382 protein-coding genes, 3 tRNA genes, 3 pseudogenes, 4 CRISPR repeat arrays and 1 riboswitch (2 of these 393 cut by a window edge) are annotated in these 461373 nt (G+C 67.0%); of the genes and pseudogenes, 215 read left to right on the top strand and 173 right to left on the bottom strand.

Translation table 11 applies throughout. From position 1 onward, the window contains the following. Positions 1-84, bottom strand: the 5' portion of a protein-coding gene (locus DMB37_RS16880; RefSeq protein ID WP_107659451.1) for an SPW repeat protein. The gene continues 276 nt to the left of window position 1, outside the view; only the first 84 of its 360 coding nucleotides appear in the window; its start codon is at positions 82-84; the stop codon falls past the left edge of the window. Between the two features lie 152 nt (positions 85-236). Here DMB37_RS16880 and DMB37_RS16875 point away from each other — a divergent pair, with 152 nt between their 5' ends. The 3 genes from DMB37_RS16875 (at position 237) to DMB37_RS16865 (ending at position 3087) form a co-directional block, all read left to right on the top strand. Next, complete coding sequence (locus DMB37_RS16875) at positions 237-1448, top strand: NAD(P)/FAD-dependent oxidoreductase (protein ID WP_240772420.1); 1212 nt, start codon at positions 237-239, stop codon at positions 1446-1448. A 108-nt stretch (positions 1449-1556) separates the two neighbouring features. Continuing rightward, entirely contained in the window at positions 1557-2318 is a 762-nt protein-coding gene (locus DMB37_RS16870) for a glutamate racemase (RefSeq protein WP_135233544.1), read from the top strand. Positions 2319-2346: 28 nt separating this feature from the next. Then, entirely contained in the window at positions 2347-3087 is a 741-nt protein-coding gene (locus DMB37_RS16865; protein ID WP_135233543.1) for a DNA alkylation repair protein, read from the top strand. Between the two features lie 6 nt (positions 3088-3093). Here DMB37_RS16865 and DMB37_RS16860 read toward each other — a convergent pair whose 3' ends face one another. Together DMB37_RS16860 and mftR2 are read right to left on the bottom strand one after the other, a co-directional pair. Continuing rightward, the gene (locus DMB37_RS16860) at positions 3094-4149 is read right to left on the bottom strand and encodes a ferredoxin--NADP reductase (protein WP_135233542.1); all 1056 of its coding nucleotides are present in this window, start codon (positions 4147-4149) and stop codon (positions 3094-3096) included. A gap of 62 nt (positions 4150-4211) precedes the next feature. Then, positions 4212-4835: a mycofactocin system transcriptional regulator MftR2 gene (mftR2, locus tag DMB37_RS16855; protein WP_135233541.1), complete on the bottom strand. Its 624-nt coding sequence runs from the start codon at positions 4833-4835 to the stop codon at positions 4212-4214. 375 nt (positions 4836-5210) lie between these two features. On the opposite strand from mftR2, the pseudogene mftA reads away from it, so the two are divergent. From mftA to DMB37_RS40560, 6 genes and pseudogenes are all read left to right on the top strand, one after another. After that, a pseudogene (mftA, locus tag DMB37_RS41955) lies at positions 5211-5273 on the top strand (mycofactocin precursor MftA); the annotation flags it as partial. A 15-nt stretch (positions 5274-5288) separates the two neighbouring features. After that, entirely contained in the window at positions 5289-6842 is a 1554-nt protein-coding gene (gene mftC, locus DMB37_RS16845) for a mycofactocin radical SAM maturase (RefSeq protein WP_135233540.1), read from the top strand. A gap of 230 nt (positions 6843-7072) precedes the next feature. Then, positions 7073-8473, top strand: coding sequence for a mycofactocin biosynthesis glycosyltransferase MftF (gene mftF / locus DMB37_RS16840; protein WP_107659445.1), 1401 nt, complete (start codon positions 7073-7075; stop codon positions 8471-8473). Between the two features lie 41 nt (positions 8474-8514). Further along, a complete protein-coding gene (mftG, locus tag DMB37_RS16835; RefSeq protein WP_135233539.1) occupies positions 8515-10008 on the top strand; it encodes a mycofactocin system GMC family oxidoreductase MftG in 1494 nt (497 codons plus the stop codon). A 730-nt stretch (positions 10009-10738) separates the two neighbouring features. Then, a complete protein-coding gene (locus DMB37_RS16830) occupies positions 10739-10957 on the top strand; it encodes an MbtH family protein (protein ID WP_107659443.1) in 219 nt (72 codons plus the stop codon). A gap of 121 nt (positions 10958-11078) precedes the next feature. Then, positions 11079-11240, top strand: a complete 162-nt coding sequence (locus DMB37_RS40560) for a hypothetical protein (RefSeq protein ID WP_159080728.1) — start codon at positions 11079-11081, stop codon at positions 11238-11240. Between the two features lie 75 nt (positions 11241-11315). Here DMB37_RS40560 and DMB37_RS16825 read toward each other — a convergent pair whose 3' ends face one another. Beyond that, positions 11316-12662, bottom strand: coding sequence for a DNA-binding transcriptional regulator (locus DMB37_RS16825; protein ID WP_135233538.1), 1347 nt, complete (start codon positions 12660-12662; stop codon positions 11316-11318). Between the two features lie 259 nt (positions 12663-12921). On the opposite strand from DMB37_RS16825, the gene DMB37_RS16820 reads away from it, so the two are divergent. Continuing rightward, positions 12922-13110: a hypothetical protein gene (locus tag DMB37_RS16820; RefSeq protein WP_135233537.1), complete on the top strand. Its 189-nt coding sequence runs from the start codon at positions 12922-12924 to the stop codon at positions 13108-13110. 48 nt (positions 13111-13158) lie between these two features. On the opposite strand, the gene DMB37_RS16815 is transcribed toward DMB37_RS16820, so the two are convergent. From DMB37_RS16815 to DMB37_RS16805, 3 genes are all read right to left on the bottom strand, one after another. Next, positions 13159-14031 carry an aldo/keto reductase gene (locus DMB37_RS16815; RefSeq protein WP_135233536.1) on the bottom strand — a complete coding sequence of 291 codons (873 nt, stop codon included), beginning with the start codon at positions 14029-14031 and terminating at the stop codon, positions 13159-13161. A 141-nt stretch (positions 14032-14172) separates the two neighbouring features. Further along, positions 14173-14868 carry a type 1 glutamine amidotransferase domain-containing protein gene (locus DMB37_RS16810; RefSeq protein WP_135233535.1) on the bottom strand — a complete coding sequence of 232 codons (696 nt, stop codon included), beginning with the start codon at positions 14866-14868 and terminating at the stop codon, positions 14173-14175. A gap of 51 nt (positions 14869-14919) precedes the next feature. After that, positions 14920-15741, bottom strand: coding sequence for a carboxymuconolactone decarboxylase family protein (locus DMB37_RS16805; RefSeq protein ID WP_135233534.1), 822 nt, complete (start codon positions 15739-15741; stop codon positions 14920-14922). 131 nt (positions 15742-15872) lie between these two features. Between DMB37_RS16805 and DMB37_RS16800 the strand changes: the two genes are divergently transcribed. Further along, entirely contained in the window at positions 15873-17003 is a 1131-nt protein-coding gene (locus DMB37_RS16800; RefSeq protein WP_135233533.1) for a serine hydrolase, read from the top strand. A gap of 75 nt (positions 17004-17078) precedes the next feature. Here DMB37_RS16800 and DMB37_RS16795 read toward each other — a convergent pair whose 3' ends face one another. Continuing rightward, on the bottom strand, positions 17079-17981 hold the full coding sequence (locus tag DMB37_RS16795) for an oxygenase MpaB family protein (RefSeq protein ID WP_135233532.1): 903 nt from the start codon (positions 17979-17981) through the stop codon (positions 17079-17081). Positions 17982-18268: 287 nt separating this feature from the next. Between DMB37_RS16795 and DMB37_RS16790 the strand changes: the two genes are divergently transcribed. The 11 genes from DMB37_RS16790 to DMB37_RS16740 are packed head-to-tail and all read left to right on the top strand — an operon-like array spanning position 18269 to position 27868. Further along, complete coding sequence (locus DMB37_RS16790; protein ID WP_135233531.1) at positions 18269-18493, top strand: hypothetical protein; 225 nt, start codon at positions 18269-18271, stop codon at positions 18491-18493. Next, positions 18493-18681, top strand: coding sequence for a hypothetical protein (locus tag DMB37_RS16785; RefSeq protein ID WP_135233530.1), 189 nt, complete (start codon positions 18493-18495; stop codon positions 18679-18681). The genes DMB37_RS16790 and DMB37_RS16785 overlap by 1 nt, the downstream gene beginning before the upstream one ends. 13 nt (positions 18682-18694) lie before the next feature. Then, a complete protein-coding gene (locus tag DMB37_RS16780) occupies positions 18695-19549 on the top strand; it encodes an ABC transporter permease (protein WP_135233529.1) in 855 nt (284 codons plus the stop codon). 1 nt (position 19550) lies between these two features. Then, positions 19551-20414, top strand: coding sequence for an ABC transporter permease (locus tag DMB37_RS16775; protein ID WP_135233528.1), 864 nt, complete (start codon positions 19551-19553; stop codon positions 20412-20414). An 8-nt stretch (positions 20415-20422) separates the two neighbouring features. Continuing rightward, on the top strand, positions 20423-21787 hold the full coding sequence (locus DMB37_RS16770; protein ID WP_135233527.1) for an MlaD family protein: 1365 nt from the start codon (positions 20423-20425) through the stop codon (positions 21785-21787). Positions 21788-21789: 2 nt separating this feature from the next. Further along, a complete protein-coding gene (locus DMB37_RS16765) occupies positions 21790-22812 on the top strand; it encodes an MCE family protein (RefSeq protein WP_135233526.1) in 1023 nt (340 codons plus the stop codon). Further along, positions 22809-23834: an MCE family protein gene (locus DMB37_RS16760; protein ID WP_370465383.1), complete on the top strand. Its 1026-nt coding sequence runs from the start codon at positions 22809-22811 to the stop codon at positions 23832-23834. The genes DMB37_RS16765 and DMB37_RS16760 overlap by 4 nt, the downstream gene beginning before the upstream one ends. Beyond that, positions 23834-24934 carry an MCE family protein gene (locus DMB37_RS16755; RefSeq protein WP_135233525.1) on the top strand — a complete coding sequence of 367 codons (1101 nt, stop codon included), beginning with the start codon at positions 23834-23836 and terminating at the stop codon, positions 24932-24934. Before DMB37_RS16760 ends, DMB37_RS16755 begins: the two co-directional genes overlap by 1 nt. Next, positions 24931-26013, top strand: a complete 1083-nt coding sequence (locus DMB37_RS16750; RefSeq protein WP_135233524.1) for an MCE family protein — start codon at positions 24931-24933, stop codon at positions 26011-26013. Before DMB37_RS16755 ends, DMB37_RS16750 begins: the two co-directional genes overlap by 4 nt. Beyond that, a complete protein-coding gene (locus DMB37_RS16745) occupies positions 26010-27230 on the top strand; it encodes an MCE family protein (protein WP_135233523.1) in 1221 nt (406 codons plus the stop codon). Before DMB37_RS16750 ends, DMB37_RS16745 begins: the two co-directional genes overlap by 4 nt. Positions 27231-27241: 11 nt before the next feature. After that, positions 27242-27868, top strand: coding sequence for a hypothetical protein (locus tag DMB37_RS16740; RefSeq protein ID WP_135233522.1), 627 nt, complete (start codon positions 27242-27244; stop codon positions 27866-27868). Here DMB37_RS16740 and DMB37_RS16735 read toward each other — a convergent pair whose 3' ends face one another. The 9 genes from DMB37_RS16735 to DMB37_RS16695 form a co-directional block, all read right to left on the bottom strand. Next, positions 27869-29113: a TetR/AcrR family transcriptional regulator gene (locus DMB37_RS16735; protein ID WP_135233521.1), complete on the bottom strand. Its 1245-nt coding sequence runs from the start codon at positions 29111-29113 to the stop codon at positions 27869-27871. 181 nt (positions 29114-29294) lie between these two features. Beyond that, positions 29295-30539 (bottom strand): TetR/AcrR family transcriptional regulator, encoded by a 1245-nt coding sequence (locus DMB37_RS16730; protein ID WP_135233520.1) that lies wholly within the window; start codon positions 30537-30539, stop codon positions 29295-29297. Positions 30540-30747: 208 nt separating this feature from the next. Further along, positions 30748-32088: a cytochrome P450 gene (locus tag DMB37_RS16725; protein WP_135233519.1), complete on the bottom strand. Its 1341-nt coding sequence runs from the start codon at positions 32086-32088 to the stop codon at positions 30748-30750. A gap of 93 nt (positions 32089-32181) precedes the next feature. After that, positions 32182-34131, bottom strand: a complete 1950-nt coding sequence (locus tag DMB37_RS16720; RefSeq protein WP_135233518.1) for an acetoacetate--CoA ligase — start codon at positions 34129-34131, stop codon at positions 32182-32184. 29 nt (positions 34132-34160) lie between these two features. Beyond that, positions 34161-34973, bottom strand: coding sequence for a CoA ester lyase (locus tag DMB37_RS16715; RefSeq protein ID WP_135233517.1), 813 nt, complete (start codon positions 34971-34973; stop codon positions 34161-34163). Next, positions 34970-35428 carry a MaoC family dehydratase gene (locus DMB37_RS16710; RefSeq protein WP_167769136.1) on the bottom strand — a complete coding sequence of 153 codons (459 nt, stop codon included), beginning with the start codon at positions 35426-35428 and terminating at the stop codon, positions 34970-34972. Before DMB37_RS16710 ends, DMB37_RS16715 begins: the two co-directional genes overlap by 4 nt. Before the next feature lie 41 nt (positions 35429-35469). After that, complete coding sequence (locus DMB37_RS16705; RefSeq protein ID WP_135233515.1) at positions 35470-36630, bottom strand: acyl-CoA dehydrogenase family protein; 1161 nt, start codon at positions 36628-36630, stop codon at positions 35470-35472. Beyond that, positions 36627-38714, bottom strand: coding sequence for an acetyl/propionyl/methylcrotonyl-CoA carboxylase subunit alpha (locus tag DMB37_RS16700; RefSeq protein WP_135233514.1), 2088 nt, complete (start codon positions 38712-38714; stop codon positions 36627-36629). Before DMB37_RS16700 ends, DMB37_RS16705 begins: the two co-directional genes overlap by 4 nt. Positions 38715-38719: 5 nt before the next feature. After that, positions 38720-40318: a carboxyl transferase domain-containing protein gene (locus tag DMB37_RS16695; RefSeq protein WP_135233513.1), complete on the bottom strand. Its 1599-nt coding sequence runs from the start codon at positions 40316-40318 to the stop codon at positions 38720-38722. Between the two features lie 116 nt (positions 40319-40434). Between DMB37_RS16695 and DMB37_RS16690 the strand changes: the two genes are divergently transcribed. Then, the gene (locus DMB37_RS16690) at positions 40435-41055 is read left to right on the top strand and encodes a TetR/AcrR family transcriptional regulator (RefSeq protein ID WP_135233512.1); all 621 of its coding nucleotides are present in this window, start codon (positions 40435-40437) and stop codon (positions 41053-41055) included. A gap of 8 nt (positions 41056-41063) precedes the next feature. Here DMB37_RS16690 and DMB37_RS16685 read toward each other — a convergent pair whose 3' ends face one another. Together DMB37_RS16685 and DMB37_RS16680 are read right to left on the bottom strand one after the other, a co-directional pair. Then, positions 41064-41810: a 3-hydroxybutyrate dehydrogenase gene (locus tag DMB37_RS16685; protein ID WP_135233511.1), complete on the bottom strand. Its 747-nt coding sequence runs from the start codon at positions 41808-41810 to the stop codon at positions 41064-41066. Beyond that, entirely contained in the window at positions 41807-43195 is a 1389-nt protein-coding gene (locus DMB37_RS16680; protein WP_135233510.1) for an MFS transporter, read from the bottom strand. Before DMB37_RS16680 ends, DMB37_RS16685 begins: the two co-directional genes overlap by 4 nt. A gap of 140 nt (positions 43196-43335) precedes the next feature. Between DMB37_RS16680 and DMB37_RS16675 the strand changes: the two genes are divergently transcribed. Further along, positions 43336-44262 (top strand): LysR family transcriptional regulator, encoded by a 927-nt coding sequence (locus tag DMB37_RS16675; RefSeq protein ID WP_240772418.1) that lies wholly within the window; start codon positions 43336-43338, stop codon positions 44260-44262. 340 nt (positions 44263-44602) lie between these two features. Here the strand turns inward: DMB37_RS16675 and DMB37_RS16670 are convergent, their stop codons facing one another. The 3 genes from DMB37_RS16670 to DMB37_RS16660 all read right to left on the bottom strand — a co-directional run bounded on the left by DMB37_RS16670 (position 44603) and on the right by DMB37_RS16660 (position 47379). After that, positions 44603-45361, bottom strand: a complete 759-nt coding sequence (locus tag DMB37_RS16670; protein WP_240772417.1) for a hypothetical protein — start codon at positions 45359-45361, stop codon at positions 44603-44605. Positions 45362-45548: 187 nt separating this feature from the next. Then, the gene (locus DMB37_RS16665; protein ID WP_135233507.1) at positions 45549-46289 is read right to left on the bottom strand and encodes an ABC transporter ATP-binding protein; all 741 of its coding nucleotides are present in this window, start codon (positions 46287-46289) and stop codon (positions 45549-45551) included. Between the two features lie 31 nt (positions 46290-46320). Next, the gene (locus DMB37_RS16660; RefSeq protein ID WP_135233506.1) at positions 46321-47379 is read right to left on the bottom strand and encodes an ABC transporter permease; all 1059 of its coding nucleotides are present in this window, start codon (positions 47377-47379) and stop codon (positions 46321-46323) included. Positions 47380-47509: 130 nt separating this feature from the next. On the opposite strand from DMB37_RS16660, the gene DMB37_RS16655 reads away from it, so the two are divergent. The 5 genes from DMB37_RS16655 to DMB37_RS16635 all read left to right on the top strand — a co-directional run bounded on the left by DMB37_RS16655 (position 47510) and on the right by DMB37_RS16635 (position 94787). Beyond that, complete coding sequence (locus tag DMB37_RS16655; protein WP_135233505.1) at positions 47510-48706, top strand: sensor histidine kinase; 1197 nt, start codon at positions 47510-47512, stop codon at positions 48704-48706. Continuing rightward, positions 48703-49320: a LuxR C-terminal-related transcriptional regulator gene (locus tag DMB37_RS16650; RefSeq protein WP_135233504.1), complete on the top strand. Its 618-nt coding sequence runs from the start codon at positions 48703-48705 to the stop codon at positions 49318-49320. The genes DMB37_RS16655 and DMB37_RS16650 overlap by 4 nt, the downstream gene beginning before the upstream one ends. A 61-nt stretch (positions 49321-49381) precedes the next feature. Beyond that, positions 49382-49807 (top strand): PPOX class F420-dependent oxidoreductase, encoded by a 426-nt coding sequence (locus DMB37_RS16645; protein ID WP_135233503.1) that lies wholly within the window; start codon positions 49382-49384, stop codon positions 49805-49807. A gap of 29 nt (positions 49808-49836) precedes the next feature. After that, complete coding sequence (cobM, locus tag DMB37_RS16640; RefSeq protein ID WP_135233502.1) at positions 49837-50586, top strand: precorrin-4 C(11)-methyltransferase; 750 nt, start codon at positions 49837-49839, stop codon at positions 50584-50586. Between the two features lie 377 nt (positions 50587-50963). Then, positions 50964-94787, top strand: a complete 43824-nt coding sequence (locus DMB37_RS16635; protein WP_135233501.1) for a non-ribosomal peptide synthase/polyketide synthase — start codon at positions 50964-50966, stop codon at positions 94785-94787. 71 nt (positions 94788-94858) lie between these two features. On the opposite strand, the gene DMB37_RS16630 is transcribed toward DMB37_RS16635, so the two are convergent. The 3 genes from DMB37_RS16630 to DMB37_RS16620 are packed head-to-tail and all read right to left on the bottom strand — an operon-like array spanning position 94859 to position 96515. Continuing rightward, on the bottom strand, positions 94859-95479 hold the full coding sequence (locus DMB37_RS16630) for a YHS domain-containing protein (protein ID WP_135233500.1): 621 nt from the start codon (positions 95477-95479) through the stop codon (positions 94859-94861). Further along, a complete protein-coding gene (locus tag DMB37_RS16625; RefSeq protein WP_240772416.1) occupies positions 95476-95958 on the bottom strand; it encodes an anthrone oxygenase family protein in 483 nt (160 codons plus the stop codon). Before DMB37_RS16625 ends, DMB37_RS16630 begins: the two co-directional genes overlap by 4 nt. Next, positions 95955-96515: a peroxiredoxin-like family protein gene (locus tag DMB37_RS16620; protein ID WP_135233499.1), complete on the bottom strand. Its 561-nt coding sequence runs from the start codon at positions 96513-96515 to the stop codon at positions 95955-95957. Before DMB37_RS16620 ends, DMB37_RS16625 begins: the two co-directional genes overlap by 4 nt. A gap of 72 nt (positions 96516-96587) precedes the next feature. Here DMB37_RS16620 and DMB37_RS16615 point away from each other — a divergent pair, with 72 nt between their 5' ends. Beyond that, positions 96588-97202, top strand: coding sequence for a TetR/AcrR family transcriptional regulator (locus tag DMB37_RS16615; protein WP_135233498.1), 615 nt, complete (start codon positions 96588-96590; stop codon positions 97200-97202). Here DMB37_RS16615 and asnB read toward each other — a convergent pair. Next, complete coding sequence (gene asnB, locus DMB37_RS16610; RefSeq protein ID WP_135233497.1) at positions 97199-99037, bottom strand: asparagine synthase (glutamine-hydrolyzing); 1839 nt, start codon at positions 99035-99037, stop codon at positions 97199-97201. The two genes, DMB37_RS16615 and asnB, sit on opposite strands and share 4 nt — an antisense overlap. Before the next feature lie 70 nt (positions 99038-99107). Between asnB and DMB37_RS16605 the strand changes: the two genes are divergently transcribed. Next, positions 99108-99716 carry a TetR/AcrR family transcriptional regulator gene (locus DMB37_RS16605; RefSeq protein WP_135233496.1) on the top strand — a complete coding sequence of 203 codons (609 nt, stop codon included), beginning with the start codon at positions 99108-99110 and terminating at the stop codon, positions 99714-99716. Between the two features lie 40 nt (positions 99717-99756). On the opposite strand, the gene DMB37_RS16600 is transcribed toward DMB37_RS16605, so the two are convergent. Further along, positions 99757-100896: a GDSL-type esterase/lipase family protein gene (locus DMB37_RS16600; RefSeq protein WP_135233495.1), complete on the bottom strand. Its 1140-nt coding sequence runs from the start codon at positions 100894-100896 to the stop codon at positions 99757-99759. Positions 100897-101006: 110 nt separating this feature from the next. Here DMB37_RS16600 and DMB37_RS16595 point away from each other — a divergent pair, with 110 nt between their 5' ends. After that, entirely contained in the window at positions 101007-101483 is a 477-nt protein-coding gene (locus DMB37_RS16595; RefSeq protein WP_135233494.1) for a MarR family winged helix-turn-helix transcriptional regulator, read from the top strand. A 3-nt stretch (positions 101484-101486) separates the two neighbouring features. Here the strand turns inward: DMB37_RS16595 and DMB37_RS16590 are convergent, their stop codons facing one another. Further along, positions 101487-102155, bottom strand: a complete 669-nt coding sequence (locus DMB37_RS16590; RefSeq protein WP_135233493.1) for a TetR/AcrR family transcriptional regulator C-terminal domain-containing protein — start codon at positions 102153-102155, stop codon at positions 101487-101489. A 91-nt stretch (positions 102156-102246) separates the two neighbouring features. Here DMB37_RS16590 and DMB37_RS16585 point away from each other — a divergent pair, with 91 nt between their 5' ends. Further along, positions 102247-103263, top strand: coding sequence for an NAD(P)-dependent alcohol dehydrogenase (locus DMB37_RS16585; RefSeq protein ID WP_135233492.1), 1017 nt, complete (start codon positions 102247-102249; stop codon positions 103261-103263). Between the two features lies 1 nt (position 103264). On the opposite strand, the gene DMB37_RS16580 is transcribed toward DMB37_RS16585, so the two are convergent. Beyond that, positions 103265-104215 carry a YafY family protein gene (locus DMB37_RS16580; protein ID WP_135233491.1) on the bottom strand — a complete coding sequence of 317 codons (951 nt, stop codon included), beginning with the start codon at positions 104213-104215 and terminating at the stop codon, positions 103265-103267. Positions 104216-104278: 63 nt separating this feature from the next. Between DMB37_RS16580 and DMB37_RS16575 the strand changes: the two genes are divergently transcribed. Continuing rightward, positions 104279-105433, top strand: a complete 1155-nt coding sequence (locus DMB37_RS16575) for an epoxide hydrolase family protein (protein WP_135233490.1) — start codon at positions 104279-104281, stop codon at positions 105431-105433. An 85-nt stretch (positions 105434-105518) separates the two neighbouring features. Further along, positions 105519-105671, top strand: coding sequence for a hypothetical protein (locus DMB37_RS40555; protein ID WP_167768867.1), 153 nt, complete (start codon positions 105519-105521; stop codon positions 105669-105671). Between the two features lie 6 nt (positions 105672-105677). Here the strand turns inward: DMB37_RS40555 and DMB37_RS16570 are convergent, their stop codons facing one another. The 4 genes from DMB37_RS16570 to DMB37_RS16555 all read right to left on the bottom strand — a co-directional run bounded on the left by DMB37_RS16570 (position 105678) and on the right by DMB37_RS16555 (position 110791). Beyond that, on the bottom strand, positions 105678-107684 hold the full coding sequence (locus DMB37_RS16570; RefSeq protein ID WP_240772541.1) for a 5-oxoprolinase/urea amidolyase family protein: 2007 nt from the start codon (positions 107682-107684) through the stop codon (positions 105678-105680). A 71-nt stretch (positions 107685-107755) separates the two neighbouring features. After that, positions 107756-108364 (bottom strand): urea amidolyase associated protein UAAP2, encoded by a 609-nt coding sequence (locus DMB37_RS16565; protein WP_135233488.1) that lies wholly within the window; start codon positions 108362-108364, stop codon positions 107756-107758. Continuing rightward, a complete protein-coding gene (locus DMB37_RS16560; protein ID WP_135233487.1) occupies positions 108361-109113 on the bottom strand; it encodes a DUF1989 domain-containing protein in 753 nt (250 codons plus the stop codon). The genes DMB37_RS16565 and DMB37_RS16560 overlap by 4 nt, the downstream gene beginning before the upstream one ends. Positions 109114-109252: 139 nt before the next feature. Beyond that, a complete protein-coding gene (locus DMB37_RS16555; RefSeq protein ID WP_135233486.1) occupies positions 109253-110791 on the bottom strand; it encodes an amino acid permease in 1539 nt (512 codons plus the stop codon). Positions 110792-110991: 200 nt separating this feature from the next. On the opposite strand from DMB37_RS16555, the gene DMB37_RS16550 reads away from it, so the two are divergent. Next, on the top strand, positions 110992-111669 hold the full coding sequence (locus DMB37_RS16550; RefSeq protein ID WP_135233485.1) for a TetR/AcrR family transcriptional regulator: 678 nt from the start codon (positions 110992-110994) through the stop codon (positions 111667-111669). A 3-nt stretch (positions 111670-111672) separates the two neighbouring features. Here DMB37_RS16550 and DMB37_RS16545 read toward each other — a convergent pair whose 3' ends face one another. From DMB37_RS16545 to DMB37_RS16515, 7 genes are all read right to left on the bottom strand, one after another. Next, entirely contained in the window at positions 111673-113091 is a 1419-nt protein-coding gene (locus tag DMB37_RS16545) for a TerD family protein (protein ID WP_135233484.1), read from the bottom strand. A 40-nt stretch (positions 113092-113131) separates the two neighbouring features. Further along, positions 113132-113656 (bottom strand): hypothetical protein, encoded by a 525-nt coding sequence (locus DMB37_RS16540; protein WP_240772415.1) that lies wholly within the window; start codon positions 113654-113656, stop codon positions 113132-113134. Positions 113657-113732: 76 nt separating this feature from the next. Continuing rightward, positions 113733-114533, bottom strand: a complete 801-nt coding sequence (locus DMB37_RS16535; protein ID WP_135233482.1) for a family 1 encapsulin nanocompartment shell protein — start codon at positions 114531-114533, stop codon at positions 113733-113735. Beyond that, positions 114530-115549: a Dyp-type peroxidase gene (locus DMB37_RS16530; protein WP_135233481.1), complete on the bottom strand. Its 1020-nt coding sequence runs from the start codon at positions 115547-115549 to the stop codon at positions 114530-114532. Before DMB37_RS16530 ends, DMB37_RS16535 begins: the two co-directional genes overlap by 4 nt. 61 nt (positions 115550-115610) lie before the next feature. Then, complete coding sequence (locus DMB37_RS16525; protein ID WP_107659390.1) at positions 115611-115937, bottom strand: cupin domain-containing protein; 327 nt, start codon at positions 115935-115937, stop codon at positions 115611-115613. A 201-nt stretch (positions 115938-116138) separates the two neighbouring features. Further along, positions 116139-116639 (bottom strand): dihydrofolate reductase, encoded by a 501-nt coding sequence (locus tag DMB37_RS16520; protein ID WP_135233480.1) that lies wholly within the window; start codon positions 116637-116639, stop codon positions 116139-116141. Between the two features lie 66 nt (positions 116640-116705). Further along, positions 116706-117506 (bottom strand): thymidylate synthase, encoded by an 801-nt coding sequence (locus DMB37_RS16515; RefSeq protein ID WP_305036230.1) that lies wholly within the window; start codon positions 117504-117506, stop codon positions 116706-116708. 43 nt (positions 117507-117549) lie between these two features. Here DMB37_RS16515 and cobF point away from each other — a divergent pair, with 43 nt between their 5' ends. Together cobF and DMB37_RS16505 are read left to right on the top strand one after the other, a co-directional pair. Further along, a complete protein-coding gene (gene cobF / locus DMB37_RS16510) occupies positions 117550-118287 on the top strand; it encodes a precorrin-6A synthase (deacetylating) (RefSeq protein WP_135233478.1) in 738 nt (245 codons plus the stop codon). A gap of 40 nt (positions 118288-118327) precedes the next feature. Next, positions 118328-119197, top strand: a complete 870-nt coding sequence (locus DMB37_RS16505) for an Fpg/Nei family DNA glycosylase (RefSeq protein ID WP_135233477.1) — start codon at positions 118328-118330, stop codon at positions 119195-119197. A gap of 4 nt (positions 119198-119201) precedes the next feature. Here the strand turns inward: DMB37_RS16505 and DMB37_RS16500 are convergent, their stop codons facing one another. The 4 genes from DMB37_RS16500 to DMB37_RS16485 are packed head-to-tail and all read right to left on the bottom strand — an operon-like array spanning position 119202 to position 123786. Next, on the bottom strand, positions 119202-120707 hold the full coding sequence (locus DMB37_RS16500; protein WP_135233476.1) for a carboxylesterase/lipase family protein: 1506 nt from the start codon (positions 120705-120707) through the stop codon (positions 119202-119204). 13 nt (positions 120708-120720) lie between these two features. Continuing rightward, a complete protein-coding gene (locus DMB37_RS16495) occupies positions 120721-122157 on the bottom strand; it encodes an NAD(P)/FAD-dependent oxidoreductase (RefSeq protein WP_135233475.1) in 1437 nt (478 codons plus the stop codon). Positions 122158-122159: 2 nt separating this feature from the next. Continuing rightward, positions 122160-122405 carry a DUF2630 family protein gene (locus DMB37_RS16490; protein ID WP_135233474.1) on the bottom strand — a complete coding sequence of 82 codons (246 nt, stop codon included), beginning with the start codon at positions 122403-122405 and terminating at the stop codon, positions 122160-122162. A gap of 10 nt (positions 122406-122415) precedes the next feature. Then, on the bottom strand, positions 122416-123786 hold the full coding sequence (locus DMB37_RS16485) for a PLP-dependent aminotransferase family protein (protein WP_135233473.1): 1371 nt from the start codon (positions 123784-123786) through the stop codon (positions 122416-122418). Positions 123787-123866: 80 nt separating this feature from the next. Here DMB37_RS16485 and DMB37_RS16480 point away from each other — a divergent pair, with 80 nt between their 5' ends. Both DMB37_RS16480 and DMB37_RS16475 read left to right on the top strand, forming a co-directional pair. Beyond that, entirely contained in the window at positions 123867-124559 is a 693-nt protein-coding gene (locus DMB37_RS16480) for a pyridoxamine 5'-phosphate oxidase family protein (protein WP_135233472.1), read from the top strand. Positions 124560-124713: 154 nt separating this feature from the next. Next, entirely contained in the window at positions 124714-125910 is a 1197-nt protein-coding gene (locus DMB37_RS16475; RefSeq protein WP_167768866.1) for a CdaR family transcriptional regulator, read from the top strand. A 7-nt stretch (positions 125911-125917) separates the two neighbouring features. Here the strand turns inward: DMB37_RS16475 and DMB37_RS16470 are convergent, their stop codons facing one another. Both DMB37_RS16470 and DMB37_RS16465 read right to left on the bottom strand, forming a co-directional pair. After that, the gene (locus DMB37_RS16470) at positions 125918-127153 is read right to left on the bottom strand and encodes a hypothetical protein (protein WP_240772414.1); all 1236 of its coding nucleotides are present in this window, start codon (positions 127151-127153) and stop codon (positions 125918-125920) included. A gap of 41 nt (positions 127154-127194) precedes the next feature. After that, positions 127195-127956, bottom strand: a complete 762-nt coding sequence (locus DMB37_RS16465) for a crotonase/enoyl-CoA hydratase family protein (protein WP_135233469.1) — start codon at positions 127954-127956, stop codon at positions 127195-127197. Between the two features lie 102 nt (positions 127957-128058). Here DMB37_RS16465 and DMB37_RS16460 point away from each other — a divergent pair, with 102 nt between their 5' ends. From DMB37_RS16460 to DMB37_RS16445, 4 genes are all read left to right on the top strand, one after another. Further along, positions 128059-128709 carry a TetR/AcrR family transcriptional regulator gene (locus DMB37_RS16460; RefSeq protein WP_135233468.1) on the top strand — a complete coding sequence of 217 codons (651 nt, stop codon included), beginning with the start codon at positions 128059-128061 and terminating at the stop codon, positions 128707-128709. After that, positions 128696-130315 carry an acyl-CoA dehydrogenase family protein gene (locus DMB37_RS16455; protein ID WP_135233467.1) on the top strand — a complete coding sequence of 540 codons (1620 nt, stop codon included), beginning with the start codon at positions 128696-128698 and terminating at the stop codon, positions 130313-130315. The genes DMB37_RS16460 and DMB37_RS16455 overlap by 14 nt, the downstream gene beginning before the upstream one ends. A gap of 373 nt (positions 130316-130688) precedes the next feature. Then, positions 130689-132368 (top strand): M4 family metallopeptidase, encoded by a 1680-nt coding sequence (locus DMB37_RS16450; RefSeq protein ID WP_167768865.1) that lies wholly within the window; start codon positions 130689-130691, stop codon positions 132366-132368. Positions 132369-132473: 105 nt separating this feature from the next. Beyond that, the gene (locus DMB37_RS16445) at positions 132474-133163 is read left to right on the top strand and encodes a nucleoside/nucleotide kinase family protein (protein ID WP_240772413.1); all 690 of its coding nucleotides are present in this window, start codon (positions 132474-132476) and stop codon (positions 133161-133163) included. Between the two features lie 3 nt (positions 133164-133166). On the opposite strand, the gene pgi is transcribed toward DMB37_RS16445, so the two are convergent. Further along, positions 133167-134810: a glucose-6-phosphate isomerase gene (gene pgi, locus DMB37_RS16440; RefSeq protein WP_135233465.1), complete on the bottom strand. Its 1644-nt coding sequence runs from the start codon at positions 134808-134810 to the stop codon at positions 133167-133169. A gap of 94 nt (positions 134811-134904) precedes the next feature. Here pgi and DMB37_RS16435 point away from each other — a divergent pair, with 94 nt between their 5' ends. Continuing rightward, positions 134905-136359 (top strand): NAD-dependent succinate-semialdehyde dehydrogenase, encoded by a 1455-nt coding sequence (locus DMB37_RS16435; protein WP_107659375.1) that lies wholly within the window; start codon positions 134905-134907, stop codon positions 136357-136359. Between the two features lie 125 nt (positions 136360-136484). Here DMB37_RS16435 and DMB37_RS16430 read toward each other — a convergent pair whose 3' ends face one another. Then, positions 136485-136778, bottom strand: coding sequence for a chorismate mutase (locus DMB37_RS16430; protein ID WP_014988338.1), 294 nt, complete (start codon positions 136776-136778; stop codon positions 136485-136487). Positions 136779-137163: 385 nt separating this feature from the next. On the opposite strand from DMB37_RS16430, the gene pcrA reads away from it, so the two are divergent. Continuing rightward, on the top strand, positions 137164-139785 hold the full coding sequence (gene pcrA / locus DMB37_RS16425; RefSeq protein ID WP_206055262.1) for a DNA helicase PcrA: 2622 nt from the start codon (positions 137164-137166) through the stop codon (positions 139783-139785). A gap of 78 nt (positions 139786-139863) precedes the next feature. Next, entirely contained in the window at positions 139864-140289 is a 426-nt protein-coding gene (locus tag DMB37_RS16420; protein WP_135233464.1) for a hypothetical protein, read from the top strand. Between the two features lie 173 nt (positions 140290-140462). On the opposite strand, the gene DMB37_RS16415 is transcribed toward DMB37_RS16420, so the two are convergent. Both DMB37_RS16415 and DMB37_RS16410 read right to left on the bottom strand, forming a co-directional pair. After that, the gene (locus DMB37_RS16415) at positions 140463-141842 is read right to left on the bottom strand and encodes a DUF1731 domain-containing protein (protein ID WP_135233463.1); all 1380 of its coding nucleotides are present in this window, start codon (positions 141840-141842) and stop codon (positions 140463-140465) included. A gap of 199 nt (positions 141843-142041) precedes the next feature. Further along, a complete protein-coding gene (locus DMB37_RS16410) occupies positions 142042-143187 on the bottom strand; it encodes a peptidoglycan DD-metalloendopeptidase family protein (protein ID WP_240772412.1) in 1146 nt (381 codons plus the stop codon). Between the two features lie 12 nt (positions 143188-143199). On the opposite strand from DMB37_RS16410, the gene DMB37_RS40550 reads away from it, so the two are divergent. The 9 genes from DMB37_RS40550 (at position 143200) to DMB37_RS16370 (ending at position 156070) form a co-directional block, all read left to right on the top strand. Next, positions 143200-143451, top strand: a complete 252-nt coding sequence (locus tag DMB37_RS40550; protein WP_167768654.1) for a hypothetical protein — start codon at positions 143200-143202, stop codon at positions 143449-143451. A gap of 393 nt (positions 143452-143844) precedes the next feature. Further along, positions 143845-145011, top strand: coding sequence for an ADP-forming succinate--CoA ligase subunit beta (gene sucC / locus DMB37_RS16405; RefSeq protein WP_107659371.1), 1167 nt, complete (start codon positions 143845-143847; stop codon positions 145009-145011). Positions 145012-145022: 11 nt separating this feature from the next. Continuing rightward, positions 145023-145937 carry a succinate--CoA ligase subunit alpha gene (gene sucD, locus DMB37_RS16400; RefSeq protein WP_069161670.1) on the top strand — a complete coding sequence of 305 codons (915 nt, stop codon included), beginning with the start codon at positions 145023-145025 and terminating at the stop codon, positions 145935-145937. A gap of 105 nt (positions 145938-146042) precedes the next feature. Next, entirely contained in the window at positions 146043-149039 is a 2997-nt protein-coding gene (locus DMB37_RS16395) for a BTAD domain-containing putative transcriptional regulator (protein ID WP_167768864.1), read from the top strand. Between the two features lie 174 nt (positions 149040-149213). Further along, the gene (locus tag DMB37_RS16390) at positions 149214-150284 is read left to right on the top strand and encodes a DUF5336 domain-containing protein (RefSeq protein ID WP_135233460.1); all 1071 of its coding nucleotides are present in this window, start codon (positions 149214-149216) and stop codon (positions 150282-150284) included. 154 nt (positions 150285-150438) lie between these two features. Next, a complete protein-coding gene (locus DMB37_RS40545; RefSeq protein WP_167768863.1) occupies positions 150439-151950 on the top strand; it encodes a DUF6350 family protein in 1512 nt (503 codons plus the stop codon). 59 nt (positions 151951-152009) lie between these two features. After that, on the top strand, positions 152010-152708 hold the full coding sequence (gene purN / locus DMB37_RS16380) for a phosphoribosylglycinamide formyltransferase (RefSeq protein WP_370465409.1): 699 nt from the start codon (positions 152010-152012) through the stop codon (positions 152706-152708). After that, a complete protein-coding gene (purH, locus tag DMB37_RS16375) occupies positions 152705-154282 on the top strand; it encodes a bifunctional phosphoribosylaminoimidazolecarboxamide formyltransferase/IMP cyclohydrolase (RefSeq protein ID WP_135233458.1) in 1578 nt (525 codons plus the stop codon). The genes purN and purH overlap by 4 nt, the downstream gene beginning before the upstream one ends. A 222-nt stretch (positions 154283-154504) precedes the next feature. After that, a complete protein-coding gene (locus DMB37_RS16370; RefSeq protein ID WP_135233457.1) occupies positions 154505-156070 on the top strand; it encodes a family 20 glycosylhydrolase in 1566 nt (521 codons plus the stop codon). A 12-nt stretch (positions 156071-156082) separates the two neighbouring features. On the opposite strand, the gene DMB37_RS16365 is transcribed toward DMB37_RS16370, so the two are convergent. Continuing rightward, complete coding sequence (locus DMB37_RS16365; protein ID WP_240772411.1) at positions 156083-156544, bottom strand: hypothetical protein; 462 nt, start codon at positions 156542-156544, stop codon at positions 156083-156085. Positions 156545-156753: 209 nt separating this feature from the next. Between DMB37_RS16365 and DMB37_RS16360 the strand changes: the two genes are divergently transcribed. Next, a complete protein-coding gene (locus tag DMB37_RS16360) occupies positions 156754-157323 on the top strand; it encodes a LysM peptidoglycan-binding domain-containing protein (RefSeq protein WP_135233456.1) in 570 nt (189 codons plus the stop codon). Between the two features lie 70 nt (positions 157324-157393). On the opposite strand, the gene rpsR is transcribed toward DMB37_RS16360, so the two are convergent. Genes rpsR through rpmB form a run of 4 tightly spaced genes read right to left on the bottom strand, consistent with a single transcriptional unit; the run spans position 157394 to position 158446 of the window. Next, positions 157394-157648, bottom strand: a complete 255-nt coding sequence (gene rpsR / locus DMB37_RS16355) for a 30S ribosomal protein S18 (protein ID WP_040738992.1) — start codon at positions 157646-157648, stop codon at positions 157394-157396. Positions 157649-157680: 32 nt separating this feature from the next. Next, entirely contained in the window at positions 157681-157986 is a 306-nt protein-coding gene (rpsN, locus tag DMB37_RS16350) for a 30S ribosomal protein S14 (RefSeq protein ID WP_107659363.1), read from the bottom strand. A 39-nt stretch (positions 157987-158025) separates the two neighbouring features. Further along, positions 158026-158196 carry a 50S ribosomal protein L33 gene (gene rpmG / locus DMB37_RS16345; protein ID WP_135233455.1) on the bottom strand — a complete coding sequence of 57 codons (171 nt, stop codon included), beginning with the start codon at positions 158194-158196 and terminating at the stop codon, positions 158026-158028. Positions 158197-158209: 13 nt separating this feature from the next. Further along, positions 158210-158446: a 50S ribosomal protein L28 gene (rpmB, locus tag DMB37_RS16340; RefSeq protein WP_107659362.1), complete on the bottom strand. Its 237-nt coding sequence runs from the start codon at positions 158444-158446 to the stop codon at positions 158210-158212. 95 nt (positions 158447-158541) lie between these two features. On the opposite strand from rpmB, the gene mrf reads away from it, so the two are divergent. Genes mrf through rpmF form a run of 3 tightly spaced genes read left to right on the top strand, consistent with a single transcriptional unit; the run spans position 158542 to position 160299 of the window. After that, the gene (gene mrf, locus DMB37_RS16335; RefSeq protein WP_135233454.1) at positions 158542-159864 is read left to right on the top strand and encodes a ribosome hibernation factor-recruiting GTPase MRF; all 1323 of its coding nucleotides are present in this window, start codon (positions 158542-158544) and stop codon (positions 159862-159864) included. Further along, positions 159861-160124 carry a type B 50S ribosomal protein L31 gene (locus DMB37_RS16330; protein ID WP_107659360.1) on the top strand — a complete coding sequence of 88 codons (264 nt, stop codon included), beginning with the start codon at positions 159861-159863 and terminating at the stop codon, positions 160122-160124. The genes mrf and DMB37_RS16330 overlap by 4 nt, the downstream gene beginning before the upstream one ends. A 1-nt stretch (position 160125) precedes the next feature. Then, complete coding sequence (gene rpmF, locus DMB37_RS16325; RefSeq protein ID WP_135233453.1) at positions 160126-160299, top strand: 50S ribosomal protein L32; 174 nt, start codon at positions 160126-160128, stop codon at positions 160297-160299. A 200-nt stretch (positions 160300-160499) separates the two neighbouring features. On the opposite strand, the gene DMB37_RS16320 is transcribed toward rpmF, so the two are convergent. From DMB37_RS16320 to DMB37_RS16290, 7 genes are all read right to left on the bottom strand, one after another. Beyond that, positions 160500-160724, bottom strand: coding sequence for a hypothetical protein (locus DMB37_RS16320; RefSeq protein ID WP_135233452.1), 225 nt, complete (start codon positions 160722-160724; stop codon positions 160500-160502). Between the two features lie 451 nt (positions 160725-161175). Next, complete coding sequence (locus DMB37_RS16315; protein WP_167768862.1) at positions 161176-162192, bottom strand: glycoside hydrolase domain-containing protein; 1017 nt, start codon at positions 162190-162192, stop codon at positions 161176-161178. A 69-nt stretch (positions 162193-162261) separates the two neighbouring features. Beyond that, positions 162262-163020: an MHYT domain-containing protein gene (locus DMB37_RS16310; RefSeq protein WP_135233450.1), complete on the bottom strand. Its 759-nt coding sequence runs from the start codon at positions 163018-163020 to the stop codon at positions 162262-162264. A 73-nt stretch (positions 163021-163093) separates the two neighbouring features. Next, positions 163094-163726, bottom strand: a complete 633-nt coding sequence (locus tag DMB37_RS16305; protein ID WP_370465408.1) for an ATP/GTP-binding protein — start codon at positions 163724-163726, stop codon at positions 163094-163096. After that, a complete protein-coding gene (locus DMB37_RS16300) occupies positions 163716-164087 on the bottom strand; it encodes a DUF742 domain-containing protein (protein WP_107659355.1) in 372 nt (123 codons plus the stop codon). The genes DMB37_RS16305 and DMB37_RS16300 overlap by 11 nt, the downstream gene beginning before the upstream one ends. 7 nt (positions 164088-164094) lie before the next feature. Beyond that, positions 164095-164502, bottom strand: a complete 408-nt coding sequence (locus DMB37_RS16295; RefSeq protein ID WP_107659354.1) for a roadblock/LC7 domain-containing protein — start codon at positions 164500-164502, stop codon at positions 164095-164097. Continuing rightward, positions 164499-167351 (bottom strand): sensor histidine kinase, encoded by a 2853-nt coding sequence (locus DMB37_RS16290; RefSeq protein WP_135233449.1) that lies wholly within the window; start codon positions 167349-167351, stop codon positions 164499-164501. The genes DMB37_RS16295 and DMB37_RS16290 overlap by 4 nt, the downstream gene beginning before the upstream one ends. Before the next feature lie 363 nt (positions 167352-167714). Between DMB37_RS16290 and DMB37_RS16285 the strand changes: the two genes are divergently transcribed. From DMB37_RS16285 to DMB37_RS16255, 7 genes are all read left to right on the top strand, one after another. Next, the gene (locus DMB37_RS16285; protein WP_135233448.1) at positions 167715-168401 is read left to right on the top strand and encodes a response regulator transcription factor; all 687 of its coding nucleotides are present in this window, start codon (positions 167715-167717) and stop codon (positions 168399-168401) included. A gap of 10 nt (positions 168402-168411) precedes the next feature. Next, positions 168412-169866, top strand: a complete 1455-nt coding sequence (locus tag DMB37_RS16280) for a HAMP domain-containing sensor histidine kinase (protein ID WP_135233447.1) — start codon at positions 168412-168414, stop codon at positions 169864-169866. Positions 169867-170117: 251 nt separating this feature from the next. Continuing rightward, positions 170118-171584 (top strand): S1C family serine protease, encoded by a 1467-nt coding sequence (locus tag DMB37_RS16275; protein WP_135233446.1) that lies wholly within the window; start codon positions 170118-170120, stop codon positions 171582-171584. 80 nt (positions 171585-171664) lie between these two features. Continuing rightward, a complete protein-coding gene (locus tag DMB37_RS16270) occupies positions 171665-172159 on the top strand; it encodes a molybdenum cofactor biosynthesis protein B (protein WP_040739017.1) in 495 nt (164 codons plus the stop codon). A 699-nt stretch (positions 172160-172858) separates the two neighbouring features. Continuing rightward, positions 172859-173533, top strand: coding sequence for an MspA family porin (locus DMB37_RS16265; RefSeq protein WP_135237613.1), 675 nt, complete (start codon positions 172859-172861; stop codon positions 173531-173533). Positions 173534-173595: 62 nt separating this feature from the next. Further along, entirely contained in the window at positions 173596-174264 is a 669-nt protein-coding gene (locus DMB37_RS16260; RefSeq protein WP_107659348.1) for an MspA family porin, read from the top strand. A 163-nt stretch (positions 174265-174427) separates the two neighbouring features. Continuing rightward, on the top strand, positions 174428-175093 hold the full coding sequence (locus DMB37_RS16255) for an MspA family porin (protein ID WP_135233445.1): 666 nt from the start codon (positions 174428-174430) through the stop codon (positions 175091-175093). Positions 175094-175171: 78 nt separating this feature from the next. On the opposite strand, the gene mscL is transcribed toward DMB37_RS16255, so the two are convergent. The 4 genes from mscL to DMB37_RS16235 form a co-directional block, all read right to left on the bottom strand. Further along, positions 175172-175576, bottom strand: a complete 405-nt coding sequence (gene mscL / locus DMB37_RS16250; protein WP_135233444.1) for a large conductance mechanosensitive channel protein MscL — start codon at positions 175574-175576, stop codon at positions 175172-175174. Between the two features lie 105 nt (positions 175577-175681). After that, positions 175682-176332, bottom strand: coding sequence for an SAF domain-containing protein (locus tag DMB37_RS16245; RefSeq protein ID WP_135233443.1), 651 nt, complete (start codon positions 176330-176332; stop codon positions 175682-175684). Positions 176333-176420: 88 nt separating this feature from the next. Further along, a complete protein-coding gene (locus DMB37_RS16240; RefSeq protein ID WP_135237612.1) occupies positions 176421-176741 on the bottom strand; it encodes an FmdB family zinc ribbon protein in 321 nt (106 codons plus the stop codon). Between the two features lie 68 nt (positions 176742-176809). Further along, entirely contained in the window at positions 176810-177406 is a 597-nt protein-coding gene (locus DMB37_RS16235; RefSeq protein ID WP_240772410.1) for a 5-formyltetrahydrofolate cyclo-ligase, read from the bottom strand. Positions 177407-177485: 79 nt separating this feature from the next. Here DMB37_RS16235 and DMB37_RS16230 point away from each other — a divergent pair, with 79 nt between their 5' ends. The 5 genes from DMB37_RS16230 (at position 177486) to DMB37_RS16210 (ending at position 182136) form a co-directional block, all read left to right on the top strand. Then, positions 177486-178442 carry a UTP--glucose-1-phosphate uridylyltransferase gene (locus DMB37_RS16230; RefSeq protein WP_107660953.1) on the top strand — a complete coding sequence of 319 codons (957 nt, stop codon included), beginning with the start codon at positions 177486-177488 and terminating at the stop codon, positions 178440-178442. Between the two features lie 130 nt (positions 178443-178572). Continuing rightward, a complete protein-coding gene (glp, locus tag DMB37_RS16225) occupies positions 178573-179832 on the top strand; it encodes a gephyrin-like molybdotransferase Glp (protein WP_107660952.1) in 1260 nt (419 codons plus the stop codon). A gap of 12 nt (positions 179833-179844) precedes the next feature. After that, positions 179845-180495, top strand: a complete 651-nt coding sequence (locus tag DMB37_RS16220; RefSeq protein ID WP_135233441.1) for a GNAT family N-acetyltransferase — start codon at positions 179845-179847, stop codon at positions 180493-180495. Between the two features lie 284 nt (positions 180496-180779). Next, positions 180780-181964 carry a gephyrin-like molybdotransferase receptor GlpR gene (gene glpR, locus DMB37_RS16215; protein ID WP_135233440.1) on the top strand — a complete coding sequence of 395 codons (1185 nt, stop codon included), beginning with the start codon at positions 180780-180782 and terminating at the stop codon, positions 181962-181964. Positions 181965-182063: 99 nt separating this feature from the next. Next, a tRNA-Ala gene (locus DMB37_RS16210) sits at positions 182064-182136 on the top strand. Between the two features lie 281 nt (positions 182137-182417). On the opposite strand, the gene DMB37_RS16205 is transcribed toward DMB37_RS16210, so the two are convergent. Continuing rightward, entirely contained in the window at positions 182418-183227 is an 810-nt protein-coding gene (locus DMB37_RS16205; RefSeq protein ID WP_135233439.1) for a hypothetical protein, read from the bottom strand. 509 nt (positions 183228-183736) lie between these two features. On the opposite strand from DMB37_RS16205, the gene DMB37_RS16195 reads away from it, so the two are divergent. Further along, positions 183737-184135: a hypothetical protein gene (locus DMB37_RS16195; protein ID WP_135233437.1), complete on the top strand. Its 399-nt coding sequence runs from the start codon at positions 183737-183739 to the stop codon at positions 184133-184135. 143 nt (positions 184136-184278) lie between these two features. On the opposite strand, the gene DMB37_RS16190 is transcribed toward DMB37_RS16195, so the two are convergent. Next, on the bottom strand, positions 184279-186177 hold the full coding sequence (locus DMB37_RS16190) for a GAF domain-containing protein (protein WP_135233436.1): 1899 nt from the start codon (positions 186175-186177) through the stop codon (positions 184279-184281). A gap of 403 nt (positions 186178-186580) precedes the next feature. Between DMB37_RS16190 and DMB37_RS16185 the strand changes: the two genes are divergently transcribed. From DMB37_RS16185 to DMB37_RS16175, 3 genes are all read left to right on the top strand, one after another. Continuing rightward, on the top strand, positions 186581-187927 hold the full coding sequence (locus tag DMB37_RS16185; protein ID WP_135233435.1) for a S9 family peptidase: 1347 nt from the start codon (positions 186581-186583) through the stop codon (positions 187925-187927). A gap of 59 nt (positions 187928-187986) precedes the next feature. Then, entirely contained in the window at positions 187987-189261 is a 1275-nt protein-coding gene (locus tag DMB37_RS16180; protein ID WP_135233434.1) for a PHB depolymerase family esterase, read from the top strand. 238 nt (positions 189262-189499) lie between these two features. Further along, positions 189500-189904, top strand: coding sequence for a hypothetical protein (locus tag DMB37_RS16175; RefSeq protein ID WP_135233433.1), 405 nt, complete (start codon positions 189500-189502; stop codon positions 189902-189904). Positions 189905-190015: 111 nt separating this feature from the next. Here the strand turns inward: DMB37_RS16175 and DMB37_RS16170 are convergent, their stop codons facing one another. Next, a complete protein-coding gene (locus DMB37_RS16170) occupies positions 190016-190549 on the bottom strand; it encodes a hypothetical protein (RefSeq protein ID WP_135233432.1) in 534 nt (177 codons plus the stop codon). Between the two features lie 136 nt (positions 190550-190685). Then, the gene (locus DMB37_RS16165; RefSeq protein ID WP_135233431.1) at positions 190686-192248 is read right to left on the bottom strand and encodes a peptidoglycan DD-metalloendopeptidase family protein; all 1563 of its coding nucleotides are present in this window, start codon (positions 192246-192248) and stop codon (positions 190686-190688) included. Between the two features lie 695 nt (positions 192249-192943). Between DMB37_RS16165 and DMB37_RS16160 the strand changes: the two genes are divergently transcribed. Next, positions 192944-193417, top strand: a complete 474-nt coding sequence (locus DMB37_RS16160) for a hypothetical protein (RefSeq protein WP_135233430.1) — start codon at positions 192944-192946, stop codon at positions 193415-193417. A 59-nt stretch (positions 193418-193476) separates the two neighbouring features. Here DMB37_RS16160 and DMB37_RS16155 read toward each other — a convergent pair whose 3' ends face one another. Further along, complete coding sequence (locus DMB37_RS16155; RefSeq protein WP_206055261.1) at positions 193477-194001, bottom strand: DUF3237 domain-containing protein; 525 nt, start codon at positions 193999-194001, stop codon at positions 193477-193479. Positions 194002-194147: 146 nt separating this feature from the next. On the opposite strand from DMB37_RS16155, the gene DMB37_RS16150 reads away from it, so the two are divergent. Then, positions 194148-194738: a hypothetical protein gene (locus DMB37_RS16150; RefSeq protein ID WP_240772409.1), complete on the top strand. Its 591-nt coding sequence runs from the start codon at positions 194148-194150 to the stop codon at positions 194736-194738. 102 nt (positions 194739-194840) lie between these two features. Here the strand turns inward: DMB37_RS16150 and DMB37_RS16145 are convergent, their stop codons facing one another. Next, a complete protein-coding gene (locus DMB37_RS16145) occupies positions 194841-195380 on the bottom strand; it encodes a hypothetical protein (protein ID WP_135233429.1) in 540 nt (179 codons plus the stop codon). A 218-nt stretch (positions 195381-195598) separates the two neighbouring features. Then, positions 195599-196486 carry a triacylglycerol lipase gene (locus DMB37_RS16140; RefSeq protein ID WP_167768861.1) on the bottom strand — a complete coding sequence of 296 codons (888 nt, stop codon included), beginning with the start codon at positions 196484-196486 and terminating at the stop codon, positions 195599-195601. A gap of 277 nt (positions 196487-196763) precedes the next feature. Here DMB37_RS16140 and DMB37_RS16135 point away from each other — a divergent pair, with 277 nt between their 5' ends. From DMB37_RS16135 to DMB37_RS16125, 3 genes are all read left to right on the top strand, one after another. Then, positions 196764-198020 (top strand): cytochrome P450, encoded by a 1257-nt coding sequence (locus tag DMB37_RS16135; protein ID WP_135233427.1) that lies wholly within the window; start codon positions 196764-196766, stop codon positions 198018-198020. Between the two features lie 86 nt (positions 198021-198106). Next, positions 198107-198703 carry a hypothetical protein gene (locus DMB37_RS16130; protein ID WP_135233426.1) on the top strand — a complete coding sequence of 199 codons (597 nt, stop codon included), beginning with the start codon at positions 198107-198109 and terminating at the stop codon, positions 198701-198703. A gap of 47 nt (positions 198704-198750) precedes the next feature. Continuing rightward, the gene (locus tag DMB37_RS16125) at positions 198751-199608 is read left to right on the top strand and encodes a GNAT family N-acetyltransferase (protein WP_135233425.1); all 858 of its coding nucleotides are present in this window, start codon (positions 198751-198753) and stop codon (positions 199606-199608) included. A 27-nt stretch (positions 199609-199635) separates the two neighbouring features. On the opposite strand, the gene DMB37_RS16120 is transcribed toward DMB37_RS16125, so the two are convergent. Further along, positions 199636-200988, bottom strand: coding sequence for an FAD-binding oxidoreductase (locus DMB37_RS16120; RefSeq protein WP_135233424.1), 1353 nt, complete (start codon positions 200986-200988; stop codon positions 199636-199638). 303 nt (positions 200989-201291) lie between these two features. Here DMB37_RS16120 and DMB37_RS16115 point away from each other — a divergent pair, with 303 nt between their 5' ends. The 3 genes from DMB37_RS16115 (at position 201292) to DMB37_RS16105 (ending at position 204630) form a co-directional block, all read left to right on the top strand. Then, positions 201292-202854 carry a glycoside hydrolase family 172 protein gene (locus DMB37_RS16115; RefSeq protein ID WP_240772408.1) on the top strand — a complete coding sequence of 521 codons (1563 nt, stop codon included), beginning with the start codon at positions 201292-201294 and terminating at the stop codon, positions 202852-202854. Between the two features lie 141 nt (positions 202855-202995). Next, a complete protein-coding gene (locus tag DMB37_RS16110; RefSeq protein ID WP_167768860.1) occupies positions 202996-203391 on the top strand; it encodes a hypothetical protein in 396 nt (131 codons plus the stop codon). 69 nt (positions 203392-203460) lie between these two features. Then, a complete protein-coding gene (locus tag DMB37_RS16105; RefSeq protein WP_135233423.1) occupies positions 203461-204630 on the top strand; it encodes an alpha/beta hydrolase in 1170 nt (389 codons plus the stop codon). Here the strand turns inward: DMB37_RS16105 and DMB37_RS16100 are convergent. Next, on the bottom strand, positions 204580-205680 hold the full coding sequence (locus DMB37_RS16100) for an ABC transporter permease (protein ID WP_240772407.1): 1101 nt from the start codon (positions 205678-205680) through the stop codon (positions 204580-204582). The genes DMB37_RS16105 and DMB37_RS16100 overlap by 51 nt on opposite strands. 172 nt (positions 205681-205852) lie before the next feature. Between DMB37_RS16100 and DMB37_RS16095 the strand changes: the two genes are divergently transcribed. Then, positions 205853-206329 carry a MarR family winged helix-turn-helix transcriptional regulator gene (locus tag DMB37_RS16095; RefSeq protein ID WP_135233422.1) on the top strand — a complete coding sequence of 159 codons (477 nt, stop codon included), beginning with the start codon at positions 205853-205855 and terminating at the stop codon, positions 206327-206329. After that, complete coding sequence (locus DMB37_RS16090) at positions 206326-207552, top strand: epoxide hydrolase family protein (protein ID WP_135233421.1); 1227 nt, start codon at positions 206326-206328, stop codon at positions 207550-207552. Before DMB37_RS16095 ends, DMB37_RS16090 begins: the two co-directional genes overlap by 4 nt. A gap of 29 nt (positions 207553-207581) precedes the next feature. Here DMB37_RS16090 and DMB37_RS16085 read toward each other — a convergent pair whose 3' ends face one another. The 3 genes from DMB37_RS16085 to DMB37_RS16075 form a co-directional block, all read right to left on the bottom strand. Then, positions 207582-208823, bottom strand: coding sequence for a cation:proton antiporter (locus tag DMB37_RS16085; RefSeq protein WP_167768859.1), 1242 nt, complete (start codon positions 208821-208823; stop codon positions 207582-207584). A gap of 155 nt (positions 208824-208978) precedes the next feature. After that, on the bottom strand, positions 208979-209710 hold the full coding sequence (locus DMB37_RS16080; protein WP_135233419.1) for a uracil-DNA glycosylase: 732 nt from the start codon (positions 209708-209710) through the stop codon (positions 208979-208981). Positions 209711-209715: 5 nt separating this feature from the next. Continuing rightward, on the bottom strand, positions 209716-211008 hold the full coding sequence (locus DMB37_RS16075; RefSeq protein ID WP_135233418.1) for a M20 family metallopeptidase: 1293 nt from the start codon (positions 211006-211008) through the stop codon (positions 209716-209718). 252 nt (positions 211009-211260) lie between these two features. On the opposite strand from DMB37_RS16075, the gene DMB37_RS16070 reads away from it, so the two are divergent. From DMB37_RS16070 to DMB37_RS16035, 7 genes are all read left to right on the top strand, one after another. After that, entirely contained in the window at positions 211261-211704 is a 444-nt protein-coding gene (locus DMB37_RS16070) for a GyrI-like domain-containing protein (RefSeq protein ID WP_040738955.1), read from the top strand. Beyond that, positions 211701-212135 carry an effector binding domain-containing protein gene (locus DMB37_RS16065; protein WP_107659313.1) on the top strand — a complete coding sequence of 145 codons (435 nt, stop codon included), beginning with the start codon at positions 211701-211703 and terminating at the stop codon, positions 212133-212135. Before DMB37_RS16070 ends, DMB37_RS16065 begins: the two co-directional genes overlap by 4 nt. A 252-nt stretch (positions 212136-212387) precedes the next feature. Further along, positions 212388-212624: a hypothetical protein gene (locus DMB37_RS16060; protein WP_135233417.1), complete on the top strand. Its 237-nt coding sequence runs from the start codon at positions 212388-212390 to the stop codon at positions 212622-212624. Positions 212625-212925: 301 nt separating this feature from the next. Then, positions 212926-214743, top strand: a complete 1818-nt coding sequence (locus DMB37_RS16050; protein ID WP_135237606.1) for a bifunctional diguanylate cyclase/phosphodiesterase — start codon at positions 212926-212928, stop codon at positions 214741-214743. Then, on the top strand, positions 214740-215753 hold the full coding sequence (locus tag DMB37_RS16045; protein WP_135233416.1) for a GAF domain-containing protein: 1014 nt from the start codon (positions 214740-214742) through the stop codon (positions 215751-215753). Before DMB37_RS16050 ends, DMB37_RS16045 begins: the two co-directional genes overlap by 4 nt. A 99-nt stretch (positions 215754-215852) precedes the next feature. Next, complete coding sequence (locus DMB37_RS16040) at positions 215853-216980, top strand: glycosyltransferase (protein ID WP_135237605.1); 1128 nt, start codon at positions 215853-215855, stop codon at positions 216978-216980. Between the two features lie 58 nt (positions 216981-217038). Beyond that, on the top strand, positions 217039-217911 hold the full coding sequence (locus tag DMB37_RS16035; RefSeq protein WP_135233415.1) for an SDR family oxidoreductase: 873 nt from the start codon (positions 217039-217041) through the stop codon (positions 217909-217911). Here the strand turns inward: DMB37_RS16035 and soxR are convergent. Further along, positions 217880-218365: a redox-sensitive transcriptional activator SoxR gene (gene soxR, locus DMB37_RS16030; protein ID WP_107659310.1), complete on the bottom strand. Its 486-nt coding sequence runs from the start codon at positions 218363-218365 to the stop codon at positions 217880-217882. The genes DMB37_RS16035 and soxR overlap by 32 nt on opposite strands. A gap of 175 nt (positions 218366-218540) precedes the next feature. Here soxR and arcA point away from each other — a divergent pair, with 175 nt between their 5' ends. Further along, entirely contained in the window at positions 218541-219839 is a 1299-nt protein-coding gene (gene arcA / locus DMB37_RS16025) for an arginine deiminase (RefSeq protein WP_234391258.1), read from the top strand. 7 nt (positions 219840-219846) lie between these two features. Next, complete coding sequence (locus DMB37_RS16020; RefSeq protein ID WP_135237604.1) at positions 219847-220206, top strand: GntR family transcriptional regulator; 360 nt, start codon at positions 219847-219849, stop codon at positions 220204-220206. Between the two features lie 25 nt (positions 220207-220231). Here DMB37_RS16020 and DMB37_RS16015 read toward each other — a convergent pair whose 3' ends face one another. Continuing rightward, entirely contained in the window at positions 220232-221836 is a 1605-nt protein-coding gene (locus DMB37_RS16015) for a dolichyl-phosphate-mannose--protein mannosyltransferase (RefSeq protein ID WP_135233414.1), read from the bottom strand. Between the two features lie 277 nt (positions 221837-222113). Between DMB37_RS16015 and rsmI the strand changes: the two genes are divergently transcribed. After that, positions 222114-222974 carry a 16S rRNA (cytidine(1402)-2'-O)-methyltransferase gene (rsmI, locus tag DMB37_RS16010; RefSeq protein ID WP_135233413.1) on the top strand — a complete coding sequence of 287 codons (861 nt, stop codon included), beginning with the start codon at positions 222114-222116 and terminating at the stop codon, positions 222972-222974. 81 nt (positions 222975-223055) lie between these two features. Further along, positions 223056-223808 carry an isocitrate lyase/phosphoenolpyruvate mutase family protein gene (locus tag DMB37_RS16005; RefSeq protein WP_135233412.1) on the top strand — a complete coding sequence of 251 codons (753 nt, stop codon included), beginning with the start codon at positions 223056-223058 and terminating at the stop codon, positions 223806-223808. 35 nt (positions 223809-223843) lie between these two features. Here DMB37_RS16005 and DMB37_RS16000 read toward each other — a convergent pair whose 3' ends face one another. After that, positions 223844-224473, bottom strand: a complete 630-nt coding sequence (locus DMB37_RS16000) for a TetR/AcrR family transcriptional regulator (protein WP_240772406.1) — start codon at positions 224471-224473, stop codon at positions 223844-223846. 169 nt (positions 224474-224642) lie between these two features. On the opposite strand from DMB37_RS16000, the gene DMB37_RS15995 reads away from it, so the two are divergent. Beyond that, the gene (locus DMB37_RS15995) at positions 224643-224888 is read left to right on the top strand and encodes a hypothetical protein (RefSeq protein ID WP_135233410.1); all 246 of its coding nucleotides are present in this window, start codon (positions 224643-224645) and stop codon (positions 224886-224888) included. Positions 224889-224922: 34 nt separating this feature from the next. Here DMB37_RS15995 and metG read toward each other — a convergent pair whose 3' ends face one another. Continuing rightward, the gene (metG, locus tag DMB37_RS15990; protein WP_135233409.1) at positions 224923-226482 is read right to left on the bottom strand and encodes a methionine--tRNA ligase; all 1560 of its coding nucleotides are present in this window, start codon (positions 226480-226482) and stop codon (positions 224923-224925) included. Positions 226483-226678: 196 nt separating this feature from the next. Between metG and DMB37_RS15985 the strand changes: the two genes are divergently transcribed. From DMB37_RS15985 to rsmA, 4 genes are all read left to right on the top strand, one after another. Further along, a complete protein-coding gene (locus DMB37_RS15985; RefSeq protein ID WP_135233408.1) occupies positions 226679-227506 on the top strand; it encodes a TatD family hydrolase in 828 nt (275 codons plus the stop codon). Between the two features lie 193 nt (positions 227507-227699). After that, entirely contained in the window at positions 227700-228827 is a 1128-nt protein-coding gene (locus DMB37_RS41810; RefSeq protein WP_107660942.1) for a resuscitation-promoting factor, read from the top strand. Between the two features lie 221 nt (positions 228828-229048). Then, entirely contained in the window at positions 229049-230215 is a 1167-nt protein-coding gene (locus DMB37_RS15975; RefSeq protein WP_135233407.1) for an alpha/beta fold hydrolase, read from the top strand. 66 nt (positions 230216-230281) lie between these two features. Further along, positions 230282-231163 (top strand): 16S rRNA (adenine(1518)-N(6)/adenine(1519)-N(6))-dimethyltransferase RsmA, encoded by an 882-nt coding sequence (gene rsmA, locus DMB37_RS15970; RefSeq protein ID WP_135233406.1) that lies wholly within the window; start codon positions 230282-230284, stop codon positions 231161-231163. Between the two features lie 631 nt (positions 231164-231794). Here the strand turns inward: rsmA and DMB37_RS15965 are convergent. From DMB37_RS15965 to DMB37_RS15955, 4 genes are all read right to left on the bottom strand, one after another. After that, positions 231795-232001 carry a heavy-metal-associated domain-containing protein gene (locus DMB37_RS15965; RefSeq protein WP_107659299.1) on the bottom strand — a complete coding sequence of 69 codons (207 nt, stop codon included), beginning with the start codon at positions 231999-232001 and terminating at the stop codon, positions 231795-231797. A 102-nt stretch (positions 232002-232103) separates the two neighbouring features. After that, the gene (locus DMB37_RS15960) at positions 232104-232511 is read right to left on the bottom strand and encodes a CPBP family intramembrane glutamic endopeptidase (protein WP_167768857.1); all 408 of its coding nucleotides are present in this window, start codon (positions 232509-232511) and stop codon (positions 232104-232106) included. Further along, positions 232496-232918, bottom strand: coding sequence for a hypothetical protein (locus DMB37_RS40540; RefSeq protein WP_167768856.1), 423 nt, complete (start codon positions 232916-232918; stop codon positions 232496-232498). Before DMB37_RS40540 ends, DMB37_RS15960 begins: the two co-directional genes overlap by 16 nt. Positions 232919-232986: 68 nt before the next feature. Further along, positions 232987-233595, bottom strand: a complete 609-nt coding sequence (locus DMB37_RS15955; RefSeq protein ID WP_135233404.1) for a TetR/AcrR family transcriptional regulator — start codon at positions 233593-233595, stop codon at positions 232987-232989. Positions 233596-233672: 77 nt separating this feature from the next. Here DMB37_RS15955 and DMB37_RS15950 point away from each other — a divergent pair, with 77 nt between their 5' ends. Continuing rightward, positions 233673-234425 (top strand): SDR family oxidoreductase, encoded by a 753-nt coding sequence (locus tag DMB37_RS15950; protein ID WP_135233403.1) that lies wholly within the window; start codon positions 233673-233675, stop codon positions 234423-234425. A 76-nt stretch (positions 234426-234501) separates the two neighbouring features. Further along, complete coding sequence (locus DMB37_RS15945; RefSeq protein ID WP_135233402.1) at positions 234502-235437, top strand: 4-(cytidine 5'-diphospho)-2-C-methyl-D-erythritol kinase; 936 nt, start codon at positions 234502-234504, stop codon at positions 235435-235437. Between the two features lie 23 nt (positions 235438-235460). Here the strand turns inward: DMB37_RS15945 and DMB37_RS15940 are convergent, their stop codons facing one another. Then, a complete protein-coding gene (locus DMB37_RS15940) occupies positions 235461-236309 on the bottom strand; it encodes an LLM class flavin-dependent oxidoreductase (protein WP_135233401.1) in 849 nt (282 codons plus the stop codon). Between the two features lie 281 nt (positions 236310-236590). Between DMB37_RS15940 and DMB37_RS15935 the strand changes: the two genes are divergently transcribed. Continuing rightward, positions 236591-238381 (top strand): ABC-F family ATP-binding cassette domain-containing protein, encoded by a 1791-nt coding sequence (locus DMB37_RS15935; RefSeq protein WP_135233400.1) that lies wholly within the window; start codon positions 236591-236593, stop codon positions 238379-238381. A 24-nt stretch (positions 238382-238405) separates the two neighbouring features. Here DMB37_RS15935 and DMB37_RS15930 read toward each other — a convergent pair whose 3' ends face one another. Both DMB37_RS15930 and DMB37_RS15925 read right to left on the bottom strand, forming a co-directional pair. Further along, entirely contained in the window at positions 238406-239293 is an 888-nt protein-coding gene (locus DMB37_RS15930; RefSeq protein WP_135233399.1) for an Abi-alpha family protein, read from the bottom strand. Further along, positions 239284-240606: a hypothetical protein gene (locus tag DMB37_RS15925; protein WP_206055260.1), complete on the bottom strand. Its 1323-nt coding sequence runs from the start codon at positions 240604-240606 to the stop codon at positions 239284-239286. The genes DMB37_RS15930 and DMB37_RS15925 overlap by 10 nt, the downstream gene beginning before the upstream one ends. A 264-nt stretch (positions 240607-240870) precedes the next feature. Here DMB37_RS15925 and DMB37_RS15920 point away from each other — a divergent pair, with 264 nt between their 5' ends. Next, positions 240871-241764: an Abi-alpha family protein gene (locus DMB37_RS15920; protein WP_135233398.1), complete on the top strand. Its 894-nt coding sequence runs from the start codon at positions 240871-240873 to the stop codon at positions 241762-241764. A 290-nt stretch (positions 241765-242054) separates the two neighbouring features. Next, positions 242055-242585 carry a nuclear transport factor 2 family protein gene (locus DMB37_RS15915; protein ID WP_135237602.1) on the top strand — a complete coding sequence of 177 codons (531 nt, stop codon included), beginning with the start codon at positions 242055-242057 and terminating at the stop codon, positions 242583-242585. Here DMB37_RS15915 and DMB37_RS15910 read toward each other — a convergent pair whose 3' ends face one another. Then, positions 242586-244205 (bottom strand): peptide chain release factor 3, encoded by a 1620-nt coding sequence (locus tag DMB37_RS15910; RefSeq protein ID WP_135233397.1) that lies wholly within the window; start codon positions 244203-244205, stop codon positions 242586-242588. It lies immediately after the preceding gene. A 304-nt stretch (positions 244206-244509) separates the two neighbouring features. On the opposite strand from DMB37_RS15910, the gene DMB37_RS15905 reads away from it, so the two are divergent. After that, entirely contained in the window at positions 244510-245124 is a 615-nt protein-coding gene (locus DMB37_RS15905; protein WP_135233396.1) for a 50S ribosomal protein L25/general stress protein Ctc, read from the top strand. A 22-nt stretch (positions 245125-245146) separates the two neighbouring features. Then, positions 245147-245728 (top strand): aminoacyl-tRNA hydrolase, encoded by a 582-nt coding sequence (gene pth / locus DMB37_RS15900; RefSeq protein ID WP_135233395.1) that lies wholly within the window; start codon positions 245147-245149, stop codon positions 245726-245728. 125 nt (positions 245729-245853) lie between these two features. Here the strand turns inward: pth and DMB37_RS15895 are convergent, their stop codons facing one another. Then, positions 245854-247500: a fatty acyl-AMP ligase gene (locus DMB37_RS15895; protein ID WP_135233394.1), complete on the bottom strand. Its 1647-nt coding sequence runs from the start codon at positions 247498-247500 to the stop codon at positions 245854-245856. A 272-nt stretch (positions 247501-247772) separates the two neighbouring features. After that, positions 247773-248426: a 1-acyl-sn-glycerol-3-phosphate acyltransferase gene (locus DMB37_RS15890; protein WP_135233393.1), complete on the bottom strand. Its 654-nt coding sequence runs from the start codon at positions 248424-248426 to the stop codon at positions 247773-247775. A gap of 105 nt (positions 248427-248531) precedes the next feature. Between DMB37_RS15890 and DMB37_RS15885 the strand changes: the two genes are divergently transcribed. Further along, positions 248532-249095 (top strand): TetR/AcrR family transcriptional regulator, encoded by a 564-nt coding sequence (locus tag DMB37_RS15885; RefSeq protein WP_135233392.1) that lies wholly within the window; start codon positions 248532-248534, stop codon positions 249093-249095. 29 nt (positions 249096-249124) lie between these two features. Here the strand turns inward: DMB37_RS15885 and DMB37_RS15880 are convergent, their stop codons facing one another. Beyond that, positions 249125-250309: an aminotransferase class V-fold PLP-dependent enzyme gene (locus tag DMB37_RS15880; RefSeq protein WP_135233391.1), complete on the bottom strand. Its 1185-nt coding sequence runs from the start codon at positions 250307-250309 to the stop codon at positions 249125-249127. Positions 250310-250511: 202 nt separating this feature from the next. Between DMB37_RS15880 and egtA the strand changes: the two genes are divergently transcribed. From egtA to egtD, 4 genes are all read left to right on the top strand, one after another. After that, positions 250512-251831: an ergothioneine biosynthesis glutamate--cysteine ligase EgtA gene (egtA, locus tag DMB37_RS15875; protein ID WP_135233390.1), complete on the top strand. Its 1320-nt coding sequence runs from the start codon at positions 250512-250514 to the stop codon at positions 251829-251831. A gap of 154 nt (positions 251832-251985) precedes the next feature. Beyond that, positions 251986-253332, top strand: a complete 1347-nt coding sequence (gene egtB, locus DMB37_RS15870; RefSeq protein WP_135233389.1) for an ergothioneine biosynthesis protein EgtB — start codon at positions 251986-251988, stop codon at positions 253330-253332. 103 nt (positions 253333-253435) lie between these two features. Continuing rightward, entirely contained in the window at positions 253436-254323 is an 888-nt protein-coding gene (locus tag DMB37_RS15865; protein WP_135233388.1) for a class II glutamine amidotransferase, read from the top strand. Further along, complete coding sequence (egtD, locus tag DMB37_RS15860; protein WP_135233387.1) at positions 254320-255291, top strand: L-histidine N(alpha)-methyltransferase; 972 nt, start codon at positions 254320-254322, stop codon at positions 255289-255291. The genes DMB37_RS15865 and egtD overlap by 4 nt, the downstream gene beginning before the upstream one ends. On the opposite strand, the gene DMB37_RS15855 is transcribed toward egtD, so the two are convergent. The 6 genes from DMB37_RS15855 to DMB37_RS15830 all read right to left on the bottom strand — a co-directional run bounded on the left by DMB37_RS15855 (position 255288) and on the right by DMB37_RS15830 (position 260240). Next, on the bottom strand, positions 255288-255950 hold the full coding sequence (locus tag DMB37_RS15855; protein WP_135233386.1) for a DUF2461 domain-containing protein: 663 nt from the start codon (positions 255948-255950) through the stop codon (positions 255288-255290). The genes egtD and DMB37_RS15855 overlap by 4 nt on opposite strands. 27 nt (positions 255951-255977) lie before the next feature. Continuing rightward, positions 255978-256955, bottom strand: coding sequence for a hypothetical protein (locus DMB37_RS15850; protein WP_135233385.1), 978 nt, complete (start codon positions 256953-256955; stop codon positions 255978-255980). Between the two features lie 157 nt (positions 256956-257112). Further along, a complete protein-coding gene (locus tag DMB37_RS15845) occupies positions 257113-257373 on the bottom strand; it encodes a hypothetical protein (RefSeq protein ID WP_135233384.1) in 261 nt (86 codons plus the stop codon). Positions 257374-257594: 221 nt separating this feature from the next. Then, on the bottom strand, positions 257595-258575 hold the full coding sequence (locus DMB37_RS15840; protein ID WP_107659278.1) for a ribose-phosphate diphosphokinase: 981 nt from the start codon (positions 258573-258575) through the stop codon (positions 257595-257597). Beyond that, positions 258572-260062 (bottom strand): bifunctional UDP-N-acetylglucosamine diphosphorylase/glucosamine-1-phosphate N-acetyltransferase GlmU, encoded by a 1491-nt coding sequence (gene glmU, locus DMB37_RS15835; RefSeq protein WP_135233383.1) that lies wholly within the window; start codon positions 260060-260062, stop codon positions 258572-258574. Before glmU ends, DMB37_RS15840 begins: the two co-directional genes overlap by 4 nt. Positions 260063-260169: 107 nt before the next feature. After that, positions 260170-260240 (bottom strand) — tRNA-Gln (locus tag DMB37_RS15830). Positions 260241-260462: 222 nt separating this feature from the next. Here DMB37_RS15830 and DMB37_RS15825 point away from each other — a divergent pair. The 6 genes from DMB37_RS15825 (at position 260463) to DMB37_RS15800 (ending at position 269054) form a co-directional block, all read left to right on the top strand. After that, positions 260463-261116, top strand: coding sequence for a TetR/AcrR family transcriptional regulator (locus DMB37_RS15825; RefSeq protein ID WP_135233382.1), 654 nt, complete (start codon positions 260463-260465; stop codon positions 261114-261116). A 182-nt stretch (positions 261117-261298) separates the two neighbouring features. Further along, positions 261299-261946 (top strand): TetR/AcrR family transcriptional regulator, encoded by a 648-nt coding sequence (locus DMB37_RS15820; protein ID WP_014988187.1) that lies wholly within the window; start codon positions 261299-261301, stop codon positions 261944-261946. 214 nt (positions 261947-262160) lie between these two features. Further along, entirely contained in the window at positions 262161-265775 is a 3615-nt protein-coding gene (gene mfd / locus DMB37_RS15815) for a transcription-repair coupling factor (RefSeq protein WP_135233381.1), read from the top strand. Beyond that, positions 265772-266533, top strand: a complete 762-nt coding sequence (locus tag DMB37_RS15810; protein WP_135233380.1) for a MazG family protein — start codon at positions 265772-265774, stop codon at positions 266531-266533. The genes mfd and DMB37_RS15810 overlap by 4 nt, the downstream gene beginning before the upstream one ends. 82 nt (positions 266534-266615) lie before the next feature. Continuing rightward, on the top strand, positions 266616-267707 hold the full coding sequence (locus DMB37_RS15805) for a glycerol dehydrogenase (protein ID WP_135233379.1): 1092 nt from the start codon (positions 266616-266618) through the stop codon (positions 267705-267707). 393 nt (positions 267708-268100) lie between these two features. Beyond that, the gene (locus DMB37_RS15800) at positions 268101-269054 is read left to right on the top strand and encodes a phosphodiesterase (protein WP_206055259.1); all 954 of its coding nucleotides are present in this window, start codon (positions 268101-268103) and stop codon (positions 269052-269054) included. Here the strand turns inward: DMB37_RS15800 and DMB37_RS15795 are convergent. Beyond that, entirely contained in the window at positions 269002-270465 is a 1464-nt protein-coding gene (locus DMB37_RS15795) for a stealth family protein (RefSeq protein ID WP_135233378.1), read from the bottom strand. The genes DMB37_RS15800 and DMB37_RS15795 overlap by 53 nt on opposite strands. 647 nt (positions 270466-271112) lie before the next feature. Between DMB37_RS15795 and DMB37_RS15790 the strand changes: the two genes are divergently transcribed. From DMB37_RS15790 to DMB37_RS15775, 4 genes are all read left to right on the top strand, one after another. Beyond that, entirely contained in the window at positions 271113-271565 is a 453-nt protein-coding gene (locus tag DMB37_RS15790; protein WP_135233377.1) for a flavodoxin domain-containing protein, read from the top strand. A 122-nt stretch (positions 271566-271687) separates the two neighbouring features. Next, a complete protein-coding gene (locus DMB37_RS15785) occupies positions 271688-272182 on the top strand; it encodes a hypothetical protein (RefSeq protein ID WP_107659272.1) in 495 nt (164 codons plus the stop codon). A gap of 151 nt (positions 272183-272333) precedes the next feature. Next, entirely contained in the window at positions 272334-272909 is a 576-nt protein-coding gene (locus DMB37_RS15780) for a TerD family protein (RefSeq protein ID WP_135233376.1), read from the top strand. A 48-nt stretch (positions 272910-272957) separates the two neighbouring features. Next, a complete protein-coding gene (locus tag DMB37_RS15775) occupies positions 272958-274340 on the top strand; it encodes a HEAT repeat domain-containing protein (protein ID WP_135233375.1) in 1383 nt (460 codons plus the stop codon). Here DMB37_RS15775 and DMB37_RS15770 read toward each other — a convergent pair. The 5 genes from DMB37_RS15770 to DMB37_RS15750 form a co-directional block, all read right to left on the bottom strand. Next, positions 274324-275736 (bottom strand): MATE family efflux transporter, encoded by a 1413-nt coding sequence (locus DMB37_RS15770; protein ID WP_135233374.1) that lies wholly within the window; start codon positions 275734-275736, stop codon positions 274324-274326. The genes DMB37_RS15775 and DMB37_RS15770 overlap by 17 nt on opposite strands. 109 nt (positions 275737-275845) lie before the next feature. After that, a complete protein-coding gene (locus tag DMB37_RS15765; protein WP_135233373.1) occupies positions 275846-276880 on the bottom strand; it encodes a PLP-dependent cysteine synthase family protein in 1035 nt (344 codons plus the stop codon). Between the two features lie 29 nt (positions 276881-276909). Then, on the bottom strand, positions 276910-278268 hold the full coding sequence (locus tag DMB37_RS15760; RefSeq protein ID WP_240772405.1) for an alanine racemase: 1359 nt from the start codon (positions 278266-278268) through the stop codon (positions 276910-276912). After that, positions 278259-279269: an ornithine cyclodeaminase family protein gene (locus DMB37_RS15755; RefSeq protein ID WP_206055258.1), complete on the bottom strand. Its 1011-nt coding sequence runs from the start codon at positions 279267-279269 to the stop codon at positions 278259-278261. The genes DMB37_RS15760 and DMB37_RS15755 overlap by 10 nt, the downstream gene beginning before the upstream one ends. After that, entirely contained in the window at positions 279241-280443 is a 1203-nt protein-coding gene (locus tag DMB37_RS15750; protein WP_135233372.1) for a TauD/TfdA family dioxygenase, read from the bottom strand. Before DMB37_RS15750 ends, DMB37_RS15755 begins: the two co-directional genes overlap by 29 nt. A 260-nt stretch (positions 280444-280703) precedes the next feature. On the opposite strand from DMB37_RS15750, the gene DMB37_RS15745 reads away from it, so the two are divergent. The 9 genes from DMB37_RS15745 to DMB37_RS15705 all read left to right on the top strand — a co-directional run bounded on the left by DMB37_RS15745 (position 280704) and on the right by DMB37_RS15705 (position 289863). Continuing rightward, positions 280704-282221, top strand: a complete 1518-nt coding sequence (locus tag DMB37_RS15745; protein WP_135233371.1) for an ABC transporter substrate-binding protein — start codon at positions 280704-280706, stop codon at positions 282219-282221. Then, positions 282221-283135: an ABC transporter permease gene (locus DMB37_RS15740; protein ID WP_206055345.1), complete on the top strand. Its 915-nt coding sequence runs from the start codon at positions 282221-282223 to the stop codon at positions 283133-283135. Before DMB37_RS15745 ends, DMB37_RS15740 begins: the two co-directional genes overlap by 1 nt. Then, complete coding sequence (locus DMB37_RS15735) at positions 283132-283983, top strand: ABC transporter permease (protein ID WP_135233369.1); 852 nt, start codon at positions 283132-283134, stop codon at positions 283981-283983. Before DMB37_RS15740 ends, DMB37_RS15735 begins: the two co-directional genes overlap by 4 nt. Then, the gene (locus DMB37_RS15730; RefSeq protein WP_240772404.1) at positions 283980-285533 is read left to right on the top strand and encodes an ABC transporter ATP-binding protein; all 1554 of its coding nucleotides are present in this window, start codon (positions 283980-283982) and stop codon (positions 285531-285533) included. The genes DMB37_RS15735 and DMB37_RS15730 overlap by 4 nt, the downstream gene beginning before the upstream one ends. 29 nt (positions 285534-285562) lie before the next feature. Then, positions 285563-286300: a lytic transglycosylase domain-containing protein gene (locus DMB37_RS15725; RefSeq protein ID WP_135233368.1), complete on the top strand. Its 738-nt coding sequence runs from the start codon at positions 285563-285565 to the stop codon at positions 286298-286300. 112 nt (positions 286301-286412) lie between these two features. Further along, positions 286413-287699, top strand: a complete 1287-nt coding sequence (gene eno, locus DMB37_RS15720) for a phosphopyruvate hydratase (protein WP_135233367.1) — start codon at positions 286413-286415, stop codon at positions 287697-287699. Between the two features lie 16 nt (positions 287700-287715). Then, the gene (locus DMB37_RS15715; RefSeq protein WP_135233366.1) at positions 287716-288387 is read left to right on the top strand and encodes a septum formation initiator family protein; all 672 of its coding nucleotides are present in this window, start codon (positions 287716-287718) and stop codon (positions 288385-288387) included. Then, a complete protein-coding gene (locus DMB37_RS15710; RefSeq protein WP_135233365.1) occupies positions 288384-288923 on the top strand; it encodes a DUF501 domain-containing protein in 540 nt (179 codons plus the stop codon). The genes DMB37_RS15715 and DMB37_RS15710 overlap by 4 nt, the downstream gene beginning before the upstream one ends. Beyond that, positions 288916-289863 carry a Ppx/GppA phosphatase family protein gene (locus tag DMB37_RS15705; RefSeq protein WP_135233364.1) on the top strand — a complete coding sequence of 316 codons (948 nt, stop codon included), beginning with the start codon at positions 288916-288918 and terminating at the stop codon, positions 289861-289863. Before DMB37_RS15710 ends, DMB37_RS15705 begins: the two co-directional genes overlap by 8 nt. 19 nt (positions 289864-289882) lie before the next feature. Here DMB37_RS15705 and DMB37_RS15700 read toward each other — a convergent pair whose 3' ends face one another. Further along, positions 289883-290338: an SRPBCC family protein gene (locus DMB37_RS15700; RefSeq protein ID WP_135233363.1), complete on the bottom strand. Its 456-nt coding sequence runs from the start codon at positions 290336-290338 to the stop codon at positions 289883-289885. Between the two features lie 204 nt (positions 290339-290542). Here DMB37_RS15700 and DMB37_RS15695 point away from each other — a divergent pair, with 204 nt between their 5' ends. The 4 genes from DMB37_RS15695 (at position 290543) to DMB37_RS15680 (ending at position 294802) form a co-directional block, all read left to right on the top strand. Beyond that, a complete protein-coding gene (locus DMB37_RS15695; RefSeq protein WP_135233362.1) occupies positions 290543-292009 on the top strand; it encodes a peptide MFS transporter in 1467 nt (488 codons plus the stop codon). A 57-nt stretch (positions 292010-292066) separates the two neighbouring features. After that, the gene (locus DMB37_RS15690; RefSeq protein WP_135233361.1) at positions 292067-293563 is read left to right on the top strand and encodes an amino acid permease; all 1497 of its coding nucleotides are present in this window, start codon (positions 292067-292069) and stop codon (positions 293561-293563) included. A gap of 108 nt (positions 293564-293671) precedes the next feature. Then, complete coding sequence (locus DMB37_RS15685) at positions 293672-294589, top strand: ribonuclease Z (RefSeq protein ID WP_135233360.1); 918 nt, start codon at positions 293672-293674, stop codon at positions 294587-294589. A 139-nt stretch (positions 294590-294728) separates the two neighbouring features. After that, positions 294729-294802 (top strand) — tRNA-Leu (locus DMB37_RS15680). 827 nt (positions 294803-295629) lie between these two features. Here the strand turns inward: DMB37_RS15680 and DMB37_RS41950 are convergent. Next, positions 295630-296424: pseudogene (locus tag DMB37_RS41950) on the bottom strand (recombinase family protein); the annotation flags it as partial. A gap of 1155 nt (positions 296425-297579) precedes the next feature. Here DMB37_RS41950 and DMB37_RS41945 point away from each other — a divergent pair. The 6 genes from DMB37_RS41945 (at position 297580) to DMB37_RS15650 (ending at position 301891) form a co-directional block, all read left to right on the top strand. Next, positions 297580-297846, top strand: a complete 267-nt coding sequence (locus DMB37_RS41945; RefSeq protein ID WP_370465382.1) for a DUF6374 family protein — start codon at positions 297580-297582, stop codon at positions 297844-297846. A gap of 213 nt (positions 297847-298059) precedes the next feature. Next, positions 298060-298881: direct repeats of the CRISPR family, unit length 29 nt; unit sequence GTGCTCCCCGCGCACGCGGGGATGATCCG. Between the two features lie 128 nt (positions 298882-299009). After that, complete coding sequence (locus DMB37_RS15670) at positions 299010-299330, top strand: WXG100 family type VII secretion target (protein ID WP_135233359.1); 321 nt, start codon at positions 299010-299012, stop codon at positions 299328-299330. Next, entirely contained in the window at positions 299327-299623 is a 297-nt protein-coding gene (locus DMB37_RS15665) for a WXG100 family type VII secretion target (protein ID WP_240772403.1), read from the top strand. Before DMB37_RS15670 ends, DMB37_RS15665 begins: the two co-directional genes overlap by 4 nt. Next, entirely contained in the window at positions 299624-301042 is a 1419-nt protein-coding gene (locus DMB37_RS15660) for a GH-E family nuclease (RefSeq protein WP_135233358.1), read from the top strand. A gap of 2 nt (positions 301043-301044) precedes the next feature. Beyond that, the gene (locus DMB37_RS15655) at positions 301045-301464 is read left to right on the top strand and encodes an ankyrin repeat domain-containing protein (protein WP_135233357.1); all 420 of its coding nucleotides are present in this window, start codon (positions 301045-301047) and stop codon (positions 301462-301464) included. Continuing rightward, positions 301457-301891 (top strand): YbaB/EbfC family nucleoid-associated protein, encoded by a 435-nt coding sequence (locus DMB37_RS15650; RefSeq protein ID WP_135233356.1) that lies wholly within the window; start codon positions 301457-301459, stop codon positions 301889-301891. Before DMB37_RS15655 ends, DMB37_RS15650 begins: the two co-directional genes overlap by 8 nt. Positions 301892-302726: 835 nt before the next feature. On the opposite strand, the gene DMB37_RS15645 is transcribed toward DMB37_RS15650, so the two are convergent. Together DMB37_RS15645 and DMB37_RS15640 are read right to left on the bottom strand one after the other, a co-directional pair. Next, positions 302727-303776 (bottom strand): GAF domain-containing protein, encoded by a 1050-nt coding sequence (locus DMB37_RS15645; RefSeq protein WP_135233355.1) that lies wholly within the window; start codon positions 303774-303776, stop codon positions 302727-302729. A gap of 33 nt (positions 303777-303809) precedes the next feature. After that, positions 303810-305207: a cytochrome P450 gene (locus tag DMB37_RS15640; RefSeq protein ID WP_135233354.1), complete on the bottom strand. Its 1398-nt coding sequence runs from the start codon at positions 305205-305207 to the stop codon at positions 303810-303812. Between the two features lie 502 nt (positions 305208-305709). Between DMB37_RS15640 and DMB37_RS15635 the strand changes: the two genes are divergently transcribed. The 6 genes from DMB37_RS15635 to DMB37_RS15610 all read left to right on the top strand — a co-directional run bounded on the left by DMB37_RS15635 (position 305710) and on the right by DMB37_RS15610 (position 314958). Next, positions 305710-306891, top strand: coding sequence for a hypothetical protein (locus DMB37_RS15635; protein WP_135233353.1), 1182 nt, complete (start codon positions 305710-305712; stop codon positions 306889-306891). Between the two features lie 13 nt (positions 306892-306904). After that, positions 306905-307642 (top strand): hypothetical protein, encoded by a 738-nt coding sequence (locus DMB37_RS15630; protein ID WP_135233352.1) that lies wholly within the window; start codon positions 306905-306907, stop codon positions 307640-307642. 66 nt (positions 307643-307708) lie between these two features. Continuing rightward, positions 307709-309505 (top strand): winged helix-turn-helix domain-containing protein, encoded by a 1797-nt coding sequence (locus DMB37_RS15625; RefSeq protein WP_135233351.1) that lies wholly within the window; start codon positions 307709-307711, stop codon positions 309503-309505. A 485-nt stretch (positions 309506-309990) separates the two neighbouring features. Then, positions 309991-310934: direct repeats of the CRISPR family, unit length 28 nt; unit sequence GTGCTCCCCGCGTACGCGGGGATGATCC. An 888-nt stretch (positions 310935-311822) separates the two neighbouring features. Next, positions 311823-312980 (top strand): AAA family ATPase, encoded by a 1158-nt coding sequence (locus DMB37_RS15620; protein WP_135233350.1) that lies wholly within the window; start codon positions 311823-311825, stop codon positions 312978-312980. A gap of 44 nt (positions 312981-313024) precedes the next feature. After that, a complete protein-coding gene (locus tag DMB37_RS15615) occupies positions 313025-314707 on the top strand; it encodes a VWA domain-containing protein (protein WP_135233349.1) in 1683 nt (560 codons plus the stop codon). 53 nt (positions 314708-314760) lie between these two features. Continuing rightward, positions 314761-314958: a hypothetical protein gene (locus tag DMB37_RS15610; RefSeq protein WP_135233348.1), complete on the top strand. Its 198-nt coding sequence runs from the start codon at positions 314761-314763 to the stop codon at positions 314956-314958. Between the two features lie 769 nt (positions 314959-315727). On the opposite strand, the gene DMB37_RS15605 is transcribed toward DMB37_RS15610, so the two are convergent. Next, entirely contained in the window at positions 315728-316975 is a 1248-nt protein-coding gene (locus tag DMB37_RS15605; protein WP_167768855.1) for a cutinase family protein, read from the bottom strand. A gap of 578 nt (positions 316976-317553) precedes the next feature. Further along, positions 317554-321417, bottom strand: coding sequence for a tetratricopeptide repeat protein (locus DMB37_RS15600; RefSeq protein WP_135233346.1), 3864 nt, complete (start codon positions 321415-321417; stop codon positions 317554-317556). A gap of 64 nt (positions 321418-321481) precedes the next feature. Between DMB37_RS15600 and DMB37_RS15595 the strand changes: the two genes are divergently transcribed. After that, on the top strand, positions 321482-321877 hold the full coding sequence (locus tag DMB37_RS15595) for a hypothetical protein (protein ID WP_135233345.1): 396 nt from the start codon (positions 321482-321484) through the stop codon (positions 321875-321877). Positions 321878-322292: 415 nt separating this feature from the next. Next, positions 322293-324866 (top strand): DEAD/DEAH box helicase, encoded by a 2574-nt coding sequence (locus tag DMB37_RS15590; RefSeq protein WP_167768854.1) that lies wholly within the window; start codon positions 322293-322295, stop codon positions 324864-324866. Between the two features lie 325 nt (positions 324867-325191). On the opposite strand, the gene DMB37_RS15585 is transcribed toward DMB37_RS15590, so the two are convergent. From DMB37_RS15585 to DMB37_RS15525, 13 genes are all read right to left on the bottom strand, one after another. After that, positions 325192-326154, bottom strand: coding sequence for an IS110 family transposase (locus DMB37_RS15585; RefSeq protein ID WP_206055257.1), 963 nt, complete (start codon positions 326152-326154; stop codon positions 325192-325194). Between the two features lie 352 nt (positions 326155-326506). Continuing rightward, a complete protein-coding gene (locus DMB37_RS15580; protein WP_135233343.1) occupies positions 326507-327112 on the bottom strand; it encodes a hypothetical protein in 606 nt (201 codons plus the stop codon). 207 nt (positions 327113-327319) lie between these two features. Further along, on the bottom strand, positions 327320-327817 hold the full coding sequence (locus tag DMB37_RS15575) for a hypothetical protein (protein WP_135233342.1): 498 nt from the start codon (positions 327815-327817) through the stop codon (positions 327320-327322). Continuing rightward, complete coding sequence (locus DMB37_RS15570) at positions 327814-328578, bottom strand: hypothetical protein (protein WP_135233341.1); 765 nt, start codon at positions 328576-328578, stop codon at positions 327814-327816. Before DMB37_RS15570 ends, DMB37_RS15575 begins: the two co-directional genes overlap by 4 nt. Further along, complete coding sequence (locus DMB37_RS15565) at positions 328575-329273, bottom strand: hypothetical protein (RefSeq protein ID WP_135233340.1); 699 nt, start codon at positions 329271-329273, stop codon at positions 328575-328577. The genes DMB37_RS15570 and DMB37_RS15565 overlap by 4 nt, the downstream gene beginning before the upstream one ends. Before the next feature lie 433 nt (positions 329274-329706). Then, positions 329707-330345, bottom strand: a complete 639-nt coding sequence (locus DMB37_RS15560; RefSeq protein ID WP_135233339.1) for a hypothetical protein — start codon at positions 330343-330345, stop codon at positions 329707-329709. Positions 330346-330798: 453 nt separating this feature from the next. After that, entirely contained in the window at positions 330799-331773 is a 975-nt protein-coding gene (locus tag DMB37_RS15555) for a bifunctional lytic transglycosylase/C40 family peptidase (protein ID WP_135233338.1), read from the bottom strand. Further along, positions 331770-332786 carry a replication-relaxation family protein gene (locus DMB37_RS15550; protein WP_167768853.1) on the bottom strand — a complete coding sequence of 339 codons (1017 nt, stop codon included), beginning with the start codon at positions 332784-332786 and terminating at the stop codon, positions 331770-331772. The genes DMB37_RS15555 and DMB37_RS15550 overlap by 4 nt, the downstream gene beginning before the upstream one ends. Positions 332787-332856: 70 nt before the next feature. Continuing rightward, complete coding sequence (locus DMB37_RS15545; protein ID WP_240772402.1) at positions 332857-335367, bottom strand: type IV secretory system conjugative DNA transfer family protein; 2511 nt, start codon at positions 335365-335367, stop codon at positions 332857-332859. Continuing rightward, positions 335364-338396 (bottom strand): PrgI family protein, encoded by a 3033-nt coding sequence (locus tag DMB37_RS15540; protein WP_135233336.1) that lies wholly within the window; start codon positions 338394-338396, stop codon positions 335364-335366. The genes DMB37_RS15545 and DMB37_RS15540 overlap by 4 nt, the downstream gene beginning before the upstream one ends. After that, positions 338393-340183 carry a hypothetical protein gene (locus DMB37_RS15535; protein ID WP_135233335.1) on the bottom strand — a complete coding sequence of 597 codons (1791 nt, stop codon included), beginning with the start codon at positions 340181-340183 and terminating at the stop codon, positions 338393-338395. The genes DMB37_RS15540 and DMB37_RS15535 overlap by 4 nt, the downstream gene beginning before the upstream one ends. A 53-nt stretch (positions 340184-340236) precedes the next feature. After that, the gene (locus DMB37_RS15530; protein ID WP_135233334.1) at positions 340237-340572 is read right to left on the bottom strand and encodes a pilin; all 336 of its coding nucleotides are present in this window, start codon (positions 340570-340572) and stop codon (positions 340237-340239) included. Positions 340573-340604: 32 nt separating this feature from the next. Further along, on the bottom strand, positions 340605-341597 hold the full coding sequence (locus DMB37_RS15525; RefSeq protein WP_135233333.1) for a hypothetical protein: 993 nt from the start codon (positions 341595-341597) through the stop codon (positions 340605-340607). 407 nt (positions 341598-342004) lie between these two features. Between DMB37_RS15525 and DMB37_RS15520 the strand changes: the two genes are divergently transcribed. Then, positions 342005-342730 carry a hypothetical protein gene (locus DMB37_RS15520; RefSeq protein ID WP_135233332.1) on the top strand — a complete coding sequence of 242 codons (726 nt, stop codon included), beginning with the start codon at positions 342005-342007 and terminating at the stop codon, positions 342728-342730. A 49-nt stretch (positions 342731-342779) separates the two neighbouring features. Beyond that, entirely contained in the window at positions 342780-343772 is a 993-nt protein-coding gene (locus tag DMB37_RS15515) for a TRM11 family methyltransferase (protein ID WP_240772401.1), read from the top strand. 312 nt (positions 343773-344084) lie between these two features. Here the strand turns inward: DMB37_RS15515 and DMB37_RS15510 are convergent, their stop codons facing one another. The 7 genes from DMB37_RS15510 to DMB37_RS15480 all read right to left on the bottom strand — a co-directional run bounded on the left by DMB37_RS15510 (position 344085) and on the right by DMB37_RS15480 (position 348935). Continuing rightward, positions 344085-344384: a hypothetical protein gene (locus DMB37_RS15510; protein ID WP_135233330.1), complete on the bottom strand. Its 300-nt coding sequence runs from the start codon at positions 344382-344384 to the stop codon at positions 344085-344087. After that, positions 344381-345031: an RNA polymerase sigma factor gene (locus DMB37_RS15505; RefSeq protein WP_135233329.1), complete on the bottom strand. Its 651-nt coding sequence runs from the start codon at positions 345029-345031 to the stop codon at positions 344381-344383. Before DMB37_RS15505 ends, DMB37_RS15510 begins: the two co-directional genes overlap by 4 nt. 661 nt (positions 345032-345692) lie before the next feature. After that, positions 345693-346523 (bottom strand): hypothetical protein, encoded by an 831-nt coding sequence (locus DMB37_RS15500; RefSeq protein ID WP_135233328.1) that lies wholly within the window; start codon positions 346521-346523, stop codon positions 345693-345695. 56 nt (positions 346524-346579) lie between these two features. Then, complete coding sequence (locus tag DMB37_RS15495; RefSeq protein ID WP_135233327.1) at positions 346580-347041, bottom strand: DUF4254 domain-containing protein; 462 nt, start codon at positions 347039-347041, stop codon at positions 346580-346582. Beyond that, positions 347038-347961, bottom strand: a complete 924-nt coding sequence (locus tag DMB37_RS15490) for a nucleoside hydrolase (protein ID WP_135233326.1) — start codon at positions 347959-347961, stop codon at positions 347038-347040. Before DMB37_RS15490 ends, DMB37_RS15495 begins: the two co-directional genes overlap by 4 nt. Positions 347962-348029: 68 nt before the next feature. Then, positions 348030-348512: an NUDIX domain-containing protein gene (locus DMB37_RS15485; RefSeq protein ID WP_135233325.1), complete on the bottom strand. Its 483-nt coding sequence runs from the start codon at positions 348510-348512 to the stop codon at positions 348030-348032. Between the two features lie 39 nt (positions 348513-348551). Next, a complete protein-coding gene (locus DMB37_RS15480) occupies positions 348552-348935 on the bottom strand; it encodes a hypothetical protein (protein ID WP_135233324.1) in 384 nt (127 codons plus the stop codon). 329 nt (positions 348936-349264) lie between these two features. Between DMB37_RS15480 and DMB37_RS15475 the strand changes: the two genes are divergently transcribed. Further along, positions 349265-349480, top strand: a complete 216-nt coding sequence (locus DMB37_RS15475) for a hypothetical protein (RefSeq protein WP_135233323.1) — start codon at positions 349265-349267, stop codon at positions 349478-349480. A 26-nt stretch (positions 349481-349506) separates the two neighbouring features. On the opposite strand, the gene DMB37_RS15470 is transcribed toward DMB37_RS15475, so the two are convergent. Together DMB37_RS15470 and DMB37_RS40535 are read right to left on the bottom strand one after the other, a co-directional pair. After that, a complete protein-coding gene (locus DMB37_RS15470) occupies positions 349507-350448 on the bottom strand; it encodes a hypothetical protein (RefSeq protein WP_135233322.1) in 942 nt (313 codons plus the stop codon). Positions 350449-350577: 129 nt separating this feature from the next. Continuing rightward, positions 350578-350730 carry a hypothetical protein gene (locus DMB37_RS40535; RefSeq protein WP_167768852.1) on the bottom strand — a complete coding sequence of 51 codons (153 nt, stop codon included), beginning with the start codon at positions 350728-350730 and terminating at the stop codon, positions 350578-350580. 264 nt (positions 350731-350994) lie between these two features. On the opposite strand from DMB37_RS40535, the gene DMB37_RS15465 reads away from it, so the two are divergent. From DMB37_RS15465 to DMB37_RS15450, 4 genes are all read left to right on the top strand, one after another. Further along, complete coding sequence (locus tag DMB37_RS15465) at positions 350995-351858, top strand: helix-turn-helix transcriptional regulator (RefSeq protein ID WP_135233321.1); 864 nt, start codon at positions 350995-350997, stop codon at positions 351856-351858. Beyond that, on the top strand, positions 351855-352235 hold the full coding sequence (locus DMB37_RS15460) for a DUF397 domain-containing protein (RefSeq protein WP_135237595.1): 381 nt from the start codon (positions 351855-351857) through the stop codon (positions 352233-352235). Before DMB37_RS15465 ends, DMB37_RS15460 begins: the two co-directional genes overlap by 4 nt. 219 nt (positions 352236-352454) lie before the next feature. Next, complete coding sequence (locus DMB37_RS15455) at positions 352455-352838, top strand: hypothetical protein (RefSeq protein WP_135233320.1); 384 nt, start codon at positions 352455-352457, stop codon at positions 352836-352838. 26 nt (positions 352839-352864) lie between these two features. Then, the gene (locus tag DMB37_RS15450; protein WP_135233319.1) at positions 352865-355498 is read left to right on the top strand and encodes a tetratricopeptide repeat protein; all 2634 of its coding nucleotides are present in this window, start codon (positions 352865-352867) and stop codon (positions 355496-355498) included. A gap of 97 nt (positions 355499-355595) precedes the next feature. On the opposite strand, the gene DMB37_RS15445 is transcribed toward DMB37_RS15450, so the two are convergent. Genes DMB37_RS15445 through DMB37_RS15425 form a run of 5 tightly spaced genes read right to left on the bottom strand, consistent with a single transcriptional unit; the run spans position 355596 to position 359966 of the window. Then, on the bottom strand, positions 355596-355958 hold the full coding sequence (locus DMB37_RS15445; RefSeq protein ID WP_135233318.1) for a DUF397 domain-containing protein: 363 nt from the start codon (positions 355956-355958) through the stop codon (positions 355596-355598). A 14-nt stretch (positions 355959-355972) separates the two neighbouring features. Then, a complete protein-coding gene (locus DMB37_RS15440; protein ID WP_135233317.1) occupies positions 355973-356824 on the bottom strand; it encodes a helix-turn-helix transcriptional regulator in 852 nt (283 codons plus the stop codon). A 37-nt stretch (positions 356825-356861) separates the two neighbouring features. Then, a complete protein-coding gene (locus DMB37_RS15435) occupies positions 356862-357053 on the bottom strand; it encodes a hypothetical protein (protein WP_135233316.1) in 192 nt (63 codons plus the stop codon). Positions 357054-357099: 46 nt separating this feature from the next. Then, a complete protein-coding gene (locus DMB37_RS15430; protein ID WP_135233315.1) occupies positions 357100-359601 on the bottom strand; it encodes a tetratricopeptide repeat protein in 2502 nt (833 codons plus the stop codon). Then, positions 359598-359966, bottom strand: a complete 369-nt coding sequence (locus tag DMB37_RS15425; protein WP_135233314.1) for a hypothetical protein — start codon at positions 359964-359966, stop codon at positions 359598-359600. The genes DMB37_RS15430 and DMB37_RS15425 overlap by 4 nt, the downstream gene beginning before the upstream one ends. Before the next feature lie 467 nt (positions 359967-360433). On the opposite strand from DMB37_RS15425, the gene DMB37_RS15420 reads away from it, so the two are divergent. From DMB37_RS15420 to DMB37_RS41350, 3 genes and pseudogenes are all read left to right on the top strand, one after another. Beyond that, a complete protein-coding gene (locus DMB37_RS15420) occupies positions 360434-361225 on the top strand; it encodes an alpha/beta hydrolase (RefSeq protein WP_135233313.1) in 792 nt (263 codons plus the stop codon). Continuing rightward, positions 361222-361428 (top strand): annotated as a pseudogene (locus tag DMB37_RS41940) (acetyl/acyl transferase); the annotation flags it as partial. The gene DMB37_RS15420 and the pseudogene DMB37_RS41940, both read left to right, overlap by 4 nt. A gap of 39 nt (positions 361429-361467) precedes the next feature. Continuing rightward, the gene (locus DMB37_RS41350; protein WP_240772536.1) at positions 361468-361881 is read left to right on the top strand and encodes a hypothetical protein; all 414 of its coding nucleotides are present in this window, start codon (positions 361468-361470) and stop codon (positions 361879-361881) included. 12 nt (positions 361882-361893) lie between these two features. On the opposite strand, the gene DMB37_RS15410 is transcribed toward DMB37_RS41350, so the two are convergent. Together DMB37_RS15410 and DMB37_RS15405 are read right to left on the bottom strand one after the other, a co-directional pair. Then, positions 361894-362622, bottom strand: coding sequence for a glycosyltransferase family 25 protein (locus DMB37_RS15410; protein WP_135233311.1), 729 nt, complete (start codon positions 362620-362622; stop codon positions 361894-361896). Further along, positions 362619-363833 carry a hypothetical protein gene (locus DMB37_RS15405; RefSeq protein WP_135233310.1) on the bottom strand — a complete coding sequence of 405 codons (1215 nt, stop codon included), beginning with the start codon at positions 363831-363833 and terminating at the stop codon, positions 362619-362621. The genes DMB37_RS15410 and DMB37_RS15405 overlap by 4 nt, the downstream gene beginning before the upstream one ends. Positions 363834-364203: 370 nt before the next feature. On the opposite strand from DMB37_RS15405, the gene DMB37_RS15400 reads away from it, so the two are divergent. The 20 genes from DMB37_RS15400 (at position 364204) to DMB37_RS15315 (ending at position 399964) form a co-directional block, all read left to right on the top strand. Beyond that, complete coding sequence (locus DMB37_RS15400) at positions 364204-365229, top strand: glutathione S-transferase family protein (RefSeq protein ID WP_135233309.1); 1026 nt, start codon at positions 364204-364206, stop codon at positions 365227-365229. Beyond that, a complete protein-coding gene (locus DMB37_RS15395) occupies positions 365226-366623 on the top strand; it encodes a radical SAM/SPASM domain-containing protein (RefSeq protein WP_240772400.1) in 1398 nt (465 codons plus the stop codon). Before DMB37_RS15400 ends, DMB37_RS15395 begins: the two co-directional genes overlap by 4 nt. A 9-nt stretch (positions 366624-366632) precedes the next feature. Further along, a complete protein-coding gene (locus DMB37_RS15390) occupies positions 366633-369722 on the top strand; it encodes a glycine--tRNA ligase (protein WP_135233308.1) in 3090 nt (1029 codons plus the stop codon). A gap of 80 nt (positions 369723-369802) precedes the next feature. Then, positions 369803-370623: direct repeats of the CRISPR family, unit length 28 nt; unit sequence GTGCTCCCCACGCACGCGGGGATGATCC. 498 nt (positions 370624-371121) lie between these two features. Further along, a complete protein-coding gene (gene cas3 / locus DMB37_RS15385) occupies positions 371122-373992 on the top strand; it encodes a CRISPR-associated helicase Cas3' (RefSeq protein ID WP_240772535.1) in 2871 nt (956 codons plus the stop codon). A gap of 26 nt (positions 373993-374018) precedes the next feature. After that, positions 374019-375647 carry a type I-E CRISPR-associated protein Cse1/CasA gene (gene casA / locus DMB37_RS15380; protein WP_240772399.1) on the top strand — a complete coding sequence of 543 codons (1629 nt, stop codon included), beginning with the start codon at positions 374019-374021 and terminating at the stop codon, positions 375645-375647. Further along, complete coding sequence (gene casB, locus DMB37_RS15375; RefSeq protein WP_135233306.1) at positions 375644-376294, top strand: type I-E CRISPR-associated protein Cse2/CasB; 651 nt, start codon at positions 375644-375646, stop codon at positions 376292-376294. Before casA ends, casB begins: the two co-directional genes overlap by 4 nt. A gap of 26 nt (positions 376295-376320) precedes the next feature. Further along, positions 376321-377442 carry a type I-E CRISPR-associated protein Cas7/Cse4/CasC gene (cas7e, locus tag DMB37_RS15370; protein ID WP_135233305.1) on the top strand — a complete coding sequence of 374 codons (1122 nt, stop codon included), beginning with the start codon at positions 376321-376323 and terminating at the stop codon, positions 377440-377442. Then, positions 377439-378164 carry a type I-E CRISPR-associated protein Cas5/CasD gene (gene cas5e, locus DMB37_RS15365; protein ID WP_135233304.1) on the top strand — a complete coding sequence of 242 codons (726 nt, stop codon included), beginning with the start codon at positions 377439-377441 and terminating at the stop codon, positions 378162-378164. Before cas7e ends, cas5e begins: the two co-directional genes overlap by 4 nt. Before the next feature lie 2 nt (positions 378165-378166). Beyond that, positions 378167-378856 (top strand): type I-E CRISPR-associated protein Cas6/Cse3/CasE, encoded by a 690-nt coding sequence (gene cas6e / locus DMB37_RS15360; RefSeq protein WP_135233303.1) that lies wholly within the window; start codon positions 378167-378169, stop codon positions 378854-378856. Then, positions 378853-379803, top strand: a complete 951-nt coding sequence (cas1e, locus tag DMB37_RS15355) for a type I-E CRISPR-associated endonuclease Cas1e (protein ID WP_135233302.1) — start codon at positions 378853-378855, stop codon at positions 379801-379803. The genes cas6e and cas1e overlap by 4 nt, the downstream gene beginning before the upstream one ends. Beyond that, the gene (cas2e, locus tag DMB37_RS15350) at positions 379800-380195 is read left to right on the top strand and encodes a type I-E CRISPR-associated endoribonuclease Cas2e (RefSeq protein WP_135233301.1); all 396 of its coding nucleotides are present in this window, start codon (positions 379800-379802) and stop codon (positions 380193-380195) included. Before cas1e ends, cas2e begins: the two co-directional genes overlap by 4 nt. 85 nt (positions 380196-380280) lie before the next feature. Further along, positions 380281-381590: a CRISPR direct-repeat array (repeat unit 28 nt; unit sequence GTGCTCCCCGCGCCCGCGGGGATGGTCC). 1428 nt (positions 381591-383018) lie between these two features. Next, positions 383019-388220 (top strand): PA14 domain-containing protein, encoded by a 5202-nt coding sequence (locus tag DMB37_RS15345; protein ID WP_167768850.1) that lies wholly within the window; start codon positions 383019-383021, stop codon positions 388218-388220. Positions 388221-388234: 14 nt separating this feature from the next. Continuing rightward, entirely contained in the window at positions 388235-389182 is a 948-nt protein-coding gene (locus DMB37_RS40980) for a hypothetical protein (protein WP_206055256.1), read from the top strand. A 257-nt stretch (positions 389183-389439) separates the two neighbouring features. Then, positions 389440-389574, top strand: a complete 135-nt coding sequence (locus tag DMB37_RS41705) for a hypothetical protein (RefSeq protein WP_255508385.1) — start codon at positions 389440-389442, stop codon at positions 389572-389574. A 1348-nt stretch (positions 389575-390922) separates the two neighbouring features. Then, complete coding sequence (locus DMB37_RS15335) at positions 390923-393439, top strand: phosphotransferase (RefSeq protein ID WP_135233299.1); 2517 nt, start codon at positions 390923-390925, stop codon at positions 393437-393439. Between the two features lie 66 nt (positions 393440-393505). Beyond that, positions 393506-393643, top strand: a complete 138-nt coding sequence (locus tag DMB37_RS40530) for a hypothetical protein (RefSeq protein WP_167768849.1) — start codon at positions 393506-393508, stop codon at positions 393641-393643. Positions 393644-393882: 239 nt separating this feature from the next. Next, positions 393883-394557 (top strand): ABC transporter ATP-binding protein, encoded by a 675-nt coding sequence (locus DMB37_RS15330; protein WP_135233298.1) that lies wholly within the window; start codon positions 393883-393885, stop codon positions 394555-394557. After that, positions 394554-395918, top strand: a complete 1365-nt coding sequence (locus DMB37_RS15325) for a hypothetical protein (protein ID WP_135233297.1) — start codon at positions 394554-394556, stop codon at positions 395916-395918. The genes DMB37_RS15330 and DMB37_RS15325 overlap by 4 nt, the downstream gene beginning before the upstream one ends. A 90-nt stretch (positions 395919-396008) precedes the next feature. After that, complete coding sequence (locus DMB37_RS15320) at positions 396009-397931, top strand: ABC transporter ATP-binding protein (RefSeq protein WP_167768848.1); 1923 nt, start codon at positions 396009-396011, stop codon at positions 397929-397931. Beyond that, on the top strand, positions 397928-399964 hold the full coding sequence (locus tag DMB37_RS15315; RefSeq protein WP_135233295.1) for a M13 family metallopeptidase: 2037 nt from the start codon (positions 397928-397930) through the stop codon (positions 399962-399964). Before DMB37_RS15320 ends, DMB37_RS15315 begins: the two co-directional genes overlap by 4 nt. A 20-nt stretch (positions 399965-399984) precedes the next feature. Here DMB37_RS15315 and DMB37_RS15310 read toward each other — a convergent pair whose 3' ends face one another. The 3 genes from DMB37_RS15310 to DMB37_RS15300 form a co-directional block, all read right to left on the bottom strand. Continuing rightward, on the bottom strand, positions 399985-400368 hold the full coding sequence (locus DMB37_RS15310) for a hypothetical protein (RefSeq protein ID WP_135233294.1): 384 nt from the start codon (positions 400366-400368) through the stop codon (positions 399985-399987). A 46-nt stretch (positions 400369-400414) separates the two neighbouring features. Further along, positions 400415-400726: a hypothetical protein gene (locus DMB37_RS41935; RefSeq protein ID WP_370465381.1), complete on the bottom strand. Its 312-nt coding sequence runs from the start codon at positions 400724-400726 to the stop codon at positions 400415-400417. A 706-nt stretch (positions 400727-401432) separates the two neighbouring features. Then, the gene (locus tag DMB37_RS15300) at positions 401433-401909 is read right to left on the bottom strand and encodes a hypothetical protein (protein WP_135233292.1); all 477 of its coding nucleotides are present in this window, start codon (positions 401907-401909) and stop codon (positions 401433-401435) included. A 529-nt stretch (positions 401910-402438) separates the two neighbouring features. Here DMB37_RS15300 and DMB37_RS15295 point away from each other — a divergent pair. Further along, positions 402439-403179, top strand: a complete 741-nt coding sequence (locus DMB37_RS15295; RefSeq protein WP_135233291.1) for a glutamine amidotransferase — start codon at positions 402439-402441, stop codon at positions 403177-403179. A 5-nt stretch (positions 403180-403184) separates the two neighbouring features. On the opposite strand, the gene DMB37_RS15290 is transcribed toward DMB37_RS15295, so the two are convergent. Beyond that, complete coding sequence (locus DMB37_RS15290; protein WP_135233290.1) at positions 403185-403526, bottom strand: hypothetical protein; 342 nt, start codon at positions 403524-403526, stop codon at positions 403185-403187. A 64-nt stretch (positions 403527-403590) separates the two neighbouring features. Further along, positions 403591-403950 carry a MerR family transcriptional regulator gene (locus DMB37_RS15285; RefSeq protein WP_135233289.1) on the bottom strand — a complete coding sequence of 120 codons (360 nt, stop codon included), beginning with the start codon at positions 403948-403950 and terminating at the stop codon, positions 403591-403593. A gap of 136 nt (positions 403951-404086) precedes the next feature. Here DMB37_RS15285 and DMB37_RS15280 point away from each other — a divergent pair, with 136 nt between their 5' ends. The 5 genes from DMB37_RS15280 to DMB37_RS40520 all read left to right on the top strand — a co-directional run bounded on the left by DMB37_RS15280 (position 404087) and on the right by DMB37_RS40520 (position 405749). After that, entirely contained in the window at positions 404087-404506 is a 420-nt protein-coding gene (locus DMB37_RS15280; protein WP_107660930.1) for an Hsp20/alpha crystallin family protein, read from the top strand. A gap of 38 nt (positions 404507-404544) precedes the next feature. Beyond that, a complete protein-coding gene (locus DMB37_RS15275; RefSeq protein ID WP_135233288.1) occupies positions 404545-404817 on the top strand; it encodes a hypothetical protein in 273 nt (90 codons plus the stop codon). A gap of 296 nt (positions 404818-405113) precedes the next feature. Next, entirely contained in the window at positions 405114-405326 is a 213-nt protein-coding gene (locus DMB37_RS15270) for a hypothetical protein (RefSeq protein ID WP_135233287.1), read from the top strand. Between the two features lie 48 nt (positions 405327-405374). Next, entirely contained in the window at positions 405375-405530 is a 156-nt protein-coding gene (locus DMB37_RS40525; RefSeq protein ID WP_167768847.1) for a hypothetical protein, read from the top strand. A gap of 51 nt (positions 405531-405581) precedes the next feature. Further along, positions 405582-405749, top strand: coding sequence for a hypothetical protein (locus DMB37_RS40520; protein WP_167768846.1), 168 nt, complete (start codon positions 405582-405584; stop codon positions 405747-405749). A 130-nt stretch (positions 405750-405879) separates the two neighbouring features. Here the strand turns inward: DMB37_RS40520 and DMB37_RS15265 are convergent, their stop codons facing one another. Then, complete coding sequence (locus DMB37_RS15265) at positions 405880-406620, bottom strand: C40 family peptidase (RefSeq protein WP_135233286.1); 741 nt, start codon at positions 406618-406620, stop codon at positions 405880-405882. 359 nt (positions 406621-406979) lie between these two features. Further along, positions 406980-407891, bottom strand: a complete 912-nt coding sequence (locus tag DMB37_RS15260; RefSeq protein WP_135233285.1) for a LysR family transcriptional regulator — start codon at positions 407889-407891, stop codon at positions 406980-406982. 87 nt (positions 407892-407978) lie between these two features. Between DMB37_RS15260 and DMB37_RS15255 the strand changes: the two genes are divergently transcribed. Next, complete coding sequence (locus DMB37_RS15255) at positions 407979-409316, top strand: aspartate aminotransferase family protein (protein WP_135233284.1); 1338 nt, start codon at positions 407979-407981, stop codon at positions 409314-409316. A 30-nt stretch (positions 409317-409346) separates the two neighbouring features. Here the strand turns inward: DMB37_RS15255 and DMB37_RS15250 are convergent, their stop codons facing one another. After that, a complete protein-coding gene (locus tag DMB37_RS15250) occupies positions 409347-409895 on the bottom strand; it encodes a hypothetical protein (protein ID WP_135233283.1) in 549 nt (182 codons plus the stop codon). A gap of 336 nt (positions 409896-410231) precedes the next feature. On the opposite strand from DMB37_RS15250, the gene DMB37_RS15245 reads away from it, so the two are divergent. The 4 genes from DMB37_RS15245 to DMB37_RS15230 all read left to right on the top strand — a co-directional run bounded on the left by DMB37_RS15245 (position 410232) and on the right by DMB37_RS15230 (position 416759). Further along, positions 410232-411566, top strand: coding sequence for a serine hydrolase (locus DMB37_RS15245; RefSeq protein WP_240772397.1), 1335 nt, complete (start codon positions 410232-410234; stop codon positions 411564-411566). Between the two features lie 44 nt (positions 411567-411610). Further along, the gene (locus tag DMB37_RS15240) at positions 411611-414334 is read left to right on the top strand and encodes an AAA family ATPase (RefSeq protein ID WP_135233282.1); all 2724 of its coding nucleotides are present in this window, start codon (positions 411611-411613) and stop codon (positions 414332-414334) included. Positions 414335-414488: 154 nt separating this feature from the next. Then, on the top strand, positions 414489-415115 hold the full coding sequence (locus tag DMB37_RS15235; protein WP_135233281.1) for a TetR/AcrR family transcriptional regulator: 627 nt from the start codon (positions 414489-414491) through the stop codon (positions 415113-415115). Positions 415116-415127: 12 nt separating this feature from the next. Beyond that, positions 415128-416759: an MDR family MFS transporter gene (locus DMB37_RS15230; protein ID WP_135233280.1), complete on the top strand. Its 1632-nt coding sequence runs from the start codon at positions 415128-415130 to the stop codon at positions 416757-416759. 57 nt (positions 416760-416816) lie between these two features. Here the strand turns inward: DMB37_RS15230 and DMB37_RS15225 are convergent, their stop codons facing one another. Then, positions 416817-417740, bottom strand: a complete 924-nt coding sequence (locus tag DMB37_RS15225; RefSeq protein WP_135233279.1) for a triacylglycerol lipase — start codon at positions 417738-417740, stop codon at positions 416817-416819. A 45-nt stretch (positions 417741-417785) separates the two neighbouring features. Next, positions 417786-419108 (bottom strand): family 1 glycosylhydrolase, encoded by a 1323-nt coding sequence (locus DMB37_RS15220; protein ID WP_135233278.1) that lies wholly within the window; start codon positions 419106-419108, stop codon positions 417786-417788. Between the two features lie 124 nt (positions 419109-419232). On the opposite strand from DMB37_RS15220, the gene DMB37_RS15215 reads away from it, so the two are divergent. Further along, positions 419233-419802 (top strand): TetR/AcrR family transcriptional regulator, encoded by a 570-nt coding sequence (locus tag DMB37_RS15215; protein ID WP_135233277.1) that lies wholly within the window; start codon positions 419233-419235, stop codon positions 419800-419802. A 52-nt stretch (positions 419803-419854) separates the two neighbouring features. Here DMB37_RS15215 and DMB37_RS15210 read toward each other — a convergent pair whose 3' ends face one another. Further along, the gene (locus DMB37_RS15210) at positions 419855-420865 is read right to left on the bottom strand and encodes a glycosyltransferase (protein WP_135233276.1); all 1011 of its coding nucleotides are present in this window, start codon (positions 420863-420865) and stop codon (positions 419855-419857) included. Positions 420866-421243: 378 nt separating this feature from the next. Here DMB37_RS15210 and DMB37_RS15205 point away from each other — a divergent pair, with 378 nt between their 5' ends. From DMB37_RS15205 to DMB37_RS15195, 3 genes are all read left to right on the top strand, one after another. Continuing rightward, positions 421244-422308 (top strand): glycosyltransferase family 4 protein, encoded by a 1065-nt coding sequence (locus tag DMB37_RS15205; protein ID WP_135233275.1) that lies wholly within the window; start codon positions 421244-421246, stop codon positions 422306-422308. Between the two features lie 72 nt (positions 422309-422380). Beyond that, positions 422381-422881, top strand: a complete 501-nt coding sequence (locus DMB37_RS15200) for a hemerythrin domain-containing protein (RefSeq protein ID WP_135233274.1) — start codon at positions 422381-422383, stop codon at positions 422879-422881. Positions 422882-422984: 103 nt separating this feature from the next. Next, positions 422985-424607 (top strand): DUF885 family protein, encoded by a 1623-nt coding sequence (locus DMB37_RS15195; protein WP_135233273.1) that lies wholly within the window; start codon positions 422985-422987, stop codon positions 424605-424607. Positions 424608-424619: 12 nt separating this feature from the next. On the opposite strand, the gene DMB37_RS15190 is transcribed toward DMB37_RS15195, so the two are convergent. Beyond that, positions 424620-425624, bottom strand: coding sequence for a YeiH family protein (locus tag DMB37_RS15190; protein WP_135233272.1), 1005 nt, complete (start codon positions 425622-425624; stop codon positions 424620-424622). Between the two features lie 83 nt (positions 425625-425707). Then, complete coding sequence (locus DMB37_RS15185; RefSeq protein ID WP_206055255.1) at positions 425708-426214, bottom strand: DUF4240 domain-containing protein; 507 nt, start codon at positions 426212-426214, stop codon at positions 425708-425710. Between the two features lie 126 nt (positions 426215-426340). Here DMB37_RS15185 and DMB37_RS15180 point away from each other — a divergent pair, with 126 nt between their 5' ends. Together DMB37_RS15180 and DMB37_RS15175 are read left to right on the top strand one after the other, a co-directional pair. Then, positions 426341-427270 (top strand): LysR family transcriptional regulator, encoded by a 930-nt coding sequence (locus DMB37_RS15180; protein ID WP_135233270.1) that lies wholly within the window; start codon positions 426341-426343, stop codon positions 427268-427270. Between the two features lie 65 nt (positions 427271-427335). Next, positions 427336-427815: a Dps family protein gene (locus tag DMB37_RS15175; protein WP_135233269.1), complete on the top strand. Its 480-nt coding sequence runs from the start codon at positions 427336-427338 to the stop codon at positions 427813-427815. 1 nt (position 427816) lies between these two features. Here the strand turns inward: DMB37_RS15175 and DMB37_RS15170 are convergent, their stop codons facing one another. The 3 genes from DMB37_RS15170 to DMB37_RS15160 all read right to left on the bottom strand — a co-directional run bounded on the left by DMB37_RS15170 (position 427817) and on the right by DMB37_RS15160 (position 430876). Next, the gene (locus DMB37_RS15170) at positions 427817-428620 is read right to left on the bottom strand and encodes an SDR family oxidoreductase (protein WP_135233268.1); all 804 of its coding nucleotides are present in this window, start codon (positions 428618-428620) and stop codon (positions 427817-427819) included. Positions 428621-428699: 79 nt separating this feature from the next. After that, positions 428700-429419: a MerR family transcriptional regulator gene (locus DMB37_RS15165; protein WP_135233267.1), complete on the bottom strand. Its 720-nt coding sequence runs from the start codon at positions 429417-429419 to the stop codon at positions 428700-428702. 32 nt (positions 429420-429451) lie between these two features. After that, positions 429452-430876, bottom strand: coding sequence for a serine hydrolase (locus DMB37_RS15160; protein WP_135233266.1), 1425 nt, complete (start codon positions 430874-430876; stop codon positions 429452-429454). A 393-nt stretch (positions 430877-431269) separates the two neighbouring features. On the opposite strand from DMB37_RS15160, the gene DMB37_RS15155 reads away from it, so the two are divergent. From DMB37_RS15155 to DMB37_RS15145, 3 genes are all read left to right on the top strand, one after another. Beyond that, complete coding sequence (locus DMB37_RS15155; RefSeq protein WP_240772396.1) at positions 431270-432685, top strand: three-helix bundle dimerization domain-containing protein; 1416 nt, start codon at positions 431270-431272, stop codon at positions 432683-432685. Positions 432686-432814: 129 nt separating this feature from the next. After that, a complete protein-coding gene (locus DMB37_RS15150) occupies positions 432815-433150 on the top strand; it encodes a hypothetical protein (protein WP_135233264.1) in 336 nt (111 codons plus the stop codon). 123 nt (positions 433151-433273) lie between these two features. After that, positions 433274-434026: an alpha/beta fold hydrolase gene (locus tag DMB37_RS15145; protein WP_135233263.1), complete on the top strand. Its 753-nt coding sequence runs from the start codon at positions 433274-433276 to the stop codon at positions 434024-434026. Positions 434027-434123: 97 nt separating this feature from the next. On the opposite strand, the gene DMB37_RS15140 is transcribed toward DMB37_RS15145, so the two are convergent. From DMB37_RS15140 to DMB37_RS15130, 3 genes are all read right to left on the bottom strand, one after another. Next, the gene (locus DMB37_RS15140; RefSeq protein ID WP_135233262.1) at positions 434124-434744 is read right to left on the bottom strand and encodes a DUF305 domain-containing protein; all 621 of its coding nucleotides are present in this window, start codon (positions 434742-434744) and stop codon (positions 434124-434126) included. An 84-nt stretch (positions 434745-434828) separates the two neighbouring features. Then, positions 434829-435383 (bottom strand): DUF6153 family protein, encoded by a 555-nt coding sequence (locus tag DMB37_RS15135; protein WP_135233261.1) that lies wholly within the window; start codon positions 435381-435383, stop codon positions 434829-434831. 58 nt (positions 435384-435441) lie between these two features. Then, the gene (locus tag DMB37_RS15130) at positions 435442-436020 is read right to left on the bottom strand and encodes a hypothetical protein (RefSeq protein ID WP_135233260.1); all 579 of its coding nucleotides are present in this window, start codon (positions 436018-436020) and stop codon (positions 435442-435444) included. A 164-nt stretch (positions 436021-436184) separates the two neighbouring features. On the opposite strand from DMB37_RS15130, the gene DMB37_RS15125 reads away from it, so the two are divergent. The 3 genes from DMB37_RS15125 (at position 436185) to DMB37_RS15115 (ending at position 439051) form a co-directional block, all read left to right on the top strand. Next, a complete protein-coding gene (locus DMB37_RS15125) occupies positions 436185-436790 on the top strand; it encodes a hypothetical protein (protein ID WP_135233259.1) in 606 nt (201 codons plus the stop codon). A gap of 118 nt (positions 436791-436908) precedes the next feature. After that, positions 436909-438060, top strand: coding sequence for a methyltransferase (locus DMB37_RS15120; RefSeq protein WP_135233258.1), 1152 nt, complete (start codon positions 436909-436911; stop codon positions 438058-438060). Positions 438061-438187: 127 nt separating this feature from the next. Next, complete coding sequence (locus tag DMB37_RS15115; RefSeq protein ID WP_135233257.1) at positions 438188-439051, top strand: Bax inhibitor-1/YccA family protein; 864 nt, start codon at positions 438188-438190, stop codon at positions 439049-439051. Positions 439052-439182: 131 nt separating this feature from the next. Here the strand turns inward: DMB37_RS15115 and DMB37_RS15110 are convergent, their stop codons facing one another. From DMB37_RS15110 to DMB37_RS15100, 3 genes are read right to left on the bottom strand one after another with little or no spacing between them, the layout of a single operon-like run. Continuing rightward, positions 439183-440403 (bottom strand): acetyl-CoA C-acetyltransferase, encoded by a 1221-nt coding sequence (locus DMB37_RS15110; protein ID WP_135233256.1) that lies wholly within the window; start codon positions 440401-440403, stop codon positions 439183-439185. Between the two features lie 40 nt (positions 440404-440443). Continuing rightward, positions 440444-441334 (bottom strand): SGNH/GDSL hydrolase family protein, encoded by an 891-nt coding sequence (locus DMB37_RS15105; RefSeq protein WP_135233255.1) that lies wholly within the window; start codon positions 441332-441334, stop codon positions 440444-440446. Positions 441335-441353: 19 nt separating this feature from the next. Next, on the bottom strand, positions 441354-441833 hold the full coding sequence (locus DMB37_RS15100) for a hypothetical protein (protein WP_135233254.1): 480 nt from the start codon (positions 441831-441833) through the stop codon (positions 441354-441356). Positions 441834-441942: 109 nt separating this feature from the next. On the opposite strand from DMB37_RS15100, the gene DMB37_RS15095 reads away from it, so the two are divergent. Further along, positions 441943-443334 carry a cystathionine beta-synthase gene (locus DMB37_RS15095; RefSeq protein ID WP_135233253.1) on the top strand — a complete coding sequence of 464 codons (1392 nt, stop codon included), beginning with the start codon at positions 441943-441945 and terminating at the stop codon, positions 443332-443334. Positions 443335-443505: 171 nt separating this feature from the next. Here the strand turns inward: DMB37_RS15095 and DMB37_RS15090 are convergent, their stop codons facing one another. Both DMB37_RS15090 and DMB37_RS15085 read right to left on the bottom strand, forming a co-directional pair. Continuing rightward, entirely contained in the window at positions 443506-444312 is an 807-nt protein-coding gene (locus DMB37_RS15090; protein WP_135233252.1) for a DUF72 domain-containing protein, read from the bottom strand. Positions 444313-444341: 29 nt separating this feature from the next. Beyond that, complete coding sequence (locus DMB37_RS15085; RefSeq protein WP_135233251.1) at positions 444342-445730, bottom strand: cytosine permease; 1389 nt, start codon at positions 445728-445730, stop codon at positions 444342-444344. Further along, a riboswitch (TPP riboswitch) is annotated at positions 445727-445842 on the bottom strand. Its footprint overlaps the gene before it by 4 nt. 246 nt (positions 445843-446088) lie before the next feature. On the opposite strand from DMB37_RS15085, the gene DMB37_RS15080 reads away from it, so the two are divergent. After that, positions 446089-447222: an AbrB family transcriptional regulator gene (locus tag DMB37_RS15080; protein ID WP_135233250.1), complete on the top strand. Its 1134-nt coding sequence runs from the start codon at positions 446089-446091 to the stop codon at positions 447220-447222. 92 nt (positions 447223-447314) lie between these two features. On the opposite strand, the gene DMB37_RS15075 is transcribed toward DMB37_RS15080, so the two are convergent. Then, on the bottom strand, positions 447315-447770 hold the full coding sequence (locus tag DMB37_RS15075; protein ID WP_135233249.1) for a DUF4254 domain-containing protein: 456 nt from the start codon (positions 447768-447770) through the stop codon (positions 447315-447317). A 437-nt stretch (positions 447771-448207) separates the two neighbouring features. Between DMB37_RS15075 and DMB37_RS15070 the strand changes: the two genes are divergently transcribed. Then, complete coding sequence (locus tag DMB37_RS15070; protein WP_135233248.1) at positions 448208-449083, top strand: hypothetical protein; 876 nt, start codon at positions 448208-448210, stop codon at positions 449081-449083. A 79-nt stretch (positions 449084-449162) separates the two neighbouring features. Here the strand turns inward: DMB37_RS15070 and DMB37_RS15065 are convergent, their stop codons facing one another. Together DMB37_RS15065 and DMB37_RS15060 are read right to left on the bottom strand one after the other, a co-directional pair. Then, positions 449163-449537, bottom strand: coding sequence for a DUF6401 family natural product biosynthesis protein (locus DMB37_RS15065; protein ID WP_135233247.1), 375 nt, complete (start codon positions 449535-449537; stop codon positions 449163-449165). Between the two features lie 211 nt (positions 449538-449748). Then, positions 449749-450924 carry an acyl-CoA dehydrogenase family protein gene (locus DMB37_RS15060; RefSeq protein WP_135233246.1) on the bottom strand — a complete coding sequence of 392 codons (1176 nt, stop codon included), beginning with the start codon at positions 450922-450924 and terminating at the stop codon, positions 449749-449751. 186 nt (positions 450925-451110) lie between these two features. Between DMB37_RS15060 and DMB37_RS15055 the strand changes: the two genes are divergently transcribed. Continuing rightward, a complete protein-coding gene (locus DMB37_RS15055; protein WP_135233245.1) occupies positions 451111-452256 on the top strand; it encodes a cystathionine gamma-synthase in 1146 nt (381 codons plus the stop codon). Between the two features lie 144 nt (positions 452257-452400). On the opposite strand, the gene greA is transcribed toward DMB37_RS15055, so the two are convergent. After that, positions 452401-452895, bottom strand: a complete 495-nt coding sequence (gene greA, locus DMB37_RS15050) for a transcription elongation factor GreA (RefSeq protein WP_040738717.1) — start codon at positions 452893-452895, stop codon at positions 452401-452403. Between the two features lie 299 nt (positions 452896-453194). Then, positions 453195-453692, bottom strand: a complete 498-nt coding sequence (locus DMB37_RS15045; RefSeq protein ID WP_135233244.1) for a DUF4307 domain-containing protein — start codon at positions 453690-453692, stop codon at positions 453195-453197. 119 nt (positions 453693-453811) lie between these two features. Here DMB37_RS15045 and mca point away from each other — a divergent pair, with 119 nt between their 5' ends. Then, positions 453812-454678 (top strand): mycothiol conjugate amidase Mca, encoded by an 867-nt coding sequence (mca, locus tag DMB37_RS15040; protein WP_107659210.1) that lies wholly within the window; start codon positions 453812-453814, stop codon positions 454676-454678. Then, entirely contained in the window at positions 454678-454944 is a 267-nt protein-coding gene (locus tag DMB37_RS15035; protein ID WP_135233243.1) for a hypothetical protein, read from the top strand. Before mca ends, DMB37_RS15035 begins: the two co-directional genes overlap by 1 nt. A gap of 25 nt (positions 454945-454969) precedes the next feature. Here DMB37_RS15035 and rnc read toward each other — a convergent pair whose 3' ends face one another. After that, positions 454970-455704 (bottom strand): ribonuclease III, encoded by a 735-nt coding sequence (gene rnc / locus DMB37_RS15030; RefSeq protein ID WP_135233242.1) that lies wholly within the window; start codon positions 455702-455704, stop codon positions 454970-454972. Between the two features lie 398 nt (positions 455705-456102). Between rnc and DMB37_RS15025 the strand changes: the two genes are divergently transcribed. Then, positions 456103-456402: a hypothetical protein gene (locus DMB37_RS15025; RefSeq protein WP_135233241.1), complete on the top strand. Its 300-nt coding sequence runs from the start codon at positions 456103-456105 to the stop codon at positions 456400-456402. A gap of 15 nt (positions 456403-456417) precedes the next feature. Here the strand turns inward: DMB37_RS15025 and DMB37_RS15020 are convergent, their stop codons facing one another. Beyond that, positions 456418-456810: a VOC family protein gene (locus tag DMB37_RS15020; protein WP_135237590.1), complete on the bottom strand. Its 393-nt coding sequence runs from the start codon at positions 456808-456810 to the stop codon at positions 456418-456420. A 432-nt stretch (positions 456811-457242) separates the two neighbouring features. On the opposite strand from DMB37_RS15020, the gene DMB37_RS15015 reads away from it, so the two are divergent. Continuing rightward, on the top strand, positions 457243-457821 hold the full coding sequence (locus DMB37_RS15015; protein WP_135233240.1) for a TIGR03086 family metal-binding protein: 579 nt from the start codon (positions 457243-457245) through the stop codon (positions 457819-457821). Here the strand turns inward: DMB37_RS15015 and DMB37_RS15010 are convergent. Beyond that, a complete protein-coding gene (locus DMB37_RS15010) occupies positions 457818-458003 on the bottom strand; it encodes a hypothetical protein (protein WP_135233239.1) in 186 nt (61 codons plus the stop codon). The genes DMB37_RS15015 and DMB37_RS15010 overlap by 4 nt on opposite strands. Positions 458004-458348: 345 nt before the next feature. Between DMB37_RS15010 and DMB37_RS15005 the strand changes: the two genes are divergently transcribed. Continuing rightward, positions 458349-459269, top strand: a complete 921-nt coding sequence (locus DMB37_RS15005; protein WP_135233238.1) for a serine hydrolase — start codon at positions 458349-458351, stop codon at positions 459267-459269. On the opposite strand, the gene DMB37_RS15000 is transcribed toward DMB37_RS15005, so the two are convergent. Further along, positions 459221-460165 carry a LysR family transcriptional regulator gene (locus DMB37_RS15000; RefSeq protein ID WP_240772534.1) on the bottom strand — a complete coding sequence of 315 codons (945 nt, stop codon included), beginning with the start codon at positions 460163-460165 and terminating at the stop codon, positions 459221-459223. The genes DMB37_RS15005 and DMB37_RS15000 overlap by 49 nt on opposite strands. Positions 460166-460254: 89 nt before the next feature. On the opposite strand from DMB37_RS15000, the gene DMB37_RS14995 reads away from it, so the two are divergent. Together DMB37_RS14995 and DMB37_RS14990 are read left to right on the top strand one after the other, a co-directional pair. After that, the gene (locus DMB37_RS14995; protein WP_240772395.1) at positions 460255-461235 is read left to right on the top strand and encodes an MBL fold metallo-hydrolase; all 981 of its coding nucleotides are present in this window, start codon (positions 460255-460257) and stop codon (positions 461233-461235) included. 115 nt (positions 461236-461350) lie between these two features. After that, a protein-coding gene (locus DMB37_RS14990) for an FAD-dependent monooxygenase (RefSeq protein WP_167768845.1) crosses the window boundary here: on the top strand, positions 461351-461373 show its 5' portion. The gene runs 1078 nt beyond the window's last position; the window shows 23 of its 1101 coding nt (coding positions 1-23); it begins with the start codon at positions 461351-461353; its stop codon lies beyond the right edge, outside the window.

Here is a 461373-nt window from a genome sequence, read left to right as displayed (position 1 = left end):
GGTCTCCAGCCACAGGGGTGAGAGCGCGGCGAAGATCCCCAGCACTACGGCGAGGAAGTCCTGTGCGCGGCTTTCGGTGAACATGGTGTGCCTCCTTGGGCTCAGGAATATGTCCTTCCTTCGGTATAGACCTGATTGACCGCCCGATCAATATCGGAACGGCTACGATTGCACGCCATCGCCGAGTGATCGGGTTCACTCCAGCGCCGAACCAAGCAGACGTTAGGGTGAGCTGCGTGTCACCTTCCGCAACAGACGCCGCGCCGATCGTGATCGTCGGCGCCGGGCTCGCCGGCCTGCGCACCGCCGAGGAACTGCGCCGCGCCGGGTACGAGGGCGGGCTGATCCTGCTCGGCGACGAGTCCCGCCTGCCGTACGATCGGCCGCCGCTGTCCAAGCAGTTCGTCCGTGGCGAAACCGACGACACCACCCTGCGTCCCGGCGAGTTCTTCACCGAGAAACAGATCGACCTGCGCCTGGACACCGCCGCGACCGGCGTCGACACCGACGCGCGCCAGGTACGACTGGCGGACGGTTCGACCCTCGGCTACGACCAGCTGATCATCGCCACCGGCCTGCGCCCGCGCCTGCTGCCTGGCCTGCCCGACGCGCAGGGTGTGCATGTGTTGCGCGGTCACACCGACGCCACCGCGCTGCGCGCCGAATTGGCCGAGGCGACAACGGCACTCGTGGTCGGCGCGGGCTTCATCGGCTGCGAGCTCGCGGCCAGTTTCCGCAGCCGCGGCATTGCGGTGGTGCTGGTCGAGCCGCAACCGACCCCGCTCGCCTCGGTGCTCGGCGAGCAGGTCGGCGCGCTGGTGGCCAGGTTGCACCGCGACGAAGGCGTCGACCTGCGCTGCGGCACCGGGCTGGACACGCTGCTCGCCGACGACGGCCGGGTACGCGGTGCCATCCTCGCCGACGGCTCCGAGGTCGCCGCCGACCTGGTGGTGATCGGCATCGGCTCGCGCCCGGTGACCGAATGGCTCGCCGATTCCGGCATCGCCCTCGCCGATCCGGCCGCCGGCGGCGGGGTACTGGCCGACGAGGTGGGCCGCACCTCTGCCGACCGCGTCTGGGCCGTCGGTGACGTCGCGGCCTGGCTGCACGACACCGGCCATCGTAAGCGGGTCGAACACTGGACCAATGCGGGCGAACAGGCCCGCCTGGTTGCCTGCGCGATGCTCGGCGCCGCCCCGCCGACCGCGGCCAGGGTCCCGTACTTCTGGAGCGACCAGTACGAGGTGAAGATCCAGGCCCTCGGCACGCCGACGGCCACCGACGAGGTGCATCTCGTCGTCGACGACGGCCGCAAATTCCTCGCCTACTACGCGCAGGACGGCAAGCTCACCGGCGTCGTCGGCGCGGGCATGACGGCCCAGGTGATGAAGACCAGAGCCAAGATCGCCGCGGGCGCACCGGTGTCGGAACTGCTCACCCCCAGCTGAGTTCGGCCGCGCACCGGACACCGGGAACCACCCCGGCTGCGTCGCCCGACGACCGATCGAGCCGCTGCCGCGCGGGACCCGGGCGAGCACTGTAATACGGTTGTCTCTGTGATCGTCGCGCTCATCGATTCGGGTCTCGGGCTGCTGCCCACATCCGCTTGGCTGCGCAAGCTGCGGCCGGACGTGGATCTGCTGCTGCAATTGGACCCCGACGGCGCACCGTGGGGACCGAAACCCGAGCAGTGGACGATCGACCGCGTGGTCGAGACCGCCCGGACCTCGATCGGGCTCGGCGCCGAAGTGATCGTGATTCCGTGTAATACCGCCAGCGTCACCGCGTTGGAGCACGTGCGGGTGGAGGTCGGGCCCGATGTGCCGGTCATCGGCACCGTGCCCGCGATCAAGCCTGCGGCCGCGGTCTGCCGCTCGGTGGCGGTCTGGGCCACCGCCGCGACTACCGCGAGCCGGTATCAGGCGGATCTGATCGCCAAGTTCGGCGGCGACGCCGATGTGGTCGGCGTGGCCTGTCACGGTCTCGCGGACTCGATCGACCGGGGTGACCTGGTCGCGGCCCGCGAATCCATCGCCCGCGCCGTCGAGCAGACCCCGGACGACGTCGAAGGCGTAGTCCTCGGCTGTACCCACTATCCGCTGGTGATCGACTCCATTGTCGCCGCCCTGCCCGACGGGGTCCGGCTCTTCGACAGCGCGCAAGCCGTTGCCGCGCAGACCATCCGGCGGATGGACGCGCTCGGCCGCCCCACACCCGGCAACGGTGCGGTGATCGTGCGCAACAGCGGACGGCCCGGTGCGCTGCCCGCCAGCGCGGCCAGCTTCGAATCCGGCAGAATTCTGGGTGCGCAGAGTTGAAACGCTGTGCCAGAAGGAGGTTCGCGCGATGACCGAGGTCGCGCCGACCGCCGCGGACGTGCAGGCGGCGCTGGTCGCCGTCGCGGATCCGGCGGACGCGATCCATCTGCAGCGCTTCTTCAAGACCGGGCCGGGCGAGTACGGCGAGGGCGACGTCTTCATCGGCGTGCGCGTACCGGCCACCCGCGGCATCGCGAAACGCTTTGCGGCACTGCCGCTCGACGAGATCGACGCGCTGCTGGACAGTCCCGTGCACGAGGATCGGCTGGCCGGCCTGGTCATCCTCAACGCCCGGTTCGCCAAGGCCTCCAAGCCGAACACCTTCGATGACGCGGCGCGCGCCGAGATGGTGCGGCGCTATCTGGCCGCGGTGCGCCGCGGCCGGGTGAACAATTGGGACCTGGTCGACGTGTCCGCCGAGAACATCATCGGCCCTTGGCTATCGGACAAACCCCGCGATTTGCTGTTCGATCTGGCCGGGGCGGATTCGCTGTGGGAGCGCAGGGTTGCCCTGCTTTCCACCTTCGCGTTCATCAAATCCGGCGACGCCACAACAACATTCGAGCTGGCCGAGCGTCTGCTCGACGACCGGCGCGATCTCATCCAGAAGGCACTCGGCTGGATGCTGCGCGAGGTCGGCAAGCGCATCGATCAGCGGTTGCTGACCGGCTTCCTCGACCAGCACGCGGCCGAATTGGGCCGCACCGCACTGAGTTACGCCACCGAACACCTCGACGCGGAACTGCGCGCGCACTATCGCGCGCAGTAGCGGGTGTCAGAACTGGATCTTGAGGTGATCCGTCACCGGATGCGCCTGGCAGCCGAGGATGTAACCGTTCTCGATGTCCTCCGGGTCGAGGATCTCGGCGTTGTCCATCTCCACCGCGCCCTCGAGCACGGTGCACGCGCACGATCCGCATTCGCCTTCCTGGCAGGAGTACGGCACGTCGAGACCCTTGGCCAGCATGATGTCCACCAGCGTCTGCTTGCGCGGCCACTTCAGCTCGTGCACCTCGCCGTCGAGTTCCACCTCGACCGTCGCCGCGCCAGCGGCTTCCTCGTCGGACACCGCGACCGGCGCCTGGTCCGCGAACGGGTCGCCCGCAAGGGAATTGAACACCTCGGCATGCGTGCGCGAGCGCGGCACACCGAGCTGCGCGAGCGCGTCGTGCACTCGATCCATGAACGGCTTGGGCCCGCACATGAACGCTTCGTAACCCTGATACGGGGCGACCAGGGCGGCCAGTCCCTCGGTGGTCGGCAGCCCTTGCAGGTGCTCGAGCCAGTGGATCACGGTGAGCCGCTGCGGATGTTTGTCGGCGAGCTCGCGCAGCTCGTCGGCGAAGATCACCGCGTCGTGGTCGCGATTGGCGTACACCAACACGACTCGGCCGCTGCCCCTGGCGAGCGCCGACTTCAGGATCGACATCACCGGCGTGATGCCGCTGCCCGCGCCGAACAGCAGCAGGTCGGCGTCGAGGTCCTTGGGCGTGAAAACCCCTGAGGGTGGCAGCACTTCGAGCGAGTCGCCCGCTTTGACGTTGTCGCACAGCCAGTTCGAACCGTAGCCTTCGACGGTCCGCTTGACGGTGACCTTCGGCCGGTCGTCGGTGTACGGCGAGCTGGCCAGCGAATAGCAGCGCGCCACCGAGCCGGTCAGCTCACTGGGGATGCGCAGCGTGAGGAACTGGCCGGGCTGGTAGCGGAAGCGATCGGCCAGTTCGTCCGGAACGTCGAAGACCAGCGAACAGGTATCGGTCGTCTCGGTGATCACCGCGGCTACCCGCAGTACGACCGAACGCGAGCCGTGTGGAACCTCGACTGTGGTCATGTCGTCCTCTCGAACCCTGGCAGGGCGCCTGCACAGCGCCAAAACTAGAACGTGTTGCAGTTTTATCGTACGTCGGACTTCGGTTGCCGGACAAGCTGAGCCTCCAGACCGGCGATCAGCACCTCCATGCCGAAGTCGTAGGCGTACTTGCCGCGCAGGTCCGCCATGTATTTGGTGGCGCGCTCGACCGCGTCGGGCAGTGCGACGTCCGACAGCGGCGCGCGATCGCGCGGGTTCACCCGGCTGCGGCCGAACAGGTAGGTGTGGATGGTCGCGTACGCGGCGAGCACATTGCGGTCGGTGAAGCCGGCCTCGAGCAAGATCTCCATGATCGCCGCGATCAGATCCAGCTGTTTGCCGAGCATCTGCTCGATCAGCACGTCGCCGAGGCCGGGGTGCTTGCGCAGCTTGTCGTCGATCTGGTCGATGAGATCGCGCAGCCGGCGTTGCCACGGGCCCGATTCCGGTGGTGGCGTGCGTACTCCGGTCAGCGCGGCGGTGGCGACCAGGTCGAGCAGCTCGCGTTTGTCGGCGACGTAGTAGTACGGCGCCATCGGCGAGACGCCGAGTTCGCGGGAGAGTCGCCGCATCGACAACTTCTCCACACCGTCCTCGCGCACCACGCGCAGCGCCGCCTCGACGATCTCGGACTCCGACAGGGTATTGCCGCCTCCGCTCGCCTGCATTCGTCCGACTCCCATGCCACCTCTACCACCGCGGGCGCGATTCGCCCGTCCGTCCTGTTCAGCTACTTCCCACCCGAAGTCTATGCGCGTCCACCCGACCCGGGTGGGCGGGACGGCCCTCGGCGATGAGCATCGGCGTCGGGCCGGATCGGGCCCGAACACGCACCGGGCATCCCGGTCATACCGAAGCCGAGGAGAAGAACCTGTTCCATTTTGTCAGCGAATGACGTTATCGTGTGACGGCGGCTACATCGGTGGCCGCGATCACGGATCGCTCGCTCGGAGGTAGACATGCCGGAATTCGGATCGAACGGACACGCCGACACCGACCACTCGGGGCCGGTCGGCACCGTCGAGGCACACGAGGACGCCGCACCGCTGGTCGAGGAGACCCTCATCGAAGAGGTGTCCATCGACGGTATGTGCGGCGTTTACTGACAGGGAGTGGCGACCATGCTCGATCTCGATACCCGATGGCAGCTGCATCCGAGGGTGGCCTTGCGGCCGGAACCGTTCGGCGCGCTGCTCTACCACTTCGGCACCCGCAAGCTCTCCTTCCTGAAGAGCCCGCGGATCGTCGAGATCGTGCGGTCGCTGCCGGAGCACGGCACCGCGCGCACGGCCATGCGGGCGGCGGGCGTCACCGACGCGAATGCCGCGCAGTACGTGAAAGCCCTGACACAGCTGGTCGATTCCGACATGATCGTCGGTGCGCCCGCCGCTGCCCCGGTGGCGCCCGCCGCCGTGAGCAGGGCTCCGGCATCGTCGACGGCGGGGGTGGTCCCGCCGTCCGACACGGCGGTGCGGCTGGTCGATCGGTTCGAAACCGGCCTGGCCGCACCGATTTGCCTCACCTGGGAGCTGACCTACGCCTGCAACCTGTCCTGCGTGCACTGCCTGTCCTCGTCCGGCCGTCGCGATCCCCGGGAGCTGAGCACCGAGCAGTGCAAGGCGCTGATCGACGAGTTCGAGCGCATGCAGATCTTCTACGTGAACATCGGCGGCGGCGAACCGACGGTGCGCCCGGACTTCTGGGAGCTGGTCGACTACGCGACGGCACACCACGTCGGAGTGAAGTTCTCCACCAACGGAGTTCGGATCACCCCGGAGGTCGCCGCCCGGCTGGCCGCGAGTGACTATGTCGACGTACAGATCTCGCTGGACGGCGCCGACGCGGCGGTGAACGATGCCGTGCGCGGGCCCGGTTCCTACGACATGGCCATCCGCGCGCTGGAAAACCTTGCGGCAGCGGGTTTCCGGGACGCCAAGCTGTCCGTCGTGGCAACCAGGCACAACATCGGTCAGCTCGACGAGTTCCGGGCGATCGCCGAAAAGTACGGCGCCACATTACGTTTGACGCGGCTGCGTCCGTCCGGTCGCGGCGCGGACGTGTGGGACGACCTGCATCCGACCCAGGAGCAGCAGCGGGTGCTCTACGACTGGCTGGTGCGCAACGGCGAGGGCGTACTCACCGGCGACTCGTTCTTCCACCTGTCCGCGTTCGGCGAGGCGCTGCCCGGTTTGAACATGTGCGGCGCGGGCCGGGTGGTCTGCCTGGTCGACCCGCTCGGTGACGTGTACGCCTGCCCGTTCGCCATCCACGACCGGTTCCATGCCGGAAATGTGGTGTCGGACGGCGGTTTTCGCTCGGTCTGGCACGACTCGGCGCTGTTCGCCGAACTCCGTGAGCCGAGCGGCGGCGGCGCCTGCGCGTCGTGCAGCCACTACGACTCGTGCCGCGGCGGCTGCATGGCGGCCAAGTTCTTCACCGGCCTGCCCGCCGACGGACCCGACCCGGAGTGCGTCCAGGGCTACGGCGAGGCGGCGCTGGCCGACCCCGCGCGGCTGATCCCGCGCTCGTCGGTCGACCACTCCCGGCGGGTGACGCCGCGGGCCGGTGCGCGCAAATCCGGGCCGGTGCCGTTGACGCTGTCCGTGACGCGCCCGAGCGTATTTCCACCTGAACGCCGACCCGCGCGGGCCTGCGATGAGAACCCGCTCGCCTGATGTCATGGGAGTAGCCAATCGGATGCTGCCCGCTGCGCGGCGGGCGGCTTCCGGTCGCGACCGGCCGATTGCCGTTGCGTTGCCGGATGCTGGATTCGGCCGCGGCTCGGCGCTTCGTCGTCTGTCGCAACACGTGTCAGGGGGCCGAACGACCCTGTTTGATGCGGAATTCTGTCCTTTTAACCGGACTGATGATGCTCGCGCGCGAATCTCCGCCTAGCATGCCAGGAATGCGCCATGATCGCCTGCCCGACGGATTCGGGGTGCGGATTGATCCACGGGTACGCGCATACTCCGGAGGCCGGGTACTGATCGGCGGTTCGCCCGCTCGGTTGCTGCGACTTGCCCCGGAGGCCGCCGAGATGATCGGCGACGGGTACCTCGAGGTGACCGGCCCGAAGTCCGCGACCGTTGCCAGACGGCTGCTCGACTCCGGGGTCGCCAACCCGCGTCCCCGGCTGCTGCCGTCCCCCGAGGACGTCACCGTCATCGTGCCGCTGCACAACAACGCCGACGGACTCGCCAGGCTGCTCGCCGCGCTGCGCGGGCACAACGTCATCGTGGTCGACGACGGCTCGGACCAGCCGGTGCAGATCCCGCGCGATCGGGGCACCCGGTGCCGGGTGACCGTGCTGCGCCACGACGAGAAGCAAGGGCCCGCCGCCGCGCGCAATGCCGGATTGAAGGCCGCGACAACCGACTTCGTCGCGTTCCTCGACTCCGACGTGGTGCCGCGCAGTGGCTGGCTGGAGGTGATGCTCGGGCACTTCAGCGATCCGGAAGTGGCGCTGGTTGCCCCGAGGATCGTCGCGCTGGACCCGGAGTCCAATGCCCTCGCGCGCTACGAGCACACCCGCTCCTCGTTGGATCTGGGCAGGCGGGAAGCCGCGGTGCAGTCGCACGGCCTGATCTCCTATGTGCCGAGCGCCGCGCTGCTGGCGCGCCGCCGGGCGCTGCTGGCCCAGGACGGCTTCGACGAGTCGATGCTGGTCGCCGAGGACGTCGACCTGTGCTGGCGGCTCGAACAGGCTGGCTGGCGGCTGCGCTATGAGCCCGCCGCGCACGTCGCGCACGACCACCGGGTGTCCTTCCGGGCCTGGTTCGGCCGAAAGATGTTCTACGGTACGGGCGCAGCGCCGTTGGGCGAGCGCCACCCGGGAATGGTTTCGCCGCTGTCGCTGCCTTCCTGGACGATGGTGGCGGCGTTCCTGTTCGCCACGCTGTCGAAGTGGGGACTGATCGGCGGGCTGCTCACCTTGCTCACGGCGCTGGTCCGACTACGCCGGGTCTTCGCGGAACTGGACAACCCGACCCGGATCGCCGCGATCTACCTGTCCCGTGGTTTCTTCGCCGGTCTGTGGCGGCTGGCCTCGGCGATGTGCAGGCACTACTGGCCGGTGACGCTGCTGGCGATGCTGGCATCGAAGCGGATTCGGCGCATCGCGATCACCATGGCGGTCGCGGACGGGCTTGCGGACTGGTTCACCCATCGCGACGCCGGTGGCCTCGATCCGGTGCGGTACGTGGCCTACAAGCGGCTCGACGACATCGCCTACGGCACCGGACTCTGGGTGGGTGCCTTCCGTGCGCGCAGCCCGGAATCGCTGAAACCCACTGCACCGTCGCACTGATCGCCGATCGAGCACGGACACACTGATCGGACAGGGTTCGAATGACCGACACACTCATCGTCGGGGGTGGTACCGCGGGCTGTGTGCTCGCGGCGCGGCTGAGCGCGGACCCGGAGCACACCGTCCGGCTGCTCGAGGCCGGCTCGATCGGGATCGCGCCGGAGGGTTTTCCCGCGGTGCTGCTCGATGCCACCCGCCTGCCGATCGACGCGGACGCGGCGTGGTTGTGGCGTTACCCGGTCACCCTTGCGGACGACGGTGCGGCGGTGCTGGGAAACATTGTGCGCGGCAAGGTATTCGGTGGATCGGGTGCGGTCAACGGCAGCTACTTCGTGCGGGCCACCGCGGCGGACTTCGCGGCATGGAGCCGGGTGCTCGGGTCGTCGACGGCCTGGTCGTTCGACGCGGTGCTGCCCGCATACCGCCGCTCGGAGCGTGACCTCGACTTCGGCGCCCAGCCCTGGCACGGCCGGTCCGGGCCTATTCCGGTGCACCGCAACAAGAACCCGGTACCACTCAGCGAGCACTTCGCCACTGCCTGTGCGGCACTGGGATTTCCGGAGATACTCGATCTGAACGCACCGGCGGGTGCTACCGATGGGCTCGGCCGGGTGCCGTGCAGTACCGACGACGGCAAGCGAGTCAGCACCGCGTCCGCCTACCTGCTGCCCGCGCTGGGCAGACCGAACCTCACCGTGCAGGCCGCTACGTCGGTGCTGCGTCTGCGCTTTCACGGCACTCGCGCGGTCGGCGTCGACGTGTGGCACGACGGCCGGGCCGACACCCTCTGGGCGGACCATATCGTGCTCAGCGCCGGCGCGATCGAATCCGCCACGCTGCTGCTGCGTTCGGGCATCGGCGACCCCGAACAGCTGCGGGCACTCGATATCCCGGTCGTGCACGCCGCACCCGTCGGCGCCTGGTTCACCGACCATCCCGAGATCGGTCTCGAATACCGACCGGGGCAGGCCGAGCGGGCCACCGTCCCGCTGGAGTACGTGCTGGAACTGGACGACATCGAGATCCGGCCGTACACGGTCGCTTTCACACCCGGCGCACAGCGCCTCGGCATCGCGCTCATGCGCCCGAGTTCCGCGGGGGTGCTGCGGCTGCGGTCGGCCGATCCCGCGGTACCGCCGGTGATCGAGCATCGGTATCTCTCGGCCGAGCACGATCGGACCAGGCTGCGTGCTGCCGTCGAGACCGCCACAGCGGTGCTGCACGAGATGTCGGCGACGCCGCGCACCGAACCGATGCCGCAGCAGTCGGCGGCCGCGGCGGCGTGGTTGCACGCGAATCTGGGTACCTCGCAGCATCTCTCCGGGACCTGCCGGATGGGTCCGGCCGACGACGAGCGCGCGATCGTGGACGAGTCCGGCCGGGTGCACGGCGTAGCCGGCTTGACGGTGGCCGATCTCTCCGTCGTGCCGGTGCCGCTGAGCCGCGGCCCGCAGGCCACGGCGGTGCTGATCGCCGAACACCTCGCCGATGATCTCCGCCGGTCCGGCGGCGGTCGAACGTCACAAAGTCTTTAACGGAAAATCGTCCAGCTTATTGATCCAACGCCTAATGTTCGCAATGCACGAGTCACTTCCGTGCGAGGTAGCTGGCAGCCGGGCGCGTTGCGCCGCGGCAGTGAAGTTGGAGGAACGTTGTCGACCGCCATCGTTTCGCCATATGGGCAGCCTCTGGTGCACCATACGGAGTTGTGCGGGTTCAGCGCGCGGCCCCGGCGCCTCCCCAGACCGCAGCGCCGAGTGAGCTGTATCTGTCGGGGGTACAGCTCGCTCAGCGGCGGCCCGGTGCGCTGGAAGATCGCTCGCCCCGCCCGAATTCCGGCAATCGGTGTCGAATCGCCCGACTTGTCGGTGTGCGCCAGTACCCTGGTGGAGGGCGTGACCGAGTTCGATCCGCAGCTCGCGATCATCGACGGCCGACCGGTCACTACAGACTTCGTCGGTGCCGGACACAGGGAAGGTCCGGCACCGACGGGGATTCCGGTGCACCGCGCGCACCCCGCCCCCGATCCGCACGGCGCATCCGCCGTCGGGGTTGCCACCGACGCCTCGCACCGCCGCCGCCGTCGTGAGTTCGGCCACACCATATTTCGTGTTCCAGGACGCCCGCGCCGTGCGCTGCCGGTTGCACCGCCGTCGACCGCTGCGCCCGCACGCGGCGCGCACCGACCGAACCGCAGGCCCCTTTCGGTGTATCGGCACCGCACAGACCCCCCAAACCTGACCCAACCAGGAAAAAGGAAACCCGATGAACAACCCTTTCGACGACGATGGCGCCCAGTTCTACGTACTGATCAACGACGACGGCGAGCACTCCCTCTGGCCGATCTTCGCGGCCGTTCCGGGCGGCTGGACCATCGCCTACGGTGCCGCCGCCCGTAAAGCCTGTCTGCACTACGTCGAAACACACTGGCTCGATATGCGTCCCAAATCACTCATCGAGGCCTCGGCCAACGAAAGTTCCTGAGCGTCCACCGAACCCCGAAACCACCCGTATAGGCGGGGAGCGCCGGTCAACATCCCCCCTGCAGACCGGCGCGCCCCGCCCCCTACTCGTACTTCGCTGCGCCCCAGTGCATCATGGACGTATGACGAATCAACGGTTCACCCCCAGCCTGCCGGAGACGTTGATCGAAGCGGCCCATCGCTGGGAGGCCGGTCGCCCGACTCCCGCGCAGACCCAACAGATCAGCGGCTGGCTGGATGCGATCATGCACCGCCGCCGCCCGCAGGACGCCGCGAAGTCCTAGCGCCGCACCGGCGCCCGGCGGCGGTCCGCGCCGATAAGTAAATCGAATGGTGCGCGGGCCTCGAACTGCGGTCGGCTATGCCTTCGTGCGCGCCGACTCGATGATCGAGCGGGCCTGCTGGCGCCACTCGGTGACCGCGCGCCCGCGAAAGTCGGTGAGCGCGGTATCGAACTTCCCGGCGCGCTTGGTGACGGTCAGTCCGATATAGGTGTTGTTGCCGGTGATCGCTTGTGTCGCAACGGAACACGCTTCATCGATCTCGCCTGCGCTCAGCAACGCGGTGGCATGCTCGAACCGGACGAGGGCGGGCTCCATTGTTTCCTGCGGGTCGTACAGGGCGAGTGCATGGGCTGCGGCCTTTGCGGTTTCGGCGGCACGGCCGAGATTGGAGTAGCCGATCGCCTGATAGAAGGCCAGTTTCTCCGGGCGGTAAGAAAAGATGCCGACCGTAAGCTCTTCTTGGCCAACATTTTCCAATGCGCGACCGGATTTCTCGATACACCGGACAAACTGGACGGCATTTCCGAGGCTGGCGTGGGCGCGGGCCGCCATTCCCCACAGCCAGGCCGCCGCCGGGCCGTGCGCCGGATTTTCTTCGAGACGGCCGCCGAGCAAGTTCAAGACTTCCTTCGGCTTGTCACTATACGTCGGTAAATATGCGAGACCGGCCAGCGCGATATCTTCGGAATAACGATCACCGATGTCTTGCGCGGCGTGGATCGCGGTGCCGTACCAGAGTCGTGCTTGCCCGAAATGTCCTTCGTTGAACAGGATTTCGCCGACGACGTTGGCCAGCCTGCCTGCGGTGCGCACCAGCCGGACCTGATGGTGGGTGGCCTGGCGCTGCGCGAGAGTGCCACGGACGGTACGGAATTGCTCGAGGGTGGTGTGGAGCAGCTCGTGCGGCGGCACCTGGACCACTCGTTTGCCGAGCGCCTCGGCCGACTGCTCCAGCAGGCCGAGCCGTCGTTCGCTGATCGACCCGGCGTCCAGGGTGGCCAGCATCTTCTCCGGCTCGGCCGCGACCAGGTCGGCGGCCTTGCCGGTCAGGCCGACCCCGATGCAGGCCAATAACTCTCGCCTTCTCACGTCGTCATCCTCGACTTCCTTGTCGAGCCCGATGTCCCTACCGAGCTGGGTTTCCGTATCGGGCGCCGAGTCGGCGGCTTCGATGTCGAAGCCGGCCCCCCGGCCCGCGGTGACGGCCCGCTCGAATCGTGCGACGACGACCGGATCGGCTTCTGACACGACCCGGTCGAGCAGCCGTTGGCTTGCGGCATGCATCCGGGTTGTCCGGCCGTTTTCCCACAAGACCACGGTGCGCGGGGTGACGCCCACCAGACGCGCGAATTCGTACCGACTTCGCCGCATCGCGGCGCGAAGCGCGCGGACATCCTCGCCCGTCCAGTCGATCTCAACCATAGGTCCCGCTTCCTCGCACCAGGCTGATACAAACGGAAACTACCCGCATTTACCGCATTCGGGACTGTTATCCACCGAATCGCAACGTGCACGCTGAATCTGCACCCGGCGCCGGGGTTCTGCCCAAACCCGTACCGGGGCGCCGGCATTCCAGAATCCGACGCATGGTCCCGACACGGCCCGATCCATCCGTGTCGTCGCGTGATTCCGGGGGCGCCTTTCGGTGCCGGGTGCACTGACGTTTACGCAGAGGTGAACTATGGACGTATTGCACTCGGATGTGCGGGAATTGTGGCTGGTGCAGAGTCGCGATTGCGCACAGGATCCGGTGGACCTCAGCTACGAACGAGCGCGGTTCATCCTCACCGTGCACGGCGGCCACGGTGCCCGCTGTCGCCAATACCTCGCCGCCGCGGCCTGCTGTTACCGCCGGGCGGCCGAGAAGTGAAGCAAGGCGGGCCCGGCCGAAGCCGGGCCCGCCTGGTGTCGGGTGGAGTCAGGCGGCCGCGGACAGCGCCTCGAACTCCTTGTCGGTCAGCATGATGCGCGCGGCGTCGGTGTTCTCCTCGAGGTGCGCGATGCTGGAGGTGCCCGGAATCGGCAGCACCACCGGCGAGCGGCGCAGCAGCCAGGCGAGCGCGAGCTGGGCGGGGGTGGCGCCGTTTTCCTTGGCGATCGCGTCGAGCGGGCCGCCCGGCCTGGCGAGTTCGCCGGTGGCGATGGGGAACCACGGGATGAACGCGATGTTCTCCTGCTCGGCGTACTCGAGCACATCCTCGTCGGCGCGGTTGGCCAGGTTGTACAGGTTCTGCACCGAGACGATGGTGGCGATCTCGCGGGCTTGCCGCAGCTCCTCGACGCTCACCTGGGAGACGCCGATGTGGCGAATCTTGCCCTCCTGCTGGAGCAGGACCAGCTCGCCGAGCTGGTCGGCCAGCGGCACCTGCGGGTCGATGCGGTGCAACTGGTAGAGATCGATCTGCTCGACGCCGAGGTTGCGCAAGCTCAGTTCGGTCTGCTGGCGCAGGTATTCGGGCCTGCCGACCGGACGCCAGTCACCCGGACCGCTGCGGGTCAGCCCACCCTTGGTGGCGATCACCAGGTCATCGGCGTAGGGGTGCAAGGCCTTACGGATGAGCTGTTCGCTGACGAACGGGCCGTAGGAGTCGGCCGTGTCGATGAAGGTGACGCCGAGCTCGACGGCCCGTCGCAGCACCCGGACCGCCTCGTCGGGATCCTTGGGGTCACCCCAGACACCGGGGCCGGTCAGCTGCATGGCCCCGTAGCCGAGCCGGTGGACGGGTAGGTCACCGCCGAGCGCGAAGGTGCCGGATGCCGCGGCGGGCCGCGCGTGCAGGTTGGTGCTCATGGGTTCGGTTCCTTCCGAAGGGGAATTGCGCGAGAGCGGGCGAGCCGGTGTGACGTCGGCGCGGCGACGTCGCTACTGGCAGCAACGTCGTCACCGCCCCGGCGATTCCCCGTGCGGGGTCGTTTCGCGAGCGGCGAAACGTCAGCCGAGCGCCCGCAGCAGTTCCTGCGCCACCGCCGCGGACGAGGCCGGGTTCTGCCCGGTGATCAGGTTACGGTCGACCACGACCTGCGGCGCCCACGGCTCGCCCTCGCGGAAATCCGCGCCGAGTTCGACGAGCCGATCCTGCAGCAGCCACTTGGCCTTGTCGGCCAGGCCGCCTTGGCGCTCCTCCTCGTTGGTGAACCCGGTGAGCCGATAGCCCGCGAAGGGATTGGTGCCGTCGGCGCCGGCGGCGGCGAGCAGCGCGGCAGGGCCGTGGCACACCACCGCGAGCGGTTTGCCGGATGCCAAGGTGGCGGTGAGGAGCTCGCCCGACTCGGCGTTCACCGCGAGATCCTCCATCGGACCGTGGCCGCCGGGGTAGAACACGGCGGCATAGTCGGCGAGGTCCACCTCGGACAACTTGACGGGGTGCTTCAGTTCCGCACTCGCGGCGAGCACCGCGGCTCGTTTGTCGGCGCCCTCCTGGCCGCCGTTGAACTCGGGCGCCAGGCTCCCCTTGTCGACCGGCGGCACGACGCCGCCGGGGGTGGCGACGACGATCTCGTGGCCCGCCGCCTTGGCCGCCTCGTACGGCACGGCGAACTCCTCGGCCCAGAAGCCGGTCGGGTGCGGGGTGCCGTCGGCAAGGGTCCAGGTGTCGGCACCGGTCAGTACGAACAGTATTTTCGCCATACCGTCGACAGTACGAGCGTCACCGTAGACTGGCCAATGGGAACGCCGATATCAGACATCGGAATTCTGATCGCTCGCCCGCTCGGCGAAGACCGTGCGTGCCACCGCGATTCCATTGAGCGCCGCGGGGAATCCGACGTAGCCCACCATCTGGATCAGCACCTCGACGACCTCCGCCTCGGTACCGCCGACATTGAGCAGGCCATGGATGTGCACCGCGAGTTGCGGTGCGACACCGAGTGCGGTGCACATGGCCACCGTGACCAGCTCGCGGGTCTTCAGGTCGAGGCTGGGGCGGGAGTAGATGTCGCCGAAGGCGAACTCGACCAGGAGGCGGGCGAAGTCCGGGGCGATGTCTTGCAGCGCGGCGATGACCTGTTCGCCTGCTGCCCCGTCGATCGCGGTCAGGGCGGTCGAACCGCGCTCGAACCGGTCACCCTCCGGCGCGGCGGCAGCGGCGGGCTCGGCAGGCAGATCGGTCCGTCCGGCGAATACCTCCTTGGCGGCGGTCAGGCCGTTGAGTGCGGCCGGGAAGCCCGCGTAGACGCTCGCGTGGATGATGACCTCGACGATCTCCGTGCGGGTGCAGCCGACATTCAGCGCGCCGTCGATGTGGAACCGCAGTTGCGGTGCCGCGTTGCCCAGCGCGGCCAGCGCACCCACCGTGGCCAGTTCGCGCTGCCGCAGGGTCAGCCCCGGCCGCGAGAGAATGTCGCCGTAGCCGAACTCCACGGTGATGCGGCCCAGATCGGGCGCGATGTCGGCCAGGCTGTCCAGTACGGCGGGGTGCTCCTGTCCGCTGATCTGCCTGAGCAGCGCGATGCCGCGGTCGTAACGATCGTTTGTGCTGGTGGAGAGCTGGATGCTGGTCATGCGACGACTGTAAAAGTTGGAGTGCACTCCAACGCAAGTGCTGACTCATCCTTGTAGGGGAGGTGAGATCGGGGGAATATCGGGGTCTGTCCCCGATGTGGGTACGGCCCTCCGATCCTTAGCGTTCAGGCATGCGCTGTGCACCGATCATCGTCGCCATCTCCGCGGTTGCCCTGCTTGCCGGGTGTACGTCGGAGTCGAAGCCCGAGAACGCGTCCGGTGCGGTGCCGGACAACAAGATTCGCGCCGTGCAGGCCGATATCGACGGCGTTGTCGCGTCGGGGGTCACCGGGGCGATCGCCACCGTCACCGACAACGGCAAGACGGTGGTGCTCACCAGCGGTGTCGCCGATATCGACACCGGCGCGAAGATTCCCACCGAACCTGCCCAGCACGTCCGGGTGGGCAGTATCGCGAAAACCTTTGTCAGCGCGATCGTTTTGCAGCTCGTCGCGGAGGACAAGGTGCGGCTGGACGAGCCGGTCGACACCTATTTGCCCGGGCTGCTGCGCGGGGAGGGGATCGATGGGCGGGTGATCACCGTGCGTCAGGTGCTGCGCCATCAGAGCGGGTTACCTGAGGTGGCCGCAGATCCGCGCGTCGACGAGTACCGCGCGGCCTTGGAGAACCGCATCATGACACCCACCGAGGGCATGGCGATCGCGCTACAGCGGCCAGCCGACTTCGCGCCGGGGACCCGGTACGAATACAGCAACACCAACTACTACGTCGCGGCCATGCTCGTCGAAAAAGTCACCGGCGCAACGTATGTCGATGAACTGAACCGGCGCATTCTGCAGCCGCACGGGCTGGCCGACACGTATCTGCCCGCACCGGGCGATCGCGAGATCCGCAGTCCGCATCCCAAAGGCTATGGGGTAGTGGACGGCAAGGTGACCGACGTGACGCGCATCGAACCGTCGGTACCGTGGGCGGCCGGCGGACTGATCTCGACGGGTGCCGACTTGAATCGCTTCTATTCGGCGCTGGCCGCCGGTCGGGTGGTCCCCGAGGCTCAGCTGCGCGAGATGCGCGACGGCGTGCTGATGGACGCGGAAACCCAGATGCACTATGGACTCGGCTTGGGCAGCCTCAAATTGTCATGCGGCGCTGAGTATTTGGGGCACTCCGGCGGGATTTACGGGTTCGTCAGCCTGTCCGGTGCGACAACGGAGGGGCGTGCGGTGACCTATACGTTCACCAAGGATCCGGATGCGATGCCGGATCTGGTCGGCCTGCTCGGCCACGCGCTCTGCCCGTAATCGTTTGTGCGGATCGAGGGGTCTCCGCCGTCCGGGCTGTCCGCTCGGACGGCGGAGTCATGTGCTGGGCGAACCTCAGATGAGGTTGCGCTGCTTACGAATTCGACGCCGCACGTCCGCGAGCAACGTGTAGGTGCCGCCGTGCCGGAGGAAGCGCGGGATGAATCGGTTCACGAAGGCGACGAACACGAACAAATGCTCGAAGCGCCGCTGATCGGTGGCCGTCCACTGCACCTGGAGCTGTTCGCGGAAGATCGGCGCGAGAAAGCCGATCGTGAGGAACTTCAACAGGTTTCGGAACGGCAGTCGCAGATACCAGTGGATCATCCGGAGCTCGAGCAGGTCGTTCAGGTAGCCGCGCACGTACTCGTCGACGGCGACCTGCTCGCAGGCCTCGTTCCAGTACCGGTCGAAATCCGCGCGGGTGGCGGGCCACATGTCCTCGGTCACCTGCAAGGTGGTGCCGAGCGTCGACGACGACACATAGAACGCCTCGGCCTGCTCGTCGCTCATCCGTCCTTGTAGCAGTTGGTAGGTGTCCTCGAAGCCGATGTACAGGCAAGCGGCGACCCACAATTGGAGATTCCGGTCGAAGGCGTTGTACTTCACCGGCGCGCCCGGCGCCGAATGCACCTGCCGGTGCGCGACATTCACCGCCTCCCGGTAGGCGAGGCGCTCGTCTTCGGTGCCGAGAATGGCGACCGCCAGATACTGCGTCGTGGTGCGGGCCCGCTTCCACGGATGGTGCATCAGGGAGCCGGATTCGACCTTGCTCTCCGCGACGCCGTACCCCACACCCGGACGCGCCAGCTGCATCACGACATTGGCCGCGGCGCCCGCGAAGGACCAGAAATCCAGCGCGTCGGAGAGTTTGATCGCCCGCTTGGTGGTCGGCCGGTGCGTGGCGCCGATCCGGATCCGAGTGCGTTCCTTGGACAGCGGGACGGCGGCGTGCTCGGAGGAGTGAGCGGCGGTCATGGGAGTCCTTTCGTGTCCGGAATCGACTCCGCGTGGCGTAACAACCTGTGAACTGTTGATAACTTAATCCGAGCGGGCTCAGCGCGTCAACGGGTTGTACTGCATGGGGAAAGTCTTGCGTGTACCGCAATGAATCTACGCCAAAGCCTTCCGTTAAGTTCGGAATCGTGCGTAACATACGGGCCCATACCGGACCGTGTGGCGTCCGGCACGGATCCAACGGTGGATCCCCTGTGGGTCCTGCCGTGGGCGGCCGGTCACGTCGACCGGCACGCGAAAGGACACGCATGCTCAAGAGGCTGGATCGGATATTCAGCTACGAGATGAAGGTCTCGGAGTTCCTGGGGACGCTGATCATCCTCGGCATCCCGTACGGCCTGATCGGCGTGGTCTGGACGCTGACCCACACCAGTCACCTGCGCGGTATGCACGGCATCGACGTGGTCGTCTCGTTCCTCGGTTCGATCGTGTGCTGGCCGGTGCTCACCTTCTCGAATGTGTGCATGACCTGATGATGATCCTGGTCTGGCTGATCGACGTCTTGGTGATCGGCGTGCAGGTGCTCGCGGGGCACAGGCGGGTCAATCCGGTGCTGCGGTTCGGGTTGTGGTTGGTCGTGCTGAGCGCCGTCGTGGCCGGCGCTGCCGTGCTCGGCTTGCTGTTGGTGCTGCTGCAGCGGCAGTTGAGCGGTACCGCGTGAGAGGCAGCGATCGATGACCAGCACCCAACGGCCGCCGGGCCGCACGGATCTCGAGCAGGCCGTCGACGACCTCAGGGGTCTGTGGCAGCGACACCCCCAGCGGTCACTGGAGACGCTGGGCAGGCAGGTGACCCTGGGCCGCGACGCCGTGCTGGAGATGTTCCGCGCACTGCTCACGCGCCGGTTCCCGTTCCAGGAATTCATCAAACAGTGCGCGTTCATGTCCAGCGTGTCGGCGGCGCCGACGGTGTTCGTCGCGATACCGGTCGCGGTGGTGGTCTCGATCCAGATCGGCGCCCTAGTGAGTCAGGTCGGCGCCACCACCTTCATCGGTGCCGTCAGCGGGCTCGGCATCATTCGCCAGGGCGCGCCGCTGGTCACCTCGCTGATGATCGCCGGTGCGGTCGGCTCGGCCATCTGCGCCGATCTCGGTTCCCGCACGATCAGGGAGGAGATCGACGCCATGAAGGTGATGGGCGTCGATCCGATCCGCAGGTTGGTCGCGCCGCGGCTCGCGGCGGCGGTGCTGGTGAGCATGCTGCTGTGCGGCTTCGTGGTCTTCGTCGGCTTCGCCACCGGCTACCTGTTCAACGTGTATGCCCAAGGCGGCACCCCGGGCTCGTTCATCAGCAGCTTCGCCTCCTTCGCCGTGGCGAACGACATGATCGTCGCGTTGCTGAAGGCCGCCATCTTCGGCGCGCTCACCGCGATCATCGCCTGCGACATCGGCCTGCACACCAGGGGCGGACCCGGCGGAGTCGCCAACTCGGTCAACGCGGCGGTGGTCAACTCGGCGCTGATGTTGTTCGCCACCAACATCATCATCACGCAGGTGTACAACACGCTGTTCCCGGCGAAGGTGATCTGAGATGGGTTCGCGCTATACGCCACCGGCGTTGCAGCCGTTCCGAGTGCTCGGCGAGTTCGCGCGCGGACCGGTGCGCGCCAACCGGCGCCTCGGTCATCAGGCCATCACCTTCGTCGCGGCGATCGCGGCAATTCCGTTCACGCTCAAGCACTATCGCAAAGAGGTGCTGCGGCTCACCGCGGACGTCGGCTGGGGCAACGGCTCGCTGGTCGTCGGCGGCGGCACCGTCGGCGTGGTCATCATCCTGTGCGGATTCGGCGGGATCACCGTCGGCATGGAGTCCTACACCGCGCTGAACCTGCTGACCATGAACCCGCTGACCGGTGCCATCTCCGGGTTCGCCACCACCCGCGAGATCGGGCCGATCCTGGCGACGCTGGCCTTCGCCATCCAGGCGGGCTGCCGATTCACCGCGCAGCTGGGCGCGATGCGGATCTCCGAGGAGATCGACGCGCTGGAATCCATCGCCATCCGGCCGCTCCCGTACCTGATCACAACCAGGATGATCGCGGCGACCTTGACCATCGTCCCGCTCTACAGCGTGGGGCTGGCGGTGGCGTACCTGATGACCAAGCTGTCGGTGCTTTTTCTCGGCGGCACCTCGGCGGGCACCTACGACCACTACTTCTTCCAATTCCTCAACGGCGCCGACGTCTTCTTCTCGGTGCTCAAAGTGATGGTGTTCGTGCTGATCTCGACATTCCTGCAGTGCTACTACGGCTATGTCGCCACCGGTGGTCCGGAAGGCGTCGGCCAGGCGGCGGGGCGCGCGATCAAGATGGTGATCGTCGTCATGGTATTCGCGAATCTGTTTCTCACGCTGGCGATCTGGGGCATCGACCCCGGCATTCGGATCTCGGGATAGGGGCCGCGATGATCATCGATCCCAGTGGCCGTGGGCCGAGCCCGCGGCAGCTGTCCCTCGCGGGCATCGCGCTCACCGCGGTGCTGCTGCTGTTGCTGTACCTGCTCGGACTGCGCTACACCGGCCGCTTCGAGGACAACGTCGGCGTGGTCGCCGTGCTCACCAGCACCGGTGACGGGTTGCCCGAGAACGCCGACGTGAAGTTTCGGGGCATGATCGTCGGCTCGGTGGCCGACGTGCAGGTCGTCGCGAAGGGGGAGCGGCAGCGCGCCGAGTTGAACCTGAAACCCGCTGTGGCGGCACTGATCCCGGCTGCCGTCACGGCCAGGGTCATCCCCAACAACATCTTCGGCGTGACGGCGATCGAGCTCGTCGACAACGGACCGACCCGGGAGACGTTGCGTGCGGGGGCGGAGATCCCCGAGGACACCAGCGAGGGCACCGTCCAATTGCAGACCACGCTCAGTGTGCTGCGCGACGTGCTCGATCACATCCAGCCGGAGAAGCTGGGCCGGGTGCTCGCCACCCTGGCCGACGCACTCGACCCGGCCGCGCGGGTACCGGGCTCCACCATCGAGCGGCTGGACACCTGGCTCACGCAGGTGCACGCCATCCCGGGGATCGGCAACCTGCTCGGCGATCTCGGCCGGGCCGCGACCGCGCTGAGCACGTCCGCGCCCGAGCTGGTCGGTGTGCTGTCGGAGTCGGTGACCACCGCGCGCACCCTGACGGAGCGGCGGGACAAACTCGTCGCGTTGCTCACCAACGCCAACGGGGCGGTCGATTCGGTGAATTCGCTGTTCGCGCGTAACCCCGATGCGGGCAAGGAGGTGGTCTCCGGTGTCGGCGAACTGTTCGGCAGCCTGGCCGAGGATCCGGACGCCTTGCCGCAGACCGCGGCCAATCTCAATGTGTCCCTGCAGAAATTGCGCTCGGTGTTCGGTTTCGGGCCGAGTCGCCAGATGATCTGGAAGATGGACGTGTCCTTCACGCCGTTTCAGCAATACACGGCCGCGGATTGCCCGCGGTACGGCAGCATGGCCGGGCCACGCTGCGGTGGTGCCTCGGTACCGGAAGTCGCGCCGCCCCAGGAGTTTCCGCAGCAGCAGGCGCCGCAGTGGTTGGATGCGGCAGGCCCTGCACCGGTCGTGCCGAAGCTGCCGAGCATCCCGGGCATTCCGATGATTCCCGGGCTCACGGCACCGGCCGCGGCCAAAGATCCGGCACCGAACCCCGCAGGGCCCAACGGTTTACGCGGCCCGGACGCCGTCGCGGCGATCGTCGGCGGCAAGCCGACCGCGGCACAGTATCTGCTGCTGTCGCCGCTGCTGGCCGGCGGCTCGGTCACCCCGGCGGACAAGGGCGGTAGCTGATCATGAAATCAGGTAAAGCCCTGGCCGGTTTCAGTCTCTTCGCCGTGGTCGCGATCGTGCTGACGTACACGATCTGGTCCACCCTGCAACGCTCGGTGACCGGCGACACCGACTCCTACTCCGCGACGTTCTCTGATGTACTCGGCCTGCGGGTCGGCGACGACATCCGGATGGCCGGGGTGCGGGTCGGCCGGGTGGACGAGATCGACTTCGACGGCGACTACCGGGCCCGCGTCGAGTTCCAGATCCAGCGCAGGCAGCGGCTGACCACCACGACCAAAGCCATGGTGCGCTACCAGAACCTGATCGGGCAGCGTTATATCGCGCTGGTGCCCGGCGCGGGTGGCGGACAAACGCTGGCGGCGGGTGCGGCGATACCGCTCGAGCGCACTGAGCCCTCGTTCGATGTGTCGGCGTTGCTGTCCGGGTTCGAACCGCTGTTCAGTGTGCTGCAACCGGATCAGATCAATTCGCTGTCGGAGACGCTGATCCAGGCCTTGCAGGGCAACAATGTCTCACTGAGCGCGTTGATCACCCAGGCCGCCGAGCTGGCGGGCACCTTCGGGCAGCGGGACCAGATTCTCGGCGACGTGATCGGCAACCTGAGTAGTGTCATCGCCGGGCTCGCCCATCGCAGCGGGGAACTGGAAACGTTGATCACCCAGGCGCGTTCGCTGGTCGAGTCGCTCTACGCGCAAGGCGAGTCGTTGAAGGGTTCGGTCGATCAGGTGGCTACCTCGACCGACTCGCTGGCGCGGCTGATCGCTCAGGTGAAGCCGAATATCGCTCGGGCGCAGAATGATGCGACGAGCGGTGTGGCGCTGCTGCTGCTCAATGGCGCCTCGCTGGACCAGGCGGCCGTCGAGCTGCCGAGCCTGCTCAACGGCATCGCCAGGTTCACCAGCTATGGCGCCTACGGCAATGCCTACATCTGCCGTCTCGATGTCTCGCTGTGGGGTGTGCTGCTGCCGCCGGGACTCTTCTCGCAGGTCGGCGGCGATTCGCAATCGGAGGTGTGCCGATGATGACACGAGCGCGATCGCTGATCGGGCGCGTCCGGCTGCCGCGGAACCGGCTGCTGTGGCTCGGGCTGCTCGCGGCAGGTTCGGTGGTGTTGCTGCTGGTCGGCTCCAGCGTGCTGTCCCAGGCCCGGTTGGGGGACAAGACCATTCAGGCGGAGTTCGCCCAGGCGGCCGGCCTGCGGGCAGGTGCGTCGGTGGATGTGTCCGGCATCGAGGTCGGCTCGGTGCGCGCGGTACGGCTCGACGGCGCGAAGGTGCTGGTCGATCTGCGGGTGCGCCGGGATCTGCGGCTCGGCCCGGACGCGCACGCGGCCATCAAGATGACGACGATCCTCGGCAAGTTGCACGTCGAGCTGGTGCCCGGCAATGGAAAAGGGTTGCCGGGCAACCGGATTGCTTTGACGAATACGTCGGTGCCGTACAACCTCAGCAAGGTCATCCGTGACCCGGTGTACAAGTCGTCCTTCGAGCGGATCGAGCGGATCGATCCGGCCAAGCTGCGCCAGTCGCTGGATCTGCTCAGCAGGCAGATGGGTGACTCGCCGCAGCTCACCGTCGAGGCGTTGAACAGCATCGGCGCGCTGGCCAAGGTGATCAACGACCGCCGCGACGAGGTCGACGTGCTGCTGAAGAGCATGGATCAGGTCTCGCAGCTGGTCTCGGACAACCGCAACAGCGTGCTGCTGCTGCTCACCCGCGGCGAGGCCATCGGCAACGCCGTCGCGGTGCGGCAGACCATGCTGAAGTCGTTGCTGGACAACGTCGCCGAGCTCTCCCGACTGCTGCAGGAGATGGGCCTGGAGAACAACGATCAACTCGGGCCGATGATCCAGAGTCTGAACACCATGTCCGAGGGCCTGGAGAAGAACCGGGAAAACCTCGACTCGCTCTACGAGATCATGCCGGTTGCCTTGCGGCAGTTCAACAATGCGCTCGGCAACGGACCCTATGGCGACGTGTGGGCGCCGTGGATCTTCCCGGACAACTGGTTGTGTTTCGCCGGTGCGGTACAGGGGTGCAACTGATGAGAATAGGTACTTTCCTCAAAACCGCAGTGCTGTGCTGGGTCGCCGCGGTGGCGTCCGGGTGCTCGCTGCTGCCGGACAGCCTGAGCGGGCTGCCGGACCAGTATCTCGGCGAACGCCTGCGGATCAGCGCCGATTTCGAGAATGTCGCCGGCCTGTACGCGGGTAACGATGTCGCGATCCTCGGGGTCCCGGTGGGCCGGGTCGACACGGTGACGGCCAGGGGCAGCTACGTCGAGGTGACCATGTCCATCGACAAGAACGTCAAGGTGCCCGCCGACGCCATCGCGGCGCTGGTGTCGCCGCAGCTGATCACCAACCGGCACGTCGAACTCGCGCCCGCCTACGAAGGCGACGGCCCGGTGCTGGCCGACGGCGCGCACATCCCGCTCGAGCACACGCGCACACCGGTGGAACTCGATCGGATCCTGGAGAATTTCGACCAGCTGGGCCGAGCCCTCAAGGGCGACAACGAGTCCGGGCCGATGGCGAGCCGGGTGCTCTTCCCGCTGCTCGACGGCAACGGGGACAAGCTCCGCGAGACACTCGACGCCATGTCCTCGGCGTTCGAGGTGAGCTTGGCCAACGGTGACCAGATCTCCAACACCATCGTGAAACTCAATGAGATCACCCAGATCATCGCCGAGAACGACCAGACGGTGCGGGATTTCAGCGGCAGGCTCACCGACATGGTGCAGCTGATGGGCGAGCAGGCGCCGGGCTTGCAGGCGGTGCTGGCCCAGCTCAACGACTTCGTCACCAACACCTCGACCGTGGTGGGCACCAACCGCGAGCAATTGCTCGGCGCGCTCAACCGATTCACCGCCCTCACCGGGCAGATGCGGGCCAACGCGCGGGCGGTCACCGAGATCGCCGACGTGACACCGCTGTTCTTCCAGAACCTCGCCAACGCGACCAGCCGCGAGCATCAGGCGCTGCGCCTGCACGGCCTGCTGGACAAGGCGGTGCTCGACGGCGAGGCCCTGTCGGTGTTCTGCGAGCGGGTGCAGATGCGCCTGGACGGTTGCCGGACCGGCAAGATCCAGGATTTCGGCCCGGACTTCGGGCTCACCGCCGCGCTGCTCGGACTGACCAAATGAGGACGCGGGCACTGACCACGCTGTGCGTCGCCGTGGTGATCGGCGCGACCTCGGGCTGCGCGGTGACGGTGGACAACGTGCCGCTGCCCAAACCGGGTATCGGCGGTCCCGGCTACACCCTGCACGCGGTGTTCCGGGACGCACTGAACCTGCCCGCGAACGCGCACGTCAAGATCGGCGGCTCCGATATCGGCATGGTGTCCGCGATCAGCACCACCGACTTCCTCGCCGACGTGGAGATGCAGATCCGCCAGGACATTCAGCTGCCCAGGGGGACCACCGCCGAGCTGCGCCAGGCCACGCCGCTCGGCGACATGTTCGTCGCGATGACGCTGCCCGCCAAGCAGGACGGTGCCGAACTGCTGCGCCCCGGGGACACCATCGCCCCGGAGCACACCGCGACCGGCGCCTCGGTGGAGCAGCTGATGATGTCGGTCTCGTTGCTGCTCAACGGCGGCGGCCTCAACCAGGCGGCCCGGATCACCGCCGAGATGAACTCCATGTTCGGCGGGCGCGCCCCGGAGCTGTCGCATCTGATCACCGAGATGACCGATGTGCTCACCGCACTCAATCGGCGCACCGCCGACATCGACGGCGTGCTGACCGGTTTGAATACCCTCACCGGGGAATTGGCCAGGCGCAAAGCCGAATTGGGCGCCGCCGCGGACACCTTCCCGCCGCTGATCGGGCTGGTCGCCGAAAACAACAGGGCCATCGCCGATCTCATCGCGAAGGTCTCGGTGACCATGGCCGCGCTCGGTGACTTCACCGACACCACCGGCCCGGACTTCCTCAGCTTGTTCGACAGTATTCAGCGACTGATGTCCGGCTTCACCAAGATGGGTGACGATCTCGCGGGCGCCCTCGACGGGCTGCACGCCATCTACCCGTCGATCTCGGCCAGCCTGGACGGCCCGGTGCTCGCGGTCGCGGCCACCGTGTCCTATCTCAGCGTCGGCGCGCTGACCGACCCGAAGGGCAGCAGGCCACCCGAGATCGGTGACGTGCCCGCGTTCATCGGCAGCCTGGCGCAGGTCATCGAGAAGGTCATCGGCCGGCTGCAGGGCGGTGGCCGATGAATCCGCCGCTGAGCTCACCCACCCCGCCGGCTTCGCCGGCCGCCATCCCCCTGTGGCGATGGCTGGTCCGGCACCGGGTCGCGGTGGCCAATATCGGCCTGATCGTGGTGCTGGTGCTGGGCGCGTCCTATCTGGGTGTCTATGTGCTGCGGATCAATCCGCTGCCGAGCACGTACACCGTGCGGGTCGAGTTGCAGAGCTCCGGCGGTCTCGCACCGAACAACGACGTCACCTTCCGCGGTACCCGCGTCGGCCGGGTCGAGGATGTCCGCATCTCCGGTGACGGCGTCGCGGCGATCGCCGAAATCGACAAGACCGCACGGATTCCGGTGGGCGGCACGGTCGCCGTCGGCAGGCTCTCCGCGGCGGGCGAGCAGTATCTCGACTTCCGGCCGGAGGCGGACAGCGGGCCTTACCTGGCCGACGGCTCCGTGATCGAGCGCGCCAGGACGACGGCACCGGTGACGATGCAGTCGGTGTTCGCCAGCATGAGCGATCTGATCGGCGGGATGAATCCCGGACGGCTCAACGTCATCGTGGACGAACTGGACAAGGCGCTGGCCGGTGGCCCGGATCGGCTGCGCAACATGATCTCCGGTATCAGCCGGGCGATGGCCGGATTGACCGACCTGCTGCCGCAGACCAGGCAGCTCATCGAGAACCTTCAGGTGATCGCCGATACGACCAGTCATGCGCAGCCGGATCTGACCACCTTGACCACCGGTTCCAGCGCGCTGTTCCAGCAGTTGACCGCCGCGGATCAGGAAGTACGCAAGTTCCTCGACCTCGGACCCGGCCAGCTGGCCACCCTCGGTGGCATCGTGCGCGACACCGAGGATCCGATGACCAACCTGGTCACCAACTTCGTCGCGATCACCAAGGCCGCCAAACTTCGAGCCCCTGCCATCGCGGCGCTGTTCCCGGCGCTGCGCACGGGTTCGGAGGCGATCGGCATTCCGGCCCATGACAACGCGTACCACACCCTGGTCGACCCGTGGCCACGGCCGAGCTGTGACTACGACACCGTGCCGGTGGTGCCGACCACGAAAACCGTCGACACCAGGGTCCGGCTCTACAACTACTGCGTCACGAGCAATCCGGCACTGCAGGTGCGTGGTTCGGCGAACGCGCCGCGACCGAACGTGCCGGACAACGGTTCCGGGCCGCCGCCCGGCGTCACCGGCAATGAGCTGTCCCGACCGGCACCTGGTAGATAGAGGAGCGCACCATGACCGACAACGAACTACCCGAGGATTCGACCGCGTCGAGTGATGTGGTGGCAGCGAAGGACTCGGTTCAGACGACGACTGCCGAGTCTCCGGTCGGCAGGTTCGCGCGGTTCCGGCCGGGCCGCGTCGGAACACTCGCGCTCGGTGTAGCGGCGGCCGTATTGCTCTGCGCCGCAGTCGCTTCCAGTGTCATCTTTTATGTGCAGAACAAGGGCAACAAAGCCACCCTGGCCGCCAACGCGGACGCGCGCACCGCCGCCTGCGCCTACGCCCCGATCCTGGCCGACTACGACGCGAAGAAGCTCGACCCCTACTTCGCCGCAGTGCTCGACGGCGCGACCGGTGACTGGAAGAAGCAATTCGACAGCACCAGCAAAGAATTGCGCGAGGTGCTCACCCAGGGCGAGGTGGTGTCGAAGGTCAACGATGTCCAGTGCGCGATCAAGACCGGTGACGAGCACTCCGCCGAGGCCATCGTGGTGATCGGGCAGACCATCACCAGCATGGGCACTCAGGGCAAGCCCGCCCCCGGCCAGCTGTCCATGGTGATGCGCCTGGAGAAGGTGGACGGCCGGTGGCTGGTGAACAAGGTGAATTCGCCGCTGGCCCCGCCACAGCAGCCGTAGCTACTCGGCGTCGCGTCCGAACAGCACGACCCGCATCAGGTGGACAACCCGTTGCCGCGAGCACGCCGGATCCGTGGAGCCGAAGCGCTGGCCCAGGTCGACCACCAGCGCCAAGGCTGCATGGACCAGCAGTCTCGCGTCGGCGGCGGCGAGTTCGGGGCGGACGCCGACGAGCAGCTTCGCCCACTCTTCGACGTTGAGCCGCTGGATGTTTCGCAGGGCCGTCCGAGCGTCGGCAGGCACGTTGCTGATCTCGGCGTAGTAGACGAAGGTCAGCTCGCGTTCGGCGAACGAGCCCGCCACGTACAGCTCGATCAGTGTCGTCAGGGCCTGCTCGGGCCCGTCGGCGGCGGCGACCGCAGGGCCGATCGCGGCCGAAACCCGGTCTGCCGCACGGCGGAACGCGGCCGCCAGGATGTCGCCCTTGCTGCGATAGAAGCGGTACACCGCGGAGGAGGCGGGCAACCCGGCCGCGGTGGCGATGTCCTCGACGCTGACATTCGGATAGCCGCGTTCGTGGAACAACTCGATCGCACGCGCGAGCAGCAGCTCGTGCTTGAAGGTCAGCGGAATCTCGGTTACCGCAAGGGGTTCGGGGTGTTGCGCCGGTGGTGGCAGCACGCACTCGGCGGCGGCGCGGCAGGCCGCCCCGAGCAGTGCGGTCAACGCGCGCACCGGGATCGACACGTGGTGGTCGCCGATGCTGCTGAGCACGCTCAGCACCGCGGCCGCCAGCACGGACCGGTCCGCCTTGTCCAGCTCCGGACGGGCCTCGCCGAGCAGCGACATCAGGACCGAATGCACCGTCGCCAGCTGGTCGTCCAGGATCGCGGCGTCGGCGTCCTCGAGATAGCGGCGCTGCCAGCGCAGCAGCGCGGCGCTGCGGCGATTGGCGATCGAGGACGCGATGAGGGCGTCCATGACGCGCCCGAGCCGTACGTCGGCGGGCAGCCCGCGCGCCGAGTCCGGCAGGCGCACCGCCGCCTCGCTGAGCGCGCCGAGCCGCAGCGCCTCCTCGCGGAACAACGCGTATTTGCTGGGGTAGTGGCGATACAGCGCGGCCGAGCTGATGTCGAGCCGGGACGCGATGTCCTCCATGCTCACACCGTGGTAGCCGAGCGACCCGAACGCCTCAGCGGAGGCCGCCGCGATCTGGGCCCGTCGATCTCGTGGCCGCCGGCGGACCACGCGCGGCGCTGTCCCGTCGGACGCCTTGTCCGCGGCGCGGCCTTCCTGGGCACCCATGCGGCGATGGTAGCCCAATCGGACGCTCGGTACAGGGGCCTTTGCATCCCGCAACTCAAACTGAATGGTAGATCACAACGGCAGCCGGATAGGGGAACCTACCTGTAACTCTTCGACCGCACCTATCTGGAATACCGCGTAACATAAGCGACCGGTTGGTACCTCCGCCGCGCCGGTCTGCTCAGGCCGCGGCGGGACGCCCGAAAAGGACCAGCTGCATCAGCAGCCGCACCCGGCCCTGCGCCGCCATCGGCTGATTGTCGAACGCGCGGCCGAGGTCGACCACCAGCGCGAACGCGGCGTGGATGAGGAACCGTGCCTCGGCGGGCGAGAGTTCCGGGCGCACCTCGCGCAGCAGTCGCGCCCACTCTTCGACGCTGAGTCGCTGGATGTTTCGCAGCACCGCGCGTTCCTCCGCCGGAACGTGCTGGAACTCGGTGAAATACACGTAGGTCAGCGCGCGCTCGGCAAACGACCCCGCGACATACTGGTCGATCAGTGTTGTCAGGGCGCCCTCCGGGCTCGACGCACTCGCCACCGCCGGGCCGACCGCGCCCGAAACCCGTTCCGCGGCACGGCGAAAAGCCGCGGCGAGCAGGTCGCTCTTGCCGCGATAGAACCGGTACACCGCCGAGGCCGCGGAAAGCCCGGCGGCGGTGGCGATGTCCTCCACGCTGACGTTCGGATAGCCGCGCTCATGGAACAGCTCCACCGCTTTACGCAGCAGCAGTTCATGTTTGAACGAGTCCGGGATCTCGACCACCTGCAGCGGCTCGGCGGGCTGCTCCGCGGGCAACTGTGCGCCGACGATCGGCTGGCATGCCGAACCGAGCAGCCGGGCAAGGGATTTCGCCGGCAGCGTGGCGTGGTGGTCGGCGATGCTGGTGATCGTGCTCAGCAAGGCCATCCGCAGTACCCGGGTGTCGTCCTCGGTCAGTTCCGGCCGCAGCTCGGCGAGCTGGCTGCCGAGCGCGCCGAGCACGGTGAGCTGCTGGTCGTCCAGCGTCGTCACATCGTCGGGCTCGAGGTAGCGGCCCTCCCAGCGCACCAGGGTGATGGTCGGCCGGTTCTCGATGGTGACGGTGATGAGCGCGTCCAGCACGTGCCGTAACCGCTGGTCGGGCGGCCATGCCGCGGCTTCGGCGGGCAGCTCGACCGCCGCGGTCATCGCCCGGCCCACCCGCAGCAATTCCTCGCGGAACAGCGCGTACTTGCTCGGATAGTGCCGATACAGCGCGGCGGAGCTGATGCCGAGGCCGGAGGCGATGTCCTCCATGCTCACGCCGTGATAGCCGAGCGCGCCGAACGCGGCGGCCGAGGCCGCGGCGATCTGGGCCCGTCGATTCTTCGGCCTGCGCCGGACCTCGCGGGGTGCCGAGTCGCCGGTGCTCGCCTTCCGCGCCGTGCGGCGATTGTCGACACTCATGCGGACATCGTACTGATCAGGGCTGGTGAGACGGGCTACGGCTCGGCGCGGGCGCCCGCCGAACCGTCCGGGTGCCCCAGGTCACGCCGAATAAGCGCACTACCTGCCGGAAAGCGGCGCGAGTCCGCGCGACCTGTAGGCGAGAGTCGTCACTGTGATCGCTGCCACAACTGCTCAGCAATCATGCAGTGTCGTTGCGCAGGTCGCCTCAAGCGCGTGGCGTGATGACCAGGCGCGCCTTGCCGCGCGGGACCGTGGTGATGTTGCGGGTCTTGCCGCGTTCGGGTTCCGTGCCCTCGGGCAGCGAAAGCGAATGCCGCACAAGGATTTCCCGCAGCACCGCGGTGCTCTCCATCAGCGAGAAGCCCGCACCGATGCAGCGCCGGACCCCGCCGCCGAACGGGAACCAGGTGTTCGGCGCCACCTCACCGGCGAGGAAACGCTCCGGCCGGAAGACGGCGAGGTCGGGGTAGCTGTCGGGATTGCGGTGGGCGAGCAGGATCGAGGTGCTCACCACCGTGCCCGCGGGCAGTCGCCTGCCGCCGATTGTCATATCCCTGGTCAGTTTTCGGTTGGTTCCGTTGATGACGACGTGTAGCCGCATCGCCTCCTTCATGACGGCTTCCAGATATTTGTCGTCGTCGGAGCGCGCGGCCGCGTAGGCCAGCTCTTGGATATCCGGACGGGTCGCGAGCTCGTACAGCGCCCAGGACAGCGCCGACGCGGTCGTCTCGTGCCCGGCCAGCAGCAGGGTGATGAGCTGATCGCGCAGTTCGGCGTCGGTGAGCGGCGGGTCGTGGTCCTCGCCGGTGCCCGCGTGCAGCAGCCGGGACAGCACATCGGTGCGCTCGGCCAGATCCGGTGCCCGCCGTCGGGCCGCGATCTCGGCGTAGAGCAGGGCATCGACCGCGCGCAAGTTGTCGGCGAACCGCTTCCACGGTCCCACTCGGGCGAGCAGGTTCGCCTTGAAGCCGAGGAACACCAGCGGATTCAGGTTCACGATCTGCCGCAGTCGCGGCCCGAGTTCGGCGCGGGTGTGTTCATCGGTGACCCCGAAGACCACCTGCACGATCACCTCGAGGGTGAGCGCGTTCATCCGGTCGAGCGTGATCAGCGTGGCACCCGGTGTCCAGCGGGCGATCTCGGCGACGGCGATGTCGGCGACCAGGTCGCGGTAGGCGCGCAGCGCCGAGCCGTTGAAGGCGGGCATCAGCAGCCGCCTGGCCCTGGCGTGTTCGTCCTCGTCGGTGAGCAGCAGCGAGTGGCTGCCCATCACATGGCCGAGGATCTGGTTGCCCTCGCCCGCGTGCAGGTCGTGTGGGTTGCCCGCGAAGATCTCCTTGATGTGCTCCGGGCGGGAGAACACCACGGCATGGTCGGCGAACGGCGGGATCCGCAGCGTGAAGACGTCACCGTACCGGCGCGCCAAGGCGGGCACGAACCGCTGCCGATCGACCTGGAACAGGATGCTCTGCACGATGCCGGGCAGTCGCGACCCCGGTGGATACGCGGCGATCTCGTCGCGCGCTCGGACGTCCTGCGCGGCCACAATGCCACCTCCGCCGGGGTAAGGGACGAGCCTGTCCTGCACCACGCTAGGAGATGCGCGGGCAGGGGTCTATGAAACAGTTCGAATCAGGCGCTAGCTCTCGGCGTTCGGGCGGACGGCCGCGTACCAATCGAGCAGGTCCGGGTTGTCCACGGCACTGCGTTCGACGACGCGGGTGGCGTCGGCCCCTTGGAAGAGCTTCTTGATCGGCACCTCGAGCTTCTTGCCGGTCCGGGTGTGCGGAATGCCAGGGGCGATTAGGATTTCGTCGGGCACGTGGCGCGGGGACACCTCGGTGCGGATGGTGGTGTTGATGCGGGTCTTCAGGTCGTCGGTGAGTTCGGCGCCGGGCGCGAGCACGACGAACAGCGGCATCCAGTAGCCGCCGTCGGGCTGTTCGGCGCCGATGACCAGCGCCTCGGCGACCTCGGGGAGGCGCTCGACGGACTGGTAGATGTCGGCGCTGCCCATCCGGATGCCGTGGCGGTTGAGCGTGGAGTCGGAGCGGCCGTGCACGACGATGGAGTTGCGGTCGGTGATGGTGATCCAGTCGCCGTGCCGCCACACGCCGGGGTACATGTCGAAATAGGCGTCGTGGTAACGCTTTCCGTCGGCGTCGTGCCAGAACCGCACCGGCATGGACGGCATCGGCTTCGTGATGACCAGCTCGCCGACCTCGCCGCGGACCGGCTGGCCCGTGCCGTCGAAGGCTTCGATCGAGGCGCCGAGAAAGCGTGCGGAAAGCTCGCCGGGCCAGGCAGGCACCGTGCGGACGCCACCGAGGAAGGCCGACACCACGTCGGTGCCGCCGCTGATCGAGTTGACCTGGACGTGGTCACCGGTGTTCTCGCCCAGCCAGAGTGCCGACGAGGTGGGCAGCGACGCACCGGTGATGCCGACCGCGCGCAGTGCGGACAGGTCGTGCTCGGTGCGCGGCACGGCGCCCGCCTTGATGCAGGCGAGCACGTAGCCGGGGCTGGTGCCGAGCATGGTCGTGCGGGTCTCGGCGGCGATGCGCCACAGCGCATCCGGCGCCGGATAGGTGGGGCTGCCGTCGTAGCAGACGACGGTCGCGCCGACCAGCAGGCCGGAGATCTGGAAGTTCCACATCATCCAGCTCGGGCTGGTGTACCAGAAGAAGGTGTCGTCCGGTCCGATATCGGTTTGCAGGGCAACGGCTTTGAGATGCTCAAGCAGCACCCCGCCGTGCCCGTGCACGATGCCCTTCGGCAGCCCGGTGGTGCCGGAGGAGAACACGATCCACAGCGGATGGTCGAAATCGACCGTCTCCGTCTCGATCACGGCGGGCGCGGCCTCGTCGCTGGCGATCGCGTCTCGCCACGGCGTCGCATCCGCAACGTCGAGCCCCAGCTGAGACACGGCGATCGTGCCGCGCAGGGCGCCGAGACCGGCTTGCAGCGCGGCGATGTCGGCGCGCTTGTCGTGGGCCTTGCCGCCGAAGCGGTAGCCGTCCACGGTGATCAGCACGGCGGGTTCGAGCTGGCCGAGCCGATCCAGGGCGGCCTTGGGCGAGTAGTCCTGGCCGCAGGCGGTCCACACCGCGCCGATGCTCGCGGTCGCCAGGAACGCGATGACGGTCTCCGGGATATTGGGCAGGTAGCCCGCCACCCGATCGCCCGGCTGTACTCCCAGGTCCCGCAGAGTCCGGGCCAAAGCCGCCGTGTGGTCGATCAATTCGACCCAGGACACCTCGCGTCGTTCCGCGTCCTCACCGACGGCGACGATCGCGGGGCGGTCGGTGCGGAACTGGCGAACCACCTGATCGACGTAGTTCAGCCTGGTGCCGGGAAACCATTGCGCGCCCGGCATTTCCGCGTCGGCCAGCACCTCGCCGGCGATATCGCCGAGCTCGAAGTAATCCCACACCGCGTGCCAGAATTCGGCGATCTCATCGACGGACCACTGCCACAGTGCCTGGTAATCGGGCACGGCGCGGCCGGTGCGTGCCGTGACGAACCGCGCGAAGTCGGTGATCCTGGCGTCGGCGATATCCTGCTCGGTCGGCACCCACTGTGGTTGCACCGCAATCCTCCTGGCTTTCGAACTCGGGTTCAGGCGCGCTCGGCGCGCCGCACGATCTGCTCGGCGTGGCGTAAGACGGGGGCGTCGACCATGCGGCCCTCGAAGGCGAACACCCCGCGATGCTTCGGCACCTCGTCGAGTACCCGCCTGGCCCAGTCCAATTCGGCCGCTGTGGGGGCGTATGCCGCGCGAATGACCGCGAGCTGGCTGGGGTGGATGGCGACCTTCGCGTCGAATCCGACGGCGACCGCGTCGAGCGCCTCGGCGCGCAGGCCGTCGAGGTCGCGGATGTCGAGATACACCGAGTCGAGTGCGAACTTGCCGTACGCCTTGGCGGCGAGCAGCGCGGTGGACCGAACGTGGCGCGCCACATCGCGATAGCTGCCGTCGGCATGCCTGCTGGCGTTGCCGCCGAGCCCGGCGACGAGGTCCTCGGCGCCCCACATCACGCCTATCGCATTGGGTACCGCCATCGCTCGGTCGACCGTCAATGCACCGAGCGGCGATTCGATCAACGCGACCACTTCATATTCCGCCAGGGTCGAGACCTGTTCGGCGGATTCACATTTCGGCAGCATGATGCGCCGATAGCCGGTGTCGGTCAGGGCGGCCAGATCGAGCGAGTGCTCGTCGGTGCCCGCCGCGTTGACCCGGACCACGGTGGTCTCGGGATCCAGCGGTGTCTCGACGAGTGCCTTGCGCGCCGCCGCCTTGTCCGCGGCAGCGACACCGTCCTCCAAGTCCAGGATCGCCACATCAGCTGCCGCGGCGGCCTTTTCGTAGCGGTCCGGTCGATCCGCCGGGCAGAACAGCCAGGCTGGTCCTGGCAGCTGCCAGGTCACGACTGTCCGCCTTCTGGTCGCAGGCGGATCATCGCGTTGCGCACCGCCACGGCCACGACGGTGCCGTGCTGGTTGCGTGCGGTGTGCCGGAAGGTGACGATGCCCTCGCCCGGCCTGCTCTTCGAGACCCGCTTGTCCAGCACGACGGTCTCGGCGTAGACGGTGTCGCCGTGGAACAGCGGGGCCGGGAACTTCACCTCGGTGAAGCCGAGATTGGCGACGGTGGTGCCCTGGGTCAGGTGCGCCACCGAGAGGCCGACCATGGTGCCGAGCGTGAACAGCGAATTGACCAGGCGCTGATGGAACGGCTCCTGGGCGTCGCTGTAGGCCGCATCGATGTGCAGCCCTTGCGGATTCATGGTCAGCGTGCTGAACAGCACGTTGTCGGTCTCGGTCATGGTGCGGCCCGGCCGGTGCTCGTACAGCACGTCGGTCTCGAGCTCCTCGAACCACATGCCGGTCTGCACTACCCGGCGCAAGCCGTCGGTCAAGTCCGTCACAGCCCGAGCTCCCGTCCGATCAGCATCAACTGCACCTCCGTTGTGCCCTCACCGATTTCGAGGATCTTGCTGTCCCTGTAGTGCCTGGCCACCGGGTATTCGTTCATGAAGCCGTAGCCGCCGAAGATCTGGGTGGCGTCCCGGGAATTGTCCATGGCCGCCTCGCTGGCCACCAGTTTGGCGATGGAGGCCTGCTTCTTGAACGGCTTGCCCGCCAGCATCAGTGCCGCGGCGTCATAGTAGGCGGTGCGCGCCGTATGGGCCCGCGCTTCCATTCTGCCGATCTTGAAGGCGATGGCCTGGTTACGGCCGATGGCCTGGCCGAACGCCTCGCGTTCCTTCGCGTAGCGCACGCTCTCGTCGACGCAGCCCTGCGCGGCGCCGACCGCGAGCGCCGCGATGGCGATCCGGCCCTCGTCGAGGATGCGCAGGAAGTTCGCGTAGCCGCGGCCGCGCTCGCCGAGCAGGTTGTCCTGCGGCACCCGGACGTCGGTGAAACTCAGCGGGTGGGTGTCCGAGGCGTTCCAGCCGACCTTGTTGTAGGCGGGCTCGGCGACGAACCCTGGGGTGTCGGTGGGCACCAGGATGGTGGAGATCTCCTTCTTGCCGCCGACCTCGCCGGTCACCGCCGTCACCGTGACCAGCGTGGTGATGTCGGTGCCGGAGTTGGTGATGAACTGCTTGCTGCCGTTGATGACCCACTCGCCGCTGTCGGCGATGGCGGTGGTCCGGGTGCCGCCCGCGTCGCTGCCCGCGCCGGGCTCGGTGAGCCCGAACGCGGCGAGGGCCCGGCCACTGGTCAGCTGCGGCAGCCACTCCAGCTTCTGTTTGTCGTTGCCGTAGCGGTAGATGGGCATCGCGCCGAGGGAGACGCCGGCCTCCAGGGTGATGGCCACGCTCTGGTCTATCTTGCCGAGCTCTTCCAGAGCCAGGCACAGTGCGAAGTAGTCGCCGCCCATGCCGCCGTACTCCTCGGGGAACGGCAGGCCGAACAGGCCCATCTCGGCCATGCCCGCGACCACCTCGTACGGGAAGGTGTGGTTCGCGTCGTGCTCGGCGGCCACCGGGGCGACCACCGTCCGCGCGAAATCGCGCACCGTCATGGCCAGATCGCGGTACTCCTGCGGCAGTGCGCCGGTGGACAGGAAGTCGGTCATGCTTGGTTTCCTTCTGGCTCGGCGGTATTCGAGTCTTCCCCGGCCTTCCGGTCTGCTCCGGAATCGGGTGGCGAGGCCGGCTCGTCGGCGGCGGGCGTCGCGATGATGCGGGCGAGTACCTGGTCCAAACGCACCTGGGTGCCTGGTGCGACCAGGATTTCGACGGTGCCGGCGATCGGTGCGGTGAGCGAATGCTCCATCTTCATCGCCTCCACGATGACGATGGGCGCGCCCGCCGCGACGGTGGCACCGTTGTCCACCTGCAGTGCGATCACCGAACCCGGCATGGGGCTGGTGATCTCGGCGTCGCCGACATGCTCGGTCGCGCCGCGCACACTGGCCTCGGCCACTTCGCGCAGCATGGCGATGCCGGTGGGGCCGGCCAGCCACAGGTGCCCGTCGTATTCGGCGACCCGGTATTCCTGCCGGATGCCGTCCAGGGTCAGTGTCAGGACGTTCTCGGCGAAAGCTGCTGTGAGCGAGATGGATTGGCCGTCGTCGATACGTGCAGTCGCGTCGGTGGGGGAGCCGGTGAGGTACACGTGCTCGATCCGGTCGCCGCCGGCCAGCCGGATCGGGGTCGGTGCGGCGTCGCCGATCCGCCAGCCGGACGGAACCTGCCAGGGGTCGTCCGGGGTGGTCGGCCAGCGTCGCAGCCACCGGTAGGCGGCCGCGGCCAGGAACATCTCGTCATCGACGGGGGCCGGGTGGAAGTCGGCGACCCGGCGATCCAGCAGACCGGTATCCAGCTGCCCCGCCGCGACGTTCGGGTCGGCGAGCAGGAAGCGCAGGAACTCGATATTGGTGGTCACCCCGAGCAGCACCGTATCGCCCAGCGCCCGATCGAGTTTCGCGATCGCGGACGTCCGGTCGGCGCCGTGCGTGATGACCTTCGCCAGCATCGGGTCGTAGTCGCTGCCGACCACGGTGCCGATGCGCAGGCCCGAATCCACCCGGACCCCGGTGCCTTCCGGCTCGGACAGGTCGAGCACCGTGCCGCCGGTGGGCAGGAACCCGCGCCCGGGATCCTCGGCGTACACCCTGGCCTCGACGGCATGCCCGATCATCCGGATCTCGTCCTGCTCCACCGCGAGCTTCTGCCCGGCCGCGACCCGGACCTGGCACTCCACCAGGTCGACGCCGGTGACCAGCTCGGTGACCGGATGTTCCACCTGCAGGCGGGTATTCATCTCCATGAAGAAGAACTCGTCCGGCCGATCGGCGGAGACGATGAACTCGACCGTGCCCGCGCCGACATAGTCGACGCTGCGCGCGGTGTTGCAGGCGGCCGCGCCGATCCTGGCCCTGGTCGCCGCGTCGAGCAGCGGGGACGGGGCCTCCTCGATCACCTTCTGGTGCCTGCGTTGCAGGCTGCACTCGCGCTCGCCCAGGTGCAGCACGTTGCCGAACTGGTCGGCCAGCACCTGCACCTCGATGTGCCGCGGGCGGGTGACGAAACGCTCCAGGAACAGCGTGTCGTCACCGAACGCGGCGGCGGCCTCGCGGCGCGCGCTGAGCAGTGCCTCCGGCAGCCGCGCGGGATCCTCGACCAGCCGCATGCCCTTGCCGCCACCACCGGCGGAGGGCTTCACCAGCACCGGGTAGCCCACCTCGTCGGCCGCCTCGATCAGGTCGGCGTCGGTCAGGCCGGGCCTGGCGATGCCCGGCACCACCGGGACATTGAACGCGGAGACAGTGTTCTTCGCCGCGATCTTGTCGCCCATCACCTCGATCGCGCGGGCGGGCGGGCCGAGGAAGACGATGCCCGCGTCCGCCAGCGCGGCGGCGAAAGCGGCGTTCTCGGAGAGGAATCCGTACCCGGGATGAACCGCTTGTGCGCCGGTGCGTACGGCGGCGGCCACCACCTTGTCGATCGCGAGATAGCTGTCGCGGGCGGCGGCCGGACCGAGTCGCACCGCGGTATCGGCCTCGTGCACGTGCCTGGCGTCGGCGTCGGCATCGCTGTAGACCGCGACCGAGCGAATTCCCATGGCGCGCAGGGTGCGGATGACGCGCACCGCGATCTCGCCGCGGTTGGCCACGAGCACGGTGTCGAAGCCGACGGGATGAGATTTGTTCAGCATCAGACTCACATCCGGAAGACGCCGTAGGAAACGGGTTCGAGCGGCGCCTGGGCGCAGACCGAAAGGGCAAGCCCGAGCACGGTTCTGGTGTCCGCGGGGTCGATCACGCCGTCATCCCAGAGCCGGGCCGTCGAATAGTAGGGATTGCCCTGGCTTTCGTACTGGTCGCGGATCGGCGCCTTGAACGCCTCTTCGTCCGCGGCCGACCACGGCTGCCCCGAGCTGTCGAGCTGATCGCCGCGCACCGTCGCCAGGACGGAGGCGGCCTGCTCGCCACCCATCACCGAGATCCTGGCGTTGGGCCACATCCACAGGAAGCGCGGCGAATACGCGCGCCCGCACATCGAATAGTTGCCCGCGCCGTACGAACCGCCGATCACCACGGTCAGCTTCGGCACCCGCGCGCAGGCCACCGCGGTGACCATCTTGGCGCCGTGCTTGGCGATGCCACCGGCCTCGTAGTCGCGGCCGACCATGAAGCCGGTGATGTTCTGCAGGAACAGCAGCGGAATCTTGCGCTTGTCGCAGAGCTCGATGAAATGCGCGCCCTTCATGGCGGATTCGCTGAACAGCACGCCGTTGTTGGCCACGATGCCGACCGGATGGCCGTGGATGCGCGCGAAACCGGTGACCAGCGTCTTGCCGTATTCGGCCTTGAACTCGTGGAAGGCACTGTCCCCGTGTAGATCTCCGTCGACGAGGCGCGCGATCACCTCGCGGACGTCGTACGGCGTGCGCAGGTCCACCGGCACCACGTCGTACAACTCAGACTCGGGTGCGGTGGGCGCCACCGTCGGCAGCACCTCCCATGGGCTCGCCGGACGTGGGCCGAGAGTCGCGACGATGCGGCGCACGATGCGCAGCGCGTCCCGGTCGTCCTCCGCCAGGTGGTCGGTGACTCCCGAAGTGCGCGAATGCAGTTCACCGCCGCCGAGCTCCTCCGCGGTGACCACCTCGCCGGTCGCCGCCTTCACCAGCGGCGGGCCGCCGAGGAAGATCGTGCCCTGATTGCGCACGATCACCGCCTCGTCGCTCATCGCGGGCACGTAAGCGCCGCCCGCGGTGCAGGAACCGAGCACCGCGGCGATCTGCGGAATTCCCTTGGCGCTCATGGTCGCCTGGTTGTAGAAGATGCGCCCGAAGTGCTCGCGGTCCGGGAACACCTCGTCCTGCTCGGGCAGGTACGCGCCACCGGAATCGACCAAATACAGGCAGGGCAGCTGGTTCTGCAGCGCGATCTCCTGGGCGCGCAGGTGCTTCTTCACCGTCATCGGGTAGTAGGTGCCGCCCTTGACGGTGGCGTCGTTGGCCACGATCACGCACTCGCGGCCGGACACCCGCCCGATACCGGTGATGATCCCGGCACCGGGGGATTCGTCGCCGTACATTCCGGTCGCGGCCAGGGGAGAGAGTTCGAGGAACGGGCTGCCTGGGTCGAGCAGCTGATCCACCCGCTGGCGCGGCAGCAGTTTGCCGCGCGCCACATGGCGGTCCCTGGCCTTCGCGGGCCCGCCGAGCGCGGCGGCGGCGAGCCGGGCGCTCAGGTCGTCCACCAGCGCCTTGTGGGCGACTCGGTTGTCGACGGCCTCTTCGGTAACGGTCATTACGTGGTCCTCTGGGTCAGCGTCGCGGGGCGACTCTATGAGGGGGTGCGGTCGGGCGAAAGGTCGGCCAGTTAGTCGCCGATAACTGGAATCCAGGTTAATCTTGGTTAACCGAGATGTCCAGGAGGGCGAAAGGAGCGCGTGTGACCAGCACTGACCCCGGCACGCTCACCCGCCGCGAACAGCTGAAGGCGCAGCGACGGCAGCAGCTCCTCGACGCAGGCGCGCGGCTGATCGCGGACCGGGGCTTCCTCGGCATGCGCCTCGACGACCTCGGTGCGGCCGTCGGGATCAGTGGGCCCGCCGTCTACCGCCACTTCCCGAACAAGGAAGCGCTGCTGGTGGAACTGCTCGTCGGCGTCAGCCAGCGGCTGCTCGACGGCGGTAAGGCGGTGGTCGCGCGCACCGCCGGTCCGGCCGAGGCGCTGGACGGTCTCGTCGACTTCCACCTGGACTTCGCGCTCGGCGATCCCGAGCTGATCCGAATCCAGGACCGCGACCTCGAGAATGTGCCCGCCGCCGCGCGCCGGGAGCTGCGCCGCACCCAGCGCCAGTACGTGGAAATCTGGGTCACCGTGCTGCGCGACCTGCACCCCGGGCTACCCGAGGAGGCGGCGCGGGTGCAGGCCCACGCCGCCTTCGGACTGATCAACTCCACGCCACACAGCGCAACCACGGCGACCGCCGCGCGCGCCAGGCCCATCCTGCGCCGGATGGCGCTGGCCGCCCTGGGGTGAAGGCTCGATCATCGAGCGCTCCACCCGCCGTCCATGGTGTAACTCGCGCCGGTCACCATGCCCGCGTCCGCCGACGCGAGCCAACCCACCAGCGCGGCAACCTCTTCCGGTTCGACCAGGCGTTTGATCGCGCTCTCGGTGAGCAGGATCTTCTCCAGCACTTCCTGCTCAGGAATGTTGTGCGCCTTGGCCTGGTCGGCGATCTGCTTGTCCACCAACGGGGTTCGGACGTAGCCCGGGCTGACGCAGTTGCTGGTGACGCCGTGCCTGCCGCCCTCCAGCGCGGTGACCTTGGACAGGCCCTCCAGGCCGTGCTTGGCGGTGACGTAGGCGGCCTTGTACTCCGAAGCCCGGATCCCGTGTACCGACGAGATATTGATGATCCGGCCGAAGCCCTGCCGGTACATGTGCGGTAGAGCCGCCCGGATGAGCAGGAACGGCGCCTCGACCATCAGAGTGAGCAGGTTCCGGAACTGCTGCGGGGCGAAGTCCTCGATCGGGCTGATGCTCTGCACCCCGGCGTTGTTCACCAGGATGTCCACCTCGAGATCGAGCGCTTCCAGGCCCTCGACATCGAGAAGGTCTACCGCCCACGACTTTCCGCCGAGCTCACGGGCCAGCGCCTTGGCGCCCACATCGTCGATATCGGCGATGGTGACCAGTACGCCACGGGCGGACAGCTCCCGCGCACAGGCGGCGCCGATACCACTCGCGCCACCGGTGATCAGCGCGGAACGGCCTGTCAGGTCGCTCATTTGGCGGCCACCGGGGCGGGCTTGGCGGCTAGGTTCTCGGCATCGGCGAGGTCGATGCTTTCCAAGGTCACACCTCTCGTTTCCCGGGCGAACACCACCGCGACGGCGGTGATCGCCGCGGCGATGGCCAGGTAGATCGCGATGGGTACCGCGGACTTGTAGGTGTTGAGCAGCCGGACGGCGATGATCGGCGCGAGTGATCCGGCCACGATCGAGGTGACCTGATAACCGAGGGACACACCGGAATAGCGCATCCGGGTAGGGAACATCTCCGCCATGATCGCGGGCTGCCCGGCGTACATCAGCGCGTGGAACACCAGGCCGATGATGATGGCGAACATGATGAGCGCGTAGTGCCCGCTGTCCATCATGGGGAAGGCGAAGAAGCCCCAGCTGCCTGCGGTGAGCGCGCCGACCAGGTACACCGGTCGCCTGCCGAACCGGTCGGAGAGCCGGCCGGCCACCGGGACCGCCAGGAAATGCACGGCATGCGCGGCGAGCAGCCACCAGAGGATGACCGTGGTGTCGACATGCACCTGCACCTTGAGGTAGGTGATGGTGAAGGTGACGACCAGGTAGTACAGGATGTTTTCCCCGAAACGCAGCCCCATGGCGGTGAGCACGCCGCGCGGGTAACGCTTGACCACCTCGACGACGCTGAGCGAGGTCGCCTTGATCTTCTCCACTTCCTGTTGCGCGGCAACGAAAATGGGGGCGTCGGTGACCTTGGTGCGGATGTAGTAGCCGACCAGCACCACCACCGCCGACAGCCAGAACGCCACGCGCCAGCCCCAGCTGAGGAAGGCGGCGTCGGACAGCCAGGTGGTCAGGACCAGCAACACACCCGTCGCGAGCAGGTTGCCCATCGGCACGCCCGCTTGCGGCCAGCTCGCCCAGAAACCGCGGCTGCGGCTCGGACTGTGTTCGGCCACCAGCAGCACCGCGCCGCCCCATTCACCGCCGACCGCGAAGCCTTGGATGAAGCGCAGGGTGACCAGCAGTGCGGGCGCCCAATAACCGATCTGACCGAACGTCGGCAGACAGCCCATCAGAAAGGTGGAGGCGCCCACCAGGATCAGGCTGAATTGCAGCAGCTTCTTGCGGCCGTACTTGTCGCCGAAATGCCCGAAGACGATGCCGCCCAACGGGCGTGCGGCGAAGCCGACCGCGTAGGTGACGAAGGCGGCGAGGATCGCGTCCAGATCGCTGGTGCCCTTGGCGAAGAACACCTTGCTGAACACCAGTGTCGCGGCGGTGCCGTAGAGGAAGAACTCGTACCATTCGACGACCGTGCCCGCCATGGATGCGGCTACTACCCGTCTCAAGCCGGTCGGCACCCCGCCGGGCTCGCCGCCCGTCGGCCACAATGCACTGCGCACGCTCATCGAACTCTCCTTCGTGCCGGGGGTCACATCGCGGTAGAGATGTGATGGCCCCCACAAATCTCGGCTGCAACGAAGTATTAGTGCAGATGGGTGTGACCGCAATGACTAGTTGTGCAGTAGCTATCTGCGATGATGCAGATATGAGGGATGGGTCATCTGGGTCGGCCCGGCGGCCGAGCGCGGATGACCTCCTGGTTCTGCTGGCCGTCGGCCGGTCCGGGCGCTTCGTGTCCGCTGCCGAAGAACTCGGCATCAACCACACCACCATCTCCCGGCGCATCGCCGCACTCGAGCACACCCTCGGTGGTCGGGTACTGACCCGGGCGGCCGGCGGCTGGGAGCTCACCGAACTCGGCCGGGAGGCGTTGGCGGCGGCCGAGGTCGTCGAGTCGGCCGTCAAGTCACTGGCCGCAGACGCCGACGGCAGCCGAGTTCTCGAAGGGGTGGTGCGCATTTCGGCGACCGACGGCTTCAGCGCCTACCTCGCCGCCCCCGCCGCCGCCGACGTGCAACGGCAACACCCCAAGATCACCGTCGAAATCGTGGCCACCACACGACGCGCGTCGACCCAGCGCTCCGGCCTGGACCTAGAGGTAGTCGTCGGCGAACCCCAAGTCCACCGCGCCACCGCCACCCGCCTGGCCGACTACTGCCTCGGCCTCTACGCCGCACGAGACTATCTGTCCGAACACGGCTCCCCAGCCCGCGTCGAAGACCTCGTCCACCACCCCCTCGTCTACTTCATCGACTCCATGCTCCAAGTCGACGACCTCGACCTCGCCTCCAGCTTCGCCCCCGCCATGCGCGAATCAGTAACCTCAACAAACGTTTTCGTCCACGTAGAAGCCACCCGCGCCGCCGCAGGCATCGGCCTGCTCCCCTGCTTCATGGCCGACCGCCACCCCGACCTCACCCGCGTCCTCCCCGAAGCCGTCTCCGTAAAACTCGCCTACTGGCTCGTCGCCCGCTCCGAAACCCTCCGCCGCCCAGAAGTAGCCGCATTCGTAGATGCCCTCCGCGCCAAGGTCCATCGCGAGCGCAACGCCCTACTCGGCGTCGGCAAATAGATCCTGATCAGGTAGGTGGCCAGCGAAAACCTCTGCTACGGAAGCGGCGCTGGCAGCACGGCGTAGGAATGTATCAAGATAGTCGGTGTCGAGATGCCAAACATCGGTGCATGTTTCGGCCAGGGCTGCGCTCTCCGGCGATAAGAGCAGACCTCGCGCTTCGAGGACCACCAGCAATGCGTCGACTTGTCCGCAGGAGTAAAAGAAGCGCGAGGTAGGCGCGCAGAATTTGGATGCTCCGTTGTACATGGGGCCTTTCAGGCAAGTGCCCGCCAGTAATTCCGTGGGGCGAAGTTGAGGTGGCGACGACGGAACCGAAGTTGGTTGAGAAACGGGCGTGCTAGTCGGCGAAGAGATCCTCTGCCGAGGTGGCGTTGGCAGCTCGACGCAGCCATGTGTCGAATTGCCCACGATCGGTGCACGCCTCGATCCGGCTCCTCAAGTCCTCCGGGAGGGTGATGCCCCGTGCCTCGAGCACCGTCAACAACGCCTTCGTCTCACCATCGAAGAAGTAGGTCCGGATGAGCTCATTTTGGTACTCGTAGCCAGCGGTCATGAGGCTCTCCAAGAAGTGTCGGGCGGCCGTGGGCAAGAGGCGCGTTACCAGGTCAATGTACTCCTTGCCGTGTGCCGCGGGGAGTACGCGGGTGGCCAGGAGGGTCAGGATTGTTTCGCGGTCGGGATGATTGCTGTGTGCAACGGCGGAGAGGACCGCGAGCTCGGGATTGGCTCCTGCGGTCTCCGAATCGGTGACCACGGGGATATCGCTCGGGCTCAGTACCAACGGTCTCAGCGTGAATTCGGGCGCAACGGTAATGGGTCTGCGGCAGTAGGTGGCGGTGCGCTTGTCTGGGCACAGCACCAACAGGACAGCGGGGCATTTCAGCCGAGCACGGAGAGTCGTGAGGTAAACCGGCCAGCTCCATGACTTGTCTTTGTCGGGCTGCAGTTGAACTTCCACCACCACCGCTATGGCGGGGGTAGTTCCGTTCGCGAGCACCACCACCGCGTCGGCACGGTATTCAGTGGGATTGATGTCGGGGAAATCTCCGCATTCCAGACGGGCGTGGTCGAATTCGGGCAGTTGGGTGTCCAGCACGGTCGTTAGTAGCTCGGCGGCTAGCTGCGGGCGTTGCCGGAACAGCTCGATGAGTAGCTCGTGGAGGTGGCTGGGCATGCAGGCAAGCTATCAGTTGCCACCGACGGAAATCAAAGCCGAAATCACGACGCTGATGGAACGAATTATGTTGGAACGTTCCATCTTTCGATGATTGGAGACTTGGACGCTACGGGGTTGCGGGGGAGGTTTGGGTGAGGTGGCCGTCGACCATTCGGTAGACGGCATCCATGCGGTGGAGGTGGGTTTGGTCGTGGGTTACCAGGAGGGTGGCGGCGTCGTGGTTGCGGGCTACGGTGAGGATGAGATCGATGATGGCGGCGCCTCGTTCGGTGTCGAGGGCGCTGGTTGGTTCGTCGATTACCAGTAGGGATGGGTTGTTCATCAGGGCGCGGGCTATGTTGACGCGTTGGCGTTGGCCGCCGGAGAGTTGGGCGGGGCGTTTGGATTGTTGGTCGGTCAAGCCGACTGATTCGAGTAGTTCTGTTGCCCTGGTGCGGGTTTCGCGGCGTTCTTTGGCGGGGGTGAAGATGCGTTGGCCTAGGTGGGTCATTACCTCTAGTTGTTCTAGGGCGGTCAGGGCGGGGATCAGGTTCGGTTGTTGGAAGACGATGCCGATGGAGGAGCGGCGGAGGGTGGCGGCTTCTCGGCGGGTGAGGGTGGCGAGATCGGTGGTGCCGGTGGGGGTTTCGAGGGTGATGTGGCCGGAGTCGGGGCGGATGAGGGTAGCGGCGGTGGCGAGGAGGCTGGATTTGCCGGAGCCGGAGGGGCCGGTGATGGCGGCTACGGTGCCGCCGGTTACGCGCAGGCTCACTCGGTCGAGGGCGGTGAGCCGGCTGGTGCCGTCGGGGTAGGTGAGGGTTACGTCGGTGATGTCGAGGGTGGTAGTGCGGGTGGTAGTGGTTGTCATCTCGGAAACTCCAGTGGCTCAGTGCTTATGGTCAGCGGCCCGCGCCCAAGGCGGTCAGTGGGTCGGTGGTGAAGAGGAAGCGGAGGGCGAAGGCGGCGCCGAGTAGGCCGAGCACGATCAGTGCCAGCGCGGGCAGCAGGGTGGTGGCGGGGCTCAGTACGAAGGGGAGGGCGTCGCCCATGAAAGCGGCTGCCGCAGTGGTGATGCCGAGTCCGGCGGCGACGCCGGCGGTCAACACGATCGCGGCTTGGGCGAGGGCGTCGCGGACCAGGGAGCCCGAGGTGGCGCCGAGTGCTTTGAGGGTGGCGATGTCGGGCATGCGCTGGACGGTCCACACGGTGAAGAATGCGCCGATTACCAGGGCTGAGATGGCGAAGAGCAGCACTGTCATCAGGGTCAGTGAACCGTTTTCGGCTTCGTAGGCGCTGAGTGCCGAGAACGCGCCGGACGAGCTGGTGGTCTGGGTGTGTGCGGTGGCGTTCACGGTCGCCTGATCGGCTACGCCGGATACTGCGAGCACGGTGGCGGCGGCCGAGCGGGGGCTCATCGCCTGCCAGTCGCTCAGGGTCATCCACACGACCGGTGTGTGGCTGTACCAGTCGTCCCCGTGTACCCCGGCCACGGTGAAAGTACGGCCGCCGATGGTGACGGAATCGCCGGTGTTCGCACCGAGGTCCTTGGCCGCGCCGGTGCTGAGCACCACCGTGCCGTTCTCGGTTGCCGATCGGTTGCCGAAAGCCGTTCCCGTGGTACCGAAGAACGCGACCTGCGCCGAAGCTCGCCCACTCGGATCGACCTTGCCGTGGCTGATGCCGATCGGGTCGACGGTGCCGCTCGGGCCCGCCGCCGCTTGCCAGGCGGCGACCTGCTCCGCGGTGAGCGTGGAGGCGTCGAAGGACGGCGCGGCGCCGGTGTCCGCGAAGACGACCGTATCGCCGGGCAACGATTCGACGGCGGAGATGTTCTGGTGCGCGAGCCCCGCCGTGAGCCCGCTCAGGAAACTCACGAGCAGCGCCACCAGGGTGACGACCAGCGTGATGAGCAGGAAGCGGCCGCGGGCGGCGCGCAGGTCTCGGAGTGCTACGAACATGCCTTCACTGTTCCGCCCGACGGGCTCACAGCCATCGCGCGCGGGAAGGAAAGGCGCACCATCGAACGGTGGGTGGCGTTTTACACCTTTCGATGGATGCCCGCCCGGTTGCCGCACATAAGCTGGCAAGGTGCACTCGTCACCGCTCACCCCCGTCTTCACCGGGCTGCGGCTCGGCCTGCATGTGCTGGTGACGGCGTTGGCGGTGGTGATCGCGGTGCGGGCGCTGCTGCCCGGTGCGCCGCATCCGATCCCGGTGGTGGCGCTGACGGCGGGCTTCCTGCTGACGTACTTCGCGGGCCACCTACTGAGCGCGCGCCGCGGCGGCCTCGCAATCTGGTTGATTGCCCTGACCGGATGGTGGCTCGGCCTGGTCCTGCTCGCTCCCGACGCCGGCTACCTGGCGTTCGGGCTGTTCTTCCTCTATCTGCATCTGCTCCCGCGGCCATGGAGCCTGCTCGCGGTCGCGGCGGCCACGGCCATCGCGGTGGTGGGTTTCGGCGCGCACCGGGGCTGGTCGGTGGCTGGCGCGATCGGCCCGATCCTCGGCGCGGCGGTCGCCGTCGGCATCGGCCTCGGCTACCAGGCCCTGTTCCGCGAGTCCGCCGAACGGCAACGGCTGATCGATGAATTGCTCAGTACCCGAGCGATACTCGCGGATAAGGAACGGACGGCCGGCAAGCTGTCCGAGCGTGAACGCCTGGCCAAGGAGATCCACGACACCGTGGCCCAGGGGTTGAGCAGCATTCAACTGCTGCTGCACGCCGCAGAACAATCAGCGCCGGATCATCCTGCGCTGCAACGTATTCAGCTGGCCAGGGAGACCGCGGCCGAGAACCTAGCCGAAACCCGCAGGCTCATTGCGGAATTGGCCCCGGCCGCGCTGGACGGTCAGTCATTGGCTCAGGCGTTGGAACGAATCTGCCTGCGCGCCAACACCGCAACGCTCGCCACCCAACTGGTGGTCGAAGGCACGCCCGAGCGACTGCCGATGCCGGTGGAGGCGGCGCTGGTACGCATCGCACAGGGCGCGGTCTCGAATGTGGTGCAGCACGCCGAGGCCGCCCGCATGCGATTGACGCTGACCTATGCCGACGCCGAGGTGCTGCTGGACGTGGTGGACGACGGAGTCGGTATCGCACCCGACGTCCTCGCGCACCCGCCGTCCGGCTCGTTCGGACTGGCCGCCATGCGATCGCGCGTCGAGCAGCAGGGCGGCACCATGGCAGTGGAATCGGAACCGGGCCACACCGCGGTCACCGTCTCCTTCCCCCTCGAACCCGCCGCACCCGGACCGGATCCGGCCCGACCGGGAGAGCACGCATGATCCGCCTGCTGCTGGCCGACGACCACGCCATCGTCCGCGCGGGCCTGCGCGCGCTGCTCGACGGCGGCGACGACATCACCGTCGTCGGCGACGTGCCCACCGGCGAGGCGGCCGTCGCGTTCTGCGCGACCACCCCGGTGGATCTGGTGCTGATGGACCTGAGCTTCGGCCCGGGCCGCTCCGGTGCGGACGCCACCGCCGAGCTGCGCGCGCTCCCGCAGCCGCCGAATGTCTTGGTGGTCACCAACTACGACACCGACGCCGACATCCTCGGCGCCATCGAGGCCGGCGCCTGCGGCTACATCCTGAAGGACACCCCACCGACCGAACTGCTCGCCGCCGTCCGCGCGGCGGCCGCGGGGGAGAGTGTGCTGTCGCCCGCGGTCGCCTCGAAACTGATGACCCGGGTGCGCCGCGCCGACACCACCCTGAGCACCCGTGAGATCGAGGTGCTCCGGCTGGTCGCCGACGGCCGCTCCAACCGGGAGATCGCCAAGGAACTGTTCCTCAGCGAAACCACCGTCAAGTCCCATCTGGTGCACATCTACGCGAAACTCGGTGTCCGTTCTCGCACCTCGGCCGTCGCCCGCGCCCGCGAGCAAGGCGCGATCTGAGATCGCGACATGCCCCCGCCGGTGCGCCGTCCAACCCTCCGCCTGCCCCTAGGGTGAAGCAATGGCTTCCCTCTCGGATCCTCAGGTGCGCGAGTTCCTCTCCGCGGGCACGCGGACGGGCAAGGTGGCGTTCGTCGCCGCCGACGGCCGCCCGATGGTGACGCCCGTCTGGTTCGTGCTCGACGGCGACGAGTTGGTGTTCAACACCGGTAAGGACACCGCAAAGGGCAAGGCGTTCGCGCGCGACGGCCGCATCGCGGTGATCGTCGATGTCGAGGCGATGCCGTACCCCTCGGTGCAGTTGCAGGGCACCGTGACCCTGTCCGAGGATCCCGACGAACTGCTGCGCACCGCCACCGAGATCGGCGGCCGCTACATGGGCGCCGATCGGGCCGAGGAGTTCGGCAAGCGCAACGGCGTGCCCGGCGAACTCGTCGTCCGCCTGCGGCCGACCAAGGTGATCGCGCACTTCGACGCGACGGCCTGACCCATCCCGCGCTGAATACACTCACCCGCATGACCGTGCACTTCATCGGGGCCGGGCCGGGCGCGGCCGATCTGCTGACCCTGCGCGCGGTCGCCCTGCTCCGGGCGTCGCCGGTGTGCCTGTACGCGGGCACCTACCTCGCCCCCGAGGTGCTCGGGCACTGCGCCCCCGACGCCGAACTGATCGATACCCAGCACCTCGACCTCGACCAGATCACCGAACACCTGGTGCGCGCCACCGCATCCGGCAAGGACGTGGCCCGGTTGTGTTCGGGTGACCCGTCGCTCTACTCAGCGCTCACCGAACAGACCCGCAGGCTGGACGCGCACGGCGTCGCATGGGATGTCACCCCCGGCGTGCCGGCCTACGCCGCCGCGGCCGCACTGCTCGGCACCGAACTCACCGTCCCCGAGGTGGTGCAGTCGGTCGTGCTGACCCGCACCCAGGCCCGCTCGACCGCGATGCCGGACACCGAGGCGCTGGCGAATTTCGCGGCGACCGGCGCCACCCTCGTGCTGCACCTGGCGATCACCCGCGTCCGCACACTGGCCACCGAGCTCGTCGCCGAGTACGGCACGGACTGCCCGGTCGCCGTCGTGTACCGCGCCAGCCAGCCCGACCAGCTGATCCTGCGCGGCACCCTCACCGACATCGCCGATCAGGTGGAGGCCGCCGGGCTGCGCCAGGCCGCGATCATCCTGGTCGGCCGGGCGCTGGCAGACCCGGTGTCGTGTGCGCAATCCCACCTTTATGACCCGGCGCGCGTGCGCCATCGGTGACCCGCCGCATCTCCCGCGTGGTGCGTCGCGCAGGATGTGAGGTCTGCAACATGAGGACCGCAAAGTGCCGACACCTCAACTGCCTGTGATGATGTCCTTCGGCTATCGAGGTTGGTTGGTTCGGTGCGGCCGACGACGGTAGATTGGTTCGGTGACTTGTAGCGAGGTTCCCGGCATCGCCGGTCGGCGGGTAGTGGGCGCGGTCGCGCCTATGTAACAAGGTCACCCTGGCGGACAGATAGTGCCAATGAGCTTTTTTGCCTGATTGATTATGAGAATTGAACCCCGAGACGCGGGCGCCACGCTGGGATAGGTGAGCGTCCTGTCCGGGTGTCGTCGGGGAGCGCTTGCGTGGTGTTCCGGAAGCGAGGTTACGGTTGGACCGGCTGGATTTCGGCGGAAACGGCGAAGCTGGTGGCGAACGGGCGCACGCTGGTTCGGACTACTTCCCGCTGTCTCCTGCACAGCTGGGCATCTGGTACGCGCAGCATGTCGACCCGCAGGTGCCGGTCAACATCGCGCAGTACGTGGACCTGCACGGTGTGCTGGATGTCGAGATCCTGAAACAGGCGAGCATCGACACCTCGCACGAGCTCGGCTCGGGCTTCCTGCGCATCATCGAACGCGACGGCGAGCCGTTGCAGTTCATCGATCACGGCATCGCCGACTACGACGACGTCACCTATGTAGACCTGCGTGACGAGGCCGATCCGGCCGCGGCCGCGATGGCGTGGATGCGGGCCGAGTACAGCCGCCCGATGGACCTGACCACCGACCGGCTGATCATGATCGCGGCGCTGCAACTGGCCGACGACCACTGGTACTGGTACTCGCGGGCGCATCACATCGCGCTCGACGGCTTCGGCGCCATGACCAACCTGAACCGGATCGCCGAGCTCTACACCGCCTACGTCAACGGCACCGAGCCCGCCGCGTCCAAGGCGACCGATCTGCACACGCTCTATGAGCAGGAAATCGCCTACCGCGAGAGCAAGCGCTTCGGCACCGACAAGGAGTACTGGGCCGAGCGGGTCGCCGGGCTGGAGGAAGGCACCAGCCTGACCGGCCGGTCCGCCCCGCCCGCCGCGATCAACGGCATCGCCAGCGCCGCGCTGTCCGACGACCAGAACGCGCTGCTCGATGCGGCTGTGCGGCGCCATGATTCGTCGCCGGCCGGGCTGCTGCTCGCCGCGTTCGCCGGTTATCTGGCGCAGTGGAACGGCGTCGAGGACGTCATCCTGAGCCTGCCGGTGACCGCGCGCACCACCGCGGCGATGCGCCGCTCCGGCGGTGTCTCGTCGAACATCGTGCCGCTACGGCTGCACGTCGGCCACGGCACGACCGTCGGGGAACTGCTCCAGCAGGTGACGGTGGCGGTGTCCGGTGCGCTGCGGCACCAGCGTTACCGGCACGAGGACATCCGCCGGGACGCGGCCGGTGACGGCGTGGTGACCACCGAGTTCTTCGGCCCGTGGGTCAACATCATGCTGTTCCACGACGAGCTGGTGATGGGCCCGATGGTCGGCCAGCTGCACGTGCTGTCCACCGGCAGCATCGAGGACCTCGGCGTCAACTTCTACCAGTCGGTCGCGGGCACCCGCTCGCACATCGACTTCGAGACCAACCCGAACCTCTACACCGAAGACGAAGCGCGGCGGCATCATTCGCGTTTCCTCGAGTTCTTCGACCGGTTCCTCGCGGCCGACCAGGACGCCGCGATCTGGGCACTGGACCTCACCACCGCGGCCGAGCGGGAGCGTTCGCTGCTGGAGTGGAACGACTCGGCCGAGGACGTGCCGGTCACCACGCTGTCCGCGCTGCTCGATGCGCAGATGCCGTTGGCGCCGAACAATATCGCTCTCGATTTCGAGGGTGCGACGCTCACCTACGCCGAGTTCGATGCGCGGGTCAACCGGCTGGCCCGGTACCTGATCGCCGACGGGGTCGGCCCGGAATCGCTGGTCGCGCTGGGGATGCGGCGGTCGTTGGAGCTGGTCATCGGCATGCACGCGGTGCTGAAGGCCGGTGGCGCGTATGTGCCGATCGACCCGGATCATCCGGCCGATCGCACCGCCTACATCCTCGACAGCGCGGCACCGGTCTGTGTGCTGACGCTGTCCGCGGACGAGCTGGAACTGCCGGACTCGGTGCGGCAGGTGCGGATCGACACCCTGGACGTGTCGGAGTACTCCGCCGAGCCGGTGACCGACGCGGATCGGCTCGCGCCGCTGCGCCCGGACAACACCGCCTACGTCATCTACACCTCGGGTTCGACCGGTCGCCCCAAGGGCGTTGCGGTCACCCATCACGCGATCGTCAATCAGCAGCTGTGGATGCTCGACGAGTACCGGCTGACCGCCGACGACGTGTACCTGCAGAAGACCGCGACCACGTTCGACGTGTCGCTGTGGGGTTACTTCCTGCCGTTGCTGGTCGGTGCGAAGCTGGTCATCGCCGCGCCCGACGGCCATCGCGACCCGCTCTACGTCGCGGACATGATCGAGCGGCACGGGGTCACCGTGACCGACTTCGTGCCGTCGATGCTGACGGTGTTCGTCGCGCACGCGACCCCGGCGCAATGTGCCACGCTGCGTGCGGTTTTCGTGATCGGCGAGGCGTTGCCGCCGGAGACCGCAGCGGGTTTCCGCGCGATCACCTCGGCCGGCTTGCACAACCTGTACGGCCCCACCGAGGCCGCGGTCTCGGTGACCTACTGGGAGGCGACCGCCGCCGACACGGTGACCGTGCCGATCGGCATCCCGGAGTGGAATGTCTCGGTCTACGTGCTGGATTCGCGGCTGCGCCCGGCCGCCATCGGCGCGCCGGGTGAGCTGTACCTGGGTGGCCGTCAGCTGGCCCGCGGGTATCGCGGCCGTCCGGATCTGAGCGCGGATCGCTTCGTCGCGAATCCGTTGTCCGCCAATGGCGAACGCATGTATCGCACCGGTGACCTGGTGCGCTGGAACGACGCAGGCACGCTGGAATACATCGGCCGCACCGACTTCCAGGTGAAGTTCCGTGGTCAGCGCATCGAGCTCGGTGAGATCGAGACCGATCTGCTGGCCCATCCGGCGGTCAGCCAGGCCGTGGTCTTGGTGATGGATACCGCCACCGGTCAGCAGTTGGTCGCGTATGTCGTTCCCGCGCCGGGGCATTCGGTCGATCCGACGGAGCTGACCAGGTTCGCGGCCGAGAAGCTGCCGAGCTACATGGTGCCCGCGTCGGTCATGGTGCTGGACGCCTTCCCGCTCAACACCTCCGGCAAGCTGGACCGTAAAGCGCTGCCGGAGCCGGTGTTCAGCGTGGACGAGACCAGCTTCCGCGCGCCGCGGACCCAGGCCGAGCAGATCGTGGCGGGCATCTTCGCCGACGTGCTGAGCCAGGACCGCATCGGCATCGATGACAACTTCTTCGACCTCGGCGGCAACTCGCTGGTCGCGACCCAGGTGGTCTCGCGGATCGGCGTGGCGTTCGGTACCCAGATCGGGGTGCGGGCGCTGTTCGAGTCGCCGACCGTGGCCGGGATCGCCGCCCGCGCCGAAAACGCCACCGCCACCGAGGGTGCCAGGCCGCCGCTGGTGGCCCAGCAGCTGCCCGAGCGGGTGCCGCTGTCGCTGTCGCAGCAGCGGATGTGGTTCATCAACCAGTTCGACTCGACGGTGCCCGCCTACAACCTGCCGTTCGTGGTGCGGTTGCGCGGCCAGGTCGATCTGGACGCATTGCAGGCCGCGCTGACCGACGTGGTGGCGCGCCAGGAATCGCTGCGCACGATCTTCCCGGAGTCCGGTGACGGCGGCTACCAGCAGGTGCTGCCGATGGACCAGGTGGATCTGGGCATCACGGTCGAGCCGATCGCCGAGGCCGAACTCCAGGGCGTGCTCACCGCGTTCGCATCCACCGGTTTCGACGTCTCCCGCGAGCTGCCGATCCGGGTCCGGGTCTACGCGGTGACCGGTGGCCGGGACAACGGTGCCGCCGATTACGCGGTCGCGTTCGTGGTGCATCACATTGCCGCGGACGGCTTCTCGTTCGGCCCGCTGGCCCGCGATGTGGCCGCCGCCTACCTCGCGCGCGCCGCGGGGCAGGCGCCGAGCTGGGCGCCGCTGCCGGTGCAGTACCAGGACTTCAGCGTCTGGCAGCGCGAGCTGCTCGGCGCCGAATCCGATCCCGGTTCGATGGCGGCCCGCGAAATCGCCTACTGGCGCCGGGCATTGGCCGGGCTGCCCGATCAGCTCGACCTGCCCACCGACCGCCCGCGCCCGCCGGTGCAGAGCTTCAACGGTGGCCGGGTCAGCTTCGACATCGATGCCGAACTGCACCAACGGCTTTCGGCCTTGGCCCGGGCCCAGGGCGTCAGCTTGTTCATGGTCATGCACGCCTCCCTGGCCGTGCTGCTGGCTCGTCTGTCGGGCACCGACGACATCGCCATCGGCACCCCGGTCGCCGGGCGTGGCGAGCAGGCCCTCGACGACCTGATCGGCATGTTCGTCAACACGCTGGTGCTGCGCTCGGAGGTGGACGGCAGCGAGCCGTTCACCGAATTCCTCGCGCGCACCAGGGAAACCGACCTCGCCGCGTTCGCGTTCGCCGACGTGCCGTTCGAGCGCCTCGTCGAGGTGCTCAACCCGACCCGCTCGCAGGCCAGGCATCCGCTGTTCCAGGTGATGCTGTCGTTCCAGGAAATGTCGCACGCGACACTGGAATTGCCCGGGCTCTCGGTCACCGCCGACGAACTCGACGTCGACATCGCCAAGTTCGACCTGCAGTGGACCGTCACCGAAGAGCGTGGCGCCCAAGGCGAACCGGCGGGCATGGCCACTGTGGTCTCCTTCGCCACCGACCTGTTCGACGCCGCCACCGTCGCCGAGTTCGGCCGCCGCTACCTGCGCGTGCTCGAAGCCGCCGTCAGCACACCGCACACCGCGGTCCGCGATATCGACATCCTCGACGACGCCGAGCGCACGACCGTGCTCACCGGCTGGAACCAGACCGCGCACGAACTGCCCGCGGCGACCGTCCTCGACCTGTTCCAGGAACAGGTCCGGCAACGGCCCGACGACATCGCCGTGCTGTTCGACGGCGGTACCCGCAGCGCAGGCGAGTTCGGCCCGCAGGTACAGCTGAGCTATGCCGAATTCTCGGCTCGGGTGAATCGCCTGGCGCGCAAGCTGATCGCCGAGGGCGTCGGCCCGGAAACCCTGGTGGCCGTCGGTATCCGCCGCTCGGTGGACATGCTGATCGCCATCTACGCCACCATGACCGCGGGCGGCGGCTACGTGCCGATCGACCCCGATCACCCGGCCGAGCGCACCGAGTACGTGCTGGCCAGCTCCACGCCGGTGTGCGTGCTGACCACGCTGTCCGATGACGTCAAGTCGGCCGACTGCCCGATACTCGCCCTCGACACGTTGGATTTGAGCGAGTTCGGCGACGAGCCGGTCACCGACGCGGAGCGGCGTGGGCCGCTGCGCCCCGCGAACACCGCCTACGTGCTCTACACCTCCGGCTCGACCGGTCGGCCCAAGGGTGTGGCGGTCAGCCACGCCTCCGTGCTCAACCAGATCGCCTGGATCACCGGCGAATACCGCATCGGCCCCGCCGACGTGATCCTGCAGAAGACCCCGGTCACCTTCGACGTGTCGGTGTGGGAACTGTTCGGCACCTTGGCCGTCGGCGCCCGCATGCTCATCGCCGCGCCGGACGGGCACCGCGATCCGATGTACCTGTCGGAGATCATCGGCCGCCACCACGTCACCATGACCTCGTTCGTGCCGTCGATGCTCTCGGTGTTCGCCGGCGCCGCGTCGACTGCCGAATGTGCTTCGCTGCGTGCGGTTCTGGTCGCCGGTGAGGCGCTGCCGCCCGCCACCGTCACCGCGTTCCGGCAGTTCTCCACCGCCGCGATGCACAACCTGTACGGCCCGACCGAATTCACCGTGCACGCCACCGCTTGGCACCTCAACGAGGTGGCCCCCAGCTCGGTGCCGATCGGCCGCCCGGTGTGGAACGCGCAGGCCTATGTGCTCGACGCGGGCCTGGCCCCGGTCCCGGTCGGGGTGCCCGGCGAGCTGTACCTGGGCGGCGTGCAGACCGCCCGCGGCTACCACGGCCGCCCCGACCTGAGCGCGGAGCGCTTCGTCGCCGACCCGTTCGGCGCGCCCGGCGCCCGGCTCTACCGCACCGGTGACCTGGTGCGCTGGGTCGAGCCGCGCGATCCCGAGGTCGGCGCCGCGGGCGTGCTGGAGTACATCGGCCGCACCGACTTCCAGGTGAAGTTCCGCGGCCAGCGCATCGAGCTCGGCGAGATCGAGGCCGCGCTGCTCGACCACCCGGCCGTCACCCAGGCGGTCGTGCTCGTCATGGACACCGTCGCAGGCGATCAGCTCGTCGCCTACGTGGTCACCCCGGCGGGCCCGGTCGACATCGACAACATCAAGAACGCGCTGCATCGCACGCTGCCCGCCTACATGGTGCCGTCGGCGATCGTGGTGCTGGAGGCGTTCCCGCTCAACCCGAGCGGCAAGCTGGACCGCAAGGCGCTGCCCGCGCCGGTGTTCGAGGTGCGCGAATTCCGTGCGCCGACAACGCCGATCGAGGAGATCGTCGCGCAGATCTTCGGCGAGGTGCTCGGCATCAACCGGGTCGGCGTCGACGACGACTTCTTCGAGCTCGGCGGCAACTCGCTGATCGCGACCCAGGTCGCCTCGCGCCTCGGTATCGCGCTGGACACCCGGGTGCCGGTGCGCATGCTGTTCGAGGCGTCCACCGTTGCCGCGCTCGCGGCCCGGGTGGAGTCGCACGCCGGTGACGGCGCGCGCAAGGCGCTGGTGGCCCGCAACCGCCCGGAGGAGGTGCCGCTGTCGCTCGCCCAGCAGCGCATGTGGTTCCTCAACCGGTTCGATACCGCCTCGGCGGTCAACAACATCCCGGTCGCCATCCGGCTCTCCGGCGATCTCGACGTGGCCGCACTGCAGGTCGCGGTCATCGACGTGATCGACCGGCACGAGTCGCTGCGCACCGTGTTCCCGGAGACCAAGACCGGGCCGGTGCAGGTGGTGCTGGACGCGGCGCAGATCGTGCCCGACCTGACGCCGGTGCCGGTGACCGAGCACAACCTGATCGACCATCTGGTCCAGCTCGCCTCGATGGCGTTCGACGTGACCAACGAAGTGCCTTTGCACGCAAGGCTTTTCGAGATCAGCGAGACCGAGTACGTGCTCGGCATGGTGGTGCACCACATCTCCGCCGACGGCTGGTCGATGGGCCCGCTGGCCCGCGACGTGATGGTGGCCTACGCCGCGCGCACCTCGTGGGAGGCGCCGGCCTGGTCGGCGCTGCCCGTCCAGTACGCGGACTACGCGCTGTGGCAGCGCGAGGTCCTCGGCTCCGAGGACGACCCGAGTTCGCTGATCTCCAACCAAATTCGGTACTGGACCCGCGAACTCGCCGATCTGCCCGACGAATTGGTGCTGCCCTCGGATCGCCCGCGGCCCGCCGCCGCGTCGTATCGCGGCGGCACCTACCCGTTCGTCATCTCCGGGGAAACCCAGCGCGCGCTGGTCGATCTGGGCCGCAGGCACAACGCCTCGCTGTTCATGGTGATGCACAGCGCGCTGGCCGTGCTGCTGGCCCGCGCCAGCGGCACCGCCGACATCGCCATCGGCACGCCGGTGGCCGGGCGCGGTGAGGCCGCGCTGGACGACCTGATCGGCATGTTCGTCAACACGCTCGTGCTGCGCACCGACGTCGACGGCGCGGCGAGCTTCGCGGACCTGCTCGCGCAGGCCAGGGAGAAGGATCTGCACGCGTTCGCGCACGCGGACGTGCCGTTCGAGCGGCTGGTCGAGGTGCTCAACCCGGCGCGCTCGCAGGCGCGCCATCCGCTGTTCCAGGTGATGCTGACCTTCCAGAACACCAGGCAGGCCAGCCTGGAACTGCCCGGCCTCTCGGTCAACGGCATCGACTACGACGCGCGCCTGGCCAAGTTCGACCTCCAGCTGACTCTGCAGGAGACCCAGGACGAGCTGGGCGACGCGGCCGGCATGTCGGCCGAATTCTCTTACGCCGAAGACCTTTTCGACCCGGACACGGTGGCCGCGTTCGCGCGGCGACTGGACCGCGTGCTCGCGGCGGTCACCGCCGACCCGACGGTGCCGATCGGCGACATCGATCTGCTCGCGTCCGAAGAGCAGGCGCAGGTACTGGTCGACTGGAACGACACCGCGCACCAGGTGCCCGCCGAGACGCTGGTCTCGCTGTTCGACGCGCAGGCCGCGGCGACGCCGGACGCGGTGGCGCTGGTCTTCGACGAGGAACGGCTCACCTACCGGGAACTGCAGGTGCGGGCCAACCGCATCGCCAGGCAGCTGATCAAGGCCGGTGTCGGCCCGGAATCTCTTGTCGCACTGTCGATCCGCCGCTCCAACGAGTTGGTCATCGCGATGTACGCGGTGCTGCAGACTGGTGCGGCCTACGTGCCGCTGGACCCGGATCAGCCCGCCGACCGGATCAACCACATCGTGGACACCGCGCGCCCGCGGATGATCCTGTACCGGTCCGCCGACGGGTTCGGCATCGACCTGCAGCGTGAGGTCTCGGTCATCGCGATCGAGGGCATCGAGGGCGTGCCGGGCATGGCCGCCTCCAGCGGTGCGCCGATCACCGATGCCGAACGCACCCGGCCACTTCGGCCGGACAACACCGCCTACGTCATCTTCACCTCGGGTTCGACCGGGCGGCCGAAGGGCGTGGCGGTCAGCCATGCCGCGATCGTCAACCGGCTGCTGTGGATGCAGCACGAGTACCCGATCGGTCCCGCCGACGCCGTGCTGCAGAAGACGCCCGCCACCTTCGACGTGTCGGTGTGGGAGTTCTTCTGGCCCTTGCAGACCGGAGCCCGCCTGGTCGTCGCGAAGCCGGACGGCCACCGCGACCCGGTGTATCTCGCGCAGCTCATCGCCGAGCAGGGCATCACCACGGCGCACTTCGTGCCGTCGATGCTGTCGGTGTTCGTCTCCACCCTCGGCACCGAGTCCGGTGACGCGGACGGCTACCCGTCCTCGCGGCTGCGGCAGGTGTTCGCCTCCGGTGAGGCGCTGCCCGCGCAGACCGCGCAGCGGCTGCGCGAGCTGACCGGCGCCAGGCTGCACAACCTGTACGGCCCGACCGAGGCCGCCGTCGACGTCACGTATCACGAAGCGACGGACGCGGACACGGTCTCGGTGCCGATCGGCAGGCCGGTGTGGAACACCCGCGTCTTCGTGCTCGATGCCAGGTTGCACCCCGTCGCACCGGGTGTCGCGGGTGAGCTCTATCTCGCGGGCGATCAGCTGGCCGTCGGCTATCTCGGCCGCGCGGACCTGACCTCGGATCGCTTCGTCGCCAATCCGTACGGCGCCCCAGGCGCGCGGATGTACCGCACCGGTGACCTCGTTACCTGGACGGCCGACGGTGAGCTGGAGTACTTGGGCCGCACCGACTTCCAGGTGAAGCTGCGCGGTCTGCGGATCGAGCTCGGCGAGATCGAGGCCGCGCTGCTCGCGCAGCCCGGTGTCGCGCAGTCGGTCGTCGTGGTGCGGACCGACCCGCACGCGGGCGATCAGCTGGTGGGTTACGTTGTCGCCGAATCGGATTCGGTGATCGACCCGGACGCGGTCAAGGCCGCGCTGGCCGAATCGCTGCCCGGCTACATGATTCCGGCCGCGCTGGTCGTGCTTGACTCCTTCCCGGTCAATGCCAGCGGCAAGCTCGATCGCAGGGCGCTGCCCGCTCCGGTGTTCGAGGCCAAGGTGTTCCGTGCCCCGGCCACCCCGATCGAGGAGATCGTCGCGGAGGTCTTCGCCGAGCTGCTCGGGCTGCCGCGCGTCGGCGTGGACGACGACTTCTTCGAGCTCGGCGGCAACTCTCTGGTCGCCACCCAGGTGGTGGCGCGGCTGAGCGCGGCGCTGGACACCGAGGTCGGTGTGCGTGCGCTGTTCGAGGCGCCGACGGTGGCCGCGCTGGCCGCCAGGGTCGAGTCGCGGGCCGGAACCGGTGCGCGCCAGGCGCTGACGGCACAGGTGCGCCCCGAGCACCCGCCGCTCTCGCTCGCGCAGCAGCGGATGTGGTTCCTCAACCGCTTCGACGCCGACTCCGCCGCCAACAACATTCCGGCCGCGGTGCGGCTGGAGGGCGCGCTGGATCTGGACGCGCTGCGTGGCGCGGTCGCCGACGTGGTCGCGCGGCACGAATCGCTGCGCACCGTCTACCCGTCCCAGGACGGCCTCGCCTACCAGCGGGTGCTGCCCGCCACCAGGGCGATCCCGGACCTGGAGGTCTTCCCGGTCGCCGAGGGCCAATTGCTCGGCGCCATGTACGAATTCGTCGAGCGTGGCTTCGACGTGACGGCCGAGCCGCCGGTGCGGCTGCGCGCCTACCAGCTCGGCGACCAGGACTATGTCTTGGTGGTCGTGGTGCACCACATCGCGGCGGACGGCTTCTCGATGCGCCCGCTGGTCCGCGACCTGATGACCGCCTATGTGGCGCGCACCTCGGCCGTCGAGCCGGGCTGGCCGCCGCTCGCGGTCCAGTACGTGGATTTCGCGCTGTGGCAGCGGCAGACGCTCGGCTCCGAGGACGATCCGACCTCGCTGATCTCCGAGCAGCTCGACTACTGGCGCACCGCACTCGCCGGCCTGCCCGACGAGCTGCGCCTGGCCGGGCGTCCCCGGCCCGCCGTCGCGTCGTATCAGGCTGGGACACACCGCTTCCGGGTGCCCGGCGAGCTGATCGACGAGCTGAACCGGGTCGCGCACGCGCACGGCACCACGCTGTTCATGGTGGTGCACAGCGCCTTCGCGGCACTGCTCGCCCGGCTGAGCGGCTCCGACGACATCGCCATCGGCATCCCGGTGGCGGGTCGCGGCGAGCAGGCGCTCGACGACCTGGTCGGCATGTTCGTCAACACCCTGGTGCTGCGCGCCCAGGTCGACACCGACGCGTCGTTCGCCGAGCTGCTCGCGCAGGTCCGGGAACGCGACCTGCAGGCCTTCGCGCACGCCGACGTGCCGTTCGAGCGGCTGGTCGAGGTGCTCAACCCGGCCCGTTCGCAGGCGCGCCATCCGCTGTTCCAGGTGATGCTGTCGTTCCAGAACCTGGGCCGCGCATCGCTCGAGCTCCCGGGCCTGACGGTGTCCGAGCTCGGCATCGACCAGCCGACCGCGAAGTTCGACCTGCAACTCACGCTGAGCGAGGTGCAGGGCACCGAAGCGTCGATGGACGCCGAATTGCTTTACGCCACCGATCTTTTCGACGTCGCCTTCGCGAACACCTTCGCCGAGCGCTTCCTTCGCGTGCTCGGCGGCGTCGCCGCCGCACCGACGGCGGCGGTGGGCGATATCGAGTTGCTTGACCCGGCCGAGCGCGCGCTGGTCGTCGAGCAGTGGAACGACACCGAATTCCCGGTGGACGCGGCCCTCACCTCGCCGGTCGGCGATGCCGCCGCGACCCTGGTTTCGCTGTTCGAAGCACAGGTCGCGCGCACGCCCGACGCGCACGCGGTGACCTTCGAGGGGACAAGTCTGTCCTACGCCGAGTTCGCCGCGCGGGTGCACCGCCTGGCGCGCTGGCTCAAGCAGAACGGCGTCGGCCCGGAATCGTATGTGGCGCTTGGCATGCGGCGCTCGATCGATCTGGTCGTCGGCATGTACGCGGTGAACGCGGCGGGCGGCGCCTACGTGCCGCTGGATCCGGATCACCCGGCCGAGCGCACCGACTACATCCTGGAGACCGCGCGCCCGGTGTGCGTGCTGACCTCCGGCACCGACCTGGAGTCGACGGGCTCGCGCCAGGTGCGCATCGACCAGCTCGACCTGTCCGAGTTCTCCGACGCGCCGCTGACCGATGCGGACCGGCACAAGCCGCTGCGCCCGGCCAACACCGCCTACGTGATCTTCACCTCGGGCTCGACCGGTCGCCCGAAGGGTGTCGCGGTCTCGCACGCGGCCATCGTCAACCGCCTGGTCTGGATGCACGCGGAGTACGGCCTCGCGGCCTACGACGTGGTGCTGCAGAAGACGCCCGCCACCTTCGACGTGTCGGTGTGGGAGTTCTTCTGGCCCTTGCAGGTCGGCGCCCGTCTGGTGGTCGCCAAGCCGGACGGCCACCGCGATCCCGCCTACCTGGCGCGCCTGATCATCGAGGAGCGCGTCACCACGGTGCACTTCGTGCCGTCGATGCTCTCGGTGTTCGTCGCCGAGGAGCGGGCGGCCGAATGCGGCAGCCTGCGTAATGTTTTCGCCTCCGGTGAGGCGCTGCCCGCGGTCACCGCGCAGCGGTTGCGCGCGCTGACCGGCGCTCGGCTGCACAACCTGTACGGCCCCACCGAGGCCGCCGTCGACGTCACCTTCCACGAGGTGACCGAGGCCGACACCAGCTCGGTGCCGATCGGCGCCCCGGTGTTCAACACCCAGGTGTACGTGCTGGATTCGCGGCTGCGGCCGGTCCCGGTCGGCGTGCCCGGCGAGCTGTATCTGGCCGGCGCGCAGCTGGCCCACGGCTACGTGGCCCGCCCGGACCTCACCACCGAGCGGTTCATCGCGAACCCGTTCGGCGAGGCCGAGCGGATGTACCGCACCGGTGACCTGGTCTCCTGGACCGCGGACGGCGAGCTGGAGTACTTGGGCCGCACCGACTTCCAGGTGAAGCTGCGTGGTCTGCGGATCGAGCTCGGCGAGATCGAGAACGCGCTCACCGCACTGGAATCGGTGGCGCAGGCGGTGGTGCTGGTGCGCACCGACGAGCGCACCGGCGATCAGCTCGTCGCCTACGTGGTCGGCAACCCGGACCGCGCGTTGGATGTCGAGTCGGTCAAGGCCGCGCTCGGCGGGCAGCTGCCCGCGTACATGGTGCCCTCGGCCTACGTGGAGCTCGACGAGTTCCCGCTGAACCCCTCCGGCAAGCTGGACCGCAAGGCGCTGCCGGAACCGACGTTCGCGGCCAAGACCTTCCGCGCGCCGAGCACCCCGGTGCAGGAGATCGTCGCCGACACCTTCGCCGCCGTGCTCGGTGTCGAGCGGGTCGGCCTGGACGACGACTTCTTCGAGCTGGGTGGCAACTCGCTGGTGGCGACCCAGGTGGCCGCGCGACTCGGCGAGGCGTTGGACACTCAGGTTCCGGTGCGCGTGCTGTTCGAGGCGTCGACTGTCGCCGCGCTCGCCGCCCGGGTGGAAACTGCTGCGGGACAGGGCGGCCGGGCGCCGCTGGTGCCGCAGGAGCGCACCGATCTGGTGCCGCTCTCGCTCGCCCAGCAGCGGATGTGGTTCCTCAACCGGTTCGACAACCGCACGGCGGTCAACAACATCCCGGTCGCCATCCGGCTCACCGGCGACCTCGACGTCGACGCGCTCAACGCCGCGATCGGGGACGTGCTGGCCCGCCACGAGGCGCTGCGCACCGTCTACCCCGAGGTGGAAGGCACCGGCTACCAGCGGATCCTGCCCGTCTCGGAGGTGTCGTTCGCGGTCACCGCCGAGCCGGTCACCGCGGCCGAGCTGCCCGCGCGCATCGTCGAGCTGGCGAGCTACCACTTCGACGTCACCCGCGCGATCGCCTTCCGCGCAAGCCTGCTCAGGCTCGATGAGCGCAATCACGTTGTGGTGCTGGTCATGCACCACATCAGCGCCGACGGTTTCTCGCTGCGGCCGCTGCTGCGCGACGTGGTCGTCGCCTACAGCGAGCGGACCCGCGGCGAGACGCCCGCCTGGGCACCGCTCGAGGTGCAGTACGCCGACTACGCGCTGTGGCAGCGCGACGTGCTCGGCGTCGAGCACGATCCGGAGTCGGTGGCCGCCCAGCAGATCGCCTACTGGGTCGAGCAGCTGCGCGATCTGCCCGATCAGATCGAGCTGCCCGCCGACCGCCCGCGTCCGGAAATCGCCTCCAATGCCGGTGGCACGCACGGCTTCTCCGTCGATGCCGAACTGCACGCCGCACTGGCCGAGCTGGCCCGCCGCCGCGGCGTCACGCTGTTCATGGTCGTGCACGCCGCGCTGGCCGCGTGGGCGGGCAGGCTGTCCAACAGCACCGACATCGCCATCGGCACCCCGATCGCCGGACGTGGCGAACGGGCGCTCGACGACCTGGTCGGCATGTTCGTCAACACGCTGGTGCTGCGCAGCGAGGTCGACCCGGCCGCGCGGTTCAGCGACCTGCTCGAGCAGGTGCGCCGGACCGACCTGGCCGCCTTCGGCAATGCCGACGTGCCGTTCGAGCGGCTGGTCGATGTGATCAGCCCGGCCCGCTCGCAGGCGCATCACCCGCTGTTCCAGGTCGCGTTGACCTTCGAAGCTGCCTCGGCAGCCGAGATGGGCACCGTGCAGTTGCCCGGCCTCGACCTCGACGTCGTCGAGTTCGACTCGGGCACCGCCAAGTTCGACGTGCAGCTGACCGTGGGCGAGACCGCCGACGGCGCGCTGGCCATGTCCTGGAACTACGCGACCGAGCTGTTCGACCCGGAGACGGTGGCCTCGTTCGCCGACCGCCTGGTGCGTGTGCTGCAGGCCGTCGCTGAGGATCCCGAGATTGCCGTCGGCGATATCGACCTGCTCGGCGAGGCCGAGCGCCTCGATGTCTCCCAGCGCTGGGTGTCGTCCGGAATGGACGCCGTGGCGCGAGCGACGGGCGCGGAGGCGGCAGCCCGCGTAACCACGGAGCGCACCGGGAGCGCCACCAATGGATACAGCGCAGGTCTTTTCGGGGATCCCGAGACCACGCTGGTGACCGTGTTCGACGCGGCCGTGGCCGCGCACCCGAACCGCATCGCGGCCCGCTTCGGCGTCGAGACGCTGACCTACAGCGAGCTGGACCGGCGCGCGAATGTGCTGGCGCGCAGGCTGATCGCGGACGGTGCCGGGCCGGAGTCGCTGGTCGCGGTGATCCTGCCGCGCTCGCTCGACCTGGTGGTCGCGCTGGTCGCGGTGGTGAAGACGGGCGCGGGCTATGTGCCGGTCGACCCGACCTACCCGGCCGAGCGCATCGCCTACGTGCTCGCCGATTCCCAGCCGACCAGCGTGATCCTGGACTCGACGGTCCAGGTGACGGTGCCGGTGCGGCTGCCGAGCGTGGTGCTGGACGGCTTCGCCGTGGAGACCGGCAATATCGAGGACGCCGACGACGCGCCGATCACCGACGCCGACCGGAACGCGGCGCTCTCGCCCGACCATGTCGCGTACGTGATCTACACCTCCGGCTCGACCGGCCGCCCCAAGGGTGTCGCGGTCGCGCACCGGAATGTGGTGCGGCTGTTCGCGAATACCGATCGGGACTTCGGTTTCGGCCCCGACGACGTGTGGACGCTGTTCCACTCCTACGCCTTCGACTTCTCGGTGTGGGAGCTGTGGGGACCGCTGCTGTTCGGCGGCACCCTCGTGGTGGTCGACTACTACACCTCGCGCTCGCCCGAGCAGTTCCTGGAACTGCTGCGCGCCGAACGGGTCACGGTGCTCAACCAGACCCCGTCCGCGTTCTACCAACTGGCCGAGGCGGATCGCAACGCCGCGCCGGACGCCGCACCGCTGGCCCTGCGCTACGTGGTGTTCGGCGGCGAGGCCCTCGAACTGCGCAGGCTATCGGACTGGGTTGCCCGCCACGGTGATTCGGCACCGCTGCTGGTCAACATGTACGGCATCACCGAGACCACGGTGCACGTGTCCTACCGCGCGCTGGACGCCGCGACCATCGCGGCCGCCTCCGGCAGCGTGGTCGGCCGGGCCATCGCAGGCCTGCGGGTGTACGTGCTCGACAACCGGCTGCGGCCGGTCCCGGTCGGTGTCGCGGGCGAGATGTATGTCGCGGGACCGCAATTGGCGCGCGGCTACCTCGGCCGCCCCGATCTGTCGGCCACCCGATTTGTCGCCAACCCGCTCGGCGGCTCCGACGCGGCGGGCTCGCGCCTGTACCGCTCCGGCGACCTCGCGCGCTGGAACCGCTTCGGCGAGCTCGAATACCTGGGCCGCGCCGACGATCAGGTGAAGGTGCGCGGCTTCCGCATCGAGCTCGGCGAGATCGAGTCCGCGATCCTGGCCCAGCCGGGCATCGCCCAGGCGGCGGTCATCGTGCGCGAGGACCAGCCGGGTGACCAGCGGATCGTGGCCTATGTCGTCGCCGAGCCCGATGTGGTCCCGGTGCTCGATCAGGTCCGCGACGGCGCCGCCGAGCGGCTGCCGTCGTACATGGTGCCCTCGGCGCTGGTGCGGCTCGAGTGGATTCCGTTGACGGTCAACGGAAAGCTCGATCGGCGCGCGCTGCCCGCCCCCGCCGTGCAGGCCCGCGCCTTCCGCGCGCCCGTCACCCCGGTGCAGGAAACCGTGGCCGCGGTGTTCGCCGAGGTGCTCGATCTGCCGCGGGTCGGCGTCGACGACGACTTCTTCGAGCTCGGCGGCAACTCGCTCATCGCCACCAGGGTCGTCTCCCGCATCGGCGCCGCGCTCGGCACCACGGTCGCGGTGCGCGCGCTGTTCGAGGCGCCCACCGTGGCGGCGCTGGCCGCCAGGGTGGAGTCGCACGCCGACGGTGCCGCCCGGGCTCGCCTGGTCGCTCGGCCCCGGCCGGCCGACGCGCTGGTGCCGCTGTCGTTCGCGCAGCAGCGCATGTGGTTCCTGAACAAGTACGACACCTCCTCGGCGGCCTACAACCTGCCGATCGCCATCCGGCTGACCGGCGCGCTCGATGTGGCCGCGCTGCGGTTGGCGGTGGCCGACGTGGTGCGCAGGCACGAATCGCTGCGCACCCGCTATCCGGAGCACGGTGGCACCCCGGTCCAGGTGATCGTGCCCGCCGAGAACATCGCGCTCGACCTGCATCCGGTGCAGGTGGATCCGGCCGATCTGACCGCCGTGGTGACCGACTTCGTCACCACCGGATTCGATGTGGCCGAACAGGTTCCGCTGCGTACCAGGCTCTACAGCGCGGGCCCGGACGAGCACGTGCTCGTCGTCGTGGTGCATCACATCGCGGCCGACGGCTTCTCCATGGGGCCGCTGACCCGCGACGTGATGCTCGCCTACTCGGCCCGCACCCAGGACAGCGCGCCCGGCTGGGCGCCGTTGGCCGTGCAGTACGCCGACTTCGCGGTCTGGCAGCGTGAGGTCCTCGGCACCGAGGACGATCCGGACTCGCTGATGGCGCGCCAGGTGGCGCACTGGCAGCGGGTGCTCGACGGTGTCCCGGACGAGCTGACCCTGCCCGCGGACCGGCCGCGCCCGGCGATCGCCTCGCTGCGCGGCGCCACGCTGCACCGCGAGCTGCCCGCCGAGCTGATCACGGCGCTGGAAGACATTGCGCGCCAACGCGGTGCGTCGCTGTTCATGGTGATGCACGGCGCGCTGACGGTGCTGCTGTCGCGGCTGTCCGGCGCCGACGACATCGCGGTCGGCACGCCGATCGCGGGCCGCGGCGAGCAGGCGCTCGACGACCTGGTCGGCATGTTCGTCAACACCCTGGTGCTGCGCACCGGGATCGACGCCGGTGAATCGTTCACCGAGCTGGTCGATCGGGTGCGGCGCACCGACCTCGATGCCTACGGCAACGCCGACGTGCCCTTCGAAAGACTGGTGGAGCTGCTCGCACCGGAACGCTCGCAGGCGCGCAACCCGCTGTTCCAGGTGATGCTGGCCTTCCAGAACCTGGACCGCACCACCCTCGAGCTGCCGGGCCTGTCGGTGTCGGCGCTGGATCTCGAAGAGAACGTGGCGCGCTTCGACCTGCAGTTCACGCTGTCGGAGCAGGGCGAACCCGGCACGGCGGGCATGGCGTTGGCGCTCACCTACGCCACCGACCTGTTCGACGAGTCGACCGCCGCCGAGATCGCGCAGCGCTGGCAGCGGGTGCTCGAGGCGATCGCCGCGAACCCGGCCGTCGCGGTCGGCCGGATCGACGTGCTCGACGCCGCCGAGCGGGCCGACCTCACCGCACGCACCGGCGCGCAGGCCACGCCGCCGCGCACGCTGCCGGAGCTGCTGGCCGAGGCCGCCGCCATCGACCCGGCGGCCCCCGCCGTCGTGTTCCAGGGCAGGACCACGTCCTACGGTGAGCTCGACGAACGCTCGAACCGGTTGGCCCGCTTGCTGATCGAGCGTGGTCTCGGTACCGAGGATCTGGTCGCGGTCGCGGTGCCGCGCTCGGACGACTCCTACTTCGCCGAATGGGCGGTCGCCAAGTCCGGTGCGGCCTTCGTGCCGATCGACCCGACCTACCCGGCCGACCGCATCGCGCACATGGTCACCGACTCGGGCTCCCCGGTCGGCCTGACCGTCACCTCGGTGCGCGCCGACCTGCCGGACTCGGTCGAATGGCTGGTGCTGGACGAGCTGGAGCTGTCCGGCTTCGACGCGGCCGCGATCACCGATGCCGATCGGGTGCGGCCGGTCAGCCCGGTGCACCCGGCCTATGTCATCTACACCTCCGGATCCACCGGTGTGCCCAAGGGCGTCGTGGTCACCCACGCCGGTCTTGCCAACTTCCGGGACGAGCAGAACGCTCGTTACGACGTCGACTCATCCACGCGCGCACTGCATTTCGCGTCGCCGAGCTTCGACGCCTCGATCCTCGAGTTCCTGCTGGCGATCGGCCGCGGCGGCACCCTGGTGGTCTGCCCGACCGGTGTGTACGGCGGCGAGGAACTGGCCGAGCTGATCCGCGCCGAGCGCGTCACGCACGCGTTCATCACGCCGTCGGTGCTCGCCTCGCTCGATCCGGCCGCGCTGGCCGACATGCGGGTGATCGTGGCCGGCGGTGAGGCGGTGCCCGCCGATCTGGTCACCAAGTGGGGTGGCGCGCCGGACGGTTCGGGCCGACGCTTCCACAACGGCTACGGCCCGACCGAGACCACCATCATGACCAACATCAGCGACGCGCTGACGCCGGGTGATCTGGTCACCATCGGTGGCCCGACCCGCGGCATGCAGTCGCTGGTCCTGGACGCCCAACTCCGGCCCGTTCCGGTGGGTGTCGCAGGTGAGCTCTATCTGTCGGGCATCCAGCTGGCCCGCGGCTACCACGCGCGGCCCGGCCTGACCGCCGACCGTTTCGTGGCGAATCCAGCCGTTCCCGGCGCCCGGATGTACCGCACCGGTGACGTGGTCCGCTGGACGCGCACGGGCGAGGTCGAGTACGTCGGCCGGTCCGACTTCCAGGTCAAGGTGCGCGGTTTCCGCATCGAGCTCGGCGAGATCGACGCGGCACTGGCCGCGCACGAGAACGTCGACTTCGCGGTCACCGTCGGCCACAAGGGCTCGGCCGGCGCCACCTCGCTGGTGTCGTATGTCGTTGCGGCACCGGGTCGTTCGATCGACGTCGCGGCGCTGACCGGCTTCGTCGAGGAGCGGCTGCCCGCGTACATGGTGCCGTCCTCGATCATGGTGATCGATCGGGTGCCGCTCACCCCGGTGGGCAAGCTGGACCGAAAGGCGTTGCCGGAGCCGGTGTTCGCGACCGAGGTCGTGTTCCGGGCGCCGCGCACGCCGGTCGAGCAGACCATTGCCGAAGTCTTCGCCGAGGTGCTCGGTGTGGAACGGGTCGGCGTCGACGATTCGTTCTTCGCGCTGGGCGGCGACAGCATCGTCTCCATCCAGCTGGTGTCGCGGGCCAAGGCGCGCGGGGTGGTCTTCAGCCCACGGCACGTCTTCGAGCAGCGCACCGTGGCCGGCCTGGCCGCGGTGGCCGAGACCGCGGACGCCGCGGCGGCTTCGGCCGTGGTGCTCGCCGAACTGCCCGGCGGTGGCGTCGGCCCGATGCCGCTGACCCCGGTGGTGCGGTTCATGGCGGAGCGGCGCGGTTCGTTCAGCCGGTTCAATCAGACCCTCGCGCTGGAGCTGCCGGTCGGCATCGACCGGGCGGGCATCGTCGCGACCGCCGGCGCGGTCATCGACCGGCACGACATGCTCCGGGCGAGCCTGCGGCAGGTCGAGGGGGAGTGGCTCCTCGAAACCGCCGCTCCCGGCACCGTCGACGTGGACGCGCTGGTCGACCACGTCACCTTCGATGCCGCCGCCGATGACGCCGAGCTGATCGAGATCGCTTCCGCCGCACTGGATTCCTCGCTGGATCGGCTCGATCCCGCTGCGGGTGTTGTCATTCGGTTCGTCTGGCTGGAGCCTTCGGGCAGCGAGCGCGCCGGACGGCTGATCGTCGTCGGCCACCACCTGGTGGTCGACGGTGTCTCCTGGCGCATCCTGGTACCGGACTTCGTCGCGGCCTGGGGCCAGCGCACCGCGGGCCAGCAGCCCGAGCTGGTCGCACCGGCCACCTCGATGCGGGCCTGGGCGCACGCGCTCGAACGCGAGGCCCGCAGTGCCGAGCGGGTCGCCGAACTCGACCACTGGCGTTCGGTGGTCGACGCCGCTGATCCGCTGCTGACCGAGCGTCCGATGGACCCGGCGATCGACACCTCGGGTGTAATCGAGAAGCTGCAGGTCGAGGTGTCCGCCGAGGTCACCAAGGCCCTGCTGACCAAGGTGCCCGCCCTGTTCCACGGCGGCGTGAACGACGGTCTGCTCACCGCGCTGGCCCTGGCGACCGCCAAGTGGCGGGCGCGCCGGGCCGGTACCCGCGGCGACGAGTCGCTGCTGATCCGCCTGGAGGGCCACGGCCGCGAAGAGGACATCGTGCCCGGCGCGGACCTCTCGCGCACGGTCGGCTGGTTCACCGCGATCTTCCCGGTCCGCTTCGAGCTGTCCGGCATCGACATCGATGCCGCGCTGGCCGGCGGACCCGCACTGGGTCAGGCCGTCAAGGCGATCAAGGAGCAGCTGCTCGCGGTGCCGGACAAGGGTGTCGGGTACGGCCTGCTGCGCTACCTGAACCCGGAGACCGCCGCCGAACTGCCCGGCGAGCTGCCCGGCCAGGTGAGCTTCAACTACCTCGGCCGCGTCGCGGAGGGCGATGTGCCCGAGTCGCTGCGCGGCTTCGGCTGGATCCCGGCCGCCGAGCTCGGCGCGCTGGGCGGGGCCTACGACGCGGACATGCCCGCGATGGCGCCGCTGGACATCAACGCGATCGTGGTCGGCGACAAGCTGACCGCGAACATCGGCTACCCGGCGACGCTGCTCGACGCCGCCGCCGTGCGCGAATTCGGCGAGCTGTGGACGACCGCGCTGGAAGCGGTTGCCCAGCACGCCAATTCGACCGGCGCGGGCGGTCACACGCCGTCGGACTTCGCGCTGGTGCGCAGCACACAGGGCGACATCGACGGCTGGGAGCGGCGCTTCCCGAACCTGGCCGATATCTGGCCGCTGTCCGCGCTGCAAGCCGGTCTGCTGTTCCACGCCAGGCTCGCCGCCACCTCGGTGGACGTGTACACCGCGCAGGCGGTGCTCACCCTCACCGGCCGGGTGGACGCGGCCCGGTTGCGTTCGGCCGCACAGGCTCTGGTGGACCGCTACGAGAACCTGCGCACCGCGTTCGTCACCGATCGGGACGGCAGCCCGGTGCAGGTGGTGCTGGACAGCGTCCGGGTCGCCTGGTCCGAGCACGACCGGATCGAGCAGGGCAACGGCGACGACCTCATCGCCGCCGACCGCACGCAGCGCTTCGATCTGACCGAGCCGCCGCTGATCCGCTTCACGCTGATCCAGGTGGCGCGCGACCGCTGGCAGTTCGTGGTGGCCAACCACCACATCCTGCTCGACGGCTGGTCCATGCCGCTGCTCATGCAGGACCTGCTCGTGCTGTACGCGGCACACGCGGACACCAGTGTGCTGCCCGCCGTGCGGTCCTACCGGCACTTCCTGGAATGGACCGCGCAGCAGGATCATTCGGCCTCGGTGGCCGCGTGGACCGACGCGCTGCGCGGCGTCACCGAGCCGACGCTGCTGGCCCGCCCGGATGCCGGGCGCGAGATCACCTCGCTGTCCGGCGAGTACTTCTTCGAGCTCGACCAGGCGGCCACCGCGCGGCTCACCGCGCTGGCCGGCTCGCTCGGCGTCACGCCGAACACCGTGCTGCAGACCGCGTGGGGCATCCTCATCGGCCGGATGACCGGCCGGGACGACGTGCTGTTCGGCACCACGGTGTCCGGACGCCCCGCGGACCTGTCCGGCGTGGAGTCGATGGTCGGCCTGTTCATCAACACCGTGCCGGTGCGGGTGCGCTTCGACCCGGCGGAGTCCGCGCAGCAGCTGCTGGCCCGGACCCAGGGCGAGCAGGCGGATCTGCTCGATCACCACTACGTCGGCCTCGCGGACATCCAGTCCGCCGCGGGCATCGGTGGCCTGTTCGACACGCTGGTGGTGTTCGAGTCCTACCCGGTGGATGCCGCGGGACTCCAGGAACAGGCCTCGGACATCGACGGTATGGCGGTGGTCGGTCTCGACGCGGCCGATGCCACCCATTACCCGTTGACCCTTATCGCACAGCTGGATTCGCGACTGCGGATCCGCGCGGGTTACCTGCGTGACCTGTTCGACGAGCAGACCGTGCGGCGCATCGCCGACCGTCTGATCCGCGTACTGACCGCGATCACCACCGAACCGACTGTGCCGGTGGGCGATATCGAGTTGCTCGACACCGCGGAGCGCGAGCTCGTGGTGTCCGGCTGGAACGACACCGCGCACGAGGTGGATGCGGCCGCGACGCTCGTCTCCACGTTCTACGAGCAGGCCGCACGCACGCCCGACGCGACCGCGCTGAGCTTCGAGGGGACACATCTGTCCTACGACGAGTTCGCCGGGAAGGTCAACCAACTGGCCCGCTGGCTCATCGCCCGCGGTGTCGGCGCGGAATCGTATGTGGCGCTTGGCATGCGGCGCTCGATCGATCTCGTCGTCGGCATGTACGCGGTCGCGGTGGCCGGTGGCGCCTACGTGCCGCTGGACCCGGATCACCCGGCCGAGCGCACGGAATACATTCTGGCCACCGCCGATCCGGTGTGTGTGCTGACCTCCGGTACCGATCTCGATATCGATACCGCGCAGGTGCGCATCGACCTGCTCGATCTGAGCGGGCTCTCCGAAGCGGCGATCACCGATGCGGATCGCCGGGCGCCGCTGCGGCCGGCCAACACCGCGTACGTGATCTTCACGTCCGGCTCCACCGGTCGCCCCAAGGGCGTCGGTGTTTCGCACGCGGCGATCGTGAACCGCCTGGTGTGGATGCAGTCCGCCTACCGGCTGGACACCACCGACGCGGTGTTGCAGAAGACGCCAGCGACCTTCGACGTGTCGGTGTGGGAGTTCTTCTGGCCCTTGCAGATCGGTGCGCGCCTGGTCGTCGCGAAGCCGGACGGGCACCGCGATCCGGCCTACCTGGCCGAGGTGATCAGCACCGAGCGGATCACCGTCACCCACTTCGTCCCGTCGATGCTGGCAGTGTTCGTCGCCGATGCCGCTGCGGCGCAGTGTGATTCGCTGCGGCTGGTGTTCGCCTCCGGTGAGGCGCTGCCGCCCAAGCCCGCGCATCGGCTGCGTGAGCTGACCGGTGCGGCGCTGCACAACCTGTACGGCCCGACCGAGGCCGCGGTCGACGTCACCTTCCACGAGGTCGTCGACACCGATACCGACACCGTCCCGATCGGTGCACCGGTCTACAACACCCAGGTGTACGTGCTGGATGCGCGGCTGCGCCCGGTGCCGGTCGGCGTCGCGGGTGAGCTGTATCTCGCGGGCACCCAGCTGGCCCGCGGGTACGTCGCGCGGCCGGATCTGACCAGCGACCGCTTCGTGGCCAACCCCTACGGTGCCGCGGGCGAGCGGATGTACCGCACCGGTGACCTGGTCGCCTGGACTTCATCCGGTGAGCTGGAGTACTTGGGCCGCACCGACTTCCAGGTGAAGCTGCGCGGTCTGCGGATCGAGCTCGGCGAGATCGAGACCGCGCTCACCGCGCTGGACGAGGTCGCCCAGTCGGTCGTGGTGGTCCGCGGTGACCAGCACACCGGCGACCAGCTCGTCGCCTATGTCATTCCCGCGCCGAACGTGCGGGTGGACACCGAGCTGCTGCGCGAGGACCTGGCGGAGCGGTTGCCCGCCTACATGGTGCCGTCGGTGGTGCTCGTGCTCGACGAGTTCCCGCTCAACGCCTCCGGCAAGCTGGACCGCAAGGCGCTGCCCGCGCCGGTGTTCGAGGCCGCGGTGTTCCGCGCGCCGACGACGCCGGTGGAGGAGATCGTCGCGGCCACCTTCGCCGAGGTGCTCGGCGTGGAACGGGTCGGCCTGGACGACGACTTCTTCGCGCTCGGCGGTAACTCGCTGTCCGCCACCCAGGTCGCGGCGCGGCTGTCCGCCGCGCTGGACACCGATCTCGGCGTCCGCGAGCTGTTCGAGGCGTCCACCGTGGTCGCGCTCGCGGCCCGCGCGGAGACGCACGCAGGCGCCGGTGCCAGGGCGGCCCTGGTGCCGCAGCAGCGGCCCGCGCTGGTGCCGCTGTCGCTGGCCCAGCAGCGCATGTGGTTCTTGAACCGCTTCGATCCGGACTCGGCCGTGGACAACATCCCGGCCGCGGTGCGGCTGTCCGGTCTGCTCGACCGGCAGGCGCTGCAGATCGCCGTCGCCGACGTGCTGGCCCGCCACGAGTCGCTGCGCACCTTCTACCCGGAGGTGGACGGCACCGCGCATCAGCAGACCGTGCCCACCGGCAAGGTGATCCCCGACCTCGCGCCCTTCGAGGTCACCGAGGCCGAACTGCCGCAACGGCTTTCCGAGCTGGTGCTCACCGCCTTCGACGTCACCACCGAGGTGCCGTTCCGGGCCAGGCTGTTCGAGGTGAGCCCCACCGAGCACGTGCTGGCCCTGGTGGTGCACCACATCTCGGCCGACGGCTTCTCCATGGGCCCGCTGACCCGAGACGTGATGACCGCCTACGGTGCCCGCGTCGAAGGCGGCGAACCCGCCTGGCGGCCACTGGAAGTCCAGTACGCCGACTTCGCGCTGTGGCAGCGCGCCGTGCTCGGCGACGAGGACGATCCGGAATCGGTGATCGCCCAGCAGATCGCGTACTGGTCGAACTCGCTGGCCGGGCTGCCCGATCAGCTCGACCTGCCCACCGACCGGCCGCGCCCCGCGGTCGCCTCCGGCCGCGGCGCGACGCACACCTTCGAGATCGACGCCGAAACCCACGGCAGGCTCACCGAACTCGCTCGCACCAGGGGCGCGACGCTGTTCATGGTCGCGCACACCGCGCTGGCCGTGCTGCTCGCCCGGCTGTCCGGCGAGCGCGACATCGCCATCGGCACCCCGGTCGCGGGCCGTGGCGAGCGAGCGCTCGACGACCTGATCGGCATGTTCGTCAACACCCTGGTGCTGCGGACGCCGATCGACAGCGCCGCGACGTTCACCGATCTGCTGCGCACCGTGCGGGCCACCGATATCGCCGCGTTCGGGCACGCGGACCTGCCGTTCGAGCGGCTGGTCGAGATCCTGAACCCGGCGCGCTCGCAGGCGCGGCACCCGCTGTTCCAGGTGCTGCTCTCGTTCCAGAACCTCGGCCAGAACAGCCTGGAACTGCCGGGCCTGACGGTCAGCGGTGTCGAGCTGCCGATCGATACGGCGAAGTTCGACCTGCAGTTGACGCTGTCGGAGAAGAACGCCACCCAACCGGCGAATGGTACGGGTGCCGCTGCGGCGGGTATCAGTGCCGAATTCATCTACGCCACCGATCTTTTCGACGCGGAAACGATGGCGGAGCTCGGACAGCGGTTCCACCGCCTGCTGAAAGCTCTTGCCGCCGAACCGGATCGGCCGATCGGCGATATCTCCTTGCTGGACGAGCTGGAGACCGAGCAGGCGCTGCGCGGCTGGAACGCCACCGAGCACGACCTCGGCGCACCGACCACCCTGGTCGCCGAGTTCGCCGCGCAGGCGCAGGCAACCCCGGACTCGGTCGCAGTAGTAGACCCGGCAACCGGGACTTCGCTCACCTACGCCGAATTCGGCGCCCGCGTGCACCGGTTGGCGCGCAAGCTGATCGAAGCCGGGGTCGGCCCGGAGACCCTGGTCGCCCTCGGTCTGCGGCGCTCGGTGGACCTGGTCGTCGCCGCGTACGCGGTGCAGGAGGCCGGTGGCGGCTACGTGCCGCTGGACCTCGACCAGCCGGCCGAACGGGTGAACTATGTGCTCGACTCGGCCGACCCGGTGTGCGTGCTGACCACCTCGCGCGACGCGTTCGACGCCGAGGGCCGCACCACCCTGTCGATCGATGAGCTCGACCTGTCCGGTTACTCGGACGAGCCGGTCACCGACGCCGAACGTCTCGTGCCGCTGCGGCCGGAACACCCGGCGTATGTGATCTTCACGTCCGGCTCGACCGGCCGCCCGAAGGGCGTCGCGGTGCCGCATGCCGCCGTGGTGAACCAGATCCGCTGGATCACCGGCGAGTACGGCATCGGCGCCGACGACGTCGTGCTGTTCAAGACGCCCGCCACCTTCGACGTGTCGGTGTGGGAGCTGTTCGGCCCGATGACCACCGGCGGCCGCATCGTGGTGGCCAGCGCGGACGGTCACCGCGATCCGCAGTACCTCGCGGACGTGATCGCCGCCGAGCGCGTCACCATGACCTCGTTCGTGCCGTCGATGCTGACGGTCTTCGCCGGAAACGTCGACGCGACCGGCGCCGGTGCGGCGCTCGCCTCGCTGCGGACGCTGTTCGTCGCCGGTGAGGCCTTCACCGCCGAAGCGGTCGACGCCATCCGCCGCGTCAGCTCGGCCGAGCTGGCCCACCCGTCGCCCGACCACCACCCCTCATCGAAGCGCTCCGCGCTGCAGTTGTTCAATTTGTATGGGCCAACGGAGTTCACCGTGCACGCCACGCACGGCCCGGTCGCCGACGAGGTGACCGGCGCGGTGCCCATCGGCCTGCCGGTGTGGAACGCCCAGGCGTACGTGCTGGATTCGCGCCTGCAGCCGGTGCCGTCGGGCGTCGCGGGCGAGCTGTACCTCGCCGGTGCGCAGCTGGCGCGCGGCTACTTCGGCCGCACCGACCTGACCGCGGATCGCTTCGTGGCCAACCCGTTCGGCGCCGCGGGCGCCCGGATGTACCGCACCGGTGACCTCGTGACCCGCGACGACACCGGCGCCATCGAGTACATCGGCCGCACCGACTTCCAGGTGAAGCTGCGCGGCCTGCGGATCGAGCTCGGTGAGATCGAAACCGCGCTCGCCGCACACGATTCGGTGGCCCAGTCCGTCGCCATGGTGCGCTCGGACGCGCACACCGGCGATCAGCTGGTCGGCTATGTCGTGCCGGTCGGCGGCACCACCGTCGACGTGGACGACCTCAGGACACACCTGTCCACCCGACTGCCGTCGTACATGGTGCCCGCCGCGATCGTGGTGCTCGACGCCATGCCGCTCAACCCGAACGGCAAGCTGGACCGGCGCGCACTGCCCGCACCGGCCTTCGAGGCTCGGGAATTCCGTGCCCCGTCGACTCCGATCGAAGAGATCGTGGCCAACACCTTCGCCGAGGTGCTCGGTCTCACCAGCACCGACGGCGAACGCGCCGTCGGCCTCGACGACGACTTCTTCGATCTGGGCGGCAATTCACTCATCGCCACCCAGGTGGTCGCCCGCCTGGGCGCCGCACTGGACACCCGTGTCCCGGTGCGGATGCTGTTCGAGGCGCCGACCGTCGCCGCGCTGGCCGCGCGGATGGAGGCCCACCAGGGCACCGGTCGCCGCCGCGAACTCGTGGCAGGCCGGCGTCCGGCCCGCATCCCGTTGTCGCTCGCGCAGCAGCGGATGTGGTTCCTCAACCGGTTCGACAACCAGACCGCGGTCAACAACATCCCGCTCGCGGTCCGGCTGACCGGCTCGCTGGACACCGACGCGCTGCGCCAAGCCGTCGCCGACGTGGTCGACCGGCACGAGGTGCTGCGCACCGTCTACCCGGAAACGGCCGACGGTCAAGGTGTTCAGGTCGTGCTGCCCGCCGGGCAGGAGACCATCGAGCTGACCCCGATCGAGGTGTCGGAGACCGAAATCCAGGAGCGGGTCAGCGAATTGGTGCTGACCGGCTTCGACGTCACCACCGAGGTGCCGGTGCGGGCCCAGCTGTTCCGCGTCGCGGGCTCGATGGACGGCTCCCAGCCCGACACCCACGTGCTGGTCTTCGTGGTGCACCACATCTCCGGTGACGGCTGGTCGGTGCGCCCGCTGGCCCGCGACGTGATGATCGCCTACGCGGCCCGCTCGCGCGGCGAGGCGCCCGCCTGGTCGCCGCTGCCGGTGCAGTACGCCGACTTCGCGCTGTGGCAGCGCGAAACCCTCGGCTCCGAGGATGATCCGGCCTCGCTGATCGCCCAGCAGGTTGCCTACTGGTCCGACAGTCTGGCCGGGCTGCCCGACCAGCTGGACCTGCCCGCGGACCGCTCGCGGCCCGCCGTCGCGTCCAATCGCGGTGGCGTGTACGAGTTCTCGCTCGACGCGCAGCTGGTGCGGGAGCTGAACGCGCTCGCCAGGGCGCACGGCGCCAGTCTGTTCATGGTGGTGCACGCCGCGTTCGCCGCGCTGCTCGCCCGGTTGTCCGGCAGCGACGACATCGCCATCGGCACCGCGGTGGCCGGTCGTGGTGAGGCCGTGCTCGACGACGCCATCGGCATGTTCGTCAACACGCTCGTGCTGCGCAGCGCGGTCGACCCGGCGGACTCGTTCGCGGAGCTGGTCGCGCGCACCAAGGACCGCGACCTCGCCGCCTTCGGGCACGCGGACCTGCCCTTCGAGCGGCTGGTCGAGATCCTCAACCCGGCCCGTTCGCAGGCGCGGCATCCGCTGTTCCAGGTGATGCTGTCGTTCCAGAACACCGGGGAGGCCTCGTTCGAGCTGCCCGGCCTGGAGGTCGCCGGGGTGCCGCTGGACGTGGTGACCGCCAAGTTCGATCTGCACCTGAGCCTGTCCGACCGGTTCGACGCCGAGGGCGCCGCCGACGGCATGACCGCCGAATTCGCCTATGCGACGGACATGTTCGACGCCGACACCATCGCGGGCGTCGCGGACCGGCTCGTCCGGCTGCTGACCGCCGTCGTCGCGGACCCGTCCGTGGCGATCGGCGATGTCGAGCTGCTGGACTCGGCCGAACACGCCCAGGTGGTCGCGCGCTGGAACGACACCGCGCATGCGGTGGACGACACGGCGACGCTGGTGTCGATGTTCGAGGCGCAGGTCGCCAGGACCCCCGATGCCCCGGCGCTGACCTTCGAGGGGACAACTCTGGCCCACCCGTCGCCCGACCACCACCCCTCATCGAGTGACTACGTCACGCTGACATATGCCGAGTTCGCGGCGCGGGTGAATCGTCTTGCCCGGCACCTGATCTCGCTGGGTGTCGGCCCGGATTCGATGGTCGCGCTCGGTATGCGCCGGTCCATCGAGCTGGTCGTCGGCATGTACGCGGTGAGTGTCGCCGGCGGCGCGTATGTGCCGCTGGACCCGGATCATCCGGCCGAGCGCACCCACTACGTGCTCGATACCGCCCAGCCGGTGTGTGTCCTGACCACCGCGCGGGACGAGTTCGACGCCGGGCAGACCCCGGCCGTGCTCATCGACGGCCTGGAGTTGTCGGACTACGCCGACGCACCGGTGACCGACGCGGATCGCCGTGCGCCGCTGCGCCCGTCGAACACCGCCTACGTCATCTTCACCTCCGGTTCCACCGGTCGGCCGAAGGGTGTGGCGGTCAGCCACGGGTCGATCGTCAACCGCCTGGTGTGGATGCAGGCCGAGTACCGCCTGGAAACCACCGATGTGGTGTTGCAGAAGACCCCCGCCACCTTCGACGTGTCGGTGTGGGAGTTCTTCTGGCCCTTGCAGGTCGGCGCCCGCCTGGTCGTCGCGAAGCCGGACGGCCATCGCGATCCCGCGTACCTGATCCAGGTGATCACCGCCGAAGAGGTCACCACCGCGCACTTCGTGCCGTCGATGCTCTCGGTGTTCGTCGCCGAGCAGCGGGCGGACGAATGCACCAGCCTGGTCAACGTTTTCGCCTCCGGTGAGGCGCTGCCCGCCGCCACCGCGCAGCGGATGCAGGAACTCACCGGTGCGCGCCTGCACAACCTGTACGGCCCGACCGAGGCCGCCGTCGACGTCACCTTCCACGAGGTGGACGAGGCCGACGCGGTGTCCGTGCCGATCGGCGCCCCGGTGTTCAACACCCAGGTGTACGTGCTGGATTCGCGGCTGCACCCGGTGCCGGTCGGCGTCGCGGGTGAGCTGTACCTCGCCGGTGTGCAACTGGCCCGCGGCTATGTCGCGCGTCCGGAGCTCACCGCGGATCGCTTCGTGGCCAACCCGTTCGGCGCGGACGGCGAGCGGATGTACCGCACCGGTGACCTCGTTACCTGGACGCCGCGCGGTGAGCTGGAGTACTTGGGCCGCACCGACTTCCAGGTGAAGCTGCGCGGTCTGCGGATCGAGCTCGGCGAGATCGAATCCGCGCTCACCGCACTGGATTCCATCGCGCAGGCCGTGGTGGTCGTGCGCTCGGACGATCGCCTCGGCGATCAGCTGGTCGGCTACGTCGTGCCGACGGCAGGCCATGTGGTCGACATCGACGGTGTGCGCACCGAACTCGGCGGCGAGCTGCCCGCGTACATGGTGCCGTCGGCCTTCGTGGTGCTGGACGAGTTCCCGCTCAACGCCTCCGGCAAGCTGGACCGCAAGGCGCTGCCCGCGCCGGTGTTCGAGGCCAAGGTGTTCCGGGCGCCGTCCACGCCGATCGAGGAGATCGTCGCGGGCACCTTCGGCGACGTGCTCGGCGTCGCCAGGGTCGGCCTGGACGACGACTTCTTCGAGCTCGGCGGCAACTCGCTGCTGGCCACCCAGGTGACCGCGCGGCTCGGCGCCGCGCTGGACACCCAGCTGGCGGTCCGCGACCTGTTCGAGGCCTCTACGGTGTTCGCGCTGGCCACCCGGGTCGAGCGCAACGCGGGCTCCGGCAGGCACCGGCCCAAGCTGGAGACGGGGGAGCGCCCGGATCGGATCCCGCTGTCGCCCGCGCAGCAGCGCTACTGGTTCCTCAACCAGTTCGACACGGCCACTTCGGCGGTCGACAACATCCCGCTCGCGGTGCGGTTGTCGGGCACCCTCGATGTCGCCGCGCTGGAGCAGGCGATCGGCGACGTGTTCGCCCGCCACGAGGTGCTGCGCACCACCTACCCGCGCTCCGCGGAGGGGCCGCACCAGGTGATCCGCCCGGCGGCCGAGTCGGCTGCCGCGCTCACCCCGGTCGACGTCACCGAGGACGAGCTGCTCAACGCGGTGATCGCGTTCGCGATGACCACCTTCGACGTCACCGTCGAGGTGCCGCTGGCGGTGGCGCTGTTCCGGATCGCGCCGGACGAGCACGTGCTCGCGTTCACCGTGCACCACGTGGCGGCGGACGGCTCGTCGATGGGACCGCTGGCGCGCGACGTGATGGCCGCGTACGTGGCCCGTGCGCAAGGCGAAGTGCCGCAGTGGCTTCCGCTGCCGGTGCAGTACGCCGACTACGCGCTCTGGCAGCGCGCGGTGCTCGGTTCGGAGGACGATCCGGAATCCCTGGCCGCTCAGCAGGTCGGCTACTGGCAGACCGCGCTGGCCGGGCTGCCCGATCAGCTGGAGCTGCCCGCCGACCGGCCGCGCCCGCCCGCGCAGTCGTTCCACGGCAAGGCGATTCGCTTCGAGATCTCCCCGGAGCGGCACGCCCGCCTGCACGAGCTGGCGCGCGCCAACAACGCGTCGCTGTTCATGGTGGTGCACGCCGCGCTGGCCGTGCTGCTCTCGCGCCTGTCCGGCACCGACGACATCGCGGTCGGCACCCCGATCGCGGGCCGCGGTGAACGCGAACTCGACGATCTGATCGGCATGTTCGTCAACACCCTGGTGTTCCGCACCCGGGTGCAGCCGGGCGACCGGTTCGCCGATCTGCTCGCCGACGTGAAGGAGCGCGATCTCGAGGCGTTCGCCAACGCGGACGTGCCGTTCGAGCGGCTCGTCGAGGTGCTCAACCCGGTGCGCTCCACCGCGCGCAATCCGCTGTTCCAGGTGGGTCTTTCGTTCCAGAACCTGGCCGAGACCACCTTCGAACTGCCCGGGCTCTCGGTGAGCGCGGTCAACTTCGACTCGCAGCTGGCCAAGACCGACCTGCACGTCACGCTCTACGACCGGTACGCCGAGGACGGCACGCCCGCCGAGATCATCACCGAATTCGGTTACGCCATCGACCTGTTCGACGAGGACACGGTCCAGGGCTTCGCGGACCGCTTCGTGCGGGTGCTCGACGCGGTGGTCGCCGACGCCACCCTGCCGGTCGGCGAGATCGACCTGCTCGCGGCCGACGAGCACACGCGCATCTTGGGCACCTGGAACGACACCGCGCACGAGGTCGATCCGACCGCGACGCTGGTGTCGCTGCTGGACGCCTCGGTCGCCGCGGCACCGGATTCGATCGCGCTCGTCGCCGATGACCCCACCGGCCAGCAGGAAGTTACCTACGCCGAGCTGGATCGCCGGGTGAACCGCCTGGCCCGCTACCTGATCCAGCGCGGCATCGGCCCGGAGGACCGGGTGGCGCTGGCCATCCGCCGGTCCACCGACCTGGTCGTCGCCATGTACGCGGTCGCGAAATCCGGTGCGGCGTATGTGCCCATCGATCCGGACCAGCCCGCCGAGCGGACCGACTACATCCTCGCCACCGCGGCACCGGTCTGCGTGCTGACCACCGGTCGCGACGGATTCCGCACCGCCACCACCGAAGTCGTCCAGCTCGACGCGCTCGACCTGAGCACGTTCGCGGCCGGTCCGGTGACCGGCGACGAGCGCCGCGCCGCGCTGACGCCGGCGCATACCGCGTACGTGATCTTCACGTCCGGCTCGACCGGCCAGCCCAAGGGCGTCGCGGTTCCGCACGCGGCGATCGTCAACCAGTTGCAGTGGGAGATCGCGACCTTCGGCCTCGGCACGGACGACGCGATCCTGCTGAAGACCGCGGCGACGTTCGACCTGTCGGTGTGGGAATTCTGGACCGCCGCCGCGTCGGGCGGCCGCCTGGTCATCTCGGCGGCCGACGGCCACCGCGACCCGGCCTACCTCAACGAGCTGATGCGCGGCACCGGCGTCACCACCCTGCATGTGGTGCCGTCGATGCTCGACTCGCTGCTCACCGAGGCCGCGGGCCGCCTGACGCCGTCGCTGCGCCGGGTGCTCGCCATCGGTGAGGCGCTGCCGGCGGCGACCGCACAGCGGTTCCGTCGCGACAACGCCGCCGAGCTCGCCCACCCGTCGCCCGACCGCCACCCCTCGACGAGACGCTCCGCGTCGCTGTACAACCTGTACGGCCCCACCGAGGCCGCCGTGTCGATCACCAGCCACCTGGTCACCGACGCCGATCAGGTCTCGGTGCCGATCGGCGCCCCGGAATGGAACAGCCGCGTCTACGTGCTCGACACCAGGCTGCGTCCGGTCCCGGTCGGCGTCTCCGGCGAGCTGTATCTGGCCGGTGCGCAATTGGCGCGCGGATACTTCGGCAAGCCCGAGCTGACCGCCGACCGGTTCGTCGCAGACCCGTTCGGCGCACCCGGCGAGCGGATGTACCGCACCGGCGACCTGGTGGCCTGGAACGCCTCCGGTGAGCTGGACTACCGCGGCCGCACCGACTTCCAGGTGAAGATCCGTGGCTTCCGCATCGAGCTCGGTGAGATCGAGGCCGCGCTGCTGCGTCAGTCGGCGATCACCGCGGCCGCCGTGCTCGCGCACACCGATCCGAACATCGGTGACCGGCTCGTCGCCTACGTCGTGCCGCGGGCGGGTCAGCTCGACAAGCGCGGGCTGCAATCCGCGCTCGCCGCGGAGCTGCCGTCCTACATGGTGCCGTCGGTGCTCGTCGAGCTGCCCGCGCTGCCGTTGAACGCCAACGGCAAGCTGGACCGGAAGGCGTTGCCCGCGCCCACCTTCGAGAAGGCGGTGTTCCGCGCGCCGGTGACGCCGATCGAGCAGATCGTGGCGAACACCTTCGCCGACGTGCTGCGCATCTCGGATCGGGAAGGTGCGGAGTCCAAGCGGCTCGGCCTGGACGACGACTTCTTCGCCTGGGGCGGTAACTCGCTGCTGGCCACCCAGGTCGCCGCCCGCCTCGGCGAGGCGCTGAACACGCGGGTGCCGGTCCGGTTGATGTTCGAGGCCTCGACCGTCGCCGCGCTGGCGGTCCGGGTCGAGCAGCATGCCGACGCCGGTGGCCGCAAGGCGCTGACGGCGGGCCCACGCCCGGAACACATTCCGCTGTCGCTCGCGCAGCAGCGCATGTGGTTCCTGAACCGGTTCGACACCCAGTCGGCGGCGTACAACGTGCCGATCGCGGTGCGGCTCACCGGCGCCCTCGATGTCGCCGCGCTGCGGGCCGCGATCGCGGACCTGGTGAGCAGGCACGAGATCCTGCGCACCATCTACCCGCAGACCGACAGCGGTCCGGTGCAGGTGATCCTGCCGCCCGCGCAGGCCGTGCCGCGCTTGGAAGTGCGCGTGGTCGCGCCCGCGCAGATCGAATCCGCCGTGGTGGCACTGACTTCGACGATGTTCGACGTCACCACCGAGGTGCCGATGAAGGTCGCGCTGTTCCAGATCGCCGGGGAACAGACCGATTCCGCTCCCGCCCCGGACGTGGAGTACGTCCTGGCCATGGTCGTGCACCACATCTCCGGTGACGGTTCGTCGGTCGGCCCGCTGACCCGCGACCTGATGATCGCCTACGCCGCGCGCTCGGCGGGCGAGGCTCCGAACTGGGCGCCGCTCGAGGTGCAGTACGCCGACTACAGCATCTGGCAGCGAGAGCTGCTCGGCAGCGAGGACGACCAGGAGTCGCTGGCGGCCAAGCAGGTCGCCTACTGGCGCCAGGCGCTGGCGGACCTGCCGGATCAGCTGGATCTGCCGTCGGATCGCCCGCGCCCCGCGGTGCAGTCCTTCGCCGGTGGCAAGGTCGAGCTGCACGTCGACGCCGCGACGCATCAGGCGTTGATCGAGCTGGCCAGGGCCGAGGGCGCGACGCTGTTCATGGTCGTGCACACCGCGCTCGCGGTGCTGCTGGCCCGGCTGTCCGGCACCGACGACATCGCGATCGGCACGCCGATGGCGGGCCGTGGCGAGGCCGTCCTGGACGACCTGATCGGCATGTTCGTCAATACGCTGGTGTTCCGCACCAAGGTCGATGCCGGGGAGCCGTTCACCGAACTGCTTGCCAGGCAACGCGAGATCGACATCCAGGCCTTCGCCAATGCCGACGTGCCGTTCGAGCGCCTCGTCGAGGTGCTCAACCCGGTCCGCTCCACCGCGCGGCATCCGCTGTTCCAGGTGGGTCTGTCGTTCCAGAACCTGGCGCAGGCCGGGCTGGAACTGCCAGGCCTCACGGTGTCCGGGCTCGACATCGACACCGCGCTGTCCCAGTTCGATCTGCACCTGATCGCGACCGACCGCTACGGCGACTCGGGCGATCCCGAGGGCATCACCGGCTTCTTCACCTACGCGACCGACATGTTCGATCGGGATACGGTGCAGGGCTTCGTGGATCGGTTCGCGCGTCTGCTCGGAGAGATCGTCGCCGCGCCGCGCACCGCGGTGGGCGACATCGAACTGCTCGACGCCGCGGAGCGCACCCAGCTGGTGAGCGGCCGCAATGCGACCGACTACGCGGTGGACTCGGCGGCGACGCTGGTGTCGCTGCTCGATGCCTCGGTGGCCGCCGGTCCGAAGGAAGTCGCGCTGGTCACCGCCGACGGTGCGTCGATCACCTATGCCGATCTCGATGCTCGGGTGAATCGTCTTGCGCGCCATCTGATCTCGATCGGTGTCGGTCCGGAGTCGCGGGTCGCGCTGGCCTTCCGGCGTTCGGTGGATCTGATCGTGGCGATGTACGCCGTCGCGAAGTCCGGTGGTGCGTATGTGCCGGTGGATCCCGCGCAGGCTGCGGAACGCACGAGCTACATCCTGGAAACGGCGGCACCGGTGTGTGTGCTGACCAACGCCGAGGCCGAGTTCGCTACCGATGTCGCACCTTTGGTGCGGATCGATGAGCTGGACCTGGCCGAGGTGGACAAGGCGCCGATCAGCGATGCCGATCGGATTGCGCCGTTGCGTCCGGCGAATACGGCGTATGTGATCTTTACGTCGGGTTCGACGGGTCGGCCGAAGGGTGTGGCGGTTTCGCATGCGGCTATTGCGAATCAGTTGCAGTGGAAGGTCACTGAGTTCGGGTTGGATGCGGCGGATGCGATTCTGCTGAAGACGGCTGCGACGTTCGATCTTTCGGTGTGGGAGTTCTGGTCGGCGGCGGTGTGCGGTGGCCGTCTGGTCATCGCGGCGCCTGATGGTCATCAGGATCCGGCGTACCTGAACGAGTTGATGGCTCGTGAATGGGTCACCACGCTCCATGTCGTGCCGTCCATGCTCGACGCGCTCACCGCGGGTGACTTCCCGAACTCGCTGTGGCGGGTGCTGGCGATCGGTGAGGCGCTGCCGGGCGCGCTGGCGCAGCGGTTCGTGCGGGAGCACTCCCGCACCGAGCTGTTCAACCTGTACGGCCCGACCGAGGCCGCGGTGTCCATCACCAGCCATCGGGTGACCAGGGCGGACGAGACCTCGGTGTCCATCGGCCTGCCCGAGTGGAACAGCCAGGTCTACGTGCTGGATTCGCGGCTGCGGCCGGTGCCGGACGGTGTCGCGGGTGAGCTGTACCTCGCTGGTGCGCAGCTCGCGCGTGGTTACTTCGGCCGGGCGGATCTGACGTCGGATCGGTTCGTGGCCAATCCGTTCCAGACCGGTGAGCGGATGTACCGCACCGGTGACTTGGTGGCGTGGAACGCCTCCGGTGAGCTGGAGTACCGGGGCCGCACCGACTTCCAGGTGAAGATTCGTGGTTTCCGGATCGAGTTGGGTGAGATCGAGGCCGCGCTGCTGGCGTTGCCGGAGATCGCGCAGACCGCGGTGGTCGCCAAGTCGGATCCCAAGACCGGTGATCGTCTGGTTGCCTACTTGGTGCCGTCCGACGGTGCTGTCGATGTGGCGCAGGTGAAGTCGGCGCTCATCGATGGTTTGCCGTCGTACATGGTGCCGTCGGCGTTCGTGGTGTTGGATGCGTTGCCGCTCAATGTGAACGGCAAGTTGGATCGGAAGGCGTTGCCGGAGCCGGAGTTCGAGGCTCAGGTGTTCCGTGCTCCGTCGACGCCGATCGAGGAGATCGTGGCGTCGGTGTATGCCGAGGTGCTCGGTGTCGAGCGGGTCGGTGCCGATGACGACTTCTTCGGCCTCGGTGGTAACTCGCTGCTGGCCACGCAGGTCGCCGCCCGCATCGGTGCCGCGCTCGACGCTCGGGTACCGGTGCGCGCGCTGTTCGAGGCGTCCACCGTGTCCGGTCTGGCCGTGAAGGTCGAGCAGCACGCCGGTGCCGGTGGCCGCCGCGCCCTCGTGGCGGGCCAGCGTCCGGAGCAGATTCCGCTGTCGCTGGCGCAGCAGCGGATGTGGTTCTTGAACCAGTTCGACACCGCCTCAGCGGTCAACAACATCCCGGTCGCGGTGCGGCTCACCGGCGAGCTCGACGTCGCCGCGCTGCAAGCGGCCGTCGGCGATGTCATCGCCAGGCACGAGACGCTGCGTACGGTGTACCCGGAGCGGGGTCGCGCGGCCAACCAGGTGATCCTGCCCGCCGAACAGTCGGTGCCGGATCTGACGCCGGAAAACGTTGCCGTCGAAGACATTCAGCAGCGGATCATCGACGTCATCACGGCCGGGTTCGACGTCACCGCGGAAATTCCGTTGCGGGCCAAGCTGTTCCGGATCCACGACGGTGAATACGTGCTGGTGTTCGTCGTGCACCACATCAGCGCCGACGGCTGGTCGATGGGCCCGCTGACCCGCGATGTGATGCTGGCCTACGCGGCCCGCTCGGCCGGCGTGCCGCCGGGCTGGGCGCCGCTGCCGGTGCAGTACGCCGACTTCAGCCTCTGGCAGCGCGATGTGCTCGGCTCGGAGACCGATCCGGAGAGCCTGATCTCGCAGCAGGCCGAGTACTGGCGCAGCACGCTGGCCGGGCTGCCCGACGAGCTCAACCTGCCCGCCGACCGGACCAGGCCGACGACCCAGTCGTTCGCCGGTGGGCGCGTGGTGTTCCCGATCGACGGCGAGCTGCACCGACGGCTCACCGAGGTCGCCCGCGAGCAGAACGCGACGATGTTCATGCTGGTGCACGCCGCGCTCGCGCTGTTCCTGGCGCGGATGTCGGGCACCGACGACATCGCCATCGGCACGCCGGTGGCCGGTCGTGGCGAGGCCGAGCTCGACGACGTGATCGGCATGTTCGTCAACACGCTGGTGCTGCGTTCCCACGTGGAGGGCGACCTCACCTTCGGGCAGTTGCTCGCCAGGACGAAGGACGCGGACCTGCAGGCGTTCGCGCATGCCGACCTGCCGTTCGAGCGGCTGGTCGAGCTGCTCAACCCGGAGCGCTCGACCGCACGGCACCCGCTGTTCCAGGTGGCGCTGTCGTTCGAGAACCTGCCGGAGACCAGCTTCGAACTACCCGGATTGCATGTGGGCGCGGTCGATTTCGACGTCGACACGGCGAAGTTCGATCTGTCGCTGACGATCCGGGAGGCCCCGGCCGCCGACAGCGCGGGCATGTACGCCGAGTTCTCCTTCGCCCGTGACCTGTTCGACGACGCGACCGTCGAGGTCTTCGCGCAGCGCTTCACCAGGCTGCTCGACGCGATCGCCGGCGACCGCGAGACACCGGTCGGCGATCTGCCGCTGCTCGACGAGGCCGAGTACGACCTGTTGACGCACGTGCACGGTGAAGACGTGATGGCCACCGGGCTGCTGCCGGATCTGCTGCAGCGCGGCGCGCAGCTGAACCCGGACCAGATCGCGGTCCGCTACCTGGGTCGTTCGATCACCTACCGCGAGCTCGACGAGTACTCGTCGCGGCTGGCGCGGGTGCTGATCGACCGCGGTGTCGGTCCGGAACGCATTGTGGCGCTGTCGTTCCCGCGTTCCTACGAGATGGTCGCGGCGTTCTGGGCGGTGGCGAAGGCGGGCGGCGCGCACGTGCCGGTCGACCCGACCTACCCCGAAGACCGCATGCGGCACATGATCAACGACTCCGGCGCGGTCATCGGTATCACCGCGAGCGAGTACGTGGATCGGCTGCCGCGCGACGTCGAATGGCTGCGGCTCGACGATGCCGCGCTGGACGAGCAGATCGAGGCGAAGTCGCCGGAGTCGGTGACCGACGCGGACCGGATCTCCTCGCTGGCGATGCGGCACCCCGTGTACGTCATCTACACGTCGGGTTCGACGGGTATGCCCAAGGGCGTCACGGTGACCCATGCGGGCATGGGTGGCCTGGTCGGTGTCGCCACCGATCTGTACCAGCTCGAGGCGCACCACCGCTTCCTGCACATCTGCTCGCCGAGTTTCGACCCGTCGGTGCTCGAGTGGCTGTGTGCCGCCTACACCGGCGCCACGCTGGTGATCGTGCCGTCGACCATCATCGGTGGCCCGGATCTGGCGGAGCTGCTGCGCACCGAGCGGGTGACGCACACGATCATCACCCCCGCCGTGCTCGGCACGGTGGACCCGGCGGACCTGGACGCGCTCGAGGTCGTCTCCGTCGGTGGCGACGTCACCACGCCGGAGCTGCTGGCCAAGTGGTACCCGGGCCGGAAGTACTTCAATGCCTACGGCCCGACCGAGACGACGATCATCTCGTCCTACGCCAGCCTCACCCCGGGACGGCACGTCACCATCGGCCTTCCGGTGCGCGGCATGTCCGCGCTGGTGCTCGACGCGCGCCTCAACCCGGTGCCGCCGGGTGTCGCCGGCGAGCTCTACCTCGCCGGTGGCGCGGTGGCGCGTGGCTACCACAACCGCCCCGACCTGACCGCGGAGCGATTCGTCGCCAACCCGTGGAGCAACGAGGGCGCGCGGATGTACCGCACCGGTGACGTGGTGCGCTGGTTCGCCGAGCCGGGCGAGCGCGCGGGTAATGCCGCGGTGCCCGAGGTGCGCTGGGAGCTGGACTACGTCGGCCGCTCGGACTTCCAGGTGAAGATCCGCGGCTTCCGCATCGAGCTCGGCGAGATCGACACCGTGCTGGCCGCCCACGAGGACGTCGAGTTCTCGATCACGCTGGGCAAGCAGACCGCGGCGGGCGCCACGATTCTGGTGTCCTACGTGCTCGCGGTGCCCGGCCACGAGATCGACACGGCCAGGCTCAACGAGCACGCCGCGCGGAGTCTGCCGCCGCACATGGTGCCCTCGGCGATCATGGTGCTCGACGAGATCCCGCTGACCCCGGTCGGCAAGCTCGATCGAAAGGCGCTGCCCGAGCCGGTGCTTGCGCCGCGCGAGTTCCGCGCACCGGCCAGCGAGGTCGAGGCGGTCATCGCCGAGGTGTTCGCCGAGGTGCTCGGGGTCGAGCAGATCGGCCTGGACGACTCGTTCTTCGCGCTCGGCGGCGACAGCATCCTGTCCATCCAGCTGGTCTCGCGGGCCAAGGCCCGCGGCGTAATGTTCTCCCCGCGCGAGGTGTTCGAGCGGCGCAGTGTGGCCTCGCTCGCCGAAATCGCCACCCTCGGTGCGGGTTCGGAACAGGTGAAGCTGGACGAGCTGCCCGGCGGCGGTGTCGGCGAGATCCCGCTGACGCCGATCATGACGCAGATCCTGGCGAGTGGCTCGTCCTACGAGCGCTTCTCGCAGACGATGGCGCTGCGACTGCCGGACGGCATCGACCGGACGACGCTCGTCGGGACCATCGCCGCGGTGTTCGACCACCACGACGTGCTGCGGACCCGCTTGCGCCGCACCGACGATCAGTGGGCGTTCGAGGCGCTGGCGCCCGGCGCGGTCGACGTGGCTGCGATGGTGCATCGGGTCGATCTCGCCGCCGACGTCGACGACGCGGAGCTGAAGCGGGTCGGCAGCGCGGCGTTCGATGCCGCGCTCGGCCGGTTGGATCCGGCGAATGCGGTGATGGCGCAGTTCATCTGGTTCGCCTTCGAGGGCGAGCGGCGCGACGTGCTGCTCATCGTCGCGCACCACTTCGTGGTCGACGGCGTGTCCTGGCGCATCCTGATTCCGGACTTCGCGGTCGCGTGGTCGCAGCTGGCCGCCGGTCAGCAGGTCGCGCTGCCCGCCAACGGCACCTCGATGCGGCGCTGGGCGCACAGCCTGGTTGAGGCCGCGTCCTCGCCCGCACGGGTCGCGGAACTGCCGTTCTGGCAACAGGTTTCGACGACGCCGGATCCGCTGATCGGTGCGCGGCCGTTCGACCCCGCGGTCGATACGTTCGCCACGGTCGAGCGGGTCGAGGTCACGCTGCCCGCCGAGGTCACCGACGCGGTGCTCACCGCGATCCCCGGCCTCTACCGCGGCGGCGTGAACGACGGGCTGCTGTCCGCGCTGGCCATGGCGGTCGCGCGCTGGCGCGGTACCGGTTCGGCGGCGCTGGTCAAGCTCGAAGGCCACGGTCGTGAAGAGGAAGTTGTACCGGGCGCGGATCTTTCGCGCACGGTCGGCTGGTTCACCACGGCCTACCCGGTCCGGCTCGACCTCGGCGATGCCGACTTGTCCGACGCCTTCGCCGGTGGCGCCGCGCTCGGCGAGATCGTGAAGTCGATCAAGGAGCAACTGCTCGGGGTGCCGGACAAGGGCCTCGGCTACGGCCTGCTGCGCTACCTGAACCAGGCGACCGGTCAGCGGCTCGGTGCCGCGGGCCAGATCAGCTTCAACTATCTGGGCCGGATGTCGGCCGGGGAGATCCCGGAGCAGCTCGCCGAGATCGGCTGGGTGCCGGTGTCGGACCTCGGTCAGCTCGACGGCGACATGGATCTCGACATGCCCGCCAACGCGACGATCGACATCAACGCGATCGTCACCGACGGCGCGGACGGACCGGAACTCGGCGCCGCGTTCGCCTTCCCGACCGGGTTGCTGACCAGGGAACAGGTGCAGGAGTTCGCCGACCACTGGGTCGCCGCGCTCACCGCACTGGCCACGCACGCGCGCAGGCCGGACGCGGGTGGCTTCACCCCGTCCGACATGTCGCTGGTGCGGGTCGGCCAGACCGATATCGAACTGTGGGAACGGAACTACCCGGCGCTGGCCGAGGTGTGGCCGCTCTCGCCGTTGCAGTCCGGTCTGCTGTTCCACGCGATGATGACCCAGGCGACGGTCGACGTGTACACCATGCAGGCCGTGGTCGACCTTGGCGGCACACTGGACGTCGACCGGTTGCACGCGGCGGCGCAGGGCATCATCGACCGCTACCCGAACCTGCGCACCGCGTTCGTGACCGACTCCGACGGGCAGGCCGTGCAGGTCGTGCTGGATCGGATCGAAGCGCCGTGGCGCGAGGTGGATCTCACCGACCTGCCCGCCGAGCAGCGGACCGCGGAACTGCGCAGGCAGGTCGCGGCCGATCAGGCGACGCACTTCGACATGGCGGTGCCGCCGCTGCTGCGGTTCACCTTGTTCCGCAGTGCGGAGAGTCAGTGGCACTTGGCGATCACCACGCACCACATCCTGTTGGATGGCTGGTCGATGCCACTGCTGATGCGGGATCTGCTGGTGCTCTACGCGGTTCGCGGTGATACGTCCGCGTTGCCGCGGGTGGCCTCGTACCGCAACTTCCTCGGCTGGCTGGCCGGGCGCGACCGCGAGGCCTCGCTGCGGGCGTGGGCGACCGCGCTCGACGGCGTGGCCGAGCCGACGCTGCTGGCGCCGCAACCGCGTTCGGCCGAGCAGTACGAGATCGGCAAGCAGATCACCGAACTCGACGCGGACCGGACGCGCCGGCTCACCAAGCACGCCGCCGAATTGGGCGTCACGGTGAACACGCTGGTGCAGGCGGCCTGGGGCATCCTGCTCGGACGGCTCACCGGCCGTGGCGATGTGGTGTTCGGCGCCACCGTCTCCGGTCGGCCCGCCGAACTGCCCGGTGTGGAGTCGATGGTCGGCCTGTTCATCAACACGCTGCCGGTGCGGCTGCGCATCGATGACCGCCAGACCATCGGCAAGCTGCTGGAGCGGTTGCAGCACGATCAAGCGGACCTGCTCGAGCACCACTACGTGGGGCTCACCGATATCCAGCGGGTGGCGGGCACCGGATCGCTGTTCGACACGCTGCTGGTGTTCGAGTCGTATCCGATGGACAAGGAGGCCATTTCGGCCGCCAGCTCCATCGACGGCATGTCGGTGACCGGTGTCGGCGTCAACGACGCCACCCACTACCCGCTGACGCTGCTGGTGACCGCCGAGTCGACGATCGAACTGACGCTGAAGTACCTGGGCAGCCGGTTCACCGCCGACGAGGTGGAGATCATGTCCGCGCGGTTGATCCGCGTGCTCGAGGCGCTGCTCGGTGATCCGGACGGGCTGGTCGGCGACATCGACATCCTCGATGCCGGTGAGCGGGCTCGCCTGCTCGCCGAATCCGGCATCACGGCAACGGCTGCCACGCCGGAACCGGCGGGCCGGGTCGGCGCGCACACGGTCGCCAAGGTGCTCGCCGAGGTGGTCGAGGAGGATCCGGAGGCGCCCGCGCTGCTCGCCGACGGCGACGAAATCGCTTACCACGTACTGGATCGCCGCTCCTCGCAGTTGGCGCGGGTGCTCATCGATCGCGGTGCGGGGCCGGGCGACATCGTCGCGGTGGCGCTGCCGCGTTCGCTGGACGCGGTGATCGCGGCCTGGGCGGTGCAGAAGGCCGGTGCGGCACTGCTGTTCGCCGGCGACCTGTCCGCCGACGAGATGGCCGGCGCCGGCGCCACCTTCGGCATCACGCCGAACCCGGTGCCGGACAGCCCGATCCAATGGCTGGTCCCGTCCGAGCCGCGGACGCAGGCCGACCTGGTCGCGGCGCCGTCGCACCCGGTCTCCTACGCGGACCGGGTCCGCCCGCTCGGCGAAGACCACCCGGCCTTCGTCGTGCCGACCGGGGACGGCGTGCTCGCGGTCACCCAGACCGAGGCGCTGGCCCAGGCCGAACACGTCCGCGAGGAGTACGGCGTCGACTACGAGTCGACCACGTACACCACGGCCCCCTCCGGCCGCGCGGCCATGCTCGAGTTCCTGGCCTCGGCCACCGCGGGCGCCCTCTCGGTCCTGCCGACCGGCGACATCCCCGCCGACCTCGCCGACGGCGAGGTCAGCCACTGGTTCGTCACCCCGGGTGACGCAACCGACGCGGCGGACGCCGAGATCAAGATCGTGATCGCGGAGTAGCCGGCGGCACAAGGCAATCCGCCGGTCCCGAGCATCTGCTCAGGACCGGCGGAGGCAGCCGGAGCGGGTGGTCAGTGCGCGAGGTCGATCGCGTTGTCCTCGGCGAATACCTTGCGGCACACCGGGGCACAGAAGGCGTAGTCGGTGCCGTTGTGGGTCAGCGTGATCCGGGTGGTGGCCAGTTTGACCGGCATGCCGCAGACGGGGTCGATGACGTGGCCTTCGGGGGCCTCGGCCGGGGTGGCGGTGGCTCGGTAGTCGTCGGTCATCAGTTTGGTGATGTCGGAGATGGTGGTTTTTCGGCCGAGGGTGCCGATGTTGTGTTCGCGCAGGCCGATGATCTGGACCAGGCAGTGCGGGTCTCGGGTGAGACGTGTCGGGTCGGCTTCGGTCTCGGCGATGGCGCGGGTGATCAGCGGGATGACGTGGTCGCCGAATTCGCTGGTGTTGCTCCATGCGCTGGGGACCGTGAGGCGCACCAGGTAGCGCGGTGCGTCGGCGATGCTCGGACCGCCGGTGACCCAGGTCTCGGGTGTGCGCACGAGTACGTGGGTGAGTTCGCGAGCCTTCGCCATCACCGAGTCGGGTGCGGCCGGCTCGGTGGTCAGGTCATGCAGGATCCGCTCGGCGAGTTCCTGTTGGCGGTCGGTGGTCAGCTGTTCGTCGGCGACGAACAGTTCGACGGTCATCATGGCAGCGCTCTTTTCGCTGGGGCGAGGGTGAGGGTGACGATCAGGAGGAAGGCCAGCAGGGCGCAGCCGGTGCGGGCGAAGTGGAAGGCCTCCCAGCGGGCGAGGATCTCGGCGTAGTCGGCCGGCGGTGCGCTCACCGCCCACACCTTGATGTGCTGGTTGATCGGTATGTTGCCGAGCCGGGTGATCAGGAACGAGGAAACGGCCAGTGCCGCAGCGGTTCCGGCGAGCAGGCGGTCGCGGCCCGTGGTCCGGAATGCCAGCACCAGGCAGCTGAGGATGGTGAGGCCCATGAGTGACTGCATGACAAGGCCGTTCACCGACATCAGGGCGGTGTGGAAGGTGAAGCGGACGTCGAGCGGGACCTTGCGGAACGCGTAGAGGACGTTCACGGCGCCGTAGCCGAACGCGCCGGCCAGCAGGCCGCCGAAGCACAGCGCGGATGCTCTTGCCAGCGTGGGCTTTTGGGCGATGGTCAAGGGCGGTGCTCCGAAACAGGCGCCAGCGCGAGCAGTTCGTCGACCGACCACTGATCGTCGACGTGTACGCCGTGTTTGGCCGCGAGTACGCGACCGTCCGGCGCGATGAGGAAGTCGGCGGGAAGGCCGAGGCTGCCACCCTCGGGTTTGGCCGGGGGAGCGGGTTGCTTTTTGCGGAGCGTGGCGAGCGCGGCGTGCGCGACGCCGCGCAGGATGGTGGGCCAGCCGCGTGGGTCGAGCAGCGCGCGCGGCGACGATTCGACACCGAACTCGCGGTACAGCTCACGGGTGGGGTCGGCGATCAGATCGAGCGGGATATCCGCGGTGTATTTCCGTAATTCTGCTGCGCTGGAGTGGAATACGACCACCTCGTGGATGTTGGCGGCCGCGATCTCGGTGCGGCGCGCGACGAACGTGCGCAGGTGCAGATTGCAGACGGGGCAACCGGCAAATCGGCGAAATTGCAGGTGTATCAGGCGATCTGGATCGGGGATGGGGACGGGTGTGTCGGAGATGGTGGTCAATACCCGAGGGGAGACCGAGGTCGGTAAAGACATGAGCGCTTCCTTTCGTAGGCGTACCTTGTACGCCTACGTCCAGTATGCGCGTAGCTTGTACGCTGTCAACCCATGCCACGTCCTCGTTCGCTGACGAAGTCCGATCTCGGCGTCGCCGCGCTCGCGGTCATCGACCGCGACGGGCTGTCCGCGCTCACCATGCGGGCCGTGGCGAAGGAACTGCGGATGGCCACCATGGCGCTGTACCGCTACGTATCCGACCGGGAGGAACTGGAAATCCTGGTCGTCGACGAGGTGCTCGCCGGGATCGACGTCTCGACCCCGGCCGAGTCGCACTGGCGCGACCGCCTGACCACCTTGCTCGAGCGGATGCGGGCGGCCATCTCCGCGCACCCCGCGACGGTGCCGCTGGTGCCTCGGCACCGGAAGAACTCGACCGCCACTCTGCGCTGGATGGAGGCCATGCTTTCGGTGCTCACCGAGGGTGGATTCGCGGGGGCCGATCGAGTGATCGCGCAGCGCACGCTGGTCGCTTTCCTGCTCGGGTCCTTGGAGAACGAGCACTACGCGTCGATCAATGCTCCCGCGACCACGGCCATCGCGCTGCTGTCGCCCGAGGAGTACCCGACGCTGACCGCGACCGCGGCGCAGGCCCGGACGATGTCGGCGGACGACGAGTTCCGCGGCGGTCTCGCCATTGTGTTGCGCGGGTTGGCGACCGGCTAGGTGAACGACGGTGCGTACCGGTCCAGCCAGATCGCGAAGTCGAGCAGCTGTTCGAGGTCGAACCGATCGGGCTCGATGAACTGATCGGCGGGGCGGTCGACGGCCTTGGCCACGGCGTCGTAGTCGTAGAGCTGGAAAATCGGATGTTGTTGGGTGGCAAGGAGATCGCCCGCCTGGGCCCGCACTGCCTCGGTGTATGCCACATCCTTGGTGATCGGATAGTGGCTCTTGACGCGTTCGACGACCGAGCGCGGCAGGATATCGGCGGCGGCCGCACGCAGCAGGCTCTTCTCCCGTCCGTCGAAGGATTTCAGCGACCACGGCGCGTTGTGGACGTACTCGACCAGGCGGTGGTCGCAGTAGGGCACGCGGACTTCCAGGCCGACCGCCATGCTCATCCGGTCCTTGCGGTCGAGCATGGTGCGCAGGAAGCGGGTGAGGTGCAGGTACGACGCCTGCCGCATTCGGAACTCCAGCTCGCTCTCGCCGTCCAGCCCGGTGACCTCGGCGGCGGCGTCCGCGAAGCTGTCCGCGAGATAGGTGTCGAGATCGAGCGCGGCGGTCAGGTCGGGATCGAGCAGTCTGGTGCGCTGCACGAACGCCTGCGGTAGCACCGACAGCCACGGGAACGTCGGCATCCCGTGCGCCGCGGCCTCGGCGAACCAGCGATAACCGCCGAAGAGCTCATCGGCGGACTCGCCGGACAGTGCGACGGTCGAGTGTTCGCGAATCGCCTTGAACAACAGGTAGAGCGACGTCTCGCCGTCGCCGAAGCCCGCGGGTACGTCGCGGGCCGTGACCACGGCGGCGCGGACCGCCGGGTCGGAGAGGGCGGCGCCGTCGAGCACGATGTCGCGATGCTCGGAACCGACATGATCGGCGACGGCGCGGGCGAAGGGTGCGTCCAGGGTGGCCCGCCACTCGTCGGGCACGAAATCCTTTTGCTCGTTCTGGAATTCGACACTGAAGCTGCGCAGCCGCTCGCCGGAGTCGCGCAGGTGTCGCGCGGCGAGGGCGGTGAGGGTGGAGGAGTCCAGTCCGCCGGACAGCAGGACACAACGCGGGACATCCGAAATCAACTGCCGGGCAACGGTATCCTCCAGCAGCTCGCGGACGGTCCGCACGGTGGCCGCGCGATCGTCGCGGTGTTCCGTGGTGCGCAGCGCCCAGTAGGTGGTGCTGCGGATACCGTCGCGGCCGACGGTCAGCACCGTTCCCGGCGGCACCTGCCGCATTCCTGCCCAGAACGCCTGCTCCGGGCGGGCGATCGTGGTGAACAACTCGCGCAGGCCGTCCAGCCCGATCCGCTTGTCGGCCAATGGATTTGCCAGGATCGCCTTGGGTTCGGAACCGAAGAGCAGACCGTCGTCGGTAGGGTAGTAATAGAAGGGCTTGATGCCCAGCCGATCCCGCACCATGATCAACTGCTCGCTGCGCGCGTCCCAGATGGCGAACGCGTACATGCCGTTCAGCCGCTCGGCGAAGGCCGGGCCCCATTCCAGGTACGCCAGCAGCACGACCTCGGTGTCGGACTCGGTGGTACACCGGTGGCCGCGGGCGCGCAGTTCGGACCGCAATTCCCGGAAGTTGTAGGTCTCGCCCGAATAGACCATGGCGACAACGCCTTCCGGAGTGCCGATGGTCATCGGCTGGGTGCCGCCCGCCAGGTCGATGACGGCCAGTCTGCGGTGACCGAGGGCGGCGTGCGGCGCGATCCAGACGCCGCTGTCGTCGGGGCCGCGACACGCCATGGTGGCCGTCATCGCGTCGAGGGTGTCGGTGATTGTTGTCGAGAAGTCTCGCTGAAAGGAGACCCATCCGGTGATTCCGCACATGCCACAATGTTAGAGCTACTCTAAAAATAGAGCAACTGTAAGATTGAGGTTGGTATAGTAAGCTGCGGTCATGGGTGAACCGGGGTTGCGCGAGCGCAAGAAGCAGCGCACCAGAGTGGCCATCGCCGAAGCGGCGTACCGCCTGTTCGAGACCAAGGGCTACGACGAGACGACGGTCACCGAAATCGCTGCGGCGGCGGATGTTTCGCCCGCCACGTTCTTCAACCACTTTCCGACCAAGGAGGCGGTGCTGTTCGCCGAGGGCGGCACTCTGCTCGACGTGGGGCTCGCGACGATCGAGCAGCGCGACGCCGCCGCGAGTGTCGGCGAGGTGCTGGCCGACGCCATGCGGGCGATCCTCGCCGAGATGGTGGGCGGGCCGCGCGATCCGAGCGGTGAACTGGAGGCTGCCCGCCTGCGGCTGCTGATGTCGGTGCCCGCGCTGCGCGCGGCCACGTTGCAGCGCCTTTTCGAGGTGGAGGACCGGCTGGCTCGGGCATTGTGCGCGGCATTCCCCGGACGGCTCGACCCGGTACGGGCGGCGACGCTGGTCGGCGGGCTGTGCGGCGCGATGTTCGCCGGCGGTCGCGCGGCGCTACGCGAAGGCCGCGCGTTCCAATCCGCGGTCGACGGCGCGATCGAGCAGACTCTCCGGGCCGCAACGGATCTGGCCCGCTGAGGGCGAGTCGCCGCGCCGCGCGACGACTCGCCTCGGAGGTTCAGCCGAACAGTGCCGCGACGTCGACGGTCTCGGCCATGGCCCGGTGGCCCGCGTCGTTGAGGTGCATGCCGTCACCGCTGTCGTATGCCGGGAGGATGTAGTTCGGGCGTTCCGGATCCTCCACCGCGCGCGCCACGTCGAATACGGTGTCGAAAACATCGGTGCTGCGCAGCCATTCGTTGACCTGGTGCCGGGTCGGCAGGGTCTGCTCGACTGGCATCCCTTCATAGATGATGCCCGCGTAGGGGCCGATGGTGGCAGCGTGAACGGTCAGGCCGGCGTCGTGCGCGCGGCGGGCGATCTCGGTGAAACCGGCGATCAGTTCTTCGGTGGTGGCGGGTGGCTCGCCCGACATGCCGCCCAGGATGAGGTCGTTGATACCGAAGTGGATCAGTACGCTGCGGACGCCCGGGGTGCTGAGCACGTCCCGGTCGAACCTGTCCAGGCCGGGCGCGCCGATCTCGTTGCGTAGCAGTCGACTTCCGCCGATGCCTTGATTGACGACCCAGCCGCGGTCGAGTCGGTCGTTGAGGGCGTCCACCGAGCGCCGGTTCGCGCTCATGGTCGAGCCGACACCTTCGAACCACGAGTCGCCGAGCGCGACGGCGATCGGGGTGTGCGCGGGAGCGAGCACGTCGACGCCGGTGACGTAGAAGCGCGCGGGAACCTCTTCGGCGGCACCGAGATCCGCTTGCGCCGCGACGTTTCCGGCCGCGACATAGGCGATTTCGCTCGGCTGGTGCGAGCGGGTCGCTAGCCCGGTCTGCTCGGGCAGGTACAGGCTCAGCGTGAGATCGGTGCCCGCGGTGACGGCCAGTTCGACCGGATCGCTGATCACCGCGCCACCCGCCGGGATGGTGACCTGGTCCGCGCCGTCGAACCGCAGGACGGTGTCGGTCTCGGCGATGATCTCGTTGCCGGTCTTGTGCAGCGCGACGTGCGCGGCGCCGATCACCAGTGGGTCGCGCCCGTATAGGTTGGTGAGCCGGACGCGGAGTTGCTCGCCGCCGCCGGCCAGGTGCAGCACCTGACGCACGGTCTGGTCGGCGAACTCCCGTGATTCGCTGAGCTTGACCTGCTCATAGGGGCTGATGACCGCGGAACGAAAACCGGCGACCCAGGCGGTGGTGTCAGACATCGAGTGCTCCAGTAGTTGTTGCGAGGAATAATGCGTATGCATATTTCTAACGCACAGTATTCCTCGTGTCAACTATCCGCGAAGCAATCAGTACCGGGTAGGTTGGAGTCATGGATGCGGACCTGTTCGACGACCCACGGCTGACCACCATGGGCCTGCTGTTCGAGGCGCACGAAGGGCTGGTCACCAAGTTGGCGCCGGTGTGGAAGGCGCACGGTCTGTCCGGGCTGGATATGAATGCGCTGATGCGCCTGAGTCGTTCGCCCGATCGACGGTTGCGCATGACGGATCTGGCCGCCCAGACCACGCTCTCCACCAGTGGCGTCACCCGACTGGTCGACCGGCTGGCCCGGTCCGGGCTGGTCGAGCGGGCGCTCGACCCGGGCGATCGGCGCAGTGCGTACGCGGTGCTGACCGAATCCGGCGCGCAGCGGCTCGCGCAGGTGCTGCCGGACTACGTGGCCGCGGTCGAACGCTGGTTCACTGGACTGTTGACGCCCGCGCAGCTCGACGGGCTGATCGGTGCGCTCCGCGTGGTTCGCGACACCACCAATCCCGGGGCGACGCTGGGGGCCGAGGGGGAGTGAGACTCAGGCGGATTCGCCGAGTAGTCGTTCGAGTCCGTCCAGGATCAGGTCCAGTCCGAAGGTGAAATCGGCTCTGCCCGAGTGCTTCCCAGCGATGACCAACTGTGTCAACGCGTTCATGTACGGAAACTGATCCACAGGTATCTGCGGCAGGAACTGTGCTGCGGCGGAGGCGTACTCGTCCGGTTGCAGCGGAAAGTTCACCTCCTGCAAGGTGAATCCGTAGATGTGGCTGTCCATGGCGTTCCAGGCGCGGTCGGCCTGCTGGTAGGAGAAGCCGGCCGACCGCAGGCAGCCGACGGTGGCGTCCACGTAGCGCAGCATGGCGGGGCCGACATTGAGTCGCGAGCCGATCAAGCCGGTCGCCCACGGATGCCGCAGCAGCACCTCGTGTGCGGACATGGCCCGCGCGCGCATGGCCGCTTTCCAGTCGCCGCCGACCGCCGGGGTGTCCATCTCGGCGACCACCAGGTCGGCGATGCCGTCGAGCAGATCGTCCTTGTTGGTCACGTGGTTGTACAGCGACATCGCCTCGACGCCGAGCGTCTGTGCCAGCTTGCGCATGGACAAGGCTGTGAGGCCGTGCTCGTCGGCGAGTCGAACGGCGGTGTGCAGCACCTTCTCCCGGCTGAGCGGCGCGCGCGAGGTGCCGTGGGTGGCGGTCTTGGGCATGGACACCTCTCTTGACGGACTTACGGTGTAAGCGTACCGTCCGTGGCGAGGGACTTACGCTGTAAGTAACCGTTTCACGCGAGGAAATCCCATGGCCGAGGCGCAGAGCCCGCAATCCACAGTCGATGTCCGCACGATGACGGCGATCGTCGCGCCGCGCTACGGTACCGGCGCGGTGCTCCGGACCGAGGTGGTCGATCGGCCGAATCCGCGCGCTGACGAGGTGCTGGTCCGGGTGCGGGCCGCGTCGGTGAGCCAGGGCGATATCCACCTGCTCACCGGCACGCCCTATCTGCTGCGGCTCGGCTTCGGCCTGCGGCGGCCCAAGGACCCGATCATCGGGCACGACCTGGCCGGCGAGGTGGTCGCGTCCGGGAGCGAGGTGACCGGATTCCGGCCCGGCGACACGGTATTCGGTGCGGCGGATTCGGGCGCCTTCGCGGAGTACGCGTGCGTCCCGGCGGCGCGGCTCGCCCATGTGCCCGAGGGGCTTGCCGTCGAAGCCGCTGCGGCGCTGCCCGATTCGGGTATGACCGCGCTGCAAGGGTTGCGCGATGCCGGTCGGCTCCGGGCCGGGCAGACGGTGCTGGTCAACGGAGCCTCGGGTGGGGTCGGCAGCTTCGCGATCCAGCTCGCCAAGGCGTTCGGCGCCGAGGTCACGGCCGTGTGCAGCACCCGGCATGTCGAGGTGCTGCGTTCACTGGGCGCCGATCACGTAATCGACTACACCACCGATGATTTCACCGTCGGCGAGCAGCGGTATGACGTGCTGCTCGACCTTGTCGGCAACCGATCACTGCGGGATTGCCGCCGAGTACTGGCCGCGAAGGGCGTCTTCGTCTCCTCAGCCGGCGCACCCGGCGGGAATTGGGCGGGGCCGGTGCTGTGGATGGGAAAGGTGCTGCTGGCCAACCTGTTCGCCAGTCAGCGGATCGCACTGCTGCTCATGCGTCCACGCCGCGCGGATCTCGAGTTCTTGGCGGAGTCGGCTGCTGACGGCACCCTTCGGCCGCTGATCGAGCAGAGCTTTCCGTTGGTGAAAGCGGCTGAGGCCGTGCAGCACGTGCTCACCGGGCATGCCCAGGGCAAGACGGTGATCGTCGGCTGAGCTAGCCGACCGATTCGGCGAGCCGGGCGCTGAGCTCGCGGATATGGGTGACCAGCTCCGGGGGCTCGTGCACGCGGAACGGAAACCCGAACGTGGCGACATAGATGGCCAACTCATCGAGCGAATTGGATCCTGTTCGGAGCACGCAGCTTTCGGCGTCCACCGCCTCGATCACGCCGACGGTGGGGGCGATACGGTCGGCCGCGACCTCGGCGGGCACGCCGAGGGTGATGCTGGCGGAGTAGCGATACGGCGCACTCGACACGCCTCGCGAGACATATCCGGACAGGTCGACGTCGGGTGCGGCGCGCGGGGTGAAGCGCGGCCCGGTCGGGATGCGGGGATGCAGACGGTCCGCGCGGTAGGTGCGCCAGTCGGCCCGGTCGACGTCCCAGCCGACGAGGTACCAGCGGCGGCCGGTGTGTGCCAGGCGATGCGGTTCGGTGGTGCGTAACGAGGTCGTGCCGTCATGGCTTCGGTAGTCGAAGCGCAGGCGGTGACTGTCGCGGATGGCGCCCGCGATCGCGGTGAGCGTGTCCGGGTCGACGGTCGGCCCGCCTGCCGACACTGTGACGGTGACCGATTGCAGCAGGCTGACGCGGTGGCGCAGCCGGGACGGCAGTACCTGTTCGAGCTTGGTGAGTGCGCGCAGCGAGCTGTCCTCGATGCCGGTGATGGTGCCGCCCGCGGCGGTGCGCAGCCCGATGGCGACCGCCACCGCCTCGTCGTCGTCCAGCAGCAGCGGCGGCAGCTTGGCACCCGCGCCGAGCCGGTACCCCGCGACGCCGGGCGTGGCATCCACCGGGTAACCGAGGTTGCGCAGTTTGTCGATGTCGCGGCGCACCGTGCGCACGTCGACCTCTAGGCGTTCGGCCAGGTCTGTGCCGGTCCACTCGCGGGGCGTCTGCAAGAGCGACAGCAGCCGGAGCAGTCGTGCGGAGGTTTCCAACATGTTTTTCAGTCTGCCGGAAAGCTAGGGCGGAAGCTGTCCTAGGTCGCTCATATTGTTTAACTCATGAGCAACGAGATCCACGAATTCCGCATCGACATTCCGCAGCAGCAGCTCGATGACCTGCGCACTCGGCTCGACGGCGCGCGCTGGCCCGCACCGCTGCCCGGCGACGGCTGGGACACCGGCGTGCCGACCACCTGGCTGCGCGAGATGGTCGACTACTGGCGTGGCGAATACGATTGGCGGGCAGCGGAGGCGCAGCTGAACTCCTACGCTCAGTTCACCACCGAGATCGACGGGCAGCGCATCCATTTCCTGCACGTCCGCTCGCCCGAGGCGGACGCGCTGCCGCTGCTGATGACGCACGGCTGGCCGGGCTCGGTGGTCGAGTTCCTCGATGTGATCGGGCCGCTGTCGGATCCGCGGGCGCACGGCGGCGATCCGAAAGACGCGTTCCACCTGGTGATTCCGTCGCTGCCGGGCTTCGGCTTCTCCGGCCCGGTCACCGAGGCGGGCTGGACCGTCGAGAAGACCGCGCAGGCGTGGGCCGAGCTCATGCGCAGGCTCGGCTACGAGCGCTACGGTGTGCAGGGCGGTGACATCGGTGCCGCGGTGAGCCCCGAGGTCGGCCGGACCGCACCGGACCACGTCGCGGGCGTGCACGTCAACGGCGGTCCGGGTCCGTTCCCGTCGCTGCCGCTGTCCGAGGCGGAATTGGCGAGTCTGACCGAGCTGGAACGGGATCGGATCCGCCGGATCGAGGCCTTCATGCAGGAGGAGTACGGCTACATCGCCGTGCAGTCCACCCGGCCGCAGACGCTGGCGTACGGGCTGGTGGATTCGCCGGTCGGACAGCTCGCCTGGATCATGGACAAGTTCCGCGAGTGGACGCATCCGCGAAATGTGGATCCGGACAAGATCATTGATCGGGACCGGCTGCTGACCAACGTCATGCTGTACTGGCTCAACGGTACGGCCGGTTCGTCGGCGTACGTCGGCTACGCGCAGGAAGCACCCTGGGGTGCGACGAAGACGAACTCGGGCGTACCCACCGCCGCACTGGTTTTCGCGCACGACGTCGGCATTCGCCGCTACGCGGAGACCGAGAACACCATCACGCGCTGGAACGATGTCGACCGCGGCGGTCACTTCGCGGCCATGGAGGAGCCCGAGCTGCTCACCACGGATGTCCGCGAGTTCTTCCGCGGGCTGCGCTGAAACCCGAAGTCGGTGGGCCTGTTCCGGCATGTCGCCGCCGGAGCAGGCCCACAATTGGGTCAGGACCGTCGGCGAGGTGCAGCCCATGGACAAACCCAGACCATTCACCCAGGAACACCGGGAAGACTTCTGGCGCCGCTGCGGGTGGGCGCCCGAGCTCCCGGCGGCCGAGCGCGACGCGATCGAACGCGCGTGGGACGACGATTCCATCGACATGGCCGAGCTGTTCGGCTGGTGATCTTCGCTATCCCGCAGTGAGTTCCCCGGCCTGCCGCCACGAGTCGCGTTCGGCGGCAAAGGCTGTCGCCTGCACGGCGCGGAAGTCGCTGATGGACGCATGGTTGGCGGCGAGGAACTCGCGGTAGTCGGCGAGGCGGAACTCGCCGTCCTCGGTGGGTACCCGGACATTGCCCGCAGCGAAATCGGCGCGCAGGTCGAGCAATTCGTCGGCCTCCACCGGGTACCAGCGGATCCGATCGAAATAGCGCAGCAGCCACGGTGTTTCCGCACCGGCTGGATGCCGGTCCGCGCCGGGCCGACCGGCGAGTGGGCCCGCATGGTGGTTCCACACCTGAGTGGTGCGGCCGACGAACTGGTAGCCGCCGGGACCCTCCATGCCGTAAATGCACAGGTAAGCGCCGCCGATGCCGACCGCGTTCTGCGGTGTCCACGTCCGCGCGGGGTTGTACTTGGTGGTGACCAGGCGGTGGCGCGGGTCGATCGGCGTGGCGACGGGTGCGCCGAGGTACACATCGCCGAGGCCGAGGACGAGGTACTCGGCGCCGAAGACGGTGTCGTAAACGTCGGCCACCGAGGCCAATCCGTTCATGCGGCGGATGAACTCGATGTTCCACGGGCACCACGGGGCGTCGGCGCGGACACCGTGCATGTAGCGGGTGATGGCCTCGCGGGTGGCCGGGTCGTCCCAGGACAGCGGCAGGTGCACGGTGCGGCTCGGCACCACGAGCCGGTCGGCGGCGGGCAGGTGCTGTTCGGCTTCGGCCAGCAGGTCGAGCAGCGTCGGCACCGGCAGAAGGTGCGGGTCGACTCGGATCTGCAACGAGCGGATGCCGGGGGTCAGCTCGGTCACGCCGCGCACCCGCGCGGCGAGCAGGTGCTGGTGCAGGGCGTGCACCCGGGCGCGCAGGCCGAGATCCAGTGTCATGGTGCCGTATTCGACGAGCACGGCGTCGTCGCCGGCGCGGCGATAGGTCACGCCGGTCTCGTCGTCGACCTCGGTGCGCCGCAGTATCCCGTCGTCGCCGTCACCGCCCGCGGACAGCACGGTCGGCCAGCAGGCGCGGCGCCCGACGCCGAGGTCGCGCACCGAGGCGGCGCGATCGCTGCGGATCGGTACGAATCGCACCGCGTCGCCCGGCGTGAGCTGCCCGAGCTTCCACCGATCGGCGGCCACCACGGTGACCGGGCAGACGAAGCCGCCGAGGCTGGGGCCGTCGGGGCCGAGCAGGATCGGGGTATCGCCGGTGAAGTCCAGTGCACCAACCGAATACGGGGTGTCGTGGATGTTCGACGGGTGCAGCCCCGCTTCGCCGCCGTCGGTGCGGGCCCATTCGGGCTTAGGGCCGATCAGCCGCACACCGGTGCGGTCGGAGTTGAAATGCACCGTGTAGTCGGTGCCGATGATCGTGTCGAAGTCGGCGCGGGTGAAGAATTCCGGTGCGCCGTGCGGGCCTTCGGTTACCGCCAGCTCCCAGCGCCTGGTGAGCACCGGCTGGTCGTCCATGGGGACGGCGGATGCCAGCGGGTCGCGTGGTGGTCCGAGCGTCAATACGTCGCCGGCTCGCAGCGCGTTGCCCGCGCCGCCGCCGAACCGGCCGAGGGTGAACGTCGCTGTGCTGCCGAGATATTCGGGCAGCTCGATACCGCCCGCGAGTAACACGTAACAGCGCATGCCCGGTCCGCGCACGGCACCGACATCGAGTACGCCCCCGGCGGGGATCCGCATGGTGCGCCACTGCTCCACCGGAACACCGTTCAGCGTCACCTTGGTCGGTGCGCCGGTGACGCATACCCAGGTGGCCGCCGAAAACCGCAGTGCCGGACCGCCGAGCGTGCACTCCAGCCCGGCCGTGCCCTCGGCACTGCCGAGCACCCGGTTGCCGAGCCGGAACGACAGATCGTCCATCGGCCCCGACGGTGGGACGCCGACGTGCCAATATCCGGTTCGCCCTGGCCAATCCTGCACTGTGGTGAGCATTCCGGGGCGGATGATCTCGACGGACGTGGGCACGGGTGCGGTGGCCGCCGCCGCGCAATCGGCGCCAGCCGCATGCGCAGCGGCGCCGGATAGGTCGGTGACGGTCATTTCGACACCACCATCCGCACCGGGGTGGGGTCGAAACCGTTGCATGGATTATTGATCTGCGGGCAGTTCGATACGAGGACCAGCGTGTCGATCTCGGCGCGGAGCGTCACTTTCTTTCCAGGAGCGGACAATCCGTCGACGATGCCGAGGGTGCCGTCGGGCTCCACCGGCACATTCATGAACCAGTTGATGTTGGACACCAGGTCCCGCTTGCCGAGGCCCCATTGCAGCGCGGCGGTGAGGAAGTTCTCCACGCAGGCATGCTGGTGGCGAGTGTGGTGACCGTAGCGCAGGGTGTTGGACTCCTGGGAGCAGGCGCCCGCGATGGTGTCGTGGTTGCCCACCTCATCGGCGACCACCGTCATCAGGGCGGTGCCCGCGTCGGTCCGCAACACGCTGCCGGTGGTGAGGAAGATATTGCGCTGCGCGGCGATGGTGGCCTGCGCGCTGTAGCGGTCGGTGTGGTCCGCCGCCGAATACAGTAGGCAGTCCACCGCCTGGTTGCCGTGCAGATCGATGATCTCCAGTTGCTCGCCCGCCCTGACGATCGCCGACCAGGGGGCGCGGGCGGGGACGGTCTGGTCGAGCACGATCTGCCTGTTCATTTCCCGACCTCCAGCGTGCGGGCGGCCGCCCAGGCCGTCTCGGTGTTCTGCACGGCCCGTTGGTATTCCGGGTCGCTGTTGTGCGTGACGGTGAGATCTTCCGGTGCGGTCCACGCGACGACATCGAGATCCGTTGCGGCACGGTCGTCCAGCGGATGCGCGGTATTTGCGACGAGCAGGAGCACCGGCAGATGCACCAGCAGGTCGACGGAGGCACCCGGCGCGGCGCTGCCGGTGCCGGTCAGTGCGCCGTCGGCGGCCACTCGTACGCCACGGAAGAACGACACCGTCGGCCCGATATCGCGCGGCGCCAGACCATGTTTGGCGCCGGCCAGGCGCAGCAGCGGTCGCGCCTCGGCGGTCGGCCCGCACAGGGCGTCGTGCTTGCCGGAAGTATCGGCGAGCACGGTGGCCAGGATGCGGCCCTGATCGGACAGCAGTGGATGCCCGTTGCCCAGGTAGGCCTGCCACGGAACCTTGACCGTGTCAGCGACATTCAGCCGTTCCCATGGGGCGTCGGCCCGCATAAGGAGCAGGTGCGCGCACGCTGCTCCGGCCGGATCGGACAGCCGGATCCGAGTACCGCGCCCGAGCACGATATTCGCGTATCCGGATCCCGGAATGCGCTGGGCGAAAGTGATTCTCGCGGACTCGACACCGTCGGGCAGGCCGGGCTCCGTGGTAGCCGCCGCGGCGGCCTGCGAGCGCGCATGCGCCCGGGCACCCGTGGTGGATGCGGTGTTCGTCATCGTCAGCTCCTTCGCGGGATACGGGTCGAGCACTCGCCAGCGCTCGCACCGATGTCGGACTCAGTCCTCGCAAGCGCTCCCTTGCGCTGCTCGGCGGGTAAGCGCGCGGTGGTGGCCGGCACCACCACCGCGCGACTTGTCAGGCGGATTCTGTTGCGGGCTCGGCGCTTTCGGCCGTGCCCGGCGTGCGTGCGACGAACCAGTGCACGACCACCCCGACGGCGACCACCAGCAGCACGAACAGCGGTGCGGCCCAGAGCATCCACCAACCACCACCGTTGGGCGTGTACACCTCGGGCCGCGGCCAAGCCAGGTTCACCGCCATCGCGATGCCCCACAGCACGGCGAGTGCGTTGATCGGAATCCCGAAGCGGCCCAGGCTGAACAGGCCGGGCTCGCTAGCTTCGTCGGCGGGCATACCCTTGCTCCGCCGCACCAGCAGCGGCACCGTGACCAGCAGATACGCCAGGTACAGCGTCACGATGCACACGCTGGCCAGGGTCGCGAAGATCGCGGCATTGCCGAGATTGAGCACCAGCAGCCCGATGCCGAGCAGCCCGATGACCACCGCGGGCAGCACCGGGGTACCGAACCGAGGGTGCACCGCGGCAAGGCGCCGGGCGAACGGCAACTTCCCGTCCCTGGCCATCGAGAACATCAACCGCGACCCGGCCGTCTGAATGGCCAAGGTGCACACCGTGATCGCCACCGCGACACAGCCGAGCAGCACCGTGCCCGCCGGGCTGTCCAGCTTCGCGGTGAGCACGTAGGCCAGACCCTCGGTGGCCAGCGCACCGTCGGACAGGCTCGGCGCGGCCATCAGCGCGCCGAGCAGCAGCAGCCCGCCGCCGAGCGCGGACACCGACAGCGCGGCCAGAATGGTGCGTGGCGCGACCCGGCGCGGATTCTTCGTCTCCTCGGAAAGCTCACCGGCGGAATCGAAGCCGACCATCACGTAGGCGGCCATCAGCCCGGACACCAGGAACGCCGCCCAGTACGACCCGGGCACGGCCTGATCGGTCTGCCAGACCACGCCGGGCCCGCGCTCGGTATGGGTGAAGAACAGCGCGATGATCGCGAGCACGCCGACGATCTCGACGGTGACGCCGATCGAGTTGATCCGCGACATCAGGTCGATGCCGAGCACATTGATCGCCGTGGTGATCGTCAACAGGATGCTGCCGAGCAGCACCGCGTTCGTCGCACCGGACGACGAAGTGAGCGCCGTGTCGTCGCCGATGACCTGGAACCCGCTCCAGATCGACGGCAGCACCACCTGCAGCGCGATCGCCGCCGCGGCGGCGGTGACGATCTGCGCGATCACCATCATCCAGCCCGCGAACCAGCCGACCAGCTCGCCGCCGAGCCGGCGCGACCACTGGTAGATGCAGCCCGAAATCGGGTAGCGCGCAGCCAATTCGGCGAAGTTCAGTGCGACGAGGAACTGTCCGGCGAACACGATCGGCCAGGTCCAGAAGAACGCGGCGCCACCGAACGAATAGCCGAAGCCGAAGAACTGAAAGATGGTGGTGAGGATGGAGACGAACGAGAAGCCCGCGGCGAACGAGGCGTAGCGGCCGAGTTTGCGCCGCAGCACAGGCTGATAGCCGAATCGGGCCAGATCGGCGCCGTCGCGGCTGGTGTCGGGCGGAGGGGCGGGGGCGAACGTTGTGGCCATGAGGGTCCTTCGGCGAGCGGCCAATACCTATCAGATGACAGTTTTGCGGCGGCGATCGCGCTTTCGGTGACCCGCGTGTATCGCTTGCGGTAACCCCGGTTACTTCTGCGTTGCGGAGATTTCTATCAAGTGACAGAAACCTCGCCGCCGCCTACCGGGGGACCGACCGTCGCGGATCGGTCCGGCGGATACCTGCCAGAATGGGCGTTGTGGCAAACCTCGGCCCCGGCCGTCCTCGTGTGGAGCAGCGACGCCGTCGCGGCCAGACGCCGCGCGCCGAGATCCTGGACGCTGCCGGGGAGTTGTTCACCACCAATGGCTACGCGAACACCTCCACCCGTGTGGTCGCCGACGCGGTCGGCATCCGTCAGGCATCGCTCTATCACCACTTCGCCGCCAAGGATGACATCCTCGATGCGCTGCTTGCCGAAACCATAGCTGCCCCATTGGAACTCGCCGAGCGACTGGGGAACGTGTCGGCGACGGCGCCAGCCCGCCTTTACGCGCTCGCCTGGTTCGACGTCGGCCAGCTCTGCGCCGCCCGCTGGAATCTCGGTGCGCTGTACCTGCTTCCGGAGCTGCGCACCGAGCGGTTCGCCACGTTCCGGCTGCGGCGCGACGAACTGCGCGGGCACTACGAGTCGTTGGCGGCCGAGGTACTGGCCGAGGCCGGCGGGGCGGGCATCGCGGGCGCCGAGGCCCTGCCGTTCCGGCTGGTCGAGATGGTGATCAGCATCCGCTCGGACGAGGGTGCGGCCCCGGCCGCCGCGGCGCGAACCATCCCCGAGGCGGCGCTGCGGGTGCTGGGCTGGCCCGGTGATCTGGACGCGCTGCGCGACGAGGCACAGCGGCTGCTCGAACAGCTCGAAACAGCCTGAGCCCTACTTACCCGCGCTGCGTCCCCACTCGAGACCCCAGCGGTAGGCCTTGTCGACCTCCATCTTTCCCCAGAGCGGGCGCCGTGCGGGCGGCCGGACGAACACGCCTTGACGCTGAACCACGAACTCGCCGTTGATGTTCTCGATCAGCGCGAGCACCATCTCCCGTGAGTTGTCGGTACATCCGCTCACCGACATCTCGATCGGTGTCGAGCCGACCGGGTAGAGCGTGGCGGTCGCCTCGACACCGCGGAAATCATCGGTGCCCTCGTACAGCGAGGCGAACACCAGGATCCGGCGGAACTTCGCGGTGTGGTCGAGGTTGATGTCGAGGTTCTCGCCCGCCGCGACCGCGCCGGTCCGATCGTCCTTGTCGAGCTGGATGTAGGGCGCCTGGTGCAGCGAGCCGAAGCCGTCGAGCGGGCCGATGGAGCCCTTCGTGCCGTCGGTCAGTTCCCAGAAGCAACACAGGTCCAGGTCGAGGCCTGCCTTGCGCTTGCCGAAGCCGCGCCGCGGGGCCGCGTTGCCGGACCAGTTCAGGTTGATCCGCATCACGCCGCCGGTCGCGCCTTGCTTGGTCAGTGAGATCGAGGGAGCGTCCTTGGTCAACGAGATCTTGCTGAGGTTGACGGGAGCCCCGGGGGTAGCAGCGGATGGTTGCTGCGGTGCGGGGTGCGCCGAAAAGTCCGGTGTTGCACCGATATTCGGTGGCATACCGCTCTGCGGAGGTGCGCCGTAGGGGTTGGGCGGCGGTGGTGGCGTGAACTGCGGTTGCGGCGGGGCGTACTGCTGCGTGGGCGCGGGCGGCGCTGGCGGCGCGGTGAACTGGTGCGGCGGCGCGGCGGGCGGTGGCGGCGGCGTGAACTGGTGCGGTGCGGCGGGCGGGGTGGCCGGTGCCGGGGCGTCGTCCACCGAGATCCCGAAATCGGTGGCCAGGCCGGCCAATCCGGCGGCGTACCCCTGCCCGACCGCACGGAACTTCCACCCGCCCTGCCGCCGGTACAGCTCGCCGAGCACGAACGCGGTCTCGGTGGTCGCACCGGTGCTGTCGAACCGCGCCACCTCCGCGCCGCTGGCCGGATCCATCAGACGGACGTAGAGACCGTGGAATTGGCCGAAGGTGCCGCCGTCGGCCGAGGCCGCGATCACGATGGTGTCGATCTGTGCTTCGACGCGGCTCAGGTCGGCCGAGAGCACGTCGAGCACCGTCGGCCCCTGCTGCTTACCCTCGTGCCGGACCGCGCCGGACGGATGCGCGGGCTGGTTGTAGAAGACGAAGTCGTTGTCGTCGCGCACTTTTCCGGCGGCCAGCAGCAGTGCCGAGGCGTCGGCGTCGGGCACCCCGGGGCCGCTCTGCCAGCCGAGCTCGATCCGGACGGCGGCCATGGGCACCGGGACGTTCGAGCCCTTCGTCATCGACATACGTGCCAACGTATCCGAAACGGGCCGCAAGCGTGCCTGGTCAGCGGGTAGGCGGCGCGATCTGCCAGTGCTCTTGCAACGCGCCCGCGATCTCCGGCAGCACCGTCACCGGTATCCGCTTGCGCCGCAGCAACGCCCGGATCTCGTTCACCTGCTCGCGTTTGCGGAGGTCGTAGGCGCCGGACACCGGGCGCAGCACCGGCGGAATGGACAGCAGCACCAGCTCGCCGTGCTGTTCGTCGCCGCCGATCAGGTCGAGCGCCAGCGACCAGCGGGCCCGCTCGTCGAGCGTGAAGCGCCCGGCGACCACGCGATCCCAGTCGATGCTGGACTCGGTCCACGGAGTGCGCCGATAGATCACCCGCTCGGTGAGCACGACGGCGTCCCTGGCGAACAGCGCCGCCACCACGGCGATACCCGCGACGGCACCGGCCAGTAAGCCGGTGAAGACGCGGTTCACCCCGAACAGGCTGATCACGGCCGTGCACAGTACGACGGTCACCAGGATCCCGAGGGAACTGTAGAGCGCCGCACGCTGCGTGGGCACCACACCAGCCCGCACCATCGTCATCTCACCTACCCACTTCCGGCGTGCTGCGGCACACGCTACCGCTCGTGGTGCCGCAGCACACCCGCAAGTCTCAGGCTTCGAGGGCGACCGCGGCCTCGGCGGTGTACACCAGGAACGTCAGGCTCTGCTGGAAGTACAGCTGCACCGACTCGGTGTCGTGCGCGAGGTAGCCGATCGACAGGTCCTGGCCGATCCGCAGGTCGTAGTCGCCACCGCGGGTGGTCAGCACGAACGCGCCGTCGATGGCGGGCGCCCAGATGATCTCGCCGTCCGGGATGAGCCGCTCGATGTGGGTGCGGATCGGGTGCCCGTGATCGGAGGTCTCGCTCACCGCGGTGAACAGGTCCGCGCTCAGCAGCACCGAGTACGGCCCGTCCACACCGGCCAGCCGCAGCGCGGTGAGCGCCTGGGTGACCGACTCCGGCACCAGCCGGGGATCGCTCGGCAGCGCGATCGCCTGATTGGTCGAACTCGCCCGGATACCGGTGATATTCGCGGCCGGATAGCCCTCGAAGATCGCCCGGTCCTCGGCGAACGCGATCTTCTTCGCGGCGTCCTTCACCGGATCCAGATCGGTGTCCATGGCGCCGCGTTCGACGTTGTCGAGCTCCTCGCGCGACAGCCGGAACGGCACCCGCAGCTCGACCAGCGGCGCGACCACCCGCTGCCTGGCCTGCACACCCTCGTCGGGCGCGCTGATCGGGGTGGTGCGGCCGGTACCGACCGCGGCGTAGTCGAGGCCGTGCGGTCCGGACAGGTCGACGACGCGGCGCCCGGCGATGTGCCGCTTGAAGGTGCGCGTCGCCTCTTCCTCGATCGCCGACCATGCCTCGGCGGTGATCGGCGCGAGTTCGCGATAGAGGTTGTTCATGCCTGCCTGCTCCTTTTCAACGTGCCGATACCGAGTGAGCCCGAGCCGATGTCGTTGGGCTGCACGTCTTGCGCCGTTACGGCGTCCGCCGGTGGCGGGGGAAGCTCATCGAAGAAGTCGAGCGACGGTGCGAAGAACGACGTGCCGGTGACCGCGATGGAGAAATCGAGGATGCGGTCGTAGGCCGCCTCCTCGGTGCCGACGAACATCCGGGTGAGCATCAACTCGGTGACGCTCGGTGTGGCCGCGTAAGCGACGTAGTACGTACCGAATTCGCCGTCCTTGACGCTACCGAACGGCATGTTGGCGCGCAGGATCTCGCGCTCGGTGCCGTCGGCGTCCACGATGGTGTTCACCGCGACGTGCGAGTCGGCGGGCTTGTCGGCGTCGGAGAGCTCGAAATCGTCGAGCTTGGTGCGCCCGATCACCTTCTCCTGCTCCTCGATCGACAGTGCCCGCCAATCCGCCAGCGGATGCAGGTACTTCTGCACGATCACGTAACTGCCGTCCCGAAATTCGGGGTCCTCGTCGCCGACCAGCGCGGCCGCGTAGGCGGACTTGCCCTCCGGATTCTCGGTGCCGTCGACGAAGCCGAGCAGGTCGCGCTGCTCGAAGTAGCGGAACCCGACGGTCTCGTCCACGATCGTGGCCGCGCCTGCCAGCCGGTCGCCGATGGTCATGGCCAGCTCGAAGCAGGCGTCCTGGTTCTCCGCCCGGATGTGGAACAGCAGATCGCCCGGCGTCGCCGGGGCGCGGTGATGCTTGCCCACATAACCGGGGAATTCGTGCAGCTCGGCGGGCCGTGGGCCGGCGAAGAGCCGGTCCCACGCCGCCGAGCCGATCGCGGCCACACAGGTGAGGCCCGCACCGGGGATCCGGAACCCGACCGAACGGCGCAAACCCTGCACGTCGGCGAGGGTATCGCGGACCACAGCCTCGCCGCCCGCATCGATGGTGGCGACCAGGAAGATCGCAGCCGGGGTGAGCGGATCGAGGATTGGCTGAGGCTCACTCATGATCATCAGCCTAATGCGCGAGCAAGTACCACCCGCCACGTGGCATAGCCACCCCCGGCTGCTACTTCGCGACCGTCATCAGGAAGGCCACGTCGTCCACGGCCATCACGCTGTGCCTGGCCTTGGGCACCACGAGCAGGTCGCCCGCCGAGCCCTTCCATTCGTTGCTGCCGCTGATCAGGGTCAGCGTGCCGCTCAGCACCAGGAGGGTGGCCTCGCCCGCGTTGTCGTGCTCGGCGAGGCTCTGGCCGGCGCTGAGGCCGACCACCGTCTGGCGCAGCGAATTCGCGTGACCACCGTAGATCGTTTGCGAACTACGCCCACTGCTGGCGGTGCTCGCAATCTTGAGTTGTTGTCGAGCAACCGCAGTCAGCGATTTCTTGTCCATGGACCGCCTTTCGCAAATGACAACAGCCGGTGCGGGGGCTGTTCGCACCGGCTCGGGGGCCCGGACGGACGTAGGCCCGGCCCCGCTTATTCAGGAGTATGCCCGACCGGCTGCGGCCTCGGGACCGGTTTGCACGGGCCGGGGGTTCTGTGATCGAACGGTGCTGTGCGGCCGCAACGGTCGATGCGGAGAGTTTGCCGACTAGTCGGATTCGCGGCGGGTGTAGCGGCGGATCCGGTAGCGCAGACCGGAGGTCGAGTCGTGCCACGGCTCGGTGTCGTCGGTGGTCCACTCGGGTCCGACCGCGGGGGCGTACGCATCGCCTTCGACGGTGGTGTCCACCTCGGTGACGAGCAGGTCGGTCGCGAAATCCATAGCGACGCGGTAGATCTCACCACCCCCGGCGATCCACACGGTGCCCGGCCCGCTCAGCGTGAGCGCCTCGGCCACCGATCCGGCCCGCTCGGCGCCCTCGGCCGCCCAGTCCGGCTGCCTGGTCACCACGATGTTGCGGCGCCCGGACAGCGGGCGGAATTTCGGCGGCAGCGAATCCCAGGTGCGCCTGCCCATCACCACGGGATGTCCCATGGTGACCGCCTTGAAATTCGCCATGTCCTCGGGCACGCGCCAGGGGATGGCGTTCTGGAAACCGATCACTCCGTCGGGGGTCTGCGCCCAGATCAACCCGATGGTGCGCGTCACGCTGCGTCCGATGCGGTGTTCACTGTTCCTCCGTTACCCGAAACTGCTTCTGTCGCGCCAGGCCGCTCACACCGCAACGGGTGCCTTGATGGCCGGATGATGCTGGTAGCCGACGACTTCCACGTCTTCGTAGGCGTAGTCGAACAGCGTCGGCGCGGGTCGCAGGTGCAGGGCGGGGAACGGGAACGGCTCGCGGGTCAGCTGCTCGCGGACCTGGTCGAGGTGGTTGTCATAGATATGGCAGTCGCCGCCGGTCCAGATGAAATCGCCGAGCTCCAGCTCGGTCTGCTGCGCGACCATCTGGGTGAGCAGGGCGTAGCTGGCGATATTGAACGGCACGCCGAGGAACAGGTCGGCGCTGCGCTGATACAGCTGGCAGGACAGCCGGCCGTCGGCCACATAGAACTGGAAGAACGCGTGGCACGGGGCGAGCGCCATCTTGTTCAGCTCGGAGACGTTCCAGGCGGAGACGAGCATGCGCCGGGAATCGGGGTTGGTGCGCAGGGTGTGCAGCACCTCGGAGATCTGGTCGATGTGCACGCCGTCCGGCGTCGGCCAAGACCGCCACTGCACGCCGTAGACCGGGCCCAGTTCGCCGTTGGCGTCGGCCCATTCGTCCCAGATGGAGACGCCGTGCTCCTGCAGCCATTTCACGTTGGATTCGCCGCGCAGGAACCAGAGCAACTCGTAGACGATCGACTTCAGATGCACCTTTTTGGTGGTGATCAGCGGGAAGCCGGCCGCGAGGTCGTAGCGCAGCTGATGGCCGAAAATGCTGCGCGTGCCGGTGCCGGTGCGGTCCGCTTTCTTCGTGCCGGACTCCAGCACCAGCCGGAGCAGATCCTCGTACTGGGTATCGGTCGCCACGGCTGCCAACTCTAGTCGTGAGGTCGCCTGGCAAGCTCGGCGCATGCGCAAGCTCTACGTGATCGGCATCGGCGCGGGCGATCCCGACCAGGTGACGGTGCAGGCCATCAAGGCCATGCGGCAGGTCGAGGTGTTCTTCGTCATCGGCAAGGGCGCGGACAAGCGCGAGCTGGTCGAGGTGCGGACCGCGATCCTGGCCGAGCACGTGGATCGGCCGTATCGGATCGTGGAGATCGCGGACCCGCCGCGGGACCGGGCACCGGCGGACTATCAGGGCGTCGTCGCGGATTGGCACGAGCGGCGCTCCGCCGTGCTGGAAGACGCGTTCGCGCAGGTCGACGGGGTCGGCGGCATTCTGGTGTGGGGTGATCCGTCGCTGTACGACAGCACCTTGCGGATGGTCGAGCGGGTGCTCGCGCGCGGGTCGGTGCACTTCGATTACACGGTGATCCCGGGTGTCACCAGCGTGCAGGCCCTGGCCGCTCGGCATCGGATGGTGCTGCACGGCATCGGCGACCCGGTGCACATCACCACCGGCAGGCGGTTGCGCGAGGAGGGGCTCGCCGATGCCGCGGTGGTGATGCTGGACGGCGACTGCTCGTTCACCGAGGTGCCCGGCGCGGACGTGCACATCTGGTGGGGCGCCTACCTCGGCATGCCGGACGAAACCCTCATCGAGGGCCCGCTGCGCGAGGTGGAGCAGGAGATCGTGGACCGGCGCGCCGGGCTGCGGGCCGAGAAGGGCTGGATCATGGACGTCTACCTGCTCCGTCGGACCTGACTGCCCTGCTCTTGTCGGTGCGGGCCGGTAGCCTGGGCGTGTGCCCGAACTACCTGAAGTGGAGGCGCTGGCGCAGTTTCTGCGGGAGCATGCGGTCGGCGCCGTGGTGGGGCGTGTGGATGTCGCGGCGTTGAGTGCCGTGAAGACCTTCGACCCGCCGGTGACGGCGCTGTCCGGCCGGGACGTGACCGGTGCGGGGCGCTGGGGCAAGTTTCTGGGGATGGACTGCGACGGGTTGTGGCTGATCACCCACCTGTCCCGCGGTGGCTGGCTGCGGTGGATCGATGAACCGAGTCAGACGCCGCCGAAGCCGGGCGGTAAGAGTCCGCTGGCGCTGCGGGTGCACTTCTTCACCCCCGAGGGCGCGACGCCCGCCATCGATCTCACCGAGGCCGGGACCAAGAAGCGGCTCGCGGTCTACATCGTAGACAACCCGAAGCTGGTGCCCGGCATCGCGAGACTCGGGCCCGACGCGCTCGAGGTGACCGAGGAGCAGTTCACCGAGATCCTGCGCGGCACCTCGCAACGGATCAAGACCGCGATCGTCGACCAGACCCTGCTGGCGGGCGTCGGCAACGCCTACTCCGACGAAATCCTGCACACCGCACGGATCTCGCCGTTCGCCAACACCAAAACCCTTGCGGCGGACAAGGTCGGCGAGCTGTACGCGGCCATGCGCGCGGTGCTGACCGACGCCGTGCAGCGCTCGGTCGGTCAGGATGCCGCCCGCCTCAAGGGCGAGAAGCGCTCCGGCATGCAGGTACACGCGCGCACCGGCCAGCCCTGTCCGGTCTGTGGCGACACGGTGCGCGAGGTGTCCTACGCCGAGCGCTCGTTCCAGTACTGCCCGACCTGTCAGACCGGCGGCAAGATCCTCGCCGACCGGCGCATGTCGCGGCTGCTCAAGTAACCGCTCAGGTCAGCGTCGGTACCCGGACGCCTTCCCAGGCAAGGCGTTTGGCCTTGTCCGGGTCGTGTTCCAGGCGGGTGGGCGAGTCGATGATCAACGTGGTGCGGCGGGCCTCGGTGTAGGGCGGCCAGGAGGGCAGCGGCGCGCCGGTGCGGGCGAAGGCGAGCCAGTTGTCCTGGAATTGGTCGGTGACGGACTGGAGGCCACGGCGCCCGCCTGCCGCGGTGATGGCCCGACCGAAGGGGGTATCGCCGCCGCCGAAGACCGGGATCAGGTCGGCGGCGTGGGTGGCGCCCAGGCCCGCGAGCTGCAGGGAGCGCGGGGCGAAGTCGTAGCGGTAGGCGTAGGTGGGGGTGTGGCGGCTGTGGCCCGCCATGACCGTGACCGAGGGGCGCCAGAAGACGAAGTCGCCGCCCGCACGCACAGCCGCTTTGGCGTTCGGGTAACCGGGATAGACGGCGGCGATTCGGGATTCGGCGGCCTCGTCGCCCAGTGCGGCGCGCAGCCGATCGGGGGTGGTCGGCAGCGAATCCGCGAACTTCGCGAACAGGGTGCCTTCGTCCCGGTTCGTGCCGATGATCAGCGGGACGCGATGGGCGTTGCCGTCGGTGATCGCATCGATCGGGGACTGCGGGAGAACGACGCCGTCGACCGTCGGGGCGACGGGGAACAGGCCGCGGCGTTCGCGCAGGACCCGGTTGCTGGTGCGGTCGACCGCGCGCCGAATGTCGTTGGCGCTCGCGGTGCGTAGCGCCTCGGCGGCCCGATCCGGTGTCGCACCCAGCGCTTCGACGCAGCGGCGGGCGAAGCGGCGGGCGTCGTCGGCGGTCATCGCCCAGTCGGCCGGCGGGCTCTGCGAAATCGCCTGGTGGAAAAGGCCTTTCGCGGCCGGCGCGGCGAGCAGGCTGAGTACGGCATGCGCTCCGGCGGATTCGCCGAAGATGGTCACGTTGCCGGGATCGCCGCCGAACGCGGCGATATTGGTGTGCACCCACTCCAGCGCGGCGACCTGATCGCGCAAGCCCAGGTTCGACTCGAAAGGGTGCTCCGGCGTGGCGAATTCACCGAAATCGACGTAGCCGAAGGCGCCGAGCCGGTAGTTCAGCGAGACCAGCACGGCGTCGCCGCGCACCGCGAGCCGCCCGCCGGAGTACAAACCGAGCGCCGAGGTGCCGGTGAGATAGCCGCCGCCGTGGATGAATACCAGCACCGGGCGCGGCCGCTCCGACGGTGTCGCGGGCACGGTGACATTCAGTGTCAGCGAGTCCTCGTGGGTCGGCTGGTACCGGCGCGGTCCGATCCGCGCGCCCGCCCGATGCTGCATCGCGGCGAACCCGAACTCGGTGCACTCGCGCACCCCGGCCCACGGCGTGACCGGCTGCGGTGCCCGAAAACGCAAGTCGCCCACCGGCGCGGCCGCGTAGGGGAGGGACCGCCAGCGCAGCACGCGGCGGCCACGACGACCGCGCACGACTCCGTCGGCGGTCTGGATGTCTGTCGATGCCACCATCCGCCAATGGTACTTACGGCCGTCGTGTCTCCAACAGGCGTAGCCAGAACTCGCTCACCGCGGGGAACGCGGGCACCGCGTGCCATAGGGTGGCCAGCGGCACCTTGCCGACCACCGCGATGGTGGCCGCGTGCAACTGTTCGCCCACCTCCGGGCCGACGAAGGTGGCGCCGAGCAACGTATCGGTGCCGGTGTCGATGACCAGCTTGGCGTGCCCGGCGAAGTCGTTGCGCGCCAACGCCGATCCGGCCACCGAGATATCGAGCTCGACCGTCTCCACGGCATGACCGGCCTTGCGGGCCGCCGCCTCGGTCAGTCCGACCGACGCGACCTCCGGTGCGGTGTACACCACCTGCGGGACCTGCTCGTGGTCGGCGCTCGCGGTGAACCGGGCACCATCCAGCGGCCTGCCCTCGGCGCGGGCCGCGATCACATCGCCGCACACCCTGGCCTGGTATTTGCCCATATGCGTCAGGGCGGCGCGATGATTCAGATCGCCGACGCAGTACAGCCAGTCACCGTCCACCGCGGTTGCGGTCAGGTGATCGTCGACCTGCACATAGCCGTCCTTCAGCCCGACGGAGTCCAGGCCGAGTCCGTCGGTCGCCGGTGTGCGCCCGGCGGCCACGATGATCTCGTCGGCTTCGAGTTCGGTATCGCCTTCCGCACTGTGCAACTGCACGGTGACCGGGCCGCCGTGGATCCGGCCTTCGCCGGTGTCCTTCGCGTCGGGCCGGTGCACGCTCGTCGGCTCGGTGCCGAGCAGGACGCGCACGCCGCGCTCGCGCAGCGCCGCGATCACGCGCTCGCCGGCGAACGGTTCGGCCGACGCGAGCACCGCGCCGCCGCGCACAACCATGCTGACCTGCGCGCCGAGCGCAGCCAGCCAGGTCGCGGCCTCGCAGGCGACCACACCACCGCCGATGATCACCACACGGCCGGGGACCTCGTGCAAGTTGGTGGCGTCGCGGGAGATCCACGGCAGCGCGTCGCGCAGGCCGGGCACGTCCGGAACGCTCGCCCGGGTGCCGGTGGCCAGCACCACCGCATGCCTGGCGCGCAGCACCTGCCCGTCGACCTCGACCTGCCGCACCCCGGCCAGCCGACCGGTGCCGCGGATGACCTCGATGCGGTGGTCGCGGGCCCAGTCGACCTGCGAGGAGTCGTCGAGGCCGCTGACAAAGGAGTCGCGCCGCCGCAGTACCGCCTCGACGTCGAGGCCGGACGCGGTGATGCCGTCCATGGCCTGCGCGGCCGCGAGCTGATGGCCGGGCCGCAGCAGGGCCTTGCTCGGAATGCAGGCCCAGTAGGAACATTCGCCGCCGACGAGTTCGCGTTCCACGATCGCGGCGGTGCGGTCGCTCCCGGCGATGGCGTAGGCGGCGGCGTTCTCGCCGGCCGGGCCACCACCGATCACGATGACGTCGTATTCGGCAGGTGTACTCGGCATTGTTATTGCAGGTAGCCCTCGACCTGGGCGGCGGAACTCTGTTCGGCGCCGTCGGGCGACTGGCCCTGGTCGATCCGCGCCCTGCGGTGCCGCAGCAGGTCCCACGCCTGATCCAGCATCACCTCGAGCTCGGCGAGTTGCCTGCGCTCGGCCTGGGGGTCCAGTTCACCCTTGGCGGCCTGCGCGCGCAGTTCGTGCTCCTGGTCGACCAGTGCCTTGATGCGGGCCAACACGTCCTGTTCGGTCATGCGGACCATGCTACGGCTGTGCCAGACACGCGGCGGCGATCGGCACGGCCCTGGCCAGGTCGGACCAGGACAGCGCGGTGTAGCCGAGGGTGATGCCGAAGTGGTGACGCTGTGCGCTCAGGTGATAGCGAGACAGGGGATCGAGCGCGACACCGCGCGCCCGGGCCGCGGCCACCGCCCGCTGCTCCGCCTCGGCCGAGTCGAGCGGCACCACCACGTGCGAGCCCGCGTCGTCGCCGAGCACGTCGAGGCCGTGCCGCCGCAGCTCGGTGACCATCAGCGCCCGGCGTGGCGGCAGTGCGCGGCGCAGCCTGCGCAGGTGCCTGGCCAGGTCGCCGTGGGCGGCGAGCGCGACGAACACCTGCTGGCCCGCCGGACTCGGACTGGTCCCGGTGCGATGCCGATGCGCGACAACGGCGTCGGCGATCCGTGGCGTGGCGACCAGCCAGCCGACGCCGAGGCTCGGCGAGAGGATCTTGCTCGTGGTGCCGAGATGCACCACCACGTCCGGCGCCATCGCCGCGAGCAACGGCAACGGGGCGGTGTCGTACCGCAGTTCACCGTCGTAGTCGTCCTCGATGATCAACAGCCCGTTGCGGCGGGCGTGCTCGACCAGGTCGACCCTGCGTGCGGCGGGCAGCCGGGCGCCGAGCGGAAACTGGTGTGCCGGAGTGCAATACACGGCCTTGATCTTCGGCGGCAGCAGGTCGACCCGCAGGCCCTGCGCGTCCACCGGGACGGGCAGGACGCGGACCCCGGCCGCCGCGAAAGCGCCTGCCGCCCGGCTGTATCCGGGATCCTCCATCGCGACGGCGTCGCCCGGCGAAAGCAGGGCGGCGGCGAGTTCGCCTACCGCGGAACTGGTTCCGGCCGTCGCGAGCACCGCCGTGTCGCTGCCCGCGCCGAGACCGCGATGGCGCAGCAGGTGTTCGACGATCGTCGCGCGGAAGTCCGGCTCGCCCGCGCGGTCTTTGCGCACCAGCGGGGAGAGGTCGGCGGCGGCCCGCCAGGCGCGGCGCCAGGCCGGGCGGTCGATGGCGTCGGAGCACGGCGCGCCGGGTTGCAGATCGAGCAGCGCCGGATCGTCACCCGCGCCGTCGGCAGGCAGTGCGCGCCGGGGTGCGGCGGGCGGCGCGGTGGTCAGATAGGTGCCCGAACCGCGCTTGCCGCTGATCCAGCCCTCGGCGTGCAGCTGGTCGAACGCGGCGGCCACCACGGTGCGGCTCACACCGAGCCGTTCGGCCAGCGACCGCGACGACGGCAACCGATCACCGCCACGCAGCAGGCCATTGCTCGCCGCGGCCCGTAATCCGTCGGCGACCTGCACCGACAGCGGTTCCGGCAGCGCGCGGTCGAGCTGCAGGGGGAGTTCGTCGAGCACCGGTCACCTCGCGATTGGACTGCGTAAATTTCGCTGAATTGGCACTTTGATAATGCCACTTGCGCACCGATGCTGGTCCTATGACGCGATCAGCCGACTCACGCACCCCGCTCTCGCCGACGCCGCGCAGCACGCTCACCCGGTCGAAGGAGCGAGCACGCAGTGAACGCGCGGACCTGGACGCGGTCCTCGACGCCGGTCTGGTCTGCCACCTCGGCGTGCTGCTCGGTGCCGCGCCGGTCGTGCTCCCCACCATCTACGGACGCGACGGTGACACCCTCTATCTGCACGGTTCGACGGGTGCGGGCAATCTGCGCGCGGCGCTGGCCGGGGACATCTCGGTCGCGGTCACCCTCGTCGACGGCATCGTCTATGCCCGTTCGGCGATGCACTTCTCGATGAACTTCCGCTCCGCGGTGGTGCACGGCCGCGCGGTGGAGCTCACCGACCCCGCCGAGCGCCTGCACGCGCTCCAGGTGATCACCGAGCACGCCGCGCCCGGCGCCTGGTCACGGGTGCGCTCGCCGAGCAAGAAGGAGCTGGCCGCGACCATGGTGCTCGCGCTGGACCTCACCGAAGCCTCGGTGAAGATCCGGGCCGGTGGCCCCAACGACGACCCGGGCGACATCGAGAACGGCGGTGTGTGGGCGGGTGTGCTGCCGGTGCGCCAGGTGTGGGGCGAGCCGATCGACTCGGCCGACCTCGAGCCGGGTCTCCCGGTACCTGCCGATGTCCTCGACCGCACCGCACCGAGCCTCGTGCCGGTGCGGTAAAGCCTGGCACGGCGCCTGTCACCGTGCGGGCGCCATGAAATCGGGTCCGCCATTTGTGCACCGGACGGGATCGGAGCCTTGGCTGCATGCACCAAAGATGTTGTCCGGAACTGCCTATTGTGCGGACTGGTTTGTCTGTGCAAACAATGTGCGGATGACCGCTGCCCCTGAGCCCGCTGCGCTGGAGGACCTATCCGGCCAGGTATGGGACGTGCTGCCCGAGGTCGCCCGGGATGTGCTCGCCGGGGTGCTCGGCGAGGTGCCCTCGTATCGGGAGTTGTCCGCCGAGATGATCGGGCGGGATCTGCCGCGCGCCGCCGAGGCGAATCTGCGGCTGTTCCTGCGCTCGCTGGCCGAACGGCGGGCGCCGCGTGCGGACGAACTGTCGGAGCTGATCGCTGTCGCGGTGCGCCGCGCCAGGGATGGGATCCCGCTGGACACCGTGCTTTCGGTGTATCACCACGGCGCGGTCGCCGCGTGGAACTCGGTGGCCGCCACGGTTACGACGCCGCAGCAGCGCGAACAACTACTGGCCGCGGTGCCCTATGTGCTCGGCTACCTCGGCGCCGTGACACCCGGGGTGGCGGGCGCCTATCTGCGGGAGCGGCAGGATCTGCACTGGGAGCAGCGCGAGGCCAAACGTGCTGTGGCGCAAGCCTTGGTGCACGGCACACCCGCCGATCTGCTGGCCGAGCGGTTCGGCATCTCGCTGGACGGCGGGTTCCAGGTGCTCGTGTTCCGGGTGGCCGAGCCGGCGACCGGCGGGACCCGGCCGGTGCTGCGCATTGTGCAGAGCGAGATCGATGCGGTGTCCGGTCGCGCGCTGAGCACCGTCGAACGCGGCGGCGGCGTGCTGCTGGTACCGGTTGCCGAGGGTGAATCAGCCACCGCGCTGGATACTTTCGTCACCCGCGTCGCGCAGGGCATCGGTGCGCGGGCGGTCGCCGGGCTCGCGCTCGCGGCGAGCGTCGACGGGATACCTGCCGCAGCGGAGGAGGCGGGCGAGATAGCCAGGCTCGCATTCCAACTCGGCCGCCCCGCCGCGGTGTACCGGATGGCCGATCTCGCGTTGCAGTATCAACTCGCCCGCCCCGGTCCGGCCCGCACCTGGTTGCTCACCCTGCTCGATCCGCTCCGTGACCAGCCACACTTGCTGGACGCACTGCGTGCGCTGCTCGCCAACGACTACAACCGGCAGCAGGCCGCGGCCGCGCTTGTCGTGCATCGCAATACGCTCAACTACCGCCTCAACCGGATCGCCACGCTCACCGGTTACGACCCCAATCGTCCCGATCACGCGCAACTGTTCGCCGCCGCGCTCACCGCTTGCGACCTGGACGCGACGGAGTGAGAGTCGGTCACCAGCCGCGGGCGGACAGCCCGAACGACGACAGGGCCTGCCGCCCCAGATCGGCCAGCGCAGTAGCGGATTCGATGTGCACCGGGTCGAGGCCGACCAGCGAGAGAACGTAGTCGTCGGCGATGCGGCAGAGGTAGCCGGACAGGCGCGTCCTCGGCCATTGCGCGGCCGTCAGGCCGGGGTGGATGGCGCGGGCAGCGACGCCGAGGCAGCGGTGCGGGCCGAGCATGCGCAGGCTGGTGGGCAACGTGCCGATGTTGGAACACAGGATGTCTCGTTCGCCCGCACCCTTGGACAAGGCGAACGCCCACAGGTCGGGGATCACCTGTAGTAACTCCTCCGGCATGCCGCCGGGGCTGGTCATGCGGCGCTCGTAGGCGGCGCGGGCCTTCTCGCGAATCGATGCCGGGGTATCGGCGCGGTCGATGGTGATGTCGGTCATCGCGAGGTCGTTGTCGACGCGTGGTTCGTCACGGGTGTCGACCGGAAGGCTCGCATCGATCGTCTCTCGCGGAAAGCCACTGGCCCACAGCAGGTTCGCGATCACCGCGATGAACAGACTATTGGCGGTGCCGTCCCGCGCGGTGGCCGCCCGCTCCCAGTCCGATACGGCGCACTGAAATATCGCGCCGGGTGTCTGTGTGCCGGGCGGGATCCAGGTATCGCTGACTGGCTCGTGACGCGGTCGTTCCGGAATTCCTTGGCGCAACGCCCGTCCCGTGCCGCGCAGCACGATCGACCACTGACGGCGGGCATCGGCCCACTCCGATTCGGCGGCAGCGGAGGCGGTCAACGGTGTGCCGCCGAGCGCATCATCCACCGCGTGCACGAGCGCTCGACCGTCGGCGAGCGCATGCGAACAAGTCAGGCAGACAAGGGAACCGCCGTCGTCCAGCGCGACGGCGGACAGCCGCCAGCCGGGCCCGAACTCCGGATCGAGATCAGTGCCCTGCGCGTCGGCCCATGCCAGCAGAGCGCTCACGGCCAGCGGTTGTTCGGTGAGCACCAGCGGATGCGCGCGCGTATTCGGCTGCCAGCCGCGGCGGGCACCGGGCACCCGCGGCCGCATCACCCGTCGCCCCAGCGGCCCGGTGCGCAGCGCCGCGTGCACCCCGCGCAGCAACTCGGGATCGATGCGATCGGCAGTGCGCCACAAGCCTTGCAACGCAATGGGAGTGCCGAGGCCGCGATGGGTACGAAGGAAGATCTCGTCGACGACGCTCAACCGGCCCATCGGGCGCACCGCAACACCTCGCTCTCGCTCGTGCCGGAAATTTACGCCTGCGCGCCGTGGCGCCCCGCACCGGCGGCGAAGCGCTGCGCCCCTTCGAGCGCGCCGTTGGCCAATGCGGTCATACCGTGCCGGAACTCGTTGCGCAGCGCGGTCTCCTCGTCCATCCCGTCCTGCTCGAGCAGCGACATGCGGTCCGAGCGCAGACAGACCTGCGGCAGTGCGGCGAGTTCGGCGGCGAGTTGCTCTGCGGCGCTGCGGGCCTCGCCCGTCGGGACCACGCGGTTCGCCAGGCCGATCCGCAGCGCCTCCGCCGCGTCGACGGGGCGGCCGGTGAGCACCATGTCCATGGCGGGCCCGGTGCCGATTATCCGCGGCAGGCGCAGGGTGCCGCCGTCGATGAGCGGCACGCCCCAGCGGCGGCAGAACACGCCGAAGACACTGTCCTGCTCGGCAACTCGCAGATCACACCACAGCGCGAGCTCCAGCCCGCCCGCGACGGCGTAACCGGAGACGGCGGCGATCACCGGCTTGGACAGCCGCATCCTGGTGGGCCCCATCGGTCCGTCGCCGTCCTCGGTGACCACGTTGGATCGTTCGGTGCCGAGGCCCTTGAGGTCGGCGCCCGCGCAGAAGGTGCCGCCGTCGCCCCAGAGCACCGCCACCGAGGCCTCGGGATCGGCGTCGAACTCGCGGAACGCGGCGGCCAGCGCCGCGGCGGTGGGCCCGTCGACCGCGTTGCGCGCTTCGGGACGGTGCAGGATCACGGTGGTCACCGGACCCTTGCGCTCGATTCGTACAGTCACGACGCCACCTCGTTGTTTCGTTCGTTCCGCTCGATCACGATCCGACCATACGCCGTAAAACCCCCCTTGTGGCAAGAAATGAATCCATGGTTCACTTCTTGTGTGGCCTACCGCAGAACCCCCGCCGTGCAGGCCCGCCTGGACGCGCAGGCGGGGCTGATCGTGCAAGCTGCGACCAAGGTGCTGGCCGAGGCGGGCTACGCCGGGATGTCCATGGCCGCGGTCGCGGCGGAGGCGGGCGTGGCCACCGGCACCGTGTACAAGAACTTCGCGGGCAAGGCCGACCTGGTCACCGCGGTATTCCGCAAGGTGGTGGCCCGGGAGGTGGCCGCCGTGGTCGCGGCCAGTGCCACCGGCACGGCCGTGGAGCGGGTGAGCGCCGCGGTGGAGACGTTTGCCGGGCGTGCGCTGAAGAATCCGAAACTCGCCTACGTGCTACTCGTCGAGCCTGTCGATACCGTGGTCGACACCGAGCGGCTGCACTTCCGCCGCGCCTTCGCCGAGGCGTTCGAATCTGCTGTCGCGCAGGGTGTTTCGCGCGGTGAACTGCCCGCGCAGGACGCCAGGACCAGTGCGGCCGCACTGGTCGGCGCGATCGGCGAGGTGCTGGTCGGTCCGCTCGCGGCCGCACCACACGGGGAATCCGTTGTCCCCGAACTCATTACCTTCGCACTACGCGCACTCGGCGTGCGCGCGGCGCCGAGCGGTTCGGTCGCTCGGCAGGAATCAGGAGTGTCCGATGCAGACGCATGAAGTCTTCAATCAGGTGCCCGACATCGCCCCCTTCGATGTCTCGCGGAATCCGGCGCTGCTCGAGGGCCTGCACCGCGAGGGCGCGGGCTGGGCCGAGGCCGAGGTCCGCGAACTCGGCGTGCTCGCAGGCGGTGTCGAGGCGCAGGAGTGGGGGCGGCTGGCCAACGAGTACCCGCCGGTGCTGCACACGCACGACCGTTACGGCCACCGGGTCGACGAGGTGGAGTTCCACCCGCACTGGCACGACCTGATGAATGTCGCTGTGTCGCATGGCCTGCACGGCGCGCCGTGGTTGGACGAGCGACCCGGTGCGCACGTCGTCCGAGCAGCCAAGTTCTACACCTGGGGCGCCGCCGATGCCGGGCACATGTGCCCCATCTCGATGACCTACGCCGTGGTGCCCGCGCTGCGGCACAACAAGGAACTGTCGGCGAAATACGAACCGCTGCTCGGGTCAAGCGTCTACGACTTCGGCTTGCGGGAGCCGTCGTCGAAAGCCGGTCTCATCGCGGGCATGTCGATGACCGAGAAGCAGGGCGGCTCGGACGTGCGCGCCAACACCACCACGGCGACACCGCAACCCGACGGCTCGTACCGCATCGTCGGGCACAAGTGGTTCACCTCGGCCCCGATGTCGGACATGTTCCTCACACTGGCCCAGGCGCCCGGCGGGCTGTCCTGTTTCCTGCTGACCAGGGTGCTGCCGGACGGCACGCGCAATCCCATTCGTATCCAACGGCTCAAGGACAAGCTCGGCAACAAGTCCAACGCGTCCTCGGAGATCGAATACGAGAACGCCACCGGCTGGCTGGTCGGCGCGGAAGGCGCCGGGGTCAAGACCATCATCGAGATGGTGAACATGACCAGGCTGGACTGCGTGATCGGTTCGGCGACCGGCATGCGGACCGGAGTGGTGTTCGCCGCGCACCACGCCAGGCATCGAGAAGCGTTCGGCGCCAAGCTGATCGACCAACCGGCCATGCGGAATGTGCTGGCGGACTTGGTGATCGAGTCCGACGCAGCGACCACGGTGATGATGCGGCTCGCGGGTGCCACCGACCGGGCGACCAGCGACCCGGCCGAGGCGGCCCTGCGCCGAATCGCGTTGGCGGTCACCAAATATTGGGTATGCAAGCGCGCACCCTCGCACGCGGCCGAGGCACTGGAGTGCTTCGGCGGCAACGGTTATGCCGAGGAGTCCGGGATGCCGCGGCTCTATCGCGAGGCACCGCTGATGTCGATCTGGGAAGGATCCGGCAATGTCGCGGCGCTGGATGCGTTGCGCGCCATGGGTCGTCAGCCGGAGACCGTCGAGGCCTACTTCGCCGAGGTCTCGCTGGCGCGCGGTGCGAACCCGCGGCTCGACGACGCCATCGCCCGGGTCGGTAAGGAGCTCGCCGATCTCAGCGACATCGAATACCGCGCCCGCCGCGTGGTCGAGCTCATGGCCCTGGTATTGCAAGGCGCGCAGTTGGTGCGGCACGGACATCCGGCCGTTGCGGATGCCTTCTGTGCCAGCCGGCTCGGCGACGATTGGGGCATTGCCTTCGGTACGCTGCCGACCGGCGTGGACACCGGAGCCATCCTGGAGCGCGCGTTGGTCTGAGTCGGTTCGACTACCTCGGAACGTTCGAAGAGATTGGGCAACAGCAGTTCTGGTGAACCAGCGCGGGATGTTGTTGATCTTTAACCGGGGTACCGAGTCGTACCTGCACTAGGGGGTGTGATGAAACCTGTTCTCGCTGAGTGCTTTAGGTTTCGGTCCCGTATCCCGGGTTATCGGCTCGGGTAATTGCCTGCCCCGGCGGGCGCCGCGGAATGGTGATACGCCGTCCAATATCAATAGCCGTCAAAGATATTCGCGCATAACAATTGGCGGCACTCGCCCGTCGATAGCTTGAAGATTCCCAGCCCAGCTATCGTTTTCCCCAGTCTCGTCTCCAGTCGAGTTGACCGCCGGTATGTGGTTCTACTTGGTCATGAAACCCACACATATACGGGCGGGACGAAATTCCGCCCTCGCGTTAATTGCTGTTGCGGCAATGATGTTCGCGCCCGGCCCGGCCGGTGGCGCGCCGCCGGTGAGTCCATCCGCGCCGGCGGGTTCCGATCTGTCCGCGGTCCCGAAAGAAGTAACGACCGATTCTCAAGGCGCCGTCCAGCAGGTGGTGCCCAAGGATCTGGTTCCGGCACCGTCGGGCACGCCTGCCGAGGCGCCCGCCGCCGCGCAGGCGCACGCGCCCGGTGTGCACAAGGCGCTCAGCGGAAATGGCGATACCGCTGGCGACCTGGTGGTCGAGTCCGTGTTCCAGGTTGGTGAGGGGTCCACGGTCCGGCTGCGTCAGGAGATCGACAAGGTACAGGTGTTCGGCGCATCGGCGGCGCAGTCGCTGACCGCCGACGGCGCCCTCATCTCGGTGACCGGCGCGCTGGCGAAGAAGTCGAAGGGCAAGTTCACCACGACGACGCCGACCGCACAGGTCCAGGCCACCGCGCTGAAGAAGGTTGCCGAGCAGAGCAAGACGGCGCCGGACAAGCTGGCCGTGGACGACACGAAGGCCTTCTGGTACGACGCGAAGCTGGCCGCCAAGGACGAGGCGCAGAGTGTCGCGGTCCCGGCGTTCAAGGTCGAGATCAACGGCGCCAGCGAGGACAAGAACGGCGAGCCCGCGAAGTGGATCGTCTTCGTCGACGCCAACAGCACCAACAAGGTGCTCGACAGCTGGAGTGAGACCAAGCACCTCAACCGGGTGGTGTGCGACAACGCGAACCGTCGCATCGATCCCAACCGGGCGGGCTGCGGCACCGGAACCCTGCGTTCCACCAGGTCCGAGGGTCAGGCACCGGTCGGTATCAAGGATGTCGACGACATCTACACCTACCTGGGCAACACCGAGGCCTTCTACGCCAAGTACACCAAGCTGGCGAACCTGACCAACCTCATCGGCTCCGACACCGGGGACGGCAAGGGCAAGGCGCTGCGCGCCACGGTCCGGCTCTGCACCACCACCGCGTGCCCGTACCAGAACGCCTTCTGGTCCGGCAGCTACATGGCCTACGGTTCGGGTCTCACCACCGAGGACATCACCGGCCATGAACTCACCCACGGCGTGACCCAGCACACCAACGGTCTCGTCTACCGCAACGAGCCCGGTGCGATCAACGAGTCCATGTCCGACATCTTCGGCGAGCTCACCTTCCTGGTGAACACCAGCAACCCGTGCAACACCGCCGCCAACCGGTGGAAGCTCGGCGCCTGCAGCTCGATCGGCGTGATCCGCGACATGAAGAACCCGAACGCCTACCAGGATCCCGACACGTACCGGGGTCGCTACTGGTACACCGGCACCGGTGACAGCGGCGGCGTGCACATCAACAGCGGCGTCGGCAACAAGACCGCGCAGCTGATGGTCGACGGCGGCAGCCTCAACAGCGTCAACGTCACCGCGATCGGCCTGGAGAAGACCGCAGCGTTGTACTGGACCACCCAGACACTGCTCACGTCGAATTCCAACTACGCGGCATTGTCCACCGCGCTGAAGAACGCGTGCAATACCAATGTCCGCAACGGAACTGCCGGCACCACGGCTGCTGATTGTGTCCAGGTGGCAAATGCCACCAAGGCCACCAAGCTGCCGCAACAGCAGACCCGTACCTAGGAACAACTCCCGGTAGAAATCGGACATCTCACCGGGCCCGGCAAGGGCTCGGTGAGATGTCCTTTTTGTTTTGCTCGTGCCGGACTACGGATTTCACTCGGTAGGGTGACTGTGGTGGACAGGGCGTACGCCGAAACGTCGTTGAGCGCGCTCGTACAGCGGGTGCGTGAGCACTCGGCCGGGCGCGGTAGCCGGTATCTGCTCGGCATTGTCGGGCCGCCGGGAGCGGGCAAGTCCACCCTGTCGGTCCGGCTGCGCAAGGCGTTGAATGCCGATGCGCCGATGGCGGAAATCGCGCCGATGGACGGTTATCACCTGACCGACGAGGTCCTGCGAGCCGCGGGAAACCTTGCCCGCAAAGGCGAACCGGACACTTTCGATACCGCGGCTTTCGTGGCGAATCTGCGCAGGCTCCGCGATGCCCCGCTCGGCGAGCCGGTGCCGTGGCCGGTCTTCGATCGCACGGTGGGCGACCCGATCCCGGCGGGCATCGTCTTCGAACGGCAGACGATCGTGCTCACCGAGGGGAATTACCTGTTGCTCGACGATGTCGGGGACCGGGAATGGTCGGCGGTGCGCAAGCTGCTCGACGAATGCTGGTACCTCGACGCACCGCGGGCGCTGCTCGAGCAACGGTTGCTGCGCCGCCATATTCGCGGCGGCCGCACCGCCGCGGCCGCCGAAGTCAAGGTGCACGACAGCGACCTACGCAACGCCGACCTGATCGACACCACCAAGTTCCGTGCCGATCTGGTGCTGCGCCAACGCGGCGGACGCTACGAGGTGTGGCGCTGAGCGTCAGGACTGCTTCTTGGCGCGATACCAGCGAATTAGCGCGTCGGTGGACGAATCCCCTTGCGGTTCGGGCTCTTCCGCGGACGTCAGTAATGGCGCCAGTGCCAGCGCCTGCTGCTTGCCGAGTTCGACGCCCCACTGGTCGAAGCTGTCGACGCCCCAGATGGTGCCTTCGACGAACACCTGGTGTTCGTAGAGGGCGATCAACTGGCCGACGACCGACGGGGTGAGCTGCGGCGCGAGAATGGTGGTGCTCGGCCGGTTGCCCGGCATCACCTTGTGCGGCACCACCTTCGGGTCGGTGCGCTCGGCGGCGATCTCCTCGGCGGTCTTGCCGAACGCGAGCACCTTGGTCTGCGCGAACAGGTTGCTCATCAGCAGGTCGTGCATGCTGCCGGTGCCGTCGCGGGTGGGCAGATCGTCGGTGGGGCGGGCGAATCCGATGAAGTCCGCCGGGATCAGCCGCGTACCCTGGTGCAGCAGTTGATAAAACGCATGCTGGCCGTTGGTTCCCGGTTCGCCCCAGAAGATTTCGCCGGTGGAGGTGCTGACCGGGCTGCCGTCGGCGCGCACCGACTTGCCGTTCGACTCCATCGTCAGCTGCTGCAGATAGGCCGGGAAACGGGCCAGATCGTTCGAATAGGGCAGCACCGCACGGGATTCCGCGCCGAAGAAGTTCGAGTACCAGACGCCGAGCAGGCCGAGCAGCACCGGCGCGTTCGCCTCCAGCGGCGCGTTCGCGAAATGCTCGTCCACCGCGTGCATGCCCGCCAGGAACTCGGCGAAACGCTGCTTGCCGATGGTGGCCATCACCGCGAGGCCGATCGCGGAATCCACCGAGTAGCGCCCGCCCACCCAGTCCCAGAAGCCGAACATGTTGGCGGTGTCGATGCCGAACTCGGCGACCTTCTCGGCATTGGTCGAGACGGCGACGAAGTGCTTGGCGACGGCGTCCTCGCCGAGCGCGTCGACCAGCCAGCGCCGGGCTGCGGTCGCGTTGGTCAGCGTCTCCAGGGTGGAGAAGGTTTTGGAGGCGACGATGAACAGCGTTGTCGCAGGGTCGAGTCCGTCGAGTTTCGCCACCAGATCGGCCGGATCGACATTGGAGACGAACCGGGCGCCGAGGCCCGCGTCGGCGTAGTGCCGCAGCGCCTGGCACACCATCACCGGCCCGAGATCGGAACCGCCGATGCCGATGTTCACCACGGTGCTGATGCGTTCGCCGGTGGCCCCGCGCCAGTCGCCGGAGCGCAGCGCGTCGGTGAACTCGCCCATCCGCCGCAGCACCTCGTGCACCTCGGCGCCCGCGTCGGCGCCGTCGACGATCAGCGACGCGCCCTCGGGCAGGCGCAGCGCGATGTGCGCGACCGCGCGGTCCTCCGAGGTGTTGATGTGCTCGCCGCGGTACATCGCGTCCCTGCGCTCGGGCACCCCGGCCTCGCGCGCCAATTCGACGAGCAGGTGCAGGGTTTCCCGGTTGACGCGGTGCTTGCTGAAGTCGATGTGCAGGTCCGCCACGTCGATTGTCATGGCACGGCCACGGGAAGGATCGTCGGCGAAGAGCTCTCTGAGATGGCGCCCCGCGATCCCGTCGAAGTGCTCGTGCAGTTTCCGCCAGGCCGCCGTCGCGGTGATGTCGCTGCTCACGTCCGCCGAGGTTACTCACCGCCCCACCGGCGCGCACGGCAAACACCCCGGGAGACTCGGTGAGAACCGCCGCAGCTCGGCCTACGCTGGCCTCATGGTGTCCGAACGCGAAGTTCTCGAATCCGTCCCGACGCAGCTGTGGATCGGCGGGCCGGTGCCCGCCACCGGCGGCGGCACCTTCCCGGTGCACAACCCGGCCACGGGGGAGGTGCTGACCCAGGTCGCCGACGCGACCCCCGAGGACGCGGTGCGCGCGCTGGACGCGGCCGTCGCGGTGCAGGCCGAGTGGGCCGCGCGGCCCTCGCGCGAGCGCGGCGAGATCCTGCGCACGGTCTTCGAGCAGATCACCGCGCGGGCCGAGGAGTTCGCGCTGCTGATGACCCTGGAGATGGGCAAGGCGCTGCCGGAGAGCCGCAACGAGGTGAAGTACGGCGCGGAGTTCTTCCGCTGGTTCAGCGAGGAAGCTGTCCGGGTGCACGGGCGCTACCTGCACGCGCCGTCGGGCACCGGCCGGATCATGGTGCACAAGCAGCCGGTCGGGCCGTGCCTGGCGATCACGCCGTGGAACTTCCCGCTGGCCATGGGCACCCGCAAGATCGGCCCCGCACTGGCCGCGGGCTGCACGATGATCGTCAAACCCGCCTCCGCGACGCCGCTGACCATGCTGCTGCTCGCCAAGCTGTGCAGCGAGGCCGGGCTACCGGACGGGGTGCTTTCGGTGATCACGTCGAGCCGCTCCGGCGCGGTGACCCAGCCACTGCTCGACGACCCCCGGCTGCGCAAGCTCACCTTCACCGGATCCACCGAGGTGGGCAAGAAGCTGGTGGAGAAGTCGGCGAACGGGCTGCTGCGCACGTCGATGGAGCTCGGCGGCAACGCGCCGTTCGTGGTGTTCGACGACGCCGATATCGACGCGGCCGTGCAGGGCGCCATGCTGGCCAAGCTGCGCAACGGTGGTGAGGCGTGCACCGCGGCCAACCGCTTCCACGTGCAGAACGGCGTGCTCGAGGAGTTCACCAGCAAGTTCGTCGAGGCGATGGCCGAAGGCGTGACCCTCGGCCCCGGCACCGATCCGAACACCACCCTCGGCCCGCTGATCAACGAGGAGCAGCTCGACACGGTCAGCGAACTGGTCGAGGACGCGGTGGCGGTGGGCGCCAAGCTCCGGCTCGGCGGCAAAGCCCCCGGCGGCCCGGGCTGGTTCTACCCCGCCACCATCCTCAGCGAGGTGCCGCCGCAGGCCAGGATCCTGCGCGAGGAGGTCTTCGGACCGGTCGCCCCGATCGTCGGTTTCGCCACCGAGGAGGAGGGCATCGCCGCGGCCAACGACACCGAATTCGGCCTGGTCAGTTACGTCTACACGCGGGATCTGGATCGGGCGTTGCGCGTCGCCGAGGGCCTGGAATCCGGCATGGTCGGCGTGAATCGCGGCGTGATCTCCGATCCCGCAGCACCTTTCGGCGGCGTCAAGGCGTCCGGCTTCGGCCGCGAGGGCGGCACCGAGGGCATCGAGGAATACCTCTCCACCAAGTACATCGCCCTCAGCTGAGCGGGCGTAGCGACGAAACGACCGCCCCGGGGTGATGAACACCCGGGGCGGCCTGGGGGATGCGGTTGTCTAGCTTTTTGCCGCAGGGGTCTATGGCCGCGTCGAGCGGCCTGAAGAAAAAGAGGTCAGTGACCGAGCCGGCCGCGGCCGAGGCGCAGCAGGAGCATCGCGAGGGTGTGGCCTTCCTGGCCGAGCTCGCTGAAGCGCTCCAGCACCTTCATTTCGCGGTTGTGCACGAGGCGGGGCCCGCCGGAGGCCATTCTGGTCCGGCCGATGATCCGGGAGATCTCCGTGCGACGTTTGATGGCCGCGAGGATCTCGGCATCGAGACGATCGATCTCCTTACGGAGCTTGTCGATCTCCGCGTCGCTCTGCGGCAGCGCCGAATCGGACCCGGTCGTCGTGGCGGGGGTACTCATCATTCATCTCCTCGTGTCAGAACATGGATCGGCGGGTGAGCCCGGCTCGTTACCGATCGGTTCTTTCACCGTGAAACAGACCTGGTAGGGCCTTCGAATTGGCTACCAAGGACGGTGCGCTCAGATACAGGTGCCGCGATGACGATATCCGGTCGGTAACCGAAACGGATGTATCGCGTGGGCACTCATCATGTCGCCAGTCTGCCACGGGTGGGTAGCTATGCAAAACGTTTGGTTTTGTGAATCTGCTGAGAAGGCGGTGACGGATTCGTCGCGGCGCCTGCCTGGGGAGTTCATCCGCCGTTCGCCGAAGCGGTACCGGACCGTCACCGATACGGCCCGGGGCTTCATCTCTGTCGGTGTCCGCCGGTAGCGTGGATGGGCGATGGACATCACGGTGGCTCCCAAGACGCAGGCCGGTCGCGCCCTGCAGCCGGATTCGACCCACAAACCGCAGTTCACCGGTGGTAACACCGAGGATGCGGTCAGGCATGGCGAGGAGGTAGGTGCGGTGCGGGAAACGCAGCGGGCCGCTGTTCCCGAGCCGCCGCCGTCGGCCACCGAATTGGAGCAACGGCGTGTCGAGCGGGAGCGTCGGCGCGCCGAAGAAGCCGTGCACCTGCTCGACGGCCTCAATCCGCAGCAGCGTGCGGCCGTGGTGCACAGTGGCGCGCCGCTGCTCATCGTGGCCGGCGCGGGTTCGGGCAAGACCGCCGTGCTCACCCGACGCATCGCGTACTTGCTCGCCGCCCGCGGCGTGACCCCGGGTCAGGTGCTCGCGATCACCTTCACCAACAAGGCCGCCGCGGAGATGCGGGAGCGAGTAATAGGACTGGTCGGTCCGCGTGCGAACAACATGTGGGTTTCGACGTTCCACTCCAGTTGTGTCCGAATTCTGCGTATGCAAGCCGCCCTGCTGCCGGGCTTGAATTCGAATTTCTCCATCTACGATGCCGATGATTCACGGCGACTGCTCACCATGATCAGCCGCGACTTCGACATCGATACCAAGAAATACACCGCCCGGTTGCTGTCGACCGCGATCTCGAATCTGAAGAACGAGCTGATCGGGCCGCAGCAGGCGAGCGCCGACGCCGAGTCGGACGAGACCGAGCTTCCCGCCCTGGTGGCTCGCGTCTACACCGAATATCAACGGCGGTTGCGCGCGGCGAACGCACTGGATTTCGACGACCTGATCGGCGAGACGGTGGCGCTGCTCCAGCACCACCCGCAGGTCGCCGAGTATTACCGGCGCCGGTTCCGGCACGTGCTCGTCGACGAGTACCAGGACACCAACCACGCGCAGTACATCCTGGTGCGTGAGCTGGTCGGTCATCACCGGGAAGACCGCAGCGAGGACGAGGCGCCGCCCAGCGAGCTGTGTGTGGTCGGTGACGCGGACCAGTCCATCTACGCCTTCCGCGGCGCGACCATCCGCAATATCGAGGAGTTCGAGCGCGACTTCCCGGACGCGGAAACCATTCTGCTGGAACAGAACTATCGCTCCACCCAGCACATCCTGTCCGCCGCCAACGCGGTGATCTCGCGCAACGAGAACCGGCGTGACAAGAAGCTGTGGACCGATTCCGGTGAGGGTGATCTGATCACCGGTTACGTCGCCGACAACGAGCACGACGAGGCTTCGTTCGTGGCGCGCGAGATCGACAAACTGGTCGATCAGGGCGAGGTCAACTACGGCGACGTCGCGGTGTTCTACCGCACCAACAACAACTCCCGTGCGCTGGAAGAGATCTTCATCCGGATGGGCCTGCCGTACAAGGTGGTCGGCGGCGTCCGGTTCTACGAGCGCAAAGAGGTCCGCGACATCGTCGCGTACCTGCGCGTGCTGGAGAACCCCGAGGACGCGGTCAGCGTCCGCCGGATCCTGAACACCCCGCGCCGCGGCATCGGCGATCGGGCAGAAGCCTGTGTGGCGGTGCACGCCGACCAGCGGGGGATCGGTTTCGCCGCCGCCCTGCGGGATGCGGCCGACGGCAAGGTCGCGCTGCTCAACACTCGGGCCCAGCGCGCGATCGCCGGCTTCCTCGATCTGCTGGAGGAGATCAGGGCGGCGGGCGTGCAGGAGAACCTCGACTTCCCCGACGTCGGCAATGTCGTCGACGCGGTGCTGGAACGCACCGGCTACCGGGCCGAGCTGGAAGCGTCCGACGACCCGCAGGACGGCGCCCGGCTGGACAACCTCAACGAACTGGTCAGCGTCGCACGGGAATTCAGTTCCGAGGCGTACAACAATGCGGAGGCGGCCCGGCAGGAGGGGCTGTTGCCGGAGGTGGCCGAGGGCGAACCGGATCCCGGGTCGCTCGCGGCGTTCCTGGAGCGGGTCTCGCTGGTGGCCGACACCGATCAGATCCCGGACGAGGGCACCGGCGTGGTCACCATGATGACGTTGCACACCGCCAAGGGGCTGGAGTTCCCGGTGGTGTTCGTGACCGGCTGGGAGGACGGTCAGTTCCCGCACATGCGGGCGCTGGGCGACCCCACCGAGCTGGCCGAGGAACGCAGGCTCGCCTACGTCGGCATCACTCGAGCCAGGAAACGGCTGTATCTGACCCGTGCGGTGGTGCGTTCGGGGTGGGGGCAGCCCGTCTCCAATCCGGAATCCCGCTTCCTGCAGGAGATCCCGGATCATCTGATCGACTGGCGGCGGTTGGAGCCGACCGGCTCCGCGGCGACCCGCGGTATCCGTCGCCGGGGTGACGACGATCGGATGGAACGCGACTGGACCCGCGGTGACGGGTGGTCCGAGCAGCGGCCCGGTGTCCGCGGTGATCGTGGGCCGCGTCGCCCGGCGCCCGGTGGTGCCACCCGCAACAACACCAATCTTGTTCTGGCCATTGGTGATCGGGTGAGCGATGACAAGTACGGACTCGGGAAGGTGATCGCCGCGGAGGGCTTCGGCCCGCTGGCCACAGTCACCATCGACTTCGGCACCGCAGGCAAGATTCGGCTCATCCCGCAGTACAGCAGGACACTGGTGAAACTGTGACCGTCGCAGCGGTTCCGCTCGCAGCTGCCGTCCGGCGGCGGCCTTCGGTTCCGCTGCGTGCCTAGATAGGGTTCGGCCATGGACACGGTCGCGCAGCACGTCCTCTGGTTGCTCCCGATGCTCTGGCTCGGCATGGTGCTGGCCATCTCGTTCCTGGAAGCGCCGCTGAAGTTCCGTGCGCCCGGGGTCACCTTGGCGCTCGGTCTCGGTATCGGGCGGCTGGTGTTCCGGGCCTTGAACGTCGTCGAGGCGGTGCTGGCCGCCGCGCTGGTACTGGCGACGCTGGTGGTCGCGCCCGGCCCGGGTATCTGGGTGTGGCTCGCCGTCGCCGTGGTGCTGCTCGCCGCGCAGACCCTGGTGGTGCGCCCGCCGTTGAGCCGGCGCGCCGACCGCGTACTCGCCGGAGAGGAGTTGCCACGATCGCACGCGCACTTCTGGTACATCGGTTTGGAAGTAGCCAAAGTCATTGCCCTGCTGGGACTAGCGATCGCGGCAGCTCCGTAGCGGGCTCACCGCGGGTCCGGCCGGGGCTCGCGCAGTGCGGCGGTTTCGTAGTGGGCTCGCCGCGGGTCCGGCCGGGGCTCGCACAGCGGCGGTTTTGTAGCGGTTTCGCGAGCGGGATCAGGTCGGCGCTCGCTCGCCGTGGTAGCCCGCAGCCCCCGACGGGGCGGCCCCGTTCAGCGCGGGAGTAGGTCGGTCAAGGCTTCGTCCAGGGTCGGGTAGCGGAAGGTGAAGCCTTGTTGCCGTAGGACTTCCGAGGTGGCGTGGCGACCGGTGAGGCCGAGGGCCGCGTCGCTGCGCAGCAGTATCGCGCCGATCTTCAGTAGCGCCGACGGGGTGGGTGGTGCCGGTGGGCGACGCAGGTGTCTGCGCAGCGCGGCCATCAACTCCCGGTTGCGGACCGGGAAGTCGGTGGCGGCCACCACGATTCCGTTCGGCAGCGTGACCTGTGGGTCGAGGCCGAGGGCGGCGCGCACGATGGCCAGCCAGTCCTCGACGTGTATCCAGCTGAACCACTGATCGCCCGGGCCGACGCGCCCACCGAGACCCGCCTTGGTCAACTGGCTCAGGCGTTTCAGCGCGGGAGCTTGCGGGTCCAGCACGATCGAGGTGCGCAGAATGGTCGAGTGGGTGGCGTTGGCGCCGTCGAACGCCCGCTCCCACGGTTCCGCTACACCCGTCATCTGTGGCAGACCTACCGGCACCGGAGTTGTTTCGGTACAACGGGTTTCGCCCGCATCCGACCAGATCGCGGTGGTGCTGGCCTGCACCCAGTAGTCGATGGGCGCGTCGAGTGTGGCCGCCGCATCGACCAGTGCGCGCGTGGAAGCCACTCGGCTGCGGCGTAATTCGTCGATATTGCGGGTGCTCGGTCGGACGTCGACCAGTTTGCCCGCCAGATTGATGATCGCGGTCGGTCCTGGATTACGCAGCGCCGCAACCCAATCGCCCACCGTGCGGCCGTCCCACTCCACCTGAGTGAACGGCAACGCCGGGTCGCGTCGCCTGGTGAGTACGGTTACCCGATGGCCGCGGCAGGTGAGGTCGGCTGCGACATGTTTGCCCAATGCACCGGTGCCACCGGCGATTACCGCCGTCAGTGCTGTCGCCGCGGGCTTGATCCCCGCCAGTTGCGCCAGCCTCGCGAAAGTGACTCGCGTATCGGATTCCAGCAACGGACTCACCACCATCCGCGCGACCGGCGCCGAGGGTCCGCTGAAGGTGAGTTGTCGACTGATCTCGGTGCCACCGTCTCGTGGCGTCAACGTCCACGTCAGCCGCATCCGCCCAGCCGGCTCCGGCTGCTCGATGCTCAGCTCCCGCCCCGGGACCAGCGTGCTGATGACGAACGGGGGAGCAGTCTGCCCATGCAGTGTCCCGACAACCCGCCCGCGAGGCAGGTAATCACCGGTGGTGCCCACCGCGACCGGACCGTGCAGCCGAACCGAGGTGACCCCCGGATTCCACTCCGGCCACCGCGTCGGATCCGCCACCACCGCCCACACGAGTTCCGTTGAAAGCGCAATGAACTGGGTGTACGTCGTTGTACGTGCCATACCCCCGACGCTAGCCCCCAGCCACCCCGATCAGTACGTGCGACTCATCACGCACCCCAAAGTCAAGATCGATGGGACGTGACAGCGGGGACACGTCGGATTCCCCGACCGCCACGTGCCGTTGATCATGAAAGCCGGTGGAAGGCGACCGTTTCGCATCCCGGTTGGCGGAACCCCGGAGCCCGAAAACCCGGAACCCTCAGTCCCGCTGAGGCCCCAAGCTGATCCCTCGCGTAGCCAACCACGGCACCGGATCAATCTTGTCCGACCCGTTCAACCACACCTCGAAGTGGCAGTGCGGCCCGGTCGAGAACCCGCGGTTACCGATGGTGGCGATCTGATCGCCGGCCATCACCCGCTGCCCCTGCGACACCGTGGCGGTGTCGATGTGCCCGTAGACGGTGACGGTGCCGTCGTCGTGCAGCAACCGAACCCACATCCCGAACCCGGCCGCAGGCCCCGCTTCGATCACGGTGCCGTCGGCGACCGCGACGATCGGCGTGCCGATCGGCCCGGCGATGTCGATGCCGAGATGCTGTACACCCCAGCGCGCGCCGTATCCGGAGGTGAAGTTACCCGCCGCGAACTTGGTGAACAGCGGACGCAGCTTCGCAGCTTCCGCCGCCGCCAGATCTTCGGCGTACTTCTGACCCTTCTGCAGGATGTCGTTGAAGTCGCCGAGATGCGTCGGGCCCGAGACATTGAGCAGCTGGGGCGACTCCGGCGAGGTGCTGGGGTCGGCCAAGCTGACGGACTGTGCGGCGATCTCGTGGATCTGCCCGGCTGCCTCGTAGTCGACGGACTGCGAAGGCTGTTCGGGCGAGGCGAGCGCGGCCTGTCCGGCGGCGACGACCGCACCCGCGGCGACCGCGGCGACCGCGGCACGTCCCTTGAGGGCGGCGGGCGGTGCGGGCAGCCGGTGTGCGCCACCGCGTTTGGCGGCGCGGCGACCGGGGATGACGGTGGGGGTGGCCGGGTTCTCCGGCTCGGTGTCGGGCGCCCAGGACTCCTCCGGAGCCCAGCTGCTGTCCTCGGGTGCCTGGTAGGGCTCTTCGCCCCAGGCTTCGCCCGCGTTCCAAGCGGCGCCGTCGGACCATGCGTCCTGCGGGGCCCACGAATCCTGCTGCGACCACGAGTCGTTCGCGGTCCAGGAGTTCTCGCGGTATCCGTCGTCCGGCGTGCCTGCGGCGCGGAAGGTGTAGTCCCCCTGCGGGGCTGCGCCATAGGACGGTGCGGCGTGGTAATCCGCCTGCGGCGCGGCGCTCCCGTAGGGCGCCCGCGACGCGGAGTTGTAGTCGTCCCGAGCCGGCGCCGCGTTGAACAAGGAGTTCCGCTGCCGGTCCACCGAGGGCCTGCCATGCGAAGCCTGCGCCCCGAACGGTTCGTCATCGTTGCGATAACGATGTCCGTACTGAGCGCGATCTTCAGGTTTGAGGGCGGAGCGATGGTTCATCGGCGGTGCCACATCGTGGTGAAGCGGGAGAAGTTCGCGGGGCCGAGGTGCCTGCTGATCAGCGGCGTCGACGAGTCGTTTGCGGAACGGCTCTCCATCTGCGGAGTGCTGTGCTGCATCAAGCTTGCCGTCCTCCTAGTCGTGACCGTGCTGTGACATCGACCGCAATGACGGTAACGAAACGATTGCAGGGTCCGCAAGCGCTGCGGCCCTTCTGTCCGAACATGTGAGATTGATCACGGTAACACCACGGAATATCTATCTGTGCATTGGGCACGCGAGCGGACTCGTTCGACGACGGTTTGTAGTAGACCACGCCGTCGCCCCGGGTTCGGCGGTTCTACCTGGCGTGGTGTCAACTACCTACTCGCGAGTAGCCTTGGCCAGGGGTTTTCCCGCCGCGCTTATCGGCCCGTGACCTGCGCCACTTAGGATGAACGTGGCCGATTGGCCGTCCATGTGACTGATTAGAGTCCGACCCGACCCGCTTCCGACGTCGGGCCGCCAACAAAGACGTTGTCATCACAACGCAGACGAGACGGTGAGTACATGGATCTCTTCGAATATCAGGCGAAGGAGCTCTTCGTTAAGCACGGAGTGCCTTCGTCCGAGGGCCGCGTCACGGACACGGCCGAGGACGCCCGCGCCATCGCGGCGGAAATCGGCAAGCCGGTGATGGTCAAGGCCCAGGTGAAGGCCGGTGGCCGCGGCAAGGCGGGTGGCGTCAAGTACGCCGCCACCCCGGACGACGCGTTCACGCATGCGCAGAACATCCTCGGCCTGGATATCAAGGGCCACATCACCAAGAAGATCCTTGTCGCCGAAGCCAAGGACATCGCGGAGGAGTACTACATCTCCTTCCTGCTCGACCGGTCCAACCGCACCTACCTGGCCATGTGCTCGGTGGAAGGCGGCATGGAGATCGAAGAGGTCGCCGCGACCAAGCCGGAGCGCCTCGCCAAGGTCGCCGTCGACGCCGTCAAGGGTGTCGACCTCGCTTTCGCCCGCTCGATCGCCGAGCAGGGCCACCTGCCCGCCGAGGTGCTCGACGCCGCGGCCGTGACCATCCAGAAGCTGTGGGAGGTGTTCGTCAAGGAGGACGCCACCCTGGTGGAGGTCAACCCGCTCGTGCGCACCCCGCAGGACGAGATCCTCGCGCTGGACGGCAAGGTCACCCTGGACGAGAACGCCGAGTTCCGGCACGCGGATCACGAGGCCTTCGCGGACAAGGACGCGACCGATCCCTTGGAGCTCAAGGCCAAGGAGAACGACCTCAACTACGTCAAGCTCGACGGTGAGGTCGGCATCATCGGCAACGGCGCCGGTCTGGTCATGTCCACCCTCGACGTGGTCGCCTACGCGGGCGAGCACCACGGCGGCGTCAAGCCCGCCAACTTCCTCGACATCGGTGGTGGCGCCTCGGCCGAGGTGATGGCCGCTGGTCTCGATGTGATCCTGGGTGACTCCCAGGTCAAGAGCGTGTTCGTGAACGTCTTCGGTGGCATCACCGCCTGTGACGCGGTCGCCAACGGCATCGTCAAGGCGCTGGAGATCCTCGGCGCCGAGGCGAACAAGCCGCTGGTCGTCCGTCTCGACGGCAACAAGGTGGACGAGGGTCGCCAGATCCTCGCCGATGCCGCGCACCCGCTGATCACGCTTGCGCAGACAATGGACGAAGGCGCCGACAAGGCCGCCGAACTGGCAGCGGCCAAGTAAGGAACCCGGAAATGTCTATCTTCCTCAACAAGGATTCGAAGGTCATCGTCCAGGGCATCACCGGCGGCGAGGGCACCAAGCACACCGCACTGATGCTGAAGGCAGGCACCCAGGTCGTCGGCGGTGTCAACGCGCGCAAGGCGGGCACCACCGTCGCGCACACCGACAAGGACGGCAACGCGGTCGAGCTGCCCGTGTACGGCACCGTCGCCGAGGCCATCAAGGAGACCGGCGCCGACGTCTCCATCGCGTTCGTGCCGCCGAAGTTCGCCAAGGACGCCATCATCGAGGCCATCGACGCGGAGATCCCGCTGCTCGTGGTCATCACCGAGGGCATCCCGGTGCAGGACACCGCGTACGCGTGGGCCTACAACGTCGAGAAGGGCAACAAGACCCGGATCATCGGCCCGAACTGCCCCGGCATCATCACCCCCGGCGAGGCGCTGGTCGGCATCACCCCGGCCAACATCACCGGCAAGGGCCCGGTCGGCCTGGTCTCCAAGTCGGGCACCCTGACCTACCAGATGATGTACGAACTGCGTGACTTCGGCTTCTCCACCGCCATCGGCATCGGCGGCGACCCGGTCATCGGCACCACCCACATCGACGCCATCGAGGCGTTCGAGAAGGATCCCGAGACCAAGCTGATCGTGATGATCGGCGAGATCGGTGGCGACGCCGAGGAGCGGGCCGCGGCCTACATCAAGGCCAACGTCACCAAGCCGGTCGTCGGCTACGTCGCGGGCTTCACCGCCCCCGAGGGCAAGACCATGGGCCACGCGGGCGCCATCGTCTCCGGCTCGGCGGGCACCGCCCAGGCGAAGAAGGACGCGCTGGAGGCGGCGGGCGTGAAGGTCGGCAAGACGCCGTCCGAGACCGCCGCGCTGGCTCGCGAAATCCTGGAGAAGGCAAGCGTTACCGCCTGATCGAGAAGTATGACCGAGGCCGCCTCTCCGAATCGGAGGGCGGCCTTCGTCATGCGCGGAGTATGCGGGAGACACGGGCATACCGGACGGTGCATGCTTGTCGGCGTGGATGTGCTGGTGTTGGGTCCAGTGCAGGTGTGGGCCGACGGTGTCGCGGTGACCGTCGATCGACCGCTGGAGCGGGCGGTGCTGGTGCGGTTGGCGTTGGCGAACCGCGTCCCGGTGCCGGATGGGCGACTGGCCGAGGATCTGTGGGGCGCCGAGGTCGAACGGCCGGTACAGCGACTGCGAGTAGTTGTTTCGCGATTGCGGGCCGCGCTGGGGCCGTTGGCGGAGGTCATCGGGCGCACGCCTGCGGGTTATCAGGCGACAGTCGCCGCGACGGACCTGCTGGCGGCCGAGGCGGCGGCGCAGCGGCTGCATACCGCGCGGCGCGCAGGCGACTACGGTGCTGTCGCGGCGGCCGCCGAGGCCGCGCTCGGATTGTGGCGAGGCCCCGCGCTGGCCGATCTGCGCGCTGTTCCGTTCGTCGCCGCCGAAGGGGAGCGGCTCGATGATTGGCGGCTTTCGCTGACCGTCGCTGGGTTGGAGGCGAACCTCGAACTCGGTGCGGCAGGCGAGGTGGTGACCGAGCTGACCGGTCTGGTCGCCCAGCATCCGCTGCACGAGCCGCTGTCGTGCCTGTTGGCATTGGCCCTGTATCGGACGGGGCGGCAGGCCGACGCGCTGGACCGGCTGGCGCGGCTACGGCGGGCGTTGTCCGAGGAGCTGGGTGTCGACCCGTCGCCGGATACGGGTGCGCTGGAACGCCGCATCCTGGAACATGATCCGGCGTTGCGTGCGTCGGCGGTCGTGTCGAGTGGTGAGTTGTCCTCGGCTGATCAGGTGGCTTCCGCCCCGGGCAGTACGGCCGCCGGCGCCAACGATTCCGCGACGGAACCGCGATCGAGGCGGAGCCCCGCGCCGGTGCCGGCGGCACCGATGACGAGCTTCGTCGGCCGTAGTCGTGAATTCGCTACGCTCACAACGCGTCTCGCGCAGCCCGGCCTGATCACGGTGGTCGGTGTCGCGGGCAGCGGTAAGTCGCGCCTCGCCGCCGAGCTCGTGCGCTCGATCGATCGGTCCGGCCGCCCGGTCGTCCTCGTCGAGCTGGCACCACTCGACCGCGCTGACGACGTGCTGCCCGCGGTGGCAGCGGCATTGGCGGCAGGCGAGCTGGCCGCCGACGGGTCGATCGATCCGAATGCCCCGCTGCCGGGGATCATCGACGCGCTCGCCGGGGCCGGTGCGCTACTGGTTCTGGACAATGCGGAGCATGTACTCGAATCGGTGACCGAATTGGTGATGGCGGCAACGGGTTTCAGCATCCTGGTGACCTCGCAGCGGTCGTTGGCGGTACCCGGTGAGTCGGTGTATCCGTTGGGCCCGCTGGATCGCGGTGTCGCCGTGGCGCTGTTCATCGAGCGGGCTGGACTGCACGGGCTGGTGACGGCAGCGGAGCGGGACAGCCTGGTAGCCATCTGCGCGGCGGTGGACTGGCTGCCGCTGGGCATCGAGCTGGCCGCCGGTCTCACCAGGACGCTGACGATTTCCCAACTGGCCCAACGGATCGACGATCGGGTCCGGCTGCTCGTCGGCGGCGTGCGCGGCGTCGCGGGCGGTCGGCACACCAGCCTGCGGGTGGCGCTGGACTGGAGCTATGAACTGCTCGACGACCGGGAGCAGAAGGTCTTGCGCAGGCTCGGCGTCTTCGCGGGCGGCTGCACCCTGGAGGCCGCCGAGGCGGTGGTGCCGGCCGGCGATCTCGAGCAAGGTGACATCGCACCGGCCATGGTGGAGCTGGTGAATCGGAACCTCGTCAGCGTCCAGACAGACGGTGCGGCACGACGTTTCCTGCTGTTGGAGACCGTCCGTGACTACGCGCTGGCCAGGCTGACGGAGGCGCGGGAGGTCGAGCAACTGCGCGCTGAACACCTGCGCTGGTGCCTGAATCTGGTGCGCACGATCGGTGCACCCGACGGATTCGCCGCCGCCGAGTCGGTCGCCGCGGTATTCGCGGAATGGCCGAATATCCTGGCCGCGCTGGAGCGCGCGCCCGTAACGCCGAGGGCCACCGATGGTTTGCGGCTCGCGGTGGAGATGCATGTGCCCTGGCTGACCAGGGCCTGGTTCCACGAGGCGCAGCGCCACTACGCCGCGCTCACCGAGTCTGCCGAGGTCACCCCGTACGAGCTGGCACAGGCCCTGAGCCACTACGGTTTTCATACGCTGATGACCGGCGACCTGGAGGCCGCGGCGGTACAGCTGGCCAAGGCAGGCGAGCTGGCCGCGCCACTCTATGACGCCGAACTCGCTCAAACCGTCCGCTATTACCAGGGCATCGTCGATATCGAACGGTGCAGGCTGCCCGAGGCCGTCGCCCGGCTGCGCGAGGGGGAGCGGCTTGCCGTACGCGACACCCAGGGTGCCTCGTTCGCCGACGCGCTCGGCACGGCACTGCTGTATTCGGGACATCCCGCCGAGGCGCTCGCCGCCTACACCCGATCCAGCGCGGTCGACGCGGCGCACCAGGACGAGCACGGACTCTCCCGCGGCCTGAGCAACCGGGCCAAGGCACTGCTCGGTCTCGGGCGACTGGACGAGGCACTGGCTACCGCCGCGGAATCCGACCACTACGCCCGCCGATTGGACGACCGGCAGATCCTGCCGCTGAACGACCTGACCCGCGCCGCCGCCGCACTCGCAGCGGGCAATCTCGACGCGGCCGAGTCGTACTGCCGCGCCGCCCTCGCGCACGAGGCGGACGCGACCGGCCTGGCCCGCGTCGACCTGGCCGACGTGCTGCTGGCCAAGGGCGAAACCGGCGCGGCCGCAACGCTGCTCGACGAGTTCTTCGCGGCCGCGCCCGGCGGCGTGCCACTGCTGGCCGCCCGCGCCGTCTCGGTCGCGCTGCTGTTCGCGGAGGGCGACGCCGCGGGCGCGCGGGCGCTGCTCGCCGACGTCCGTGCCGAGTGCGCCGCGGCGGGCTTCGGCTGGCAGCGCTACACGGACCGGCTGTTGCACACCGGCTGTACCGGTGAGACGTGGATGAAGCCGTGCTGAGCGGGGCTGAGGGCGGTGCTAGCGGTGGGCAAACGGCCCGCGACCTGGCCGAACCGGGCTGATCAGGTCGTCCGCCCGGTCCGTTGAGGGTGACCCGGGCGAGCGAGTGCAGTAGCGTCAGGTGCAGATCCAGCAGTTGAAGACCACGTATGACTCGACCTAGGAGACGACGACATGTCATACCCGTCCGGGGGCTCCGGGTACAACACACCCGCGCCCTCCACCCCACCCAGCTCCGGTTCGACGGCGACCGGCGCCACTTCCGCCGAGACCGCGTCCGGTGCCGAGGCCAAGGGGCTGCCGTTCTTCCTGGTGGTCGGTGTCGCAGCGCTCGGCGTGCTGAACTTCCTGCTCGGTTTCCTGCCCTACGTCGGCACCAAGGCGGTCGATTTCGGCGGCGCCCGGGTGGCGAACAGTGAGACTGCGAGCCTGTTCGAGGCGGGTGGCGCGGCCCTGCTGGGCCTGCTGCTGCTCGGCGGCCTGCTCGCCGCGCTGTCGGTGCTGCCCAAGCAGAGCTGGACGGGTGCGGCCGCGGCGGCCTCCGTCGCGGGCTTCCTGGCGCTGGCGCTGCACTCGTTCACCCTCTCCGACGGCATCGAGCTGAAGTGGGGCGCGTTCGCTCTGCTCGTGCTCGCCTTCGTGCAGGCCGCGCTCGCGGTCGGCGCGGTGCTGTTCGAGTCGGGCATCGTCAAGGCACCCGCGCCGCGGCCGGCCAGCCAGCCGGGCTTCAACCAGGGCGGCTACGGCCAGCAGCAACAGTCCTCGTTCTCCGCGTTCGGGCAGAACCAGCCCGGCTACGGTCAGGGTCAGCCGGGGCAGCCCTACGGCCAGCAGTCGCCCTACGGCCAGCAGCCCGGTTACGGTGTGGGGCAGCAGGCTTCGCCGTACGGCCAGAGCCAGCCGAGCCAGCCGAGTCAGCCCACCTACGGTCAGCAGGGCCAGGCCTACGGTCAGCCCGGGTACGGCCAGCAGCCGCCGACCACGGCTTTCGGTGGGCCGCAGCAGGGTTCGCCGTACGGTGCGCCGAGCCAGGCGCAGCAGCCGCGCCCGGACGAGAACGCCACCCAGCACTTCGGCTCCGCGCAGCAGCCTGCCCAGCAGTCGCCGTACGGTTCGTCGAACTACGCGCAGCCGGGCCAGCAGAGCGCGCAGCAGCAGCCGGGCCAGCCGTTCGGCGGCGAGCAGGGCGGCGACCCGTCCGCCGACGCCACCCAGGCCTTCCGCCCGTCCGACGACAACAAGTAGCAGCAGTTCCCCGGCGCGGGCCATCCGGCGCGCCTGACCCGCTCGTGCCGGGGGAGCTGCCACGCTGAATTGTCATGAGTGAGCGTCAGCGAGTGAATCAGGGATGCAGCGCGCCTGAGCGCACGATGGAGCCGAGCGGTCCCGAGGCGGCCTCGTGAATTCGTCCAGAAACTCCCTCGTCCGCCGGACCGGTGGCTCGCGCCAGGTGCCCGAGCCGCCCGAGCCCGACGAGGCCGGGTTTCTGTCGCTGACCCCGGAGCGCGCCAGGGTGCTCGTCCTGGTCGCCGGGCGTCCGACGACCTACGCGCTCGCCGCCATCATCGTGCTCGTGCTCGCCACGTTGCTGACCTCGGGCAGCAACCTCGCCGGTACCTCGGGTGCGATCGCCGCGGGATGGCTTGGCGTGCACCAGGTTCCACTGGTGATCGGCAAGACCTCGCTCGGCCTGCTGCCGCTGTTGCCGACCGCGCTGGTGCTCTGGCTGGCGGGGCGCGAATGTGCCCGCGCCGTCGAACCCGACTGCACGCGGGCCGATCTCGGCTGGATAGTCGGCGCGGCACTGGGCGGACCATTGCTGATCACGGCCATCTGTCTCGCGGTCGCCGAGGACGCGTCCGGTGTCGTCGCGCTGCAACCGCCGAACACCCTCGCCGCGTTCGCCTGGGTATTCGGGTTGTATCTGATCGCGGCGGTGGGCGGGATCGCGACCAGGAACCGGCGTGAGCTGTTCGTCCTGCTTCGCCTGCCCGAGTGGGCGATCTCCGGTCTGTACGGCGCGGGCCGAGCGATGCTGCGGCTGCTCGGCTGCGCCGCCGCGCTGGTCGTCCTCTCGTTTCTGGTGCACATTCCGCGAGTCGGGGACACCTATCACGGGGCGGGCAATGTCGCCGGGGTGCTCGGGCTGACCCTGCTCTCGCTGGCCTACCTGCCGAACCTGGTGGTGCAGGCGGTCGGCGTGCTCGTCGGCTCCAGCGCGCAGCTCGGTGCCGCCTCGTTCGGCGTGTTTTCCGTTGTCGGCGGCCCGATTCCGGCCGTGCCATTGATGGCGGCGGTGCCGACCGGACCGGCCGCGGGCTGGTGGCCGGTGCTGCTGCTGATCCCCGCCGCGGTCGGCGTGCTCGGCGGGCTCGACCTCGCCCGGAGCTCCACCGACCGGATCGACGCCCCCTGGGCGACACTGTGCTCGGCGGCGCTGGCCACCGTCGGGTTGCTGTTGCTCGGTGTCGTCGCGGGCGGCGAACTCGGCACGTTCGGCCGGATCGGACTCGACCTGCCCATTTTCGCCGTCGTCACCTTCGCGTGGCTGGCCATTCCGGGCTACGTCGGGCTGGCGTTCGCGCGCTGGTTCCTCGTGCCGGTCGGTACCGCGCCCGACGACTACGCCGACCCGTACGACGAAGACGACGACTACTACGCCGACGACAATTACGCGGACGACGATTACTACGCCGACGACGAGTACGCCGACCACCGCGACTACTTCGAGGACGACTACGCCGACTACGACGGCGCGGACCTGGAAGTCGAACTGGACGGCGAACTCGTCGAGGAACACACCGCGATCGACACCGTGCGTGCGCCCGGTGCGAATACCACACCGGACATCGTCGATGCCGAGGTGGTCGAGGCGGACCTGCCGGAAAGTGACCGGGTCGAGGGTCGTTAGGCTCTATCGCGGCGGAGCTCTTCCGTCCGCCATCCGGATCGACTCGCAGGAGTAGAGCCCTGAGCTCACCCACCCCGCCGGCCTCGCCGGCTGCCGACCCCAGCCCGTCGCCGCACGGCGCGTGGACACCCGCCGCGGCCCCGGCGACCGTGGTCGTGCTCGCCTCGGGCACCGGTTCGCTGTTGCGCGCGCTGCTCGATGCGGCGGCCGCCGCGGACTTTCCGGCGAAGATCGTCGCGGTCGGCGTCGACCGCGGGTGCGCGGCCACCGAGCACGCCGACGCCGCCGGGGTGCCGCACTTCAAGGTGGCGCTGAAGGACTTTCCCGATCGCGGCGCCTGGGATGTCGCGCTGACCGACGCGGTCGCGAGCTACACACCCGACCTGGTGGTCTCCGCCGGGTTCATGAAGATCCTCGGCCCGACCTTTCTCGACCGGTTCGGCGGCCGGATCATCAACACCCACCCCGCGCTGCTGCCCGCCTTCCCCGGCGCGCACGGGGTGCGCGACGCGCTCGCCTACGGGGTGCGGGTCACCGGCTCGACCGTGCACCTGGTCGACGCGGGCGTCGACACCGGGCCGATCCTCGCGCAGGAGGCGGTGCCGGTGCTGCCCGAGGACGACGAGGCGAGCTTGCACGAGCGCATCAAGGTTGTCGAAAGGCGGTTGCTGGCGCAGGTCGTCGCCGCCGTCGCGACGCGGGGCATTGTTTCCGACGGACGAAAGGCAGTTATCCCGAATGAGCGAGTTCTCCGGTGAGTGAGCGCAAGGCGATCAAAAGGGCGCTGGTGAGCGTCTACGACAAGACCGGCCTCATCGAGCTGGCGACCGGCCTGCACGCCGCGGGCATCGAGCTGGTGTCCACCGGCTCGACCGCGGGCAAGATCGCCGACGCGGGCATCCCGGTGACCAAGGTCGAGGAGCTCACCGGCTTCCCGGAGACCCTCGACGGCCGGGTGAAGACGCTGCACCCCAGGGTGCACGCGGGCATCCTCGCCGACACCCGCAAGCCGGAGCACGTGGAGCAGCTGGTGGAGCTGGGCGTCGAGGCGTTCCAGCTGGTGGTGGTGAACCTGTACCCGTTCACCGAGACCGTGGCCAGCGGCGCGAGCCCGGACGAGTGCGTCGAGCAGATCGACATCGGTGGTCCGTCGATGGTGCGCGCCGCGGCGAAGAACCACCCCTCGGTGGCGGTGGTCGTCGACAGCGGCGACTACGACGAGGTGCTCGGCGCGGTGAAGTCCGGCGGCTTCACGCTGGCGGAGCGGACCGCGTTGGCGGCCAAGGCTTTTCAGCACACCGCGAGCTATGACGTCGCGGTCGCGAGCTGGCTGACGAACACGCTGGTGCCAGGGGTGACCGAGCGCGAGCAGGCGGCCGCCGAGCTGTTCCCGGCCTGGCTCGGTGGCACATGGGAGCGCGCCGCGGTGCTGCGCTACGGCGAGAACCCGCACCAGGCGGCGGCGCTGTACACCAACAACGACGGTGGCCTCGGCCTCGCGCAGGCACAGCAGTTGCACGGCAAGGAGATGTCGTACAACAACTACACCGATGCCGATGCGGCCTGGCGGGCTGCTTATGACCACACCGCGCCGACCGTCGCGATCATCAAGCACGCCAACCCCTGTGGCATCGCGATCGGCGCCGACATCGCCGAAGCGCACCGCAAGGCGCACGCCTGTGATCCGGTGAGCGCGTTCGGCGGCGTGATCGCGGCCAACCGGACGGTCACCGTGGAGATGGCCGAGCAGGTCGCGGAGATCTTCACCGAGGTGATCGTGGCCCCGGCCTACGCCGACGGCGCGGTGGAAGTGTTGCAGCGCAAGAAGAATGTGCGCATCCTGATCGCCGAGCCGCCGCGGCGCGCGGGCGCCGAGCTGCGCCCGATCAGCGGCGGCGCACTGTTGCAGCAGCGCGACATCCTCGACGCCGCGGGCGACGACCCGGCCAACTGGACGCTGGCTGCGGGCGAGGCGGCCGATGCCGAGACTCTCGCCGATCTCGAATTCGCCTGGCGCGCTTGCCGTGCCGTGAAGTCCAACGCGATCCTGCTCGCGCACGACGGCGCCTCGGTCGGCGTCGGCATGGGCCAGGTCAACCGGGTGGACGCGGTGCAGCTTGCCGTGCAGCGCGCCGGTGACCGCGCCAAGGGTTCGGTCGCGGCCTCCGACGCGTTCTTCCCGTTCCCGGACGGCCCGCAGCAGCTCGTGCAGGCGGGTGTCCGCGCGATCGTGCAGCCCGGCGGCTCGGTCCGTGACCAGGAAACCATCGACCTGGCCCGGGAAGCCGGAGTGACGCTGTACCTGACAGGGTCTCGCCACTTCGCACACTGAGCTGAGCGACTTCGAACGCCACGTCGGTTCGCCGACGTGGCGTTCGGCGTTTGGGGCGCCTGCAACCTGACTCGTAAAGGTGTGCGCTTGCCTGGCAGCGGTGATGTAGCGCGGCCGGGACGCCAGCGCCCGTCGGTTGGTCGGCGGAGCGGAGGGCGACGAGGCGGCTGGCGGATTCACGGACGCGCATGCTGTCGGCGCTGGGTTTCGTACAGTGACCGCATGTCGATTCGTGCGGTGGCTGCGGGTGTGGTCGTGATTGTCGCTGCGGTAGCGGTGTTGCTCAGTGGACAGCACTCGGCCGGGGCGGAGCCGGGAGCACCGCACACACTGCCCACGCTGAAGGTGTGGGAGCCCGGCGGGGAAGCGTTCTCCCTCGGCGCGCGGACCCGGGTGGTCTATACGCACGAAACTTTGCGTGACACCGCAACAGGTTTCGCCGCAGGTCTGCAAGCACTCACTGGCAATACTGTTGTCGCGCAGGCGGGTTCGACTGGTCGCGCCGGTGACATCGTGCTGAGCATCGGGCCGGTGGACGGTGCGCCGGAAACCCCTGAGGCCTACCGCATTTCGATCGGTGAAACCCTCGACCTGCGCGGTGCCGACCTCGCCGGCGCGTTCTACGCAACCAGTTCGGCCCTGCAACTGCTGCGGCAACGCAACGAGCTGCCCGGCGGCACCGTGACCGATTGGCCGCAGTACCGCGAACGCAGCCTCATGCTGGACGTCGGCCGTGAGTTCATGCCGGTAGACCTGTTGCGCGCACAAATCCGCCGCATGGGCTACCTCAAGCTGAACTTGCTGCACCTGCACCTCTCGGACACCTTCGGCTTCCGCCTGGAAAGCGAACGGCATCCAGAAATCACTGCCGCGCAGCATTATTCGAAGCGAGACATCCGCGACCTGATCGAGTACGCGGCACGATATCAGGTCGAGATCGTGCCGGAGGTCGACTTCCCCGGTCACATGAACGGCATCTTGGCCGCGTACCCCGAGCTGAAACTACGCAGCGCGAGCGGGCGGGTCTCCGACGCGGCCATCGATATCGCGAATCCGCGCGCCTACGACCTGATGCGCGACATTCTCGAGGAGTTCTTGCCGCTGTTCCCCGGCCGCTACTGGCATCTCGGCGCGGACGAGTTCCTGCTCGACGGTGCCCGGGTCGCGAGCTTCGACGAGTACCCGCAGATCGGCGCCTACGCGCGCGCCACCTACGGTCCGCAGGCGCAGCCGGTGGACGCGTTCCTCGGTCTGATCAACTGGGGCGCGGATATCGTCCGTGCACACGGCAAGCGGCCGCGCGTGTGGAATGACGGATTGCACACCGGCGCGGGCACCCTCGACATCGGCGCCGACATCGTCGTCGACTACTGGAGCCGGGCGGGCATCCCGCAGCTGCCCCTGCCGTATTTCGGAAATGCACGCAGCCCAGCCGATCTCATCGCCGCGGGCCATGAGGTCAGAAATGCCGCGTTCACGCCGACCTACTACGTGACCGGCGGGCCGACGGCGGTGGGCAACGTGCCACCGCCCATTGCTTACCAGTTATGGGATCCCGCCCTGTTCGTGGACGGCACCCGCCTGACACCGGCGCAGAACACCCGCAATCTCGGCTCGGGTCTGTTCGTCTGGTGCGACGACCCGACGGTGCAGACACCGGCTGAGATCGCCGCCGCCATCACGATGCCGCTGCGAGTGATGGCACAGCAGACCTGGGGTCCACCGCAAGCGATCAGCTATCCCGAGTTCGCGGCCGTGGCCGATGCCGTGGGCGAACCCGCGTCGTAGCGCGCCCGCCGCCTACACCGCGCTCAGGACTTGCCGGTTGCCCAAAGGTGCCTTCAGCGACAGCTCCAGCGTGCCGAACACCGCGTTCATGGTGCACATCCGGCCGACCGCGTCGGCCCTGGTGCCGGAACGCAGCTCGACGGTGACCGTCGAATCAGTCTCGCGCACAGTGGCGTCCACGCCGTAGCATTCCGGCGTGCCGGTCTGGAAGTTGACCGCGATCCGGTCGTCTGCCAGCCGTGTCCAGGAGTCGAACGCGATCGGGCGCGCGTTCACGATGGCCGGGTCGGCCGTGAACGGGCGGCCGCTGTTGCCGCCGGTGTCCTGGGTGGGAGTGCTCGGCGCGGCACTCGTCGTCGCGCTTGTTTTCGGTTGCGGCGCAGCGTCATCCGAACCGCCGCACCCCGCCGCGGCGAGGCACCCGAGCACAACGGCAACAGCTGCGGCGGCGCGCCCGCCCGACATCCGAGTCATGCCGACAACACTAGTGGGCGTGGCCGCCGCCATCTCACACAGAACATGACACGGCAATAGGACACACCCCACAGTGAACTTTCGGCGAACCGTGCGCGTAATCCCTACGTAACCCGCGTCAGAGCAGTATCTTCGGCCTAGATGCCCGCCTGTGTTTGCGGCGCGCATCGATTGTCGGATGCTCTTCAGAATCTTCGAAAGGAAGTACCGTGGGCGACACACTGCGCGTAGGCGAAGAACTCGGACTGGGGCAGTCCCTGCAGGGTGGTGCTTACACCCTTACGTTGCAGGACGACGGTAACCTCGTGCTGGCCGAGCCGGGCGGAAATGTGGTGTGGTCCACCCTGACTCACAACCAGGGTGTCGAGCGCGCGACCCTGCAGGACGACGGCAACTTCGTGCTGTACAAGGGCGAGGGTTCGGCCTGGTCCACCGAGACCAACGGCAAGGACGCGGACCGGCTGGTCGTGCAGGCCGACCGCAATGTGGTGCTGTACGGCAAGGACGGCAGCGCGCTGTGGGCCTCCGACACCAAGACCGACAACCCGCTGCAGGCCCCCGAGCCGGAGCCGGTTGCCGAGGCCCCCGCCGCGGAAGAGGTTCCGCCGCCGCCCGCGGCCCCCGCCGCGCAGACCTACACGGTCGAGCCGGGTGACACCCTGTGGGCGATCGCCGAGCGCTTCTACGGTGACGGCAACCGCTACCAGGAGATCGCGAACGCCAGCGGCATCGACAACCCGGACGCGATCAACCCGGGTCAGGTGCTGACCATCCCGTAACTCATTGCGGCGCAAGACAAAAGTGGGACCCCGAGCAATCGGGGTCCCACTTTTTCGTGCGGCGGTGTGACTACCGACTGGTGAAGGGCAGCAACGCCATTTCGCGGGCGTTCTTCACCGCGACGGCGACCTGCCGCTGCTGCTGTGGGGTGAGCCCGGTGACCCGGCGGCTGCGAATCTTGCCGCGGTCGGAGATGAACGTCCGCAGCAGGTTGACGTCCTTGTAGTCGACCTTCTCGATGCCTGCGGCAATGAGCGGGTTCTTCTTCGGACGGCGGGCCTGTTCGGCGCGAACCTTCTTCGACGGTGCTCGCTTGACTGCCATATACGGATCCTTCGTACGAGAACGGTGGTTGTCTACCAGCTCGATTTGCGCACACCGGGCAACTCGCCCCGGTGGGCCATCTCGCGCACACGCACACGGGACAATCCGAACTTCCGGAGGTGACCGCGCGGTCGTCCGTCAGCGGCGTCCCGATTGCGCAATCGTACCGGACTGGCGTCCCGCGGCTGTCGTTGCAGCTCAGCGAGGGCTTCGGCCCGGTCGGCGGCGGAGGTGGCCGGCTTGCGGATGAGCTCCTTCAGCTCGGCCCTGCGCTCGGCGTAGCGCGCGACGACGGCGGCCCGCTGCTCGTTGCGGGCGATCTTCGACTTCTTCGCCATGTCAGCACTCCTCCGGAAAGACGTTGTGCGGCATCATGTTCACCGCTCCTCGCGGAAATCGACGTGCCTGCGCACGACCGGGTCGTATCTGCGCAGCACCATCCTGTCCGGATCGTTGCGGCGGTTCTTCCTGGTCACATACGTGTAGCCGGTGCCCGCGGTGGACTTCAGTTTGACGATCGGCCTGAGCTCGGTCGATTTGGACGCCATCGGTTTCTCCTCGTCAGATCTTGTCGCCGCGGGCTCTGATCCGGGCCACCACGGCCTCGATCCCGTCCCGGTCGATGGTCTTGATGCCCTTGGCCGAGACGGTCAGCGTGACGCGCCGGCCCTCGCTGGGCAGGAAGTAGGTCTTGCGCTGGATGTTGGGGTTCCAGCGGCGGTTGGTCCGCCTGTGTGAGTGCGAGACGGACTTGCCGAACCCGGGCTTACGCCCGGTGACCTGGCAGTGGGCCGACATACGGGCTCCCTCCGGTAGATGACAATCATTTTCGACAACGATTGATCGACAATGTACCGTTGCTCTGACGCAAATGAAAATCGTTATCGAAAGGGGTGCTGTCCGTGGTCCCATCGGAGACCGACCGGCGAACACCGGTCGTGGTGCTCGCGGGATTCGCCGGGCCCGCCGCGGCGGGCGCCGAGTACGCGGCGACCGCGCTGTGCCAGGAAGCGCCCGGCACCGTGGTCGTCCATCACGACCTGAAACAACTGAACGAGGGCATCGTGCACCGCACGGTGCGCAGCGCGACCTACGAGACCTCCGACGTGCTCGAACTCGCGCACGGCTGTGTCTCCTGCACCCTGCGGATCGACCTGCTGCCGCTGCTGCGCACGCTGGCCGCGCGGGATTCGGTCGACCGCATCGTGCTGGCACTGGATCCGGCCTTCGAGGCCGAGGCGGTCTGCCACGCCATCGAACACGTTGTGGTGGAAGGCATTCTGGGCCGGGTCGACGGACCGGCCGGACGGGACGTGCGCATCGACGCGGTGCTGACGTTCCTGGACGCGAGCGCGTGGCTGGCCGACGCCACCGGCGAGGACACGCTCGCCGAGCGCGGCCTCGCCCGTGCCGACGACGAGCGGACGGTGGCGCAGCTGGCCGTCGGTCAGGTCGAATTCGCCGACGCGGTAATCGCAGTGGGACCCGCGACGCCCGGGGCCGAGGTCGAGCGCGGCAAGCTCGGCGCGGTGCTGGCCAGGCTGGTTCCCGACGCGCCGGTGGCCTGGGTGGACGACCCACGCACGCTCACCGCGGCCCGGATCGAGGAACTGCTGACGCGCATTCCCGCGCACTCGCGCCGCGGCCGGGTGTTCGACGCGCATGCCCCGCTGCTGCGCGGCCAGCCGCCGCTCACCAGCGATTACGGTGTTGCCCTGCTGGAATTCGCGGCAAGCAGGCCGTTCCATCCCGGCCGCTTGCACGAGGCGCTCGACGTGCTGTTCGACGGCGTGGTGACCGCCCGCGGTCGCATGTGGCTGGCCACCCAGCCCGACGAGGTGGCCTGGCTGGAGTCCGCGGGCGGCGGCCTGCGCGTCGGCAGTGCGGGCCGCTGGCTGGCGGCGATGTCGGAAACCGAACTCGCGCAGGCGGATCCGGACCGGCGGGCGATGGCCGCGCTGCGCTGGGACGACCAGTTCGGCGACCGGGACATCTCGCTGGTGATCCTGGTGCACGACGCCGACCCCAACGAGATCCGCGAGGCCCTGCACTGGGCGCTGGTGGAGGACGACGAGCTGCGCCTGGTCGAACGCGCGCCCGAACGAGTCGCGCTGTGGGAAGACCCGTTCGGCGCCTGGCATGCCGATCCGTGCGAGAGCACCGAGGCGACGCTGCCCATCGAAGACGTGAAAAGCCCGAGAGGAGAGGCGAAATGAAATCAGGAATCCATCCGGACTATCACCCGGTGGTGTTCGAGGACGCGGGCACCGGCAAGCAGTTCCTCACCCGGTCGACCGCGACCAGCACGCGCACCGTGCAGTGGTCGGACGGCAACACCTATCCACTGCTGATGGTCGATGTGACCTCGGACTCCCATCCGTTCTGGACCGGCGCGCACCGCGTGCTGGACAGCCAGGGCCGGGTGGAGAAGTTCGAGCGCAAGTACGGCAAGCGCGCGCGACGCGGGGAGGGCTGAGATGGCGGTTCCGAAGCGGAAGATGTCGCGGTCCAATACCCGCAGCAGGCGCGCGCGGTGGAAGGCGACGCCGCCGGATCTGGTGCCGGTGACCGTCGGCGGTGTGGTGCACAAGGTGCCGCGCCGGCTGGTCGCGGCGGTGCGCAGGGGGCTGATCGATCTAGACCGGATCTGAGGCCCGCCGCCGTGGTGGTCATCAAGCGCTAGGGATTCGGCTCCAGATGACCACCACGCGCGAGGCTTTCGAGTGCCGTTCGCGGCCCGGCTCGTGTCTCAGTGGCCGATGCGCATGCGACGTAGTCGCGAGCAGCGGTCGCTGAGACACGAGCCACAAAGGGGCCGCGAACACGCCGCGCCGAAGGCGTGGCCGATAATTCAGCCTTCCTTCGCGGCGAGGTCCGCGAGGGTCGCGGCGAGCCGGAAGTACTTGTTGTTGGCCAGATCGGCGATCGTCTTGATCTTGAGCGCCTCCAGCAGCTGCTTGTCGTGCGCTTCGGTGAGACCGGCGAGGGCCGAGGGCGGAGCGGAGAGGATTTCGTTCAGCGACTTGTTCTCGTACGCCTTGTCGAGAGCCTTGTCGAGCACCACGTTGACGGCCATGCGAACTCCTTCGAACGAACCTGGATGTGCGGCGCTCGATGAGCGCCATGTGCCAGCCGACGATAACTCGGACGGTGCTGTTGTGGGTGACGAACGCGCCGGGCCGGGGTCGAACGGCCGATCCGGCCGTCGCGCCGGGTTGATGGCCGACTTTCGTTAGGTACCCTGAACAAATGGCAATCCGACAGCTAACGGTCTGTTCGGAGCTACGTTGCAACCTCGTGCACGATCAGATTGCGACCCGGTAGCTACCAGGCGAAATACGTACTGTTGGTTGGTTTTTGGGCAGCGGAAAAGTCTCCCGGAAGTGATGCGGTCGTGTCCTGACCCCGGTACCCTCGTGCACGAGGGCGGGTTCTCCCGGTTTCCGAGAGAACCCGCTCATCGCCAACATTCCGGCCGCGGCGCCGCCGCTCCGCCCCTGCGGAACAACAGCCCGCACGAGCCGCCTTCACCGCTTCGCCCGCGAATCCAGCTCATCACGACTGGATGTGTGCTGCGTACCCCCGCCCTGCCCCGGCAAACCGGGCAGATCGGGCAACATCGACTCCAATCGCGCCAACTGCTCACCCACCAAGTTCGCGGGCCCCTCGACCAACGACAGCGGCCACGGCCACCGCCGGCCACACGATCGCTCCACCTGCTCGGTCAGATCGGCGGTGGTCGCCTCCAATTCGCTGATCTCGGTGCGCAATTCACCGACCTCGTCCTCCAGCTCACTGATCCGGGCCAGCGCGGCGGCCACGCCGTCCACCAGCGTGCGATTACGGCCCTGCTCGTCGGTACCCAACTGCGGCCAGCCCGACAGCCCCGGCCCGCGCAACTGGATCTGGATATCGCGCAGCACTGCTTCTTGCTCCGGCGTCACGTCCGCCTCCTCGGCAAAATCCCACTGACCGAAATCGGTTGTCTCGGCCACGTTCACATCGCAGACCACGCCGCCGACCACCTGCTGGCGCAACGTCTGATGAATATTGCGCCGCGTCTCGACATTGCCGCCCGACCAGGCATCGGTCTGCCAAGCCCAGGTGGCGCTGCCCGAATCCAGCGCGCGGCTCACCGACCAATACCCGCCGTAGATACCGACATTCGCGCGACCGAGCACGGTCGCGGCACCGTCGAGATAGGCATTGATCCGCTGCTGATCCTGCGGTGTCGCGTCGAAATCGGCGGAAAAGTAGATCGGGCGATCCTGCCTGCCGCCGCAGCGCAGCACCTGCGCCAAGCCCGCCCGCGCATCGACGACCCCGGCACCGTAGCCGTCCAGCATCCTGGCCGCGGTGGTCTCCCAGTTCGACGCGATCGACACACCGTGTGCGCGTAGATCATCCGCTTCGGCGGGGGTCAGCAATTTGCCTGGCAAGGTGGGGCCACCATCGGACAGATACCGGACCACGAAGTCGAAACCCGCCGCGCGGATCGCCGCACCCCCCGGCCGACCCCCGGCGTAGTCGAGACCGAAACGCATATCTCTCACTGTAAATCGGGTCGACAGGGAATTCGGTGGCATTGCCGAACCCTGGCCACCCGAATCAGCTCAGTACGCGGAACTCGGCGCGGGCGCCCGCACGGGAATCGACGTACGCCGGTCCGGCGCGATCAGGATCGCACTGATCGGCACGGCCAGCGACAGCATGCCGATTACAAACGCGGGCACGAAGAAACCGAACAGATCCTCACCGGGCGGCGTCGCGCTGGTCGTCGCGAGATCGACCTCCAGCCCGAGCAGATCGGTGTAGTGCATGCCGGTGATCCCGGCCGCGAACACCACCGCCGCAGCGATCAGCAGCGACAACGGCCGCCTCGGCTGGGTGAACCACAGGGTGGCCGCCGAGACTGCGACCGCGATCGCCACCGCGCCGGCGAACAGCAGCGGAGCCAGCGTGGTCGAACCTTGAATGTGCATGGAGTCCAAGGCCAGGAAGTGCATCAGGCCGAAACCACCGCCCATGATCGCCGCGGCACCGATCAGGCGCGCGACGTTCAGCGTCCGCCCCATGATGGCCAGCGCGGCCCACACCGCGAGCACCGAGATCACCGCTCCCGCGGCGACACTCCACACGTCGTAGCGGACCAGGCTGCCCGGCACCGTGACACCGAGCATCGAGACGAACACCGGCAGCCAGACCCCGACCCCGCCGATCGAGATCGCCGCGGACGCCTGCCACACCACCCGGAACTTCGAGGTCACCGAGCGTGTCGAATGCTGGATGCAACTGAAGCCGACCAGCGCACCGACCACGGAAACCGCAACGGACAGACCGATAATCCAGTAGCCCATGCTGAAATAGGTCACGACTGCGCCTCGCTGACGCTCAGCTCCGTCGTGCCCAGGGGCCTGTGTCTTTGGTTCGCTCGCTGACGCTCCCTCACAGCACCGCCTGTTCCTGCTCCCGCTCCTGCGCGGCGAGGCGCTGGATGGCGTACTCGGTCACCGCAGCCAGCGACTGGCGCACCTCGTTGGCGTTGCGCGCGTCGATATCCACGATCGGCACACTCTCGCGCACCGCGAGCGCCTCGCGCAGTTCGGCGATCGGGAAGCGGGGTGCGTTCGGAAAACGGTTGACCGCGACCAGGAACGGCAGCTGACGCGCCTCGAAGAAGTCGACCGCCGCGAAGCTGTCCTCCAGCCTGCGGGTATCGATCAGCACCACGGCGCCGATCGCGCCGCGGATCAGGTCGTCCCACATGAACCAGAAGCGCCGCTGGCCCGGTGTGCCGAACAGGTACAGCGCCAGGTTGCCCGGCAGGATGATCCGGCCGAAATCCATGGCCACCGTGGTGGTTTCCTTCTCCGGCGTATCGGCTAGGTCGTCGATACCGTCGGAGAACCGGGTCACCATCGCCTCGGTGCGCAGCGGAACGATCTCGGACACCGCGCCGACAAATGTTGTCTTACCTACCCCGAAACCACCCGCCACCACGATCTTCGTGGACGCGGTCCGGTTGTCCCCGTCGGCCTGGCCGGGGTTGGTGTCGGGCCCGATCTTCTTATAGGGCACGGAGTCCACGCAAAGTCCTCTCCATCAAAGAACGGCGCTCGTCGAAACTCGCCTCGTCAGTCAGTGTCGAATGCAGACGCACAATGCCGTCTACCACGAGGTCACCGATCATCACCCGAATCATGCCGAGCGGACGATCCAAGTGAGCGGCGATCTCGGCGACGGAAAGCCGGTGTGTGCCGAGCCGAAGGATATCCGTGCGGACATCACCGGTGGGCCAGTCGAGATGCGCAGTGTAGGACAAGGTCTCGATGACCGCTTCCAGCGGCAGGTCGACCGCGGGCTCGGTACGCCCGGAGGTCAGGGCATAAGGTCGGACGCGCGTGGTCGGTCGGGGTCCAGGTCCGTAGGGATTGGACATCTCCTGCTCAAACCGCGGTACGCGCGGTGGCGGTGACCACCGTGCCGACGCGGTCGACCAGCAGCGCCATCTCGTAGCCGATCCGCCCGATATCGTGCGACTTGTTGGCGAGCACGGCCAGGTGCGAGCCGTTGCCCACGCTCATCACCAGCAGGTAACCGCGCTGCATCTCGACGATCGACTGCATCACCTTGCCGCCGTCGAACAGCGACGCCGCGCCCATCGACAAGCTGGCCAGACCCGCGGTGACGGCCGCGAGCTGCTCGGCCCGGTCCGAAGGCAGGTGTGGGCTGGTCGCCTGCAGCAGGCCATCGGCCGACACCAGCACCGCGTGGGACACGCCGGGTACGTCCCGGGTGAATCTGGCGACCAGCCAGTTCAGGTTCTCATCCGTGGTGCTGTTCGCGTTGGTCATGCAAGCCCTCCGTCGTCGTACTGCGCATTGGCCCGCCCACTGCGGACCCCACTGAGATGCCTGGTCAGGTTGTTCCGAATCTCCTCGGGATCACGGGCTCCCGATTCGTCTGCCTGGGCCAGACCGCCGGGGACGAGCTGCGCGCCCGGCGTTCGGATAGGAAGTCCACCGCTGGTGCGGCCGGTAGGTGTCGGGTGTGTCGCCTCTTCGGCCGCGGTCCAGCCGACGTCGGCGGGCGAGGTCCAGGTGCTCTCGGCGGCCTGCGACGTCGCGGGCTCGACCAGCCACTCCGACACCATGCGCTGGTAGATCGGGGTCGGTGAGGCGCCTGCCACCGGCTGCAAGCGCGAGGAGGTCACCGTCGCGGGCTCGGGGGTGCGCTCGGGTGCGGGAGCAGGCGTCGGTGTGGGTGCGGGTTCGGGTACCGCGGCCGGGCGTCGCATGGGCAGGCCCGAGCGTGACGTGGTGCGGGCCGGCTCCCGCTCGGCGCTCGGCCCCGCCTTGTGCGGTTCGGACTCGCGCTGCTGCGGCTCCCGCGGCACCCGCTGCTGCGGCACCGTCAGTTCCGGTTCCGGCTCGCGCTGGGACGATTCGCGCTCGGACGATTCGCGCTGGGGCGACTCGGGTTCCGGCTCGGCCCACAGCCCGGCCGGTCGCTCCGGCTCGGCGTCGGCCACCCGGATCGGCGCGCTCACGCCCACGGTCGGCGGACCGAAGGGGGAGCGATCGTCGGTCGGGGTGTTGATCGACCACGGCTGTGTCGGCGGCTGTGCGTCGGAATCGGTGTCGGGGGTGTTGGTCCGCGTCGGCACCGAGACAGCGGGCTGGCCGGGCGGCTCGGCGACCCGGATGGCGGGCCTGCGCTGCGGCAGACCGGAGCTGCTCACCTCGAACCGCGGCGAGGTGTGCTGCGGCAGGCTCGGCACCGGCACCAGGGTGCGCGGCTGCGCGGGCAGGTCGTAGTCGCCGGTCAGCTCCAGCGGCTTGCCGGTCGGGTCGGTGGCGTCCAGCGGCGGCGCGACCAGCGCGCCGGGCAGGTGCACGCTCGCGGTGACGCCCGGCTGCTGCGCCGTGGTGGAGGTGCGCCGCAGGCTCGCGGTGATGGTGTGTCGCTTGGCCAGCCTGCCCACCACGAAAAGTCCCATTCGGCGGGCGGTTTCGACGGTGACCTCACCGCCGGAGCTCAGCCGGTCGTTGATGGCGCGCAGATCCTCGGTCGACATGCCGAGACCGCGGTCGATGATCTCGATCAGATAGCCACCGTCGACGGCGCGCGACACCGACAGCGTCACCGGTGTGGTCGGCGGTGAGTAGCGCAGCGCGTTGTCGATCAGTTCGGCGAGCAGATGCTCGATATCGATGGCAGGCTCGCCGGCCACGATGCCGTCGGGGACGGCGCCGATCTCGACCCGCTGATAGTCCTCGACCTGGGAGACCGCGCTCCAGAGCATGTCGGAGAGCTGGACCGGGTGCAGCTGACCACGGCGCAGCGCGGTGCCGGCCAGCACGAGCAGGTTGTCGCCGTTGCGGCGCATCCGGGTGGCCAGGTGGTCGAGGCGGAAAAGACTCTGCAGCCGTTCGGTGTTGTCCTCGTCGTGCTCGAGATCCTCGATCAGCGCCAGCTGCTGCTCGACCAGCGATTGGCTGCGCCGCGACAGGGTTTCGAACATGCTGCCGATCTGCACCCGCAGGCGCGCCTGCTCGGCGGCCAGGTGCAGCGAGGCCTGGTGGATATCGTCGACCGCGCGGGCCAGCTGGCCGATCTCCTCGGTGGTGCGGATGTCGACCGGCGTGATCTTCGGCGTCGCGCCGCCGGTGCGCACCACCTCGATCTCGTTCGGCAGATCGACGTGCGCGACCTGCAACGCGTCGTGGCGCAGGCGGCGAATCGGCACGACCAGCGAGCGGGCCACCGCGAGGGCGAGGGCGAGACCGGCGAGCAGCGTGGTGATCACGATCGCGACGTCGCGCAGCACCGCGCTGCGCAGCTCGATGGTCCGGTCGGCCAGCTTGGAGTCGATGGTGCCGAGCAGCGCCGTGGTGGCCTGGCGATAGGCGTCGGAGCTGGTGCGCAACGAATCGGTGATCACCGGGTTGTTGCCGAGGCTGTTCGGGTTCTGGCTGAGCGCGCCGATGCGGGTCTGCACCGCGTCGGTCAGCACCTGCGCGTTGGTCGCCGACGACGGACTCATCTGCGGATAGGAGTACGTCAGCATCATCTCGGCGCCGAGCGTGGTCAGCATGCCCGCCAGCGCGGCCGGGTTACCACCGCCCGCGGTCGCCGACATGATCTGCTCCTGGGTGAGCAGGCGAGAGGCGTTGGCGATCAAGCCCAACTGCAGGAAGTAGCGCTGGATGACGATCTCCTCGATCGACGAGGACACCGAGATCGCCGTGATGATCCGGGTGCCGACCTCGTCGACCTGTCCGCCGATGGTCGCGGGGGAGGAGGTGCGCAGGCCGTTGCGCATGGTGCGGGCCACCGCGATGGCCGCGGGAAGTTCCTTGGTGGTGCCGTCGTCGGATTTCTTCGTCCGCAGCGCGGTTTCCAGATCGATGGCCGCCTGATCGAACTTGGCCGCGACGGAGTCGATCGGGTCCTCGGGCCTGGCGTTGACCGCCGCGATCGCGAGTTGTTCGGTGGCTTCGCCGAATTCGAGCATCGGGCGCAGGATGCGGGCCTGCTCGGTAGCCGCGTCGAGCTTCGAGATCACCCCGAGCTCGTCCTTGATGCGCAGTCCGGCGAAGGCGGAGGCGAGCAGCACCGGCAGCAGCAGGACGATGCCGACCTTGCGCGTGACCGACATGTTGGACAGGCTGAATTGCCAGGAACGCGGTGCAGCTTCCATTCCGCTTCCGTCGCCTCCACTCCGCGCATGGTCCCCGAATGGTGGCTGTCTAGGAGCAGTCTGGATCAACCCGCCGAGAACCAACTCAAGGTCTTCTTTTTACCGCACGGAACATACCGTGCTGACTGGCCGTCGGCAATCCGTAGGGACTGGGTCTGCTGATGGCCGAATATGGCTACGCGGAACAGGTTTCGCGCTGTTTGAGTTAGTGAGTCTACATACTTCCTGGACGATTGATCTATACGGCGTGCGATCGCTGATAGCTGACCGGCTGCTGGTGTCCGTGTGCCGGGCCGAGCCCGGCGCGGCGTGTCGAGCGTCCCCTCTCAGTCACCTCTCAGTCGATACGGTCAAACTGGTCGCATGCGCATTCTGGTAGTCGACGACGATCGCGCCGTTCGGGAGTCGCTGCGCCGGTCACTGACCTTCAACGGCTACTCCGTCGACCTGGCCGTGGACGGTGTCGACGCGCTCGACAAGGCGACGAGTCAGCGGCCCGACGCCTTGGTGCTCGACGTGATGATGCCCCGGATGGACGGCCTCGAGGTCTGCAGGCGCTTGCGCAGCACCGGTGACGATCTTCCGATTTTGGTTTTGACGGCACGGGATTCGGTCTCCGAGCGAGTTGCCGGACTCGATGCCGGCGCCGACGATTATTTGCCGAAACCGTTCGCGTTGGAAGAATTGCTCGCGCGTTTGCGCGCGCTGCTGCGCCGCACGACCGCCGATCCCGGCGAGGTTTCCGAGGCGATGACGTTCGCGGATTTGTCGCTGGATCCGGTGACCCGCGAGGTTTCCCGCGGCGAGCGCGGGATCAGCCTCACCCGCACCGAGTTCTCCCTCCTGGAAATGCTGATGGCCAATCCGCGCCGGGTGCTGACCCGCAGTCGCATCCTGGAGGAGGTCTGGGGATACGACTTCCCGACCTCCGGCAACGCGCTCGAGGTCTACATCGGCTATTTGCGCCGCAAGACCGAGGCCGAGGGCGAGACGCGCCTCATCCACACCGTGCGCGGCGTCGGTTACGTGCTGCGGGAGACGCCCCCGTAGGGGGAAGGCCATGGCACGAACTGTTCCCAAGCGGCCGGTGGTCGCCGGGCTCGGACAGCGTCCGCCCGACCCGGCGGAGATGCGTCCGCCGATTCCGCTCACCCGCTCCGTCTCGCTGCGCTGGCGGGTGACGCTGCTCGCCGCCTCGGTGGTGGCGATCGCGGTCGCGGTGACCTCGATCGCGGCGTACGCGCTGGTCGCGCGCGCCCTGTACGCGAACGTGGATACCGAGCTGCGCAGCAGGGCGAACGCGGTGACCGCCATCGATCCGTACGGCTTCAATTTGCAGAATCTGGCGCTGGCGACCGCGTTCTACCCCGACACCGGCATCGTGCTGATCTATCCCGACATCGGCCCGTATTCGGTACCGCAGGCGACCATTCCACCGGTCGGCCCGCCGGAGTGGGCGGTGTTCCACGGTCAGGCGAGTTCGTCGTTGCGCACCGTCGCCAATCAGCGCGTGCTCGCGGTACGCACGAACGAGGGCGCGACCCTGGTGATTTCGCAGCGGCTGGAGCCGACCCGCAACGTGCTCGATCGTCTCGCGTGGCTGTTGTTCGTCGTCGGTGGCTGCGGCGTCGTGCTGGCCGCCGCGGCGGGCACGGCCGTCGGCCGCACCGGCTTGCGCCCGATCGGACGGCTGACCGCCGCCACCGAGCGGATCGCCCGCACCGACGACCTGACGCCCATCCCGGTGACCGGCGACGACGAACTCGCCAGGCTCACCGAGAGTTTCAACGCCATGCTGCGCGCGCTGGCCGAATCACGGGATCGGCAGCGAAGGCTGGTCGCCGACGCCGGGCATGAACTGCGCACCCCGCTCACGTCGCTGCGCACGAACACCGAGCTGCTGATGGCGTCGAGTCGCCCCGGCGCCCCGCGCATTCCGGATGAGGACATGGCCGAGCTGCGTTCGGACGTGATGGCGCAGATCGAGGAGTTGTCGAACCTGGTCGGAGACCTGGTCGATCTGGCGCGCGAGGACGCACCCGAAACCGTGTACGAGCGAGTGGATCTCGGCGAGGTAGCCGAGCGGGCGCTGGAACGGGCGCGGCGCCGCCGTGGCTCGGTCGAGTTCGTCTCGGCGTTCCAGCCCTGGTTCGTCTACGGCCACGAGGCAGGCCTCGAGCGCGCGATTCTCAACGTGCTCGACAATGCCGCGAAGTGGAGCCCGGCGGGCGCGCAGGTCTACGTCGAGATGCGCGAAACCGGGCGCGGCTTGCTCGAACTGACCGTCGACGATGCCGGCCCCGGTATTCCGCCGGGCGAACGTGAGCTGGTGTTCGAGCGCTTCTACCGGACCACCGCCTCGCGCTCCATGCCCGGTTCGGGGCTCGGCCTGGCGATCGTCAAGCAGGTCGTGACGAAACACGGCGGCACGATCGGCATCGAGACCTCCAGCCGGGGTGGCGCGCGAATCCGGATCGTCCTGCCCGGTGAAGCCGGTCGGCCGGTGGAGGTCTGAAAACGCGCGCTCGACAAAGCCTGCTCGAAGGAAATGCGAGATCCGCATAACGGGTGTTCCAGGGACTGGGATCCGGTGAATTCGACGGCGCGCGAAGCGTGCGCCGGACCCGTATTGTGTGGCGGGGGTAGCGGCCTTACCGCCGCGCGAAGTGGGTACACAGTCTCGGACAATTGAAAGCACGGTCTCAGTCCGCTCTCAGTAGTCGCCGTCAAGCTGGTCGGCAGACGCTGAGGAGAAACGAGGAGTCCATGACCGAGGATTCGAAGGACCGGCGGGACGAGCCGGCGCACACCGCACCGGATCAGCCCAACCCGACCGATCAGATCCCGGCCGCACCGGCGAGCCCCGGCGGCGCGCCGTACGGGCCAGACGCCGCCTACTCGCCGCACGGGTCCGGGTACGGGCCGTACGAGGCGCAGCCGTCGCCGTACCAGGCGCAGCAGTCGATGGGCCAGTACCCGCCGCACCAGCACACACAGCCGTTCCCCGGCCCGGAGTACGGCGGGCAGCCGTTCGATCAGCAGACGGCGCAGGGCGCGCCGTTCGATCAGCAGGGCGCGCCGTTCGGGGCGCAGGCTCAGCCCGCCAAGCGCCCGTTCCGGACCGGCCTGGTGCTCGGCGCGGTCGCCCTGGCCTTGGTCAGCGGCGGCGTCGGCGGCGCGGTCGGCGCGCTGGCCACCCACTCCGACGACGGCCGCTCGACGATTACCAACGCGCTCGATCAGCCGAAACCCAATGTCAACAACGTCTCCAACGCACCGGCGGGCTCGACCCAGGCGGTCGCGCAGAAGGTGCTGCCCAGCGTGGTGATGATCAAGGTGGCCAGCAGCCGCGCCGAGGGCGAGGGCTCCGGTGTGGTGCTGTCCTCCGACGGCCTGATCCTGACCAACAACCACGTGGCCGCGGGCGGCGGCCCCAACGCCAAGATGGAGGTGCTGTTCTCCGACGGCAGCTCCGCGCCCGCGACCATCGTCGGCGCCGATCCGGTCTCCGACCTCGCCGTCATCAAGGTTGCCGGCAAGACCGGACTGACCCCGATCGAGCTCGGCACCTCGGAGAACCTTCAGGTCGGCCAGTCGGTCGTGGCGATCGGCTCGCCGCTCGGCCTGGCGGGCACCGTGACCACCGGCATCGTCTCCGCGCTGAACCGCCCGGTGTCGACGCAGGGCGAGGGCCCGCAGAATCCGGCGGGCGTGAACCCGGTGATCGACGCCATCCAGACCGATGCCGCGATCAACCCCGGTAATTCCGGTGGTGCGCTGGTCGACGGCAACGGCAAGCTCATCGGCATCAACACCGCGATCGCCAGCCTCGGCGCCGGCGAGCCCGGCGTCGGTCAGCAGAGCGGCTCGATCGGACTCGGGTTCGCCATCCCGGTCGACCAGGCCCGCCGGGTGGCCGACGAGCTCATCAAGACCGGCCACGCCACCTACGCGCAGATCGGCGTCAAGATCCAGGCGCAGGATTCGATCAACGGCGCGCGGGTGCTGGAGTCGACCCCGGACGGCCCGGCCGCGAAGGCGGGCATCCCCGCAGGCGTGATCATCACCAAACTCAACGATCGCAGCATCAACACCGGCGACGCGCTCGTCGCCGCGGTTCGCTCGCACCAACCAGGAGACAAGGTGAAAGTCACCTATACCGATGAGCAAGGCAGGAACTCCAAGACCGTCGAGGTGACCCTCACCGGTGCGCCCGCGGACGGCGGCCGATGATGCGGGTACTGCAGGGTGGCTGGACTCCGCTGCTCGACACGGCCGCAGAGGTTCTCAGCACAAGCGCTACGGTGAGCACCATGGAAATCGATGCTCCGGTGGCGGGGCGTGCTCTGGTGGTGGTCGTCGATGATCGAACGGCGCATGGAGGTGTTGACTCGCTCGGCCCGCTGGTCACCGAGCTGCTCACCGAGGCAGGCTTCCTCGTCGACGCGTCGGTGTCGGTGCAGGCCGACGAGGTCGAGATCCGCAACGCGCTGAACACCGCGGTGATCGGCGGTGTCGACCTGGTCATCTCGGTCGGCGGCACCGGCATGTCCCCGCGTGACGTGACGCCCGAGGCCACCTCGCAGGTGCTCGATCGCGAGTTGACCGGCATCAGCGAGGCGCTGCGTGCGTCCGGCCGGGTGGCCGGTTCGCTCGACGCGGGCCTCTCGCGCGGTGTGGCCGGCATTTCCGGCAGCACCCTGGTGGTCAACCTGCCCGGCACCCGGGCCGCGGTGCGCGACGGAATGGCGACGCTCGGCCCGCTTGCCAGCAAGGTGATCGGCGAACTGTCCGGATTGGTCGAATAATTTCGGCCTCCGGTTCTTCCGACGACATCCCTCGCCCGGCCGCTCGCCGGGCGAGGGATGCGGCGCGTCTCGCCGAAATATTCGGCGACACCCTCCCAGACACTACGAGCGACGAACGCGGCGACGACTCCGGCAACGAGTCTTCGTCTGATGATTGGCTGCGTGCGCAGAAGCCGCCGCACCACGGTTGATTGCCCAAATCTACGTAGTAGCTACGTATCGAGAAGTTGGCTCGCCGTAATTTACTTGTGATTATTTCAGATCACCGTTATTCGGTCGATATATGTACGGCTCTGTCCCGTATTCAGCGCTTGGCGCTTTAGTGACTTCGTCAGCACCGGCCGGTCGGTCCCGACTGTCTCCGCCACTAATAAATGCACGTCAAACGATGTTTGCATGTTAACGAATGTGATTTACATCACATTGATCTTTACGAAAGCTTGCGTTGCAGCGCCGTTACCTAGCGTTTAATGTTCGCACGAGCCACCCACACTGGACTTCCTGGGCCCGGGTGCGGCACGTACGTGTCGATCCGGCGGAACCTGGCTCGGTTCCGGTCGCCAGCCGGAGCGTCGCGCCGAACTAAATTGTCGGTTACACACTGGCAACAAAGGCGCGACAAACTGAGCTGGGCCTGCGAGGACCACCTGTCCAACCTCGATGGTCGAGGTTGACTGTTTTAACCTGATGAGGGGAAGTATGAGCGAGAACCGCACCAACGGTCTGCGCCGCGGTGCCCGCGTAGCGGGCGTCGGCGCTGCCGCTGCCGTGGCCATGGGCCTGCTTTCGACCGGCGCCGCCAGCGCCGATGTTTTTGTGCCGTTGCCGGACGGCCAGAAAAGTGGCCCGGGTGTGACCATTACCCGGACCGGGGAGCATGCCGTCGTGTCGCCGTCGCTCGCGGCCAACGGCGCTGGCCGCGTTGTCTGGGTTTCCGGCAACGCGTCGGCGGATGTCACCGAAACCCCGGAAGGCAAGGTCGGCCCGTGGAATGGCGCGACCAACAACCCCGGCACCAACAACTCCTCGACGCACGGTACGTCGCAGCTGAACACCGGCTACATCATCGGCTGTCAGGTCAGCATCGCCGATGACGCGATCAGCCTCGGCCTCTCGGCCAACGCCAACCTCACCAGTGGTGGCCTCGGCGGTTCGTTCGGCATCAACCTCGGTCCGGGCGACGTGAAGTTCGTGCAGATCGAGCTGAAGGACATCACCAAGCCGGGTTCCTACTCCGTGGAGTACCAGGACGTCGAGATGGAGATCCAGGGCTGCGCGGGCTACGCCCAGGCCCGCTCCTACACCGTGGTCGAGATCATCGGTGACCACTACTCGAAGACCACCCTCTACGGGATGCCGTTCAGCATTGGCTGACGACTGTCGACTGTCGAAAACTCTTCTCGCTGAAACGAACTCAACCCCTGAGGGAATTACACATGATCAACCGTAAGAACGTGGCGCGGGCAGCCGGTGTCTGTGCCGCCGCAACCATCGCCGTGGGCCTGTTCTCCACCGGTGCCGCGAACGCGGACACCTTCGTGCCGCTGCCGGGTGGCGAGATCACCAAGACGCTGTCCGACGGCACCGTGGTGACGGTCCGTCTGGTCAACGAATCCGCCAACATCAACCCGTCCCTGGGCTCGACCCCGGTGCACCGCAACGCGTGGGTGTCCGGTTCGGCGCGGGTCGAGGTGTCCGGTGACGGCGCAACGGGTGGCAAGATCCGTCCGGGCTACGTGGTCGGCTGCCAGGTCAACATCGACGGTGGCGGCGCTTCGGCTGGCGTCGAAGCCAGTGGCAAATGGGACGGTAGCGACGGTGACGTCGGCGTCAACGGTGGCGGCAACCTGAGCCTCGGCCCCGGCCAGGCGAAGGCCTTCTACCTGCTCGATCGTGAAGTGGCCGACGACTTCGGCAACGAGGATCACTCCAGCCAGATCACGTTCAAGGGCACCAACGGCTCGGTCACCTGGGCCGACTCCACCATCGGCCTGTCCGGCTGCGGCGGCTACGCGCAGGCGCGCGCGTTCGTCAAGGTCAAGGTCGAGACCGACAACGTCATGTCGTACGTGACGCTGTGGGGCCAGCCCTTCAGCCTCGGCTGACGCCGAACACTCAACTCGCACAAGTCAAGCGGGCCCGTCGCTACCGCGACGGGTCCGCTTGCTGTTGCGGTCTGCCGCCGACGGCGCTGCCCACCCCGAAGGCAGCCGCGGCGCGCAGTTCTGCTCGCTGCCTGAGAATTCGTTCCGCTAGGGGTCGACAACCATGATCAACCGTAAGAAACTGACGTCCCGCGTCGGGCTCGGGGTCGCCGCCACTGTCGCGTTGGGCCTGCTCTCGACCGGCGCGGCCAACGCGGAGATCTTCATTCCGCTGCCCGGTGGCGAGACCACCAAGACACTGGCCGACGGCACCGAGGTGCGGCTCGCACTGGTCGACGAGTCGGTCGCTATCACGCCGACCATGGGCGCCGTGCCTGGGCATCGCACCGCGCGGGTGGCGGGGAAGGCGCAGGTCGAGTTGGCCGGAACGCCGGGCGGCACAGCCGGTTCCATCTTTCCGGGGTACACCGTCGGTTGCGAGGTGGATATCGCCGGCGGTGGTGTCACCGGTGATCTGGAGTGGGCCGGGGACGCAATCGATTCCGACGCCGGGGTGGCCACCGGTGCCAAGCTGGTGCTCGAGCGCGGTGAGGCGAAGTCGTTCTATGTGCTGGATCTGGAGCAGGACGAGTACTTCGGCAGTGTGGCGTACCCGACCCGTAATCAGTTCGAAGGCAACATCGGATCGGTGAGCTGGTCCGACGAGGTCATCGACCTGTCCGGTTGTGACGGCTATGCGCAGGCGCGGGCATTCGTCAGTCTCAGCGTGGAAACCGACTCCGTCGTCACCTGGATGACGTTGTGGGGTAAGCCGTTCATTCTCGGCTGACGTCGAAGAGCAACTTGCACTAGATAAACGGGTCTGTCATTGCGCGACGGGCCCGTTTATCGTTGCCGCGCAAGCAATTCAGGATTCGTGTTTACCGCCCGCGCTGCGTTGACCCTCGGCGAGCAGGTCGCGGATCTGGATGAGCACCTCCGCGTCGCTGAGTTCGACGGCTTCCGGGCTGAACTTCCTTTTCGCGTGCATAGCGGGCAGTACGAGCACGAAATACAGCACCGCGGCGATGATCGCGAAATTGATCGCAGCGGTGATGATCGGGCCGACCTGGACGAAGGTCGCGGGTTTGTCGGCAACGAGCTGGAAACCGAGCCCCAGTTCGTCGCTGCCGCCGAAGACGGCCAGGATCGGGTTGACGATGCCATTGGTGAACGCGGTGACGATCGCGACGAACGCGGTGCCGATGACCACCGCCACCGCCAGGTCGACAACGTTTCCGCGGAATAGAAAATCCTTGAAACCCTTGAGCATTGCCGATATCTCCTCTACGTGTGGAGCTGACAAAGTCGTGCTCGGCGGTCTACGCCCGTGGTATCGCCGATGCTAGTTGACCTTGATGGCAAATGTGTGGACAACTCAATGGAAGACAACGGTGAGCGCGGTATGCAGAGACGCGGCCGCGACCACCGTGGCGTGTTCGGAGTCCATCGCGACCAACACCACGCGTTCCTTCGCGGCTCGTCCGTCGCCGGGGCTGGACACCAATACGACTGCGGCATCGGTCGCCAGCGTGCGGGCCGGGCGCGCGCCTTGCTCTTCGCCGCCGACCACGTCGACTCGGTCACCGGCGCGCAGGATTTCGGCGACGGCGTTGTCGGCCAACCGGATCGGCACGATCCGCGCGTCCCGCGCGCCGGTCGCGGCGGCGGCCAGACGCGGGCCGACGACGCGGATGTCGGTGAATATCTCGCCGCCGCGCATCGCCCCGGTCAGGGTGGCGCCGATCACGTCGGAGGGATTGCGCACGACACCCGCGGGCAGGGTGGCGGCTTCGCGGGGAGTCGATTGAAGATCGCTCGCGGCGAGCACGTGGCCCGGCGCGAGATCACGTCCGGCGATCACGACGGAAGTTCGTTCCGCGCCGGGATCACCGCGCAGGAACAAGGCGATCGCCAGCACGATCAGGACTGCGGCGCCGAGCCGGCGGGCGAGCAAGCTGTCGGCCCAGGGCGGTCGACGCCACACTCCGAAGCGCTGACGACCGAGCTCAGCGGGTGATCGAGTCATGGCGAAAGCCTATGACTGTGCGCACACCCGCCGGGCCGGGAAAAGGGCTAGCTGTGGATAACTGGGTGACTGTGGATAACCCGACGAATCAGCTGGCCACAGCGGTGCTGGTGGTCGCGCTGCTGCCGTTGGACGAGCTGGAATCCGAGCTGGTGGAGCTCGACGAGCTCGAGTCCTTCGAGCCGTTGGAACCGCTGTCGGACTTGGCAGGCTCGCTCGCAGTGGACGCGCCGCTGCGGCTGTCGGTGCGGTAGAAACCGCTGCCCTTGAACACGATGCCGACGGAATTGAACAGCTTGCGCAGCTTTCCGGAGCACTCCGGGCACACGCTCAGCGCATCGTCGGAAAAGGACTGAACGATGTCGAAGCGGTTGTCACACTGGGTGCACGCATACGAGTAAGTTGGCACAGCATCCTCCGCAGGTTTCGTCATCTGGCACTCTACAGCCGACAGTGCCAACGTTGCCAATCTACCTTTCATTCCGCGGCGTGATCTTCGACAAGCCGGTGCAGCCCGCCGCGCGGGGTCAGCGCCCAGCCCATTCGCACATCGTGTGGCTGCTCGGGCAGCCGGTCGACCAGCTCGTCGTCCCGGACCACCGCGACCAGTCGCGCCTGCGGTGCCGCCGCGGCCAGCGTCCGGTCGTAATAGCCCGCCCCACGCCCCAGCCGGGCACCGCGCCGGTCCACCGCGAGCGCCGGGACCAGGATCAAATCCGCGCGACCGATCGCGTCGGTCGGTAACACTTCGCCGGTCGGCTCGAGCAGGCCGAACCTGGCTCGCCGCAGACTGTCCAGGCCGGTGTACTCCGCCCAGTTCAACGGCCCCGGCGGACCGGTGACCGGTACCAGCACCCGCGCACCCGCCGCGCGCAACGTGTCGAGCATCTCGGTCGACCCAGGTTCGCCACGCACCGGCACGTATGCGCAGACCCATTCGCCCACGTCGAGCCGCCCGACCGCCGTGACCAGGGCCGCGACCTCCGCAGCGTGCTCCTCGGCGGACATCGCCGCCCGTCGAGCAAGAATTTCGGTGCGCCATGCATGTTTTTCGCGCTCACCGGGCATCTCCATGTCGATCACCATAGGCTGACCGGAATACCGGTCGGCTCGACGTCGAGTCAGGGGCTGTGACGATGGATAGGGTATGCGCATGACAGCAAAGGCCGGACAATCCGGCGATGCCACGCTGGCTTCGTGCTTCCGCACGGCCGTAGTGCCCGCCGCCGGGCTGGGAACGCGGTTCCTGCCCGCGACCAAAACGGTGCCGAAGGAACTCCTTCCGGTGGTCGACACCCCCGGCATCGAACTGGTGGCCGCCGAGGCCGCCGAGTCCGGTGCCGAGCGTTTGGTGATCGTCACCTCGCCGGGCAAGGACGGTGTGGTCGCGCATTTCGTGGAAGACCTCGTGCTGGAGAGCACCCTCGCCGAGCGCGGCAAATTCCAGCTTCTGGAAAAGGTGCGCAAGGCGCCGGGCCTGCTCGATGTGACCTCGGTGGTGCAGGAGGAACCGCTCGGCCTCGGCCACGCGGTCGCCCAGGCCGAGGCCGCCCTCGACGACGATGAAGACGCCATCGCCGTGCTGCTCCCCGACGATCTGGTGCTGCCCTCCGGCGTGCTGGACGTGATGTGCCGGGTACGCCGCAAGCGTGGCGGCACCGTGCTCTGCGCCATCGACGTGCCCAAGGACGAGGTCAGCGCGTACGGCGTGTTCGATGTGGCGACCGTGCCGGACGCGGTGAATCCGAATGTGCTGCGCGTCAAGGGCATGGTGGAGAAGCCCGCGCTCGCCGACGCGCCGTCCACCTTCGCCGCCGCCGGTCGATACCTGTTGGACCGCGCCATCTTCGACGCGCTGCGCCGAATCGAGCCGGGCGCGGGCGGCGAATTGCAACTCACCGACGCCATCGCGCTGCTCATCGCCGAGGATCATCCGGTTCATGTCGTGGTGCACCGTGGGTCGCGCCACGATTTGGGCAACCCGGGCGGCTATCTTCGTGCTGCGGTCGATTTCGCTTTGGAACGTGACGAATACGGCCCCGCCCTTCGGGAGTGGCTGGAGCATCGGCTCGGTCCCGACTGGGATCCGCAGCTGACCACCTACGACTGAGGCGTGGGTTTCGTCGACAGTGGACCGTCGGGTACGAATGATGGTTCACCGTCGCGTGCGCTAATTGGTTGTGCCGAAGCGATATCGCGCGGTGCGATCGGTGGTGTGCGAAGAGATCAGGAAGGGCTGGATGCGCTCGGTTGAGGATCAGCAGATCAAGGTGACCGCCGCGGCGGTCGCGCCTCGGCCGGTCCGGGTCGCGATTTCCGAGGCCCAGGGCCTGCTGTGTGCCGAGGACGTCGTCACCGAACGACCGCTGCCCGGATTCGATCAGGCGGCGATCGACGGCTACGCGGTGCGCAGCGTCGACGTGGCCGCCGCGGGCACCGACATTCGCAACGAGGACGACGAACTGGTCGACCTGACGCTGCCGGTGGTCGGTGAGGTGATCGCCGGATCGCGTCAGCCGATCCGGTTGCAGCCGCGCCAAACCGTCCGCGTCGACACCGGCGCACCGTTGCCGACGCTCGCGGATGCCGTGCTGCCCTTGGACTTCACCGACGGCGGCCGCGCGAAGATCAAGATCTACGAACCGGTTCGCTCCGGCGACTACGTGCGGCGCATCGGCGACGATGTGCAGCCCGGTGATGTCGCGGTGCGCGCGGGCACCATCATCGGCGCGGCCCAGGTGGGACTACTAGCGGCCGTCGGACAGGACAAGGTGCTCGTGCATCCGCGGCCGCGGTTGTCGGTGATCTCGGTCGGCGGTGAGCTCATCGATATCGATCGCACGCCCGGCCCCGGCCAGGTGTACGACGTGAACTCCTACGCGCTGGCCGCCGCGGCCAGGGATGCGGGCGCGGACGTCAACCGGGTCGGCATCGTGAGCACGGATCCGCGCCGGTTGCGCGACGTGGTCGAGGGGCAGCTGGTGCGCTCCGAGGTCGTCGTCATCGCGGGCGCGGTCGGCGGCTGGGCCTCGGATCAGGTGCGCGAGGCGCTGGAAGGGCTCGGCGAGCTCGAAATAGCCCGCGTCGCCATGCATCCCGGTTCGGTGCAGGGCTTCGGCAGGCTCGGCCGCGACGAGGTGCCCACGTTCCTGCTGCCGTCCAATCCGGTCGGCGCGCTGGTCGTTTTCGAGGTGATGGTCCGTCCGCTGATCCGAATCGCCTTGGGGCGCAGGCATCCCATGCGGCGGATCATCATGGCCAGGACCATCACCCCGATCAGTTCGATGGCCGGTCGCAAGGGTTATCTGCGCGCGCAACTCATGCGCGACGAGGCCACCGGCGACTACCTCGTGCAACCGCTCGGCGGCGGCGCGGGCGCCTCGTCACACCTGCTCGCCACGCTCGCCGAGGCGAACAGTTTGATCGTGATAGACCCCGACGACACCGAGATCCGCACCGGTGACGAGGTCAGGGTCGCTTTCCTCGCCCAGCGCGGCTGAGGCGTGGAGGCGATGAACGTGTTCCGGGTCACGCAGCATCCGGGCTGGCCCGCGCGGCTCGGTCCGGTGCGCGTCGGGGCCGGACAGGTGACGCTGCGCCCGGTGCGGCTGCGCGACGCCGCCGCATGGAGCCGAATCCGATTGCGAGACAGGGCCCATCTGGAGCCGTGGGAACCCACCGGTCGCGGTACCTGGGAGGCGCGCAACCACGCGTCCAACTGGCCGTCGCTGTGGTCGAGTTTGAAGGCCGAAGCGCGGCGTGGGGCGATGATTCCATTGGTGATCGAGGTGGACGGCGCGTTCAGCGGGCAGTTGACCGTCGGCAATATCGTCCGGGGCGCGCTGCGTTCCGGCTGGATCGGTTACTGGGTGGCCAAGGATCTCAGCGGCCAGGGTGTGGCGACCGCGGCGCTGGCGCTCGGCCTCGATCACTGTTTCGGACAGGTCGGCCTGCACCGGGTCGAGGCGACGGTGCGGCCGGAAAACCTGGCCAGCCAAGCGGTCCTGCGCAATGTCGGTTTCCGGGAGGAAGGGCTGCTGCGCCGCTACCTCGACGTGGACGGCGCCTGGCGCGATCACCTGCTGGTCGGCATCACCGTGGAAGAGGTCATGGGCACCGTCGTCGACCGGCTCGTCCGCGAGGGCCGGGCCGTTCTGCCCTGAGAATCGTGCAATACGGACACGCCCGGCGCATCCGACGCGCGGAAGAATTGGTGGCTTTGTGACAGGTGTGGCGTATGTGCACGGCGCGCCTGCCGGATCTCGACGTGTCACGGAATTAACCTACGGACGTCGGAGGTGCGTCCTGCACCCCCGGCAGGGAGCCTGCGAGGCGACCGGCGACCACGCCGTAGCGACGGATGGAAGCCGGGCGGACGCGGGGCGTGCTGCGCACCGCTCGCCGGCCGAACGGACCACACCAGGCCGGGACGGAGGTGCTGACGGCAATGCCGAATTCGATTCTGTGGATCGGCCTGGTAGTGCTCTGGGTCTTCGTCCTGTTCCCCATCCTCGCCGACCGGCACCCGAGGATTCGGCGGACCACCGACGCCGCACTCGCCACCCGGGTGCTCGTCCGCGGAGATTCCAAGCGGCGCACCAAGAGTGGACCCGCCGCAGGCCACGAAACCGACCCCAATTGGCGGCCACGCCGCGTACAGAGAAAGCATCCCCACAGCGATGATGCGGAGGACCGGATGACAACACCGGCCGACGAACCCGTCACCGAAGGTGACCTGCCCGCGATCACCGAAGGCGCGGTGCCCCACCCCGACCCCGACATCGCTGACGCCGAGCTCGCCGACACCGAGCTGGACGACACCGAGCTGGACGACACCGAACTCGCCGACGCCGAGCTGGGCGACGCCGAACTCGAGCAGGCCGACGCCGAGGCAGCCGACACCGAAACCGGCACTGCCGACGCCGAATCCGCCGACGTGGACGAACCAGCTGCGCCGCACGACGACGCGGCCGATGATGACGTAGTGGGCGAAGAGCGCACCGAACCGGCCGCGGCCCGGATACCCCCCGCGCGCTCCACCGTGCCCGCCCGCGTCACCCACGACGACGACTACCTCGACGACGACGCCGATGACCTGGCCCGCCGCGACTACGAAACCGACTCCGACGACCTCGATTACGTGCCCACCCGGCGCGGCCGCGGCGGCTACGACCCCGAAGCCGACGCCATCGCCCGCGCCGCCCGCTACACCTTCCGCCAGCGCGCCGTCCTCGGCCTCGTTCTGGCCGGACTGCTATGCGGCGGACTCGCCGTCGCGGTGAGCCCTCACTTCTGGTGGGGCTGCGGCCTGTCCTCCTTCGTCCTCATCGGCTACCTCACCTACCTGCGCAAGCAAGTCCGCATCGAAGAAGACATCCGCCGCCGCCGCGCCGCCCGCCTCAGCCGCGCCGAACAACTCGGCGAACACCGCGCAGGCCCACGGCAAACCCAAGCCGCCCGCGCCGCCATGGACCGCGACACCGCCCGCGCCCTGCGCCGCCGCTCCGCCCTCCTCGAAACCGACGACGAAGACCCCATGTTCGACCACCTCGACCCCTTCGACCCCGCCACCGCCCGCGCCCTCCGCGACCGCACCGGCGGCGGCGACATGCGCCGCGCCGCCGGCGAATGACACGCGCGTGACTCCCTATAACCCCAGGTAAACCGCCCGATTCGGAGTCTCGCAACAACCTTTGCTAGAGTGACACAGCGCGGTTCCCCGGAGCCGCACGGGGCTATAGCGCAGTTGGTAGCGCGTCTCGTTCGCATCGAGAAGGTCAGGGGTTCGATTCCCCTTAGCTCCACCGAATGGAAGGCTCGTGCTCGCAAAGAGCGCGAGCCTTTTTCGGTTCCGCGTGTCTTTTGGGGGCGGAGCCCCCACACCCCGCCCGGCGGGGCTTCGCCCCCCGGACCCCCTTCTCAGGCTCGCCTACCCGGGGCCGTTCACCGCCCGGACTCTTTCCTTCGGTCCGTCTAGCCGAGGCTGCGCTCTCAAACCGCTCTCAAACCCCCTTGTCGGGTTTGACGACCCGAGCCCCGGCCTCTCCCCGGGTTCGCCAATCCTGGAGTCGTGCGGAGTTCCGGGTTAGCACCACACGACTGGGTTGCCGCTGTCCACGGCGGCTTGGAGCACTCGTGTCAACGGAATGAGTATGTAGTCGAATCGGTCTGGGCTGACCGGCGTGTTCTGCACGCGCATTCGCCTTGGATAGCTCGGAGAGTTCGCCGGGTTGATCGGGCCGTGCAACGGAACCTTTGTGCGTTGTCCGGTGTCGAGGTCGGTGAACCAGTATCCGCCCCGCCACGACTGTTGCTGGGTGAAGTTGCGCGCCCGAAAGATCTCCGATTCGGGATCTGCGGCGGTGTCGATGATTCTGAGACCGGCTGTGGCGTCGAGTGCGAAGTTGTGTTTCGTCCGGCCATCCCGGCCGAAAACTCCTCGGTATGCCGGTACCGCGGTTATCAGCGTTTCACCAGTCGAGGCGTCGACGAGGGTGGTTTCGGTGCCGACGGTCGGCTGGGCGCGGAATTCGGCGATTTCGACGAGCGCAGCCGAGGCTGACGTTGGTGACAGCTGTCCACCGTTGCGGTCGGGAAGTTCCTTGGACAGGGTCGGGAAGTCGGCTGCCCCCGCTGCCTCCAGGGCTGACCGAAAGAGCCTGTAGCCGGACCAGTTCGAGATCCGCTCGGATGCGAATTCCATATCTTCGTGCGGACATGCACCGTTGTGGATCCAGCCTTCGACACTGTGGTGCTGATCTTCATGCCCTTCGTAGGGCATCGAGAGCGTCAGGTAACCCGCGCCGTCTTCGACGATCAGGTCTGCCGGGACCGGCGCGGCGGTGGTGCGGCCGTCCTGCCAGCATCGGCAGCGTACGAAGGCGTCCAGTCCCACGTCGCCATCGTAAAGCGGCTCGTCAGTACCGCTCGAACGTCAGTCGTCAATAGGCACAGCCGCAGACCTCAGTGCCTGAGAACGCTGCCCGGAGGCACGAAGTGGATCAGGCTGATCAAACGGCTTCTGTGGAATTGTTTGTCCACAACAGGTATGTAGCCGCACGGTTGACAACGAGACCGCTGTTGGACAGCGTGGGGCGATACGGGGGTGCGTGCGAGTGGGTTCCATCGCAATTCCAGACACGGCGACCAACATGGAGCTGGGCAGAAGACGGGCTGCCGATCAATAGCCGACTGGTTCAATTCACAAGCCGGCCTCCAGAGCTGGGTAAAAGGCCGTAAAAAATCGGATTGGGGAGGCGTTGAAGAATTCCTATATCATGAAGTCTATACAGACGGTAAATACGTCTACGATCCACGGCATAACCCCAATCCGGTACCGATCGAGGAATGGCAGAAAACTATAATGGGAGATAATCCCGGTGCTACTATCAAGCCGGTCGGATAATGAACTCTCGCGATTTCATCGCCCGACTCCAGCCCTACGGTGATCTTGAATGGTACCGCCACGCGGGCGGTACACGCGATGACGGCTCGTCCGCTCCGCCGCTGGTGGTCTGGCGTTTTGCGGATCCTCGGCCGGTTGAGTTCGCAGAACAGCTGCGTGGAATTATCGATTCTGATCATCGGGATATCGACTGGCTGTTCGACACCACACGGCGCAACTGGGTGTTGGTTCCGCAGCGAGTCATGGCCGAGAAAGAACATCACCGCTTCGCCACCGAAGCGCAAGCCTCGGATTTCCTGGAGCGGCAAGATAAAGAATTCTGTGAGCGTGCGGTAACAGATTTCGACCGGATCATCGGTGAACTGGATGAGCTCTTGGGAGCTGGCGAAGCCCGGTAGGTGTCAGCGCGGTGTCGTTGCCGGCGACTGCCCGGTGCACCGCACAAGGGCAGCACACAGGGTTTCTATCGCGCTGGCCTCGGCGACCGGTCCGGTCGCACATCAGCGGGCCTCACTCGAATGCCTACTTCATCCCGTCCTCGTCACGGAAAGGCGGCTGATTCGCGGAGGCGGTGTAGGCGGAGGGCGAGTTGGATTTCGAGGGCGCGGTCGGGGTGTTGCCAACCTTCGCCGAGGAGGGCGGTGATGCGGTCGAGGCGTTGGGTGACCGTATTGACGTGGATGTGGAGGAGTTTGGCGCTGTTGCTGAGGCTGCAGCTGGTGGCGAAGTAGGTTTCCAGGGTGTCGATGAGGGGGGCGCCGCGGCGTAGGTCGTAATCGATGACCGGGCCGAGTGTGGTGTTCAGGAATGCCAGTACGTTATCGGTGCTGTTGATGAGTAAGCCGATGAATCCGAGATCCGCTGCGCTGGCGGACGATCCGTGTTTGCCGAGTGCGTTCATCAGTTGGATGCATTGGCGGGCCTCGCGGTAGGCGGCGGGCACTCGGTTCGGTAGGTCGACTGGTCCGGAGCCGGCGACGGTTGCTGAAATCCCGAGTGCCGCACGGAGTTCCTTGGCGGCGCAGTGGGCGGTGGCGGAGGCGTCGCTGCCGGGGAGTAGCACGACGGTGTGCCGGCCGCGAGTCACGGCCAAACCGTGGCGGGCCATTACGTAGTGGGTTGTCCACGCCGCGGCACGGTGGTGGCCGCCGTGTTCGGCGACGATGAGCATCTGCGGCTGTGTCAGATCGATGCCGAGCAGGGTGGCCCGGCTGTGTAATGCCTTGTCATCGAGGACACGACCGTCCAGCAGGTCGTCGAGGAGTTCGCCGCGTACTCGCCCCTCGGCTTCGGCGATGCTGCGCTGGAACAGCAACAACAGTGCGGTGACGAGCGCGGCGCGCTCCAGGATGCGCTGATCGGCCGGCGACAGTTCGCCGGGATGATGCAGGACGAGCGTGCACAACGGCCTACTGCCTGCGCCGCCCGGTGCGGCCCACAGCTCCTTCGCGACTACGGTTCGGCCGAGTTGCGCTGCGGTAGCGGCTATTTCGCCGACGGCCTGTTCGTCGCCGAGTTGCTCATGGGCGTTCGGTGCACCGATTTCGGTGAGTCTGCGTCCGTCGGCGTCGAGTACCAGGAGCGCGCCGCCGAGAATGTCGGCGGCCACGGTCGCGACGTCCGCTACGCCGCCGCCTCGAACGACCAGGTCGGTCATCCTGTCGTGGGCCTGCGCGGCGCGTTCGACGGTGTTGTAGTGCGCGTGCATGGCCGCGCTGGCCGCACTGAGTTCGGCTAGGGCGGTACGTGTTTCGGTGAGCAGCCGCGCCGAATCCACGGCGATCGTCGCGTGCGCGGCGAGGGAGACCAGCAGCGCTATCTCTTCGGGAGCGTAGGGCCGGAAGTCGCGATGCGAGGCGAACAGGACACCGATGACCTGGTCGCCGAGCTTCATCGGCACGCCGAGGATGGCGACGAGACCCTCCTCCCGCACGGCACTGTCGATCGCCGCGGTGTGGCGGAACCGTTGGTCGGCAAAGTAATCCGCGGTGCTGTACGGCATTCCGGTCTGAGCGACCAGTCCACCCAGACCGTCGCCCATCGCCAGCCGGGTGGAGCGGAAGGCCTGGGAGCCGGACCCGTCGGTGACCCGCATGAAGGTGTCGCCGCGCTGTGGATCCGGCAAGGTCAGATAGGCGACATCGGCGTGCAGCAGCCGCCGCGCACGGTGCACGATGGCTTGCAGGACCGCGTCCACATCGCGTAGTCCGGCGAGATCTCCGGCAGTGTCGAACAGTGCGGCCAATTCGGCCTCCCGGCGAGCCCGGCGCTCCAGCAGCGCGCGGACTCGTAGCGCGGCGCACTTGGCGCTGTCCAGCTCGGCCAGTTCGGCGGCGGAAGCACCAGCGGTGCGCGCTTCGAGCAGTGGGGCTTCGAATTCGACGGCAGGAGCTTCTCGCTCGAGCATTTGCAGGAAGATCTCGCACGTCACGGCCGTCATTGGGTAGCGCCTTTGCTCGGGGCGACATCGGCAGTGCTGGACTCGATCCGGGCGTTGGTTTCCGGTCGCCGTCGCCTGCCGGTCGGGGCTGTCGGTAGGTCGCGGCCGGCGCCCCGGTCGCCGTGGACCACCCATGGTGCCTCCACACCTCGAGATGTGCTGCCGAAAACACTATGTGTGGTCCAGCGGCCTGACGATGTGGACGGCAGACATATTTGTCGCGGCGAATGTCCATGTCGCCCATACATTGATCGGCACACCACTGCCTGTAATTCGACTTGCCCCGCGCGCGTGGGTGGTGACCTCCGCCATGATCTGCGGCGGAAAAGTGGGTGACGCGCACCTGTCGAAGCGGCCGACCGGCGAACAGACTTTCTGACATCACCGCTCGAAAAGGAACAAGATGCCGCTGTTTCGCCGTCTCTCGGCCACCGTAACGGCTGTCGTTGCGCTCGCCGGATCCCTTGTCGCCGTTGGCGTGCACACGCGAGAAGCGGTGAACGCCGGACATCCCGTCGTGCGGTCCATGGCGTGCGTGGCTCCGCTCGTGGTGGGTGCGCAGCGGCAGGACGCCGCCTGCCTCACGGACTTGACCACGGCAGGCACCGTCGCTTCGGGCCACACGGTGGCTGCGGATTGGGCCGGATTACATCCTCCGGGGACCCGCAATCCGACCGGTGTGCCGGGAATGCAGATCGACGGATACTTCCCCGACAACTCGACCACGAACACCAACCACGGCTGGAATCACGACAGCCAGTTCGTCATTCGCCTGCCGGAACGCTGGAACGGTGGGTTGGTGGTCGCGGGTACACCGGGAAATCGCCGCCAGTACGCCAACGACTTCATCATCTCCGACTGGGTACTCGCCCAGGGCTACGCCTATGCCGCGATCGACAAGGGCAACACCGGGCCGGAGTTTCATCGTGACGGCGACGCTCCCGGCGATGCGATGGTCGAATGGCACAACCGGGTCACTCAGTTGACGATCGCGGCGCAGGCCGTCGTCGGCCAGCGTTACGCCCGCCCGGCCACCCGCACCCTGCTGGCCGGAATCTCCAACGGCGGCTACCTCGTTCGCTGGCAGCTGGAGAATCGGCCGTGGCTCTACGACGGCGGCGTGGACTGGGAGGGGCCCACGTGGCAGGCGAATGGTCCGAACCCGCTGAGCTATCTGCCGCCCGCATCGCGCGGTTTCCAGGATTACCGTGCGAATCCGGCCGCCATCGACGGTATTGTCGCCGCGGGGTTCCCCGCCGAGTCCGAGCCGTTGTGGGAGTATCACGACAGGTCGTACTGGGGGCCCATCCAGCGGGGCTACCGGCAGGAGATCGATCCCGGCTATACCGGTGCCGAGGACGACTACGTCTTTGCCGACCGTCCGGCCGCCGTCCGGGACGCCATGGGCCGAGTATCACTCACCGGACGAATTCAGCGGCCGCTCATCACGATTCACGGCACCCTCGACGCGCTGCTGCCGATCGGCATGGAATCGGATCTCTATGCCGAGCAGGTCAGCGGTCAGGGCCGTGCTGCGCTGCATCGGTATTACCGGATCGAGGGTGGCAACCACGTCGATGGGTTGTACGAGCAGCATCCGGATCTGGTGCGGCCCATGCTGCCGTGCTTCCGCAGCGCTTTCACCGCGCTCGAAAGCTGGTCCGGCACAGGTCTATTGCCACCGCCGAATGCGACGGTACCGCGTCCGATGTCCGGTGATCCGGCGGAAACGTGCGAACTGAGCGGCTGAATCGACCGGGTGAGGCCCGTTCCCGCAGGCCGAACTTTCCCCAATGATGAGGAAACGCAATGAATATCAAAGAATTGGCGGCGGCTCTGGCCACCACCGCTGGACTGGTGGCCGTCACCATGAGTTCGGTGACCGCCGCCGTTCCCAGCCCCACGCCGGAGAGCTTGCGCGGTTATAACATCAGCGCCACTTACGTTTCGGGCGTCTCGTCCGGCGGCTACCTGGCGAATCAGCTACACGTCGCTTACTCCGACGTCTTCTCCGGTGCTGGGATATTCGCCGCGGGCCCGTACCGGTGCGCGGGGGATTTCGACTACGCGGTCAGAGCCCAGACCGGCTGCATGCAGAACGGAACACGCAAGTCGCCCGCGCAATTGGCGGAGGAGACCAGAACCCTGGCGGCGTCCGGCAAGGTCGACGCCGTCGCCAATCTGGCCGGTGACGCGGTATACCTCTACCACGGCACGAACGACACGACCGTCCACCAAGCCGTGAACGACGATCTCGCGACCTATTACTCGGGTTTCGGCGCGAACGTCACCTATCGGAAGAACAGCGCGGCCGGGCACGCCTGGGTCAGCCCGCTGGGGCCGGTGGCCTGTTCCAGCACGGCGTCCCCCTTCATCAACGACTGCGGTGACGACCCGGTGGGTGAGCTGCTGTCCGCCCTGCTGGGGACCGTGCACCGCCCGGCCGAGACGCTCAGCGGAAAGCTCGTCCAATTCGATCAGAACGCGTTCGCATCCGGCGGCAATGCGAATGCGATAAGCATGGACGCCAAGGGTTTCGCTTACGTCCCGCCGCCATGCTCCCAAGGAGTTTCGTGCCGCCTGATGGTTGCCTTGCACGGCTGTAAACAGGGCTACAGCTATCAGTCGTTCGGCGACGCTTTCATGAAGAACGCCTATCTCAACGAGTACGCCGATACCAACAACATGATTGTTCTTTACCCGCAGGCGATTCCGCTCAGCACTGCGGGAACCACCAACCCGAACGGTTGCTGGAACTGGTGGGGATACGGCGGTGACGCGGCATATGCCTGGCACGGCGGTAAACAGCTGGACGCCATATCGGCCATGGTCCGCAAACTCTCGAGCGGATCGACCCCGACCACGCCACCGACGGTGCCGACCACGACGATTCCCCCGACCACCACCGCCCCCGCACCCACCTGCGTGACCGACACCAACTACGCCCACACCACCGCAGGCCGTGCCTATCAATCGGGTGGTTACGCCTATGCCAACGGCTCGAAGCAGAAACTCGGCCTTTGGACGATCTACAGCAAGAGCACGATCAAGGAAACCGGCCCGGGGCACTGGGAGCTGTGCTGACTCGCAGCGCTGGGGTCCGGCACCTGCCGCGTCGTCCGGATCCCGACAGTCCCACGTGGCGGCTCGCGAAGACCGTCACTGGGCTGTGCGCGTTGGCTAGGCATTGGTGTCAGTGGGGGTGTCAGGTGGATGTCAGGCCCGCGTCAGTTGGTGCGGCGACAGTGTGTACATCGAACACAGCGACCGGGACCGACAAGGTTTCGGTCGGTGCCACAACCGATTTCGAGGAGTACACGACATGTCGAACATCATCACCCTGACCGACCAGGACAAGGCCACTGTGCGGACTGCTGCTTATGGGGCGGCGTCGTTGCTGGCGGCTGCCGGTGCGCCGCATAAGGGCAATGCGCAGGCTTCTATCGCGCTGACCTCGGCGACGGGGCTGGTGGGGCATGTGCTTTCGGCTAAGTCGAAAGACATTCACCTGCCGGGTAAGTCGGTTGCCGAGCTGGCTGATCAGGTGCTGCCTGCTTTGACAGCGGCGGTGCGCCTGCTCGGCAAGCAGGATGGGAGTGAGGCCGACAACTTCCGCAGCACCGTGCTGGTCGCGGTCGAAGCCGCTGTCGGGTCGGGTAAGGGCGAGCCCAGTCCCGCTGTGGCGGCGATGGCTCGCAAGATCACCGCGGCTCTGGACGCCGCCTGACGGATGCGGGTTGCGGTAAAGGTGGTAGCTGGTCGCGGGGTTCTATGGCGATCAGCCCATCGACTGAAATAGCAACGGCCACTTGGGTGCCTGCCTCGCTCAGGCTGACGGCTATCGGACCAGGCTCGCTGGAGCTGGGGCGGCTGTGGGGCCGCCGCCGGGAAATGTCTCTGTGGTGAAACACGACATGGTGACGGCGGTGCCTGCGGGGCCGACGCCGACGATGGTGTCGAGGGTGTATCCGTCGGCTGGGTGGGCCTGAGTTGCGATGGCGCCGTTGGGGTATGGCGGTTTGCGGGCAGGCGGCCAGCCGAGGCCTTGCCAGGCGGATTCGGCGTCGGCCAAGGTGGTGTACGGGGCGTCGCTCGGCAATCGATAGCTGAGCGAGTAGTACTCCGGGTTGGGGAAGAAGGCGCTGCCGGTTCCGGTGGGTGATGCGTAACCCGGTGGCGACTGGCGGTCGGGATGCGCTTCGAGGTAGGTGCCTTCGGGCATGGCGCGGATGGTTTGCAGGAGGTATTCGACGCAGGCGTCCCGCGCTTGCTGTGCGTTGGCGGGTGGGGCGGCTTCGGCGGGGGTTGCGAAAGCAGTGACGGCGAGGAGGGCTCCGAGGCCGGGTAGGACCCGGATGGCGAAGGTTCGCATGATGGCTCACATCCTAAAATTTGGATTACCAGAGTTGCTGGAATGTAGCCTAGCAAGCGATGTCGCAGATCACAATGGGTGGGGCCGCCACGGTGAAGGCGGGCTGAGGCTTCGCCTCCACCGTTTTGGGTCGGCGTCATTCGCCGTCGGACCACCAATCGTCGAGCCACCAGCCGCCGTCGGACCATTCGTCCTCCGGCCAGTCGCTGTCGGACCATTCGTCCTCGGGCGCACTGTCTTCCGGCGCTTCGTTGTCGTCGGCTTCGCCATCCGTCCCGGCATGCGGGCGGCCGGGGGCAGGCGGCCCGGACTCTTGGCAGGCGGGTGCTACCGGTCCATTGCTTCCGGTTTCGAGGAAGCCGTCACTGATCCATTTGCCGTTGTCGAGTTTGTTCCAGAGGTCGGTGCTGCCCCATTTGCCATTGAGTCGGCCACCGCGGGCGGTGCAGGCGATGGTCAAGACCTCACCGTCGCGGACCCCGCCGACGACCGAATGCTGGGTGCCGGGACCGGAACGCAGGTTGACCTTGCGATTTCGATCGGGGTGGGGGCGCACAACACCCTTGGCCAGGGTGGGATCGGGCTTCGGTGGCTTGGGCTCGCTCGGTTTGGGCGGTGTCGTGGGCTTGGGCGGTGTCGTCGGCTTAGGGTCGGTCGGCTTCGGTGGCTTGGGTTCGGTCGGCTTCGGTGGTGTGGTCGGTTTGGGATCGGTCGGCTTCGGCGGGGTCGGCGGATTCGAGTTGTCACCGCCGCCGTAGTTGACCAACCTGCCGCCGGCGCGCACCCGCTCACCTTCGTGCTCGGCGTACCCGCCGTAGGCGTCGGGGCCTTCCCGGAATGTCCAGCCGCCGAGGGTGACTCCGTTGACGGGCACCGGCTGCGAACCCTTGTACAGCGACATGTGCACGTGGGCGCCGCTGGCGAAGCCGCCGCATGGCAGCTGGGTGCCGGTGCGGCCGAGGTAGGTGCCTGCGGTGATCTCGGTGCCGTCGGCGGCGCCGATGATGTCGGTCATGTGGTAGTAGGAGGTGGTAAAGCCGTTGTTATGAACGATTTTCACCTCGGCGCTGCCGTTGCGGACGCACGTCTTGTAGATGCGACCCGACGCCGGAGCGGTCACGCGACCGTCGCCGCCGTTGAAGTCCAGCGAGTTGTACGGTCGGCTGCTGCCGCTGATGCCGTGCGGCCCACCGCCCATGTACCAGCTCTGGCCCTGCTTCCACGGCAGTGAGAGCGAGGAATTCGCCGAACGTGGCTGAGCGGTAGCGGCGGCGGTCAAGGTCGCCTTCTCGCCACCACTGACCACCGATTCCGGTGCGGCACTGACCATGTGGCCGAATTCGGGGGTGCCTTCCAGGGCGACTTCCCAATCTCCGTCCTCGTGCTTTGCCACATACAGCGTCGATTTCGGCGGGTCCTCGCTCTCGCTGTCCTGCGGGACGGTCGCGGCGCCGAAGACCCACTCACCGTCGCTGCGCATGCGGTCGACGACGGGTGGCTTCTCGGTGGCGTCTTCCACCTGCTGTGTAACGAGGGTGTCGCTGATCGCGTCGTCCAGGCCGTCGGGACCATCGGTGGCCGGTTGCGCGCTGACCGGGCCGATGGTCAGCGCCAGGCCGGCGACGGTTGCGATGACGAGTGTGGCGACTGCGCCGGGGAATATCCAACCTCTGCGGAGGCGTGGATCAATCGATCTCAATGTAAGGCAACTTTCTTTGTCGGTCGTGTCATCGATCGATAGGCCGAAACGGCCGGCCGGGAATGTGGGTCGCGTATTTTCGGCACGCGAAACTAGGTGTCGTAGGTACGTATCGGAAAAGGCGACGCGACTTCTGAGTCGCCGGTCGGCGCTCAGGAGTGCTCGGCAGGCGCTCGACCGTGTCGATAACGGATCGGTCTCACTTGCCCGCTCGCATTCCCACTTCCCAGCCGAAAGTGTAGGTTAAGCGATTGGCGACAGGTGGAAGAGTTAGCCATTCTATAAATACACTTAAGCCTGGATTCAATAAACAGGCATCAGTATTCTTGATAAGTTATGCGCATAATTGAGATTTGTGCGTCTACGCATATGCCGGTTGCGGGATCGAGCAGACGGCGTCCGTCGAGGGGTGGTCTGGAGCCGAACCCACGGTTGGCTCGACACCCGCTGCCCTCGGCACTCTGCCCTCAGCGCCGACGGTCCTCGAGCCCGCACCGGCCTCGGCCCGAAGGCCTCGCCCGAGCCCCCTGGGCTCCTGTTCGTGCTGCGGTCCCGTCCGCCGAGTAACGGCCCAGGGCGAATTTCGATATCCACGTAGTTGCTTACGTATCGTTACGCACGCTCCCCGTGCCGATCTCGCGAAACTTGCATTGCACTAAGCGCGAGCACACCACCATCGTTGGAAGGTTGCAGGAATGCCATTCAAACAACTCGGCAAGCTATCGGCCGTTGCCGTCGTCGCTATCGCGGCGCTCATCGGCGCGAGTGCCCCCGCCTCCGCATCGAATTATGTGGGAGTCAACTTGCCGATGACATCCACCGGCGCCGACGGAATCGGCTGCGCGGGCGATGTTTGGGCCACGGGAAATGTATATCCGGACGGCGATGTGCCGGGAACGGTCGACCTGCAATTGAAGGGCTGGCTGAAGGTATTCGGTATTCCGGCGCCGTGGTGTTCGGTCACCGCGGTGGTCGACTGGCGAAACCTCGATACCGGAGCGAGTGGCTCGGGATCGGTATTCCTCGGCGGCGGTAACGGCACGCCGTTCTTCTGGACCGCCCCGCAAAACGGCAACCTCCGGCTGGTGACGGGCCGCGGCCAGGTGACGTTCACGATCAATACCAATTTCCCGCACACTCCCAGCGAAACAACCTTCGCTGTGTACTGAGTCACCGATAGTCGAACGAGAACGGCGAATGCGCACGCTGCGCATTCGCCGTTCTCGCGTCAAAGCACCTGGGAGACTTGGTAAGCAACGCCACCCTCGATCAGATACCCCGAGCCGACACAGACGATGTCGTTGAGCCACGAGTACTGCTCCGCCCCGGTCTCGAAGAGCGGCGCCGTCCGAAAGTAGTAGTCGGCCGGGTCGATCCGGCGACTCTTGACGGGATCGGCGATGTCGTCCCGCAGTTCGGGCCGGACGGTCCATCGTCCGCCATAGGCCATGTGGATCAAGGCGTCGTCATGGGTGCGCAGTGTGAGCCGGACATCCACCGTCATGGACCGGTCCGGCCGGAACAGCGTCCAATCCCCGCCGCCTGGCACCACGTCGCCGCGCAGCTTCGCGCCGGCGAACGACCCGCCAGCCGCGCCGAACAGAATCCGCCGCCCGAACGGTCCCGCACCGATATCCAACGACGGGTTCAGGTCGACGACCAGATCGAACAGGTGCGTCGTCCGGATCTCACCCACGTCCTTTGCTCGCGAATCGAAGGTCATGTCTCGGCTCTGGCTGGTCTCGGTAGTCACAATTTAAAAGTACGGTCGACCGTATGTATAGTCAAGAGTGTGCGGGCCTGCCTGCCCGGCGCGGCACTTGACGACGACGCTGGTTCAGCGGCGCCGATCCGCTCGGGCATTCGTCTTTTCCCGGCCCCACGCGTTAACTTGATCGGGTGATCAGGAATTCGGTACCCACAACGGCGGGAGCATGGCGGGCGGGTGACGGCGCCGCGGTGTCGTTGCGTGAGGCGACAGTGGCGTGGGCGCTGGCCGCGCACGCGGAACTGGCCGAGATCGCCACCGGGTACGGGCATTTCATCACCGTCGCGGAGTTGGCCGAGCGGGTGCAGGAGGTATCCGGCGTGCATACCGGCGCGCCGACCCGCACCTGGATGGACGCGATTCTGCGCAAGATCGCCCGCCGTTGCCACGGTGCGGGGGAGCCGCCGCTCACCGCGCTCTGCGTGCGGCAGAACCACACGGTCGGCGACACCTACAAGTACGTACTCGAGCTGGCCGGCCTGCCGATTCCAGATGATATGGAGCTGCACGCCGCCTACGCGCGCTGGCAGTGCTACCAGTTCTACGGCGCCGCGATGCCTGCCGACATGGCAGTCCCGCCGCTCACGCCGAAGGTGGCGGGTCGCCGTGCGCCGAGCAGCACCGCGCAGGTGGAGACCAAGCCGCAGCCGACGCGCGCGGCGGTGTGCGCGCAATGCTTCATCCAGCTTCCCGCCAACGGCACGTGTGAGTACTGCGTGTAATCGGCTCTCGCAGAACAACAAAAGGCCCGCGCTCGGGGTGCGCGCGGGCCTTTCGTTTCCTGGTCTCTCGTGGGGTGCGTCACCCTTCGTGATGGGGCAGTATCACGAAACGGCGCCGATGAATCCGCCGATGGCGGCACCGATCGCACAACCGATGATGGCACCGACCAGGAAGAACCAGATCCCGATCACAATGCCGACCAGGCAGCCGACGAAAGCGCCTGCGAGGATGGCGCCGCCGCCGCCGACCGTGTGCACGAAGGGCAGATCCTGCGAACTGACCGCGGCGGCCGTCGGGCCACCCACCGGGGTGAGGGTCAGTTCGGTGGCGCTGTTCAAAGCGGGTGTCACAGCCATGGATTGGCCCGCTTCGGTGCGCAGCGTCGTCGGGATCGCGCCGACGACCGCGCCGTCGTCCGCGACCACCTGGACCGCGTCCGGCGTCAGCACGAACTTGCCCGAAGCCAGGGTGACCAGGGCGTGTGAATGATCAGCCGCCAAGGTCGTCGTGTAGCCGACGGGGCCGTCCACGGCGTGGATCGTGACATCGGCCAATTGCGCTTCCCCGTGCGCCGTCGCCATGGTGATTCCGGTGGCCGCTATGGCGAAAATCGCGGTCGACACCAACTTCTCGATAAACATGGTCTTTCCAATCCGTGCGGGTTTCCTTTGACGTTCCCCCGACGAACGGCACCGGACGTAAAGATCATGATGCGCTGACGGATCCTGGGCTGTCTATGAGACATTTCCCCTGATCAAAGCATATTTCCGGTTTGGTTTTGACCCCCGGGCTTTTGGGGGTTTGCGCATCGCCCGCACACCACACGGGTCGCCACTTCAACCGGGCGAACGTGCGGCTGCTAATTCAGCGCGTCGGGCGCGGGACAGGGATCGCCGGCGTAAGGCAGGCCGAGGGCTCGGTGCACGAGAAACGCGACGGCGGGGGAGTCGGGGAGGATGCCGTGGTGGAAAGTGTCGGTGGGGCACACGTCCTGCACCCAGAGATTCTCGACGGTCGCATTCCGGCCCGCGCGCAGGAAAGTCGCTTCCGGCGGGGTGACCACGCGATCCACGCGGCTCGCGATCGCCGTGTACTGCACGCCGGGTTCGGTGTCGCCCGCGGCATTGAGCGTGCGGATGAACTCGCTGCCCGTCAACTGTTGCGCCGCGGCGGTACCGAGCACCCTGGCGATCAAAGCGTCCGCGATACCGGCCGCGCTGCCCGAGGGTAGGAGGTGGCCGAGCCCGTCGGCCGTGGTGCCGTGATGGGTGGCGGCAATGGTGACCAGGTCATCGACCTTGTTGCGCGCCGGGTCACCGCGAGACGCTCCGCCTTCGAACCGTAGGTACTGCCGGGTCAGTGGACCGCCCTGCGAATGCGCGACGATATCGACTTTCGCCGCACCGGTGACCGCGCGCACCCGATCGATGAATTCCCCGAGTTCCTTGGCCGAAGCACGAATATCGGCGGTGCCGAAAACACCGGGCGCGGCACCGCGAACGCTGAACGGGGCATGTCCGTAATTGAGCGAAAACACGCACACGCCAAGGGCTTTCAACTGTGGAGCCAGCGTATCCCAGGAGTTCTGATTACCCCATGTGCCGTGCACGAGCACCACCGGCTCCGGTTGGGTCGCCTTCGGCACGCAAGCCCAGTCGTTCGCCCCCGTCGGTGCGATACTCCCGTCCTCGATCACCTCGGCGAAAGCGGGAGTGGCGGCGACCATTCCCGCGATCGTGAGCGCCACGGTGAAACCGATTCCTCGGCAGTATCGACCTGAATCGCGCGCACGCATCGCGGGACGGCTCCTTTCGCCAGCACAATTGAGCTACACGGCAAATCGACTGCCAATCCCGTCACCAGGTCTCGCCGTTTCATGGAACCATTGCGGCGAATGAGTGGCAAACATGTTGGCGGAGTGGCGCGAAAACGTTTCGAGTTCGACCCGGCGGATTTCGGCACATGCGCTCCCACGGCTGCATAGGCTCACGGAGTTCGTAGTTCGACCGCCTGGAGTTTTCGCGATGACGCAGCCCCCACCCACCGCGCACAACCGGGCCGTGCCCGTCTCGCCCGGCTCACCGACCGACACCGACGGGCCGCGGGTGTCGTTGTACGCACCGGAGTTCGCGGCGGATCCGCACGGCGCATATCGGAAGATGCGGGCGGATTACGGGTCACTGGTGCCGGTGGAATTGGCGGCGGGGGTGCCCGCGACGCTGGTGATCGGCTATTACACGGCAGTGCGGATCTTCAATGACCCCGACCATTTTCCGGCCGACCCGCGTACCTGGCAGCGAAGCGTGCCGGCCGATTGCCCGGTGCTGCCGATGATGCAGTGGCGGCCCAATGCATTACGCAATGCGGGCGCCGAGCATGCCCGCTATCGGCAAACCAATACCGCGGGCCTCGACAAGGTCGATCAGTACCGCCTGCACGACACCGTGGCCGAAGTCGCGATACCGCTGATCAACGCGTTCTGCGCGGACGGTTCGGCGGATCTGGTCCGCCAGTACGCTTTTCCGCTCGCCTTCGCCGTGCTGAACGCCATGCTCGGTTGTCCGGCCGAGATCGCCGAGCAGGCCGCGACCGGCATGGCGGCGATCTTCGAGGGCGTCGAGGCCGAACAGGGCAACAAGATGCTCATCGGCGCGCTGCTGGAACTGACCAAGCTCAAGCGGGCCGAGCCGGGCGACGACATCACCACCCGCATGCTGCAACACCCCGCCGGGCTCACCGACACCGAAATGGTGCACCAATTGGCCACGCTCTACGGCGCGGGCATCGAGCCGCAGCAGAACCTGATCGTCAACACCCTGCTGTTGATCCTGACCGACGAGCGCTTCGGCGGCAGCGTGCTCGGCGGCAGCCTGTCCACCCGAGACGCGCTCGACGAGGTGCTGTTCAACGATCCGCCGATGGCGAACTTCTGCATCAGCTTCCCGAGGCAGCCGATCCTCATCGACGACGTCTGGTTGCCCGCGCACCAGCCGGTGGTGATCAGCATGGCCGCCTGCAACACCGACCCGGCGATCAGCGCGAACCAATACGCGGGCAACCGCTCTCATCTCGCGTTCGGCACCGGGCCGCACGTCTGCCCCGCCAGCTCGCTGGCCTACCTGATCGCCCAGGACGCCATCGACCAGCTGCTCGACGCGCTACCCGAAATCCGCCTGGCGGTACCAGCCACTGACCTGACCTGGCGTCCTGGGCCGTTCCATCGAGCACTGACCGCCCTCCCGGCCACCTTCCCGGAGTCCGCGCCGATACCGCAGCCGTAGCCCGGAATGCGCGCGGCGACACCCTGATTCGGGAACCAGGGTTTTCCCGGAGGCCCCGCACGGCCCGGCCCTGCCAAGCTTGGCTCGTGAAATACCCTGGAGTGCTGCTGTTCGCCGCACCACTGTTCTTCTCCGGATACGGCGTGATCCGGCTCTTCGGCCGGGCGGACGGCAGGTACGGACCGGGGCTCGATTGGCAGGTCGCGCATATCGTCGGGCTCATCGGCATGGTGCTGTTCATACCGGTGGTGCTGGGTATGGGGCGGTTGCTTCCGTCGAATGCCTTGCGCAACAGCGCGATAGCCGTCACCTTGATCGGCTTGGCGACGACGATAGTTCAGTTCGTCGCGGACGTCGCGTTCGCGGCTCAGGCCGCGGACAAGGCCGAAATGTCCAGGCTGAGCAATGCGTTCTCGGACATCCCCGGTGTCCGCCCGGCGTTCTACCTCGTGGGTCCGCCGCTGTTCTTCCTCGGCCTGATCGTGCTGACCATCCTGCTCGCCCGGGCCGGGCGACTGCGGTGGTGGAGTCCGGTGCTGATGGCGATCAGCACCTTGTCGCCGATGATCACCCTGGATCTGATTCCGCTGGCGGGTGTCGGCATGCTCGTGTCGGTGCTCCCACTCGGCCGCACCGCTGACAAAACCGCAGCGCCATCGCCTGCGCTTCGTGCCGCTGGTTGAGGAAAAGCAGTGTCACCCGGCTCGTTCCACCTGGTAGGAATGCAGCCATGCCGACTGAACTGAGCCTCTTCGCGGGAACGGACCTGGCAGCACGCGTCGAGCGCGCCGATCGGTCCTTGATGGCCGAAGGCGCCCGCGCGGCCGCGCGGCGCAACCCGCAGGAAAACGTGTTGCTGCTGCCGATCGGCAGCGGACTCGCGGTGTGGGCAGGCGCGGCCTCGCCCCTCGACAAGGTCGTCGGCGTCGGTATGGGCGAGGACTTCGACGACAGCACGCTGGACGCGGTGGAGCAGGCCTACGCCGAGCGTGACGCGCCGGTGCAGTTCGAGGTGTCGACGCTCGCCGATCCGAGCGTCGTGGAGCGCCTGACCCGCCGTGGTTACCTGCTGACCGGCTTCGAGAACGTGCTCGGCCTGCGCCTCGAGGCGGACAGGCAGACGAATCTCGCTGACGGAGTGGAGGTTTCGGCGGTCGGCACCGAAGATTTCGAGACCTGGCTCGAGGTCATGGTCGACGGCTTCGCCACTCCCGACACCCAGGGTGTCGCATCGAACGAGGACTTCCCGCGCGAGATCCTCGACGACGCCATGCGCGACATGGCCGCCGCCGAGGGCTTCACCGGTTCGCTCGCGCGCATCGACGGCGTGCCGGTCGGTGGCGCCAGTCTGCGCCTCGCCGAAGGCGTCGCCCAACTTTGTGGCGCGGCGACCCTACCCGCCTTCCGCCGCCGCGGTGTTCAAGCCACGCTCCTGTCGACCCGCCTCGCCACCGCCGCTGCGGCAGGCTGTGACCTCGCCGTGGTCTGCACCCTCCCCGGCTCGAAGTCGCAACAGAACGTCCAACGGATCGGCTTCCAACTCCTTTACGCCCGAGCGATTCTCGTGCGCCCCGCACCTACCGCGTAGTCGGTCACTGGCGTACCTTCCAGCACGTCAGCTGACCAGTGCCGTGTGTATTCGGTTCTGCGGGTCCACCTTTCGGCGAAGCTCCGCGAGCCGGGGATAGTTGTGCGCGTAGTACCGCTCCATCGGATCGCCGTGTTCGAGGTAGTTGGCGTAGCCGCCTACGGAAAAGGGAGCGACGAGCTGGTGTGCCTCGGCGATCCACCCCGCGGCTTTCTCGTGCGGGATCTGTTGGTAATTGCCCCATTCCACCAGCGCGGCATGCTCGCGCCATGGGAAGGCGGTCTGGTCGGGGCCGATGTCGCGGACGGCGCCGTCGAGTGTGTTGATCTGGACCCATCCGGTGCCGCCCGCGCGGGAATGTGCGGTGATCGCCTCGATGATCGCACCGATGGCAGCTGCGGAAAGATCAGTGAGAACGTCGGAGCCGCAGGTGAACTGGGCGCGCGGCTGCGTGGCCGCGCCGCCGGCGAGGTGCAGGACCGCGTCCATGTGCGACAGGCTCTTGTAGTCCACCTTCAGTGGTCTCGCGGTCGCAGCCAGTACGGTGACTGCGGCCCGTATGCCCGCCTTGGCCGGGCATACCAGCTGTATCCAGCAGTTCAGCCCGCCGCGTCCGTCCGCATCCACGCTGACGCAGGCCCACTCGGCTGGGTCGGCGGTGCCGAGCCAGGTCGACCACCCGGCGATCACCTGCGCCGCGGCCGAACCGGGAAAGGTCAGGTGCACAATGTCTTTCGGCGTCGCCGGACAGGTGCGATAGGTCAGCGAGGTGACCACACCGAGATGGGCTCCGCCACCGCGGAGCGCCCAGAAAAGGTCGGGCCGGGAGGTCGGCGACACTTCGGTCGCGCGGCCGTTCGGCAGCACCATCGACGCCGCGACGAGCCGGTCGCAGGTCAGCCCGTAGCGGCGGGATTCGAACCCGATGCCGCCGCCGAGGGTGAGCCCGGCCGCGCCGACCGCCGGGCACATCCCCGTCGGAATGCTCTGCCCGAAACGGTCCAGCTCGCGGTACACCCCGTACAGCGTCATGCCCGGTGCGACAACGGCTTCGCCGTCGCGGAAACTCACCCCGGTCAATCGGCGCAGGTCGATGATCATCGCGCCGGTCGCCGCCGAGGCACCCACATACGAGTGGCCGCCCGCGCGTGCGGCGAGCACCAGGTCGTGCTCGGCCGCGAAGGTGATCGCGGCCGCGACGTCGTCGACCGTGCCGACCTGCACGACGGCGGTCGGCTTCGCCTCGTCGAACCGGGTGTTGAAGAGCCGCTTAGCCGTCGCGTACTCCGTGTCGGTCGCCAGCAGCACCCGACCGCGTATCCGCTTGTCGAGCTTGCTCCAATCCACCCCAGCCGCAAGGCGGCTGGACGTTAGCGGCATGGGTTCGGCCCGGGCGCGGGACGCACCGGGCAGACCCGCCGATGCCCAGCCGGCTATGCCGATGCCGAGTGCGCTCCGCAAGAAGGCGCCGCGCGAGAAGTTGGTGTCGATCCCCCTAGCCTAGGGTCGTGACCACGTAAAACAGTGGCGCGACACCTGCTGTCCACGCCTGGACGCAGCTTCGCCGGTCCGCTGAACCGCCCATCCGGGGCGGCCACAGGTCCGAATACGTGGAGACGGCCGCACACTGGACGACGATCGTTCCGGTAGCCGGTGGTTCACGGAACAGAGGAGACGGTAAGCGTGCTGTTCGATCCTCGGACAAGGGTCTCGTCGTTTCGCGTACTGGTCGCGCTCGTCGCGGCGCTGCTGACCGTGCCCGTGGTGGCGACCGCCCAGCCCGCGGCCGTGGTCGGCGACGCGGCCGGGATCGCGGAGGCGACCGTCGGGTGGGACACCTACCGGCGGCTGGACGCCCTGCCGTACCTCAGCGGCGCGGTGCAGGCGCAGCAGTACTCCAGCTTCGATCGCAGCGGCGGCAACAAAGACTGGACGGGCGGCTGCCTGCGCCAGGACGGGCCCCGCTGCGTGGTCGCCGAGGACGACGGAGCGGGCGAGATCGATTCGATCTGGTTCACCATCAACCGGGGAGATGTCACCGCACTCGGCGACATTCGGATCGAAGTGGACGACCAGCTCGTCCTCGACGAGCCGCTGCAGTCGGTGGTCGACGGCGAGTTCGGCCCGCCCTTCGTGTTTCCACTCGTGGCGAACGCCACGCAGTCGCCCGGTGGTGTCTACATCAAAGTGCCGATGCCGTACCGGAATTCGATGCGCGTCAGTCTGTCGAAACCGGTGGAGTACTACCACGTCACCTTCCGGCACTTCCCGAATCCCGTGGGTATCCGCACTTTCGACCGCTCCGATCCTGCTCTCGATGTGCTGGCTACGCTCCTGGCTGCGGGAACGAGAGATCCGAAGCCGATAGTTCTCGGTGCGCGGACGCAGACGCACACGGTCGACGTACTCGACGAAGCACCGGTGGCGCTCCCCAAAGCGGTTGGACCCGGCACTATTTCGGCACTGCGCGTGCGTTTGCCCGCCGGGACCGACATCGCCCGGGTGCGGCTACAGATTCGGTTCGACGGTCACGACCTGGTCGACTCGCCGATCGGCGAGTTCTTCGGCGCCGGTCTCGGCCCGGTGGACGTGCGGTCGTTGCTGTTCGCGACGAGCCCGGAGCCGGGCGGCTGGCTCTCGGCGTGGTGGCCGATGCCGTTCGCCGACGACGCCGTGGTGTCGCTGCGCAATGACACCGGTGCGCCGATCCGCGGCGTCGACACCGAGCTGGTCGTCGCCCCGGACGCGGTCTGGGGCGGGGCGCTGAGCAGCGGCCAGGCCGGGTATTTCACCACCCGGTCGCACGCCGGGCCCACCACACCGAACCGCGACTGGCTCTTCGCCGACGTCACCGGGACCGGAAAGTTCGTCGGGGTCAGTCACGCCATGAGCGGTCGCCACGTCGAGACCTCGATGGGCCGGGACGCGGTGTTCATGGAGGGCGACGAAAAGGTCTACGTGGACGGCTCGGCCACCCCGCAACTGCACGGCACCGGCACGGAGGACTTCTACGAGGGCGGCTGGTTCTTCGACTACGGCAAGCGCTACACCCTGCCGCTCACCGGCCAGCCCACGGTTCGGATGACCGATAACGGGTGTCCGGACTACTGCGCCACCGCCTACCGGCTCATGCTCGCCGACTCCGTCGGCTACCGCTCGAGCCTGCGCTTCGGCATCGAGCACGGCCCGACCAACGACGAACAAGCCGACTACAGCTCCACCGCCTTCCTCTACACCCGGCCCTAGTACTCCTCTCGGGTGAGCAATCCGGCCGGAAGATACCTCCTACGGAGGACACCGGGGGGTCGACCGGGCGATGTGCCACACCGCTACCTGGCTAGACAATTCCAGGAGTGCTCGGCATTCGATCCGGGGGAGGTGTTCGTCATGACGAACATACTGCGCAGTGGCACCTATATCGCGGCAACCGTGGACGAACTGCGCAGGCACAGCGCGGCGGATCGGGCGGCCGGGATCGTCAGCCAGCGCGCGCTGTTCCCGCGGCGCGGGCGGATCGAACTCGGCCCGCGCGGCCTGGTGCTGACCGACTGGAGCGACACCGGCGACCTGACCCTCTCGCGGGAGGCGATCATCTCGCTACGCCGCCCATTCACCGCCCTCTACGGCAGATTGCTGGGCGGCCTGCTCAACGCGGGAAAGCCGCTGATCCTGCAGACGACCACGGCGGGGGAGATCTACATCCTGATCAACCGTCGGCAGCTCTCGGAGTTCGCCGACAATCGGCGCTGGGCCGCCGCGATTACGGCGTGGCAGGAGTCGTGATCCTCAGGTGACCAGGGACGATCGGCGTGCCAGCCGGTCTGCTGCCTGCGGTCGTGGGTTAATGAGCGAATGGTCCTTCGCTGGCTGGTTGCGGCAGTGGCGGCGGTGCTGGCCGTGCTGATGATGCTGTTCGTCTACGTGATCATCGCGGTGCGCATCCCCGCGCCCTTCGTGGTGCTGACGCATGTGGTGAGCGACTACGGGCTGTACCTGATCCCGCTCGGTCTGACGGGATTCGTGTTGTCGCTCATCGCCTTCGGGCGAAAGGGCCGGGTCGGGGTGCGGCGGGTGGCGGCGGTGACCGGGCTGGTGTGCCTGCTCGGTACGGTCGCCGGCGGTTTTCCGTTGGCCGCGGCATGGGGGACGGCGGTGCGGCACGACGCGAAGCTCTCCTTGGATGACTACCTGTCCGGTGGCACGAACACCGGAGCGCCGGTCGAGGCGTTGAGCACCGTGTACAACACCGTCGACGGTCAGGACCTGAAGCTCGATGTGAAGCTGCCCGCGGGCCCGTCGGATCGGCCACGGCCCGCGGTGGTGTGGGTGCACGGCGGCGGCTGGCGCAACGGCGACCGCGGCGAGGCGCCGCTGTGGCATAAATGGTTGAACGACAATGGATATGCCGTCTTCGCCATCGAATACCGGATGACCCCGCCCGCGCGCTGGAACCAAGCGCCCGGGGATGTGAAGTGTGCCGTCGGCTGGGTCAAGCTGCAGGCGGAAAAGTACGGCATCGATCCCGAGCGGGTGATGATCGCGGGCGGCTCGGCGGGCGGCAATCTCGCGCTGATGGGCGCCTACGCCGACGATCGGGTGCCGCCGAGTTGCGCGGTCACCGATACGGCGGTCAAGGCGGTCGCGGCGTTCTACCCGGTCCCCGATCTGGCCGAGGCGTGGCGTGACACCGGCCTGCCCGGGCGGATGCGCTCCTTCCTCATCGACTACACCGGCGGCACCCCCGACGAGGTGCCCGACCGGTACAAAGCGGCCTCCCCGGTCACCTATGTCCGCCCGAATGTGCCGCCGACCCTGCTCATGCACGGCAATCGGGACCATGTCGCGCCCTACCGCGGCTCGGCCGAACTGGCCGAACGGCTGCGCCGGGTCGGGGTCGAAAATCAGCTGCTCGCAGTGCCTTACGGCGAACACATCTACGACTTCACCTGGGCGGGGTGGGGCACCCAGCTCTCACGGCATGTCTTCGGCAAGTTTCTCGCCGAGCACTTCCCGGCGTCCTGATCGCGCGGTGTGCGCGTTCTCGGTGCTCCGTCCGCCTGGATGACGGTGGCGCCAGATCCAGAACACCGCACACGCGACCAGTGCCCATCCGGCCAGCACCAGGAACGGGAAAATGTGTTGGTGCGCACCGAAATACACTGCGGTGTGCTGCGCGTTGACCGACGCGCCCGGCGGCAGCCAGCGCCCGATATGGCCGAGCACGGAGGGGAGCAGCGGCCACGACACCGCCCCACCGGAAGACGGGTTGCCGAGCAGCACCATCAGCCCCCAGGTCGGCAGGATCGCCCACCGTCCGACCAAGGTGTTGAACATGGTGAACACCATGCCGGAGGTGAACATCGTCAGCGACAGGATGCCCCAGGACTCCAGGAACGGCAGGCGCAGTGCGCCGAGCACCCAATCCGCCACTGCCGCAATGGCAAAGCCGCCAGCCACCGCGTACAGCGCGGTGAAGACGATCCGTTCGACCGGGTTCAGCGCCGAGGCGTGCACACTGAATTGGGTCGCGCCCACGAAGCCGATGATCACCGCGGCCAGCGAGATATAGAAGATCGCGAGCCCGCGCGGATCGCCGCGCTGCAACGGCACGACATCGACGACTTCGGCCGGAATCCCCACCGCCGGACCGGCTTTGGCCGCGGCCTGGGTGAGCAGCTGAGCAACCGACTGGCCGGACGCACTCGACACCTCAAGGCGCACGCCGGGCGACTGCGCCGTGACAATGGCGAACACCTGCTGCTCCTCGACCGCCGACCGCGCCGCCGCCGCGGAGTCGTAGTCGCGCACCGCCAGCGAACCATCCAGCGACCCTTGCATCTCCGTCAAGAACCGCTGGACCGAGGCATTCTGCTGCGGCCCGAGCACGGCGATCGGAATCAACCGCGGCGTCGGATTCGCCAGCGCATAGGTATACGACCCCGCGAACAACCCCGCCGCCGCAGCCACCAGCAGCACCAGCACCGTGGCAGGCAGATACGGCGAAGCCCGCACCATCGCCCACCACTCGGCCCGCGTCCGCCGCCGCCCATGCTGACCATGCAGGTTAGCCATCCCCGCACACTAGGTCCCACCACCCCCGATACCCCCCAACCCGCCCGGCCTGTCGCCTCGCCGGCAACAGGTGGCGGTGTGGGGCGGCTTCGCGTGCTGGCGCGATGCGGGCGGAGGTGGCGGTGTGGAAAGTGTATAAGTTATTTAAATAAATTGGTGATATATTTCGGGCATGGCAGGACGGCGGGAACTGGATGCCGATGAACTTGCTCGGGTGATGGGGGTGTTCACGCGAGCTTCCATTCGGTTGCCCAGTGCGGAGAAGCACACCTTCACAACGCTTTCGGTGCTGCATACGTTGTTGCATCGGGGGCCGATGCGGATGACCGCGTTGAAGGTGACCGAGCAGATCACTCAGCCTGCCATTACTCAGCTCGTCGGCCGGCTGGAGCGGGACGGGTTGGTCGAGCGGCGGCCGGATCCGGGGGACGGTCGCGCGGTGCTCGTGCGGATTACGGAGGCGGGGGCGCGGATCGTGCAGACGCGGCATCAGGAGCGGGTTCGTCGGATCACGCAGCTGGCCGAGGCGTTGAGTCCTGCGGAGCGCCGTGCGATCAGTGCGGCACTGCCTGCTCTGGAGCGGCTGGCCGTGCTGATGGACGTCGACCTACCCGCTGCCAATCATGTTGAAGTGGAAGGACATTCATGACATCGCAGTTCCCCCTGGAACCTTCGCCCATCCATGTTTCCGACGACGTACTGGAAGATCTCGCGACCCGGCTCCGGCTGACCAGATGGCCCGACGACGTCGGCAACGACGACTGGCGCTACGGCGTCCGCCGGGAGTACCTGCAAGAGCTCGTCGAGTACTGGATCAACGAATACGACTGGCGCAAAGCAGAATCCGCGATCAACGCCTACGAGCACTACCGGGTGACCATCGATGATGTCCCGATTCACTTCCTGCGCAAACCGGGCGTCGGACCCAACCCCACCCCACTGATTCTCACCCACGGCTGGCCATGGACCTTCTGGCACTGGGCCAAGGTGATCGACCCGCTCGCCGACCCCGCGGCCTTCGGCGGCGACCCGGCGGACGCGTTCGACGTCATCGTCCCCTCGCTGCCCGGTTTCGGTTTTTCGACGCCGCTGCCGAAGCACCCGGACATGAACTTCTGGAAGGTCGCCGACCTCTGGCACACGCTGATGACCGACACCCTCGGCCACGAGAAATACGCCGCGGCGGGGTGTGACGTCGGCGCACTCGTCACCGGCGAACTCGGCCACCGCTACGCCGACGAACTGCACGGCATCCACATCGGCTCCGGCCAGAAGCTCACCCTCTTCAGCGGTGACCGGGCCTGGGATCTCAGTGGCGGGCAACCGATTCCACCGGACCTGCCCGAGCCGGCCTACCGGCAACTGCTCTCGCTGGAGCGCCGGTTCGCCGTCCACCTCGCCGCGCACGTCCTGCAACCGAGCACCCTTGCCTACGGTCTCACCGACTCACCGGCCGGCCTGCTCGCCTGGATCCTGCAGCGCTGGGTCACCTGGAGCGACAGCCACGGTGACGTGGAGACGGTCTTCACCAAGGACGACCTGCTGACCCACACCATGATCTACTGGGTCAACAACGCCATCGGCACCTCGATCCGCTACTACGCCAACGCGAATCGCTACCCGTGGACGCCCGCGCACGATCGCATCCCGGTGATCGAGGCACCCACCGGCATCACCTTCGTCGGCCACGAGAACCCGCCGGGCGTAACAACTCCCGAGCAACGGGTGCAGAGCTGGCTCGCCAGCGATCGTGCCGAGTGGTACAACCACGTCAACCTGACCGCCCACGAGGCGGGCGGGCATTTCATTCCGTGGGAACTTCCCGACGCCTGGGTCGACGACCTGCGCCGCACCTTCCGCACCCGACGCTGACCACGGGAACCGAAGCGCCTGAGCTGGTTTCAGCTTTGCTCCCGCACCATCTGCGGCTCCGTGGCCCGGATCGGCAAGCGCCCGAGTTCGGGCGTCACCCCGAGCTGCCGCAGCAACGGCGAGGTCATGGCCGTGGTCACCAACGCCATCACGACCAGAATCGAGTACAGCTGCACGCCGATGAGCCCCGTGGTCAGCCCGACGTTCAGGATGATGAGTTCGGTGAGCCCCCTGGTGTTCATCAGGCTCGCCAGCGCACCGGCCTCGCGCGGCTCGATCCCGTTGGCGCGCGCGGCGAAATAGGTGCCACCGAGCTTTCCGGCCAGCGCGGTCACCAGGATCGCGATCATCTCGGCGACGCCCGCACGGTCGAGCGAGCTGAGATCCACCTGGAGTCCCGCGATGACGAAGAAGGCCGGCAAGAATACCGAACTCAACAGTTGCGCACCGGTTTCCACCACTGGCCGGTGGGTACGCGGGAAGATGACGCCGAACAGGAAGGCACCGAAGATCAGGTGCAGGCCGATCCATTCGGTGGCCGCACCAAAGACCAGCGCACCGCAGACGGCGAGGAAGATCATCCTGTTGTCGTTGGTCGCCGCGGTGGATCGGGAGGCGCGGACCAGCAGGGGCCGCACGAGCCACCACATCGCCGGCACCAGCGGCACGAACAACAGCAGTCGCCACTGGTCGCCCGCGCCCGGCCGGGCCAGCCCGATGACGAAGGCGAGCACGATCCACGCCAAGATGTCGTCGATGGCCGCGCTGGCCATGCTGAGCTGCCCGATCCTGGTGCCCATCAGGTCGCGCTCGATCAGGATGCGGGCCAGCACCGGGAATGCGGTGACGGCGAGCGCACAACCGATGAACAGCGCGAAGGTCAGCCGGTTGTCCTGGTGATATCTCGACAGAACCAGCAGCGCGACACCGCAACCGAGCGCGAACGGCACGAAGTAGGCGGACAGCGATACGGTGGCCACGGCCCGGCGATTGCCGTTGAACGAGCCGCGGTCGATCTCCAGCCCGGCGAGGAACATGAAGATCATCACGCCGACATTCGCGAACGCGCTCAGATAGGAACGCACGTCCTGCGGAAAAACGATGCCGGATAAATGTGCCCCCAGAATTGTGGGCCCCGCGATAATTCCCGCCGCGATTTCCCCGATTACCGCGGGCTGACCCAGGCGCTCGGCCAGCTTGCCGAGTAACCGCGCCGCCACCGCGATGAGCACGAGATCCAGTAGCAGGAAAACCATGTGGTTACTGGGCAACGTTCGCTCCGTTCGAAATGGGCGTGCCGCAGCCGCCCGGCTCCTCCGTCGGAACCGTGCCGAAAATCCCATGGATAGTGGTTTTCCGGCTGGGTTCCCGACTCCCCGGCTACCACGATAACGGTGCCGTACCGGGTGTGCGGAGTTGTCCGGAACTAGCCGGCCGACGGCCCGTCGACGTCGAGTCCCGCGGCCTGGGCTGCCGTGCTCAGCACCGCCTCGACCATCGCGGGCGTGAGCCTGCCGGTGAAGGTGTTCTGCTGGCTCACGTGATAGCAGCCGAACAGGTGCAGCGGTGCGCGGTCGGCTTCGGCCGGGGACAGCTGCACGTGCACCCCGTGCCCGAACTTCGGTCGCGGACGCGGAATGACCCACCCCGCCTCCGCCAGCACGGGCAGCAGCGCCTGCCAGCCGAATCCGCCGAGCACCACCACAGCGCGGACAGTCGGTGCCAGCAAAGCGAATTCGGTGGCCAGCCAGTGTTTGCAGCGGTCGCGCTCGGCGGGTGTCGGCTTGTTGTCCGGCGGTGCGCAGTGCACCGGTGAGGTCACTCGGACGCCGTTGAGGCGCAGGCCGTCGTCGCGATGGGTCGCCGTGGGCTGGTTGGCCAGCCCGACCGCGTGCATGGCGGCGTAGAGCACGTCGCCGCTGCGGTCGCCGGTGAACATGCGGCCGGTTCTGTTGCCGCCGTGCGCGGCTGGTGCCAGCCCGACGACGAACAACCGGGCATCATCTGGCCCGTAACCAGGAACGGGGCGGCCCCAATAGGTTTCGTGCTGGAACGCGGCACGCTTCTCCCGTGCCACCTGTTCGCGCCAGGCGACCAGTCGAGGGCAGGCGAAGCAGTCGGCGACCGCGGCGTCCAGCTCGGCGATGGTGTGGCACACGGGAATCACTCTAGATCCGGGACCAGCGCGCCGGTCAGGTGGTCGACGGCCACGTGGGCGTGCAACCGGACACCGGTGACGAGGGTGTCATCGTCGGCGTAGAAGTGCGGGCTGTGGTTCATGAACAGCCCGCGGCCGCCGGGCGCGGGCACCGGCAGCCCGTTGTCGGCGAGCTCGGCGTCCTGCACGCCGAGCGTCACATACAGCCCGCCGTATTTGTTGACGAACTCCGAGACGTCGTCGTAGCCGAGGGTCGCCGGGGTCTGCACGACGCGGTCGACCCCCGCGACCCGGCAGAACGTCGGCAGGGCGGCGTCGATCCACTCCTTCTTGTTGTGCACCGCGGGCACATCCTGCAGATAGTCGACCGTCGCGGTGGTGTTGTAGGCCTGTGCGGTGTGCTCGGTCAGCGTGCCGAGTCGCTTCTGCACCTCGGCCATATCGGCTTCCACGGCACAGCGGATGGTGCCCCACAGGGTGACGGTGCGGCCGATGATGTTGAACCGCCCGACATCCTCGATGTGCCCGATCGACACGGTGATCGGCTCGAACGCGTTCACCTGCCGGTAGAGCTGGCCGATGCCGGTGAGCACGGCGCCGACCGCGGGCATCGGATCGATGCCCAGCCACGGTGTCGAGCCGTGCACCTGCTGCCCGGTGATGGTGATCCGCACCAGACACGAGGCGCCGAACTGGTTGCCGACCCGATACCCGATGGAGCCCTTGGGAAATGGCGTCACGTGGAAACCGAAGGCCATCGTCGGCACCGGGTCGGCGAACACGCCCTGGGCGAGCATCTCTCGCGCGCCGCCCTTTTCGTCGACCGGCGGACCCTCCTCGGCGGGCTGGAAGACGAACAGCACCGTGCCGGACAGCCGATCGCGCACGCCGGCAAGCACACTCGCGGCACCGAGCAGCATCGCGGTGTGGCAGTCGTGGCCGCAGGCGTGCGACACCGGGAACGGGCCGCCGGGGTATTCGTCGTCGACCACGTGCGAGGCGAAGTCCACGCCGCATTCGTCCGGCACCGGCAGGGCGTCGATGTCGGCGCGCAGCGCGATCACCTTGTCGCCGGGTCGCCCGCCGCGCAGCACCCCGACGACGCCGTGCCCGGCGATCCCGGTGCGCACCTCGTCGAGGTGCAGCGAGCGCAGCTGGCCTGCGATGAGGGCGGCGGTCTCGACCTCCCGGTTGGACAGCTCGGGATGTTGATGCAACTGCCTGCGCCAAGAGATCACCTGGTCGGCCAGCGCCGCGGCACGCTCGTCGAGTTCGTCGTGGATCGGGCTGTCGTTCATCAGGTCTCCGTTCGGGGTCGACGGTTGGCCAGTTGATCGGCAAGCAGAACGATCATGTCAACTATGCATGAGTGACTTTCCGGCGGTGTCGCTTTACCCGGCACAGGTCATTTGTCCAGTTCGGCACGGTCGTGACCGTGGATAACAAGCCGGACATGTGATCGTGACCACGCGGTCTGTGTTGATAGCATGGCCTTTCTGGCCGACCGGATGCGGGCATCGCCCCCGGATTCATCTCGAAAGAGTCTTTCCATGCAGTTTGAAATCGTCGAGCGGGACGAAACGTGGGTTGCCGGGCTGCCGGTGCGGAGCCCTAAACGTGCGCTCGGAGAGCTGCGTGACCACGACCTCGAGGCAGCCTGGGCGACCGTGCTGCACCAGGAGCTCGGCGGCCCGCTCGCCAGCGCCTACACCGACTACACCGGTGAGCTCGGCACCTACAACACCCAGATCGTCGGCTACGAGTGCGCGTCCTTCGGCGATGTCACCCGCGGCCACCTGGTGGCGAGGCTGCCGCGCGGCACCTATGCGCGGTTCTCCTCGGTCGGTAACTTTCCGCAGGTGATGACCGACCTCTGGACCCAGATCGCGTACGCCGAGGAACACAACCAGATCAAACGGACCTACACCGGTGACTTCGAGTGTTATCCGCATGCCTACAAGATCGAGCTGTATCTGGCGGTAGACGCCCGATGACTTATGCGATCGCAGTGCGTGGTGAGGCGATCTACGGCGGCCTGGTGGTGCCGCGGGTGCGCCCGAGCTTCAAGGTCAGCAACAGCGACCTGATCGAGTTCCTCAAGGATCGCCTGCGCGACCGTAAGGGCGAGGACCGCCCGATGTACACCGTGTACGTGCCGGACCCAGCCGGAAATTACAACGCTGTGGTCTGCTTCGAGTACCGCGAACCCGAGTCGGTGCCGATCGGCGATGTCCTGGTGCGCGTGCCGAAGGGTGTGTACGCCCGCTTCGCGCCGAACGGCGACTATCACGATCCGGTGGAGGACGTGTGGGCGCAGGTCGATGACGCGACAGCGTCGGCCGAGATCACCCGGGCTTATCGGGAAGAGATCGAGATCTGGCAGGGGCCGGATTCGGTCGAGCTCTTCATCTCCATCCTCGTCTAGCTTGCTACTGGTTAGCTGCACTAGAACCGACCAGTCACTCTGGTATCTTGCTCAACCCTGAGATGGGTTCTGACCAGGGGGAATTTACAGGGGCGCGTCCAGTTTTCGGAAGATTAACCAGACGTCTGGTCAATTCTTGCCGGATGACGGATACTGCCCTAGGCAAACCCGTCCGAAAGCAGGATTCGGGTGGAGATGTCGGCCCCGGTTCGACGACCGCGTAAGGATGCGGAGCAACGGAGTAGGAACAGTATGGCTGTCGAGGCGAGCAGCGCCGCCGCGCCGATCCGGGTTGCTGGCGGCTTCGGGTGGACGGTAGCAGGTCATTTTCCGCCGGGCCGTGATTCCGATGATCGCTATCGGGCCGATCCGATCTGGTGGGATAATCGGGGTTGTCGGGCAATTGCCGATGAATTGCACGGCTCGCCGATTCGAGCCGAACAGCCCGGCTGCCGTGCGTCGGATACCGACCCCGGAATGGTGGGGTGACGGATGGGTGCGCACAGCAGCCGAAAAGCGCGACTCCCTGGCGCACCGGCCACGATTTTCCCGGATTTCGTGGATACACTGGCGTCGCTTCGATTCTCGGACCTACTCGGAGTACCTGAGCATGAGACCATGGCGTTGGTGCTATGCCTGAGCGAATCGGCTGCTGCCCGGGGTCGTAATGGGCGGCTCCGCAGACGGCGGCGGCCGATGCCGGGCGTGGACACCCGTGGATAGCGTGATCGGAGACAAGGTGCCTCGGCGGACGCTCGACTCATTGGTGACCCAGGTCGCCTCCGAGCTGATGGGTGTCGACGCCACGACCATGGCCGAGGCGACCGAGCGGGTGCTGGCCCAGCTGGTCGAATACTTCGACGTCGACTTCAGCTATGTGCGCCACACCGACCGCGAGCGCCGGGCGTCGGTGCTGATCGCGGAGTGGCCGCACCGGCCGCAGGTGCCCGATCCGGATCCGCTGGAGGTCGTCTACTTCGAGGGCGCCGATCCGGTGTTCCGCGCGTTCGAGCACGGGACCGAACCGATGATCGCCCGCCCCACACCGGAGTTCGCCGACTATCAGGAGACGATGCGCCGGGCCTCCGGCATCCCTGTCGTCACCACCGCCGCGGTGCCGCTGCTCTCGCGCGGCGAGTCGACCGGCGTGCTCGGCTTCATCAAGACCGGCGACCGGGAGTGGAGCACCCGCGAGCTCAACGTGCTCAAGGCGATCGCCGCGCTGTTCGCGCAGTTGCAGGCGCGGGTCGTCGCCGAGGAGCGGTTGCGCTACATCGCGCTGCACGACGACCTGACCGGACTGGCCAACCGCCGCGCACTGCTAGAGCACATGGACGAGCGGCTGAAACCGGGCAGCCCGGGGCCGGTGGCGGCGTTCTTCCTGGACCTGGATCGGCTCAAGGCGCTCAACGACTTCCTCGGCCACACCGCGGGTGACAACTTCATCCGCACCCTCTCGTCGCGGCTGCGCGAGCACCTCGACCCGGACGACATGATCGCGCGGCTCGGCGGTGACGAGTTCGTCATCGTGCCGGCCAAGCCGATGGACGCGGTCGCGGCGGAGGAGGAGGGCACCCGGATCCAGCAGCTCATCGGCCGCCGGGTCACCGTCGGCGGGGAATCGGTGAGTCGCGCGGCGAGTATCGGGGTGGCCGTCGGCATCCCCGGCGAGACCACCGTCGCCGACGTGTTGCGCCGCGCCGACCATGCGCTGCTGTCCGCGAAATCGGGCGGTGGCAACGGTGTTGCCGTGTTCACCGACGCCATGCGTGCCCAGTTCGAGCTGCAGGACGATGTGGAGCTCAACCTGCGCGGCGCCGTGTCCGACGGCTCGCTGCTGCTGCACTATCAACCCGAGGTCGATCTGCGCACCGGGCGCATCGTCGCGCTGGAGGCGCTGGTCCGCTGGCTGCATCCGACCAGGGGGCTGCTGCCGCCCGCCGCGTTCGTCACGGTGGCGGAGGCGACCAACCTGGCCGGTGAGCTCGGGCGCTGGGTGATCAGGTCGGCCTGTGCGCAGTTCGCCGAGTGGCGCAGGCGTGGCCTGGCGGCGAATGTCGTGATGCGCATCAATGTTTCGCCGGTGCAGCTGGTCAGCCTGGACTTCGTGGAGCGGATCGAGGACATCCTGCGGCTGTTCGGCATCGACGGCAGTTCGATCTGCCTGGAGATCACCGAGCACGTCGTGGTGCAGGATCTGGCGCGCACCCAGGTCACCCTGCGCGGACTCAAGCGGATGGGCGTGCAGATCGCCATCGACGATTTCGGCACCGGCTACAGCTCGCTGTCGCATCTGAAGGCGCTGCCGGTCGACGCGGTGAAGATCGACCGCGGCTTCGTGCAGCGCCTCGGCGCGAGCACCGACGATCTGGCGATCGTGAAATCCATTATCGGGCTTGCCGGTTCGTTCGGCCTCGGCGTGGTGGGCGAGGGCGTCGAGACGGCGGTGGCCGCGCGCACGCTGGTCGGGCTCGGTTGCTATCGGGCGCAGGGCTTTCTGATCGCCCGGCCGATGCCCGCCGACGAGGTGGAGGCGCATCTGGCGGTCGGCCGCATCCCACTCGATCTCGACTTGCCGAGGGCGAGTCGCGGCACTGCGGGGATATGACCGCCGAACGCTCGTCCGAACATCAACTGTCCGAACATGATTGGTTGCTGGTCGAGACGCTGGGCCGCACGCCGGATGGGCAGTGCGCGGCACCGACGCTGGTGTCCGATGGGACAAAGGTGAAGGACTGGGCCCGCTTGCTGCGGGTGCGCCGGGAACTGCATGCCGCGGCGCCGCAACGCATCATCGAGGTGGTGCAGTGCTGCGTCGAGACCGCCGAGTCCGTGACCCATTGCGAGACAGGGCTTGTCGTGCTCGGCGTGCCGATCCTGTGCGCGTTCGACGAGGTGCACGGCGTGCAGGTGTGGGCCGGGACCGACGAGCAACAGCCGCCGCCGCGTCTGCGGGTCGCCGCGTGGGACTGGGTCGCCGACACCGAATTGGCGCACCACGGACCGGGTTTGGAGGAGCTGGTCTTCGCCAGGGCACCCGAGGACGTCCGGGTGATCCGCACGCCGCCGGAGGCCTTCGGCCGCATGGTGCGCTTCGAGGGCCGGATCGACTATTTCGAGATGGTCGGCACGCTCGACGGCCGACATCAGAGCGAGGTCGACATGCTCGGCGACGACGGTGTCGTGCGCAGCTTCCAAATGGTGACCAGGGCCGATCCGGTGGCCCGCCGGATCAGGGCGGTGATGCACGAATTCGCCGATGCCGCGCCCGCCCAACCCGATGTCGACATGACCATGCTGCGCGCGGTCTCGCAGCGGGCGGACGATGGCGTCGGCTTCGTCGGCCTGAGCTCCTGCCTCATCTACGAGTGGACCAGGACCCCGGCCCCGCCGCTGGACCGCTGGGCCGTCGAACGCCCGGCGGTGCACCCCGACGACCTGGCCGGCTTCCGCGCCGCCTGCGCCGAGCTGGCCGCCGAACCCGCCGGAACGGCGGCCAGACACCTGCGACTACGCGTGCGGTTCACCGACACCGAGTGGATTCCGGTGCGGGCCGAGCTCTCGCCCGTGCTACCCGCCGCGAGTGGCCACGGCCTGATCAAGGTGTGGCCGGAGTAGCCCCCTGGCAAGCCGGTTCGCCGGGTCTTCCACGGCTGTTCACGCCGCGTTGGGCGCACCGGTCCCGAGGATCACCCGATGGGCTGCACCATCGGCGAGGTGCGCATAGTTCAGCTTGCGAACTTCTACGGCCCGCGGTCGGGTGGGTTGCGCACTGCCTTGCATCACCTCGGCGAGGGCTACGTGACGGCGGGCCACGAAGTGGTGCTCATCGTGCCGGGCGCACGCCGCTCCGAAGAGCTGCTGCCGACCGGTGTGCTGCGAATAACCCTGCCCGCCTTGGCCATTCCGTGGACTGGTGGTTATCGCGCAGCCGACCCGCGGCGGGTGGCCGATGTGCTCGCCGGGTTGCGCCCCGACGTGCTCGAGGTGTCGGACCGGCTGACCCTGCGCGGATTCGGCCGCTGGGCCCGGCGCCGCGACGTGACCGGGGTGATGATCTCGCACGAACGACTCGACCGGCTGCTCGGCCAGTTCATGCCGCGCCGGGCCGCGCGCCGCTGCGCCGACGTGGCCAACGGCCGCACCGCCGCCGACTACGACATCGTGGTCTGCACCACCGAGTTCGCCCGCGAAGAGTTCCTGCGGATCGACGCGCCGAACGTCGAGCTGGTGCCGCTCGGGGTGGACCTGGAGTTGTTCAGCCCGCGCAGGCACGACGGCAGGCTGCGCGCCGATCTCGGGGTGCCCGGTCATCCGCTGCTGGTGCACTGCGGCAGGTTGTCTGTGGAGAAACGGGTGGAGCGCAGCATCGAGGCGGTCGCCGCCTTGCGCGAGGCGGGCACCGAGGTCCGGCTGGTCGTCGCGGGTGACGGGCCGCGCCGCGAGGCATTGGAGCGCCGGGCGCGTGCGCTGCCCGCACTGGCGGGCGGACTGCCCGCCGTGCATTTCACCGGCTTCATCTCCGAGCGCGCGATGGTGGCGAAACTGCTTGCCACCGCGGATGTTTCACTGGCTCCCGGCCCGCACGAGACGTTCGGCCTCGCCGCGCTGGAGGCGCTGGCGGCGGGCACCCCGGTGGTGGCGAGCCGGTCCTCGGCGCTCAAGGACATCGTGACCGCCGAGTGCGGCGCCGTCGCCGACGACCGCGGCTCCGCGTTCGCGCAGGCGGTCACCGACGTGCTCGCGCTGCCGACGGTGGGCCGCAGGCGGGCGGCCCGCAGCCGGGCCGAGCAGTACACCTGGCCCAGGGCGGTGGCCGGAATGCTCGCCGTACTGGGCCGCTGAGCCGCGCTCGATTACCCTGCGGTGAGCCGATTCGAGAAATTCGAGATGAGGATGCGCAGTGCGAGGTAATGGGCGACCGGGCCGCAGGACAGTGCGGGACGCGAAGGTGCTGATCACGGGCGCCGCCAGCGGAATAGGCCGGGCCACCGCGCAGGCCGCCGCCGCGGCGGGCGCCGAGCTGGTGCTCACCGACATCGATGCCGCCGGACTGGACGACACGGTGGCGGGCATCCGCCGCGACGGCGGCGTCGTGCTTGCCGCGCAGGCGTTCGATATCACCGACTTCGACGCCGTCACCGCCTTCGCCGAGCAGGTGCACGGCGAGCACGGCAGCCTCGACATCGTGATGAACGTCGCGGGCACCTCGGCCTGGGGCACCGTGGAAAATCTGGAGCACAAGCATTGGCGGCGCATGGTCGACGTCAACCTGATGGGCCCGATCCACGTGATCGAGAACTTCGTGCCGCCGATGGTGCGGGCGGGCAAGGGCGGCTCGCTGGTCAACGTCTCGTCGGCGGCCGGTCTGCTCGCGCTGCCCTGGCACGCGGCCTACAGCGCGAGCAAGTACGGCATCCGCGGCGTCTCGGAGGTGCTGCGCTTCGACCTCGACCAGCACAACATCTCGGTGCACCTGGTGGTGCCCGGCGCGGTGGACACACCACTGGTGCACAGCGTCGAACTGGTCGGCGTCGACCGGGAGTCACCGAGGATCCGCAGGCTCACCGAGTCGTTCACCAAGCACGCGGTGTCACCGGAGCATGTGGCGGCCTCGATCCTGCGCGGCATCGCGCGCAACCGATTCCTGATCTACACGTCCTTCGACATCCGCTTCGGCTACTGGTGGGCGCGAAAGTTCGCGCTGCCCTACGAGATTGTGATGCGGCGCGCCAGCGCCAGGTTCAGCCGGTTGCTGGCCGCGCAGCACAATTGAGCTGCACATCCAGCACGCGCGCGCCGGGGCCTTCGGTGCCGAGCCGGTCGTGCTCGTTGACCAGTTTGCAGCTGCCGAGTGACAGGCAGCCGCAGCCGATGCAGCCGGTGAGGTTGTCGCGCAACCGAATCAGCTGGGTGATGCGGTCGTCGAGGTCGGCGCGCCAAGTGGTGGACAGCGTCTCCCAGTCGCGGCGGGTGGGGTTGCGGCCTTCCGGCAGCTGATCGAGCGCGTCGCGAATTTCGCTGAGCGGTATACCGACCCGCTGGGAAATGCGAATGAAGGCGACCCGCCGCAGCGTCTCGCGTGCGTATCTGCGTTGATTCCCGCTGGTCCGCCGACTGCTGATGAGTCCTTCGCGTTCGTAGAAGTGCAACGCGGAAACTGCTACTCCGCTACGCTCGGAAAGCTGCCCGGGGGTCAGCTCCTTTGCTCGCCAATCGGCTGTCGACATGCACGCTCCTCCATTCCCCTCAACAATACTTGAGGTTAGCCGGAGCCGGGGGAGGAATCGCCCGCATCGGCAAGTCGGCCCGATCCGCCGATAGCGAGGGCTGCACCACGCCGCAAGACCACAACGAACCCCCGAATAACGTGCTCTGGAGCCCCCGGCGAACTACGGTCTGAGCATGGGAGCAGATGCTGTGCCCGCGCGGCACGGAGAGGACTCGGACGCGGACGGGCTGGACCCCGACAGTCCGGGCACGCGGTTGACGGTGACCTCCGAGGTCGGCACGCTGCGCACGGTGCTGCTGCATCGGCCCGGCGACGAGCTGCGCAGGCTCACCCCGCGCAACAACGATCAGCTGCTGTTCGACGGCATTCCCTGGGTGGAGCGGGCCCAACAGGAGCACGACGCGTTCACCGGCGTGCTGCGCGAGCGCGGCGTCGAGGTGCTGCTGCTGGCCGACCTGCTCGCCGAGACCCTCGCGGTCAGCGGCGCCGCCCGGATCCAGGGCATCTCCGCCGCGGTGGACGCGCGCAGGCTCGGGCACACGCTGGCCGACCAGCTCGCCGCCTTCCTGCGCGGTGTCCGGGCCAGGGACCTGGCCAACATCCTGATGGCCGGGATGACCTTCGACGAACTGCCGTTCGGACCCGACGCCACCTCGCTGGTGCGCCGGATGCACCACGGCGCCGACTTCGTCATCGATCCGCTGCCCAATCTGCTGTTCACCAGGGACTCCTCGTTCTGGATCGGGCCACGCGTCGCGATCACCTCGCTGGCGCTGCCCGCCCGGATCCGGGAAACCTCGCTCACCGACCTGATCTACGCCTTCCATCCGCGCTTCCTCGGGGTGCGCCGCGCCTACGAATCGCACACCGCGCCCATCGAGGGCGGCGACGTGCTGCTGCTCGCGCCCGGCGTCGTCGCGGTGGGCGTCGGCGAACGTACCTCGCCGGCCGGCGCGGAAGCGTTGGCGCGCAGCCTGTTCGACGACGACCTCGCACACACCGTGCTGGTCGTGCCGATCGCGCAGAACCGGGCGACCATGCACCTGGACACCGTCTGCACGATGGTCGACAGCGACGCGCTGGTGATGTACCCGGCGGTGCGTGACTCGCTGTGCGCGTTCACCATTCAACGCGAAGACGATTACAGCGGGCGCAACGGCGAGGGCCGGGTGGCGATGAGCGGACCCGATCCGTTCCTGGTCGCCGCGGCCAAGGCGATGGGCATCGACAAGCTGCGGGTGATCGACACCGGCCTCGACGGCGTCACCGCCGAGCGCGAACAGTGGGACGACGGCAACAACACGCTGGCCATCGCGCCGGGCGTGGTGGCCGCCTACGAGCGCAACGAGATGACGAACGCTCGCCTGGAAGACGCGGGCATCGAGGTGCTGCGCATTCCAGGCTCCGAATTGGGTTCCGGTAGAGGCGGGCCCCGCTGTCTGTCCTGTCCACTATCCCGGGATGAGTTGTGATCCAACCATGTTCAACATCACCGTGTCGCATGAGTCGGCTGTCCCGCCCTACGAGCAGCTACGCATGGGGATCATCGCCAAGGTGCGCTCCGGCGAGCTGACCGCGGGCACGAAGATCCCCACCGTGCGGGCGCTGGCCGCGCAACTCGGTCTCGCGCCGAACACGGTGGCGCGCGCCTACCGCGAGCTGGAGGCCGACGGCGTGGTCGAAACCCGGGGCAGGCAAGGCTCTTTCATCGCCTCCTCCGGGGATCCGACCCGCGATGTCGCGGGCCGGGCCGCCACGGCTTACGTCGCTACCGTTCGCCGCTTAGGGCTCGACGACGCCGCCGCGCTCCGTTACGTCAAAGCGGCGCTGGAGGGTTGAGCCGCGCCCGCGGCGCAGCTCGTGCTCAGCGCCAGCTCGGCAGCCAGAGGTGGTCGTGCCAGTTGCCCGGTGTGATCGGCAGCGCGGTGAGGATCGGCCAGAGCCAGATGAAATTGGCGATCACCAGGCCGAGGTAGAGACAGACGGCGAGCAGGCCCAGGGCGTGCCGTTCGTCGGGCGCGACCGGTAGATAGGTGCCGACCGGACTGCGCGGCACCGGTATTCGCCGGGACGGGCCGAGGATGTCGCCGAGAACCAGCGCCATGCCCATCACCAGGAACGGGGCGAGCGCTACGGCGTAGAAGTAGTACATCTGCCGGTCGAGGGTGAGGAACCAGGGCAGCAGCGCCGCGCTGTAGCCGACGAGCACCGCGGCGTAGCGCCAGTCGCGCCGCACCACGATGCGCCACACCATCCAGGCGATCACCGGGAAGGCCAGCCACCAGATCGCCGGGGTGCCGATCAGCATGACGGCCTTGACGCACTGGGTCTGCCCGCAGCCGCTGACGCCGTTGTCGGCGTAGTAGTAGAGCATCGGCCGCAGCCCCATCGGCCAGGTCCACGGCTTGGATTCCCAGGGGTGGTGATTGCCCGCCGAATTGGTCAGGCCTTCATGGAATTTGAGCGCCTCGCCGCTGTAGAACCAGAGCGAGCGCAGGGCGTCGGGGATCCAGCTGAACGGCCCGCCGGTGCCGACCTGATTGCCGACCGCCCACCGGTTGACGCCGGTCTCGCTGGCGAACCAGGCCCAGTAGGTGCCGAGATATACCCCGAGTGGCACCAGCACCAGCGCGTACAGCGCGGGGCCGATATCGCGGATCGCCGTGCCGGACCATGGACTGCGCACGCCGTAGGCGCGCCGGGCCGCCAGGTCGAAGCCGACGCTGAGCAGGCCGAAGGCGATGATGAAGTAGACGCCGGACCATTTTGTCCCGCAGGCCAATCCGAGCAGCACCCCGGCGCCGAAGCGCCACCAGCGCACCCCCAGGCGCGGTCCCCAGGGCGTCTCACCGATCCGGCCTTCGGCGTCGGCCTTGGCGAACCGGGCTCGCACCTCGTCGCGGTCGACGATCAGACAGCCGAAGGCGGCCGTGACGAACATCGCCAGAAAGATGTCGAGCATGCCGATGCGCGAGGAGACGAACGTGGTGCCGTCGGCGATCAGCAGGATGCCCGCGATCGCGCCGATCAGGGTGGACCTGGCCAGCCGCCGCACGATGCGGATCACCAGCAGGACGAGCAAGGTGCCGGCCACCGCGGAGGCGAAGCGCCAGCCCCAGCCGTTGTAGCCGAATATCGCCTCGCCGATCGCGATGAGCTGCTTGCCGACCGGCGGATGCACCACCAGCCCGTAGCCGGGGTTGTCCTCCACCCAGCCGCCGTTGAGCATCTGCCAGCCCTGTGGCGCGTAATGCTTCTCGTCGAACACCGGGGTGCCCGCGTCGGTGGGGTAGTTGAGCATGGTGAATCGCGTTACCGCCGCGATCGCCGTGAGGAACGCGGTGACGAGCCAGCCGCGCAGCGTGTCGGTCGGCCCGAAATCGGGCGAGGGTCGCCGCGGCGCGGGGCTCGACCAGGAGGGCACGGACCCGAACGGAGCGGTCGCGCGCTGGTCGGTCACCTGTGTCACGCTCCGATCGTATGCTGTGCGCGCCACGAGGTCCCGCAGCGGTGAGGCCGACACCGTGTGAAATCCATAGCACGCGCCTACCCGCCGAGTGGTCACGATCACATACCGAGTACCCGGTCCCGGCGGCGCCGCGCTCCGAACGCCCGCACCGATGGCGAAAACGGGCACGTGGCGCATTCGGCTGTGCGTGGCGCAGTAGGGCTGCGGGCGCGGGGTGGGCGGGTCGATAGGCTGCGAAGGTTCGGTAGGTGCCGGGCGTGGTCGAGACGGGAGTGCGGTGGCGGACGAGGCGACAGGGCCGGGCAGGCTGGTGCTTGCGGCGACACCGATGGGGGATATCGGTGATGCCTCGCAGCGGCTGCGCGACGCGCTCGGGTCCGCAGACATCGTCGCGGCGGAAGACACCCGGCGGACCAAATCGCTCGCCAAGGCGCTCGGCGTGGAGATCGCAGGCCGGGTGATCAGCTTCTACGACCATGTGGAGGTCGCGAAGATTCCGGCGCTGCTCGCCGATATCGAGGCCGGGCGCACCGTGCTGCTGGTCACCGACGCGGGCATGCCGTCGGTGAGTGACCCCGGCTACCGGCTGGTCGCGGCGTGCGCGGAGCGCGATCTCCCGGTGACCTGCCTGCCTGGTCCGTCGGCCGTCACCACGGCGCTCGCGCTGTCCGCCCTTCCGGTGGAACGGTTCTGCTTCGACGGCTTCGCCCCGCGCAAGGGCGGTCAGCGCCGAGAGTGGTTGCGCACCTTGGCCACCGAGCCGCGCGCCTGCGTGTTCTTCGAGGCACCACACCGCCTCGCCGACTGCCTGGCCGACGCCGTCACCGTGCTCGGCCCCGACCGGCGCGCCGCCGTCTGCCGCGAACTGACCAAAACCTACGAGGAGGTCATCCGCGGCACCCTCGCCGAGGTCGCCGCCTGGGCCGTCGACGGCGCCCGCGGCGAGATCACCGTCGTCCTCGAAGGCGCGCAACCCAAATCCGCCGACCCGGTCGACCTGGTCGACGAGGTCGAAGCGCTCACCGCCGAAGGCATCCGCCTCAAGGACGCCTGCGCCCAGATCGCCGGCCAGCACGGCGTCTCCCGCAACGAGCTCTACAACGCGGTGCTGGTCGCCCGCCGCGACGGCGCGGACTGACCGGCGTTTTTGCGGTGCGACAGCGGACAGGTGACGAACCGCGCCATGGTGCGCGCCGCGCCGACGCGGCATGATCGTCCTATGTCTTCTCTGGAAAGCAAGGCCAAGGCCTTCCTCGCACTGCACCGTCCCGGTGATCCCGCCGTACTGCCTACCGTGTGGGACGCGTGGTCGGCGAAGGTGGCGGTGGACGCGGGGTTCGCCGCGCTCACCGTGGGCAGTCACCCGGTGGCCGACTCGATCGGCCGCGCTGACGGCGAGGGGATGACCTTCGCCGAGTTGCTCACCAGGGTCCGGCAGATCACCGAGGCCGTCGACGTGCCGGTGTCGGTGGATATCGAGTCGGGCTACGGCCTCGAACCGGCGCAGCTGATCGACGGCCTGCTTCAAGCGGGCGCCGTCGGGCTCAATATCGAGGACACCGTGCACAGCGAGGGCCAGCGGCTGCGCGCGCCGCAGGAGCACGCCGATCTCGTGCACGGCCTGCGTCAGTTCGCCGACGCGGCCGGGGTGCACGTGGTGGTCAACGCCAGGACCGACCTGTTCCTGCGCCAGGACGGCGACGAGGCGGACCGGGTCGATCGCGCCATCGAGCGGCTGCGCCTGGCCGCTGCCGCGGGGGCCGACGTGCTCTTCCCGGCGGGTGCGTCCGGCGACGCTGCCGTGCGCAGGCTGACCGGTGAACTTCCCCTGCCGATCAGCATGGTCGGCCTGCCGGACAAGTCCGACAAGGCGGTGCTCGCCGATCAGGGCGTGGCCAGGATCAGCTTCGGGCCCTTCTTGCAGCGGGCGCTCACCGCGGAGATCGAGCGGCTCCTCGCGCGCTGGAAGTAACCGCTCGCCGCTGAAAAGCGAAGCGGGCACTACGGTTACAGGCCGAGTGTGGCGTTGACGAATTGCACGAACAGTGGAGCCAGGTCAGGGACGCGAGCGGGGCCGTCGGACACGATGACGCGGCGGGTCCGCTCCCCGATCGCGTCCGGAAGTAAGGCGATCAGCTCGTTCGACACCTCCGGTAATGCCGGATCCGCTTGGCGCGCTTGGTCGTAGAAGATTCGGTACAGCTCGGCGAAGCGGTCGACGGCCAGGTCGCGGAAGTCGACGGCGGCCTGGTTCACCTTGAACGACTCGACGAGGATCAGTCGCGCGAAATCCGGCTCGGCAGCGACGGTTTCGCAGAAGGTGACGACGATGGACTCGATCCTGGCGTGTGCGTCGGCATCCGGCGCGAGCTGGGCGAGTTCCTCGGCGATCCGGGTGGCCACGATATCCACGCCGGTGTGCACAGCCTCGACGAAGCACTCTTCCTTGTTCGCGAAGTGCTCGTAAAAAGTACTGCGCGAGACTCGTGCTCGGGCAACGATATCGGTGAGCGTGGTGCCGGAATACCCCATGCAGTCGACGCATTCGACCATCGCCTCGATGAGCCGCCCACGCTGCGAGACCAGGACCGCGTCTCGTGCCGCGCGATGCCGATCGGCGAAGCTGTTCTGCGGCATGGGTGTCGATCCTGTCGCCTGTTGTCGGCGCATCGGTGCCCTCCCTGTTCAGCGAACATATGCATTCGTAACCAAGCATTATGCGTCTGTGCGCCAGGGGATTACGCGCCGGTGGGCAAGGATGGCCGTTTCGGTCCGGGTTCGGGCCGCGTGCGGTACCTTCCGGTAGGTGTTCAGTACGCGGTGGTACACGGGGCGGAGAATCGAACGGGGAATCCGAGAGTTGTTGCGCACCGCGGTGCGAGCGCTACTCACCTCGATCGGTCGCAGCCGTCCGGCTGCCGTCCCGGCCCACACCGAGCACGGCCCGCTCGGCCGGACCGTGCCGCGCGCGGGCTACTCGACCATCAGGCAGTGTGTGCCCGCGCGCAGCAGCATGGTGCGGCGTCGCCAACGCGGCACGGGCACAGCCTGATTCGACGCACGCGACCGAGCAGGCCGCGTGCGGTTCACTCCTTCGGCTCGATGTACTTGGGGTACACCGGTTCCGGCGCGGGCAGCGGCACGCCGGGCACGATCGGCGTCGCGATGTCGGCGAAGCTGCGACCCTGCTGGCCGAGCTGATCGAGGATCTTGCCCGCCGAACCCGGCATCACCGGCTGCACCAGGATCGCGACGATGCGCAGCACCTCGAGCGTCACGTACAGCACCGTCGCCTCGCGGGCCAGATCCTCCGGCGTGCCGGACTTGGCCAGCGCCCACGGCGCCTGCGCAGAGAAGTACTTGTTCGTCTCGCCGAGCGTCAACCAGATCGCTTCCAGCGCGAGATGCATTTGCTGCGCGTCGAATTCGGCGCGGCAACGGTCGAGCAGACCGTTGGTCAACGCCAGCAGTGTCTGGTCGGCCTCGGTGAACTCACCCGGCGTCGGCACCACGCCGCCGCAGTCGCGCGCGACCAGCTTGGTGCTGCGCTGCACCAGGTTGCCGAACTCGTTGGCCAGATCGGAGTTGATCCGGCCGACGATCGCCTCGTGGCTGTAGCTGCCGTCCTGCCCGTAGGAGATCTCGCGCAGCAGGAAGAAGCGCACCGCGTCCAGACCGTAGGTGTCCACCAGCTCCAGCGGATCGACCACATTGCCGACCGACTTGGACATCTTCTCGCCCTTGTTGTACAGGAATCCGTGCACGAAAACGCGTTTCGGCAACTCGATGCCCGCCGACAGCAGGAACGCAGGCCAGTAGACCGTGTGGAACCGGGTGATGTCCTTGCCGATGATGTGCACGTCGGCGGGCCAGAACCGCTGGAACGCAGCGGATTCGGTGTCCGGGAAGCCGACGCCGGTGATGTAGTTGGTGAGCGCGTCCACCCACACGTACATCACGTGATCGGGGTGGCCGGGCACCGGCACGCCCCAGTCGAAGGTGGTGCGCGAGATGGACAGATCCTTCAGCCCCGCCTTGACGTAGCTGACGATCTCGTTGCGCCGGGTGGCGGGCGCGATGAACTCGGGATGCTCCTCGTAGAGCGCGAGCAGCTTGTCCTGGTAGGCCGAGAGCCGGAAGAAGAAGTTCGACTCCTCGGTCCAGGTGACCGGCGTCTTCGTCTCGGTGGAGATCCGGGTGCCGTCGTCGAGCAGCGTGGTCTCTTCTTCGGTGTAGAACGCCTCGTCGCGCACCGAGTACCAGCCCGAGTAGTTGCCGAGGTAGATATCGCCGTTGGCGAGCATGCGCTCCCAGATGGCGACACTGGCCGCCTGATGGTCCTCGTCGGTGGTGCGGATGAACCGGTCGAAGGTGACGTCGAGCGTCTTGTCCATCGCCTCGAACACGTCGGAGTTGCGCGCCGCGAGCTCCTGCACCGGGAGGCCCTCGGCGACGGCCGTCTGCTGCATCTTCTGACCGTGCTCGTCGGTGCCGGTCATGAAGAAGACGTCGTACCCGTCGAGCCGCTTGAACCGGGCGATGGCGTCGGCCGAGATGTACTCGTACGCATGCCCGATGTGCGGCGCACCGTTCGGGTACGCGATGGCCGTGGTGATATAGAAGGCGGGGCGGTCAGCTGCGCTCATGACTCCACCTCGCTGCGCTCGGCTCCGTCATGCGCGGGGCGCGCTGTTAATTCGATTCGCTCGCTACGCTCGCTCATGGTGTGTCTACTGTAATGCGCGTGGTTTCCAACCTTCGCGCGAATATCCGCTGTGCCGATTCGGCGGTCGCCGCGCCCTGGCCTGCCGGTGCCGATGTCGCTGTGACCGGCGGTGCCCGATGAGCAACAAGCGCCCCGCGCCCGACCTGCCGGAGCCGCTCGCCCCGATCGTCGACGCGCACACCCACCTCGATGCCTGCGGCGCCACCGACGCGGCGTCCACCACCGTGATCGTGGACCGGGCCGCCTCGGTCGGCGTCGGCCAGGTGGTCACCGTCGCCGACGATCTCGCCGCCGCGCAGTGGGCCGTGCAGGCTGCGCACTGGGACCCCCGCGTGTACGCCGCCGTCGCACTGCACCCGACCCGCGCCAACGCGCTCGACGAGGCCGCGAAGGCCGAACTCGAGCGGCTCGCCGCCGACCCCCGCGTGGTCGCGATCGGCGAGACCGGACTCGACTACTACTGGCCGGGCAAGCTCGACGGCTGCGCCGACATCGAGACGCAGGTCGAGGGTTTCCGCTGGCACATCGACCTGGCGAAGCGGCTGCGCAAACCGCTGATGATCCACAATCGCGAGGCCGACCACGATTTGCTGACGGTGCTGCTGGACGAGGGTGCGCCGAATACCGTTATCTTCCATTGCTTCTCGTCGGACACCAATATGGCGCTGGCTTGCGTGGCCGAGGGCTATGTGCTGAGTTTCTCCGGCACGGTCAGTTTCAAGAATGCGCATGAGTTGCGGGAAGCCGCGAAAGTGGTGCCGGACGAGCTCATTCTGGTCGAAACGGACGCGCCCTATTTGACCCCGCATCCATTCCGTGGTGCCCCCAACGAACCGTATTGCTTGCCGTACACGGTGCGGGCGCTGGCGGAAGTGCGCGAACAGGACCCCGCCGAATTGGCGAAGATCACCACGGCGAACGCTCGGCGCTTCTACGGCATCTGAGTCGAACCCGCTATTTTTCGGCACTCCGAGTACCCGCAAGGGGGCTGGATATGCGGGGTGTGTCCTAGGTCACTATGGTGGTCACAATTCGTGATCGACCTGCGGCGTCGATATCTTTTCGTGATATTGATAGCTCCAGCTGAAGCCAGTGAAGGTTGTCTACCCCCAAACCCCTCGTTATCGTACTGTGACCATGTCCCCATTCACGAGGATCAACCAGTCTCGCTCGCCGCTGCTGTACGTGGCGGTCGGCGCGTTGCTGATGACGCTGATCGTCGGCGCCGGGCTCGCGATCGTGAACCGCAAGACGGTGACGGTCGTCGTCGACGGCGAGAAGCGGGTCGAGACGACCATGTCGCTCAACGTGCGCGGTGTGCTGCGGGCCGCCGGGTTCGCGGTGACCGAGCGCGACAAGGTGGCCCCCGGGCTGGCCGCGCGGATCGGCGACGGCGCCACCATCACGCTCAACCGGGCGCGCGAGGTGCAGCTGATGGTCGACGGCCAGGCCCGCAAGGTGTGGACCACCGGCCTGACCGCGGGCGAGGCGCTCGAGCAGCTGAGCCTGCCCAGCGAGGTGTACGTCTCGCCGGCCCGCACCGAGAAGCTGCCGCTGGAAGGCGCCGCGCTGAAAGTCGCGACGCCACGGGCGGTCTCGCTGATCGACGGCAGCGGCGCACCGGTCGACCTCCGGTTGGCCGCGCCGACCGTTGGCGAATTGCTCACGGTCGCGGGCGTTCCGCTGATCGAGCAGGACACCGTCGAGCCCGCCGCGTCCACCCCGCTCACCGATGGCACACGAATCACGGTGACGCGCAAGCGGATCGAGCAACGGACCGAGACGCTGCCGCTCGACCCGCCGGAGAACGTGATCGAAGACCCGACCATGAACATGAGCCGCTCGGTGGTGGAAACCCAGGGCGCGCCGGGCGTGCAGGACGTCACGTTCGCGGTCACCATGGTCAACGGCGCCGAGGTGGAGCGTAAGCCGATCGCCTCGACGGTGACGGTGACCGCGCAGCCGAAGACCATCCGCAAGGGTGCCAAGCCGGGCACCGAGGTGCCGCCGGTGCGCGACGGAGCGGTCTGGGACGCGCTGGCCCGCTGTGAGTCCACCGGCAACTGGAGCATCAACAACGGCAACGGTTACTACGGCGGCATCCAGTTCGACCAGAGCACCTGGGAACGTCAGGGCGGACTGAAGTACGCACCCCGCGCCGACCTCGCGACCCGCGAGGAGCAGATCGCCATCGCCGAGGTCACCCGCGCCCGGCAGGGTTGGGGCGCTTGGCCCGCCTGCACCAGCCGCCTCGGCATCAGCTGAACCTGCCCGAGCCGCACACCTTTTGATTCCCCGCATAGGAAATCGCTGGCGATTCCCCATGTGGGGAATCTGTGCACCGAGGGTGATGGCGGTTACTCGGTGGAACCCCTTCGTGTTGCTTTCGATTCGCTGACCAGTCACGGCGACCAGGCAATATTCCGCTGATCTGTACACTCGTCCAGGTTTGTGACGGTGTGGGTCGGGTCAGTGAGGTGTGGTCGATGAGGGTTGTTCAGGCGTGCCGGCGTGCGGTGGCGGTAGCCACGTTGGCGGCCAGTGCCGCGTTGTGCGTGAATGTTGCTCCGGCACACGCGGAAACTCCCGGGACGCTGATCTCGGTCGCCGCCCAGCCGGACGGCTGGCACGGGGTGTCGGGCGGCTCGGTGGTCGAGTACTGGATGCGCGCATCGGACGGAACGCCGCGGCAGGCCAGCGGCGCACTGTTCGTCCCGCAGGGCACGCCGCCCGCGGGCGGCTGGCCGGTCGTCGCCTACGACCACGGCACCAGCGGTCTCGGCGCGGGCTGCGGCGGGCAGTCCGATCCGGCGGGTCATCCCTATCAGCAGATCCGGTCCAAAGAGGATCAGCTGATCCAGCGCCTGCTCGGCCAGGGCTTCGCCGTGGTCGCGCCGGACTACCTCGGACTCGGCCGCTTCGACACCGGCCCGCACCCGTATCTGGAGATCGCCTCCGAGGCGACCGCCACCATCGATCTGCTGCGCGCCGCCCGCACCGCCCATCCCGAGTTGTCGCGCACCTGGGCCGTGCTCGGGGTGTCGCAGGGTGGGCAGGCCGCGCTCGGCACCGGCCACCTGCAGGCCACTTACGCGCCGGAACTGGACTTCCGCGGCACCATCGCGATCGATCCGGAATCCGACGTGGAGAAGGTGCTGCCGCTGGCCGGGCCGAACATCCCCACGGTCCGCGGCGGTGACGGCGCGATGAGCTTCTTCGTCAGTATCCTGGCCGGTCTGCGCGCCGCCCGCCCTGACGTGAATGTCGACCAGTACCTCACCCCGCTGGGTCGCGAGGTCTTGGACAGCGTCGGCACCCGGTGCCTGGACGGCATCACCGAGCGTGTGCGCGGCCTCGGTGTCGGCGACCTGCTCGCCAGGCCGCTCGCCGAGGAGCCCATCCGCTCCGCCCTCGACACCTACCTCACCGTGCCGACTTCCGGCTACGACGCCCCGATCCTGTTGCTGCTCAACATCACCGACACCGTCGTGCCCTCCCCGCTGCACGCCGCGCTGGCCGCCCAGTTCGCCGCCAACGGTGTCGATTTCCAGACCGTCACCGGCACCGGCAGCCACACCCAGCTCAACCCGCCGATGTGGGCGGCCATCGATTCCTTCCTCGACCGCGTCAAGGCACCGGCGCCGCAGCAGTAGTCCACGGCTGCCCCCGCAACGAGGCGGCGCGGCCGGGCACATCCCGGAGGTTGATAGGTTCTTCAGGTGTCCGAACCTGAAGTTGCTGCTCGTGGGAGTGCCGCGTTGCTGGGGCCCGCCGAAGTGCGGGTGCTGGCCGAGCGGCTCGGCGTGCGACCGACCAAGCAGCTCGGGCAGAACTTCGTGCACGACGGGAACACGGTGCGCCGCATCGTCACGGCGGCCGGGGTCGGGCGCGACGATGTGGTGCTCGAGGTCGGGCCGGGGCTCGGCTCGCTGACGTTGGCGCTGCTCGACGTCGTGGATTCGGTCGTTGCCGTCGAGATTGATCCGGTGCTCGCCGAGCACCTCCCGGTGACTGTCGCGGACCGGGCGCCCGACCTTGCCGACCGGTTGACGGTCGTCGAAGCGGATGCGCTGCGGATTGCGGCCGCCGACCTGCCGGTGTCGCCGACCGCGCTGGTGGCGAACCTCCCGTACAACGTGGCGGTCCCGGTGCTGCTGCATCTGCTGGCCGAATTGCCCAGTATCGCAGTGTCTTTGGTGATGGTGCAGGCTGAAGTGGCGGACCGGCTCGCGGCTGCCCCCGGCAGTCGCATCTACGGCGTGCCCAGCGTGAAGGCCGGATTCTTCGGTACCGTCCGCCGCGCGGGCGCCGTCGGCACCCAGGTCTTCTGGCCGGTTCCGCGCGTGGATTCCGGCTTGGTCCGCGTCGACCGCTACGTCGAACCCCCGTGGTCGATGGACGAGGACCATCGCCGCCGCGTCTGGGAGGTCGTCGACGCGGCTTTCGCGCAACGCCGCAAAACTCTGCGTGCGGCCCTGGCCGGCTGGGCAGGCTCACCCGCGGAAGCCGAGCGTCGCCTCGTTGCCGCCGGTATCGCGCCGACGGCCCGCGGCGAAACCCTCGACACCGCTGCGTTCGTTCGTCTCGCCGCCCAGGGTTGAGTAACGCAGTCTGCGAGCGTACCGAGAGGCGTACTGGTCGGTTTGTGTTGCGGCCGAAGCGAATACGCGCGCGGCAACTCTGCATCGGCAACGCGTTCCACCTGTGATTCTGGCGATGCAGATTGTGGATAACAGACATTTGCCTTTTTGGCGCACCGTCGGCGGTCGCGGGGGCACAGTCGATCCGATTGTGCTTCTTCGCGATTCACGCCGCACAGTAAGCGCAGGTCACCCCGTCTGTCGACGGCTAGATCGAGCGCGGGCTCGCGAGTGCGGACCTCGGTGCCCGTCGCCCCGACGCGGTGCGCAGTCGGATGTGGATGGGCCTGTGGATGATTCGACCATGGTGTCGTCCATGGTGAACGGCTGCGGTGTGTTCCGCGCCGCCGGGGGAGAAGTCTAGATAGCGCCGATACGCGCCCGCACGCGGGGGTCTACGCATGAGGCGCAACTTCGGCTGCGACCAGTCTCACCTGATCTGCGTCGTGTCGGACCGGATGATCGGTTCGGCCTCATGTCGTGCTGGATGCGGAACCGGACGTTCGGCGTACCGTCCGGTCCCGCGATCCGAAAATGCAAGGCTCCGGCCTGATTCGGCGCCCGAAGGCGGCGAACTCCAACCGGTCCGGTATCAGACGGCGACCTCGTACCCCGCCTCATCCACGGCGGCGGCGATCTCGGAATCGGCGATCGGTGCCGCGCTGTCGACGGTGACCGCACCGCTGGCGAGATCGACATCGACACTGGTGACACCGTCGATCTTGCCGATCTCCGTCTTGACGGAGCTCACGCAGTGCCCGCAGGTCATCCCCGTGACGGTGTAGGTGGAACTGGGCATCTCCGACTCCTTCGCTCATTCTCCATCATACGGGCCGGGGGTACCCCGACATGAACGAACATACCCCTTGGGGGTATGCGACGCAAGCGGCGATTCGACCGTTCATCGGGCCCGCCACGACCGTACTGCGAGGGTCGCCGCGGTCGCGACAACAGCACCCACCGCGATGAACACGACCTGCGGACTACCGAGCGTCTCGTCCCCGGCGGTCAGATAGATCCCGACATTGAGCAACCAGTGCCCCACTGCCGCAACCACAATCCGCTGCCGGCAGCTACCGGTACCGAGACTGCCGAGCAGTACCGCGAACGCCATCGCCGAGACGAAGAACGAAAGGGCGACTACCGGACCCGCACCGAACGCCTGCACGTGCCACAGTGCCCACGTCGCACCGGTCACCGCGATAGCCACGAACCGCCGCACTCGCGTTTCCAGCAGCGGTTGCAGGAACCCGCGCCACCCGATCTCCTCACCGGTCGCGCCGACGAGCTGGATCACGAAGAACGCCACGAAGGGCAGCCCCCGACCGCGGCGGGCCCGACCAGATCGTGCCCCGTGAATGCCGTTGCCCCGGCGACCAATAGCCCGCAGAGCAGGCATGCCATCAGAACGTATCCAAGGTTTGCACGAACCTGCCGGGCGGGCACCGGAGCCGGAAGTAGTGGCTCGACAATCCTGCGCCCGACGAACCAGGTGACCAGCGCGCCAAGTGCCGGACCGAACTGAACCAGCGCGAGCACCGCCGGGTCGACGCCCGAAACCGGTTGCAGCGCAAGCATCGCCGCCGAACCGACCAGGGTCGCCAGGACGTACAGCCCGACCAATGCCCAGAAGATCCGGCCGGCCGGTGCGGCAACCGGCAGCCCCGGCCGCGTGCCGATGGCCGATCCGACATGAATTTCAGGCTGATCTATCACCGGATGATCGTCACATGGTGCCGAGGCTGTTCCCCTCATACTTCAGAGCCATTTATCGCGCCACGACCTCATCCTTGCGGTGTGGTCGCCACCCAGCCGTGCATCGCCAACTCGGCAACCTTCTCCAGTTCCGCCCGGCTCGCCCCGTCCCGCGACGCTTGCGACATCCCCTGCATGACGGTGCCGATGTAGCGCGCCAGGGTCGCCGCGTCGGCATCGGTGACGAGCGCCCCCGCGTCCATATCGGCCTGAATGCGTTCCCTGATCAGGCCGAGGTTCCGCTCGCGCAATCCGCGCAGCATGTCGGCGACCTCGCCGCTGGTCGTGTTCACGCCCGCACTCATCACCAGGCAGCCGTGCGGACAGTCGGACCGGGTGTACTCCGCCGCCGCCTCGCGCAGGAAACGCCGCACCGCCGCTTCGGCCGTCGGCTCCTCGGCCAGTGCCCGGGCGATGAATTGGCCGTACCGCGCGCCGAAAGTCTGCACGGCCTCGTTGAACAGCGTCGCCTTGTCGCCGAAGGCCGCGTAGAGGCTAGGCGCACCGATACCCATCGCGGCGGTGAGATCGCCGATCGAGGTGGCCTCGTAGCCGTGCGCCCAGAACAGGCGGGTGGCCTTGTCCAGTGCGGCCGCTCGATCGAACGAGCGCGGCCTGCCTCGGGTGGAGGTGCTCATGAAATCATTCTATAGCGATCGCTAGATAATGTGCTAACGTCCCATTCTGTAGTGATCGCTAGAGAAAGGGACGCACAATGGGCGCACTGACAGGCAAGACCGCACTGGTGACCGGAGCCAGCCGGGGCATCGGCCGCGGCATCGCCGAACGACTCGGCCGGGACGGCGCACGGGTAGCGGTCCACTACAACGGCAACGAGGAGGCGGCCAAGGAAACCGTCGCCGCGATCGAGGCCGCGGGCGGCTCGGCCTTCGCGATCGGCGCCGAACTCGGCGTGCCCGACGACGCGGCGGCACTGTGGGCCGCCTTCGACGCGCACGCCGACGGGGTGGACATCCTGGTCAACAACGCGGGCATCGACGGCATCCGGGAGCCGATCGCGGGCACCGACGAGGCCGCGTTCGACCGGGTCTTCGCGGTCAACACCAAGGCGCCGTTCTTCGTGACGAAGCTCGGTCTGGACCGGCTGCGCGACGGCGGCCGGATCATCAATATCTCCACCGGCCTCACCCACGGGGCGCACATGCCGGAGCTGATCGCCTACACGATGACCAAGGGTGCGATCAATGCCATGACCAGCGTGCTGGCCAAGGAGGTCGGCGCGCGCGGGATCACCGTGAACGCCGTCGCACCCGGTGTGATCGACACCGACATGAACGCCCACTTCTTGAACAATGCCGAGACCGCGGCGATGGTGTCGCGCATGTCGCCGCTCAACCGGCTCGGTCAACCCGCCGATGTGGCCGATGTCGTCGGTTTCCTCGCCTCCGCCGACGGGCGCTGGGTCACCGGGCAGTGGATCGACGCCACCGGCGGTGCGCTGCTGTAACCATACGATTCATATCGAGTGATAGCCCGATATCGGGGGGCGCGACGGCCGGGACCACCCGTTAGGCTTGGGCACCGTGCTGTCAGTTGTGCCGAGCCCCATCACCGTGCGCGCGCCGTCGAAGGTGAACCTCCATCTCGGAGTCGGTGACCTGCGCGCCGATGGGTTCCACGACCTGACAACGGTGTTCCAGGCGCTCTCTCTCAGTGACGACGTGGAGATCGCCCCCGCGGCCTCGCTGGCCGTGCGGGTCTCCGGCGAAGGCGCCGCCGACGTGCCCACCGACCGCACCAATCTGGTGTGGAAGGCGGCGGTCCGGCTGGCCCATCTGGCGGGCCGGGCGCCGCTGGTGGAGTTCGCTATCGCCAAGGGCATTCCGGTGGCCGGCGGGATGGCCGGCGGTAGTGCGGACGGCGCCGCGGCGCTGGTCGGGCTCAACGAACTGTGGGACCTCGGGCTCACCCGCGACGAACTCACCGCCGTGGCCGCCGAACTCGGCAGCGACGTGCCGTTCGCGCTGCACGGCGGTACCGCGCTGGGCACCGGGCGCGGCGAACGACTGCTACCAGTGTTGTCCCGCAACAGTTTTCACTGGGTGCTCGCGCTGGCCAAGGGCGGCTTGTCCACCCCGGCGGTCTTCGCCGAACTCGACCGGCTACGCGAGCACGGCACGCCGCCGCGGCTCGGCGAACCACAGCAGCTGATGCAGGCCTTGGCCTTCGGCGACCCGAAACAGCTTGCCCCGCTGCTGGGTAACGACCTGCAGGCGGCCGCCTTGTCGCTGAAGCCGGAGTTGCGCCGGACCTTGCGCGCAGGAGTCACCGCGGGGGCGCTGGCCGGTCTGGTCTCCGGCTCCGGCCCCACCTGCGCATTCCTGTGCGAAAGCGAGGAATCCGCGGTCGCGGTGGCGGCGGAGCTGGCGGGCGCCGGTGTCTGCCGCAGCGTCCGGACCGCGAGCGGACCGGTCCCCGGCGCCCGCGTGCTCAACAGTGAGAACCCGGGTAAACGCTGACGGGTGACCCGATCTTCGCTGGTTCAGACGATGACGTCGGCCAGGCGGTCGACCTGGTCGGCGTGGCTGCCGTAGCAGTAGAGCATGACTTCGTCGGCGCCGAGGTCGTCGAACTGCTTGATGGCGGAGCGGATCGCGTCGGGCGTGGTGAGCATGCCCTCGAGCATGTATTCGGCGCGGCCGCTGAATTCGTAGTAGCCACCCATCGCGGCGCGCGCTTCATCGATCAGGTTCTGGTCGCCGAGTGCGACGTTGACCTGCGCGACGATGCGCGGCTGGCCGGTGCGGCCGTTGTCGGTCCAGGACCGGCGCACGGTGTCGAACAATCCGCCTGCCCAGGAGGGTGCGGCAGCGGCGAGAAACCCACCGCCCCACCGGCCTACGCGTTCGAGCGCGGCGGGCTGGAAGCCGCCGAACAGGATTTCGGGGCCCTCGGGACGCAGGGGTGCGGGGCCGATCGGGCCGCAGTCGGTGCTGTACGGCGCGCCGGACCAGACGCGGCGCATGATCTGCATTTGTTCGTCCAGGCGGCGGCCGCGGGTGCGCAGGTCGGTGCCGGAAGCGATGTGGTCGTCCGCGCGACCGCCGACGCCTAGGCCGAGCACGAAACGCCCGCCGGACATGCGGTCCAGCGTCGCGGCCTGCTTGGCGAGCAGGGTCGGTTCGCGCAGCGGCGCGAGGAGCACCTCGGTCTGCAGCCTGATGCGGGTGGTGGCGCCCGCGGCGATGGCGAGTGCGACGAGCGGTTCGGGGTTGTCGTAGACGAGCCGGTCGAGCAGGCCGAGCGTGGAGAACGGGCCGGCATCGGCGCGGCGGGCCCAGTCGAGCAGGACGGTGGGGTCGGAGATGGGCAGACCGAGACCGACGTGCATGGAAACCTCCAGGAGTGAGCGAAGTGGATGGCGCCGCCCGCGCACCTCGATGTCCGAGGTGGGGCTCCCGTTCTGCGGCTGTGTGTCTGGAGAGCGCCTATTTAACTAACGATGTTCGTCGCGAACGATGTTCGTTGAAATCAATCTAGACGAACGTTGTTCGTTAGGCAAGAGGCGCGGTATCGGCCGCGGACATGGGCACGCGGCAGGTGGCATGGGGAGCTCAGTACGCTGGTCCAGGGCAAGCAACGAGCCCGCCACCGTTAGGACCGGAAGGATTCATGTCCAACCTGATCAACCTCGAGCAGGTCTCCAAGAGCTTTGGGATCACTCCGCTGCTAGACAACGTATCGATGGGCGTCCACGCGGGCGAGCGCATCGGGGTTGTCGGTCTGAACGGTGGCGGTAAGACCACGCTGCTCGAGGTGCTCACCGGGCTGGAGCCGCCGGACAGCGGGCGGGTCAGCCGGGTCGGGGGGCTGCGGATCGCCACGGTGACACAGCGTGGCGTGCTGCCGCCCGGCTCGACGGTGGGTGACGTTGTGCTTGCTGGTCTGGCCGATGACGCGATGACAGACGACGTCGCCGAGCACGAGTGGGCGGCGAACCCGCGCATCCGGTCGGTGATGGAAGGTATCGGTATCGCCGGGCTCGGCCTGGAAACCTCCATCGACAATCTCTCCGGTGGCGAGCGCCGCCGCGTCGCGCTGGCCGCCGCGCTGGTCCGCGAGCTCGATCTGCTCGTGCTCGACGAACCGACCAACCACCTCGACGTCGAAGGCGTGCAGTGGCTGGCCCAGCATCTGCTCAACCGGCGCAGCGCGCTGGTGGTGGTGACCCACGATCGCTGGTTCCTCGACACCGTCGCCACCAACACCTGGGAGGTGGTCGGCGGCAAGGTCGAAACCTACGAGGGTGGTTACGGCGACTGGATCTTCGCCCGCGCCGAGCGCGCCAGGCAGGCCGACGCGTCCGAGGCGCGCCGCGCCAACCTGGCCCGCAAGGAGCTGGCCTGGCTGCGCCGCGGGGCCAAGGCCCGCACGTCCAAGCCGCGCTACCGGGTGGAGGCCGCCGAGGCGCTGATCGCCGATGTGCCTGCGCCGCGCGACAGTGTGTCGCTGGCCGCGTTCGCGCGAAAGCGGCTGGGCCGCGTCGTCATCGAGCTCGAGGACACCACCCTGACCACCCCGGACGGCCGGGAGTTGGTGCGCGACTTGACCTGGCGGCTCGCGCCGGGCGAGCGGGTCGGCCTGGTCGGGGTGAACGGTTCCGGCAAGACGACCCTGCTGCGCACGCTGGCCGGCGAGACGGAACCGGCGGCGGGCAAACGCATTCAAGGCCAGACGGTGCAGATCGGCTGGCTGCGCCAGGAACTCGACGATCTGCCGACCGACATGCGCGTGCTGGAGGCGGTACAGCAGGTCGCACAGCGAATCATGCTGGGCGACAAGGAGATCTCGGCTGGTCAGCTCGCCGAGCGGCTCGGCTTCACCCCGGCCAGGCAGCGCACTCCGGTCGGCGATCTGTCCGGTGGCGAGCGGCGCAGGTTGCAGCTGACCCGCATCCTGATGGCCGAGCCGAACGTGCTGCTGCTCGACGAGCCGACCAACGACCTGGACATCGACACCCTGCAGCAGCTGGAAGATCTGCTCGACAACTGGGCGGGCACCCTGGTCGTCATCAGCCACGACCGCTACCTGATCGAGCGCATCTGCGACTCCACCTGGGCGCTGTTCGGCGACGGCAAGCTCACCAATCTGCCCGGCGGCATCGACGAGTACTTGAAGAAGCGCGCCGCGCAGGGTGATGCGGTGGCCCGTTCGGGTGCCGCCGACACCAAGTCCGCGCCGGTGACCGACGCGGCGACCCAGCGGGCCGCCCGCAAGGAACTGTCGAAGCTGGAACGGTCCATCGAGAAGTTCGACGAACGCGAGCGGCAACTGCACGCCGCACTGGCCGAGGCCGCGACGGACCCGGACAAGCTGGTCAAGCTCGGGGCCGAGCTCAAGCAGGTGATCGCGGAAAAGGAAGCCGCGGAGGAACGTTGGATGGAGCTGGCGGAGGGTAGCTGACCCCGTCGACCGCCGCCGGAGTCGTCAGTGCCCGGCGGCGCGATCGTCCTCGATCGCGACCGGCAGGCAGGTTCGCACGAAGTCGCCACCGAACCCGGTGAGCGCCACGCTGCGGTAGATGACCTTCGTGCCGAACCCGGAGCGCTTCAGCAGCTCGCGCACCGGCGCCTGCGCCTCCAGCAGCTGGTACCGGTGCGGATTGCCGACCGGCTCCCGCGCGTGCTCGACCAGTCCGAGCCTGCGCAGGTTGGTCAGGTACTGCTGGATCCGGTTCGGGAAGCGCAGACCGGCCTGCTCGCCGACCAGCGTCAGCATCGACCCGACGCGTTCGGCGCCGAGTGCGCGCGGGCGGCCGGTCCGGATGTCGATCGACGGCTGCGGGCCGTCCAGGCGCAGGAAGCGCAGAATTCGGGCCTCGTCGGGCGTCAGCTCGGCCAGCATGCCCGCGAACGCGGGGTGGTTCTCCTCGTCGCCGTGCGTGCTCGCCGACAATCGCAGCAGCGCCGCACCCTGCTCGCGCAGCGTGGGAACGGCTTGCGCGGCAGCCTCGTTCGGGGCTTCGGGGAAACCGAGCGCCCGGCGCACCCGGTCGCGCACCTCGGATTCGGCCTCGGCCAGCACTTCTCGCGGCGGAACGCCCTGGATGCTGCGTTGCACGACCGTCGAGGTGACACCGACCGCCGTGCCGACACCCCAGGCGGTCGCACCGGTCACCGCGGACCAGGCCACCCTGGCCACCCCGGTCGCCGCGCGCACCCCGGCGATGGGATAACCCACCCGCGAAGGTGATTCGTCGTGGCGTAAGACGTTGCTGTCCGGCCGTCGCGCGAGCTCGGTCGACGGCACGACGGCCGCGGCGGAGTGCTCGACGGCCCCGGCATCGTCGCCGGGGTCGGATTTCGCTACAGCCATGTGGTCGCCACTCCTGTTCCGAATATCAGAATATGAGCGTATCCGGCGAACAGGCCCAGCACGCCGCCATGGAGAAAAAGCAGCCACTCATCTTGCTTGATGGCCGATCTCAGCATGTCGACGAAGTCCGGCGGCCGCAGTGCCGCCATCTGTTTGGCGATGTAGGAGTTGATCTGCCTGCCCTGGCGGACGTTGAACTCCGGGTCGGCGAAGGCGATCGGGGCGATGGCCATGGCCTCGGCGGTGAAGGTGTCCTGCAGCGAGTCGTAGTCGCGGCTGCCGAGCATGAACTTGACGGCGGGCCTGGCCGGGCCGAGCGCGCGGTCGGCGGCGGGCCGCAGGGTGTCCTCGAGCATCTGGATGGTGCGGTCCGAGCGCGGGCCGTTGAGCAGCTCGTCGCCGATGTTGGCGACCGTCAGCACCTGACTGGATACCAATTCGGCGTAGCCGTCGGTGATTTCGGACTGGCGCTTGATCAGCAGACCCTGCCGCCACGGGCACCACCACTTCGGGTAGGCGGGCGCGAAGATCATGTTGATGCCCACCCAGTTGACCACCCAGCCGATGATCACCCCGCCGATCGGCAGCACGATCAACGACGACAACCCGGTGAAATGCAGCACGGCAACCAGCACGACGCCCATCGGCGCACCGAAGTAGAAGCCGAAGTTGATCATGAACCGCAACTCTTTCGCACCGAGTACTTGAAACAGGGTGTTGAGCAGTTGCGGCCTGCCCTGGAAGTAGCGAATCACCATCTGCTTCACATCGAGCAGTTGATCAATATTCGCGCCTAATTCATCGGTCAGTTCGCGCAGAATATCCGGCAGTTGTTGCCGGACTCGGGCTTGGACCATGTCGCGCACTTGGCTCGGCAGGTTGTACCAGAGCTGTGGATGCTCCCGCTTGAGAATATCTTCGACGATCGTCTGGATCTGTTCGTCGGCGATGCTCGCGAGATGCTCGGCGAGCTTGTCCGGCTCCAACTCGCGATAGAAATCGGCGACACTTCCCAGTTTGGCCAGACCCTTGTCGACCGCGATGCTCGCCATCTTGTCCGCGCGCGAGGGAACGATGCCCTGCCAGCCGAATCGGCCGTCGTAACTCAGTAGTGGAAGCACCTGAATTCTTTTGGGCAGGAAGGGATACAGCGCGCGAAGACCGGGTAGTCGGAAGCCATGGAAGGCGAGAGGGCGGAACAGCATGAGCACGCCGGTCCAGTTGGTGATGTAGCCGATGATTCCCGTGAAAAGTGGGATAGTCAGAAGCTCTAGGAGGATTGTCGGGTGGACCCCGAACACACTCTCTAACACGACACCCTCCTGCCGACACACCGGTGACCGCCGCCTCACCGGAACATCAAGTTAGCACCATGTCGGCACCGGGACCTTATTGTGAGATGTCTAGCCGGGTCCACCACCAGTGCGCGGTGCCACAGTGTCGCACGTCGAGACATCGGTCACAGTGTTTGTGCGGAATGCCGCATCGGCCGGGTCCGACCGCGACAATGACCAGCGACACAGGGGGCAGTAATCTGTGGGGCGGGATTCGTTCACCTGGCGATATCGGAGTATGACGTGGCAGACGACAGGGCCGGACAGGACATCACTAGAGCCGGTTCCCGCGCCGTTGAGCGCAGTTCGGATGTCGAACAGCGGCAGATCAGCAACGAGGCTCGGCTGATCCGCGGCGTATTCCGTGCGGCCGGCGTCGCGGCGGGCAGTGTCGTGCGCGGCGGTCAGTGGGCGGTCGGCACCACCTACGAGGTCACCAAGGAGATCACCCAGGCCGCGCTGGACGGTGAGTCGTCCGCCGATATCGCCGAGCGAACCGGAAATGCGTTGCGCTCCATAGCCCGTAGCGCGCTCGGCGTCACCGAGGGCTCGGTGCGCGAGATCGTCAGCTACGTGCCGACACCGAACGGTCCCGGAAATAACAGCGGTGCGCAGCAGCAGGCGCTGGCCGTCGGTTCCTATCTTCGTTCGGCGAGCATCGATGAGCTACGCAGGCGCGGCGACGCACTGCTCGCCCGGTCCGCCGATGTCTATTTCACCGAAGACGTGCACCCCGCTTACGACCGAATCCTCGACGAACTGGCTCCCGACGAGGCGCGCATCCTGCGCTTCATGGCGCAGAACGGCCCGCAGCCCTCGGTCGACGTGCGGACCAACCGGCCGCTCGGCATCGGCTCCGAACTGGTGCAGGGTGATCTGACCTCGGTGCCCGAGCAGGCCGGCGTCCGCTACCCGGACCGGTCCCGCCTCTACCTCATCAACCTCAACCGGCTCGGGCTGACCGTGATCTCCGACGACCCGGTGGTGCTGAGCCGATACATGGTGCTCGAGGTGCAGCCGCTGGTCGAGGCGGCGCTGAAGAAGGCGGGCCGCGCCCCGAAGATCGTGCGCAAGAGTCTGCGCCTCACCGAGTTCGGCGAGGACTTCTGCCGCACCTGCTTCACCATCGGTAACTGATCTACGTCGGAATGTCCCCCGAACAGTGATAGCGATCTGATACAAATCTCGCAATTCGTGCAGCTGTAAGGCTTCGGATGGGATTGTTAAGTATGGATCAGGGAACCGGCGGGCAAGGCCGCGGCGACCCGAGCGCGGGTGGTGGCAGGCAGGAACGGAACAACTCGGGGATCGGCGTCGGCGCACAGCAGCGCGGCGACCCGTCGATCGGCGTCGGCGGGCGAGTCACCGGGGTGAACGCGGGCGAGCAGCAACGCCGCGAGGGCGCACGGCGCGTCGACGATCGGAAACTGGACGACGTCACGGCGATCAGCAGGCTGAAGTTCCGCTACTTACGCACCCTCGACACGAAGTCTTGGGATGAGTTCGCGGACACCATGATTCCCGAGGCCACCGCCACCTACAGCGAATATCTGCAGTTCGAATCGCGCGACGCGTTTCTCGCCTTCATGCGCAACACCCTGGGCCCGCACGTCATCACCGAACACCGCTGCGACCACCCCGAAATCGACATCGACGGTGACTCCGCGACCGGCACCTGGTACCTCGCCGACACCGTGCTCATCCCCGGCCACAACATGCTGCTGCGCGGCGCGGCCTTCTACTCCGATAAATATGTCCGCTGCGACGACGGCCGCTGGCGCATTTCGCATACCGGTTACGAACGCACCTATGAAGTGGTGCTCTCGCTCAGCGACCTGCCCAGCCTGCGCCTGACGTCGAGCCGCTGGGGCCTGATTTCCCGGGAAGACGGCGTCATCTCCTCCGTCGAACGCGACCCGGGCGCCCCGCCCGTGCGGCGCGAACCCGAAGCCGGGTGATCAGTCGGCCGTCGCGACCAGTGGCTCCAGTGTCAACTTCGGGAATTCCTTCTCGATGTACTGCAACCGCCACTTGTCGCTGAACAGCGCGAGCAACGCACCGTCGCTGCGGGTGAACACCTCGACGCCGCGCTGCTTGCCGAGTTCGTCCGCCGACGCCGCGTCGGTGCGCCTGGCCAGCGTGTAGGGCAGGTTGTCCAGCTTGGTCTCGACGTTGAACTCGGTCAGCATGCGCGCGGTGACCACCTCGAACTGCATCGGCCCGACGGCCGCGAGCACGGGGGACGCGTCGCCGCGAATGTCGTTGCGCAGCACCTGCACAACGCCCTCGGAGTCGAGCTGATCGATGGCCTTGCGGAACTGCTTGTACTTGCCCGCGCTCTCGGCGCGCAACACCGCGAAGTGCTCCGGCGCGAACGACGGGATCGGCGGGAACTCCACCTTCTTGTCCACGAACAGCGTGTGGCCCGGCGCCAGCGCCGTCGCGTTCACCAGGCCGACCACGTCACCCGGGTAGGCGGTGTCGACGGTGTTGCGCTCCCGGCCGAACACGGTCAAGGCGTACTTCGTCGCGAACGGCCGACCGGTCTGCGCGTGCGTGACCACCATGCCGCGCTCGAACTCCCCGGAGACGATCCGCATGAACGCCAGCCGGTCCCGGTGCGCGGCATCCATGCCCGCCTGCACCTTGAACACCACCGCGCTGAACGGCTCGGTGACCTCGCGCGCGCCGCCGTTGACGTCAGGGCGCGGACCCGGCGCGGGCGCCAGCGACACCAGCGTCTCCAGCAGCTGCCGCACCCCGAAGTTCAGCATCGCCGAGGCGTAGATGACCGGCGAGGTCTGCCCGGCGAGGAACATCTCCTGGTCGTGGTCCTGCCCGGTGGCCGAGAGCAGTTCACTCTCTTCGACCGCGGTAGTCCACGCCTCGCCCTCGCGCGCCTCGGCCTGATCCGGGGTCAGCGACTCCTCCGGCGCGATGGTTGCGCCACCGGCGGTGCGGGTGAAGTGGACGTATTCGAGCGGGGCGCCCTCCGCGCCGCGGCGCAGCAGGCCGCGGAAGTCGCCCGCGATGCCGACGGGCAGGAACAGTGGCGTGGGGGTGAGCCCGATCCGCTCGCTGATCTCGTCGAGCAGTTCCAGCGGCGCCTGGCCCGGCCGGTCCCACTTGTTGATCACGGTGATGACCGGGATGCCGCGATGGCGGCACACCTGGAACAGCTTGAGTGTCTGCGGCTCCAAGCCCTTCGCGGCGTCGATCAGCATCACCGCGGCGTCGACGGCGGTAAGCACCCGGTAGGTGTCCTCGGAGAAATCGGAGTGACCCGGCGTATCGACGAGGTTGATCACGCTGTCGGTGTCGGAGCCCTCGGCGCGGTAATTGAACTGCAGCGCGGTCGAACTGACTGAGATGCCGCGCGCCTTCTCCATCTCCATCCAGTCCGAGACGGTGGAGCGGCGTCCGGCCTTGCCGTGGATCGCGCCGGCCTCGGAGATCATCCTGGCGTGCAGCGCGAGCGCCTCGGTGAGCGTCGACTTGCCCGCGTCGGGGTGCGAGATCACCGCGAATGTGCGCCGTCGGGAAACCTCGGCGGGCAGTCCCTCAGGGGAGGCGGTCAACGGAACAACCTTTCACAGACGACCGATCGGCAACCGCTCTAATCTACGCGATCACCTTTGCCTCGACACGACCTGTGCCTGACCACCCGATTCCATCTGCGCATAACCATTGCGGTATGGTGTTCGGGTTGTCTCGGCGAGGGTGACCGCAGACCTGATTTTGCGTTCACCGTGATCGACGCGGCTCGGCTTCCGGCCGTCCCCGTTCGTTCTTCGTCGGACGAGTAGACCAATCAGCCAGGGCGGAAACAGACCCTGGCGCACTGTTGACAGCCCGGAACAGCCGTAGGGAGTAGATCCAGTCATGTCCGACGCCAACCTTCTCGAAGCCGCCGTACGCACCGAGTTCGGTAAGGGTGCCGCCCGCCGTACCCGTCGCGCGGGCAACGTTCCCGCCGTGCTGTACGGCCACCAGGCCGACCCGCAGCACCTCTCGCTCGACGCCCGCGCCTTCTCCGCCATTCTGCGCGAGCACGGCACCAACGCGGTGCTCAGCCTCGTCATCGACGGCAAGAAGCAGCTCGCGCTCACCAAGTCCGTTGTCGTGCACCCGATTCGCCGCTACATCGAGCACGCCGACCTGCTCATCATCAAGAAGGGCGAGAAGGTCACCGCCGATGTGAACGTCATCATCACCGGCGACGCCGCGCCCGGCACCCTGGTCACCCAGGACGCCACCACCATCTCCATCGAGTCCGACGCGATGAACATTCCCGAGTCCATCGAGGTCTCGGTCGAGGGCGTCGAGGCGGGCACCCAGATCAACGCCGGCTCGCTCGAGCTGCCCAAGGGCGTCACGCTGAACGTCGATCCCGAGACGCTGATCGTCAACGTCATCACCGCGCCGCAGTCCGAGGCCGAGGTCGAGGAAGCCGCCGAGGCTGCCGAGGCCGCCGCCGAAGCCGCGAGCGCCGAGTAAGTACTCCGGTATCGGTTCTTAGATGACCGACGCCGCGACCGGGCCCGCGCTCGTTGTCGGACTGGGTAACCCAGGACCCGAGTACGAGCGCACCCGGCACAACGTGGGGTTTCTGGTCGCCGACGTGCTCGCGCAGCGCGTCGGCGGCCGTTTTGCCGTGCACAAGAAGTCCGGCGCCGACCTGTTGCAGGCTCGCCTCGACGGCCGCCAGGTGCTGATCGCCAAGCCGCGCTCGTTCATGAATCTGTCCGGGCGCCCGGTCGCCGCGCTGGCGAAATTCTTCTCCGTGCCGCCCACCGAGGTGATCGTCGTGCACGACGAACTCGACCTGCCCTTCGGCGAGATCCGGCTCAAGCGCGGCGGTGGCGAGGGCGGGCACAACGGCCTTCGCTCCGTGTCGAGCGCGTTGACCACCAAGGACTACCTGCGCACCCGGATCGGCATCGGCCGTCCGCCCGGTCGGCAGGATCCGGCCGACTACGTGCTCAAGCCGTTCGCGGCGGCCGAACGCAAGGAAATCCCGGTGATCGTCGAGCAGGCCGCCGACGCCGTCGAGCTGTTGCTGCGCGTCGGACTGGAAACCGCGCAGAACCAAGTGCATTGAGCGCAGGCGTGGCGAATTCGCCGCGTTGCCAATGCTTTTCGGCAGCTCAAATGGTTAGTCAGCTGAACTCGTAGCGAATTCGACTCGTCCGTACCACCGCCCCGGTGGCACGGACGTCGTGCTGTTCAGCGCAGGTGCGCGGCGGTGGCGGCGCGGCGCAGTTTGCCCGAGGACGTCTTGGGCAGTGCGCCGGGGCCGAGCACGGCGACGGTGCGCGGACGGGAACCCACCTCCGAGAACACCGCGTGCACGATCTCGCGCTCGATCCGCTTGACCGCCTCGGGATTCTGGTAGTCGTTGCTCTCCACCACCACCGCGAAGCTCTCCCGCTTCTGCCCGGCGTCCAGGCGCACGGCGACCGCGTTACCCGGCCGCACGCCGCTCACCCGGGTGGCGGCACGCTCGATATCGGTGGGGTAGATATTGCGACCGCCCATGATGATGACGTCCTTGATCCGGCCGCACACCACGATCAAGCCCTCTTCGGTGAAGTAACCGATGTCACCGGTGTCGAGCCAGCCCGCGGCGTCCTGCGCCGGACGGAAACCCTCGACCGTGACGTAGCCGGAAGTGACCGCGGGTCCGCGTAATTCGATGACCCCGACCGAACGCGGCGGCAGCGGCTGATGCTCCGCGTCCACCACGCGACCTTCCAGGTGATCGACCAGGTAACCCAGCGTGGGCAGCCTGCGGATATTGCCGGGATGCCCGTGCTCGTCGGGCACTGGAACGGCCTTGCCCAGTGCCTCCAGCAGGTCGGCGTCGATGACATCGAGCACCTGACCCAGGCCAGGATCCGGAATCGACACGGCCAGTGTGGTTTCGGCCATGCCGTAGACGGGGGTGAGCGCCATCGGGCTGAGCCCGAAGCGCTTTCCGGCCGCGGCCAGCGTTTCCATGGTGTCCGGGTCGACCGGCTCCGCGCCGTTCCACATGTAGCGGACGCTGCTCAGATCGAACGCGCCGTCGTCGGCCTGCTTCAGCCTGCGGGCCAGCAGCGAGTACGCGAAGTTCGGTGCGGCGGTGACGGTTCCGCGGTACTTGGTGATCAGCTCGGCCCACAGTAACGGGCGCATCAGGAAGTCCAGCGGCGTCACGCACACCACCTCGGCGCCGATTTGCATGGGAACGCTGAGGAATCCGACCATGCCCATGTCGTGGAACAGCGGCAGCCAGCTGACCATCACGTCGTCGTCGAGCTGGAATTTGACCCGATCGAACATGGCGTAGGCGTTGACGAAGAAGTTGCCGTGCGTGATCCGCACCGCCTTGGGTGACCCGGTCGATCCGGAGGTCAACTGCTGCAAGGCGATATCGTCCTCGGCGGTCGGCACCGGATCGGTGTCGGTGCCGTCGCGCAGCTGATCGATCCGCACCACCGTGATGCCGCGCTCGCGCAGCAGCGGTTCGGCCGCCTCGAACGGGGCGCCGAGCACCACCGCGCGCGCCTCGATCATGGTCAGCACGGTCTCGGTGTCGCGCGCCCAGACGACCAGATCGGTGCGCGGCGTCGGCTGGTGCAGCATGGTGATCGAGGCGCCGCGCATCCAGATGGCCTGGCAGGCCGGTGCGATGTCGACCGGCAGCCCCGCGAGCACACCCACCGCGTCACCGTGCCCGATGCCTGCCGCCGCGAGCCCACCGGCCATCCGCCGGGCGATCCGATGGATCTCACCCCAGCTCTGACGCAGCGGTGCGTTCGGTTCGCCGGTCACCAGCCCCCGGGTAGACGCCTGCGCCGTCGCATACATCTCGTCGGTGAACCTGCTCAACGTCAACTCCCTCATCACCAGCTTCGGGTCGCCTGCCGACCTCCATCAACTATCCCGCCATTCCGGCGTGGCGTTAACCCTTTTCCAGCGTGTCTGCGTTTGCTGGAGTGTCGCGGGTAACCGGATGTGCGGTCCGGAGCCCGCATAGTCGCGGATACGGTCCGGAGCGCGCGTGGCCGGCCATCCCGTTGTGGCACAGCCGCCCATTGCTCTAGTGCCGGACCGACTGTCGGGTGGGTGGTGTCCGTGCCGTGCCGGGGATGGCGCGCCGGTCAGCGAAAAGTGGTGGCGTACTGGTCGACGTAGTGGCGGCCCGCGCGGGTGGCGAGATCGCGCATCAGTTCGTCGGTCGCGCTGCGTGCGGTGTGGTGTTGCTCGGCGGGCAGGTAGTAGCGCGGGGTGCCGAAGCTGATCCGGACCTTGCCGAAGCGGGGCAGTCGCTTGCCGCGGGGGTTGACGCGATCGGTGCCGGAGAGCACCACCGGGATCACCGGTGCGCCGGTCGCCATCGCGACCCGCAGGGTGCCGGTGCGGCCGCGGTAGATCCGTCCGTCCGGCGAGCGGGTGCCCTCGGGATGGATGGCCCACACGCCGCCCCCCTCGAGAATGCGGGTGGCGGCGGCGAGTGCGTCGGCCGCGGCGCTACCGCCGGTCCGGTCGACCGGCACCTGACCCGTCGCCGAGAAGAACCACCGCTGGAACCGGCCGCGCAGGCCGGTGCCGGTGAAGTACTCCTGCTTGGCCAGGAAGGTGACGCGCCGGGGCAGCACGAGCGCCAGGTACAGCGAGTCGATCACCGCCAGGTGGTTGGCCGCGACGATCACCGGCCCGGTGCGCGGAACATGATCCAGCCCTTCTGCTTCGGGTCTGCCGAGCACCCGCAGCACGGGGCCGAGCAACACGTGTTTGAAGAGCCAGTACCACACGGAGAACCTCCCGATCGAAATGTGTAGACACTGTCTACCGCACTGGCGTAGACAGTGTCTACACCCGGATGTGGAGGTTGAATGGCTGCCGTAGACAATGTCTGCATGGTCGAGAGTGCAACCCTGCGGGAGCGCCTGGTCGGGACGGGTGTCGACCTGCTGGAAGAGGTCGGTGCGGCGCAATTGGGACTTCGTGCCATCACGCGCGCCGCCGGTGTCTCACATGGGGCACCGCGCAGGTATTTCCCGACGCACCGCGCGCTGCTCGCGGCCATCGCGGCGCGCGGTTTCGCCGATCTGATCGACCGGTTCGCCGCGGCCGATCCCGGTGGGTCCGCCCGAGATCGGCTGGCGCGCATGAGCGTCGAGTACGTCGAGTTCGCCGGCGAGCGGCCGGAGATGTTCACCCTGATGTTCCGGCACGACCTGCTCGAAGGCTCCGGTGAAAACCTCCGCGCGACGACGCTGCCGCTGTTCGGCCGGTTCGTGGTGCTGGTAACCGAGGCCGCCGAGACTGGATCCGTGGATGCTGCGCAGCGTGCGATCGCGCTGTGGACGAACCTGCACGGCATCGCCGCACTCCAGGCGAATCGCAGCCTGCGCCTGGTCGCACCCACCGCCGACCTCCGCGCGCTGGTCGACCGCGCGCTCGAATTACATCTGACCTGAACGCAATTGCGCCTTTGTCCGGCAGCTGCTTACAGCGCGGCGACGGCGGCCACGAATCGGTCCAGCTCCTCGAAGCTCACGAAGCAGTGCGGGGAGGCGCGGACCACGGACTGCAGCCCGCGACCGGTCATGTCCAGTAGCGTCGAGCCTGCGCGGCTGACGGTCACGGTGATGTGCTGCTCGGCGAGCCGGTCGCGCACCGCGAGGGAATCGACACCGTCGACGGTGAACGACACGATGCCGCTGTGCTGAACGCCGATGTCGCGCACCGTCACTCCGGGAATCTCCGGTAGTGCTTTGCGCAGGTGCTCGGCGCGGGCCGAGATGGCCTCGTACACGTTGGCGGGTCCGAGTTCGAGCAGGTAGCGAACGGCCGCGCCGAGACCCAGCCGCGCGGCCACATCGCATTCCCAGAACTCGAAGCGGCTGGCGTCGGGCGCGAGACGGTACTCGTCCGGGGCGGTCCACTCCGCGCTGTGCAGGTCGAGCCGCGCCGGTTCGATTGTTGCCGCCAATTCCGGTCGCACGTAGAGGAATCCGGTGCCGCGCGGCCCGCGCAGCCACTTGCGGCCGGTGGCCGAGAGCGCGTCGACGTCGAGGTCGGCCACGTCGATCGGGAGTTGCCCGGTCGACTGGCAGGCGTCGAGCAACACCAGCGCACCGACCGAGCGCGCGATCCTGGTGGCCTCGGCGGCCGGGTTGACCAGGCCACCGTTGGTGGGCGCGTGCAGCACCGAGACCAGCTTGACCCGCTCGTCGACCAGCGCCGACAGCGCGTCGAGGTCGAGCTGCCCGGTGCTGTCGCTCGGAATCTTCTCCACGGTGGCCCCGGTGGCGCGGGCGCGCTGCAGCGCCGCGATGGCGTTGCTCGCGTAGTCGGCCTCGGAGACCAGGATGCGATCGCCCTCGGTCAGCGGAATCGAATAGAAGAAGTCGGCCCACGCGCGAGTCGCGCTGTCGCTCAACGCGATACTGGACGGCGCCGCGTTGATGAGCGTGCCGATCGCGGTCTTCACCGCGGCGAGATCGTCGAGGCGCTCGTTCGCGGCGCGATAGCCACCGACCGCTGCCTCGCGACGCAGATGATCGACGACAGTGTCGACGACGACGCGCGGTGGCAGTGACGATCCGGCGCTGTCGAGGAATACCGGACCCGGCTCGGCACCGGACGCGCAACCAGGGGTGTCGGCTCGGACACGATCTTCAGCCAGCATGATTCCGACCTTAACGGGCGCGGCGGGACCGGGTCTGTCCGTGCCCGGTCGGTCCCCAGTTCGGTTTCTTGTCGATTTCTTGTCGGTAGTGATCGCTACTCTGGATGGATGCCGCGAGCGGAATACAAACCGGCCACGCGGCGATAACAGAACGACGGCGGACACGAAACCACAGCGCATCGGACCCACAGTGGAGGTTGGTATGGCGGTCACGCTGGAGCATTCGGAGCTGGTCAGCCGGGTAATCCACGATGGGGAGCTAGGCTCGCGAGCCGCCGCCGAGGCGTATATCGGCGGCGTCTGCTTCAAGCAGGGACCGCCGACGCTGATCGGCGCCGAGCTCGAATGGCTCACCGTGCAGGGTGAGTGTTCGGCGTCAGGCCCTTCGGCCGCCCCGCGTCCCCAGTTGACTGCCCTGGCGGATGCCCTCGGACCGTATGCACCACGGTCCATCGCCCCCGATTCCCCGGAATCGGCCTTACCAGGGGGCAGCCGGGTCACCATCGAACCCGGTGGCCAGATCGAATTGTCCAGCGCACCGTTCGCTGATGCCGCGCAGCTGAATACCTCGCTCCGCGACGATGCCCGCCTGCTGCGGGAACTTCTCGAATCTCGTTCCATCCGAACCGTTTCCGTCGCTGCCGATGCGGACCGCCGCCCCAAGCGGCTGCTCCAGCTACCGCGCTATCGCGCCATGGAACAGACCTTCGCCGGCATCGGCCCGTTCGGCAAACTCATGATGTGCAATACCGCTGCGACCCAGGTCAGCGTCGACGCCGGTGCCGATCGCGCCGATATCGCCGCCCGCTGGACCGCGCTCTACGCCATCGGCCCGGCGCTGCTCGCCGCCTTCGCCTGTTCGCCCGCCCTGCGCGGCGCCCCGGCGGGGGAGTGGGCGTCGCAACGCATGCGGGCCTGGCTGCGGCTGGACAACGCCCGAACCCGGCCGCCGCTGATGGACTGGGTGGATCCGATCCACGGCTACAGCAGGTGGGCGCTGGACGTGCCGCTGCTGTGCGTTCGAAGACCCGACGACGATGCCCGCGCACCCGGTGACGGCGATACCGGCTGGTCCCCGCCGCCGGGAGCGACCTTCGCGGACTGGCTCTCCGGTGCCCTCGACGACGAGGTGGGCCGCCGCCCCGACCGCAACGATCTCGACTATCACCTGACCACGCTGTTCCCGCCGGTGCGTGCGTCCGGTTATCTCGAGGTCCGCTACATCGACGCACAGCCCGGTGACGGCTGGACCGTGCCGATCCACGTGCTCGACGCGCTGATGTCCAGCCGGGCCGTCGTCGCCGCGGCGACCGCCATCGCCGCGCCGCTGGCGGGCCACTGGCTCGACGCCGCCCGCTACGGGCTGGCCGATCTGGACATCCGCGCCGTGGCGGTCGAGCTCCTCACGCTGGCCGCGGCCCACGCGGCGACGGACGAGGCGGTCCGCGAGATCGAATCCGCCGCGCAACGATGTCGCAGCGGCCATGGACCCGGGGCGGGCGGTCCGGGAGCCGGCTCGTGACACGACCGGCAGCGAGCGAACCGCGGCCGCTGCACGGCAGCGTCGAGCTGCCACCAGGCGCAGTTGTGCCCAGAGCTTGTCTGCATTGCCGATCCGGCCCGGCGCGTCGAGCCGTGCCGACGCCGACGCCGAACCAGCCCACCGGAGACTTATCGTGACCATTCACCATCCGCCTGCCTCCGACAATTCCGACACCGAGCATGTGCGTGACCGGATCGCCGAGGTACTGACCCGCGCCAGGCAGCGCACGCTCACCCTCACCGACTGCATCGACGAAGCCGAACTGGTGGCGCAGCATTCACGGCTGATGAGCCCGCTGGTGTGGGATCTCGCGCACATCGGCAACCAGGAAGAACTGTGGCTGGTCCGCGATGTCGGCGGCCGCGAGCCGGTGCGCGCCGACATCGACGAGCTGTACGACGCGTTCAAACACGCCCGCTCGAACCGTCCCGCATTGCCGCTGCTCGACCCGACCCAGGCCAGGGGCTATGTCGGCACCGTCCGCGAGAAGGTGTGGGATGTGCTGGACCACAGCGACTTACGCGGCGCACCGCTGATCGATGGCGGCTTCGCCTTCGGCATGATCGCCCAGCATGAGCAGCAGCACGACGAGACCATGCTGGCCACTCACCAATTACGCACCGGCCCAGCGGTATTGACCGCGCCCGCCGTGCCGATCGCGAGCACTCCCGTCACCGGCGAAGTCGTCGTTCCCGCAGGCGAATTCACCATGGGCACGTCCACCGAACCGTGGGCGCTGGACAACGAGCGCCCGGCGCATCGAGTTCGATTGCCCGGCTTCGCCATCGACGCGGCGCCGGTGACCAACGAGCAGTACTCGGCCTTCATCGACGACGGGGGCTACGAGCGTTCCGAGCTGTGGTCCGAACGCGGTTGGGCGCACCGGCAGGAGGCGGGCCTGGTCGCGCCGCAATTCTGGGAGCGCGACCCAGCCGGTCATTGGTGGCGTCGCGTCTTCGGTGTGATGACGCCGCTGCGCCCGCACCAGCCGGTGGTGCATGTGTGCTGGTTCGAGGCCGAGGCCTACGCGAACTGGGCGGGCAAGCGGCTGCCCACCGAGGCCGAGTGGGAGAAGGCCGCGCGTCACGACCCGGCCACCGGCGCCGACCGCCGATTCCCGTGGGGTGACGCCGAACCCGACGCGGCCACCGCGAATCTCGGCCAGCGCCACCTGGAACCCGCTGACGTGGGCGCCTATCCGGCGGGCGCGACACCCGCCGGTGTGCATCAGCTCATCGGCGACGTCTGGGAGTGGACCGCCTCAGGTTTCGACCCTTACCCGGGCTTCCACGCCTTCCCCTATCGGGAGTACTCGGAGGTCTTCTTCGGCGGCGACTACCGGGTGCTGCGCGGCGGCTCGTTCGGCACCGACCCGGTCGCCTGCCGCAGCACCTTCCGCAATTGGGACCACCCGATCCGACGGCAGATCTTCTCGGGATTCCGGCTCGCTCGCGACCTGCGGCCGGGGGAAGGCGAGTGAGCGCGGAGGTTGCCCGCTGCCGACCGAGCCGGTCCGGGCCGCCGACTGTGCGGAGTAGCTCGAGGCAGCGAACTTCCGGTCGTCCCACGAGAGGTGGTTACTGATGTGCAGACATCTCGGTTACCTGGGCCCGGCGGTGAGTGTCGGTGAGATGCTCACGGCCGGTACGCATTCCCTGCGCACCCAGGCGTGGGCGCCGCGGGACATGCGCGGCGGCGGCACCGTCAACGCCGACGGGTTCGGTGTCGCATGGTGGCGCGCCGCCGAGGTCGACGGCACCCGAAATCCCTTGGCGACCAGCGCCTTACCCGGCGACGGCGCGCCGAAAAGCACGTTGCTCGCCAGCCGGTACCGCAACGCCGCGCCCATCTGGACCGACCCGGCGGTGGAAGAGGTACTGACGCAGCTGCATTCGACCGCCGTGCTGGGGTCGATCCGGTCGGCCACCGTGGGCATGCCCATCGAGCGGACCGCTTGTGCGCCGTTCACCAGCGGCCGCTGGGCCTTCAGTCACAACGGCGCGGTGCCGAATTGGCGTCCGGTAGTCACCGCCGTGTCCTCCGACCTGGATATGGCCGCCACCCAAGTCGGCGCGACGCGGCTCTTCGAGACGATTCAGCTGCTGGAGGCGGAAGCACCGACCGACGCCGCGACGCTCTGGGTACTGCTGCGACAGATGCTCACCGCAATGGAGCCCGGCGGTTTCGTCGACTCCCCGGGCACCGCCCTCGGCCTGCTCGTGTCCGGCGTGCTGCGCCACGCACCCAACGCGCGGCTCAACTTCCTGCTCGGCGACGGCGAAACCCTCTGGGCCACCACGGTGCACCACTCGCTGTCGGCCCTGATCACCGATACCGTCGCGGTGCTCGCCTCCGAACCCTATGACGACGACCCGAATTGGCAGTCGATCCCCGACCGCAGCCTGGTGATCGCCCGGCCTGGCCAGCTTTCCATCGACCCATTGCCCGACGGCACGAAAGGCGCACGATGACCGCACCGACGCTGGAGATCCACCTATCCGACGACGACCTCACCTCGGCATTGCGGGCGGACGCCCGGCTCGGCCTGACCGCCGACCCGAAGTGGCTGCCGCCCAAGTGGTTCTACGACGCCCGCGGCAGTGAATTGTTCGAGCAGATCACCGAACTCCCGGAGTACTACCCGACGCGCACCGAACGCGCGCTGCTGGAGCGGGTGGTCGGCGAGATCGCCCGGGTCGCGCAGGCCGAGGTGCTGGTCGAGCTCGGCGCGGGCTCGGCCGCCAAGACGCGGCTGCTGTTGTCCGCGCTGACCGCCGAGGGTCCGCTGAAGACCTATGTCCCGCAGGATGTCTCGGCCACGGCGCTGCGTGCCGCGGCGGACGAGATCGCGGGCGAGTTCCCCAGGCTCGCGGTGCACGGTGTGGTCAGCGACTTCACCGACACCCTGCACAACCTGCCCGGCGGCGGCCGCCGGATGATCGCGTTCCTCGGCGGCACCATCGGCAATCTGGTTCCCGCCGAACGCGCCGAATTCCTCGCCAGCATTTACGAGGTGCTCGAGCCGGGCGAGCAGCTGCTGCTCGGCGCGGGTCTGGTCATCGACCCGGCCGTGCTGGTCCCCGCCTACGACGACGCGGCAGGCGTCACCGCGGAGTTCAACCGGAATGTGCTGCACGTGTTGAACGCTCGGCTCGACGCCGATTTCGCGCCGGACAAGTTCGAGCACGTCGCGCTGTGGGACGCGGCCAACGAGTGGATCGAGATGCGCCTGGCGGCCACCGAAGACATGACCGTCACGGTCCGCGAGCTGGACCTCACCGTGCGATTCGCCCGCGGCGAGCAGCTGCGGACCGAGATCTCGGCGAAGTTCCGGCTAGACGGTCTCGCCGCGGAGCTGAGCGCCGCGGGGTTCAGCACCGAGCAGGTGTGGACCGATCCCGACAATCGCTTCGCGCTCGTCCTCGCGGCCCGCGACTAAGCGAGCAGGGGTGACCGGGTGGTCGCCCCGCTGACCACGGCGCCGAGCCAATCGATCAGGGGCCGCATCGTCTCCCAGGCGGTGCGGATCTCCTTGGCGGCCCGTGGCTTGTCCAGCCACGGCGGCGCCCCGAACTCCTTGTTGCAGACCAGGGCCTTGCGCCGGAGCAGGTCGATGCGCGGATGGTCGGCGTCGTAGCCTTTCGGCTTGGTCTTGAGCTGCTCACCGCCGATCGTGTACCCGGCCTCGGTCAACTTCGCCAGAATCTTCTCCAGCTCCGGACCGCGCACCTCGTGATCGATGGTGGCGCGCAACTGGGCGATCTGTTCGGAGGAACCACCGTAGAAGCCGCCCGCGACGTAGAGTCCCGCTGCGCCGATCTGGACATACCAGCCGGTGCTCGGCGCCACCGCCACGTACGCGCCCTGGTGGTCCTTGTACGGCGTCTTGTCTTTGGAGAAGCGCACGTCGCGATACGGCCGGAAGATCTTGGCCGGACCGAAATCCGGCTCCAGCTCGGCGGTGAGGGCGAGCATCGGCGCCTTCACCGCCGTCTCGTACACGTCTTTGTGCGCGGTCCAGAACGTCTTCGAGTTGTCCGCCTCGAGATCCTCGTAGAAATCCAGCCCCGCCAGCGGAAAGCCGCTGAACTTGTTCATGACTGTGCCTCGCTCATACCGAGCAATCTACGTTCTCAGGTCTCCGTTGAAGATGAGGAACCCCACCAGGAAGCCGATGATCATGGTGACCCCCGAGGCGATCGCGGCCCACTTACCGAGGGATTCGCCCTTACTGTGGCCGATCAGCCCCAGGACGATGCCCGCGGGGCCGAACAGGATGGGGCAGAACAACACCGCGACCGCGGCGCAGACGAATCCGATGATGGAGAACACCTGGGTGCCCGCGGTCCGCGGGGCGGCGTACGGCTCGTAGGACTGCTGCGAGTAAGCGGCGTAGCTGCCCTGCTGCAGACCCGGCTGTTCGCCGTAGCCGCCGCTCGGCGGGTAGTTGTACATCCCGCCCTGCGGATACTGTGCCGGGCCGCTCGCCTCGTGGAGTCGACCGCCTCCTGGGTACTGCGGCGGGCTCGAATCTTGCGGCGGGGTGCCCGAATCCTGCGGTTGACCGCTGCCGGGGTACTGCGGGTGCTGATGCGGTGGATCGGGTTGCGCGCCCCACTGCTGCTGACCATCGGTCGGCGCACCCCAACCCTGCTGGCCACCCGACGGATCCGCACCCCCATACGGTGGCGGAGTGGACGATCCGGAGCCCCACGACGACTGATTGCTCTGCGGCCCGGCAGGTCCCGAGTCCCCGGACGGCTGGCTATTCGACGGCCCCGCGGGTCCCGAACCCCATGGTTGCGCATGCCCGCCGAGCGGTCCGCTCGGCGCGTCGGTCGGCTGCCACCACTCACCGGGCGCTGGCGGTGGCGGGGTGTACGGCTCGCTCGAAGGTTCCGCCGCACCAACATCTTTCGACAGCGAAGGCGGAGTGCTCGCATCCGCGGATTTCGCCGACGTACCGGAGTCGCGCGACGCAGGCACGGCACTGGTGTCCGTCGACGGATTTCCCGACCCGCTCGCACTCGCCGACGACGCGGACTCCGCGCCCGCCGACCCCGGCGCACCGCCAGGACGTTCCGGATTCTGCGGCGTACTCATCGCGCCTCCTCGTGTCGTCCGGCCGCCATCGCTGCGTTCCGCCGCCGACCACCGACAGCGGGGCGGATCGCGTCCGGCATGTCCGTCATGCGTACCACGGCAGCCGAGCTGTCATAGCCGATTGCGCTAGGTGGCGCCGCCGGCCGAGGGCAGGACGTCAGAAATCGGAATCGTCGACGATCTCCATGGCGATCACCTCGGCGGGCCGCTCGTCGTCCTGCGCCTTCTCGGCGCGCTGTTCGCGCGGGGTGGACTCCTGCGCCAGCTCGTCGGCGATGCCGAGCCTGCCGTCGTCCTCGTTCTCGTGATAGCGAATCCGCAGGTCGTCCGGCGGATCCTCGATATTGCGCTGGTAGGCGCGGATCTCGTCGGCCTGGTCGTCGTCTCCCATGTCTGTGTCCAACGGTTCACGGTCCATACCCCCAGTATCCCCGTGCAAAGCCATAGCTACCGGAACCGGCGCAAAAGAAAGGCCGCCGGGCCCGAGCCGCGGCGGCCTTCCTACGCAATCTCTGATTTCGTGAGCACATGGGTAACTCACCGGGTACGGGCTAGCGCACCCGCGACCTCACCGCCGGTCGCCAACGTGACTGTCGTGACGCCTAGGTCTGGCCTGAATACACGGAGAGGCGGGGGAGCTCAAGCGTTGCCGTTGAAAAGGCCGGTGACCGAGCCGTTCTCGAAGACCTCGCGGATGGTGCGGGCCAGCAGCGGGGCGATGGACAGCACCGTCAGCTGCGGGAACTTCTTCTCTTCGGTGATCGGCAGCGTGTTGGTGACCACAACTTCCTTGGCACCGCAGGCGGCGAGCCGCTCGGCGGCCGGGTCGCTCAGCACGCCGTGCGTGGCGGCGATGACCACGTCACCGGCGCCCGCGTCCTTGAGCACCTTGACCGCGCCCGCGATGGTGCCACCGGTGTCGATCATGTCGTCGATCAGGATGCAGGTGCGGCCCTCGACGTCACCGACCACGCGGTTCGCCTTGATCTGGTTGGGCACCAGCGGGTCGCGGGTCTTGTGGATGAACGCCAGCGGCGAGCCACCGAGCGAGTCGGCCCACTTCTCGGCGACGCGCACGCGGCCGGAGTCGGGGGAGACCACGGTGATGTGGTCGAGGGTGTAGTTCGTCCGGATGTACTCGGCGAGCTGCAGCTGCGCGTGCATGTGATCGACGGGGCCGTCGAAGAAGCCCTGGATCTGGTCGGTGTGCAGGTCGACGGTGATGATGCGGTCCGCGCCCGCGGTCTTCAGCAGGTCGGCGACCAGGCGAGCCGAGATCGGTTCGCGGCCACGGTGCTTCTTGTCCTGGCGGGCGTAGGGGTAGAACGGCAGCACGGCGGTGATCCGCTTGGCCGAACCGCGCTTGAGCGCGTCGATCATGATGAGCTGCTCCATCAACCACTGGTTCAGCGGCGCGGGGAAGCTCTGCAGCACGAACGCGTCGGAGCCGCGGACCGACTCCTCGAACCGGACGAAGATCTCGCCATTGGCGAAGTCGCGTGCCGTCTGCGGCGTGACGTGGACGTCGAGTTCCTTGGCGACCTGCTCGGCCAGCTCAGGATGAGCGCGTCCCGAGAAGAGCATGAGGTTCTTCTGGTTGTCGATCCATGACGCGGTCACTGCTGTTTGCCATCCTTTTGCTCGATTGCCTGACCGGAGTTGTCTTTGGCGGCGTTGGCTTCTGCCGCCGCGCGCGCCGCGGCCGTTCCAGGACGGTGCCGCTGCACCCAGCCCTCGATGTTCTTCTGCGGTCCGCCGGAAATCGCGAGTGCGCCGGGCGGAACGCTTCTGCGCAGTACAGTACCCGCCGCCGTATACGCTCCGTCACCCACCGTTACCGGTGCGACAAACATCGTGTCGCTTCCCGTTCGCACATGCGATCCGACAGTGGTGTGATGCTTGGTCACTCCGTCGTAGTTGACGAAAACACTCGAAGCGCCGATGTTGCTGTGCTCGCCGATGGTCGCGTCACCGACGTAGGTCAGGTGCGGCACCTTGGAGTGCGCGCCGATCGAGGCGTTCTTGGTTTCCACGAACGCGCCCAGCTTGCCGGAATTGCCGACCACCGTGCCCGGACGTAGGTAACTGAACGGGCCGATGGTCGCGCCGGGGCCGATCATCGCGCCCTCGCCGTGCGTGCGGATGACCCGGGCGCCGTCGCCGACCACCACATCGTTCAGCGTGCTGTCCGGCCCGATCTCGGCGTCCTCGCCGATCACGGTGTCGCCGAGCAGTTGCACGCCGGGGCGCAGAATCGCGTCCCTGCTGATCCGCACGCTGGCGTCCACCCAGGTGGAGGCCGGGTCGATGATGGTGACACCGGCCCGCATGTGCCGTTCCAGGATGTAGCGGTTCAGTGTGCTGGTCGCGCTGGCCAGCTGGACCCGGTCGTTCACGCCGGTGACCTTGGCCGCGTCGACCAGCCGGGCGCCGTGCACCGGATGCCCGGCCTCGCGGGCCAGGCGCAGCACGTCGGTCAGGTACAGCTCGTGCTGGGCGTTGGCGGTGGACAACCGGCTGATCATGGTGCGCAGCACGTTCACGTCGAACGCGTACACACCCGAGTTGACCTCGGTGATCGCGGCCTGTTCCGGGGTGGCGTCGGCGTGCTCGACGATCTCGGCCACCCGGCCGTGCGCGTCACGGACGATGCGGCCGTAGCCGTTCGGGTCGTCCGGCACGAAGGTCAGCACCGTCACCGCGGAGCGTTCGGTATAGCTGCGGTGCTCGTCGAGCAGCGCGGACAGCGTGTGCCCGTCCAGCAGCGGTACATCGGCGGAGGTGACGAGCAGGTCGCCGGTGAAGCCGACGGGCAGCGCGGCCAATGCGCACTGCACGGCATGTCCGGTGCCGAGCTGTTCCTCCTGAATGGCGGGAGTGATCTCCCGGCCCAGGTCGGTGGCCACCGCGTTGACGGCGGCGCCGACCTGCTCGCGGTCGTGACCGACCACGGTGATCAGGTATGCGGGGTCGATCTCGTTCGCCGCATGCAGCGCGTGTGCGAGCATGCTCCGACCGGCCAGCGAATGCAGCACCTTGGGGGTCTTCGACCGCATTCGCGTCCCGGCACCGGCTGCGAGAACGACGACGGCGGTCTGCTGTGGCATGGATCTCCCTCGGCTGCCTGTCATCGTGCTTGGCTCTGCTCATCGTGCGGGGGTCTGCTGTGCTGGGCGCCGATGTGCGGGCCAACGATAGTCATCGTGCTGCCGAGCTCCGCCGCCAGGACTCGAACCTGAACTATCTGAACCAAAATCAGAGGTGCTGCCATTACACCACGGCGGATTGTCACATCGGCGGATCGGGAACACCCGCCGCTGTGCCACGGCACGGGAAAGATCCTCGCATACACCCGCGCCTCTCCGCGATTCTTGCCGGTAGTTGGAGCGTCGACAGGGTCGCGGCGAGAGTTGATCGGGGGCGCGCCCGGGGTTGACGGGGCAATCTGCGGTGCTGTCTGGAACAGTTAAGGCACCGGACGGTCTTTGGCGAAGGGAGGCGGGAGCGATGTCGACCAGTGAACCGCCCAAGGTGTCGCGTCCGCGGATGACGGGTACCCAGCGGCGCCAGCAGTTGATCGAGATCGGTCGCGCGCTGTTCGCCGAGCGCGGTTACGACGCCACCTCGATCGAGGAGATCGCGCAGCGGGCCCAGGTCTCCAAACCCGTGGTGTACGAGCATTTCGGTGGCAAAGAGGGTCTGTACGCGGTCGTCGTCGACCGCGAGATGTCGATGTTGCTCGACATGATCGTGTCGTCACTGACGCAGAACCGGTCCAGGGTCCGGCTCGAGCAGGTCGCGCTCGCGCTGCTCACCTACATCGAGGAGCGCACCGACGGCTTCCGCATCCTGGTGCGCGATCAGCCGACCGGCAATGCCGAGGGCCGCTACTCCAGCCTGCTCAACGAGGCCGTGAATCAGGTGGCGCACATCCTCGCCGGGGATTTCGACCGCCGCGGTTTCGACACCAGCCTGGCCACCTTGTATGCCCAGGCGTTGGTCGGGCAGGTGGCCACCGCCGCGACCTGGTGGCTGGACGAACGCAAGCCGTCGAAAGAGGTTGTCGCCGTGCACTTGGTGAATCTGTGCTGGAACGGGCTGAGCCATCTGGAGGCCGACCCGCACCTCAGCTCGGAGTGGCGCGCCGGTATCGAGGAGTGACTCGGGTTGTTAACCAGCGAATTGCGAAGCGGGTCCAGTCGAATGCTCGAATTGACTGCCGAGGGCCCGCCTGGTGGTACGGTTCACCCATCCTTTGGGTGCTGTTCGGGCGGTAAGTCGGTCTACTTCGTGATGTCGGTCTACTTCAGGATGGCTGGTTTTTAGGATGACAGGCGGATCTGATGGCTAGGCAAGCGCGCGCGGAGATCACCCGCGACTCCGTTCTTGCGGGCGCTGCCGATGTCTTTCTGCGCTTGGGTTACGCGAATGCGAGTCTGAGCGAGATCATCGCGCAGTCCAATGTGACCAAGGGCGCCTTGTACTTTCACTTCGGCTCGAAGGAAGAGCTGGCGCGCGCGGTGGTCGACCAGGGCAACGAGCGGCTGGTCAGCTCGTGTCAGGGCTTCTTCGACCCCCGGGTGCCCGCACTCGAGGCGTGCATCGGCATCACCTACGTCGTGGCCGACCTATCGATGAACGATCCGATGGTCGGCGCGATGCTCAAGCTGACCCATCAGATCGGTGACTATCGCGGCGCGCAGGGCGACAACATCGCCAAGACGTGGGGCGACACCTACCGCGTGCTCTCCGAAAGAGCCATCGCCCAAGGCGATTTGCAGCCGGAGCTCGACGCCGAGGTAATCGGCATGCTGCTGCAGGAGATGACCGCGGGCGTGCACATCATCGCCGTCGGCACCGAGTCGATCGACCAGATGGCGACCAGGATGGAACGCGTCTGGTACTTCCTGCTCCCCTCGATCGTCCCCGCCGAGAAGCTGGCCTACTTCCGCGAGTTCGCGGCGCGGCGCCTGCGTCGCTACGTGCCCTGAGCCCTATCGCCGTCTCGACGCTACTTGTCGGTGACGACTGATTTCGGGAGCACACGGGTAACTCACCGGGTACGGGCTAACCCAGCTCGCTCCGTCCCCGGTGGCCGCCAACGCTGCGGATGGCGCACCTAGGTCTGGCCTGAATACCCGGAGTGGCGGGACCGCTAGACTCGGCTCGCTGCTGGAATTACCCGGCTCGAGCTCAGGAGTTGTGATGCCGACCCATCGCCCACCGCTGGCGGGACTCGCGGCGGTCGCCGGTGCCGACACCGCGTTGCGGACCGTCACCGAGCTGGTCGGCAAGTCGTCGGTCGAGCTGGTCGGGCCGTCCGGGGTGCGTCCGTTCGTGGCCGCGACGATCGCGGCGAAACGGCCGCTGGTGGTGGTCACCGCGACCGGGCGCGAGGCCGACGATCTGACCGTCGAGCTCGAGGAGATGCTCGGGCCGACGGTCGCGCAGTTCCCGTCCTGGGAAACTTTGCCGCACGAGCGGCTCTCACCCGGCGCCGACACCGTCGGGCGCAGGCTCGAGGTGCTGCGCAGGCTGGCCCACCCCGAGGACCCGGCCTTCCCCGCGCCGCTGCGCGTGGTGGTCACCACCGTGCGGTCGCTGATGCAGCCGATGGCCGGTGGACTCGGCGACATCGAGCCGATCGTGCTGCGCGTCGGGGCCGAGCTCGACTTCGATGAACTCCTCACGCGCCTGGTCGAATTCGCCTACAGCCGGGTCGACATGGTCGGCAAGCGCGGCGAGTTCGCGGTGCGCGGCGGCATCCTCGACCTCTTCCCGCCGACCGCCGATCATCCGGTGCGCGTGGAGTTCTGGGGCGACGAGGTCACCGAGCTGCGGCCGTTCGCCGTCGCCGACCAGCGCTCGCTGCCCGAGGTGTCGGTTGAGGCCGTCGTCGCGCCGCCCTGTCGCGAACTGCTGCTCACCGACGCCGTGCGCGCGCGGGCCGCCGAGGTCGCCGCCGCCAACGCGGCCGACGCCGCGCTGGTCGAGATGCTGGAGAAGCTGGCCAACGGCGTTCCGGTGGACGGCATGGAGGCGCTGCTTCCGGTGTTGCAGCCCGGCGAGTTACGCCTGCTCACCGAGGTATTGCCCGGAAACACCCATCTGCTGCTCTGCGATCCGGAGAAGATCCGCACCCGCGCCGCCGACCTGGTGCGCACCGGTGAGGAATTCCTGGAGGCGTCCTGGACCGCCGCCTCCTTCGGCGCCGCCGCTCCGCTCGGCGCACACGGACTGGACCTGGCCGCCTCCGGCTATCGGGCGCTGCCGGTCGTGCACGAGAGCGCCGACCAGCACGGCCTGCCCTGGTGGACGCTGAGCCCGCTCACTGCGGGCGTCCCCGAAGAGGTGGTGCTGCCGGTGCTGGCCGGGCCGACCGCCCGCGGCTCCGACGAACTCGTCGCGACCATCTTCGCCTCGCTGCGCGCGCACGTGGCCACCGGCGGCCGCGCCGTGGTCGTCGTCGCCGGACACGGTACGGCGCAACGCATTCTGGAACGCCTCGCCGACGCCGACGTGCCCGCCGCCGCGCTGGAACCCGGCGCCGAACCGAGCAACGGCGTGGTCGGCGTGCTGTGCGGTTCGCTGCACGACGGGCTGGTCTTCGACGACGCCGGGCTCGTCGTCGTCGCCGAATCCGATCTCACCGGCAACCGGATGACCGCGCCCGGCGACGGCAAACGCCTGCCCGCCAAGCGCCGCAACCAGGTCGACCCGCTGGCGTTGAACGCGGGCGACATGGTGGTGCACGATCAGCACGGCATCGGGCGATTCGTCGAGATGATCGAGCGCACCGTCGGCGGCGCCCGCCGGGAATACCTGGTCATCGAGTACGCGCCCGGCAAGCGCGGCCAGCCGGGCGACCGGTTGTTCGTGCCGATGGAGTCGCTGGATCAGCTGTCGCGCTACGTCGGCGGCGAGCTGCCCAGCCTGTCCAAGCTCGGCGGGTCGGACTGGGCCAACACGAAACGCAAGGCGCGCAAGGCGGTTCGCGAGATCGCCGGCGAGCTGGTGCAGCTGTATGCCGCGCGTCAGGCGGCGCCGGGGCATGCGTTCGGCCCCGATACGCCGTGGCAGCAGGAGATGGAGGACGCGTTCGCGTTCACCGAGACCGTCGACCAGATGACCGCCATCGCCGAGGTGAAGTCGGACATGGAGAAGCCGGTTCCGATGGACCGGGTGGTATGTGGCGACGTCGGTTACGGCAAGACCGAGATCGCCGTGCGCGCGGCGTTCAAGGCGGTGCAGGACGGCAAGCAGGTCGTCGTGCTGGTGCCGACAACGCTACTGGCGCAACAACATCTGCAGACCTTCACCGAACGGGTCGCGGGCTTCCCGGTGACCGTGAAGGGCCTGTCCCGATTCACCGATCCGGCCGACGCCCGCGCCGTGCTGGAGGGCATGGCCGACGGCAGCGTCGACATCGTGGTCGGCACCCACCGCCTGCTGCAGACCGGCGTGCGCTGGAAGGATCTCGGGCTCGTCGTGGTCGACGAGGAGCAGCGCTTCGGTGTCGAACACAAGGAACACATCAAGGCGCTGCGCACCCACGTCGACGTGCTGACCATGTCCGCAACGCCGATCCCGCGCACCCTGGAGATGAGCCTGGCCGGCATCCGCGAGATGTCGACCATCCTCACCCCGCCGGAGGAGCGGCATCCGGTGCTCACCTACGTCGGCGCCTACAACGACAAGCAGGTCACCGCCGCCATCCGGCGCGAGCTGCTGCGCGACGGCCAGGTCTTCTACGTGCACAACCGGGTGTCCTCGATCGACAAGGCCGCCAAGCGGATTCGCGATCTGGTGCCCGAGGCCAGGGTGGCCGTCGCGCACGGTCAGATGAACGAGGACGCCCTCGAGTCCACCGTGGAGGGGTTCTGGGAGCGCGAATTCGACGTGCTGGTCTGCACCACGATCATCGAGACCGGCCTCGACATCTCCAACGCCAACACGCTGCTGGTGGAACGCGCTGACGCCCTCGGTCTTTCGCAGTTGCACCAGCTGCGTGGCCGGGTCGGGCGCAGCCGGGAACGCGGGTACGCCTACTTCCTGTACCCGCCGGAGAAGCCGCTCACCGAGACCGCCTACGACCGCCTCGCCACCATCGCGCAGAACTCCGACCTCGGGGCGGGCATGGCCGTGGCGATGAAGGACCTCGAAATCCGCGGCGCCGGTAACGTGCTCGGTGCCGAGCAGTCCGGGCACGTCGCGGGCGTCGGCTTCGACCTCTACGTCCGGCTGGTCGGCGAGGCCGTCGAGGCCTACCGGGCCGCCGCCGACGGCAGGCCCATCACCACCGAGGAACCCAAGGAAATGCGCATCGACCTGCCCGTCGACGCGCACATCCCGCCCGACTACATCGGCAGCGACCGGCTCCGGCTCGAGGGATACCGCAAACTGGCCTCCGCGCAGGACGATTCGACCCTCGCCTCGGTGGTCGAGGAGCTCGTCGACCGATACGGCCCGCTGCCGGTCGAGGTCGGCCGCCTGGTCTCGGTGGCCAAGCTCCGGCTGCTGGCCCGCGAGTACGGAGTCACTGAAATCGCGGTCACCGGAACAACACTCAAGGTCTCGCCGCTGCAACTGCCGGACTCGAAGCAGCTGCGCCTCAAGCGGATCTACCCCAGCGCCAGTTACCGCGCGGCCAGCGGGGTCATCTCGCTGCCGCTGCCGCGCGTCGAAGACAGTGTCGGAGCGGAGCGGGTCCGCGACGTGGTGCTCCTGCAATTCGTCGCCGACCTACTGCTGGCATTGGACGGAAAGGCGCAGGGCGCAGTAGATCTCACCACCGCGACCGAGGTCTCGGCCGCCCGATGAGTACCGATCGGGACGAGGCGGTGCTGCGGGCCGCCCGCCACGCCGCCGCTAGCCGGCCGACCGAGGCACCCTCCGACACCGCGGTGGTGGCGGCCGGTCTCACCGGCGCAGTGGAGGTCATGGACCGCCTGTGGCACTTCGGCGGCTGGGAAGTCACCCAGACGCACGACTCCCTGCGCCCCTACCTGCTCGAGGAGACCTACGAACTCCTCGATGCCATCCAGCACAACGACGCCGAAACCATCAAGGAAGAACTGGGCGACCTGCTGCTCCAGGTGCTCTTCCACTCCCGGATCGCCCAGGCGGCAGGCGAATTCACCGTCGATGACGTCGCCGCCGCCCTGGTGGCCAAGCTGGTCAACCGCAGCCCCTACCTGCGCGACGCCGACTTCGCCGCCGACACCTCCCTGGAAGAGAAGATCGCGGCGCAGGAAAGTGCCTGGGAAGAACGCAAATCCGCGGAAAAGTCCCGCCGCTCCTGCCTCGACGGCATCGCCATGGCCCAACCCGCGCTGGCCCTCGCCGAGAAGATCCGCGACCGCAGCACCAAGGCCGGCCTGCCCGCCGACCTGATCCCCGAGGACCTGCGCGTCGTCCATCTCGGCGGCCCCGACAGCGCCGAGGAACGCCTCCGCAAAGCAACCCTCGCCTTCGCCGCCACCATCCAGGCCACCGAAGACGCCGCGGAAACCGCCCGCGGTGAACGCCGCCCGCTCACCAGCGACGATTGGTACAAGTACTGGGCGGCCGACGCGTAGCGTTGACGAAACGAACGTCGGCGGTCGGGCAGCGGTGTGCACGGGATTCGGCACAGCCCGGCTCGGGATCGGGAGGTTTCGGATGTTGAGTGTGTTTTCGTCGCCAGGGCACTACGTGCAGGGGCGCGCGGCCACCGAGCAGCTCGGCGCGGAGATGGCGCGGCTGGGAATCGAGGGGCCGGTCACGATCGTGGCGGGGCGTAGCGCGCAGCGGTTGCTGGCCGAGGCGTGGGAGCGGTCGTTGACCGACGCGAAAATCGCTTACACCGTGCATCTTTCGAGCGGAGAATGCACCAGGGCGGAGATCGCGACGATCACCGCGGCGGTGCGGGACAGTGGCAGCACCGCGGTGCTGGGGGCGGGCGGCGGGAAGGTGCTCGACTCGGCGCGTGCGGTCGCCGACGATCTGGCGTTGCCGATGATCAGTTGCCCGACCACCGCGTCGAGCGATGCGCCGTGTAGCGCGCTGTCGGTGATCTACACGGCGGCAGGCGAAGTCGAGACCTACCAGCTGGTCCGGCGCAACCCGGCGCTGGTGCTGGTGGATACCTCCGCCATCGCCCAGGCGCCCGCCCGGCTGCTCGCCTCGGGCATGGGCGACGCGCTCGCCACCTGGTTCGAGGCGCGCACGTGCACGGCCGCGCGGGTGCGGAATATGCGTGGTGGTGCGTCCACCCGCAGCGCCACCGCCCTCGCCGAACTCTGCTACAACACGCTGCTGGCGGACGGCACGCAGGCGTTGGCCGCGGTACGCGAGCACGCCGTCACACCCGCGCTGGAGCGCATCGTCGAGGCCAACACCCTGCTGTCCGGTCTCGGCTTCGAATCCTCCGGGCTGGCCGCCGCGCACGCCGTGCACAACGGACTCACCGCCGCCCCGCAGACGCACGCGTTTCTGCACGGCGAGAAGGTTGCTTTCGGCGTCCTCACCCAGTTGGTGCTGGAAGGTGCCGCGGCCGGCGAGATCGATACCGTCCTCGACTTCTGTGCCGAAGTCGGCCTGCCCACCACCCTCGCCGCGCTCGGCCTCGCCGACGCCGACGAAAACACCCTGTCCGCCATCGCGATCCGTGCCACCGCACCCGGCGAGACAATCCACAACGAACCCTTCGCTGTCGACGCCGCGATGACCCTGGACGCGATTCGCGCCGCCGACGCCCTCGGCCGCCGCTGAACCGCACGCAGTCCGCGCGGCTGACACCCTCGGCCGCCGCTGAACCGCACGCCAGTCCGCACGGGGCGAATGGCCGATGCGGCAAGGCCGCGCGCCGCCAACCGGAGCGCCCGCGCTGACACATCGAGACGCCGCAAGGGGCCTGAGCCGTGGTGCCCCGCTGGTGCCTGCCACGCGGAATGAAACCCCGACTCGGCTATGAGACGCGTCACTGATCAAGTCGGCGCGCGGTGGACGTCGGCCCACCTCGGCGGGATTTCGACATCCAAACCTCACCTTCCCGAAAGCATGTCGTCACCGTCTGGCGGGAAACCTGTCAGTAGTCCTTCGCTATTCTGGCGGTGGAATCCGAAGCCAATGGCGGGCAAACCGCCGGGGAGGACGTTCGGTCCGGTGCACATCAGCAGAGTCGCGGAGCACCCGCGACCGGATCATGTGTTGTTCCACTTCAGCGACACCCATGTGATCGCCGGCGACGGGGATTTGTACGGTGACGTAGACGCGGACCAGCGATTACGCCAGCTACTCGAGCAGGCCGCGGCCAGCCGGATCCAGCCGACCGCGATCGTGTTCACCGGCGATCTCACCGACAAGGGTGAACCCGCGGCGTACGACAAGCTCAAGGCTTTGATCGAGCCATTTGCAAGAAGTTTGCCAGCGCCCATCGTGTGGGTCGCGGGGAACCACGACGACCGCAGTCTCCTGCGCCGCAAGCTGCTCGGCGAACGAGGATCGACCGCGCCGCTGGACCGCGTCCATCTGATCGACGGCCTGCGCATCATCGCCCTGGACACCTCGGTTCCCGGCCATCACTACGGCGAGATCTCCGACGAACAGCTGGCTTGGCTGCGTTCGGTGCTCGCCGAGCCCGCCCCGTTCGGCACCATCCTGGCCATGCATCATCCGCCGGTCCCGTGCGTGCTCGACCTCGCCGTCACCGTCGAGCTGCGCGACCAGCGCAGGCTGGCCGACGTGCTCGACGGCAGCGACGTCCGGGCCATCCTGGCCGGTCACCTGCACTTCTCCACCAACGCCACCTTCGCGGGCATCCCGGTCTCGGTGGCCTCGGCGACCTGCTACAGCCAAGATCTCGGCGTCGAGCAGGGCGGCCTGCGCGGTCGAGACGGCGCGCAGGCCTTCAACTACGTGCACATCTACCCGGACACCGTGGTGCACTCGGTGGTGCCGATCGACCGGGGCCCGACGGTCGGCTCGCCCGCGACGGCCGAAGAGGCTGCGCAGACGCTCGCGGCGGCGGGCATTGTCATCCCGCCCGCCGCGCGCATCCCGCATGTCATGCGGCGCCGGGCGACGACTCCGGAATCGGATGACGAGACGGTGCGCTGAGCCGCTCCCACGGCGCCGGATCCGGGAAGTAGCCGGACAGGAACTCGGAAACCGCCTGTACCCGTTCGGTTTCGGTGATCTCCGGGAAGCTTCCGTCGTTCAGGCAGAAGAAGTCGACATCACGCCGTTCGGCGATACCGTCCAGCAGCGCAAGCCCTTTGCGGCTGGTCGTGTCGACGTAGCGCATCTTCGCCTTCTCCTGCGGCACCGCGCGCCCGGTGAGCAGCGCGTAGTAGTGGTACAGCGAGTTGGTGACGGAAATGTCGGTGGCCGAACGGAACCGGCTGGCCCTGGTGCGCGCGAAGTCGGCGCCGAACTCCGCCTCCATCTCCAGTAACACGCTGCGCCGCAACGGAACCGGCGTGTGCTCCAGATGCCGGGTGATGATGTGGCCGAACCGCTCGGCGAGCAGTTCCCGGTTCACCCGCGCGGCGTTCTCGAAACCGCTGCGCCGCTCGTTGTTTCCGCCCGGCCCGATCCTGGTGTCGGCCTCGATGAACCGGCTGACCCCGCCCGCGGTGAAGAACATCGACGGGCGCACCGGACGGGCGAAGAACATGTCGTCGTTGGAGTACAGGAAGTGCTCGCTGAGCCCCTCGATGTGCTGCAACTGGCATTCCACCGCATGGGAATTGAAGGTCGGCAGTCCGCTGGTGTCCGAAAAGTGGTCCAGCGCACGGACAACCGTTACCCGAGGATGCTCGGCCAGCCAGGCGGGCACCGTCGAGTCGGTCGCGATGAAGATCCGCCGGATCCACGGCGCGTTCTTGTCCACCGACCGCAGTGAGTATTTCAGCTCGTCGATCTGCCGGATGCGCGCGTCGGCGTCGTCACCCTCGCCGACCACCACCTGCGCAAGCATCCCGGCGCGGCGGGCCCGGAACTCCGGGTCGGAGCCGTCCACCCAGGAGAACACCAGGTCGATATCGAAGTTCACGTCGGTGGCCTGTGGCGCGAACATGTCGACCAGCGTCGGCCAGGCGCGGTCGAACAGCAGCACTTGCGTGTGTTCGACATCGGCCAGGTCGAATACGTTGCGGGTGAGGGCATTCGGGCGCGGGCATTCGACCGTGTCGCCGTGGTACTCCCACAGTTCCAGCTCGACGTGGTGGGCCGGATCGCTGTCGCGGCCGAGCCGGAAAACGTTGTGCTGCACCTCGGTACACGCGAAGCCCGCGGTTGTCGCGGCGGCCGTCACCCGGCGCACCATCAGCTGGTGTGCCGCGTCCGTCGCCAGCATGAGTCGTGCGCCGCTGTCGCGGATCAGCAGGAACGGCACCTCGGCGGCCGCGAGTTCGCTACGCAGCCAGCCCAAATCCTCGATCATCGCAGCCGATACGGCGAGGTTGCCCGCCATCGGCCGGGTCACCATCTCTACAGCCGTCGGGTTCACAGCCCCCATGTCCATCATCAGTTTCTTCTCCACATCCGTTCGTGCACCGTTGGGTCCCAGCTCCGAGGCACCGCGCCGGGGCCGAGCGGCGCTACCGCCGGCGTCGTGACGCCGACTGGGCAGCACCGCGCCCGGCGCGGTCGGATTCAGAAGTGGGGCACGATGCCGTAGCGCGGGAACGAATTGATCACGCGGATTCCAGACGATCGGTTAACCATTCGTTTTCACCTCACTCACGGCAGGACGCACAGCGTCGGATGGGTGTGCTGGATCCGTGCGCGCGGCTGAAGAACGACCGAGCGTGCGCACGGAAGACAGCACGCTGGCCGGACAATCATCGGCCGGCAGAAGAGAGATGTCCCAGACAACAATGGGGACTGTACGAATGATGCATCTACGGTGGCATTTCGTCAATCGGGACACTCCGTCCCACCTGCTGCCGTTCCGCTGCCTCTGGCGTGGCCCTTTGCGGCGCCGATCGCATAGCGGCCGGTCGCGCGAGGCATCTCGGCCCGGTTGGGCTGGGCTTACGCCGGATGGCGCGTTCGCGCACCGTGATTGTCATCATGACCGGCCGATGAACGAACGGCACGGGGTAGCGCCCCTCGGCCAAGCGTAGTTAGGATAGCCTCACCAATATTGATCGGAGAAGGGAGCGCAACGCCGTGCGCGTCGTCATTCTGTTCGGATCCGAGATGGGCACCGCCGAAACCGTCGCAGACAGCGTCGCGGACGCGCTCTCCGCCTACGACGTGTCGGTCTACGACCTGAGCGATTTCGCCGTCGACGACCTCGACGCGCACGACTTCCACGTCATCGTCTGCTCCACCTACGGCGACGGCGATCTGCCGACCGGTGCGGAGTCGTTCTTCGAGGAACTCGCCGTCGCGGCTCCCGACCTGACCGGTCTGCGCTTCGCCGTGTTCGGCCTCGGCGACAGCATCTACGGCGACACCTTCAACCGCGGCGGGGAGATCGCGGCCGAACGGCTCGTCGAGTGCGGCGCCACGCAGGTCGGGGTGCATGCCCGCCACGACGCGTCGACCGAAATCCGCGCGCGGGACATGGCCCGCGACTGGGCGGCAACCCTGCCCATCCGCGCGCTCGCCCCGGCCTGATAGTCCGCTGAGAGCACTCCGGACATCGGGACCAGCGCCAGCGGACAAGTGGCCCAGCACTTTAGACTGCTATCAAGCGCGGCACAGCCCGTCGCGCTCGACGATCCATGAGGTGACGAAAGATGGCAGCCGGAGCGAGCCCCGCGCAACGTCAAGACCACTCGACAGATCATCACGACGATCACCCCGAGCTGGACGTGCTACCGGAATGGCCCCGGGAGACGATCGCCGTGCTGGTGACCACCGACCCCGGACCGCACGCGATCCCGGTGTCCTGGCCGGTGCGCGCCGGTGATCGGCAAATCCTGCTCAGTCTCAAGTTCGATCGTGGGTCGCTGGCCCGGTTGCGGGAACGACCGCAGGTGGCGCTGCTGATCCTCGGCGGCGGCAACGTCGCGCTGTGCGCACGCGGCACCGCACGGGTGATTGCCGAGCAGATGCCCGACGCCGCCGACTACGTCGCGGTGCGCATCGACGTCGAGGCGATCGACGACCATCGGCAGTCGGCCTTCGCGGTGGCGGGCGGCATCCAGCGCACCGTGCTCGACCCGGCCGAGCTGCACGCACTCGAGGGTCGGGTGAACACGCTGCGGGCCTGGGCCGACGGTCAGAACTGAACCTGCGCAACAGGTCTGGGACCGGACAATAATCGAGATGAAGGCGGCGCGAACGGGCCGCAGGGAAGGGATTCATGAGCGAACGAAGTGAGCGAATCATGTGTCAGCGCGCCTCGCGCATGACGGAGCCGAGCGTCAGCGAGGTGCAGTCATGAGCGTCACATTGGCCAAGGGTGGAAATGTTTCGCTGTCTAAGCAGGCAGCCAACCTCACCAAGGTTGCGGTGGGACTCGGGTGGGACGTGCGAACCACCACGGGCGCCGACTACGACCTCGACGCGAGCGCGCTGGCGACCGGACCCGATCTGAAGGTGCTCTCGGATCAGCACTTCGTCTTCTACAACAACCTGCGTTCCCCCGAGGGGTCGATCGAGCACACCGGCGACAACCTGACCGGCGAGGGCGAAGGCGACGACGAGGTCATCAACGTCGACCTGGCCGCCACCCCGCCGACCATCACCAACATCTTCTTCCCGGTATCCATCCACGACGCCGACGCGCGCAGTCAGTCCTTCGGCCAGATCCGCAACGCGTTCATCCGCGTGGTGGACGCGTCGACCGGCATCGAACTGGCCCGCTACGACCTCACCGAGGACGCCTCCACCGAAACCGCGATGATCTTCGGCGAGCTGTACCGCCACGGCAACGAATGGAAGTTCCGCGCCATCGGCCAGGGTTACGCCTCAGGTTTGGCGGGCATCGCCCGCGACTACGGCGTCCACATCTGATCGATCCAGCGCCGTCGCTCTGTCGGTCCGCGCTGGTACGAAGTTGTTGTGGCGCAACCTATCGAGCAGTACCGGGCGGTGTATGCCGCGGTCGACGAGCTGGCGTCGCCGGACCCGCGGATCCGGGATTCGGCCGCGGCGATGTTGGCCGCGGCAGGCCCGATCGTGGTCGAACCGCTGGTGTACGGGGTACTGCACGAGCAAGACACGCCCGCCGATGTGGCGCTCTGCGCGTCGGTGCTCCGGCAGATCGGCCCGCCCGCCTTCGGGGATCTGCTCGAGCTGATCGCGTGCGACTGGTCGCCGGAGATCACTGGCCGGGGGTGTCTGGCCCTCGGTATCGCGCCGTCGGATGAGGTCATCCGCTATGCGCAAGAGCTGGTTTCCGAAGATGCGAATGAACGCGGCGAGCTGGCCTGGCTCATCGGCTACCGGCGCAGGCTCGAGTACGTGTCCCTGCTGATCGTGCTGCTGTCCGATCCGGCGGAGCCGGTGCGGGCCAAGGCGGTGGCCGCACTCGGCAGGCTCGGCCCGTCCGTCGTGCCGTTGCTGCGTCGGGTGCGCCGCGCAACGGAGCCGACCGCACGGCGCGGCGCATTGGCCGCCATGGCCGAGATCGGCTGGGACACCCTCGATTCGGCGGAACAGACGCTATTGCGGCGGCTGATCCGGCTGACGCTTGCCAGGGAAGTGCCGACACCGTTCACCGTGCAGGGCGAGTGGTACGCGGTGCGGACTACGGATCAGGCGGCGGTGCTGGCGGCTTTCGGGCTCGCCCATCCAGTTCCTGCCACGCTGGCGATGGGCCGGGACGGCCGGGTGTGGGACGGCGCCGGCTACCCGGGTGATCGAGGATACGAAGACCACGCGGACTGTGCCCGGATGTATGTGAGTCCGGTGCTGGACGGCTGGACATTGGTATTCGGCATCCCCGTCGTCGAGCAGGAACTGGCGGCCCACGACCGCAAAGTCGCGGCACTCCTGGTGGATTCGGCAGACGAAGACGAAGCAACGACTCCGGCCGAGGACGCCGGCTCAGCCGAACACGCGGCACGGCAAGCATTCTGCGCGGAACTGAGCCGGCAATTCGGTGCCGCGCAGTGGTACGCCCATGTCGAGGACGGCGGCTGCTCGGACTGGTGGGGTTGGTGCATCGCCGAGGACGGTGCCGTAGCGCGGTACTGCTACTCCGACCACAACATGCCCGCGGGATCGTTCGACGCCGGGCCGGTGCACCGGGGAGAGCGCGGGCCGGCGCTCCCGGGCAGGGCCGATGTCGCAACGCCGTTCCGGATCGCCGATCAGGTCTCGGTGAGTCCTACCGGCCTGGGCCCGCACACTCGCGTTGCGGGCCACGGTGTCCTTGCGCTGACCGCCTGTGGTCAGCGCTTCGGACACCGCGGCGCGCTGCCGATCAGCTCGGGCTGCTGAGGCTTTCCGGGGCTTCCGGGATCAACCTGGGGCGATCGCGTTCCCTCGCGTCGAGCATGGCGAAGTAGCGGCGGAGCATGAGAACGGCCGTGGTGGCCAAGCCCGCGGTGAGACCCCACCAGACACCGGCCGCGCCGAGGCCGATCGGGAAGGCCAGCAGTAGGGCGACGGGAAGGCCGACGCCCCAGTAGCCGACGAGCGACAGACGGAAGCCCGCGTTGGTCTCCTTCAGTCCGCGCAGGAGTCCGGTGCCGATGTTCTGCGCCGCGTCGAAGAATTGCAGCACGATGCCGATCAAGAGCAGGGTGTGCGCGATCTCGATGGTGCTGGTGTCGTCCGAGTTCAGGAACGGCCGCAGCACCAGGTCGGGTGCGATCACGTAGATCGCGCCGGTGATCGCGGCCACCACGCCGACGTGCCGCAGCGCGAGCCAGGCCAGCGCCCTGGCGTGCTGGTACTCGTCGCGGGTGACGGCGTGGCTGACCAGGATCGACGCGCCGTGCGACAGGCCGATGGCGACCTGGAACACGATGTAGATGATCTGGTAGACGACGTTGTGCGCGGCCAGCGCCGCCGGGCCGATGCTGCCCATGACGAGCGCGAGCACCGAGAACATGCCCGCCTCGGAGCCGTAGGTGAGGGCGATCGGCCCACCGAGGCGCAGCTCGGCGAGCACGGTGGACCGCCGCACCGGCCACGGCCGCAGCGGCAGCGTGGCGCCGAGCCGGTGGTCCCGGCGCACCATCGCCCAGAACACGCCGAAGGTGATCAGGAAGACCAGCGAGGTGGCCACGCCGATACCGGTGAGGCCGAGCTCGGGCAGTCCGGCGCGGCCGTGGATGAAGCCGAGCGCGAGCAGCAGATTCAGCACCACCGAGCCGAGCGTGACCAGCAGCAGGGCCTGCGGGCGCTGCATGCCGACGGTGTACTGCCGCAGCACCTGGAACCACAGGCACGGCAACAGACCTGGTGCCAGCGCGACCATCAGCGGACGCGCGTCGGCCAGCACTCCGGCATCCTGGCCGAGCCACTGCAACGACCAGCCGAGCCCGATGAGTACTACCCCACCGACGAGGCCGGCCAGGGTGGCGATCAGAAAGCTCGACCGCAGTACGTCTTTGATCTCTTCGTCGGGGGACTCGCCACGCTTACCCGCCGAACTCACCGCGGTGGCGATCTGATTGCCGCTCGCGGTGATCAGCCCGACGCACATGGTGCGAATCTGGTTGAACAGCGCGATCGCCAGCCCACCCGCGGCCACCTGCTGCACGCCGAGCGTGCCCATCAGCACGATGTTGGTGGTGGACACCGCGATCTGCGCCAACTGCGTCATCGCGATCGGCGTCGCGAGCGCGGTGAGCCGACGGCTGTCGGCCCGGTAGCCCGACAGATTCACCGGGCCACCTCCGCACGCTCATATCGGAAGCTGCGGACGGCGCCGGAAACCACCGTGCGCGGCAGACCGATTCGTTCGCCGCGCCGATCTGGGGCGGTTAGCGAGTGCTTCATCGAACCTCCGCGAGCTCGGCACGGCGGGCAGTGGGGGTGTAGCGGTGCAGCATCGCCAGCACTTCGGCTTCGGCCGCGGGGTCGAGCAGATCGCGTTCGGCCATCCAGTCGTCGTCGAAGACGGTGTCCAGGTATTTCTCGCCGCCGTCGCAGACGAGGGTGACGATGGTTGAGCCGGGCGGGAATTCGTCGAGCCTGCTGAGCGCGGCGTGCACCGACCCGCCCGCCGAGCCGCCGATCATCAGGCCGAGCTGGGCGGCCACGGCGCGGGCAGTCGCGAAGGCGTCGACGTCGGTCACCTTGACGCCCTCGTCCAGCAGCGAGTAGTCCACGGCGGTACCGATGGTCGCGCCGGGCGGGGTGCCGGTGCCGGACTGCCAGTACGGGCCGCCCTCGCCGCCGAAGGCGATCGAGCCGACCGGCTCGACGCCGATCACCCGTGGCACACAACCGAGTTGGCGCAGCCGGGTCGCGGTGCCGAACAGCGAACCGCCGGTGCCGACCGAGGACAGCAGGATGTCGACCCGCTCCACGTCCTCCAGCAACTCTTCGGCGACCGCGTAGTAGCCGACCGCGTTGGCGTCGTTGTTGTGCTGCTCGGTGAAGTACGCGTCCGGCCGCGCGGCCGCCATCGCCTCGGCCAGGTCTTCCCGGGCCGAGGTGGCCAGGTTGTCGTCGCCGTCATCGGCGACGAACACCAATTCCGCACCCATTGCTCGCATAGCGCGCAGCTTGTCCTTACATGCGTGATGATCGACCACTGCGGTAAAGCGATACCCACGTTCGGCAGCTACTACCGCGAGACCGAGTCCGGTGTTCCCGGATGTCGACTCGATGATATGCCCGCCACTTCCCAGCAACCCGCGCCGCTCCGCATCGAGCACCATTTCGCGGGCCATTCTGATCTTGGCCGCACCGGTCGGGTTGAACTGCTCCAGCTTGAGCAGTAACCGGGTGCCGGTCGAGGTGGCCGCCAGTTCGAACAGCGGCGTGCGGCCGATCAGATCCGTCACGCGCGTGACGAGCGGCATGGATTTTCTCCTAGTTCAGGTGGTGGGTGTCAGCCGTCGAGCGTCCAGCGGAGCCGATCGCCGGGTGCGTCGTGCAGCAGCACCTTCGGCGGTATCGGCAGCTCATGGAAGGCGGACTCGTTCGAGTCCATTTGGTAACCGGCGGTATTCGGGTAGATCAGCAGGTCACCGACCGTGGCGGCGCGCGGTAGCGGGATCCGCCGCCAGCTGAGCATGTCGGAGTCGAGGCAGGTGGCCGCGCCGACGCTGGTCGGGGTGGTACTGCCCGGCCGGGTGGGCCACAGCAGCGGGTCGGGCAAGTATTCGCTGTCGAACCACTGCTCGGACAGGCTCAAGCTGGTGCCGTCGACGGTGAGCAGATGGTACGGCGCGCCGTCGGCGTGCCGGATCTTGCTGCCCTGGACCCGGAAGGCGGTGAAACCCGCATGCGCGAGCAGCGCGCGGCCCGGCTCGATCGCCAGCCGGACGGCGTTGTCGCGCAGTCGCTGTGCGAGCCCGTCGTGTGCGAGGATCGCGGCGAGCATGGCCGGGCCGGGCGCGGGGAAGTGGTATGGGTAGTAGGACTCGAACGACTTGCCCGAGTGGAACCACTGCCGGTCGGCGTGCTCGGTGAACTCCGCCCAGGCGGCGGCAGGCACGTAATCGACGCCGAAGCCGCCACCGATCGACAGCGTGGTGGCGGGCTGGCCCAGCGTCCGCGCGTGCAGGCAGCGAGCGATCAACGCGCCGGCCAGCTCGGCCCTGGCGACGGCGTCGTAGCCGGACAGGTGAAAGCTGAAGCCTTCCAGCCGAATCGACTCGCGGCCGTCGAACGCGGCCAGCGCGCGGTCGAGCTCGGCCTCGGTCATCCCGAACCGGCTCGCTGATGCGGCGGGCAACACCCGGAGCATGATCCGGACGGGCGCGGTCGAGTCGCCCAGTGCGGCAAGGCGTTCGAGCTCATCGAGATCATCGACCGCGATCAGCGCACCGTGCCGGGTGGCCAGCCAGAGCAGGTCGTCGGATTTCGCAGGCCCGGTCACCATCAACTCGCTGCCGCGCACGCCCTGCGCCAGCGCGGCCGTCAGCTCGCCGACACTGGAAACATCTACGCCCGCACCGTGTTCCGCGCAGGCGCGGGTGACGGCGGCGGACTTGTTCGCCTTCTTGCCGTAGTACACGACGCCATCGACCCCCGCCTGCTCGAACGCGGCGTGGAATCCTTGGATATTTCGGCCCACCCGCGGTGGGTACAGCACATGGAACGGGCCACCCACCGCGAAGCCGATGTCGCCCAGCAGATCAGGGTCGCCGAGCACGCGGCGCTCCCAGTCGTCCAGGCGCGCCGGGACCGGGGCGGCGCTGATCGCACCGCGCGTCACCCCGACCCCGCCCGCGTCTAATCCCACAGGGGCACCTCCGTGCCGCGCCCCTCGGCGATGGCGCGCTCGGCGAGGGCGTGCGCGACCGCGATGTCGGTCAGCACGAGCCCGCTGTTGTAGACGAAGATGCGCTCGTCGTCCGAGCGCCGCGCGACCGCGCGACGGCTCAGGATCTGCGGCAACTCGGCGTCCACCGCGCGCAGCCGCCCGTCCGGCCCGACCATGTCGGTCCCGGTCAACGCCATCTGCTCCGCGCTGGTCGCGACGACCCGATCGGCGTCGATCAGAGTGGAGGGGGCAAGCCCGTAGCCGACGAGCACCACCGTCGAACCCGGTGCCAGATCACTGGATTCGAGCGCCACCTCGGTGCCGGGGCCCGCGGTGGCCAGCACCACGTCGGCGGTGGCCGCGGCGGCGTGCGGGTCTTCGACCGTTTCGAGCAGCGCGTGCGGGTAGTACTCGGCCAGCTGCCGGTGCACCGCGTCCAGACCTTCGGGGTGGGTGCCGTACAGCATCAACTTGCGCAGCTGCGGGTTCGCGGCGAGCAAGTGCGGCAACGCGTTTCGGCCCTGGGTGCCGGTGCCGATCAGCAGCACGCTCTCCGCGCCGCGGCGGATGGTCTCGCGCACCAGCAGCGCCGACACCGCGGGGGTGCGCAGCGCGCCGACCCGCGAGCAATCCATCAGTGCGATCGGCGCACCGGTGCTGTCGTCGTAGAGCGTGATGGTCGTGTAGTAGCGCTTGGTGCTGCGATCGTGGCCGGGATCGAACTTGTAGGACGTCTTCATCGCGACCACCCGGCGGCGGCCGTCGCGGCCGAGCATCGCGTAGGACACCGACCAGCCGTCCGGGTTCGCGACGCTGAGTTTGCGTGGGTTGTCCGAATCCCCTGCGGCGAACGCCAGATACGCGTCCTCCACGGCGCGCACGACATCGCCGGGCGTGATCGGCACGCCGGCCAGGTCGCTGCGGCTCAGCACCCGTAACGGGGTGCTGCGGTCACGGATGTTCAATGGATCCTCGATCATGTGCTGCTTCCCGCTCTATCGCCACCGGATGGGGCTTCCGGTGTTCGTCCGTTCGGGCCGACTCGCGGCCACCGGACACGAAAGCGGTAGTTCCTGCCGCTCGGAACGGGGCGACGACTCGTTGCCCGTACCCATTCTCGTCGGCCTCTTCGGCCCGCCGCGGTCGATCAGGCAGGCGGATGTTCACCCGCTTGAGCCAGCGGTCGGTGCCGTCGTAGCGCGCGGTGAACGGTACCCGACCGTGCACCGCGACGTCGTTGTCCACCAGCAAGATTTCACCTGGCGTGAGCGCGGCCGTAACGCAGACGCGCTCCAGTTCGGCGGTGAGCCGGGCGTAGGCGGCGCGGTATTCCGCGTCGGCGTCGTCGAGCGGGGTGTAGGCGGGGTCGTAGCGCAGCGTCGCCTCGTCCGGTCCGGCCGAGGTCCACAGCGTCGGCAGCGGTGTAGCCGAATACTGTTCGTGCCCGGTGCCGTAGGAGACGTCGGGCAGGATCGGCAGCGTCGGCGTGCTGAGCAGCCTGCGCTGGGCGGCGCTGAGTTCGACCCGCCGGACCGAGGACACCGTCGTGCCGACCAGGTCCGGATTGCGCAGGCAGCCGAGCATCAGCAGGTTGGCGCGCTGCGGGTGGAAGGCGTCCTCGGAATGCGGGCTGAGCAGGGTCTTGCTGCTCGCGCCGGACTGTTCGTCCTCGTGGCCGGGGGAGGGCAGGATGTTGTTGACCAGCCGTCCGCCCTGCTGGCCCTGCCAGCCGAAAGGCTCACCGGCCGAACGGGCGAGCAGCAGCATGACCAGGTCCAGCTCGAACGAGTGCGCGCGCCGCGCGGCATCGCCGCTCCACTGTGCCGCCTCACGCCAGCTCGGCGGGGTCGGGCCGAATTCGGCATCGGTCAGTGGCAGTTTGCTCACGATGGTCGCGCCTGCTGCGGTGGCCGGCGGGCGCATGGTGCGCCGCACGTCGGCGGGTAATTCGGCGAATCTGCGTTCGATCTGTGCGACCACGATCGGATCGGTCAGCGTGACGGCGGTGCTGGCTGGGTCGGGCAGCGTCGAATCCAGTGTGGTAGATATCTCTCGCGCGAGCTCACGCACCGCACGCCCGGCGGCGGCGGGCAGCTCGCGACGTTCGATATCCAGCGGGTGAAGCGTCTTACGTTCGGAGAGAACGCCTTTCACCGAGGGTGTCCCTTCTTCGCATCGTTCGAAAAAGCAGGAGTGACGTCGATCTGCGAAGCTATCCGGTCTCGCTCGGTTAAGCAAGGCTTACCTAAGCGAGTCTGCTAAAAATAGCAGAAACGCATAACACTAGTGAAGTTCGGCTTAATCTCCGTCGCGTGACGCGCAACCGATTAGGCTAGCCTGTCCTGATCGCATCGGCGCTGGCTCAGCACCTCGCCGACCGCGTGCGGATGTTTATCCAGGAAGAAGGCGGCGCAATGGGTTTGAATCGGCGGCAGCTCCTCCAATCAGGGCTCGGTATCGGGGCGGTGATATTTGTCGCCGCGTGCTCGAAGGGGACGGATTCGTCCGGGCCGGCCCAGCGCGGGGGCACCTTGCGCGTCGGTGCGCTGGGCACCGCGGCGCGGATCGAACGCGATCCACACGCCAACCTGAGCAACGACAGCGACTTCCTGATCACCTCGCTGGTGTACGACGCGCTCACCGTGCCGGGCGCCGATCCGAATGTCGCGCCGCGCTTGGCAACTCGGTGGGAGCCGGACGTGCAGCGCCGCCGCTGGACCTTCACCCTCGCCGACGGCGCGACCTTCCACGACGGCAGCCCGGTCACCGCCGACGACGTCGTGTGGTCGCTGCGCAGGTTGCGTACGGTCGGTGGCGCGTCGAAGATGCCGGTCGCCGCGGAAGACATCACCGCGGACGGCCCGAATCGGGTGGTGCTTACCGTGCCCGAGCCGAACACTCAGCTTCCGTTGCTGGTCCGGCTGATGACCTTCACCGTCAAGAAGGACACCACCGACTTCACCAAAGCCGTTGGCACCGGGCCGTTCCGGCTCGAGTCGTACCAGGGCGGCAATGCCAGGCTGGTGCGCAACGAGCAGTGGCACGGCACGCCGCCGCCGCTCGACGCCATCGAGATCACCATGTTCGAGAGCGTCACCGCGCTGGGCAACGCGGTGCTCGGCGGGCAGATCGACCTCGCCTCCAACGTCGGCGCGATCGCGGGCCGGACCGCCGAGGGGCGCGGTGACCTGCGGGTGGTGCGCCGCGCCGACGACACCATGCTCGGCGTCGCGATGCGCGCCTCGGACGGGCCGTTCGCCGATGCCAGGGTGCGCAGCGCGCTGCGGCTCGGCGTCGACCGGAACGCACTGGTGAGCCAGGTGCATTCGGGCTACGGCAAGGTCGCCAACGACATTCTGGGCACCGGCGACCCGAGCTACGACAAGTCCATCGCGCAGCGCACTCGCGACGTCGACCGCGCGAAAACGCTGCTGCGCGAGGCCAATTTCGACACCGGCCGCAGCTATCCGCTGATCACCAAGGCGGAGGCGCCCGGCGAGGTGGAGTCGGCCAAGGTCATCGCGACCCAGCTCGCCGACATCGGCGTCCGCCTCGACGTGGTCACTCAGGATTCCAACGCCTTCTACGACCAGACCTGGCTGAAGGGTGCGCTGTACACCGTCTCCTGGGGCACCAACGATTCGGTGCTGTTCTACGCGGACAAGCTGATGTCGGGCCGCTCCAACCGCAACGAAACCGACTTCAAGGACGCCGAGTTCGACGCCGCCACCGCGAAAGCCCTGGCCGCGCAGGGCGACTCGGAGTACACCCAGGCCTGCCGCGACGTGCAGCGGATCCAGCACGAGCGCGGCGGATACCTGGTGTGGGGCATGGCCGACGGCATCGACATCGCGTCCGCGCGGGTGCGCGACCTGCCCACGCTCGGCGGCTTCGCGCGGGTGCAGCTGGAACGGGCCTGGTTGGCCGAGTGATCTCGTTCGCGCGCCTGCTGATCCGGCGCATCGCCCTGCTGATCGCCCTGCTGGCAACGGTCTTCGTGGTCGTCGACCTGCTGCCGGGCAGTACCGCACGGGCGGTGCTCGGCCGGGACGCGACGCCGGAACGGGTCGCGGCCAAGGAGCGCGAACTCGGGCTGGATCGCCCGCTGCCGCAACGCTTCTGGGACTGGATCTCCGGCGTGGCGACCGGCGACTTCGGCCGCACCACGCGCGGGCGGCCGATCAACGAGCTGCTCGCCGACAAGTTCCCGCCGACCCTGCTGCTCGGTGGGCTCGCGTTGGCGGTGACGGTGGTCGTCTCGCTGCTGCTCGGCCTCTGGTGGGCGCAGCGCCCGGTGCGGCCGCTGGAACCAGCGACGACTGTCGCGGCGGCGATACCGGAGTTCGTGGTGGCGACGCTGCTGATTCTGGTGTTCGCGCTCGGCGCGGGCTGGCTGCCCGCCGTCACCATTACCGATCGCTCCGGTTTTCCGGCGAGCCCCGACATGCTGGTGCTGCCGGTGCTGGCGCTGGCGATCCCGCAGATCGGCTGGAATACCCGGGTGGTGCGCGCCGCGCTGGTGGATGCGGCGCAGGCGCCGCACGTCGAAAGCGCTGTGCTGGACGGTATTCCCGCGCGCAGCGTGCTGCTGCGGCACGTGCTGCCCTTCGCGCTGCCGACGATCGTGGCGAGTTTCGCCACCACGGTCGGGATGGTGCTCGGCGGCTCGCTGGTGGTGGAGACCATCTTCAACTACCCGGGTCTCGGCGCCGTGCTCGCCGGGTCGGTGGCGGATCGCGATGTGGCGGTGGTCGCCTCGGTGGTCGCGCTGTCCGGCGCGGTGATCATGTGCATGCTCGCCGTCGCCGACGGGATTCGTACCTGGTCGTTGCGGGGTGTCCGATGAAACGGCTACTGCGCCCTGGTGACCAGGCTGCGGCAACGGCACGGCCGGATCGCGGTCGACTGCGCCGCCTTCGGCTGCTGACGGTGCTGCCCGCCGTGGTGGTGACGCTGCTCGCAGTGTGCGGACCCGTGCTTGCCCCGCACCCGGCCGAAACCCCCGTCGGTATCCCGTTCGGCAGTGCCGGTGCCGACGCCTGGTTGGGCACCGATCGGCTTGGTCGCGACGTGCTGAGTCAATTGCTCTACGGCGGTTGGGGTCTGCTGTTGCTTGCCGCGGTGATCGCGGTGGCGGTTACGGCGCTGGCGTGCGTGCTGGGTACGGTCACCGCGCTGCGCCCCGGGCTCGGCGCGCTGATCGAACGTGCCGTCGACTTCGCCATGCTGCTGCCTGCCGTTCTCGGCATTCTGCTGGTGCTGACCGCTTGGCCGGACGCGGGTCCCTTGGGCCTGGTTGTCGTCGCCCTCCTGTTCGGCACGCCCTACTGTGCAAGGGTTTTCGCGGCTGCCGCGGCGGGCGTTGCTGCCTCGGGTTACGTGGAAGCCGCCCGAGCGAGCGGTGAAACACTGTCGCACTTGGTCTTCCGTGAAGTGATACCGAACCTGCGCGAAGTGATCGTCGTTCAGCTCGGGCTGCGCTTCGTGACCGCCGTCTACGTGGTGAGCACGGCGTCCTTCCTGCAACTGCCGACCACTCTCGGCGCGAGTAACTGGGCGGTCATGGTGCGCGAGAACTCGTCCGGCATGCTGCTCAACCCGTGGGCCGTGCTGGCTCCGAGCCTGGCGATCGCGGTTGTCGCGGTGAGCGTGAACCTCGCGGTCACGGCCTTCGGACGAGGGGAGCGGTTGTGAGCGAACCCGTTCTGGACCTATCGATCGACGATGACCCGGTGCGTGCGGCGGCCGTCCCGCGCCGGGGTGGCCCGGCGGCGCTCGGTGGCGACCTGACATCGATGCCGGTAGTGGTCGACGAGTTGTCGATTTACGGCGCGACAGGCCAGGAGTTGGTCGAGCCCACCAGCTTCCAGATCGCGGCAGGGCAGATCACCGCCCTCACCGGGCCCTCCGGGTCGGGCAAGACAACACTGATGCGGGCGCTACTCGGACAGTTGCCGCCCGGTGCCGTCCGGCGTACCGGTTCGGTCGAGGTCGCGGGCCACGATGTCTTCGCATTGGATCCCGTTGCCCGGCAGCGGTTCCGGCGCACCCAGGTCGCCTATGTAGGGCAAGACCCCGGTTCGGCGCTCAATCCCCTGATGCGCGTGCATGCTCTGCTGCACGAGGTCGCCAGGGACGCCTCCCGTGACACCGTGCTCGAGACCCTCGAACTGGTCGGCCTCTCGGCGGAACACCTGCGCCGCCGGCCCGGCGAGCTCTCCGGCGGCCAGCAGCGCCGAGTCGCCCTGGCCCGCGCGTTGATTCGCCGGACCGGCGTGCTGATCCTCGATGAACCGCTCGCGGGCCTGCACGGCGCGTTGCGCACCGACATCGCGCGCGTACTGACCGAGATCGCCGCCGAGCGTTCGACCGCCGTCCTGCTGTCCGGCCATGACACCACCGCTGTGCACGCGATCGCCGACAACGTCATCGAACTCGGCACCGGGCTCGCGGTGGACGGCAAGGTCGAACCCGTGCACGCCCCTGGCCCGGACTCGGCAGCCGAGGGCCCGCCGCTGTTGCGGGCAGGCAACCTCGGCGCGACGATCGGTGCGCGTGCAGTGCTGGCCGAGGTAGACCTCTCGCTCGCTCCCGCCTCGGCACTCGCCGTGGTCGGCGTATCCGGTGCGGGTAAAACCACCCTCGCCCGAGTGATCGCGGGCCTGCACCGCTCGGCCACCGGCTCACTCGAGCTGGCCGGAACGGCGATTCCGGTCGTCGGGCGCGGGCGAATCGCCAGCGGCCGCAACGGCATTCAACTGGTCACCCAGAACCCGCGCGCAGCGCTCAACCCGCGCCGCACCGTGGCGCAGACCGTCGGCCGGCCGCTGCGCCGCATCGGCGGTGTGCCCAGACGCCAACTGGCCCAACGGGTCAACGACCTGCTCGCCTCGGTCGAGCTGGCCCCCGAGCTGGCCCGGCGCTATCCACACGAGCTGTCCGGCGGGCAACGGCAGCGAGTCGCGCTGGCCCGTGCGCTCGCCGCCGAACCCGCGGTCCTCATCTGCGACGAGATCACCTCCGCACTGGATCAGGCGACGGCCACCTCGATCATGCGACTACTGGACCGGATTCGCCGCGACCGCGCCATGAGCCTGCTGGTGATCAGCCACGACATGGCTCTGGTCGCCGCGCACTGCCCGCGCCTGGTGGTGCTCGACCACGGCCGGATCGTCGAATCCGGGGAGACGCACGCCATACTCGCGGCACCGGCGCACCCGGCGACGCGCGAGCTGCTCGGCTGAGATTTCGCTGAGCACTCCGCCGGATCTGGATGATAGGTGGAGTGCTCCTGAAGAAGACCGGCGCTGTGGCCGCCGTCCTGGTGACCCTCGTGCTCGCCGGTTGTGGGATCGACGGTGATCTCCCGCCGATCCCCGAGGGCATTCCGCCCGGCCCCGGTACCCCGCTGCCGGTGATCGACCTGGACGGTCCCGGTCGCACCGCGCTCCAGTTGCGCGGGTGGGCCGAGGAGCAGGCGGATCGCATGGCCATGCCGTCGGTGGCGTTGGAGGCCTACGGCTACGCGGCGGCGATCCTGGCCAGGTCCAGGCCGGACTGCGGCATCGCCTGGACGACCATCGCGGGGATCGCGAGCGTGGAGAGCAAACACGGCACCCATCGCGGTTCGCGCATCGACGCGGACGGCGTGGTGCGCCCGCCGATCATCGGCATCCCGCTCGACGGTGCGCCGGGTGTCGCCCTGATCAAGGACACCGATGGCGGTGCGCTGGACGGTGACCCGGTCTTCGACCGCGCGGTCGGCCCGTTGCAGTTCATCCCGGAAACCTGGAAGCGCTGGGGCGTCGACGCGAACGGCGACGGTGTGGCCGATCCGCAGAACATCGACGACGCGGCCCTCAGCACGGCCCGCTACCTGTGCGCCAGCGGCGGCGACCTGACCTCCGAGCACGGCTGGCAGAAAGCGCTGCTCACCTACAACCAGTCCACCAGCTACTTGCTGACGGTGCGCGACCGGGCCGCCGCCTACAGCGTCGGTCGCCGGGTCTGACCTGCTGCACCGGAGTGCCGGTTACCCGCTCGGCTCGGCGGAGGCTAGGCTCGCAGCGCACGGCAATTCCCGTAAGACCCACCGTGCCTGCAGCCGAAGGAGTGTCGTTTTCGTGGCCATCATCGAACAGGTCGGAGCTCGCGAGATCCTGGATTCTCGCGGAAACCCCACTGTCGAGGTCGAGATCGCCCTCGACGACGGCACCCTGACCCGGGCCGCCGTGCCCTCCGGCGCGTCGACCGGCGAGCACGAGGCCGTCGAGCTGCGTGACGGCGGCGACCGCTACGGCGGCAAGGGCGTACAGAAGGCCGTCGAGGGTGTGCTCGACGAGATCGCGCCTGCCGTCATCGGCCTGGACGCGGTCGAGCAGCGCACCGTCGACCAGGTGCTGCTGGATCTGGACGGCACCCCGGACAAGTCCCGCCTCGGCGCGAACGCCCTGCTCGGTGTCTCCCTCGCGGTGGCGCGCGCCGCCGCCGAGTCCTCCGGCCTGGAGCTGTTCCGCTACCTCGGTGGCCCGAACGCGCACGTGCTTCCGGTGCCGATGATGAACATCCTCAACGGTGGCGCACACGCCGACACCAGCGTGGACGTCCAGGAATTCATGGTCGCCCCGATCGGCGCGCCCACCTTCAAGGAGGCGCTGCGCTGGGGTGCCGAGGTGTACCACGCGCTCAAGGCCGAACTGAAGTCCAAGGGCCTGGCCACCGGCCTCGGTGACGAGGGCGGCTTCGCCCCTGACGTGGCGGGCACCCGTGAGGCGCTCGACCTGATCAGCGTCGCCATCGGCAAGACCGGCCTGAAGCTCGGCAGCGATGTCGCGCTGGCGCTCGACGTCGCGGCCACCGAGTTCTACACCACGGGCAGCGGTTACAAGTTCGAGGGCAGTGTGCGCACCGCCGCCGAAATGACCCAGTTCTACGCCGAACTGCTCGCCTCCTACCCGCTGGTCTCGATCGAGGACCCGCTGTCGGAGGACGACTGGGACGGCTGGGTCTCGCTCACCGACGAGATCGGCGAGAAGATCCAGATCGTCGGCGACGACCTGTTCGTCACCAACCCGGAGCGCCTGGAAGAGGGCATCGCCAAGGGCGCCGCGAACGCGCTGCTGGTGAAGGTCAACCAGATCGGCACGCTCACCGAGACTTTGGACGCCGTTGAGCTCGCGCACCGCAACGGCTACAAGACGATGATGAGCCACCGCTCCGGCGAGACCGAGGACACCACCATCGCCGACCTCGCGGTCGCGGTGGGCAGCGGTCAGATCAAGACCGGTGCGCCCGCGCGCAGCGAGCGCGTCGCCAAGTACAACCAGCTGCTGCGCATCGAGGACGCCCTCGGTGATTCCGCACGGTACGCCGGGGACGTCGCGTTCCCGCGCTTCGTATTCGAGGGTTAGTCAAACAGGGGACGTAATGACGGAGCGACGTGCGCGAGGTACCAGTCCAGCCGGGCGTGGGGACCGCCGCACGTCGCGTTCCGCCACGTCGCGGCCCAAGGCCGGATCCGACACGGAGACGGCCGCCCGGCCTGCGGCGGTAAAACGCACCGCGCGGAGGCGGTCGGAGGACAAGAAGGCCGGTCCGCAGAAGGTCGGGTTGCGCACGAGCGGCCACGGCGCGGACAAGCACGACCGCACGATTCTGGGTCTGTCCACCGGCAAGGCGGTCGTTCTCGCCATCGTGGTGTGCGCGCTCGCGCTCACGCTGGCCGTGCCGATGCGCACGTACTTCACCCAGCGGGCCGAGGCTTCGCAGCTCGCCCAGCAGCGCAAGGACCTGGAGGCCGACCTCGCGCGGCTGCGGGATCGCCGTGCGCAGCAACAGGATCCGGCCTACATCCGCTCCGAGGCGCGCGACCGGCTGCGGCTGGTGCTCCCCGGCGAGACCCCCTACATCGTGCAGGTGCCCGGCATCGAGGCGCCCGCCGCACCGACCGCAGCGACCAAGTCCCGGGAACCGGACCCCTGGTACACCGAACTCTGGCGCAGCATTTCCGAACCACAACCCGCCCCCGCGGCCGAGCAGACGCCGGCGCCCGGCCTGCCGCCTGCCGGGCCGCCGCCAGGACCGGAAGGACCCAGGTGACAGCGCCGAACGACCAGGATCTCGCGATCATCGCCAAGCAGCTCGGCCGCGAACCACGCGGCGTGCTCGCCGTCGCTTATCGCACCCCGGACGGGATCCCGGCCGTCGTGAAAACCGCACCGCGCCTGCCCGACGGCACGCCGTTCCCCACGCTGTACTACCTGACCGATCCCCGGCTCACCGCCGAGGCGAGCAGGCAGGAATCCGCGGGCGTGATGCGCGAGATGACCGAACGGCTCAGCGGCGACCAGGAATTGGCCGCCGCCTACCGCGCCGCGCACGAAAGCTATCTGGCCGAGCGGAACGAGATCGAGTCGCTGGGTACCGATTTCACCGGCGGCGGGATGCCGGAGCGGGTGAAGTGCCTGCACGTGCTGATCGCGCATGCGCTGGCCAAGGGGCCCGGCGTGAATCCGTTCGGTGACGAGGCGGTGGCGCTCGCCGCCGACAATGGGTTGCGCGGCACCGCGATTCCGGCCGACTGGCCGAAGTACGAGCGGACCGGCGTTCAAGAAGCGGAGCACAGGCATGAGTGATCGGGTAGCCGCCGTCGATTGCGGAACCAACTCCATCCGACTATTGATCGCCGACGTGCTCGCCGACGGTCGGCTCGCCGACGTGCACCGCGAGATGCGGATCGTGCGCCTCGGCCAGGGCGTGGACGCGACCGGTTCGCTTGCGCCGGAAGCGATCGAGCGCACCCGGGTCGCATTGGCCGACTATGTGGCACTGATGCGGGAGACCGGCGTCGGCCGGGTGCGGATGACCGCCACCTCCGCCACCCGCGACGCGGCCAACCGCGAGGACTTCTTCGCCATGGCCCGCGCCGAACTCGGCACCGTGCTGCCCGGCGCCGAGGCCGAGGTGATCACCGGCGACGAGGAGGCGCGCCTGTCGTTCGCCGGCGCGATCGGCGAACTGTCCAGTGAGGCAGGGCCTTTCGTTGTGGTCGATCTCGGTGGCGGCTCGACCGAGCTGGTCTTCGGCGACAGCGACGGCGTGCAGGCCGCCTACTCCGCCGACATCGGCTGTGTCCGGATCACCGAACGCTGCCTGCCCGGCAACCCGCCCACGACCGAACAGATCAGCGCCGCACGAGAATTCGCCGCCGAGCGACTATCCGAGGCCTTCGCGAAGGTGCCCGTTACCGGCGCGCGCACCTGGGTCGGCGTCGCGGGCACCATGACCACCCTGGCCGCCGTCGCCCTCGATCTGCCCGAATACGACTCGGCGAAGGTGCATCTCACCCGTCTCACGCTGGATCAGCTGCGCGCCGTGTGCGATCGCCTGGTTGCTATGACGCACGACGAGCGCGCCGCCCTCGGCCCCATGCACCCGGGCCGCGTCGATGTCATCGGCGGCGGCGCCGTTATCGCCGAGGTCCTCGCCGACGAATTGTCGCGCCGCGCAGGCATCTCCGAGCTCGTCGTCTCCGAACACGACATCCTCGACGGGATCGCGCTGTCCATCGCGTAGTGCGTTGAGCGCCGGTTGCCTACGGGGACTTGTTTTCTCGCGCTCGACCGGCCACCAGGTCCGCCAATCTGGACAGTGATTCCTTGTTGCGCGGTACCAGCAGCTGCGCCTGGACCACATCGGGCACCAGCGCGGCCGGGCCGCTGATCGCGCGTTCGAACATGCTGATCCGGGTGCTCTCGGGGGTCACCTCGCTCAGCTCCAACCGGATCCACGCCGAACCGACCGGCCACAGCCGCGCCTCCAGCTCGATCATCCGCGGCGGATCCACCTCCCGGACCTTGGTGGTGTCGGACAGGTTCAGCGGCCAGGGGCCGACGCTGTGGTGGATGCGGGTGCCCACAGCGGGCCAGCCGGCATCGACATCGCGGATATGCGAGGCGCCGACCACCCAGAGCGGATAAAGCCAGCCGTCGGCCAGCACTGCGAACGTATCCGCCACCGAGGCGGGCACCGTGATTTCTATCGGTTCCATCCGTGCGTCACTTTCGTCGTCCGGCGGGGTCGCCGGGGCGGGGACTCGGCTGCGGCGTGTTGTTCCCGGATGCCCAGGGCGGGCCTGAGGAAACGCTCGATTACGCAGTCTGGCACGATCCGCAACCGGGCGCGACGCTGCGAGGATCTTCGAGATTTCGGTGTTGATGCCGAAGAATCGTCGCAAACATGGGAAGGTCTGAGGATGTCGGAAGTAAATACGGCTGATTCACCGATTGCCGGACGTACCGTCTTCGGTCACCCGATCGGGTTGACCAACCTCTTCGGAGTCGAACTGTGGGAACGGTTCTCGTACTACGGAATGGTCAGCATCCTCGGGTACTACCTGTACTACTCGACCACCGAGGGCGGGCTGGGACTCGCCCAGAGCACCGGTGTCGGCATCGTCGGCGCCTACGGCGGTCTGGTCTATCTGTCCACGGTGCTCGGCGGCTGGGTCGCCGACCGGCTGCTCGGCATGGAACGCACGGTGTTCTACGGCGGTGTGGTGGTGATGGCCGGCCATATCGCGCTGGCCGTGCTGCCCGGCCTGACCGGTGTCGGCGTCGGCCTGGTGCTCGTCGCGCTCGGCAGCGGCGCGCTCAAGGCGAACGCGTCCTCGCTGCTCGGCACGCTCTATCCGAAGGGTGACGCGCGCGCGGACGGCGGGTTCACGCTGTTCTACCTCGGCATCAACCTCGGCGCGTTCAGCGGACCATTGCTCACCGGCCTGCTGCGCGACCACCTCGGCTTCCACTACGCGTTCGGCGCCGCCGCCATCGGCATGGCGCTCGGGCTGATCCAGTACGTCGTGTTCCGGCGCAATCTCGGCACGCACGGCCAGGAGGTGCCGAACCCGTTGCCGCGCAGCGCGATCGGCCCGATGATCGGCCTGCTCGCCGGCGCCGCGTTGCTGGTGGCCATCGTCTTCACGACCGGCCTGGTGACCCTGGACAACCTGCCCGACGTGACCACCGGCGTCATCGCCGTCGCCGCGATCATCTACTTCATCGTGATGCTGACCAGCGCCAAGGTGACCCCGATCGAGCGCAGCCGGGTGCGTGCGTTCATCCCGCTGTTCATCGCCAACGCCGTGTTCTGGTCGCTGTTCCAGCAGATCTTCACGGTGCTCTCGGTCTACTCCGACGAACGGATCGACTGGCGCATCTTCGGCTGGACCGCCCCGTCGAACTGGATCAGCTCGGTCGAGCCGGTCTGGATCATCACGCTCTCGCCGCTGTTCGCCATCATGTGGACCAAGCTCGGCTCGCGCGCGCCGAGCACGCCACGCAAATTCGCGCTCGGCGTGATCGGCATGGGGTTGGCGTTCATCCTGTTCGTGCCGCTGTCGTTCATCACCGGACAGCACGTGCCCATCCTGCTCATCGTCGCCGTGCTGGCCGGATTCGCGGTGTCGGAGTTGCTGCTCTCACCGATCGGTCTTGCGGTGACCACCCAGCTCGCACCGGAAGCTTTCCGGGCACAGATGATGGCGCTGTACTTTTTCTCGGTTGGCATCGGCACGTCGATGTCGGGTACTTTGGCTCGGTTCTATGACCAAGACCACGAAATCGCCTACTTCGGAATCACCGGCGCCGTCGCGGTCTGCGCCGGACTGATCGTGGCCGCCATCGCGCCGCGGATCAGCAGGCACATGGCGGGTGTGCATTAAGCCCGCCAGCCGGGCATAGACGGGTTCGACAGCATGACCAGAGGTAGAGGAGCAGGTGTGGCGATCGGCGAGTTGGACGACGCGACCGGACGGGGAAGTCGATGGGGCGGGTTGTTCCGCACCAAATCGGTCGAGCAATCGATCAAGGACACCGATGAACCGGATTCGAAACTCCGCAAGGACCTGACCGCCTGGGACCTCACCGTCTTCGGCGTCGCGGTGGTGATCGGCGCGGGCATCTTCACGCTCACCGCGCGCACCGCGGGCAATGTCGCCGGACCGTCGGTCTCGCTGGCGTTCGTCTTCGCCGCGATCGCCTGCGGGCTGACCGCGCTCTGCTACGCCGAATTCGCCTCGACTGTCCCGGTGGCGGGCAGCGCGTACACGTTCTCCTACGCCACCTTCGGTGAACTCGTCGCATGGATCATCGGCTGGGACCTCATCCTGGAATTCGCGCTCGCCACCTCGGTGGTGGCCAAGGGCTGGTCGCAGTACCTCGGCGAGGTGATCGGGACGACGCCGATCGTGCACATCGGCTCGGTGTCCTTCGACTGGGGCGCGGTCGTGCTGATCGCGGTCCTCGGCGTGCTGCTGGCCACCGGTACCAAGGTGTCCTCGCGGGTGTCGGCGGTGGCGGTCGCCATCAAGCTGGCCGTGATCGCGCTCGTGCTGATCGTCGGCATCACCTACTTCAAGTCCGAGAACCTGACCCCCTACATCCCGCCGTCGCAGCCGGGCGCCGAGGGCGACGGTCTGCGCCAGTCGCTGTTCTCCTTCTTGACCGGCGCCGGACACAGCAGCTTCGGCTGGTACGGCCTGCTGGCCGCGGCCAGCCTGGTGTTCTTCGCGTTCATCGGCTTCGACGTCGTCGCCACCACCGCGGAGGAGACCAAGAACCCGCAGAAGGCGGTGCCGCGCGGCATCCTGGGCTCGCTGCTCATCGTCACCATCCTGTACGTCGCGGTGTCACTGGTGCTCACCGGCATGGTGCCCTACACCGATCTGGCCGGTGAGAACGCCACGCTGGCAACGGCTTTCGCGATCCACGGCGATACCTGGGTGAAGAACATCATCTCCATCGGCGCGCTCGCCGGACTCACCACCGTGGTCATGGTCATGTTCCTCGGGCAGACCCGAGTGCTGTTCGCCATGGCGCGCGACGGGCTGATGCCGCGCAAGCTGGCGCACACCGGCAAGCACGGCACGCCGGTGCGGATCACCGCGATCGTCGGCGTGGTCTGCGCGCTGCTCGCCGGTTTCGTCGACTTCGGCACGCTGGAGGAGATGGTCAACATCGGCACGCTGTTCGCCTTCGTGCTGGTCTCGATCGGCGTGCTCGTGCTGCGCCGCACCCGCCCCGACCTGCCGCGCGGCTTCCGCGTGCCGTGGGTGCCGGTCGTCCCGATCCTCGGCGTCCTCGCCTGCCTGTGGCTGATGCTGAATCTGTCGGTGGAGACCTGGCTGCGCTTCCTGGTCTGGATGGCGCTCGGCTTCCTCATCTACTTCGCCTACAGCCGCAGGCACTCGGTGCTGCGCAACACCCCCGTCGAGTAGTGGGCCGACGAGTGGCACCCGGTTGCGGAGAAGCGCGAGCTCTCGGGGGTGCCACTCGTCCAACTGGGGACGCGCTCGCGGCCGGGGGTGGGCGGTAGCGTGGCCAGGGTGTCGCAGCGCGAGCTCGTCGTCCTCGGGACCGCCAGTCAGGTGCCGACCAAGCAGCGCAACCACAATGGATATCTGCTGCTCTGGGATGACGAAGGGGTGCTGTTCGATCCGGGGGAGGGGACGCAGCGGCAGATGACCCATGCCGGGGTCTCCGCCACCGACCTCACCAGGATCGCGATCACCCATTTCCACGGCGATCACAGCCTCGGGTTGGCCGGGGTGGCGCAGCGGATCAGTCTCGACCAGGTACCGCACCCCGTCGACGTGTGCTTCCCCGCCTCCGGCGCCGAATACTACGACCGGCTCGTCAACGCCACCGCCTACTACCGGCGCGCCGAATTGCGGCCTCGTCCGGTCGAATCGGCAGGCCCGGTGGACTTCCCCGGCGCGCCGTTCGCAGTGTCGGCAGTCCGGCTGTCCCACCCGGTCGACACCTTCGGCTACCGGCTCACCGAGCCGGCAGGGCGCCGCATCCTGCCCGACCGCCTGCGGCACTTCGGGCTCAGCGGCCCCGTCATCGGCCGACTACAACAGCAGGGCCACCTCGAAATAGCCGGTCGCACCATCACTCTCGACGAAGTCAGCGAACACCGCCCCGGCCAGAGCTTCGCCTTCGTCATGGACACCCGCCTCTGCGACGGTGTGCACGAACTCGCCGCCAACACCGACATGCTCGTCATCGAGGCCACCTTCCTCGACGCCGACGCCCCCCTCGCCGCCGAATACGGCCACCTCACCGCAGGCCAAGCCGCCCGCGTCGCCGCCGAAGCAGGCACCGACACGCTGGTCCTCACCCACTTCTCCCAGCGCTACCGCGACCTCACCGACCACCTCACCGAGGCCCGCAAATACTTCCCCGGCACCCTCCACATCGCCACCGACCTCACCCGAATCCCCCTCCCGCCCAGACGATGACAGCCGCCACCTACACCCCCGCCTTCACCCCACTCTTTGGTCAAATGCCCGACTTTTTCCAGGAGGACGCCGACACGTTGCACAGCTAGAACACTCGGAATTCCGGTACACCCGTACGACTCGGTACGCTGTCCCGGACGCCCCCATAGCCCAATTGGCAGAGGCAGTGGACTTAAAATCCATCGAGTGTCGGTTCGAGTCCGACTGGGGGCACGTACAGCATCGACACCAGCGCCGTGGCCTGTGGTTTCACCAGGCGGTTCCTGCCCGGCAACTGTGCTGCTGCTGACCGACGTTGCGGCGTGTGCGACCTGGGGTAGCTCGTCGAAGGGCAGTTTGATGGTGATCGTGACGTGGCGGCCATCATCGTGCAGGCGGACGTTGAGTTGTGTGACCTCGAATAACCTGCGCAGCAGCGGCTCTGGAGCTTCGGCGAGATTGAGCGTCAGGTATGGCAATGCATCGAGCAACGCGACATCGGTGGGGGCGGGTCGCCGGTGCGTGGCGTACCCCTCGGTGTCGAGTTCGGCGATAGTGGCGACGGCGTTGGATTTTTCGGCCTCTAGCTTGTTGTAGGTGTCGCGAAGGGCCTTCGTGAACGGGTCGTCGGGGTCGCCGTCCTGGGCTTGCCGTATGACAGCGTCCTGCCGTCGCGTTATGTCCTCGATGGTCCGTTGGAGCCGTTCCTGGTCGATGTGTCGTTGTCGTGTAGCGCGGTCGTCGACTCCGACGAGGTCGGCCGCTAGAAGGTCACGGCGGCACTCGCCGAAGACGCGGTCGGCGAAGAATTTGGAAACAGCGTCCAGCACCGCATCCTCGCGGATATAGACGGTTTTGGAGTGCCCTGCGTACTTGTCGGGGCGCCCCCGGTTGTTGCCTGCTGGCCAGCAGAGGTAGTAGGTATCTCCGTGGCGGGTAGTGCCGAACATCCGCCTGTTGCACCCATGCAGAAGCATGCCCCGGAACACGTAGGTTCGCTTCGTTTGGGGGTGGGTGTTTTTCTCGTTGCCGTCGCGGGAGCCGCGTCGTGCTTTCCGCCGGGCTACAAGCTCGTCGTACATCCATTTTGGAATCAGCGGCTCGTGGGCAGGGTCGGTAGACCACACCCACTTCATGGGGTCGTTGGCCTTGCCGCGTCGTGAGCGTGATGCACGGCGGTTGAACACTTGAAAGCCGGTGTACTTCGGGTTTGCGAGGATCTCGTACACGCTGGTCTTACCCCACGCACCGCGGGCTCGTTGTTTGCCCGGAGGCTCCGGTGGTGGGTGCTTGGTCGGATCGGCGTTCAAGCGGTCGGCGATCGTTTCGTAGCCCAGTCCTTCGTGGTAACGCCAGAGTGCGATCTGGGTCACGGTCTCACCGCGCGCTCCGTCGGGCTCCAACCGGGTCTTGGTGTGCCCCTTGGTGGCCTTCGTCGGGTTGGGGTGGCGGAAAGACTTTGCCTTGTATCCGTAGGGAGGTTTGCCGATATTCCAACCCTCCCGTACATGTGTGCAGAGTCCACCCCATGATTGTTCGAGAATATTAAGGACTTCGTATTCGGCCACGGACTGATTGATCCGTCGCTGCAAGATACGTTGCGCGCGACTTCCGCTGATTGTGATCGGCTCGTTTGCGGCAAAGAGTGGTACTTCGAAAGCTTCCAGTTCCCGCTCTATGGACAGACCCTCGAATGTGCGCCGTGCGGCGCGTGAAACTGATTCGCAGATCACCACATCAAATCGTCGACCGGGACTTCGCGCTTCGGCGAGGAGGTCGGCAATGCCGCCATCGCGGGCGATTGGAATATCGAACCGTTCGTAGTCCGTTCTTCGTCCACGGGCGTCTAATTCCATCCGCCCGGACTCGACATCGTAGAAATGAGCCACGATAACCCAAGACTCGGGAATTGCAGTCTTGGCGTTGCCGAGTTGCCGCAACAAAGACTGCCGTGGATCCTGCTGATCTTCGGTAGAGGTTCGTCCAAGGAAGGCTACGCGGACCTCGTCGCGCAGTAACGCTATCGGCATTCCGAGTGGCGAGACAGCGTAGTCCGACAACCCGGACGGACCTGATACCGGCGTAGCTGAAGGTGACACGGTTCGGCGCGTCAATCCTGGCGTCGGCGGGTTAATGTGCATCTCATTCTCGATCATGCGGCTTTGCCATCCTCAATGAATTGCTCGCCGGACTGTTGTCGTGCGGCCCAGTCAAGGAGTTCGCGGGTTATGTCGATAAGTTCGTTGCGTAGTCGCACGGCTTCCGTGCCATGTATTCCGGTTACCTGCCCACAATAGCTCCTCGGGTGGCAATTTTGGTGTCGCTGAAAGTAGCTCCAAGCGGGACCTTCTGTGCTTATGTCTGGAAGGTGTAGAACATTGACTTGCGCCGGGTCCTCGTAGGGGGAAGGTGATGTCTCGCTTCTATTTCTGGGTAGATAATTATTCTCTGCGGTCATGAACAGCACCCGGGGTGCTCGCCGTCTTCCTCTACTGTTGCGGACATTTCTTCAGCTTCCAATTGTGGAGATACTCGAAGATTTCCGGGGCGCGTTATCGGATTTCGAGTCGGCAACGGTATCGTCTTCATGCTCCCTTCCAGGGGATTATGAAGCACGGTGTTGCTGTCTGAGATGGAACGAGCGGTCGATCGCCACATGGGAGCCTCCAACTATTGATCGACGGTCCGCGATGGTCCAAAGCGGACTCTGGTGCACTGGTTAACACCGGGATCGGGGTCCGAGTTCGACACGCTGCGCTGAACTATTGCCATCCCCGATTCGCGGCCATCTGCGCGACTTTGTCGGTGCTCCCCGCGCCCGCGGGGATGGTCGGACGGTCCACCCGATCCCGTACTTCAACGACGAGTGCTCCCCGGCGCACGCGGGGATGTCCATGTACGGCACGGCAGGCTCAAACGAAGGCCTGCGGGTGACGACCCCGTGATCTTGAACTCTGACTAGGTCGCGACTTGCTATCGAACGTCAGTTCGATAAGGGGTATCGTCGGTCCATGTCTCAACTGTCACGCCGGGACTGGGCGACAATGAATCTTGAGCAGGTCCGCGACCAACTGCTCGACGCGGCGGCCTTTGGGAAGTATCTGCCGCCTGAGCAACTGGAGAATGCGGCCGGAAAGATCGGTGAGGGTCTAAGGGTGTTCCGTGTGCTGACGGACGAGAGCGAGCTCGAGGGGGACGATCGTCCTGGCGGAGCGAGGGGGTGCCGGGGACGGTCGTCAATGCGAGGTCTCCGTCGAGGAGAGCCGCCTGCTAGCTGATCGCTTGAGAAGTGACTCGATAGGGCTAGATTCATGTACGCCAACCACTTAGACCGGCAGCGAACGGTCCTCGTTTCTTGCCACCCGACCACGCCGCAGTCTTGCCCAGGCGGAACGAAAGCCGCTCGGCAGTGGTGTCGGATCGGTGCCCGGCACTGAGTAAAACCGATTGAGAAGTTGCGATCTGACGAGAGAACAAGCAGGTCAAGAAGTGTGCTCCCCGCGCACGCGGGGATGATCCGCTCTTGGGCCTTTCGGATTTCGTGGTCCGGCCGTGCTCCCCGCGCACGCGGGGATGATCCTGCGTTCGTGTGGCGCCAGAAGGATTGGGAGCGGTGCTCCCCGCGCACGCGGGGATGATCCATATTCGTCTCTACCTGCGAGATTCAAGAAAGGGTGCTCCCCGCGCACGCGGGGATGATCCGCGGGACCGACGCGACCAATGCGACCGCAGTTGGTGCTCCCCGCGCACGCGGGGATGATCCGTTTGGCTAGGAAAGCGCTCATTTCAGGGGCTCGTGCTCCCCGCGCACGCGGGGATGATCCGCAATGGAGGTCATGCGCCAACTTCCAGACGGCGTGCTCCCCGCGCACGCGGGGATGATCCGTATCGGTGGCACAGCACCTGCACATCACCGCGGTGCTCCCCGCGCACGCGGGGATGATCCGAACACCAGCGCATGGATGGCGTTCGACTGGAAGTGCTCCCCGCGCACGCGGGGATGATCCGCCCGGCTGTACTGCGTGCGCCGGACCCGCGATGTGCTCCCCGCGCACGCGGGGATGATCCGCATGGCGCGAGACGGAGAAGGTACTCGACCAAGTGCTCCCCGCGCACGCGGGGATGATCCGATCCGCGACTACACGCTGTGGCTCCAGGTCCAGTGCTCCCCGCGCACGCGGGGATGATCCGTTTGCACGATGTTAGGCGTTGGTTAGTAATGAGTGCTCCCCGCGCACGCGTGGATGATCCGGCGTGCGGGACATGGACACAGGACCGCGTCGAATGCTCCCCGCGTGCGGGACGATCCGGGCAGGTTCCCGACCCGGGAACCCACCACCGATGCTCTCCGCGTACGCGGAGATGGTCCACGGTCAAGGCTGGCAGGTACAGATCGGCGTCTTATAGTGATAGGCGGTGGACACTAAGGAGGGGAGTCGCGGTGGGGGGAGAACTTCAGGTTGAAGTCGACCGCCTGCGTGAGGCGTCGCGTTTCGCCGCGGACCGGGCCACTGCGATCCGAACCGAGTTGAAGAAGCTCGATGACACGATCGGCAAGGAGTTGCTCGTCGACGGCTGGCAAGGCCGTGCGGCGAGCGCCTATGACGAGTCGTGGCTGGAATGGAAACACGGGGCGGAAACGATCATTGCTGCGCTGGAGGAGTCGTCGGTCAACCTCGCTGAGACCGCGACTCGCTACGAATCGCGCGATTCCACGAATCGCGATGCGATTTCCGGGTTGACGGGGTTGGATCTGCCGTGACCGGCGATGACCGCTACCGGGTGGACCTCGAGCAGCTCGATGCCGCGATCGAGACGATGGCGGCGTTCGGTCGCACCGTCGAGGACTGGTTGAGCGAGGTCGATCGCCACATCGCCGATCTACATCTGACGTGGTCGAGCACGGCAGCTACCGCGCAACAGGTCGCGCACGAGAAGTGGACCGCAGGGGTGTCGGAGATGCGGGAGAATCTCGACGAGCTTCGCGAGGTCGCGCGTAAGGCGCACGGAAACTACAGTGCCGCAATCGAAACCAACACGAAGATGTGGCCGTAGATGGCGCCGGTGGTGGTCGATCCGCAGGGATTCGCCAAGGCCGCAACCGAATACGAGCGCGTACACAACACGCTCACCTTCGACATCGATACCTTGACGAAGAACCTAGCCAAAGGTGGCGGTAGCGCCGGTACTGACAACGCCGGTCACAAGTGGACCAACGACTACGACCCCGCCGCCTGGAATACCGTTGACGCCCTGGGGGATCTGGCGCTGGCGGTGGGGCAGATGCATGACCTGCTGCAGTTCACCGCCGCCAACCACGCCAACGCGAACTCCCAATCCGCACCCGAACCGAACCCGAACGACCTAGTCTTCCCACCCGGGACGCTCAAGGTCTACCAGCCCCCGGAGCCGCCGGCCGCATACGGAGGCAGCGACCCCGAGCCGACCGGCTGGGACCTCGTCAAAGGGGCCGTCGAGGGTGAGCTGTGGCCCAACGGGCATCCCGACAAGCTGCGCCAGATGGGTGCGTCGTGGCGCGACATGGCCAACGGTCTGCGCTTCATCGTCGGCATGCTGGCTGCGCCACGCAGCTTGATCGAGGCCCAGCAAAGCCCGGAAACACCGCAGGCGCTCGAGCAAGCCGACATCGTCAAAACAGAGTTCGAGTCGCTGGCCGGGGTATGCGACGAACTCGGCAAAGCTTGTGCCTCCTATGCCGATTCGATCGAGCAGACCAAGAACGCAGTCAAACGAGCCCTGATCGAATTGCTCGCGCTCGTCGCTGTCGACCAAGCGTTCGGGTGGATAGCGGCGCCGTTCACACTCGGTGGATCCGCGCTAGCCGCCCAGGGTGGCATGGCGGTCGCGATCACGATCTACGGTGCTCGCATTGCTGCCAGCATTCGTGCTTTGGTCGGGTTGGCCGAGGTCGCGCGTGTCCCGGTTGCGGTGTCGCAGGCGATTGCCCGCGGCAGCGAGGCGCTAATCCCGCTGCTGCGTGCGCGCCCCGCTCTGGCCGGCGCTGATGGAGCGGTCGCGCCGGGACCGTTTACGTCGTGGTCGAGGCTTCGCCGTCCGGGTCTGTGGGTGGAAACAAGGCAGAAGATCATCGACAACACCGACAAGTGGCGAAGACCTGGCGATACCACCGACGATTTCTATACCGTCAAGTCCGAGCCCGATATCAAGGTGCCGATCGAGAAGAACTACGACAACCACCCAGAGATCACCCAGCTCCCCAAAGACCCCAAGGGGCAGTACTACCTTGACGAAGCCAACCAGGTCCGATATCCGGTCAAACCCAGTTGGGACTTCGGCCACAACAGCGGATACGAGAACCGCAAGCTCATCGCCGAAGCCCAAGACAAAGGCTGGACCCAAGAACAGTTGACCGAGCAAGTCAACCGTCACCCCGAGTGGTTCCACGTCGAGGACATGACCGGGAACCGAAGCGGCCGAAGGGAACAGAAGTAGGGATGACCCAACGCGATGAATGGGGCCGGGCCCCACTGCACTACGCAGCACTCGAAGGTGACCTCGAAGCCATCGAGCGCCTGCTCGCCACCCAAGACGTCAACGCTTGCGACAACGACGACTGGACCCCGCTGCACTTCGCCGCACAAAACGCCCACCCCAAAGCGGTCGAGCGGCTTCTCGATGCCGGGGCAGACATCAACGCGCTGACCGAGAAAGGCATGCCCGCGATCTACTGGGCAGCTACAGCATCCGGTGGTGACCCTGTGGCCACGATCAGAGTCTTGCGTGCACGCGGCGCCGACCCTCGCCGGGAAACGATCCAAACCTACTTCGGTCTCAAGAGCCCCCTGCATTTCATAAAGGAGACCACCAACAAACCCCACATCCGAGCTGAGTTCGCGGACCTGATCGATGAGTGAGCACGTCGACGTCGACGCTGCCGTCGCCGAGATCAAAGCCAAATCCGACCAGGTGCGCACCGCCCTGGCCGGCATCTGCGGCCTCGGCACCGCAGGCAACGGTGCCATCACCGCGACCGTCGACTCCGCAGGGCATCTTCGCGACCTGAAGCTGACCCCGGATGCCCTCCGGTTCGGCGGCCGACTCGCCAGCCTGATCATTCAGGCTACCGCGCTCGCTGAGAAAGACGCCGCCACGAAAGCCGAGGTTGTGATGCGCCCTCTCACCAGCGATCGCCGTGTCGCGGACGGAATGAGAACTGTCCGAGCAACACTGCAACAAGGCCAACAGCAACGCCGTTCTCAGCAGCCCATGACGGACCAGGAGATTCAAGCGGCCGACGATGCCTACTTCGAGCAGCGAAACCGGGACGGTTGGACCAGTTGACTGAATGCCCACGCACCCGTCGTCAACCTCTCGTGGCCCAGGGCATTTCTGGCGTCACCAACCTGGTCATCCATGACAGCCGATCTAGTGCTATGAGATCGGCTAAGCGAGTCTCGGTGTTGGCCGGGCACTCCGACAGGAGTTGGGTCCGGTGGGCCAGAGCGGCTGAGCAAACCGATCGGGAAACAGTGATCTCGACAGAGAACGACCAGGTCAAGAAGTGTGCTACCCGCGCACGCAGGGATGATCCGGTTAAGGATCTGCCGGAGAATAAGGCGAAGATGTGCTCCCCGCGCACGCAGGGATGATCCGTGTTTGGCGATCAGCGAAGGGTTGTGTCGGCGGTGCTCCCCGCGCACGCGGGGATGATCCGCGGTCATCGGTTCCCTCCTCGCTCAAAAAGAGGTGCTCCCCGCGCATGCGGGGATGATCCGAACGGGCCGAGGGTGGGGCCGACGATGTTGCCGTGCTCCCCGCGCAAGCGGGGATGATCCGCCGGCGACCCACTCGGGTTGTTTCTTGGAGGCCGTGCTCCCTGCGCATGCAGGGATGATCCGGTTCAGGAGTTCGAGGACGCCAAGAAGTCCGAGTGCTCCCCGCGTACGCGGGGATGATCCGCACGGCATGCCCAACGAGCCACACGAGCTCGAGTGCTCCCCGCGCCCGCGCGGGGGATGATCCGACGGTGTACACGCGCACCGGCGGGGTGATGGGGTGCTCCCTGCGTACGCGGGGATGATCCAGGGGTGGGTGTCTGTCCGGAAAGCCGTGCCCGTCAAGGCGTTCTTGGCGAAGGTTTGGTGCGTAACAGTTTTCGCGCGGCCGTGCCAGGCGGTCAATCGCAGGTTTTGATGATGCGGATGATGTGGAGGCGGTCGCCGACGTCGCCGGGGTAGCGGCGTGAGGTGACGGTGACGGGTTGCCATCCGGTGTGGGTGAACGCTCGAATCCGAGCTGGAGTGATTATCTCGCTGTTGTCGGCGATGCTTTCAAAGGTGCGGAGCAGGGCGTCGCAGTCGTCGGGGTGGAAGGTCACGGGGTCGCCGTTACGCTCCCAATCGATCCAGCTGGGGACGCGGCTGATCCATTCAGCGATGACCGGCATTGGAAGGCGTGGTGAATATGCGAGCAGCGCGGCAGCGGTGGTCTCGTCGTTCGGGGGTGGCTCGGTCCACCAGCCTTCGACGCGTGCGCTGAACGATCCTGCGCCTGCGCTGAGGTCGCGTACTTCGGCGGGGCTGATCACTGGGGGATCGGTGTCGGTCACATCGATCGCGAGGCCGCGCATTCCGATGTGCTGCTCGTCTTTTCGGCCGCGAGCGACGTTGTACCAGGTCATCAGGTAGCCCAGATCGTGAAGTACAACTGCTGAGGAGCGGTGCGTAGTGCTGGCATCTGGGTCGGTCGCCTGAACCATCAGTTCTTCGATGCGATCGAATCTGACTACATTCCGGAAGAACTCGCCCGGCGACAGCGTCAGCGAGGGATTGGCGATTACCTCGTTCGGCCCACGCCAGTTCCGCCACCACTGCTCGGTCACCCGGACCTGGAGGTCATCGAGATTCCACGACATGCCCGATGCGGGGCGGTGCGGGGGTGGTTCTTCGGTCTCGGGACCGATCCACAGATGCATGCCGTGGGCGTCGCCGTCCGGACCTATCACCGGCACTATGTCGATCAGCCGCACGCTTGCATCCCGAGCACGAACGACCCGCCGACTCGGGTTTCCAGTGAGCCGTACAGATTCCAGCAAGTCTTCGACGTCGATGAATTCGTGGCGATGCAGCATCCGCAACGACGTCCAGGCTCGCGCTGCCCCGTCCTTGCAGACGATCGTCATCGGTTCCGATAGGGGTCCAAGGCATTCCACCACAAACCAACTCACCGCAGATTCTCTCCCCTTCTGTCGCTTGAGGTTTTAGCTTTGATATCGGGATCGCGCTGTAAGCGTGTAGGGCTCGGGCCGCAACGTGCCTCGTTCGTACATCCGAAGCGGCGCGACTCCGCCCAACGTGTAGGCGTCGAGTATCCGAGCCAGCAGCAGTGTCGCCTCGTGCAGCGCGAATGCGCGGCCAATACATGACCGCGGCCCGGTGCCGAACGGATGGAAGAACCGGTCTGGAAACTTACGCGATCGGGTGGCATCGAATCGCTCCGGATCGAAATCCTGCGCGTGCGGGCCCCACACCTCTGGATCACGCTGCGCCGCTAGGGCGAGCACGAACACCGATCGCCCGGCCGGGATCTTGTAACCGCCAAGGACCTGCTCGGCGCGGGCGACGCGGAAGAACCCGGACACGGGCGGCCACAACCGCAGCACCTCGTTCAACACCGCACGGGTACGCCGCATCCGGATCACCGCGTCGTATCCGAACCCGCCGTGCGTTTCGGCCTCAGCCCGGAGCTCATCTTGCAGATCCGGGTCAGCCGCGAGGTAGTGCAACGTGGTCTCCAACAGTGCAGCGGTTGTTTCGTGACCGGCTATCAGGAAGGTCAGGACCTGGTCGCGCACGTTGGATTCAGGCAGGAATGCACCGGTTTCGGGATCGGAGGTGGTCAGCATCAAACCGAGCAGGTCATTTGACCCACCGGTGTCTTGCTGTTTGCGGTCAGAGACCACCGTGTCGACGTAGCCGCGAATGGCGCCGATCTGAGCCCGGATGCGGCGTGCGCGCGCCAGAGTCCGCACGGTGCCGACAACCGGCAGATCGTTGGCCTGCCCGCTGAACCAGCTCAGAATCTCCGCGAACGCCTCGGCGAATCGGCGGGAATCGCCGCCATCGACATCACCTGCACCGAGTAACCCCAGGCGGCGGGAGAACCCGGCGCGGCCGATCACCTCCAATGTCGCGGCCGTCATCGCCTCGTGCACCTCGACCCGGCCGCCCGCGGCGGCCGACCACTGTGCGACCAGATCGTCGGCGACGCTGGTCATCGCCTCGTGGTAAATGCGCATGGCCGTCTGACTGAACCCCGGGGTGAGAATGCGATGGGCTTGCCACCACAACGGATTCGACGTCCGAGCGGTGAACAGGCCTTCAGGAACAATGTCACGAAGCATTTTGACGGGCCCGGCAAGGCAACGGGCCCACGACGTTTCATCGCAGCACTCGGCCGCCAGCCGAGCACCGGACACGATGATCACTCGGTTGCGCAGCACCTTCCGCTCGAAAATTGGCCCGAGTCCCCGCTGGGCCAGCAGGAGCTCGTTTTGCGTGGTGCGATGCCGGTCCACACTGGCCACATCGCCGAGGATCGGCAGGCGCCTAGGGGGGTGCGGCAACCGGTTTAGAGGCAAAGCTGTGCTGGTAGCCATGCTTCCAAGCTCTCACTTTCGGAATCAATCTCCAACGTCGAGATGCGGTTCAAGATCAAGAGCCTACCGCTATAAGTGATTGACGTCACATTTCGATCGTGGTTAACTGGTAATGCGCTGGGTGGGATTTCCCCAGTGGCGTCGCTAATTCCACAGATCCCGGCCCGGGTGTATCGCCCGTGCTGCGTGATCGGAGCCGACTGCCACGAGGAATGCCATGACGCCTGACTCGCTTCGCCCACCGCCACCTTCTGCCTCGAACACACATCTCTCTGGCTTTGTCTCCTACGAGTGTCAGGGGCCAGCACGGCATCGCGGTCCTCCTGGATATCGCGATGACCAGTAGCCATTCATCGCGGGGCACTGCGCGCTGAAACCGGCGCATCGGCCGTGGGGCCAGTCTCTCCGCGAGCAATCACCGACAACAACCTGGCTCGACGCCCAGTGGAAGGACTTGCCGAGTCCGCCCGGCGATCGAACCAGAAGAGATTGGAGGACAACTATGTCTGTTTCTGACATGAAGCGTTGCGTGGAGTTGGTCGAGACGGCTCTGGCTACGGTCGCCCGTGCGGCTGGTAGCGAGCACACGACGGTGGGCATCTGGCTGGTGTGGATGCGTGCGCGGCGAGTGATGTCGTGGGAGTGGGCTAACCGTCTCGATGTGGCTGTGCCGGTGAATATTCCGGCGGGCGCGGATGCGGTGGTCGTGGTCGCGGTCGCACCGACGCGGGTTGCCGGAGCGGTGATCGGTCGTGTGGATGTGCTTTGCGAGCAGGTCCAGGGCGCGGGCCTTGCAGCCGAGGCGGTTCACGTATCCGCGCTGAAGGCTGGGGCTCTGTGGACGTGCCTGCGCGCGAATGGTTTCGGCGGGATTGTCCCCGCGATTGCCGGCGGTGATCTGGGTGTGGTGCGCCGTCGTCGAGTTGGTCGGTTCGTCGGCACTCGACCGTTGCGGCGGAGCGCCGCTCTGATCATGGCACCGCTGGTGTACGTGATCTGTGCGATGGCCGGATACGCCGAGCCCGGCGGACAGGCTGGAGTTATTGCGGCACCGGGTCCTGGGCAGGCTGGCGTTACGACCGCACCGCCTGTACCAATGAAACCGTCCCCACAGCATTCTGGGCTGGGTATGACGATGAACGTCCCCAGATCGCCTGCGCCGGTTCCGCAGCGGGCTATTCCCCGAGTGTGGTCGCCGGGCCGGTATGACAAGCCTGACCTGTCCCCGGTGAAGGTCAGCGACGACACGTTGCATGTCGGTACGGCCAGAATCGCACGCCCAGCGTGGCTGCCTCAAGAACTGGTGGAAGCCGAGCAAGGGTGGAACGGCTACCTGGCTCACCATGCCGGGATCGGTCTGGACGAGGCGCGCACAGTGGTCGGGGCGGGCGCCCAGGAACTTGGCAACGCCGGGCTGGCCGACCTCGCAGTCGTGGCGGGCGAGGCCGCTGACGCCGCGGTGGCCGAGGTGAGTGCAGTGGTGGGCTCGGGCGAAAGAGAAGTGCCGCGGCAAGGGCTCATGGAATTGACCGAGATCGCCGTGGCGACGTTGCCGCAGTGGCAGAACCCAGCGCGGGCCCCGGCTGGGTCGCTCGACGCGATATCGACCGGGGAGCCGCTCGAAGTACAGATCGACGCGGAGGTCGATGGGTGGCTAGCCCAACTAGAACCCATCCTGGGCTGAGCGGGGGATACGTATGCGCACCAACAAGATTGCCGAGTCACAACGCGAGATGGTCACGATCAGCGAGCCAGACGGCAGGGTGTATGGATTCGCGCAGTGGCTGGCCGACCTGGCGGCGAGTCGCGACCAAGGTGAGGATGGCCCGGGATGGCTTACTCCGACCACCTGTCACCGCGGTCGAGGCGTTAACCGCTGGTCTCGGCGAGCTCTCGCACTGGCAACCGCCGCCTCGTCGCTCATGTTGGGAACCTTCCTCGCCGTCAATGGCGGGGAAAGGGTTTCAAAGGAGGCAGGCGAGAGTCCGCCGGTGCATGTCCCCACAACGATGCCTGACCGGTCGGAGACGAACGCGGCTACCGCGTTCGTCAGTGGAACCGCACCAGAGCGGTGTCAGTCGGGTGCGGGTGAGGCAGTGGTGGCCAGTGGTGCCGGGCCGTGGGCCGATGGCAGTCATCAGGCGATCGTGGCGTTCGAGCATGCCTACTACGTCGCTCGTGATGCGAGCGAGGCGCGGGCCGGGGTGGCTTCGGACGCGGCGGTGCCACCGCGGGAGCAGCTCCAGGCGGGCATCGATTCCGTCCCGGTGGGCACGACCTATTGCGTGCGGATCCGGGCTCTGGTCTGGGGTCAGCACCTGGTGGAACTGACCGAGGTGCGGCCGGGAGAGCCGGAAACTACATGGAAGCAACGGATTTCGACCGCTGAAGTTGATGGACACGTCGTGATCACCTCAATCGGGGCGATCGCCTGACCAGCCCAGCCCAGCCGAACAAACGGAGAAACCGAAGACGGATTACTACGAGCGAGGGGCACGATCATGTTGATTGCCATCACAGGGATTGGTCACCGGACAGGGGTGACGACCGCTGCTGTCGCGTTGTCGGCTGCGTGGCCTGGACCCGAACAAGCGGTGCTGATCGAGGCCGATCCGCGCGGCGGTCACCTAGCTGAGCATGTACTTTCCGGGACTGGTCTCGGGTTGGTACGTCTGGCCGCGGCGGTGGGTACTGATCGCTGCGGGCTGGCGCAACTCGTCGAGCACACCCAGCTGCTCCCGACGGGGGTGCCGGTGCTCACCGCCCCCGCCAGCGCCGAGCAGGTTCGTGCAATGCTCGTTGCCCCAGCGCTGTCGGGGAGTCCGACGCACCGCGCCGATGACGGCGGTCCGGTCGTGATCGCGGATTGCGGTATTGCGCACCCGGACTCGGCGGCGCTGCCGCTTGTAGCAGGCGCCGATGCCCTGATCGTGCTCGTTCGTCCTCAGATGATCGACGCTGGCCTTGCGGCTCGTCGTATCCGCGAGATTGCCGGCTGGAATACCCGGGCTCGCGCCGTCGTGCTCGTGGGCTCTGATCGGGGTTGCGAGTCCGCAAGCGGGCTCGGTGTGCCGGTGATGGGAAGACTGCCGATAGATGCTCGCGGCGTGAGCGTCATGCTTCACGGTGACCGAGGTAGTCGTCACCGTGGAGCGCTCGCGTCGGCGGCCGAGGAGATCGCGACCGCGCTGCGAACCCAACTTGTCAACGATGAATGGTCACTCACGCGTGTCGTGGGCGAGCGATGTGGTCGAGGTAGATCACGGCCCCGGTGGCGAGATCTCTTACCTCGCAGCGATATCGGGCCTTCGGTGTATCGCCACCCGGGACGGCTATCGAGCCGAGACCTCGCCATCCATGCAGAGCCGACACCCCCACCTACAGGCTTCGCGAACGGCGTAGAACCGGGCGGAAACGATGCTGCGCTGGAGATCTCTACATCGAGTCCGGACCCTTCTGCCCACCGGGCGCCCGTTAACGCTGGGGTCGAGGCGGGGACGTCAAAGGTGTCGAACGAACACCGTGAGCCGGTTCCCTCGCTGAGCGTGAATGTTCTCGGGCCACTCCGCGTCACCTGGTACGAGGGCTCCGGGACTGGATGCGGGTTCGACATCACCTGCAAGCTGCAGCCCCGTAGTCGTGAACTGGTGGCTTTGCTGGCCTTACATCCCAGCGGCATATCCCGCGATCGCCTCGTTGAGGCGCTGTGGGGTGCGCGCTCCCCGGCCCGGCCGACCAATGCCATCAATACAGCCCTAACCCGTCTGCGTGCCGCTCTGGCCGCAGCAACCAACGGCGCAGTACCGGCCAACATCATTACCGACGCCCGGCGGCACTATCAGCTGAACCCCGCCAGCGTTGCGGTGGACTACTGGAAGCTCGCCGAAGCAGTCGACGCACGCCGCCAGGCGAACAGCGACCAAGCCCGCCTGGACGCCTACCGCCGCATCATCGAATCCGCGGGCAGACCTGTCGCGCAAGACCTTTGCACCGACTGGATCGAGCCGCTGCGCGAGGCGGTTCGCCGCGATCACCTCAACGCCCTGGGTGCGTTGGCCCGCAGCCTCGTCGAAGACGATCCACGTCGCACTCTCGACCTCCTCGAAACCGCTATCGCCGCGGACCCGTACAACGAGCCCATCTACTGCGACATCATGCGCCTGCACGCCAAGCTCGGCGAATACGACGCCATCGAGCGCACCGTGCTGGTGTTGCGACGGCGGTTGGCCGAGTTGGGGCAGACACCGACTAGTCAGACATGCGAGCTGGCCCAACGGCTTCGCCAACAAGCTCCATAAAACGCTTGACCCGTACGCCTGCTGATAGGGCAGCGCGGCTGCACTCGAGTCCGCTCGAATGCAGTGCATCGGTCGCACGGCTGAGCATGAATATTCCTGGACCTTTGCATCACGTAGCGTGTGGTGCTTGGCACAGGCGAGGGAATAGACATCGTCAGCAAGCTTGCAGCCTCGTAGTGGCGAGCTGGTCGTGCTGGTCGCTGTGTATCCCGGTGGTGTGACTCGGGATCGACTCGTGGAGGCGTTCTGGGGTGCGCGGTGCCCGGCCCGGCCACCGATGCGATCAATACGACCTCCCCGAGGAGCGGACCGAGCACCGAGTGCGAGTGCGACCTGCGTGTTGGTCTGTCCGTAAAGCGAGCCGATACGGTTGATGTCCAGTGCGGCTTCACCAGCTTCGAGTGTTTACGTGTAATAGAACTTGGGTGCAAAACAAACCGATGGAGAAGTTGGAGAACGCGAGCTAAACAGCCAGGTCAGGAAGTGTGCTACCCGCGTACGCGGGGATGATCCGAATCCGGCCGAGCAGATCCGGGCCGAGTACGTGTGCTACCCGCGTACGCGGGGATGATCCGAACAGTACGGCGATTCGGGCTGGTCCTACTGGGTGCTCCCCGCGTACGCGGGGATGATCCGGGTGCGCCCTGGACAACCGCGATAACTGGCGTGTGCTCCCCGCGTACGCGGGGATGATCCCTGATCGAAGGTTTCGGATACGAGTTCTGGGGAGTGCTCCCCGCGTACGCGGGGATGATCCGGGGGACACGGCAATGACGAAGATTGATCGGGTGTGCTCCCCGCGTACGCGGGGATGATCCGTGACCGAGCTGACCATCACCCACACCGCCGAGGTGCTCCCCGCGTACGCGGGGATGATCCGCTTTCAGCGTGGCAGCAACAGCTGTCCACCCAGTGCTCCCCGCGTACGCGGGGATGATCCGCTTCCGGCGCCGGTGAAGGAGGCAGCGGCGTTGTGCTCCCCGCGTACGCGGGGATGATCCGCCATTCGAGGGTCTAAACCCACGTAACCGCGGGTGCTCCCCGCGTACGCGGGGATGATCCCCTCGCCGCCGAGGTCCCGCGCTGTGTTGTCGTGTGCTCCCCGCGTACGCGGGGATGATCCGATTCGGCATTGCCGGTGAAAAATCTCGTACCGGTGCTCCCCGCGTACGCGGGGATGATCCTGGCGAGAAGCGCAACACCGCCGAAACCGTCCTGTGCTCCCGCGTACGCGCGGGATGATCCGGCACTCGAGGCACTGGGAATGTCGGATCGTAAGTGCTCCCCGCGTACGCGGGGATGATCCCGTTCCAGTCCCCACAGCGCCCATGTGGCAGTGTGCTCCCCGCCTACGCGCGGGGATGATTCTTGGGTAGGCCCAGCACGTCGGACATCGGTAGAGTGCTCCCGCATACGCGGAAAAGCGGCACGTTGCATCTGTTCAGAGGCGCTACTCGCGGAGTGCGTAACCCAATTTGCATTGCCTCAAGTGCATCGAGTATAAAAAGGCGAGTCGTGTAGCCGCAGTATGCCTGTGGGAAAGATGCATTCACGTATCACTCCCGACCTCAAGGGTCTCCGGCTACTCAAGAACTTGCGGTGTTGCTGGATCGGCTGCAAATAGCCACTGCGAAAATAGAATTTGCGTTATTGTGATCCTATAGTTCTTAACAGGGATTCTCGGCTTGCTGGCGTGGCGATTATTTGTTTAACACACCGGGGAGTTCAGAGTTGCTGTCTGTCGCATTTGCCCTTTGCTTGCTGCCGGAAATCAAGCGTCAGATCGGTGGCTCGGTCGTTGGCTGAACCGTTGGCGCACTTGATGACGCAACCATGAGTCCACCGCCCCGGCTTCACTGTATCGCCAGCTAGAAGCGTATATCGCGTGGTCCGATGTGTACCCGGGGTCAAGCCCCAGCGGGGCAAAGGTGCATAGGGGGAGAGGCCGATGCGGCGGGGTTGAACTTGGGCGTTCGGCGTCAATTAATGTTCAATAGCTTTTCTCTGATATCGGCTGTCTAATGAAATCAATCAAATCCATCGTTATTGTCAAGCCCGGGTGTGTGCATTGGCGCGGATGAATGTATGGTCGAATTAATTCCAAAGCTTGCCATTCGCTATCGAAATGCACCAAAATTCGTCGCAGTTTGTGGAATTAGTTTGCAAATTCGCTAGCATTCGAGTAGCGCATCGAGTTAGTGTTGATGTGTCCCCAGGAAATCCGGAACCCATCAACCCTGAATTCCAATAATGCCATCCGTATGCAACGATCCGGTGCGAACGGTGCGGCGTAACCAGTTAAGAAAAGGAGATCGAGATGACATCACCGGAACCATCAACGGCACCCGTTGCAGGTGTTCGATTGGGTAACGGCGAGTTGCGTCGGATGGTCGCGCGGGTATTGGCCGACAACCCCGGGACCGACTACACCCCGCGTGATATCGCGAAAACGATCGGCCATTCTTCCGGCGCGATCGGTAACGCGTTGACCAGACTCGCCGACCGGGGCCACGCCGAACAAACATCGGTCAACCCGCGCCGCTACCGCGCCAATGCCGACACCGCCACAGTCGCGGCATCCGCTCCCGCACCAGCGGCACCGGCCGCGCCGGTGACCCGCCGCGCCCGCCGCATCGCCCCCACCGTCCCGCCGATCGCTGCCACCGCAGCGGCTCCGGCGACCGGTCCGGTGTCACGGCCCAGCGGGCAGCTCTACCACCCACGCGCGCTGGCCGGGATGGCCGATGTCGAGGTCTTGGCGCGGATGCGGGCCAATGACATGCCGGTGTTGTTGTACGGGCCACCCGGAACGGGAAAGACCTCATTGATCGAAGCCGCGTACCCGGATCTGTTGACCGTGCAAGGCGATGCCGACACCACCGTCGCCGATTTCGTGGGCGAGTACATCCAAACCCCCGATGGCCGATACGAATTCGTGCACGGTCCGTTGGTTCGTGCGATGCGCGAAGGCCGGGTGCTGTTCGTCGACGACGCCACGCTGATACCGCCGAGCGTGCTGGCAGTGGTCTACCCGGCCATGGACGGCCGCAAAGAGATCGTGATCAAAGCCAACAGCGGCGAAGTGGTCACCGCCGAGCCTGGGTTCTTCGTCGTCGCCGGACACAACCCGGGCGTGCACGGCGCGATCCTGTCGGACGCGCTCTCGTCACGGTTCGGGTTCCAGGTTCAGGTGTCCAGCGATTTTGACCTCGCCAAACAACTCGGTGTCGACCCGAGAGCAGTCACGGTCGCCCGCAACCTCGCCACCCGCCAACGCACGGGTGAGATCGGGTGGGGGCCACAACTACGGGAATTGCTGGCATTCAAGAAGATCGCCGACACCATTGACACCGCGACCGCTGCGGCGAATCTGGTCGGAACCGCCCCCGAGGACGACCGCGCCATCGTTGCCACCGTCGTGAAATCGGTATTCGGCACCGAGTACCAACCGCTGGCCCTAGGAACCCGCATCTAACCCACCAACCCAACCCCCCGCCGATCGGGAAGGAACACACCACAATGACCAGCCACGTGATCGCCGACCCTGCCACCGCGCCTGCCACGGCACCGGCCGGGAAAGGCTGGGCCGCCCTGTCGGCCGCACTGACCGCTGAAGTCGAACCCATCGCCGGGCGCGACGATTTGATCGTCACCATCGCCCCCGGCGCGGCGCACGGGCACCCGGCGGTGTTCTTCCCTGGCCACGCCGCGATCGAACTCGACGGCAACCACTTGGGTATCCACCCCGCCACCGCCAAGCCCCACCGCAACAGCGACCGCACCCGCTACGCGCCCACATGGGGCGCGCTAACCCACGAATGTGCCCACGCCCGGCATTCGGTGTGGGAACCCCCGAGGGTCGCCGATCCGGCCGTGGTCGAGATCGCAATGCTGCTGGAAGAGTCCCGCATCGAGGGCGCGCACATCCGCCGCCGCCCCGACGACCGGCACTGGTTGCGTGCCAGCGCCACCGAGTTCGTTCTCGGTGGCAGCGACGGCTCGACCGCCGCCATGAACGACTATGCCGCCGCTTACAACGCGGCGCTGGTGCTGGGCAGGGTGGATGCGGGCATCCTCGACCCGGCCGAAGCCGCGCCTGCCGCCACCGCCATCGAGTCGATCCTCGGGACAGACAAACTCGAACGGTTGCGTGCGATCTGGCGGCACGCGCACACCACCGCCGATGACGACACCGCCACCATGCTTGAGCTGGCCCGGCAGTGGCTCGACATCGTCGGCCCAGACCCGCACGCCGAACCTGAGCCCGGCTCAGCACTATCGGGCGCGGTCGCCGAATCCATGGCACGAGTAGCCCGCGCGGTTGCCGCCCACGTGATCGAGCGCGACCCGGCCGAACTCGCCGAAGCCGCCGCACGCGCCGAAGCCGAAGCCGAACGCGAAGCTTCGGAGATTGCGGCGAAAGTGTTTGGCACCCGCACCGGCCGCGTCACCACCACACGGTCAACCCGCGCCCCCGAGGCCACCGAACGCAGTGCGGCCCGCGTCCTGGCCCGCGCCCTGAGCGCCGCCAACGCCCGCGAGCGCGCTGTCACGAAAACCACCGCCGCGCTACCACCCGGACGGTTGCGGATGCGGGGCGTGCTGGCTCGTGATGCTCAACGCGCGGCGGGCGCTGTCCCGACTGCCGAACCATTCACCCGCGCGGTCCGCAAACCGGTACCCGTGCCGCCGCTGCGGGTCGGCATCGCCTGTGACATCTCCGGATCGATGACCCGATACGCCGCCCCGGTCGCCTCGGCCGCGTGGATCATCGCCTACGCCACCCGCATTGCCGCACTAACCACCGGAACTGACACCGCCACAGTCACATTCGGCGAAAAGGTTAAACCAGTGACCCGACCCGGAATCACCCCGACCCAGGTAGCCGAGTTCACAAGCGATGACAACTGGGAAGCCATCGATGAGGCTATCGACGCCCTCGACGGCGCGCTCGGGCTGTCCAAACCGGAAAACGCCCGACTGTTGGTGATCATCTCCGACGGGCATTTCGACGATAGGCCGCGCGCGCAAGGTCAGAAGCGCCTCGATCGCCTACGCGCCAGCGGCTGCGCGCTGCTATGGCTGGCACCCGGTAAGAGTGCCGATCCGATGCCAGGCGCGACCGTGCACATCATCACCGACCCTGCCAGCACCGCTGCCGAAATCGGCCGCGCCGCAACAAAAGCCGTACGAAACGCCTGAAATTCCAACTGCTCCAAAGGGGTAGTTTTCCGCCAACAGTCAGGAGATCCGCAATGAAAGACACTAAGACACACGACGCTGAGGGTGCGGTCAAACTCGGGGCCAAACTGAGCGGCAACACCTACGTGTCGGTGCAACTGCGCACCGACGGGTACGAAACCGGAAAGCTGTTGCTCATGCAGCCCCGCACCTGCAATCACGGCGTCACGATCTGCCGCGACTGCGCCGCAGTTGGGAATGGGACTACGTAGTGCACTACGACCGCACCCGCGCGGCCGTACCCTGCGTGATCAAATCGGCGCTGCCGCAACAGGTTCTGTCGGCACTTCCCGGCCGCCCTCTGCGATTGAAACAGCACAGACAGCATCCCGGTCGCAGGTTCCGCGCCGCAACAACAGCCCGGCAAAACATTCGCGAATACCCGATAACCCCCGAAGGTCCAGCCCGTCCACGGTCAGCAGCCGACGATGAATAGCCGAGCCGTTCTGACACCACCGCGCACGATAACCCGGCCACGATGACCGCCTGACGGCTCGAGTTCGGGGCACGGATCGGCTACCCGGCTAGAGGATCCGCCATGCCCTCGATGTGGGTAATGGGCAACCGGATAGACACCGCACCAGCCCGTACGAGGTACACCCTGGACCACCGAGTCGAGTTCGGTGGTCCAGGGTGCGGTTCGTCCGAGGGGCGGGTTGCATTGCGCCCGTTGGAGGCTAACCGGCACAGGACGCCCGGAAGGAAGAGGTAGTTAGTTCTTCACCCAGGCCAAGGATCGGGATACAGATATGCGAGTCATCGGATACTGCGAGCATTGCCGACGGTTCAAACGTGTGAGGGTCTCGACGCAGAACCTCGTGCTGGACCGGTTGAGCGGGATCTGCGACGACTGTGACGACAAACGGTCTGCCCGGACGGACGGACCGGCCGGGTAGCGGCAAGGCGAGCTTCGGCTGGAATGGGCCTGGGCCACCGCAGTTTTGAGGTCGATGGCCCAATCGTAGCTATTGTTGGATGGGGTTATCGGGTGTTGTCGATGCTGTCGGTCAGGTAGTCCAGAACGTGGCGTACGCCGTCTGTGTACCCCCTTTGGTGGACACCGGAACGGTAGAAGGTGGCGGCGTCGCCCCCTTGACGGGCGAGTTCGGACAGCGCGGTTCCGGCAGTGGGGTCACCGCTGAAATTCGAGGCCAGGCTCGCGAGCTGGCCTCCTTGTTCTCCGGTGAGGGCTTGTGCCGCAAGGCCGGCGAGGTCCGCGGCGATCGGGACGAGCTCGACCAGGCCGAGTCCCGCGCCGAGCCAGTCTCCAGTTGTGGCCTTTTCCGCTGCACGCCAGGCGATTTCCTGCCCCTTACCGATATCGGTGGCAAGGCGGGCGACGTCGACTTGGGCGAGGATGTCGACGACCTGCGCGGCTGCGGCGGTGGTGCCCGAGGAGTCAAACGGCGCGGCCAACGACAGTGCTTGCGCGACCAAGTGCAGATCGACTTGAGCGGCCATGCGCACCAGCGGATTGAAGGCGTTGTTGAGCTCGCCGACGATCTGGTGTGCTCGGGGCAGATCCGCGGCAGTCAGGGCTGCGGGGAGCTGGGCGAGTCCGTCGAGGATGGCGGGAATGTTGGCCGCGACTCCGGTCAACCCGCCCGCCACGATCGCGACCTGGCGGACCACCGAGCCCGGTTCCAGCCCTGAGGTCCCTGCCGAGGCATTGCCGGTGGTGGTTTGACTGGTAAGGGCGGGGTTGCCGGTGAATGCTCGGCCGATCGCCGCGATCACTGGGGAGCTCTGCTCGGAGGTCGCGCAGTACAGGTCACCGTGCGCGCACACGGTCTTTACTCGAGAGGTGAGTTGACCGAAGCCCTCCCGGGGCCCGCCGATGCCCTCGCCGGGCGCCGCGTCACCGAGCTGGGCGGTGTTGGGGTCGCGGTGCGGATCCGAGAGTAGCCCGACCGCGAGGACACGCTCGGGGGAGATGGGTCCGAGGCCGCGGCCGAGCTGCGAGGCAACCTCACCGACCGCGTCGGCGCCTTGGCTGTAGCCGGCCAGAACAATTTGAGTGGACTCACACAACCCCGTCAGCTCGGCTCGAAGCCCCTCCACGCCAGTGGTCTTCGACGCGGCATAGCCCAGCGGCGCGGCGCTGTAGGGCAGATAACGCACGGAGATGTCGGTGCCGAAGCGCGCGGTAAGCCCGTCCCTGATTGGGGCCAGGAGACCCGCCGGGCGGGTCGGATCGGCGTTGGGTGCTGTTTCCCCCGTACCAGGCACCAGCACCGCCGTCCAACGCGGGCACGCCGCCCCCACCGCCGCAGGAGCGGCTTGGATGGGGCCAGCAGCCACGCCGAGACAGGCGCCTGCCGTGCACGCAAGTGTGCACGCGGTCAGTGTGGCGGTCCCTCGACGGCGGGTGCGCTTGTCGTCGCGGCGTGATGGGTTGCGGCTGCCGACCATTCGATGCCTCCAGGAATCCGAGTCCGAATGCGGGGTTGGTTGTCCCTGCACCCGTTGACACCGCGCTCCTGGCAGCTTTTCAACAACCGGACACAACCCTTTCTGCGTACCTCTCGGGAGAGGACGAGACAGAACGGCCCAAACGCACAGTTGATATGACAGCGCGCGTTGTGGTTCTGTCCGCGAACTGTGATGTCAGTTGTTCGCGAATCCTGTTGACGTGTCACCACTTACACCACTTCGAAGATGATGTTTACGAATGACGACGGCGGGGACCAGACTCCGCGCGCCCTTACCGGCTCCTCGAACGCGCGGGGTAATGCCGATGATGATGCGATTCCTAGGTCCAGTCCTCCGCAGGCCCCTTAGCAGAGGAGAGGCAGAGCCATCCCGGGCTAGCCCTGCTCGTTTTCCCCTGCGTGACGGCGTAGGTCGCTGAGGGCTTCAAGGGCTCTGGCTTCTCCGCTTTGGTTGTCGATCTCGTGGTAGAAGGAACGGGCTTCTTCAAGCATGTCGGCGGCCTCGCTGTAGTCGCCGGTCTCGCGGCACACGATTCCAAGTTGATGGAGGGCATTGGCCTCTCCAAATCGGTAGCCGAGCTCGCGGTACAGCGAGCGGGCTCGTTCGAGCATCTCAGTGGCCGCGGCGAAGTCGCCGGTTTCGCGGCGCAGTACTCCAAGGTTGCCGAGGGCATTGGCCTCACCGAGGCTGCTGCCGAGCTCGCGAGACAGCGTAAGGGCTTGCTCGAACAGTTCTGCGGCGGCGTCGTAGTCGCCGGTTTCGCGGCGCAGTACTCCAAGGTTGCCGAGGGCATTGGCCTCACCGAGGCTGCTGCCGAGCTCACGAAACAGAGAAAGAGCTTGTTGGAGCAGATCGGCGGCTGCGGCAAAGTCACCTCGGGCGGAGTGCAGTGTTCCAAGGTTGCCGAGGATAGCGGCCTCTGTGAGCTGGTCGCCGAGCCTGCGGGAGAGAGAAAGCGTTTGCTCGAACAGTTCTGCGGCGGCGTCGTAGTCGCCGGTTTCGCGGCGCAGTACTCCAAGGTTGCCGATGACCTTCGCTTCTCCGGGCAGGTTGCCGGTCTCTCGGTAGAGGGAAAGTGCTTGTCCGAACCGGTCTGCAGCCTGGAGATAGTCGCCGGTCTCGCGGCACACGTTGCCAAGGTTGCTGAGGACAGTGGCTTCTCCGACCCGGTCGGCGGTCTCTCGGTAGAGGGAAAGGGCCTGTCTGAACCGTTCTGCGGCGGCGGAGTATTCGCCGGTGAGCGAGCACACGAGGCCGAGGTCGGCGAGTGCGTTGGCTTCTCCGGTGCGGTCTTTAAGGCTTTGGGCTGTGGCGGCGGCTTGTTGGTGCAGGCGCCGTGCCTCCCGCCAGGGCCCGTCCCGGACCAGTAGTCCCGATATGGCTCTGGTCAACGCCATCGCCCACACGGGATTCCGGCCGATGGTGTATTCCAAACACGCCAGAAGGTTGGGCCGCTCGGCACGAAGCCATGCCAATGCCTCCTGTTGGCATGTAAACGTTTGTACAGCAATAGGTTCGGTCGGCTTGGCTGCCCGCTCGGTGTCGTTGACGGTGTTATGACGGATGGGGCGCAGCCATCGGTCGGCGTTGGCCGCGGTGCGCAGGTAGTAGTCCAGCAGGCGATTTACTGCGATCTCGTTCTGGACCTCGTTGTCGGTCGATACAAGGGTGCGGGCGTAGTCACGCAGCAAATCATGTAGCCGGTAACGGCCACGCATAGTCTCACCGAGGAGATGGTGGTCGGCGAGAGCACGCAATGTCCGCGCTGCACGGTCAATATCTACTCCGGCCAGTGCCGCGGCCACGTAGGCATCCAGGTGCGGCCCTGGGTGCAAGGCCAGGCGGCGGAACAGCAGCTGATCCGAGGGTGGTAAGTCCTGATAAGACAGGTCGAACGCGGCGCGCACTGTCTGTTCGTAGTTGTCGAGTTCGGCCAGTCGGTCCGTGGCCGACTGGATCTCCCTGACCAACTTGTCGAGGTCCGTGATCGTCCAGTTCGGGTGATGTGCCAGGCGAGAGCCCATCAGCATGATCGCCAATGGCAGGTATCCACATAAGCGAGCGATTAAGGACATCGCTCGCCGTTCCGCGTCGTCTGTGGGTACACGGCCTGCGACAGTGCTCAAGAGTTCCGCAGCCGACTTGGCGGCCAGCACGTTCAGTGACAGTGGTCGTGAGTCGGACAGACCGTCGATGCGGCGTCGGCTGGTGACCAGCGTCAGGCACGTCCGCCCCGCGGGCAACACAGACTCGACCTGCGCCTTATCCGCGGCATCGTCGAGCACCAGCAGGATCCGTTTGTCCTTGGTCCAGTTTCGCCACATGGCGCGACGATTGTCTGGTTCGTCGGGGATATGGCGCGGATCGGTACCCACATCTACCAGCAACTTGGCCAGAACATCGCTCGGTTGCTCGTGGTCCCGACCTGGAACATGAGCAGACAGATCGACGAAGAACTGGCCATCGGGATATCTGTTTGCTAGCCGAGCTGCCGCACGCAGGGCCACGGTGGTCTTACCGACCCCTGCCATCCCGACGATTGTGACCACCGACGCCCCCGGTCCGGATTCTGCGGACCGAAGTATCTGCTGCAATTCGGCCTCACGACCGACTGGCGTGATGGCCGCAGGGAGACTGCTGGTCACCGGCTGCCGTGGCAAATCCGGCGGGTTGCTCGGGTGGTGTTTTCCTGTGTCGCCGGGAAAGATCGTGACCGTAACAACACCATGCTCGACTGCCACCATGGGGTCTGGTGAGCCGACAGCGTGGCAGTCGCCGACAGCGCGAGGTAGCCCTGCTCCAACGGATTCGACCAGCTTTGCCCAGGTGAGAACAAGGGCAAGGCGGAAGTTGCGCGATTGGGAATGCTGCTGGAAGGTGGCCAGTGGTACCTGGCCCTCGGACACCGATTGCCGGGCACCCCAGGTGCCCGGGTTGATCACTTCGATTCGATCGTCGAACACGTGAACCTGCACGCAGACGTCGTGGCGTGCGTAGTCGCGGTGCACGACCGCGTTGGCGATGACCTCCCGCACGGCGATCATCGGAAACCGGTACACCGGCTCGCTGTAAGCGCTTGCCGCACTGGGCATCTCACCAACCTGCGACCATTGGGCTACGAAATCCCGTGCACCGACGATGAGCTCGGGGACAGTTCCATGCAGCTCGTGGCTGGTAATCGAATCGGCCTTGAGAGTCCCGTGAAACCGTACGCAGCGAACCATCGCGTCGGCCAGCAATGCGGTGGGGTTCTCGCCGAACAGCAGCACGCCAGCCAGGGTCGGGTATCCGTCTCGCATTAGCCCCGCACGGCGAAGGAACGCATCTGATGCCAGGTCCGGAGGTAACTTGGCGGCCATCTCGTCGCGCATCCCCTGACGGAATTCGTGTATGTGACTCGGACTGAGCTTTGCCCCTTTTACCGTCTGTTCCAGAAACGATGTGCCCTCATCGAACTCAGCGGTCGGCACATCAGTTCGGGCCCGCTCCGCAGTGCTGGTGTCGGGACCTACGGTGGCCTCCATGGAGCTGCTGTCGGGGGACCGCCGAGCGATAGCGGTACTGCCTGCGCCGTCATAATTGCGATGCGGCTTGTGGCCGTCGAACTTAGCGTTAGCCAGATATGCCCAAAGGTCATCGAGGTCGACCTGCAGATCGCCGTTGCGGTCCACTGCATAGCTGATCAGACCGTCGGCCAATACTTTGGTAAATGGGCTCGGATCGCAGTTGGCATCGGCGTCTTTGGCCCGATCCGTTGCCGACGTCGCGGCGATGACGTATCGTCCCGTGCCCGACAACTCTTTGGTGAGTTCGTTCGCACCTTTGAACCCACCGCTATAGCAGCAGTCCAGGATGATGATCTTTACCTGGGCGCGACATTTCGAAATGATCTTGGCCAGAACCGTTCCGGACACAGCAGTCGCATAGGGGCTGTTGACTCGAGTGTTGACAGCACACAGATACAGCTCGCCGAAACTGCTGTAACCGTGGCCGCTGTAGTAGAACAGCAGGACATCATCCGGCTCCGCTTTGCCGAAATGTTCCTCGATCTCGGCGATGATCTCCGCAGACTCGGCCTCAAGTAGAAGCCGTAACTCGCTGCGCTCGAACATTCCCGACGCGAGATCGGTCAACGCCTCGCTCAACACCGTGCCGTCGACCTTCGGGCCTCGTAACTCAGCCAGGCTCGTCGAGTCCTTGGGGAACCGTGAATTACACACCAGCAGAGCGCGATACATGCGACCCTATCGAAGCCACGATGAACTGCACGAACTGCAAGCAGCTTAGCCGGAAAGGCTGACCATGGTGCCCAAAGCGGAAGCCAAACTCACAGCACAGCTGGATGGCCTCTCTCCCGACCATCCCGCGGCACTCGGAGCACGTGAGGAACTCCTTGCCGATCTTCGCTCCGTGCCCGGCCTCTATCTTGAGGAACGAGGCGTCGCCGAGCATGAGGGCAAGGGTGTCCTCCAGGAGCTGGTCATCGGATTCGGCGGTGCTGCCGGGTCGCTCGCTGGGCTAGTGAAGATTCTGCAACTGTGGCTCAGCAGAGACCGGCATCGGTCGCTGACAGTCTCTGTCTCCCAACACGGAACGGACAAGACGGTCATCATCGAAGGGGAGAACATCTCGATGGACGCGCTGACTGAAGCGCTCGGCTCGGCGGCCATCGAACCCGACAGTCAGCCGAGATCCTGACTGCGCTGAGCAACGCCGCACACAACGGGCGCGCCGAACCGCCGAGCGGCGCGGTACGCCGTGGGCCGACTCGTTGAGGCCAAAAGCATCTAGCGCGTTGCGAAAAGGGCACCTTCAAATATCGCACATCCGCCAGTCAAAGCACCGGAATAGCGACAGCGCTTTCGGGCTGACCGAGGCTGTGTATCAGTAACCAGAAGAGCCCGATGGCGGGTGGGGTACAAACGTCTCGCTCTCCTAGTAGCCGACTACCGGATAGATTTCTTACCTTCCGCGAGCATGTCCAGCGAACATACCGAGAACCATCGGCAAGGTGATGTGGGATCGGTAAGGTTAGACGAGTGGCGCGGGCCTAGCGGCAGTGCCAACTCGACGAAGGGCGCCGATCATGCTCGGCGGAAGGTGGAAACCTGACATGGCCTTTCAGGGCAAAACGAAGCGGGTGGTTTCGCAATTCTCCTCACCGGAGGAGTTGTATCTGAGCGGCACGCTGCCGAGAACGACGGAAGCGGTGGACTCGCTGTGGCTTCATCAAGGCGACGTCATCCGAGCCTATGCTGAGAATCACCAGAACACGGCCGACCTGGCACTGGAACTGCCAACCGGCACCGGCAAGACGCTGCCAGGGCTGCTGATCGCCGAGTGGGTGCGCCGTAAGGCGGAGGGCCCTGTCATCTACGCCACACCGACTAAGCAGCTGGCGCGGCAGGTGGCTGCGACGGCGCAACGCGAAGGCGTTCCCAACGCGCTGCTGATCGGCACCGCTCGGAACTGGGACGCTGTCGACGAGTCGGCCGTCGAGGGTGGCGAAGTGATTGGCATTACGACTTACAGTGCCGTCTTCAATAGCAGGCCGAAGCTTCCCGGGCCGCGGTTGCTGGTCTTCGATGATGCACACGCGGGCGAGCAATTCGTCGGTAACGAGTACGGCGTCAACATTCGGCGACATGAGAGCCCGGCGGTCTATGCGACGATCCTCGAGCCACTGAAGCCGTTCTTGTCGGGGTTGCAGATCCAGCGACTTGAGGGGGCGCCGGATCCGGGTGCTCATCATCAGGTGCGTCTGATCCTGCCAGCTGTCGATGCGGCCGCCTTGACGAAGCTTGACGCTGCATTGGCTCATCTTCCGGAACCGCATAAGTATGAGTTCGCCATGATCCGCTCGGGTCTGGCGGCCTGCTGCGTGTACCTGTCTTACGGCGGTATCCAGGTGCGCCCGATAATCCCGCCGACCTTCGAGAACCGCGTGCTCAACCGTGCCCGGCAGCGGATCTACCTGTCGGCCACGCTGGGCTCGGGTGGTGAGTTGGAGCGGGCTTTCGGCCGGCGCGAGATCATCCGGATGCCGCTTCGGACCAATACGCCGCCACGTTCTGGCCGGCGCATGTTCGTCTTCCCGGATCTGGTCAAGGGTGGGGACGCCGCCGGAGTGACCAAGCGGATCATCGGTCTGACCAACAAGGCTTTGGTGCTGAGTCAGCAGACGGTGACTAAGGCTGAGGCCGCTGCTGCGGCGCTCGCTGGCGAGGGCGTCCCGGTATTGGGCCGCGAGATTCTTGAGCAGCAGGGTCTCGATGTTTTCGCAAAGGCGCCGAGCGGTGTGCTAAGTCTGGCAAATCGTTACGACGGCTTGGATCTGCCGGGCGGTTCTTGCCGGATCGTGGTCCTGTGCGGGAAGCCGGATGCGGTAGGTTTACAGGAACGCTTCCTGAGCGAGAGGGCCGAGTCCAACGCAGCCCTGGCAGAGCGCCTGCGGACGCGCATTGTGCAGGGCGCGGGCCGGTGCACGCGCGGCCCGAATGATTACGCCGTGGTTGTCGTGCTCGGCTCGGACATTACGAAGTACTTCAGCCGGCCCGACAACCTGAAGGCGCTCGAACCTGAGCTCCAGGCTGAGGTCGAGTTCGGCTGGCAAAATAGCAAAGCCGCCGACCCGGACGAGGTCATCGCGAACGTAGAGACATTTATCGCGCATGACACGGAGTGGCGCGAGCAGGGTGAGCCGATGGTGGCCGAGTTTCGCCAGGACGCCGTGAAGGTCGAGTCCCCGGCGGCGGATGCCCTTGGCGATGCGGCTGCGCTGGAAGTCGAAGCGTGGCAGCTGGCCTTTGGTGGGGACTGGATCGGCGGCAGTGAGAAGCTGCAGGAAGCGGTGCCACACGTCGGCCCGGAGGCGACGCGTGGCTATCGGGGCCTGCTGCTCTACATCGCCGGGGTGTGGCTCTACCTCGGCGCGCAGGACGAGACGCAGCGCGCCCGGGCCCGGCAGCTTGTGCGGGACGCGGCGCTAGCGGCTAATCGCTGCACGTGGCTCAAGGAGATGCGAGATCTGCCGGGTACCGAGGAGGTGCCGTTGGTGGCTGTAGACGTCGTGGCTGTCAACGCGATCGTTGCGCGCCTGCGCGGTCAGCTCCGTCCCAAGCAGGTGAACACCGAGCTCACCGGAATGTCGGAAGCGCTCGCTCAGGACAGCGCCACGGTCTATGAGGTCGGTCTTACGACCCTCGGTTCGTTCCTCGGAGCTGAGGCATCTAAACCGAAGGGGCAGGGGCGCTGCGATTCCGCGTGGGTGTGGGGCACCGCTCTGTGGATGACGATCGAGGCCAAGTCGGAGGAGCACGACGACGGACTCCTTCCGCTCAAGGATGTCCGCCAGGCCAACACTCAGCTCGACCAGTTGGCGGCGGATCGGGGAATGGACCATCCACCGGCAGGTAGCCCGGCGATCATCGTGTCGGATCGGCTGACTGTCGATCCGCAGCACGCACCGGTAGCGAACCCGAACGTCTATCTGACCTCGACCGCTGTCATCGAAGAGATCAGTGGCGACGCAGTGACCGTGTGGGGGGATCTGCTGTCGACGGCTGCAGGGATTTCCTCGGAGCATGCCCAGCGACAGCACGTTCGTTCCGTCATGACGGAGAACGGATGTCTGCCGAGCCAGGTGATCGACCGCCTTACCCAGAACAGGATCCGTCCCGGTGACTAGACATATTTCGTGGACCTAGGGCTCGCTACCCGAGGCGGGGTGCTCGACTGTAGGGAGCAGTTCTAAATCGCACTCATCAATGCTGACTTCAGTCAGCGCGAGTGAGCGATAACGGCTCCCCTTTAGTGTCAAGTAGCAGTTGGTAGTTCGGTAAGCTGGTGGATGGCGGGTCCGGGTTGTGGCTTGTCCGAGGGATCGGCATGCGGGGTCGAGCCGGTCGCGCAGGAGTCAGGATGCGCCCCCGATTGCCCTCCCGGACTTGCCTTCTCGTTGCGGTGTGCATCGGCGAGCATCCGGCTGTAGATGACGTTGGACAAGCGTCGTTTCAGGGAGCGAAGCGCTCCTTGGAGGTCTTGCCCTCAGCGTTCTTCTGCTTGACATAGTCACGCCCGCCGCCGTAACCGCACTGTTGAACGACGGCCATGATGTGCAAGACCCGGTTGATCTTGCGGTTTCCGGTCCGAGAGAGCCGATGCCGTTTCTGATCTCCCGACGATGCGTCCAAGGGCGCAGTGCCGTTCCAGGATGCGAATCGGTCTCGGGTAGCGAAGCGGCGAATATCGCCGACATCGGCGAGTAGCCTGGCCGCGCCAGCCGGGCCGATGCCGGGCAGCTCCATCAGCGTCGAACCGGTCGCGGTGACCAGGTATCGTAATTCCTTGTTCGCGGCCTTGATCCGGGCGTCGATGACTTCGAGATCGGTGATCAGCTCCAGCACTATTCGTCGTCGGATTTGTGCCGCGGAATCGTCGACCGTGCAGGTCTGGACCAGGGTTCGGGCCTGGCCTGCCGACAGCCAGCGTTTGGCGCCGCCGGGCACCAGTTCCAACAGCAGTCGATGGAGCCGATTGACCGTTTCGGTGCGAGCACGGCCGAGCTCGTCTCGCCGATCGACCAGCATGCCCAGTGCCACCAGCTCCGGATCGGCCTGCACCCGGCGCAGGTTCGGTGCTCGCAGTGCCGCCAGGGCGATCGAGTGCGCATCGCCCGGGTCGGTCTTGCGGCCGTTGCCGGTGGCGAAGACCCGTACCTGCGCCGACAACTTCGCCGGCACGTCGATCACGGTTTCGCCGTCGTGCACCAGGCGGTGCGCCAGATGTCGGCCGATGCCGTTGCAGCCCTCGATGGCCCACACCCGATCCGGGAAACGTTCTATGGCAGTGAGCATTTCGGTATAGCCGTCGGTGTCGGTGTTGTAGCGTCCGGTGGCCAGGATCTTCGCGTCGTGGTCGATGACCTCGATGGTGGCCGAGCGTTTGTGCGGGTCGGTTCCGATGATGACCGGCAAGAGAGTGTTCCTTCCGCGTGCGAACGAGTAGGTGTCCGTGCGGGAAGGCACCGCTACTTCGAGCTAGGGCACGCCCCTTTTCAGCCACGCCCGCACGGCACCCGGTGGGACGCAAGCCATTAAAGAGCCACACCAAACTCAGGTGGGCAGCCGCTGGAGAGCCTCCCGCCGGGCACCTGGACCCGATCCTGGCCGGGAACGGGCCCTGCCGCCAATGCTAAGTAGCCGCTGAGTGTGCATTCGCCGGAGCCCACCGAGCAGTGCCGTCGGCGTTCGTGGATAACGTTTTCCAGCTGAATCACGGTGGCCGTCGCGATTGGTGGACAGCAGCCGTCACACATGACGGACAGAGTCACGCATTGTTGGTGATCCGTTCGAGGTATCTGGAACGGTAGCGAATACGACGTAGCTGATCCCGCTGGCGATGATGCAGGTGAAGTAGCCGATGATGAAGGCAAGCACGGCGGGGAATGCACAGGATTGCGGCGATGCCGAGGCCGGTGAGCGCACCGGCCGCGAGGCCGTTGGCAACCGGGTCGTGATTCTGCGCGTCCGGGTTGGTCGCGATGGGCTTCAGATCGCCGGTGGCGGTGACGTTCTTCAGCTCAGCGTCGACCTTCGGGGTGATCAACGGGGTGACGACCAGAGTCTTCCCGTCCGGGGAAATCTGCGGAGCCAGCGAAATCGTGTTGCCCGCAACCGTCTTCATCGACATCGGGAACTCGGTGACCTTCGCACCAATGGTGGATTCCACGTTCACCACCGCCGAGTCCGGGGTCAAGGTGAACTTGCCACTGTTCAGCTCGGTGGAGATGGACTTCAGGTCAGAAGCCGTGGTGGTCTTGAATTCGACGCTTTGCTCGTTACCCGTCGCCGACAGGCTATCGGCCCAGCGTGTCTGCTGCGCGGTGTAATCCGTCGCCGACGCCGTACCCGCGTTGGCGAGTGTGGTCATCACCGCGAAAGGCAAAACTACGGTGAGGACCTGACGGCCTGCACGCATGACAGTCTTACGAAACATTATGGCGCGACCAGCCCGACTCCACCGTCCAGCCAACGCAATCAGGAAACACGCTCTCGCAAGCGCAGTGGTCCGCGAGGAAGTTGGAACGTGCCCGGACCGTGGGAGTCGACCCGGGCGCAGTTCTGGCGAATCGGCGCGGGACTACAGGGCGCGGACCCGCCGAACAGGTGAGTCGCCGCCAGGGCTCGCATTAGCGGGCAGCCGCCAGGTCGTCTGGTCTTCTTCGGCAGAATCACTGTCGATGCCGGTCGCGCAGATCACGACCGCTCGTGCCGCCTCGGCCAGTGTGGGGTAGTGCATGCCCGTCAGCTGGCCTGAGGTGATGTAGACGGCGCTGGTGTGGGGGTCGAGTACGGCGTTCGTGCGCTTGTTCGCGTAGATCGCGAAGATCGGTACGGCGCAGGGCTCTTCGGGAGTGCGGGCGGTGACCAGCCGTTTTGCTTCGGCAGCGATGTCGAGCCACAGCTCGATACTGTCGGAGGCGTGCTCGCTGGAGCAGAACACATGATGTAGCGCATCAGCCAAGGCGGCAGGTGGTGAAACATGTTGCTGGACATCAGGTCTGAGTATTCCCAATGGCTCGGTGCTGGATTCGTGCGGGCGAGTGTTGTTGCCAGCTGTTTCTTTCCGTGTGCTCATCGCTGATCTCCTCTGAATTCCAGGACAACCGCCCAACGGTCGGAGCCGATACTCGTTTTCGCGGTGACCGTGTCTTCGCCGAGGTGGTCGGTGATTCCGCTGCCGGGGTGCCGTGCCCAGGCCAATGCTCGTTGTTCGGCTTCTGTGGCGCTGGCGGCGTCGATAGCGACCACGAGGATCGGATCGGTTTCGGGGTAGTGGGGAATCCGTTCGGCGTGCCAGCAGTCCGGTGGTACGTCGGGCAGTTCGCCGCCGCTACTGGGTCGCAGAGCCGGGAGTGGGCTCATGGCCGCGATCTTTGCGGCGGCCTGGTTGTAGTAAATGCGGCCGTCGGGCAGCCGCAGCCCGCCGTCGTCGGTTACGATCGCGGTGGGACCAGTCCCGCTGTCGATCTTCACGCCCGGTCGCAGAATCCCACGATTGACCAGATCGGCGATGCGTGCGCGTGGAACGCGCGGGAACCGGAACCGGCCCTTGCCGAAGTCGTAGTCGAGCTGCCAAATGCGGGCGCAGCACAAGCAGATCGAGCCTTCGCGGTGGTCGCAACAGCTCGGGATGCGGACCCGGAACCTGACTTCACGCACGTGCTGGAATCGTTGTCCGGTGCTGGAGTCGGTGTAGGACTCATCGAGGTGCGCGATGAGGACTTTGCCGCCTTTGCCCTTGTCCTGCTTTGTGATTGCGGGTCGGTCAGTGTCAGCAGTCCCGGGTGAGGAGGTGTTGTCGGTGATCCTGTTGTCGGGGTTATCGTTCTTCGTCATCCGTGGTCTCCTGCCGTCCGGGCGCTCGCACCGAGGGCAGTGTCCTCCGGGGCAATCAGGGCTACGGTCCAGCGGCGGGGGCCGATGCGGTCGAGGGGCAGTGCGTGCCAATCCTGTACTGCCGGTGTGTGGTCTTGGATCCAGGTGATGGCGCGAGCGGCGGCGTGTCGGCGGTCATAGGCGGTGATCGCGATGACGATCACGTGGTCGGCGGCGAGTGACGTGGCGGGGATGTTGAGCTGTTGGACGTCCCCCAGATCCGGCATCGGGCAGGTTTCGGTTTCGGGTTGTTCGTCGTGGGGCGGTTCTTCGACCTCGTCCTGGAGGGCGTTGGCGGCGGCCCCAGGGTTTGCGTAGACCCGGCCGTCGGCCAGCATCAGCCCGTCGTGGGTAGCGACCGCCGACACACCCGACGTGTCCAGGAGTATCAGAGGGTCGCCCGCTTCGAGTTTCCCGGTGGTGATCAGGTCAGAAATGGTGGGGCGGCGATCGATTCGCGCGAAGGGGAACGGGTCGTCGAAGATGTAGTCGCACTGCCAGCCGGTCGCGCATTCTATGCAGATGGTGCCGCCCAGGTGCAGGCATTCCCCGGTCGGGACCACCACGAATTGAACGAGCCTGATCCGTTGGATGAGGACACCGGTCTCCATGTGCGTGTAGGACTCATTCAGTCGGGCGGTCAGTATCTCATTCATGACCTCGCCTCCGAATCGCATTCGACACCCGCGACGGCAGGGGGGTGACGAAGAATCCGCCGCCGCTATAAATGGCGTTGTTCGCAGCGCAGGCGCTGGTGATGTTGTCGCGGCCACCGCGTGCGAATGCGTCTTTGTATGAGCCGTAGGCGATCAGCAGCCAATGGTGGTGTGTGCGTCTCGCACAACCCGATAGTTCACATGTCGCACCGATGTGGAGGGGTGCATCTACAAGATATCCTTGTTCGCGTAGTGCTATCGCTACCGTCCCAACACTGTCGGGTCCGGGGCCGTAGATCAAGTGCGCATAGCTGGGCATCGCAACAACCTCTCTCTGTCCAAGGGTATTAGGTTTAGTCCGTGTGTTTTCCTGTCGCGTGCGTGTGGTATCGAAATATCTGCCGCATCCGATGCCACAACTGGGCGGTCCGCGTCAGGTCGTGGCGAGGCGAAATTTCTTCGGCGCGGTCGAGGTCTGCGTTGCGATGCCGGTTTCGGTGAGTTTCACCAAGGCGTTGTGCACGGCGCCACTTGAGCGCTCCAGCGCCTTTCCGATTTGGTGGGGGGTGAATTCTCCGTCCGGGTTGTCGCGTAGGTGATCTTCGACTTGTCCGCGCAGCGCGCCGGGTGCCAGTTTCTCGGGCTTGTCGGCGCTGGCACTGCCGTCGCCGTCGCCCGATTCGGTATCGGTGGTCGGGTCTGTTGCTGGCTGTGACGGGGTTTCCGGGCCGGGTTCCGTGGTCGCGTCATGGTCCGGTTCGGGGATTTCCGTGTTCGGGCCAGCGGTGCCGCAATCTTCGGCTGTGTCGTCGCTGGATTCGGTAGCGGAGGCAGTGGTTTCGGGTTCTAGGAAGATGGTCCATCGGTCGGATCCGCGTGCGTTGGTGCGGTGTAGGCGTTTGACGGTGCCGGTGGTGGACCATCGGGCCAGGATTCGGCGGGCGGTGGATGCGCCGATGCCAGCGATGTCAGCCAGTTCGGCGGCGGTGGTTTCAGGGTTGGCTTCCAGTGCCGCCCGCAAAGCGTTTTCCGAATCACTTCCGGTGATCGTAGGGATTGTGGTGGCGGACATGACTACTCCAAGGTGTTGGTTGATGGGTTTGTCATGTCCCGGCCGGGACGATTAGCCCCTGGTTGCGCTACCGGCTGTGTGGGCACACCTATATGGACGCTCGATTTGCAATGAAATGTCAAGCGGTCGTCAAAACAAGACACCTATCTTGTTTAAAAATGCCCCTTGTGCAGCGTCGACACGTTTCAGATTTGGTTCGCCGGCGGTCGATTCCACGGCAGTGTCTCGGTGAAGAGGTGTTCGCGTTGCCATTCGGAGACACAGTGCGGGCAGAGCGTGTCGGTGTGTTTACATTTCGCCGCCGGGGCGAGGGGTATCTCTACCTCGTCCAACCGGAAGACCATTTTGTTGCTGCCGGGCGGGGTGTATGAGCAGTCGTGTAACGCGCTGACGGTTGTCTTGTTACGCATCGACCTCTGGCCTTTCGCGGCGAAGAATTGAGAGGGCCCGATTTCACGCGGGGAGGTTGGTGGGGCGAGTGGCGCCGAAGTAGTCGTCTCCCAGGTAGCGGTAAGGCTCTATTTGTACGGGCTGGTTGAATGTGGGGGCGTTGATCATGAGCCCGGCTCCGAGGACTATTCCGACGTGGTGGATGTCGGTGGCAGTGCCGTAGTAGACGAGATCTCCGGGCTGGAGGTGGTCCTCGAGGACCGGCATTCCGGCGTAGAACTGTTCGGCCGCGGTGCGTGGTAACCCGATTCCGGCGGTGGCGTAGGCGGCTTTGGTCAGCCCCGAGCAGTCCCATCCGCCCTCGGCTGGCCCGTCACCGCCCCACACGTACGGCTGCCCCAGTTGCGCGCACGCGAAGGCAATGGCGTTGTAGGCGTAGGGGTTCGATGCCTGGATGTCGTAGCAGTCTCCACCAGCGGCGGGCTGGTGATGCTGGTAGCGCGCGGCTTGCTCGAGGACCTGGGTGACATACCAGTCGGCGTGGTTGTAGGCGAAGATCGCGGCGTACAAGTCGGTGGGTGCGCCGGAGTCACATAGGTAGAAGGCGGCGGCGTGGATGGCGTCGGAGGCGTCATAGCGCGAGGGCGGGCTCGCACCGCCGGGCGGCATCGGATGCCGCGCGACGACTGCGTCGAAGGTGGGTGCCAGGAACTGCATCGAGCCACCGGCACCGGCGAAGTTCTCCCCCGCTGCCACTCCGGGCAGCGGGGAGCGGCCGTGGTCGGATTCGACCTTCCCGATCGCAGCCAGCACTGTCCAGTCCAGCCCGGGGCACACTGTGGCGGCACGCTGATAGAGCACGAGTCGGTCTGCCGGGATGTCCGAGATCGGCTCTGTGCTTGGGATTTTGCCGCCACCGGTCTGAGGTGCGATGGTCTCTGTGTGGCTGAAGGCGACGACGGTGGCGGTGACCGCGCTTATCACGACTGAGGCGAATGCCACCGAGACACCGCCGAAGCCAAGGGCTTTCGCGATCATCGTCGATCACCAACTCGCGGTGGCGTCGGTGACGGGGCGTCGAGAACGGCGCGTGTACCCGGGGCCGCGGCGGTGCTCGCCTGGGCGGTGATGGCCGAGGATTCAGTCACTCGGGGCCAGACCTCGGCGAGCTGGTGGAGTTCGAGCCGTCCGTGGCCGGTGTGGTCGAGGGGCAGCCAGACGCGCTCGGCCGGGCTGAGATGAGCGCTGGCGGGGTCGAGCAGATCGGCGGCGGCGGTGGCGACCGGCACCGAGGCAGGGTCGTCGAGACTGTTCCACATTCGGGTCAGGGCGTGGCGGGCGTCGATCTCGCGGCGATGGGTGGGCACCCACAACAACACCGGGGTGACGATGCGGGTTTGGCGGGCGAGTTCGGCGTAGCCGGCGAGCTTGCCGGCGACGTCGCCCAGTGCCATGGTGGCGAGGTCGAACTCGAGCAGGAAGTCGACCCGGGCACCGGCGCGGGTCCAGCGGCCGTAGCCATCGGGCCGCACGAGATCGCCCCACAGCTGCGCGCACCGTGTCTCCGACCACCATGCCAACAGTCGGCTGTCGTCGCGGCGTTGTCGGATGGCTGGGGCGGTGAGGGAGGTGAACCATTCGTTGACCCCGATGGTGTGGGCCAGTCGCAGGCTCAGTGCGATGCGGGCGGTGCGGTCGCGGCGGTAGCCCAATTCCTTTGCGCCACGACCGACTTCGGCGGCCAGAACTTCGACTCCGGCGGGGCTGAGGACGTAGTGGTCGGGGAAGCTTCCTACGGTGCGCTGGGGCCGGAATTTGTCGACGACCCCGAAACGGCGGTGCAGCTTGAGCATGCGACGCCGCGCCACCGGTGCCGAGTCGAAGCCGAGATTCGTGATCTGGGCTGTGGTGAGGACCTTGTGCTCATGCAGCATCCGCAGCAACCATCGGTCACGCTGGGTCAGCTGTCCGGCTAGCCCTGCCAGTCCACACCCGCCGGGGCGGCGGGTGCATGGGCGCATATCGGTGGATCGAGTCGGTTTGACGATCATCGAGGCAGACCTCCGAATTCGATGGCAGGGCAGCAAGATCCAACGCGCACGAGGCCCGGGAGCCGCGACGTCAGGACAGGCGCGGGTCGCGCAGAGACGGTTTGCCGGTGCGGGGAGGATCGGATTGCGGGCCCGGCGCAGTGGTGTCGCGGGTGCGGGTGAGGGCCCGGATCTCGCGGGCGCGGCCCCGGATCGGTGCGGGCAGGGCGGTGGTGGTGAAGGTGAACGGTGCGGCTTGTTGACCATTGACGAGCAGCCGCGCGGCGGCGTGATAGGCGTCGAGGTGGGTCAGGTCGTGCTCGGATAGGAACGGAGCGGTGTGGCGGGCCAGCTCGCGGGCGTCTTCGGGGGCACAGGTGAAGGTGATCTTGTTGCGGGCGTTCGCCGAGATCGCATCCCGTAACTCCCGGGGCAGCTGGCCTAGGTTCTGATGCGCTAGTACCAGCGACAACTTCAGCCCGCGTGCTTCGGCGAGCATGTCCTCGACCGGCGTGGACAGGTTGAGGAAGTTGTGGGCCTCGTCCAAGACCAGCGCGGCGTCGCGGCGAGTGGTGGCAAGCGTGCGGGCGCGGGCGGTGGTGGCCTGCCAGGTGCGGGCCACGATCAACGACCCGACCAACCGGGTCGTCTCCTCACCGAGGGAGCCTTTGGGTAGCCGGGCAAGGCAGATTCCGCCGTGGTCGAGCACGTGTGCGAGGTCGACTGTGGAGGGGCCCGCGGCGATTGCGGCTTTGACGAATGGCCGTAACAAGAAGGCGCGCAACTTGTTCAGCAGCGGGCCGATGACTTGGTTGCGGCCCGCGCCGGAGAGCTCTTCGTAGGTGTCCCAAAACCCGCGGAGCACCGGATCGGTCACTGTGGCTGTCACTCTGGCGCGGTAGGCGGGTTCAATCAGCAATCGCGGCAGATCGGCGAGGGTCGCGATGCCGGGCTGGGCGCACAGGGTAAGCAGGCTCGCGCGTAGGACGTCGTCGGTACGTGGGCCCCAGTATTGGGCGTAGATGCGGCGAAAGACGGTGACGAGGTTGTCGACGGTGCGGTCGATATCGGCGCGATCGGCATCGAGCGGATTCAGACACGGTGGGCGCGAGCGGGAGTCTGCGTCGAACAACACGACTTTGCCCGCGTGGCGTCGCGGTAGCCGATCCAGGACGTCGGTGATGAGGTCGCCCTTGGGATCAACGACGACCACCCCGCGTTCGGCGTCGGCATCGTCGAGGATCATCCGCCCCAACAGCGTCGACTTGCCGACACCGGTAGCACCCAGGACATGCAGGTGATGACGGGAGTCGGTGACCTTCAACGCCACCGCCCGCCCGCTACCGGCATCGGCGCTACCGAGGGTTTTGGTGTGCGGGCCGCCGGAGGCGATATCGGGACCCGGGGCTACCGCACGGGCACCCGCCCGCGCGACGCCGGGGATATCGGAATCGGTAGGCAGGTGGGCGATACCGGCCAGCTCGGGCACCGACAGCAGATCCCCGCGTCCCAACCACCGCTCCCGCAACGCGGTGTCCAGACACCAGCGGCGGCGACGGCGGTAGTAGTTGTGATCGGTGCAAGCTGCGAACACCGCCGCGAGGGTGTGCGCGCGCCCGCGCGTGACGGCACGAGCCGCCCGCACCGTCGCGGCTGCGGCGTCGAGGGGAACGTCGGTGGCGACCGCATAGCGGATCACGCTCGCCCAGTGCGCGCCACGGGCTTTGGTGGCCGCCGCCCGCGATTGCGTCGTGTACTCCATCACGGTTTGCCGATCGGGCGACGCCATCCGCCGACGGGTTGCTGAACGGGAGGGACGCGCTGCGCCGGGAGTGATCAGGTCCAGCAGATCAGCGAAGATGGCCAGATGCCACCGCTGCTGGTTGCCACTGCCACCCGTAGTGCGGCGCACTCGGCGGCCGGTCGCGGGGCGGGCCAGGATCTGCACGCACGCGCCTTGGCTGATGTCGAGATCGGAGGCGGCGGAGATCAGGTCGCGGATCGGGTCGTTGCCTCGGTAGTCGAGCAGGATCGGTAAGCTTTCGCGCCGGCCCAGGCGCAGCTCCCCGCCGACGAGGATCCGCTGATGTCCGGTCTTCGGTTGTGGCAGTGGCGGGCTCGCGTGTTCGGTGGTGCGGGTGCGCGCGCCGGGCCAGGCGGATTCGACGGCGCGTTCGATCAACCCCGGTGCGATGGTGGCCGGTACCCAGATCGTGATCGAAACTCCCGCCGCCGGGGTGATCCGGTACTCGAACCCCAGATGAGGCTGCCCGAACACCGCACGCTTCCACGCCGGGCGCGTGATCCCTACAAGATGGGCCCACAATCCTTGTGCTGCGGAGGGATCGACGGAGGGCGGAGCGAGCACAGTGACCTCGCGGGCATCGACGGCCAGCCGGCGCCGGTGCCGGCTGGCCGCGAGCACAGTAGTCGTGGCGAGCACAGCGCCCACCGCGGCGGCCACCGAGACGCTCGTCAGGGTCAAAAGGTGACACAGATACTCGCCGAGATCGGCTGCCGGATTGTGCCGGTCCGGATCGCGCAGGAATTCCGGAAGCCACGCACTTTGCAGCGGAATCATCTGGGCGGCAACGGTGTTCATGCCGCTGCTTGTAGATCGATATAGGAGTCCTCGTCATCGGTGCCCTCGTCGAGACAGTCGCCAACGGGATCGGCGTCGGTGTCGGGGGCCTCATCGGCGTGGCCGATGCAGATACTCGCGTCGTCGCTGGTGGCGGTGAGCTCGCCGGGGTTGGTGGTGATGAGGTCGTGCTCGGCCTCGGAGGCGACCGCAGCGAACACCGCCCGGTGTGCTCCAGTGGCGAGCAGGCCATGCCCGCGTGCGGCGGCGAGCAGGAACCGGCGTTCGCCATCGGAGACCGCGAACGCCTCGCTGACTTCTTCGATGGCTTGGGGTGCTTGGCGCAGCAGGATCTGGGTGGCGGAGTTGGCCACGACCGCTTTACCGAGATCGGTGGCCAGGACATCGGCGCAGTCCTGAGTCGCGACAGTCAGCCCGGCCCACAGTTTGCGAAATGCCTTGGCGGCCTTGAGAAGAAACTCCGCCCCGGCGGGCTGGCGCATCAAGATCCACGCCTCGTCCACGTTCACCAGCCTGGGGCGGCGCAGGCCCGGGTTCGATACGCGTCGCCAGGTCGAGTCCAACGCGAGCAGGGTGCCAATCGTCTTGAGTTCCTCGGGCAGCTCGCGCAGGCTGAACACGATCATCGCGCCTTCCGCCACGGTGGTTGTAGGACCGTCGAGCAGCCCGGCGAACGCACCGTCTCCGACGTAGGGCTGCAAGGCTCCGGCGAGGTCGACCCCGACTCCGGCACCACAGGCCAGCAGTTGCTCGCGCAGGACCCGCATCGTCGGAGCTGGTTTGATCCACGTCGAGGGGTCTTCGGTGATGCCGACGCTGGCGTAGGCGGCCGTGATCGCGGCATCCAACACCGCCCGCTGCGCGGGTGTCGGTTCGCCGAGCAGGACCCGAATAACCGTGTGCAGGAAGAGCTTGCGTCGGTTCAAGGCGTCGGCGGGTGCGGCCCGGCGACCGTCGGGGCGGGTGTGGACTTCTAGGTCGAACGGGTTGAGGCGGACTCCGCCTGCGCCGAGGTGGATGTAGGTCCCCCCGACGGCCCGGGCCAGGCGCCGGTACTCGTCCTCGGGGTCGATGCAGATGACCTCGATCCCGCGATAGAGCGAGCGCAGGATCTCGGTCTTGAGGAAATACGACTTCCCCGCTCCGGAGCGACCGAGGACGACCGCGTTGTGGTTGTCGACACCGGGGGAGAATCGGTCCCAGAACAACAATCCGCCTGCGGCGTCGTGGCCGTAGAGCACCCCGGTCGGTGTGGTGGCGGTGACAGGGTCCTCGGCGGGCAGCTGTGGGCTGTTGAACGGGAACGCCGCCGCCAGAGCGGCGGTGTCGAAGGTGCGGCGTAGTTTCACCAAATCCAGGCCCAGCGGCAGGGTCGCGAGCCAGCCTTGGACGCTGCGGTGGCTGAGGTGGCAGGTGTCGATGAGCAAGCTCGCCGCCAGCGCACGCACAGCGCCGACCTGCTCAGCGAGCTCGTCGGCCGAGTCCGCATGCACGGTGAGATACACCCCGACCCGGAATAGTCGTCCTTCACCCCGGGCTACGCGCGCAGACAGGTCGTAGGCGTCTTCGACCGCTACCTCGACTTGGGGGTCGACCAGGCGGCCGTGTTCGGCGTTGTGCGTCCGCGCGGCCTCGAAGCGGCCGAGCTGGCGGCGCAGGCGAGCCGCCGCTGTGACGGGGTCGACCGGCTCGATGTGTAAGGAGAGTTCGAGGCGGCCGGGATGGGTGAGCAGTGGCGCGAGCCATCCGGGGTGGACCTCACGCGGGTAGCCGGTGACCGCGAGGGTGGCCAAATGGTCGGCCCCGACTTCGAGATGGCGGGTCCCGATCGCCAGCGAGTCCGGTGCGAAGTCGGCATCGCCACTGCGACCAGCACCGCGCCGTGCAGTGAACCACCCGCGGCGGGCACGCATGGTGCTTGCGTGCTCGTCCTCCGGGGGCGGGCCCGCGAGTTCGGTACTGGTGAACTCCGAGCCGCCAGTGGTGATGACCGCTGTCCGGGAAGCGGTTTCGGCGCAGGTGGGTACCAGGCTGCCCGGGTTTGCGGCATCGGTGAGGATCGCGGTGGCCTGTGCGTCATCGAGGGCGGTGAGGGTGATCTGCGCTGCGGCGAGCAGCTCGCGGGCCTCGCTGAGGCGCCGCAGCAGTCGTGATTCGGCGGCACGGCGCACGCTCGCGGTGAGCTGCTGGTGGCGCGCGCGGCGACGCCCGCTGATGACCCACTGCAGCATCGTGCCCGCCGACGGGCCGCCCAGCCCGCCTGCCGGAATCGTGTCGAGGGGTTCGCGGAAGACCAACAGCACTTGACGGCACAGCAGGTCGGTTTCGGTCCCCAGGCTCTGGAGGTGCTCGGCGTGATCAGCCGCGGCCGCCGCCAGCTCGGGGGACATTTCCTCGGTGGTGGCGTGCAGCTCGGCGACGCGGGCGTGTAAGTCCAATCGGGCCGTGCGGATCAGGATCTGGATCCCGTGCCCGGACAGGGCGTGCAGATAGCGGCCGAGCCCGTCGACGAGACCCTCTTGCTCGGCCGCGGTGCGTAATCCAAGATTGACCGTCCCGGCGGCCGCGATCACCGCGAGCCCGTCGTCTCTGAGATCGACCACGCCCATCTGCTCACTGCCCGCCGCCGTGACCGCTTCGGGCAGATGAAGCGACGAGGCCGACAGTGGTTGCGGGGCAACGGATTCGCCGGTGGCGTGTTTGGTCAGCCATTGCGGAGCAGGATCGATGTTGCCCTCGGGAGCCAGGACCTGGGTGCGAGGTGCCAGGCGCTGACGGATCGCGGCGACCAGCAGCTGGTCGGCCGAGAGTCCGTCGCGTGTGGTCAACACCGTGACTGCGACCGTGATCCCGATCGGGACGGCGGCGGCGAGGAACACAGCCGGTGCGATCGCGGTGCGGGTGAAGATCCATCCGAGATAGCCCACTAGTGCGGTGGCGGCCAGGATCAGCAGCTGGCGGGCGGTGAATGGACCGACGATGCGGTCGCGACGTTCGACATCGGCTGGGATGCGGATCGGGGTGGTCATTTCCTACTACCTCCAGAACGACGACGAGCACGGGATGTGACGGGCAGGTTCGGCAAGGGCAGTGCCAGTTGCCGACCCGCGCGCCGAGGTGGGCCGGCCACTGGTGGTGGCGGGACCGATGGCGGTGGCGGTGCGGCAGCGGTGGGCCGGGCGGCGACGCGCCGGACTTCGAGGGGCAGCCGGTACTGGCCACTACTGGCGGGCCGGTTGCCCTTGAACGGGTCAGGGTCGAAATCGAAGGCGAGCTGACCGCGGTGACTTGGCGCCGTAGGTTTCGGCGGTTTGTCCCGGCGGGGGGCGGGGACTCGGGCCACGGTGATCGGCAGCTGGTACTGGCCGTCACGGCCTCCCGGTGGTGGCGGCTCGGGTGCCCACAACGGCAAACTCAACTGCCGACCTCGCGCTGGTTTGGGTTGTCGCGACGTGCTGGAAGGGGTGGCAGCGGAGGCGGTGACACGCGAAATCTGCTGAGAGCGGACCGATTTGGTGCGCCGCCCGCTGGGCAGGGGCAGCATCAGCTGCCCGTCGCGAGTCGCACGGACCCTCGCGTAGGGATCGGACTCGCCGACTGGACCGGCGCGGCGCGGACTTGCCCCGAGCTGGTGATGGCGCGAGGTCAGGGCGGTGGCGGTGCGGGCACCACTGCCTCGGATCAGCCCGAAGGTTTTATAGGCGATGAACCCCTTGAGCAGGGAGCCTGCCATCGAGCGGCCGTAGCCGAGCTTGAGGGCCGAGAGCAGCCAGAACGGGATCTTGACCAAGATCATCATCAACGCCAGCGCGACGAGCAGATTCACGATCCCGGTCTGAGTGGGTGCGAACAGCACGAACCCGCCCGGGGACAGAAACACCCGCAGCGCGGTGACGAGCACGAGAGATTGCACGACCTGGATCGCCAGGCACGCTCCGAACGCGCGCCACCACCAGCGCGCGATCGACTCTGTGTGCGGTAGCCCGTGACACATCAATGCCAGCGGTGCGGCCACGATCAAGGTGAGGGTGATCGCGACCCGCACGACGTAGGTGATCAACAGCACGGTGATCGTGACGGTCAGGACGTTGAGCAACAGGATCGCGAAAATCCCTGAACCCGGGCTCGTGGCCGTGCTCGCGAGTTGTTCGAGCGCGGCTGCCGCGGAGCTCGGGTCCAGCCCGTCGCCGCCGATCGCGGCGGCCAACGAGTTGGCCGCTCGGATGGCGTGGGTCGCGACCAGCATACTCATCGCCCCGGCCACGAACCCTGCAACCAGACGAGGCAACAGTTCACGCACCGTCCACTGGGTCTGCAGCATCTCGTAGGTCATGACCAGCACCCCGGCCGCGACCACGATCAGCCCGTAGCAGGCCAGCACCATCTGCCACGAGGAATCCCACAACTCACCCAGACGCGGCACCGATCCCGGTTCCGGAGTGGTCAACAGCGTGGCCGAAAGCAACTCCAGCAACGGGTTCAACGCGGAGTCGACCACTCGCTGGAAGAACCCGTCGATGGCCTTGGCGACGCAGCCACTGATATGGCGGACGCCGCAGTCGGGATCCTCCCCACCCGTACCGGCCGGGTCCGATGGGGCCGGGCTGGTGGCTGGCGGGGCCGGTGTCGGCACCACCGACGTCTGGGCTGGTGGTGGGGTCTGCCACCGGGTCTGTGGTGGCGGTCCTGGCTGAGTCGGAGCTGGTGCAGGTGTTGGTATCGCCGGGTCGGCGACGGCGATCGAGGGTGCCAGTGCCAGCAGGATTGCGAGCAGCGCCAGCACCCACAGCCCTCGCTGCCATCGGCGAACCGTCACCGCCGGTGAAGCAGGACAGGGTCGTGGCGGGTCGGTTAGCAGCGGTGTCATCGTCAGCCGCCGACGATCGATTTCAGGACGCTCACGATGACCGGCGCGAGCAACGCCAGGCAGTAGCCGATCATCGCGGCCCGCAAAGCGAACTTGGCTTTCTCGACCTCGCCGGGATCGCCAGAGCAGATGAGATAGCGAGCGCCACCGACCGTCAAGGCGACTGTGGCCAAAGCTGCGAGAATCCCGACGATCCAGTTGCGCAGATTGTTGAGCACTTCATCGAACGAGCTCGCGATCGCCAGGACCGAGACCGGTTGCGCCGCCGCCGAAGCCGCAACCCCGCCCAGCACGACCCCGCCGACGATCATCACACCTGCGATGCGGCGCAGCCGCATGCTCGGGCGCACCGATAAGTGGAACTGATGGTTTACGCGCATCGACGCACCTCCGAACTCGGGTGTGCGGGAGCCGGTGTGTCCCCGCACCCCTGCACTCCGGTCGGCGGGATGGTTTTCAACACCGGCCGCGCCGTCGATGCCTCATCACGGCTGGGCTCACGGCGCCGTCGGCGAGATCGGTTCGTGTGTGCTCGCGTCGGGTTTGGTGAGGTCACCGCGCCATGGCTGACTTCACCGATGCCACCCGAATCCGGGTTGCGCATGCGTTCGGTGAGGTAGGCGGCCAGCTTGTGTTCGGCGCGGCGTCGCACCTGTTGCAGCGCCTTGTAGGACGCACCGCGCTCGGCGGCGACCGCGGTCAGCGAGCGCCGCTCCAACCGGGTCGAGGCGATGAGCCGCGCTTGGGCACTGGTGATGACCCCTGCCGCGACGGCGTCGGCGAGGACGAGTTCGGGATGTCCCGGCCGGGGAAGCATCAGGCGGTGCTCGCGAGCGCCGGTGTCGTCACGGGTAGGTGCGCCTGCCCAAGGAGTCGGAGTCGGGGCGGCACGGCGTTCACGCATGCACGCGTATCCGGCGCGGTAGGCCGCCCACCGCAACCGGTGCAACACCCACGGCCGATCGAGGTCGATAGAGGCGAGTTCGGTAAGGAACCCGCACAACACCGCGGCCTCGATATCGGCGCGATCACCAGTCCATCGAGGTGAGAGCCGCGCCGACATCGCGGCGAGCACCGGCAGCGCCATGCCCGCGCAAACCATCGTCGCGTCCCCGCTCTCGGCGCGGGAGCGCCGGACCAGGCACACCCACACCGCATCGACGGTCGTGATCGGCAAACCGGGATCCATGAGCAGATCCCGTAATCGATCCACGCGCAACTCGACGGATCCGAGCGCACTCGAGCCCTCGGCCGAGAGCGTGATCGGCGCACCGGCCAAACGGTCGAAACTCGACCGCACCAAATCCAACGGCGAAGCGCCATCGCGACCACGCGAGGGCCTTGTGATATTCGAATCAACCATTGCTGGACTCCTTTGTTCGACGCGAGAAAATGCGTGGAACCAAGGAAAAAGAACCGCCGCCACCAAAACGCCACCAAAGAACTTCCGAATGACTTCCCAACAACTTCCGGGACCACCCCACCTGGCCCGATTCGATCCTGTGGCAGCTCGGTGAAACCGGCGGGATCGGGCGCGCGATAATCAGGCGTTGAGCTGGATGGTGGCGTTTTGGTGGCGGAAGCACGCCGCGCCGACGCAGTCCTCAGATTTTGCGAAGGGTTCGGATAAAATAATTCGTCCACCGATTTCTGTGCCTTGAACCTGTGTGGGGTGAAAGTCTGGCGGAGTTCGTATTCGTGTGTTGAAAGGCAGGGCCGCTCGCGGAGTGGGTAGGTGTAAGCCATTCACTCCACCGAGAGGCGATCTCTATGACCGCGCAGAACCAATCTCGCCGGCGATCAGCGCGCTGCCTCACCGACCGCGGCCACCCGCGCCCCGAGCACGCTGTCCCGGCAACGATCTGGGCTTGTGGCACCGAACCCATCGACCCGGCCAGCACCTGGCCGAGCTCGATCCTCACCCGAGCCATCGCCGAGTTCAGCACTATCGGTGACCAAGTCGCTCTGCTGGTATGGCCCCACCGGCCCGGCGAGAGCCGCGACTGCAGCGAACCTGAACTCAGTGCCGCCCTCACCGGAGTCCAGGGCCTCGATCGAACGGCCCAGATCCTCGACCTCCACACCGAGAACCCAACGCCCTCGGCGCCGGTCGGCACCCTCGATCTGATCATCACTACCCAGATCCCCGGCCACCACGACTCCGACGCGGGTGCGGAGTTGCTCTGGAATGCCGCCACGCGGTTACGCACCAATGGGGTGCTGGTCGTACTCACCCGCTGCGACTGGACCCACGGCACCCTTGTGGATCCCACCGGGCCGATCGTCGCCGACGCCCAAGCCGCTGACCTGCTCTACCTCCAGCACATCGCCGCCGTCGCGATCCGAGGCGACGCGATCGCCACCACCGACATCCATGCCAGCGCTCAGCACAGACTCCAGCGCACCCACCGCCGCGTGCACACCGATGTTCTGGTGTTCGTCCAACCCAACCAACACCGCCGCCCACCCCCCGACCCGCGCAGACCCCGCCCCTGACCACCTTCGCCCTCTGACCTCTGGATCAGGCACAGGAAGCAGGCCCACCGTGACTCTCACACCCAAAACTCGTCCCAACGCCTCCGCGCCCTCGCTGCCGGTCTCGGTGTGGGCGACCGCGCAATCCTCACCCGCCAAACAACGCACCGGCCGCTACACCCCGCAGGGAACACCTCACCCCGCCAAAATGCTGCCCGCCATCGCCGCCCACGCCATCGCCGCCTACACCCGGCCCGGCGACCTCGTCCTGGACCCCATGTGCGGCATCGGCACCACCCTTGTCGAAGCACTCCACTCGGGCCGGCGAGCTGTCGGGGTCGAGTACGAGGACCGCTGGGCACAGGTCGCACGCACCAACGTGCAGCTGGCGCGTGAGGCAGGCATCGAGCACAAGGCCGCGGTGTTCACCGGCGACGCAAGACATTTGAGCACCGTGCTGCCCGCCGAGTACCTAGGCGCCGTCGATCTCGTGATCACCTCACCCCCATACGGAGACTCCACCCACGGCCACGTCACCATGGCACCCGGGCAAGGTGTTCACAAACGCAACCACCGCTATGGCGCGACACTCGACCGCGGCAACCTGGCCAACCTCGGTCTCGCCCGCCTGCTGACCGGATTCACCCGAATCCTCACCGCCACAACCTTGTTGCTGCGCCCAGGAGGACATGTGGTCATCACCGCCCGGCCGTGGCGGCAGCACGCCGAGCTCATCGACCTACCCACCCACATCATCACCTGCGCCGCCCGCGCCGGACTTATCCCTACCGAACGCTGCCTCGCCCTCCTCGGTCGACTCGCCGACGACGACATCATCGCCCGAAGCAGCTTCTTCCAACGCGACTTCGTCGTCAAACAACGAGCGGCGGGCCTACCGCTGCACCTCATCGCCCACGAAGACGTCCTGATTTTCACAACTCCGACAAGGTCTCGTAGTTCATTCGAGCTCAAGCACTTTCGCCCCCGGCCCCATCCCGGTCCGGAAACGAACCCGGGCGCGGATACGGGGAGTGGCAGGTATCCCGACGAGCTGGCGGCATGAGTGTTCCCAGAACGGCTACCGCCGCCGCAGCTCCTGGGACAAACGCGTCAACTCTTGCGGTGCGGTTCGCTTTGCTGCGACCCTTAAACCTCTGGGATGATCCGTTGTCGACTCAGCCGGAAACGTGATCGCTGTCGTGCTGCCCGCGCCCGCGCGGGATGATCCTCAACGGTGGAGGTCGAACTCGCCGACGGGCTAGTGCTCCCTGCGCCCGGCGGGGATGGTCCGCCGCCCGGCAGGCCGAGGGCGCGGCCCGCCGGAGTGCTCCCGTATCCGCGGTGACGGGCGCTCGGCATCGCGATGCCGCGTCGGCTACGCCGTATCCGCCCAGTTTGCCTGCGGGGCGCGGTCGAAGACTGAGGGGCCGGGACCACGAACGTCGGCGCGGTCGCCGTTAGAAAGATCGGTGGGGGCACTGTCATCAACCGTTTCGGTTCTGCTCTCCGCCGATACTGCAGGGGCGACCGGCGGGCCTCCGAGCGCTTGACGAATTCTTTCCCACACGGCGTCGGGATCGCCATGCGACCGGCGGGCAAGCCGTTCATCGAGCTGTTGCCAGGCATCGGAGTGCGGCACGGTGTCGAGGTTGTCGATGTTCCTTTCGTCGGTCATGGTGTCGTGACTCCTTTGCGAACTTTCTTGAATGAGCCCGCTGCTCTTCGGATATTGCTGGGAGGTAGAAGTTCGGCTCTGTTCTCACGCATTGCTTCGAGTCTTTGCCGGGCTCGGTGTCGAAGCGAGTACACAGTGGCGCGAGTAGTGCCGAGCTCCTCGGCGATCTTGTCGCCGTCCCAGTGCAGCCGACAAGTCATGAACACCACAAGCATCTCGCTTCTCGGCAGCTCGTCCATCAGCACCTCCCAGAAGGCTGCGACGCTATCGCGGCTCACCACACCCTCTGCGATGTCCTCTTGCGGGGGCAAGAACGACGTGAGCCAGTCTTCTCTGGATTCGCTGGACCCATCGCCCAGCGACTCGAAGAACAAGCCGCGCCGGTCACGGCGCCATTTGTCGCGGATGAAGTTCAACGCGATCTTGCACAAAAGCGCTCGGACCCCCTTCTCGACAAGTAGATCCGGGCCGTAGATCTCCCATGCCCTGACGAAGGTATCGGCGACGACGTCCTCGGCGTCGGGGATCTTGTTCGTGCCCAGCGCCGAAACTACGAACCCCATTACCCTGTCTTGCTCGAGACGATAGAGCCGCTCGAATGCCGTCCACATGTACGGCTCGACAGGTTGTTTAGTCGATGGTGTCATGCGGAACGAACCTCGTCAGGGGTCGTACGGGTGGGCGGCGCTGTCGGAGTGGACTCGTCCACCTGAGTGCCTTCCACAGGGGTAGCCACGACGGTAAGCGAACGCGCTCCTCGGCGGCTGGTTTCGTGTGCAACATGGGTAGGCGCGCGCAATTTGCTCAGAATCATCCGCGTGGTGAAGTGGAATAGGGCCTGGTGAACGCACCCCACGATTCCGGGCCACACGATGGTCAACGCCAATAGCGCGACCACCCAGACTGGGATGTCGTTGAGCGCCAGTTCAGCGATCGGCGAGAACGTCATGAGTAGAGAACGATCCAGCACCATGCGATCTGAACACCGCAGCGTGTCCGGTATCACCGTTGATTAAAGCGTCCGTACTTCACAGTCGTCATGCTAGACGGCGTCAACGACACCTCTTGCGCAGGATGTCGATCTCGTGCGCAACCGTGAGAGCTGTCTCGCCGGTGAGCCGCGTTCTCGGCTGGCTCCTCGAGATGCTCAATCCTTTGCGCACCGCCGTGGGTGACCCGGCGATGATGGGTGCCGATCTTGGTGCTCGTTATGCTCGCCCATCGCCGAGCAGGTACACCGGCAGCCGCTGATGCTCCGCTGCGCTTGATCTTCGAATCAACCCCCTACGGATGGACCCGTGATGCTCATTAATCGGACTGAGTCGCCCCGGCCGCCGGAGATGATGCCTTCATGTAGCAGCCGGTGCCCGCTGCCAGGGTCAGTACGGTCCATTCGGATTGTTGTTCGCCTGTCGTGGTTTGCCATTCGGTATAGAACTCGTCGTCCCTGACGGGCCAGCTGTGGCGTGCGGACAACCGGCATACGCTCGAGCGCAAGGTCATGTCGATCGGGTAGACGGTGAAGTCGTTGCTGTGGTCGGCGACCGCGCGGCTGATCGTCGCACGGTCGAGTTTGGGTAGTGCCGTCGCTATCATCTCGACCAGATCGGCGGCTGGTGTGCCCTCGGTCAGTGACCGGGTCCACTGCCCGCCGTGCTTGTGGTAGGCGCGGGCTGCGTTTTGCAGCGTAGGCAATTTCGCCAGCGCCAGCACGTCGCTGATGTCACCGGGACGGGGGAACAGCCATCGGTCGTCGCCGTGCGGGGTGCGGGTCTGGCGGCCGTGGGTGCGGCAGAGTCGGTCATACAGCCGCTCTAGGTGGGTGGGCGTGACGAATTGACCGAGGATGGCGGTGCCCAGAGCGTCCCATAGATAGGGGTTGGCCAGTCGCGAGACCGCTCCGAGGGCTCGCAGTGGCGCGGTGAGGGTGAGAGGACCGGCGAGGTCGGCGGGGTCGAAGTAGCCGACATCGATCGGCACCGAGCACGAGCCGATGGGTTCACAGTGAATGAACAAGTTCTGGGGCAGGCATTCGGCGGTCACGAACGCTATCGCCTGATGATTGTCCGAGATGAGGCGGTGAGCGCGCCCGTCGACGGTGTGGAACCAGGCGGGGTGATCGAGCATCAACGTCGGCATTACTACTCCCTACTGATTGTCAATTCGACAGCCGCGCAACGGTTTCGAGGGTGGGATTACCAGAGATCGAGGAAGGTGCTGGGAAGGCGGCGGGTGCGGTTGTGTAGTTCGTCGATGAGGTCTTGGTAGCCAGAGGCGAGGTCCCACAAGCGAGCCCAGGAGTCCTGGTAGAGGTCAGCAGGGGCGTGGGCGAGGGCTATGAAGGTCTGGTTGGTCAGCTGGGCGAGTCGGTCGACGATTTGGCCGACGGTTTCGGTGTGCAGGGTGGCGGCGGGGAACGGTGGCGGTGCCACCTGGGCGATCCATTCATCGATCACTCGGATCAACTCCATGCGCCGCAACGCCAACTTCACGCCGTCGCAGGTGGCAGTCACCTCTCGGGTCTCGTGCACCTTCGCTAGTTCGGCGGCGGCATCGAGCATCGGGTGGGTCGGATCGAGCATCGGCATCCCGCGACACGCCGCCAGCAGCAGGTCCTTGCCGGGCAACGGGTAGGGATCGGGGCAGGTGTTGTTCATCGGAGGAGGGTTTCGTGCATCCATTCCAGGAACTCCGGGTAGTCGACCGCACACGCGACGTCGATCGGGCGGCCGTGCGGGTCTCGGTAGAGGCGGGCATCGCGTGCGATGCGTATCCGTTCGGGGCGGAAAGAGACGAACGCCAAATCGAGTGCGGCACTGAGGGTCAGCGGGTCGTGCATCCAGCTACCGCTGCGGCGGGCGAACCATGCCCGGAAGTTCGCCGCGAGCAGCTGCTGCCACTCGGTCGCGGTCTCAGATCGCAAGTGGCGCAGCAACGCTGATTCGGCGGTGACGTCGATGTGGGGGGAGTTGGTGAAGTCCGACAACACCAGTCGCGGGTTCTGGACCGCGCGCAGTGCCAGTCCTGCTGAGCTGGTATCGGTGTGCAGGTTGTGGGTCGCGCGGGTTGTATCGCGGTAGTGGTCGAGCCAGCCGCCCATCTGCGTGACGATGAGACGGTCGGCGAGATCGGGGAGGCTGGACACGATGAGAGCGAGGTTGGTCATCGGTCCCATCCCGACCCAGAAGATCGGCCCGGTCGTGGATTCGCACACTCCGGCGACCGCGTCGATGAGACCAGTCACGGCGTCGCCGCGCTCGTCGCGTCCGGCTGGTGGGCGGCAAGGATGGTCTTCCATCACGAATCGGTGGCTACCGCCGAAATCGACTCCAGTGATGACGGGGACCTCGGGGCGGTCCAGCGCATCGAGTGCGCGCCGAGCCAGCCGTGCGCGGCGCCCGAGTGTCTCATCCGCGGTGACGACCGCGAGATCAGGTACGGTGCGTGCGGCTAACGCTAGGGCGACGAAATCGTCTGGGTCGTAACCGATGTCAGTATCCAGGATCACCAGACTCTTGCCGGGGCACTCGTCTGGCTGAAGAGATGTGGCGGGTTGCTGGTATGGGTGTTCGAGCATGATCCGGGCTTCCTTTCACAGGCGTCGAGCGGGAGTATTTTCGGCAGGCCGAAAGGCCGGGCTGAGGTCTACTGCGGACGGTGTTGTCGGGTGAAGAGGGCGGTTGATCGGCTGTAGTCGGCCAGTGCCTTCCTGGTCATCTCGGTGACCAAGGGTGTTTCGGCGACGAGGCCGGTCCAGGTGTAGGCGTCGTGGTCGGTCAACTCGATCGGGTCGGGCTCAAGGACCTGCACAAGGAAATTGAGTTGGCGTGCCTTCTGCTCGTCGCTGGTGGTGTAGTCGATCTGGCTCAGGACCTCCCCGACGTGGAGCAGGTCCAGGCCAACCGACGCTCGGATCACTCGCGCGAGTGCCTGGTACAGGTCTTCCTCGGAATCGACTGTGCCAACCGGTATTTCCCACTCACCCTCGACGTGGTCCCCGGTAGGTGGCTGGCGCAACAGCAGTACTTTGCCGTCGTGCTGGACTATGGCGCTGACCCGCAGCTGCTGCACCCCATCGCGTTGCGCTTCGGTTCTGAGTTGATCCAGTCGTGCGGTGTTGTCGGACATGATGATTCCCTTCCGATAGTGGGGGCGTGAAGAACCGGGCTAGCCATGACCGATCCGTAGTCGTGTCGCTTGGAACAGCCGATACCGCAGGCGCGCAGTGCTATTGCCGGTGTCATCGGCGGGTATGTCCCAAGCCTCGAGGACCAGCGTGTTGAGGTCGGTCCAGCGGATCCGGATGCTGATCGCTTGTGGGCGAAGCCAGGGTTGGTTTTCGAACCAGCTGCGGTGCACGACATCGGCGGCGATCAGCCGCATGGTGTTCTCCACCAACGGTGCGTAGTGGTGGACGTTCCAGTGCTTGCAGGACCACGAGGCCGCCTCGACCGCGTGGAAGACCGGGTCATCACCCATCGGCAACTTCGCTACGGTGGCCAGCGCCGCCCAATTCGTCGACCCTGGATCGATCGGCTCCATAGAAGACATGGGGGCACCTCGCTTTCTGGCGTAATTACCTAAGGCATCCACAACCGTTGGCAGGGAAAGGGTTTCAACCCCGGTACGAGGTTGTGGTCGATCGTGACCAGGGCCAAATGCTGGAGATAGGCCGCGTGAGCAAACGCCGTCGCGGCGCATTCCTCGCCGCAGAAATGCAGCACCGGTCCTTCGTAGAACCAGACAGTCAGGTGACACTGCGTCATCGCGACCACACCCGTTCACTACATCGGTCTGGGACCGGATTCGGCGGTCTGCCTTGGCATTGCGCGGCATCGAGACCAACGTTGCGGCGGCAGCGCTGTCCACACCTCAGCGCTGTGTCGCAAGACGCCCAGCCAACCCTTGACCTGCGTGGCCGAGGGCACCATCACGACATCGACACCCTCGAAGTCAAGACCGGCGAGCAGCCGACAGAAGCCCGAACCCGACTGCGCCAGAAGAACTCCGCCAGCAGCCAACTCGACCCCGCGACTGGCGGCAAGCGCTTCGAGATCCGCGATATGAACATCGACCTGTGGACCCGAATAATTTAGGCGCACAATCGCATACGCGCGCCCGTTCATGACCAGCCCCCAGGCCGCTGGCGTGTAAATGGCGAACTGGTTTCCTTGCCCTGTGGGCGGTACAGCGGCAAAGGTAGATCGAACCAGGTCACCGTGCCCCCGCCTTCGCCCCGGTCGCGACCGACGCTGGTGCCGCGATGCCGATCGCACAGCGACTGCAAGGCGACACTGATCGGTTCGTGGGCGTGTTCGCGGGTCTCCTCGAACGTCACCACCAACCGGTCCGGGTAGCGCAGCCAGCGCACGGTCAGTTGGTTCGCACCCGGTGCCTGGTTCGCACGTGCCGTGAAACGAATTGCCGCGCTGACGACTTCAGTGAGTAGCGCATCGACCTGATCGACCAGATCACCGAGCCCGGCTCGGGTGAGGTGCCGGTGGGCACTGAGCCGGATGACCTCGAGAGCCAAGCCGTAGGCGTCGACCTGTTCGGTGCCCAGTTCCACCGGTCGGTCTTCATCCCATCCTTCATCTCCCTCAGCGAGACGATCCTCGCCGCGATCCAGCCGCATCGCACGCGGCGCCGAAACCGGATGCACATACTCCACCGACGCCGACCGACATGCTTGCGAGATACGCTCCAGCACAATATTTCTCGGAGCGCCCAGGCCATCGAAATGGCCCGGGCCCGGAGCGATCACATACTCGCCACCCCACCGCGACAACGCATTCAACATCGCCAAGAACGCCGGTATCGGCGGCGGGGAAGCAATCAATCGGGCCAGATCGACGCCGTTTCGGGCCGCGACCTCGTGCAGCCGCTCGATGATCCCGTCGCCCGAACCCTCATCCAGTGCGACAAGCAACGACCACAAAACGGCGGTCGGTGAACCAGCTTCACAGAACACCCGGCCCACCAGAGTGCCACCGCAGTCAGCGGCCAGTGCTTCCATCTGGGCTTCTACCTCGGCGCGCTGAGATCCGACCAGAGGCAACTGCATGTACCCAAACATTTCAACAGTCACCGCCTACCCCCTGACCGCTGCGGAGCGCGACTGCTGCGACGAAAAGCAGCGCGTCCGCCCACGTCGAGAGGCCAATCGGGCATCGTCGGATTGCTGCGGAATGGATCAATGCCCATCGGACACCGCCATCCCGACAGCCTCCCGTGCTGTCAGGCCGATGAGCACCGCGAGCCTTTCAACTTCTGCGGCGGCCTCCGCGACCTGGATAGCCGCTGTTGCCTGCGCCGTGGTCAACGTGCGCCCCGGCAGAAAACTCACGACCCACCCACCTTGGCCGACCGACGTCGCTCGATGAGAGCTGTGGTCGCAGACGATCAACGCGCGGTCCACTACATGTACCGACATCGATTCCTCGATCCCCGCTGACTGAGCCAGCTTCCGATCAGCCAACGTTGCCGATCCTGGCCGATGGTTGATGTTATGCATGCATTTAAGCTTAAATTTAAGAATCATGCTACGTATTCCACGAAGATCTGTGAGGTAGTTTTGTGCGCATGACCCCGACTGCGGAGAAGGGAAGAGATGCGCGACGAGCGTTCAGACCCGTCAGCGCTGCGTTTTCTGGTCGGTCAGGACCTCAGAGCGGCACGGGAGCGGGCGCGGGTCAAGCAGGCTGACGCGGCTAAACACATCGGTTGCACGCCAGCGAAACTGAGCTACATGGAGAGCGGTAAGACTCAACAGGCTCCCGATGAAGTCGCTTCTCTACTCCGCTTCTATGGCGTCAAGGTGGAGGATGTAGACCGAACCGTCACGCTGGCTGGCAGGGCAGACCACGGTACTTGGTGGGCGCCCTTCGGTGAGGTCTTGCCGGATTGGTTCAAGACCTTCGTCGGGCTGGAAGGCTTGGCCGCCATTCAGTTCGAGTATGCCGACAAGGTGCTGCCGGGACAGATCCAGACGCCGGCCTACGCGACCGCTCTCCTCGGCGACAGCCTGCACATACCAGCAATGGATCTGGCGCAGGCGGTACGTGCACGGATGGCTCGTCAGCGGATATCTGGAACTGAGGACCCGCTTCGACTGCGTGCCGTTGTCGAAGAGGTCGCGTTGGACCGGCCCGTCGGCGGTCCGACGGTCATGCGCGAGCAGTTGGAGCACCTCTTGGCGCTGATCGAACTCGACAATGTCGAGATACAGGTCCTTCCCACTCGAGTGGCTGTTCAAGAGGGCCTTCCTGGCTCGTTCATCGTGCTGGAGTTCGCCGAAGCGCGGGGTATCGCATACGTCGAATACCACACCGGCGCTCTCTATCTGCAGGATCGGTCGCAAGTAGACTTGTACTCATTGGCAGCCGATCGGCTGAGTACGAAGGCATTGTCGGGTACTGACACTGCTGCTGCCATCGAGCGTCGGATCGGGTATTTCAAGAGCATGGAGCGATGATGACCACCCCAATCCCTCACGGCTGGCGGAAGAGCTCTTTCAGCAACAACGGCGGCGCATCGTGTGTGGAGTTGAACTTTGCGGGCGATCGAGTCTTCCTGCGAGACAGTAAGTATCTTCGAGACCCAGCGAATGACCCCAACAGTCAGCCGCTGCTGTCGATGGAAGCCGCTCTGTGGCCGGTCTTTTGCGCTGATGTCGTTCGCTCCGTCCAGCGTCGCATTCACGGCTTACCTGTCATTGACCGCCGAAGCGATGGTTGGGTTACTGTGCGAGCTGAGGGCTCCGATGGTGTCGTACTGACCTTTACGCCCGACGAATGGACCGCGTTCATCGACGGTATCGAGGCTGGAGAGTTCGAACTCGCTGCCGCCTAACGGAACTGGTACTAGGTATGACTGGCAGCCGAGGCGCTGCGGTCGATTTCCAGGTGCTGTTCGCGCGCCGACTGCACGCTGCATCGGCCTGCCGAACCGGAGTTCTGGGCAGGATAGAAGCAGCGGTGGTGGTGCCAGGCAGAATCGGCTGCGGCGAAGGCCGAGGGGGCTTAAGCTTGGCGATGGTCTCACGTTGAGCCATTTCAAGGCGGAAATATCGTGGATCCGATCTCGCTGGGAATCGCGGCGGCAGCACTCATGGCATCCAAATACGGCGAGGAACTGGCCAACCACGCCGCCAGCAGCAGCTGGGGCGCTGTCACACGCCTACGTGAACTCATCTCCCGCAAATTCGGCGATGGCTCCGAATCTCCCAGTGCTTTGGCGGAGTTAGAGCGGAGCCCGACGCCGGAGAACCAGGTAGCCGCCGCCGCGGTGATCGATGGGGCTGCCCGAAACGACCCCGGTTTCGCAACCGAGCTGCAGCGGTTGGTGACCGCTGCACGGCAGGACCAGAGCGTCGCCGCGATCATCGCCAACGCTTCCGACACCGCTAAACAAGCCAACATTGGTCGCGATAACCTCGGCACTATCAACCTCTAATCTCACTGATCTGCGGGAGCATCCAAATGTCCGGCGAGCGGAGCGATGGGTACACGCCTGCGATGCACATCGCCAATGACGATGCCCGCCAAGCCAACATGCGCGACAACCTCGGATTGGTCGACATGTCGATCCGCTACGAGGCGCAACCAACACTCCCAGAGCCAATTACCTCCAGCCTGCCCATCGCCACGCGCGCTCTCGTCGGACGTGATCGGGAGCTGCAGCAGATTCTCAATGCAGCCGACCGTCAGCGAGCGGTATCTATTCACGCAATCGACGGCATGGCCGGCGTTGGTAAGACCGCACTCGCGGTCCGCGCTGCCTATGAGTTAGCGGCGAGGTTCCCGGATGGACAGTTCTTCGTTGAGCTCGACGCGTATACCCCCGGACGACAGGCTGCGGACCCGTCAGATGTGTTGGCTAGTTTGTTGATCGAACTGGGCTTGGATCCACGTAGCATCCCAGATACCCTGACCGGTCGCCGTGACTTGTGGCGTCACAGGCTGGCCAACAGGAAGGTGCTCGTAATTCTCGATGATGCAGCGAACCGAGACCAAATCGAGCCGTTGCTGCCGAGTGGACCCGGCTGCCTGACCCTGATCACCAGCCGCCACCGCCTGCTGTTATTGCCGGACATGCAACCGCTAGAGCTGAATGTGCTCAAACCCGACTTGGCCGCAGAACTGTTCCTCACCGTCGCCCGCCGCAGCCCCGAAGACAGAAGCGAACGTGATGTAGCCGCGCGTATCGCTCAGTTGTGTGGGTGCCTGCCGTTGGCGATCATGTTGGTGGCCGGGCGCATGGCTCACCACCCGGACTGGACGGTCGCCGAGGTCACCGAGTTGGCCCAGGAGTTGGAGGAGGCTACGGACCGGCTGACCGAACTCGATGCGAACGACCGCATCGTGCGTGCCGCGTTCGACCTGTCCTATCAAAACTTGTCTCCCGAGCGGCAACTGCTGTTCCGTCGCTTGGGGCTGCACCCTGGCCCAGACGTCGATGCCTACGTCGTTGTGGCGCTGGTCGGGGTGGATCTTGCGACCGCCAAGCGGGAGTTGGGCGCGCTCCATACCGATCACCATCTCGACGAACCGGCGCGGGGCCGGTACCGATTGCACGATCTGCTGCGCGACTATGCCCGCGCCCTCGTCGGCGACGATCCAGCCGACGACAATAGCCGAGCCGTGGATCGGCTGCTGGACTACTACCTGCGGGCTGCCGCCCACGCAGATCGGCGGGTGGCACGTCGCACTCGTCCCACCTCGGACGGCGATACCGCCGCGTCGGCCGCCGCGGGTGGGGTTGTGGGGCAGGAGTTCGGTGACCAGATGCAGGCATTGGCGTGGATGCGCGTCGAGCGGGCCAACCTGCTGGCCATCCTGGAGTACACCGTCGACTGGGATCTCGCGCGGATGATCGCGTTGACCGGCTCGATGGCGGGGTTGCTCGACAGGGACGGGCCGTGGTCACTCGCTGGTCGGCTGCACCAACGCGCGGCCGAGGCCGCCCAACGTATCGGCGACCGTCGCGGGGAAGCGACCGGCCTCACAGACCTCGGCCTCGTATGGCGCCTTATCGGGGACTACGAGCAGTCCGCAGACCTGCTACAGCAGGGCCTGACCATCTATCAAGAGATCGGTGACCGTCTCGGACAGGCTAACGCCCTCACCCACCTAGGGGTCGTACGCCGACGCATCGGCGACTACCTGCAGGCTGCCGCCCTGCACGAGCAGGGCCTGACCCTCTACCAAGAGATCGGTGACGGTCTCGGGCAGGCTAACGCCCTCACCGACCTCGGCTTCGTCCTCCGAGAAACCGGAGACCATGAGCGGGCCGCAAGCCTGCACGAGCAGGCGCTGATCCTCTATCGCGACCTGCGTAACCATCTCGGGGAGGCTAACGCCCTCACCGACCTCGGCCTCGTGCGCCGAGAAGCGGGAGACTACGGCCAGGCGGCGACCCTGCACGAGCAGGCCCTGACCCTCTACCGGGATATCAGGGACCGCCGTGGGGAAGCGATCGCCCTCATTGACCTCGGCCTCGTGCGCCGAGAAGCGGGAGACTACGGCCAGGCGGCGACCCTGTACGAGCAAGCCCTGACCCTCTACCAGGAGGTCGGTGACCGCCACGGCCAGGCCCAGGCCCTCACCGGGCTCGGCTACGTCCGCAGGGAAACCGGAGACTATGTGCAGGCTGCCGACCTACTGGAGCGGGCACTGGCCCTCAACCGGGAGATCGGCAGCCGCCACGACCAGGCCGACACCCTCGGTAACCTCGGATACCTGCATGAGAAAACGGGGGATTATCAACGGGCGGCGGCCCTACACGAGCACGCCCTAACCCTCTATCGCGGTATCGGCGGCCGCCTGGGTCAAGCCGAAGAACTCAACGGCCTCGGGCGAGTACTCCTGACCACCGGCAAACCAGGCGAGGCTTTGACAGCCTTCACCGATGCTCTAGGGCTGGCCCGCGAGATTGGACATCACCTTCAACAGGCGCGCGCTCTCGATGGCGCCGCGCACTGCCGGGCTGATCTGAACGATATCCCCGCCGCCATAGCCGGCTTGACTGCTGCGGTGGAGCTCTACCGACGTCTAGGCGTACCAGAGGCCGATTCCGCGGCGGAGTGTCTCGCCGAACTCGAATCCCAATTCTGATATCTCCCAAGACAAAGCATCGCGCCGAGGGGTCCCCACTGTGGCCCGCGTTAGAGGAACGTGGACGTGCGATCGAAGCGGAGCCATCGGCCTCTGGCTACGAAAGATCGAACTCGCCGTCCACGACGCCCTTGGCGAAGGCGTCCATCTCGGCAGGGGTGTAGAACAGGGTCGCCTGGCGGCCGCTGAAGGTAGCTGAGCCGTCGGGGTGAATCGTGACGCTCAGGGCGTCGCTCACCTGGCGGGATACCATGCTGACTGCCAGATTGCAGACTTCGGGCCAGAGGTTGGCTGGTACCGCTATCTGCGGCTGTGCTTTGCCTTTGTTGCGTGGATTGCGCTGGAACTTGGTGTCCCGGATCCTCACAGGGTCACTAACGAGGTCAACCTCAACGCACTCGCCGCCGTTGCCGCCGCTGTGGCTGCTGATCGTCCACCGCGGGCGGATCGTGGGTGTCATTGCCGCTCCATGCTCTAGATCTTCGCGATGCGGCTTCGGACAACATCGACTGTCTCGTCAGGTGAGAGCGCCGTATCCATGAGCCTGCTCGCGGTCAGTGTGTACAAGTTTATGTCGGAGCGTTCCTGTAAGTAGACAGCACCTGTGTGGTACTCGACGTAGGCGATTCCGCGCGCTTCGGCGAAGTTGAGCTCGGTGAACGAGTTGCCGAGGCCGTCGTGATAACCCACTGATGTCGGGATGACGCGCACATCGACGTTCGGGAGTGTCAGCAAGTCCAGCACGTGCTCCAGTTGCTCGGCCATCACGGCTGGGCCGCCGATTGGGCGGTCGAGCACGCACTCCTCGATGACGGCTGTCAGTTCTAGCGGCATGTCTGCGGTCAGGCGTTGTCGATCGATACGTGCCTGCGCGACCCTGCCGACGTCGCGAGCGGGGATGTGCAGGCTTCCGTCGAGCACGGCTGTGGCGTACGCGAGGGTTTGGAGTTGCCCAGGCAACAGGCTGTTGGCGTACACAAAGGAGCGCTCCGCCAATTGCTCCAGGCCGACGAACAACCGAAACCAGTCCGGCCACACGTCGTCATTGCGCGTGGACAACACACCGTGATCGGCTCGGACGGCTAGCGATACCACCCACTCCACGTCCTCTGCAGGCGCCTTATAGAGCCGCATCAGCACAGCTACGTGGTCGGCGCTTTGTGCGGTCGCGCCGCTCTCCATATAGCTGAGCTTGCCTGACGTGACGCCGATGGCACCCGCAGCCTGCGCCTGCGTAATGGGTGGTCGTGCTTCGGACCTGGCCGACTTCAGAGCACGTCCGACAAGGAATCGCAAAGCTGATACGTCCGGGATGTCGTCGCGCATCCGTCCCTTCCTTCAGTTCGTCGATGTCATCGCCGAACTATCGCATTGCAATCAGCCTAAAGTGCGGCGAGCCATCGACCGTGCCAGCCTGACGTGGACGAGAAACGCTGACCTGACCGCGGCTCGGCCGTCCCCGGCAGGTGCCGTCGACGCCGACTTTGACCACGCGGAACACATCGACGCCGTGTTCGTCGCCTATGCGGACCTGAGAGTCTTCTTCGATTGCCACGTGGAGCAGGTTAGGGGCGCAGGTCGACAGGTTCAGGTTCCCCACTTCAGACGTCGGGCTCCGGACGGTTGTTCCGCCGCCAGTAGGCGCAGCCAAGGTTGTTGCGGGAGGTCAGGGTGTCGGGGTGGTCGGGTCCCAGGATTCGTTTGCAGTCGGTGACGTTCTGCTCGTAGAGCGGGATGGCTTCGTCGAGTCGCCCCGCCGACTCGTAGGCGCCGGCAAGGCTGTTACGCGTGGCCAGGGTGCTGTGGTGAGGTCCCAGGATTCGTTCGCGGTCGGTGAGGCACTGCTTGTAGAGCGGGATGGCTTCGTCGAGTCGCCCCGCCGATTCGTAGGCGCTGGCGAGGTGGCCGCGTGAGGTCAGGGTGTCGGGGTGGTCGGCTCCCAGGATCCGTTTGCAGTCGGTGACGTTCTGCTCGTAGAGCGGGATGGCTTCGTCGAGTCGCTCCGCCGTTTCGTAGGCGTCGGCGAGGTGGTCGCGTAAGGCCAAGGTGAAGGGGTGATCGGGCCCCAGGGCCTGTTCACAGACGGTGACGTTCTGCTTGTGCAGCGGGATGGCTTCGTCGAGTCGTCTCGCCGACTCGTAGGCGCTGGCGAGAGCCTTGCGCCAGGTCAAGGTTGCGGGGTGGCCGAGTCCCATGACGTGTTCGTAGTCGGTGAGGCACCGCTCGTAGAGCGGGATGGCTTCGTCGAGTCGCCCCGCTGATTCGTAGGCGCTGGCGAGGTTGACATGCGAGAGCAGGGTGTCGGGGTGGTCGGGTCCCAAGCTCCGTTCGCGGTCGGTGACGTTTTGCTCGTGCAGCGGGATGGCTTTGTCGAGGAGTCCTGCCGACTGGTAGGTGTGGGCGAGGTTGTTGCGGGAGTTTAGGGTGTCGGGGTGGTCGGGTCCCAGGCTCCGTTCGCGGTCGGTGACGTTTTGCTCGTGCAGCGGGATGGCTTTGTCGAGGAGTCCTGCCGACTGGTAGGTGCTGGCGAGGTTGTTGCGGGAGTTTAGGGTGTCGGGGTGGTCGGGTCCCAGGCTCCGTTCGCAGTCGGTGACGTTCTGCTCGTAGAGCAGGATGGCCTCGTCGAGGAGTCCTGCTGACTCGTAGGCGTAGGCGAGGTTGTTGCGCGAGGCCAGGGTACGGGGGTGGTCGGGTCCGAGGACCTGTTCGAGGTCGGTGAGGGTGTTGCGGGCTTGGGCGAGGGATCGTGTGGTGTCGGCGGCTTCGATAAGTTGGCGGGTTGCCCACGACCGAAAGCTCAACACCCTCGCGCTAACGGCGGGGTCGAGGTCCACGGCGTTGCTGATGGCTTGCCAGAGGGCTTCGATGTGATCGACCAGACGCGAGCCTTCCTCACGCCGCGCGAAGGCCTCGGACCCGTCGAACAGCAGCGGTTCGATCACCGCGGCAGCGTCGGCGGCGAGCTCGCCGAGATTGTGGGCGCGTTCACGTAGAACTCTGGCCACAAGCCGGTGCATCACCACTACGTTGCCGCTGACCGACCACGACACCAACGAACTTTCCACACATCGCTGCAGCGCTGCGTCCAGTCGAGCGTCGCGGTTGGGCAGCATGACTCGGTCGACGCCGTCGGGGGCCAGCATCGCCATCACCCCCAGCACCCACCGCACGACTGCGCCCAGTTCTGTTTCCTCGCTAGCGGTTTCGATGGTGTGCACCGCCAGCAGCAATGCCTGATCCACAGCCAGCGGGTGATCGCTACCCCGCCGCCGCGGCAACACCACAGGCAGTGAGTGCTCGGCCAGCAGGCGCCGGTATAGCGGGTAGTCGAGGCGCCGGCCGCTGATGGTGGCCGCGGTCGCCGACAACGCTAGCGGCAGATCCCCCAGATCGGCCGCGACCTGCTCGGCCCCGTGCGGATCCTCTAGGCCGGTAGCCTCTTGCAGATACCGCACCGATTCGACACGGCTGAACCCCGCACCGGCGTCGACGAGTTCACCGAACTGGGCAAACGCCCGGTCGGTGCTGGTCACCACCACCCGCGTCACCCCACCGGTGGGCAGCAGCGGATCGAGCAGGTCAGGATTGGTGGCGTTGTCCAACACCAACAGCCCGGGACCTTGGCGCTCGGACAGATGATCGCGCAGCCGTCGTGCGGAGACGGCGGAATCACCATCTGGATTGGCCACCCCCACTCGTTGGGCGACCTCGCCCAAACCGCTGTAGAGGGTCTCGGGCGTTTCGGCATTGACCCACGCCACCAATCCCGGACCACCCACCTCGATGATCTCCCGGGCATACGCGGCAGCGACCTGAGTCTTCCCCGCGCCCGGCATCCCGCACACCACTGCAACCGCGCACCGCGCCACCGTCGCCAGCAACTCCTTCACCTGGGCACGGTCGACGAAATGCGATGCCCGACGCGGGATCCGACCCACCACCATCAGCCCGGATCCCGTCTCGACCGCCGGCATCCCGCCAGCACCGATGTGGGTGATCGTGGTCGTGGAGTTGTTGATATAGATGGTGCTGTCGCGGCCCGCTGCAACCTTACCAATCGAGGTCCTCGGCGCCGAGGCGCGGAAGCGCTTCGGCACGCTCACGGGTGTGAGGCATCACCGCTACGGCCGGTTTCGATATCCCCGAATTCCATGTCCTGCCCCGAACGAGCGCCCCCGACACGAAACCCGCCCGCGGACTGCACTTTGCCCAACCGCAGATTCGCCCCGGCATCGAGGGTGCCCAGATCGACATCAGCGGGCGGTGTCGGGACCGGTGTGGTTTGACTGTGCTGGGCCCACAGCGACACCGCGAACACCGCGACTGTCAATACTGGGACCGCGACCCACACCCAGCCCGAATAGTCACCGCTGGTCGCGAGATTCACTATGACTCCCGATCCGATGGTCACCACCGCGCCGGCTGCGGTGTGCCAGCCCGCCCGCGACAACGTCTGTCTCCAACTCACGCCCCGACCTCCAGCCGATCAATACCGTTCAGCTGACCGATCCTCCCAGCACGACACCCCCGAAACCAGCCGTTACCGGCAATGCCGCCCAGAGGGGTCGAATCGTTACATCCAAAGCGCTACAACCGCTTCCACATCCTGGTCGGTCGTTTAGAACGCATCATGATGAGGGATGCGGAGAGGGCGGACTCGCTTTGGGACAAGTGCCCGTGTGAACCGCGTTGGCCCGAGTATCAATCCGACCAACGTCGGAGAATTGATCGATCGTTTTTGGCCATAGGACTGGCGGTGCCTCGGTTCGCAAGCTGACCTCAGCCAGCACGTTCTGCGAAGCTAATCCGACAACCGCAGGCAGAGTGCTGGGTCGGATCCCCAAGCACCATCGTTCACGGCGGGACTTGTTGTGCGACTGGGCGTCAGCGGGAGACGATGAGCGTTCCTGTAGTCGAGTGGATGGGAGCGTTTCGGTGCAACACCTTGAGTTGTCCTCGATAGACGGGATCGACTTGGATGCCGTCGTGCACCGCGCTCCGGTCGCATCGACGAGAGGTGTTGTGCTGCTGGTGCATGGCATCACAGTGGACATGGACGAGGGCGGGGGGATGTTTGTTCGGTTGGCTGACCGGCTGGTGGACGCGGGATTCAATGTCGTGCGGTTCTCGTTCCGGGGCCATGGGGCGAGCGGTGGTACCCAGGAGGGGATAACGATCGCGGGGGAGTGCCTGGACCTACAGGCCGCGGTGGCTGCGGTGGAGAACCGGTTCCCGGGGCAGCGATTGTCGATCGTGGCGGCGAGTTTCGGGGCGGTGTCTGTGGCGTTATCGCTGTCGTGGCTGGGTGGTCTGCACCGTCTTGCTTTGTGGAATCCAGTGCTGGATTTGGCTCATACATTCCTTGTGCCGGAGTTGGCATGGGGGAGGGAGAATTTCGGACCCGATCAGCAGAAATCATTGCAATACAAGGGTTTTCTGCTGGTCGATGGCGAGTTCAGACTGGGTCGCGTTCTGTTTGCGGAGTTCGAGCGCTACAGGCCGGTCGATGATCTCCTCTCCGGTCAGGTGGCAGCGCTGGTGGTGCACGGTGATCGCGACGAGTCGGTGTCCTACGACATTGCCGCGGAATTCGCGCGGTCCCGTCCGGATACGACGTTGCATACGGTGGCCGGTTCGGATCATGGGTTCGACTCGCGGGAACGGGAAGATGAGGCGATCGGGGTAACGGTCGGCTGGTTGTCCGAGCAGTATGCGGTGGAGGTGTGAAGGTCGGTGATCTGTATGCGCCGGTTCGTTGGGCGGAGTCGGCGGTAGTTGGCGAGCATTGTGTGCTGGGTTATCCGAAGGAGGCTCGGATCCGGCAGGCGCAGCAGGGGCATTGCTCGGTTGGCGAGCCCGTCGTGATCGGAGACCGATGCCTGCTGTTCAATCAGGTCGTAATCCACGAGGGAACTTCGGTCGGTGCGGACTGTGTGGTGGAGGACCGATCGCGGATCGGCTATGGATGTGTGATCGGCGCGCGGACGCGGCTGGTACACGGTGCCTATCTCTGTGACCGCGTCCAGGTGGGCGAGGATGCATGTGTGGCCGGATTCGTCTGCGACGCCACGACGATTGGCGATCGGTCGACGGTGATGGGCGATCTTGTGCACGAGTACACACGCCCAGACCTTGGCTGGTGGGGGATCGACGAGCTGTCGCCGGTTATCGAAGCGGACTCGGTCGTCGGATTCGGTGCCCGGGTGGTCGGAGGGGTGCGGATCGGGCCGTGCAGCTACGTCGCGGCCGGTGCGGTGGTAACCAAAGATGTTGCGCCCGAACACGTTGTCACGGGGATCAACACGCACACGCCGATCGGCCAATGGACCGGGGAGCGATTGAAGGCGTTGATCGGGCAGTGGAAGTCGCGGACGGCTCCGTGAGGCGTGATCTGGTTAGACGAAGTCGGAATCTTCGGTATCGCTACCGGCTTCGTCCTTAGGGCGTTGGGTGGCCAGGGGTGGGTCGAACGCAAGTGCGGTGAGTTGGACCGGGAAACGGGCGCGAAGATCCGGGCGTGGGTGCGGGAGGTAGAGCGCGGGCAAGAATTCATCGATCGGGATGATCGCTTCTACGAGGCCAGCGGCCAGTGCGGTCAAGACAGCTGACCGGGTCAGCAGATATGCGAAGCTGCAGTGGCTGTACCCGGCGCGGACCAGCCCTGGCACCGGAGTCGGTTGATCGGGTTCCAGGGGGAACCGCCCGAGGTAGAGCAGATCGAACTCCACCGTGTGCCGGTGGAGGTTGTCAATTCCGGCCAGTAGTTTGCTGAGAAGGTCCGGGCCAGGAACCGCGTCATCTTCGAACACCAGGACATATGGTGTATCGGTGTGGTCGGCAGCGTGGGTCCAGCATGCCAGATGCGCGAGGGTGCAACCGATTTCGCCATATTTGAGAGGTCTGTTCCACCACGGGTTGTCGGAGTCGATCTGCCAGTGGAACAGTCTGAATCCGCGAGCACTCAGACCGTTGAGCGTTAGCTCGTGGCCGTCGAAGATAATGTCCCAGTCCGAGGTGTAGGTGACCGGTAGGCCGGTGGGTAGGCGCTGTTGGATCCACGCCCGACGGTCATCTCGCCGCGGCAGATTCACGACGTAAGTCGCGATATCGCCAGGATCGATCACTCGGCGCACGCTGCGGGATGATCGCGGCATACATAGCGTTTGGAGTTATCGATGACCACTCCGAATCGCTCACCGGTTGGCCGTGACAGCAGCAGCAAGGGCTCGACAGCGGTGAGATCTGCGACGTCGGTGATGCCTCCGACGCGTCGGGCTTCGGTCACCAGGACGAAGTCATCGCTACCGATGCGGTCGGTGAGGTAGCCGGCATTGGCGGCGCCTCGCCCCGTATCGAGCACACAGCGGGCCGCACCGAGGACACCGAGAGTCAGGCAGCCGCCGAGGAGAAATACCGTCGTGCCCTGCACGGTGAGGCGGGTAAGCACCGCGAGGTCCTCGATCAGCTCATGATCCGCGGTCCAGCGCGGCGCCAGGGTGAGATCGTCGAGTTCGGGGACGACGAGTGGATCGTCCTGCCCCAAGGGGTGCGGATCGAACCGGAACGGTAACTGCGGCAGAAACTTCCGGTAGGTCGCGTTCCATGGTGGTCCACCGATCACCACCAGTACGTCGGCGTGGGTGTCGTAGTGCTCGGAGGGGGCGAAGTCGCGCACGACCACAGTCGGTGCCAGCTGCGCCAGGCGGGTTCGCACGAAGATAAGAGTGTCTAAGTCGGCGAACTTTGCGTACCGCAGGTAGTTGCGATCAGAAGGTGACGCATAGTCGGGGCGCTCGCCGTCGGGGATCTCCGAACAGACGATGTCGACTCGTGTGCCTGGCTCCAGCTTCCAGAAATCGCACACAGCCCCTATGAGATCACCATGCGCAAGCGCGCGCTGCGGAGCCGCGACATTCTGCATTGCGGTTGCGGCAGGCTGGACCGGGTCGGCGATCAGAAGGTAGGCGAGGGTGTCAAGGGCGCGAGCGGCATGGCGCCGGACGGTCTTGGTGGCGCACTTCTGGTGGCTTGCCAGTGATTCCTGCCGGTCGGTGAGAGTGGCGAAGCGGTGTTCGGGTATCAGGTTGAAATCCACTTGGACATAGAGGCGTTCATGGTCGGCAAGCTGGTCGATCGCGGTCCCGATCGTCTTAGCCAGCACAGCGATCTGCGCGGCGGAATTGGGCTCACAGTCGTGCCCCCGGCACAGATACGTTCGCACCGACTCATCGAGCGCGCTCAGCAGCGTGGTGGGCCGCGCGAGGCCTTGGCCTTGGCGCAGCTTGATCAGGCACTCCTTGACTTGGTCCACCGACGGAGCAGAGGTGAGTGCCATCTGTCCACGATATGTCCACCGGGCACACCAGCGACATCGGATATTGCCGACAGCGTGCGCCGGGGTGTCCAGAAACTGTCCACTCCGCACCGGAGATGTCCACGAATACGGCAGGTAGACGGGATGGTTCGGCCGTGTTCGGCGGGCAAGACTCGAATGGTACGAGCGACCCGAAATGCGTTCGAAGGGAGAACAAGTCATGGCCCAACAGATCGTCGCCGCAGACGCCGAAGAGTACGAAGCACCCGAGGTAGAGACCAAGGAAATCATCAGCCGTCAGTGCAACTGATCAACCCCGGTCGGGCGGGTGCGAGCAACAGCAAGTTCTCGCGTCCGTCTCGCCTCGGCCCGCACTATTCGAGGAGATCTGATGTTGATCCTGTACGTCGGAGACCTGCACTTTTCCGGCTGGTCCATGCGTGGCCGAATCATCCTGCGGGAGAAGCAGATCTCCTTCGAAGAGCGGCGGATCGAACTGGATTGGCCGACTACCGAAACACCCGAGGGCGTCCTGACGGTCGGTGACGTCATCGAAGAACGTGAAGCACATATCGGCTGCCAATGCGCATTCACCGACCTGCAAGCACTCGACACCGAGGGACTGCTCGCAGGTTCCGTGGCGGAGCTGCTACCGCGCGTGCCGATCTTGGTCGACACCGACACCCGCGCCATCGCTGCCGACGTGGTCTCCATTGCCGAGTACCTCGACGACATCGCTTCAGCTTCTGGCGCCGCGCTGACGGGGTCAACCGCGGCGCAACGCGCCAGAATCCGGACTCTGAGTGCATGGGCCTCACACGATCTATCGCTTTTGATCGATGATGCGCCGTACGCGAAATCTATACGCCCGCAACCACCCTCGGAGCTCGATGCGGGCGCGGTCGAACAAGCCCGCTGGGTATGCGACACCGTGGCCGCACTCCTCGACAGCAGCGGCGGCCCGTTCGTGGTCGGCGACTTCAGCCTCGTCGACGTTCTGCTCTCGACGTGCTTCCAGCAGATCACCGGCCTCGGAATAGGCATCACCGATCGCCGGGTCGCTGAGTACGCCCATCGGCTGCTGCAACGCCCCTCTGTCCGAGACCATCTGGACGAGGCCACAGCCATCTACCGCGCGATCGAAGCAGCCGAGTTCGGTAGCCCGCAGTGGATCCTGCGCCACTACCGCTACAACCGCGAGCTGAAGCTGCTGCACGACTGGCAAACCGACACCTGCGTCAGCGTCCGCAATATGACCGCAGAACGAATCATCGACCTCGCCTACGCCGGATACGACCTCGACGCGATCGCGGCATCCCTCGCCGGCGAGTACCGGGTGCCGCTGAAGCGAGCCACCGCCGACGTACACAGCCTGCTGGAACGACTCACCCCGGCAAAAGCGCGAAGGGCAGCATGATGACCACAGCGTTCGACAGCCTTCCCGCCACACTGCGCTACCGCCACGACCTCGGCCTGCTCTTCCATCCTCGGTCGGGAACCTTCCATCGGCTCCGCAACTCAGTAGCCAAACAGATGGTGTCGCAGATCTTTTCCGGTGCAGACCGGCAAACTGTGATTGACAGCATCAGCGACCACTTCCGAGTCAACCCCGAGATCGTCGGCGCGGACCTCGACGCCCTCGTTGCCAACCTCACCAATGCCTCACCTCCGTCCAGCCGCCACGGAGGATCACTCCACGAGATCGATAAGGGATTCGACGCCCCGTTGGGCTTCCCGCTGCGCCTGGAGATCGAGCTGACCGCGGTCTGCAACTGGAACTGCGGGTTCTGCTACAACGTCTGGAAGATCGACCCCACGATGTCGGATCGCGATGTCCGCCGCGCCGTCCGCGAGCTGCCCGAGAAACACATACCCACCGACCTGGCCACGACGATCCTGGACGAGTGCGCCGCACAGGGATGCTTCGTCATCCGCTACAGCGGTGGCGAGACCCTGCTACACCCGGACGCGATGGATATCTTCGAACACGGCGGCAGACTCGGCCTCTACCAGGTCATCTTCACCAACGGCCACTTCATCACGGCCGAACGCGCCGCCCGCCTCGCCGCAGCCAACGTGCGATGCGCTCTGGTATCCATTCACGGTGACCGCGACCAACACAACCAACTCACCGGCCACCCCCGTGCTTACGACAAAGCCATCACAGCGATGCAGCTGCTGCAAGACGCGGGTATCAACGTCGTCGCCGAACTCACCCTGGTCAAGGACAACATCCCCGGCGCGCTGGATGTCATCCGCGATGTGCACCGGATCGGCGTGCGCGAGTTCGGCGTGATGCGCTACGTGCCCACCGGACGCAACGACGACCAGTACGGGGTGCCGGTGTCGGTGACCCTGCCGTTGATGCGTCAGATCGACCAATTGACCGCCGCCGAATGCGCTGGTATGAGCGTGGCCTGGCCTTGTGCGCAGAAGCTGTGCACCAGCGACACGGACATGCCGTTGCACGCCGATGATCCAACCCTGGCGTTGCGGTCCTCTCAAATCGTCGGTCACTGCGAATCCGGGATGGTCTGGGGCAGCGTCAGTTACGACGGTCGGCTCCGCAACTGCCCGCACAGCAACGTCTACTTCGGACGTCTCGCTGAGCATCGAGTCGCCGAGCTGTGGCCGAATCTGACGGAACGAGTCCACGCCGCAGTCAAGACCCGCGACACCTGCGCGGGCTGCGTGGTCGCCGAGGCATGCCGCGGCGGCTGTCATCTGCCGAGTTTCTTCACCTCTAAGCAGGTCACGGGGCTGGGCTTACCGAGTGTGGGTGCCGCCTCGACGACCGGGAAAGGCCGATAGGATCGCGCGATGGCCCCCGACGAATCCTTCCGCACAGCGGCGCGTGCGCCGCTGTCCATGCAAGAAGCGATCCTGCGTCTCCAGAACTATTGGGCCGGTCACGGTTGCGTGATCGCGCAGCCGCTCAACACCGAAGTCGGTGCGGGAACGATGAATCCAGCCACTCTGCTCAGCGTGCTGGGTCCGGAGCCATGGCGGGTCGCCTACGTCGAACCCTCCGTCCGTCCCGACGACAGCCGTTACGGCGAGAACCCGAACCGTCTGCAAACCCACACCCAGTTCCAGGTCATCCTCAAACCCGAACCCGGCAATCCTCAAGAGCTCTACCTCGACTCACTGGCCGCCCTCGGCATCGACCTGCACGCACACGACGTGCGGTTCGTCGAGGACAACTGGGCACAACCCGCCATCGGCGCTTGGGGATTGGGCTGGGAAGTCTGGCTCGATGGCATGGAGATCACCCAGTTCACCTACTTCCAGCAGGTCGGCGGCCAGACCCTCGACCCTGTCCCGGTGGAGATCACCTACGGACTCGAACGCATTCTCATGGGCATGCAGAAGGTCACCCACTTCAAAGACCTGCTGTACGCACCCGGTGTCACCTACGGTGAATTCCTCGGGCAATCGGAATACGAGATGTCGCGCTACTACCTCGACGACGCCGATGTCGATGCCACCCGCACTCTGCTCGATATCTACTCACGCGAAGCCGACCATCTGATCGAACGGCGGCTGCCGATTCCCGCGCACAGTTTCGTTCTCAAGTCCTCGCACGCCTTCAATGTCCTCGATGCCCGCGGCGCGATCTCAACCACCGAGCGCGCCAAGTGGTTTCAGGCCATGCGCAATCAATCCCGCTCGGTCGCCGAACTGTGGATCGAGCTGCGCGCCGAGGCCGGGCACCCCCGCGGCATCTACCAGCACCCCAACCCAGCCACCTCGACGGTCGACCCCGCCTCGCTCCCGGCGCGCGGCAGGCAGCTGGTGTTCGAGATCGGTGTCGAAGAGCTGCCTCCCCATGTCGTCGACTCAGCCGCAACGGCCGTCGAGCATGAGCTGACGCGGTTGCTCGGTGAATCCAGCCTCCGCTGCGGCACGACCCGGGTCGACGCCACTCCGCGTCGAATCACGGTGCTTATCAACGACATCGCTGACCGTGAGCCCGACAGCGTCCAGGTCCGTCGCGGCCCCAAGGTCGCTGCCGCATACACCGACGACGGGCGGGCTACCCGTGCGCTGGAAGGGTTCCTCAACGCACAGAACGCGACAGAGACCGACCTGACCCGCGTTGAAGTCAACGGCACCGAGCACGTCGCGATCGAGAGCATCCGACCCGGCCGCACCGCACCCGAGCTCCTGACCACCGTGCTCTCACAAGTCGTGACCGGGTTGCACTCGGACAAGAACATGCGCTGGAACGACCCCGACCTCAGCTTCAGCCGCCCCATCCGCTGGCTGCTCGCCCTCCTCGACGACACAGTGCTGCCTGTCACCGCCGGAGCTCTGGAAGCCGGCCGAATCACCCGCACTCACCGCCAAGCAGTGCAACCCGAGATCAGCATCAGCCACGCAAACGACTACGGCGACGCCATACGCGGTGAAGGGATCCTCCTCGATCGGCGTGACCGCCAAGCCGCCGTAGTCCACGCCGCAACCACGCTGGCGGATCAGGTCGGCGGGACTATCGACATTTCCACCGAGCAGCCGCTCATCGAGGAGATCACCAACCTGGTGGAGACCCCCGTCGGCATCCTCGGGTACTTCGACGAGAAGTACCTGGCATTGCCGGCCGAAATCTTGACTACCGTCATGCGTAAACACCAGCGCTACATCGCCGTTCGCGCACACGACGGTTCCCTGCTGCCGATGTTCGTGACCCTTGCCAACGGATCCTGCGACCCCGAAGTGGTGCGCGACGGCAATGAGAAAGTACTCCGCGCCCGCTTCGAGGACGCCTCCTTCTTCTGGAGTGCTGATCTGCGCACCCCACCCGAGCAGTTCCGCACCAAGCTCACCGAACTCACCTTCGAACAGCGCCTCGGCTCGGTAGCCGAGCGCGCTGACCGCATCGCCAAGATCAGCCAGCAGCTCGCACAGCGAATCACCTTGTCCGCCAACGAAACCGTAACGCTGTTGCGGGCGGGTCAGCTGGTGAAGTTCGACCTGGCCACTCAGATGGCGATCGAGATGACCTCGCTCGCCGGCACCATGGCACGCGAGTACGCGCTCCAAGCCGGAGAACCGCCCGAGGTGGCAGATGCGCTGTTAGACACCGAATTGCCCCGACACCATGACGATCGGCTCCCCACCACACTGCCCGGTGCCCTGCTGGCGCTGGCGGACCGCTATGACCTGCTGGTCGCAATGCTCGCAGTCGGTGCCAAGCTCACTGGAACCTCGGATCCCTACGGGCTGCGCCGCGCCGCGCTCGGCATCGTCCGCATCCTTCGTGACCGGCCCGAACTCGAAACCCTTACCTACCGAGACGGACTCACCACCGCAGCCGAATGTCTGCGTGATCAAGGACTCACCGTCTCCGACGACGTTCCCGACACCGCCGAACGGCTACTCATTACCCGATACGAACAACGACTTCGCGATTCGAACATAGTCCCCGCGCTAATCGACGCGGTCCGCCCTTCCGCACACACCCCGCGGCGAGCCGACCAGCTGCGCACCGAGATCGACCAAGCCCGCAGGGAACACGGACTGCAATTCATCGAACTTGTGGAAGGACTCCAACGGATCGTCCGTATCTTGCCCCTAGGGACAACAGCCTCCGTGGACTCTGCGGCTCTCACCGCTCCCGCTGAGCGACAGCTGATCGATGTAGTAGACGGCCTCGCCCGCGCCGGTGATGATCGTTCGCTGGTGAGCTGGGTCGGCCGAGCTGCACCGCTCGCCGTAGCCCTCCGGGAGTTCTTCGACAACATCCTTGTGATGGACAATGACTCGTCGATTCGGGCGGCGCGTCTCGGCCTCCTCGCGAGCGTCCTCGATGCAGCGCCTAGGGGAATCGACTGGAAAGCTGTCCATCTTCTGCGTGCTGACACCACCGACACCGGTGTCGGCTCGAAGGTTTCGAGCACACGCGGTTAACCATTTCTAACACCTAGGAAGGGCGGAACAAACCGATCGAAAACCTGGAAATCATGAGGTAAACGACCAAGTCAAGAAGTGTGCTCCCCACGCACGCGGGGATGATCCGTGGCCGCCGAGCTCGAGCTTGCCCAGAAACGAGTGCTCCCCACGCACGCGGGGATGATCCGCCCACGATGGTCCAGTCTTGGAGCGGTGGTGTGTGCTCCCCACGCACGCGGGGATGATCCGCAGGCGGAGAACGATTTCCGGCTGCTCATGGCGTGCTCCCCACGCGCGCGGGGATGATCCTCTGGCGCTACCAGGTCCCCGGAATGGCCGGTCGTGCTCCCCACGCACGCGGGGATGATCCTCCCATGGAGACAACCCGTGGACCCGCTACACGGTGCTCCCCACGCACGCGGGGATGATCCGGGTTCCAGGGTGCACCGGCCGGTGCCGTGGTCGTGCTCCCCACGCACGCGGGGATGATCCGCGGTCGTGTTCGCAGTCCCAGTGGCCTTCACGGTGCTCCCCACGCACGCGGGGATGATCCAACAAGTGGTGAGAGCGCTGGGTAGAGCTCGTAGGTGCTCCCCACGAACGCGGGGATGATCCGACCGAGTACGTGCTTGAGACCAACGACCGAGGGTGCTTCCCACGCACGCGGGATGATCCGTACTACCTCGATGAGATCGCCGACCAACAGGTGTGTTCCCCACGCACGCGGGGATGAGCCGAACACATCGATCGGGTACTGCTGGCACAGGCGGTGCTCCCCACGCATGCGGGGATGATCCGATCGGGTTCGCCGCGGGCCGCGCCTACGCGAAGTGCTCCCCACGCACGCGGGGATGATCCGGCGATGAGGTCAATCCCCGGCGCCGCGCTCCCGTGCTCCCCACGCACGCGGGGGATGTTCTGCGGATTGGCTTTCAATCCAGATTCGTCAGTGCTCCCGTGCACGTGGGGATGACCCCCCAAGGACGACCGGCTGTGCAACGAACGTGACGAGTGTTCCCGCGCCTGCTGGGAGATGTGTTGCCCATGATTGATGCCGATGTCAACGGCATGGTCCGCTGCATGAAGGTTATTGGTGACGGGAGCGCCCGGCTGTGGAGCTCGCTGGGTGAGGTGAGCTTCAGCGGCGCGAGGCAGGGCTGGGTTGGTTGTACCGCGTTGCTGAGCGTGGTGGTAGTTGGTACGTCGGGCAGGAGAACCGGTCGGTTGGTCATTTCGATGTTTCTGTTGTGGATTGCTAGAAGTGCGCTTGCACAGTTTGTTTCGCGAGTACCGTTGTCGGAAGTCGTTGAGCTTCTGGGCATTCCGGAGGCGCCGCGAACTTGTCGGTGGGGGGTGAGACAGTGTTGTGCATTCCCGGAATTTCGGGGCGGATTCTTTCGTAAGGGGTCGGTCTTTGGTGTTGAGCGAGGCTGCTCGATCGGTGTGGGCGAAGTCGCCGAACGCTGCTGGTGAGTGGCTGCCGCTGTGGCAGCACATGGATGATTCTGCGGATGTCGCCGGTCATCTGTTCGACCACTGGCTCGCACCGAGTGTTGTCGAGCTGTTGGTCAAGGAGCTAGGTGGTGACCGCGAGGCGGCGCGGTGCGCGGTACGGTTCTTGGCGGGGGCTCATGATCTCGGAAAAGCCACGCCTGCCTTCGCAATTCAACACGAGAAACTCGCTCAGCGGATGCGCGAGCATGGTTTGTATATGCCTCTCAACCGGCGTGAAATGGCTGACCGGCAGTTGGCTCATCATACGGTGGCAGGGCATCATCTGCTGATCGGGTGGCTGGTGGAAAGAGGATGGTCTCGACGGTGGGCTGCCGCGTGGGGAGTGGTTCTCGGTGGCCACCACGGAGCGCCGCCCGATGAGGACGATCGGCTGCTGCCGCAAAGCTATCCGCACTTGTTCGGCGAAGGCAAGTGGGTGCAGGTTCAGCGAGAGTTGTTGTGCCGCATGGCCAGACGTTCGGAAGTGCTGAACTACCTCGACAGCTGGCGTGAGTTGAGGCTGTCGGTGCGGTTCCAGGTGCTGGTGACGGGGATCGTCATCGTCTCCGATTGGATCGCCAGCAACGAGGAGTTGTTGCCGTTCCATACCGGAGAGTTGCCGGAGGCGGTGGTCGACCCCCAACGATCGAGTCGTGCGTTGGCGGCTCTGGCTCTGCCTGTGCCGTGGATCCCCTCGGTGATACCGGATGAGGTGTCGGACGTTTTCGCGACGCGATTCTCGTTGCCGCCGGGCGCGAGAGTGCGGCCGGTTCAGGTCGCCGCGTGCGATGTTGCTAGGGCGATGAGTGAGCCGGGGCTGCTGATCATTGAGGCGCCGATGGGGGAGGGGAAGACCGAAGCGGCCCTGGCCGCAGCGGAGATCATGGCGCAACGGTGGGGTGCAGGAGGGCTGCTGGTGGCGCTGCCCACGCAAGCAACCAGTGACGCGATGTTCGCTCGCGTCGTCGATTGGCTTGACCGTTTGGGCGCTGACGGTCAGCAGGTAGGTGGATCGATCATCCTCGGGCACGGCAAAGCCCGGTTGAACCGACTGTTCCAAGGACTCGTACGGGACGGGAAAAGCGGTCACGTAGAGATAGACTGCGACTCGGGTATCGGTAGTAAAAGGGTTGCCCACCATGCGGTTACAGCACACACGTGGTTGTCAGGCCGAAAAAAGGCTCAGTTGGCGAACTTCTCGGTGGGGACCATCGACCAGCTGCTGTTCGCGGCATTGAAGTCTCGGCATTTGATGCTTCGGCACCTGGGGCTGGCCGGCAAGGTCGTCGTGCTGGATGAAGTGCACGCCTACGACGCTTACATGAATTCCTACCTGACGAAGGTACTGACCTGGTTGGGCACCTATCGGGTTCCAGTGATTGCATTGTCGGCAACGTTGCCCGCTGATCGTCGCCAGGAGCTGATGGCGGCGTACCGGCGCGGTTCTCATCGCACTGCTCCGCCACCCATGAGTGATATCGGGGGCTATCCGATCCTGTCGTGGACAACAGGTGACGCGGTGCGGCACCGCCGGATCGAGCCTTCGGGCCGGAGCACGTCGGTGCAGGTGCGTTCGCTTGGCGGGAAGGTTGATGACGATGCGGACGATTTGGTCGCGCTGCTGGAGGACAAGCTGTCCGGCGGGGGCTGTGCACTGGTCATCCGGAACACCGTCCGCCGTGTACTGGCCACAGCCGCCGAACTGGAACGTCACTTTCCCGGTGACGTGACTGTGGTGCATGCACGGTTCATCGCCGCGGATCGGATGCGCAAGGACATTGAGCTTCTCGATAGCTTCGGATCACTCGATCGGGCTCAGCACAGGCCCGCCCGGCATATCGTTGTCGCCTCACAAGTGGTCGAACAATCACTGGATATCGACTTCGACCTGTTGGTCACTGATCTGGCCCCGATCGACTTGGTCCTGCAGCGAATGGGCCGGTTGCACCGCCACCAACGCGGCGAAAACCAGGTTGAGAGGCCACCGAAACTTCGAACCGCGCAGACATACATCGCCGGTGTGGAGTTCACTGCGGGAGTACCCGAGCTGGAACCCGCAGCGGCACGGCATGTCTACGGTGAGCATCCACTGCTGCGTGCGGCCGCAGTTCTCCTCCCACATCTAGGTCATGCAATTCGTCTGCCCGACGACATCGCACCATTGGTTCAGCACGCATACGGCCTTGAGCAGGCAGGGCCGGAGTCGTGGCAGGACGCAATGAACGCTGCGCGTCAGAGCTGGCTGGACCGCTGCATACTGCGCGCGGCGAACGCGGAGAAGTTTCAACTCAAAGAGCCTGCGCGGCCCGGCAACTCGATCGTCGGCTGGATTGCAGCAGATGTCGGCGAAACCGAGGATCACTCTCAAGGACAAGGGCAGGTCCGCGACGGTGCTCCCAGCCTCGAGGTAATCGTGGTCCAGCAACACACTGCTGCTGATTGGTTCACCCCCTCATGGCTGGCGGAAGATCACGGCAACCGCCGAGTGCCTCGCGAATCGACACCGTCAGATCAGCTGGCCCAGATCATGGCTACATGCTCGCTGCGGCTGCCACTCGAGTTCAGCACCGAACGGGCAGAGAGCGAACTGTGGGCTGCAACCCCGGAACAGTGGGAATTTTCGCCATTGATCTACCGCCTGCCGGTCTTAGTGCTCGATCAGGACGGTTTCGGTGAGATCGCCGGCCGAGGTGTGCACTACACCCCAGATTCGGGGCTGCGGATATTGGCTGCCGAGGAAGCCAACCCTCATAGCGCCGTCGATTCATCGAGAGAAGCGGGTATCCACTCATGAACGGCCCAAATAGGCAGGGATTCAACTTGCTCGACGAGCCATGGATACTTGCGCTCGGAGTCGATGGTCGCGAGCGGAGGCTGTCGATACTCGAATTGTTGGAGCAGGCAAAGGATCTGACGACGATCGGTGGGGAGGTGCCGACGCAGGGGTTCGCGATCACGCGGATGCTACTGGCGCTTATGCATCGAGCGATCGATGGGCCGACCGATGCAGATCAGTGGCACGATCTGTGGGCCGCGGAGGTATTGCCGCTGGATCGTGTTCGCGCTTATGTTGATTCGCTTCGTCATCGGTTCGACCTGTTCGACGCTGAGGCCCCGTTTTTCCAGGTCGCCGGGTTGCACACGGCGAAGCAGGAGGTGTCGGGGCTGGAAAAGCTCGTCGCGGACGTGCCGAACGGGCAGCCGTTTTTCACCGCTCGGTCCGCAGCGAGTCTTCGCCGGATCGAGGCGGCGGAGGCGGCGCGCTGGCTAGTGCACGCGCATGCGTTCGATCCGTCGGGGATCAAGTCCGGAGCTATCGGCGACAACACAGTCAAGAACGGGAAAGGGTATCCGATCGGCACCGGCTGGTCGGGCCAGATCGGAGGAGTGCTGCCCCAGGGCGAGACTCTACGGGAGACTCTGCTGCTGAACATCGTTGCCTACGAAGATAACCCGTACGTCACCATCGGTGGTGCCGATGACGTTCCGCCATGGGAGCGCGATCCGGATACACCAGCGGGGAAGGAGCGCCCGCCGCACGGTGCGATCGATCTGTATACGTGGCAGACGCGTCGTATCCGCCTGGTAGGCGACCGCACAGGGGTTACAGGGGTCGTGCTGGCCAACGGGGACAGGATCGTTCCGCAGAACCGCAACGACATGGATCCGCACACGTGCTGGCGATACAGCGAACCGCAGTCGAAGAAGCATAAGACCGTGGTCTATATGCCGTTGACCCATGACCCAGGGCGCTCGGTATGGCGGGGTATCGGCGCGATGCTACCCACGGTTTCGGGTCGCCCGACGGCCCGAGGCGCGGATCCGCAACCGCGACTGGCGCCGGGGATCTTGCAGTGGATCGGCAGTCTGGGATCGAAAGGCCTTCTGCCGGAACGGTATACGCCACGGGTGCGGATCATGGGAGCGGAATACGGAGCGCAGAGCGCCACGTTCGCCGAGATCGTCGAGGACCTGCTGCCGCTGCCGGTGATCCTGTTGCGCCAGGACAAACCGGCCGCGGGTCAGACAGCGACGAATGCCGTCGACGACGCCGAGCATGCGGCGTTCGCGGTGTGGAGCTTCGCCGAGAACATCGCCCAAGCCGCTGGCGCCGCACCGAAATCAGGTGCTGGCGACCGTGCTCGCGAGCAGTTATATGCGGCGCTGGACGCCCGTTACCGACAATGGTTGACGTCGCTAACTCCCGGCGCCGATCTCGGTGAAGCGCGGGCGCACTGGCAACACACCGTCCGTGACGCCACATACCCCATTGTCGCGGAACTGGTCTCGGCCGCACCCCCTGCCGCCTGGGTGGGGCGGCAGGTTCGAGGGCAGTTGGTCAACGTGTCCCGCGCCGAGTTGTGGCTCAGGTCAGCGCTACGAAAAGCATTACCCCTCACCGATACCCGGCCCAACGACTCGACACCAGAGAAGATGGTGATTGCGTGAGCACAGTCGACAACGAAGAACAAGCGTCGGCGAAATCCACTCGGCGACGCCTAGGCCCACTTGGCGTGGCTTTGGAATGGCGGCTGAACCGGCTCCAAGAGGAGTACTTGCGCGGATCGCCGGTCGCACGAGCGGAGCTGGCCAAACTGCGTCGCGGCCTGGGTAAGTCGGCAGGCGATGTCCCTGAGATCTGGGATTCGACGATTGCCGCAGTGCCGATAGCGCTGAGGGGAACCGATAGCGCCGATGACTTCGGGCCCAGTGTCGCTGAACAGGCCGCGCACTCGGTGCTGACTTTGTTCGCTGCACACCAGCAATCGATGATGGTGCGGGCCCACGTCGCGGCGGTGTCGTTCGGGAGGGCGGTGGGGATGCTGGCGCAGGCAGAGGGGCGGAGCGCCGAGGCTGTGACCCGTCGATTCATGGCGGTGGCCACGGCGCAGTCCATCGATGAGGTGCTGATGCACATTCGTGGTCTGGTGACGCAATTGCGTACAGCCAAACAGGGATTCGACTACGCCCGCCTCGCTGACGACCTCGTTGGCCTGCTCACTCCCGGCCGTGCCCAGCGCGTGCGTCTGGCCTGGGGTCGCGAGTTCTATCGCACGCCTGCCCCCAGTGACCCCGAACCTGAGCCGGCCCAATAGTAACTATCGAAAAGGAGACGTGGCTGATGAACCGAACTCTGATCGAGCTGCATATTCTGCAAACAGTGCCGCCGAGCAACCTCAATCGCGACGATACCGGCAGCCCGAAAACCGCCATCTACGGCGGTGTGCGCCGCGCGCGAGTCTCGAGCCAAGCGTGGAAACGCGCAACCCGGGTGGCATTCGACGACCACCTCGACCGATCCGAACTCGGCGTGCGCACTCGGCGCGTGGTCGAGCTGCTGGGCGCTGAAATTACCTCCTGCGCACCTGATCTGGAGGCGCGTGCGCTCGAGCTGGCTAGTGCGGTGATGAAGGAAATCGGGGTCAAGGTCAAGCCACCGAAGAAAGACGCCACTGAGGAGGCCGGGTATCTGGTGTTCCTCAGCAGGCATCAGATCGCGGCATTGGCCCGGGCGGCTGTCGATGCGGCAGCCGCTGCCGACGTCGCCAAAGCGTTGCAGGAGGCGAAGGTCAAGGATCTGGCTGATCGTGAGCACTCGGTGGATATCGCGTTGTTCGGTCGTATGGTGGCCGACCAAGCCGATCTCAACGTCGATGCCGCCGTCCAGGTCGCTCATGCCATCAGCGTCCATCCGGTCGAGACCGAATTCGACTACTTCACCGCCGTCGACGATCACATCGGCGATGCCGAGACCGGGGCGGCGATGATCGGTACCGTCGAGTTCAACTCCTCCACCCTGTACCGATACGCCACCGTCGACGTCGACCGCCTCCACGACAACCTCGGTGACCCCGAAGCGACCCGCCGCGCTGTCGAAGCGTTCGTGACCTCGTTCGTGCGCTCCATGCCGACAGGCAAACAGAACACCTTCGCCAACCGAACCCTGCCTGAAGCCGTGGTGGTCTTCGTGCGCGACACCCAACCGATCAATCTGGTCGGAGCCTTCGAACACCCCATCCGCGAATCCAGCACCGGTGGACGGGTCAAACGAGCTGCCGACGCACTGCGCGACGAGGCACGAGAGATCGAACGCGCCTACAACGAAGCACCGGTCACCGGATGGGTGACACGCCTGGGTTCCGACACCTCAGCCCTGGACGACCTCGGTAGCAACGTCAGCTTCGCCGATCTGGTCAGCCAGCTCTGTGCGCTGGTCGAGACGAGGCTCGGGGAGTCACAGTGAGTGTGGTCGCTCTGCGATTGGCTGGGCCTCTGCAATCCTGGGGCGCCAGCAGCAAATTCGTGCGACGCGACACCGAAACCGCACCCACCAAAAGCGGCGTGCTCGGCCTCGTCGCCGCGGCCAAGGGACTGCGACGCACCGACCCCCTCGAATCGTTGCTGGGCCTACGGTTCGGCGTCCGCATCGACCAACCCGGACAGCTTGTCCGTGACTTCCACACCGCACAACGCCCGAAACGCGAACGCGATGGATCCATTACGTGGACTTCCCTGCCGCTGTCGTATCGGTACTACATCTCCGATGCCGTCTACCTGGCAGTCCTCGAAGGCGAGCGCGAACTCGTCACCACCATCGACGCAGCGGTGCGCAGCCCGCATTTTCCGCTCTACCTGGGCCGCCGTTCGTGTCCACCCGCAGGGCCGATCGCGCTCGGGGTGTTCGATACAGACCTTCAGGGGGCATTCACCGCTGTGCCATGGCTGGCCAGCACGCGGGCCCAGAAACGGACCCGCGACACCAGTGTCACCCTGGCGACGGTCCGAGACGCGGCCGACGATGAACTCACCGGTGAGACGATCCATGACACCCCGGTCAGTTTCGACCCGAACTATCGCCAGTACGAATGGCGCAACATCGTGCGCGGCACCGTGGACATCGTCAACCCGCACGGCACTTCCGCACCGGTCATCGAGCACGACGCAATGTCGGTCCTGGAGGCATAACGATGTTCCTGACCAGGATGCAACTCAATCCACGTCGTCGTGGCGCTCGGATACTGCTGTCATCCCCGCAAGCCCTGCACGCCGCGGTGTGCAGCGGGTTCGCCGATGCCACGCCCAGCGACGAAGGCAGAATCCTGTGGCGTCTGGACAACTACGGACCTCATCGTGTGATCTTGTTCGTAGCCAGCCCAGACAAACCCGACTTCACCCACATCATCGAACAAGCCGGATGGCCTACCACCGAAACATGGGACACCAAACCGTATGAGCGCCTCCTCGACCGCTTGACCGTCGGCCAACGATGGCAATTTCGGCTCACCGCCAACCCCGTCCACTCCGGCCGGCGAGAGGGCTGGACCGACACCAAACCACTCGGCCACGTCACTGTCCGTCAACAACAACAATGGCTGCTCGACCGTGCCTCGCGGCACGGATTCCAGATACAGCCGCGCCAGGCAGACAACGCAGTCGATGGCGAGCTTGAGCTTCTCATCACTGACCGCGGTGTGCGCCGATTCGCTCGCGGTGATAAACGTGTCACCATCTCCACCGCAACATTCGAAGGTCTCCTCGAAGTCACTGACGCTGCCGCACTGAAGAATTCACTTTCATTCGGCATCGGGCGAGCCAAATCCTACGGATGCGGCCTACTCACCCTCGCCTACCCTTCCACGTCCGACAGCCCACGATGAACACCATCGGTCGCCACACGTCCGAGTCCAAGGAGCTGGTGCGCATCTCGGACAGGATTTCGTTCTTATACCTGGACAGATGTGTGGTCAACCGGGACAGCAACGCGATAACGGCCACCGACGAGCGCGGTACCACCCATATCCCAGCTGCGGCGGTCGGTGTGTTGTTGCTTGGTCCAGGAACAACCATTACCCACCAAGCGATCTCGTTGATGTCCGACAGCGGATCGACTGTGGTGTGGGTGGGGGAGCGCGGCGTGCGCTATTACGCACACGGCGTTACGCTCTCACGCTCGTCGCGACTGCTCGAAGCGCAAGCTCGCGCAGTGACGAACACTCAATCACGCTTGAAGGTTGCCCGAGCGATGTACGCCATGCGCTTCCCTGGCGAAGATGTCTCGGGGCTGCTGATGCAGCAGCTTCGTGGACGGGAAGGCGCTCGGGTACGAGCGGTCTATCGCCAGCACGCCGAACGGGCTGGAGTCGAATGGTCTCGGCGAAACTACGATAAAGATGACTGGGATGCAGGCGAACCCATCAATCAGGCGCTGTCCGCAGCGAACTCCGCGCTCTATGGCATCGTGCACTCGGTCATAGTTGCTCTCGGATGCGCACCCGCCCTCGGGTTCGTCCACACCGGCCACCACCGCGCATTCGTCTACGACATCGCAGACCTGTACAAAGCCGAGCTGACCATTCCTATCGCGTTCGATATCGCTGCTGAAGAGCCCGAAGAACTCAGTGCGGCGACTCGTCGGCGAGTGCGTGATGCGATTTACGGCGGCAAGATCCTGGAGCGATGCGCACGAGACATACAGAAGCTGTTGCGCGATGAGAGCGGCCTCGATACAACAGATTTCGAAGAACTCGACTTCGACGTGATCTCACTTTGGGACGACCGAGAGACTCCAGTAGCGGGTGGAGTCGGATACGGAGACGACTTTTGACCACCGTCGTCCTCACCGCCGTACCACCTGGCCTGCGCGGACACCTCACCCGATGGCTACTCGAAATCAGCCCAGGCGTGTTCGTCGGGAACATCTCTCCGCGTGTCCGAGAACTCATGTGGCAGCGCATCATCGAGTTCGTCGCGGAAGGGCGAGCCATCATGGTGTACACCGCACGCAACGAACAACGCCTCGCATTCGAGGTCCACGGCCACGACTGGACTCCCGTGGACTACGACGGCTTGACACTTATGCGTCGGATGACAGCTCCGGACTATGTCGCGACCCCGGCACTGACAGCCATGACGACCCGCTCAACCCACCAAGCAGAACACCAATCCGAGACCGTATGGCGTCGCCGCGTAGCCCGGCGCAAGTTCAAACCCAAGTAGCGAACCCAGGCGCCATCCCGCCCCGAACCAAAACAAACCGAATCAAAAATGGGCCTGACGGCTGCAAACAGCCAGGTCAACAAGTGTGCTCCCCGCGCCCGCGGGGATGGTCCGGATGTCCCATGCCCGACGAATTCAGCCCACTCGTGCTCCCCGCGCCCGCGGGGATGGTCCGGCAATATCGCCGGAATCTTCGATGATCTCTTGGTGCTCCCCGCGCCTGCGGGGATGGTCCGGCGCGGTCGATTGGATGCACCGCCAGGTCGCTGTGCTCCCCGCGCCCGCGGGGATGGTCCGTCCGGGGAACAAGCCTGGGGACGAGTTCCAGCTGTGCTCCGCGCGCCCGCGGGGATGGTCCGACAGAACAGCCCCGGTCACGACGTTGTAGATCGTGCTCCCCGCGCCCGCGGGGATGGTCCGTCGTCGAGCTCGTCGGTGTCGTACTCGTCGTAGTGCTCCCCGCGCCCGCGGGGATGGTCCGCACTCACACAACGACGGCTGCACCACACACTCGTGCTCCCCGCGCCCGCGGGGATGGTCCGTAAGCCAGGCGGATTTTCAAATGACAGACGCCGTGCTCCCCGCGCCCGCAGGGATGGTCCGGCGGAACGGGACCGCGTCAGGTGTCGTGGAGAGTGCTCCCCGCGCCCGCGGGGATGGTCCGTAAATCCGGACGAGGCTTCGCCGCTACACCCGGTGCTCCCCGCGCCCGCGGGGATGGTCCTTGCGGTGTCGCACAATCTAATCCACGACCACAGTGCTCCCCGCGCCCGCGGGGATGGTCCGCACTACGAGCTGAATCGCCACTGCCCAGGCGTGTGCTCCCCGCGCCCGCGGGGATGGTCCTTCGCCCCGCGCAGCGGGGCAGCGTCGCCTCCGGTGCTCCCCGCGCCCGCGCGGGGATGGTCCGCGGTCATCGGACTTGTCCGGGTCGTAGTCGATGTGCTCCCCGCGCCCGCGGGGATGGTCCCGACGTGAGTTCCTTCGTGAAGTACACCGATAAGTGCTCCCCGCGCCCGCGGGGATGGTCCTTGGGTAAAGACCCTGGTCAAGAGGCTAGTCAAGTGCTCCCCGCGCCCGCGGGGATGGTCCGCTGCTCTTCGACCGGCGGGACGCTCCCGAAAAGTGCTCCCCGCGCCTGCGGGGATGGTCCGTTCATAAAGAGCCCGGGCATCTTCTAACGTGCTCCCCGCGCCCGCGGGGATGATCCATACGCCGCTGAGTACACCACCGCCGACACCGAGTGCTCCCCGCGCCCCCGGGGATGATCCCGCTCGTCGGCACCCGACGACCTATGACGCGATGTGCTCCCCGCGCCCGCGCGGGGGATGGTCCGAAAGAGCAATGACGCACAGTGTCCGGGTTGGCGGGCTCCCGCGCCCCGGCGGGGATGGTCCGCGCACTCGATCGTGCAGGACACCACCGTCGTCGTGCTTCCACGACGGCAGGGTGCTCATCGGTAGGAATCCAGATCCCACTGGAGCCTGCTCAGCTTGCTGGACATCCTTTCGGCTCATCGCTGACTGTCGCCACGACGACGATGTCGTCGAACTACTAGCTCGGCATCGGCTGAGATCAGCAGCACAGGGCGGCGAGAAGGCGGTGTAGATGTTGTACGAGCCGTGCTACCGGTGCCCGGCTGTGAGGCGGTGGGGTGCTCCCCGCGCCCGACGCCACCAGACCCCGGGCGACACCACCCCCGGATAATGACTGCGACAGAAGGAAGTCATACCGGGGCCGGCGACCGTGGACCCGTGTCAGGTCCACGAAGAAGGCAACGGGGTTGACAGATGTTGGAGCTTCGGTGATGATCATGGAGGCGCTATAGTTGTGCCCTCATCTTGAAACGCGGGACTTTCGCTGTGGCAATAACTTTGATCCTCATCTGATTGCTGCCCTGACCTTAGGTACGATCGGGGCAGCAATCGTTCGTGAATCAAACCGCCGTGTGCCGTGTGCCGTCGAAATTCGACTGTTGTTGCCGTGTAGCTACTTTGGTGGACACGAGGTGTTTGCTTGAGTCCTGCGGTGGATGAGCTCATGGACTTGGTTGAGCGGGCCGTGCACCTCGACTTGACCGATGCCGATCGTGTAGATCGAGTTGGGTGACTGGTCGCTACGGCGGACCTTGCTGCCGAGATCTGTTGCCCTGCAAGGTCCTTCCTTCTAGTTTGCAATTTCGGCATCCGGTGGCGGGCGACTGTGCGGCGGAGCGGTTGTCGCCAGAGCTGTGTCCAGCTCCCCAGTCGGCGCCGACGGTAGCTCCCCATTTGATTCACCTGTACCGTCATTAAAAGGGGGCAGGCATCGCCCCAATGTCGTTTGGTATCAGTCAATTCTGGGTGGGTGGTGCGTGCATCGATGACTAGCGCCTTGAGTGTGGTTCTCCAACAAGTTGCGCAGCAATATGTGCGTCGGTACGTCGGCAGCGCGTGATCTGCAAGATGCAATTCTATGGATGTCCTGCTGTTCGGACCATTTGACCTCCTGTCTTTTCTGCTGACCGCGTGAGTGTTGTCCGTTGTGTTGAATCAGCGTGGACTACATGTGATTTCCGGCGAACTGCGGATGATCGACATGTAGGTCCCAAACATGCTGGCTTGGCTGTGCATTGGACATCAGCTCTGAACTTGGGGGGCGTGAAGTTGGCCGCTGCAGTCCGCGGGTGTAGTACGAGGCGCTACCCGTGTAGCCCCAACATCACGAATTCCCGTTCGGAATGAATCTGCCAGTTGGTGCTGTTCTGTCAAATTTGTGCTGCCCGCCTACAGGGCTCGAAGATTGTGGAGTGTAATGAAGTTTCGCCTTCAGGGAGACGCCCCGGTGCGTTGGTTCCCTGCCAATTTGTACCGCTTGAGCATGGTGGCGTTGTCGATTTTGCTGGTTGCGACGTTGGCGCAGATGATTGTGTCGCCGCCGAGTGCGGCGGCTCCGTTGACGCCGCGAGCTGTGCCGTTGCTGGCGTCGGGGGACGGTCCGTCCTCGGAGCTCGAGCTCAAACCGGAGCCCCCTCTGCCCGACGCCGATTTCGTGCCGTTGGCGCGCGCTGGGGAGGGCGACAGTCCAGGTGCGAGTCCGCGGCAGCGGGCGCAGCAGGATCCGAAGACGGTGCTGGTCGCCCCGGCCGATAACGCCATTCTGGCTTCCGAGACACCGGTGTTGAAGGTCGCGGCGAGCGGCGCCGCAGCGGGCACGAAGTATTGCTTTAAGGTGTCGACCGGTTTCGACGGTCGCACCGGCAGCGTGGCGCAGTCGGGGTGCCTGCAGGAACCGCAGTGGACGGTTCCCCGCAATGTGCTGCACAACGGCGGCCGATACACCTGGACCGTCGAGACTGTCGCAGCGGGTGCACAGACACCGACGCCGGTGGGCTGGGTCGGTCATTTCACGATCGATCAGCGCACGGGTGATCCGGGTCCGACCCCGACCGATTCGCTGGGCCCGGTGACGGTGAACTTGTTCAACGGCAACGTCCGTTTCGATGCCTCGGGTCCGATCTTCTCGGCGCTGGGTGGGCCTGCGGGAGTGACGTTCGCCTACAACTCACGCCAAGGTGAGTCCCGGGGCGTTCGGGCCTCGTATTTCAACGATGCCAACCGCGATGGTTCCCCCGACGACGCCGCCGCTGTGCTGGTGCGGGCCGAATCTCAGGTGGATCTGCACTGGAGCAACATGTGGCACGACGAAACCAGCCGGGATCCCGTGCCGCCCGGGCTGAGTACCGAGGGGTTCATGGTCCGGTGGGAGGGATATTTCCGGGCCCCGGTCGCTGGTGACTACCGTTTCGCTGGCGCGCACACCCCTGGAGCGAAGATCTGGGTTGGCGATCGCCTGGTTTACGACAACCCCGAAGCCGGTGGCATCTTCCATGACAAGTTCACCGAGGCCGGTCCGAAACGTGACGACGAGGTGTCACTGAGTGATGGTCAGCGGGTGCCGATCAAGGTTGAGCTGTATCACCATTCCGCTGATCCACCGGCAATGGTGTTGTGGGTCAAGAGCACTCAGGGCACCGCAGGTGGTATGCGCATGCATAACCTGATACCGCGGATCGCGCCGGCTCAGTGGCTGTACCCCGCTGATCCGCCGCCGTTGCCCGCGGGCTGGACGTTGTCGATGCCGGCCAGCGAATACAGCCACGCGGCGATGCTCGACGGTGCGGTGGTGCTCACCGACGGTGCGGGCGGCAAGCACAGCTGGGCTCGCACCTCCGGTGGATACGTTCCGCCACCGGGACGCGACGGCGTCGTGGCTTTCGACGCCCATGGCCGACTCTCGGTGACCGAGAACGGAGTGGTGTCGCTGTTCAATCCCGACGGCACTCTCGCTGAGGTGTCGACCGTGCTCGATAGCAAGAAGCCCGCATCATTGCAGTACCGCTATCGAGGTTCTCCGTCACGGTTGTCCGAGATCGTCGACCCGGTATCGGGGCGCTCGCACACCCTGCACTACAACACCGATGGCAGTAACAACTGCTACGGCGGGGCGTCGCTTCCTGCGGGGGCCAATTCCGCCCCCGCACAACAGTTGTGCCGCATCACCTATTGGGACGGCACCGAAACCCGGTTGTGGTATCTGCTGAACGTAGTCGCTCGGATCGAGAACCCCAGTGCGGCTATGCAGGACTTCAGCTACACCAACCTCGCCGATGTCCAGAAGGAGTATCGAGAGACCAGCAGCGAAGTCAAACGCCAGGAACTCCTCGCCACTATCGGACCGCTGAGCTTTGTTCGCGGGAACCTGGGCCACGACTGGGCTTCGATCCAACAGTTCCCCTCCCAAGCTCTGGTACACACGGCGATTCAGTACGCCAACTTCGTCGAAGAGCCGGGGGTGCCCGAACGGCTACGGGCCGTCGCTGTCACCGGGCCGTCCTCCGATGGCGGCTATATGGGTAAGCGGCCCGTCCACCGCTACGGCTACGACCTCGGCAACCGGAAATCGATCGTCAACGTCGACGGGACCGGCGGGTTCAACTCGCCACCGGACCGCACCGTTAGCTGGGACGAGGCCGGTCGCCTGCTCGCCTCGACCAACGGTGTCGGAGACACCGTCCGCGGCGAATGGAACGCGAAAGACCAGCGAACAGCCACGATCGACTCGACCGGTCGCCGCTCGACGGTGATCTACGACCACGCAGACCGGCCGACCGACAGTTATGGTCCGGCTCCGGCGGCCTGTTTCACCGGGCAGTTGCCGACCCCGCAGTGCGCGAACACGATGCCTCACAGCAATACTCGGTACGACAAGAATCTGGTCGGGTTGGAAGCGGCGTTCTACGATAACCCGTTCACCTCCGGAGTCCCGAAAGACTGGGCGACCGGTGTCGGCTCCGCCGACGGCAGCCTGAAACGTAGCTGGGGATCGACCCCGCCGGTCGCGAACAAGGGCGGCTGGTCGGGCCGATTCACCGGCGAAATCAAGTTCCCCGATACCGGCGACTATGCACTCGGGTTCACCGTCGTCGATGGTGTCCGGTTGTGGATCGATGACGTGCTCATTGTGGACAGCTGGACCGACAAGGCCGCCACCGCTGTCCCGGGCACCTACACCAACACCACAGCCGGTAGCTGGCATCGAGTCCGGGTCGACTACTACAACCGCGGCGGCACCACCGGGGCACTCGATTTCACCTGGAAACCCCCGGGCGCCGGATCCTCTGTCACAGTGCCAGGGCAGAACCTGGCACCCCGCTACGGACTCGAAACCAGCCAGATCGCTGAGAACACCTCCGGCGGTGACACCGAACGCGCACCCGCGAAGAAACTCGCGACAAGTTACTCAGACCCCAACAATGGGATCGACCCCGTGTTCGGGCTGGCAGTGTCCAAGACCGGAGACCCGGGCGGCATCAACCTGACCGGGCGGATGTTGTTCGAAAAGCCCGGCCAAGGCTACTTGCGTCAACTGGCGGCAGCCCTGCCTGGCGGTGACCTCACCAATTCCGACAAGCGCGGCACTGTCACCTACTACGGGGACCGCGAAACCCGCTCGAACCCTTGTAAGTCGAACTCTGCGGCCATGAACCAGGGTGGCAGGGTCAAAACCGTTCGGGGAGCCAAGAACTCGGACGGATCAGCCAACGCGGTCGAGTCGGTGTACGACGGAGCGGGCCGTCTTGTCGCTGTCCGTACCAACAGTGAGCCGTGGTCGTGTGTGAGCTACGACGCCCGTGACCGCGTCGTGGAGAAGTCGTTCCCGGCGATGGGTGACAAACCGGCCCGCACCATCACCTACGACTACGCCGTCGACGGCAACCCGCTGAAGCTGAAAGTCAGCGACAACAGCGGATCGACCACCACCACGATCGACCTGCTCGGCCAGACCGTGTCCTACACCGACGCAGGCGGTGTCACCACCACCAGCACCTACGATCTAGCCGGGCGCAAGATCAGTCAAACCACCACAGTCAAGGCGGCTACCTCCACCCTGAGCTACTACTGGGATGACGCGTCTCGGCTGATCGGCTTAGACCTTGACGGGGCACGGGTTGCAACCCCGGGCTACACCGCGGGAATTCTGGACAAGGTCGCCTACGGCAACGGATCCAACCTCGCGATCACCCACAACGCCGCCGGCTCAACGACCGGCCTCTTATGGAAGGTATCGGGCTCCACTGTCACAAGTGCGGTCACCCGATCCCGTGACCAACGCATCACCGACGAAACCATCACCGACACCGCTGGTCCCGGCGCCACCTACAACAGCTCCTATACCTATGACGGGGTCGGCCGCCTGGTCGCGGCCGCCGTGCCGCACCACCAGCTCACCTACAGCTTCGCCGGCGACAACGGGTGCGGGCCGAACAAGAAAGCGGGGTTGAATACCAACCGCACCGCCTTCACCGACAGCTTCAACGGCGCCCCGGCAACCACCACCAACTACTGCTACGACGACGCCGACCGGCTGCTGTCCACCAACGGTGCCACCACTCTGTCGTTCAGCTACGACACATACGGCAACACGACCAAAGTCGGTACCGACACCCTCGGATACGACTCCACCCTCCGACACATCTCCACCACCACCGCGGCCGGACGCTCCGTCGTCTACACCCGCGACGTCACCGACCGCATCACAATGCGAACGGTCCGCGAAAACGCGAAACCCGCACAGATCACCCGCTACGGTTTCACCTCCGACGCCGGCGGGCCGGATTTCGTCCTCGATGATTCCGGAGCCCTGCGGCAACGGATGCTGAAACTGCCCGGCGGCGCTCTGCTCACCAAGAGCTACACCGACACCAAAGCCGCCAACTGGTCGTACCCCAACATTCACGGCGATATCTTGCTCACCACCGACCATGCCGCCACACGCACCGGCGCACTCCATCTCTACGACCCCTACGGCCAGAACATCGACCCCGCCACCGGCGCCATCGGTGACATCCCGATCCCCGCCACCGCAGACGGCGGCATGGACTTCGGCTACCTTGGCCAGCACACCGTCCCCATCGAACACATCGCCAGCCAACCAGCCCTCGAGATGGGAGCCCGCACCTACCTGCCCGTGCTCGGTCGGTTCCTGCAAGTCGACCCCATCTCCGGCGGATCAGCCAACAACTACGACTATGTCAACGCCGACCCGATCAACAACCTGGACCTGACCGGCGAGCGCCCAAAGAAGAAGCCTCCCGGCGGTTCGAACCGGAATGGGCCCAGGGACAAAGATTGGGGTCCGGAGCTCAGCAGCGACGACCTTCCTTACGATGAAGTCCGTTTTACAGATGAGAGTTGGGAGCACATCAGAGGACGTCATCGACCGGGCGGGGGGATGGCAGATCGTGATTCGGGTATTTTCGACGGAACGGACGCTCTCGTTCAAAGTCGGATCAAGCAAACAATCGAGGATGGAACGGTTCGGCGCAATAAGAGGAATGGCAAACTTGTGGAAGGCTACATCTACCGACTAGATTTCGGTGAAAAACTTGGTCACAAGAATGGAGATCCGAATAAGACTTACACTGCCGTCGAAGTTGTTGTTGACGAGAAGGGTGTCGTTCGCACCGCCTATCCGACCAATTAAATCGGAAGAAGATTATGATCCATTTATCGTTCTCGATTCCGGATAATTCCTCGCCTTGGCGCGAGACATGGGATTACCCCGAGGGCGACGATCCTGCGAATCTTGGGGAACTAGATTTGCGTTATAAGTACTTTGCTGTCGGTGTCGAGATAGTCATAAATGGCACCACGTTCTTCTCGGGGGACACCTATGTGACACTTGTTGATATAGCGCTGGGTCTCCGTGGCGTGGCCGAAGATATTTCCCAGGGTAGGAACTCTACGTTAAGCTTCTCGGAGCGCGACGAGATTTTACAGCTTCGCCATACTGGTGATGGAGTTTCGGTGGGATCGTCCACGAGACCACTGCGGGCAAAGGTGGCAACCAGGGAACTGCTCGACGGAATCATCGACTTCTTGCGATCGGCTTATTCCGTATTGACTGAAGAAGTTGCTGGCCTACGTGCCAATTTGGTGGTTCAGGAAATTATTGTACCCTGGATTGAAGGCGACCTGCTAAAGGAGAAGAAAATGACCGGCTCGGATTCAGTTATCTTCACCGTCAAGACTGGAGAGAGAGGGACGACGTCTCTTAAATTCTTCAATCAAACCGGATGGATCGCGTACTTTGCGGGAACCGACACCGAGGATGCCCGAATAATGCGTGTGGAGGGTTGGCAGCATTCGACTGGAACGGCGCTCGTCGTCGACCCCAAACGCGGAGCCCTGCGCCCTGTGACCGAATTCGAAGATTTCACTCGCCTGGAGAAGGCCGACCAGGTCGTAGCCGCATTGCCAGGAGGGGGCTGGCGGGTGCATCCGAAAATGGAAGGGGCACAGGGAACGTCGCACACGGAGCAGGTATTAGCCTGGCTCATCACGTCGCAAGGAAAGGCGACCGCGATCACTATCGATTCCTCCGGCTATGTCAGTGACGCCGATAGCGCAGACACATTCATTCCGCCGGGGGAAGGTTCGCACTAGCCTCGATCTTTCAAGACGAAGGGTGATGTGCTGGTTTGGAGGTTCGGATTGGGTTTCGCTGCATATCAGCAGCGGCTGGGCGACCCTGGGTGGGCCCGGTCAGCCGGGGTGGCTGCCGGGATCCACGGGCGCAGAAGCGGTTGCACTTTCGGATCGGCGGGTCGATTAGTTCTGCTGCGCCCGCAGGATGATCCGATCCGTGCGGGATCTGCCCGCCACCTGCCCAGCGTGCTCCCCGCGTCCACGGGGATGAACTCATGGGTGCAGATGTGATCAAGGAGGCGGCAGGGGTGCTAGACGGCGGTCGTGTGTTGCTGCCTGCTCAGCTTGATGGACATCCTTTCGGTTCATCGCTGACTGTTGTCACGCCGACGGTGTCGTCGAACTACTAGCTCGGCATCGGCTGACATCAGCGGCTCAGGGCGGCGAGAAGGCGGTGTAGATGTTGTACGAGCCGTGCTGGGGGCACTGACAGCGTCGGTACGGGTACCGCCGTCCGTCGCTTGGACGAGCGATTCTCGTGCGGCAGCTTCAGTGTTGCCGATCGGCGGTGCCACATGAGCAACCTGGACAGCGGGTCGGCGGGTAGTTCGGCGGTGCGCGCGGCGGCTGTCCTCGGCGCTTCTCGTAGCCCTTACTGGTCGATATGGCCCGATCAGGCTCATGGTGGACACCAGGCGACGTTCAAACTGCCTGGCCGCGTTGAACGTCGCGTAGACCGCCATAGGCAAAGCCGAGGAGGTCACCCGAGCGGAAGCGCTGCGTCCACGGGTTCCCAGTCCATCGGCGAGAGGTGTACGCCCCGCGGGATCGCGCACCGCCTTTCCTCAAGTTTCGGCGTCGAGACGTGGCAGAGCCGTCGACGTGGGTTGCCAGGGGACATGGCCTGACTGTGACCGCAGGAAGTCGGTCCGCACTACCGGCTACGGACCCCCTCGCCACCTCTGTCGAACCCAGCGGGCGGAGTAGACCCACTGAAGCGCATGGAGTGACTCGCATCACATTAATGGTTCAATTCGGCGGGAACCATACGAGGCTTGGGCGCGTCCAACTTAGTGATCGGAACTCAGAAACGTGCCCCTGCAGGGCAACTCGGAATCGGGGGCAGTAATGAACGCAGTAGCAACCGTCTGGTCGACGCAGCTCGCTCAGGCTCGCGCCGATCAGCGCGCCCAAGACGGCAGGTTTGGGGCAGCCACTGCCAAAAGTATTGCAGCACTGGACATCCCTGTATACGATCGCTGAACCGTGCTAGGCTCACGATCGGGAATTACATTGGGGGACTCGGAGAGTCGTTGATTCGGAGGGGGATCATCAATGGTCGGCTCTAGCCGACTGCATGCTGTTAGTCGACTTGCAGCGCAATTCGAAGGCTGTTGAGACCTCCAGTCTTTGCCGCCTCAGTTGAAACCTATTCACGCAATTATTCAGCGCCGCCGGTACAGGCATGCGCTTTATCTTGGGAGGGTAAATTATGAGCACACGGAGAATCGGCACAGCGATCGCATCTATGGGCGTCGTATTCGCCACCGCTATCCTCACTGCTGGTGAGGCTCACGCCGACGTAACGGTCACAGTGAAGTGTCAGCAGGTGGAGAACTCGGGCGGAGCTTCCGTCGGCTACCTGTACGGAACCGGTTCCGGGCCTAGCATCGGTGATGCTATCCGGGACGCCAAGAAGAATGTGGTTGTGCCTGAGGGATACTACAAGCGGCACTGCAAGAAGATTTAATCTGCTGCATGTTATACGAAAGATACTGCGCTCGTGATCGAGAATTCTTTGCGGTCCGCGAAGCGCAGGTCAACCAAGATGACCTGCTGATATCCGAGACCATTCCCGGATATCAGCAGGAATCTGCCGCGTATTGGACACATTGGACTCCGGCCGAGGCGATTCCGCTGCAGATCCAGGGTTGGAAAATTCACGTCAGTGCCTCGTACGGAAGCGAGCGTGAGGTAGCGTCGGTCGTCGCGCACTTTTGCGCCGAGCGGACCCTGTACTTCAAGGCGGCTACCGCAGTTTCATGGTACCGCGCAATGAATTCTAAGAATGCGTCGCGGACCACATCCGGAAAATTGTTGACCATCTATCCGCCGGGTGATGTGTTGGAGCAGATAATCCAGGACTTGGATATCGTGATGCGCTCGTTCGATGGACCAGATGTGCTCACCGATCTACGTGTATCCAGTGGCCCGATTCATCTGCGATATGGCGCGTTCAAACGGATGGAAGAAGGCGGGGTTCTTTGCATCGTTGGGCCGGATGGAGAACTGCAGGAAGACATCCGTCAGCCCTGGTTCAGTCCGCCGGAGTGGATCGAGGTGCCGCAATTTATAACGAATGCCGCAAGAACGCCACCGAAAACGCTGGCGCCCTTTCGGATCATGTCGGCCATCAAACAGTCCAATGCGGGCGGCGTTTACGCCGGTGTCATGGTCCAATCCGACCGGAAGATTGTAGTCAAGGAGGGACGGTTACACGCCGGCCTCACATCTGACGGGCGCGATGGCTATCAAAGAATCCGGCACGAGACTATTATGCTCGAGCGGATTCGAGATGCTGGAATCGGGCCGGAAGTATTATGGCATGGCGACGTCGGTGGACGTTATCTTCTCGCTCTTGCCGATGTCGGGGAAAACACGCTTCAGTCATGGATCGTCTCCAATATCCCCCTCTACAGCACGGACTCGGTCGTGTGGAGCCGTTACGCCTCCAACTGCAAGGTGATCGTAGACAACTTGCTCGTACACGTCAGGGCCCTGCAACGACGGGATATTATTCACGCTGATCTACATCCGCGCAATATTATTGTCGATGTCGAGTCATTGGCAACGACGATAATAGATTTCGAGACAGCACGTTCGGCGTCGAGTGACACCACGTCTGGAGTCAACGCGCCGGGGTACCGGCCGCCGAAAGACCTACCGCGCCATCGTGACGACGAGTATGCGGTCGCACAGATAATCGTTTACATGCTTACCGCACGGAACGAGCACAGCGATATCACACCGAACCGCGTCAACCGGGCTGTCCCCGCATTGCTCGAACGGCTTAGTTATGCTAACGGCCAGCCACCTCGTGCTGTCGCCGAGCTCACGGCGGTACATTCGCAATTGGTCGACAGCATTCGAGTTTCGTCGGGGCATGTGGCGGATCTTGTTGAGCCGCCAGCTGACTTCATCGGCGCTCTTTCACGTGACCTTCCCAAGACGATGGCCGCGGCGGCGAGCAGGTTAGGCCGTCAAGCAGTCCATTTCGATGCCCTCGAAGATGACATGCACGGCATAGCTTTCGGCATCGCGGGTCATACTATCGCGTTGCTGGGGTCGGGTAGTGCAGGGGAAGTTTCTCGCCTTCTTGCTGAGGCTGCGGATACACGCAGGGTGGGCCTGTTCGATGGGGTATGCGGGACGATCTATGCGTTGGTGGCGAGCGGTGAAATCGACGCCGCATTGAATGTGCTGCAGCGTTCCCGGCCGCTGGACGCAGCTCAGGGTTGGCGGATTTTCGACGGGAAACCCGGCGTACTGCTCGCCGCGATGCGGATGGCTGCCTATCCAGAAGTGGCGTCAGTTCTTGTCCCCGACATCGAGCACGAGTTGAAGCGATTAGCTCATAATTATCTGTCGGACAAAAATTTTCTCCGGACAGGACAAACTGTCAAAACAAACCGAACAATCGAACAGAATTCGGGGCTCCTATTCGGAGATCTTGGACTCGCCTGGCTATTTGCCGAGGCATACCATTGTTACGACCGGCCGATATATCTGGACGTCCTCAACGAGGCCATGGTCAGAGAGCTCGAACGCTACCATGCCGACTCCGAGGGGAGACTTCAGTTCAAGCAAGAAGGCCGACTACTGCCATATCTTGCCACCGGTTCGGCGGGTTTCGGAGTTGTTTTGTCAAATCTGCCCCGTGAGAGGATAGCTCCGAGCGTGGCCGAATGTGTCGATAGTCTTGTTGCCGCCGCATCTCCTGTCTTCAGCGTGAATTGTGGACTGTTCAACGGTTACGCCGGCCTGGTGTACGGATCGAATGGACTTCGAGCCTTCTCGAAACTACCAATGATCGATATCGCCGAACTCAATCAAATGGCTCGCGGCATGTCCGTCCGGACCTCATTCGATGCGTGGGCTATACCTGGGGACTTAAACCTTCGGATTACGACCGACTTCGCTACGGGATCTAGCGGAGTCATCCATGCTGCCAACCTTATGGCCAGAGACGACTACGGCCTCTTGCCGCAGTTATAGCTTGGCGTGGTGTGCGTCAAGGGCCCAACGGCCTTATAGAAACACAAAAGAGGGAGAAGTAACACAATGATCATGCTGGATGTTTCCGCACTGCAGCGGATGGAACCCGCCGATAGCCGTAGCGCGTTCGGTGACGAGATGGTCAGCACCGCTAGCCACAATGAGTGCGAAGGTATCAGCACCATCAGCTGGCACGGTTGCTGATCGCCGGTCGCGCCGTGCTCGTCGGGCCGGCCAGGTAACGACATCGACGGACGGCGGCGGAGCCGAAGTAGGGCTTCGCCGCCGCTCGAGGTCCGTTGTGATCAGGTCCTCAGGGTCAGAATCAGTGACATCCCTGAGGCCGAAAAGAGTTGGGGCGGGTACTCTTCGGGACGGCCTGTTCGGCACCATCGCGGTCACGTCGAGTCGTGTGGGGGATATCCGTATGGAGGGAAAGAAACATGAGTCTGTCGATCCGAGGTGCTAGCAAGCGGTATCCAGCGACCAGGGCCGCCGCGGAGGCACGCACGGTACTGGATGGGGTGGACTTGTCGGTGTCGCGCGGTGAATTTGTAACGGTGATGGGAAAGAGCGGTTCCGGCAAGAGCACGCTATTGCATTGTGCGGCCGGCCTTCTTCCACTGTCATCTGGTGAAATAAGTCTGAACTCCCACAATATATCGAAGAGTTCGAGCCGCGCGATGAGTCGTCTGTACCGAACCGATATCGGCTTCATCTTTCAGTCGTCCAATTTGATCCGAGGACTTACCGGCTACGGCAACGTAGAATTTGCTTTGCGTTGTGCAGGACGTAAAGTTTCGCGCGCGGAGATCCGATCCTTCTTTTGCGAGATGGATATCGAGGTATGTCTCGATTTGTATCCGGACGAGATGTCCGGCGGGCAAATGCAGCGCGTAGCTGTCGCTCGTGCTTTGCTGAAGCGGCCGGGCATAGTGTTCGCCGATGAGCCGACTGGATCTTTGGACGCCACGAATGGCGAATTCGTCGTGAAACAGCTGCGGGCACTCGCCGATCTCGGGAGTTCGGTACTTGTCGTGACGCATTCCGATGCGGTCGCAAGGGAATCCGATACGGTGTACGTGATGGAGCAAGGGAAGCTGGGGAAGGGCCGATGACTACTCTGCCGCGGCTCGCCTGGTTCAGCTTGCGCACCCACTGGGGTGTGTTGACAGCATCGGCGCTCTTTTATGCTGCCGTTATTTCCGCGCTGACCATCCCATCGTCATATCTCGAGTCTGCAGCAGCCTTGCCGGACGGCAAACAGCGGGACGCAATCACGGCTATATCGGTGAATTCCATCATATGGACATCCGTTGCCTTCTTGTTGTTCTCACCTGCAGTGAGTCGATTTGTCGTGAGAATCCAGCAGGACGAGATCGGCCGGTGGCGACTGATCGGCATTTCTTCGACGAGTCTGTTCGGTGTCATTGTGGTGCAATCTACGGCTGGCATCGTGGCGGGAGCGATTCTCGCTGTTCCGATATCGGCGCTCGGTCTGAATCTCGTGCAACTCCTCCTCGAATCGGTTCCACTCAACGAGACCGGCCTTTTGCTGATTCCCGCCGAGTTTCAGATCGGGATTGGATCTGTTGCTCTTTCGACTTCAGTCGTTCTAACTTTTACGCTATCTTTGATAGCGGCGATACGTACTGTCTTCATAATTTTTTCAATCCCGCCCATCGCTTCGCTCGATTCGCGTGCCGGACATAGCCAATTCAACCGGCGGCGATCTGTTCTCGGCATGGCGTGGCGAGGTATCCAGTTCGCAATACTTGCCGGTTTGTTGTGGATCACGGCGTCGGTGGATCAGAAGGAACGTGGTATCTTTGTCATCGGCGCGGGTGTCCTGTTCGCGTGGATCTTTACGAGCCTGTTGGGTCGTCGAGTATTCGATGGAATAGCCCGATGCTTTCTGTGGCTAGTTCCCGGTGCGCCGGGGATCGCAGTGAGTAGCTCGCTGGTGCAACTCTTTCGAGTTGCAATGCCGGCGCTGCTCCCTCTTGGTATAATGTGCAGTCTTTCGGGAATCGTACTGACTGTAAGCAACGTAGACGCCGTCAAGTACGGTGGCGGCGTCGAGCTGATCGACTTTATGTTGCTGTTCTCCGGAATCCTCTTCGTCGGCGTGGCCGCATCGCTCATCGTGATCGTGCTCTGTATGCAGGAATCTCTCGCGGAATTTCACCGACTACGTATGCAGGGTATGTCGCCACGTGTGCTGCTTTCAGTGGTAGCTATGGATGGGCTGGCCATAGTGATAGCTATGGCCGCCACGTGCCTAGCGGCAATTGCTTTTGTCGTAGGCGTCGTTCGATTTTCATCGGGAGTCGGCTTTTCGGATATCTTGTCATCCATCGACGTGCGAGTGTCTGCAGCCTTTGGAGGCTTGACTGGAATCTTCCTGATAATCTTGTCCGTCACAGTACTTGGTGACTTGTTTCGAAGGTATCCACGGTATGCCTTCCTGGAAACGTAGGAGGGTGAGACTTCCGGGATGGGCATTTGGGGGAGGATAGCTCAGTCACCATCACCCACTCCGACTCCGACTCGGATCCGGACCGAACCGTTGATCGGCATCGACAATCTTGCCGACCCGGATTGGGTTGGCACACACCGTCAGGTCGTTCGCGCTAGTGTCTCCCAAGCGGTACTGGCCCTGCCCAGGACGGTCTCGGTCGTGGTGGGGCTGGCCTGGCGGACAGCAAAGTGGCTGGTGCTGGCCGTCGGGTTTGTGAGTTTGGCTGCAGGCGGCATGCGCGCGATCGGGCTCCTGGCGACCGCCTCTGTGTTTACAGAATTCTTAGCAGGCGGACCGACGCCCGATCGCCTCGTGCGCGCGGCACCCTCGCTGTTGATTGTTGTCGCTGCTTATTCGATCACGGCGCTACTGGACTCCGCGGTGGGAGCTGCGGAAGGTAGTTTGCGGCCCCGCTTGGTGCACGCGGTGGAAAATGAGATAACCAGCAGCGTCGCTGGGGTCGACCTAATAGCATTCGAAGATCCTGATTTTCGAGAGCTGATCGAGCAAGGTGGCCGGGTCGCTATACGCGCTTTCGAGGTGTGCGCCAGCCAGATTATTCGCCTATTGACATCAGCGACCGTATTGGGTTCGTCGATGTTGGCCGTCGCAATAATGAATCCGCTGCTGATGCTGGCTGTGGTCCTCGCCGCTCTGCCGTCTGTGTGGGCTTCGTCGGTGAGTGCTCGGTTGAACTATGAACACTTCCTTGGAACGGTCACTCGCAACCTGCAGAAGTCGGTCATCGACCAAACAACCACAAGCCGAGAATTTGCACTCGAGCGAACTGCGTTAGCCTTGCAGAGCCGACTGGCGGCCGACTATAGGCGTGTCACAGATGGCTTACTGGTCGAAGATCTGGTAGTGGCAAGGCGGAGGACGCGCGTCCAGCTGGCCGGCCGGACAATGGGCGGCGTCGGAACGGGGTTATCGTATGCGCTGCTAGGGCTGCTGTTGTATGGCCAGTTCATCGAGCTGGGCTCGGCTGCAGTCGCCGCACTTGCGATGCGGAACAGTGGCGCGACGCTGGCGGGCGCGATGATGATCGTGAACGAGCTGTTCGAGAAGGGTTTCCATATCTCCTTCTATAAACGTCTGTTGAAGGAATGTGTCAAGCGCCGTAGAATCGTTGGCGCTCATAAGATTCCGGAGCACGGACCGGATGTCATCCGACTCGAATCAGTCGAGTTCAAGTATCCGGGTGCGGCGACACCGGCAGTTTCTGGGATCAATATTACCATTCGTCGCGGCGAAACAGTTGCGTTGATCGGCGAGAACGGATCCGGCAAGTCGACAGTCGCCAAACTGATTGCCGGACTGTATTCACCCTCCGATGGTGTCGTCGAGTGGGACGATATGAATCTGCAAACCGTCGAAGCGGAATCGGTTCGTAGGACGGTGGCGTTTGTGTCCCAGGAGCCGGCCAGATGGCCGATGACCGCCGTGAACAACGTCCTGATCGGACGCGGATTCTTGGCGGAAAAGAACATTGAAGCGTGGGTAGCGGCCATGCACGCATCCGGCGCGGGCCGAGTAGTCGAGCGGTTGGACCGTGGAGAGGAGACCCTACTGTCGCGCAAATTCCGGGAGGGGGTGGACCTCTCGGCGGGGCAGTGGCAAAGATTCGGCATCGCACGCGGTATCTACGCCCGTGCTCCCGTGCTGATTGCCGACGAACCGACGTCAGCATTGGATGCTCGGGCCGAGGCCGATGCGTTCGACTTTCTGATGAACACGAATCGTCGGCTCGGTGCGACGACTGTGCTCGTGACGCACCGGCTCTCGAACGTCTGTCGGGCCGACCAAATCGTGGTTCTCGATCGTGGACGAATAGTCGAGATCGGCACACACAAGGAGCTCATGGAACAGTCGGAGGGTATTTATCGCGCGATGTTCGAGATCCAGTCATCGGGCTTCGAGAACGCAATAGGCTCGAATCATGGTACTGCTGATCACGAATATGCAGTATGAAGCGCAGGGAGGACGCTCTGATCAATCGACGTAATTTCCTCGCGTCGACCGGCCTCCTGCTGGTTGGGTCGTCGGTACCGGCGAGCACGTACAACGGCGGAAAGGAACTCAACGGTGCAGGCCCGGCGTTCCGGCCGCAGGATGATCTGTACCGCTACGTCAACGGCAAATGGCTGTATGAGTATCAACTGCCTGCGGATAGAGCGAGCCAGAGCAGCGGCGAAGAACTTGCTGAGCGAATCCAGCTGCAACTCACGGAGCTGATCAAGGCTATCCACGATCCATTGCCCGGTTCTATCGAGCAGAAGATTCGCGATCTATATGATGCACAGCTCGATATCGAGACTCGTGATCAGCTTGGCCTCAGCCCGATTCGGGATTTACTCGACGCGATAGACAGGGCCGGTACGAAGCAAGAACTTGCCGGCGCGATGGCTGCAATCTCGAAAGAACTGCCCGCCGGGAAGACTCAAGGCGCCATGGGCGGGCTTATTGGATTCAGGATCGTACCGGATGGCGGGGTCGGTCGGCCGATGCTCTTCCAATCGGGTATCAGGTTCGACAGAGCTTTCTATGTGTCGGCCGATCAGGTGTCGCGGCGGGATGCTTACAGGAAGTTTCTGGCTCGAATTGCAAGCGCAGCCGACTTCGCGGATGGTAACAGCCGCGCCGATGCCATGCTGGAATTGGAATCACGGATCGCCGGCCTGCATTGGGATCGAAGCCGCTCCCGCGATGCCTCGGCCACTCGGAATGTCATAAAGTACCAACAGATCTTCGACTCTTCGCCCGGTTTCGATTGGGTGGATTGGACTGTGGCGCTCTTCGAGAGGGAAGTTTTCGGTGACGTGATCGTTGCTCAGCCATCTTTTATGGCGGCGGTCGGTGCATTGTGGTCCGAGGTTGATATAGATTTATGGCGGAACTATCTCGCACTCGGCGCGATTCGAGATTTTTGTTTCTATCTGGGTAGACCGTTCTCCGATTATGCGTTCGACTTCTTTGGGCGTGCGATGAGTGGACTGACGGATCCGCCGTCCGATATGGCTTCCGCAGTGGAGACAGTCGACAAGTTTCTGGATCACGCACTGGGTCGCAAATATGTCGAAGCGCACTTTTCCGAGCATGCTATGCTGCTGGTTTCCGATATGGTGGAGAACATCAAAGATGCGTATCGAAGAAATTTTTCGACATCAGCTTGGATGAGTGATGCTACGAAGGTAGCGGCAATAGAAAAACTCGATAGTATGTCGGCGCGGATCGGATATCCGAAAGTTTGGCCCGACTGTCATAAATATGAAGTATCGCGCGGCCGCCTGATAGGCAGTATTCGAGCTATATCAAAGGTTGAGTGTCAGCACGTGATCGCGTCAATATGCAAGCCGGTGGACAACTCGGTATGGTCTATTCCGTCATATCGAGTGGAGGCATCCTATTCGCGGCAGCAAAACCGGATCACCCTTGCGGCAGCGGTACTGCAGCCTCCGTATTTCGATCCTGGACAGGACGCCGCTCTGAATTATGGGGCTATCGGCTCGATAATTGCGCATGAGATCGGACACGGTTTCGATGATCAAGGCGCCAAGTACGACGCGGTTGGCAATCTGCGAGATTGGTGGACCGACCAGGACAGATCGGCTTTCGAGCAAAAAGTCCGAGCGGTGGTCGATCAGTATGGTCGGTTGACGGTCGATACTTCGGGCCGGACGCATCGTGTGAATGGTGCATTGACCGTCGGTGAGAATATTGCAGATATTCGTGGACTAACGATGGCGCTGGAAGCGTACTACTTAGAAAGCCAGAAGCGCGGCGAGCGGTTGGACTTTGCAGCCTTCTTCATATCGTATGCGAGGCGATGGCGGCAGAAGATTCGATCAGGGATTGCCAATGCCGCCACCGCCTCCAGCGTCCATGCGCCCGCAGAGGTCCGCGTCAACCAAGTTGTTCGAAACACGTCGGAGTTCCACACCGTGTTCGACGTTCGGAGCACAGACCGACTCTATCTTCCCGCCTCGGAGCGGGTGTCGTTCTGATCAATTAGGTAGCCTGATGCTCAAACTGCGTGCTCAGTAATCTGTTGGTGATATGTGACTTTATTGGTCGAGCCGTCGTCGGAGTCCGAGAAGGTGAAAGCGATGTGCTCTTTGACGGATTCTTCGAGTACTGATATATCGGCCTTTTCGGGATCTGCAACCTTCTCTGTCTCGATTATAAGCAATTGACGTTCCTTTCTCGATCCGGCTGGTATGCCCGGATTGAGAGCAGCCCATTGCTTTTCGAGATCTGATCCCGGCTCTGATTCGTCGGTCGTCTGCACGTCGAAATGACTGGGTAGGCTGTATTTTTCGATGATACCTACCATGTACTCCAGGAGGTCATCGAACTCTTCCCGGGTGCTGTAGATGCTGACCCGCAGTTTCTTTCTGGACGTCTCCATGGTGAGCCCCTCCCTTAGTGGCCGACTATAGCGCTCGCGCTCGATCCTACCGAGTCGTTGCCGAATTTGCGATTCTCAATTTGGTGTTCCCACACGACGGCCCATTTGGATGGCGGCGTGTGGTGGTCAGGCAGCGCCAACCGTGCCGGATCACCCGGCCAGGAACACACGGTTCAGCACGGGCAGGATGCCCAGCAGTAGGGTCGGCGAATCGTACGTACTGGTCGTAGCGCACCTTCGCCGGCGCGATACCACCGATAACCGCCGCCGTGGTCAGGTGACCAGGTTGGACAATCCGGAGACCGGCTGCCAGGCGGTAACCAACAGGAAGCGGGGCCATTCGCGAAATCGGCGCCATGATCGGCATGGTGAGGGCGGCGTGTCCGGAGGAGGAGGACGGGATCAGGAAGCCCAGGGGATGTTCACGAGAAACACGGTGTCGGCGAACAGCGCTCCGGGGGTGCTGGTTACCAGGCTTTCCAGCGCGTGCAGGGTGGTGCTGGTGATTGAGCTGTTGTTCATGCCCGATCACCATGCCTGCCCCGACAAGGTCGCCGAACTCCTTGCCGATGGCCCCGGACATGCTGTTCCCCCGGCCGCGATGAGCCGGACCACCACGGCGCAGACCACGAACAGCGCGGTGAGTTCCGGGAAGTGCCAATCTAATTCCCACTTGAAACGGTCAGCCCCTGGCCGGTGATCACCTTTGCCCACTGGATGATCGCGAAGACCATGAACGCGAAAGTGAGCGTAACCAGCCAGAGCACTGTGGCTCATCGGGTCGGGTCGGTGATCTTCGGCCCGCTGGTCGCGGTCGCCGAGTTGCCAGCCCGACCAGGGCTTGCAGGGATCCCGCGCGACCCCGGCGCGCAAACCAGAGCACGTGTCTGACCGTGACCGTGGTGAGCACCTCCAGCATGGCGAGACGGAGCAGGATGCCCGCCCCGATGGGAGCGTCGGCCTGCTGAGGGGCGGTGCTGGTGGCGGGTAAAACCTAAACAACACAAGCTGCGAGTACTGCTTTGCGCAGGGGTATTCGCGACGGTTGTCGCTTCAGGCCGGGTTCAGCCGGCCAAATCGACGAGGTGGTGGTGGGTTCGGGTGGTGGCGCGGACTGCGGCGGCGATCGCGACTATCGGGGGTACCCAGCGGGCCTCGGTGGGGGAGATCGACCAGGAGGGTGCGCCTTGGGCGAGTCTGGTTGGGGGGAGGGGGATGCTTGCGCCGTCGGTGTGGACGGTCGCACCTGCGTTGCGCAGTGCTTCGATGGCCATGGCTGCTTTGGTGGCACCGCGGACGAGGTGGATCTCGCGGCGTTGTGCGCCGGGGATCTCGATGACCGGGCCGGAGAGGTTGTTGGCGCGCAGGAAGCGGCGGACAGCGGCGGCCATGGCGCCGGTGAGTTCGACGGCGGCGACCTGCTCGTCGGTGATCAGGCTGCGGCCGTTGGCTGTTTCGGCGACGGTCCAGCCGTGGCGGCGGTAGTCGTGGGCCGCGTCGGGTGTTGCCGTGGTGACGGAACTCGGAAACGTCACGGGCACTGCCTTCTCCTTCACCGGGTAGATCGAGGTCGCGCAGCGGAATGTGCAGGCAATTCGGGCTCGGCCGGAACCGGGCGAACAAGCGCAGCCCAAATCTGACATCTGCACCTGTGCATCAAATCTGTTGCGGCTAAGAGTTTCCCTACAGAAACCTTGCGATCCCTGAACCGCACCAGCGATTCTGCGCGCAACCCCGGCTCGAGACATCGCCCCGCGGTCTCGTCTCTTGTCATCCTTTGGGCGGACCTACCCCGACCCGAGTCACCCGCGGACCCTGAGGGCGTGCCGGACAAAGAATGGCGAGCCGCAGGCCAGGCGCCTGCGGCTCGCGCACTGAATGCCGATCAACCCCTCGGTGCACGGCTCCAGCTGGGTCGGGGACTGTGCCGCGACCGATATTCGTCTGCCGATGATCCTGACAGTCTCGGCTGATCGGGGGTATCGGTCGTACGACCGACAGTGCGCGCGAACACGCCACCGGTAGGCGCAAACTCCCGTTTCGGCAGTGTCGATCTTGCACAATCGGTGCATGCCCAAGCCCTGCCTGCTGCTCCAGTTGCGACCCGAGCGCGCCGCGGCGGACGACGAGTACTACGCCATCCTGCGTGCGGGCGGACTCGACGTCGGCGACGTGGTGCGGGTGCAGATGGATCAGGGCCTTCCGCACCTCGAACTCGACGATTTCGCGGCGGTGATCGTCGGCGGTGGACCGAGCAATGTCAGCGGCCCGGAGGACAAGAAGTATGACTACCAGCAGCGTTTCGAGCCGGGATTGAAGAAGCTGCTGCTCGAGATCGTCGCGCGCGACTTCCCGTATCTGGGTGCCTGCTACGGGCTGAGCATCCTGGCGGACGTGCTCGGCGGCACGGTGAGCGGCGAACGATACAGCGAGAAAGCGGGCGCGCAGACGATCGAATTGACCGACAACGGGGCCGAGGATCCGCTGCTGCGCGGCATTCCACGGTCGTTCCGGGCCTTCGGCGGTCACAAGGAGGCGTGCCAAGATGTGCCGCCGAACGCGGTTTTGCTGGCGGGATCGGCCGGTTGCCTGGTGCAGATGATCCGCGTGGGCCGACATGTGTACGCAACCCAGTTCCATCCCGAACTCGATGGCGACGGACTTGCGCTGCGCATCGAAATATATCGGCACGCAGGCTATTTCGATCCGGCGGAAGCGGAATACCTGACCGCGCTGGGTCACCGAGAAGACATCACCGCTCCGAAGGAGATCCTGCGCCGCTTCCTGACCAGGTACCGCAGCGCGGATTGACCAGGTCAGCCGGTGGTGATGCCGCTGGCGATCTTGACGACGACCTTGTCGGCGGTGACCTCCTGCACCGTGACATTGAACCCGTCGGCGGACTGCGTCTGCCCGGCGGGGACGCTGACCTGCTGGCCACCCACCTTCAGCGTGACGGTATCCCCGTTCACCGCAACGAGTTCCGCGTCCACCCCGATGATGGTGACCTTGGCGTTCACTCCGCGGTCGAAGGTGACCGTGCAACCGCTCACGCCGCAGTCGGTCTTGGTACCCGCACCTTCCACCGTGCAGGCGGACACTCCGAGCGCAGCGAACAGGGCGAGCGCGAGCAGGACGGCCAAGCGGCGAGCAGACATGCCGCCAGAATAGAGCGAATCGGACAAGATCGGGTCCGCGTCGCGTCATCGATCACACTGCGGGTTACCCGGACGGCTCGGTCCGCCGCCGATTGTTCGCACGCAGGGCGGCGTTGTCGGTGCGCAGGCGGTCGTTGTCGGAATGCAGGTCGGCGTTGGCATCTTCCAGGTCGAGGATGCGGCCGATGCCTGCGAGATTGATCCCTGCGGCGGCCAGCGTGGTGATGCGGTGTAGTCGAGCGAGATCATCGCCGCTGTAGCGGCGGGTGCCGCCGTCGCTGCGGGCGGGCCGGACCAGGCCGTGCCGTTCGTAGAGCCGCAGTGTCTGCACGCCGATGCCGGCCAGGTCGGCGGCCACCGAGATCCCGTACACCGCCTGTCCCGGATCAGGGAGGTGGGTTCCACCCGCTGGCTCTGCTGGCATGGCACTCCTTCTCTCGCAGATTTTCTAGTGTAGACACTTGCACTCTCCTGTCGAGAGTGCTAAAACAAATCTATGTCAGATGACACAGGTTATCTGACCCGACGACGAAGAATGGAGTGAGTTGGAGGTGGCGACCATGCTGATGCGTACCGATCCGTTCCGCGATCTGGACCGTCTCACGCAGCAGGTGTTCGGCACAGCGGCCCGTCCCGCGGTGATGCCGATGGACGCTTGGCGCGAGGGCGACGAGTTCCTGGTGGAGCTCGACCTGCCAGGCATCGACCCGAAGTCACTGGATCTGGATATCGAGCGCAACGTGTTGACCGTTCGTGCGACCCGCCCCGAGCTGGATTCGTCGCGGTCGATGATCGCCGCGGAACGCTCCCGCGGGGTGTTCAGCCGCCAGTTGTTCCTCGGTGAGGGCCTCGACACCGACCACATCCGGGCCGACTACACCGATGGCGTGCTGCGCTTGAGCATCCCCGTCGCGGAGAAGGCCAAGCCACGCAAGATCGAGATCGAGCACAGCGACCGGCGGCAGGCGATCAACGCCTGACCGGTCCCGGCCCGACGCTTCGTGGAGGAGGCAGGGTCATGACCGGAATCGATACTCGCCCAGTATCGTTCGACACCGTCGACGGCGAATTGCTGCTGCTCGACCCCGAGGTCGAGCGGTTGTTCGCCGAGGTGGACACGATTCTGTGCGAAGCCCGCGCGCGAATGGCGGCCCCGCCGCGAGTGCCGGTTCCGGTCCCGGGCCCGTGGCCGCGCGTGAGCCTGCCGTGCTTCGGGCACTCGGCTCGGTTGCGCGGTCGTCCGCCCGGGACCGGGCGGGCCACTCAGCGCGGTCCGCCTCCGCCGCGCTGAACAGCCCAATGGTCAAGCGCGAGAGAGGAAGCGAGGTGAGGCCCGGATCACGACTCTGAGCAGCAAGTCCGTCGGTGGTGCTGCCGTCGCTACCGAGCACCAGGCGCGTTCGAGAACACAGTGCGATCAGTCATCCGCGCACCGCCACCTTTGTGGCATCACGGGTGGCACGGCATCGCCGCCGCGGACCGTTTGAAAAGTCACGTTCCTCTTCCTAGAACAGGCCCGGCCGGTAACCGGGCCTGTTCGACCTATCCGACGACCAGGCCCAGATCACCAGCGTGAGGAGGTTCGCCATGACCACGATTCCCGCAGGCAGCGCCGCCGACTTGGCCGAGCAGCAGGCAGCGGTATACGACTTCGACGTGCCCACCGGACTCGACGAGACGGCGATCCCTCCGCTGGCCGAGCGCATTCGGGACGCCTTCGAGGCCGCGGACATCACCGACCGCATCGAGCAGTCCTTGATCACCCCGCTCCCCGATGACGACTACCCCTTCGCCTACTGAGCCCCGGGCCCGTCAGTGGTCCCGGCGTTCCCGGAAGGAAAGTGCCAGATGGTAATTCAGCATGCCCCCGGATTCGCCCTGACCCTGTTCACCGGCGTCGCCGCGCTGGCGGCGATCGGCGCCCCGCCGATTATTTTGCTCATGCTCCCGACCGTGGGAGCCGGTGCGATGCTGGCAACGATCCTGCGCGATCCCGTCACCTAGGGCGTCCGGTGCCATAGGTGCCGCACCGGAGCCGGGACTATGGTGGGGTGCATGGGCGTCATGGGCGAACTGTTTCCGGGTAAGAAGCTGACCGACGAGGGCAGCGGGGACAGCGACGGCCAGTCGCACACGCCCCGGCTCGCCCTCGATCTCGACGCCGGCGTGATCCGGATCTCCGGCCCGGCCGCTGCCTCGGACGAGCCGGTGGCAGGCGACTGATCCGGGCATCCGTCACGTAGATCGGCTTCGATCCGGTATGTCTGCGGCGTGGCGCAACCGCACGAATTCTGCTCTCCTCGCTGGCCCCGACCCTGGAGCGAGGCGGGTCAGCTGCCCGGCCTGCGGGGTGCTAGTTGCGGAATCGGCAGGCGCCGGCGTAGGGCATCGACGTCAAGGGGGACATGGTGACGCCGGTGCCATAGGTGCCTGCGTGGATGACGTTGCCGTCGCCCGCGTACAGCGCGGAGTGGCCACCGCCGTAGAACGACACCAGGTCTCCGGGGCGCAAATCCTCGCGCGGCACCGGGGTTCCGGCGGCGAGCTGGTCGTAGCTGGTGCGCGGCACCGAAACTCCGGCCTGCCCATAGGACCACTGGACCAAGCCCGAGCAGTCGAAGGAGTCCGGGCCCGCCGAGTTGGCGCTGTAGCCGGAGCCGAGCTTGGTGCGGGCGGCGTCGACGGCGACCTCGCCGGTGGTCTTCATCGGGGCGACACGCGGGTACGCCGGCGTCGGCACCTTGATGCCGGGAAGGCCTGCCAGGCTGGAATATTCGAGGCCTGGAATGTCGGGTAGCGCGAACGTGATTCCAGGAGCGGAGAACTCGGCCCGGGACGGCGCGGCGGAGGGAGCAGCGGATGGCGCGCTCTCCTGCGGTGGGTTCGCGACCTGAACGCCGGGAAGGCCGGGGGGAAGCGGGATTTCGTTCGGCACCTCGAAGGTGCCGAGGCCGGGGACGGTAACTGGCTGAGCCGAGGCTTCTGCGGCGGAGAACAGGAGCGCGCCGGAGACTGCTGCTCCCGCGGCAAGTGTCCACCAGAACACCCGCCGCAGCGAGTGGGTATATCGGACGTCGTCGGTTTCCGATGCCATGATCAGGTCCTCCGATGGTCATGTCGAAGGCCTTGGCTGGTCGTGCAACGCCGCACGTGATGGCGCTCCGGACTTCACCAAGTCTTCGAATAGATTCGAGAACATCACGGTGATCTGTCAGTCCAAGCGGATCCGATTTCCATCCTTCGACACAAACGGGGTCGAACAAAATTCCGACACACGCAAAGCCGATAACGAAACGGTAACTATATATCCAATCGTTATAGGAAATACGCTCTGACCAGGGTGTATCCAAGATATCGGCGCACGGCAATTACCGGCTCGGCGGGTCGTGGTGACAGCGCAATTATCGGTTTCCGGCCGATTTCGCCGGGTGATCCGCTTTCGATCGGCCGTGCTCAGCCCCCGATAGGGCCGGTCGCACCGGGGAGATCGCCGTGCCTGCGCAAGGCATCGAGCACCACGGTCACCGCGGCCCGCGGCGGTGCGCCGCGCCGGATGACCGCGGTGATCGATCGGGTGACCGGGCTCGCGAGTTCCCTTGTCGCAATGCGATAGCGCGGATCGACGGCGAGCCCGGGCAGCAGCGCGATGGAGAGCCCGGCCTCGACGTGCTGCAGCGTCATCATGTAATTGCTGAAGCGGCAGACTATTCGCGGCTCGAACCCCGATTCCCGGCAGAGCCGGGTCGCCAGATTCGCCATGTAGGACTTGGGCATATCGAAGGCCCACGGCTCGTCGGCGTACGCGGCGAGGTCGGCCGGTCCGCGGGCGGCGCGATCGGGCGGCAGTATCAGCACGATCGGATCGGTGGCCAGTGGCACGATGTCGATATCCGGCCCGAGCGGCTGCTCCACGAAATCCGTTGTGGTGATGATGATGTCGGCGTCGCCGACCCGCAGCGCCCGCATACTCTCGTGCGGTTCCAACTCGTGCAGCTCGACCTCGAGGTGCGGGTGGGTGTGCGCGAGCAGGGTCACCGCGGGCACACACAGCGAATGAATGGCACTTTGAAAAGCGCCGAGCCGGACCAGTCCGACCGGCTCGGCGCCGAGGCCGCGCAGCTCCGCTTCGACCGCGCCCATGTGGTCGAGGAGCGCCCTGGCGCGGCGGGCCAGGATCAATCCGGCCGGTGTCAGCCGGACCCGGCGGCCGGTGCGTTCCAGCAGCTGCGTGCGGGTTTCGGCCTCCAGCACCGCGAGTTGCTGAGACACGCTGGAGGCACTCAGGTTGGCCGCCTGCGCGACCGCGCGGACGGTGCCGAGGGAGTCGAGCTGGCTGAGCAAACGCAAACGCCAAGGGTTCAGCATTGCTCGATTGTTGTACGGCTATACCGAACAGCACAGCCGGAATTGTGAGATGGACGTGGCGCTCGTCTCGTCCTTACCGTCGAAAACATGGCTTCCCCCACCTACGCGCCGCGGTCCACCGAGGACTTCTGGGCCGACACCGACCGTCACCTCGTGCGTTACGCGGGCGCGGGCACCTTCACTCCCGAGATCATCACCCGCGCCGCCGGGAGCTTCCTGTACACCGAAAGCGGCAGGGAGATCCTGGATTTCACGTCGGGCCAGATGAGCGCGATTCTCGGGCACTCGCACCCGGACATCGTCGCGACGGTCCGCCACCAGATCGGCGAGCTCGACCACTTGTTCAGCGGCATGCTCAGCCGCCCGGTCGTCGACCTCGCCCGCAGGCTGGCGGGCACGCTGCCCGACCCGCTGGAAAAGGCGCTGTTGTTGACCACTGGTGCCGAGGCCAACGAGGCGGCGATCCGAATGGCCAAGCTGGTCACCGGAAAACACGAGATCGTCTCGTTCGCCCGCTCCTGGCACGGGATGACCCAGGCCGCCGCCGGCGCCACCTACAGCGCGGGCCGCAAGGGTTACGGTCCGGCCGCCCCCGGCAACTTCGCCATCCCGGTGCCGCACACCTACCGGCCCGACTTCACGACGGCCACAGGCGAACTCGACTGGCGGCGACAGCTCGACTTCGCCTTCGACCTGATCGACGCCCAGTCGGTCGGCAGCCTGGCCGCCTGCATCGTCGAGCCGATCCTGAGCTCCGGCGGAGTCGTCGAACCGCCGCCCGGCTACTTCGCCGCGTTGCACGAGCGGTGCCGCGAGCGCGGCATGCTGCTGATCCTCGACGAAGCCCAGACCGGACTGTGCCGCACCGGATCCTGGTACGCGTTCGAGCGCGACGGCATCGTGCCCGACATCCTCACCCTGTCCAAGACGCTCGGCGCCGGGCTGCCGCTCGCCGCCGTGCTCACCAGCGCCGACATCGAGCAGCAGGCGCACGATCGCGGTTTCCTGTTCTTCACCACGCATGTCGCGGATCCCCTGGTGGCCGCGGTCGGCAACACCGTGCTCGACGTGCTCATCCGCGACGGCCTCGACGTGCGAGCCGCCGAGCTCGGTGCCTTCCTACGGCGTGGTCTCGAGCGAATCGCCGAGCGGCACAACGTTGTCGGCGACATTCGCGGTCGGGGCCTGCTCGCGGGGCTGGAACTGGTCGTCGACCGCGCGACCAAGCAGGGCTCGGACGAGCTGGGTGCGCAGGTGACCCGCCGCTGCCTGGAACTGGGTCTGCACATGAACATCGTGCAGCTGCCCGGCATGGGCGGTGTCTTCCGCATCGCCCCGCCGCTGACCGCCACCGAGGACGAACTGTCGCTCGGCCTGTCCATCCTCGACGAGGCGATCGGCGACGCGGCCGCGCGGTTGCGCTGACGGGCGAGCTACCAGGGCATTCGACCGGAGTCAGGTCAGGTTGCCGTCGGAGCACAGGCTCGCGGAGCGCCAGGACGGTCCGGGGCGCGGTGCGTCGGGATCGAAGACCCACTGCGAGATCGGGCCTGCCGCCTTCCAATACAGCTTTCCGGAGCGGTCCGCGACCACCTGGTAAATGTCCTCGTTGCCTTTGACGAGCTGGCCGCCGACGCAGTAGTCGGTGTAATCGGTCCCGGGTTGGCGTGCGCCCGCACTGAACAGGCCCGCGGGGTTGGCGTAGGCGCCGGGGTTGGGAACGGTGCTCGGCCTGCTCGCGGCGGGCACGTTCGACCACACCGGCGCCCCACGGTCCGCGCCGCAGCGGAAGCTCTGACCGCCGGCGGCGATCGTCGCGCCCTGCGGGTGCGGTGCGCCTGCCCACAGGCAGTGCGGGCCCGCACCGACAGCGGTGGTTCGGACGTCGGCGGCGGCCGTTCCGGCGCCGAATGCGAGGCCACCGGCGATCGCGGCGACCGCGAGCAGCGCCGTGGTGGTACGGCGGATGCTGATCGACTGCACGGGGAAAACACGTCGCGCCATGGCCTCGTTGCCTCTCTGGTCTGATGTGCTCGCTTGATTCGAATGAGCTCATCTACTGAGATCAATAGTAGATGAGGGCTTCATGCTGCTTCGTTATGCCCAGTGCGGGTTGTGCTAGTCCAACTAAATCCCAGCTCATGAGGGCTAACTCGGAGGCGCAGCAGCGATTGCGCGTATCGGAAAACTGGGCGTGGCGAGATGGATCACGCATCTCAATAGTAGATGGAATTGCCCCCAACGCGCTGGCCACGACAACTATGGGCACTCCGGACGGTAACCGGAACGCTGTCCTGGTCGATGTGCCGAGCAGAACCCGTCGAGAAATGGGGGCGCGGAGTGCGTCGTTCGCTGAAAAGCCTTGTGGTGTCGACGGCGACGGCCGCCACGATGCTCCTCGGTATCGGAATCGTTTGTGGCACAGCAGATGCCGCGCCGTCCGAACAACGGCGGTGCGCCGTCGTCGACGGACGTAAACCGCAGACCGCGACACCCGAGGAGGTGGGGCTCGACGCGGCGGCACTGCGCGCCGCGGTGACCTTCGCGGCGGACCCGTCGCGGCTCAATGTGCAGGTCTACCGCCACAACTGTTTGATCGCGACCGGACCGAGGAACGACCAGACCGGCGGCATCCCGTGGAACCTGTGGAGCAGCACGAAGAGCGTGGTCTCCATGGTCGCGGGCATCGCCGTCGACGAGGGCTGGCTGCGGCTCGATGCCCCGATCGACGCCTACCTCCCGGCCGGGCTCGGTGACCCGGCGCACCGCGCGATCACCGTCCGCAGCTTGCTCACCGAAACCTCCGGTATGCAGGTAGCGGTGGCTTCGGAGGGTATCACCGGTCTGGCGCAGATCGATCCGAACGTGGTGGCGCAGGCGCTGGCGATGCCGATCGAGCGGCCGCAGGGCGAGGTGTGGAAGTACAGCCAGCGCGCCGTCGACCTGCTCGTCTATGTGGTGCAGCAGGCGGTGGGCACCGACTTCCAGGCTTATGCTCAACGAAAACTGTTCGACCCTTTGGGTATTCAACGCACTGACTACCACTGGGCTCGCGACCGCAGCGGCAACACCTATGGGTACGCGCATCTGGTCCTGCCGCCCGACGATTTCGCCAAGCTCGGCCTGCTGCTCGCCAATCACGGGAACTGGCACGGCGATCAGATCATCTCCGCCGAGTATCTGGCCCAGGCCAGCCGGTCGACGCCGACCAACGAGTGCTACGGATTCCTCCTCGTGGTGAACGGGCCGCGCTGCACCGTCGAGCTGCCCGGGCTGCCGCCGGACGCGGTGAAGATGGGCGGCATGATGCGCCAGGACAATTTCATCGTGCCCAGCCTCGGCCTGCTGGTCAGCTGGACCGGCGTGACCGTTCCCGGTGGCGCGGTGAGCTTTCCGCACGACGTGCTGCGCGGCATCGTCGCGGCGTTCCGGGAACCGCGCCTGCCGGACCCGGGACCCTATGTGCAGCAACCGGATATCAGCCTCGCCGACCCGATGATCTCGAATCCGGACGCCACCTTCGGCGCTTTGGGCCTCGGCCCGTTCGCCTATCCCGGCTGCGGACCGCTCGAGTGCCTCGGTAAGTCGCTCGCACCACCCTTCGATGATTGGCCGCCCGGCTGTGTCATCCTCGGCTGCCTCGGTTCGGACCCGGCAACACCGGGCATTCGATAGCACCGCCTGCGTGTGCTGCACTTTTGGATAGGTAGCGTCCAGCAATGCTCTACGGACGTATCGAGGAACTGGCGGTCATCGATCGTTTGTTGAGTCAGGCCAAGGCCGGGTCCAGCGGCGCGCTGCTGCTGCGCGGACAACCGGGCATCGGCAAGACCGCCTTGCTCGAGTACGCGGCGGCCACCGACGGCATGCGGGTGTTGCGCGGCACCGGTGTCGAGTCCGAGGCGGAGCTGCCGTTCGCCGGCCTGCACCTGCTGCTCGGGCGGTGCCTGGACCGGATCGAGGCGCTGCCGGAACCGCAGCGGCGGGCGCTGGAAGGCGCGTTCGGACTGGTGTCGGTGCCGTCGACCGAGCGGCTGCTCGTCGGTCTCGCGGTGCTCTCGCTGCTGGCCGAACTGGCCGAGGAGACCCCGGTGCTCTGCGTCATCGATGACGCCCAGTGGCTGGATCGCGCGTCGGCGGAGGCGCTGGTGTTCGCCGCGCGACGACTGCATGCCGAGGGTGTCGCGGTCCTTTTCGCCGCGCGGGACGGCGAGACCGCGTTCTCGGCGCCCGGCCTGCCCGAGTTGACGGTGGCCGGGCTGGCGCAGACCGACGCCGTCGAGATGCTGGACCGGCATGGCAACGATATGACGCCTACCGTCCGGTTCCGCGTGCTGACCGAAGCGTGCGGCAATCCCCTTGCACTGCTGGAGCTTCCGTCCGCTTTCGCGATCGAGCTGTCGGGGGCACGACGGCCGCTCGCGCTACCGCTGACCACCCGCTTGCAGGCCGCCTTCTACGGCCAGGTGAGCAAGCTGCCCGAGGCGACCCGGACGCTGCTGCTCGTCGCGGCCGAGGACACCGGCGACCTCGATCTGGTGTTGCGCAGCGCGGCGCTGCTCGGGTTCGGTCTCGCGGATCTGGTGCCCGCCGAGCAGGCCGGCCTGATTCGGATCACCGATCACGTGGTGACCTTCCGGCATCCGCTGGTGCGCGCGGCGGTGTCCCAGGGCGCACCGGTGAGCGGCCGCCTCGCGGTGCATCGCACGCTGGCCGCGGCGCTGGACGGCTCCAACGATATCGACCGCCGCGCTTGGCATTTGGCCGCGGCGGCCACCGGCCCCAGCGAAGGGGTGGCGGCGGTGCTGGAGAACACCGCGGCGCGCGCGGGTAGCCGCAATGGCCACGCGGCGGCCGCGGCGGCGTACGAGCGGGCGAGCCAGCTGACCGCGGACCCGACGGCCAGGTCACGGCGGTTGACCCTGGCCGCCGAGGCCGCCAATGAGATGGGCGATTTCGACCGGGCCCGCGCCTTGGCCGAGTCGGTCCCCCAAGACGGTGCGGATATGGTGCTGCGGGCCCGGCTGCTCGCGTTGCGCGCGGCGGCGGACTTCGGCACGGGAGCGTTACGCAGTGCGCACGCGCTGTTGTGCACGGGCATCGATCTGATCGCGGCCGAGGACGACCCGAACGTGCACTCGCGGCTGACCGAGATGATCTTCCTGGCCTGGCACATCAGTTGGCAGGCAGGCGATTCGGCGTTGCTCGACCGGACCGCCGAACGGCTGGAGGCGCTGAGCCTGCCGGGCAGCGATCCGCTCGCTCCCGTGTGCCAATTGCTGATCTGGCTCACCCGGCTGCCGCTGGGTCGGCCGGTCGTCGATCTACCCCCGCTGCCCGAGGTGGCCGCCGCGGCGCGCCGGATCAGGGCCGATGATCTGCGCGGCATCATTCTGACCGGCAGTGCGAGCCTGGCCGCCGGTGCGGACGCCGAGAGCAACGAGCTGGCGGCCTCGGTGGCCGCGCTGCTGCGCAACCAGGGCCGGATCGGCCTGCTGCCACCCGCGCTGACCTACCTGGCGACCACCCAGCTCTTCTTCGGCAGATACGCCGACGCACAGGCGAACGCGACCGAGGCGGCGCAGATCGCGCTCGATACCGGGCAGCCCGGTTGGCACGCCCAGGCCAACTCCATCCTGGTGAATCTCGCTGCGCTACAAGGTGATGAGCACGCCTGCCGGTCGGCCGCCGAGGGGGGTTTCGGCACGGCCAACGGGAGCGCCCTCGGGTCTCCGGGGGTGCAGTGGGGACTGAGCCTGCTCGATCTCGGTCACGGCCGCGCGGAGGCGGCGCTGTGCCGTCTGGAAGAGGTGGTGCGCAACGCGATGCCGTATCGGCTTCCGGTCATCCGCTGCACCCCGGATCTGGTCGAGGCCGCGGTCCGGATCGGCGAACCCGGCCGCGCCGCAGCGGCTTTCGCCAGATTTACCGGCTGGGCGGCGCACGCCGGACAACCGTGGATCGACGCGCTCGTGCAGCGCTGCCTGGCGTTGCTCGCGACCGGCGACGCGGCCGACGGGCACTACCTCGCCGCACTCGAATTGCACGATCAGGCGCGCCCGTTGGAGCACGCGCGTACCCAACTGCTGTTCGGCGAATGGCTGCGCCGCGGGCGCCGCACCATCGAGGCGCGCACTCACCTGCGGGCCGCGGTGCAGACCTTCGATCGGCTCGGTGCGACGCCGTGGGCCGACCGCGCGCGCAGCGAACTCGACGCCAGTGGTGCGGCCGTGCCGACCAGCCGCCCGCCAGGTGTCCTCGCCGCGCTCACTCCGCAGGAGTTGCAGATCGTGCGGTTGGCCGGCCGGGGCATGTCCAATCGCGATATCGCCGCGCAGCTGTTTCTGAGCCCGCGCACCATCGGCCACCATCTCTACAAGGCCTACCCGAAGCTCGGTGTCACCTCGCGCACCGAGTTGTCCGCGCTGCCGCTCAGCGACTGACTTTCACGCTGAATACGCACTGCCACTGCGTTATTCAGCCTCCAGGGCAAGGCCGGGCAGGCCATCCTTCGGCGCTGGGTGAACCGCGCGGAGTGAGCATCATCACAGAATATTGCACTGTATGAAATTTTGCAGTTTGTGTTAAATTTTGGCCATGCCACCGTCCATCCGCGCGGAGTCCCCGGTCGGGCTCCGCGCCCAGAAGAAACGCCAAACCCTGCTCGACCTGTGTATGGCCGCCCGACGGTTGGCCGTCGAGCGTGGGTTCGACGCGACGACCGTCGAAGACATCGCCAAGGTCGTCGGGGTCTCGCCGCGCACGTTCTTCAACTACTACGACACCAAGCTCGACGCGTTGGTCGGCCCGACCGAGGAGATCGGTACCCCGGAGGCCCGGGAAACGTTCATCGCCGGTGGGCCGAGCGGCATGCTGATGCAAGACCTGACCTGGCTCTTCGCCGCCTCCTTCGCGCCGGAAGAGGAAGTGCGCGAAGCGATTTCGCTGGTAGTCGAGCTCATCAAAGCCGAGCCGCGGGTGCTGGCGGGCTTCATGGCGGCCGGCGTGCGGCAGGAGGCCCTGGTCGGCGAACTGCTCACCGCGCGTGCGGGCGAACCGGTCTCGGCCGAATTCGCCTCGCTCGCAGCGGGAGTCATGACGGCGATCACCACCCGGGCGGTGATGTCCTCGGCCGAGGACACGACCAGATCGCTGACCGCGGCGATACACGAGCACTGCGCCATGGCCGCCCGGATGTTCGACAAGCCCGACGACGGAACCTAGGAGACGTGCCACATGACCACCACGGCTGACTCGCCGCCTACCCCCATTGTCTTGACCCAGAAGCGAATCTGGCTCATCTTCTCCGCGCTCATCGCGGGCATGTTCCTGGCCAGCCTGGATCAGATGATCGTCGGCACCGCGATGCCGACCATCGTCGGCGAGCTCGGCGGCGTCTCGCACATGGCCTGGACCGCGACGTCGTACCTGCTGGCCACCACCATCGTGATGCCGATCTACGGCAAATTCGGCGACATGTTCGGCAGGCGTTGGCTTTTCCTGTTCGCGGTGACCGCGTTCACCGCGGCTTCCGTCGGCGCCGCCGCCTCGACCAGCTTCTGGGAGTTCATCGTCTTCCGCGGCCTGCAGGGTGTCGGCGGTGGCGGTCTGATGATTCTGGCGCAGGCCATCATTGCCGACGTGGTGCCCGCCAAGGACCGCGGCAAGTACATGGCGCCGATGGGTGCCGTCTTCGGTGTCACCTCGGTCGCCGGACCGCTGCTCGGCGGCTTCTTCGCCGACACGCTCGGCTGGCGCTGGTGCTTCTGGATCAATGTGCCGATCGGCCTCGCGGCGCTGTTCATCGCCTTCCGCTACCTGAGCGTCCCCAGTCATCGGCCCAAGACCAAGCCGGACTACCTCGGCGTGGTGCTGATGTCTTCGGCGACAACATTGTTGATCCTGATCACCGACTGGGGCGGCAAGCAGTACGCGTGGGGTTCGACCACGATCGTGACGATGATCGCCGCGCTGGTGGTCGTGGTGGCCGCCTTCGTCATGGTGGAAGCGCGAGCCGAGGAGCCGATGCTGCCGCTGTGGTTGTTCCGTAACCGCACCTTCGTGCTGACCTCGGTGATCGGCCTGCTGGTCGGCCTGGTCATGTTCGCCGCGATCGGGTTCATCCCGACCTACCTGCAGATGGCCACCGGCCTGTCCGCCTCGGTGTCGGGTCTGCTGTTGATCCCGATGATGCTCGGCATGATGCTCACGCTGATCAGTTCGATGGCGGCGATCACCAAGACCGGCCGCTACCGGGTCTACCCGCCGCTCGGCGCCCTGTTCATGCTCGCGGGTCTGCTGTGGCTGACCCGGCTCGACGCGCACACCGCGATGTGGGTGGTGTCGGCGATGCTGTTCGTGATCGGCGCGGGCCTCGGCCTGATCATGCAGATCATCGTGCTGGTCGTGCAGAATGCCGTGACGCCCAACCAGATCGGTACCGCGACCAGTGCCAACAACTACTTCCGCGAGATGGGTGGTGCGATCGGTGTCGCGATCTTCGGCTCCATCTTCACCAGCCGGCTGACCGAGGGCCTCACCGACGCGTTCACCTCGCACGGTCCGGAGGTCATGGCGGCGAAGCTCGACCCGGGTGCGCTGGTGCCGTCGGTGGTGAAGAATCTGCCCGCGGGGCTGCACGACGCGATCGTCGGTGCGTACGTGGACGCGCTGGTCCCCGGCTTCTGGTACCTGATCCCCGGCGGCATTGTCATCTTCCTGCTCGCGCTGTTCATCCCGCAGCTGAAGCTCTCCGACGAGGCGGGCATGGTCGCTCGCGGCGAAGCGGTGATGGAAGAGGAGCCGGCCCAGACTGTCTCGGCGCGGGACGAGGATCCGGATCCACGGCTGGTCTCGGATCGGCGCTGACAGCAACAGAACACCGGGCGGTAGGGCGAAAGCCTTACCGCCCGGTGCTGTTTCGGCTCAGCCGCACGCGGCACCGGTGTAGCTCGGATCGAGGGCCTTCTTGATGATGTAGGCGACGGTCGGGGATTGGGGCAGCGTGCCGTGGTCGAAAGTGTCGGTGGGGCAGAGGTCTTGGACCCAGACGTTGTCGACCGTCGCACCGGGGCCTGCCTGGAGAAAAGTGGCTTCCGGTGGGGTGGAGGCGTCGTCGTGCGCGCTGGCGATCACCGTGTAGTCGATGCCGGGCACGGTGTCGCCCCCGGCGTTGAGTTCGCGGATGAAGTCGCTGCCCACGAGCTGTTGTGCGGCAGCGATTCCGGCGATCGGTGTCAGTGCGACGGAGAAGCCTGCGGTGCCGCCTGGCGGCAGCCGCGTCGCGACGCCGCGCATGGTCGAGCCGTGGTTGGTGCCCGCGAGCGAGATCAGGCGGCCCACGGTGTCGGTACCCCCGCCGTGCCGTAGATACTGGCGCGACATCACCGCGCCCTGCGAATGGCCGACCAGGTCGACCTTCGCCGCGCCCGTGGCCGCGCGGATCCGGTCTACGAACGTGGCGAGTTCGCCCGCTGAGGAACCGATATCGCCGGTGCCGTACATTCCCCGCAGCGCGCCGAGCACGCTCGACGTGCACCGCCCGTAGTTCAGCGAGAAGACGCAGTAGCCTTCGGCTTTCAGCTGCGGGGCCAGGACGTCCCAGTCGTTCTGGTTCCCCCAGGTGCCGTGCACCAGCACCACGGGCCGCGGCTGGGCCGGGGTGGGACGGCACGCCCAGTCATTGGAACCTGCGGGTGGCGTACTGCCGTCCGGGTCCTTGCCGACGGCGCTTCCACTGCCGAGGCCGCCGGGGCCGGGCGCGGCCTGCGCACCCGAGACACCCAGTGCGCAGACAATGCCTGCCACCGCAGTCGCCGCTGTCAGCCTGCGCCGCCACGTCTTCGTCATCGAAATCTCCTCTGCGCCGGCTGTTCTTGCCAAGTGTCGGACCGCTCAGCGCGGCACGGTGACCGGGTCGGTGCAGCTGCCGGGTGCGTCGACCAGCGAGCAGGTCTGCGGTGCTCGGGTCGGCCGGTAGTCGGCAGGGACACCGCCGGCCCGGGTGATGGCGGTATACGCGGCAACGGCGTCGGTGGGCTTGCGGGTGAGGCTCGGATCGGTCAGCACGTCTACGGTGTAGAGACCGAAGCGCGGGGTGTAGCTGCCCCATTCGTAATTGTCGGTGAGGCTCCAGTAGTTGTAGCCCATGATGTTCATGCCGTCGGCCGCGGCGCGCTGGATCCAGTAGAGGGTGTCGCGCAGATCGTCGCCCCTGGCGTAGCCGTCGGGGCGCGGCAGCCCGTTCTCGGTGGGCATGCCGTTCTCCACGATGTAGAGCGGCTTGCCCGGGAACTCGCGCGAATAGTGTTGCAGCGCATAGTAGATGCCCTCGGGCTGCAAGGGGTTCTGCCAGAGCCGGGTCAGGTTCTGCGCCATGGCCGTCACGGTGTCGGGGGAGCTGCCGTAGTAGTAGTCGATGCCGATGTAGTCGAGTCGCGCGGCGATCTTGTCCACGAACGGCTTGTTGATCGCCGCCTCACCGCCGGGGATGTAGGCGACGTTGCTCGTGACCATCGCGCCGGGCTGGACCTGGTGGATGTGGTCGTAGATGGCGTTGTGCGCCTGGGCGAGCCGGTCCTGCATGGCGGGAATATCGGTGGCGGCGAGTCCGCCGTGGCGCAGCTCGTTGAGGCCGTAGAAGGTCGGTTCGTTGAAGGTCACCCACAGCGGGTTGCCCGCGGCGTAGCGGTCGACCACCGTGCGCGCGTTGGCCAGCCAATCCTCGACCATGCCCGGGTTGCGCCAGCCGCCCCGGTCCACCGCCCAACCGGGGAACACCCAGTGGTCCAGGGTGATCATCGGACGCATGCCTGCGGCGGTGATCTTCGCGATCACCCTGTCGTAGAAGCGGAATCCCTCGTCGGACCACACGCCGGGTTGCGGCTGCACCCTGGCCCATTCCACGCTGATCCGGAACACGCGCACGCCGAGCCCGGCGGCCAGGTCGATGTCGGTGGCGTAGCGATTGTAGAAGTCGACCGAATTCCCGTACGGGTCTTCAGTTTTGCCCGCGGCGACGTAGCGGCTCCAATTGCTGTCCGGCGCATGGCCTTCGGACTGATACCCGGAGGCGGCGACACCGAACAGGAAGTCCGGGCCCAACGGCGCGACCTGTGCGGGAGGTTCGGGTCGCGCGGCGGCCGAGGCGGGCAGGCCGGTCAGCACGGTGGCGGCGGCCAGGGCGGCGACGCCGAGGCCGCGAAGACGGAATCGCATCGGGGAGTGCTCCCGTTCGTTGTGGTGACAAGCCAGGACCTCGGCAGGCGGGTCCGTTTGAAAACCGTACAACGCTCGGTTTTCGATGGCAAGGTCCGATGTGTCCCATGCCTACACTGGCTCGGTGGCTAAACGGGGCCCCTACGGCAAAGGCATCGAACGACGGGAGCAAATCCTCGATGCCGCGCTGCGCACCATCGCCGAGCGCGGCTATCTGGCCACCTCGGTCGCCGAGCTGGCCGAAGCGGTCGGCCTGAGCCAGGGCGGGTTGCTGCACTACTTCGGGTCGAAAGAGGAGCTGTTCGTCGCGGTGCTGCGCAAACGCGACGAGATCGACGTCGCGGGCCTGCACGGGCCCGCGCCCGCCGCGTTCGTGGCGCTGGTCCGGCGCAACACGAAGGTTCCCGGACTGATCGAGCTCTTCACCCACATGCAGGCGGCCGCGGCCGATCCACGCCATCCGGCGCACGACTACATGCTGGAGCGCTACCGGGTCGGCACCGCGGCGTTCGCACGGGCCCTGCGCGAGATGCAGCAGGGCGGCACGCTGAGCCGGCAGATCGACCCTGACGCCGCCGCCACCATGTTCTTCGCGCTGGCCGACGGTTTACAGGCACGCTGGTTGATCGACCCGGCGATCGACATGGCGGCTCAGCTCGAAGACGCCTGGCGGCGTTACGCGGGGGACAACTAGGGCCTGCCATCTGCCGGCAGCGCGGACCTGTCCGGCAGCGCCGAAGTATCCGTCACTCGGCCGATTGCAGGCGACGGGCCTGCTGCATGGTGGACAGCATGGCGAGAGTCGCTTCGGCGCCTTGGTTCTCGTTGCGCCCAGTGGGTTCCAGCCCGTCACAGCAGCCCCCGCTGGCCGGGTCGATGAGCGGCGTCGAGACGTCGTTCTCGCCGCGGAACCAGGCCTCGCACAACATGACCGCGTCCCGCCAATGATGGTCGTGGGTGTCGTCGTAGGCGCGGGCGCAGGCATCGGCCAGGCTGGCGACCTCGATCGGCTGCTGGTCGAAGCCGGGACGTTTCTCGCCCGCCGCCCAACCGTCGATCGGGGTGACCGACAGGTGGTCGCCTGCGGTCTCGGTCTCCAGCAGCCAGCGCAGCATCGCCAATCCATCGGCGTGCGTGCGGTTCTGGCCCGGCGCGGCGCCGGCCACCAGTAGCGCTTCGGCCAGCACGGCATTGGCGTAGTGCAGCCGGGGCTCGGGCCACCGCCAGTCGAGACGGCGGGTCGGCGGGCCGATCAGTGCGGCGGTATCGACCAATAATGCTTGGGCCGTGAGATTTCCGGGGTTCGCGTGCAGCACCTCGGCCGCGCCGAGCGCGGCGAAGGCCATCGCCCGCGGGAACTGGGAACGCTGCTTTGCGCCGATGGTGAAGTGCTCCAACGCCTTTTCGGCCAGGTCCGGCCTGCGGGCGGCGGCGGTGCCGAGCGCCCAGAGGGCGCGGCCCCAATGATCCTCGACGCTGGGTTCGTCCTGCCAGTTCAGATCCTTGCCTCGGCGATTGTGGCAGCGGCCGTCCTCGGTGAGCGCCTCGATGACGAAGCGCGTGTACACCTGGGCGAGCGCGTTCAGCTCTTCGGTCGGCTCGGGTTCGCGGGCCACCACGACGAGGGCCCGCGCGACATCGTCTACGCAGTAACCGTTCTCGTGCCGCGGCGTGGTGAGCCTGGCGTGTTCGAAGATTCCGACGTCGTCGCTGAGTCGTGCCAGGTGGGCGTAGGAGATGGTGATGGTTTCGGTCATGCTGTAGCCAACTTCGCATCGGCTTGTCGCGTCCCTGCGGCAAGCGCATGGTATTTCGGGTGCGGAAAGTCCGTCGATGCCATCGGGTTACCCGTTGCGACGGCTTCTATCAGACCTCCGGATGTCCGACCCAAGGTCAGCCTTCCTGATTCGAGTCAGCGCCGCCGGTGCCGCTGTCTGCCCAGCCACTCGATTGGCTGATCGTGTTGCGCGGAAGCGCTCGAGAATCCGGTCCGGAACACGACACGGGCGGATCGACCACTAGGCCTCGATAGTAACACCCGGGTGGCGCATAACTACCGTGATAGGGTGGTGGCATCAAGTCCGCCCGTTCCGGGACGGCTCTCGGCGGTGAATTCGCCAGTAATCGAGGATTATATGAAAATCGGCGTAATCGCGTCGGTCGCTCATCGCACGCCACCGAAAAACTATGGCCCGTGGGAGCACATCGCCGCCACGCTGGCCGAGGGTTTCGTCGCGCGCGGACACGACGTCACCCTGTTCGCCACGGCTGACTCAGAGACCTCGGCGCGGTTGGTCGCGCCGGTGCCGTCCGGGTACGCGGAAACCGCTGGTGCGGACGCGAAAGTGGCTGAAGCGCTACATAATTCGACTGCTTTCGGGCAGGCCGGTGAGTTCGACGTGCTCGCCAACCACTTCGATTTCCTGCCGCTGACCTACAGCCGCCTGGTGTCGACCCCGCTCGTCACCACTATTCACGGCTTTTCCTCGCCGAATAGTGTGCCGATCTACCGAGCATTCGACGATATCGCGCACTATGTGTCGATCAGCGATGCGGACCGGCACCCCGCGCTGAACTACGCGGCGACCATTCATCACGGTATCGATCTCGCCCAGTTCACCTTTCGGGCCGAGCACGGCGAATATCTGCTATTTCTCGGACGAATTCACCCCGACAAGGGGACACACCTGGCAATCGAGGTGGCGCGGCTCACCGGGCTGCCGCTGATCATCGCGGGCGAGGTGCAGGACGAGGAGTACTTCCGCACCGCGGTCGAACCGCACCTCGCCGACACCGCGGTGACCTACGTCGGTCCGGTGGGCCCGGCGCGACGGGACGAACTGCTCGGCGGCGCCCGCGCGCTGCTGCACCTGATCGGTTTCGCCGAACCGTTCGGCCTGGCAGTGGTCGAAGCCCTCGCCACCGGAACACCGGTCATCGCAACGCCATTGGGTTCGATGCCGGAGCTCATCCGGGACGGCGTCACCGGATTCCTGGTGACCGACGTCAACGGTGCGGCCGCCGCGGTAGCCGAGATCGAGAAACTCGATCGACGCGCCGCCCGCGACGACGTGCAGGCCCGCTTCAGTGCGGACCGGATGATCGACGACTATCTGGCGCTGTTCGAGCGCATCGTGCCCGCGACCCCACAGCAGCAGGGCATCGGTTCACCCGGCCTGTTCTCGCACGCCGGGCTGTAGGTATCCACCTGGTTTCGCGGGTCGGCTAGCGGGAACGTCCGGCACATAGCCGGCCGAACCCGAGGAGTACCGATGTCTACCGATGCCATTGTGCTGTTGCGCGAGGATCACAAAGCGATCCGCAAATTGTTCCGCGACTTCGAAAAGGCGGGGGACAACGCCGCCGCGACGAAGGGCCGCCTGGTCACCAAGATCATCGAGGCGCTCACGGTGCACACCTATATCGAGAACGAAGGCATGTACCCGGAGGTCCGCAAGCTGGTCCCGGAACTCGAAAGCGACATTCTCGAATCGTACGAAGAGCACCACGTCGCCGACCTGCTCGTGCAGGAGTTGGCGGCCATGCAGCCCGACGACGAGCACTTCACCGCCAAGGCCACCGTGCTGATCGAGAACGTCGACCACCACATCGAGGAAGAAGAGGGCGAGTGGTTCCCGCAAGTCCGCGAGCACCTGGGGCGTAAGCAGCTGCAGGAAATCGGGGCGCGGCTGCTCGAACTGAAGAAGAAGGCGCCCACCTCGCCCGCGCAGCCCTCGGCGGTGAAGAAGGCGGTCGACGCGATGATCTCCTGACCCCTACCAGGTCCTGTGTCGAAATGTCATCCAGCCCCGGATGCATCCGGCCGCTTCGACACGGGACCTGGCCGGTTGCTGCTCCGAATTGTATTGTGCGGACATGGGTCTAGCGAAGCTTGCCGAAGAGTTCTGGACCTGGCGGTTGGCGACACTGCCCGACTCCAGCGATGATTTGCCCAGGGTAGAACGACCGGAGGGCTGGCTGCCCGACTGGTCGCCCGCGGCGATCGCAGAGCGCAGGACGGTCCTCGCCGAGCTGACCCGCAGGCACCGCGAGCTCGACCTGTCCGACGAGCCGGTGGCGGCACAGGTGGACGGCAGGCTGCTCGGCTCGGCGCTGGCCAGGGTGCACTGGGAACTCGAGCTGATCCGCGCCTGGGAACGCAATCCCGGCTTCTATGTGCAGCAGAGTCTCGGCCCGATCTATGTGGAGCTGCTCAAATCGTCGCCGTTCGACAACGCACGGGCGGCGAGCATCAGCGCGCTGCTGCGCCATGTTCCGCTGGTGCTCGAGCAGGCCAGGGAGAATCTCGCGGGCCGTGCGGGTGCGTCGTTCACGCGCAGCACGCTGCGCCTGCTGGACGAATCGGCGGGCTCGCTCGAAGCCGCGATGACGGCACTCGTTTCCTTCCTGCCCGGCGAGTACGCGGCCGAGTTGCCCGCCGCGACGCGGGTGGCCGCGGATGCCGTTGCGGCGTACCGCAGTTGGCTCACCGAACAGCTGCCCACCCTGGGTGAGGTGGCGCCCGTCGGACCGGCGGGGCTGGCCTACTTCCTGCATCGCGTTGCGCTGCTGCCCTATTCGGCGCAGCGGCTGCGCGAGATGGGCAGCCAGGAATGGCATCGGGCGGTCGCCCTCGAAACGCTGCTGCGCACCCGGCATCGGGACGCGCCCGCGCCGTCGCTGCCCGCCGATGTAGCCGAATGCGTGGAGCGGCAGGCCACCGACGAGCGCGCGGTGCGGGAGTTCGCCGCCACCCGTGGCCTTCTCGGCCAGCCGGAGTGGTTGCGGCACTACCGGTTCGCGCCGCTGCCGCCGTACCTCGAGCCGCTGACCTGGCTCGGTGTATCCGACGACCTGACCGGCCCGTCGCGGATGGACGAGGATGCCGTCCGGTACATCCCGGCACCGCACCCGGACCTGCCGTATTTCGATCGGGCCGCCGCGTTCGACGCCCGCACCGCGATCGTGCACGAGGGCGTCCACGCCCAACAGGTCGCGATCAGCTGGCACCACGACAATCCCGCTCGGCGGTGGTTCTACGACTCGGCGCCCAACGAGGGCATCGCGTTCAACTACGAGGAGCTGATGCTGCACGCGGGCCTGTTCGACGACGCACCGGCCAGCGCCATCTTCGTGGCGAATGCCATGCGGCTGCGCGCTTTACGCGTCGAGGTCGACATCGAGCTCGCCCTCGGCCACCTCTCCATCGACGAGGCGACCGACCGGCTGGCCCTCGCCGTGCCGATGGACCGCGAAACCGCCTGGGACGAAGCCGTTTTCTTCGCGAGCAATCCCGGTCAGGCGCTGAGCTACCAGATCGGCAAACTGCAGATCCAGGACCTGCTCAGCACGGCGGTGCGTGAACTCGGCGACGAATTCGATCTCCAGAAGTTCCACGACCGCCTCTGGCGCGAAGGGAACGTGCCCCTGGCTTTGCAACGGTGGGAATTCTTGGGCTTGCGCGACCATCTCGACGAGGCCGACCGGCTGGCCGGATAGCTCAGGCGCTCGTCACCACCAGCCGGTGGCGAACTGCAGGGCGAGGCTGGACGCGCCGAGGATCACGGCGAGGACGCCGCCGAACAGGAGGGGGCGCGATCCGGCGCTGCGGAGTTGTTGCCAGCTCAGTGAGGTGCCGATCGCGGCGAGGACTGCGGCGATCAGCCATGCGCTGAAGTGGGCGAGTGGCGAGCCCAAGGAGTCCGGCACCATGCCGAGTCCGGCGATCACCGATGCGACGAGGAACAGGATGACGAAGAGCGGGAACGACTGTAGGAGGGTGGCTTTCGTGGACGATGCGGGCTCGCTGCGGTCCTTCGCGAGATGCAGTCCGACGCACATCGGGACAATCATCAGGCTGCGCACGAGTTTGACGATCACCGCGAAATGAGCGGCCGCGGGGCCGTAGATCACCCCGGCTGCCAGCACCGACGAGGTGTCGTTGATCGCGGTACCCGCCCACAGGCCGAACGCCTCCTGGGACAATCCGAGCAGTCGTCCCAAGGACGGATATACCAGCACCGCAACGATATTGAAGACGAAGATGGTTCCGAGGGCGTAGGCGACCCGATCCCGGTCGGGCTTGATCACCGCGGTGGCGGCGGCGATCGCCGAGGCGCCACAGATGGTGGTGCCGACCGCCACCAGGGTGGCCGATTCCCGATCCAGGGCAAGCATTCTCCCGACCACCACCGCGGCGGCGGCGCCCAGGATCAATGTCCCGATCAACACCACTGCCGTCTGCCTGCCGACACTGAGGACCGATCCGACCGGCAGGCCGAGACCGAGCAGCACAATGGCGGCACCCAATAGGCGTTTGCGCGTCACGGCTAAGCCGGGATCGAAAGTTCCCGCGTCAACGTCGGATCGGCGCAGGAAAGCGCCTACCGCGGCACCACAGGCCAAAGCGATCACCGGTGCGCCGGCGACCGGCAGTGCTTTACCGAGAAAGGTTGCCGCGGTGGCCAGTACAGCAGCGAGGAGCAGACCGGGACAGAGGCGACGAACGTGCGTCATTCCTCAGACGATCGCGCGCCACGATCGTGCGGGGTAGCGGTCGAATGGGGAGGACCCCATAAGCCGGCCGAATGGCCCCTGCGTCAGTTCCAGCCGGCAGGATTCGAAAAGGACTCCCGAGAAATGCCGGATTCGGTTTTCGGGAAGGCGCCGAAGCGGTCGCTGTGCAGGTGTGCGAAGAAGTAACACATCTTTCCGCCGTCGGTGTCCCGCACGGCGACCGCGGGGGCGGCCAGCGCGGCGTCGTAGAACTCGCGGCCCATCGCGACGATGAAGCCCCGGCAGTAGAGGAACCCGTCGTCCGAGCCGCCGGTGACGCCGTGGATGTCGGCGCGGTCGAGGTCGTACAACTTGCGCTCCAGTACCCGGTCGAGCACGGTCAGCTCGTCGCTCGACAGGTTTTCGCTCAACGTACGGAGATGCCTGAGGAAACGAGGCATCTGCACCTCGACGGCGGGCACAACCTCGTCGTTTTCCCGGTGGATCAACGCTTTTCGCAGCGCGGCCGGTTCGTCGCCGACCAACTCCCACGCCGATTCGATCAGGGTCCAGAAGCGGGCTTCATCGGCCGCGGCGGGGATCTTGCTCACTCGCCGGACGCTACCAGGGGCGAGTTCCGTTGCGGCGCCGGGCAACCCGCTCATAAGGTCGGATGATGGGGTAATCGCTACGACGGGGGGTGCCGTCGGCGTTGGGCAGGCACATAATCAATGGTTATGACGCTACCGCCGGGGACGCCCGATCTGGACGTACTCGATCTGCTTGTCTCCGTTGCGGAGCTGGGCAGTCTCGGCGCGGCCGCCCGGCGGCACAGTATCAGCCAGCCCGCGGCGAGCATGCGTATCAGTGCGCTGGAGCGGCGGTTGCGGCTTCGGTTGCTCGATCGCAGTCCGACCGGGTCGGCTTTGACCGATTCGGGGCGGTCGGTGGTCGCGCACGCGCGGCTGGTGCTGGAGGCGGCGCGGTCGTTCAGTGCCGGCGTGGCCGCGCTGCACGCCGCCGACGTGCCGCGCCTGCGGGTGGCTGCGTCGAAGACCATCGCCGATCATCGGATTCCGCTGTGGCTCAATGCGTTACGGGTCAGCTGTCCGCAGGTGGCGGTCTCCTTGGAAGTGGACAACACTCGGCACGTCGAGGAGCTGATCCGCGACGGGGCGGCCGACATCGGTTTCGTGGAGGGTCCGCATCCGCCGCCCGGCCTCGGCAGCCGGGTGCTCGGGGCGGACGAGTTGGTGGTCGTGGTCGGGGCCGCGCATCCATGGGCGCACCGCAGGAAGCCGGTGACCTTGCGGGAGCTGGCGACCACGCCGCTGCTGTGGCGCGAGCCGGGGTCGGGGACGCGGGACACGGTCTGGGAGATTCTCGGGGCCGAGTGTCAACCGGCGCAGCCCGCCGCCGAGCTGGGGTCCGCGGTCGCGATCTCGGCCGCCGCCCGGGCCGCCGTGGCGCCCGCGGTGCTGAGCAGGCTGATCGCGGGTCCTGATCTGACCAGTGGTGCGCTCGTCGAGGTGCGGCTGGCCGGGCCGGTGGCGTTGAGCAGGAAGTTCCGGGCGATCTGGCGGCGCCAATCGCCGCCGTCGGGACCTGCGGGAATGCTGGCCGAGCATGCCGCGCGCCTGGAATCGGATGGCGCTCGTCACTGGTGACGTTTAGGACGCGGCGTGCGGGTAGGCCAGTCGGTGACACGGATCCGACAAGAAAGGCGTGAACGATGAGTCAACCCATCACCAGCACCCTCGATACGGAGCAGCAGAAGATCGCGGGCGAGGCGCTGCGCGCTACCGTGATCGATCTGATCGACCTGTCGCTGATCGCCAAGCAGGCCCATTGGAACGTGATCGGCCGGAACTTCCGGTCGGTGCATTTGGCGCTGGACGAGCTGGTCACGGCGGCCAGGGACTTCACCGATGCCGCGGCCGAGCGCGCCACCGCCGTCGGCGTCAGCCCGGACGGGCGGGCCGAGACGGTCGCCAAAGAGAGCGGTGCGGTCGGCTTCCCCGACGGCTGGCAGCAGGACACCGACGTCATCGACGGCGTCGTCCGCAACCTCGCCGCAGTGATCCAGCGACTGCGCGAGCGGATCGAAGCCACCGAGAAGGCCGACCCGGTCACGCAGGACCTGTTCATCGGCTTCGCGGCGCGGCTCGAGCAGCTGCACTGGATGTGGCAGGCGCAGGTCGCGACCTCCTGAGCTACCTCGACAGTCCGTGGGCGCGCGCGATGAGGCGCTCCATGACCGTGCGCGGCAGTAGCCTGCGCACCGCGAACATCACGGGGGCATTGCTGCCGACGGCGTAGAGCGGACGCGGCCGGTTGGCCTCGACGGCCTGCACGATCGTGTCGGCTACCCGTTCGGCGGTGATGCCTTTCCCTTGGGCCTCATCCAATTTCGCGATGAAGGCGGTGAAGTCGGCGGTGTGCGGCGAGCCCTCGTTCAGGTACTTCGTCCGGCGTTCCCGCAGGCCCGTATTGATCTGTCCCGGCTCGACGGTGCTGATCCACACCCCGAACGGTGACTCCTCGAACCGCGCGGCCACGGCGAAGCCTTTCAGTGCCGCCTTGGTCGCGCCGTAGGACGAGCGATACGGCATGGGGAAGCTGGCGATCATCGAGCCCACCATGATCACCCGGCCGTAGCCGCGCTCCCGCATGCCGGGCAGTACTGCCTGCGTGAGCGCGATCGGCCCCAGCACGTTCAGCCGGAACAGCCGCTCCACCGCGTCCGTCGGCAGTTCCGCCAGCGGTCCCGCCTGGCTCTCCCCGGCATTGTTGACCAGCACGTCGATCTCCCCGAGCCCGGCAACGAAGGCATCGATCGACCCGGCGTCGGTCAAATCGAGCGCCCGATACTCCACGCCCGCCACCCGAGCCTCGGCACCGATCCCGTCCGGCTTCCGGCTGGTCCCGATCACCTGATACCCGCGCGCCACCAACGCCGCGGCCGTCGCCTTCCCGATCCCCGACGAAGCTCCGGTAACAACAGCAGTACGAGGCATAACCATCTCCTTAGGCAGCGACTCCAGCCGACCATAGCGCTTTGCGACGAGATCTCCTGTCCGCGCCCGCTTGTCTGCGTTAACCCCGCATCAGTTGGACGAGGCGGTCCCAGGCGGGGGAGGACGCTCCGGGCTGGGACTGGGCGACCAAGCGGGCGACGGCGGGCTTCTGCACGGGCCGAGTCTCGGATCGGCTGTGGTAGTTGGCGAACCAGGTGCGAGTGCGTTCGGCCAAGGCAGGCAGGCGGGCGTCGTCCGGCGACCAGTCGAAGGCCGCGTCGTGTTCGAGGTAGAGGGCGCGGAACTCGGGAATGGCGAGGAGCTCGTGCTTTTCGTCGAGCCAGCAGGCGGCGTCTTCGGGGGAGGCGGTCTGCAACAGGATCCAACCGTCGCGCTCCAGTTGGATCTGGCGTTCGCTGGCACCGATAGCACGCAGTTCGTCGAGGAAGTCGGCGACCGCCGGTGCGACGAAAAGCCGGTCGCCGCCGCGCAACTGGGCGAGCTGGTCGCGGGTTCGCCGCAGCTGCGAGATGCGGTGCCGGACGTCGCGGTCGATCTCGGCGATGGCCGCCGTGAGCGCGGCCGGGTCGGCGTCCAGCAGGTCTTTGACGCGAGCCAGCGGCACACCCGCCTCGGCCAAGGTTCTGATCTTGACGAGAACGATGGCGTCCTTGGCGGTGTAGCGCCGGTAGCCGGACGAGTCGCGGTCCGGCTCGGCCAGCAGACCGCGCTCGTGATAGTGGCGGATGGCCTTGGTGGTCACTCCGGCGAAATCCGCGAGCCTGCCGATCGTGATCATGGCGGCCATCCTTCCAGTCGTCGTCGGAGCAGTCAGGCGCGACGGGTCAGCCGGCCGCCCGCGTTGTGGAACTGCGCCTTACCGTCGCGGATGTCGTGGTAGGAGACGAGGAGCAGGCGAAGATAGCCGTCGAAGGTCTCCATCGGGTAGCCGTCCGGGGCGAACAGGCCGGGCCGGATCGGCGCGTATCGCTGCGGCGGGGCGGCGGTAGTGCCACCGCAGAACTCGGTGAAAATTCGATCCTGTGACTCGTCCGCAGGCTCGTAGGTCATCCGCTCCTCGAGTTGCCCGTCCACGATGCTGACATCGATGCGGAGCTGGTTGGAACGGTACGTGCCGACATACGGGGTGAGGTCGATGTCCTGCTCGAATTCGGTTATCAGCGGGGGGATCTCGACGCCGAGGTGCTCGCGCAGCAGCCACTGCAGCAGTTGGTCCTGCAACATGAGCGCCTCCGAGCTGTTGCCGAACGCCGTGAAGACGAGGTCGTGCTCCGGCAGCACACACAGCAGGGACACCCCGCCGGGTGACGCACCCGACATGGCGAGCACCGTGGTGTCACCGAACGGGTACCGCACCCAGCCCAGACCCATCGGCGGTACGTTCGGGGTCGCCATATCGTGTGAAACCTGCTGCATCAGCGCGGTCGAATCCGTTGTGAGGACACGGGAACCCGTCACGGGGGACACGCCACCCGCGAGGTGGGTGCGCCCGAAGCTGAGCAGGTCGGCAACGGTCCCGATCGGGGTGCCGCCGGCCGGGCCCCAGGTGTCGGGCAGGGTGAACATGCGAGTGGGCTCGGCCGTCATCGTCTCGGGATTCAGGAAATGCCCCACCGCGGTGCTGCGCAGAATGGCCTGCTCAGCCGAGGTGCTCGAGTTCCGCATGCCGACGGGCCCATAGATATCGCGCTCCAGCAGTGCGTGATACGACAGCCCCGTCACCACCTCCAGCAGCCGGCCCGCGACGATCATCCCGCCATTGGAATAGCTGAGCTGCGCACCGGCGTCGAACAGAATGCTGTTGTCCGCAAGGCCCGCCACGTAACTCCGCAGCGCGTCACGCCCCTCGGTGTCCGGGAAGTACAGGTCGGCATCGATCCCATTGGTGTGCGACAGCAGATGCCGGACCAGAATCTTGTCCGCCGCTCCCGGCGCGGACAGCGCGAACTCGGGAAGGTACCGCACCACAGGTGCGTCGAGTTCAATTTTCCCGCGCTCCACCTGCTGAAGGACGAGCGTGGTTGTCAGAACCTTGGTAACCGAACCGAAGAGAAACCCGGTGTCGGCCAACATCGGTGCGCCCGTAGCAACATTCGCCGTGCCATGCGCGACGACAACCTGCTCACCCGCCTGATAAACACCGGCAACGAACCCGGGCACATGATTGGCCGCGCAGTAACCGGCGACCTGTTCGCGGACCTGAGCTTCGACGATCTGGAGTGCGTTGTTGTTCATGACAGCAATCCTCAAACCTTGCCCCTGGGGCAAGGTCAAGCCCGCCGGCGAACCAACCTCCGCGAGTGCGTCTGGTTCTTGCTTGCCGGGCTCAGTTGTTCTTCGGGGCAAACAGGGGCGCAACGGGGGGTGGCTGGTTGGCGATGGGGTCTTGAATTCTGTGGGTGGGGTTGGGGGCTTGGGGTGTCGGGGATTTCGGTAGTGGGCGAATGTCCAGTGCTCTGATCTGGGGGGACGGGGGTTGGGGTGGCGGCGGGGGTGGGAGAGAGGGGTGGTCAGGGGCGGTTTCGGGTGGGTTTCGGGGTGGGTGGGTTGGGGCTAGGGTTGGCCGGCGCGATGGGGCTTGGCTGCTGTCGCGGGGAAATGTCGGTCGCCGGATGCCTAGGAGATTTTGTGGTTGTCGACACTGTTCGGGAGGAACAGGCGCTGCGTCAGGTGACGGAGCGGTTGGTCGAAAACTTCGGCGGCACTTACTCTGCGGAGTACATCGAGGGAGCGGTGGCGGCGGCGCGGCGGCGGTTCGCGGGGCATCCGGTGCGGACGTTCATTCCGATCCTGGTGGAGCGGTATGTTCGCCGGCAATTGGCGGCCACGGAGGACGTGGCGGAGGCTGTCGTCGAGCCCGAGACGGGGCGGACGCGCAAGCCGAAGCACCAGGTGGGGGACGGTGGGCTGCCGGAAACGATTCAGGAAACATGGTCTGCGAGTAAGCGTTTCGCACCGGCTGCCGTCGCGGCCGTGATCGCGGCGTTGGTGGTGGTGACCGTGGTGGCGGTGGCACTGGCGGTGCGCCAGCCCGGTGGCGCCCCGAATACGGCGACGCCGGTGGCGCCGATCACGGTGGTGCGCGGCGTGGTCGGGTCCGAGAAGATGGCGTTCTTCCAGGACCCGAAGGTGGTCGACGCGCTGGCGCGCCACGGGGTGAAGGTCGAGGTCGAACCGGCGGGGTCGCGGCAGATCGCGACGTCGATCGATCTCGCGAAGTACGACTTCGCGTTTCCGTCGAGCGAGCAGGCCGCGGAGCGAATCCAGCGGCAGCGCAACGTGACTGCGAAGTACATCCCGTTCTCGTCACCGATGGTGATCGCCACGTTCACCCCGATCGCCGAGCTGCTCGCGAAGGCGGGCGTGGTGCACCAGGGGGCGGTGTCGACCTTCGACATGGCCCCCTACCTGCGCATGGTCGGCAACAACACGCGGTGGGACCAGCTCGACGACAACGCTACGTATCCGGTGCGCAAGAACGTGCTGATCTCCACGACCGACCCGCGCAGCTCCAACTCCGCGGCCATGTACCTGGCGATCGCCGGCTACGTGGCGAACAACAACACCATCGTGCAGGGGTCGGACGCCGAGCAGAACATCCTGCCCACGGTGGCAAGGCTTTTCGTCGGCCAGGGCTACACCCAGAGCAGCAGTGAAGGCCCGTTCGACGCCTACCTCGCGACCGGCATCGGGCCGACGCCCATGGTGTGGATCTACGAGTCGCAGTACGTCGACGCCAGTGTGCGCGGCCAGATCAAGCCGGACATGACGATGTTGTACCCGTCGCCGACCATCCTGTCCCGGCACACCCTGGTGCCGTTCGGCGAGTCGGGCGACCGGCTCGGCCGCCTGCTGTCCACCGACCCGGACCTGCAACGCCTCGCCGCTGAGCACGGCTTCCGCACCGGCGCGGCCGACCAGTTCGCCGAAGTGACGGCCGCGCACAACATCCCGGTGGCCAAGGACGTGCTCGATGTGATCACCACCCCCACCTACGACACCCTGGAACGGCTGCTCGACGGAGTCACCAAGTCCTACAACTGATCTGACCTGCCCCGAAACACGATGCCGGACAACGAGTGCCAGGCGCCCTGTTTCGGAGGAGAAGATCAGGGCATCCCTGTCGCATCAGATACCGGCCGACCAGCCGGTATCGCGGCGTGAGGTAGCAGCATGACAGTGGATGGCCCGTACGAGATTCCCCCGCTCGACGACGCGGCGGACATCTCCCGGACGACGGCGCCGCAGCCGGGCGAGACGTTAGCCGATACCCGGAACTGGGCCGGCTTCGGCTTGTTGTTCATCGGCGTCCTGCTCGCCGTCGCCGCTGCCGTGGTGGCGCTGTGGGGTTTCGGTACGGCGGCCCTGGTCGTCACGATCTTCGCCGTGGTGACGGTGCTCGCTGGGGTGGCACTGGTGGTCATGGAGCAGGTCCGTCGGCGGGCCCGCAACAGCACGGCACCGGAGCAGGCGCCCGCCTGGCAGGCCGTCGTGCCGCCGGGTTCCTGAGGACGCGGTCAAGTCGTTCTCGTGCCGAGGACTGGTGCCGATCCGCTCGATGAGGTGGTGCAGGTGCTGCGTCGCGTGCTCGATCGGTGATCACCGCGCCGAGCCACGTGCGAGGCTGAGCCCATGACGAATTCGGATGTCCGGCTGCACGTGCACAGCTGGGGCGCGGGCCCGCCGGTCGTGCTCGTGCACGGCGGAATCCTCGGCGGCCGCGGCGCCTGGCGTGCGCAGCGCCCGTTGACCAGCCGCTGGACTTTGCTCGCGCCGGACCGCCCCGGCCACGGCGAGACACCCGCCACAGGCAGGCAGGACTTCGAGTCGGACGCACGACTGATCGCCGAGCAACTGCTCGACCAGCCAGTGCATCTCGTCGGTTTGTCCTACGGCGCGATCGTCTCGATGTACGCCGCCGCGCAACGCCCGGAACACATTCGATCGCTCACCATCGTCGAACCGCCGCTGTTCGGCATCGCTCGCGGGAACCCGGCGGTCGATGCGGCAGGCGCCGCGACCCGCGAGCTGATCGAGAACGTCGAACTGCCACCGGAGGTCGCGCTGCCTCGGTTCTTCGACATCGTCGGCGCCCCCGTGGCTCTCGCCGATCCGATACCACCGGTGCTGCTCGACGGGATGCGCAGGCTGCAAGGCGCTCGCCCGCCGGACGAGGCCGCACCGCCGATGGACCGGCTGCGGGCCGTGGGCTTTCCGATCCTGGTGATATCCGGCGGACACCTGGAGTCGAACGAGATCATCTGCGACGCCATCGCCGAACAGACCGGTGCCGAGCGCGCGGTGTGCCCAGGTATGGGTCACCTCGTGCCCGACACCGGCGAACCGTTCAACACCCTGTTGGAGAAGTTCTTCGTTCGGGCGTAGCGAGTACCGCTGCCGGCGCAGGCGGCAGTCGTGCCCGAGTCCCTACGACCTATCGCACCGAGTCCGATGGGGCACCCGGTGCGATAGGCCGATCGGCTCAGGACTGGCCGAGCATGCCCCGCATCGTGTCGATTTCGGCACGCTGGCTGTCGATGATGCTGCGGGCCAAGGCCTTCGACTCATCGTTGGTGCCCTGGGCGAGCTCGGTCTCGGCCATGGCGATCGCGCCGGTGTGGTGCTCGATCATCATGGTGAGCCACTGGCGGTCGAAGTCCGGGCCGGACGCGGCCTGCAGGGCGTTCATCTGATCGGGGTTCATCATGCCCGGCATGGTGTGGCCGCCGTGGCCGCCACCCGCGGTCGGGGCGGGCTTACCGAAGCTTTGCAGCAGCGTGGTGATCTGCTGCATCTCCGGCTCCTGGGCCTGCTCCACCTTGGCGGCCAGCGCCAGCAACTGCTGGTTCTGGCTGTGGCTCGGCACCAACTTCGCCATGTCGACCGCCTGCGCGTGATGCGGGTACATCATCTGCAGGAAGGTGACGTCGGCGTCGTTGAAGTCGGTGCGGGCCGCCGGTGCGCTCGTCGCGGCGGGCGCGCTCGACGTGCTGTGCTGCATGCCGGACATGTCGTCGTTGTCGCTACAACCCGCGAGGACGAGGGCGGCGGCAGCGGTGCTCGCGGCGAGGACGGTGCTGATTCGGGTACGGCTGATGACCATGGTTGTGCTCCTTGGGAATTGCGCATGTCTGGGTTTCGGGCAGGGCAACGCCGACGACCGTCGAAAACGGTCGCCGCAGAGCTGTCAGATCCGCAGAATCGACAATTCGGCCAGAGTGAGCACGGTCCACGGCGGTGACCGTTCCCGCCGTGGTCGCCGATGACGCAGCCGCGCGGCATCGTTGCCCGGCCGGTCGAGAGCCATCCGATACAGCAGCACCAGTGCGAACAGCAGTGCAGCGGCGGCGAGTATGAACACACAGCCGTGCATCCCGCCGTGGGTGCCGCCGCATCCGTCGTCCGCGCAATCCATGTCTGGCGCAGCGTGTTCGCCGAGGGGCGAGGCGACCGGTTGGGCGACGGCCGGCAGCGCGATGACGTCTGGGCGGGCGACCTGATCGTGACCGTGCTTGATCGCGTCGTGCGGCACGGTCGCCCTCTCGGCGGGCATCGCCACCGCGGGCGGTCGGACGGTACGGCTCTCGCCCACCATCGAGCCATGGTCGACACCGGCCGCACCGGCGTGACTCGGCATCGCGAACACCACCGCGTGCATGACGACGATCCCGGCGAGCAGCACCAGCACACCGAGCGCCCGGGCGAGCCCGGTGGCGCGGAGTGCGGAGTGCCGTTCGACCACGCGGCCAGTGTAATGACGACGGCGCGGTGGATGGAAATACCCCCTGGCGGTACGGGTACTACTGGCTGGCGACGTCGATGACCAGCCGGGTCGGGTTGGTCAGCGTGGTGACCGCGAACCCGGGCCGATCGCCGTTGATACCGATGAACGACTGGGTGGTGCCTTCGAACACGGTGGTCCGATAGACCCCCGCGATGCCCGGCGCGCTCGGTTCGGTCGCGGGATCGGGTCCCGCGTACGGTGTCTCGGCGCTGTCGAACGGGTACGCCGAGCCGAGGATCTGCACCTCGAGGATCGACTTGCCTGCCACCTCGATCGGCTTGCCGCTGCCGTCCTGCACGGCGCGGTCGGTGTACTGCACGATCCAGCCGGGGGTGCCCTTGCCGCCGAGGTCGTAGACCACGCGGTCGAAGCCGGGCTGGTGACCGATGCGAATGCCGGTGACGGTCAGGCCCGCTTCGCCGGACGCGGTGCCCCGCTTGGGCGTGGTGTCGCGCGGGGCGGTCGGGGCTTCGGCCAGGGTGCCCGTGGTCGAGGTGCTCGGCGCAGAGGTCTTCGCGGTGGATCCGGCGTCGTCGCCGCAGCCCGCGAGCAATGCCGTCACCGCGACGATGGTCACCAGCATCCTGTTACGCATGGGGCTGATGGTAAACGCCGGGCGGGGCGTCGCGTGGGATTTGCGGGTTTCTCGATGTTTGCCGTCGGATCGGCCCCCGGGTGAACCGGTCGCGGGTCTGCCTCGTAGTTGTGGATGACCGGACGCGAATCGCGCGTCATCGATCGATCCGGAGGATCTGAAAAATGCTGTCGACCAAGCACTTCCAGCGAGCCGCGCTGCCATTCGCCGCTGCCTCGGTGATTCTCGTCGGTTTGCTCAGTGCATGCGGAAATGCCGAGACGGCGAAGCCCGAGGCGTCGGCGGCGCCGACGCCGGCGGTGTCGGCCTCGGCCACGGCTGCGGCCGGTGCGCCGCAGAACCAGGCGCCGGCCAAGACGCAGGACTGGCTGAAGATCTACAGCGGAACGGCGCCGACCGGCGCGAATGCCGTGCAACTGCGCATCGCGGACAATAGCGCTGTCGGACAGTACGTTACGGCCGCCGACCGCGCGCTGTACCGATTCGACAAGGACACCGCGAAGCCACCCACCTCGACGTGCGTGGGTGATTGTGCCGCGAAATGGCCGCCGCTGATCGCGCAGCGCGGGCAGGCCGTGTACGCGGCGGGCGTCGATCCGCAGCTCGTCGGTTTCCTCGAACGTGCTGATGGCGCATGCCAAATCACCATCGCGGGGTGGCCGGTCTACTTCTTCGCCAAGGACACGAAGCCGGGCGACCTGCTCGGGCAAGGCGTCGGTGGGGTCTGGCACGCGGTGACCGCGACCGGAGGCAAGGCGGGCGCCAACTGAACCGGACCCGTTGTGCCGCTGGGCCTTCCGGCCGATCGGCCGGCGCATGGGGGGTGCGCCGGAACCGGTTTGCCGGGGCCGATGTGACGTTGGGGCAACGATCTAGCACACTTGAGGCGTGGCAGCCATCGAGGACGTTCTGAGCCGACTGCGGCGGTATCCAGATGTGGAGGCGTTAAACCTCTACGCTGTAGATGCCGCCGATCGGCTGATCCTGGATGTCGCCGACGAGGCGCTCGCCAGCACCGATAGCGGAAAGATAGCCATTGTCGGCGACGCGTACGGCGCGCTGACCATCGGCGCGGTGACCGCGCACGACCTGCGCGGAGTCCGTGTGCACCAGGATCTGCTCACCGGCGAACTCGCCCTGGCCAACAATGCCCGCGCGCTCGGCCTCACCGACCGCTACACCGCGTATCCGCTCGGCCGCGAGTTGCTCGCCGATGTCCGGGTGGTGCTGCTGCGGCTGCCGCGGGCGCTGGCCGGGCTGGCCGAGGTCGCCGACGCCATCGCGCGCTACGCCGATCCCGCAGTGACAGTGGTCGCGGGCGGCCGGGACAAGTATCTGACGAAGTCGATGAACGATGTGCTGGCCCAGTCGTTTTCCGAGGTTCGGGCCAGCCGTGGCCGGCAGAAGTCGCGCACCCTGCTGGTGAGTGGCCCGAAACCGGTAGGCGACCCGCCGTTCCCGGTGCGCGACCGGCTCGACGACCTCGATCTCGACGTGGTCGCCCACGGTGCCGCCTTCTCCGGCGCCAGGCTCGACATCGGCACCCGGTTTCTGCTGGAGCACCTCAAGTGGATGAAACCCGATGCGCGCGAGGCCATCGACCTCGGGTGCGGCACCGGGATACTGGCCGTAAAGCTGGCCAAGGCCCGGCCCGCCCTCAAGGTGCTCGGCACCGATCAGTCGGCGGCCGCGGTGGCCTCGGCCAGGGCGACGGTGGCGGTCAACGGGGTTGCGGACCGGGTGACGGTGGTGCGTGACGACGCGATGTCCTCGGCCGCCGACAACAGTGCCGACCTGGTGCTCTGCAATCCACCCTTCCACGTCGGCGCAGCCGTGCACACGGGGTCGGCGATCAAGATGTTCGCCGAGACCGGCCGCGTGCTGCGGCCCGGCGGCGAGCTGTGGACGGTGTTCAATTCGCATCTGAATTACCGTGGCGTGATCGAGCGCATGGTCGGGCGGACCGAGGTAGTCGGTCGCAACCGCAAATTCACGGTCACTCGATCCGTGCGTGGCCTACACGACGCGCAGCAGCGGTAGAGTCCGTTTTGTCCGCCTGCGCGCCGTCCTTATCGGGAACTAGCGCCGGGCAGTAAACGTTGTACCCAGCAGTTGGATATCGAGCGCGAGCTCGACGAACAGCGGCAACGACCAGAAAGGGACGCAGGTGCGTAGCACAAGCAATCCGGTTTTCCGAAACTTGCCCAAGCAAGAGGGCAATGGCTACGCCAACTTCGGCTCAGGCGTGGCCGGGGCGGGCCAGTTGGGTCAGCAGTTCGGTAATCAGTACGGACAGCAGTACCAGCAGCCGCAGCCGTACCAGCAGGCGCCGGGCACCACCCGGGCGATGACCATCGACGACGTGGTGACCAAGACCGCCATCACGCTCGGCGTGCTCGCGCTGTCGGCCATCGTCTCCTACGGCTTCAGCAACGCGGACCCCTCGCTGGCGAAGTGGTTCGTCATCGGCGGCGGCCTGATCGGCCTGGTGCTCGTCCTCGTCGCGACCTTCGCGAACAAGATGGACAACCCGGCTCTGGTGCTGTCCTACGCGGTGTTCGAGGGTTTGTTCGTCGGCGCGCTGTCGTTCATGTTCACCGACATCAGCTTCGGCGGGGCCGGCGGCAGCGGCATGATCGCGCAGGCGGTGCTTGGCACCTTCGGTGTCTTCGCAGGCATGCTCGTCGTCTACAAGACCGGCGCCATCCGCGTCACGCCGCGCTTCACCCGGATGATCGTCGGCGCCATGATCGGCGTGCTGGTCCTGGTGATCGGCAACCTGGTGGCCGGCTTCTTCATCTCCGGCGGCCTCGGCCTGCGCGACGGTGGACCGATCGCCATCATCTTCAGCCTGGTGGTCATCGCGATCGCCGCGTTCAGCTTCCTGCTCGACTTCGACGCCGCCGATCAGCTGATCCGCGCGCAGGCGCCGGAGAAGGCGGCCTGGGGCGTGGCCCTCGGCCTGACCGTCACCCTGGTCTGGCTGTACGTCGAGATCCTGCGGCTGCTGAGCTACTTCAACAACGACTAGTACCAAGCGGTTTCGACCGCCTGAGCTGACAACGGGTGGTTGCCGGAAACGGCAACCACCCGTTGTGCGTCCTGAGACAGCAGAGGGCGCTCACCGCTGGGATGACCGCCCTCTGCTGCGTACGAGCTATCTCAGCTCAGGCGCTCGATGACCATCGCCATACCCTGGCCGCCGCCGACGCACATGGTCTCCAGACCGAACTGCTTGTCGTGGGTCTGCAGGTTGTTGATCAGCGTGGTGGTGATGCGGGCACCGGTCATGCCGAACGGATGGCCCAGCGCGATGGCGCCACCGGAGACGTTCAGCTTGTCCTCATCGATCTTCAGCTCGCGGGCCGAGCCGAGCACCTGCACCGCGAACGCCTCGTTGATCTCGACCAGGTCGATATCGTCGATCGACTTGCCCGCCAGGGCCAGTGCGCGCTTGCACGCCTCGATCGGGCCGAGGCCCATGATCTCCGGGGACAGACCCGAGACGCCGGTGGACACGATGCGGGCCAGCGGGGTCAGGCCGAGTTCCTTGGCCTTGGTGTCGCTCATGATGACCAGCGCGGCGGCGCCGTCGTTGAGCGGACAGCAGTTGCCCGCGGTGATCGTGCCGTCGGGGCGGAACACCGGCTTCAGCTTGCTGACCGCCTCGTAGGTGACGCCCGCGCGCGGGCCGTCGTCCTTGGACACCACGGAGCCGTCGGGCAGCGTGACCGGGGTGATCTCGCGCTCGAAGAAGCCGTTCTTGATGGCTTCCTCGGCCCGGTTCTGCGACCGGACGCCCCAGTGGTCCTGCTCTTCGCGGGTGATCCCGGTGAAGCCCGCGACGTTCTCCGCGGTCTGGCCCATCGCGATGTAGGCGTCGGGGATGAGGCCGTCTTCGCGCGGGTCGTGCCAGACGCCCGCGCCGCCCTCGGCGGTCTTCGCGGTGCGCGCCTGCGCGTCGGCGAAGAGCGGGTTCTGGGTGTTCGGCCAGCTGTCGGCGGAGCCGTTCTTGTACCGGGACACCGTCTCGACGCCCGCGGAGATGAACACGTCTCCTTCGCCCGCCTTGATCGCGTGGAAGGCCATCCGGGTGGACTGCAGCGACGACGCGCAGTAGCGGTGCACGGTGGTGCCGGGCACCAGGTCGTAGCCGAGCTGGACCGCGACGATCCGGGCCATGTTGAAGCCGGACTCGCCACCGGGGGAACCGCAGCCGAGGATCAGGTCATCGATCTGGTTGGGGTCCAGGGCGGGTACCTTGTCGAGCGCCGCGCGGACGATCTGGGTGGTCAAATCGTCGGGCCGCATGTCGACCAGCGATCCCTTGGCCGCCCGGCCGATGGGGGAGCGGGCGGTCGAGACGATGACAGCCTCAGGCATGAGGACTCCTTTGTCTGAAGGAACGTGCGAACCGCGGTTGTTACTCGCGGGTTCCTATCGAATCTACGTCGCGCCCCAGGGGACTGGCAGCCGGGGTCGCCTCGCCCAACGCCTCGAGCAGCACCGGAAGTAGCTGGGCCGCGGCCAGCTCGTAACCGGCGGCCGAGGGGTGGAATCCGTCGGCGGCGAAAAGGAGTTCGGGCTGGGCGCGGAACTCCGGAGCGAGCAGATAACCCATCGGCACCGGACGGCCGCCCGCGACGGCGGTGGCCACCGTCTGCGCCTTGGCCAGCCGGACGCTCCAGTTGTGCACCACCGTGCGCAGCGGCTGCGGAATCGCGGTCACCGTGCCGAGATTCGGGCAGGTGCCGACCACGACCACGCTGTCGGCCCGGCGCAGTCGGGAGACCGCGGCGGCCAGCCTGCGTGCGGAGGCGCGAACCGAGTGCTTCTTGGTGATGTCGTTGGCGCCGATGAGGATCACCGCGGCGTCCGGCGGCGGACCGGCCACGAACATGGCGTCCACCTGACCGGACAGGCCCTTGGAGGTGGCGCCGGAGATCGCCTTGGTGCTCAATCGAATTCGCTGCCCGGTAGCCATGGCCAGGCCACGGGCCAGGCGGACGCCGGGCACCTCGTCGGCCACCACGCAGCCGACACCGGCCGCGGTGGAGTCACCGAAGATCATCAGGTGCAGGTCCGCGTGCTTGCCGGTGCGCCAGCGTTCCGGCGTCAGGCAGCCCGCCGTGTAGATCCCATCGGCTTCCGGAGGTTTCGAGGTGTCGCGGCCGATCACGCCACGCGCCGCGCCTGCCTGCGCCATCAATAGTCGAGAGGCCGCCCACCATGCGGTGCCCGCGCCGGAACCGGCCAAGACTGTTGCGGCACCGGTCACCGCGGCCGTCCGCCAGCCGATGCGTGGTGCACTCACAACAGAAAATGTACCGACTTCACGCAGTTGGGGCAGCCGGAGCGGGAACCTGGAACGAGCCGCGGGCGGGAATGTTCGCGTGATCGGTGGTGACGGTTACTTCGACCAAACCCGGGCCGGTGTCCTGGAGCAGTGAGTACTGCATGCTGCCGTAGAGACCGGCCACGATCGTCTCGTCGTAGCCGCCGACCGCGCCGGTGCTGGTGTTGTGCCAGGCCACGGTGGTGCGGACCTCGCACAGCGGGGCCAGCGGATAGTCGCCAGGCCCGATGCCGGCAACGGGCAGCGCGCGCATATTGAGGATTGCCCGGCCCGGCCACGCCGGGCCGACATCGGCCCAGGTCCGGATGGTGGTGCCACACCAGCCGCCGTAGGCGAGCGTGGGCACCTGCGGGAACTCGATGGTCACTGCGTTCGCCTGCGCGCCCGGTCCGGCCAGCGCGGCGAATGCCGCTCCGGCCAGCACAACGCCGGCCTTGGCGATGTTCGGCTGCTTCATGGTTCGGATCCTAAATGGGCGTTTGCCGGAATCCCGGTTTGTCGCGGCGGAGGGGCTTGCGCGTGGCGTGCGCGAACTCACACCGGGACCATCTGGAACTATGGGTCGCATGCGCATCGCCGACCATGTAGTGGACCTCATCGGCAATACGCCGCTGGTCCGGTTGAACTCTGTTGTAGGCCCGAACGCCGGACTGGTGGCGGCCAAGATCGAATACCTGAATCCGGGTGGTAGCTCCAAAGATCGGATCGCGGTCAAGATGATCGACGCGGCCGAGCAGTCCGGGGCGCTGAAGCCCGGTGGCACCATCGTCGAACCCACCTCCGGTAACACCGGCGTCGGCCTCGCGCTGGTCGCCCAGCAGCGCGGCTACCACTGTGTCTTCGTCTGCCCGGACAAGGTGAGCGAGGACAAGCGCAACGTGCTGCGCGCCTACGGCGCCGACGTCGTCGTGTGCCCGACCGCCGTCGCGCCGGAGGACCCGGCCAGCTACTACAGCGTCTCCAACCGCCTGGTCGGCGAGATCGACGGAGCCTGGAAGCCGGACCAGTACTCCAACCCGGGCGGCCCGGACAGCCACTACGAGACCACCGGTCCGGAGATCTGGCGCGACACCGAAGGCAAGGTCACCCACTTCGTCGCGGGCGTCGGCACCGGCGGCACCATCACCGGCGTCGGCCGCTACCTCAAGGAGGTGTCCGGCGGCCAGGTCAAGATCATCGGCGCCGACCCGGAGGGCTCGGTGTACTCCGGCGGCACCGGACGGCCGTACCTGGTCGAGGGCGTCGGCGAAGACTTCTGGCCCTCCGCCTACGACCCGGCGATCCCGGACGAGATCATCGCGGTCTCGGACGCGGACTCGTTCGACATGACCCGGCGCCTCGCCCGCGAGGAAGGCCTGCTGGTCGGCGGCTCGTGCGGCATGGCCGTGGTCGCGGCCATCGAGGTCGCCAAGCGTGACCCGGACGCGGTCGTGGTGGTGCTGCTGCCCGACGGCGGCCGCGGCTACCTGTCGAAGATCTTCAACGACCAGTGGATGAGCTCCTACGGCTTCCTGCGCGAGCGCCTCGACGGCAGCACGGTCGAACCGCTGGTCGGCGACGTGCTGCGCGGCAAGTCCGGCGAACTGCCCGACCTGGTGCACACCCACCCGTCGGAGACCCTGCGCGACGCCATCGAGATCCTGCGCGAGTACGGGGTGTCGCAGATGCCCGTGGTCGGTGCCGAGCCGCCGGTGATGGCGGGCGAGGTCGCGGGCAGCGTGTCCGAGCGCGATCTGCTCTCCGCGGTGTTCGAAGGCCGTGCGCACCTGACGGATTCGGTCGGCAAGCACATGAGCCCGTCGTTCCCGCTGATCGGCGCGGGCGAGCCGATCTCGGCGGCGACCAAGGCGTTGTCGGATACCGACGCGCTGATGGTTGTCGAAGAGGGCAAGCCCGTCGGCGTCATCACCCGCCACGACCTGTTGGGCTTCCTCAGCATCGGAACCCTCGGCCACTGATCCGCTGATCCGCCTCTCCGCGTATTCAGGCCAGACCTAGGCGTCCGGCCGAGCAGCGTTGGCGACCGGCGGTGATGCGGTTTGTCAGTCAGCCCGTACCCGGTGAGTTACCCATGTACTCGCGAGATCTGTTGTCGTGGAACGTTGGTCGGGGCCCGTTGCGGGCCTCGACTATTCGAGGCGGGCGCGCAAGGCTAGTGCGTCGCGGGGTGCCATGACCTTGGCGTCGTTGTCGAAGTAGCAGAAGACGTCGTGGTCGGCGGACCAGTCGCGGATCTTTTCGGCCCACATATCCAGGCCCTCGTCGGTATACCCGCTGACGTAGAGCTCGTCGTGACCGTGCAGCCGGATGTAGACGAAAGCGGCGGTGACCTCCTCCATCAGCGGGTATTTGCCTGCGGCATCGGCGATTACGAGCGCGATCTGGTGCTTGGTCAGCAGCTCGGTGAACTCCGGGGTGACGAAGCTGGGGTGACGGATCTCCAGCGCGTGCCGCAGCGGCCGGTCGGCGTCGGTGGTCGTGAACGCCGGATCCACCCGATGGTCGTGCTGCTTCGCGATCTCGGCGGCGTGCGTGGTGCTGCGCGGGAGGTGGGTGAAGAAGGTGCCGAGCAGCTCCGGATCGAACGGGAAGTTCGGCGGCAGCTGCCAGAGGATGGGGCCGAGTTTCGGGCCGAGGGCCAGCAGCCCGGAGGCGAGGAAATTCGCCAGCAGTTCGTCACCGTCGCGCAGGCGCTTCATGTGCGTGATGAATCTGCTGCCCTTCACCGCGAACACGAAGTCGTCCGGCGTCTGACTCGACCAGTTCTGGTAACTCGACGGACGCTGCAGCGCATAGAAGGAGCCGTTGATCTCAACGCTGTTCAGCTGCTCGGACAGGTAGGCGAGCTCGCGCTTCTGCGTGACGCCTTTCGGATAGAAGACGCCACGCCACGGCGGATACACCCAGCCCGAGGTGCCGATCCGGATCTCACCCATGACTCCATCGTGGCAGCCGAGGCCATCGGCTAGCCGGATTTGCCGACCACGGCCCGCTCTTTCCGCAGCGTCGCAATCCGGCCGACGGCCCACGCCACCAGCACCGCGGCCAGGAACGACAGCAGCGACGCACTCATCCACGCCTGCTTGGTGAAGTGCAGCTGCTCCTGCACATCCACCCAGAAGTCGGTCCACACACCGGCATCGCCCGGGTTGATGAGTTGATAGACCGAGAGCCCGGCCAGCCAAGCTGCGATCATTCCCCAGCGCGGCGGGGCATCGTCGGCGGTGTTCCACTCGCCCTTCGCGCGCAGGAAGAAGTCGGCGACCAGCACCCCGAGCAGCGGCACGAACACCGAGCCGATCAGGCCGAGGAAGGCGAAGTAGTTCGCCATGTTCAGCTGCAGCGCGAGCAGCGTGATCAACGCGCCCAGACCGACCGACAGGATCCGCCGGTCGATGCGCGGCGCGAGATTCTGGATCGAGAGCGCCGTGGAGTACACGTTGGCGAAGGACTGATCGGCTTCGCGCAAGACGAACACGAAGAAGAACAGCCCACCGAGACTCACCTGGAGGAACGGCGAGTACTGACCGTCGCCGGTGGCCCGGGCCAGCGCGAACAGCCCGAGCGTGTAGGCGACGATCTGGGTGATCGCGTAGGCCCCGCTGGCCGCGCCGAACGCCGTGCCGGTGCTGCGCGAGTGCCGGGTGTAGTCGGCCGCGACCGGCATCCAGGAGATGGACACCGCGAGCGCGGCGTCGGTAGCGATCCAGAAGAGGTTCCAGTCGGCGCCGAACGGGCCGCTGCCGTGCGGGCCCGGATTGGCCGACAGGTCAGGCAATCCGGTGCGGAAGAACTGGATATAGAACCAGACCAGCGCGATCACCACGCCGATCGTGACGAACCGGCGCAGCAGCCGCACCGAGCCGAGCGGCCAGATGGTCAGCGCCGTGGTCAGCACGCCCGCCGCCACCACGTAGAGCCAGTGCGGGCCGCCGCCGAACAGTTCGTCGGCGGCGTCGCCGATGACGATCAATTCGAAAGTGCCCCAGCCGATCAGCTGGGCGATGTTCAACACGGTGGGCAGATAACTGAGTTTCGCGCCGAACAGACCGCGCAGCAGCACCATCGCGGGCTTGCCGGTCTTGGCGCCCGGCACCGCGGCCAGGCCGAGCATCAGCCCGCCGACGACGGTACCGACGATCATCGCCAGGATGCCCGCGGCGATGGAGATCTGCGGTACGCCATCGGAATTCGGTGCCAGCACGGTGTACGCGCCGGAGAAGGCGATGAGGCTGACACCCAGATTTGCCCAGAATGCGCTCTGGTCCCAGAAGGACAGCACCTTCGGGGCGGGCTCATCGAGGGTGAAGGGGGCCTCGTGCCGTTCGGAGTTGTGCAGGGTCGATGCAGACATGCCCGAAACGCTCTTCCTACGCCGGCATTACCCGGACAGGTTCATGCGGTCGGCGAAGCGCTGGGGTCCGCCCTCTCAGCCCGGCCGTGCCCGAGCTCCCGCGGTGGGGGTGGTTCGGGCGAATAGTACACGTGGCAGCTCGGCCGTCCCGGGCCTGCGCGCTCGGACGGCGGTGAGCTTCGAGTTCGCTCGAGTGTTTATCCGTCATCTCATGGGTAGTACGAATAAGGAATGCAGACGCGCGAATGTCCGCTCTGAGCAGGGAATTGGCGTTGTGCGTTCAGGATCACACCGGCTGTTAACCCTGATAACGGAGATGTAACGGTCTGTTCACTGGGCACCGCGAGGATTACTAGGTATGACGCGCAGGCAAGTGATCGGATGGGTAGCTCTGCTGGCCTCGGTGCTTGCCGGGGCGACGTTACTCGATCGCGTGCATTTTCCGGCGCCGCAAATGATTCTAGCGATCGTCGTCGGCGGGGCGCTGGCGTTGGCCGGGAAGTTGCCGGCCCCGATGCCTCGGCAGCTCTCGTGCGGTGTGCAGTCCATGCTGGGGGTGCTGATGGGCAGCTACCTGGAGATCTCGCTGCTGTCGAGCATCGGGATGGCGCTGGTGCCGGTGCTGGCCGTCACGGTGGCGACGCTGCTGATCAGCCTGCTGGTCGCGGTGGTGTTCGCCCGGTTCGCCCACGTGGAATTGCCGACCGCGACGCTCGGACTGCTGGCCGGTGGCTCCGCGGCCGTGGTCGCGGTGGCCGACGACATGGACGCCGATCCGCGGCAGGTGGCGTTCATGCAGTACCTGCGGGTCGCGCTGGTCGCGGTGAGCGCGCCCGCCCTCGGCGCGCTGCTGAACAACAGCGGCGAGGGTTTGGTCAGCGAGCACGCGACGCTCGGCGCCGCGGTCACCAATCCCGATCTGCCGTACTGGATGATCGTCGGGCGCGGCGATCAGGTCGCCGGGTTGTCCATCGCGGTGATGCTGTGCGTGCTCGGCACCAAAATGGGCAAGCGGCTCAGTCTGCCGAGTCCCGCGCTGATCGGGCCGATGCTGATGACGGCGGTGCTCACCGCGCTGGGCGTCAGCCACGGGTACGCGCCGACGAATCTGTTCAAGGATCTGCTGTTCGTGCTCATCGGTTTCGAGGTGGGCACCCGCTTCACCAAGCCGGTCGTGCGCGAGATGGCCCGGATGATCCCCGGCATGACGGTCACCATCGTCGCGCTGTCGGCCATCGTCGCCGGCCTCGCCGTCACCGTCGCCACCTTCGTCGACCTCCAACTGTCCGACATCTACCTGGCCACCACACCGGGCGGCATCAACGCCGTGCTGGCCACCGCCGAGTCGATGGACGCCAACCTGCCGTTGATCACCTGTGTGCAGAGCATGCGATTGCTGCTCATGGTGTTGATGCTGCCGCTGCTGGCGAAGGCGATGCGGTGGTTCTCGGCGCGGCAGTTGGGGATGCCGGAACCCGAGTTAGCGGTCTGACCCGGCCTGCGCGGACACTTTCACGCGCCGTACCGCGGTTTTCGGCGCGGTGCGGCGATAACTGTCCATCCAGGCCGGGTTCCCGTGCGCCACTACGCCTTCCGTACCGCGCCGACGATGAGATCGGTCCATTCGTCGGCCAGTGCGGCCAGGCGATACCACGCCGCGTGGACCCGATCATCGGACACCTTTTCGGCGGTGTGCAGCAGGTGGCTGGCGTGCGCGTGTGCCGCGGCCATGCGATCGACGGTGGCACCGAGAGAGCCGGTGCGCAGGTGCTCGGTGCACCCGCGACGGGGCACCTGAGTGGCCACCCACTTATCGATGGCGGCGACCAATTCGGCTCGGCGGCAGTCGATTCCCGCGGCCGCGAGTGGATTGCCGTGGCGCTGCCGGTGCAGTGTGGCCAACGTGCGGGCCCAGCCGATCAAGGGGTGGTCGGTATTCGGATCGCCTTGGCTACTGGCGAATGCGGCGACCAGCTCGCGCTGATCCGGCAGTGATCGAGCGGTGCCGCGGCCGGGGAGGGCGTGATCACGCACGAACATCGCGGGCTCCCAGCGGGCGGTGGCGCATCGCGGCGTGATCGACCGGCCCTCGGTCGACGGGGTCGGCGGTCTGTGTGTTCATTGTGTTCCTCCGGGTGACGTCAGGCGGGAGGCATTGCCCTGATGCCGGATCCGGGGATAAGCGTGCGCCACCCATCTCGGCGTGTCGGTGACATCGAGATGGCACAGCGATGACAGGTCGTAACAATCTTCTCCGCATCGCGTCGGGCCGCATTGTGAGGAAGACCGACCAGTTCGCGGCGGTCGACTAAGGACCGTACGGGTTCGCGCGCCGCAGCGGCGAGTAGTCGCGCCGAATGACTCAATGCGGCAAATTATCTGCAAACGAATGGTTCGAGTTATGTGGCAGGGGTATAACCGGCATTGAAGCAGCCTCGGCAAACGCCATGGCGTAATCGGATAGCGAAGGGATGGGCATGTACACCTCCAGTTTGGCTATCGATTTCCAGAAGGGGTTCTCGGACGCGTGGAGTTCGGTGGCCACGTTCGTCCCCAAGCTGGCCGGATTCATCGTCATCTTGCTCATCGGCTGGATCGTCGCGAAGGTCGTGTCGACGATCGTGGACAAGGTGCTCGACCGGCTCGGCTTCGACCGCCTGGTCGAGCGTGGCGGGCTCAAGCAGATGATGTCGCGCAGCCGCTACGACGCCTCCGATCTGCTGGCGAAGCTGGCCTACTACGCGATCCTGCTGATCGCGCTGCAGCTCGGCTTCGGCGTCTTCGGTCCGAATCCGGTGAGCGATCTGCTCGACGGCATCGTCTCCTGGCTGCCGAAGGCCGCGGTCGCGATCATCATCGTGGTTATCGCGGGCGCCATCGCCTCCGCGGTGCGTGACCTGGTCGGCAACATGCTCGGCGGGCTGTCCTACGGCGCGATGATCGGCCGGATCGCCGCGGTGTTCATCTGGGGCGTCGGCATCGTCGCCGCGCTGAACCAGATCGGGGTGGCCATGTCGGTCACCATGCCGATCCTGATCACCGTGCTGGCCACCATCGGCGGCATCCTGGTGGTCGGCGTCGGCGGCGGCATGGTTCGCCCGATGCAGCAGCGCTGGGAGAACTGGCTGAGCGGGCTGGAAGAGGAGATGCCCGCGGTCAAGGGGCACGCCGAGGCCTACTCGCGCGGTCGCGAGGATGCCTCGCGGGAGCAGCTGTGGATGGATCAGCAGGCAGCCCGTGGTCAGCACGCGCAGCAACAGCAGTGGGATCAGGGTGCGATGCAGGGCGGCGGCGGCTCGTACGAGCAGTCCGGTGAGTACATGGGGTACCGCGATCCGGGCGACCGGCGCTAGGCGCCCCGCTCGGTTCGAATGACGAACGCGTCCGCCGTGGGCTCTCGGCCTGCGGCGGACGCGTTTGTTCTCTTGCCCGTCAGGCGGGTTGCAGGGACGGGTGCAGGCACACGCTCGCCAGGCGCAACTGCACCCAGTCGGCGTTCGCCCAGCTGCCGAGGTCGCCCGGTGCCGTGCCGGTCATCGGCGCGCCGCGATCGGCCGCGACCTCGCGTACGTGATCGAGCAGTCCGCGTGCGTAGCCGGCGAGCAGCACGCTCACCGGAACACGCGCGGATTCCTCGACGCCGAGGGTGAGGATGTCGCGCACCGCGGCGGCGTGCTGATCCAGTGCCGCCGACAGCGCGGGCAGCTCCGCGGCCGCGGCAAGCGCCGGTACCCCGTGCGTCTTGTGCAGGCGGTTCAAAATCTTGCGCGCCGACACTTCGAGCAACGCGGGGCCCAGCAGAAACATGTTCCTATGCTAGCAACCGGCGAGTCTTTATAGAACTGTGACGCTTCACCCAGTCGGTTTTGCCGGAAAAGTGCGTTCCAGCAAATTGCCCGCACGAAAATTATTGGGGCAGAACCGGTTCGCCGAAGCCGTTCATAAACGCGACCGACCGGTACGAATTGGGTGCGGCCGAACGTACGGTGCCGAGTGTGCGTTCAGTCCACGGATGGCGTCACCTGAAGGCGTTGGAGTCGGTGAGCGCGCGCCCGAGCACCAGTTGGTGCACCTCCGCAGTGCCCTCATAGGTGAGCACCGACTCCAGGTTGTTCGCGTGGCGCAGCACCGGATAGTCCAGCGTGATGCCGTTCGCGCCCAGAATGGTGCGGCACTCGCGAGCGATCGCGATGGCCTCCCTGGTGCTGTTCAGCTTCCCGGCGCTCACCTGCTCGGGTGTCACCACGCCGCGATCCTTCAACCGGCCGAGGTGCACGGCGAGCAGCTGACCCTTGCCGAATTCCAGGGCCATGTTCGCCAGCTTCGCCTGGGTCAGCTGATACGCGGCCAGCGGCTTGTCGAACACCTCGCGGGTGCGCGCGTAATCAATGGTCGCGGCCAGGCAGTCGCGGGCCGCGCCGAGCGCGCCGAAGATGATTCCGAACCGCGCCTCACTCAGGCAGGCCAGCGGCGACGCGAGCCCGCGTGACTCGGGCAGCACCGCATCGGCGGGCAGCCGGACATCGTCGAAGTCCAGTTCGGCGGTCACCGAGGCGCGCAGCGACAGCTTGCGGTGCATCTCGCGCGCACTGAATCCCGGCGTCCCGGCGGGCACCAGGAAGCCGCGGATCACCTGCTTGCCCTCGTCCTCGGTCTGCGCCCACACCACCGCGATATCGGCCACCGAGCCGTTGGTGATCCACATCTTCGAGCCGTTGAGCACCCAGTCGGTACCGTCGCGCTTGGCCCTGGTCCGCATGCCGCCCGGGTTGGACCCGAAATCGGGTTCGGTGAGCCCGAAGCAGCCGAGCGCGCGCCCCGCCGCCATCTCCGGCAGCCACTGCTGCTTCTGCTCCTCCGAGCCGTACTTGTGGATCGCGGTCATCGCCAGCGAGCCCTGCACCGACACCATGCTGCGCACGCCGGAGTCGACGGCCTCCAGTTCCTGGCAGGCCAGTCCGTACATGGTGGCCGACATGCCGGCGCAGCCGTACCCCTCCAGATGCATGCCGAGCAGCCCGACCTCGCCCAGCTGCGGCGCGATCTCGCGGGCCGGGAAGGTGCCTTCCTCGAACCAATCCGCGATATGTGGTCGCAGGCGTTGATTCGCGAAGGTCGCGACGGCATCGCGGATCTCGCGCTCCTCGTCGGACAGCAGGGAGTCGATCGCGAACAGTTCTTCCACAGTCACCATGCGCTAAGCCTAAATGGGGAGGGCGCCGGTGAGATCAGGGTCACCGCAGGTGCTTCTCGGAAAATTTTCGGTGCAACGGGCTCAGCTGCGGAACTAGATCGGAATCGTCGGACGAATACCGGACACGCGTCAACTGTGGAGCACCAGGGGGTTGCCCAGAAATCGCCCCTGATTAGGCTGGCCACTATGAGTGAGCTGGGGTTCTCCACACGGGCCGTGCACGCAGGATTCGATCCCGACCCGCAGACCGGCGCGGTGAACGTGCCCATCTACGCGAGTTCGACGTTCGCCCAGGACGGCGTCGGCGGCCTGCGTGGCGGTTTCGAGTACGCCCGCACCGGCAACCCGACCAGGTCCGCGCTGGAAGCCAACCTCGCCGCGCTCGAATCCGGTACCTACGGCAGGGCATTCGCCTCCGGCATGGCCGCTACGGATTGTGCCATCCGCGCCACGCTGCGCCCCGGTGACCACATCGTCATCCCGGACGACGCCTACGGCGGCACCTTCCGGCTGATCGACAAGGTGTTCAGCCAGTGGGGCATCGAGCACTCGCCCGCACACGTCTTCGACGTGGACGAGATGCGTGCGGCGATCCGGCCGAACACCAAGCTGGTGTGGGTCGAGACCCCGACCAACCCGCTGCTGAGCATCGGTGACATCCCGGCGCTGGCCGATATCGCGCACGGCGCGGGCGCGAAGCTGGTGGTGGACAACACCTTCGCCACGCCGTACCTGCAGCAGCCGCTGCTGCTCGGCGCCGACATCGTTACCCACTCGACCACCAAGTACCTCGGCGGTCACTCCGATGTGGTCGGCGGCGCGTTGATCACCAACGACCCCGAACTCGACGCGGCGTTCGCGTTCCTGCAGAACGGCGCGGGCGCGGTGCCCGGCCCGTTCGACGCCTTCCTCACCCTGCGCGGCACCAAGACCCTGGCAGTGCGGATGGACCGGCACTGCGACAACGCGGAGACCCTCGCCGAGTTCCTGTCCCGGCACCCGGCGATCTCCCAGGTGATCTACCCCGGCCTGCCGGAGCACCCGGGCCACGCGGTCGCCGCCAAGCAGATGCGCCGGTTCGGCGGCATGATCTCGGTGCGGCTGCACGGCGGCCCGGCCGCGGCCCGCGACTTCTGCTCGCGCACCAAGGTATTCACGCTGGCCGAGTCGCTCGGCGGGGTGGAATCACTGATCGAGCACCCGGCCGCGATGACGCACGCGTCCACCGAAGGCTCCGTGCTGGAGGTGCCCGCGGATCTGGTGCGGCTCTCGGTCGGCATCGAGGACGCCGCCGACCTGCTGGCCGATATCGAGCAGGCGCTCGGCGGCTAGGAACCCACGGACATGACGAAACGGCCGCACCTGGAATCCGGGTGCGGCCGTTCGTGTCTCAGGGGAAGAACTCGGCCGTGGCGCGCGCTGCCGAGCTACGCGCCGCTGCGTCCGGAAAGGGGCGCAGCGCGACGGCCGAACGCGTCAGCTGTGGTACGGCTCCGCGCTGACCAGGGTGACCTTCATGGTCTTGCCGTTGGGCAGGGTGTACTCGCGCGTATCACCGACCTTGGCGTCGATCAGCGCACCGCCGAGCGGGGACGCCGGCGAGTAGGTCTCCAGCTTGGAGTCGTTCAGGCCCTCCTCGCGGGTGGCGATGAGGAAGGTCTCGGTGTCGGACTCGTCGCCGTCGTAGTAGACCTTGACGACCGAGCCGGGGAGTGCGACGCCGGACTTGGTGGGCGCGACGCCGACCTTGGCGTTGTTCAGCAGCTCCTGCAGCTGGCGAATACGCGCCTCCTGCTGACCCTGCTCCTCGCGCGCGGCGTGGTATCCGCCGTTCTCCTTGAGGTCGCCCTCTTCACGGCGTTCGTTGATCTCGGCAGCGATAACGGGACGATTGGCGATGAGCGCATCGAGTTCGCCCTTGAGCCTGTCGTGCGACTCCGGGGTCAGCCAAGTCACTTGCGTCTCAGTCATCTCGATCACTCCCTAGTAGTTGTTCCCGGCGGGCCGGGATTCCCTGATAACTGCCGCAGTACCCACCCGTGGGGCGGGCACGCACCAGTCGACGGCTAGAGCGATCCTGGGAAGTTCATCGAACCCCGACAGACCCGGTTCCGGACAAAGTTCGTAACCCGGAACAGATAGCGCTGGCCGCCAATGCAGCAAACACGGCTCCGAACCCCGGAACCGTGTATCAGGCCATTTTAGCATGAATCACAAACGTGCAGGTCGGAGTTAATTTCGAGGACAACCGCTGCGGCAAAAGCGGCAAATCACCCTGCTCGAAGATAGCTGGGCACCTCGGCACTGCAACCGTAGATACTGCTCGACGCCGGTCGCGAGGACGCTTTGACCGTGGTGGTCTGCTCGATCGTGCCGCTGGTAGACGGGGCGATCAGGACCTCTCGACGGCCGACCTCGACACTGTCGCGGGCCATGGCCCGAACGAAGCACACCACGGGCTGTGCGGGATCTTTGCGGGTGACCTTGATCCGGATCGTCATCGTCGAGTCGTCGACCACCACGTAGCCCAATTGTTCGGACTCGATGTCCTTGGGGCCGTACTTCTGGTAGCCGATGTAGGCGATGGCGCAGCCGAGCAAAACCACGGCCAAGCTGAGCGCCACCGGCAGCCAGCGGCGGTCGACCGGAGGTTTGGTGCCGTACCGGTCGGTCGGCCTGTGGTGTGTCGCCGGGACCGTGACGTCAGCAGCGGCCGCGGATTCATCGGGCGCGTCCGCGCCGGGCGAGGTTCCATCGCGCTGGCTCACAAGGTCGCTCCCGGGGGGTACGTCGGAACAAAAGTCGGTCGAATGGAACTATAGGGAACGAAGACCAGACACCCGCGAGCGAGAGCGATGGTGAACGAGACGTGAGTGGCCTTCGCCTCATGGCGGTGCATGCCCACCCCGACGACGAATCCAGCAAGGGTGCCGCGACGACCGCCCGGTACGCCGACGAAGGACACGACGTCCTCATCGTGACGCTGACCGGTGGCGAACGTGGCAGCATCCTGAACCCCGCGATGGACACCCCCGGTGTCCTCGACCGGATCGACGAGATCCGCCGCGAGGAGATGGCCGCCGCGGCGCGCGCGCTCGGCGTGCGCCAGCACTGGCTCGGATTCGTCGATTCCGGTCTGCCGGAGGGTGATCCGCTGCCGCCGCTGCCGGAGGGCAGTTTCGCGACGGTGCCGCTGGAGGAGTCCACCGAGGCGCTCGTCCGGGTGGTGCGCGAGTTCAAGCCGCACGTGATGACCACCTACGACGAGCTGGGCGGCTACCCGCACCCGGACCACATCCGCTGCCACGAGGTGTCGGTCGCCGCGTTCGACGCGGCAGGCGACCCGGCGCGGTTCCCCGACGCGGGCGAGCCGTGGACGCCGCTGAAGCTGTACTACGACCACGGGTTCACCGCCCGGCGGATGGAAGTCTTCGCCGAGGAGTACGAGCGGATGGGTGAGCCGTTCCCGCTGCAGGAGTGGCTGGACCGGATGCGCAAGTACGTCCCCGAGCGCGGCGACGTGTTCTCCAGGGTCACCACCCAGATCGACTGCGCCAAGTACTTCCCGCAGCGCGACGACGCCTTGCGCGCGCACGCCACCCAGATCGACCCGAACGGCGCGTTCTTCGCCATCCCGCTCGAGCTGCAGCAGCGGCTCTGGCCGACCGAGGAGTTCGAGCTGGCCAAGACCAGGGTCAAGACGGCGCTGCCGGAGACCGATCTGTTCGCCGGCATCGAAGACGAGCAGCGGTGATGCTGGTTCTGCTCGCCCAGAGCCCCGGCACCCCGACCGGGCCGGAGTTCGGCAAGGCCTCCCCGCTCGGGTTCTTCATCATTCTGATCCTGCTCGCGGGCACGGTGCTGCTCGTTCGTTCGATGAACAAGCACCTGAAGAAGCTGCCCGCGACCTTCGAGCCGGACCACCCGGAGCCGGACCAGGAGGCCGACGAGGGGACCGAGCGCGGCATCACCACCCGGCCCGACGAGTCCGAGCCGGACGGTCGGACCGACAAGACCTGACTCGCGCGAGCGCGACGCGCAGTTCTTACTCGTCGCCGTCCGGCGCCAGCGCGGCGTAGGCGGCAGCGGCGGCGTTCTGTTCCGCTTCCTTCTTCGAGCGCCCCACCCCTTTGCCGTAGGCCACGCCGCCGACCACTGCCGTCGCGGTGAACTCCTTGTCGTGGTCGGGCCCGGTGGAGGTGATCTCGTAGCTGGGGACGCCGAGGCTGTGCTCGGCGGTGTGTTCCTGCAGGCTGGTTTTCCAGTCGAGGCCCGCGCCCATCTTGGCGGCGCGCTGGAGCAGATCATCGAACAGCCGCAGCACCACGGTGCGGGCCACGCCGATGCCGTGCTGCAGGTGCACCGCGCCGAGCAGCGATTCCATGCCGTCGGCCAGGATGCTGGTCTTGTCGCGACCGCCGGTGAGTTCCTCACCGCGGCCGAGGAGCAAGTGCGGGCCGAGGCCGCCGGGGCCGAGGCCGCGGGCGACCTCGGCACACGCGTGCATGTTGACCACCCGGGACCGGATCTTGGCCAGGTCGCCTTCGGTGCGTTGCGGATGCCGCAGATAGAGGTATTCGGTGACGCTGAGCCCCAGGACCGAGTCGCCGAGGAACTCCAGTCGTTCGTTGGTCGGCACGCCACCGTTCTCGTAGGCGTACGAACGGTGCGTCAACGCCAATGTCAGGAGTTCGTCGTCGAGTGGAACACCGAGCGCGGCAATCAGATCCGTGTGGTCGTCGGAGTTCGCGCTGCGGTACGCACCGGATTCGTCGGTCATAAGCAGCACCGCGCGGTGCCGCGCGACATTCGGGGCCGCCCATGGGCGATGCGCGGGTCGCCTGCTGACCTGCGGGAGACAACGACACCGGCGCTGCGGTGGGCCCTCAACGATCGCACGCTCGACCTTCCTGGTAGCACACCTGCATTGCGCTGCACGAACGTGAGTTTACCCACGTGCGGGCAGCGCGAATGCCTGGTCCGAACCCAACATGCTACGGACGAAACGCCGATGCTGTGACCGCAGTCACAGCCGTTGCGGAACCGTAGGATGAAGCCACCTGTCCGGTCGCGTGGCGCAGCGCGAGCTGTGCTCGAAATATCAAGCGGGGGAATATAAATGCCGACCACACCGGCAAGACCGCCGATCTCGTCGAAGCATTGATCGGTGCGCTGGGTATGGCACCGATGACCACGGCGCAGGCGTGCGCCGCAGGCCAGCCGGCCGGATCGCCAGTCGGTCTGTGCGTGGTCGGCGGCGCCGACGGCTACCAGGTTTCGGCGATCGGGCAGGGGTTCGTCGGATTTCTCAGCTTCGCGGGGCCGGGCATCGACCGCGATCTCGCGTCGTCGCCGACCGAGGCGGATCCGAGCTGGATCGTCAACGGCATCGGGCGCGGCAGGGTGTGCGTCGTCGCGTATCAGAAGGACGGTGGTGGATATCATCAGATCGCCGTGGAGTGTCAGAACGTCGACTGACGGCGCGGCCTCGGATCAGTTGGGGCCGAGCAGGTCCCACCGATTGCCCGCGATATCGCGGAATACCGCCACCTTGCCGTACGGCTCTTGCCGTGGCGCGGTGACGAATTCGACGCCGTGTGCGGTCATACGGCGATAGGCCGCGTCGAAATCGGCTACCTGGAGAAAGAATCCGACTCGGCCCGCTGTCTGGTTACCGACCACCTCGGCCTGCGCGGTGCCGTCCGCGCGGGCGAGCAGCAGCCCCGTGTGGGCGGCGGGCGGGCGGACGACGACCCAGCGCTTCGGTCGCCCGTCGTTGGTCCGGGACGGGGTGTCCTCGATCAGGTCGAAGCCGAGTGCTTCGGTGAAGAAGGTGATCGCCGGGTCGTAGTCCGCGACGACGAGGGTGCAGAGGTCGATGCGCATGGTCACGACATGGTAGGCCGCGCATGCCTGGAGGCGGCTGGACGCGCGGCGCGAACCGGCAATGCGTGACAAGTTGTTTCAACCGGGAGTAACAGGTTTGAACCGCACCTGAACTGGTTACCGAAATCTGTACGACCGGGGCGGAAATCGGAAGTGATTGTCATCTGGACGCCCACTACATAGCGCGCTCTACGGTCGCAAGGGTGTCTGCACAACAGTTTTCAAACGTTGTGGGACGAGCGTTGCATGCGCTCTCGCCGCATTGCAGACTGTATCCGAGATGTATTCGGATCGCGCATCCGCTTAATCCCCTGGCCACCGAGAAGCACACTGCTGGCAACCTATTTCGCCGCGAGCAGCTTTCGCAACGGCCTCCGTATGTCGCCCGCCTGTGTTACCAATTCAGCCAGACCGCTCGACCGAAGGAAGCTCATGGACAACGTGATCGGACAGATCGACCGTGCTCTCGACGCGACGAGCGTGATCGTCGCCGCCTTGGACGACAGCACCTTGGCCGCGCCGACGCCCTGCCGGGAGTGGGATGTGCGCACCGTGCTGAACCACACGGTCGGCGGCATGCACGTCTTCGCGGCCGCGTTGAGCGGCACGGATTCCGGCGCCGATCACGAATCCGATTGGCTCGGCGGCGATCCGCAGGGCGCCTACGCGGCGGCGGCGGAGGTGGACCGCGCGGCCTGGCATCGCCCCGACGCGCTGGACAACACCGTGCACAGTTCGCTGGGGGCGCTGCCCGCGTCGGCGGCGGCCCTGGTGCACCTCACCGAGCTGGTGGTGCACGGAGTCGATCTCGCGGTGGCCATCGGCAGGCCCGATCTGGCCGACGACGAGTTGTGCGGCGAACTTCTCGCCACCATGCGGAACCGAGGTGGGATCGACCAGTTCCGCGGGCCCGGCGTCTTCGATGCCGAGATCCCCGTCGCGGACGGGGAGCCCGGGCATCGTCGACTGCTCGGTTATGTGGGCCGGGAAGTGCTGGCCCGGACGCCCTAGCGGATCCGCACCACGGTCGAGGCCGCCAGCAGCAACAGCTCGCGGGCCGCGGCCTGCTGGTAGTCGAGCCGGCCTGCGTGGTTGCGGTAGAGGGTGTGTTGCTCGGCATGCACCGAGGACGTCGTCGCACCGATATTCCGCGCTGCGTCGTCGTTCGGACGGGCGAAGGTGAAAATGCGCATGGCAATTCCGTCCTTTCCTTCATGGGCGGGTATTCGGTCCGATTTCCTGCGCGCCTCACCGCATTTCCGGCACACGTCGGAAACGTAGCCGGATAGGGTGCGTGCGCGTTCCTACACGCCGGTGTTCGCGGTCGAAAACGGACACTATCGACTCGATGCGTATTCGAGTCGACGGCAGGTAGCGCTACCGGTCGAGCTGCCGAATCCGTCGATTCGGTCGAATCGACCGTTGTCCGCGCACCGGGCGCGTTGCGAACTGTATCCGGTCGAATTCGACCGGCGCATCCTATTTTTCGGCGGCCCGGCGAGGTAGCGCCGCACCGGTTGCGTTCGGTCGCGGCCGATATGGCAGCTTGGGCAGTCGTGCAGGAGATCTTTCGCAACGTCGGCGTGCAGGGCTGGGTGCACGCCCGGTGTTTCGACTGCGGCGCGGAGGTGGGCTCGGGCGCCGACGAGCCGGTGGTGCTCGCGTCGGTGGTGAAGGTGCCGCTGGTGCTGGAGTTCGCCAGGCAGGTGGCGGCGGGACAGCTGGATCCGACCGACCGGGTGCGCGCGGGGGCGGCGGATCGGCTCGGCGGGGTCGGCACGGCGGGTTGCCACGACGACGTCGATCTCAGCCTGCGTGATGCCGCCTTCTTCGCCATCACGCTGAGCGACAACACCGCCGCCGACCTGCTGTTCGAGCGGGTCGGCATCGACAATGTGCGCTCGCTGGTCCGCGAACTCGGGCTCGCCGGGACCCGGATCGTCGGCGCGCCACGGCATATCGTGCAAAGCATGGCCGACGACATCGGCGCGCGGGACGCGGCCGAGTTCGCCGAGCGGTTTCCGGCGCTCGCGGCATCGGAGATCCTGAACAGCCGTGCGCTGGACCCGCAGCGGACCACCGCGAGCACGCCGCGCGAGATGACCCGGCTGCTGACCCTCATCGGCGAGGATCGCGCGGGCCCGGCCGAGGCCTGCCGATGGGTGCGCGATCTCATGCGCCAGCAGTTGAATTGGCACCGCCTCGCCGCCGCGTTCCCGCCCGAGGTGGGGGTGTGGGCGAAGACCGGCACGCTACCCGGGGTACGCAACGAGATCGGTGTGCTCGAATATCCGGACGGAAGTCGTTACGCCGTAGCGATTTTCACCAGGGCAGGTACGCTCGCCCAGCGGCTGCCCGCAGTGGATCGCGCGATCGGCGCCGCGGCCGCGCACGCGGTCGACCGCATTGTTCACGGCCTGCCGTACACCACGTTCCACGGTCGCTGCGCCACCTCCTGAACGGCAGCGGGCCGAGAGGCGCCGTCGCCCTGGACAACTCGCACGATCAGCTCCGCGAGCTCGGCCACCAGGGGGTGTGGCGCGTGCGTGGGCCAGGCGAGCGAGAGCCGCCATTGCAACGTGCCCGCCGGTAGCGGACGCCAGACGACCCTCGGTTCCTTCTGCGCCACCAGGCCCTGGTCGAAGGCGACGCCGCGGCCGGAAAGCACCATGCCGAGCACGAATTCGGGATTACGGGCGTGCTGGACCCTGGTGGGCCGGAAGCCGTGCTCCCAGCAGGTGCGCAGTGTCGCGTCGTAGAGACCGGGCGCGGCCGCGCGCGGGAAGATCACCAGTCCGAGTCCGGCCAGATCGGCGAGGGCGAGCGAAGCGCGCACCGCCAACGGCGAATCGCGCGGCAGCACCACCCCGACTGGGGTATCGACGGCGGGGCCCAACTCCAGGCCGACCACATCGACCGGGTGTTGCAGCAGACCCGCGTCGAGCTGTCGGTCGGCGAGCAGGCGGACCTGTTCGGCCGTGGTCAGCTCTTGCAGATCCACACGCACCTCGCGACTTTCGAACGCGGTGAGGATCGCGGCGAGCACCCGTCCCGCCAGTTCTGGCGGCACGCCGACGCGCAGCGCGTCCATCTCGCCGCGATGCGCCTTGCCGACCAGCGAGGTCGTGCGCTCCCAGCGGGCGAGCAGATCGCGGGACTCGGCGAGCAGGATCTGGCCCGCTTCGGTGAGCTCGACGCGGCGGCTGTCCCGGTCGAACAACCGGGCGCCCAGATCGTTCTCCAGTTTGCGGATGCGCTGGCTCAACGGCGGCTGAGCGATGCCGAGGCGTTCGGCGGCCCGGCCGAAATGTAATTCTTCGGCGACGGCAACGAAGTACCGCAGCTGACGCAGCATGTCCACGCTGCGACGATATCGTTTTCGATATCGCCGAGCAGACCCGTCGGTCTTGGACAGCAGCGACGATCCTGTGTTCTTGTGCCCGCATGACAGGTTTCGGACGGCGAGAATTCTTCGGTATGACGGCGGGCGCCTCGGTGCTCGCGGGTGTAGTCGCCTGTGGCGGAACGGAATCCGCGAGCCCGGCGGCGGGCACCTCGGTCACCGGCGCGCCGGCGCCGGGTGGGGTGACCCTGCGCTGGTGGGGCAACAACAGCTGGGAAATCCGGTTGCCCGGCGGCAAGACGGTACTGATCGATCCCTGGCTGACCAGGTTCCATACCGGAACCTATACCGCCGCAGGTGCCGACCCGAACACTCCGATCACCGTCGATACGGCGCTGATCGACCGCTACGTGGACAGCGGTGAACTGCGAGCCGACCACATCCTGGTCACGCACGGTCACTACGACCATCTCACCGATGTGCCGTACTTGGCGAAGAGGACCGGTGCGACGGTGCTCGGCACCGAGACCCACCTGAATCTGATGGCCGCGCTCGGTGCCCCCGAGGATCAGCTCGCCATCGCCACCGGCGGTGAGCACCTGCGTTTCGACGGGTACACCATTCGCGTGCTGCGCTCGCTGCATTCGGCATCCGGGGCCAGGGCCGCGGTGGCGTTCGCTGGTACCAGGACGGGTCTCGGTGCGGAAAAGCTGCCGGAGCCCAGGGTGATTCGTGATCTCGTCGAGGGCGGCACGCTGGCCTACCAGGTGAGCGGTGGCGAGGTGAGCGTGCTGAACCTCGGTGGTTCCAACTACATCGAATCGGAGCTGGCGGGTCTGCGCCCGGACGTGCTGCTGTTGCCTGCGGGCGGCGGCAAGATCGTCGACTATGTCAGGCGGCTACTCCAGGTGACCGGCGGCCCGCGCTACGTATTGCCCACGCACTGGGACGATTTCGACTATCCGCTCGCCGAACCGGCGCGCGACTGGGGTGGGCTCGAGGCGCTGCGTAAGGCGGTCGCCGAGGCCGGCCCGGCAAGCAAGTTCGTCACCGTCGATCACCTGGAGACCTTCACGCCCTGAGGTGCACGGCTGGTGAAGTGAGCAGTTTCTGGTCTGGCACATGGGCTCCGACAGGGCTGAAGGTGGGTGCCGTACCGGCTCGGGTGGGCCGGGCAACCCACCACGAGGAGACCACATGCCGAATCCGCTGCACGTTCT

This window comes from Nocardia sp. CS682, from assembly GCF_004634405.1.
GTDB classification, from domain to species: Bacteria; Actinomycetota; Actinomycetes; order Mycobacteriales; family Mycobacteriaceae; genus Nocardia; species Nocardia ninae.
The sequence above is the reverse complement of the archived record's forward strand: the minus strand, read 5'-3'. Positions and strand labels throughout refer to the sequence as shown.

What these genes read in the sequence shown, in the direction of transcription:
- DMB37_RS16285 (WP_135233448.1), top strand. Translation starts at nt 167,715, where the DNA reads ATGCGCATTCTGGTAGTCGACGACGATCGCGCCGTTCGGGAGTCGCTG.
- DMB37_RS15110 (WP_135233256.1), bottom strand. Translation starts at nt 440,403, where the DNA reads ATGCCTGAGGCTGTCATCGTCTCGACCGCCCGCTCCCCCATCGGCCGG.
- sucD (WP_069161670.1), top strand. Translation starts at nt 145,023, where the DNA reads ATGTCTATCTTCCTCAACAAGGATTCGAAGGTCATCGTCCAGGGCATC.
- cas7e (WP_135233305.1), top strand. Translation starts at nt 376,321, where the DNA reads ATGAACCGAACTCTGATCGAGCTGCATATTCTGCAAACAGTGCCGCCG.
- DMB37_RS16110 (WP_167768860.1), top strand. Translation starts at nt 202,996, where the DNA reads ATGACGAACATACTGCGCAGTGGCACCTATATCGCGGCAACCGTGGAC.
- DMB37_RS15460 (WP_135237595.1), top strand. Translation starts at nt 351,855, where the DNA reads ATGATGACCACCCCAATCCCTCACGGCTGGCGGAAGAGCTCTTTCAGC.
- DMB37_RS16185 (WP_135233435.1), top strand. Translation starts at nt 186,581, where the DNA reads ATGCCGCTGTTTCGCCGTCTCTCGGCCACCGTAACGGCTGTCGTTGCG.
- DMB37_RS16365 (WP_240772411.1), bottom strand. Translation starts at nt 156,544, where the DNA reads ATGACTCGGATGTCGGGCGGGCGCGCCGCCGCAGCTGTTGCCGTTGTG.
- DMB37_RS15780 (WP_135233376.1), top strand. Translation starts at nt 272,334, where the DNA reads ATGAGCGTCACATTGGCCAAGGGTGGAAATGTTTCGCTGTCTAAGCAG.
- DMB37_RS16560 (WP_135233487.1), bottom strand. Translation starts at nt 109,113, where the DNA reads ATGACGAACACCGCATCCACCACGGGTGCCCGGGCGCATGCGCGCTCG.
- DMB37_RS16825 (WP_135233538.1), bottom strand. Translation starts at nt 12,662, where the DNA reads ATGGTTGAGATCGACTGGACGGGCGAGGATGTCCGCGCGCTTCGCGCC.
- DMB37_RS16645 (WP_135233503.1), top strand. Translation starts at nt 49,382, where the DNA reads ATGGCTTCCCTCTCGGATCCTCAGGTGCGCGAGTTCCTCTCCGCGGGC.
- DMB37_RS16730 (WP_135233520.1), bottom strand. Translation starts at nt 30,539, where the DNA reads ATGAGTGTCGACAATCGCCGCACGGCGCGGAAGGCGAGCACCGGCGAC.
- DMB37_RS15260 (WP_135233285.1), bottom strand. Translation starts at nt 407,891, where the DNA reads ATGCTGAACCCTTGGCGTTTGCGTTTGCTCAGCCAGCTCGACTCCCTC.
- DMB37_RS15620 (WP_135233350.1), top strand. Translation starts at nt 311,823, where the DNA reads ATGACATCACCGGAACCATCAACGGCACCCGTTGCAGGTGTTCGATTG.
- DMB37_RS15530 (WP_135233334.1), bottom strand. Translation starts at nt 340,572, where the DNA reads ATGCGGCTGCGCCGCATCGCAGGTGTGATGATCGTCGGCGGGGTCGTG.
- DMB37_RS15095 (WP_135233253.1), top strand. Translation starts at nt 441,943, where the DNA reads ATGCGCATCGCCGACCATGTAGTGGACCTCATCGGCAATACGCCGCTG.
- mftF (WP_107659445.1), top strand. Translation starts at nt 7,073, where the DNA reads ATGCGCCATGATCGCCTGCCCGACGGATTCGGGGTGCGGATTGATCCA.
- DMB37_RS15505 (WP_135233329.1), bottom strand. Translation starts at nt 345,031, where the DNA reads ATGACACCATCGACTAAACAACCTGTCGAGCCGTACATGTGGACGGCA.
- DMB37_RS15130 (WP_135233260.1), bottom strand. Translation starts at nt 436,020, where the DNA reads ATGCGTAACAGGATGCTGGTGACCATCGTCGCGGTGACGGCATTGCTC.
- DMB37_RS15555 (WP_135233338.1), bottom strand. Translation starts at nt 331,773, where the DNA reads ATGATCGCGAAAGCCCTTGGCTTCGGCGGTGTCTCGGTGGCATTCGCC.
- DMB37_RS16685 (WP_135233511.1), bottom strand. Translation starts at nt 41,810, where the DNA reads ATGAGCGACCTGACAGGCCGTTCCGCGCTGATCACCGGTGGCGCGAGT.
- DMB37_RS15855 (WP_135233386.1), bottom strand. Translation starts at nt 255,950, where the DNA reads ATGAACAAGTTCAGCGGCTTTCCGCTGGCGGGGCTGGATTTCTACGAG.
- DMB37_RS16785 (WP_135233530.1), top strand. Translation starts at nt 18,493, where the DNA reads ATGATGATCCTGGTCTGGCTGATCGACGTCTTGGTGATCGGCGTGCAG.
- DMB37_RS16270 (WP_040739017.1), top strand. Translation starts at nt 171,665, where the DNA reads ATGGAAATCGATGCTCCGGTGGCGGGGCGTGCTCTGGTGGTGGTCGTC.
- DMB37_RS15055 (WP_135233245.1), top strand. Translation starts at nt 451,111, where the DNA reads ATGAGTGAGCTGGGGTTCTCCACACGGGCCGTGCACGCAGGATTCGAT.
- DMB37_RS16500 (WP_135233476.1), bottom strand. Translation starts at nt 120,707, where the DNA reads ATGGTGGCATCGACAGACATCCAGACCGCCGACGGAGTCGTGCGCGGT.
- sucC (WP_107659371.1), top strand. Translation starts at nt 143,845, where the DNA reads ATGGATCTCTTCGAATATCAGGCGAAGGAGCTCTTCGTTAAGCACGGA.
- DMB37_RS15795 (WP_135233378.1), bottom strand. Translation starts at nt 270,465, where the DNA reads ATGATGGACATGGGGGCTGTGAACCCGACGGCTGTAGAGATGGTGACC.
- DMB37_RS15495 (WP_135233327.1), bottom strand. Translation starts at nt 347,041, where the DNA reads ATGAACAACACCTGCCCCGATCCCTACCCGTTGCCCGGCAAGGACCTG.
- DMB37_RS15630 (WP_135233352.1), top strand. Translation starts at nt 306,905, where the DNA reads ATGCGCACCAACAAGATTGCCGAGTCACAACGCGAGATGGTCACGATC.
- DMB37_RS16585 (WP_135233492.1), top strand. Translation starts at nt 102,247, where the DNA reads ATGGCCGAGGCGCAGAGCCCGCAATCCACAGTCGATGTCCGCACGATG.
- DMB37_RS15950 (WP_135233403.1), top strand. Translation starts at nt 233,673, where the DNA reads ATGGGCGCACTGACAGGCAAGACCGCACTGGTGACCGGAGCCAGCCGG.
- DMB37_RS15755 (WP_206055258.1), bottom strand. Translation starts at nt 279,269, where the DNA reads ATGATCGAGGATCCATTGAACATCCGTGACCGCAGCACCCCGTTACGG.
- mca (WP_107659210.1), top strand. Translation starts at nt 453,812, where the DNA reads ATGGCGGTGCATGCCCACCCCGACGACGAATCCAGCAAGGGTGCCGCG.
- DMB37_RS16235 (WP_240772410.1), bottom strand. Translation starts at nt 177,406, where the DNA reads ATGGAGATGCCCGGTGAGCGCGAAAAACATGCATGGCGCACCGAAATT.
- DMB37_RS15190 (WP_135233272.1), bottom strand. Translation starts at nt 425,624, where the DNA reads ATGACGCACGTTCGTCGCCTCTGTCCCGGTCTGCTCCTCGCTGCTGTA.
- DMB37_RS15015 (WP_135233240.1), top strand. Translation starts at nt 457,243, where the DNA reads ATGGACAACGTGATCGGACAGATCGACCGTGCTCTCGACGCGACGAGC.
- DMB37_RS15765 (WP_135233373.1), bottom strand. Translation starts at nt 276,880, where the DNA reads ATGCCGCTCGTCACGCGCGTGACGGATCTGATCGGCCGCACGCCGCTG.
- DMB37_RS16530 (WP_135233481.1), bottom strand. Translation starts at nt 115,549, where the DNA reads ATGAGTGAGCCTCAGCCAATCCTCGATCCGCTCACCCCGGCTGCGATC.
- DMB37_RS41810 (WP_107660942.1), top strand. Translation starts at nt 227,700, where the DNA reads ATGTCCCCATTCACGAGGATCAACCAGTCTCGCTCGCCGCTGCTGTAC.
- DMB37_RS15125 (WP_135233259.1), top strand. Translation starts at nt 436,185, where the DNA reads ATGCTGTCGACCAAGCACTTCCAGCGAGCCGCGCTGCCATTCGCCGCT.
- DMB37_RS16735 (WP_135233521.1), bottom strand. Translation starts at nt 29,113, where the DNA reads ATGGGTGCCCAGGAAGGCCGCGCCGCGGACAAGGCGTCCGACGGGACA.
- DMB37_RS16630 (WP_135233500.1), bottom strand. Translation starts at nt 95,479, where the DNA reads ATGATGACCGTCGAACTGTTCGTCGCCGACGAACAGCTGACCACCGAC.
- DMB37_RS41935 (WP_370465381.1), bottom strand. Translation starts at nt 400,726, where the DNA reads ATGGCGCCGATTTCGCGAATGGCCCCGCTTCCTGTTGGTTACCGCCTG.
- DMB37_RS16390 (WP_135233460.1), top strand. Translation starts at nt 149,214, where the DNA reads ATGTCATACCCGTCCGGGGGCTCCGGGTACAACACACCCGCGCCCTCC.
- DMB37_RS15200 (WP_135233274.1), top strand. Translation starts at nt 422,381, where the DNA reads ATGTCTACCGATGCCATTGTGCTGTTGCGCGAGGATCACAAAGCGATC.
- cas1e (WP_135233302.1), top strand. Translation starts at nt 378,853, where the DNA reads ATGAACACCATCGGTCGCCACACGTCCGAGTCCAAGGAGCTGGTGCGC.
- DMB37_RS15635 (WP_135233353.1), top strand. Translation starts at nt 305,710, where the DNA reads ATGTCTGTTTCTGACATGAAGCGTTGCGTGGAGTTGGTCGAGACGGCT.
- DMB37_RS16615 (WP_135233498.1), top strand. Translation starts at nt 96,588, where the DNA reads ATGCCACGTCCTCGTTCGCTGACGAAGTCCGATCTCGGCGTCGCCGCG.
- DMB37_RS15820 (WP_014988187.1), top strand. Translation starts at nt 261,299, where the DNA reads ATGGCTAGGCAAGCGCGCGCGGAGATCACCCGCGACTCCGTTCTTGCG.
- DMB37_RS15005 (WP_135233238.1), top strand. Translation starts at nt 458,349, where the DNA reads ATGGCAGCTTGGGCAGTCGTGCAGGAGATCTTTCGCAACGTCGGCGTG.
- DMB37_RS16620 (WP_135233499.1), bottom strand. Translation starts at nt 96,515, where the DNA reads ATGTCTTTACCGACCTCGGTCTCCCCTCGGGTATTGACCACCATCTCC.
- DMB37_RS16265 (WP_135237613.1), top strand. Translation starts at nt 172,859, where the DNA reads ATGAGCGAGAACCGCACCAACGGTCTGCGCCGCGGTGCCCGCGTAGCG.
- DMB37_RS15625 (WP_135233351.1), top strand. Translation starts at nt 307,709, where the DNA reads ATGTTGATTGCCATCACAGGGATTGGTCACCGGACAGGGGTGACGACC.
- DMB37_RS15070 (WP_135233248.1), top strand. Translation starts at nt 448,208, where the DNA reads ATGTACACCTCCAGTTTGGCTATCGATTTCCAGAAGGGGTTCTCGGAC.
- DMB37_RS16765 (WP_135233526.1), top strand. Translation starts at nt 21,790, where the DNA reads ATGAAATCAGGTAAAGCCCTGGCCGGTTTCAGTCTCTTCGCCGTGGTC.
- DMB37_RS15255 (WP_135233284.1), top strand. Translation starts at nt 407,979, where the DNA reads ATGGCTTCCCCCACCTACGCGCCGCGGTCCACCGAGGACTTCTGGGCC.
- DMB37_RS15660 (WP_135233358.1), top strand. Translation starts at nt 299,624, where the DNA reads ATGGCGCCGGTGGTGGTCGATCCGCAGGGATTCGCCAAGGCCGCAACC.
- DMB37_RS16455 (WP_135233467.1), top strand. Translation starts at nt 128,696, where the DNA reads ATGCAGACGCATGAAGTCTTCAATCAGGTGCCCGACATCGCCCCCTTC.
- DMB37_RS16470 (WP_240772414.1), bottom strand. Translation starts at nt 127,153, where the DNA reads ATGGGCCGGTTGAGCGTCGTCGACGAGATCTTCCTTCGTACCCATCGC.
- DMB37_RS15165 (WP_135233267.1), bottom strand. Translation starts at nt 429,419, where the DNA reads ATGATCACGATCGGCAGGCTCGCGGATTTCGCCGGAGTGACCACCAAG.
- DMB37_RS16795 (WP_135233532.1), bottom strand. Translation starts at nt 17,981, where the DNA reads ATGACCGCCGCTCACTCCTCCGAGCACGCCGCCGTCCCGCTGTCCAAG.
- cobF (WP_135233478.1), top strand. Translation starts at nt 117,550, where the DNA reads ATGCGCAAGCTCTACGTGATCGGCATCGGCGCGGGCGATCCCGACCAG.
- DMB37_RS15805 (WP_135233379.1), top strand. Translation starts at nt 266,616, where the DNA reads ATGTTGAGTGTGTTTTCGTCGCCAGGGCACTACGTGCAGGGGCGCGCG.
- DMB37_RS15700 (WP_135233363.1), bottom strand. Translation starts at nt 290,338, where the DNA reads ATGGAACCGATAGAAATCACGGTGCCCGCCTCGGTGGCGGATACGTTC.
- DMB37_RS15330 (WP_135233298.1), top strand. Translation starts at nt 393,883, where the DNA reads ATGAGTCTGTCGATCCGAGGTGCTAGCAAGCGGTATCCAGCGACCAGG.
- DMB37_RS15315 (WP_135233295.1), top strand. Translation starts at nt 397,928, where the DNA reads ATGAAGCGCAGGGAGGACGCTCTGATCAATCGACGTAATTTCCTCGCG.
- DMB37_RS15280 (WP_107660930.1), top strand. Translation starts at nt 404,087, where the DNA reads ATGCTGATGCGTACCGATCCGTTCCGCGATCTGGACCGTCTCACGCAG.
- DMB37_RS16600 (WP_135233495.1), bottom strand. Translation starts at nt 100,896, where the DNA reads ATGTCTGACACCACCGCCTGGGTCGCCGGTTTTCGTTCCGCGGTCATC.
- DMB37_RS16160 (WP_135233430.1), top strand. Translation starts at nt 192,944, where the DNA reads ATGCCATTCAAACAACTCGGCAAGCTATCGGCCGTTGCCGTCGTCGCT.
- DMB37_RS40555 (WP_167768867.1), top strand. Translation starts at nt 105,519, where the DNA reads ATGGACAAACCCAGACCATTCACCCAGGAACACCGGGAAGACTTCTGG.
- DMB37_RS16540 (WP_240772415.1), bottom strand. Translation starts at nt 113,656, where the DNA reads ATGGTGCGGGCTGGTGTGGTGCCCACGCAGCGTGCGGCGCTCTACAGT.
- DMB37_RS16865 (WP_135233543.1), top strand. Translation starts at nt 2,347, where the DNA reads ATGACCGAGGTCGCGCCGACCGCCGCGGACGTGCAGGCGGCGCTGGTC.
- egtD (WP_135233387.1), top strand. Translation starts at nt 254,320, where the DNA reads ATGACCGCACCGACGCTGGAGATCCACCTATCCGACGACGACCTCACC.
- DMB37_RS15575 (WP_135233342.1), bottom strand. Translation starts at nt 327,817, where the DNA reads ATGAGCACACGGAAAGAAACAGCTGGCAACAACACTCGCCCGCACGAA.
- rpsN (WP_107659363.1), bottom strand. Translation starts at nt 157,986, where the DNA reads ATGGCGAAGAAGTCGAAGATCGCCCGCAACGAGCAGCGGGCCGCCGTC.
- DMB37_RS16710 (WP_167769136.1), bottom strand. Translation starts at nt 35,428, where the DNA reads ATGTGGTTCGAGGAGCTCGAGACCGACGTGCTGTACGAGCACCGGCCG.
- DMB37_RS15595 (WP_135233345.1), top strand. Translation starts at nt 321,482, where the DNA reads ATGGTGCCCAAAGCGGAAGCCAAACTCACAGCACAGCTGGATGGCCTC.
- DMB37_RS15985 (WP_135233408.1), top strand. Translation starts at nt 226,679, where the DNA reads ATGAGCAACAAGCGCCCCGCGCCCGACCTGCCGGAGCCGCTCGCCCCG.
- DMB37_RS15470 (WP_135233322.1), bottom strand. Translation starts at nt 350,448, where the DNA reads ATGCAGTTGCCTCTGGTCGGATCTCAGCGCGCCGAGGTAGAAGCCCAG.
- DMB37_RS16065 (WP_107659313.1), top strand. Translation starts at nt 211,701, where the DNA reads ATGACTTATGCGATCGCAGTGCGTGGTGAGGCGATCTACGGCGGCCTG.
- DMB37_RS16550 (WP_135233485.1), top strand. Translation starts at nt 110,992, where the DNA reads ATGGGCGTTGTGGCAAACCTCGGCCCCGGCCGTCCTCGTGTGGAGCAG.
- DMB37_RS15500 (WP_135233328.1), bottom strand. Translation starts at nt 346,523, where the DNA reads ATGCCGACGTTGATGCTCGATCACCCCGCCTGGTTCCACACCGTCGAC.
- rpmF (WP_135233453.1), top strand. Translation starts at nt 160,126, where the DNA reads ATGGCGGTTCCGAAGCGGAAGATGTCGCGGTCCAATACCCGCAGCAGG.
- DMB37_RS16760 (WP_370465383.1), top strand. Translation starts at nt 22,809, where the DNA reads ATGATGACACGAGCGCGATCGCTGATCGGGCGCGTCCGGCTGCCGCGG.
- DMB37_RS15400 (WP_135233309.1), top strand. Translation starts at nt 364,204, where the DNA reads ATGTTGATCCTGTACGTCGGAGACCTGCACTTTTCCGGCTGGTCCATG.
- DMB37_RS15175 (WP_135233269.1), top strand. Translation starts at nt 427,336, where the DNA reads ATGAGTCAACCCATCACCAGCACCCTCGATACGGAGCAGCAGAAGATC.
- DMB37_RS15590 (WP_167768854.1), top strand. Translation starts at nt 322,293, where the DNA reads ATGGCCTTTCAGGGCAAAACGAAGCGGGTGGTTTCGCAATTCTCCTCA.
- DMB37_RS15845 (WP_135233384.1), bottom strand. Translation starts at nt 257,373, where the DNA reads ATGGACCGTGAACCGTTGGACACAGACATGGGAGACGACGACCAGGCC.
- DMB37_RS15390 (WP_135233308.1), top strand. Translation starts at nt 366,633, where the DNA reads ATGGCCCCCGACGAATCCTTCCGCACAGCGGCGCGTGCGCCGCTGTCC.
- DMB37_RS15880 (WP_135233391.1), bottom strand. Translation starts at nt 250,309, where the DNA reads ATGCTGGCTGAAGATCGTGTCCGAGCCGACACCCCTGGTTGCGCGTCC.
- DMB37_RS16290 (WP_135233449.1), bottom strand. Translation starts at nt 167,351, where the DNA reads ATGGAAGCTGCACCGCGTTCCTGGCAATTCAGCCTGTCCAACATGTCG.
- DMB37_RS15540 (WP_135233336.1), bottom strand. Translation starts at nt 338,396, where the DNA reads ATGACCACCCCGATCCGCATCCCAGCCGATGTCGAACGTCGCGACCGC.
- DMB37_RS15060 (WP_135233246.1), bottom strand. Translation starts at nt 450,924, where the DNA reads ATGGTGACTGTGGAAGAACTGTTCGCGATCGACTCCCTGCTGTCCGAC.
- DMB37_RS16430 (WP_014988338.1), bottom strand. Translation starts at nt 136,778, where the DNA reads ATGAGTACCCCCGCCACGACGACCGGGTCCGATTCGGCGCTGCCGCAG.
- DMB37_RS15160 (WP_135233266.1), bottom strand. Translation starts at nt 430,876, where the DNA reads ATGAACAACAACGCACTCCAGATCGTCGAAGCTCAGGTCCGCGAACAG.
- DMB37_RS15935 (WP_135233400.1), top strand. Translation starts at nt 236,591, where the DNA reads ATGTCCAACCTGATCAACCTCGAGCAGGTCTCCAAGAGCTTTGGGATC.
- DMB37_RS16260 (WP_107659348.1), top strand. Translation starts at nt 173,596, where the DNA reads ATGATCAACCGTAAGAACGTGGCGCGGGCAGCCGGTGTCTGTGCCGCC.
- arcA (WP_234391258.1), top strand. Translation starts at nt 218,541, where the DNA reads ATGGGAGCAGATGCTGTGCCCGCGCGGCACGGAGAGGACTCGGACGCG.
- DMB37_RS16860 (WP_135233542.1), bottom strand. Translation starts at nt 4,149, where the DNA reads ATGACCACAGTCGAGGTTCCACACGGCTCGCGTTCGGTCGTACTGCGG.
- DMB37_RS16005 (WP_135233412.1), top strand. Translation starts at nt 223,056, where the DNA reads ATGTCTTCTCTGGAAAGCAAGGCCAAGGCCTTCCTCGCACTGCACCGT.
- DMB37_RS16145 (WP_135233429.1), bottom strand. Translation starts at nt 195,380, where the DNA reads ATGTTTATCGAGAAGTTGGTGTCGACCGCGATTTTCGCCATAGCGGCC.
- DMB37_RS16595 (WP_135233494.1), top strand. Translation starts at nt 101,007, where the DNA reads ATGGATGCGGACCTGTTCGACGACCCACGGCTGACCACCATGGGCCTG.
- DMB37_RS15615 (WP_135233349.1), top strand. Translation starts at nt 313,025, where the DNA reads ATGACCAGCCACGTGATCGCCGACCCTGCCACCGCGCCTGCCACGGCA.
- DMB37_RS15225 (WP_135233279.1), bottom strand. Translation starts at nt 417,740, where the DNA reads ATGACGAAGACGTGGCGGCGCAGGCTGACAGCGGCGACTGCGGTGGCA.
- DMB37_RS16815 (WP_135233536.1), bottom strand. Translation starts at nt 14,031, where the DNA reads ATGAGCACCAACCTGCACGCGCGGCCCGCCGCGGCATCCGGCACCTTC.
- DMB37_RS15975 (WP_135233407.1), top strand. Translation starts at nt 229,049, where the DNA reads ATGAGGGTTGTTCAGGCGTGCCGGCGTGCGGTGGCGGTAGCCACGTTG.
- DMB37_RS15745 (WP_135233371.1), top strand. Translation starts at nt 280,704, where the DNA reads ATGGGTTTGAATCGGCGGCAGCTCCTCCAATCAGGGCTCGGTATCGGG.
- DMB37_RS40550 (WP_167768654.1), top strand. Translation starts at nt 143,200, where the DNA reads ATGCGAAGCCTGCGCCCCGAACGGTTCGTCATCGTTGCGATAACGATG.
- DMB37_RS15610 (WP_135233348.1), top strand. Translation starts at nt 314,761, where the DNA reads ATGAAAGACACTAAGACACACGACGCTGAGGGTGCGGTCAAACTCGGG.
- glp (WP_107660952.1), top strand. Translation starts at nt 178,573, where the DNA reads ATGCGCTCGGTTGAGGATCAGCAGATCAAGGTGACCGCCGCGGCGGTC.
- DMB37_RS16790 (WP_135233531.1), top strand. Translation starts at nt 18,269, where the DNA reads ATGCTCAAGAGGCTGGATCGGATATTCAGCTACGAGATGAAGGTCTCG.
- DMB37_RS16665 (WP_135233507.1), bottom strand. Translation starts at nt 46,289, where the DNA reads ATGACAACCACTACCACCCGCACTACCACCCTCGACATCACCGACGTA.
- DMB37_RS15000 (WP_240772534.1), bottom strand. Translation starts at nt 460,165, where the DNA reads ATGCTGCGTCAGCTGCGGTACTTCGTTGCCGTCGCCGAAGAATTACAT.
- DMB37_RS16120 (WP_135233424.1), bottom strand. Translation starts at nt 200,988, where the DNA reads ATGCCGCTAACGTCCAGCCGCCTTGCGGCTGGGGTGGATTGGAGCAAG.
- DMB37_RS16300 (WP_107659355.1), bottom strand. Translation starts at nt 164,087, where the DNA reads ATGTCCAATCCCTACGGACCTGGACCCCGACCGACCACGCGCGTCCGA.
- DMB37_RS15010 (WP_135233239.1), bottom strand. Translation starts at nt 458,003, where the DNA reads ATGCGCATTTTCACCTTCGCCCGTCCGAACGACGACGCAGCGCGGAAT.
- DMB37_RS40980 (WP_206055256.1), top strand. Translation starts at nt 388,235, where the DNA reads ATGATCCATTTATCGTTCTCGATTCCGGATAATTCCTCGCCTTGGCGC.
- DMB37_RS15885 (WP_135233392.1), top strand. Translation starts at nt 248,532, where the DNA reads ATGGTCGAGAGTGCAACCCTGCGGGAGCGCCTGGTCGGGACGGGTGTC.
- DMB37_RS16810 (WP_135233535.1), bottom strand. Translation starts at nt 14,868, where the DNA reads ATGGCGAAAATACTGTTCGTACTGACCGGTGCCGACACCTGGACCCTT.
- DMB37_RS16095 (WP_135233422.1), top strand. Translation starts at nt 205,853, where the DNA reads ATGGCAGGACGGCGGGAACTGGATGCCGATGAACTTGCTCGGGTGATG.
- DMB37_RS15905 (WP_135233396.1), top strand. Translation starts at nt 244,510, where the DNA reads ATGTCCGACGCCAACCTTCTCGAAGCCGCCGTACGCACCGAGTTCGGT.
- DMB37_RS15725 (WP_135233368.1), top strand. Translation starts at nt 285,563, where the DNA reads ATGATAGGTGGAGTGCTCCTGAAGAAGACCGGCGCTGTGGCCGCCGTC.
- DMB37_RS16370 (WP_135233457.1), top strand. Translation starts at nt 154,505, where the DNA reads ATGTCGATTCGTGCGGTGGCTGCGGGTGTGGTCGTGATTGTCGCTGCG.
- DMB37_RS16680 (WP_135233510.1), bottom strand. Translation starts at nt 43,195, where the DNA reads ATGAGCGTGCGCAGTGCATTGTGGCCGACGGGCGGCGAGCCCGGCGGG.
- DMB37_RS40525 (WP_167768847.1), top strand. Translation starts at nt 405,375, where the DNA reads ATGGTAATTCAGCATGCCCCCGGATTCGCCCTGACCCTGTTCACCGGC.
- DMB37_RS16705 (WP_135233515.1), bottom strand. Translation starts at nt 36,630, where the DNA reads ATGACCGACTTCCTGTCCACCGGCGCACTGCCGCAGGAGTACCGCGAT.
- DMB37_RS16775 (WP_135233528.1), top strand. Translation starts at nt 19,551, where the DNA reads ATGGGTTCGCGCTATACGCCACCGGCGTTGCAGCCGTTCCGAGTGCTC.
- glpR (WP_135233440.1), top strand. Translation starts at nt 180,780, where the DNA reads ATGCCGAATTCGATTCTGTGGATCGGCCTGGTAGTGCTCTGGGTCTTC.
- DMB37_RS16170 (WP_135233432.1), bottom strand. Translation starts at nt 190,549, where the DNA reads ATGCGAACCTTCGCCATCCGGGTCCTACCCGGCCTCGGAGCCCTCCTC.
- DMB37_RS16480 (WP_135233472.1), top strand. Translation starts at nt 123,867, where the DNA reads ATGACGCGATCAGCCGACTCACGCACCCCGCTCTCGCCGACGCCGCGC.
- DMB37_RS16105 (WP_135233423.1), top strand. Translation starts at nt 203,461, where the DNA reads ATGGTCCTTCGCTGGCTGGTTGCGGCAGTGGCGGCGGTGCTGGCCGTG.
- DMB37_RS15655 (WP_135233357.1), top strand. Translation starts at nt 301,045, where the DNA reads ATGACCCAACGCGATGAATGGGGCCGGGCCCCACTGCACTACGCAGCA.
- rnc (WP_135233242.1), bottom strand. Translation starts at nt 455,704, where the DNA reads ATGACCGACGAATCCGGTGCGTACCGCAGCGCGAACTCCGACGACCAC.
- DMB37_RS15465 (WP_135233321.1), top strand. Translation starts at nt 350,995, where the DNA reads ATGCGCGACGAGCGTTCAGACCCGTCAGCGCTGCGTTTTCTGGTCGGT.
- DMB37_RS16830 (WP_107659443.1), top strand. Translation starts at nt 10,739, where the DNA reads ATGAACAACCCTTTCGACGACGATGGCGCCCAGTTCTACGTACTGATC.
- DMB37_RS15545 (WP_240772402.1), bottom strand. Translation starts at nt 335,367, where the DNA reads ATGAACACCGTTGCCGCCCAGATGATTCCGCTGCAAAGTGCGTGGCTT.
- DMB37_RS16315 (WP_167768862.1), bottom strand. Translation starts at nt 162,192, where the DNA reads ATGCGTTTCGGTCTCGACTACGCCGGGGGTCGGCCGGGGGGTGCGGCG.
- DMB37_RS16820 (WP_135233537.1), top strand. Translation starts at nt 12,922, where the DNA reads ATGGACGTATTGCACTCGGATGTGCGGGAATTGTGGCTGGTGCAGAGT.
- DMB37_RS16580 (WP_135233491.1), bottom strand. Translation starts at nt 104,215, where the DNA reads ATGTTGGAAACCTCCGCACGACTGCTCCGGCTGCTGTCGCTCTTGCAG.
- DMB37_RS15395 (WP_240772400.1), top strand. Translation starts at nt 365,226, where the DNA reads ATGATGACCACAGCGTTCGACAGCCTTCCCGCCACACTGCGCTACCGC.
- DMB37_RS15325 (WP_135233297.1), top strand. Translation starts at nt 394,554, where the DNA reads ATGACTACTCTGCCGCGGCTCGCCTGGTTCAGCTTGCGCACCCACTGG.
- DMB37_RS16690 (WP_135233512.1), top strand. Translation starts at nt 40,435, where the DNA reads ATGTCCAGGAGGGCGAAAGGAGCGCGTGTGACCAGCACTGACCCCGGC.
- DMB37_RS16000 (WP_240772406.1), bottom strand. Translation starts at nt 224,473, where the DNA reads ATGCCGCAGAACAGCTTCGCCGATCGGCATCGCGCGGCACGAGACGCG.
- DMB37_RS15310 (WP_135233294.1), bottom strand. Translation starts at nt 400,368, where the DNA reads ATGGAGACGTCCAGAAAGAAACTGCGGGTCAGCATCTACAGCACCCGG.
- DMB37_RS16100 (WP_240772407.1), bottom strand. Translation starts at nt 205,680, where the DNA reads ATGGCTAACCTGCATGGTCAGCATGGGCGGCGGCGGACGCGGGCCGAG.
- cas6e (WP_135233303.1), top strand. Translation starts at nt 378,167, where the DNA reads ATGTTCCTGACCAGGATGCAACTCAATCCACGTCGTCGTGGCGCTCGG.
- DMB37_RS15275 (WP_135233288.1), top strand. Translation starts at nt 404,545, where the DNA reads ATGACCGGAATCGATACTCGCCCAGTATCGTTCGACACCGTCGACGGC.
- DMB37_RS16675 (WP_240772418.1), top strand. Translation starts at nt 43,336, where the DNA reads ATGAGGGATGGGTCATCTGGGTCGGCCCGGCGGCCGAGCGCGGATGAC.
- DMB37_RS15210 (WP_135233276.1), bottom strand. Translation starts at nt 420,865, where the DNA reads ATGACCGAAACCATCACCATCTCCTACGCCCACCTGGCACGACTCAGC.
- soxR (WP_107659310.1), bottom strand. Translation starts at nt 218,365, where the DNA reads ATGTCGACAGCCGATTGGCGAGCAAAGGAGCTGACCCCCGGGCAGCTT.
- DMB37_RS16175 (WP_135233433.1), top strand. Translation starts at nt 189,500, where the DNA reads ATGTCGAACATCATCACCCTGACCGACCAGGACAAGGCCACTGTGCGG.
- DMB37_RS15810 (WP_135233380.1), top strand. Translation starts at nt 265,772, where the DNA reads ATGAGTACCGATCGGGACGAGGCGGTGCTGCGGGCCGCCCGCCACGCC.
- DMB37_RS15825 (WP_135233382.1), top strand. Translation starts at nt 260,463, where the DNA reads ATGTCGACCAGTGAACCGCCCAAGGTGTCGCGTCCGCGGATGACGGGT.
- rpmB (WP_107659362.1), bottom strand. Translation starts at nt 158,446, where the DNA reads ATGTCGGCCCACTGCCAGGTCACCGGGCGTAAGCCCGGGTTCGGCAAG.
- DMB37_RS16220 (WP_135233441.1), top strand. Translation starts at nt 179,845, where the DNA reads ATGAACGTGTTCCGGGTCACGCAGCATCCGGGCTGGCCCGCGCGGCTC.
- DMB37_RS15230 (WP_135233280.1), top strand. Translation starts at nt 415,128, where the DNA reads ATGACCACCACGGCTGACTCGCCGCCTACCCCCATTGTCTTGACCCAG.
- DMB37_RS15560 (WP_135233339.1), bottom strand. Translation starts at nt 330,345, where the DNA reads ATGTCCGCCACCACAATCCCTACGATCACCGGAAGTGATTCGGAAAAC.
- glmU (WP_135233383.1), bottom strand. Translation starts at nt 260,062, where the DNA reads ATGCCACAGCAGACCGCCGTCGTCGTTCTCGCAGCCGGTGCCGGGACG.
- DMB37_RS15250 (WP_135233283.1), bottom strand. Translation starts at nt 409,895, where the DNA reads ATGGCGCGACGTGTTTTCCCCGTGCAGTCGATCAGCATCCGCCGTACC.
- cobM (WP_135233502.1), top strand. Translation starts at nt 49,837, where the DNA reads ATGACCGTGCACTTCATCGGGGCCGGGCCGGGCGCGGCCGATCTGCTG.
- DMB37_RS15075 (WP_135233249.1), bottom strand. Translation starts at nt 447,770, where the DNA reads ATGTTCGTGCGTGATCACGCCCTCCCCGGCCGCGGCACCGCTCGATCA.
- DMB37_RS15565 (WP_135233340.1), bottom strand. Translation starts at nt 329,273, where the DNA reads ATGAATGAGATACTGACCGCCCGACTGAATGAGTCCTACACGCACATG.
- asnB (WP_135233497.1), bottom strand. Translation starts at nt 99,037, where the DNA reads ATGTGCGGAATCACCGGATGGGTCTCCTTTCAGCGAGACTTCTCGACA.
- DMB37_RS16090 (WP_135233421.1), top strand. Translation starts at nt 206,326, where the DNA reads ATGACATCGCAGTTCCCCCTGGAACCTTCGCCCATCCATGTTTCCGAC.
- DMB37_RS15640 (WP_135233354.1), bottom strand. Translation starts at nt 305,207, where the DNA reads ATGGCTACCAGCACAGCTTTGCCTCTAAACCGGTTGCCGCACCCCCCT.
- DMB37_RS16750 (WP_135233524.1), top strand. Translation starts at nt 24,931, where the DNA reads ATGAGGACGCGGGCACTGACCACGCTGTGCGTCGCCGTGGTGATCGGC.
- DMB37_RS15195 (WP_135233273.1), top strand. Translation starts at nt 422,985, where the DNA reads ATGGGTCTAGCGAAGCTTGCCGAAGAGTTCTGGACCTGGCGGTTGGCG.
- DMB37_RS16180 (WP_135233434.1), top strand. Translation starts at nt 187,987, where the DNA reads ATGAATATCAAAGAATTGGCGGCGGCTCTGGCCACCACCGCTGGACTG.
- DMB37_RS16020 (WP_135237604.1), top strand. Translation starts at nt 219,847, where the DNA reads ATGTTCAACATCACCGTGTCGCATGAGTCGGCTGTCCCGCCCTACGAG.
- DMB37_RS15445 (WP_135233318.1), bottom strand. Translation starts at nt 355,958, where the DNA reads ATGACACCCACGATCCGCCCGCGGTGGACGATCAGCAGCCACAGCGGC.
- DMB37_RS16450 (WP_167768865.1), top strand. Translation starts at nt 130,689, where the DNA reads ATGAAACCCACACATATACGGGCGGGACGAAATTCCGCCCTCGCGTTA.
- DMB37_RS16125 (WP_135233425.1), top strand. Translation starts at nt 198,751, where the DNA reads ATGCCGACTGAACTGAGCCTCTTCGCGGGAACGGACCTGGCAGCACGC.
- pth (WP_135233395.1), top strand. Translation starts at nt 245,147, where the DNA reads ATGACCGACGCCGCGACCGGGCCCGCGCTCGTTGTCGGACTGGGTAAC.
- DMB37_RS16650 (WP_135233504.1), top strand. Translation starts at nt 48,703, where the DNA reads ATGATCCGCCTGCTGCTGGCCGACGACCACGCCATCGTCCGCGCGGGC.
- DMB37_RS15035 (WP_135233243.1), top strand. Translation starts at nt 454,678, where the DNA reads ATGCTGGTTCTGCTCGCCCAGAGCCCCGGCACCCCGACCGGGCCGGAG.
- DMB37_RS15100 (WP_135233254.1), bottom strand. Translation starts at nt 441,833, where the DNA reads ATGAAGCAGCCGAACATCGCCAAGGCCGGCGTTGTGCTGGCCGGAGCG.
- DMB37_RS15265 (WP_135233286.1), bottom strand. Translation starts at nt 406,620, where the DNA reads ATGGCATCGGAAACCGACGACGTCCGATATACCCACTCGCTGCGGCGG.
- DMB37_RS15145 (WP_135233263.1), top strand. Translation starts at nt 433,274, where the DNA reads ATGACGAATTCGGATGTCCGGCTGCACGTGCACAGCTGGGGCGCGGGC.
- DMB37_RS40530 (WP_167768849.1), top strand. Translation starts at nt 393,506, where the DNA reads ATGATCATGCTGGATGTTTCCGCACTGCAGCGGATGGAACCCGCCGAT.
- DMB37_RS15235 (WP_135233281.1), top strand. Translation starts at nt 414,489, where the DNA reads ATGCCACCGTCCATCCGCGCGGAGTCCCCGGTCGGGCTCCGCGCCCAG.
- DMB37_RS16770 (WP_135233527.1), top strand. Translation starts at nt 20,423, where the DNA reads ATGATCATCGATCCCAGTGGCCGTGGGCCGAGCCCGCGGCAGCTGTCC.
- metG (WP_135233409.1), bottom strand. Translation starts at nt 226,482, where the DNA reads ATGAGCGCAGCTGACCGCCCCGCCTTCTATATCACCACGGCCATCGCG.
- DMB37_RS15140 (WP_135233262.1), bottom strand. Translation starts at nt 434,744, where the DNA reads ATGGTCATCAGCCGTACCCGAATCAGCACCGTCCTCGCCGCGAGCACC.
- DMB37_RS16475 (WP_167768866.1), top strand. Translation starts at nt 124,714, where the DNA reads ATGACCGCTGCCCCTGAGCCCGCTGCGCTGGAGGACCTATCCGGCCAG.
- DMB37_RS15865 (WP_135233388.1), top strand. Translation starts at nt 253,436, where the DNA reads ATGTGCAGACATCTCGGTTACCTGGGCCCGGCGGTGAGTGTCGGTGAG.
- DMB37_RS16435 (WP_107659375.1), top strand. Translation starts at nt 134,905, where the DNA reads ATGGTGTCCGAACGCGAAGTTCTCGAATCCGTCCCGACGCAGCTGTGG.
- DMB37_RS14995 (WP_240772395.1), top strand. Translation starts at nt 460,255, where the DNA reads ATGACAGGTTTCGGACGGCGAGAATTCTTCGGTATGACGGCGGGCGCC.
- DMB37_RS15480 (WP_135233324.1), bottom strand. Translation starts at nt 348,935, where the DNA reads ATGTCTTCTATGGAGCCGATCGATCCAGGGTCGACGAATTGGGCGGCG.
- DMB37_RS16565 (WP_135233488.1), bottom strand. Translation starts at nt 108,364, where the DNA reads ATGAACAGGCAGATCGTGCTCGACCAGACCGTCCCCGCCCGCGCCCCC.
- DMB37_RS15600 (WP_135233346.1), bottom strand. Translation starts at nt 321,417, where the DNA reads ATGTATCGCGCTCTGCTGGTGTGTAATTCACGGTTCCCCAAGGACTCG.
- DMB37_RS16660 (WP_135233506.1), bottom strand. Translation starts at nt 47,379, where the DNA reads ATGTTCGTAGCACTCCGAGACCTGCGCGCCGCCCGCGGCCGCTTCCTG.
- DMB37_RS15520 (WP_135233332.1), top strand. Translation starts at nt 342,005, where the DNA reads ATGACCGCGCAGAACCAATCTCGCCGGCGATCAGCGCGCTGCCTCACC.
- DMB37_RS15570 (WP_135233341.1), bottom strand. Translation starts at nt 328,578, where the DNA reads ATGACGAAGAACGATAACCCCGACAACAGGATCACCGACAACACCTCC.
- DMB37_RS16755 (WP_135233525.1), top strand. Translation starts at nt 23,834, where the DNA reads ATGAGAATAGGTACTTTCCTCAAAACCGCAGTGCTGTGCTGGGTCGCC.
- DMB37_RS16255 (WP_135233445.1), top strand. Translation starts at nt 174,428, where the DNA reads ATGATCAACCGTAAGAAACTGACGTCCCGCGTCGGGCTCGGGGTCGCC.
- pcrA (WP_206055262.1), top strand. Translation starts at nt 137,164, where the DNA reads ATGGACATCACGGTGGCTCCCAAGACGCAGGCCGGTCGCGCCCTGCAG.
- mftC (WP_135233540.1), top strand. Translation starts at nt 5,289, where the DNA reads ATGCTCGATCTCGATACCCGATGGCAGCTGCATCCGAGGGTGGCCTTG.
- DMB37_RS16045 (WP_135233416.1), top strand. Translation starts at nt 214,740, where the DNA reads ATGACCGCCGAACGCTCGTCCGAACATCAACTGTCCGAACATGATTGG.
- DMB37_RS15715 (WP_135233366.1), top strand. Translation starts at nt 287,716, where the DNA reads ATGACGGAGCGACGTGCGCGAGGTACCAGTCCAGCCGGGCGTGGGGAC.
- DMB37_RS40520 (WP_167768846.1), top strand. Translation starts at nt 405,582, where the DNA reads ATGGGCGTCATGGGCGAACTGTTTCCGGGTAAGAAGCTGACCGACGAG.
- DMB37_RS15295 (WP_135233291.1), top strand. Translation starts at nt 402,439, where the DNA reads ATGCCCAAGCCCTGCCTGCTGCTCCAGTTGCGACCCGAGCGCGCCGCG.
- DMB37_RS16545 (WP_135233484.1), bottom strand. Translation starts at nt 113,091, where the DNA reads ATGTCGATGACGAAGGGCTCGAACGTCCCGGTGCCCATGGCCGCCGTC.
- DMB37_RS15080 (WP_135233250.1), top strand. Translation starts at nt 446,089, where the DNA reads ATGACGCGCAGGCAAGTGATCGGATGGGTAGCTCTGCTGGCCTCGGTG.
- DMB37_RS16605 (WP_135233496.1), top strand. Translation starts at nt 99,108, where the DNA reads ATGGGTGAACCGGGGTTGCGCGAGCGCAAGAAGCAGCGCACCAGAGTG.
- DMB37_RS16575 (WP_135233490.1), top strand. Translation starts at nt 104,279, where the DNA reads ATGAGCAACGAGATCCACGAATTCCGCATCGACATTCCGCAGCAGCAG.
- DMB37_RS16295 (WP_107659354.1), bottom strand. Translation starts at nt 164,502, where the DNA reads ATGACCAACGCGAACAGCACCACGGATGAGAACCTGAACTGGCTGGTC.
- DMB37_RS15405 (WP_135233310.1), bottom strand. Translation starts at nt 363,833, where the DNA reads ATGGCACTCACCTCTGCTCCGTCGGTGGACCAAGTCAAGGAGTGCCTG.
- DMB37_RS16190 (WP_135233436.1), bottom strand. Translation starts at nt 186,177, where the DNA reads ATGACGGCCGTGACGTGCGAGATCTTCCTGCAAATGCTCGAGCGAGAA.
- DMB37_RS15450 (WP_135233319.1), top strand. Translation starts at nt 352,865, where the DNA reads ATGTCCGGCGAGCGGAGCGATGGGTACACGCCTGCGATGCACATCGCC.
- rpsR (WP_040738992.1), bottom strand. Translation starts at nt 157,648, where the DNA reads ATGGCAGTCAAGCGAGCACCGTCGAAGAAGGTTCGCGCCGAACAGGCC.
- DMB37_RS15955 (WP_135233404.1), bottom strand. Translation starts at nt 233,595, where the DNA reads ATGAGCACCTCCACCCGAGGCAGGCCGCGCTCGTTCGATCGAGCGGCC.
- DMB37_RS16420 (WP_135233464.1), top strand. Translation starts at nt 139,864, where the DNA reads ATGGACACGGTCGCGCAGCACGTCCTCTGGTTGCTCCCGATGCTCTGG.
- greA (WP_040738717.1), bottom strand. Translation starts at nt 452,895, where the DNA reads ATGACTGAGACGCAAGTGACTTGGCTGACCCCGGAGTCGCACGACAGG.
- DMB37_RS15650 (WP_135233356.1), top strand. Translation starts at nt 301,457, where the DNA reads ATGAGTGAGCACGTCGACGTCGACGCTGCCGTCGCCGAGATCAAAGCC.
- DMB37_RS16245 (WP_135233443.1), bottom strand. Translation starts at nt 176,332, where the DNA reads ATGACTCGATCACCCGCTGAGCTCGGTCGTCAGCGCTTCGGAGTGTGG.
- DMB37_RS16740 (WP_135233522.1), top strand. Translation starts at nt 27,242, where the DNA reads ATGACCGACAACGAACTACCCGAGGATTCGACCGCGTCGAGTGATGTG.
- DMB37_RS15020 (WP_135237590.1), bottom strand. Translation starts at nt 456,810, where the DNA reads ATGCGCATCGACCTCTGCACCCTCGTCGTCGCGGACTACGACCCGGCG.
- DMB37_RS16195 (WP_135233437.1), top strand. Translation starts at nt 183,737, where the DNA reads ATGAACTCTCGCGATTTCATCGCCCGACTCCAGCCCTACGGTGATCTT.
- DMB37_RS15440 (WP_135233317.1), bottom strand. Translation starts at nt 356,824, where the DNA reads ATGCGCGACGACATCCCGGACGTATCAGCTTTGCGATTCCTTGTCGGA.
- DMB37_RS15025 (WP_135233241.1), top strand. Translation starts at nt 456,103, where the DNA reads ATGGCACCGATGACCACGGCGCAGGCGTGCGCCGCAGGCCAGCCGGCC.
- DMB37_RS16695 (WP_135233513.1), bottom strand. Translation starts at nt 40,318, where the DNA reads ATGACCGTTACCGAAGAGGCCGTCGACAACCGAGTCGCCCACAAGGCG.
- DMB37_RS15735 (WP_135233369.1), top strand. Translation starts at nt 283,132, where the DNA reads ATGAAACGGCTACTGCGCCCTGGTGACCAGGCTGCGGCAACGGCACGG.
- DMB37_RS15285 (WP_135233289.1), bottom strand. Translation starts at nt 403,950, where the DNA reads ATGCCAGCAGAGCCAGCGGGTGGAACCCACCTCCCTGATCCGGGACAG.
- DMB37_RS15205 (WP_135233275.1), top strand. Translation starts at nt 421,244, where the DNA reads ATGAAAATCGGCGTAATCGCGTCGGTCGCTCATCGCACGCCACCGAAA.
- DMB37_RS16700 (WP_135233514.1), bottom strand. Translation starts at nt 38,714, where the DNA reads ATGCTGAACAAATCTCATCCCGTCGGCTTCGACACCGTGCTCGTGGCC.
- DMB37_RS40560 (WP_159080728.1), top strand. Translation starts at nt 11,079, where the DNA reads ATGACGAATCAACGGTTCACCCCCAGCCTGCCGGAGACGTTGATCGAA.
- DMB37_RS15940 (WP_135233401.1), bottom strand. Translation starts at nt 236,309, where the DNA reads ATGCACGTCGGTCTCGGTCTGCCCATCTCCGACCCCACCGTCCTGCTC.
- DMB37_RS15550 (WP_167768853.1), bottom strand. Translation starts at nt 332,786, where the DNA reads ATGATCGTCAAACCGACTCGATCCACCGATATGCGCCCATGCACCCGC.
- DMB37_RS16135 (WP_135233427.1), top strand. Translation starts at nt 196,764, where the DNA reads ATGACGCAGCCCCCACCCACCGCGCACAACCGGGCCGTGCCCGTCTCG.
- mftG (WP_135233539.1), top strand. Translation starts at nt 8,515, where the DNA reads ATGACCGACACACTCATCGTCGGGGGTGGTACCGCGGGCTGTGTGCTC.
- DMB37_RS15170 (WP_135233268.1), bottom strand. Translation starts at nt 428,620, where the DNA reads ATGCCTCGTACTGCTGTTGTTACCGGAGCTTCGTCGGGGATCGGGAAG.
- DMB37_RS15930 (WP_135233399.1), bottom strand. Translation starts at nt 239,293, where the DNA reads ATGGCTGTAGCGAAATCCGACCCCGGCGACGATGCCGGGGCCGTCGAG.
- DMB37_RS16535 (WP_135233482.1), bottom strand. Translation starts at nt 114,533, where the DNA reads ATGAACAACCTCTATCGCGAACTCGCGCCGATCACCGCCGAGGCATGG.
- DMB37_RS15485 (WP_135233325.1), bottom strand. Translation starts at nt 348,512, where the DNA reads ATGTCCGACAACACCGCACGACTGGATCAACTCAGAACCGAAGCGCAA.
- mftR2 (WP_135233541.1), bottom strand. Translation starts at nt 4,835, where the DNA reads ATGCAGGCGAGCGGAGGCGGCAATACCCTGTCGGAGTCCGAGATCGTC.
- DMB37_RS16805 (WP_135233534.1), bottom strand. Translation starts at nt 15,741, where the DNA reads ATGACCAGCATCCAGCTCTCCACCAGCACAAACGATCGTTACGACCGC.
- DMB37_RS15240 (WP_135233282.1), top strand. Translation starts at nt 411,611, where the DNA reads ATGCTCTACGGACGTATCGAGGAACTGGCGGTCATCGATCGTTTGTTG.
- mfd (WP_135233381.1), top strand. Translation starts at nt 262,161, where the DNA reads ATGCCGACCCATCGCCCACCGCTGGCGGGACTCGCGGCGGTCGCCGGT.
- DMB37_RS16050 (WP_135237606.1), top strand. Translation starts at nt 212,926, where the DNA reads ATGGGTGTCGACGCCACGACCATGGCCGAGGCGACCGAGCGGGTGCTG.
- DMB37_RS15270 (WP_135233287.1), top strand. Translation starts at nt 405,114, where the DNA reads ATGACCACGATTCCCGCAGGCAGCGCCGCCGACTTGGCCGAGCAGCAG.
- DMB37_RS16330 (WP_107659360.1), top strand. Translation starts at nt 159,861, where the DNA reads ATGAAATCAGGAATCCATCCGGACTATCACCCGGTGGTGTTCGAGGAC.
- DMB37_RS15965 (WP_107659299.1), bottom strand. Translation starts at nt 232,001, where the DNA reads ATGCCCAGTTCCACCTACACCGTCACGGGGATGACCTGCGGGCACTGC.
- DMB37_RS16590 (WP_135233493.1), bottom strand. Translation starts at nt 102,155, where the DNA reads ATGCCCAAGACCGCCACCCACGGCACCTCGCGCGCGCCGCTCAGCCGG.
- DMB37_RS15065 (WP_135233247.1), bottom strand. Translation starts at nt 449,537, where the DNA reads ATGTTTCTGCTGGGCCCCGCGTTGCTCGAAGTGTCGGCGCGCAAGATT.
- DMB37_RS15090 (WP_135233252.1), bottom strand. Translation starts at nt 444,312, where the DNA reads ATGGGTGAGATCCGGATCGGCACCTCGGGCTGGGTGTATCCGCCGTGG.
- DMB37_RS15525 (WP_135233333.1), bottom strand. Translation starts at nt 341,597, where the DNA reads ATGGTTGATTCGAATATCACAAGGCCCTCGCGTGGTCGCGATGGCGCT.
- DMB37_RS16490 (WP_135233474.1), bottom strand. Translation starts at nt 122,405, where the DNA reads ATGACCGAACAGGACGTGTTGGCCCGCATCAAGGCACTGGTCGACCAG.
- DMB37_RS16495 (WP_135233475.1), bottom strand. Translation starts at nt 122,157, where the DNA reads ATGCCGAGTACACCTGCCGAATACGACGTCATCGTGATCGGTGGTGGC.
- DMB37_RS15150 (WP_135233264.1), top strand. Translation starts at nt 432,815, where the DNA reads ATGACAGTGGATGGCCCGTACGAGATTCCCCCGCTCGACGACGCGGCG.
- DMB37_RS16070 (WP_040738955.1), top strand. Translation starts at nt 211,261, where the DNA reads ATGCAGTTTGAAATCGTCGAGCGGGACGAAACGTGGGTTGCCGGGCTG.
- DMB37_RS15695 (WP_135233362.1), top strand. Translation starts at nt 290,543, where the DNA reads ATGTCGGAAGTAAATACGGCTGATTCACCGATTGCCGGACGTACCGTC.
- DMB37_RS41705 (WP_255508385.1), top strand. Translation starts at nt 389,440, where the DNA reads ATGGGTGCAGATGTGATCAAGGAGGCGGCAGGGGTGCTAGACGGCGGT.
- DMB37_RS15510 (WP_135233330.1), bottom strand. Translation starts at nt 344,384, where the DNA reads ATGACCGACGAAAGGAACATCGACAACCTCGACACCGTGCCGCACTCC.
- DMB37_RS15220 (WP_135233278.1), bottom strand. Translation starts at nt 419,108, where the DNA reads ATGCGATTCCGTCTTCGCGGCCTCGGCGTCGCCGCCCTGGCCGCCGCC.
- DMB37_RS41945 (WP_370465382.1), top strand. Translation starts at nt 297,580, where the DNA reads ATGTCTCAACTGTCACGCCGGGACTGGGCGACAATGAATCTTGAGCAG.
- DMB37_RS16555 (WP_135233486.1), bottom strand. Translation starts at nt 110,791, where the DNA reads ATGGCCACAACGTTCGCCCCCGCCCCTCCGCCCGACACCAGCCGCGAC.
- DMB37_RS15180 (WP_135233270.1), top strand. Translation starts at nt 426,341, where the DNA reads ATGACGCTACCGCCGGGGACGCCCGATCTGGACGTACTCGATCTGCTT.
- DMB37_RS16275 (WP_135233446.1), top strand. Translation starts at nt 170,118, where the DNA reads ATGACCGAGGATTCGAAGGACCGGCGGGACGAGCCGGCGCACACCGCA.
- rpmG (WP_135233455.1), bottom strand. Translation starts at nt 158,196, where the DNA reads ATGGCGTCCAAATCGACCGAGCTCAGGCCGATCGTCAAACTGAAGTCC.
- DMB37_RS15490 (WP_135233326.1), bottom strand. Translation starts at nt 347,961, where the DNA reads ATGCTCGAACACCCATACCAGCAACCCGCCACATCTCTTCAGCCAGAC.
- mscL (WP_135233444.1), bottom strand. Translation starts at nt 175,576, where the DNA reads ATGCTCAAGGGTTTCAAGGATTTTCTATTCCGCGGAAACGTTGTCGAC.
- DMB37_RS15785 (WP_107659272.1), top strand. Translation starts at nt 271,688, where the DNA reads ATGGCAGCCGGAGCGAGCCCCGCGCAACGTCAAGACCACTCGACAGAT.
- DMB37_RS15085 (WP_135233251.1), bottom strand. Translation starts at nt 445,730, where the DNA reads ATGTCTGCATCGACCCTGCACAACTCCGAACGGCACGAGGCCCCCTTC.
- DMB37_RS16280 (WP_135233447.1), top strand. Translation starts at nt 168,412, where the DNA reads ATGGCACGAACTGTTCCCAAGCGGCCGGTGGTCGCCGGGCTCGGACAG.
- DMB37_RS16075 (WP_135233418.1), bottom strand. Translation starts at nt 211,008, where the DNA reads ATGAACGACAGCCCGATCCACGACGAACTCGACGAGCGTGCCGCGGCG.
- DMB37_RS15705 (WP_135233364.1), top strand. Translation starts at nt 288,916, where the DNA reads ATGAGTGATCGGGTAGCCGCCGTCGATTGCGGAACCAACTCCATCCGA.
- DMB37_RS16415 (WP_135233463.1), bottom strand. Translation starts at nt 141,842, where the DNA reads ATGGCACGTACAACGACGTACACCCAGTTCATTGCGCTTTCAACGGAA.
- DMB37_RS16320 (WP_135233452.1), bottom strand. Translation starts at nt 160,724, where the DNA reads ATGGCCGTCAACGTGGTGCTCGACAAGGCTCTCGACAAGGCGTACGAG.
- DMB37_RS15850 (WP_135233385.1), bottom strand. Translation starts at nt 256,955, where the DNA reads ATGAGTACGCCGCAGAATCCGGAACGTCCTGGCGGTGCGCCGGGGTCG.
- DMB37_RS15335 (WP_135233299.1), top strand. Translation starts at nt 390,923, where the DNA reads ATGTTATACGAAAGATACTGCGCTCGTGATCGAGAATTCTTTGCGGTC.
- DMB37_RS15290 (WP_135233290.1), bottom strand. Translation starts at nt 403,526, where the DNA reads ATGTCTGCTCGCCGCTTGGCCGTCCTGCTCGCGCTCGCCCTGTTCGCT.
- DMB37_RS16525 (WP_107659390.1), bottom strand. Translation starts at nt 115,937, where the DNA reads ATGGACAAGAAATCGCTGACTGCGGTTGCTCGACAACAACTCAAGATT.
- egtA (WP_135233390.1), top strand. Translation starts at nt 250,512, where the DNA reads ATGGCGGTCACGCTGGAGCATTCGGAGCTGGTCAGCCGGGTAATCCAC.
- DMB37_RS16230 (WP_107660953.1), top strand. Translation starts at nt 177,486, where the DNA reads ATGACAGCAAAGGCCGGACAATCCGGCGATGCCACGCTGGCTTCGTGC.
- DMB37_RS16800 (WP_135233533.1), top strand. Translation starts at nt 15,873, where the DNA reads ATGCGCTGTGCACCGATCATCGTCGCCATCTCCGCGGTTGCCCTGCTT.
- DMB37_RS16780 (WP_135233529.1), top strand. Translation starts at nt 18,695, where the DNA reads ATGACCAGCACCCAACGGCCGCCGGGCCGCACGGATCTCGAGCAGGCC.
- DMB37_RS16060 (WP_135233417.1), top strand. Translation starts at nt 212,388, where the DNA reads ATGGCTGTCGAGGCGAGCAGCGCCGCCGCGCCGATCCGGGTTGCTGGC.
- DMB37_RS16745 (WP_135233523.1), top strand. Translation starts at nt 26,010, where the DNA reads ATGAATCCGCCGCTGAGCTCACCCACCCCGCCGGCTTCGCCGGCCGCC.